The sequence below is a fragment of the Paenibacillus sp. J31R30 genome, assembly GCF_059692115.1.
This window is the reverse complement of sequence record NZ_JCAUAV010000001.1, coordinates 461372-922744: the sequence shown is the minus strand read 5'-3', so window position 1 is coordinate 922744 and position 461373 is coordinate 461372. Positions and strand designations below refer to the sequence as shown.

347 protein-coding genes, 1 pseudogene and 1 other annotated feature (2 of these 349 only partly in view) are annotated in these 461373 nt (G+C 46.1%); of the genes and pseudogenes, 84 read left to right on the top strand and 264 right to left on the bottom strand.

What is annotated here, in order from left to right:
* From AC58QO_RS03245 to gpr, 12 genes are all read right to left on the bottom strand, one after another.
* Positions 1-247, bottom strand: the 5' end (the start) of a protein-coding gene (locus tag AC58QO_RS03245; RefSeq protein ID WP_497263863.1) for an alkaline phosphatase. It extends 1472 nt beyond the left edge of the window; 247 of the gene's 1719 nt are visible here — the first part of the coding sequence; it begins with the start codon at positions 245-247; the stop codon falls past the left edge of the window.
* Between the two features lie 388 nt (positions 248-635).
* Entirely contained in the window at positions 636-1769 is a 1134-nt protein-coding gene (dnaJ, locus tag AC58QO_RS03240) for a molecular chaperone DnaJ (RefSeq protein ID WP_497263862.1), read from the bottom strand.
* A gap of 125 nt (positions 1770-1894) precedes the next feature.
* Positions 1895-3733, bottom strand: a complete 1839-nt coding sequence (dnaK, locus tag AC58QO_RS03235; RefSeq protein ID WP_497263861.1) for a molecular chaperone DnaK — start codon at positions 3731-3733, stop codon at positions 1895-1897.
* 70 nt (positions 3734-3803) lie between these two features.
* Positions 3804-4379, bottom strand: a complete 576-nt coding sequence (grpE, locus tag AC58QO_RS03230; RefSeq protein ID WP_497263860.1) for a nucleotide exchange factor GrpE — start codon at positions 4377-4379, stop codon at positions 3804-3806.
* A gap of 57 nt (positions 4380-4436) precedes the next feature.
* Positions 4437-5978: a TCP-1/cpn60 chaperonin family protein gene (locus AC58QO_RS03225; RefSeq protein WP_497264378.1), complete on the bottom strand. Its 1542-nt coding sequence runs from the start codon at positions 5976-5978 to the stop codon at positions 4437-4439.
* A complete protein-coding gene (gene hrcA, locus AC58QO_RS03220) occupies positions 5975-7003 on the bottom strand; it encodes a heat-inducible transcriptional repressor HrcA (protein WP_497263859.1) in 1029 nt (342 codons plus the stop codon). Before hrcA ends, AC58QO_RS03225 begins: the two co-directional genes overlap by 4 nt.
* Positions 7004-7112: 109 nt before the next feature.
* Positions 7113-7586: an N-acetyltransferase gene (locus AC58QO_RS03215; RefSeq protein WP_497263858.1), complete on the bottom strand. Its 474-nt coding sequence runs from the start codon at positions 7584-7586 to the stop codon at positions 7113-7115.
* Positions 7587-7730: 144 nt separating this feature from the next.
* Positions 7731-8882, bottom strand: coding sequence for a radical SAM family heme chaperone HemW (gene hemW, locus AC58QO_RS03210; protein WP_497263857.1), 1152 nt, complete (start codon positions 8880-8882; stop codon positions 7731-7733).
* 82 nt (positions 8883-8964) lie between these two features.
* A complete protein-coding gene (gene lepA, locus AC58QO_RS03205; protein WP_497263856.1) occupies positions 8965-10779 on the bottom strand; it encodes a translation elongation factor 4 in 1815 nt (604 codons plus the stop codon).
* Between the two features lie 73 nt (positions 10780-10852).
* Positions 10853-11260, bottom strand: a complete 408-nt coding sequence (locus AC58QO_RS03200) for a DUF3679 domain-containing protein (protein WP_497263855.1) — start codon at positions 11258-11260, stop codon at positions 10853-10855.
* A gap of 29 nt (positions 11261-11289) precedes the next feature.
* On the bottom strand, positions 11290-12519 hold the full coding sequence (gene spoIIP, locus AC58QO_RS03195; RefSeq protein WP_497263854.1) for a stage II sporulation protein P: 1230 nt from the start codon (positions 12517-12519) through the stop codon (positions 11290-11292).
* A 226-nt stretch (positions 12520-12745) separates the two neighbouring features.
* Positions 12746-13744 carry a GPR endopeptidase gene (gpr, locus tag AC58QO_RS03190; protein WP_497263853.1) on the bottom strand — a complete coding sequence of 333 codons (999 nt, stop codon included), beginning with the start codon at positions 13742-13744 and terminating at the stop codon, positions 12746-12748.
* A gap of 195 nt (positions 13745-13939) precedes the next feature.
* Between gpr and rpsT the strand changes: the two genes are divergently transcribed.
* Positions 13940-14191 (top strand): 30S ribosomal protein S20, encoded by a 252-nt coding sequence (gene rpsT, locus AC58QO_RS03185; protein WP_497263852.1) that lies wholly within the window; start codon positions 13940-13942, stop codon positions 14189-14191.
* 63 nt (positions 14192-14254) lie between these two features.
* Here the strand turns inward: rpsT and holA are convergent, their stop codons facing one another.
* From holA to AC58QO_RS03150, 7 genes are all read right to left on the bottom strand, one after another.
* On the bottom strand, positions 14255-15274 hold the full coding sequence (gene holA, locus AC58QO_RS03180; RefSeq protein WP_497263851.1) for a DNA polymerase III subunit delta: 1020 nt from the start codon (positions 15272-15274) through the stop codon (positions 14255-14257).
* A gap of 208 nt (positions 15275-15482) precedes the next feature.
* Positions 15483-16703, bottom strand: coding sequence for an anti-sigma factor family protein (locus tag AC58QO_RS03175; protein ID WP_497263850.1), 1221 nt, complete (start codon positions 16701-16703; stop codon positions 15483-15485).
* Positions 16700-17248, bottom strand: coding sequence for an RNA polymerase sigma factor (locus AC58QO_RS03170; RefSeq protein WP_497254948.1), 549 nt, complete (start codon positions 17246-17248; stop codon positions 16700-16702). Before AC58QO_RS03170 ends, AC58QO_RS03175 begins: the two co-directional genes overlap by 4 nt.
* A gap of 345 nt (positions 17249-17593) precedes the next feature.
* A complete protein-coding gene (locus tag AC58QO_RS03165) occupies positions 17594-19582 on the bottom strand; it encodes a methyl-accepting chemotaxis protein (RefSeq protein WP_497263849.1) in 1989 nt (662 codons plus the stop codon).
* Between the two features lie 181 nt (positions 19583-19763).
* Positions 19764-22418 (bottom strand): DNA internalization-related competence protein ComEC/Rec2, encoded by a 2655-nt coding sequence (locus AC58QO_RS03160; RefSeq protein ID WP_497263848.1) that lies wholly within the window; start codon positions 22416-22418, stop codon positions 19764-19766.
* Positions 22419-22533: 115 nt separating this feature from the next.
* On the bottom strand, positions 22534-23046 hold the full coding sequence (locus AC58QO_RS03155; RefSeq protein ID WP_497263847.1) for a deoxycytidylate deaminase: 513 nt from the start codon (positions 23044-23046) through the stop codon (positions 22534-22536).
* Positions 23047-23161: 115 nt separating this feature from the next.
* A complete protein-coding gene (locus AC58QO_RS03150; RefSeq protein WP_497263846.1) occupies positions 23162-23731 on the bottom strand; it encodes a ComEA family DNA-binding protein in 570 nt (189 codons plus the stop codon).
* 178 nt (positions 23732-23909) lie between these two features.
* Between AC58QO_RS03150 and comER the strand changes: the two genes are divergently transcribed.
* Complete coding sequence (comER, locus tag AC58QO_RS03145) at positions 23910-24743, top strand: late competence protein ComER (protein WP_497263845.1); 834 nt, start codon at positions 23910-23912, stop codon at positions 24741-24743.
* A gap of 26 nt (positions 24744-24769) precedes the next feature.
* Here comER and leuS read toward each other — a convergent pair whose 3' ends face one another.
* From leuS to AC58QO_RS03055, 18 genes are all read right to left on the bottom strand, one after another.
* Positions 24770-27229, bottom strand: a complete 2460-nt coding sequence (gene leuS, locus AC58QO_RS03140) for a leucine--tRNA ligase (protein ID WP_497263844.1) — start codon at positions 27227-27229, stop codon at positions 24770-24772.
* A gap of 82 nt (positions 27230-27311) precedes the next feature.
* Positions 27312-27555: a binding site (T-box leader), on the bottom strand.
* A 71-nt stretch (positions 27556-27626) separates the two neighbouring features.
* Positions 27627-28388, bottom strand: coding sequence for a class I SAM-dependent DNA methyltransferase (locus AC58QO_RS03135; RefSeq protein ID WP_497263843.1), 762 nt, complete (start codon positions 28386-28388; stop codon positions 27627-27629).
* Position 28389: 1 nt separating this feature from the next.
* Complete coding sequence (locus AC58QO_RS03130; RefSeq protein WP_497263842.1) at positions 28390-29286, bottom strand: CvfB family protein; 897 nt, start codon at positions 29284-29286, stop codon at positions 28390-28392.
* Positions 29283-29630: a ribosome silencing factor gene (gene rsfS / locus AC58QO_RS03125; protein ID WP_497263841.1), complete on the bottom strand. Its 348-nt coding sequence runs from the start codon at positions 29628-29630 to the stop codon at positions 29283-29285. The genes AC58QO_RS03130 and rsfS overlap by 4 nt, the downstream gene beginning before the upstream one ends.
* A 19-nt stretch (positions 29631-29649) precedes the next feature.
* Positions 29650-30222, bottom strand: a complete 573-nt coding sequence (gene yqeK / locus AC58QO_RS03120) for a bis(5'-nucleosyl)-tetraphosphatase (symmetrical) YqeK (RefSeq protein ID WP_497263840.1) — start codon at positions 30220-30222, stop codon at positions 29650-29652.
* Entirely contained in the window at positions 30212-30799 is a 588-nt protein-coding gene (nadD, locus tag AC58QO_RS03115; protein WP_497263839.1) for a nicotinate-nucleotide adenylyltransferase, read from the bottom strand. Before nadD ends, yqeK begins: the two co-directional genes overlap by 11 nt.
* 12 nt (positions 30800-30811) lie before the next feature.
* Positions 30812-31105 carry a ribosome assembly RNA-binding protein YhbY gene (yhbY, locus tag AC58QO_RS03110; RefSeq protein ID WP_497263838.1) on the bottom strand — a complete coding sequence of 98 codons (294 nt, stop codon included), beginning with the start codon at positions 31103-31105 and terminating at the stop codon, positions 30812-30814.
* Positions 31106-31125: 20 nt separating this feature from the next.
* On the bottom strand, positions 31126-31986 hold the full coding sequence (locus tag AC58QO_RS03105; protein WP_497263837.1) for a shikimate dehydrogenase: 861 nt from the start codon (positions 31984-31986) through the stop codon (positions 31126-31128).
* 108 nt (positions 31987-32094) lie between these two features.
* Positions 32095-33210, bottom strand: a complete 1116-nt coding sequence (gene yqeH, locus AC58QO_RS03100; protein WP_497263836.1) for a ribosome biogenesis GTPase YqeH — start codon at positions 33208-33210, stop codon at positions 32095-32097.
* Between the two features lie 8 nt (positions 33211-33218).
* On the bottom strand, positions 33219-33713 hold the full coding sequence (locus AC58QO_RS03095) for a YqeG family HAD IIIA-type phosphatase (RefSeq protein WP_497263835.1): 495 nt from the start codon (positions 33711-33713) through the stop codon (positions 33219-33221).
* A gap of 91 nt (positions 33714-33804) precedes the next feature.
* On the bottom strand, positions 33805-34581 hold the full coding sequence (locus AC58QO_RS03090; RefSeq protein WP_497263834.1) for an alpha/beta hydrolase: 777 nt from the start codon (positions 34579-34581) through the stop codon (positions 33805-33807).
* 62 nt (positions 34582-34643) lie between these two features.
* Positions 34644-36875 carry a transglutaminase TgpA family protein gene (locus AC58QO_RS03085; RefSeq protein WP_497263833.1) on the bottom strand — a complete coding sequence of 744 codons (2232 nt, stop codon included), beginning with the start codon at positions 36873-36875 and terminating at the stop codon, positions 34644-34646.
* Entirely contained in the window at positions 36868-38154 is a 1287-nt protein-coding gene (locus AC58QO_RS03080) for a DUF58 domain-containing protein (RefSeq protein WP_497263832.1), read from the bottom strand. The genes AC58QO_RS03085 and AC58QO_RS03080 overlap by 8 nt, the downstream gene beginning before the upstream one ends.
* 4 nt (positions 38155-38158) lie before the next feature.
* Positions 38159-39118 carry an AAA family ATPase gene (locus AC58QO_RS03075; RefSeq protein WP_497263831.1) on the bottom strand — a complete coding sequence of 320 codons (960 nt, stop codon included), beginning with the start codon at positions 39116-39118 and terminating at the stop codon, positions 38159-38161.
* Positions 39119-39500: 382 nt separating this feature from the next.
* A complete protein-coding gene (gene spoVAE / locus AC58QO_RS03070) occupies positions 39501-39851 on the bottom strand; it encodes a stage V sporulation protein AE (RefSeq protein WP_497263830.1) in 351 nt (116 codons plus the stop codon).
* The gene (gene spoVAD, locus AC58QO_RS03065; RefSeq protein ID WP_497263829.1) at positions 39848-40867 is read right to left on the bottom strand and encodes a stage V sporulation protein AD; all 1020 of its coding nucleotides are present in this window, start codon (positions 40865-40867) and stop codon (positions 39848-39850) included. The genes spoVAE and spoVAD overlap by 4 nt, the downstream gene beginning before the upstream one ends.
* Positions 40868-40871: 4 nt before the next feature.
* Positions 40872-41342, bottom strand: coding sequence for a stage V sporulation protein AC (gene spoVAC / locus AC58QO_RS03060; RefSeq protein WP_497263828.1), 471 nt, complete (start codon positions 41340-41342; stop codon positions 40872-40874).
* A gap of 24 nt (positions 41343-41366) precedes the next feature.
* Complete coding sequence (locus AC58QO_RS03055; protein WP_497263827.1) at positions 41367-42227, bottom strand: DUF421 domain-containing protein; 861 nt, start codon at positions 42225-42227, stop codon at positions 41367-41369.
* Between the two features lie 195 nt (positions 42228-42422).
* Between AC58QO_RS03055 and AC58QO_RS03050 the strand changes: the two genes are divergently transcribed.
* Positions 42423-42629, top strand: a complete 207-nt coding sequence (locus tag AC58QO_RS03050; protein ID WP_310226800.1) for a DUF1657 domain-containing protein — start codon at positions 42423-42425, stop codon at positions 42627-42629.
* Positions 42630-42808: 179 nt separating this feature from the next.
* Here AC58QO_RS03050 and AC58QO_RS03045 read toward each other — a convergent pair whose 3' ends face one another.
* From AC58QO_RS03045 to AC58QO_RS02995, 11 genes are all read right to left on the bottom strand, one after another.
* Positions 42809-42949 (bottom strand): N-acetylmuramoyl-L-alanine amidase, encoded by a 141-nt coding sequence (locus AC58QO_RS03045; RefSeq protein WP_497263826.1) that lies wholly within the window; start codon positions 42947-42949, stop codon positions 42809-42811.
* Positions 42950-42977: 28 nt separating this feature from the next.
* The gene (locus AC58QO_RS03040) at positions 42978-43736 is read right to left on the bottom strand and encodes a C1 family peptidase (RefSeq protein ID WP_497263825.1); all 759 of its coding nucleotides are present in this window, start codon (positions 43734-43736) and stop codon (positions 42978-42980) included.
* A 119-nt stretch (positions 43737-43855) separates the two neighbouring features.
* Complete coding sequence (locus AC58QO_RS03035; protein WP_497263824.1) at positions 43856-44584, bottom strand: DUF6081 family protein; 729 nt, start codon at positions 44582-44584, stop codon at positions 43856-43858.
* Positions 44585-44612: 28 nt separating this feature from the next.
* Positions 44613-45542, bottom strand: coding sequence for a prenyltransferase (locus AC58QO_RS03030; RefSeq protein WP_497263823.1), 930 nt, complete (start codon positions 45540-45542; stop codon positions 44613-44615).
* Positions 45543-45712: 170 nt separating this feature from the next.
* Entirely contained in the window at positions 45713-46039 is a 327-nt protein-coding gene (locus tag AC58QO_RS03025; protein ID WP_497263822.1) for an L-rhamnose mutarotase, read from the bottom strand.
* Between the two features lie 75 nt (positions 46040-46114).
* Entirely contained in the window at positions 46115-46762 is a 648-nt protein-coding gene (locus AC58QO_RS03020) for a ThuA domain-containing protein (RefSeq protein ID WP_497263821.1), read from the bottom strand.
* A 26-nt stretch (positions 46763-46788) separates the two neighbouring features.
* Positions 46789-47532 carry an SDR family NAD(P)-dependent oxidoreductase gene (locus tag AC58QO_RS03015; protein ID WP_497263820.1) on the bottom strand — a complete coding sequence of 248 codons (744 nt, stop codon included), beginning with the start codon at positions 47530-47532 and terminating at the stop codon, positions 46789-46791.
* Positions 47533-47661: 129 nt separating this feature from the next.
* The gene (locus tag AC58QO_RS03010) at positions 47662-47979 is read right to left on the bottom strand and encodes a cupin domain-containing protein (protein ID WP_056609861.1); all 318 of its coding nucleotides are present in this window, start codon (positions 47977-47979) and stop codon (positions 47662-47664) included.
* Positions 47980-48108: 129 nt separating this feature from the next.
* The gene (locus tag AC58QO_RS03005; RefSeq protein WP_497263819.1) at positions 48109-49614 is read right to left on the bottom strand and encodes an alpha-glucosidase/alpha-galactosidase; all 1506 of its coding nucleotides are present in this window, start codon (positions 49612-49614) and stop codon (positions 48109-48111) included.
* Positions 49615-49721: 107 nt separating this feature from the next.
* A complete protein-coding gene (locus AC58QO_RS03000; protein WP_497263818.1) occupies positions 49722-50633 on the bottom strand; it encodes an AraC family transcriptional regulator in 912 nt (303 codons plus the stop codon).
* Positions 50634-50762: 129 nt separating this feature from the next.
* Complete coding sequence (locus tag AC58QO_RS02995) at positions 50763-50924, bottom strand: hypothetical protein (protein WP_497263817.1); 162 nt, start codon at positions 50922-50924, stop codon at positions 50763-50765.
* Between the two features lie 207 nt (positions 50925-51131).
* Here AC58QO_RS02995 and kduI point away from each other — a divergent pair, with 207 nt between their 5' ends.
* The 4 genes from kduI to AC58QO_RS02975 are packed head-to-tail and all read left to right on the top strand — an operon-like array spanning position 51132 to position 54395.
* The gene (gene kduI, locus AC58QO_RS02990; protein WP_497249956.1) at positions 51132-51965 is read left to right on the top strand and encodes a 5-dehydro-4-deoxy-D-glucuronate isomerase; all 834 of its coding nucleotides are present in this window, start codon (positions 51132-51134) and stop codon (positions 51963-51965) included.
* Between the two features lie 34 nt (positions 51966-51999).
* Positions 52000-52755, top strand: a complete 756-nt coding sequence (locus tag AC58QO_RS02985) for a DeoR/GlpR family DNA-binding transcription regulator (RefSeq protein WP_497263816.1) — start codon at positions 52000-52002, stop codon at positions 52753-52755.
* A gap of 53 nt (positions 52756-52808) precedes the next feature.
* Positions 52809-53561, top strand: coding sequence for a 2-dehydro-3-deoxy-D-gluconate 5-dehydrogenase KduD (gene kduD / locus AC58QO_RS02980; RefSeq protein WP_497263815.1), 753 nt, complete (start codon positions 52809-52811; stop codon positions 53559-53561).
* Complete coding sequence (locus AC58QO_RS02975; protein WP_497263814.1) at positions 53562-54395, top strand: sugar phosphate isomerase/epimerase family protein; 834 nt, start codon at positions 53562-53564, stop codon at positions 54393-54395.
* 161 nt (positions 54396-54556) lie between these two features.
* On the opposite strand, the gene AC58QO_RS02970 is transcribed toward AC58QO_RS02975, so the two are convergent.
* The 3 genes from AC58QO_RS02970 to AC58QO_RS02960 all read right to left on the bottom strand — a co-directional run bounded on the left by AC58QO_RS02970 (position 54557) and on the right by AC58QO_RS02960 (position 56654).
* Entirely contained in the window at positions 54557-55030 is a 474-nt protein-coding gene (locus AC58QO_RS02970; RefSeq protein ID WP_497263813.1) for a GlcG/HbpS family heme-binding protein, read from the bottom strand.
* 191 nt (positions 55031-55221) lie between these two features.
* Positions 55222-55437 carry a hypothetical protein gene (locus tag AC58QO_RS02965; RefSeq protein ID WP_497263812.1) on the bottom strand — a complete coding sequence of 72 codons (216 nt, stop codon included), beginning with the start codon at positions 55435-55437 and terminating at the stop codon, positions 55222-55224.
* Between the two features lie 215 nt (positions 55438-55652).
* Positions 55653-56654 carry an LLM class flavin-dependent oxidoreductase gene (locus AC58QO_RS02960; RefSeq protein ID WP_497263811.1) on the bottom strand — a complete coding sequence of 334 codons (1002 nt, stop codon included), beginning with the start codon at positions 56652-56654 and terminating at the stop codon, positions 55653-55655.
* A gap of 212 nt (positions 56655-56866) precedes the next feature.
* On the opposite strand from AC58QO_RS02960, the gene AC58QO_RS02955 reads away from it, so the two are divergent.
* Entirely contained in the window at positions 56867-57061 is a 195-nt protein-coding gene (locus AC58QO_RS02955) for a hypothetical protein (RefSeq protein WP_497263810.1), read from the top strand.
* Positions 57062-57324: 263 nt separating this feature from the next.
* Here AC58QO_RS02955 and AC58QO_RS02950 read toward each other — a convergent pair whose 3' ends face one another.
* Positions 57325-58827, bottom strand: a complete 1503-nt coding sequence (locus tag AC58QO_RS02950) for an L-fucose/L-arabinose isomerase family protein (RefSeq protein WP_497263809.1) — start codon at positions 58825-58827, stop codon at positions 57325-57327.
* A gap of 131 nt (positions 58828-58958) precedes the next feature.
* On the opposite strand from AC58QO_RS02950, the gene AC58QO_RS02945 reads away from it, so the two are divergent.
* Entirely contained in the window at positions 58959-59825 is an 867-nt protein-coding gene (locus AC58QO_RS02945) for a helix-turn-helix domain-containing protein (protein ID WP_497263808.1), read from the top strand.
* A 79-nt stretch (positions 59826-59904) separates the two neighbouring features.
* Here AC58QO_RS02945 and AC58QO_RS02940 read toward each other — a convergent pair whose 3' ends face one another.
* The 5 genes from AC58QO_RS02940 to AC58QO_RS02920 form a co-directional block, all read right to left on the bottom strand.
* Positions 59905-61677, bottom strand: coding sequence for a cache domain-containing sensor histidine kinase (locus tag AC58QO_RS02940; RefSeq protein ID WP_497263807.1), 1773 nt, complete (start codon positions 61675-61677; stop codon positions 59905-59907).
* Positions 61678-61832: 155 nt separating this feature from the next.
* Positions 61833-62714, bottom strand: coding sequence for a carbohydrate ABC transporter permease (locus AC58QO_RS02935; RefSeq protein ID WP_497263806.1), 882 nt, complete (start codon positions 62712-62714; stop codon positions 61833-61835).
* Positions 62711-63622 (bottom strand): carbohydrate ABC transporter permease, encoded by a 912-nt coding sequence (locus AC58QO_RS02930; RefSeq protein WP_497263805.1) that lies wholly within the window; start codon positions 63620-63622, stop codon positions 62711-62713. Before AC58QO_RS02930 ends, AC58QO_RS02935 begins: the two co-directional genes overlap by 4 nt.
* A gap of 68 nt (positions 63623-63690) precedes the next feature.
* A complete protein-coding gene (locus AC58QO_RS02925; protein ID WP_497263804.1) occupies positions 63691-65118 on the bottom strand; it encodes an ABC transporter substrate-binding protein in 1428 nt (475 codons plus the stop codon).
* A 108-nt stretch (positions 65119-65226) separates the two neighbouring features.
* The gene (locus AC58QO_RS02920) at positions 65227-66549 is read right to left on the bottom strand and encodes a response regulator (RefSeq protein ID WP_497263803.1); all 1323 of its coding nucleotides are present in this window, start codon (positions 66547-66549) and stop codon (positions 65227-65229) included.
* Between the two features lie 98 nt (positions 66550-66647).
* Here AC58QO_RS02920 and AC58QO_RS02915 point away from each other — a divergent pair, with 98 nt between their 5' ends.
* Positions 66648-66923 (top strand): hypothetical protein, encoded by a 276-nt coding sequence (locus AC58QO_RS02915; RefSeq protein ID WP_497263802.1) that lies wholly within the window; start codon positions 66648-66650, stop codon positions 66921-66923.
* Between the two features lie 327 nt (positions 66924-67250).
* Here the strand turns inward: AC58QO_RS02915 and AC58QO_RS02910 are convergent, their stop codons facing one another.
* Positions 67251-67919, bottom strand: a complete 669-nt coding sequence (locus AC58QO_RS02910) for a hypothetical protein (RefSeq protein WP_497263801.1) — start codon at positions 67917-67919, stop codon at positions 67251-67253.
* A 137-nt stretch (positions 67920-68056) separates the two neighbouring features.
* Complete coding sequence (locus tag AC58QO_RS02905; RefSeq protein WP_497264377.1) at positions 68057-68509, bottom strand: cupin domain-containing protein; 453 nt, start codon at positions 68507-68509, stop codon at positions 68057-68059.
* Between the two features lie 157 nt (positions 68510-68666).
* Here AC58QO_RS02905 and AC58QO_RS02900 point away from each other — a divergent pair, with 157 nt between their 5' ends.
* Positions 68667-69617 (top strand): hypothetical protein, encoded by a 951-nt coding sequence (locus tag AC58QO_RS02900; protein WP_497263800.1) that lies wholly within the window; start codon positions 68667-68669, stop codon positions 69615-69617.
* Positions 69618-69688: 71 nt separating this feature from the next.
* Here AC58QO_RS02900 and AC58QO_RS02895 read toward each other — a convergent pair whose 3' ends face one another.
* The 4 genes from AC58QO_RS02895 to fucU all read right to left on the bottom strand — a co-directional run bounded on the left by AC58QO_RS02895 (position 69689) and on the right by fucU (position 74176).
* Positions 69689-70348 (bottom strand): class II aldolase/adducin family protein, encoded by a 660-nt coding sequence (locus tag AC58QO_RS02895; RefSeq protein WP_497263799.1) that lies wholly within the window; start codon positions 70346-70348, stop codon positions 69689-69691.
* Between the two features lie 19 nt (positions 70349-70367).
* Positions 70368-71855, bottom strand: coding sequence for a rhamnulokinase (locus AC58QO_RS02890; RefSeq protein ID WP_497263798.1), 1488 nt, complete (start codon positions 71853-71855; stop codon positions 70368-70370).
* A 22-nt stretch (positions 71856-71877) separates the two neighbouring features.
* Positions 71878-73668: an L-fucose isomerase gene (locus tag AC58QO_RS02885; protein ID WP_497263797.1), complete on the bottom strand. Its 1791-nt coding sequence runs from the start codon at positions 73666-73668 to the stop codon at positions 71878-71880.
* Positions 73669-73750: 82 nt separating this feature from the next.
* Positions 73751-74176 (bottom strand): L-fucose mutarotase, encoded by a 426-nt coding sequence (gene fucU, locus AC58QO_RS02880; protein WP_497263796.1) that lies wholly within the window; start codon positions 74174-74176, stop codon positions 73751-73753.
* Positions 74177-74300: 124 nt separating this feature from the next.
* Here fucU and AC58QO_RS02875 point away from each other — a divergent pair, with 124 nt between their 5' ends.
* On the top strand, positions 74301-75320 hold the full coding sequence (locus AC58QO_RS02875) for a LacI family DNA-binding transcriptional regulator (protein WP_497263795.1): 1020 nt from the start codon (positions 74301-74303) through the stop codon (positions 75318-75320).
* 10 nt (positions 75321-75330) lie between these two features.
* On the opposite strand, the gene AC58QO_RS02870 is transcribed toward AC58QO_RS02875, so the two are convergent.
* Positions 75331-75918 carry a hypothetical protein gene (locus AC58QO_RS02870; RefSeq protein WP_497263794.1) on the bottom strand — a complete coding sequence of 196 codons (588 nt, stop codon included), beginning with the start codon at positions 75916-75918 and terminating at the stop codon, positions 75331-75333.
* A 200-nt stretch (positions 75919-76118) separates the two neighbouring features.
* Between AC58QO_RS02870 and AC58QO_RS02865 the strand changes: the two genes are divergently transcribed.
* Both AC58QO_RS02865 and AC58QO_RS02860 read left to right on the top strand, forming a co-directional pair.
* Positions 76119-77285 carry an FAD-dependent monooxygenase gene (locus AC58QO_RS02865; RefSeq protein WP_497263793.1) on the top strand — a complete coding sequence of 389 codons (1167 nt, stop codon included), beginning with the start codon at positions 76119-76121 and terminating at the stop codon, positions 77283-77285.
* Between the two features lie 132 nt (positions 77286-77417).
* Positions 77418-78488, top strand: coding sequence for a bifunctional 3-deoxy-7-phosphoheptulonate synthase/chorismate mutase (locus AC58QO_RS02860; protein ID WP_497263792.1), 1071 nt, complete (start codon positions 77418-77420; stop codon positions 78486-78488).
* Between the two features lie 522 nt (positions 78489-79010).
* Here AC58QO_RS02860 and AC58QO_RS02855 read toward each other — a convergent pair.
* The 6 genes from AC58QO_RS02855 to AC58QO_RS02830 form a co-directional block, all read right to left on the bottom strand.
* Positions 79011-79520 carry a hypothetical protein gene (locus tag AC58QO_RS02855; RefSeq protein ID WP_497263791.1) on the bottom strand — a complete coding sequence of 170 codons (510 nt, stop codon included), beginning with the start codon at positions 79518-79520 and terminating at the stop codon, positions 79011-79013.
* 124 nt (positions 79521-79644) lie between these two features.
* Entirely contained in the window at positions 79645-81444 is a 1800-nt protein-coding gene (locus AC58QO_RS02850) for a CBM96 family carbohydrate-binding protein (protein WP_497263790.1), read from the bottom strand.
* Positions 81445-81556: 112 nt separating this feature from the next.
* Positions 81557-82402, bottom strand: a complete 846-nt coding sequence (locus tag AC58QO_RS02845) for a helix-turn-helix domain-containing protein (protein WP_497263789.1) — start codon at positions 82400-82402, stop codon at positions 81557-81559.
* Between the two features lie 198 nt (positions 82403-82600).
* Positions 82601-82813, bottom strand: a complete 213-nt coding sequence (tatA, locus tag AC58QO_RS02840) for a twin-arginine translocase TatA/TatE family subunit (RefSeq protein WP_497263788.1) — start codon at positions 82811-82813, stop codon at positions 82601-82603.
* Between the two features lie 20 nt (positions 82814-82833).
* Positions 82834-83397, bottom strand: a complete 564-nt coding sequence (locus AC58QO_RS02835) for a RidA family protein (protein ID WP_497263787.1) — start codon at positions 83395-83397, stop codon at positions 82834-82836.
* 17 nt (positions 83398-83414) lie between these two features.
* Positions 83415-85022: a flavin monoamine oxidase family protein gene (locus AC58QO_RS02830; RefSeq protein ID WP_497263786.1), complete on the bottom strand. Its 1608-nt coding sequence runs from the start codon at positions 85020-85022 to the stop codon at positions 83415-83417.
* Between the two features lie 220 nt (positions 85023-85242).
* Here AC58QO_RS02830 and AC58QO_RS02825 point away from each other — a divergent pair, with 220 nt between their 5' ends.
* The 3 genes from AC58QO_RS02825 to AC58QO_RS02815 all read left to right on the top strand — a co-directional run bounded on the left by AC58QO_RS02825 (position 85243) and on the right by AC58QO_RS02815 (position 87231).
* Positions 85243-85473 (top strand): MerR family transcriptional regulator, encoded by a 231-nt coding sequence (locus AC58QO_RS02825; RefSeq protein WP_497263785.1) that lies wholly within the window; start codon positions 85243-85245, stop codon positions 85471-85473.
* Between the two features lie 31 nt (positions 85474-85504).
* Positions 85505-86263: a twin-arginine translocase subunit TatC gene (gene tatC / locus AC58QO_RS02820; protein ID WP_497263784.1), complete on the top strand. Its 759-nt coding sequence runs from the start codon at positions 85505-85507 to the stop codon at positions 86261-86263.
* Positions 86264-86343: 80 nt separating this feature from the next.
* On the top strand, positions 86344-87231 hold the full coding sequence (locus tag AC58QO_RS02815) for a LysR family transcriptional regulator (RefSeq protein ID WP_497263783.1): 888 nt from the start codon (positions 86344-86346) through the stop codon (positions 87229-87231).
* On the opposite strand, the gene AC58QO_RS02810 is transcribed toward AC58QO_RS02815, so the two are convergent.
* Positions 87215-88576: an APC family permease gene (locus tag AC58QO_RS02810; protein WP_497263782.1), complete on the bottom strand. Its 1362-nt coding sequence runs from the start codon at positions 88574-88576 to the stop codon at positions 87215-87217. The genes AC58QO_RS02815 and AC58QO_RS02810 overlap by 17 nt on opposite strands.
* Before the next feature lie 350 nt (positions 88577-88926).
* Here AC58QO_RS02810 and AC58QO_RS02805 point away from each other — a divergent pair, with 350 nt between their 5' ends.
* Positions 88927-89412, top strand: a complete 486-nt coding sequence (locus AC58QO_RS02805) for a phage lytic cycle repressor MrpR family protein (RefSeq protein WP_497264376.1) — start codon at positions 88927-88929, stop codon at positions 89410-89412.
* Positions 89413-89481: 69 nt separating this feature from the next.
* Here AC58QO_RS02805 and AC58QO_RS02800 read toward each other — a convergent pair whose 3' ends face one another.
* The 5 genes from AC58QO_RS02800 to AC58QO_RS02780 all read right to left on the bottom strand — a co-directional run bounded on the left by AC58QO_RS02800 (position 89482) and on the right by AC58QO_RS02780 (position 100388).
* A complete protein-coding gene (locus AC58QO_RS02800; protein WP_497263781.1) occupies positions 89482-90945 on the bottom strand; it encodes an RICIN domain-containing protein in 1464 nt (487 codons plus the stop codon).
* A gap of 335 nt (positions 90946-91280) precedes the next feature.
* Positions 91281-92201 carry an EamA family transporter gene (locus AC58QO_RS02795; protein ID WP_497263780.1) on the bottom strand — a complete coding sequence of 307 codons (921 nt, stop codon included), beginning with the start codon at positions 92199-92201 and terminating at the stop codon, positions 91281-91283.
* Positions 92198-93367: an iron-containing alcohol dehydrogenase gene (locus tag AC58QO_RS02790; RefSeq protein ID WP_497263779.1), complete on the bottom strand. Its 1170-nt coding sequence runs from the start codon at positions 93365-93367 to the stop codon at positions 92198-92200. Before AC58QO_RS02790 ends, AC58QO_RS02795 begins: the two co-directional genes overlap by 4 nt.
* A gap of 147 nt (positions 93368-93514) precedes the next feature.
* Positions 93515-98704, bottom strand: a complete 5190-nt coding sequence (locus tag AC58QO_RS02785) for an AAA family ATPase (protein WP_497263778.1) — start codon at positions 98702-98704, stop codon at positions 93515-93517.
* Between the two features lie 37 nt (positions 98705-98741).
* Positions 98742-100388: a hydroxysqualene dehydroxylase gene (locus tag AC58QO_RS02780; RefSeq protein ID WP_497263777.1), complete on the bottom strand. Its 1647-nt coding sequence runs from the start codon at positions 100386-100388 to the stop codon at positions 98742-98744.
* A 569-nt stretch (positions 100389-100957) separates the two neighbouring features.
* On the opposite strand from AC58QO_RS02780, the gene AC58QO_RS02775 reads away from it, so the two are divergent.
* Positions 100958-102172: a PASTA domain-containing protein gene (locus AC58QO_RS02775; protein WP_497263776.1), complete on the top strand. Its 1215-nt coding sequence runs from the start codon at positions 100958-100960 to the stop codon at positions 102170-102172.
* Between the two features lie 57 nt (positions 102173-102229).
* On the opposite strand, the gene cysI is transcribed toward AC58QO_RS02775, so the two are convergent.
* From cysI to AC58QO_RS02720, 11 genes are all read right to left on the bottom strand, one after another.
* The gene (gene cysI, locus AC58QO_RS02770; RefSeq protein ID WP_497263775.1) at positions 102230-103951 is read right to left on the bottom strand and encodes an assimilatory sulfite reductase (NADPH) hemoprotein subunit; all 1722 of its coding nucleotides are present in this window, start codon (positions 103949-103951) and stop codon (positions 102230-102232) included.
* Between the two features lie 38 nt (positions 103952-103989).
* Positions 103990-105816, bottom strand: coding sequence for an assimilatory sulfite reductase (NADPH) flavoprotein subunit (locus AC58QO_RS02765; RefSeq protein ID WP_497263774.1), 1827 nt, complete (start codon positions 105814-105816; stop codon positions 103990-103992).
* Between the two features lie 209 nt (positions 105817-106025).
* Complete coding sequence (locus tag AC58QO_RS02760; RefSeq protein ID WP_497263773.1) at positions 106026-106868, bottom strand: carbohydrate ABC transporter permease; 843 nt, start codon at positions 106866-106868, stop codon at positions 106026-106028.
* A gap of 15 nt (positions 106869-106883) precedes the next feature.
* Complete coding sequence (locus tag AC58QO_RS02755; RefSeq protein ID WP_497263772.1) at positions 106884-107762, bottom strand: carbohydrate ABC transporter permease; 879 nt, start codon at positions 107760-107762, stop codon at positions 106884-106886.
* Positions 107763-107844: 82 nt separating this feature from the next.
* On the bottom strand, positions 107845-109182 hold the full coding sequence (locus AC58QO_RS02750; protein ID WP_497263771.1) for an ABC transporter substrate-binding protein: 1338 nt from the start codon (positions 109180-109182) through the stop codon (positions 107845-107847).
* A 126-nt stretch (positions 109183-109308) separates the two neighbouring features.
* The gene (locus AC58QO_RS02745) at positions 109309-110898 is read right to left on the bottom strand and encodes a response regulator (protein WP_497263770.1); all 1590 of its coding nucleotides are present in this window, start codon (positions 110896-110898) and stop codon (positions 109309-109311) included.
* Between the two features lie 3 nt (positions 110899-110901).
* Positions 110902-112701 (bottom strand): sensor histidine kinase, encoded by a 1800-nt coding sequence (locus AC58QO_RS02740; protein ID WP_497263769.1) that lies wholly within the window; start codon positions 112699-112701, stop codon positions 110902-110904.
* A gap of 118 nt (positions 112702-112819) precedes the next feature.
* Positions 112820-112990, bottom strand: a complete 171-nt coding sequence (gene sda, locus AC58QO_RS02735; protein ID WP_497263768.1) for a sporulation histidine kinase inhibitor Sda — start codon at positions 112988-112990, stop codon at positions 112820-112822.
* The gene (locus tag AC58QO_RS02730; protein WP_497263767.1) at positions 112983-113150 is read right to left on the bottom strand and encodes a hypothetical protein; all 168 of its coding nucleotides are present in this window, start codon (positions 113148-113150) and stop codon (positions 112983-112985) included. The genes sda and AC58QO_RS02730 overlap by 8 nt, the downstream gene beginning before the upstream one ends.
* Before the next feature lie 197 nt (positions 113151-113347).
* Positions 113348-113617 (bottom strand): late competence development ComFB family protein, encoded by a 270-nt coding sequence (locus tag AC58QO_RS02725; RefSeq protein ID WP_497263766.1) that lies wholly within the window; start codon positions 113615-113617, stop codon positions 113348-113350.
* Between the two features lie 55 nt (positions 113618-113672).
* Positions 113673-116375 (bottom strand): family 78 glycoside hydrolase catalytic domain, encoded by a 2703-nt coding sequence (locus AC58QO_RS02720; RefSeq protein ID WP_497263765.1) that lies wholly within the window; start codon positions 116373-116375, stop codon positions 113673-113675.
* Positions 116376-116603: 228 nt separating this feature from the next.
* Here AC58QO_RS02720 and AC58QO_RS02715 point away from each other — a divergent pair, with 228 nt between their 5' ends.
* Positions 116604-117113: a metal-dependent hydrolase gene (locus AC58QO_RS02715; protein WP_497263764.1), complete on the top strand. Its 510-nt coding sequence runs from the start codon at positions 116604-116606 to the stop codon at positions 117111-117113.
* A gap of 49 nt (positions 117114-117162) precedes the next feature.
* Here the strand turns inward: AC58QO_RS02715 and AC58QO_RS02710 are convergent, their stop codons facing one another.
* Positions 117163-118914 carry a sensor histidine kinase gene (locus AC58QO_RS02710; protein WP_497263763.1) on the bottom strand — a complete coding sequence of 584 codons (1752 nt, stop codon included), beginning with the start codon at positions 118912-118914 and terminating at the stop codon, positions 117163-117165.
* Positions 118915-119258: 344 nt separating this feature from the next.
* Between AC58QO_RS02710 and greA the strand changes: the two genes are divergently transcribed.
* Positions 119259-119729: a transcription elongation factor GreA gene (gene greA, locus AC58QO_RS02705; RefSeq protein WP_497263762.1), complete on the top strand. Its 471-nt coding sequence runs from the start codon at positions 119259-119261 to the stop codon at positions 119727-119729.
* A gap of 82 nt (positions 119730-119811) precedes the next feature.
* On the opposite strand, the gene murI is transcribed toward greA, so the two are convergent.
* The 3 genes from murI to AC58QO_RS02690 all read right to left on the bottom strand — a co-directional run bounded on the left by murI (position 119812) and on the right by AC58QO_RS02690 (position 122137).
* A complete protein-coding gene (gene murI / locus AC58QO_RS02700) occupies positions 119812-120585 on the bottom strand; it encodes a glutamate racemase (protein ID WP_497263761.1) in 774 nt (257 codons plus the stop codon).
* A 30-nt stretch (positions 120586-120615) separates the two neighbouring features.
* Positions 120616-121386 carry a Cof-type HAD-IIB family hydrolase gene (locus tag AC58QO_RS02695; protein WP_497263760.1) on the bottom strand — a complete coding sequence of 257 codons (771 nt, stop codon included), beginning with the start codon at positions 121384-121386 and terminating at the stop codon, positions 120616-120618.
* 220 nt (positions 121387-121606) lie between these two features.
* Positions 121607-122137, bottom strand: a complete 531-nt coding sequence (locus tag AC58QO_RS02690; protein WP_497263759.1) for an ATP-dependent Clp protease proteolytic subunit — start codon at positions 122135-122137, stop codon at positions 121607-121609.
* Between the two features lie 176 nt (positions 122138-122313).
* Here AC58QO_RS02690 and AC58QO_RS02685 point away from each other — a divergent pair, with 176 nt between their 5' ends.
* Entirely contained in the window at positions 122314-123402 is a 1089-nt protein-coding gene (locus AC58QO_RS02685) for a lactonase family protein (RefSeq protein WP_497263758.1), read from the top strand.
* The gene (locus tag AC58QO_RS02680; protein WP_497263757.1) at positions 123399-123704 is read left to right on the top strand and encodes an MGMT family protein; all 306 of its coding nucleotides are present in this window, start codon (positions 123399-123401) and stop codon (positions 123702-123704) included. Before AC58QO_RS02685 ends, AC58QO_RS02680 begins: the two co-directional genes overlap by 4 nt.
* A 319-nt stretch (positions 123705-124023) precedes the next feature.
* Here AC58QO_RS02680 and AC58QO_RS02675 read toward each other — a convergent pair whose 3' ends face one another.
* From AC58QO_RS02675 to AC58QO_RS02665, 3 genes are all read right to left on the bottom strand, one after another.
* Complete coding sequence (locus AC58QO_RS02675; RefSeq protein ID WP_497263756.1) at positions 124024-124704, bottom strand: class I SAM-dependent methyltransferase; 681 nt, start codon at positions 124702-124704, stop codon at positions 124024-124026.
* Positions 124705-125028: 324 nt separating this feature from the next.
* On the bottom strand, positions 125029-126600 hold the full coding sequence (gene pruA / locus AC58QO_RS02670; RefSeq protein ID WP_497263755.1) for an L-glutamate gamma-semialdehyde dehydrogenase: 1572 nt from the start codon (positions 126598-126600) through the stop codon (positions 125029-125031).
* Positions 126601-126661: 61 nt separating this feature from the next.
* Complete coding sequence (locus AC58QO_RS02665) at positions 126662-127576, bottom strand: proline dehydrogenase family protein (protein ID WP_497263754.1); 915 nt, start codon at positions 127574-127576, stop codon at positions 126662-126664.
* Positions 127577-127805: 229 nt separating this feature from the next.
* Here AC58QO_RS02665 and AC58QO_RS02660 point away from each other — a divergent pair, with 229 nt between their 5' ends.
* Together AC58QO_RS02660 and AC58QO_RS02655 are read left to right on the top strand one after the other, a co-directional pair.
* Entirely contained in the window at positions 127806-129527 is a 1722-nt protein-coding gene (locus AC58QO_RS02660; protein WP_497263753.1) for a sigma-54 interaction domain-containing protein, read from the top strand.
* Between the two features lie 144 nt (positions 129528-129671).
* Positions 129672-130403 (top strand): sugar phosphate nucleotidyltransferase, encoded by a 732-nt coding sequence (locus AC58QO_RS02655; protein ID WP_497263752.1) that lies wholly within the window; start codon positions 129672-129674, stop codon positions 130401-130403.
* 117 nt (positions 130404-130520) lie between these two features.
* Here the strand turns inward: AC58QO_RS02655 and AC58QO_RS02650 are convergent, their stop codons facing one another.
* The 3 genes from AC58QO_RS02650 to AC58QO_RS02640 form a co-directional block, all read right to left on the bottom strand.
* Entirely contained in the window at positions 130521-132077 is a 1557-nt protein-coding gene (locus tag AC58QO_RS02650; protein WP_497263751.1) for an exosporium glycoprotein BclB-related protein, read from the bottom strand.
* 486 nt (positions 132078-132563) lie between these two features.
* Entirely contained in the window at positions 132564-134198 is a 1635-nt protein-coding gene (locus AC58QO_RS02645) for an exosporium glycoprotein BclB-related protein (RefSeq protein WP_497264375.1), read from the bottom strand.
* Between the two features lie 549 nt (positions 134199-134747).
* Positions 134748-135449, bottom strand: a complete 702-nt coding sequence (locus AC58QO_RS02640) for a class I SAM-dependent methyltransferase (protein WP_497263750.1) — start codon at positions 135447-135449, stop codon at positions 134748-134750.
* 141 nt (positions 135450-135590) lie between these two features.
* On the opposite strand from AC58QO_RS02640, the gene AC58QO_RS02635 reads away from it, so the two are divergent.
* Entirely contained in the window at positions 135591-136691 is a 1101-nt protein-coding gene (locus AC58QO_RS02635; RefSeq protein ID WP_497263749.1) for a glycosyltransferase, read from the top strand.
* Positions 136692-136743: 52 nt separating this feature from the next.
* Here AC58QO_RS02635 and AC58QO_RS02630 read toward each other — a convergent pair whose 3' ends face one another.
* From AC58QO_RS02630 to AC58QO_RS02620, 3 genes are all read right to left on the bottom strand, one after another.
* Positions 136744-137703 carry a glycosyltransferase family 4 protein gene (locus AC58QO_RS02630; protein WP_497263748.1) on the bottom strand — a complete coding sequence of 320 codons (960 nt, stop codon included), beginning with the start codon at positions 137701-137703 and terminating at the stop codon, positions 136744-136746.
* A 34-nt stretch (positions 137704-137737) separates the two neighbouring features.
* Positions 137738-138577 (bottom strand): glycosyltransferase family 2 protein, encoded by an 840-nt coding sequence (locus AC58QO_RS02625; RefSeq protein ID WP_497263747.1) that lies wholly within the window; start codon positions 138575-138577, stop codon positions 137738-137740.
* Positions 138578-138727: 150 nt separating this feature from the next.
* Positions 138728-139567, bottom strand: a complete 840-nt coding sequence (locus AC58QO_RS02620) for a phytanoyl-CoA dioxygenase family protein (RefSeq protein WP_497263746.1) — start codon at positions 139565-139567, stop codon at positions 138728-138730.
* 130 nt (positions 139568-139697) lie between these two features.
* Here AC58QO_RS02620 and AC58QO_RS02615 point away from each other — a divergent pair, with 130 nt between their 5' ends.
* From AC58QO_RS02615 to AC58QO_RS02605, 3 genes are all read left to right on the top strand, one after another.
* Positions 139698-140492 carry an AraC family transcriptional regulator gene (locus AC58QO_RS02615; protein ID WP_497263745.1) on the top strand — a complete coding sequence of 265 codons (795 nt, stop codon included), beginning with the start codon at positions 139698-139700 and terminating at the stop codon, positions 140490-140492.
* Between the two features lie 88 nt (positions 140493-140580).
* Positions 140581-141732, top strand: a complete 1152-nt coding sequence (locus tag AC58QO_RS02610) for an MFS transporter (RefSeq protein WP_497263744.1) — start codon at positions 140581-140583, stop codon at positions 141730-141732.
* Between the two features lie 50 nt (positions 141733-141782).
* Positions 141783-142574, top strand: a complete 792-nt coding sequence (locus AC58QO_RS02605; RefSeq protein WP_497263743.1) for a 3'-5' exonuclease — start codon at positions 141783-141785, stop codon at positions 142572-142574.
* A gap of 97 nt (positions 142575-142671) precedes the next feature.
* Here the strand turns inward: AC58QO_RS02605 and AC58QO_RS02600 are convergent, their stop codons facing one another.
* Positions 142672-143046, bottom strand: coding sequence for an IDEAL domain-containing protein (locus AC58QO_RS02600; RefSeq protein ID WP_497263742.1), 375 nt, complete (start codon positions 143044-143046; stop codon positions 142672-142674).
* A 221-nt stretch (positions 143047-143267) separates the two neighbouring features.
* Between AC58QO_RS02600 and AC58QO_RS02595 the strand changes: the two genes are divergently transcribed.
* From AC58QO_RS02595 to AC58QO_RS02585, 3 genes are all read left to right on the top strand, one after another.
* Positions 143268-144824 carry a hypothetical protein gene (locus tag AC58QO_RS02595; protein WP_497263741.1) on the top strand — a complete coding sequence of 519 codons (1557 nt, stop codon included), beginning with the start codon at positions 143268-143270 and terminating at the stop codon, positions 144822-144824.
* Complete coding sequence (locus AC58QO_RS02590; RefSeq protein WP_497263740.1) at positions 144821-147787, top strand: DEAD/DEAH box helicase; 2967 nt, start codon at positions 144821-144823, stop codon at positions 147785-147787. Before AC58QO_RS02595 ends, AC58QO_RS02590 begins: the two co-directional genes overlap by 4 nt.
* A gap of 327 nt (positions 147788-148114) precedes the next feature.
* Positions 148115-149575 (top strand): stalk domain-containing protein, encoded by a 1461-nt coding sequence (locus AC58QO_RS02585; RefSeq protein ID WP_497263739.1) that lies wholly within the window; start codon positions 148115-148117, stop codon positions 149573-149575.
* Positions 149576-149978: 403 nt separating this feature from the next.
* Here AC58QO_RS02585 and AC58QO_RS02580 read toward each other — a convergent pair whose 3' ends face one another.
* The 4 genes from AC58QO_RS02580 to AC58QO_RS02565 form a co-directional block, all read right to left on the bottom strand.
* Positions 149979-150872: a glycosyltransferase family 2 protein gene (locus tag AC58QO_RS02580; RefSeq protein ID WP_497263738.1), complete on the bottom strand. Its 894-nt coding sequence runs from the start codon at positions 150870-150872 to the stop codon at positions 149979-149981.
* A gap of 12 nt (positions 150873-150884) precedes the next feature.
* Positions 150885-151481: a hypothetical protein gene (locus AC58QO_RS02575; RefSeq protein ID WP_497263737.1), complete on the bottom strand. Its 597-nt coding sequence runs from the start codon at positions 151479-151481 to the stop codon at positions 150885-150887.
* 1108 nt (positions 151482-152589) lie between these two features.
* Positions 152590-152712 carry a group II intron maturase-specific domain-containing protein gene (locus tag AC58QO_RS02570; protein WP_497264374.1) on the bottom strand — a complete coding sequence of 41 codons (123 nt, stop codon included), beginning with the start codon at positions 152710-152712 and terminating at the stop codon, positions 152590-152592.
* 43 nt (positions 152713-152755) lie between these two features.
* Complete coding sequence (locus tag AC58QO_RS02565) at positions 152756-152947, bottom strand: hypothetical protein (RefSeq protein ID WP_497264373.1); 192 nt, start codon at positions 152945-152947, stop codon at positions 152756-152758.
* A 138-nt stretch (positions 152948-153085) separates the two neighbouring features.
* Between AC58QO_RS02565 and AC58QO_RS02560 the strand changes: the two genes are divergently transcribed.
* Together AC58QO_RS02560 and AC58QO_RS02555 are read left to right on the top strand one after the other, a co-directional pair.
* Positions 153086-153790, top strand: coding sequence for a glycosyltransferase family protein (locus AC58QO_RS02560; RefSeq protein ID WP_497264372.1), 705 nt, complete (start codon positions 153086-153088; stop codon positions 153788-153790).
* Between the two features lie 453 nt (positions 153791-154243).
* A complete protein-coding gene (locus tag AC58QO_RS02555; protein WP_497263736.1) occupies positions 154244-154411 on the top strand; it encodes a hypothetical protein in 168 nt (55 codons plus the stop codon).
* Between the two features lie 203 nt (positions 154412-154614).
* On the opposite strand, the gene AC58QO_RS02550 is transcribed toward AC58QO_RS02555, so the two are convergent.
* Both AC58QO_RS02550 and AC58QO_RS02545 read right to left on the bottom strand, forming a co-directional pair.
* Positions 154615-154737, bottom strand: a complete 123-nt coding sequence (locus AC58QO_RS02550; protein WP_497264403.1) for a hypothetical protein — start codon at positions 154735-154737, stop codon at positions 154615-154617.
* A 161-nt stretch (positions 154738-154898) separates the two neighbouring features.
* Positions 154899-156398 (bottom strand): DHA2 family efflux MFS transporter permease subunit, encoded by a 1500-nt coding sequence (locus AC58QO_RS02545; protein ID WP_497263735.1) that lies wholly within the window; start codon positions 156396-156398, stop codon positions 154899-154901.
* A gap of 144 nt (positions 156399-156542) precedes the next feature.
* Here AC58QO_RS02545 and AC58QO_RS02540 point away from each other — a divergent pair, with 144 nt between their 5' ends.
* The 3 genes from AC58QO_RS02540 (at position 156543) to AC58QO_RS02530 (ending at position 162134) form a co-directional block, all read left to right on the top strand.
* Positions 156543-157196, top strand: a complete 654-nt coding sequence (locus AC58QO_RS02540; RefSeq protein ID WP_497263734.1) for a TetR/AcrR family transcriptional regulator — start codon at positions 156543-156545, stop codon at positions 157194-157196.
* Between the two features lie 4 nt (positions 157197-157200).
* On the top strand, positions 157201-158040 hold the full coding sequence (locus tag AC58QO_RS02535; RefSeq protein ID WP_497263733.1) for a helix-turn-helix domain-containing protein: 840 nt from the start codon (positions 157201-157203) through the stop codon (positions 158038-158040).
* 425 nt (positions 158041-158465) lie between these two features.
* Positions 158466-162134, top strand: coding sequence for a hypothetical protein (locus AC58QO_RS02530; protein WP_497263732.1), 3669 nt, complete (start codon positions 158466-158468; stop codon positions 162132-162134).
* A 129-nt stretch (positions 162135-162263) separates the two neighbouring features.
* Here AC58QO_RS02530 and AC58QO_RS02525 read toward each other — a convergent pair whose 3' ends face one another.
* The 4 genes from AC58QO_RS02525 to AC58QO_RS02510 form a co-directional block, all read right to left on the bottom strand.
* On the bottom strand, positions 162264-163694 hold the full coding sequence (locus tag AC58QO_RS02525; protein ID WP_497263731.1) for a HEAT repeat domain-containing protein: 1431 nt from the start codon (positions 163692-163694) through the stop codon (positions 162264-162266).
* 340 nt (positions 163695-164034) lie between these two features.
* Positions 164035-164679 carry a PAQR family membrane homeostasis protein TrhA gene (trhA, locus tag AC58QO_RS02520; RefSeq protein WP_497263730.1) on the bottom strand — a complete coding sequence of 215 codons (645 nt, stop codon included), beginning with the start codon at positions 164677-164679 and terminating at the stop codon, positions 164035-164037.
* A 397-nt stretch (positions 164680-165076) separates the two neighbouring features.
* On the bottom strand, positions 165077-165709 hold the full coding sequence (locus AC58QO_RS02515; protein WP_497263729.1) for a glycerol-3-phosphate acyltransferase: 633 nt from the start codon (positions 165707-165709) through the stop codon (positions 165077-165079).
* Positions 165706-166722 (bottom strand): glycosyltransferase, encoded by a 1017-nt coding sequence (locus AC58QO_RS02510; protein ID WP_497263728.1) that lies wholly within the window; start codon positions 166720-166722, stop codon positions 165706-165708. Before AC58QO_RS02510 ends, AC58QO_RS02515 begins: the two co-directional genes overlap by 4 nt.
* A gap of 250 nt (positions 166723-166972) precedes the next feature.
* Here AC58QO_RS02510 and AC58QO_RS02505 point away from each other — a divergent pair, with 250 nt between their 5' ends.
* From AC58QO_RS02505 to AC58QO_RS02495, 3 genes are all read left to right on the top strand, one after another.
* Positions 166973-167215, top strand: coding sequence for a hypothetical protein (locus tag AC58QO_RS02505; protein ID WP_497263727.1), 243 nt, complete (start codon positions 166973-166975; stop codon positions 167213-167215).
* A gap of 53 nt (positions 167216-167268) precedes the next feature.
* The gene (locus AC58QO_RS02500; protein ID WP_497263726.1) at positions 167269-168021 is read left to right on the top strand and encodes a hypothetical protein; all 753 of its coding nucleotides are present in this window, start codon (positions 167269-167271) and stop codon (positions 168019-168021) included.
* A gap of 253 nt (positions 168022-168274) precedes the next feature.
* Positions 168275-169129 carry a helix-turn-helix transcriptional regulator gene (locus tag AC58QO_RS02495; protein ID WP_497263725.1) on the top strand — a complete coding sequence of 285 codons (855 nt, stop codon included), beginning with the start codon at positions 168275-168277 and terminating at the stop codon, positions 169127-169129.
* Between the two features lie 3 nt (positions 169130-169132).
* Here the strand turns inward: AC58QO_RS02495 and AC58QO_RS02490 are convergent, their stop codons facing one another.
* The 13 genes from AC58QO_RS02490 to AC58QO_RS02430 all read right to left on the bottom strand — a co-directional run bounded on the left by AC58QO_RS02490 (position 169133) and on the right by AC58QO_RS02430 (position 189242).
* A complete protein-coding gene (locus AC58QO_RS02490; protein WP_497263724.1) occupies positions 169133-170041 on the bottom strand; it encodes a phytanoyl-CoA dioxygenase family protein in 909 nt (302 codons plus the stop codon).
* Between the two features lie 62 nt (positions 170042-170103).
* Entirely contained in the window at positions 170104-170895 is a 792-nt protein-coding gene (locus AC58QO_RS02485; RefSeq protein ID WP_497264371.1) for a response regulator transcription factor, read from the bottom strand.
* A gap of 7 nt (positions 170896-170902) precedes the next feature.
* A complete protein-coding gene (locus tag AC58QO_RS02480; RefSeq protein WP_497263723.1) occupies positions 170903-172684 on the bottom strand; it encodes a sensor histidine kinase in 1782 nt (593 codons plus the stop codon).
* A gap of 132 nt (positions 172685-172816) precedes the next feature.
* Complete coding sequence (locus AC58QO_RS02475) at positions 172817-173644, bottom strand: carbohydrate ABC transporter permease (protein ID WP_497263722.1); 828 nt, start codon at positions 173642-173644, stop codon at positions 172817-172819.
* A 3-nt stretch (positions 173645-173647) separates the two neighbouring features.
* Positions 173648-174517: a carbohydrate ABC transporter permease gene (locus tag AC58QO_RS02470; RefSeq protein WP_497263721.1), complete on the bottom strand. Its 870-nt coding sequence runs from the start codon at positions 174515-174517 to the stop codon at positions 173648-173650.
* 81 nt (positions 174518-174598) lie between these two features.
* The gene (locus AC58QO_RS02465) at positions 174599-175924 is read right to left on the bottom strand and encodes an ABC transporter substrate-binding protein (protein WP_497249850.1); all 1326 of its coding nucleotides are present in this window, start codon (positions 175922-175924) and stop codon (positions 174599-174601) included.
* Positions 175925-176083: 159 nt separating this feature from the next.
* Entirely contained in the window at positions 176084-182041 is a 5958-nt protein-coding gene (locus AC58QO_RS02460) for an S-layer homology domain-containing protein (RefSeq protein ID WP_497263720.1), read from the bottom strand.
* A 120-nt stretch (positions 182042-182161) separates the two neighbouring features.
* Positions 182162-183673, bottom strand: a complete 1512-nt coding sequence (locus AC58QO_RS02455) for a response regulator transcription factor (RefSeq protein ID WP_497263719.1) — start codon at positions 183671-183673, stop codon at positions 182162-182164.
* 128 nt (positions 183674-183801) lie between these two features.
* Positions 183802-186591: a carbohydrate binding domain-containing protein gene (locus AC58QO_RS02450; RefSeq protein WP_497263718.1), complete on the bottom strand. Its 2790-nt coding sequence runs from the start codon at positions 186589-186591 to the stop codon at positions 183802-183804.
* A gap of 220 nt (positions 186592-186811) precedes the next feature.
* Positions 186812-186982 (bottom strand): hypothetical protein, encoded by a 171-nt coding sequence (locus AC58QO_RS02445; protein ID WP_497263717.1) that lies wholly within the window; start codon positions 186980-186982, stop codon positions 186812-186814.
* A 70-nt stretch (positions 186983-187052) separates the two neighbouring features.
* Positions 187053-187886: an AraC family transcriptional regulator gene (locus AC58QO_RS02440; RefSeq protein WP_497263716.1), complete on the bottom strand. Its 834-nt coding sequence runs from the start codon at positions 187884-187886 to the stop codon at positions 187053-187055.
* Between the two features lie 66 nt (positions 187887-187952).
* Positions 187953-188687, bottom strand: a complete 735-nt coding sequence (locus tag AC58QO_RS02435; RefSeq protein ID WP_497263715.1) for a phytanoyl-CoA dioxygenase family protein — start codon at positions 188685-188687, stop codon at positions 187953-187955.
* 108 nt (positions 188688-188795) lie between these two features.
* Complete coding sequence (locus AC58QO_RS02430) at positions 188796-189242, bottom strand: DUF1761 domain-containing protein (protein ID WP_497263714.1); 447 nt, start codon at positions 189240-189242, stop codon at positions 188796-188798.
* Positions 189243-189582: 340 nt separating this feature from the next.
* Here AC58QO_RS02430 and AC58QO_RS02425 point away from each other — a divergent pair, with 340 nt between their 5' ends.
* Together AC58QO_RS02425 and AC58QO_RS02420 are read left to right on the top strand one after the other, a co-directional pair.
* Positions 189583-191601, top strand: coding sequence for a CotS family spore coat protein (locus tag AC58QO_RS02425; protein ID WP_497263713.1), 2019 nt, complete (start codon positions 189583-189585; stop codon positions 191599-191601).
* A gap of 19 nt (positions 191602-191620) precedes the next feature.
* On the top strand, positions 191621-192763 hold the full coding sequence (locus AC58QO_RS02420) for a glycosyltransferase family 4 protein (protein ID WP_497263712.1): 1143 nt from the start codon (positions 191621-191623) through the stop codon (positions 192761-192763).
* A gap of 278 nt (positions 192764-193041) precedes the next feature.
* On the opposite strand, the gene AC58QO_RS02415 is transcribed toward AC58QO_RS02420, so the two are convergent.
* Positions 193042-193608 carry a hypothetical protein gene (locus AC58QO_RS02415; protein WP_497263711.1) on the bottom strand — a complete coding sequence of 189 codons (567 nt, stop codon included), beginning with the start codon at positions 193606-193608 and terminating at the stop codon, positions 193042-193044.
* 231 nt (positions 193609-193839) lie between these two features.
* On the opposite strand from AC58QO_RS02415, the gene AC58QO_RS02410 reads away from it, so the two are divergent.
* The 4 genes from AC58QO_RS02410 to AC58QO_RS02395 all read left to right on the top strand — a co-directional run bounded on the left by AC58QO_RS02410 (position 193840) and on the right by AC58QO_RS02395 (position 198015).
* On the top strand, positions 193840-194823 hold the full coding sequence (locus AC58QO_RS02410) for a sugar phosphate nucleotidyltransferase (protein ID WP_497263710.1): 984 nt from the start codon (positions 193840-193842) through the stop codon (positions 194821-194823).
* Positions 194820-196112, top strand: a complete 1293-nt coding sequence (locus tag AC58QO_RS02405) for a UDP-glucose dehydrogenase family protein (RefSeq protein ID WP_497263709.1) — start codon at positions 194820-194822, stop codon at positions 196110-196112. The genes AC58QO_RS02410 and AC58QO_RS02405 overlap by 4 nt, the downstream gene beginning before the upstream one ends.
* 28 nt (positions 196113-196140) lie before the next feature.
* A complete protein-coding gene (locus AC58QO_RS02400) occupies positions 196141-197094 on the top strand; it encodes an NAD-dependent epimerase/dehydratase family protein (protein ID WP_497263708.1) in 954 nt (317 codons plus the stop codon).
* A 378-nt stretch (positions 197095-197472) separates the two neighbouring features.
* Positions 197473-198015, top strand: a complete 543-nt coding sequence (locus AC58QO_RS02395) for a hypothetical protein (protein WP_497263707.1) — start codon at positions 197473-197475, stop codon at positions 198013-198015.
* A 253-nt stretch (positions 198016-198268) separates the two neighbouring features.
* Here the strand turns inward: AC58QO_RS02395 and AC58QO_RS02390 are convergent, their stop codons facing one another.
* From AC58QO_RS02390 to AC58QO_RS02380, 3 genes are all read right to left on the bottom strand, one after another.
* Positions 198269-200143, bottom strand: a complete 1875-nt coding sequence (locus tag AC58QO_RS02390) for an LTA synthase family protein (protein WP_497263706.1) — start codon at positions 200141-200143, stop codon at positions 198269-198271.
* 194 nt (positions 200144-200337) lie between these two features.
* Entirely contained in the window at positions 200338-201378 is a 1041-nt protein-coding gene (locus tag AC58QO_RS02385) for an S-layer homology domain-containing protein (protein WP_497263705.1), read from the bottom strand.
* Between the two features lie 137 nt (positions 201379-201515).
* Positions 201516-204833 carry a pectate lyase-like domain-containing protein gene (locus AC58QO_RS02380; protein WP_497263704.1) on the bottom strand — a complete coding sequence of 1106 codons (3318 nt, stop codon included), beginning with the start codon at positions 204831-204833 and terminating at the stop codon, positions 201516-201518.
* 371 nt (positions 204834-205204) lie between these two features.
* Here AC58QO_RS02380 and AC58QO_RS02375 point away from each other — a divergent pair, with 371 nt between their 5' ends.
* The 6 genes from AC58QO_RS02375 (at position 205205) to AC58QO_RS02350 (ending at position 214287) form a co-directional block, all read left to right on the top strand.
* On the top strand, positions 205205-206524 hold the full coding sequence (locus AC58QO_RS02375) for an extracellular solute-binding protein (protein ID WP_497263703.1): 1320 nt from the start codon (positions 205205-205207) through the stop codon (positions 206522-206524).
* Positions 206525-206598: 74 nt separating this feature from the next.
* The gene (locus AC58QO_RS02370; protein WP_497263702.1) at positions 206599-207474 is read left to right on the top strand and encodes a carbohydrate ABC transporter permease; all 876 of its coding nucleotides are present in this window, start codon (positions 206599-206601) and stop codon (positions 207472-207474) included.
* A gap of 19 nt (positions 207475-207493) precedes the next feature.
* The gene (locus tag AC58QO_RS02365) at positions 207494-208369 is read left to right on the top strand and encodes a carbohydrate ABC transporter permease (protein ID WP_497263701.1); all 876 of its coding nucleotides are present in this window, start codon (positions 207494-207496) and stop codon (positions 208367-208369) included.
* A 40-nt stretch (positions 208370-208409) separates the two neighbouring features.
* Positions 208410-210182, top strand: a complete 1773-nt coding sequence (locus AC58QO_RS02360; protein WP_497263700.1) for a cache domain-containing sensor histidine kinase — start codon at positions 208410-208412, stop codon at positions 210180-210182.
* Complete coding sequence (locus AC58QO_RS02355; RefSeq protein ID WP_497263699.1) at positions 210163-211746, top strand: response regulator; 1584 nt, start codon at positions 210163-210165, stop codon at positions 211744-211746. The genes AC58QO_RS02360 and AC58QO_RS02355 overlap by 20 nt, the downstream gene beginning before the upstream one ends.
* Positions 211747-211776: 30 nt before the next feature.
* Positions 211777-214287: a beta-mannosidase gene (locus AC58QO_RS02350; protein WP_497263698.1), complete on the top strand. Its 2511-nt coding sequence runs from the start codon at positions 211777-211779 to the stop codon at positions 214285-214287.
* Positions 214288-214584: 297 nt separating this feature from the next.
* Here the strand turns inward: AC58QO_RS02350 and AC58QO_RS02345 are convergent, their stop codons facing one another.
* From AC58QO_RS02345 to AC58QO_RS02335, 3 genes are all read right to left on the bottom strand, one after another.
* Positions 214585-216240, bottom strand: a complete 1656-nt coding sequence (locus tag AC58QO_RS02345; protein WP_497263697.1) for an FAD-binding dehydrogenase — start codon at positions 216238-216240, stop codon at positions 214585-214587.
* A gap of 125 nt (positions 216241-216365) precedes the next feature.
* Entirely contained in the window at positions 216366-218099 is a 1734-nt protein-coding gene (locus AC58QO_RS02340) for an AAA family ATPase (protein ID WP_497263696.1), read from the bottom strand.
* An 89-nt stretch (positions 218100-218188) separates the two neighbouring features.
* Positions 218189-218479, bottom strand: a complete 291-nt coding sequence (locus AC58QO_RS02335; protein ID WP_497263695.1) for a hypothetical protein — start codon at positions 218477-218479, stop codon at positions 218189-218191.
* Positions 218480-218936: 457 nt separating this feature from the next.
* Here AC58QO_RS02335 and AC58QO_RS02330 point away from each other — a divergent pair, with 457 nt between their 5' ends.
* The gene (locus AC58QO_RS02330; protein ID WP_497263694.1) at positions 218937-221108 is read left to right on the top strand and encodes an S-layer homology domain-containing protein; all 2172 of its coding nucleotides are present in this window, start codon (positions 218937-218939) and stop codon (positions 221106-221108) included.
* A gap of 397 nt (positions 221109-221505) precedes the next feature.
* Here the strand turns inward: AC58QO_RS02330 and AC58QO_RS02325 are convergent, their stop codons facing one another.
* The 4 genes from AC58QO_RS02325 to AC58QO_RS02310 all read right to left on the bottom strand — a co-directional run bounded on the left by AC58QO_RS02325 (position 221506) and on the right by AC58QO_RS02310 (position 228959).
* Positions 221506-222612 (bottom strand): rhamnogalacturonan acetylesterase, encoded by a 1107-nt coding sequence (locus tag AC58QO_RS02325; protein ID WP_497263693.1) that lies wholly within the window; start codon positions 222610-222612, stop codon positions 221506-221508.
* Between the two features lie 18 nt (positions 222613-222630).
* Entirely contained in the window at positions 222631-223827 is a 1197-nt protein-coding gene (locus AC58QO_RS02320; protein WP_497264370.1) for an FG-GAP-like repeat-containing protein, read from the bottom strand.
* Between the two features lie 97 nt (positions 223828-223924).
* Positions 223925-226492 (bottom strand): exo-rhamnogalacturonan lyase family protein, encoded by a 2568-nt coding sequence (locus AC58QO_RS02315; RefSeq protein WP_497263692.1) that lies wholly within the window; start codon positions 226490-226492, stop codon positions 223925-223927.
* A 124-nt stretch (positions 226493-226616) separates the two neighbouring features.
* A complete protein-coding gene (locus AC58QO_RS02310) occupies positions 226617-228959 on the bottom strand; it encodes a helix-turn-helix domain-containing protein (protein ID WP_497263690.1) in 2343 nt (780 codons plus the stop codon).
* A gap of 305 nt (positions 228960-229264) precedes the next feature.
* On the opposite strand from AC58QO_RS02310, the gene AC58QO_RS02305 reads away from it, so the two are divergent.
* Positions 229265-229351, top strand: coding sequence for a putative holin-like toxin (locus AC58QO_RS02305; protein WP_379304201.1), 87 nt, complete (start codon positions 229265-229267; stop codon positions 229349-229351).
* 144 nt (positions 229352-229495) lie between these two features.
* On the opposite strand, the gene AC58QO_RS02300 is transcribed toward AC58QO_RS02305, so the two are convergent.
* Genes AC58QO_RS02300 through AC58QO_RS02290 form a run of 3 tightly spaced genes read right to left on the bottom strand, consistent with a single transcriptional unit; the run spans position 229496 to position 232975 of the window.
* On the bottom strand, positions 229496-231082 hold the full coding sequence (locus tag AC58QO_RS02300) for an extracellular solute-binding protein (protein ID WP_497263688.1): 1587 nt from the start codon (positions 231080-231082) through the stop codon (positions 229496-229498).
* A 46-nt stretch (positions 231083-231128) separates the two neighbouring features.
* Positions 231129-232013 carry a carbohydrate ABC transporter permease gene (locus AC58QO_RS02295; RefSeq protein ID WP_497263686.1) on the bottom strand — a complete coding sequence of 295 codons (885 nt, stop codon included), beginning with the start codon at positions 232011-232013 and terminating at the stop codon, positions 231129-231131.
* 32 nt (positions 232014-232045) lie between these two features.
* The gene (locus AC58QO_RS02290; RefSeq protein WP_497264369.1) at positions 232046-232975 is read right to left on the bottom strand and encodes an ABC transporter permease; all 930 of its coding nucleotides are present in this window, start codon (positions 232973-232975) and stop codon (positions 232046-232048) included.
* Positions 232976-233269: 294 nt separating this feature from the next.
* On the opposite strand from AC58QO_RS02290, the gene AC58QO_RS02285 reads away from it, so the two are divergent.
* Together AC58QO_RS02285 and AC58QO_RS02280 are read left to right on the top strand one after the other, a co-directional pair.
* Positions 233270-235258, top strand: a complete 1989-nt coding sequence (locus tag AC58QO_RS02285; protein ID WP_497263684.1) for a beta-galactosidase — start codon at positions 233270-233272, stop codon at positions 235256-235258.
* Positions 235259-235337: 79 nt separating this feature from the next.
* Positions 235338-236096 carry a YheC/YheD family protein gene (locus tag AC58QO_RS02280; protein WP_497263682.1) on the top strand — a complete coding sequence of 253 codons (759 nt, stop codon included), beginning with the start codon at positions 235338-235340 and terminating at the stop codon, positions 236094-236096.
* 199 nt (positions 236097-236295) lie between these two features.
* Here AC58QO_RS02280 and AC58QO_RS02275 read toward each other — a convergent pair whose 3' ends face one another.
* The 7 genes from AC58QO_RS02275 to AC58QO_RS02245 all read right to left on the bottom strand — a co-directional run bounded on the left by AC58QO_RS02275 (position 236296) and on the right by AC58QO_RS02245 (position 244926).
* Positions 236296-237339, bottom strand: a complete 1044-nt coding sequence (locus AC58QO_RS02275) for a glycoside hydrolase family 88/105 protein (RefSeq protein WP_497263680.1) — start codon at positions 237337-237339, stop codon at positions 236296-236298.
* Positions 237340-237363: 24 nt separating this feature from the next.
* Positions 237364-238143 (bottom strand): carbohydrate ABC transporter permease, encoded by a 780-nt coding sequence (locus AC58QO_RS02270; protein WP_497264368.1) that lies wholly within the window; start codon positions 238141-238143, stop codon positions 237364-237366.
* Positions 238144-238216: 73 nt separating this feature from the next.
* The gene (locus AC58QO_RS02265) at positions 238217-239119 is read right to left on the bottom strand and encodes a carbohydrate ABC transporter permease (protein ID WP_497263679.1); all 903 of its coding nucleotides are present in this window, start codon (positions 239117-239119) and stop codon (positions 238217-238219) included.
* 219 nt (positions 239120-239338) lie between these two features.
* Positions 239339-240631 carry an ABC transporter substrate-binding protein gene (locus AC58QO_RS02260; protein ID WP_497263677.1) on the bottom strand — a complete coding sequence of 431 codons (1293 nt, stop codon included), beginning with the start codon at positions 240629-240631 and terminating at the stop codon, positions 239339-239341.
* A gap of 34 nt (positions 240632-240665) precedes the next feature.
* A complete protein-coding gene (locus AC58QO_RS02255) occupies positions 240666-242225 on the bottom strand; it encodes a response regulator transcription factor (protein WP_497263675.1) in 1560 nt (519 codons plus the stop codon).
* 3 nt (positions 242226-242228) lie between these two features.
* Positions 242229-243977, bottom strand: coding sequence for a sensor histidine kinase (locus AC58QO_RS02250; protein WP_497263673.1), 1749 nt, complete (start codon positions 243975-243977; stop codon positions 242229-242231).
* A gap of 106 nt (positions 243978-244083) precedes the next feature.
* Positions 244084-244926 (bottom strand): AraC family transcriptional regulator, encoded by an 843-nt coding sequence (locus AC58QO_RS02245; protein WP_497263671.1) that lies wholly within the window; start codon positions 244924-244926, stop codon positions 244084-244086.
* 152 nt (positions 244927-245078) lie between these two features.
* Between AC58QO_RS02245 and AC58QO_RS02240 the strand changes: the two genes are divergently transcribed.
* Positions 245079-246590, top strand: coding sequence for a sulfatase family protein (locus AC58QO_RS02240; RefSeq protein ID WP_497263669.1), 1512 nt, complete (start codon positions 245079-245081; stop codon positions 246588-246590).
* Positions 246591-246676: 86 nt separating this feature from the next.
* Here AC58QO_RS02240 and AC58QO_RS02235 read toward each other — a convergent pair whose 3' ends face one another.
* The 3 genes from AC58QO_RS02235 to AC58QO_RS02225 form a co-directional block, all read right to left on the bottom strand.
* Positions 246677-247027, bottom strand: coding sequence for a hypothetical protein (locus AC58QO_RS02235; RefSeq protein WP_497263667.1), 351 nt, complete (start codon positions 247025-247027; stop codon positions 246677-246679).
* A gap of 328 nt (positions 247028-247355) precedes the next feature.
* On the bottom strand, positions 247356-248189 hold the full coding sequence (locus AC58QO_RS02230; RefSeq protein WP_497263665.1) for a hypothetical protein: 834 nt from the start codon (positions 248187-248189) through the stop codon (positions 247356-247358).
* Complete coding sequence (locus AC58QO_RS02225) at positions 248155-248883, bottom strand: hypothetical protein (RefSeq protein WP_497263663.1); 729 nt, start codon at positions 248881-248883, stop codon at positions 248155-248157. The genes AC58QO_RS02230 and AC58QO_RS02225 overlap by 35 nt, the downstream gene beginning before the upstream one ends.
* Positions 248884-249109: 226 nt before the next feature.
* Here AC58QO_RS02225 and AC58QO_RS02220 point away from each other — a divergent pair, with 226 nt between their 5' ends.
* Positions 249110-249376 (top strand): hypothetical protein, encoded by a 267-nt coding sequence (locus AC58QO_RS02220; RefSeq protein WP_497263661.1) that lies wholly within the window; start codon positions 249110-249112, stop codon positions 249374-249376.
* Between the two features lie 161 nt (positions 249377-249537).
* Here the strand turns inward: AC58QO_RS02220 and AC58QO_RS02215 are convergent, their stop codons facing one another.
* Positions 249538-250308: a phytanoyl-CoA dioxygenase family protein gene (locus tag AC58QO_RS02215; RefSeq protein WP_497263659.1), complete on the bottom strand. Its 771-nt coding sequence runs from the start codon at positions 250306-250308 to the stop codon at positions 249538-249540.
* Positions 250309-250441: 133 nt separating this feature from the next.
* On the opposite strand from AC58QO_RS02215, the gene AC58QO_RS02210 reads away from it, so the two are divergent.
* Entirely contained in the window at positions 250442-251242 is an 801-nt protein-coding gene (locus AC58QO_RS02210) for a helix-turn-helix domain-containing protein (RefSeq protein ID WP_497263657.1), read from the top strand.
* A 436-nt stretch (positions 251243-251678) separates the two neighbouring features.
* Here the strand turns inward: AC58QO_RS02210 and AC58QO_RS02205 are convergent, their stop codons facing one another.
* From AC58QO_RS02205 to AC58QO_RS02175, 7 genes are all read right to left on the bottom strand, one after another.
* The gene (locus tag AC58QO_RS02205) at positions 251679-253328 is read right to left on the bottom strand and encodes an exo-alpha-sialidase (protein WP_497263655.1); all 1650 of its coding nucleotides are present in this window, start codon (positions 253326-253328) and stop codon (positions 251679-251681) included.
* A gap of 297 nt (positions 253329-253625) precedes the next feature.
* Complete coding sequence (locus AC58QO_RS02200; RefSeq protein ID WP_497263653.1) at positions 253626-254582, bottom strand: ROK family protein; 957 nt, start codon at positions 254580-254582, stop codon at positions 253626-253628.
* A gap of 11 nt (positions 254583-254593) precedes the next feature.
* Complete coding sequence (locus tag AC58QO_RS02195) at positions 254594-255277, bottom strand: N-acetylmannosamine-6-phosphate 2-epimerase (RefSeq protein WP_497263651.1); 684 nt, start codon at positions 255275-255277, stop codon at positions 254594-254596.
* Positions 255278-255294: 17 nt separating this feature from the next.
* On the bottom strand, positions 255295-256212 hold the full coding sequence (locus tag AC58QO_RS02190) for a dihydrodipicolinate synthase family protein (RefSeq protein ID WP_497263649.1): 918 nt from the start codon (positions 256210-256212) through the stop codon (positions 255295-255297).
* A 59-nt stretch (positions 256213-256271) separates the two neighbouring features.
* On the bottom strand, positions 256272-257102 hold the full coding sequence (locus tag AC58QO_RS02185; protein WP_497263647.1) for a carbohydrate ABC transporter permease: 831 nt from the start codon (positions 257100-257102) through the stop codon (positions 256272-256274).
* An 11-nt stretch (positions 257103-257113) separates the two neighbouring features.
* Positions 257114-258010 carry a carbohydrate ABC transporter permease gene (locus tag AC58QO_RS02180; RefSeq protein ID WP_497263645.1) on the bottom strand — a complete coding sequence of 299 codons (897 nt, stop codon included), beginning with the start codon at positions 258008-258010 and terminating at the stop codon, positions 257114-257116.
* A gap of 79 nt (positions 258011-258089) precedes the next feature.
* Complete coding sequence (locus AC58QO_RS02175) at positions 258090-259490, bottom strand: ABC transporter substrate-binding protein (protein WP_497263643.1); 1401 nt, start codon at positions 259488-259490, stop codon at positions 258090-258092.
* Between the two features lie 533 nt (positions 259491-260023).
* Here AC58QO_RS02175 and AC58QO_RS02170 point away from each other — a divergent pair.
* The 5 genes from AC58QO_RS02170 to AC58QO_RS02150 are packed head-to-tail and all read left to right on the top strand — an operon-like array spanning position 260024 to position 265873.
* On the top strand, positions 260024-261631 hold the full coding sequence (locus AC58QO_RS02170; RefSeq protein ID WP_497263641.1) for a response regulator: 1608 nt from the start codon (positions 260024-260026) through the stop codon (positions 261629-261631).
* 4 nt (positions 261632-261635) lie between these two features.
* On the top strand, positions 261636-263444 hold the full coding sequence (locus tag AC58QO_RS02165; RefSeq protein ID WP_497263640.1) for a cache domain-containing sensor histidine kinase: 1809 nt from the start codon (positions 261636-261638) through the stop codon (positions 263442-263444).
* A 24-nt stretch (positions 263445-263468) separates the two neighbouring features.
* Positions 263469-263891 carry a CidA/LrgA family protein gene (locus AC58QO_RS02160; RefSeq protein ID WP_497263638.1) on the top strand — a complete coding sequence of 141 codons (423 nt, stop codon included), beginning with the start codon at positions 263469-263471 and terminating at the stop codon, positions 263889-263891.
* The gene (locus AC58QO_RS02155; protein ID WP_497263636.1) at positions 263888-264580 is read left to right on the top strand and encodes an LrgB family protein; all 693 of its coding nucleotides are present in this window, start codon (positions 263888-263890) and stop codon (positions 264578-264580) included. Before AC58QO_RS02160 ends, AC58QO_RS02155 begins: the two co-directional genes overlap by 4 nt.
* Positions 264581-264640: 60 nt before the next feature.
* Positions 264641-265873 carry a helix-turn-helix domain-containing protein gene (locus tag AC58QO_RS02150; protein ID WP_497263634.1) on the top strand — a complete coding sequence of 411 codons (1233 nt, stop codon included), beginning with the start codon at positions 264641-264643 and terminating at the stop codon, positions 265871-265873.
* 66 nt (positions 265874-265939) lie between these two features.
* Here AC58QO_RS02150 and AC58QO_RS02145 read toward each other — a convergent pair whose 3' ends face one another.
* The 4 genes from AC58QO_RS02145 to AC58QO_RS02130 form a co-directional block, all read right to left on the bottom strand.
* On the bottom strand, positions 265940-271315 hold the full coding sequence (locus tag AC58QO_RS02145; protein ID WP_497263632.1) for a S8 family serine peptidase: 5376 nt from the start codon (positions 271313-271315) through the stop codon (positions 265940-265942).
* A 764-nt stretch (positions 271316-272079) separates the two neighbouring features.
* Positions 272080-272790, bottom strand: a complete 711-nt coding sequence (locus AC58QO_RS02140; RefSeq protein ID WP_497263630.1) for a YebC/PmpR family DNA-binding transcriptional regulator — start codon at positions 272788-272790, stop codon at positions 272080-272082.
* 196 nt (positions 272791-272986) lie between these two features.
* Positions 272987-274936: a hypothetical protein gene (locus AC58QO_RS02135; protein ID WP_497263628.1), complete on the bottom strand. Its 1950-nt coding sequence runs from the start codon at positions 274934-274936 to the stop codon at positions 272987-272989.
* Between the two features lie 115 nt (positions 274937-275051).
* Positions 275052-275906 carry an AraC family transcriptional regulator gene (locus AC58QO_RS02130; protein ID WP_497263626.1) on the bottom strand — a complete coding sequence of 285 codons (855 nt, stop codon included), beginning with the start codon at positions 275904-275906 and terminating at the stop codon, positions 275052-275054.
* Positions 275907-276047: 141 nt separating this feature from the next.
* On the opposite strand from AC58QO_RS02130, the gene AC58QO_RS02125 reads away from it, so the two are divergent.
* Positions 276048-276914: a phytanoyl-CoA dioxygenase family protein gene (locus AC58QO_RS02125; protein WP_497263624.1), complete on the top strand. Its 867-nt coding sequence runs from the start codon at positions 276048-276050 to the stop codon at positions 276912-276914.
* An 89-nt stretch (positions 276915-277003) separates the two neighbouring features.
* Here the strand turns inward: AC58QO_RS02125 and AC58QO_RS02120 are convergent, their stop codons facing one another.
* On the bottom strand, positions 277004-278989 hold the full coding sequence (locus AC58QO_RS02120; RefSeq protein ID WP_497263622.1) for a glycoside hydrolase family 127 protein: 1986 nt from the start codon (positions 278987-278989) through the stop codon (positions 277004-277006).
* A 145-nt stretch (positions 278990-279134) separates the two neighbouring features.
* Here AC58QO_RS02120 and AC58QO_RS02115 point away from each other — a divergent pair, with 145 nt between their 5' ends.
* Entirely contained in the window at positions 279135-280001 is an 867-nt protein-coding gene (locus AC58QO_RS02115) for an AraC family transcriptional regulator (protein WP_497263620.1), read from the top strand.
* A 79-nt stretch (positions 280002-280080) separates the two neighbouring features.
* Here the strand turns inward: AC58QO_RS02115 and AC58QO_RS02110 are convergent, their stop codons facing one another.
* Both AC58QO_RS02110 and AC58QO_RS02105 read right to left on the bottom strand, forming a co-directional pair.
* Complete coding sequence (locus AC58QO_RS02110) at positions 280081-282609, bottom strand: carbohydrate-binding protein (RefSeq protein WP_497263618.1); 2529 nt, start codon at positions 282607-282609, stop codon at positions 280081-280083.
* A 133-nt stretch (positions 282610-282742) separates the two neighbouring features.
* Positions 282743-288445: a pectate lyase-like domain-containing protein gene (locus AC58QO_RS02105; protein ID WP_497263616.1), complete on the bottom strand. Its 5703-nt coding sequence runs from the start codon at positions 288443-288445 to the stop codon at positions 282743-282745.
* Positions 288446-288839: 394 nt separating this feature from the next.
* On the opposite strand from AC58QO_RS02105, the gene AC58QO_RS02100 reads away from it, so the two are divergent.
* Entirely contained in the window at positions 288840-289925 is a 1086-nt protein-coding gene (locus tag AC58QO_RS02100; RefSeq protein ID WP_497263614.1) for a YncE family protein, read from the top strand.
* A gap of 63 nt (positions 289926-289988) precedes the next feature.
* A complete protein-coding gene (locus AC58QO_RS02095) occupies positions 289989-290465 on the top strand; it encodes a CBO0543 family protein (protein ID WP_497263612.1) in 477 nt (158 codons plus the stop codon).
* A gap of 89 nt (positions 290466-290554) precedes the next feature.
* On the opposite strand, the gene AC58QO_RS02090 is transcribed toward AC58QO_RS02095, so the two are convergent.
* The 3 genes from AC58QO_RS02090 to tdh form a co-directional block, all read right to left on the bottom strand.
* Complete coding sequence (locus AC58QO_RS02090) at positions 290555-291760, bottom strand: chromate transporter (RefSeq protein WP_497263610.1); 1206 nt, start codon at positions 291758-291760, stop codon at positions 290555-290557.
* Positions 291761-291843: 83 nt separating this feature from the next.
* Complete coding sequence (locus AC58QO_RS02085) at positions 291844-293028, bottom strand: glycine C-acetyltransferase (protein WP_497263608.1); 1185 nt, start codon at positions 293026-293028, stop codon at positions 291844-291846.
* Positions 293021-294109 carry an L-threonine 3-dehydrogenase gene (gene tdh, locus AC58QO_RS02080; protein WP_497263606.1) on the bottom strand — a complete coding sequence of 363 codons (1089 nt, stop codon included), beginning with the start codon at positions 294107-294109 and terminating at the stop codon, positions 293021-293023. Before tdh ends, AC58QO_RS02085 begins: the two co-directional genes overlap by 8 nt.
* A 180-nt stretch (positions 294110-294289) precedes the next feature.
* Between tdh and AC58QO_RS02075 the strand changes: the two genes are divergently transcribed.
* Together AC58QO_RS02075 and AC58QO_RS02070 are read left to right on the top strand one after the other, a co-directional pair.
* Positions 294290-294850 carry a helix-turn-helix domain-containing protein gene (locus tag AC58QO_RS02075; RefSeq protein WP_497263604.1) on the top strand — a complete coding sequence of 187 codons (561 nt, stop codon included), beginning with the start codon at positions 294290-294292 and terminating at the stop codon, positions 294848-294850.
* Positions 294851-295001: 151 nt separating this feature from the next.
* Complete coding sequence (locus AC58QO_RS02070) at positions 295002-295331, top strand: hypothetical protein (RefSeq protein ID WP_497263602.1); 330 nt, start codon at positions 295002-295004, stop codon at positions 295329-295331.
* Positions 295332-295683: 352 nt separating this feature from the next.
* Here the strand turns inward: AC58QO_RS02070 and AC58QO_RS02065 are convergent, their stop codons facing one another.
* From AC58QO_RS02065 to AC58QO_RS02035, 7 genes are all read right to left on the bottom strand, one after another.
* Entirely contained in the window at positions 295684-297933 is a 2250-nt protein-coding gene (locus AC58QO_RS02065; protein WP_497263601.1) for a glycosyl hydrolase family 95 catalytic domain-containing protein, read from the bottom strand.
* Between the two features lie 14 nt (positions 297934-297947).
* Positions 297948-298850: a carbohydrate ABC transporter permease gene (locus AC58QO_RS02060; protein WP_497263599.1), complete on the bottom strand. Its 903-nt coding sequence runs from the start codon at positions 298848-298850 to the stop codon at positions 297948-297950.
* Positions 298851-298868: 18 nt separating this feature from the next.
* A complete protein-coding gene (locus tag AC58QO_RS02055) occupies positions 298869-299837 on the bottom strand; it encodes an ABC transporter permease (RefSeq protein ID WP_497263597.1) in 969 nt (322 codons plus the stop codon).
* Between the two features lie 76 nt (positions 299838-299913).
* Positions 299914-301533 (bottom strand): type 2 periplasmic-binding domain-containing protein, encoded by a 1620-nt coding sequence (locus AC58QO_RS02050; RefSeq protein ID WP_497263595.1) that lies wholly within the window; start codon positions 301531-301533, stop codon positions 299914-299916.
* Between the two features lie 219 nt (positions 301534-301752).
* Positions 301753-304056 carry a helix-turn-helix domain-containing protein gene (locus tag AC58QO_RS02045; protein WP_497264367.1) on the bottom strand — a complete coding sequence of 768 codons (2304 nt, stop codon included), beginning with the start codon at positions 304054-304056 and terminating at the stop codon, positions 301753-301755.
* Between the two features lie 126 nt (positions 304057-304182).
* Entirely contained in the window at positions 304183-305337 is a 1155-nt protein-coding gene (locus AC58QO_RS02040) for a glycoside hydrolase family 88 protein (RefSeq protein WP_497263593.1), read from the bottom strand.
* A 22-nt stretch (positions 305338-305359) separates the two neighbouring features.
* Entirely contained in the window at positions 305360-307873 is a 2514-nt protein-coding gene (locus tag AC58QO_RS02035) for a glycoside hydrolase family 2 TIM barrel-domain containing protein (protein ID WP_497263591.1), read from the bottom strand.
* 117 nt (positions 307874-307990) lie between these two features.
* Between AC58QO_RS02035 and AC58QO_RS02030 the strand changes: the two genes are divergently transcribed.
* A complete protein-coding gene (locus tag AC58QO_RS02030) occupies positions 307991-308893 on the top strand; it encodes a helix-turn-helix domain-containing protein (protein WP_497263589.1) in 903 nt (300 codons plus the stop codon).
* 109 nt (positions 308894-309002) lie between these two features.
* On the top strand, positions 309003-309989 hold the full coding sequence (locus AC58QO_RS02025) for a GNAT family N-acetyltransferase (RefSeq protein WP_497263587.1): 987 nt from the start codon (positions 309003-309005) through the stop codon (positions 309987-309989).
* Between the two features lie 305 nt (positions 309990-310294).
* Here the strand turns inward: AC58QO_RS02025 and AC58QO_RS02020 are convergent, their stop codons facing one another.
* Genes AC58QO_RS02020 through AC58QO_RS02005 form a run of 4 tightly spaced genes read right to left on the bottom strand, consistent with a single transcriptional unit; the run spans position 310295 to position 315120 of the window.
* Positions 310295-312046 (bottom strand): exo-alpha-sialidase, encoded by a 1752-nt coding sequence (locus tag AC58QO_RS02020; RefSeq protein ID WP_497263585.1) that lies wholly within the window; start codon positions 312044-312046, stop codon positions 310295-310297.
* A gap of 16 nt (positions 312047-312062) precedes the next feature.
* A complete protein-coding gene (locus AC58QO_RS02015) occupies positions 312063-313214 on the bottom strand; it encodes a mandelate racemase/muconate lactonizing enzyme family protein (RefSeq protein ID WP_497263583.1) in 1152 nt (383 codons plus the stop codon).
* 6 nt (positions 313215-313220) lie between these two features.
* A complete protein-coding gene (locus tag AC58QO_RS02010; protein ID WP_497263581.1) occupies positions 313221-314129 on the bottom strand; it encodes a dihydrodipicolinate synthase family protein in 909 nt (302 codons plus the stop codon).
* A gap of 1 nt (position 314130) precedes the next feature.
* On the bottom strand, positions 314131-315120 hold the full coding sequence (locus tag AC58QO_RS02005; RefSeq protein ID WP_497263579.1) for a 2-hydroxyacid dehydrogenase: 990 nt from the start codon (positions 315118-315120) through the stop codon (positions 314131-314133).
* A 135-nt stretch (positions 315121-315255) separates the two neighbouring features.
* Between AC58QO_RS02005 and AC58QO_RS02000 the strand changes: the two genes are divergently transcribed.
* Positions 315256-315825, top strand: coding sequence for a Uma2 family endonuclease (locus AC58QO_RS02000; protein WP_497264366.1), 570 nt, complete (start codon positions 315256-315258; stop codon positions 315823-315825).
* A gap of 647 nt (positions 315826-316472) precedes the next feature.
* Here the strand turns inward: AC58QO_RS02000 and AC58QO_RS01995 are convergent.
* A complete protein-coding gene (locus tag AC58QO_RS01995; protein ID WP_497263577.1) occupies positions 316473-317222 on the bottom strand; it encodes a phytanoyl-CoA dioxygenase family protein in 750 nt (249 codons plus the stop codon).
* A gap of 177 nt (positions 317223-317399) precedes the next feature.
* On the opposite strand from AC58QO_RS01995, the gene AC58QO_RS01990 reads away from it, so the two are divergent.
* The gene (locus tag AC58QO_RS01990) at positions 317400-318290 is read left to right on the top strand and encodes an AraC family transcriptional regulator (protein ID WP_497263575.1); all 891 of its coding nucleotides are present in this window, start codon (positions 317400-317402) and stop codon (positions 318288-318290) included.
* A gap of 18 nt (positions 318291-318308) precedes the next feature.
* Here the strand turns inward: AC58QO_RS01990 and AC58QO_RS01985 are convergent, their stop codons facing one another.
* The 4 genes from AC58QO_RS01985 to AC58QO_RS01970 all read right to left on the bottom strand — a co-directional run bounded on the left by AC58QO_RS01985 (position 318309) and on the right by AC58QO_RS01970 (position 324621).
* Positions 318309-321263, bottom strand: a complete 2955-nt coding sequence (locus tag AC58QO_RS01985; protein WP_497263573.1) for a hypothetical protein — start codon at positions 321261-321263, stop codon at positions 318309-318311.
* Positions 321264-321311: 48 nt separating this feature from the next.
* The gene (locus AC58QO_RS01980; protein WP_497263572.1) at positions 321312-322694 is read right to left on the bottom strand and encodes an extracellular solute-binding protein; all 1383 of its coding nucleotides are present in this window, start codon (positions 322692-322694) and stop codon (positions 321312-321314) included.
* Between the two features lie 112 nt (positions 322695-322806).
* Entirely contained in the window at positions 322807-323715 is a 909-nt protein-coding gene (locus AC58QO_RS01975; protein ID WP_497263570.1) for a carbohydrate ABC transporter permease, read from the bottom strand.
* Between the two features lie 18 nt (positions 323716-323733).
* Complete coding sequence (locus AC58QO_RS01970) at positions 323734-324621, bottom strand: carbohydrate ABC transporter permease (RefSeq protein ID WP_497263568.1); 888 nt, start codon at positions 324619-324621, stop codon at positions 323734-323736.
* Positions 324622-324861: 240 nt separating this feature from the next.
* Here AC58QO_RS01970 and AC58QO_RS01965 point away from each other — a divergent pair, with 240 nt between their 5' ends.
* Positions 324862-325518, top strand: coding sequence for a DNA-binding response regulator (locus tag AC58QO_RS01965; RefSeq protein WP_497263566.1), 657 nt, complete (start codon positions 324862-324864; stop codon positions 325516-325518).
* A gap of 315 nt (positions 325519-325833) precedes the next feature.
* On the opposite strand, the gene AC58QO_RS01960 is transcribed toward AC58QO_RS01965, so the two are convergent.
* The 4 genes from AC58QO_RS01960 to AC58QO_RS01945 all read right to left on the bottom strand — a co-directional run bounded on the left by AC58QO_RS01960 (position 325834) and on the right by AC58QO_RS01945 (position 331697).
* Complete coding sequence (locus AC58QO_RS01960; RefSeq protein WP_497263564.1) at positions 325834-327450, bottom strand: response regulator; 1617 nt, start codon at positions 327448-327450, stop codon at positions 325834-325836.
* Positions 327451-327514: 64 nt separating this feature from the next.
* Complete coding sequence (locus AC58QO_RS01955) at positions 327515-329278, bottom strand: cache domain-containing sensor histidine kinase (RefSeq protein WP_497263562.1); 1764 nt, start codon at positions 329276-329278, stop codon at positions 327515-327517.
* A 97-nt stretch (positions 329279-329375) separates the two neighbouring features.
* Positions 329376-331211 carry an LTA synthase family protein gene (locus AC58QO_RS01950; RefSeq protein ID WP_497263560.1) on the bottom strand — a complete coding sequence of 612 codons (1836 nt, stop codon included), beginning with the start codon at positions 331209-331211 and terminating at the stop codon, positions 329376-329378.
* 30 nt (positions 331212-331241) lie between these two features.
* Positions 331242-331697, bottom strand: a complete 456-nt coding sequence (locus AC58QO_RS01945; RefSeq protein WP_497263558.1) for a CBS domain-containing protein — start codon at positions 331695-331697, stop codon at positions 331242-331244.
* 197 nt (positions 331698-331894) lie between these two features.
* On the opposite strand from AC58QO_RS01945, the gene AC58QO_RS01940 reads away from it, so the two are divergent.
* On the top strand, positions 331895-332320 hold the full coding sequence (locus tag AC58QO_RS01940) for a MarR family winged helix-turn-helix transcriptional regulator (protein WP_497263556.1): 426 nt from the start codon (positions 331895-331897) through the stop codon (positions 332318-332320).
* A gap of 182 nt (positions 332321-332502) precedes the next feature.
* On the opposite strand, the gene AC58QO_RS01935 is transcribed toward AC58QO_RS01940, so the two are convergent.
* From AC58QO_RS01935 to AC58QO_RS01910, 6 genes and pseudogenes are all read right to left on the bottom strand, one after another.
* Positions 332503-333273, bottom strand: coding sequence for a DeoR/GlpR family DNA-binding transcription regulator (locus AC58QO_RS01935; RefSeq protein WP_497263554.1), 771 nt, complete (start codon positions 333271-333273; stop codon positions 332503-332505).
* 100 nt (positions 333274-333373) lie between these two features.
* Positions 333374-333930, bottom strand: a pseudogene (locus tag AC58QO_RS01930) (D-lyxose/D-mannose family sugar isomerase).
* A 184-nt stretch (positions 333931-334114) separates the two neighbouring features.
* On the bottom strand, positions 334115-335578 hold the full coding sequence (locus AC58QO_RS01925) for an RICIN domain-containing protein (RefSeq protein WP_497263552.1): 1464 nt from the start codon (positions 335576-335578) through the stop codon (positions 334115-334117).
* Between the two features lie 292 nt (positions 335579-335870).
* Complete coding sequence (locus tag AC58QO_RS01920; RefSeq protein WP_497263550.1) at positions 335871-337115, bottom strand: MFS transporter; 1245 nt, start codon at positions 337113-337115, stop codon at positions 335871-335873.
* Between the two features lie 17 nt (positions 337116-337132).
* Positions 337133-337558 carry a MerR family transcriptional regulator gene (locus tag AC58QO_RS01915; protein WP_497263548.1) on the bottom strand — a complete coding sequence of 142 codons (426 nt, stop codon included), beginning with the start codon at positions 337556-337558 and terminating at the stop codon, positions 337133-337135.
* Between the two features lie 142 nt (positions 337559-337700).
* Positions 337701-338588, bottom strand: coding sequence for a LysR family transcriptional regulator (locus tag AC58QO_RS01910; protein WP_497263546.1), 888 nt, complete (start codon positions 338586-338588; stop codon positions 337701-337703).
* A 126-nt stretch (positions 338589-338714) separates the two neighbouring features.
* On the opposite strand from AC58QO_RS01910, the gene AC58QO_RS01905 reads away from it, so the two are divergent.
* Together AC58QO_RS01905 and AC58QO_RS01900 are read left to right on the top strand one after the other, a co-directional pair.
* Positions 338715-339758, top strand: coding sequence for a zinc-dependent alcohol dehydrogenase family protein (locus AC58QO_RS01905; protein ID WP_497263544.1), 1044 nt, complete (start codon positions 338715-338717; stop codon positions 339756-339758).
* A gap of 21 nt (positions 339759-339779) precedes the next feature.
* Positions 339780-341234, top strand: coding sequence for an aldehyde dehydrogenase family protein (locus AC58QO_RS01900; RefSeq protein ID WP_497264365.1), 1455 nt, complete (start codon positions 339780-339782; stop codon positions 341232-341234).
* A gap of 82 nt (positions 341235-341316) precedes the next feature.
* On the opposite strand, the gene AC58QO_RS01895 is transcribed toward AC58QO_RS01900, so the two are convergent.
* From AC58QO_RS01895 to AC58QO_RS01845, 11 genes are all read right to left on the bottom strand, one after another.
* Positions 341317-341457, bottom strand: a complete 141-nt coding sequence (locus AC58QO_RS01895) for a hypothetical protein (protein ID WP_497263542.1) — start codon at positions 341455-341457, stop codon at positions 341317-341319.
* A gap of 15 nt (positions 341458-341472) precedes the next feature.
* A complete protein-coding gene (locus AC58QO_RS01890; RefSeq protein ID WP_497263540.1) occupies positions 341473-342465 on the bottom strand; it encodes an HD-GYP domain-containing protein in 993 nt (330 codons plus the stop codon).
* A 203-nt stretch (positions 342466-342668) separates the two neighbouring features.
* Positions 342669-344834: a hypothetical protein gene (locus AC58QO_RS01885; protein WP_497263538.1), complete on the bottom strand. Its 2166-nt coding sequence runs from the start codon at positions 344832-344834 to the stop codon at positions 342669-342671.
* Between the two features lie 380 nt (positions 344835-345214).
* Positions 345215-346279: an alpha/beta hydrolase family protein gene (locus tag AC58QO_RS01880; RefSeq protein WP_497263536.1), complete on the bottom strand. Its 1065-nt coding sequence runs from the start codon at positions 346277-346279 to the stop codon at positions 345215-345217.
* A gap of 15 nt (positions 346280-346294) precedes the next feature.
* Positions 346295-346660, bottom strand: a complete 366-nt coding sequence (locus AC58QO_RS01875; RefSeq protein ID WP_497263534.1) for a Rieske (2Fe-2S) protein — start codon at positions 346658-346660, stop codon at positions 346295-346297.
* A 2-nt stretch (positions 346661-346662) separates the two neighbouring features.
* Complete coding sequence (locus AC58QO_RS01870) at positions 346663-347751, bottom strand: amidohydrolase family protein (protein ID WP_497263532.1); 1089 nt, start codon at positions 347749-347751, stop codon at positions 346663-346665.
* Between the two features lie 118 nt (positions 347752-347869).
* Positions 347870-348697 carry a helix-turn-helix domain-containing protein gene (locus tag AC58QO_RS01865; RefSeq protein WP_497263530.1) on the bottom strand — a complete coding sequence of 276 codons (828 nt, stop codon included), beginning with the start codon at positions 348695-348697 and terminating at the stop codon, positions 347870-347872.
* Positions 348698-348876: 179 nt separating this feature from the next.
* Complete coding sequence (locus AC58QO_RS01860; protein ID WP_497263528.1) at positions 348877-349200, bottom strand: L-rhamnose mutarotase; 324 nt, start codon at positions 349198-349200, stop codon at positions 348877-348879.
* A 59-nt stretch (positions 349201-349259) separates the two neighbouring features.
* Positions 349260-351650: an ATP-binding protein gene (locus tag AC58QO_RS01855; protein WP_497263526.1), complete on the bottom strand. Its 2391-nt coding sequence runs from the start codon at positions 351648-351650 to the stop codon at positions 349260-349262.
* A complete protein-coding gene (locus tag AC58QO_RS01850; RefSeq protein ID WP_497263524.1) occupies positions 351643-352008 on the bottom strand; it encodes a response regulator transcription factor in 366 nt (121 codons plus the stop codon). Before AC58QO_RS01850 ends, AC58QO_RS01855 begins: the two co-directional genes overlap by 8 nt.
* A 109-nt stretch (positions 352009-352117) precedes the next feature.
* The gene (locus tag AC58QO_RS01845) at positions 352118-352975 is read right to left on the bottom strand and encodes an AraC family transcriptional regulator (RefSeq protein ID WP_497263522.1); all 858 of its coding nucleotides are present in this window, start codon (positions 352973-352975) and stop codon (positions 352118-352120) included.
* A 142-nt stretch (positions 352976-353117) separates the two neighbouring features.
* Here AC58QO_RS01845 and AC58QO_RS01840 point away from each other — a divergent pair, with 142 nt between their 5' ends.
* Positions 353118-355505, top strand: a complete 2388-nt coding sequence (locus AC58QO_RS01840; protein ID WP_497263520.1) for a glycoside hydrolase family 2 TIM barrel-domain containing protein — start codon at positions 353118-353120, stop codon at positions 355503-355505.
* A gap of 577 nt (positions 355506-356082) precedes the next feature.
* Here the strand turns inward: AC58QO_RS01840 and AC58QO_RS01835 are convergent.
* The 17 genes from AC58QO_RS01835 to AC58QO_RS01755 form a co-directional block, all read right to left on the bottom strand.
* Positions 356083-358236, bottom strand: coding sequence for an MMPL family transporter (locus AC58QO_RS01835; protein WP_497263518.1), 2154 nt, complete (start codon positions 358234-358236; stop codon positions 356083-356085).
* Positions 358237-358252: 16 nt separating this feature from the next.
* A complete protein-coding gene (locus AC58QO_RS01830; protein ID WP_497263517.1) occupies positions 358253-359407 on the bottom strand; it encodes an NAD(P)/FAD-dependent oxidoreductase in 1155 nt (384 codons plus the stop codon).
* Positions 359404-360120, bottom strand: coding sequence for a methyltransferase domain-containing protein (locus AC58QO_RS01825; RefSeq protein ID WP_497264364.1), 717 nt, complete (start codon positions 360118-360120; stop codon positions 359404-359406). Before AC58QO_RS01825 ends, AC58QO_RS01830 begins: the two co-directional genes overlap by 4 nt.
* On the bottom strand, positions 360113-361261 hold the full coding sequence (locus AC58QO_RS01820) for a type III polyketide synthase (RefSeq protein ID WP_497263515.1): 1149 nt from the start codon (positions 361259-361261) through the stop codon (positions 360113-360115). The genes AC58QO_RS01825 and AC58QO_RS01820 overlap by 8 nt, the downstream gene beginning before the upstream one ends.
* 169 nt (positions 361262-361430) lie before the next feature.
* Complete coding sequence (locus AC58QO_RS01815; protein WP_497263513.1) at positions 361431-362561, bottom strand: glycoside hydrolase family 88 protein; 1131 nt, start codon at positions 362559-362561, stop codon at positions 361431-361433.
* A gap of 28 nt (positions 362562-362589) precedes the next feature.
* Positions 362590-364188 (bottom strand): response regulator transcription factor, encoded by a 1599-nt coding sequence (locus AC58QO_RS01810; protein WP_497263511.1) that lies wholly within the window; start codon positions 364186-364188, stop codon positions 362590-362592.
* A 17-nt stretch (positions 364189-364205) separates the two neighbouring features.
* Positions 364206-365951, bottom strand: a complete 1746-nt coding sequence (locus AC58QO_RS01805; protein WP_497263509.1) for a cache domain-containing sensor histidine kinase — start codon at positions 365949-365951, stop codon at positions 364206-364208.
* Between the two features lie 124 nt (positions 365952-366075).
* A complete protein-coding gene (locus tag AC58QO_RS01800) occupies positions 366076-367416 on the bottom strand; it encodes an extracellular solute-binding protein (RefSeq protein ID WP_497263507.1) in 1341 nt (446 codons plus the stop codon).
* 116 nt (positions 367417-367532) lie between these two features.
* Positions 367533-368360: a carbohydrate ABC transporter permease gene (locus AC58QO_RS01795; protein WP_497263505.1), complete on the bottom strand. Its 828-nt coding sequence runs from the start codon at positions 368358-368360 to the stop codon at positions 367533-367535.
* Between the two features lie 20 nt (positions 368361-368380).
* The gene (locus AC58QO_RS01790; protein ID WP_497263503.1) at positions 368381-369286 is read right to left on the bottom strand and encodes a carbohydrate ABC transporter permease; all 906 of its coding nucleotides are present in this window, start codon (positions 369284-369286) and stop codon (positions 368381-368383) included.
* Between the two features lie 470 nt (positions 369287-369756).
* Positions 369757-376179, bottom strand: a complete 6423-nt coding sequence (locus AC58QO_RS01785) for a discoidin domain-containing protein (RefSeq protein WP_497263501.1) — start codon at positions 376177-376179, stop codon at positions 369757-369759.
* A gap of 140 nt (positions 376180-376319) precedes the next feature.
* Positions 376320-377465 (bottom strand): glycoside hydrolase family 88 protein, encoded by a 1146-nt coding sequence (locus AC58QO_RS01780; protein ID WP_497264363.1) that lies wholly within the window; start codon positions 377463-377465, stop codon positions 376320-376322.
* A 2-nt stretch (positions 377466-377467) separates the two neighbouring features.
* On the bottom strand, positions 377468-378598 hold the full coding sequence (locus AC58QO_RS01775) for a glycoside hydrolase family 88 protein (protein WP_497263499.1): 1131 nt from the start codon (positions 378596-378598) through the stop codon (positions 377468-377470).
* Between the two features lie 30 nt (positions 378599-378628).
* Positions 378629-380404, bottom strand: coding sequence for a hypothetical protein (locus AC58QO_RS01770; RefSeq protein WP_497263497.1), 1776 nt, complete (start codon positions 380402-380404; stop codon positions 378629-378631).
* Between the two features lie 24 nt (positions 380405-380428).
* Complete coding sequence (locus AC58QO_RS01765) at positions 380429-381949, bottom strand: type 2 periplasmic-binding domain-containing protein (RefSeq protein WP_497263495.1); 1521 nt, start codon at positions 381947-381949, stop codon at positions 380429-380431.
* A 41-nt stretch (positions 381950-381990) separates the two neighbouring features.
* A complete protein-coding gene (locus tag AC58QO_RS01760; protein ID WP_497263493.1) occupies positions 381991-382869 on the bottom strand; it encodes a carbohydrate ABC transporter permease in 879 nt (292 codons plus the stop codon).
* Positions 382870-382898: 29 nt separating this feature from the next.
* The gene (locus tag AC58QO_RS01755) at positions 382899-383843 is read right to left on the bottom strand and encodes an ABC transporter permease (protein WP_497264362.1); all 945 of its coding nucleotides are present in this window, start codon (positions 383841-383843) and stop codon (positions 382899-382901) included.
* A gap of 292 nt (positions 383844-384135) precedes the next feature.
* Between AC58QO_RS01755 and AC58QO_RS01750 the strand changes: the two genes are divergently transcribed.
* The gene (locus tag AC58QO_RS01750; RefSeq protein ID WP_497263491.1) at positions 384136-386481 is read left to right on the top strand and encodes an AraC family transcriptional regulator; all 2346 of its coding nucleotides are present in this window, start codon (positions 384136-384138) and stop codon (positions 386479-386481) included.
* A gap of 71 nt (positions 386482-386552) precedes the next feature.
* Here the strand turns inward: AC58QO_RS01750 and AC58QO_RS01745 are convergent, their stop codons facing one another.
* The 21 genes from AC58QO_RS01745 to AC58QO_RS01645 form a co-directional block, all read right to left on the bottom strand.
* Entirely contained in the window at positions 386553-388721 is a 2169-nt protein-coding gene (locus AC58QO_RS01745; RefSeq protein WP_497263489.1) for a CBM96 family carbohydrate-binding protein, read from the bottom strand.
* Positions 388722-388959: 238 nt separating this feature from the next.
* Positions 388960-389139, bottom strand: a complete 180-nt coding sequence (locus AC58QO_RS01740; RefSeq protein WP_497263487.1) for a hypothetical protein — start codon at positions 389137-389139, stop codon at positions 388960-388962.
* Positions 389140-389399: 260 nt separating this feature from the next.
* Positions 389400-390218 (bottom strand): ChbG/HpnK family deacetylase, encoded by an 819-nt coding sequence (locus tag AC58QO_RS01735; RefSeq protein ID WP_497263485.1) that lies wholly within the window; start codon positions 390216-390218, stop codon positions 389400-389402.
* Entirely contained in the window at positions 390175-392571 is a 2397-nt protein-coding gene (locus AC58QO_RS01730; protein WP_497263483.1) for an alpha-L-rhamnosidase-related protein, read from the bottom strand. Before AC58QO_RS01730 ends, AC58QO_RS01735 begins: the two co-directional genes overlap by 44 nt.
* 20 nt (positions 392572-392591) lie before the next feature.
* On the bottom strand, positions 392592-393821 hold the full coding sequence (locus tag AC58QO_RS01725) for an MFS transporter (RefSeq protein WP_497263481.1): 1230 nt from the start codon (positions 393819-393821) through the stop codon (positions 392592-392594).
* The gene (locus tag AC58QO_RS01720; protein WP_497263479.1) at positions 393821-394921 is read right to left on the bottom strand and encodes a Gfo/Idh/MocA family protein; all 1101 of its coding nucleotides are present in this window, start codon (positions 394919-394921) and stop codon (positions 393821-393823) included. Before AC58QO_RS01720 ends, AC58QO_RS01725 begins: the two co-directional genes overlap by 1 nt.
* A gap of 25 nt (positions 394922-394946) precedes the next feature.
* A complete protein-coding gene (locus tag AC58QO_RS01715; protein ID WP_497263477.1) occupies positions 394947-395711 on the bottom strand; it encodes a sugar phosphate isomerase/epimerase family protein in 765 nt (254 codons plus the stop codon).
* Between the two features lie 37 nt (positions 395712-395748).
* On the bottom strand, positions 395749-396633 hold the full coding sequence (locus AC58QO_RS01710) for a carbohydrate ABC transporter permease (RefSeq protein WP_497263475.1): 885 nt from the start codon (positions 396631-396633) through the stop codon (positions 395749-395751).
* A 15-nt stretch (positions 396634-396648) separates the two neighbouring features.
* The gene (locus tag AC58QO_RS01705; RefSeq protein WP_497263473.1) at positions 396649-397545 is read right to left on the bottom strand and encodes an ABC transporter permease; all 897 of its coding nucleotides are present in this window, start codon (positions 397543-397545) and stop codon (positions 396649-396651) included.
* 84 nt (positions 397546-397629) lie between these two features.
* Positions 397630-399288, bottom strand: coding sequence for an extracellular solute-binding protein (locus tag AC58QO_RS01700; RefSeq protein WP_497263471.1), 1659 nt, complete (start codon positions 399286-399288; stop codon positions 397630-397632).
* A gap of 141 nt (positions 399289-399429) precedes the next feature.
* A complete protein-coding gene (locus AC58QO_RS01695) occupies positions 399430-401088 on the bottom strand; it encodes a response regulator (protein WP_497263469.1) in 1659 nt (552 codons plus the stop codon).
* 3 nt (positions 401089-401091) lie between these two features.
* Entirely contained in the window at positions 401092-402840 is a 1749-nt protein-coding gene (locus tag AC58QO_RS01690; RefSeq protein ID WP_497263467.1) for a sensor histidine kinase, read from the bottom strand.
* A gap of 21 nt (positions 402841-402861) precedes the next feature.
* On the bottom strand, positions 402862-404280 hold the full coding sequence (locus tag AC58QO_RS01685; RefSeq protein WP_497263465.1) for a sulfatase family protein: 1419 nt from the start codon (positions 404278-404280) through the stop codon (positions 402862-402864).
* 109 nt (positions 404281-404389) lie between these two features.
* Positions 404390-406573 carry a hypothetical protein gene (locus tag AC58QO_RS01680; RefSeq protein WP_497264361.1) on the bottom strand — a complete coding sequence of 728 codons (2184 nt, stop codon included), beginning with the start codon at positions 406571-406573 and terminating at the stop codon, positions 404390-404392.
* A gap of 41 nt (positions 406574-406614) precedes the next feature.
* Positions 406615-408003 (bottom strand): ADP-ribosylglycohydrolase family protein, encoded by a 1389-nt coding sequence (locus AC58QO_RS01675; protein WP_497264360.1) that lies wholly within the window; start codon positions 408001-408003, stop codon positions 406615-406617.
* Positions 408004-408037: 34 nt separating this feature from the next.
* Complete coding sequence (locus tag AC58QO_RS01670) at positions 408038-409654, bottom strand: extracellular solute-binding protein (RefSeq protein WP_497263463.1); 1617 nt, start codon at positions 409652-409654, stop codon at positions 408038-408040.
* A gap of 101 nt (positions 409655-409755) precedes the next feature.
* Complete coding sequence (locus tag AC58QO_RS01665; protein WP_497263461.1) at positions 409756-410625, bottom strand: carbohydrate ABC transporter permease; 870 nt, start codon at positions 410623-410625, stop codon at positions 409756-409758.
* A 9-nt stretch (positions 410626-410634) separates the two neighbouring features.
* Positions 410635-411576, bottom strand: a complete 942-nt coding sequence (locus AC58QO_RS01660) for an ABC transporter permease (RefSeq protein WP_497263459.1) — start codon at positions 411574-411576, stop codon at positions 410635-410637.
* Between the two features lie 159 nt (positions 411577-411735).
* Positions 411736-414006, bottom strand: coding sequence for a helix-turn-helix domain-containing protein (locus tag AC58QO_RS01655; RefSeq protein ID WP_497263457.1), 2271 nt, complete (start codon positions 414004-414006; stop codon positions 411736-411738).
* A gap of 184 nt (positions 414007-414190) precedes the next feature.
* Positions 414191-414805, bottom strand: coding sequence for a PH domain-containing protein (locus AC58QO_RS01650; protein WP_497263455.1), 615 nt, complete (start codon positions 414803-414805; stop codon positions 414191-414193).
* Between the two features lie 90 nt (positions 414806-414895).
* Entirely contained in the window at positions 414896-415759 is an 864-nt protein-coding gene (locus tag AC58QO_RS01645; RefSeq protein ID WP_497263453.1) for a helix-turn-helix domain-containing protein, read from the bottom strand.
* Positions 415760-415896: 137 nt separating this feature from the next.
* Between AC58QO_RS01645 and AC58QO_RS01640 the strand changes: the two genes are divergently transcribed.
* The gene (locus AC58QO_RS01640) at positions 415897-416679 is read left to right on the top strand and encodes a phytanoyl-CoA dioxygenase family protein (RefSeq protein ID WP_497263451.1); all 783 of its coding nucleotides are present in this window, start codon (positions 415897-415899) and stop codon (positions 416677-416679) included.
* Between the two features lie 138 nt (positions 416680-416817).
* Here the strand turns inward: AC58QO_RS01640 and AC58QO_RS01635 are convergent, their stop codons facing one another.
* From AC58QO_RS01635 to AC58QO_RS01605, 7 genes are all read right to left on the bottom strand, one after another.
* On the bottom strand, positions 416818-418245 hold the full coding sequence (locus AC58QO_RS01635) for a glycoside hydrolase family protein (RefSeq protein WP_497263449.1): 1428 nt from the start codon (positions 418243-418245) through the stop codon (positions 416818-416820).
* A gap of 22 nt (positions 418246-418267) precedes the next feature.
* Positions 418268-421006: an alpha-mannosidase gene (locus AC58QO_RS01630; protein ID WP_497263447.1), complete on the bottom strand. Its 2739-nt coding sequence runs from the start codon at positions 421004-421006 to the stop codon at positions 418268-418270.
* A gap of 90 nt (positions 421007-421096) precedes the next feature.
* Positions 421097-422647, bottom strand: a complete 1551-nt coding sequence (locus AC58QO_RS01625; protein ID WP_497263445.1) for an ABC transporter substrate-binding protein — start codon at positions 422645-422647, stop codon at positions 421097-421099.
* A gap of 117 nt (positions 422648-422764) precedes the next feature.
* Positions 422765-423649: a carbohydrate ABC transporter permease gene (locus AC58QO_RS01620; protein ID WP_497263443.1), complete on the bottom strand. Its 885-nt coding sequence runs from the start codon at positions 423647-423649 to the stop codon at positions 422765-422767.
* A gap of 20 nt (positions 423650-423669) precedes the next feature.
* Entirely contained in the window at positions 423670-424533 is an 864-nt protein-coding gene (locus AC58QO_RS01615; protein ID WP_497263441.1) for an ABC transporter permease, read from the bottom strand.
* A 297-nt stretch (positions 424534-424830) separates the two neighbouring features.
* Positions 424831-427035, bottom strand: coding sequence for a helix-turn-helix domain-containing protein (locus AC58QO_RS01610; protein ID WP_497263439.1), 2205 nt, complete (start codon positions 427033-427035; stop codon positions 424831-424833).
* 444 nt (positions 427036-427479) lie between these two features.
* Positions 427480-429507, bottom strand: coding sequence for a beta-galactosidase (locus AC58QO_RS01605; protein WP_497263437.1), 2028 nt, complete (start codon positions 429505-429507; stop codon positions 427480-427482).
* Between the two features lie 121 nt (positions 429508-429628).
* Between AC58QO_RS01605 and AC58QO_RS01600 the strand changes: the two genes are divergently transcribed.
* Positions 429629-430450: a helix-turn-helix domain-containing protein gene (locus AC58QO_RS01600; RefSeq protein WP_497263435.1), complete on the top strand. Its 822-nt coding sequence runs from the start codon at positions 429629-429631 to the stop codon at positions 430448-430450.
* A 103-nt stretch (positions 430451-430553) separates the two neighbouring features.
* Here AC58QO_RS01600 and AC58QO_RS01595 read toward each other — a convergent pair whose 3' ends face one another.
* The 9 genes from AC58QO_RS01595 to AC58QO_RS01555 all read right to left on the bottom strand — a co-directional run bounded on the left by AC58QO_RS01595 (position 430554) and on the right by AC58QO_RS01555 (position 451658).
* Positions 430554-433607 (bottom strand): glycosyl hydrolase, encoded by a 3054-nt coding sequence (locus AC58QO_RS01595; RefSeq protein WP_497263433.1) that lies wholly within the window; start codon positions 433605-433607, stop codon positions 430554-430556.
* A 121-nt stretch (positions 433608-433728) separates the two neighbouring features.
* Complete coding sequence (locus tag AC58QO_RS01590; protein WP_497263431.1) at positions 433729-435942, bottom strand: helix-turn-helix domain-containing protein; 2214 nt, start codon at positions 435940-435942, stop codon at positions 433729-433731.
* A gap of 493 nt (positions 435943-436435) precedes the next feature.
* Entirely contained in the window at positions 436436-438853 is a 2418-nt protein-coding gene (locus tag AC58QO_RS01585; RefSeq protein WP_497263429.1) for an alpha-L-rhamnosidase-related protein, read from the bottom strand.
* A 16-nt stretch (positions 438854-438869) separates the two neighbouring features.
* Entirely contained in the window at positions 438870-440363 is a 1494-nt protein-coding gene (locus AC58QO_RS01580; RefSeq protein ID WP_497263427.1) for a glycoside hydrolase family 28 protein, read from the bottom strand.
* A gap of 141 nt (positions 440364-440504) precedes the next feature.
* The gene (locus tag AC58QO_RS01575; protein ID WP_497263425.1) at positions 440505-444074 is read right to left on the bottom strand and encodes a polysaccharide lyase 8 family protein; all 3570 of its coding nucleotides are present in this window, start codon (positions 444072-444074) and stop codon (positions 440505-440507) included.
* A 191-nt stretch (positions 444075-444265) separates the two neighbouring features.
* Complete coding sequence (locus AC58QO_RS01570; protein WP_497263423.1) at positions 444266-447826, bottom strand: polysaccharide lyase family 8 super-sandwich domain-containing protein; 3561 nt, start codon at positions 447824-447826, stop codon at positions 444266-444268.
* Positions 447827-447955: 129 nt separating this feature from the next.
* Positions 447956-449629 carry an extracellular solute-binding protein gene (locus AC58QO_RS01565; RefSeq protein WP_497263421.1) on the bottom strand — a complete coding sequence of 558 codons (1674 nt, stop codon included), beginning with the start codon at positions 449627-449629 and terminating at the stop codon, positions 447956-447958.
* A gap of 124 nt (positions 449630-449753) precedes the next feature.
* The gene (locus AC58QO_RS01560) at positions 449754-450629 is read right to left on the bottom strand and encodes a carbohydrate ABC transporter permease (protein ID WP_497263419.1); all 876 of its coding nucleotides are present in this window, start codon (positions 450627-450629) and stop codon (positions 449754-449756) included.
* Between the two features lie 42 nt (positions 450630-450671).
* Positions 450672-451658, bottom strand: a complete 987-nt coding sequence (locus AC58QO_RS01555) for an ABC transporter permease (RefSeq protein WP_497263417.1) — start codon at positions 451656-451658, stop codon at positions 450672-450674.
* A 220-nt stretch (positions 451659-451878) separates the two neighbouring features.
* Here AC58QO_RS01555 and AC58QO_RS01550 point away from each other — a divergent pair, with 220 nt between their 5' ends.
* Entirely contained in the window at positions 451879-452046 is a 168-nt protein-coding gene (locus tag AC58QO_RS01550; protein ID WP_497263415.1) for a hypothetical protein, read from the top strand.
* Positions 452047-452086: 40 nt separating this feature from the next.
* Here AC58QO_RS01550 and AC58QO_RS01545 read toward each other — a convergent pair whose 3' ends face one another.
* The 3 genes from AC58QO_RS01545 to AC58QO_RS01535 form a co-directional block, all read right to left on the bottom strand.
* Complete coding sequence (locus tag AC58QO_RS01545) at positions 452087-453631, bottom strand: alpha-L-rhamnosidase-related protein (RefSeq protein WP_497263413.1); 1545 nt, start codon at positions 453629-453631, stop codon at positions 452087-452089.
* A gap of 14 nt (positions 453632-453645) precedes the next feature.
* The gene (locus AC58QO_RS01540) at positions 453646-454752 is read right to left on the bottom strand and encodes a glycoside hydrolase family 88 protein (RefSeq protein ID WP_497263411.1); all 1107 of its coding nucleotides are present in this window, start codon (positions 454750-454752) and stop codon (positions 453646-453648) included.
* Between the two features lie 214 nt (positions 454753-454966).
* Positions 454967-455551 (bottom strand): TetR/AcrR family transcriptional regulator, encoded by a 585-nt coding sequence (locus AC58QO_RS01535; protein WP_497263409.1) that lies wholly within the window; start codon positions 455549-455551, stop codon positions 454967-454969.
* A 316-nt stretch (positions 455552-455867) separates the two neighbouring features.
* On the opposite strand from AC58QO_RS01535, the gene gdhA reads away from it, so the two are divergent.
* A complete protein-coding gene (gene gdhA / locus AC58QO_RS01530; RefSeq protein WP_497263407.1) occupies positions 455868-457238 on the top strand; it encodes an NADP-specific glutamate dehydrogenase in 1371 nt (456 codons plus the stop codon).
* A 305-nt stretch (positions 457239-457543) separates the two neighbouring features.
* Here the strand turns inward: gdhA and AC58QO_RS01525 are convergent, their stop codons facing one another.
* The 4 genes in view from AC58QO_RS01525 to AC58QO_RS01510 are tightly spaced (at most 49 nt apart) and all read right to left on the bottom strand, a layout consistent with a single transcriptional unit that may run on beyond the window.
* Positions 457544-458434, bottom strand: a complete 891-nt coding sequence (locus AC58QO_RS01525) for a glycoside hydrolase family 43 protein (RefSeq protein WP_497264359.1) — start codon at positions 458432-458434, stop codon at positions 457544-457546.
* 24 nt (positions 458435-458458) lie between these two features.
* Entirely contained in the window at positions 458459-460114 is a 1656-nt protein-coding gene (locus AC58QO_RS01520) for an MGH1-like glycoside hydrolase domain-containing protein (protein ID WP_497263405.1), read from the bottom strand.
* Positions 460115-460163: 49 nt separating this feature from the next.
* Positions 460164-461042, bottom strand: a complete 879-nt coding sequence (locus tag AC58QO_RS01515; protein WP_497263403.1) for a carbohydrate ABC transporter permease — start codon at positions 461040-461042, stop codon at positions 460164-460166.
* 17 nt (positions 461043-461059) lie between these two features.
* Positions 461060-461373 carry the final stretch of an ABC transporter permease gene (locus tag AC58QO_RS01510; protein ID WP_497263401.1) on the bottom strand. Its footprint extends 580 nt past the window's final position, so only the last 314 of its 894 coding nucleotides appear in the window; its start codon lies beyond the right edge, outside the window; its stop codon occupies positions 461060-461062.

Sequence of the window (461373 nt, the reverse complement as noted above, 5' to 3'; positions counted from 1 at the left end):
TTGCTTTACCTACGTAGTAGCCGCCATCTAGCTCCAAACGATCTTTATTCAGAAATTTCTTAGCGTAATAACGAGCAGCCGTCACTTCAGCTGGCCCCATGCCATCGCCGATAAGAACAATCAAGTTTTTGGAAGGTGGAGCAGCTGGTGTTGGTGAATCTGCAGCGGATACTGTACCTGCTAGACTAAGTGCTACTAAGGAGACTGCCATACCTGAACCCATGATTTGTTTTAACCGTTTTTTCAAATGTTTTCCCTCCAAAAATAGTATTTCACCTTACTAGCATAAGGTTCATAGATTTGGAGAACATCAGTGTCATATAAATGTCTTGTAAATATGGTAGGTTTTGTTAAGGGATGATTAATGGGGACTGACCTATTGCCACTATCCCCTTCGCTCAGGACAGCATGCATCCATTCCTATTCTGAGCTAATGGGATACCGTCTACAATCATGGGCGTTAAAGTCCTCACTTCGCCAGCGAGCCTCATTTTATGGCATCCTTGGGCTTTAGAGTGTATCAAACCAGGTTTTAACAAATAACGTCTTCTATGTCCGTTCAAAACAAAAACACCTCAAACGCGTGAATGCACAGATCAGATCTGTCCTTCACACACTCGAGGTGCCATTGATATCTAGTCGCCTAAGAAGGCTCTTTTCATACGTTCAAAAATAGACTGGCTCTGCTCATGCGTATGCTCGCCGCTTTGCTTGCCGAACTGGCGCAGCAAATCCTTCTGGTCTTCCGACAAGTTGGTCGGTGTCATTACGATGACCTTCACGTGCTGATCGCCTTGGCCGAAGCCCCGAAGATGCGGAACGCCTTTGCCTTTTAGACGGAAATACGTGTCGGTTTGTGTTCCTGCTGGAATCTTCAATTTCACTTTCTCGGTAAGTGTCGGGATTTCAATCTCATCACCTAGCGCTGCTTGCATGAAAGTCAAAGGAACTTCACAGTACACATCGTTGCCTTCACGTTGAAAGAACTCGTGATTTTTCACACGAATAACAACGTATAGGTCGCCAGATGGGCCTCCGCGTGTTCCGCCTTCACCTTCACCTGAAACGCGAAGCTGAGCTCCATCATCTACACCTGCTGGAATCTTAATGTGAATCGTGCGCGTTTTCTTCACTTTACCGGCGCCATGACAGGTTCCGCATTTTTCTTTGATGATTTTACCGGAACCGTTACATGATGTACATACGCGGCGGTTCACAATACGGCCAAACGCTGTATTCTGAACCACTTCCTGTTGTCCGCTGCCGTGACAGCCGCCACATGTCTCAGGCTTCGTTCCTGCCTTAGCACCTGAACCATGACACGTATCACAATTTTCGGTACGCGGAATATTGATATCCGTTTCTTTACCGAAAATAGCTTCTTTGAATTCCACTTGCATCGTGTATTGCAAATCGTTACCGCGTTGCGGAGCATTCGGATTACGACGATTACCACCGCCGCCGCCACCGAAGAACATATCAAAGATATCCCCGAAGCCGCCACCAAAGTCTTGACCGCCGCCAAATCCTTGATTCGGATCTACGTGTCCGAACTGATCGTATTGTGCTTTCTTCTGATCATCGCTAAGAACATCATACGCATCTTTAGCTTCTTTAAACTTATCTTCTGCGTCTGCCGCTTTATTCACGTCAGGGTGATATTGACGTGCCATTTTACGGTAAGCTTTCTTGATCTCATCCTGTGAAGCATCCTTGCCGAGACCTAACACCTCGTAATAATCACGTTTACTCACTTGTTCCACTCCCATGTTCAAGACTACAAACGGAAAGTCAAAGCCACGGAGAAACCTCCCCTTGGCTTTGACTCTTACGTTAATTAATAACAAACAGTGTTTAAAAGAATTCTTTAAACTTCTATTTAGTTAGAATATGATTATTTTTTAGGTTCGTCAACCACTTCGTAGTCAGCGTCAACAACATTTTCTCTGCCTTTTGGAGCTTCGCCAGCGCCAGCATCAGGGCCTTGGCCTTGATCCGCAGAAGCTTGCTCATATAATTTAACAGAAAGTTGTTGAATCACTTCAGTCAATTCTTCTGTTGCTTTTTTGATCGTTTCAAGATCGTTACCCGCTAGAGCAGCTGTAACTTTCTCTTTCGCTGCGTTCGCTTTGTCGATCTCACCTTGGTCAACTTTGTCGCCAAGATCTTTGATCGTTTTGTCAACGGAGTATACCAATTGATCAGCTTCGTTACGAGCTTCTACAAGCTCTTTACGTGCGCGATCTTCTTCAGCATGAGCTTCCGCATCCTTCACCATTTGTTCAACTTCCGCGTCACTCAAGCCGCTGGAGGAAGTGATGGTGATTTTTTGGCTTTTGCCTGTACCTTTATCCAAAGCAGATACGTTAACGATACCGTTCGCATCGATATCGAAGCTAACTTCGATTTGCGGTACGCCGCGTGGAGCTGGAGGAATGTCACCTAGCATGAAACGGCCAAGTGTTTTGTTGCCGCTAGCCATGGAGCGCTCACCTTGAAGCACGTGAATCTCAACGCTAGTTTGGTTATCTGCATAAGTGGAGTACACTTGTGATTTTGTAGTTGGAATTGTTGTGTTGCGGTCGATCATTTTTGTGAATACGCCGCCTGCTGTTTCGATACCCAAGGAAAGTGGTGTTACGTCAAGAAGAACAACGTCTTTCACTTCACCAGTCAAAACACCAGCTTGAACAGCTGCACCAAGTGCAACAACTTCATCCGGGTTAACACCTTTGTGAGGCTCTTTACCGATCAATTTTTTGATCGCTTCTACAACCGCTGGAATACGTGTGGATCCACCAACAAGAACAACTTTGTCGATTTGGCTTGTGGACAAACCGGAATCTTGAAGCGCTTGACGAGTTGGTCCTAGTGTTCTTTCAACAAGTCCAGAAGTAAGCTCATCGAACTTCGCACGTGATATGTTCAACTCCAAATGCTGAGGCACGCCGTCTGCTACCGTGATGAACGGAAGGGAAACTGTCGTTGTCAAAACACCGGAAAGTTCTTTTTTCGCTTTTTCAGCAGCATCTTTCAAACGTTGAACTGCCGCTTTATCTTTGGAAAGATCAATGCCTTGCTCTTTTTTGAACTCAGCAACGAGGTAATCCATCACAACTTGGTCAAAGTCATCTCCGCCCAATTTGTTGTCGCCGCTTGTTGCTTTAACTTCGAAGAAACCATCGCCTAGCTCAAGGATGGATACGTCAAATGTACCGCCACCAAGGTCATAAACGAGAATCGTTTGATCTTCTGTTTTTTCCAAACCGTAAGCAAGTGCTGCTGCAGTTGGCTCATTGACGATACGAAGAACTTCAAGACCAGCAATTTTACCAGCATCTTTCGTAGCTTGACGTTGGCTATCGTTGAAGTAAGCAGGAACCGTGATTACCGCTTGTGTAACCGTTTGGCCAAGGTAAGCTTCTGCGTCCGCTTTTAGCTTTTGCAGGATGATTGCAGAGATCTCTTGTGGCGTGTAGTCTTTGCCATCAATGTTCTCTTTGTGGTTCGTACCAATGTGACGTTTGATGGAGCTGATTGTTTTATCTGGGTTTGTGATTGCTTGACGTTTCGCTGTTTCACCAACAACACGCTCGCCATCTTTTTTGAAACCTACAACGGATGGCGTTGTGCGGTTACCTTCTGGATTTGGAATTACAACGGCTTCTCCGCCTTCCATAACGGCAACGCAAGAATTTGTAGTACCTAAGTCAATACCAATTACTTTACTCATTGTAAAAATGCCTCCTTATGTCCCATAGGAACGTGATTAGATTTATTTAATGTTAAAAAAGATAAGATCACTATACGCTAACTTTCACCATCGCAGGTCGGATGACCTTATCTTTGAGGATGTAACCTTTTTGCAATTCTTCTACAACAATACCTTCTTCATGCTCCTCAGATTCCACTTGCATCACGGCTTGATGGAATTCAGGGTTGAACGGTTGACCAACCGCTTCGATAGGCTTAAGCCCTTCAGCTGTTAAAAGTTGATCGATACCGCGGTATGTCATATCCAAGCCTTTTGCCAATGCGTCGAAATCCTTCGTCTCTTTGCTTGAAGACAGCGCGCGATCAAAGTTATCCACAATCGGTAAAAGCTGCTCAATCAATTTTAGCGAAGCGTATTTCGCGAAATCTTCCTTCTCCGCTCTTGCACGGCGACGGAAGTTGTCGAAGTCCGCTTGAACGCGTAATAAACGCTGATAGTTTTCTTCGGCTTGCACACGCGCCTGTTCCAATTCGCTATTTACTGTAGCTTCCTCGGAAACTTCTACGTTGTCAACAACCTCAGCTTCTACAGTCGTTGCTTCGTTGTCGGCTGCGTATGTAGTGTCAATATCTTGTTCGACTGTTTTGTTATCTCCAGTACTCAATTGTCCTTCACCTCCTAAACATAATACACGACTTATTTGGGTTTAGTTTGCCCATCTTTAGTTCTCTTCAAAAGGCTGCTTCATCTTAATCACTGTATGGATACGCAGTACCGCGGCAGCTACTTCACCAGCCGCTTGCAGCGCGTGAATTTTCACATCTGTCGGATCCATGATCCCCGCCTCCAGGAAATCCGTGATCAGCCCCGTATCACAATCGATTCCTAGGCTGTCCGTATCCTGTGCAAGCTGGGCTGCTTTCAGCTCCTCAACCTTCTCGAGCGGATTGTAGCCTGCGTTCACGACGATTTGTGACAATGGCTTGCGCAGTGCTCCCGCGACAGCGGTCACACCAAAGCCCTCCATGCCCTTCATCGTCTCGCGCACACGCTCCAGATCGTACGCGACGGCCATCTCCGCTGCGCCGCCGCCGGGCAAGTACCCGCCGCGCACGGCGGCTTGAACGGCTGACGCAGCATCCTTCGCGATGCGCGAGCGCTCATGCGCCGCTTCGCGCGTCGCGGCGCCAACAATCACGGTCACGTGCTGCTCACCGTGACCCTGCGCTACGCGCACGCGCTCTAGCCGCTCGTCATACGCGGCATAGCCTGCGTGGCCGAGCGCAGCGCTCAGCTCCGGCGCGCTCTTGCGCAGCGCCGTGCGCCGCACCGGCCTAGCGCCGGTGTGCTCACTCAGCAGCTGCAGGTCCCTGCGGGACAGCCGCTGCAGCACGAGGATGCCATGGTCGGAGCAGAATTGCTCCGCCTCAGGGTCCACCCCGCGGTCTGATGCAATCAGACCGACGCCAAGTTCCAGCAGCGAGCCTAGGCTGCTGCGGAAGTGCTCCCGGAGCTGCATGTAGCGCTGGAAGCCTGCCTCGGTGACCAGCGATTCCTCGCTGACTGCCTCAGGCTCTAGGGCATCATGCAGCACGAGGATACGAGCATCACGGCGTTCATGCCCCGGATGCAGGTTCATCGGCTTCTGATTCAGCAGAATGCCGGTCCAGACCTCGCTGCTCGCTTCTTCATGCGCGAGCACGCTGTCTGCGAAGCGATAGCCTTCTTCGCGCAGCTTCTCTTCGCCAACGGCTTCAGCCGCTTTGATGATAAGCTTAGCAATGTCGGTCTGTTCTCTTCCAGCCGTATAGGCTATCCGATGCAGTGCTCGATCCGCTAGACTCACAATCGCACGACTGCGGCTCTGTAAGCTCGCTACAGCTAATTCAATACCTTGCAGCATACCTGTAACAACCTTCGCAACAGGAACGCCTCGCGTGACCTGTGCGACGCCTTCCTGCACCATTGCACCGGCAAGAACAGTCGCCGTCGTTGTCCCATCGCCAATCTGGCGTTGTTGACTGCGTGCGACTTGAATCATCAGCCTGGCAGCAGGATGGGTAACATCCATCTTTTCCAATATGGTAACACCATCATTAGTAATAATGACATCGCCTTGGCCGCCGACCAGCATCGTATCTAGACCTTTAGGACCTAGTGTTCCTTCGACGGCTGAACAGATCGCTCTCACAGCCGCCGCATTATTTACTAATGTAGAATAGCGTTCTTCACCTTCACCGTGCATAGGTTTGACTCCTGTCATTTGCCATACCAACGTCCTAGGACCAATTCCATATGCTTCGATAGATGCTCCATCAAACCGATAACTCTACCGTATTCCATTCGGGTAGGTCCCAAAATACCTATTGTACCAAGCGGCGTACCGCCAATGGAATAGGAGGCTGTAATTAAACTGCAGTTCGATATCGCTTCAATACTATTTTCAGCACCGATTTTAATCTCAATGCCCTCATTGGAAGGTGTAAATAACTTGATTAGGGTTGGCGCTTCTTCCAGCAGATCAAAAATGCTCTTCACTTTCTCCACATCCTTGAACTCAGGCTGTGTGAGCATATTGGTCATCCCGCTAAGGAAAACACGGTCTTTCTCATCACTTTGAAGTACACTTTCCACCATACCAAGAAGCTCTTGATACCCATTTACATATCGGCTTAATTCATTCGAAATTTCATTATAAAGCTTCGATTTAAACTGAACCAATGGCACATTCTTAAGCCTTGTATTTAGAATATTGACGACCTTCTCGATTTCCGACATCGGAATCCCTTCAGGTATCGTCACTGTTTTATTTTCAACATGGCCCGTATTCATGACAAGGATCGCAACAGCAGTTGTATCCGAGATCGGGATGATTTGAATATGCTTCAAAGTCGTACTAAAAACCTCAGGACCGAGCACAATAGACGTGTAATTCGTAAGACTGGACAGCATGCCCGCCACGTGCTGAATGACACCTTCCATCTCTTGAATGCGTTCTGCGAAAGCCCCCTTCATGGAGTCCAAATCATGACTGTGCAAGGAGCCGTGCTTCAACAAATGATCGACATAATAGCGATAACCTTTGTGTGAAGGAATACGACCTGCGGACGTATGAGGTTGCTCAAGATAGCCCATTTCTTCGAGATCAGACATTTCATTACGTATCGTTGCTGGACTAAACCCAACATTCCCACGCTTCGAAATACTTCGCGAACCAATTGGCTCCGCTGAACGAACGTAATCATCAATGATTGCACTTAAAATCATGCGTTGGCGCTCTGTCAACATGAGTACCCCTCCTCCTCACTTCTCACTATTTGCCACTTCGTTAGCACTCGTATTTAGTGAGTGCTAAATCCTAATACAAAAATAACAGACCCTAAGGTCTGTTGTCAAGTCAATCCAAACGTTTAAGTACGGCGATTTCGTCGCAGCAATACTGTTTTTTGCAATGCATGCAGTCTCTCCAAACCTTCTCCGGAAAAATCTCCTTCGGAACGAGTGTAAAGCCGTTTTTTTGGAAGAATGCAACCTCATAAGTAAGTGCCATAACTTTAATAATGCCTTGGGTTCTTGCCTCTTCCACTAAGAAATTTACAAGCTTGCCGCCGATTCCTTGACCCTTAAAGCCTGGCGTCATCCCCAGTGAGCGAATCTCAACAAGATCTGGACCCAACCTCGTCAATGAACCGCAGCCTATCAATAAGCCGTCAAATTCAGCGACAACAAAGGTATCAATTTGTTCAACTAGCATTTCCCTGCTCCGCGGCAGCATAATGCCTTGCTTAGCATACCCCTGTATAATTTCATAAAGCTTCTCGATATCATCCACCGAAGCTTTTCTTACGGACACCGTAGTTGATGTATTCACGCTTATCCCACCCACCAATCGCAAAAAATGCATAAAAGCCACGCTAGCGCCCTGCGACTTTCCGCTGTTTCGCTTGTGGATTCATGTATAAATATACAACAATACGTATAAATGCACAAGCGTTTTTTGCTCAAAGGTTCCGTCTTATGTCAGGAAAGAAGCGAACACTTCATTACCGAGCAGAATGCCATGTTTGGACAAACGATAGCCTTCATTTGTTTGTTCTAGCAATCCTTTTGTCAACCATCCTTGAAGTGTAGAACCGAATTGGGATTCAATCGTGATTCCAAATTGATCCGCGAAATCTTTGTTGCGCACACCCTCCAGCAGCCGTAACCCAACCATCATGAAATCTTCCATCGCTTCTTGCGGCGTCACTTCGAATTGCTCCATGATCGGTAATCCAAGCTTCGTGGCGTCAATGTAAGGTTGGATCCCCTTCACATTCACATGGCGCTGTCCATTCATATAACCGTGTGCCCCAGCACCTAGTCCATAGTAGGAGCGATTGCGCCAATACATCGTGTTGTGTCGGCTCTCTCGGCCCGGCTTGGCAAAGTTACTAATTTCATATTGCTTATAACCTGCTCCCTCCAGCCTTCGCATGATGAGCTCATACATATCGACTTCCTCATCTTCACTCGGGAGCGGCAATTGATTCTTATTAAATAAGGTATGGAATAACGTGTTTTCTTCCACTTTCAAGCTATAAATCGAGTAATGCTGTAAATCAAGGGAGAGCGCTTCATCTAAGGTAGCCTGCATAATGTCCACCGTTTGCTTCGGAAGTCCGAACATCAGGTCGATTGATAAATTATCGAAGCCCAGCTTCTTCGCGTTGGCGATGCTTCTGTGTACATCATCTGTATTGTGAATACGGCCGATCGTCGCAAGGATGTCATTGTTAAAAGATTGCACACCAAAGCTGATGCGATTCACGCCGCCGGCTTTCATCACAGCAAGCTTATCTTCGTCCGTTGTTCCCGGATTCGCTTCCATCGAAAACTCGACTTCCGCGCTGTCAGCTGGGAAATAAGTCCGCACAATGCGCAGGAAACGTTCCATTTGATCAGGAAGCAGCACAGTTGGCGTACCCCCGCCGACGAAAATCGTCTCCACCTTCTGAGGTGGATGGGTACGTACTGTGAGCTCCATTTCGCGCTCAAGCGCATCTAGATATTCCATGACAGGCTGGCCTTTGAGAACGTACGAATTGAAATCGCAATAATGGCATTTATTCGTGCAAAAAGGGATATGAATGTACACCGCTGTAGGCGTTGTATGGGTTACTAACATAAGGGTATTCCTTTCTAGCTTGCTTATTGAGAAAAAGCCAAGGGACAGCGTACGCTGCCACCCCAGCTTTTCGTTCTAACATCTATTCGTCGATTTTCAGAACAGCCATGAACGCTTCTTGCGGTACTTCTACGCTGCCGACCTGCTTCATGCGTTTCTTACCTTCTTTTTGCTTGTCTAACAATTTACGCTTACGCGAAATGTCACCGCCGTAACACTTGGCAAGTACGTTTTTACGCATTGCTTTAACTGTCTCACGCGCCACAATTTTCTGTCCGATTGCCGCTTGAATTGGCACTTCAAACATTTGCCGCGGGATGAGTTCTTTCAGCTTATCACAAATAATTTTACCACGGTGATAGGCTGTATCTCTGTGAACGATGAAGGAAAGTGCATCCACTTGCTCTGAATTCAGCAAGATATCCATCTTCACGAGATTGGATTTCTTGTAGCCGCTAACTTCATAGTCAAAGGAAGCATAGCCCTTCGTCCGTGATTTCAACATATCGAAGAAATCGTAGACGATCTCTGATAACGGAATTTCATACGTCAATGTTACGCGATTCGTATCCAAGTATTCCATGTTCAAGTATTCTCCGCGCTTGCCTTGGCAAAGCTCCATAATCGTGCCCACATAATCGTTCGGTACGATAACAGATGCTTTCACATATGGTTCTTCAACGAAGTCGATACGCTGCGGATCTGGATAATTGGATGGATTATCAATCTCCATCACATCGCCATTCGTTAATGTAATGCGATAAATAACGCTTGGCGCCGTCGTAATCAACGGAATGTTGAACTCACGCTCGATACGCTCTTGAATGATTTCCATGTGCAGAAGTCCTAAGAATCCGCAACGGAAGCCGAAGCCCAGTGCTGTCGAAGTTTCAGGCTCGAAACGCAAGGAAGCATCGTTCAGTTCAAGCTTTTGCAATGCTTCACGAAGATCGTTGTAATCGGTTGTTTCAATTGGATACAATCCGCAGAATACCATTGGATTGATACGACGGTAACCTGGCAGCGCTTCTGGTGAAGGACGATCTGCTTCCGTTACTGTGTCACCGACACGGGTGTCTCCGACATTTTTGATACCGGCAACGATAAAACCAACATCTCCGACCTCAAGGGAAGGAACCGATGACATTCTTGGTTTGAATGCACCTACTTCAATGACTTCAAACACTTTGCCTGTCGCCATCATTTTAATCTTGGAGCCTGCTTTAATCGCGCCATCTACAACACGCACATACACGATTACGCCTTTGTAGCTGTCGTAATGGGAGTCGAAAATCAAGGCTTTGAGCGGTGCGTCAGGATTACCTTGAGGAGCCGGTACCTTCAAGCAAATTTGTTCAATGATCTCTTTAATACCGATTCCCGCTTTGGCTGATGCATGTACAGCATCACTTGCGTCAAGTCCGATCACGTCTTCGATCTCTTGCTTTACCTTATCCGGGTCCGCGCTTGGTAAATCGATTTTATTAATGACAGGTAATATTTCTAAATTATTTTCGAGTGCCAGATATACGTTTGCTAGTGTTTGAGCCTCAATCCCCTGAGCCGCATCGACAACCAACAGTGCACCTTCACAAGCTGCAAGGCTTCGCGATACCTCATAGGTAAAGTCTACGTGTCCTGGTGTATCAATCAAGTTAAGGATGTAATCTACACCATTGTCAGCGCGGTAAGCCAATCTCACCGCTTGAAGCTTGATGGTAATCCCGCGTTCGCGCTCCAGATCCATCTGGTCGAGAACTTGCTCTTGCATTTCACGTGAAGACAATGCACCTGTATATTCCAGAATGCGATCAGCTAGTGTTGATTTACCGTGATCGATATGAGCGATAATTGAAAAGTTGCGAATTCTTTGTTGTCTTTCTCGAATGTCCGTCATGCTAAAGACTAACCCCCACTACATGCAAATAATTTTCATTATAGCAGTTGTGGGAAGTCGGAGCAATGCACACCTAGCCTTTGCCTAAAACAACATCAAACAAGGAAACAAACAATTTTATGCCATGGTGCGCAGTTATCTGTAAAAGTTCACCCAATTTATTCCCTACTCGATTTAACGAATCATCCTGAATTGCTACTGGATCAGCTTTCTGCTCAGCAGGTTGATTGGCTTTAACGGTCGTATCTTTTGTAGCCTTGTCTTTCACGGCTGGCGTTGGCGTAGGTGTAGCGTTGGCCACCGTTGCAGTTCCTTTACCAGGTGCTTTCGTTGGTACTGATTGCAGGGCAGCTTTGGAGGAAGGCTGAGGACCTTCTATTCGATCCATGCCGCTTGATGCCAGACTGACGCCGAACAAAATACAGAACAGCAACAGTAAACCAAACAAGCCAACTTTGATATAAAAGTGTCTCAGCCTCATCTTCCGTGCCTCCTTAGCTTTATTCGATACTATGATTTCTTAGGTGTTACTGGTGCATCTACTTTTTTCGCGTTCAAAATAACTTCCGAAATCGCTTCGGCCAACCAATCTGTCGTCCGGTAGCATTCCTCTAAGGTATTGTAAGGACCGCCAACCTCTATCAAAATGCTGTTTGGCGAAATGTTTTGATTGTACAAGCCATTGCCCTCGCTTGCTTCTTTCGCATGAATCCCCTTCGATACGCCAGGGTGCTTCTCTTCCAGCACTTGATGAATTTTGCTAGCAAATTCCTCGTTCTTTTTCCAGTTTGGGTTTTTTCCACCAATAATAAAATAGACCTGAGCAACATCCTTGCCATCAATAGTTGCCGTAGTTTTATTCCGCGCTGCAGAGTCCCGATGAATATCGAAAAAGTATTGCAAATCTTTATGTGAAGCGACCGCTTCCTGCAACGTTTTGGCGGAATACTTGTACGAATACGGATATTCAAAACCTTTGACTGTGCTAGGATAAACCGTAGAGGAATGCACAGCGCCTATGCCGTCTCTTTCGAGGTTTTGAGCCAACCGTTGACCAACCGAGATGATATTCACCTTATCACTGTAAGCCTTATCTGGGTCTGTCACACCTTTAAGCTCTGGTAGAAATGACTCATTACTATGTGTTTGATAAATAAAAGCAATATTATCGCCTGCTGTTTTTGGTGGCTGACCAACTGCTGCACTCGGAGTAGGGGCTACGCTGCTAATGGGTGTTGGCTCTACAGATGGAGATGGAAGCGGAGATTTAGCTTCTGCCTCCAAATTACTCGACCCTGGATTCAAATCATAAGGCGCACTCGGATTCGTTTCGCTCCCTCTCACCAAAACCGTTGATTTATTCAAATCCATGCCAGGCACTTCACTTGCGACTAAGCTTTTGGGATCACTCGGATTAATATCCGTCATCATTTGAAAAGCGAAGTGAAACACATTGTGCTGGGAGAAAGTGAACTTTTTCTGATCCTTATTTAAATGAGGGACTTCCATACCCAACATATCGATGAAAAACTGATTCGTGACAGATGCGGCAAGACCTTTCATGGATGAAACCGGCGACGTAGATATTAATCTACTTTGTAGGACGCCACCCAGACCAATAAGTACGAAAAGAGCTAAGGTCGAGGTGCTGAGAACAATAAACGTTTTCCCGACGGAACTGGCGCTCTGAAAGGTTTTGCGAACTTGGCTGAAATTCCATGTGGCTGATGTCCATTTCATAGTTTCCATGCCTCCTAAACTATCTTAATTCAATCTATGAAACGAGCCCGAACGATAGAACTAGTTTCGCTAGCTTTTTTTGACCACAAAAGAATTTACAAGTTTCCGAGATTCGATAGAGGTTTATCATAGAGAAGAAATTAGGAGGATCTTTTAATCTCGGCAGGATGCTGAAACGCAAAAAAAGAACTGCCCCACACCAGTGGGCTCAGTTCTTTCCATGTATTTAATGCGTATAGGCAGCTACGTTATCGACATCTACCGCGTCATGCAGAGCCGCATTCAAGCCGCTGGCAATGATATTCGCGATATCCTCAATAAATTGGTCAATCTCTTTCGGTGTGACGAGCAGATCGTGTCCTACGGGGTTTAACACCTCTTTGACTAGCTGCAACCGCTCATCTTCGTTAATGTTGTCCAGAAGCCCGAAAATTTGACCCGTATTATTCGTTTGACCGCTGAAATGCTTCTGCATCATATCAAAAGCATTATTCACAATTGTAGAAGCATAGACGACTGTCGGAACACCGATAGCAATAACAGGAATACCTAGCTGTTCCTTCGTCAAGCCTTTGCGCTTATTGCCGATGCCTGATCCTGGGTGGATACCCGTATCCGCAATCTGAATAGTTGTATTGACACGATCCAAGGATCTAGAGGCGAGCGCATCGATGGCAATGATGAAATCAGGTTTGGATTTATCTACAATCCCTTGCACAATGTCGCTGCTTTCAATCCCCGTTGTCCCAAGAACACCCGGCGCCACGGCACTAACGGCTCGGTAGCCGGGGCTTACATCTTCAGGCACTAGCTCAAAATAATGTCGTGTCACCATAATATTTTCGACGACAAGAGGACCCAAGGCATCGGGGGTTACATTGCCATTGCCCAGCCCAATAATAAGGGCTTTAGCATTTTTCGGAATACCAACCTGCTTCAGAAACTGCTCAAACTCTTGAGCTAGCTTTGTCGCAACGCGATCTTGAAGCTGGCTGTCTTTCTCCCGCAATGCAGGTACTTCAATGGTTATATAATGTCCAAGCATCTTGCCTAGCGCCTTAGACCCTTCTTCGTTTAGGACGTTAATTTTGGTAACGCGTATGCCGTTCTCCCGTGTAAACTCTTGTTCAATCCCCGGAATCGGCTGTCCCTGATTGGCTGCGTGGACCATATCCCTTGCATCGAGTGCAAGATCCGTTTGTGTGTTAAATGAGCCTAAGTCCATTGGAGCTCCCCTTTCTCACTTGCGCTGTATTGTTTATTGTGTGACAGATTCTGTCCCCTTATGCAAAGAGGAAGACCACTGAAAACCTATTGACAGCTCTTGCATTTTGAAATATTGCGTGGTAGAATACTTAAAGTTGTCAGCAAACATACAAATGTAACGTTGAACGTGTTTTGTAAGTAGGAGGTGAATTTCATGCCAAACATTAAATCCGCTATTAAACGAGTAAAAGTTAGCGAAAAACGCCGTCTTCGTAATGCTTCCCAAAAGTCCGCTCTGCGTACTGCTGTAAAAGCTTTCGAAACAGCTGTAAGCCCAGAAGCTCTAATTAACGCTTCCAAGAAATTAGATAAAGCAGCTTCTAAAGGTTTAATCCATAAAAATGCCGCTAACCGCAAGAAGTCCCGTCTAGCTAAAAAGCTAAACGCTCTTTCGGCTCAAGCGTAATACACGGACATAAAGCAAAAGACTAATCCTCCTTGGAGAATTAGTCTTTTTTCATTTCACTTCCTAGGCAGCCAGCCTAAGAAGGAACAATTCCAATCCTAATACCTTATCGATTTTCCCTGTCTTCATTTGCAAATCGAGATCAGCCAGCTCGCCCATAATCCGGCTCAGCTTCTCCCCATCGTATTTCCGCGCTTGCCCTTCCGCCACTTTGACCGCAAAAGGATGCAAACCGATCTGTGAAGCCATCTGCTGCTGCGAGTAGCCTTGTTTCCCAAGCTCTTTGACCTGCAGCATGATTCGGAACTGTCTGGCTATGAGCGAAGCAATTTTGATCGGCTCCTCACGCTGCTTCAAGAGCTCCTCTAAAATCACGAATGCCCGCTCTAATCGCACATTCACGATATCTTCAATAAGGATGAATACGTTTTGTTCTGTGCTCCGTGCGACCAATTGATCAATAATGTCTGGCGTCGCTTCACCAGCGGCTCCAACATACAATGAAATCTTCTCTAATTCAGCTGATAATGATTGCAAGTTTCCGCTGGTGTACAGAATCAATTGATCTGCTGCGCCGCCAGAGAACGTAAAACCTAGCGTACTCGCTTGTTTGGCTACCCATTGGGTCAATTCCTCAGGGCTCAAGGAAAGGAACGGCACAGCGGCTTCCATGTCTTTCAACGCTTTGACTATCTTCTTACGCTCGTCCAATTTATCCGCATCCACTGTGAAAACAACAACGGTATGCTCCGCGGGTGACTTTAAATAGGCAGTCAAGCGATCCAAATTGTGCTCCAGCTTCGTATTTTCCTTTGCCCCTGTGAAAAACAAAGCATTTTTGGCAATGACTAGCTTCTTTGGCACCATGAAAGGCAAGGTCTCCGCATCGTCTAGCGCAGATGAAAGCGGCATTTCACTCAAGTCGAATTTGCTCACAGCAAACTCCCGGTCTTCAGGACCCATTAATGAATCTGTTAAAATTTGAATAAATTCGCGCATTTTATATTTCTCAGGGCCGTAACACAAATACACGGGTGCTTGGCGGCCTGCTTGTATATCTTTTAATGCTCGTTTCGCATCCATCGCTGGCATTCACCCCTCACGTACATTTTACCAACAACAAAGGGATTACGTCAAAGTCCGAAGACCTTGAAGCAATCCCTTTGCCAGTCTATTTAAACACCGATTTAAGGCTCTAGAAACCTTAGCTCGTGTGGATGAATGAACTGTTCCTTGTTCCATAAGTTAGTTTACGCATTCACAGCTCTATTGGTGCATACAAATCTTACTTTTATTTATTGGCTTCTGTTTTCTCATTCACATCGATAAGAATAGTCTGTAACGTTCCCTTACTAATGACCTCATAAAACAGCTTGTCATCCTTCGACCATTCCAGCAGCCTTATTTGATCATCTGTCTGCCAAAATTGCTTGGAAGCAAATACAATCTCATGTGTAAGGCTATTCCGAATCACAACATGAGACTCTTCAACCGTAGCCTCATATTTACCTGTTGTAGACTTCAGCATTGCGTCAACATGCGGCGTGGAAGAAGAGAAAATACCTTGTGTACCACTTATACGTTCTGTACTTGAAGGATCTACAGAAGCAGCAGGAGTGGTTTTCTTCGTTGGTGACTCCGTCGTCTTCGGTTCTAAAGATGATTGGGGTACGGATAAGCCTGCCGCAGGGGTAAATGCACCCGCATTCGGATCATCTTTATCCGATTTCGAAGGGGAAGTACCTCCATCATCCAGCTTTGCAGGAGCCGTAGTTGATGGAGAAGCTTGCCTATCCAACGAATCGCTTCCGCCTGCTGGTGAACTGTATGCACCTGGGCTCTCAAGCATCGCATCGGTGGTAGCTCTCGGCATGATTCCACTGCCTACTGATGTATCAGCAGGGTTAGGAGTACCTTTGGCAAATAAGTCTGTTGTTGGCGCAATAGGAGCACCTTCGTTATTCGTTGCGTTTACCTGATTTTTAGTTATCTCTTTGTTTCCTTGGTTCAACTCTGAAGCTGCAGTCGCTTGCTTCTCGGACGCGCTTTTCGAGTCAGAGCTTGTATGTGACAACAATCCATCTGCATTATCGAGAACGTTATTTTGCATATTAAAAGCAAAGAATCCTATAATCAATCCCGCGGCCACGACGCCGCTTGCGAATTTCCAAGAGAACTGTTCTCTCAATCGGTTCTTCCGTGAGAACTTAGGCTCTTCTGCTGAATCCGTTCTAGCAGCAATTGGAGAGAAGGCAACGATATTGTCCATCTTTGGCATCTCTGATTGTTTATCCAATTCAAGCAATTGCGGCATTATGGCATCAACCAAACTGAAAGGCGGTTTAACCTTAGGAAGCTGGGACAATTCGTTCGACAGTGCTTGCAGACGTTCAAACATCTGGGCGCAGTCCAAACAATGCACTAGGTGAGCATGCAGCTCATCTTCCTCATTTGGAGCTAAATCTCCATCTAGCTGTCTTTGCATGTACATCATCACCTCTTGACATTTCATCCCCGAACACCTCCTTTCTGATAATCTTGGAGTAGCGACTGTAAGGTGTGTCTAGCTCGGAATAAGTAAGACTTCACCGTATTGAGTGGTAAATTGAGCGATTCTGCAATTTCATGATACGAAAAGTCCTGCAAATAACGAAGGACAACCACAGTGCGATGGTGTTCGGGAAGCTTATCGATTGCTTCTCTAATATCCTGAGCTAGGTAGCCCGTCAATATTTCTTGTTCAACATTATTATCAGCTGTAAATGTCATCTCATGCTCATCCATTGAAACCGTTGGCTTTGCTCTGCGAAATTTATCGATGCAGATGTTCGTAACAATCCGCTGCACCCACGTTTTGAACAAGGCTTTTTCTTCGTAGGAATTAATTTTGGTATAAATCCGAAGAAGTGCTTCTTGCGAAGCATCAAGCGCATCCTGTTCATTATTCAAAATATAAAAAGCCGTCCGATAAACGTGAGACTCAATCTCTCGCAATAGGGTAATGAGCGCATCACGGTCACCGGCTTGTGCTGATTTTACCAGTTCGGGTGCTATCACTGGGATCCCTCCCCCTTGCAATCTTACTGACGCACTTGCATCTCATAAGGTTGCAATCTTTTTAGAATAAATATAATGGTAGCTTGCATCTATCAGAATAACAAATAATGAGCGATATAACACCTTTTAGACGTGAAAAATATAAATTTGTTTCAAAATAGTTGAAAATTTACAAAGAAAAGCCTTAGAAGAACACACCCATTAGGGAATGCTGCCACTAAGACCAATTTCTAGCAACTTTTAAACTTTAAATTTAGATAAGGAATTTTGAAGTGCATGCGAAAGCTGCTCTAGTTTTGAGGACAATCCTACTAATCCATCACTAATACGCAATTGCTCCGAGCTTTAGGCTGCTACTTGTTCGGAAGTTGCCAACGATTGCTGGGAAACGGCACTTACGTTCATCATGGCATCACTAAGCACGATCTGTGATTCTTCGAGCTTTAACACCGTTTGACTAACAGCTCCTAGTTGTGAAATAAAGCTCCCCATGCGCTCTTGCACCTGTTTGAACAGTAAATCTGCCTCTTTGACGGAATGAATTTGCTCTTGGAAAATCGGATACGCTTCCGATAATACCCACACGGTGTCCTCAATTTCTTTCTGAATCGTTTCCGTAATTTGTCCGACATAATCAATCGATTGCTTCGACTGATCCGCTAACTTGCGAATTTCGTCTGCCACGACCATAAACCCTTTGCCTGCGCTGCCTGCCCTCGCTGCTTCAATTGTTGCGTTGAGTGAGAGAATATTCGTCTGTTTCGTCATTCCGCTTAAAATATCAAGCACTTTGCGAATCGATTGCGTGCTGTCTTTCAGCTTATCAACCTTATTCACCATCGTATGGGTCATCTCTTCAGTTACATTCGTTTTGGCGATAAGCTCTTCCATATATCGAATACCAGAGAGGCTTGAATGCTGTACTTCCTCAGCTGATGCGCCCATTTCCTGATTAGCTTGCACAACACTCGCAATTTGCCCGCCAATATGAATCGTTAATTCATTCCCCCGCTCTGCTTGCATAACTAACCCCGCCGCACCGCCAGAAATTTCGGTCGTTGCGACAGCGATTTCTTTGGCTGCAGCTGCCGTATGCTGCGAAGAACTGGAGATTGCTCCTGCCGTCTGCAGTACTTCCTCTGAGGAGAGATTCGTTTGTTTGAAAAGCTCTGTGATTTGCTGCATCATTGTATCAAAGCTATTGCCTAATTGACCTATCTCATCTCTGGATGTAGTCAGAACACGAATGCGCAGGTCACCGCCAGCTCCACCCTCCATTAAATTGCGAATATGCCCCAGCGGCTTACCGATCATTCTCGCAACGAAATAGCCAATACCCGCGGCAATGACGAAAGCACAGAGAGCAACAATGATCGTCAAATTATAGATGGAACTCATATCTTTCGTAAGGTCCTTCATAGGTATGGTACCTATCGTGAACCAATCTGTGATCGTCGACTTGGAGAAAACAATTTGCTTCGTGCCATCCTCCGACAAAATAAAATCAGTTGGTTTTGAATTGTTATCTACTTTATAGGTTGATTTAGTTCCCATCTCGGCCGCATCCTGACTGTATATGACCACACCAGAACCATCGATCACTTGAATAGAGCCTGTATCCCCCATTTTAATATGCTCAAGCTGTTTCTTAACAACATCCAGGTTAATGTCAAAAAGCGCAATGAAAACCTCATCCGATTTGGCCTGATGAATGACACTGCCAACAGAAATGACTGGGTTTAGGAGACGGTTTTCCTTTAATTTGGTTGAAAACCAAACGGGTTCACCATCTTTTTCAATGATACTCTTAAACCAGTCTTGATCCGCGTAATTTTTATCCGACATCGAACTCGTTTTCGTTTGGATGATATCTCCAGATTTCGTAAATATCTCAATCGACTGGATATTGTCATTGGCATGAAAATAGTTAGATATCGTCGTATCCAGTAAAGAGAGGTTCGCCAGATTAGCCGTAGAGTCCTTCGTTAGCTTAGTTGCATTGGAGACCTGCCCTTGTAGCAAGTCATCCATAACTAGCTGAAGTGTAAATTTTTCAAATATGTCATATATAAAATCGAGTTTCTGTCCTGCCTGCTCAATCGTTTGTAACGAAGCATCGCCGACCTTTTTTTGCATCACGTTTTTGGAGATTTGATACGAGGCAATCCCCATAAAGAGGACCAGGAACAAACTACTGACAATAATGGTGACGCTTAACTTCACGCCAACTGATCGAAACCCCGTCTTGGAATCCTGCCTTTGGGGGACATCATGGCTCGGTTTAGCTTGTTGGGAAGACGTCATTTGGAGCAAATTCGAGGGGTTTTTCTTCATATTTTCTCCACCGCCATGTCGTTTTATGTATTTTTTCAATCATATCTTTTTACAATTTCGACATATATGTTCAAAACCATTTCAATAAATGATTATTTCAATCAAAATTTTGCGAAAAATATTCCCAATGACCTATATTTATAAGTCTCTAGCCTCTATCTACGAAAAATACCCCAGCTTACTAGTTCATTAGCTTCATTCTCGTAAAAATCCCTTCCTTCCGCACCTCCATTTGCACTTCACCCATCCGATCTGTGCGTAGAATCCCCACTTTCGCATTGGCTAAATGATCCATAACTTCTGGCGAAGGATGGCCGTATGTATTCATCGCACCCACCGAAATAACGGCCACAGCTGGATTCCAATAGGCCAACCACTCTGGTGTCGTAGAGGTTTTGCTGCCATGGTGAGCAACTTTAAGAACATCGATTTTGTGCTCCGTGGTGGTGGAGGTGTGTGTTTTGGTGACGGGGGAAGACGTAGAGGATGAAGATGATGATGAAGCAACTGAAGAAGAAAAAGAAGAAGATGTATTCAAAAACTTGTTATCACTTGCTATTAATTCGGGATGATCACGTAAATAATCAAGCACAACAGCTTCGGATGCTTTCTCCATATCCCCCGTAAACAGCCAACGGGTCCCTTGCATCTCGAGCAAGAATACGACCGATCTCGCATTCTGCTCTTTGACAATTTCAATCGCGGACTCATTCGTTTCCAGCGGATACAGAACCTGTAATCTCGTAAGTGGATCAATGTCGATCCAATCTCCTACTTCTGCTGGTAATAAGGGAACTCGCTTTTGCAAAAGTGTGTGAAACATCGTCGTCATGCTGCTGTTTTCCTTGAATGTCCCGTTAAAAAGGAATTGCTTCACAGGAATTTGTTCCAGAACTGCCTGTAACCCGCCACTGTGGTCGGCATCCTCATGAGTAAGTACAACAAGATCCAAGTGATGTATCCCCCGTTTTTTCAGGAGAGGAACAAGCAGCTTTTGCCCCACCTCATAAGGATCCTTGCGGATTTTCCATTCATCACCCGGTTTACGAAACGTGAGTGTCCCTCCTCCATCTACTAAAATGTGACGACCATAGGGGGTACGGATCAGAATGGCGTCACCTTGCCCAACATCAATAAACTGGACTAAACCTGTCCGTTGAAAGCGGTTAGGCGAATAACCGATCCATAAGAGCAAAAGAAAACTGCCAATTACAAGTAATAAACCAAACTTTACACTTATTTTCTTTGTGCTTTTCCTGCTGTTCGAGTCTAACATAATGGGAAGCTCATCCGAAGAGCTTTGGTGACTGCGATGCCAGCGTATATAAATGAGAACAAGGAAAGCGTAATAGAAATAGATCCACGGTATGCTTGGGGATGGCCAAATCATTTTGAGATGAGGAATCTGCTGAAGTTGATCCGTTATCCAAAATATAGCTTGATTCAACCAAGCGATCAGCGTGCCTAATCTTTGACCTAAGGGGATGAAGAGCAAACCAAATACTAGCGCAACCAAACCTGCAGGAAAAACGATCATGCTGATAACGGGAACTAGCACGGCATTGGCTAACCAAGACAACAACGAAAATTGATTAAAATAATAAATCGAGACTGGGAAGGAGACGGCTTGCGAGACTAGCGTGATGGCGAAGGTGTTTCGGAGGGTCGGCGATATCAGGTAAGGGGAAAGCAATTCACTTACTCTTTGTACACCAAGGATGAGTCCCAGTGTGACTAAGAATGATAGTTGGAAGCTTACATCAAGTAAAAAATAAGGATCCCAAAGCAGCATCGCCCATGCTGCGGCAGCAAGTATGTGAAGGACCTCTTTCATTCCTCCACGCCGAGCTGCGTACAGAGCAATCATCGACATGAGGCCGGCTCTCACAATAGACGGGGAAGCGCCCGTGACTAGCACGTAGAATGGAAGCAGACACATGCAGATGAGCAGATAGGTTTCTTTGGCCATTTTGAAGCGGCGCATAATCCAAATGCACACACCTAGAAACACAGCAATATTTAACCCTGAGATGGCTAAAATATGAGTCAGCCCCAGCTCCGAAAATTGCTGGAAGCGTTCCGGATCCAGATCGTCTGTCAAGCCGATCAACATGCTCTTCATGAATCCCGCTTGCGATGCGGGAAAGATCACGTCCATCCGCCTGCTGAGCGCTGCGCGCAGCTCGTCGTTCCAGCGCAGCAGCTGGACGACGCTAAGGCGCGCAGCCGCAGGCTGCACCTGCGCCTGATCCACCCCTTTGGCTGAGAGCAGCCAATGGGTGTGGTGAAGGCGCAAGTATCGGCGGTAGTCGAAGCCGCCGAAGTTGCGGGCCAGGGACGGGCTGCGCAGCGTCCCCGTTATCGTCAGGGCGTCGCCTCGGCGCCAGCCCGACGCGATCGTCTGCTGCGCCTGCTCCATCAGGCGCAGCGAGACCTGCACGCTTTCCCCGCCCAGCGGGAAAGCGGTGTTGTCTTGGAAGCGGACGGACTCCGCTTCCATGGTGAAGCTAGCCCTGTCACCGTCAATGGTGACAGGGCTAGCCAAATGGCCGAGCAGCGTAGCCTCGCTGCCGTCAGGGCTTACCTGCTGCTGCTGCGCCAGCGGCAGGGCAGTGATGTTGCGCTGGTCGGTCCCTTGATAATAGCCGTAGGCTATTACGACCAGCAACAGTGCGCCCAGCGGCTGCCGGCCAGGCAGGCGCAGCGCGTAGAGGATGACGAGCGCGGCTAGCAGCAGCGCGCTCGTCATCCAGGACAGCCAAGGGAGCTCCGTGTAAATCGCGAGCACATAACCACTTATCCACAGACAGCATCCTTGAACAACTGGTCTTTTCATGGTAGGGGATCTCTCCTTTTTTATATGTGAATGTTGTCATAATACAAAGAACCTCCCCCTATCGCACCCCAAAGGCTGCTTCTAGAGAGAGGTTCTTCCTCTCAAAAACTGCTATTTAGTTAACAACCTCAGAAACTGTGCCTGATGGTGGTTCATATCCGCTCATTTGACGGAACGAAATTCCTCTAGTTCCCATCAACTGGCTAACCTTCTCATGATCCTTCGGATACCCACGATGAAACACAATTTCAGTCACTCCGCTATTCGCTAACATGTTCGCACAAGTCCAGCAAGGTTGATCAGTCACATAAACTGTGGAACCCTCGCGATCCTCGCGGTCGGTAAACAGCAGCAGGTTCTGCTCAGCATGAATCGTACGTATACACCGATGCTTACGTACGACTTCCTCTACATCGTCAACGACTTTCAGCTCAATTTCTTCCACGAGCATGCAGCCGGCTTCCGTGCAATCCGGCACGCCCATCGGAGCCCCGTTATATGCGGTACCGAGCAGCTTTTTCCCTTGTACAAGCACGGCTCCAACATGTCTGCGATTACAACGCGAGCGTGTGGAGGCCATATAAGCGATATCTAGAAAATACGTATCCCAATCTTTCCGTATGCTCATGATGATTGACTCCCTCCTGATGACTCGGTTTTTCATTACCTATTTTCAAGACCAAAACTATTTCTAGTATTTTCTCATATTTCGATAGAAATGAAAAGATATGTTAGGTCATAGGCTAGGACGGAGCTACAAACAAGTGTCCCTTCAGCTTCTCTAACATTTTCTCACCAATCCCCTTTACATCCATGAGTTCTTCAATTCGCTTGAAGCGCCCCTTCTTCGTACGGTACTCAAGAATGGCTTTTGCCTTACTTTCACCAATCCCTGGCAGCTTATCTAACTGTTCGAATGTAGCGGTGTTCAAATCGATAAGTCCATTAACCTTTTCAAGCAATGGGGGTGCAGCTTTGGGAGTGGGTTCAGGGCTAGTGTTGTTTGTTCCTGTAGTGCTAGACAGCGTGGATAGAGTCTCTGAAGAGGAGGTTGCTTCTTCTGAATTTGTCGCCTTCGTTGGAGACGACTTTGACGTTGTCGCAGTCGAACTAGCCTTTGGCGTTACGGACGCTTTTACTGTAGGAACTGACTCAGTCTTGCTACTTCCCTCTTTTTTCTCATTGGCCTCTTGCGTGAGTAACTCTTCCATCTGTGTATTGATCGGCATGAAGGCCGTTTGAATGGTCGATTGTCCCCCGCGGAGAAAGGGCCACACCACCCAAACAAAAAGAGAGACAACTCCAAGGATCAACAAAATTCTCTTGATTCTATTTCCAAATAAATCCACAGACTACCTTCTTTCTTTGCATATTTGCAAATGAGCGACCATATACATGAAAAAGCGTCCCAATGACTACTCGACTAGTGTGCGACCGCGTTTATAGGTTGGTTTTCGTATAAAGACTGATTTTTTCGGGAGGGATCACTTGATGAAAGCTGGATTCATCGGTACTGGGAGTATGGGAAGTATTCTGATTGAAGCATTCATTCATTCCGGGGCATTCAATCCCGAGCAAATTATCGCTAGCAATCGAACCTTGCGTAAAGTAGAACTACTTGCGGAGAACTATCCTGGCTTGCAGGTGGCAGAAACGAATCGTGAAGTCGTGCGTGGAAGTGATTTAATTTTCCTATGTGTGAAACCATCTGAATTCAAAAAGGTTATTGATGAAATCAAAGAGGACGTGCTTCCCTCTCAATTTATAATATCCATAACGAGCCCTATTCTCATTAAACATCTGGAAGGTCTTTTACCTGCTAAAATAAGTAAAATTATCCCAAGTATTACGAACTATGTGTTAAGCGGTGCGACGTTATGTATTCATGGGAATCGTATGCAGCCTGAAGATAAAGAATGGCTTGAAAATATTTTCACTCACATTTCTACTCCAATTCGTGTGTCGGAGAATTACACAAGGATTTCATCTGATTTATCGAGCTGTGGTCCTGCTTTTCTCGCAAGCTTCATTCAAGCATTTATTGATGCGGCTGTGGAAGAAACGGGTATTTCTGCTGAGGAGGCCACACTTCTGGCCAGTGAAATGACGTTAGGTACTGGAAAGCTGCTTACAACGGGCGGCTTCAACCCCATTAGCTTGCAAAAGCGAGTATCTGTTCCTGGTGGTATTACGGCGGAAGGCTTGCGGATTTTGGAAAAGGAGCTATGCGGAGTTTTCTCTCAGGTTATTCGTGCCACTCATGCCAAATATGAAGAAGACATTGAGAAGGCTGAGCTGCTCTTTCCTTTGAAACAACAGCAATAGCCTTCTCAACGCATAATTCTTTGAACTTATCCTACAACGATATTGACTAATTTACCCTTCACAACAATCAATTTGCGAACGGCCTTTCCGGCGGTCGCTTCTTTGACTTTGTCGAGTTCGAAAGCCATTTTCTCCATGGCAGCTTCATCTGTATCCTTGGAAATCATGACGCGGTCAACGATCTTACCATTGATCTGGACGACGATTTCAACTTCATTATCTACAGTCCAAGCTTCATCATAAGTTGGCCATACTTCGTATGTGATGGATTCCACGCCGCCTAGCTTCTCCCAAAGCTCTTCCGCTAAGTGAGGCGCGATTGGGGATAGCATTTGTACGAAGTTTTTCATCGCTTCCAAAGGTAGACGCTCTGTTTTGTAAGCCTCGTTGACGAAAATCATCATTTGGCTAATCGCTGTGTTGAAACGAAGCGCATCGAAATCTTCGGTGATTTTTTTGATCGAGCGGTGCCACGTACGTTTGAATGAATCGCTCCCTAGCGTTTCATCCGCACTGATTTTGGAGTGAACTTGACCGTTGTCATCAACGAACAGTCTCCATACGCGATTCAAGAAACGATAGATCCCGTCTACGCCCGTTGTATTCCACGGTTTGGTCGCTTCCAACGGCCCCATGAACATTTCATAAATGCGCAGTGTATCCGCGCCTTGATCGCTCACGATGTCATCTGGATTTACTACATTGCCGCGTGATTTACTCATTTTCTCCATGTTCTCGCCAAGAATCATCCCTTGGTTAACAAGCTTATGGAACGGCTCTTTCGTATGAACAAAGCCTAGATCGTAAAGCACTTTATGCCAGAAACGCGCATATAGCAAGTGAAGAACCGCGTGCTCCGCTCCGCCAATGTAAAGATCTACTGGCAGCCATTGCTTTTGCAGCTCATCCGAGCAGAAAGCTTGATCATTCTTCGGATCGATGAAGCGCAGATAATACCAGCAGCTTCCCGCCCATTGTGGCATTGTGTTCGTTTCACGACGAGCTTTCATACCTGTTTCCGGATCAATTGTATTTACCCACTCGGATACGTTAGCAAGCGGTGACTCGCCTGTACCTGATGGTTTAATTTCATCTACTTGTGGAAGCAATAGTGGCAATTGATCCACAGGAACTGGCTTCATCGTGCCATCTTCAAGGTGAAGAATTGGAATCGGCTCACCCCAGTAACGTTGACGGCTGAACAGCCAATCTCTCAAACGATACGTTACTTTGCCGCGGCCTTTGCCATTTTGCTCCAACCAAGTGATCATATGGCTGATGCCTTGCTCAATGTTCAATCCATCGATTGGACCGGAATTCAAATGCTTGCCATCGCCAGCGTAAGCTTCCTTCTCCACATCTCCGCCTTGAACAACTTCAATAATCGGCAAGTCAAATTGCTTCGCAAATTCCCAGTCACGTTGATCGTGCCCTGGAACCGCCATGATTGCCCCTGTACCATAACCGCCAAGGACATAATCAGCGATCCAAATCGGCACTTTCGTGTCATTGACCGGATTAATTGCATAAGCCCCTGTGAACACGCCGGATTTGTCTTTCGCCAAATCTGTACGCTCCAAGTCACTTTTGCGTGAAGCTTTCTCTTGGTATTCTTTGATCGCAGCTGATTGCGCTTCTGTTGTAATCTGCGCTACAAGTTCATGCTCAGGCGCCAATACGCAATAAGTTGCTCCGAACAATGTGTCTGGACGCGTTGTGAAAACTGTTAGGCTCTTCTCAGCATGGCCTTCGATCGCGAACTGAACCTCAGCTCCTGTTGATTTTCCAATCCAGTTACGCTGCATATCCTTAATGCTTTCGGACCAATCCAATTCCTCAAGATCTTCAAGTAAACGCTCCGCATACTCCGTAATTTTCAAAATCCACTGACGCATCGGCTTCCGAATAACCGGGTGGTTACCACGTTCGCTCAATCCATCGATGACTTCTTCATTAGCCAAAACCGTACCTAGCGCAGGACACCAGTTAACTGGCACTTCATCTACGTAGGCAAGCCCTTTATTGTAGAGCTGGATGAAAATCCACTGTGTCCATTTGTAGTACTCTGGATCCGTTGTACTGATCTCCCGATCCCAGTCGTAAGAGAAACCAAGTGATTTGATTTGACGGCGGAACGTATCAATATTTTTCTTCGTAAATTCACGCGGGTCATTTCCTGTATCTAGTGCATATTGCTCAGCAGGAAGACCGAACGCGTCCCAACCCATCGGGTGAAGGACATTAAAGCCTCTCATCCGTTTGAAACGGGAAACGATATCGGTTGCTGTGTAGCCTTCAGGATGCCCTACGTGCAACCCTGCGCCTGATGGGTATGGAAACATATCCAACGCATAAAATTTCGGTTTATCCGAATTTTCTAGTACTTTAAATGTTTTCTTAGCATCCCAATACGCCTGCCACTTAGGTTCAATAGCTTGCGGATTATAGCCTTGTTGTTCTTTCGTTTCTTTCAATTCCTGTGTCATGACCTTCCATGCCTCCTTAAGTTGCTCTTTCGCTCATGTATGCAAATACGCACAAAAAAACCTCACATCGCTAGCGGATATCGCTAGGGACGAGAGGTATAATTCCCGTGGTACCACCCTAGTTAACACAAGGCGTTCTTCACCTGTGTTCACTCTGCCCCTTAACGCGGGTGAGACGATCCAGCTAGCGCTTCTGATCCGAGATCAGGCGGTTCACCTTCTAGCTCCGAGGCGAGTTCTCAAGACTAACATCTGCCGGCTCACACCCTAGCTCCGACTCTCTGAAAGATGCTGTACAAGGTACTATTCCTCATCTAAGCTTTCCATACAACTGATTAGCTTTGATTATATGTAAAATAATGCCGAACTGTCAAGCCGAGGGCGAATCCCGTCAGTATTATTTTTTCGCAATAAAGAAAGCTCGCTCTGTCTGATCCGTAGGCTTCTCCCATGTAAAATCAGCCGCTTGTTGAATTTCGCTAAAACCAGCTTCTTTCAGCATTTGTGCAAGCCAAGGCAACGGATACGCCCGTTGTTCATGGGTTTCGTCGATACGTCTGAAAGTTTCGCTAGACCCGCTATTTTTGACAAAGATCGTTAAGTCATGCTCAATCTGCACACGTTCTTCATCCAATTCGCTGGTCCAAATGTAAGCCACATCGTCTTCATTCAAAAAGAACGGCTGTGACTCTGCATAAGCGAACAATTGCTGCGGGGTGTGAACATCAAACAGGAATAACCCACCAGGCTTGAGTCCCGCATAGGTTTGACGGAACGCATCCACGATGTCTTCTTCCTCCAGCAAGTAATTCAGGCTATCGCAAAAAGAAATCGCGACATCGACTTCCTCCCCAAGCTCCCATTCACGTAAATCCTGTTGAATCCAACGCACGGCTCCACCGCGGAGCTGACTTAACTGCTCACTTTGCTTCTGCTCAGCCACAGCCAGCATATCCTCCGAAAGATCGAGTCCCGTCACTTGGAAGCCTTCAGCCGCTAATGGAATGGACAAGTTGCCTGTTCCACAGCCTAAATCAACAAGCGTCGTTGGCTTGATTTGATAACGTTCGAAGCACTCCTTCACAAACCGCAGCCACGCTTCATAAGGCATACTTTTCATCAAGCGATCGTACGTATAGGCAAATTGTTCGTAACTCATCTCAGCCTTGCGTCTCCTCTTGTTTCAGATACGTCCAATCTGCTTCCTGATAGACGAGTCCATCCTTCATAAGCTTCCCTAATGCACGTTTGAAGGCTGCTTTACTAAGGCCGAACTTATCCTTAATCACATCCGCTTGCGTTTTATCTGAAAATGGCATCGCATTTCCAGGACGTCCGCGAAGTACTTCCAAGATGCTCTCTGCATCTTCATCGCGCCCTTTTTCCTTCGGCAGCCTCATGGATAAGTTAACTCGTCCATCCTCTTCACGCACGAATGCGATCCTAACATCGACTAGCTCACCCACACGAAGCAAGCGTGTCCGCTCTTGCGGGATGATCAGCCCGATGATGCCAAAACCAAGCACACCCGCTTCACAAATCACGAAAGTACCCATCTGAAGGGGACGATACACACGTGCTTTGACCCATTGGTTTGTCCAACTTGATGGCGCACGAACACATAGCGGAGCCAGGTCTTCTTCAAGCGCCAGCTTCGCAATTAATCGGCCTTGACGATCGTGTGCAAGCGTTGCAAACACTTTGTCCCCAACTTGAGGGCGAAGGTCCTCGAATTCAGGCACATTCCGATATGGTAAAAGCAGATGACGACCTAGCCCCATTTCTAGGAAATACCCAAATCGCGGATGAATATCAACAACCTCTAGAAGCCCCACGTGACCCATGGTCAGCAGAGGTTTCTTCATGGTCGCCATGATCCGATCCTGCGTATCGTGGAATAAGAATACTTCCACTTGGTCTCCCGGACTAATCCGGTTCCCTACAATTTCCGCATAAGGAAGCAAAAAATCCTGATATCCATCGCTCAGGAAAAAGCCGTTAGGTGGAACTTCCCTTGCTACCTCTAAGGTAACAAGGGATCCTGCTTCATTTCTCATACCCGCTCCACAACTTTGGCGTCAGACCAAAGTCTTTCGATATTATAGTATTCGCGGTCATCGCGGTGGAAAACGTGAAGAACAACGTCTCCTAAATCAAGCAGAACCCATCTAGCTGTATCAATACCTTCATAGCCTCTGATATGAACACCATGTTCGTGCGCTTTTTTACGAGCCTCGCCCGCAATCGCTTGAACTTGTGTTTCCGAATTCCCGTGACAAATAACGAAATAATCGGCGATTAAGGAAACGCCTTTCAAATTCAGGCTAACGATATCTGCCGCTTTTTTGTCTTCCGCTGCCTCAACAACGAATGCTAATACTTCTTCTGGGTTTTTACTCATGCAATCATCCTCCATGTCATTAGGTGTGTATTTGGATTTGTTCCAATAAATCGTTCCGTGTCAAAATTGTAAGTGGATAAATGCGCTTTCCCTTGGATAACAAGAAATGGATCGTAGAGTCAAAGCCGGCGATCAACGCGCGCTCTAGACTCGTCTTAGCGAGTTCACGAATAACCTCGACACCTGGGAAATCACGGCCTGGTTCCATATAATCCGCCAAACAAACGATTTTGTCGAGCAGCGTCATCTGTTCGCGTCCGGATGTATGGTAGCGGATCGCATCCAATATTTCCTCATCATCGATACCAAATTGCGTCTTCGCGATAAAAGCACCTGCATGTGAATGCCACAGCTCCTTATCGAAAGCCAGCAAGTCTTGCGGTAAATCGTTCTCACGAATAATCTTAGCTTGCTCCTGAATTGGCCAATACTTGCAATAGTCGTGCATAATCGCTGCGACATCCGCTTTGACCGCATCTCCGCCAAATCGTTCAGCCAGCATCACGCTCGTTTCCATCACACCAAGCGTGTGCTGCCAGCGCCGTTCAGGCATTTGCTCCTTCACCGCCGCCATAAGGTCTTCACGTTTCATATAAGCGATTCACCTCCATGAACTGCCCTACCTTATCTGGCACAAGATACCTAACGGGATCCTTAAGCTGTCTCATCGCCCGAATAGCTGTCGATGAAATCTCAACGAGCGGCATCGGTACTAGCTTCACGCGATTACGAATACGCTCGGGAAGCTGCGTCAGGTCCAGCTTATAGCCAGGTCTGGCTAATCCAATAAAATGAATATGCCGCACGATGTCATCGATGCGATGCCACTGCGGCAAATACTGGACCATATCGGCACCAATAATATAAGTGAACGCGATGTCCGGATATTGCGATTTCAACAGTTCGATCGTATCGATACTATAGGATACGCCGCCTTTGTTAATTTCGATATCGACAGGACGAAAAAAAGGATTGCCTTCCGCAGCAAGGCAAACCATCTCCCAACGCTGCTGGCTTGTTCCTTTTGGGGCATTAGGCTTATGCGGCGGGACGTTAGCAGGCATCAGCCATACTTCGTCCAAGCCCCCTTCTACCCTCGCACGTTCAGCTGCGATTAAATGACCGGTATGAATGGGATCGAATGTGCCTCCCATAATTCCGACAAGCATACATCCACCTCATTAGCGCGGCAGTTCAATCTTCTTATTGTCACGCGATTCTTTGTATAGCACGACGATCTTCCCGATAACCTGAACAAGCTCTGCGCCAGATTTCTCGGATAATTCAGCTCCAACCTCTTGGCGATCTTCACCACTGTTGTTGAGTACCGTGATTTTGATCAATTCACGAACTTCAATCGCTTCTTGGATGTGACGAATCAAATGCTCATTCACGCCACCTTTACCTACTTGAAAAATTGGATCTACATGGTGCGCCAATGAGCGCAAATATCTTTTCTGTTTGCCTGATAACATAGATGTCCCTCTATTCATTCTTATTCAGTTAACGACTGTTCTACCACCTGTCTCATCGCCTCAACCGGCGCAGTGGTACCCGTCCAATACTCGAAGGCATATGCGCCTTGATAAATAAACATGCCGAGCCCGCCATGAATGCGAGCTCCTATAGCTTCCGCTTCACGAAGAAATCTCGTGATGCGTGGATTGTAAATAAGATCACTTACTAGGTGGTGTGGTCGAAGCAAATGGAGCGGCAAAGGAAGCTCCTCCACATTCGGATGCATGCCAGCCGATGTGGTGTTGAGCACAAACTCAACATGATCTACCACGTTGTCAAGCTCATCCATCCCTAAACCAACAGTTTCGGTGAATGCGCCAATTGTAGCAGCTAGTTCCACGGCACGCGCCTTGGTACGATTCGCTATATAAATACAGCTCACGCCTTCTTTGGCTAAGGCATAGGCCACACCTCGTGCCGCGCCGCCAGCGCCGAGAAGAAGAACGCGTTTCCCTTTGAGCTCAATGCCTGTCTCTTCCTTCAAGGAACGCACATAACCAATCCCATCGGTGTTGAAGCCTTTGAGCTTGCCCTGTTCATTCACGATGGTATTGACTGCTCCAACGATCATAGCCCCTTCATCGATCTCATCGAGGTAGTTCATCACATCTACTTTATGTGGAATGGTCACATTCACTCCGCGGTATCCAAGAGCCCGAATTCCCCGAACAGCCTCTCCAAGCTCCTCAGGCTTCACATGAAAAGCAGCATAAACACCATTTATTCCCGCTTCCTGAAAAGCGCGATTCAGCATAATCGGAGAACGGGAATGCCGAATGGGATCCCCGAATACCCCATATAGTACCGTATGACTGTCGATTGTCCGAAGTTTCTCCATGATCTCCCCATGTCTCCCCGAAATAATCGGCTACGAAGTCTGTAAAGGACGACGCGTTTATCAGAAATATAGCCGATTAATAATGTGAAACTTATACTTTCTACTATTTTAAATTAATGACTCCCGCGTTATCACTTTAATCCCCTTTGGAGCATGAACAGCTAACTGTGCACCAGCTAGACTATTCACTTTAATCCAGCCTAAACCAGAGATCAGCACATCCATCTGTTTCCCCTTCGGAATGTGCAGCGGATGCTTAACCAGCTTCGGAAGCTCTTCAAGATCAGCTTGCGCCGGCGGCGTTAGTATGACACCTTTGTGTTCTTCATATAAGCTATCTGCTCGCTCCAGCTTCGTGCGATGAATTTGAATCGCATTCGATGTATAGCAAGTAAAGGATTGATGCTCACCTTGGATAAAGTCAAACCGAACGAGCGCGCCAAAGAATAATGTCTGTGCCTCATTAAGTTGAAATACCATCGGTTTGAGCGGTTTATCCGGCATTAGCGGTGTTAAATCACGCTTTTTCACGACTTCAGTCAGACGATGCTTGTACACAATCCCAGGCGTATCGATAATGAACTTGCCGTCATCGAGCGGGATTTTGACGAGATCGAGCGTAGTTCCCGGATACTGCGATGTCGTTAGTTCCGCTTCCAAATCACTGTAATCACTAATCAGGCGATTTATTAACGTCGATTTCCCCACGTTTGTTGCCCCAACTACATATACGTCCATGTTGCCGCGGTATTCCTGAACAGCCGTAATCACCCGATCAAACCCCATGTTCTTCTTCGCGCTGCACAGCACGATATCAACAACTTTGAGGTTTTCTTCCTTGACTCTGCGCTGTACCCAGTTGATGATCTTGTTCGCATTCGTCACTTTTGGCAGTAAGTCGATCTTGTTAACCACGAGCAGAACGGGATTATTGCCAATAAATCGGGCAAGCGAGCTAATCATACTGCCTTCAAAATCAAAAATATCCACGATTTTCACGACTAACGCCTTCGTTTGACCAACATGTCCTAATAATTTCAGGAAGTCGTCCTGTTGAAGGGTAATGCTCGAAGACTCATTATAATGCTTAATTCGATAACAGCGTTGGCAAATCAAAGGTTCCTTTTGCAAGGCAGCCTCTGGAATAAAGCCAAGCTTACTTTTGTCTTCATTTTGCAGCTGAATGCCGCAACCCGCACAATGTTGTATTGTTTCTGTACTCATGAAACCTCCTATTTCTTCATCCTTGCTACTGCCCATCTCTCAATAAGACGATTCACTCTTGTGAATAGGCCTTCATCTTTTCTGGAGATTGGTTGAACTAGGATCGTGTATAGCCCCATTCGATTGCCGCCAAGTACATCGGTCAGCATTTGATCCCCGATGACAGTCGTCTGTCGCGCATTCGTTCCAAGCAGCTTCATCGCTTTATGAAAGGAAGCATTCGTCGGTTTTTTGGCACGGTGAATAAACGGAATGCCCAGCGGCTTCGCAAATGTCGACACCCGGTTATGATGGTTATTCGACACAATGACAACTTTGAAGCCGATCTGCTGCAGATGATTCAGCCATTCTATTAGCTCAGGCGTCGCATGTGGATCACGTGCACCGACAAGTGTATTATCAAGATCCGTTATAATTCCGCGAATACCGAATCCCCACAGGTGATTGGCATCAATATCATAAATTGTATGAACAGACTGTCTGGGTACAAGCTTTTTCAGCAAACAAATTCCCTCCAACTGCTTCCTTGACATATACGTGAAACTATACCATAGTGCCTCGTTTGTTGCAAAAAGAAAAGAACATATTTTCCCACTAGCCTCTTGATGGCAATGGCAACCAGTCTAAAACGCTTTGAATTTTACGATCCCAGTAGCCCCAATCATGTGTGGCAGACTCTTCTTCATAGGTAATTTGCAACCCTTGTTTTCGACAATAATCACGGAACCGAATGTTATCTTCGTACAGGAAGTCTTCCGTGCCACAGCATTGATAGAGCTGCGGTCTTTCTTGTTTAGTAGCTGTAAGCTGGTCTGCGAGATAAAACAAATCATTCGGGCTGCCTTTTATCGTAGATACATCACCAAAAATCAATTGAAAGTCAGCTGGAAACGCAGTAGCTCTCTCAACGATATCAACAGCTCCTGACAAGCTTGCACCGGCTGCATATCGATCAGGTTGCGAGAGTGCTAGCTTCATCGCACCATATCCCCCCATTGAAAGACCGGCAACATAATTCAACTCTCGTTCATCCGATAACGGAAAGAAAGATCTCGCTAGCGCAGGCAATTCTTCACTAATAAACTCCCAATACTTTGGACCTGAGGCCATATCCGCATAAAAGCTGCGGTTCACCGCTGGCATAACAACGGCTATACCAAGCCCAGAAGCGTAACGCTCAATAGAGGTTCGACGCATCCAAATCGTATGGTCATCGGACAAGCCGTGTAATAAAAATAAGGTTGGGTGCTTTCCTCCATAAGCATGGGAAGCTAGTCCAATTTGGCTCTTGGCAACTTGAGGTAATATCACATGCATGGAAGCTGCAACACCAAGGGATTCGGAGTGAAAATGACAATCGATAAATGCCATAAAAAAAGATCTCCTCTCGTAGGAAGCCACCCTCCTTAGTTGGAGAGTGGCTTCGTTTTCTTTTATTTCATTTGTTCTTTGACACGAAGAATTAATTGGTTCGCTTGTTGGTATTCGACTTCAGACACGGCTAATTGACTGTATTTCGCACGTTCAAACAGTTCAATTAAAGAGTCCAACTCTTTCTTCAACCACTTACTCTGTGTTGACCATCTTGTTGTTGCTTCACGCACCGTTTCATATTCGTGTCTCGTGTATCCTTTTCGACGGCAGGCACGGAGCATTCTTTCAAATTCAACGATAATTTTTTGATTGAAATTCACGACTTGGAGCTGTTTCCTCCGAGCTCGCCAGTTCCGCCATGCTTCACTTCTCATAAGGAAGAATACAGCGACTGCAAGAAGAGCTGCGGCTGCTACACTGCTCAGTGTTAGCCAGAGCCATGTGAAGCTCGCCGCTTCTGTCGTTTCTTCTGGTAATGTGCTCGTATCGGTATCCGTTGATAAGTCTTCAACGACTGGTGCTGCTTCTGGGAAAACATTTGGCAGCGTAAAGCCCGAAGTTGGTTCAAAGGATATCCAGCCAAAGCCATCAAAGTATACTTCTACCCAAGAGTGAGCATCTGAGTTACGAACGGTATAGGCACCAGCACCATCCAAATCAATGCTGGCCCCTAACGCACCTAGGATCCCCTGCTCCCGAATCTCATCGGTGATCGATGAGGCTCCCGAGGAATACCCTTTTACCCAGCGCGTTGGCAATCCAATGGACCGTGTGAGCACAGCCATTGCTGTCGAATAGTAATCGCAATACCCTTGCTTCACTTCGAATAGGAAACGATCTACAAAGTCTTTGCTTTTCCCTTTCGTTTCGTCAGGCGTGTTCGTATAAGGAAAATTCTGGGACAAATACTTCTCGATCAGCTTCGCTTTATCGTAAGGATTCGTCGCTGTTTTGGTAATATCAAGAGCAAGCTGCTTTACTCGCTCAGGCAAATCAGCAGGTACTTGTAAGTACTCCGCCCATTCAGGCTTGCTTGAATAGTCCTGCTCGGTTTTCCGCAGTAAATCTTCCTCAAGAATCGGTTCTTGGACAACAACCGAGTAATCTTTGGGATAATTGCTTCGTCCTGTGAAGCGAAGTTCCGATTGTCGCGGAGACCAAATGATCCGTTGGAACGGGTTCTCACCCTTATTAATTTCTACAATTTTCTGAATGGCGTATCCACCGAATAATACCGGGAACACCTCTTCACGATCCATCACAACACTTTGGGTGACTTCCTGCGTTTTCAATAGCGATACGTTAAATCGTGGATCCAGCGGCAACGGATTCAAATTCACCCGATATACAGGCAGCCTCTTCTCCGTTGGCCCAAGCTCCCAACCTTTCCCGTTATACATGGATCTAGTTTCACCACGGAAATAAGTCCGTTTACTCGATTCAACCGTCATCACCGGTGTGTAATCGAACCGAAAGCCACCGCCCAGTCGGGTATCATCACGGCTATAGCCCGATGAAGCATCAGCCGTCGAAGTCGCAATACTAACCCCTTTGCCCAGTAACGGCACCGATTCTCCACGACTCACTTTCCAAGCTGTGTAAGGATCAGTCAGAATCGGATTTACCGTTGGGGCGAATATACCAGCCAAGGCAATCACGCCAACCAAAATGAGGATAGGAACGGTAAAAGAAGACGGATAATCGGAAATTGTCTCCCACACATCTGGCGCTTTTTTCTTCAGTTGTGAAAAATGTTTCACAATGAGCAGGAGAAATCCGCAAAGCAGGATCATCGCCACTTGAGGCCAAAGAAAAATCATACTGAATGAATCGCGTACGGCAAAGAATAAGATGCTGACAAAAATAAGCACGACTATCCGAAATTTGGATTGCACGGACCACATCGCGAACAAATAAATAATCCACGTGCCTAAACTAAACCAAATGTACGGCTCTAGCTGCCCCGCATTGAGGCCAATCCAGCGCAGCGCCTCTTTCCAGGTTGTAATATGAACAGGCTTGAATTCATACCCCATTCCCAAGCCATGAAACCAGATCATGAGTACGAACTGGAGAAACCCGCGCCAGCCTGTTGTAATTCTCGGAATACAATAAGTCGCCGCAATGAGGACTAGCGTCCATGTCACGAAGGAAACTGTCTCAGCAAGCCACAGGCCATCTTCCTTCATAATCCAAATTACAAACTGATAGAGGAAAATACCTATGAGAATCGCTGACACACGCAGCGCCCAATCCTTAAGAAGAAGTCTGCTCCACCATGTGTTAGGCATACCGTTTCGCCCCTCCCAGAAGGTTAGGCAAGTCTGTTAATTGACTTACCTCATACCCCATATAGCCTTGTGAGCGAATCGCTTTAATGTAATCCTCAGGCTTGGACATCGGTTCCACTCCCTGAGACCCAAATACTTGATCTGCCTGTGCATGAATCCAAATATGGCAGGGCTTCATTTGGAGAAGCGCCATTTGCTGAAACATTTGCAGCATGCTGCTTCCCTTTTGCGGAGATATGAGCACAATTAAGCTGCCTGCGGGCCAATCCTGCGAGCGTTCCTTCAAGATTTGGCTCAGAGATTGAAAACCATCCGCATCTACGCCAACAAGATGTTTAACAATTTCCTTATAATGATGCTGTGTGTGCTTCGGTTCAAAATAAGTGAACTCTTTGCCGATCGACAGCAAGCCCAGCGACATTTCACGTCCTGTTCCATAACGGAACAAGGATGCCGCAACTGACACGGCAAGTTCAAATTCAGCCTCATCTCGGTACGCACGTGCAGTTCGATCTAGTAAAACAATGGTTTTCGGCAAGGATTCACGTTCGAACTCCTTCGACTTCCACGTTCCTGTCTTCGCCGTAGCATTCCAGTGAATGCGAGAAAGACGATCACCATAAATGTACTCACGAACACCATTAATTTGCGTTGTTTCCCGATGTGCGCTAGTCGTCGTAGAGTTGTGCTGCATCCCTTTGAGCATTTGATGAAATTGCGCCCATTCACGGATTGTGACCGTTTGGGGATACACGGTAATTGGCTGTTGCAGATCCAAACGACTCTTATGTTGAAAGAAGCCGAAAATATCCTCCGTCAAGCACTCCGTCTCCCCGAAGCGGTAATAGCCTCTTCGAAGCGGCGGTGTGCTATAGGTGAAATCACCTCGACGCTTCCAATCTGGCACGATAGACCCTTCGAATACAGATTCATCACCATTTTGACGTATGAGCTGATCTTTGATCATCACGTATGGAACCGGCCAAAACCCTGGTATTTGCACACCGATCTGAATTTGCAGAGATTGACCTGCCTCGAGTTTAGCCTCTGAGCCTGTATTCGTAAGCTTGCGCGTCGCCTGCGCGCGTTTGATCCCGCTCCAATTCCCAGAAAGCAAATACACAGTTAGAAACGTCATCATAATAAACAACATGGAGGCCAGCTTTCCACCTTGAAAAAGCATGAAGAACAAGCTAGCCGCCAAACAAGTTAAAAGTAGCCATAATGCTGCCGGGAACCGGGGACGCTCCCCGAATCGTTTAAATACCGGTCGTTTCATAGGCTCACTTCTCCAATCTGACCGGAACCCGTACTTGCTCAAAAATCGTAGCTAGCACAGAAGCAATACTAATGCCATCCATACGAGCTTCCATTTGAAGGATCATACGGTGACCCAATACAAAAGGAGCTAAATATTTTATATCATCCGGGATGACATAATCACGACCATGTAAGAAGGCATACGCTTTGGAGGCTAATACTAGCGAGAGTGTAGCCCTCGGACTCGCTCCTAGGAAAACAGCGTGATGTTCTCTCGTCTTTCTCGAAATCGTTACTAAGTAATCTGCAACGGCCTCATCCATATGTACATGACGAACCTGCTCTTGGATCTCAAGCACTTGCTTGGTATCGATAATGGCATGCAAGGCTTCCATCGGATGAGCTTTACTTTGGGAGGCAATCATCATTTTCTCAGCAGCTTCACTTGGATAGCCTAAGCTCAGCTTGATCATAAAGCGATCTAGTTGGGCCTCTGGCAATGTATATGTCCCTTCAAAATCGATGGGATTCTGGGTCGCCAGCATCAGGAACGGAGCTGGAAGCTCATGTAAATCACCATCAACCGTAATATGCTGTTCTTCCATCGCTTCAAGTAGAGCAGATTGTGTTTTGGTCGTGGCCCGATTGATTTCATCCACAAGCAAAATATTCGTCATAATCGGCCCCGAACGGAATAGAAACTTCTCTTCTTTGGGGTGATATATAGATACGCCAGTGATATCCGTTGGCAACAAGTCCGGGTTACATTGAATACGGCGGAATTGCCCGTTTATAGATTTTGCTAGTGCTTTAATAAGCACCGTTTTGCCTGTTCCTGGAACATCCTCTAGTAGAACATGACCACCGGCCAACATTGCAGTAAGCAACAATTCAATTTCAGCGCTTTTGCCAAGAATACATGATTCTAAATTTGCTTTCAGCCTAGCTAGTACTTCTACATGATGCTGAGTGGCAGTTTCCATGTGTTGATCCTCCTTAGAGTTTTCGAAGAAAAGTTTCTTCGTAAGCGTGTATTAAGTATTGCAAGTATTCACGAAAAAACATGTATGCGTAACCATTGCCAATTTGGGATTAAATGCTTCATCTTCCGTTTGGCTCAGAAAATGAGAAAATTGTACTAAATCTAGTTTACAGGAAAGTATTTCGCCCGTATACTTGTAAATCCTCTAAAGTTATTTGTTAAAATTACCCACGCAAACGCTTGTACGATGGAATTCAACGGGTGGGTATGACAAATATGGTTTTACTGGTACAAATGCGTAGGGAAATTCCAGCTCAGGACATAGAAAAAAGACGCCAAGCGGCGTCTTTTTTTACACTTATGCTAACCTTCTCAAATCAACTTCACCCTTTGGGTTTCACAAGCAAAGCAGCCAGAAACGAGAATATAATCGCAGCCGACACACCCGCGCTGGTCACTTTAAAAATACCTGTAATGATGCCTATGTAGCCTTCCTTATGGAGCTCCTCCAATGCCCCGTGAACTAGGGCATTTCCGAAGCTCGTAATGGGCACAGTTGCACCTGCGCCTGCAAAGGCGATCAGCGGTTCATACAAATTGCAGCCATCGGCTATGGCACCAAGTACAACTAGCGTGCTCATCGTATGAGCTGGCGTTAATTTGCCAACGTCCATCATGAGCTGCCCAAGGACACAGATCGCCCCTCCAACAACAAAAGCCCAAAAAAAGCTCATACGTACAAACCTCCAGACTCTATGGAAACAGCATGTGCGATACAAGGAATACTCTCGCCTTGTTGGAATGTAAGAGGTGAAAGTAAAGCTCCAGTTGCGACAACGAGAATTCGCTTCAATTCCCCCTTGGCCATGCGCTTCAGCAAGTGCCCATAGGTAACCGTAGCTGAGCAGCCGCAGCCGCTGCCTCCCGCTTGTACCGTTTGCGTTTCACGATCAAAGATGATTAATCCGCAATCGTCATAAGTTGTCTGCTCGATCGGGAACTGGTGCTTGTGAAAGAGCTCACGAGCGATGCTTATCCCTACCGCGGCAAGGTCCCCTGTGACGATAAGATCGTAATAGGATGGATCGCGATTCAATTCGCGACAATGCGTTTGGATCGTATCCACAGCGGCCGGCGCCATAGCCGCACCCATATTAAACGGATCCGTGATTCCCATATCCACGATCCGACCGATTGTGGCTGCGGTGACGACAGGGCCGTCACCGGTTTTGCCGAGCACGGCGACCCCAGCGCCGGTGACTGTGTACTGCGCCGTCGGCGGCTTCTGAGAGCCATATTCCGTTGGATAACGGAACTGCTTCTCCGCCGTACAATTATGACTGCAGGTGCCGGCCATAACATAGTTGGCCGCGCCGGAATCAACCAGTTGAGCGGCTAGCGCGAGTCCCTCCATGGAGGTAGAACAAGCTCCAAATATACCAAGGTAAGGGATATTGAGCGTGCGGGCAGCGAAAGTGTTGGAGATGATCTGATTCATCAGATCACCTCCAACATAGAACTGGATCTGGTCGTCGGTTAGACCGGCTTTCGCCATCGCGTGATGCGCTGCCTCCTCCAGCAGCGCCTTTTCGGCTTTTTCCCACGTTTTTTGACCAAGTGTCAAATCACCATGAACGATATCAAAATCTTCACTAATAGGCCCCTTCCCTTCATCAGGACCTACAACCGTACCCGTTGAAAGAATCACGGGCCGATTTTCAAAAAGCCAGCTTTGGTGTCCCTTCAGCATATCGTCAGCCTCCCATGAAGATAAGATGTGCAATCCCAACAAAGAAGGCCGCAACTGTTCCGAAAACGATAACTGAACCTGCTAATTTAAACATATTACCGCCGACACCTAACACAAGACCTTCCGCCCGGTGCTCAATCGCCGCCGAACAAAGTGAATTCGCAAAGCCAGTAACGGGGACGGAGCTGCCTCCTCCTGCAAATTGTGCGATTTTGTCATAAATACCGAAGCTCGTTAAGATCACCGAGATAATAATCATCACGGCAACAGTTGGATTGCCCGCTGTCTTCTCCGTAAATCCAAAATAATTAATGAACATGTGCATGAAGCATTCACCGATCAAACAGATTGTCCCACCCACCAGAAAGGCTCTGCTGCAATTTTTGAGAACAGGTCTCTTGGGCTCTTGCTGCTTGGCTAATTTTTGGTACTCCTGCTGCGTCATCGTTAAGTTTTTCTTCTTGTTGTTAGGCATGACTTACTCCTATTCCCTCAAAACCTAAGCTCTGAGAATCGTATGTAGCTGCTGAATAATTTGGGTTAATTGAATGGAACATGCTTCATACATTTGTTTGGCTTCTATATTTTGTGTCGTGAGCGAGTATAACTCCATATCTGCTTCACATTTCTTTAAGTTCGCAAGCAGCGCAGGACGTTCGGATGGTGCAGGCACTTGAATTTTGTCATCAAAGAGGTCAACCATTAATTCTCCATGCGTGTCTACTTGACCGAGAAACACATTTTCTTTGGCAACACCCATCTTCTCAAGCTCCGTTTGCAGCCATCCTCTACTCTTACCAGCAGCAGCCAATGGCTCATTCTGAATCACACCATCCATCATGACAGCTTGCGTCGGCTTCTCTACAGGCAGCTTCATCCCGATATGTTTAGGTGTTAATGGTTGGTTCTCACTCTTCAGCAGAATGCTCAAGTCACCGCTTGATTCCAACATCGCGAATTCCACATCAGCCACCCGAAATACACCTTTGGTACGCAACTGTTCCAGCAATTCATCGCCTGTATAGCGTTCTTTTCTCAAATTCCCCTCAAGGATCTTTCCGTCCTGAATGAGCACCCTGCCATTACCTTCAAACCAGCCGCGAAGTGTCTTGCTCTTCAACGTCAGAATTTCCAACACTAACGGCACTAGAACCCACACTAAAATCGCAATAACCCCGTGAACGTAATTCGCTTCAACATCCGTCGATATATTCCCAGCGAGATCCCCAAGCGTAATTCCGATCACATATTCAAAAAAAGTGAGCTGAGATATTTGTTTTTTGCCTAGAATCCGCGTTAAAACAAAGAGAAACATTAAGGTACCTAATGCTCTAATAGCAATAAGTATCCAGTCTGGCACATCATTCCCCTCCTTCTCCAGCTTTCCATATCTTCATTATGTGCCGTTTGGGGACTAACTATTATTGCTCTAAATTGGACATATTTGGTAACATGAGCCGCACGCATTGCGGGCATATTAACAACCGCAAACAGGAGAGTGCATATGGATCACCTTTGTTCTCATCCATTATCACATTTGAGGAGTGTTTACAAAATGACAGTAGCAGCACAAGTTAAAACAACCTTAGCGTCCTTAAAAAGTGCTCAGGCCAGTCTCGAAACTTTTGCCCTTAGCACACAGAACCAAGAGGCTAAGCAATTATACGAGACAGCAGCCCAATCTACGCAGCAGATCGTTGATCAAGTCTCCTCACGCGTGCAGCAATTAGAAAATGAAGAACCGCAATACAAAGGGTTCTAAATAACAAACAGCCGCTGCGAGTGTTCGCAACGGCTGTTTTTCACTTTTTTATAAAAACAAACTAAGAAACAAGATTAGCAAAACATAAAGGATGAGAATAAGTAATTTAAGCTTTTCCTTTGGCATGAGAGCCGCCCCTCGTTTCGTTGAATTTCCTATGGAGGTTATTGTTCATATCATCATTCTAATGGCTGTCCAGACGCCTTCCTTATCTCATTCGCTAAACGATTAAATTCCTTCCTCGCTTCAGCATCTGAGGTTGCGAAATAGGCGGCGGATAAAAAAGCAATGATCTTGTTCGCGTCTTCTACACTTAACACCGCTGTATACCTCCTTCAAATATTCGATTTATTTGCCCGTCCAGTAATCAAAGGTCAGTGATCTATTTCTGAATAAGGAATAGGGAATATAGCAATAGCCTGCGTCACCCCACGCAGTTCCCCAAGAATTACGGGCGATGATGACACCCTTCCCCTTTACTTTACTATCCTTGTACCCAACCGCAAGTAAGGCATGACCGCCGAGCAGCTTCTCCTTTTTCCGATTCGGATAAGGAATATTCCCTGTTTTCGAAGCCGTCTTACTCTCAAAGGAGTCATAGATCCAAATGCCAAATACAACAGGTGATCCATCGGCTAGTGCCGCCTTAATGCCCGCTAGATCATGAATCCGATGATACCCATCAATCCGATAATATCTAGCAAGTGCCTCGGCTTCATGATTTGGCGTATTGCGAAAATTCGCAATCTCGTAAGGCCATACTTCCTCTGGACATACGCCCGTTTTCTGCAGTACTTTCAGCCCATCACGAATCGTAGCCCCTGCATCACGATTAACCGTATTCTCTAGATCCCGTTCATGCCAATAGTGAAAAAGGCGTGATAATCGCATTGGGTTCTCTTCTTCGGCTCGCAGCCAAAACTCACGAAGTCCGCTTACAATCGCATTCGAGGTGCACGAACCTAGTGACCCTTGGTTCACAACGGGAGAGAGCTTGCTGCGCAAATCGGTTTGGCCCGGCAATTGGGCTTCCCGAATATAATTGACACTCCTGTATGAGAAATCACGGAAATCGCGCGGGTCTTGTTTGACTGTATATTTCCGCATATCTGTACCTCCTAAGAAGCCTAATCGCTGAGTACTCCAGTGTATTCACCCATAGGCAGGAGCGTGCAAAAAAGAGCCCGACATCCATAAGGAAGTCCAAGCTCTTTCGTGTGTACGTTTTATTCGGTTACCGTAACGGTTACAGGCGACCATTCGCCAATAATCGTTTGACCATGCAAGGAGACACTACCTTGTGGCGTCAAATCTTTCTCCGTCATCATGCCTAGTGCAACTGTGAAGCGATTGAATTTGATCGGCACATTTTTTTCAACACGTACTTCTTCACCGTTCACATAGAAAATGACTTCATCATTCCCGCGGTGGTACGTAATTTTGTACGTGTTAAATTCGCGCGGCAGGAAATTCGTTTCCTCTTTGAAAATACAGAAGAAACGCGTCTTATCTGTCTCAGGCACTTGTACCCCCGGGAACGGAAGTACTGCGTAAACACTCGCATATTTATCATTGCCAGCAAAGAAATCCAGCGCTGCGCCAGTCGTAAAATCCAGCAAATTCAACGAAACGAATCCATCATATAAATCATTAGGGGCGGTGTTTTGTGTGCGTGCTCGGATTTGCAGCTCGAACGAAATTTCGCCTTCTTCAGGTACTTCAACATCCTTAGCCGAATAATACATATGCTTTGCGTTATCAAGGAATTGTACATAATCATTTTTGCGGCTTAGCGGCGCACGTGCATATAGAATCCCGTTTCGAACAATAATCGTCGCGTTCGGCTCTCTAAATTCCCAGAAAGAGCCGTCTGGCATCGGGAAGCCACCTATTTTCCAAACTTCACCTTCGGACAGAATCGTGTGAAAATCACCAATTGTAAATTGCTTGCTCATCTATATGACCTCGCTTCGTCTGTGAATTTTAAGATTGAATGATAGCTTGTACGACTAAGGCTAGCATCATAATCAAGCCGCCTCTTATTGTTGCTTTGAGGGAAGCCCCCATTAATGGCAGATAGGCCGGAGAAGGATTCTCTGACTTCAAATTACGATAGACTCGATAAAATGGAACGGCTGTTAGTAATGCAAGCAGGGCATAATAAGGGAACACGCCAATAAGTACACAAGCAATCAATGCTGCGTAAGACAGTACGAATAGGAATTTGGAGAAAACCAGTGCTCGCTTCTCGCCCCAAACCACAACTAACGTTCGCTTACCCGCGCTTTGATCAGCTTGCCAATGAAGGAAATGATGATTAAAGAGAATCAATGTCGTCAATAAACCAATGGGCAAAGATAGCAATATTGGGCGATAATCCACCTGCATGGTCTGCACATAATAACTGCCTAACGTAGGTAAAACACCGAAGGACAGCAGTATAGCAATCTCACTATAGCCTTTCCCACGGTAACCAAATTTAATAGGCGGCGCTACATAGAAATACGCGATTAAGGCGCCCAAGCCTCCAAACAAGAGTACGAGCCAACCACTACTAATACTTAGTATAAGTCCACAAATAAGAGCAACTGCAAACAGTGACCACGTTAAAAAACTAAACGTTCGCTCTGCTATAATTCCATTTGCTAGAAAACCTGAATTTGTTGAAATCGTAGAGGCCGTTTCCTTAGCTGCCGTATCGATGCCATTTCGAAAATCCCATAAGTCATTAATCATATTGGAGAATAAATGCGCTGCAATCGATCCTATGAAGGTCAGCACAAATAGCATTGGATGAAATGTATCGTTCCACACAATGGCTCCCAATCCACCTAATAGGACGGGAATGATCATGACTGGAATAACCCGAAATCGTGATGCTTTCATTAATAGCGTTAGGTTGAGGTTATTCATCTCTCACGTTCCTTTCAAAAATACTCTGCAACTCATACTATCCCAATCTTACTAGTACTTCAAGTGAGTTTCTATTCCCTCGGAACCACGGTCTACCAGCTCTGGTAAATTGTCGGAGAAATAAAAAAAAGGATACTAGAATGAACTCTAGTGATCCTTCATCTCTATTTCTATTTGAGATAAAATACTTCGCGCATCGGAGTAATCGGCACTGCTTCGCGGAAATCGAATGAACCTACGACCATTTTGGACGTAATGGCATTCCACCGATTACAAGCGTCGCTCTCAGCCAGATAAGCGAAAGCAGCATCTAAATCATCACACAAGAATACATAGAAGAATTGCGCACCATTTTGAAAAATGGAGTAATCCCGGATACCAGCTTTACTATGTTCTTCCATAATTTCAGGCCATGGAGCCAAATGCATCTCAACATACTCTTCTAGAACTTCCTCACGAATCGTCCATGTCCAAGCAAATTTCCCGCTATTTTGCATCAGGTTCTACCCTTCCTTTTTCCAAATGTTAGATTCCTAACTTCACTTTACTTTGTCACCAAATGGCCGTCAATGCTAATCTTCACACGTTAAACTCGTCAGCCAGCGCACACTATTCAAGACAAGTCTTCGATAAGCCTCAGATTGAAAAGACGGCGCATGATGTCCAGGCTGCAGATAAACAACCCTTCCAAGTCCATACCGATGTTCCCATGCTGCTGGGTACTGTATCCCTTCGTATTCGAACGCTAGAAACACATTTCTTGGTGTAATTGGATCAAAATCAAACATATAAGGCTCCTCATCCAGCTGAAAGTTGTCAACGCCTTCCAGAAGTGGATGCTCCTCTACCGTCCGAACATAGTGAAGTGATTGATACGGTGGATGACTTGTAAACTTAGCACCCATCATCTGTCTAAGCTCATAGCTGCGTTGAATGGAAATCCCATTGTGGATGACCAACAGACTTCCGCCGCCTGAAACGAACCTTAACAAACCTGCTGATTGCGCCGCCGTTAGATCTCGGTTCCAGCAGTCCGTGTAGGACAAGCAAAGTGAGAATTGGTCCTGTTCCAACGTTGCAAATGCTTGATAATCCTCAGTTGCTTCAAGTTGAAACTCCGCATGGAGAAAGGACTCCAGCTCCTGTCTCGCAGGCTCTAAGGGATGCCATGGCGCATCCGTCATATCCCCAATCAATCGAATCTTCGTTTTCTCACTCATCTGATCCCGTGCCTCCTCGCCACTTTTTACCAAGGTATTCGTTTACCGGTGTCTGCCTCCAAATAAATAGGCAACTCTTCGAGTTCATCCTTGTACTTGTCAATCTTATTCAGGATATGAGCTGCCGATTCCTCCGCTGTATAGGTGCCGGCATCGTTCCATGTACCGCTCATGTACGTTTTAACCCATCCCGGGTGAATGAGGAGAACTCGCCCGCCTTTGGCACGAATTTTGTTATGAATGATGGTAGAACCCATGTTCAGTGCGGCTTTGGCCATACAATAACCGAACCATGCTTCGCGGTGGCTATTCGCAATGCTTCCAGCCTCTGATGTGATCATGACAATCAGTTTTCCGCCTTGCATAATGGGTTCGATAAGCTTATTCGACATCCGAATGGCGCCAAGTGCAGATACATTATAAACACGCTGAATCTCGTCAAAATCAAGCTCATCTTCAACTGTTTTCATGGTGTCGCCAAGGATTGCCGCGTTGTTGATTAACAGATCCAGCTTATCTGTCTTGCTTCGGATGAACGCAGCACCTTCCTGCACACTTTCGTCCGAGCCGACGTCCAAGTGGAAAGCATGCATTTGACCAGGATACGACTCACTAAGCCGAGTCAGATCAACATTAGTCGTCTGAATGCCTCCTGCAAAAACAGTGAACCCCTCCCGCAATAAGAATTGCGTTAGCGCAAGTCCAATTCCCCGATCCGTCCCTGTAACACAAGCGGTTTTGCGGGGCTGATTGGATGCCATTTGTGTCATTTCGCTCACCCTTCCAAATTAACAATTCCGCGTCTAACAGACTGCTTAGTTTATAAATTAGATCTCGTGTAATCCCTATGTAATCGCAATCATTTCGGGTAAAGGAAAACCAGTTGCATGAGCAACTGGTTATCTTTTCACCAAATCTTCACGAATCGGTGTAAATACATCTAAAAGTGCAGAGTCTTCTAATGCTGTTACGCCATGCTTAGCTCCACTAGGTATGTAAACCGTTTGGCCTTGTTCGATTACAGTAACGACGCCATCGATTGTGAATTCGATTTTACCCTTCAAGCAATACGACATTTGCTCATGAACATGGCTGTGCTGATAACCAATGGCCCCAGGTTCAAAGTGAACCTCCATCATCATCAAACCTACCTCAGCTTTCAAAATACAGCGTGTTACTCCTGGTTCTGCTGCTTCCCATACGCCAATATTAGACATCTGACTTTCCCCTTTCGTCATTCAAACGCTTCCTGATAATGAAAAAGAAGGACCGCAAGCGGCCCTTCACTTACCCACTAATTATACTCGAATAGCACCCAAATGAACATACTTGAAAATAAATGAACCCTATGCGGATGTTGCTGCTCGGTCCTTCCCTTTATCAGCTTCCCCTGCGTTCTTGTTGGCCGCTTCGCGATCCTGCTGCATATCAGCGACCGTTTTCACTTTCACACGAGCAGCCCCTTCATAGTCACGCGTCGGAATGAGGTTCCCCGCTGCAAGACGCTTTTTAGCCTCAGCAATCGCCGCACCATATTGCGGCAGCCAAGCCTCTTGGGCGACCAACATTTCATCAACCATTTGCCAAATTTCCTTCGGATTGCAGACAGCTCCAACGAGAGGATCCATCATAAAGGCTTGCCGAAGCAGCTTATCATCCCCATGAACAGCCGCTTCTACCGCTAAGCGTTGAACGGAGATACTGACATTGCACACTGCCGCTGGCCCTAGAGGCAGATCACCAACATGCGGCATCGAGATGCCGTTGCGATCGACATAGCCTGGCGCTTCGATAATGGCATCCGCTGGCAGATTCGAGATCACACTTTGATTAACCAAGTTGAAATGCCCACGGTAGACGCGCCCTGTTTCCAGACCTTCAATGATATAAGAACCATGCTCTTCACTGCGCTTCTCACTCGCATAGACGAATGCCGGATCCTTCATCCAGTTTGGGAAATCCGTTTCAAACCATCGACGACCTTCCGTACAGACACGTAAGTATCCACCCGTTTCACCATTAATCCAAGATCCCATATCAATCCAATCCTGAATTTCACTAGCCCGTTTTCGATACCAAGGTACATATTCACTCAAATGTCCATTCGACTCCGTGCTATAGTAGCCAAAGCGGCGCAGCATATCAACGCGTACCTTCTCTGTTCGTGCATACTCGGCATGATTCTCAAATGCTTCTAACAGCCCTTCGGTCAAATCTTTCCCCTTATGAGAAGCTTGGATATACCATGTTTGATGATTAATTCCTGCACAAATAATGTCCACGTCTTTCTTATCCAACCCGTACACATTCGCAATTTGATGATGGCCATGCTGAACACCGTGACAGAGGCCTATCGTACGCACGCCGCCATACTTGTTGCAAGCCCATGTCAACATAGCCATGGGGTTCGCGTAATTTAACAGCGTGACATCCGGTGCTGCAACCTCGCGAATATCTTGACAAATGCGCAGCATTTCGGAGATGCCACGCTGTCCGTACATGATGCCGCCTGCACACAAGGTATCGCCAACGCATTGATCCACACCATATTTCAAAGGAATGTCGACATCCGTTGCGAAAGCTTCTAGCCCTCCAACACGAATGGTACACAAGACATATTTCGCACCTTCTAACGCTTCCCTGCGATCCGTCGTCGCTTGAATCTGAATCGCTAAGCCATTCTCATGAATATCTCGTTGGCATAGTTCCGTCACCATTTCTAAATTGTGTGGATTAATGTCTGTAAAAGCCACTTGAATGTTATGGAATTCTGGAACAGCTAGTAAATCTCGTAGAAGTCCACGTGTGAATCCGATACTTCCTGCGCCAATGAATGCTACCTTAAATGTCATAGATATCGCCCTCTCTATCACTTCGTCTATGTTTCACATTGTACCAAGCAAAAGAGAGAAAACGTTATCAAATTTCTAACTAGATCACCAGCCGTTTGTCAAAAATCCTAACTTCCTTCTGGATACATATACTTGCTCTTGTTCATCGATTTCCGATAATCCGTAGGCGTTAGTTGCGTATGCGCTTTGAACAACATGTGAAAATACTGCCTGCTGCCAACCCCGATATAATCCGAAATATCTGCAATCGCAATGTCTGTTTCGAGCAGCAGCATTTGTGCTTTTTCCATCCTGATTTCGGTTAAATACGCCATTAGGGTTTGCCCAGTCACCGTTTTGAAAATCCGCTGTAAATAGCCTGGATGTAAATTCACAGCCCCAGCAATATCCTTCACTTGGATCTCGCGATCGTAATTTTGATGCATGTAATCCATGCTTTGTTTCACATACCATTCACTCTGGACCAAACTGCTGCTCACGGTTTCACGGCGTAACCGAGCAATTCGGATCAACAGCTGGGCAATTAACAATTGAATCATCGTCTCACTTTTGTCTGCCGGCTTATCTAATTCTAGCACTAAGCTTTTCATCACATGATAGACTTCATCAGGATCGCGCAGCACTAAGTAGGACGTCTGAACCTCCAATAAAGAGGATAATTGCTTCTCATCCGCAGCTAGTTGTTGAATCGAGGGCATCACACCCTTATGCGCAGTAAAGCGGAACTCCACATTGAGCATGCGACAGGGTTCATCGTCTTCCACAAGCAGTCGATGGGCGATATTCGCATTCAACAGGATGAACTCTCCTTTTTTCAATCGCACCCTTTCGGTTCGTGTGCGAGACAGCTGGATCTCAACCTCACAATAACCTTGTATCGTATACATGATCTCTGCAGCATCATGGCGGTGAAAGGGCATATGAAAGCCTTGCCATTGTTTAAAATAATAAGCAACCACCTGCGGATAGCAGGGTGGATCCGTCCATAAAGTTGGAAACAGACTAGTCGTTTGAGGCATTGGGAGCTCCTTCCCATCCATTCTATGGTCATTGTACTCCGCTGCTGTTAAAAAGAAAATCCCTTCCTATGGAAGGGATTCGGCTGCTTCTAATTGTTGGTCTTTCTATAACTGTGAATCAACATTTTATTAGCGATCCGTGTGATCATTTTTCGATAATGGATGACTTATATTATCCATAATCTCCTCAACAGCCTCACTTAACATATCCGTTGGAGTTGTATCTTCTTCTTCCGGCAGGGTTGGAATGGTATCGTTGCATACACGATCAAAATAGTGACTTTTGTCCATTGGAATGCGCCTCCTATTACTTGCTTTCATATTAAACTTCACTCGTTTGTTTGTTTTGTACATATTCCGCTGACTTTATTCACAACTTCCCAAATTCCCGAAAAAAGCATACAAGATCTCCTTGCCTAAATCCTCAATATGAAGTAAATTAAACCTATATGAACGTATATCAACACAAATAAACCAACTCTAAGGAGAGATTACACGATGGAAATCCGTTATGCCTCACACCCGAACGAAGTTAAACAATTTGACACTGAACGCTTGCAAGCTGAGTTTCAAGTACAGTCCTTATTCTCTGAAAATCAAGTGACATTAGTTTACTCACACGTTGACCGCTTCATTATCGGTGGCGTACTGCCAACGACAGAAACGCTTCAATTAGAAGCTGATCGCAAAGAAATGGCAGCAGACTACTTCCTAGAGCGTCGTGAAATCGGCATCATCAACGTAGGCGCAAGAGGGACAATCACAGTTGATGGTACAGCCTACACAATGGATTCCAAAGATTGTATCTACATCGGTTTAGGTTCCAAAGAAATCACTTTCGCAAGTGATGATGCAGCTAACCCAGCTAAATTCTATTTCAACTCCACACCAGCTCACAAAACGTATCCAACCGTTAAAGTTGCGATTAGCGAAGCGACGCCTGCACACCTAGGCAGCATCAACACGTCCAATGAGCGTACGATCTATAAATACATCCACTTGGATGGTGTTCAAAGCTGTCAACTCGTTATGGGGATGACACTATTGAAGCCAGGCAACATGTGGAACACAATGCCAACTCATACGCACAACCGTCGTGCTGAAGTTTATTTCTATTTTGACATGCCAGAAGATGCAGTTGTCTTCCATATGATGGGTGAGCCGCAACAAACGCGTCACATTGTTATGCGCAATGAGCAAGCGGTCATTTCACCAAGCTGGTCCATTCATAGCGGTGTTGGCACGAACAACTATACATTCATTTGGGGTATGGCTGGCGAAAACCAAATGTTCAACGATATGGATGCTGTAGCCATGCAAGATCTCAAATAATCGGTAATCCCCTATATAGAACGGATGAAACCCGATGAATCCTTTACGTAGATATGAAACGATTATGGAAGTTCTTCTTGCTCAGAAAGAAGTAACCGTTAATGAGCTGAGCGAACGACTGGAAGTAACAGGAAAAACCATTCGCGAGGATTTAGCCAAGCTGGAGGAAAAGGGGCTGCTCATCCGCATTCATGGCGGTGCCATGCTAGCTCAAAGTGATCAGCTCGGCATCCTTTCCGCGAAGGAACCGAATATCAAGCATACTGACAAAAAATCGGAGATTGCGTCCCTCGCACTCCGATACATCCAGCCTCGCGATATCATCGCACTGGATGGCGGCTCTACAACGCTTGAAATCGCTAGGCGGCTGGACAATCAGCCGCTTACAGTTGTAACTAATGATCTCTACATCATTTCCGAGCTTGTCCATAAGGATGAAATTCGGCTTGTCGTGCCTGGCGGCTATCGATTGCGCAACATGCTTGCTGGCCCAGAAGCCGTCAACTATGTTCGAGATCTTAACATTCAGAAATCGTTTATTTCTGCCACCGGCGTGCATTTGCAGCATGGCTTTACGATTTATACGAATGATCTTGTTGAATATAAGCGTGCGTTGATAGGCTCTAGCGCAACCGTGTATGGGGTTATCGATCATTTCAAATTCGGGCAATGTGCGTTGCGAACCTTCGCATCCCTTTCCGAAGTGGCTATGATTTTAACCGATAGCGGGTTATCAGAAGAAACAGCTCGACAGTTCCGCGAAACAGGTATTCAAATTGAAACACTTTAAGTAAAAGCTGCACCACTGAAACCTATAATCTCTTTTTTGAAAAGGAGTACGTCATGACACTTTTTAATCTCTCAGGAAATACAGCATTCGTTACAGGTGCTTCAGGCGGCCTAGGTCAAGCCATGGCAATCGGACTTGCAGAAGCAGGTGCGAATGTGATTGCAGTATCCTCCTCTGAAAGTGTACAAACCGTTGAAGCAATCCGCGCTTTAGGTGGCAAAGCTGAGCTTATCGCAGCAGATCTTAGCAACGAAGACATCCTTGAAGATGTGGTTGCTAGAGCGATTGGTATTTATGGCAGCATCGATATTCTGGTTAACAACGCGGGAATTATCCGCCGCACACCAGCAGTAGATCACGCACGTCAAGATTGGCACGATGTGATCGACCTGAACTTGAACTCCGCTTTCTTCCTTTGCCAGCTGATTGGTCGTCATATGATCGAACGCGGCAGCGGTAAAATCGTGAATATTGCTTCCATGTTGACGTACCAAGGCGGAATTAACGTACCTGGTTACACAGCTAGTAAGCATGCCATTGCAGGTGTGACGAAAGCATTAGCGAACGAGTGGGCTGGAAAAGGCATCCAAATTAATGCCATTGCCCCAGGCTATATGACGACAAATAACACAGCGCCTATTCTCAAAGATGAGAAACGTACGGCTTCAATCACGGAGCGTATTCCAGCAGGTCGCTGGGGTTCACCAGAGGATTTGAAAGGTCCAGTTGTCTTCTTGTCTTCGAGCGCTTCCGATTATATGAACGGACACGTGCTCTGCGTGGACGGCGGATGGATGGCCAGGTAGATGGGAATCGGGACACTCGCTCATACCGTCGGTCATCTGCCATTGAAGGAACTGACTGCGAAGCTAAGCGGTCGCAACATCGACTTCGTTCAGTTAGCGCTCAGTAAAGCGATTAGCGATTATGATTTAAGTCTTGGGAAACTAAGTCCGGCTCTTGCTAATCATATTGGCGAGCAATTTCATCGCGCAGGCGTTCGGATTGGCGTACTCGGTTGCTACATCAACCCAATTCATCCTGATCCGCAGCAGCGTCGCTATGAAATCGATAGGTTCAAAGAGCATTTGCGGTATGCTAGAGACTTCGGTACGTCCATCGTAGCGACTGAAACGGGTGATCTGACAACGTATCTCTCACAAGATGCTGAAGGCTACGAGGCTGTTGGCTGGAACATCCTAAGGGAAACGGTTGAGGAATTAGCCGAAGAAGCCGAGCGTTGGGGCGTTCACATCGGATTAGAGCCTGTATTCACACATACACTATCAAGTACAGAGAAAATGGCTCGCATCTTGGCAGAAGTGCCTTCCAGCACGCTGGGTGTCGTTTTTGATCCGATTAATCTTCTTCCTCCAACTGTGGTTGAACCGCAAGATCAAGAAGCTTTCTTGGATCATGCCTTCGCAACTTTTGGCAATCGAATCGTGCTGACTCATTTGAAGGATTATGTCGTGACAAATGGTCAAAAGAATGAAATTGAGTCTGGTAAAGGCATATTCGAGACAGCTTCCTTCCTAGCAAAGCTTCACTCGCATAAGCCTGGTGTCGACATTTCGTTAGAAAAGCTACAAGATCACACAATCGAAGAAGCGTTCTCGTACGTTAGAAGCTTGTTATGAAAAAGAACCCCGATTTCTCTCTGTGGAGAGATGTCGGGGTTTTCTCACCACATAAGAATTGATCAGTTTCCGGTACTCGGAAGAACAAATTCTTATTGGCGATAAAAACCACCTTAAAAACGCGGTCGCTCATCCTCGAAGAACCTCGATAAAAGTTTTTCTCATTTCTTAATATCCGCATCGGTAAGCACCTCGAATTCGTCACCAAGGTGCTGCTGAAGCGCCTTCAATGTCGCCACACCAACAGCAATATCCTCGTCGCCAGCTCCTCCGCTGACACCTACTCCGCCAATGACTTGACCGTTCACCACGATAGGAAATCCGCCAACAAAAATCGCAAACTTCCCCGGCATCATCGCATGAATCCCGAAGGCCTCTCCATGAATTGTCGCGGGACCGCCAGGCTGATTGAACAGATGTGTCGACCGTCTATGCCCGCTTGCTGTGAAAGCCTTCGCCATCGCTAACTCTGGACTCGTATTGCGCGCGCCATTCATCCGCTCTAACGCTAGTAAATATCCGCCTTCATCAACAATACAGATCGTTTCTGCTGCCTTTGCTTCCTGGGCAGCTTGAATACCGGCAGCAATCATCACCTTCGCTTCCTCAATTTCTAGCTTCAACACGGATCTCATGAAGAGTGACCCCCTTTGTCGAATCTGCCTATCCACGGCACATTTTCCATTTATATGGGGCACCAAGCGAAAAAAGTCCGAAGATTATGCCCCCATAGCGTCTTTCGTGTCTGTTAGCGGTCAATTCACGTTCCAAAAATAAAAAGCCTACTTGTTTCCCATTAAGGAGACTTGTTAGGCTTTACGGATATCTACTTATTAGGCTGCTGTTGTCTAGCTGGTCGAGTTGGTCGTTCTACCCAGTTCTCACGGCTCATGCGCTTCACCTGATTAATCGGATTAGAAAGATCAACGACTTCAGCTTTGAATGGCTGCTCTGCTGCTAGCTTCTCTTTGTACCCCGTGCCAGGTGCTGGCCCACCTCCACCATTCCGTTTACCCTTGTTCCATACGCGATTCTTGCTCATGCCACCACTCCACCGTTTTTTGTTTAAGTGTAATGGCAGACACCAAAAAACGCAAATGCAGGTTTCACAATGCAGATTGACGGATGGGCCGGCGAAGTTTGGCATATGGTGAACTCGGCTAGTTTTACCGCAATAAAATGGCTTCAACTATTCACTCGCCCTAACCCGGAACAAGTTAGGATATGCAGCGATCCACACCACTCCCATATATCTCCTTACAACTCGAACGCCTTCGCTAGCAAACGATACGAGTGCAATCGCGCCTCGATGTTATGGATCGGCGAAACAACCATGATTTCATCGGCTTGATATGCCTCATTCAGCTTCAGGATCTCTTCTTTCACTTGCTTCGGCGTGCCGACGATGCGCTTGTGGCGACCGCTCCGAATCGTCGCATAGTCATTTTCCGTGTACGGATAATTCTGAGCGGTACGCACCGATGGGAATGATGGCAGCAGCATCCCCCGACCTAATGACAAGAAAAATAAGTCCGTGCTCAATGCCAGTTGATTCGCCTCTTCCTCCGTGTCCGCGCAGATGACCAACACCGCTGCAAGCGAGTGAGGTTTCTCATTCAAGATGGAGGGTGTGAAATGCTCGCGATAAATTCGGAGCGCCTGCTCACAGTCCGCGTTTCCAAAAAACTGCGCAAAACCAAAAGCAGCCCCTTGATCCGCAGCAATTCTTGCGCTGTCATAGGAAGAACCGAGCAGCCAAATCTCCGGCGCAGTCGGTATAATCGGCGATGCATGCAGCGCGGCGAACCGATGGTTAGCCGGCAATGAATCATATAAATACCCCGTCAAATCAGCAATTTGCTGCGGGTAGGAGTCAACGCTTGAATATTTCCCCTCTTGCAGCGCTCGCGTGGATATGGGCATTCCGCCAGGCGCACGCCCTAAGCCTACGTCAATACGACCTGGATGCAGCGCCTCCAGCAAGCGGAAGTTTTCTGCAACTTTATATGCGCTATAGTGAGGCATCATGATGCCACCAGAGCCTAGTCGGATGCGCTCTGTTTTAGCTGCCAGATGTGCGATCAGCACCTCGGGACTCGAATGCGCCAGTGCTTGCGAGGCATGATGCTCTGACACCCAAAAGCGGCTATAACCAATGCGATCAGCTTCTTGGGCAAGTTCTGTCGTCTCAGCTAACGTTTGCGCTGCATTTCGACCTTCTCCAATTTGTGATTGATCCAAAATACTTAATTTTATCACAAGTAATCACCTCCTTTTAACTGTAACATATTAAAGCACAGAATAGCAAAAAACAGATAAAACCCTCCTCCTATCGTCTCCATTCCACGTGAATTAATGATAAAATCACTTCAAAATTCATAATCTGACAGAATCTCTTATTTTACACCTCTACCAAAGTTATCCATTAGATGCTATTTTAATATATACATCCAAGCGAGGGAGAGATTGCCATGAGAACTATTTACGAGAATTATAGAGGTTTCAAAATTAACAAAGATGACAGCACCTATAACGCTATTCATGCGGATCGTATTATTTTTGCTCAATCGCCGCTTAGTCAGGTTCTAGATTCGATCGATCATTACATCGATGTAACGGAAGGCTCCGATTCATCCGAAGAGACGTCGCCCTACCCGCAAAATTAGCAAACTACGCATTTCCGTGAATGTGGATATACGAATGCAAAAAACGCAACTGTCCTTTTGGGACGGTTGTGTTTTTTCTTCTGTACTCTGCCTGAGTGCGAGTTAGTCGGTCGATTTTATTCGATTTCATCGACTAATTCGTGTAGGGTTACTCCCTCAGCACCCGTTAGTCCGAATTTATCGAACTAATTTCTCTGTCCGCTTCATTAATTCCTCATTGTCCTAAATACCCCAATATATCGGACTAACGCAGCTTATGCCTGCTACAGAATCACATGCTTCAGCTTCATCAGCTCTGCGACCTTCTGGAATTGCGAAGCATTGTGCCCGATCGACATCGCACAGTGATGCGTCGGCGCTTCCGCGAACCAGTGCGACATGTACGCATCAGGATGCTCGCGGAATTTCACCGGCGTCTGCGTGTTGCCGATTTTCATAATCGGCCCGTTCGTGGACTCGCCTTCGCTGGAGATCAGCTTCAGCTTGCCATCACCGGTCTGTGTCACGTTCAGGGTCGTGATTGCTCCTGTCTTCACCTTCGCTTCGACGGACACGCCCGTGCCCTGCTTGCCGTGATACAGCCCCATGCCGCGCAGAATCGGCTTTCCTTCGGAAATCGCGATGTGGAACGGTCCGTCATGGCCCAGCAAGATCGTCTCGTCGATGTAATCCACGACGACGATTTCCGAGAAGGAGCCGCCAACGCCGAGAATATCGCTGATTTTCATCGCGACAGCCGTCTTCAGGTCTCCTTCGCCAGAGCAAGGGATCCCTCGCGCCGTTAGCAGCGAGTGACCGACAATGAAGCCGCCTTGCAGCTTCTCGTACTCACCACCCGGCGCTCCGTGGTAATAGTACGATAAGGCGTCTAAATCATAAGCGCGCACAAGCTTTTCCTGCGCTGCAGCTACCCGACAGGACCACTCCAGCTGCTCTTCGGTTGGCTTTTTGGCAATCGGATCCGAAGGGGAATCACCGCTGATCTGAAACATGTCATGCAGCTCATCCAGCTTCCGTTTCACATCTTGAGGAGTTACTTCACGCAGCATACGGTCCAAATCACACATTTCAAGCACTTCGACATGCAAGCCTGTCTGCGCTGAAATCATCGTAAAATCACTATACATATCAAGCATCCCGCTATACGTATTGCCTAAAAAGCCGAAACGGCTATGCTGCAGCGTTCTAGGCACACCTGCTGCACGTACCCACTCTTCGATCTCCTTCCACGCGCGAAGCGCTTCACGACGTTCATGTGTCACTTCATTCGTTAACGAGATAGCTGGTGTATAATCCAGCCCCAGCATGCCATTCACTACTCGGAAGGGAATACCCGCTCGATTGAACACATTGGCAAACTCCGGCACGGGACAAGCACCGCAATGTGCTAACCATTCCCCTGTCGTTGATTGCTCATAGTTAAGTCTAGCCGTTGGCTGCAAATTGAGAAACACAACGGGCGCTTTGCAAATCTGATGAACCGGCAGCACGGTCGAGCTCGTTGAGTAAGTGGCTGCATGGCAAAATACGAGGTCAACATTGCGTTCGCTCAACCATTCCCCTGCCTTCCGGCCCTCCCCTTCCGTATCGACAAGTCCATAGTAAAACACGTCTGCCCAGGCGGACATGCGTTGCTCAATAAAACGACCGTACTCTTCCAATCGCTCTTTCAGCCCGGGGAACTGCTCCCAATAAGCTCGAAGTCCTACGGAGTACAATCCGATCCGCGGCTTGAGGCTTGCTTTAATAGCTGGATATATGGACATAGCTACATCTCCCATTCCTCTATAAATAATAACTTTATAAACCTATTGTAATGGCTTACAATTGAGATATCATCCAAGGATCTTGGTTTAAAATAATAGAATCTTGCGATTCAAAAGGAGGCACTCCTTGTATGAAAGAAAATTTCACCACCGCATGGTCGGAAGACTCCATTCGATTCATCTCTACTCCCTCTACGTTCGCCAAAGTGAACCTGTATTACGTGCAAGAAATCGGTCATTTCCATACGCTGCCTGGCTATTTCACAGAACGGGAAGGACTTGATTCCTATTTGATCGTCTACACGCTTAAAGGCAGTGGAGTACTGACTTTTCACAATAAAAGCTATTCATTAAGTGCGCATCAGGTATTTTTCATCCATTGTGATCACTATCACCATTACGCAACCCATCCTCAAGAGCCGCTAGAGCTTCTGTGGGTTCATTTACATGGTAGTGCTACATCAGCGTACTACGAGCATTTTGCAGCGTCACACGAGCCAGTTCTACAGCTGTCGAATGACTCTTCCGTTTCTGGATTACTACGTCAAACACTGCAAATCCAACAACAAAGAAGCGCAGCCACCGAGCTCATCACATCCAAGCTGTTGGTTGAGCTGTTAACGGAGATCGCCCTATCTGCGCAAGAAAAAGGCTCGTCCGAGTCGGATAAGCCTGGATACATTGATGATATTTGCCAAACGCTGGAGTCGAGATTCACGGAATCTATTTCATTAGACGAGCTTGCACACGAACACGCTGTCAGCAAGTATCATATGGCCAAACGCTTTAAGCAATATACAGGCTTCTCACCGCACGAATACTTGATTGGCATCCGAATGACCCATGCGAAGGAACGCTTGAAGTACTCCGATATGCCCGTATCCGAGATTGCAGCCGCAATTGGTATTGACAACGTCAGCCATTTTATCAATCTGTTCAAAGACCGCACAGGTGATACGCCGCTTGTCTATCGAAAAAAATGGCAGCGCCCCCGTTAGGGGGCAAGGTTTTGGGGGCAGGGGAAATGGGTCTTAACCCCCACTCATTGGCCATTCGTCTTTTTTCCACCCCGTCCCCCTACTTCCAATCCGACTCATCCAGCACCGCAGGAATCTCAATCCAAGCCCGGACACCCTGATCCTCCCTGAGCGCGTACTGCAAGCCATACCCCTCACCGAAATGCAGCTGAATCCGCTTCTGCACATTAATAACTCCAAACCCTCTATTGCTCTCTTTCCCCTGCAAAATTGCATTCAACATCGCGATGTCTGCTGGTCGATAGCCGTTATCCTCCACGCTGATGATAATTTTTCCATCGTTGTACTTCACCTTAATCCATAATTCACCGTCTTGGCTCATATTCTTGATGCCATGTAGAATGGCATTTTCGATGATCGGCTGCAAGACCACTTTCGGCATGAGGAAGCGTTTGGCTTCTTCTTCGATTTCCCAGTGCGCCTTAAACGCATACTCATAGCGGAACAATTGGAGCCGCACATACGCTTCAGCATGATTGATTTCTTCCATAACGGGAATGAGCAGTTTGCCTTTACTAAGCCCAATTCGCATAATGAGTGACAAATCCTTTATCATTTCGGCTGATTCCGCCGCCCCCTCCATTAAGGTATGCCAGTAGACGGACTCCAACGTGTTATAGAGGAGATGTGGGTTAATTTGTGTATGCAATATCGACAATTCAACTTCCTTGTGCTTTAGCTCTAGCTCAAATTGATCATAAATCGTCTGATTCAATCGATTCGTCATGCGGATGAAATGATTGCTCAGCAGCACGATCTCATTTTTACTTTCTGCATGCATGGTAATGGCTAAAGGTTTGCCCGGGTGATAGGAATTCGTGATACGAGCCAGCCTGGAGATCGGCTTCAAAATCGATTGAATAAAGTACATACTCGCCAAAATCAAAATCAGGAAATAAATCAACATAATCCAATCCACAAGGCGCTGAACCGAGATATGATCACTAATAATCGATTGAACCGGAACACGCATTAGCAGCTTGGTCGCCGTCATCTCACTCGTGTGAATAACCGACATGATCTCTTCATCGTTCTCGATTTGCTTATAAACCCCTTCTTCCTTACCCTCAGGAACACCAATCTTTGAGCCGATACCGAAGGCTTCCGTATTCGTGGCCAATACCGTATTATCGGGATCGAGCAGCAGGATTTGCGCATCTTTGTACTTATCAAAAGGGACGAAATCCATCTGCAACGGGGTCTCAATGCCCGACACAACTAAGTAGCCGATGACCGTTTCTCCGTTATAAATGCTGTTTAATTGCCTCAAATAAGCCACAGTTTGTGTGTTATTCGGGTTATAGCCGAATTTATCAATGACGCGAATAATGCCCTTCCCTTTCGCATTACTAACCGCTTTATACCACGAAAGATCAGTCATATCCGTCGAATAAAATACCCCGTTATTCAATAAGTCTGAATTGGGAACGAAGGAATACAATTTGTCTTTATCCGAGAAAAATAAGGAATACCTGACCGCATTAGTTGAATAATTGTTCAAATATTTATCTAACGTTTTGAAAATCTCAAAGCGCTCATATTCCGAGGATGAGGGAACACTTACCAATTGTTGGATTTCCTGTGAAATCATAATTTTTTCTGTTTTTTCCTCAAAATCGCTGCTTTCCCGATCTAGTGTCAAATGACTTCCGCGAACTAATTGGAGCAGCGCCGTCCCTACTTGTTCCTCTGTAATGGATTCCAGCTTCTTGGCAACGACCAAATCTAAGACAAGCGTTGGAATGACAACGAAGACAATAAGAAGTAGGATCAGCTTTTTCATCAACTTCATATTTTGCAGCATTTTGCGCATACCTACCTATCATCCTTTCAAAAGCTTTCCGCCTAAGCCGCTATGAACAGCACCTCTGCACAATAGCTACCAGTAGGTTCGCTATGACCGGAGGAATCTCCTTTAAAACAACAAGAAAACGCCTCCAGAATTCGCATTCTGATGGGCGTTTCCACCTAACCTTTCACGCTGGACACCGATAATCCACGAACCATAAACTTTTGGAAAATCAGGAAGAAGAGCACCGGCGGCAGCATGGCCATTGTCAACACAGCGAAGCGTACACTCCATGGAATGACAGAGTTCGAGTACACAACATAGCGATAAATACCTGTGGCGAGTGGGTACATGCTTTTATCCGTCATCACGATATTCGGCCAGTAGAAATCATTCCACGTTGTCGAGAAAGACAGCATGAGCAGCGTGCCAATGATCGGCGTCGAAAGCGGAACGGCAATCCGCAGAAAGGACTTGAATTCACTCGCACCATCGATACGTGCAGCTTCAAGGACTTCCTTGTGAATGCCATCGAAGAAATTTTTGAGCAGCAGCATGAAGTACGCATTCGCCGCCGCGGGCAGCCAGAACGCCCAATAAGTATTGATCATCCCTAAACTTTTCAAATTCAGAAAGTTAGGTACGATGTACGTTGCCGGTGGAATCAAAAGCGTCGAGAAAAAGAAAAGTGTCAACCAACGCTTGAATGGGACTTTCAAATGGGATAATGCATAGGCGGCAAGCCCGATAAATAAGAGGGAACACACCACATTACCTACATAAATGAAGATCGTATTTTTCAAAAACGTCAAAAGTGGAAGATCGAAGCTGTTGAAGGCGTCGTCGTAATTTTTCCAAATCCAGTGCTTCGGGAAAAAGGTTGGAGGAAAGGTGAAAAACTCTTCACGTGTTTTCAGTGAGCCAAAAAAGGTATTCAGAAACGGATAGATGGTCGTAACCGCAATCGCCAGAACGAGCAGCACCATGAGGGTGTAACCGAATTTAACGGAACCTTTTTTAAAATCATGCTGGGAAATTAACCCGCGTTCGCCTTGCTTCATTCTTTCTCACTCCTACGCTGCACGACATTGTAAAGGATGGTCATTCCGATGAGAACGAAGAACATCAAGCTGCCCATGGCGCTTGCTTTGCCGAATTCCAGATCACGGAACGCCGTATGGTTGAGCCATAGTAAGTAGGTCAGCGTTGCATTATTAGGACCGCCGTCCGTCATCGATAATTGCGCTTGGAAGCCCTGTGAAGTCGTGATCAGCTGGAGTACGAGCAGAAGTCCCATTAACGTTCGGATACTAGGCAAAATAATATAACGAACACGCTGCCACACACTGGCACCATCGATTTCAGCCGCTTCGTATAAATCCTTCGGAATCCCCACGATCGCCGCTATATAGATCAAGGTTGCTGCCCCAAAGCTTTGCCACGTCTCTAGCACAACAATCGAAGCCATCGCTAATTTTGTACTAAAGAAGGAAACCTGCTCCATGCCTAGCTTCTGCAGGAAACTGTTAATTGGCCCTACCGCATCAAAGAACCACATCCACATCCCATACAAAACGATAGCTGGTACCGCGCTAGGCAAATAGCTGATAATGCGGGCTGCACCTTGAAACCGCCGAAGCTCAGACACGGCTATTGCCACCAATGGCGGGATCCAGAAGCCAAGAATAATACCTAACGCCATATAGATCAATGTATTCTTGATTGAAATCCATAGCAGATCATCCTTCAGAATACTCACATAATTTGCTAACCCAGTGAACTGATTGCCATCTACAAAATCAATGTTGTAGAAGCTATAGAAAATCCCTTTGAAAATAGGCACCCAAAGAAAGATAATGAATAACACAACTTCCGGTAAAATAAACAGAGTACCCCATAAATACCAGTTCATTCTCTTCTTCGAAACCTTACTTCCGACGACAGGTTGTGCGCTCAGCTCTGCATCCATCCTAAACACTCCTTATGAGAAAATCGGATCTAAACCATGAACGGTTTAGATCCGGGGATTAGGCTTGCCTATTCGACCTTCACTTTGTCAAACGTTTCCGTTTGCACTTTGGTCGCGGCTTCAGACAGCGCTTTTTTCAAATCCACATCTTTCGTCGTAAACACTTTTTGAATGACATTGGCCATTTCCGTATAATATTTTTGAGCTTCGTATTGCGCTTCTGGCTTACCATCCCAGAGAGCAAGCAATTGTGGATCATATTTGAACACGTTATCATACTTCGTTAATAGATCCGTATACTTTTTACCGAAATCAGAGGAATCTTTCCAGTAGTTGATTGGTTGTGGAATGTACACACGGTTTTTACCTTTACGGTCTTCAATTTCTTTCTTCGTGGAATTTAAGAAGTCGTCTGTGAAATACTCATCTGTAATCCATTTGAACGCCATTTCTTGTTGATCTTTATCGCTCTTCGGATTAATTACGCGATAGTTACCGCCAAGTACGCCTGTATGCTTGCCACCTTTAGTAAAGGAAGGCATTGGATATACAACGAGATCATCCTTGCTAATGCCGCCTTCGTTGATCGCTGTATCAGCAGCGTTACCGCTACCACACATCACCATCGCGCCACGGCCTTGCGCAAATGCATTCAACGCATCGCCATAACCGAGTGCCCAGTTTTGCGGAATCAAGTTTTCATCCTTCAGCTTTTTGTAGAATTCAAGCGCTTGCAAGCCAGCCTCTGAATTGAATACGCCTACCACTTTTCCATTCTCCAGCTTCTGAACATCGCCGCCCGCAGCATATAGGAAATTCGTCCAGTTCCAGCCTGCTTCAGGTCCTTTCCCCATTGGAATAAAACCTGCGATCCCTTTGGCTGGATCATTAATTTTTCTTGCTGCGACTAGCAGATCTTCCCATGTCCAATCCATTGGTGGAAGCTCTACACCTTTATCTTTGAACAACTTTTTATTCAACGTAATGGTCATAACGTAACCATCGATTGGCACCCCGTAGGTTTTGCCGTTCACAACAAATGGTTTGGAAAGCAGATCGTTCATATCCTTCGCATGCGCCCAAGAACTCATGGAATCCGTAATATCAGCTACCCACTTCTTATCAACAAGTACCTTACCTTCAGTCGCATACGTTGTATACTCAGTTGGTGCACTGTTCGATGCCATTTTGATCCCGATCTCAAGCGGATTGTACTGCCAGTCGTCCTTTTTGAAATCGACATTAGGAAATTTCGTTTTAAAACGCGTAATCCGTTGATCCAGTTGATCATTTTTTTCTTTTTGATCGGATTTAAAGCTCTGTGCCGTAATCGTAACTTTCTTCGCAGCAGGCGCTGGCGTTGCAGCAGCTGGTGTGGATTCCTTCGCTGTTGGGGCTGTACTCGCCGTGCTCGTTGTTCCGTTACTTGAACTACATCCCGCTAGCAGTACTGTCAGTGCAATCGCACTCATTGTAGACGCTTTCTTTGCTTTCATGTTTGGTTCCCCTTTCGAATCGCTTTCACTTGTGGTTGCTACAGTTTTGATTATAAAGGGAGAGCCATCCATGAGCGATGTGTCGTATTACGCTAAGTATGTCGTATGTTACGTACCTGCTTGCTTCACTTCGGAGATATTGATCCCGAAATGCTTTTTGAATATTTTGCTAAAATGCTCTGGAGATTCATAACCGATTTCTTCGGAAATCTCATAGCGCCGTTTATCTGTCGTCAGAATAAGACGCTTCCCCTCTTCCATCCGCAACTTCGTGACGTAGTCCCAGATGTTCGTTCCCATCACCTTTTTAAACAAAAAGCTTAAATAATTAGGACTTAAATGCACCGCATCTGCAATATCCTGCAGCTTCAGCCCTTTATTGCAAAAATGTCCCTCAATGTATACTTTCGTATCGTAAACAATCCGGTGATTCGCCTCATCCACACCTGCGACTGTTAAGTTGGGGTTTTGTGTGAGGCTATCCTTATCTTCGATATAGAACATATAGTGACCCTTATTCGTTTCACAGCAGGTTAAGCTCTCGAGCGCTTCTTTATACATCACTGGCCACTGCGTAATGCCTTCACGGATGCGACTGATGCCGATCTGACTCTTCACATTCAAATATTTCAGCAGATTCGTATGAATCATTTGCGCCACCATCAACAGTTGATTCACCCGCATAGAGCCTCTGCTCTCCTCTTCCGTTATTTGCAACAGCAAGGTGAACGTGGAATTGTGATTATTAAAAACAAGATGATTCCACTGACTCGCGGTTTCTTCCATAATGTTCAAAGCCGCGTATTTCAACAAACTGCGATCCTTCAACGTGGAGATTTCCTGATCATGAATCCCGCCACGCTCGAGTGATAATTTGATTGTCAGCATGCTAAAATACGTACCATTCATTCTTTGATCCAGCGTCTCAAGAATAGTAGGCACCTCGGACTCATGGATCGTCCCTGTCACCAATTCATTCAAAAAGTAATTCGTTTCATGCGACATATGCCCTGGCAACGTGCGAGATCCTTCCCAGTTCGCGAAACGTTGACCCTTCTCTTCCTTTTCCTTCAACAGCTTGGTCACAACCGAGATGAGATGCGGCGGTGTTATCGGCTTAACCAGATACTCCTTCGCTCCAAAACGGATGGCTTTCTGAGCATACTCAAACTCACCATGCGCCGACAAAATGACGATTGGAATCGATGGATCCTCTAAGAAAATGTTCTCGATCAATTCGATCCCATTCATTTTCTCCATCTGAATATCCGTAAATACCAGATCTATTTTCTCCAAATGTATAAAATCAAGCGCCTCAAACCCGTTGTACGCAATGAAGACTTCATTAATGTCCAACTTGGACTGCTTCAAAATCGTCGCAACACCCTTACAAATCATCGGCTCGTCATCGACAACTAAAATATTAACCATACTGCCACCTCATTCGTTTACTTGCCACAATTCCATTTTATTGTACAACAATCGGTGTGAATATGTGTTTTATTACGTTTATTGTGTGGGATGTGTGGATGAGGCGGGCTCGTGTAACTCGATTTTTTTCGAGTTACGGAGCTATTGCGGCGGCCGGCGGGACGCGTAACTCGATTTTTTCGAGTTACGGAGCTTCTGCGACGGCCGGCGGGACGCGTAACTCGATTTTTTCGAGTTACGGAGCTACGGGGGCGGCCGGCGGGACGCGTAACTCGATTTTTTCGAGTTACGGAGCTTCTGCGACGACGCGCGGGACGCGTAACTCGATTTTTTCGAGTTACGGAGCTCGTAGGGCGGCAGGTCGGGACGCGTAACTCGATTTTTTCGAGTTACGGAGCTACGGCGGCGACGCGCGGGACGCGTAACTCGATTTTTTCGAGTTACGGAGCTTCTGCGACGACGCGTGGGACGCGTAACTCGATTTTTTCGAGTTACGGACCTATTGCGGCGGCCGGCGAGACGCGTAACTCGATTTTTTCGAGTTACGGAGCTTCTGCGGCGACGCGCGGGACGCGTAACTCGATTTTTTCGAGTTACGGAGCTTCTGCGGCGGCCGGCGAGGCGCGTAAATCGATTTTTTCGAGTTACGGAGATTCTGGAGCCACGCGTGGGAGCCGTAACTCGTTTTTTTTCGAGTTAGCCTACCTGTTACGATGCAAAAGATTCACGGCTTTTTCAGTAATCATGAATTTATGACTCCTAGTCGTTCCTCTACCAATTGGACAAAGCAAGCCTTTTGCCTCTAAATCTCTTAACACTTTTCTGCAAGTTTCACTTTTAAGCTGAAGCCACATGCATACGTCCGTCAATCGAAAAGGTTGACTAACTAGCAACGCGAATCTCAAAACTTCCCGCTCGTACACTGGCAACTGGAGTAATCCGCTGCCCTCTACGTTCCCGACTCGACCAATTAATTCATACAAATTTCTTTGGCAGAAACTTGGCTTTTTCTCCAACTCATCTCGGCTATACGGAAAATAAGTGTAACCTAGTATCGCAACTGAACGTGCACGCGCTCTCTCGAAGGAGAAACGATCCCTGGTGATTTTCTCCGCATGAGTGACAAAGCTGTCCTCCTCAAACACAATCCGTAACTTGGGGTGAAATACGTCACCGTATATCTTCATACCCGATAAGCTCATCATTTCATACTCAAGCACCAAACCCTCTAAAGTCCCCAAAACAGGCAGTAGCACTCCTTCCAAAAGTTTCTTCGTTCCTGTCAGGTCCCTTTGCAGCATCTCCAGCCTCTGACCGCTTGCACTCCTAATTTGTTCTTTCAAAAATATATCAAACTCCTTTTGGAACATTGCGATTACCTCCTTAAAAAATAAAAACGCCGCCAGCTCCAAAAGGAGCTAACGGCGTGTGCTTCACGCGTAAAATCATGCTTATCTTTACGATATCAAAACATTTTAGACTTAGCAAAGTAATTCTGATCACAATCTTATCTTTTAATTAATTTGAAATCATCATAATGGAAGCCTGGTGCAACTACACAGGAAACCAGAACGGGTTCATCACCTAAAGGACGCGCCATTTGCCAAACATGAGCTGGAACAAGAGCCTGCGGATGCTGCCCTTTTAGCACATCAGGCCCAAGAATAATATCCTGTGTCGCTTTTGGCTGCTCACTCGTTCCTCCTAATGTAAGCAATATAGGGCTGCCAGAATGCCACAACCATAATTCATCCGACAATACGGTGTGCCATTCCGAAAATTCATCCGGATGAAGCAAAAAATAAATGGAGGTTGCTGCGTATCGCGAACCGGAGTACGCTTCATGTAGGACTTCTTTCGGGATTTCGAATGAAGCTTTCCAGAGCTCCTTGTACCATCCGCCCTCAGGGTGAGGCTTTAAATCCAAGGTTTGAACAAGTGGTGATAGTGTTTTCGTAATCATATGATTTCTCCTATTTCTCTCTAGACTAACAAAGTAAGCATTATACCATAGGGAGGTCACATTTTGTTCTGGAAAAACTTACGAAACCTCCACCCAAAAATTTCGTATTGAAAAAGTATTCATTCTAACAAATACTGGGAAATGAGGGATTTCGATGACAGATAACTTAAACCTTCAGTTGAGAGAAGCAAAAGAGCGGATGTTTCAGCTCCACAAATCAGAACGCAAAAGAAAAGATCTACAGGACAGAGTATTCGAGCAGGAACGTCTTATTCATAAGCTCGAATTACAACTTGAATCCGAGCAGGCAGATGTCGAGCGATTAACTCGATTGTCTCTTACGAATCTATTTCATACGGTTCTACGCAGTAAGTCCGAGCAACTGGAGTTGGAGCGCCAACAAGCCCTAACGGCTGCGCTGCAGTTAGAAGCTGCTAAGCAGGAGCTGCAGGACACGAAACAGGCTTTGATCAAAATAGGTGATGACCTTGCCATCTTTCAACGTGCAGAAGACGATTATAAGAGGCTCATGGCAGCCAAGAAATCCGCACTTTTAAACACCCCTTCACTTTCAATAGAGTTAGAAAGGATGGACGATGAAATCGATGATCAGAAGCTGCTCGTCAAGGAGCTTCAAGAAGCATTGAACGCCGGCAAGCGTGTACTAGCCTCCTTAACAGATGCCTCCAATAGCTTGGAGAAAGCAGAAAATTGGGGAAAATGGGACTTATGGGGCGGCGGCGGCATGATCAGCACGCATGCAAAGCATAGTCATGTTGACGATGCCAAGCAGTTCATTCATCAGGCGAATCACCAGATTTTGAATTTTCGCGACGAACTAAAGGACTTGAATCGGAGTTTTCACATTGAGATCGATATCGGTGACACCTTGAAAATGGCCGACTATTGGTTTGATGGACTCATTGCCGACTGGATTGTACAAGGTCGTATCGAGAACTCTCAAAGTCAAACGCTTTCCGCGTTGAACAAAATTCGTACTGTCGTTGCACAGCTGCAGAAAGAATATACGGCAGCAGATGCGACGTTAACTGGACTAGTAACGAAACGGATCAATTGGATCGAGGAGTCAAACTTTGACAGTTAATTTTGTTCAAAACAAAAAACACCCATTCTCAAGTAAATACTTGAGAATGGGTGCTCCATATGATACAGCTTCTACTTCATCTGCTGCAACAAATTCACGCGATACGCTTCGCTTTCCAAGCCTTGAATTTCTTTGTACTCTTCCTCGGTCAATCTGCGTGGCGTGCCGACCGCTTTCGCGATCAAATAAATTTTCGCGCTCTCTTCCATGACTTCCGTGCGGTAGTAGGCTTCGCGCAAGTTTTTGCCCGTGGTGACAAGCCCGTGATTGTTGAGCAGAATCGAGCTGTAGCGATCCGCTTTCTCGGCTACGAGATTGGCCAGTTTATCCGTTGTCGGCACGACATACGGAATGAAAGCTACGTCGCCAACCAATGCGGCTTGGTCTGGAAACAACATCGGCAGCTCGTTGTCGACGAGCGTCAATGCGATACAATACGCAGGATGTGTATGCACAATAGCTTTCATGACGGGGTTCACACGGTAGCAGAACAAGTGCATCAGTACCTCGGAGGATGGGCGATATGTTTTATCCAAAATATTCCCCGAAGGAATATCTACAGGCACCCATTGCTCAGGCTCGATGTCTTCCAAAGCGAAACCGCTCGGAGACAGATACATTGTATCTTCAAATCTTGCACTTATATTTCCTCCAGGTCCTACAACGAGGCCTTTGGCTACACTTTTGCGTGCATATTTCGTTAATTCTTCTCTGGTTAGCTGTTCGGACATGATGTCGTCAACTCCTTCCTCACTTCTTCTCAATGACCTTCATATAGGCACGATAAGCTTCTGCCCACTGCTCGGCGGCAACTGGTTCATAGCGCTCCGGCGGGAAGCTGTTCATCACGGCTTGTCGAATCTCTCCGAGCGACCCCACCTCGCCATGCGCCTTCGCCTGCATCATGATGTTCCCGATCGCCGTTGCTTCGATCGGACCTGCGATGACAGATCTGCCTGTCGCATTGGCGGTCAACTGGCATAGCAATCGATTCTGTATGCCGCCGCCAACCATATGAACCGTTGATAGCTTACGCCCAGTCAGCCCCTCGATTTCATCCAGCGTTTGCTTGAACTTCATAGCTAAGCTATCCACAACGCAGCGAATCAACTCCGCCTTCGTTTGCGGCACCGCTTGCCCGGTCTGCACGCAATACTGCCGGATCCGCTCCGGCATATTCCCAGGTGCGAGAAAAACAGGATCCTGCGAATCAATATAGCTTCCCAGACCCGGCTCTTGTCGAGCCATTTCTTGCATTTTAGCGAAGCCGAGCGACTCTCCCTCAAGCTCCCATTGACGCTTGCAGGCTTGCAGGAGCCAAAGCCCCATAATATTTTTGAGCATACGAATCTTCTGCTCGGCACCGCCTTCATTCGTAAAACCATAGCGTAAGCTGTCCGCATTCATGATCGGTTGATCGAGCTCAACCCCCATGAGGGACCACGTTCCGCAGGAAATGAACGCATAATCCCCTGCTAAGGACGGGATTGACACCACGGCAGAAGCAGTATCGTGTGACGCTGTCGCGACGATCGGGAAAGCTTCAATCTGAAGCTCTTCCGCGATTTCCTTGCGCAGCAATCCGCCGATAGTTCCCGGCATTACGATGTCTGTGAACAGCGATGAAGGTATACCCAACTTTTCAAACAAAAAAGTATCCCATGATCGTGTCGTAGGGTTCAGCAGCCCCGTCGTACTTGCAATCGTATACTCCGTGGAACGAATACCAGATAAATAGTAGCGAAATAAGTCCGGCATCAGCAGTAAACGCACGTCTTCAGGCACCTGCAAGCCCTCTTCCAAGCTTTCGGCATACAGTTGAAAAATCGTATTAAAAGATAGGGGCTGAATACCAGAATGCGCATACAATTCATGCTCGGGCATAGTCCGAAGTAACGCCGTCATAGCCCGCTCATTTCGCGCTTCCCGGTAATGGTAGGGATTCCCCAGCAGCTTGCCTTTTCCCGTTACAAGGCCATAATCCACTCCCCATGTATCCACAGCAAGGGATGCTGGCGCACCTGCTGCATGCTGCTTGTAAACAAGCACACCTTCCTTCAGCTCATGAAAAAGCCGGAGAAAGTCCCAATATAAGCTGCCATTCAGCTCGACGGGATCATTTGAAAAGCGATGAATTTCTTGCGTCGACAACGTGGAACCGTTCCATCGCCCAAGTATCGTTCTTCCACTACTTGCACCGAAATCGACGGCCAGCATATTTAATTGGTTGTCACCCACGCGGGTTCACCTCCGCAACTGCTTACTTATATAGCGGACCGAAGTTGCTGCACGCTCTGAAGTCTGCACCCTCAGGATCGGATGTACCGAAATTGCTCCAAACACGCGGACGGAAAACGTCCTCTTTTGCCACGTTATGCATGGAAACTGGAATACGCAGAATCGCCGCAAGTGTAATCAAATCTGCCCCAATATGCCCGTAGGAGATGGAGCCGTGGTTGGATCCCCAGTTATCCATAACGGAGTACACATCTGTAAATGATCCTTCTCCAGTCAAAATAGGAGCAAACCAAGTTGTCGGCCATGTTGAATCCGTACGATCGTCTAAGGTCTGGTGCACATTTTCAGGCAGGTCGACGGAGTAGCCTTCTGCGATTTGCAAGACAGGTCCTAAGCCTTTGACCAAATTAATCCGTGACATCGTCACCGGCATACCGCCTTTAGTCAGGAAGTCTGTGGAATAGCCGCCTCCGCGGAAATATTCAACAGATGCTGGACGCCATGAGGTCGCTGCTAAGCAATCTGTCACTTCTTGATCTGTGATTTCCCAGAAAGGTTTCATCACCGGTTTACCGTCACGTGACTGCTGACCTGTTCCATCCAATGCAGCGGGCCCTGAGTTAATCAAATGGAGGATACCGTCTTTTGCTGCACCTGTCAGGGTGTGTCCTGTTACGCGCTTCACCGAGTCTGGGCTCCAGTACGTTCTAACATCAGCGAAAATTTGAGCTGTATTCGTGAGCAAGTTCCCGAACAACATAACTACGCCATTCAAGCTATCGTTCTCAGTAGCTACAAGATAAGGAGCACGCTTACCATTCCAGTCAAAAGAAGTATTCAGAATAGCTTCCATGAAGTCGCCATTTGGGAAATGATCCGTCCAATGACGTTGGCCTTGGAAACCAGATAGGATTGCATTGTGGCCTAACGCCTCTTCGCCAAACTCAATATCAGCTAATCGCGGATTGCCGACCATCAGATCACGAACGATCATTGTCATTTTGACAACGGTTTCCCAATCCTGATCTTTCTTCTCACGACTCGTTTGAATCGCAGCTGGATTCTTATCGGGACCTTCTGTGCAGTTCTCTTTTACCCAGTTCAACGCCAACTGATATTCTTCTGGATCAAAAATTTCTTCATTAATCCGACGCACTAATTCGGACATATCTACATACTCATTGCGCATGCCCAAGTAGTTTTGGAATAGCTCCTCGTTCACAATGGAACCCGCAATCCCCATCGAAACGGAACCGATAGAGAGGTAAGATTTCCCTTTCATATACGCCGCTGCAAGTCCTGCCTTAGCAAAACGAATCAACTTCTCATGAACATCCTGTGGAATCGTTGTCGTTCCCGAATCTTGCACGTCTTTGCCGTAAATACCGAAGGCTGGGATGCCTTTTTGTGCATGACCGGATAAAACAGCAGCCAAATACACAGCGCCTGGACGCTCCGTTCCGTTGAAGCCCCAGACGGCTTTCGGTGTTGAAGGATCCATATCCATCGTTTCCGTGCCATAACACCAACAAGGTGTTACTGTGATGGAGACGCCAACGCCTGACTTCGTGAATTTATCTGCACAAGCAGCAGCTTCTGCTACGCCACCGATACATGTGTCCGCGATAACGCATTCAACTGGCTGTCCATTCGGGTATTTCAACGTTTCGCTCAGCAAAGCAGCAACGCCCTTCGCCATGTTCATCGTTTGCTCTTCAAGTGATTCACGAATCCCTTTTCTTCTACCATCAATCGTTGGGCGGATACCAATTTTCGGGAACTCTTGCTTCCATCTGTAATCGCTGTTTGTCATCTACATTCATCCTCCTCGTTATGTAAAAAGCTCATCTATCCTCTTGCTTGTACGCTTAAAATAGAGTTATCGGTAATTCATTTCACTCGACAACTACACCTTTTCTTAAAATAATGTTGGCATAAAGCGCCTTTTCACTCGTCGCCACGATGGCATAAGCTTTCTTCGCCCGCTCATAAAAAGCGAACCGTTCCACGTACTCAATAGCTGGTGTAGCATGCTCACTGATGATCCCCTCATACTCGCCCCAGATCGGGGTAGCAACCGTATCACCAGGAACGACAGCCATGAGGGCAACAGGCTGATCGCTGTAAGTGTCCAGTGGATACAGTGATAATACCGCTTTCAACAATTCCGATACGCCATGACCATCACAACGTAATAGTCGGTTTGCATGACTTGCTGCAGGAAAATTCCCATCCGCCAAGATGATTTCGTCCCCATGCCCCATCTCCATCAGAACTTTGAGAAGCTCTGGCGAGAGGATTGAAGGTATCCCTTTTAACATCATCAACATCTCCTACTTTAGTTTGTGTTACCGATAACTCAAAATTAACAATTTAATCTCTTGCTGTCAATGATTTATTTCTATACAATATGTAAATAAACCGCCTAATAAAGGAGATTAACACGTGATAACAATCTATGACATCGCCGAAAAGGCCGGCGTTTCCGCTATGACGGTTTCCCGCGTGATCAATAACACGGGCCGCATCAGCGAAGAGACACGCAAGCGTGTACGGAAAGTCATGGAAGAACTCCACTACATTCCGAATGCACTTGCACGCAGCTTAGTCTCCCAGAAGACAAATCTTATTTCCTTGCTCATTACGGATATTATGAATCCGTTCTATACAACATTAGCCCGAGGCGCTGAGGATGCAGCGAAAAAGGCGGGCTATCGCCTGCTTTTTGCCAATAGTGATGAGGATTATGCGAAAGAAAAGGACTACGTCGATATGATTCTCTCCACGCGCGTGGATGGCGTATTATTCGCACCAGCCGGGGATCATTCCCTCGAAAATTTGCAGCAGCTGCAGAAGCATCAGATCCCTTTCGTTGTCTTGGACCGTGAAATTCCGGGGATTGATGCGGATGTCGTTCTTGGCGATAGTAAGGAAGGTGCCCGCAATCTAGTTGAGCATTTAATCGCGCTTGGGCATCACCGCATCGCGTTGGTGAATGGTTTACAGGATGTATCCACGGCTCGCCTGCGATACACAGGGTATAATGAGGCGCATCGTCTTAATGGCCTTGCCCTCGACGACTCACTGGTTGTTCATCTTGGGTATCGCGATTTCCATGATGATTCCGCCCTTGATGGACTGCTCCAGCTTGATGAGCCGCCTACTGCTATTTTTGCCGCCAATAACATGTTGGCTGTCGGCGTGATCCAATCGCTGCGCCAGCGTGGCCTGCAGGTACCTGGCGACATCTCCGTCGTCTGTTTCGACGACTTCGGACCCGCAGGTGCAATCAATCCGTTCCTCACTGTTGCCTCACAGCCAGCCTATCAATTCGGCCAGCTTGGGATGCAACTCTTGATTGAACGCATAGAAGGTGAATCTAGCGACGAATCTCGCAGAATTATGCTGCCTTCCGAGCTTATCGTTCGAGCGTCGACACAGCCCCACACGCAGCCCAGCTCGTAGAGATAGATGGCTATTGTTCTTCCCATTTATGAACAATAGCCGCAATGATCTCCTCCTTCGTCTCCTCGGTCAATCCATTCCGAAGTTCAGTTATAAATTCTATAAACAGCAGGGATAAGAGCTCATTCATCTCCATATTGAGTGGATGATGATGCTTCCAATTCATATCATCGAAAAAGACTCGCATCCGATTAACCTCAACGGGGTGTAATCTAACATTGAGGGTTAAAAATGCAGCCCTTTCCGCATGACCTTCCTGGAAGGAAAGTCCCCATTGAAAACCGGGAACACTACCAGGGCTCGGCCGTTCATTCGTGTTTGCACTTGCAACAATGCCGCCAAATTTGCTCCTGAGCTGTAAAATGTATGTATATAGATCCTTGCCTTTGCGCACATGATCCATAAAATTATCAAATAAAAGTTTGACTAAGAATGTTTTGTTGACCCCGCTTAGCTCCTCTTGTGATGTATAGACAATATCCTCCAAGAAAGCATCTGCTCGGTTAAAATAGTCACGAGGCGCTCTCACTTTGACCGTGTGGTAAATATCCGTTGCTCCCCGTTGAAATAAGCCCGTCCATGATTTTAATGTGAGCATAGCATACTCCCCCCCTTCTTCTCCCTCTTAAACTACTATTCCGAATCTAGCAGAAAAATGACTACAACTTTAAGTATTCTCTGAGGGCGACCCCTGTTTGCATTGGGTTATGTTCCTAATCGGAGTGGTCATCGGCCCCCACTTTGTTTATGATGAACTAAGTAGTATAGCGCGATCTAACGAAGCTGGAGGACACACATATGGGTACAGTAACGACAAGGAAGGCGATCGTAATTGGGGCGGGAATCGGTGGATTATGTACGGCATTGTCGCTTCAGCAGCAGGGATGGCGAGTATCGGTGTACGACAAAGCAGCATCATTAAAGGAAGCCGGCGCTGGAATCGTGCTCGCTGCCAACGCGATGAAAGCACTCGATCTGCTTGGCCTTGGCGGAACAGTCAGGAACGTGGGGGCACCTGTCGTTCACGCTGATATTCGAAACTGGGATGGCAAAATCATTACGAGCCTTCCAGCTGCCAAACAAGCGGTACGCTATGGAACGCAAAGCTATGTCATTCATAGAGCTGACTTGCAATCGATTCTTGTGCAAGCAGTAACGGCAACAACACCTATACAGACGAATAAACAATGGATCGAAGGCATGCAGAGTGATCAAGGAGTAACTGCTATTTTCAAAGACGGTACGCAAGAGGTTGCTGATGTCATTATCGGTGCGGATGGGATTCACTCTGCTGTTCGAGAACGACTTTTCGGGAAAAACCCTGTCCGTTACTCGGGGTATATCGCTTTACGAGGTGTATGTTCACATGATGAGGCTCACCATGCAAATAATGGCGGGGGCTTCGAGGCGCTGGGACCGGGGAAACGTTTCGGACTCTCGAGCCTCGGCAACGGCCGTGCATTCTGGTTTGCCGCAATTAATACGCCTTTAGGGAATATACCACCAGTAGAGGAGAGAAAATCGGAACTGCTGCGTCTATTTCACGGTTGGTACAGCCCGGTTGTGGCTGCAATCGAAGCAACGGAGGCATCGACCATTCTGGCCCATAACATCGTAGACCGCCGCCCAATACAAAAGTGGAGTTCTGGCAGAATGACACTCCTCGGCGATGCCGCACATCCAATGCTGCCCAATTTGGGGCAGGGTGGTGCGCAGGCGATTGAAGATGCCATCGTACTGGCAAGGTGCCTGCGAAATCCTGATATTTCGGCTGCACTTTTAGCCTATGAAAAAGAGCGAATGACTCGGACAAACCGAATCGTGCGGATGTCTCGGTCGATGGGACGAATGATACAACTTGAGAACCCATTATTGATCTACGGCCGCAATAAACTGCTGGCTTCCTTGTCTGATGCTCGTTATATAAGCCGCTTCGATCCTATCATTGGTTATGAGGTAAGGTAATTATTTTCAGCAAAGTATAAAAATAAATGGATTCTCACAAGCGAATACTCAGCTTACAACATAAATTGGTTTTAACGCATATACGTCAGAGCCATAAAACCGATATGTTTTTAAGCTAAAGGGTGAGCATACATGGAGAACACGAAGATAGATGACTTAAGAGATCGAATTGATGAAATTAACGAGAGTCTGCGAATGCTGCTCTCCGAAAGAGCACGCATTACCCAAGAGATCGGGATAGAGAAAGAAAAGCAAGGCGTGCCTAAATTCGACCCGCTTCGCGAGAAAAAAATGCTAGACGCCTTGGTTGCACGGAATACAGGCCCTTTCGATGACGATACGATACGTCACCTTTTTAAACAAATCTTCCAAGCCTCGTTAACCTTGCAACAAACGGAACACAAGAAACAGCTGCTTGTTAGTCGTAAGCGGCAGCAAGCAGACACCATCATCCAGCTTGGTCCTGCCGCCATCGGCGGTAGTAAACCAATCATGATTGCGGGTCCCTGCTCCGTGGAAAGTATTGAGCAAGTACGCACAGTTGCCGCTGCTTTGAAAAAAGCTGGCGTTACCGTGCTCCGCGGAGGCGCCTTCAAGCCTCGCACATCACCATATGATTTTCAAGGGTTAGGCTTAGAAGGCTTACAAATCCTCAAAGAAGTCGCCGATGAGTTCGGACTCCAAACGATCAGCGAAATCGTTGATCCCGCACATATCGATATCGCGGGTCAATACATCGACGTGATCCAAATTGGAGCGAGAAACATGCATAATTTCGAACTATTGAAAGCCGCTGGCGAGGTTCGTATTCCCATTCTTTTGAAGCGCGGCTTGTCCGCTACGATCGATGAATTCCTGCATGCTGCAGAATACATCCTATCCCGCGGTAACACGCAGGTGATGTTGATCGAACGCGGCATCCGAACCTATGAGCGGGCAACGCGAAATACACTCGACATCTCCGCTGTGCCGATTCTGAAACAAGAAAGTCATTTGCCGGTGCTGGTCGATGTTACCCATTCCACGGGACGCAAAGATATTTTCGCGCCTTGTGCCAAAGCTGCCTTAGCCGCCGGAGCGGATGGGATTATGGTCGAAGTCCACCCCAATCCAGCCACTGCTCTTTCCGATGCGCAGCAGCAGCTGACAATTGAGGAGTTCAATCAATTTTACGCGGCGATTCAAAGCTCAGGATTGTTTTAACATCGGGGTAACTGGTTCGCTGGAGTACCTCGATGTTTTCGACTTAAACTAATCCTTTTGCCATGGTCGTCACACGTAACTCGATTTTTTCGACTTGCGCTGCTCCTTTTGCCATACTCGCCGCACGTAACTCGATTTTTTCGACTTACACTGCTCCTTTTGCCATGGTCGCCACACGTAACTCGATTTTTTCGACTTGCGCTGCTCCTTTTGCCATTCTCGCCGAACGTAACTCGATTTTTTCGACTTGCGCTGCTCCTTTTGCCATTCTCGCCGCACGTAACTCGATTTTTTCGACTTACACTGCTCCTTTTGCCATTCTAGCCGCACGTAACTCGATTTTATCAACTTGCGCTGCTCCTTTTGCCATTCTCGCCGCACGTAACTCGATTTTTTCGACTTACGCTATGAGTAACTCCACTCCGTTTCCATCGGCCGAGCACGAGTTACTCAAATTTTTCGAGTAACACTACCAAAAAAAGCCCCCAACCCCACAATAAGTGGGAATTGGAGGCTTTCTATCTATACCGTCTTATCTACAAAGGAAATGCGATTGTTCTCAGCAAATTTCTTCAGCTTGCTCGCCATAGCTTCGATATCAAAACGGTTCAATGTTTTGTTATATACCCAACGAGGAGACTTGCCTGTAAGCTCGATGATAATTTGACCTGGCGCGTGTACAATCTCTTTGATATTTTCCGCACCCAGAATTAATTCTCGGGCTAGACCTCTCTTCGAGAGATTCGTTTTGGTCACTCGCAAGTACGGTCTCCGCACAAAATAAATGAGTACGCCAACTACCAAATAGCTAAGCGTTGTATACCAATACATTTTGTCCCCTCCGGTTTTCGTCAACGTAAACAACAAGAAGATTGAAACCACGATGAAAAACGCGGCCAACAGAATGCTTCTTCCCTTAAATACGACCGGACGATCCGGATCCGTTGAAATAGGCGCCTTTCCTTGCTTGGTACGGGTCAGGTTTGCCTTTTTCGTATTTTTACTTACCATTCTTTCCCACTTGCGTGACATGCCTTTCACTCCCTGCATAATAGTTACCATACTTCTCTTCTCATAATCCCATACTTGCGGCAGAATGTCGATATTTAGCTTGGACACACAGGCAAAAGGAGCCCTCTCAGGCTCCTCCACATCACTATTCGTTCACATTCGAATTATACAGATTTCCTCCGCCTGTACGTACATCATTCACCGCTGTAGTTCCTGTTGCCGCACTTGTTGCATAGACGACGTAACCGGTCGAATTATCCAAATTCACGGTATTATTGTTAAAAGAATTATTCACGCCTGTCGCATACTCCGAACCATGCGTACGAACTTGGAAAGCATCTACAACGTTGGAGTTACCATTCCGATACCCTTGATTATAGCGGACAATCGTATTCACACCCTTTACATCAATGAAGCTGTCTGCGCTATTCGCTCCACTAATCCCCGTACCGTTAAACGTGCAGTACTCGATAATCGTTCCGCTCGCGCCTTCCTTCACATCGATATGCTCTGCCGTAATGCCGCCATCGAAATTCGTATGACTAATCACATTCCCTGTTACAACATGCTCATAAGGTGAGCTGGAGTCGGAACCAACATACGCGCCTTCACCATACCCAGCCTGGTATAATCCTGTATCGTAAATAAGCGAGTACGTCAATGTATTGTAGGAGCTGCCATCCCGGAAATGGACACCTTCATCGCCAACATAATGAACTTCTACGTTGTTCAGCAGATTGTTATTACCGTTGTCGATGATAATCCCTTTTTGCGCATTTGTGATTTCGACATCGCGGATCTGCCAATAGTTGCCCGTTAAGTGAATGCCGTAGGAGCCATCGTTCACATTCACACCCTTGAGCACGGCTGGATTAGCTGCATCACAGCTCTTCAGAACGATCGGATTGGAAGCTGTTCCACTTTGATCCGAATAGAACAATCCTTGCCCGCCTGGATCGCCGCTCGTCACACGATCACCAACATAATTGCCAGGGGCAAGCAGAATGACTGATCCTGCCACTGCATTTTTCATCGCATTTTGAATAGCAGCCGTTGTGTTTAATGCATTCGTACAGCCTGTAGGCGGCGTTCCACCAGAGGTAGTTACATTGATCGTGCTGCTTTGACTCGAAGCATTGCCTGCCGCGTCTTTTGCTTTGACATAGTAGCTATACGAGGTAGACGCCGTTAATCCAGTATCACTCGTGGAAGTACCTGTTACGGTCTTGAGAAATGAGCCATTCCGATATACATCATAACCCGTTACGCCTACATTATCTGTCGATGCACTCCAACTTAGATTGATTTGACTGCTGGAAGCTGCAGTGCCGCCCAATCCACTAGGAGCTGTCGGCGCTTGGGTATCCCCTCCCGTCCCACCGCCGCTGACGACAACAAGCTGTGGCTTATTCGAGGCATTCTCATTACTATTCAATGTGGTGTATTTCCCCACACTTTCTTGCAGTGCAAAGGAAACAACGCCATCTCCTGCTGCTTGAGCCGTCACATAAGCTGTAACATCAATCTCGTTGTACGTCGCTGTCGTATTGATGGCAACACTACCTGCTGCGCTGCCGACCGTTGGTTTCGTGCTCCAGGTAATGGCGGATTGCGTCCAGCTGTCTGTCGTTTGATAAGCGGATAATACCGTTGACGCGGATGCGCTGCCATAAATCCGGAGCTTGGCACTCGTTACACCCGAAAGGCCAGAGAGACTGTATTTGAGATACGTGTACCGAGATGCACCTGGGTCATTTTTTACAAACAACGAAGTGGCTGTTCCAAAATTGCTTGTGGGATTACCTTCATGCACATAAGAATCATCCGAAGGACTTAGTGTGGATGTCGCCGCACCTGCCGTTACTGGAATTGCAAGCAGCATAACCGCCGAGAATAGCGTTACCCAACCAGTCTTACCTTTAATTTTTTTAAAAATCGTACTCATTATTATTCCTCCTCTGACTCCATTAGATAGCGCTTACAAATAGAATTATAAGAGATCGTCAGAACCGAATGTTTCCTGCTATTGTTCAGATCTTGCACTGTGTTGCTGTTTTTTATACCTGCATGCGATACGACTTCGGTGTCGTTCCAAGAACGGTCTTGAACACACGTGAAAAGTAAGAACCATTCTGAAAGCCCACCTCTTGCGCGATAAAGCTAGCAGACTTCGACGTGGTTTCTAGCAAGAGACATGCTTCCTTTAATCTGCGGGAAATAATAAATTCCGTTATGGTGCGCCCCGTTGACTGTCGGAAAATATGTGATAAGTAAAAGGTAGAGAGATGCAAATCCTCCGACATCCGCTGCAGGTCAAATTTGTCCTTGTAATGCCGTTCGATCCATTCCGTGATCTGCCCAGCCGTATGATTGCTGCTCAACTTCAACTTCTCTTTCTGAGCCTGGCAAATTTCATTTTCATAAGGTTCAAGCTGCTGAAGCATAGATAATAAGCATAAGACAAATTCTTCTTGCTGTTTATGTGTCGAGACACGACTTAGTTTGCTATGTAAATGCTCATAAAATTTGGCTAGATGTTGTTGCTGAGGAATCACGTGACTGGTTAACGATTGCTTCCAAAGTGTGTTAAACCATGTCCGAATCCCGCTAAATGCACGCAGCGCAGTATCTAATCTGTAAGGATCAAACATAAGGATTGAACGTACAAAGGGACCTTGGATTTGAATGCGGTGCAATTGAAACGGCTGGAAAATCAAAAGGCAGCCTGGCTCAATGTTGTACCAGCGTTTGTTCACTTCCACACGGCCTACTCCTTCATACACATAGAGGAATTCCATACAAGAATGAGCATGAAAGACCTCCCAATTCTGCTTTCGGCTTGATTTCTCATGGTTCAGATGAAAGGGTTCTTTGGTGACATCCACACTTGTGCTAAGTTTCAACAGCTATCCCTCCTGAATTTGGAAATAGTTGGACGCTTTGAGCGAGCGTGAGCACACTCTATCACATTCTTGCACAAAACAATTGTACAAATTATAGGGATTCCAGTGTTTTGTTTAGGTGCGATTCACGACAAAAAAAACAGATCTTGCCATTTTCCCTCTCGAGAAAATAAACAAGATCTGTTTATCATAGCTTGGTTACGCGTTGACCTTTTCTGCACGTTTTTCTGGCGCTTCCAGATGCTCCGGTGCTTCTTTCCCTTCACCGACGAGCTCTCTAGCTGAATTTTTAAATTCATGCAGTGTACGTCCTACAGCACGACCGAGTTCCGGCAGCTTAGACGGTCCAAACAAGACTAACACAACCAATAAAATTAACACGAGTCCAGGTAATCCAATATTTTGCAACATACCACATCATCTCCGTTTCATTAGTCTTGGTTATGGTGCTTTGGATACACAGCTACAGCTTCAATCTCAATCAGCCAATCGGTGCTAACGAGGCTTGCAATACCAACAGTCGAACGTGCTGGCTTCACAGGATTCGCCTCTGTACCAAAAAATTGCGCATAAGCGTCAAACCAGCCTTGATAATCAAATTTGCCTTCCTTCGCTGCATCCGGTGTCACATAGACACGAAGATAAGCAACATCTTTAAGCGTGAGGCCTTTATCTTTTAATTGCGTTTCAATGGCCTTTAGAATTCCAATCCCCTGAGTTTTCGTATCTCCATAGCGCTCGTATACCGTCTTGCCTTCTTTGTTGATAACCGGTGGAACTGTTCCGCTTGTGAATAAATAGGAGGCTCCCGCAGGGACCGACACACCCGCAGCAATGGAAGAAGCAGGATTCCCATAAAATTCGACTTCATTAATTGGCTCTGCATTGTATTTACTTGATTTCTCTGTCCCAGCCGCATAAGCACTTACACAAATCAGACATGAACCAACGGTAGCTGCTACGATCGTCTTCCACTTTTTCGTTATAATCATCATGATTCACTCCTTCTCCTCTACTCTTTCATTACACGCTCATGAATTTCGGTAACAACTTTCCGCGCAGACTCAATAGCTCCGGCTTGCCAAGCAGTGATATAACTGATGTGCTCCCCTGCCAAATAAATGCGTCCATCAGGTTTGCATAGAGTTGGATAGTAGTTCTTACGATCGTCAGCTGTGTATGAAGCCCAACCGCCTTGATTATATTTAATCTTCTTCCAATCCACGGAGAAAGAGGTTTCGAACTCCTTGTGGTATTGCGGGTGAATCTTCGCGCCTTGGCTTAAGGCATAATCTTCTCGGGCAGCAAGTGACATATTACCAAGTTTATCTGCATTTCCTCCGAATGAATAATAACCTAATAGAATTCCTTTTTTGGAAAAATAGTCATTCGGCGGGTAATAGATATTGGCAATATCCATATTCGTCAATGAGCTTCCGCCATAAATCATCTCATCTTCTTCCCAGAAGCGACGCTTGAATTGAAGCCCGATTTTGCCTGCAGCCGCATAGCTAATCTTCGCGATTGCCGTGGACATTTCTGGAGAGAAGTCCGCTTTAATGTTCTTGAGGACAGGGAGCGGGATGGTACAGATACAGAAGTCTCCATCAATCTCTTTATTTGCTCCACTAAGCAAGTCCTTATACAAAATCTTAACACCATCGGAAGACTGTTTGATCTCGTGAACTTCCGAATTGAATTGAATTTTGTCGCCTACGCGTTTCTCGAACGCCTTAGCAATCATATCCATCCCGCCTACGGGGTGGAACATCATCATTTGCTGATCATAGCCGTACTCACTGCTGAGAAATTGACCAAAACCAGAATTGATAATCGCTTTTAAGCTAAATGGATCCTTGCGAACACCTGCGTCAAATTTACCGCCCGGCTCTTCCACATATCCAGCTCTGCTTGAACCTTTATAGAACAGATCCGCATTCAAATCTCCTTCGCTTTTCAAATATGCAACAAGTTTCGTTTTTTCTTCTGTCGTCAAAGGTAGATCTAACGCTTTCTGATTAACAGCTTTAGCTAGCATTTCGGCAACATATCCACGTACATCGGCTTTTGCCTGCCGCTTAGGAATTTTCACTCCTGACAATTCGCCTACATTTTCATTATAGTAATACCCGCTCTCGTTCACATTGTTAAAGGGTTCAATGGCAACCCCAAATTTGCGGGCATAGTCCAGCGTCACATGAAATTGAGGAATGCGCATTGGCCCTGCATTGAAATACATGCCATTATCGAAGCGAGCCACCTGCTTCACGCCGCCAATCTCCGTTACCGTCGTCCCTCTACGCACTGTCCATGCTCGTCCTCCTGAACGCGCCCTCGCTTCTAGGATGGTGCACTGATAGCCTGCATTTCCAAGCTCATAGGCTGCTGTCATCCCGGCAATCCCACCGCCTAAGATGATAACTTTCTTGCCATTGCGATTCGTAGATGTAAGATCCCTTCCCGATGGCGGTGTGTAATCTGCGGCTTTCATCGTTTCCGGGGAGAGCAGTCCTAAAGTACCCATCACACTAAATATTGCGGCTGACCCTCCTAATTTGCCGACTGTTGTCAAAAATTGTCTACGTGTAATTTGATCTTCTTGGATCGGTGTCTTCTCCATGCTTCCATCTCCTCGTGTTTAAGTTTGGCTATCCGCTACTTAAACTTAACAGCGAGGCATGGAATAGTCATTATATTATGTAAGGTAACATGACATAAATTTTAGTTATACTAAGATAACCAACGTTTATTTGATCGAATTTCCATTAAATGATAGAGTTTCATTAATTAGTGTCACATTAAAGTTAGTTTACCTTACATAAAGTTGGAGGGATAGGCTTATGATGACAAAGAAGAAGGTAATTCAAATTGGTGTAGTCAGTGAATTGACGGGGTTAACAGAGAGGCAAATTCGATACTATGAGGACCGCAAGCTTATTTTTCCAGACAGAAGTAAGGGAGGCGTTCGCAAATATTCGTTCGAGGATATTCAAACCATTATGGATATTCACTCCAAGCTAACTGACGGCTTTCATACGGTAGAATTACGACGAATACTTACCGGCTCCTAACACCAAGGACCAAATAGACGGGAGGGCTACTATGCAGATCAAAGAAATGATGTCACTTGTCGAACATCTAACCGAATTACGCATGCGAATTATTCGTGTTCTCATTGCCGTAATACTTACCTTAATCATTGGATTCATTTTTGCACAGCAGATATTACTTTATCTTAAGCATAGCTCAACGGCATCCGGCATCACCTGGCATGTATTTTCACCAATGGATGGTATTCGCATTTATATGCTCATCGCATTCGCCGTTTCACTCACACTCACATTGCCATTTATCCTTTATCAGATATGGGCTTTCGTCAAAAAAGGACTTACCAAAGAAGAGCAAACCGCCACACTACGGTACATCCCCTATACGTTCTTATGCTTTTTGATTGGTTTAGCTTTTGGTTACTTCGTTGTATTCCCGATGTGCATGAAGTTTACAGTGGGAGTAACCGAAAATCTAGGCTTAACACAAACCTATGGCGTGGCTCAATACTTTAGTTTTATGCTCAATATTATCATTCCGTTGTCTCTAGCCTTCGAACTCCCGATTGTCGTCATGTTTCTAACAAAGCTGAAGCTGCTGAATCCTAAATTACTTAACAAAGTTCGCAGATACGCCTATCTGATTCTGATTATCACAGCCAGCTTGATCTCTCCGCCTGATTTAATCTCGCATCTGATGGTAGCCATCCCATTATTCGCTCTATATGAAATCAGTATTCTGTTATCTCGCTTCGTATATAACGAACAATTGCGGGAAGACAGTCTCAGACAAGTCGAATACGGCGTCTCCTAAAATAGTGCTTCTCACATATTGTCCAGCTTCCTCAATTCGGATATAGTTACTTCATAACTGACACTCAGAAAAGGTGAACTATGCGAATTGAACAACTCATCTATATCATTGAAATTAATCAAACAGGTTCCATTTCTTTAGCAGCTGAAAAGCTTCACGTTTCCCAGCCAAACATCTCTCAAGCGATCGTAAGCTTAGAGGAAGAGCTTGGCGTGAAGCTTTTCAAGCGTTCACGGACTGGAGCCGTACCTACCGAAGACGGCAAATTAATTATTAGCAAAGCCATTGAGATTATGAATAAAGTTGAAGAGCTTCGCGAGACAGCTGGCTTTCAATTCAACCAGCTGTCAGGCTCTCTCTCTATCGCCTCTGTACCAAGTCTCTGTTTAAGCGTACTCCCTCCAACGCTGGCTATTTTCAAAAATAAGCACACTGATGTGGAGCTTGTCATGATGGAGTTGAATTATCCACAGATTATCCAAGAAGTTCTTAATGGACAAGTGGATTTGGGACTCATTGCTGTCTCAACAAATTATCACAGCCCCCATCCCCAGCTTATCACGGAACATCTGATGGACTGCCGAATTATGGCCTATGTGGGTAAAACATCCCCTTTATCGCACCGAACTAGCATCTCCATCGATGAACTCCTACAAGAACCTCTTCTAATTTCCTCTGATTTCCTGCTCAACATATTCAAACAGCATGGAGAGCCTAACCTCTTATTTAAGCTGGGGAATTCAGAAGCAGCCAAACGGATTATTGCTGAAGGAATCGCGATTGGCTTCTATACGGAAACGGGTATGCGATATGATCCTTATTTAGAAACGGGGAGTATTGTTGCACTAGAAGTCACAGGTGTGGATTTAGGTGTTTCCTTCCGCTCCATTCGCCTGAAAGGCCGGCATCTTTCCTTGCCATCCAAAGAATTCACCAAGGAGCTCAAAACAATCATTGCGGCAATGTGAGGTCAGTGCCCTCATTTGCATGTGAAGTTTTGCTCCGGGTAAGCGCTGGTTCCTTCCCTTTGATCATGGCATAACCCGCAGAAAGACTAATAATCACTACATTGCCAAGCAATAAGGGGATGGATAATCGACTTAATAAGAGATATCCTTGGAACACTAACAATCCGACAGCAATAACTACAATGGTGTAGAGAAGGATTGGCTTCATCGTGAAAGGCGCGCTTTGATATAATTCTGGGTATTTACGCGGAAGTTTAGCTGCGGATAAGACGGGGAAAATGCTGGCAATGAGTAAGATGCCTACACCTAGCTGAGAAATGGTTGCAAGCGATACACCCGTCACGATCGGAATGATTCCAAGGATATAGTAAAAAGTCAACAGCCAATGCGGCGTTCCATATCTTCGATTTACTTTACCTAACGAAGCAGGAAGCCAGCCGTCACGACACGCAACCAGCATACCCCTCGTCACCCATGAGAAGGTAACATTCAGTGTTGATGCCAAAGCGAACATAGCGCCGCCAATAACAAAAAATAAAAACAGTGGTTTCGGCAGTATAGATGTAGCCACATCAATCAGCGACTCCCCTGCAACCTCTGAGACAGGTAATACGCCAGTTGCAACGATACCCATTCCGATGTAAAGCAGCCCCACAATGCCAGAACTGATTAGAATCGCTAGTGGAATGTCCCGCTTCGGCCGTTTCATTTCGCCGCCGAGTTCGACAACCGCATAGGCGCCACCCGAAGCAAAGGACGTCATCCCAACCGCCATTAGAAAACCACTGAGGCCATGCGGAAAATAAGAAGTTGGCTTAAATACGGAATAGTCCACCTCCGACAATCCCCATCCGACGAATATAAACAACGAAAGTAATTTTATGAGGATGAGTACTTTCCCCAACGTAGACATGAATTTAATTCCGAATAGATTGATGAGATAGAAAAACGTCAAAACGATAAAAGCTACCGGCATGATGGGAACACTCTTCACGATTCCTTGCAAATACTGAGCGAACGATATCGCATACACGGCTATTGTCAGATGTCCAAAAGTGAATAAGCTCAAGTACACAAAGCCGGCTTTCGGCGAGAGCAATCGACTGGTATAGGTGTACATACCTCCCGTTGTCGGAAGCACTGATCCGAGTACCGCAAGCGGAATCGTAATGATCAGCATAAATACCGAAGAAAGCAGGAAAGCAAGAGGAACGCCAGTTCCCGTCAAAGCTATCGCTACACCTGTAATGGAAAGGATGCCAGCCCCGACCATTTGCCCTATTGCAATACCAATTGCATCTCGCAGCCCTAATATTTTTTTTAGTTTCTCCATTTCATTCCCCATGATCACCCAACCTCCCTAACCTTGATTACTTTCATTTCTGCATAAAACCAGGGATTCCCTTTTTCATCCACAAAAAAAGGACTATCTTACCAGTCAAATCTAGCGGTTATTCCTCACATCGAGACAAAATGTATCAAACATTACGTCGAAATTGTCGAAATTAGACTAACATTATTTAGGGCTTTTCCCTCATTGTTTCCTCCTAGTACTTTCAGCTATAGTTACCTCATATCAAATTTCTAGGCATATTCACCCCACCCATCTCATATCATGTATAGTTGCTTATTTCTGAAAACCAAATGTAATTTTACAGAAAACTAAGTTCAAACTTGAAGGGATGCTGATTTCGTATTCTTACTCTAGAGAAAATTCAATTTATCGAGACACAATGTATCAATCCACAAGATGCCATCATTATTCGTCTGCTTATTGAAGGTGTCGCTCCTCATGAAATTGTTTATTTAAAAAGTAATTCCTTAGATGAAATAAAACAAATACTTACCGTGACTGATGCCATGGGGGGCAAAAGGCACATCCAAGTCTCCAAAATCTGCGTTGAACGGTTTCAAGCCGCGTTGAAGCAGACCAAATATCTGACGATTACGGGCGACCCGCTTCAGCTAAAGAAATATTCCGATTTAAGAAAAAGTCCTTTTCTGATCAAAATGAGCATGTCCGATTACATCGCTAATCGAGCGATGATTACAGAATTGGATTCTGTCATTCTGCGCACCATTTATATGCGACTTCGCCGATTAGCCGAATACTACGCTCTTCCGGAGCTTACTCATTTAACAACCGTGAAGCTAGAGTTGAAACAACTCGCGATTGTATAGCAGTTATCGTTATGGCAGAAAAAAGCTACCCCGACATTGGTTCCCATGTTCGGGGTAGCTTTCATTGTGCTATTGAATCTTCAATAATCGCCAGTGTTGATTTTTGCCGCCATTGTCCGTCCATTGGATGGCCGCTCCTCCATTCGCTTTGGAAGCGCCGGAAATATCGATAAGCTTGCCTGTAGCGCGATTTTTCAATTTGAAATTACCCGCTCCGTTATCGATAATTTGCCAATGTTGACTCGTCCAGCCCCCATCGGACCACTGCTCAATGATCGCGCCATCTGCTGTGCCTCCACTTTCTACACCTATAATCTTACCGCTTGCCTTGTTCTGAATTTTATAATAACCACTGCCAGCACTCACAAACTTCCATTGTTGGCTGTCCCAACCGCTATCGATGTATTGCTCTAAATTATCACCATTCGCAATCCCTTGACCTACCACATTCAAGTCTTTCCCGCCATTTCGATTCTCGAGTAAATAATAAGCATTCGTATCGATGGCCGGTGAAGAAGCAGACAAGCTGCCCGTGCTCGTATCGATCGTTACATTACTGCCCCAGCTCATGGAAAGTGATGTATTCGACGGGAATGTCAGTGGAAGCCACACATAGCGCGATTCCATCACTTTGCCGCTCCAAGCACCTGCCCAGCGATCCCCCATATACAGGTAGCTCGTTGAACTTGACCCCTCAACAGGGAGCACATAAGCGCTTTGCGAGTCGAATGTGGTTCCATCTCCGAAGTTGCTTAGACCGCTCCACGTGTTCGTAATACTTGTTGCCGTTGCATATTTACCTTGGTTAGGATCCCAGCCTGTTGCACCCGAGGTAACAAGGAAGTACACGCCATTCCGCTTGAACATGGCAGGCGCTTCGCGATATTGTCCCACCCACAAGGTTGCCACTAGGGAATCAACACTTCGGAAGTCCGTTGAAAGCTTATAAATATTCAAATCAGCATTCACACGTGTTGCACTAATCAAATAAGCCGTGCCGTTATCATTGTAAACGGTCATATCTCTAGAGTCGTAGCCTAACGGGCGGAAGCTTCCTTGATACGTGTAGCTGCCATCCACGGTGCTGGAATAGGCTACAGCTGTACGAGCTTGCCCGTAATCAACGCCATTTTCCCAATGCATCCATAGAACGAATTGACCTGTTGAGCTGTTATAAATGACTTTGGGTCTTTCAATATTGGACACATTCAGCTCTGCAGCAGAATTTAGAGTTAACACATCGTTACGGAATTCCCATGTTTTCAAGTCAGAGGACCGATAACAGGATACCGCTTTAAACGTGCCATCCGCATTGCGATTTTCTCCAAACCAATAATAGTAGCTTCCTACTTTTATAACCCCTCCGCCATGCGCATGAATCACATTACCGCTAGTATCTTTGAATTGAACTCCATTTTGAATCGTGACTGCAGCCGCTTGCGCGACATCTCCAAATAAGCTTCCGCTTAATACACCCAGCCCACAAACAGCGACGAGCAAGAAACTTAACAACCTCGCTATTGATTTTCTCATTACATGCATCCTTCCTCTCCTAAATTTTGTTTTGGCCCCAATACTTCCCCGCGCAATGCGTAATACGAAATATGAAACGCTTACATAAATGAATAACACTCATCACCTCCTTTTCGTTAACATACTCGCTGACAGTGCCTCTTTACTACTGAATATTCCAGAACAACTATGAACTTTTGCAACTTCCCCCTAAAATTTCTTCTCTTCATACGGCAAAAAAACGTAAAAATGCTTGAGCTGGTTTACAATTAAAAGATGAAGAGATATGGAGGCGCGTAAAAAAAATAAAAAAAAAAGGCAGCCCCCTACTCTCTAGGGAACCACCTTACTCCTCTTCATTCAGTTTGAAGCCGTTGAACGCGTTGTCTTCGTTTCAATAACTCTGGCAACGCAATGCCTAACATCGTAATCAACACGCCTAACCACTGCAGCCCACTCACGGACTCATGCAGGACGATAAAGGACATAATAACAGCCGTTGGCAGCTCCGCCGCACTCATGATCGTAGCCATGCCGCCGCCAATACGCGGCACACCAATCGCGAAAAATAACGGAGGGATCACGACACCGAACAGGGCTAGCAGTAAGGCCCAAGGCAATAATGATTCATGCAGAGATCCGTTCCATAGGAAGTGAGGCGGGAAAATCAGCATGACAATGATGAACGAACCTGTTTGCATGACAGCGCCGCGTGTGATAGGCGCAATTTGCTTGGCCACCTTTCCACTCATGGCAATAAACAACGCGTACGTCAATGCTGAAAGCAATCCTAAGCTCACGCCAAGCCACGATGGTGCCTCTACCATGCCTTTTAGATAACCACTTGCCATAATAATTCCGATAAATAAGAAAATAAGTGCGATGAGCTTATCCTTGCTGGGACGTTTCCGATCTATGATAGCTTCCAGTACAATACCGATCCACGTAAATTGAAACAATAAGAGAATAGCAAATGATGCTGAAACATATTGCAAAGCTGCATAATAAAATATCCCCGTTAAGCCTGAACTTGTTCCAACTAACATGAGAAGAAGCGCTTGACGTGGCGACACTCGAAACGTTTTGGCCTCAGCGGAACCTTGCTTTGCTGATTTGGCAGTGACAAACGCCATAATCCACATCATGATTAAACCAAAGAAAATTTGACTGCCAACCACTTCACCCACGTGAAAACCTGACTCATAAGCCTTCTTCACGAAAGTCGACAATAATCCGAAGCTGCAGGCGCCAGCTAGTACGTAAACATAATATTTCATGCTAACGACCTCATCAGAATATCTCTGACGGTGTCCCTTGTCATCACTTTGTATTGCCCAATGCTAGGCTTCATGAATGATTTGTGCACCAATTCCTCAATTCGCTGATCATCAATGCCGTAGTATCCTAGTCGATTGGGTGCGCCTAGCGAATCCCAGAATTGACGTAAAGCATGAATGCCTTCCAAGGCAACCTCGTGATCGGTTTTACCTGAATCATTGATTCCGAAAATGGCCATGGCCAGCTTCTTCATGCGCGATGGATCATCTTCTGCACAATGTGTCATCCAGTTAGGAAATACGATGGCAAGTCCACCCCCGTGAGGGATGTCGTAAACGGCGGATAAGCCGTGCTCAATTTGATGAGATGCCCAATCCCCACCGTCTGTCCCACTCGACAATAAGCCATTAAAAGCGGTAGTTCCAGCGTACATTATCGTAGCACGATGATGTACATCCTGCAGATTTGATAATAGCTTAGGAGCAGCTTCCATAACTGTCAGCAGAACAGCCTCCATGAAGCGATCGATCATAGGGGTATGCTCAGTACGATGGAAGTATTGCTCCAGCACATGTGACATCATATCCACAATCCCATATATGGTCTGATCTAAGGGCACCGATGTTGTATAGGCGGGGTCCAAAATACTAAAAAGCGGATAAGCTAATGGACTGCTCCAACCGCGCTTCTCATTGCTATCCCAATTCGTAATCACTGAGATGTTATTCATCTCCGAGCCTGTCGCGGCGAGTGTCAATACCGTCCCCAACGGCAGCGCCTTCTGTGGCTCAGCTTTCCTCGTGATGATATTCCACACATCACCTTCATAATAGACGCCAACGGAGATGGCTTTGGCACAATCGATGACGCTCCCCCCGCCAACAGCGAGGATGAGATCAATTTGCTCCTTACGGCATAGCTCGATGCCCCTCTTCACTGTTGTCAGCCTTGGGTTAGGCTCTACCCCTGACATCTCAACAACGATAGCTTGCATATCTAGAAGCTGCTTCATGACAGCATCGTATACACCATTTTTCTTGATGCTTCCTCCACCGTAAACGAGCAGCACGCGTTTCCCGGTCTCTCCTAGCTCCTGCTGCAATTGCTTGATCTGACCTTCGCCAAACCATAACTTAGTTGGATTATACTGAATAAATGATTGCATATGTGTGTAAACTCCTTCGATGACTAATATCTACAGAAGTATATCACAAGTCTAATTCAATAGCATTGGTAAGAGCTTAGGTATAGACACGTCCTTTCTACGGAAAAAACCGTACATCTCCTTAGTAAGATGTACGGTTTAGTGCACTTATATGCGGTGCAAAGGCAGCGAGAATGAAATGCTACAGCCATGTCCCAGGCGGCTTTCCGCCCAAATTTGCCCACCATGGTACTGCACAATTTCTTTCGCAATCGCAAGTCCTAAGCCGCTTCCGCCAGAGTTGCTGCGCGATTTGGACACCTTATAGAAACGTTCGAAAATATGGGGAAGATCCTCTTCACTAATCCCTACCCCCGTATCAGACACCTGAATAACGAGTTCGTAGGGTTCTTCTCTGATTTCGATCCGAACATCAATGGAGCAGCCGCGCGTCGAGAACTTTATGGCGTTATAGATAAGATTGGCATATACCTGTTCAATCCGATCCGTATCAACGGTTAGCATGAGTCCATCCATCTGCTCCATGTAGAGCGTATAGGCAATACCTGCATTTAACGCATCCAATTCATACTTAGCAAAAAGCTGACGAACCATGGTCACACACGATGTTGGTGCAAGCTGGAAATGGAATTGCTTCGTTTCAAGTCGGCTTAGTTGATACAAGTCCATGATCAAACGTTGAATCCCGACAATACGCATATGCACGACGGACAAATATTTCTTCTGCTCTTCTGGCTCCTGAATCACACCATCCAGAATGGCTTCTACATAGCCTTGTATCGATGTAAGCGGAGTCCCCAGATCATGGGAAATATTCGATAGGAGATCTCGCCGCGAAGTCTCCATTAATATCAACTCATTCGTTCGTTCTTTCACCTTGGATTCTAGATCATTGTATAGTCTAGCATTTTCAATAGAAATCGCGGCTTGCGCCGATAAAAGCTTGATCACATCTAAGCGATCTGACGTAAATGCGTTGCGAGTCAAGTTATTTTCCAAATAAAAGACTCCGACTAAATTACCTTGATGCAGAATCGGTTCGCAAAAGATGGATTTACTCTCGGCTAGACGAATGTAGGGATCGTTAATGAAAAAACCAGTTTTCTCAGCGTCATCCAACACGATGCCTTCCTTCATCCGCGCAACATACTGGATGACGGACTGCGGGAGATTCTCGCGCGATTCCAGTAAGACAGAGTTCACTGTACACGAATCCTTCCCTGCACTTGCAAGCATCTCGGCTTCAACGTACAATCTTTCCTTATCCTTCAGAACGAGAATACTCCTCTCCGCACCTGAAGAATAGGTAACAATTTCCATCAACCGTTTAATCAGTTGTTCCAAATTAACTTCACTTGATAATGAACGGGACGTGTTCATAATGGTTTTGAAATCAATAGCTTGTAAGGAGTAGTCACTGATTTTGGTTGTGGCCCAGTCTAAGGACTCATGCAGGCTGGTTAAATAACCCGGATACCGCAAGATGAGGTCATCCGCTTTCGCTTTAGCGCCCCAGCTTACATAACCGAAATAGGCATCCATGAAATAAGTCTTTGCAATTTTATCGCGTCCAGCTTGCTTATAGTATTTACCAGCCAATTCTGTTGCGATAGCTTCGTGATGGATAAATCCCTGCTCCCGCGCTTGCCGAATCGCATTCTCATACCCTTGCTCTGCCTTCTGCATATGCCCTGTCACACGATCCCACTCGGCCTGCATGAGCAGTTTCAGATGCAAGAAATTTTCCGGGCAATTCGCTGCCCATTTTGCCATTTTCTTCAACATCTTCTTCACTTGCTTCGTATACCATCTCTGCTCACAGCTCGATGCAGCATGGAAATGAGCTGTGATGGACAAGACAAAGTAGAAATAATTCTCCGGCATATGAAACAACCCAAAGGAGGCAGATTGGCGCGGCTCTGCCGCCTTCCCAAACTTCACAGCCTCCTCATAGTGACCAAATAAAAAATGCAGCATCATTTTCTTCACGGTATATACGTGAATAATCACTTGATTCGGGTGGGTCTCCAGTTTACGAACAAATTCTTCCTCGTCAGCCTCATGTTCACCGATCAGCACTGGATTCTGTGTCTTTCCTTCAACGTTCATGATCACTTTGCGAAGCATTTCCATCATCAGAAGCGTATCATGATGATTGGTCTGCTCCAGAATCCGATAGTTCGTAGCTAAATCATCATACACCTCAGCAAGCGCAATACCTTGAAAATCCTTCACTAGCACCTGATACGTGAGCGCATACCCCGCAAATACCAAGTCACCATCTTCGATGCCACTTCGGAACGATTCCTTAATAAGCTCAAGGCTGTTCGTGAGCGGCTTCACCCAAGGTGTGACAAACACACCGAACGAAAAATAGCTTTTGCTGCGAAATTGATGGGATTGAAATCGTTCATTCATCCGATTGCTTAGTTGACCATATCGGTAGCCGCTTTGATAGTCCCCGAATCCAGAGCCTAGGATCAGTCCATACGAACCATACACATAAGCCATTGCTGGCGAATTCCCATATTTCAATGCAAGCTTCGTCATGTTTAGCATAAACAACACATATAAGTTGGTGTTCACGAAATAAGCCGATATCGCAACGCTCATCATAAGGTTTATTAATTTGGAGCGATAGGCATCATCCATGATCGGCAAATCGTAGAGCTCGAGCGTATTCTTACTGCCAATTCTCCGCTTCACATCTAAATAGGCCAGTAATATGTTCACGCTTGTCGGCTCTCCCGACAGACGAATCCCATGCTCTGCCAAAGCTTTCAGCCCTAGCTTAACGCTCTGATGCTGCTTCCCTACATTGGTGTAAAGGACAACCTGTAAGTTATAGAGCTCCAACCTTTGTTCGGCTGATTTCGCCTCTTGATGAAGCTGCTCGTAAGACGTCTCGGCTTCTTCTGCCTGGCCGTTCAAATACAGCGTCTCGGCCGTCTCCAACCGAATGGTGTAAGCTAACTCCTCTAATTCCATGCCCTTGATTAGTTTTAGTAGCACTAAACCTTTATTGTAGTATTGGAGTGCCGATCGATAAGCATTGGAAGACTTCGCTTTGCGCGCTGCACTCATATTCAACTCAAGAAGCTGGATTCGCACTGAATGGTCTGTGAGCAATTCGGAACCAATATTCATGTGGATGACAATTTCAAATAGTCGACGTTCAATCTCCGCTTCAGATAAAGCGGCCAGTAACAATTGAGCAATGTTGGCGTGCATCTCTGTGCGCCTAACCTCTTCGACAGACCCATAAATCGCTTCTTGAATCGAATCATGAACAAACATAAATCGGATTTCACGCGCTGCAGACTCGCCTTGCAAATCCGTATAAAACTTGTAGTCCATCCCTACTGGGATAATCAAACCGCTTTGTATCGAGACTTCTAGCTCCTGCAGTACATCAGCGTAAGAGGTATTCATAATAATACCTAGTGCCTCTAAGTCAAAAGAAGCTCCAAGACATGCAGCCATTCGCATAATATGCTGTGATCTGGAGGGCATACGCTCCAGCTTCTCTGCTAGGAGGAACATTAAGTTATCCGTTATTCGCAGCTTTTGAATCTTGTTCATATCCCAGAACCAACGATTGACATCATAATTGAACATTAGCAGCTCTTGTTCATGCAGGGCCGTTAAGAATTGCTTGACGAAGAAAGGATTGCCTCCTGTTTTTTGAACAACAAGTTCTGCAAGTTCTTCTACTTCACTCTGCTCGGATTTCAATGACTCGGCGATTAACTGCTTGACATCACGAATTTCAAGCGCCTTCAGTGTAATGCGTTCTGCAACAAGTCTTGGAGGCAGCTTATCCAAAAACTGAATATGCATGGCAGACAACCGATTACTCTCATATTCACTGCGATAAGAACCAATAAACAAGAAATATTTCAATTGTGAGTCATTTAAAAGCAGGTCCAACATCTGTAAGGACGCCGCATCCGCCCATTGCAAATCATCCAGAAACATGACGATCGGCCGATTCTTGGCGCAAAATAGTAATAAAAATTGCTGTAGTAAAAAGTGGAGACGATTTTGCGTTTCATGTGGGGGAAGCTGCTTCACCATCGGCTGTTCGCCAATTAATAATTTCAGTTCAGGGATGAGATCAGTTAATACTTGTCCGTTTGATCCCAGCATCCTAAGCAACCGCGTACGATATTCTTCCAATTGCTGATCTTTCTCGGTCAAAAGCTGTCGCACTAGCTCTCGCAATGCCTTTGCGATCGCATGATAGGAAATATGCTGTTTATTAGGCTCGAAACGTCCGGATAGAAACCATCCGCTTTCCTTCATGATTGTTTTCATCGTTTCTGCAATTAAGAAAGACTTCCCAAACCCAGACTCCCCTGTGACCCATACCGCTTCCAATGAGCCATGCACAGCATAGTTATACACGTGCAGAAGTCGATTAATCTCCTTAGAGCGTCCGTATAAGCCCTGAGGGATCTGGAACATATCGGTCATGTCGTAGCTGCCTACAATGAAATCCTGCAACTCTTCACCAGAATTGAGTAACAGCATGACTTGCTCCAAGTCTTGAATGATCCCATAAGCACTTTGATAACGGTCCTCAGCATCCTTGGAAAGCAGTTTCATAATAATGCTGGATAGCGACTGCGGAATACCCTTTCGCAAGCTATGCGGCGATTTCGGCGTTACAGCAAAATGACAATGCAGCAGCTCCACAGGATCTTCCGTTTGAAAAGGCAGCTGCCCCGTAATCATTTCGTAGAACGTGACCCCTAATGAGTAATAATCAGTGCGATAATCGATGATCCGGTTCATACGCCCCGTCTGTTCAGGAGACATATAGCTGAGCGTCCCTTCTAATAAGGAAGGATCCAGCATCTCTTGACGCTCTCGTGTAAACGACGAGATACTGAAATCGCCCAACTTCATAATCTGCTTGTGACGATTCATAATAATATTGCTAGGTTTGATATCCTTATGTATAACGTAACGTTGATGAACTTCGCCTACAATTCTAGCTAATTGTATAGCTGCTTGTAAGAACGCTTGAAGCGATTGGCGAAACAACGGAAAATAGGTGGAAAGTGTTTCCCCATCAAAGTCCTCCATCACCATGGCAACGCTGTTTTGATATTTGGGCAATGAAAGCGGCTTAACGATTCCAGGAATATCCAGTATTTTACCAATTTCATATTCACGCTTTAATCTAGCAATATCCGCGGCAATCGGGAAGTCAGAGCGCAGTGTCTTTATGATCACCTTCTCGCCAGATTGCTTATCAATGGCACGATACAATACCGTTCGTTCACCTTGATAGATTTGTCTGATCATTTCATAGTCTGGCAAAATTAACATGTTATCCTCCTAGTAATTCTCGCTGCTAGACAGGGAACTAAAGCAGCTTACCATCCCATGGTAACCCTCTCTCATACCGTCTCTTATCGTGAATATGATATATTTTCAATACATCGATATGGCCCAATTCAAAGGTGTACATCTCCCAAATCTTACAAGGCTCTTCCTCTGATCCATCACGTTCCAGAATGGCATTCACAGCCCGACGCGCCGCCTCATTGGCACCTTCCATCGTGGCTAGGTTCGTGTTGGTACGCACATAATCGGAGGCCAGAAATAAATTCGGGATAGCAGTAAATGCTTCTGGACGGTCATCCCAGGTCCCCACACGGTTAATGAGCAACGGCTCCATATTCGTGCAAGCATGCTCCGGATTTACGAATTGAATATCCGTATCCAAGAACCAAGAATGCAAAACATCATCTTCCAGAATTACCGCTCCATCCACATTAAGGCTCAGCTTCATTTGCGCCCAAACCTCGGCTTTAATTTCTTCAGCCGTACAGTGTGTTGCCGTTTTGCCAAATAAGATGCCAGGTGAATCCCAGTCCGAGATATCAACGGATAGAATGCCTTTCACTTTGCCATCGCCATATTCACTCAAATTCACGTCCGGCCAGAATTGCTTCTGTGAAACTGAAGTAAGCGACCACGGGGCATCCAAATAAATCACATGGCCATGTGTAATCGGCACATCTTGCTTCAGGTAGTACTGAATACCGTTCATCCAAGCAACAGAATCCACGAGCTTCTGAACGCCATGAAGCGACGGGTCTGCTTCCAGCATGGGTTCCGAGATCATTTGCCCCATAACCTCGACTGGGAAAGCCGCAATATAGTAATCTGCTTCGATATCAAACGTTTCACCATTTTTTGTAATGGTTGCACTGCTAATTTGACCATCCACACATTGAATTCTCTCAACTTTCGCATCCAAATGATAGTCAACACCTTGATCCTGAAGAAATGTCAACCAAGGGTAGATCCATTTGTCATTCGTGGGACCATTCAAAAGCCTTACAAAACTCGTGCCAGGCGTTGTAATATCCAGTGTCATCTGAACAGCGACGGGCCCTACCGTTTGTGTATTTGCAATCTTAGACTGACAGGCAACGAGCGTTTTCGTAAATCCAGCAAAAATTTTCTGAAAAGCAGGTGATTGCTGATCCGCCTCGATGAATTCCCACCAATCGATCAAATTGTATTCTTCACGAATACGTTCCTCGCAGCTTGTCATCACCTGCCATAGTTTCCGGCCATACTGCTCCATATCATCTAGGGTAAGTCCTAATCCATTATCAAAGAGATCCTTAATAAGCACTAACAAATTGTCTAAGCTGAACTCGATTTTGGCTAATAAAGGTAATAACGGCGCGGTATATGTCGCGATATCTAGTCGTGTGACTTCCGTTAAATTATCGTACACTGTGCCATTCTCGTATGGAATCCGTTTCAAAGTATCAATCACATGGCGATAGAATCGTGGAAATAATCGAAAGCCGTGCTCCCCAGGTAAATCCCTTCGACCACCAGTTCCGCTGCCAACAAAGGGCATACTTCTGGCCTTCCCCCCAGGGATATGCTTAAACTCGTAAACGGACACCTCATAGCCTCTTACGATAAGTTCATGAGCAGCACTTAAGCCAGCGACTCCTCCACCTAATATTGCGACCTTCTTCAACACGAATCCCCCTCATTTTGGCGTTTTTTGTAAAATTATCTGGTCTTTCTATCATATCATTTAGGCCATTTGAATCATAGAAAAATCCTTGCTGTGTTCTCATAGAGTGCTAGAAATACTAGTTGCGAAAGACCCTTCTAAAGCTGATTTATTCAGCATAAAAAGGTTAATCAGATATTTTCTCAAGATGATTCCAAAATGCAGGAAAAAGATGTACAGTAAGGCTAGGCCCTTGTTCAACGACATGCATAAGATCAATATTATTTTGAACCATTTACGAATGCTTAGCAGGAGCTTAGGCGCCGTCTGTTGAAGGTAAGTTTATCCGAATTGTTCCAAGCTAATATGGCGTTCACAACTCCTGATTCCATTCAAATGGGCAATTCGAACTTTTTTGATAAAATTCCGCAAATTCTGCGCGTGTCTATGTTATTTTTTTCTAACGACTACTCCTAAATTCCTAATCGCTTTCGAATCCTTTATGAGAAAACCTTTATCGAGGCCATTCAAAGATGAGCGACCGCGTTTAGAGGTGTAAAGCACTCCTACATACCAGAGAGGATGGTTATTCCATGCCCGATCGAATAGGTACACGATACGTGCCAAGTACACAAATCGTCTCTTTCCCTCATGGAACTCTCCATTATGGTGATGATGTATTCCTAACTCGCAAAGTACTGCTTTATCGCAAAACGCTTCGTCACAATCAACAGGGTGTCGATTACATAAGCTCACTTCAGGATAAGGCAGCCTTCATTCACGACGGCTTTCATCACATGCTGGATACATCTATCGCCGAGGATGCTGTCACCATCATTTTGCAAGCGAAGCCAGGCTCGCTATTCATCAATCACATCAAAAAGCGCCAATGGACATTCCAGACGGTCGTGTCGATGATGAGCGACTTAGGTGTTTCCCTGCTTGATGCCATGGAGGAAAAGATTACAGGCTTCTCTGTACGTCCTGATAATTTATGGTTAACCGATCAGAACAAGCTCTCCGTTATCAACTACTGGGAGGAAGATGAATCCGAGGAGCAAGGGGCTGTTGGTCTTTGCCGCTTAATGATTCAGCTGCTTACGGGAAGCGAAACGATTACAGATACGTTCGAGGTTATGCACACAAGTCTGGAGCGAGCTTCAATCCCTAGCGCTACCACCGAGCAAAAATTAGCTTTAATTCGTCTTATCAAATTTATTTGCCATGGGCAATCCTCACTCTCCTCGCTCGTATTCGGGTTGCGCAGCTTACCACCTTCCGTCCCTACTAATAAAAGCGTGAAGATTGCTGCGCCAATTGTAGAGGACGAAATTGAACCTGCCAGTGAAGCCCAACCTGAACCGTTTCGTTCCCGTTCGGCAAGTGAGAACCTCACCCGTTCGACACGTTCAGCTAAGCTGATCGCGCTTGGCGCCGTCTCGGCACTAGTTATTGGCATCGTCGGCGTCTGGTCGTATTGGCCCGAGCCCAAGATCGTAGAAACCTTCGTCATCATCTCGCCTACGCCAACGAGTACGCCTATCACGACCGTTAGTCCTACCGCTACAGCCAATACCAAGCTAACGAGCACGAAGGAAGTCTCAGAGACGACTGTCGTACCTAATTTGGTCGGCCAAACGCAAGCGGCTGCAGAACAGATGGCCCTTGAAGCCGGACTGCACTATAACTTCCTGATCGAAACCAGCACGCAAGCGAAAGGCATCGTCACGAAACAAGATCCTAAAGCCGGAACGAACGGCATGCAGGGTGATAATGTGACATTCTGGGTGAGTAAGGGGGCGCAGTAGTCGAGATATGAAAAAAAGCAGCTAAAGTAGACATCTACTTTAGCTGCTTTTTGTTTATTACGCGTGGAAGTCTTGACCCGAACGAACTTCTTTCACATAGCCAGCGCGGATAACGAAGTCACCGAAGTGCTCTTCACCTTGACGCTCTTTCGCATAGTGAGGAATGATCGTTTGCAGGGAATCCAAGATTTCGGATTCACCAATGTTTTCCTTGTACAATTTATTCAAGCGGTTTCCTGCGAATCCGCCTCCCAGGTACATGTTGTACTTGCCAGCTGCTTTACCAATGAAGGCAAGCTCAGCCAGCATAGGTCGTGCGCAACCATTCGGGCAACCCGTCATCCGGATTGTGATTTCTTGCTCACGAAGGCCTACACCTTCAAGAATAGCCTCGACTTTCGTAATCAAAGAAGGCAGGTAACGTTCGGATTCCGCCATTGCGAGTCCACAAGTCGGGAACGCTACGCAAGCCATCGAGTTTCTGCGCAATGCGGAGTAATGAAGACCATCCGTAATGCCGTGCTCTTTGATTAACTCTTCGATTTTCTTCTTTTTCTGAGCGCTTACGTTGCCAATGATCAAGTTCTGATTCGACGTGAGTCGGAAATCACCACTGTGTGTCTTCGCGATTTCACGAAGACCCGTCATCAAACGGTAGTCCCCATCATCCATGACACGGCCGTTCTGAATGAACATCGTGAAGTGCCACTTGCCGTTGCTTCCCTTCACCCAACCATAACGATCTCCATTGGATTCAAAGTGGAAAGAACGTGCTGGCTCAAGGTTCCAACCAAGACGCGTTTGCAGCTCATTCACGAACCACTCAATCCCGCGATCATCGATGGTGTATTTGAAACGAGCATGCTTACGAACAGAGCGATCTCCGTAATCCCGTTGGATCATAACTGTTTTCTCAGCGAGATCAACAGCTTGTTCTGGCTTAATGAAGCCGATCACTTGACCAACCTGCGGATACGTTTTGACATCGCCGTGGGACATCCCCATACCGCCGCCGACGGATACGTTAAAGCCTACCAAGCGGCCTTGTTCAATGATCGCGATGTAGCCAAGATCCTGCGAATAGACGTCTACATCGTTGGATGGCGGAACCGCGATACCGATTTTGAACTTCCGCGGCAAATACACAGGTCCGTAAATCGGCTCTTGCTCTTCTGCGTCACGACTATCCACGATTTTCTCACCGTCAAGCCAAATCTCGTGATAAGCTCTCGTACGCGGATCCAAGTGATTCGAGATGCGGTTCGCCCATTCATAGACTTCACCATGAACTTCGGATTGGTATGGATTTGGGTTGCACATCACGTTACGATTCACGTCACCACAAGCAGCAAGCGTGCTAAGCATGGATGCGTTCACTTCTTGGATCGTTTTCTTCATATTCCATTTGATAACACCATGCAATTGAAAGGATTGACGCGTCGTAAGACGAATCGTGCCGTTCGCATACTTCTGTGCAACGCGATCCATCATCAACCATTGGTCAGATGTGACAATCCCGCCTGCAGCACGAACGCGCAGCATGAACTGATACGCAGGTTCAAGCTTTTGCTTCGCGCGCTCATTGCGCAAGTCACGGTCGTCCTGCATGTAGCTGCCATGGAATTTCATCAATCGGTTATCATCCTCGGGGATGGAACCTGTGATGCGATTTTCAAGCGTCTCTTCTAAGCTGCCGCGCAGATAATTACTGCGGATCTTAATTTGTTCAACATCACTATGTGGTGCACTATTCTTCGATAGTAAGTTATTTTCTGACATCTTGAGCTTTCTCCTCTCGTGATCGCGGGGATCCCGGTTTAATAAACATCCCGTTGATAACGTTTTTGCTGTTGCATGTTAGCCAAATATTGCACGGCTTCTTCGTTGCTTAATCCGCCCTCTTGCTCAAGAATCGTGAGCAGCGCAGCATTCACATCGTGAGCCATTTTCTTCTCGTCACCGCAAATATACACAACAGCGCCTTCTTGCAGCCATTGATAAACCTCGCGGCTCTTCTCTAGCATGCGGTTCTGCACGTATACTTTTTGATCCGTATCACGGGAGAAGGCTACGTCTAATTTCGTAAGTACGCCATCTTTCAACCAACGCTGCCACTCAACTTGATACAAGAAGTCTGTAGCGAAGTGTTGATCCCCATAGAATAACCACGTTTTTCCATCTGCACCCGTCTCTTCTCTCTCTGCAAGGAAAGAACGGAATGGCGCAACGCCAGTACCAGGTCCGATCATGATAATTGGCGTTTCTGGGTTCTCAGGCAGCTTGAAGTTCGGGTTGCTTTGAATGTACACCGGCAGCGCTGCACCCGATTGTGCCCGCTCTGCAAGGTGAACGGAGCAAACACCATAACGATTGCGTCCATTGGCTTCATAGCGCACGGCACGAACCGTGATGTGCACCTCATCCGGTGAGGCTTTGGACGAGCTAGCAATCGAGTACAAACGTGCAGGCAATTTACGAAGTATGGCTACGAATTGACTAGCAGACACACCTTGCAGCGAGAAGTCTTGCACTAAATCAAGCAAATCGCGACCCGCAATGTATGATTTCAACTCGGATTCATTACCTGCAGCAAGCAAAGCATGTAAATTATCATTTGAAGTCAGCTTTGCCACTTGCTCCAGCAAAGGTTTCGTCAGTACTGTGATTTCATAGTAACGAAGAAGCGCTTCTTGCAAAGGACGCTCTTCGCCATTCTTGTTAACTGCAACTGGCGTGCTAGCATTCCAATCCATCGCCTGAATCAATTCATTAACAAGACGCGGATGATTTTCTGGGAAGACACCAAGGCTATCGCCTGGCTCATATTGCAGATTAGAGCCCTCTAGAGAGATCTCCACATGGCGGGTTTCACGATCGGAGCCACGGCCATTCAAGTTCAAGTTCTCGAGTACTTCCGCTTGAAACGGATTCGTTCTGGAGTATTCTGACTCGGCGGAAGCCGCAATACTTACCGCAGTCGCAGAACCACCAACAGCACCGCTAGCCGATGAAGCGTTCAGAGCACCCAGCACACTAGACACCCAAGCCGCAGCAGGCTCATCAAAATCAACATCGCAATCCACACGTTCAGTAATTGACTTCGCGCCTAACTCTTGCAAACGCTTATCAAAATCCTTACCCGTTTGACAGAAGAATTCATAAGATGTATCGCCCAAGGAAAGAACTGCGTAACGAAGCTCTTCTAATTGAGGCGCTCTTTTGCTATGAAGGAATTCGTAGAATGAGATCGCGTTATCTGGCGGATCACCTTCACCATGTGTACTTACAATCATGAGTAGGTTCTGAACCTTTTTCAGATTATTCGGTTTAAAGTCACTCATGGAAGAGAGCGTAACTTGGAACGACTGCTCTTCTAGTTTTTTAGCAAGCTTTTTCCCCAATCCGTGGGAATTACCCGTTTGTGATCCGAAAAGCACGGTAACTTCTTTAGAAATAGCCGGTTGACTAGCCACTGCCGTTGGTACGGAAGCAACAGGAGCTGATGCAGAAGTTGTCGAGCCTTGTTGCGCTGTTAGATAGCCACTCAGCCAAATACGTTGAGTATCCGTTAATGTTGGCAGGACACGATTGAGCAATTCAACTTGCTCTTGGTTAAAAGGACTGTTTAAGACTTGTAGTTCCAACAAAATCCACCTCGTCAGCATGTATTGATAAACTTTGCTATTATTCGCACTATTTTTACTCTCCATTGAAACCTATCATACGTGCGCACCATAGGTCAATTAGAATCATCTTATGAGACTTATAAGGGGAATTGATATATGGTTAATTGCGCACTTTTCATGCAAAAAATGACCCCATTTCGGGGTCATTCCATCGATTTCTGACATATTTAACCTTTCACAGATGACCCTACGGTCATCGCCTTCTCAACTTGCTCACTAAAGAGGATATATACAAGCACCGTTGGCAAGCTGGCAATTGTCATCGCTGCCCCCATCGCCCCCCAGTTTGTCGTAAACTGACCTTGGAAGAAGAGTAATCCAAGCGGTAAAGTTTTCAGCGATTCTTTGGTAATTAAAATGAGTGCCATCGTGAATTCATTCCAAGAGGATAAGAAAACGAAAATGACCATCGTCGCCATTGCCGGTTTAATAATTGGTAAAATAATGGTATAAAACGTTCGGTAAATGCTAGCTCCATCCATACACGCAGATTCTTCTAGCTCAACAGGAATGGAACGGAAGAAGCCATAGAACACCATACTTGAGAAAGAAATATTAAATGCAATATAAGGAACAATGAGCGCGCCGTACGTGTTAGCTAAGTGGAAATCTCGAACTAGAATCGCCAGTGGTATCATGATCACTTGGACTGGAATGAACATCCCGATGACCACATAGATGCGAGCGACTTCCTTGAAGCGCCATTGCATCCGGGCAACGGCATAGGAAAACGTCACGGAAAGTACGATCGTCCCTACGACGGTGCAGGCTGCCACGAGCAAGCTGTTGCTAAAGTACTGCGGTACATTGAATTTAGACCAAGCATCCACATAATTTTCGAAGCGAAAATGCGTTGGAATCCCGAAAGGATTCGTAACGAAAATTTCATTGTTATTTTTCAGTGAATAGAAAATCATCCACAATAACGGATACACCGACAACCCCGCATACACCCACAAAAGGATGCCAAGGAGCGGATTTTTTTTGCCTAATTTGAGTAAGCCGTTCATCTTTAACATCCTCCTTTAAAAGGTAATACGTTCGCGTGCAATAAGTTTATTAATCGCTAATGTTACGATCAAACATTCAATCACAAGGAATGCTGCCGCCGCACTGCCGTAACCGAATTCACCAACACGGAAAGCGGAACGGTACATCAGGTACGTCAACGTGTAGGTCGAGTTACCTGGCCCGCCGCCCGTCATGATAAACATATTGGCAAAAGCGTTCAGACCACCTGTGATCGCGAGGACTAGGCAAAATTTGTACGTCTCAGCCAGCATCGGAATCGTAATCTTCATATGTGCTTTGAATTTGGAAGCGCCGTCGATACGGGCAGCCTCTAAGTACTGTTCCGGTACAGACTTCACCGCTGCTAGAAGCAGAGCGAACTGGTAACCCATGTACTGCCAAGCATTCACGAACGCAATCGCAAAAATAGCTGTTTTGCTATTCGTCAGCCAATCCTGGCGATACGAAATGCCAAGAGCTTCGAATACTTTGTTGATTAACCCATATTCACTGTTATACATCGCCAACCAGAGTTGACAGACAACGGTAATGGAAAGCACGACTGGAATGAAATAAGAGATACGTAGAATCTTACTCCCTTTGAAGCCCTCAGCGACCGCGATAGCGAGCACAGACCCGATTCCAATTTGCACAATGGCTAGGATGCCTGCAAACACGAGTCCGTTATAGAGGGACGTATAGAAAATACTGTCTTGAAACAATCGCGTGTAGTTATCTAGAAAAATAAACGTGCCCTCGCTCAAGCCATCCCATTCGAAGGTACTGCGATAGAAGGTTTGTAGAATCGGATAAAACACGATCACTGTATACAAAAGGAGTGCCGGCAGCGTGAACAGCATAATCGCCACTTTATTTCCCATGAATTTGCGCATGTCATCACTTCCTTTGTAGAGTAGAAGACTCACCATAGGACGAGACGTTCCACAGTGAGTCTTCCATGTCATAGAATCAAATTTATTTCGCTGGCACCGCTGCTTTATTCAAATCTTTCACGAATTGATCGGACGTATAGTTACCTGTCATTAGGTTTTGTGTAGCATCTTCAAGTGCTGCTTTGAACTTCGGATTGGACAAGCCCCATGAGAAAGCAGTTGTGCTTGTGATTTTCGGAATATCCTTGGAAAGCTGATCCATCATAGGAGGGAATTGCTTCACAATCGGTTTGTCTACCTTTGTAGCTACAATCGGGTTACTGCGGTTTGTAAATTTGTACTCGGCATATTTCAAGGAGATGAAAGAAGCAACTTTCGCCGCTAGCTCTTTATCCTTCGTGTTCGCGGATACAGCATATCCACCAGGACCACCGCTGCCGCTGAACGCTGTTTTACCTTTTTCGTAAGCTGCTGCATCAGCTGCTGGCAAGTACATGTAGCCAGCTTTGTCGCCAAGCGCTTTCGTTGCTGCTTCAATTTCCCATTGTCCATTGATGAACATCGCTGCTTTACCTTCATGGTAAAGTGCTGCCGCTTGGTCATAGTTCAAGTTCGTTGCGCCTTTTGGCAGCATGCCTGCTTTCACTAGCTCGATGATTTTGTCAGCAGCTGTTTTGTAAGCCGCGTCTTCAGCTTTCGCCGTTCCTTTATCCAGCTTGTTGATACCGCCTGGATCTGCACGTGTTACGAACATGTCATACAGCGCTACACAAGGCCATTTCTCTTTGGCGAAAATGGAAAGCGGTGTAATACCTTTTGCGTTGAACGTTTTAACAGCTGTCATCATTTCATCATACGTTGTTGGTACTTTCACGCCATTTTGTTGGAACAAATCCTTGTTGTAGTAGAGGAGCGCTACTTCGTTCCCTGCGTACGGGAACGCATACGTGTGGCCATCATCCGTCACCAGTGTGTTCATCGCGCTTGGCTGCATTTTGTCCTTAAAGCCAAACTTCGTTACATACTCATCTAACATCAGGATGTTATTGGATTTTTTAAACGTGTCAATAATGTCTAGTCCTGCTTGGAAAATATCTGGAAGGTTACCTGTTGCCGCATAGGTCTTTAATTTCTGACCGTCATCTTGGGCTTGAATATCCAGCTCAAGCTCTACGTTTGGCATTTCCTTTTTCAATTCAGCCACGGCATAGTCATAAGGTGTTTTCGTATCTTCATCTGCATACTGAGCATAAATTCTTAGTTTTACCGGTTTAGCATCCGCCTTAGCTGGTGCTGTCGTTGCTGCAGCCGTTGCTGCTGGTGCTGCGCTGGTTGTTTCTTTCGGTGTGTCTGTGGATCCGCAAGCTGCAAGGCTAGTCGCCGCGAGTAAGCTTACGAGAGTAACTGCCATCTTTTTCATTAGTAGACCTCCCAGAAATTCTTGTGCGTTTCTCCTCTTTACATCCTCAGTATAAAAGGAAAAAACCCCAGTGATAATGGAATAACTGAGGGCTTCTTGTAAAATCCGCACATTCGTGTGCTGCCGTTATAAGCGATTATTCTCATATTCACTAGGCGAATAGCCGAAGAATTTCTTGAAGCTTTTGCTAAAATAACTAGGGTCGTTGACGCCAATCTGCTCCGCAATATCCGCCAAACGAATGTTGCCTATACCTAGTAGTTCCTTCGCTTTGTGCATGCGCACATGCGTCACATAATCCGTTACGGTCATCCCAATTTCCTTCTTAAATATCGCCCGCAAATAGCTTGGGTTAATGAACACCTGTTGGGCAATCTGATCCAATTGGAGCTCAGAATCCATATATTGCCCCTCAATGTATTCTTTGGCCGATTGGGCGATCTTCGAGGATCTTGTCTTCTTGTGCTTGTTCGTATACTGAATCGCCTTGGCGAAAAGTTCCTTGATCCATGCTGATGTGCTCTCTATGGAACCCAGCCGTTTGATTTCACTATAAGGGTAAAAGTTTTCGCCAAAGCAATCTTCAATGGGATGCCCCATCTCCGTGACATAGGACAGACATACGGAAATCAGCCCCATGGAAATAACATAGGTATACTCCAAAGACAGCCTCTGCTCCCGCACCGATTGGAAAACTTCTTCCAGCTTATCCTCCACCTTGTCCGCATGATGCATGCGTAAGAGCACGAGCAGCTCCTCGTTGACTTCTGTCGGGTAGAGCGCCTGCTTGCCGGAATCAAGCACACTGGAACCGTACGCGATCACCCGGTCGTTCCCTAAGACGAACTTGTTCTGCAGTGCCTCCAGCGCCTCCATATAAGAGGTTCGAATGCCAACATAACCAGACTGACTACGTCCGACACCAATGGTTATCGTAAATTTCAAATATTTTTTGATCAGAAAAATAAGTTTCTCATACCCGTCTAAGGCCGGAACTTCAAGGTCTTTACCCCCTTGGTGTTCGACCAGACATATAATCCGCCCCTCTGGCCCATTGAAAATAAGGTGATGCCCCGTCTCCTCCAGCGCTTCATTCAAAATATTCGTAACGGCATATTTCCACAGTAACCGTTCGCTCACCTGATTCCATTTGACATCCATATGGTCAATCTCAATACAAGCCACAACAAACAACGAAGAGGCAAACGACTCCCCTAATTGCTGCAATTTCAGGGTCGTTTCCTCTGGGGAATGATGATATTCGCTGCTCAGCAAATAGTTCAAGTAACTTTCCTTCATCAATTGCTGATTTTCCTTCAGCGTGGACCTTTCTTCACGCGCTTTCTCGTGTTCCTTCTGAAGCTTAAGCAGTGTTAGTACGAGCTCATCCTTCGAGAAGGGCTTCAGTATATAATCTTCTACGCCAAGCTTAAGCGCCTTTCGCGCATAATCGAACTCGTTATGACCTGTGATAAGTACAACACTTGTAGCGGGGTAACGTCCCTTCAACTGCTCAGTTAGCGTTAATCCGTCCATAAAAGGCATCGTAATATCAACCAGCGCGATATCAGGACGATGTACGTCAACCAGCTCTAGGGCTTCGAGCCCATTTTTCGCTTCAGCACACAACTCAAATCCATAGGCCTCCCAATCTAATGCCGTACGCAAATATTCCCGAAAAATCGATTCGTCATCTACGATGAGAATTTTCTGCATGTGTTACTCCTCCTCCCGTCCAAAAGGCAGCCAAAGCGTTACTTCTGTGCCTTTTCCTTGCTCACTGGTGATATGTAAACCATACTCCTCGCCATAGTACAGCTGGATGCGGTCATTGACATTCTTGAAGCCGTATCCTACAGCGTCCTGAGGAGATTCTGCCTTTTTCACAATAGCCTCGAGCCGCGCTGGTTCTATCCCCACACCGTCGTCTGCGACAACGACTTTGATTTTGGAATCGACAATTTCGCCTGTTACCTTCAGAAGTCCAAGACTTCCTTTCGTTTTGAGCCCGTGATAGATGGCGTTTTCGATAAGCGGTTGTATGGTCAATTTTGGAATTTGACCGCTAAGCACCTCGTTCTGAATATCAAACTCATACGTGAATACATCGGAATATCGAATACGCTGAATAGATAGATAGTCTTTCACATTGCGAATTTCCTCTTCAATCGTGATGGTTTCACGACCTTTACTTAGCGCTGCACGATAGAAATCGGCCAATGCTTTCGTTGTCCGCTGGACATCGCGAGTTCGTCCCATTTCCGACAGTGTATAAATAACATCCAACGTATTATAGAGAAAATGGGGCTTTATCTGCGCTTGAATCAGCGCCAGCTCGTATTCCCGCTTCTTCTTTTGCTCCCAATTAATGTTGGTCAATAGCTCTTGAATTCGCCGAATCATGGCATTAAAGCCAGAGGACAGCATCCCGATCTCATCTTCCGAGTTCACTTGAAATTCGATGTCTAAGCTGCCTTCCTTGACCTTTTTCATATATTTCGTCAGCCCCATAATGGGTTTGGCAATCAATTGGGAGAGCATACCCGCTCCGAGCAAAGCAAAAAACAAACAGACAATACCCAGCATCACGATGAGTAACGTAATTTTGCGTGTATCCGCCGTTAACGAGGCTAGAGGTGCCATCGAGATTAATTTCCAACCAAAGCTAGGCACTTCAGAGCTCACGACGAGCGTTTTCTCATATTCGAAGGAAGTCGGTTCGGACGAATGTTTACTGGAGGTAATCCAACGCTTCATTTCGGGAATCGCCACTTCTTGGAGCACGTCCTCTGGATGCTGGGAAGAGATGACGACGCCTTCATCATCCACAATGAAGTAGCTGCCATCCTGAATCGAACCGATTTTCTGATAAATCGCCGACAAGGAACTTTCTTTAATATTGAGAACCAGCAAGCCCAGCTTCTGCCCTGTGTAAATATTCACAACCCGCTTGCCCAACGTCATCACCGTCTCTTGTGAGCCATTGGTTAAATAATCCCTGCGCTGCATCGGGAACCAAATATTATTCCCGCTCGATGTATCAATTTGCTTCAACATGGCGCTGCTCATAATCCATTCACGATTCCGCTCCATAAGCAGATTCGAACCATAAATTCGATTATTCGTATCGATGAATGCCGCTGACTGCACATCCGGAAAAACGAGCAAAGCAAAACTGAGCTGGTTCGTGATCTGCGTGTACATCTGCAAACTGGTCTCAGGTGCGCTAAGTGACAGCGGATCCTCGACAATGACCTTATTGAGATTGATCGTCAACATATTCGCACAGCTCTCTACATTCGTTAACATGCCCGTGATCCGGGTTATAATTAAGGAGGAGTTGTCCGAAACGTTTTTGATCGTTTTTTTGACGATAGCGTTCGTGTACACTTGGTTCGAAACGAAGCCCAATACAAACAAAGGCACGAAGATGAGTGGAAAATAAATGAGAATAATCTTATATCGAATACGTTGGTTTCGAAACCAATGCGTAGGTATAATCCTCTGAAGTATAGACATCATGGCCTCCTTTTGCCGAAAACAAAAAATCCCCTACCGTGCAACGTCAGGAGCTCCCTGTCCGTTACATTGTAAAGGATTCATACCTTTTTTTAAACTCACTGCTCGTGATGAGCATTTAACTTGTACTTTCTAAACTGTTGTCACGGAATAAGCTAATCTGTCTAGCTTGAATTTCTAAAAGTAAAAACATGAGAAATTCCTTGCTTAGCTTCATTCGGCTTGCATTTATATACGCATCAACAAGTGTGTCATTGGAGATAGCTTTCAAATTATCACGATCATTCATTGTGCATCAACCATTTCGGGTTTTCTTCAAGCATCGACATCATTTTTTTCATCGATTGTTGGATTTGTTCATCGGAGGGCAAGCATATATTGCCATAAGATTGCTGTACAACATCTGTTAACACTGAATCGAAAATGCCATTAAACTGCTCTGAATTCACTGGAACCCCTCCTGTTTTTCATTTATTTGGAAATTCTTCTTCTATCTTATCCTGAAGCACGCAAGAAAACAGCGCATTTTTTTTTGCATCTCTTACCTGTTTTTTTTCTATATTATGTAATTTTATTTGCATTCAAGGAAAAAAGGATATGAAAAAAACCAGCAGCTTCACAAGAAGCTGCTGGTTTTACTAATCAATTATTCACGATGATGCTTGTGACACTCCACAAAGCTAGATGCTTCCATCAGTTCACGCATCACGTCAGAACGCAACTGTTGATTCGTAAATTCACCTTTTACAAATAGGTGCCCCTTCTCACTGGAGGTATACCGTGGCGGAACTCGGTTCAGCACTAATGCCAAAATATCTTCTTGGCACGTTGTACAATTACATTTCAGTTCATAGTTTTTCCGAAACTCTTCAAACAAGTGAGTAACCACGGTTTCCATTGCGTTGATGACAGCCATCTTGAAACTCTCCCTCTAGGAACTTTCATTATTAGGTCTATTATACTCGATAAACCTAGAATGACAAAGAGTAGGAGGTAGAAGCATGAACTCGCATTTGATAGATGCCTGAGCCAAGTTCGATAGATACTAGACCTTCTGTCTCGCTAGCAGCTGCAATACCCGTTACCTTTTCTAGCAATTGACCATTGCAGGTCACTGTCGATAAGGCCGTCCCGCTTAAGAACACTTCGCCGCACGTATTCGGCGGCAACTCGAACGTATAACTGACGACGCCATCCGCTTCGATTGTCCATTCACTGCGAACCATGCCATAGTTCGTGATGAGCGATGCTTTGGCATAGGTGAGTCCCGAATCTGGGCGGGGCCGGAAGATCACGCGTTTGTACCCAGGCTCCCGATCATCCGAGTCCAATCCTGCTACTTTGCGATATAGCCAATCACCAATGGAACCGTAGGCATAATGATTGTATGAATTCATATTATCACTCCAGAACGTGCCATCCGGTTTGATGCCATCCCAATGCTCCCATATTGTCGTAGCCCCTTGATGAATCGGGTACAGCCAAGAAGGATAGTCTTCTTGCTGAACAAGCTTTACTGCCACGTCATGATAGCCATTTTCCGTTAGGACATGACACAGATATGGCGTGCCGACAAACCCTGTGGTTAGATGGTACTTTTGCTCCTTCACATACTCAGCGAGTGTCGCAGCTACGCGTTCACGCGTGCGCCCTGTTACAAGTCCGAACATCAGCGGAAGTACCAGAGAAGTCTGTGTGTGTCCAGCTAACCTGCCGCTTGGCGTCACAAACTCAGCTGTAAAAGCTTCCACAATGCGCTCATAGAGCGCAGAGAACTCAACGACATCTGCTTCGCGTCCTAGTACTTCAGCTGTTTTGACAAACAATGACGTCGAATACGCATAGAAGCACGTTGCAATCAAATCTTTTGGCGTAGCCCCGACATAGCTCCCCTCTTTGGCATCCAGACCTAGCCAATCGCCAAAATGGAAGCCCGTTTGCCACAAGAATTCGTTCTCTCCTTGCTTACGTATGTAGGTCACCCACCCCTTCATACTGTCATACTGCTCTTCTAGCACGCGTTTATCCCCGTATACCTGATAGAGTGTCCACGGGCAAATAACCGCCGCATCTCCCCACGCTGCAGAGGAATGATCTTTCTCATACAGGACGTGCGGGATAACGAAGGGAACACCTCCATCTTCGCGTTGGTCCGCTTTCAGATCTCGCAACCATTTGCTGAAAAATAGCGCCACATCGTAATTAAAAGCCGCAGTACGTATAAACACCTGCGCATCCCCGGTCCAACCCAGCCTCTCGTCACGCTGCGGGCAGTCCGTCGGTACATCAAGGAAGTTCCCTCGCTGTCCCCACACGATATTTCTTTGCAGCTGATTCAGCAGTGGATGAGAACATTCGAACTCCCCTTTGGCCACCATATCCGTATGAATAACATGCCCTGTGAAGCACCCAGCGTCGAAAGCTACTTCCTGAGGCCAGCCCACAACTTTGACATAGCGAAAACCTTGGAAAGTGAAATGCGGCGCATAGGACTCCCCTTCTTCCCCTTTACAGACATAGGTAACGGTTTGTTTCGCTTTACGCAAGTTCCCAATATAGAAATTCCCTTGCGCGTCAAGCACTTCAGCATGCAGTAAATCAATGCGAGTACCCATTGGCAGACTTACTTGTATCTGAACTTTCCCTACCATATTTTGACCAAAATCAAGCACAGTTTCGCCTAACGGTGTTTCAATGACAGCAATAGCCTTCAGCTGCTCGATCACACGAGAAGGCTCATTCTCCTGCATAACGAGCTGATCTTTTCCATTATTCAGTTCAACGACAGGAACCCACGCCTGATCCTCATAATTCGGATGGCTCCAGCCAGCATTCTCTAATCCAGCATCGTAGATTTCACCATGATACAGCTCTGACATTCGGACAGGTCCGAAAGAAGCTCGCCAAGAGGTATCACTCATCACGACCTCTTCAGATCCGTCCTCGTAGACGATATGCATTTGAATGAGAAGTGCTCTTACGCTTCCGAAAACATTCCACTGATTTTCCCATGCAAGGTTCCCTTTATACCAGCCATTCGCAAGCACAGCACCTATGGTCTGAATCCCTGGCGCCAGCATATCTGTAACATCGTAAGACTGAACCTGCAAGCGATGCGAATAGCTAGTCCAGCCAGGTGTTAACTCCCAATCGCCCACTCGAACACCGTTAAGCTCAAGCTCATATACACCGTGACTTGTGGCAAATATCGTCGCCTTGTGGATCGGCTTGCTCACATGGAAGTCTTTCCGAAGATAGTAGGCTTCTTCCGCATCTGGATTTAGGCTCGCAGGATCAGGTGTGATCCACTGCGCTTGCCAATCCGCAGCTTGCAGCAGTCCCATTTCCCAGTAAGCGATTTCACTCCATGGCGATTCAAGGCCTGACTGACTCCAAACTTTAACACGATAGTAATAACGGGTTCGCGGCAGCAGTTCAGGACCTTCGTAGGAAATGAGTACGGATTGATTCGAAGCGATTCGAGCCGTATCCCAAACCAAGTTCCCTTGCTCGAAGTCATTTGAATGCGTGCTCACCTGAATTTGATACGCAGCTTGCAGAACAGCGTTAGAATCCGCTTCTAGCTGCCATGTAAAGCGTGGCTTGAGGGTGTCCAAGCCTACTGGATTGATTCGATATTCACAATACACCGCTGAAATATGAATGGAACTCATGGGTTTATCCTCCTAGATACACAGACCGTAGTGTGTTGTACGTACAGCTTTTTTGACACCTATATGCTCTATTGTAAAGGATCTCACCGCTTCATTTTAAGGTGTATCCTGACATTTTCAGAGGGCAAACACGACATTTATGAATTTGTTTTGCAATACCCTTAATTTCCAAGATCAAATCGAATAGTATAAAGTTATATCGAACTCATAGATAGGAAGGCGTTAATAATGCTGCAAAAAACACACAGTGTTGCTGGAATGATTGCTGCCGAGCTCGTACTCATTCATGGCGATATCAGCTTTTTCACTTGGGATGCCGCTGGCTCTCTTTTACTCGGATGCTTGGCAGGCACATTAGCTGATGTCGATAAGCCTGGTTCAACCATGGCGAAAGTTCTTTTCCCTTTATCTGCACTCCTTCATGTTTTGAAAATTAAACATCGGACATTGACCCACTCTCTGATATTTATCGGGTTGCTTGCAATGATCAGCTTACATCTAAGTCCTCTGTATTTCTGGGTATTCATCCTAGCTTATGCCTCACACACGCTGATCGATCTGTTAAATGATCGCGGTGTACAGCTCTTCTGGCCAATCCCGCTCAAAATACGACTACTTCCCAAATGGATGGCCATCGACACTGGCTCTGCGAGTGAAACTGTATTTCGTTGGTTTTTATTAGTCGCCTGTCTTGCTCTCCCCTTCTGGAACTACGTATTGCCGTATTTGCCCTACTAAAAAAACAAAAAAAACGCTGATTGGGCTGCCCAATCAGCGTTTTTTCTTATTATTGCATAGGTATCGTCAGCAGGAAGCAGATGAATCCATCCTCCACCTTAACCTCAATCGTTCCCCGATAATACTCAACGCGTTCCTTGACCACAGGAAGACCAAGCCCTTGGTGTTCGCCATCGCCCTTGGTGCTATACCCTATGCTGAACAATGTCGTATCATCCACAAGTTTAAACCCAGGAATGACCCGATTTTTCACTGAAATCTTTACATCGTTCGATTCCTTCCACCCACGGACGGAAACTTCTCGCTCTTCAATTGGAAATTGGTTAGCCTCATCAAAAGCATTATCAAGCAGATTCCCAATAATTTTCACTAAATCTACTGATTTCACCCCTAGCGATAACCCATCAAGGCCCGTGAATTCATAGGTAAAAGCAATTTTGGTTCGCATGGCGAGCGTAATTTTCGATTGAATCAATGCCGCGATAGCGGGCTGCCCAATCCGAATAATATCATTGACTTCATTAATTTCCTCAATCAATTCTTCCATGTAACGCATTTGATCTTCTTTATTACCTTTGGACAAAAGCGCGTACATCGTTTGCACATGATTTAGGAAATCATGCCGTTGGCTTCGAATTGTAGCAAACATAAGGTCAACATTCTGAATGTACATCTCTTGCGTGGACTGTACTGCCGACTCCCGTGATTTCGTAATGAACCCGAATACCAAAAAGACAAGTATACAACTGAACACAGTAAAGAGAATGATAATAATTAGGACCCGAATAAGTTGACCATTTAACGTTTTTTGAATCGCGTGATAGTCTGTCACAATTGAAATCACATAGGGAATTTCTCGTTGAACTTCGGTCAATTTTTCTTGAACCGGAACGAATACAAATGTCTTTAGAATCGGTTGTCCATTATAGCTTTCAACTACACTTACTGGTGTATTCGCCGCAATTGCCTGTTTATAATAGGTTATATCGTTCTCGTTTATGATGCTGTAGCTGCCAAATAGCAGCGGACGATCATACAAGGAGATAAAGGTTTCACCAGTTGAACTCTTATATTCCTTTGGCTTTGTGCCAAAAGTGACGCCATTAAGCCCTGAAATTTCCATAATATCGGGATTGGCTGCGACAATTTTTTTCACAATCGTATCCGGACCAACAATATCCTTAAATTTCTGGATCTTATCGGCATTTACAAACACGCAGATCAAATAGTTGGTAGTTCCATCGTAATAATAACCAAATTTACTAACATCGCTGGTACCTGACGCAGGAACTTCATAAATACCTGTCCAGAAATTCGGAAGTTTTTGACCCTCAGGGATGGAGACTTTGTGGTATTTCAGCAATTGATCAAACGCTGTAAACCAATAACCAAATGAGATCGTGCTTGTTAATGTAAGCTCTTTGGGCTCCGATGACTTGCCGACCATGATATCATCGCCGACTCCACTTCGTTTCATCAGCGATATCCCGTCAAGACCCGCTAGTTCGGCAATGGATACGAGTTGTTCATTCGTTACCTTATCAATATCTGGGTTCAGAGCACTTTTGGCAATGATAGCGGCAGAACGCAATTGCTCTCCAATCATATCCTCCACGAAGTAGGAACCCATTTCCGACTGCTCAATGGACGTTCGAATTTGGTTCGCCGTTGACGTCATTCGGTCTGACAGTGCCTGCGTTAGCAGCGTTTTCGTAAACCAATAATAAGACGTATTGTTCGTCACTAATAACAAGATAACAATCGTAAAAGTGATATAAATGACCCTAGTGTTAATTCTCATGAAGTTTTCACACTTTCTGTATTTTGTAAGATGGAAATTACAAGTGAAAATAAAATTTTTTTAATTCCTGTTTCACCTATATCGCAGAAATTGCTCCCACGTTATGTTAGTATAGTAGTTGAAATAAGTGTTGTCCATCAATTATTATGCATACTTTCTTATATTTGGTAATATTGGGTAATGATTCATAGATAGAGAGATTACCGGAATTATAATCATAAATCCATACCGTGTAAAACGCCATATAATAGGTCCTCACAATTAATTCCTTATGCCAATTGCTTTACTTGTCTCAAGGACTTTAGTAGTATAGCTAATATCGAATGAAACGAGGTGCTTTTCTTTTGTCCAATGATGAAATCATTTTGACCCCTGAGGGTTTGCGCAGTTTAGAGCTGGAACTTGAAGATTTGAAAACAGTGAAACGTAAGGAATTAGCAGAACGTATCAAATTGGCCATCTCCTACGGCGATCTAAAAGAGAACAGCGAATATCATTCTGCGAAGAATGACCAATCTTTTATGGAAACACGTATTCTTACGATCGAACGGATGCTCAAAAAGGCAAAAGTCGTGAAGAATAGCGGCACATCCAAAGTACAAGTCGGCTCCACTGTTGTATTGAATGATGTGGAATTCGCCGAGAAAATCGAGTACAAAATTGTTGGTTCACAAGAAGCAAACGTTAACGAAAATAAAATTTCGTATGAAAGCCCGCTTGGGATCTCCCTTATGAACAAGTCGGTTGGCGATGTGATCAGTGTGAACGCACCAATGGGCGTTATTAGCTACGAGCTGCTCGAAATTCGGTTGTAATCAGCGATAAAAATTAGCAGTAACGCAGCAAAATAAAAAGCAGTCCGTAACTAGAAGAGCTTCTAGTTACGGACTGCTTTTTTTACTTTGCGGCTTGGAGGAACGCTAACGCCTTCTCCATCTTCTGTATGTACGCAGGATCCGAGCTGGAGCACATCCATTTCACGTGCGCATTCCCCATTTCGAGCGGCCGGTCGGCATCCTCAAGCACCTTCATTAAGCGATTTACGGTACCTTTACTTCCATCTACGATTTGAATGTGGCTAGGCAGTATTTCGCTTAAAATCCCACTATAAAATGGGTAATGTGTGCAGCCAAGCACAACGGTTCCATAATTGCTTAGATCAAATGGAGCCAATTTGGACTTGAAATAGTCGATCACCTGCGGGCCATCTAGCATGAGATTTTCACAAAATTCCACTAATTCTGGTAGAGGCACCGAATCTACCATGCCCATATCATCGATCCGGGAAACTAGCTCTCTGTATTTCGCTTGTTGTAGCGTGAGCTGCGTAGCGAATACTAGCACTCTTTTGCCTGATGACCGATTCATCTCTAGAGCTGGCTTCACTGCAGGCTCCATCCCAATGATGGGGATCTGATAGGTTGTCCGCAGCTCTGCAATCGCGATACTCGTAGCTGTATTACAGGCGATCACAAGCGCCTTAATTTCATCTTGAATAATGGCATCCACCGATTGCTTGACGAAGGTGAGAACCTCATCTTTTGATTTCATACCATAAGGTACATGCGCTGTATCTGCAAAATAAATATAATCCTCATGAGGCATTCTCTTCATGGCTTCATTCAGAACTGTGATTCCGCCTAGACCTGAATCAAAAAATGCAATTTTCATCCTATTCACCCTGTTTAGTATCGTTCTGTCTTAAAGAAGTCCTGCCGTGATAAGTCCGTTGCGTACGCCTTCTTCATCCACATGTGTTGTCACATGATCAGCGTAAGGCAAGAGATCTTTGTGCGAATTACCCATCGCGATGCCGAAGCCGACATAGGATAGCATCTCCATATCATTCAAACCGTCCCCGAAAGCTACCGCATCTTCTGGCTTCAAGCCTACCAACTCCAGCATCGCGGCGATGCCTTGTGCCTTGGACCCGCCAGCAGGCAGCACATCCATCGCATGTTCATGCCAACGAATGAGTTTGAAATCCGAAAGCAGCCCCTCATACAAATGTTCATCCTTCGCTTCACAGTGGAGGAAAATCTGATAAATATCGTTTGATTTCCAGAAATGCGGATCATAGCTTGGCAAATCAACCTTCAACGAGGATACGGAGCTATTCACAAAAGGATGATCTTCTGCATCTGTCGCAAACGCGTGCTCGCCTTCAAATACGAGAGAATGCTGGTGCGTAGCTGCCAGCTCAACTAGCGCTTCAATCGCGCTTTTGGCGATTACGCGGTGGTAAAGGGGCTCGCCTTTGTAGACCGCATATCCGCCATTTAAACAGACATAGGAATCAATTCCCAGCAGTTCAGCTAGCGGCTTAATGAAATATGGAGCTCGTCCCGTTGCTATAACGGGCTCGATCCCGCTCTTTTTCAATTGGTGAATGGCCTTAACCGTGCTCGCTGGCACCTGCTTGTCCTCATTGATTAACGTGCCATCAATATCAAAAAATACAATTTTGTACACAGTAGGGTTCTCCTTTTCATTCGGGGCAGCCTGCTGCTACACCATGTCTCTTTCTCTCAATTAAACACCAAATGCCGAGAAAAAACAAACACAATAAACGGCTACTCCGTCCATGTAGGACGGGAGCGTTTATCTAGAAATATAGCCGATTTGCTCTGTGAAACATACAAAATACTAGATTTGAAAAAAGAGAATCCCTACGGCTTCTCTCCTACCTTGCCTATACGATGCTGTCGATGATGCCATAGGCCAACGCCTCTTCCGGACTCATATACCAGTTCCGTTGATGCTCTTTCACACGAGCCAGCTCTTCGGCTTGCAGATTCGTTTTGGACAAAATACATTCATCATAGATGTTTTGCAAACGCTGCGTTTCATCCACTCGATTCTTCAAATGCTCCAAATGACCATCAATGTGCGTGGAAACGGAATGATACATAAAGGTGCTCAATCTACCAGCGTGCCGTTTGTGGCCGCTAACAGCGATCAATAAGCTCATACTTGCTGCAAGTCCGTACACATACGTGTGAACGGGCGTTTTACTGTTCTCAATGACATTAATAAGACCAAAGCCATCGTATACGCTGCCTCCGTTACTATTAATGATGAGGTCGATGGGCAGACGTTTAAAATCCTTTTCCTTCTTATCTTTGTCATCATCATATTGATTAATTTTCATAATTTGCTCGACAATCAATTTCACAGAGGTCTTATTGATGCCATCGAATAGATAAAGGGTTCTGTCATTCATAACATGCCTCCTGTCCGTATGGCCTTGTATTACAGTAGTCTATTCTCAGCTTTTAGACTTTGTAACTCTTTGAGCGCTGTTTTCAAATTTTTGGGCGAAAATAGGGGGAAAGTTGCCCATATGATTCGGATTTGAGATAATGCTTCTAGTGAAATTGAAGAATGGAGTGACTTTCCTTGGACAAGCAACAACAAACAAAACAAACATTAGCATTTATTGGGTCCTATGCGGATGCCAAGAATCCAGGCGTGTATACGGCGCAATTTGATGCAGAAACGGGCAGCTTAGAAATTACTCACACCATAAGTGGTTTACAAAACCCAACCTTTCTAGCTATTGATGCTGCGAATTGTCGTTTATACGCTTTAGGTGAAGGTGTTGGAGCCGAAGGACAGAAATGTGGTGCAGCCAGCGCTTACAATATCCATCCTAAAACTGGCGAACTTTCATTGCTTAATCAGGAAAATACCCTGCCGGCAACGACTTGCCACATCCAATTAGACAATTCCAATCAAGTCATTATGGTTACTAGCTATCATGGTGGTATGGTAGGTTTATCCCCTATTTTAGCCGATGGTCAGATAGGGAATTCCGCTGATATTCAACAGCATCATGGAGCCAGCCTTCTTCCTGTTCAGGATCGGCCGCGCGCGCATTCCGTTTTCGTAGATCGAGCCAACCAATACATAGGTGCATGTGATTTAGGTCTTGATAAAATTATTATTTATAAACTCGATCTCGCTGCTAAGCAACTTCTCCCTCATGGTGAAGTATCTACTGCGCCTGGTTCAGGGCCGCGGCATTTTGCTTTCCACCCATCCTACAAATACGGCTATGTGATTAATGAGCTAGGATCCACAGTTACATCTTTCAATTATGACGAGAAGCAAGGTCATTTGACCGAAATTCAGACAATTTCAACGTTACCAGCCACTTTCGATGGCGACAACGCATGCGCTGACATCCATGTTTCACCCGACGGTCGTTACCTATATGGCTCAAACCGTGGACATGACAGCATTGTTGTATACGCGATCGATGAGAAGACTGGACAACTAGCACTGGTAGAACACGCACCTACCTTAGGCAAACATCCACGAAACTTTGGTTTATCGCCTGATGGACGCTTTGCCCTTGTCGCTAATAAAGACTCCGATAATATCGTTAGTTTTGCACGTGATGAAGCAACAGGAAAGCTAGTTCCGACAGGTAGTGTTCTTGAGATGTCCCAGCCGGTATGCATTAAGTTCCTTCAGGTACAATGACACATTTTACTGAGAGAATTATTCAAGTCATTCGCGCCATTCCTGAAGGAAAAGTGATGACATATGGTCAGATTGCGCGGCAAGCTGGGAGTCCTAGAGCTGCACGGCAAGTTGTACGTATTCTCCATACAATGAGCAAAAAACATCATCTTCCCTGGCACCGAGTCCTCAACGTGCGTGGAGAAATCGCGATTCAGGATGATGAAGGTGCACAGTTACAACGGTTTTTGTTAGAAGCTGAAGGCGTTCGCGTTTCGGACAATGGGTTAGTGTTGTTAGCGGATTACCAGCTTATTACGTAAGCGGGACGGAGCGCATTGCAGACTTTCAAGAGAGCGGACTCGCAATAAAAGCTTGGAGCGAGAAAACAGGTCATTCTGCCGACCGATTGAGCTACTGGGAGTACATACTCCAATCCATAATTACAGAAACTTGGTTGCCTATCTCGGTCACGGGGGAGACTCCAGTTACAACATAAAACAGCCCTCAACTTGGTGACAAGGTGGGGGCTGTTTATGCTTACCTAACAAATTTTGGTCTTGCTAGAAGGTGGATCGGAACTGCTTTATGAGTTTCAGTATACATTGAAGGACATCGGTGAAACGAAAATATACTAAAATATTATTCTGTATGTTTGTTCAGATAATATTGAATAATGATATCCTTATGTTCCAAAATAAATTGGAAATTGTCCGGTACACCCTTTGGAAACAGTATTCCTAAGCCGTTACTATGAGTAAACTCAAAATGTGGGAGTTCACTGAGTTCCTCCCACAGATGATATACCCCGAAGTCACCATTACGCACAGCGGTATCATGAAATAGCACAATAGAATTCTCCCTAAGTTTTGGGTACCAGCTGGTGTAATCATGGCGCGCTGCTTCGTACGTATGATATCCATCAATGTGCAGAAGATCAATTGAACCATCTTCAAACATGGGTATAGCGTGATCGAAATTCACACGAAGAAGTCTTCCTATATCGGGAAATTCTCGGTTATTAACGGTTTTTACCGCTTGGTATACATGGTCGCCATAGTAACCTGTATGAGGGTCTCCCTGCCAAGTATCGATGGCATAACAACAAGTAGGTATTTGGGCATCACTGACTGCCTGACAAAAACTAAAAAAAGACGTTCCGTGATGTGTTCCTAGTTCCACAATAGTACTCGGTTTAACAAAGCGCACAAGATCATAACCGAAACGCCGGTGGCCGGACCACGGACCATTTTTCATGAAATAATGAGGCAATTCCGATGCTGAATCCATGACAAATGTTATATCGTGAAAATTCCATGACAAATTAACCATCCCCTAGTATATTTTACACTTTTGTGTGGTTTGATATTTTATGTTAATTTGCTAAATTTGGAACATGGGGAATAGCACAATCTAAAACAAAACAATCCCATGGTTGCAAATTTACTTTTGGGGATGAGTAGGTTTCAATGTCCTTAAGCTGATAATATTGCTAGACGAATTTTGTCGGAGAGTAAATCATAATTCATCATTCGATCCCATTTCGATCCCGCAATAAGTGTATTTTTAATTGATAAATAGGGGGAAATTACACCTAAAAACCCCACTTCATCCGAAGTGGGGCAGCCTTGCGCGTGACTCCTGTATTTACACCTTACGCGAAGTCAACTTCGCTTGCGTCAACAGCATCAAGTAGTCGTAACCGCCAGCCTTGGAGTCAGTACCCGACATGTTGAAGCCGCCGAACGGATGCACGCCGACTAGCGCTCCTGTACATTTGCGGTTGATGTACAAGTTGCCGCAATGAACGGTTTCCAACGCTTCTGCGATGCGATCTTCGTCGGTGGAGAAATAAGACCCCGTCAACCCGAACTCGGTATCGTTGTACATCGCAATCGCCTCTTGCCAGTCCTTCGCTTTCGCAAGCGCAAGCACAGGTCCAAAGATCTCCTCCTGCATCAAGCGTGCTTTGCCGCTAACATCACCAAACACGGTTGGCTGAATGTAGAAGCCATTCCCTTCCGCTTTACCGCCACCAGCAAGCAGCGTGCCTTCACCTTTACCAATTTCGATATATTCCAAAATTTTGTTATAAGAAGCTTGATCAATCACTGGACCTGCCGCGAAGTTCAACTCCGGCAAGCCGCTTTGTAGTTTGTTCGTGTAAGCAACGACCTTCTCCACCACTTCGTCGTAGACGGATTCTACGATAATCGCGCGGGAGCCCGCGGAGCATTTTTGCCCTTGGAAGCCGAAAGCAGAAGCTACAATTGCAGCTGCAGCCGCATCCAGATCCGCCGTTTCGTCTACGACGATCCCGTCTTTCCCACCCATTTCAGCAATAACACGCTTGATCCAAATCTGTCCTGGCGCCACATCAGCAGCAAGTCTGTTGATACGTAAGCCGATCTCTTTGGAGCCAGTGAAGGAGATAAAACGAGTCTTCGGATGCGTCGTTAAGTAGTCGCCAACCTCAGCACCGCTGCCTGGGATGAAGTTAATAACACCAGCAGGCAGACCAACTTCCTCCATCAAAGCAACAAATTTGTGCGCGATCACAGGCGTTGTGGAAGCAGGCTTCAGTAATACAGTATTCCCAGAAACAACGGCGGAAACCGTCATACCCACACAAATCGCAAGCGGAAAATTCCATGGCGGAATCACAACGCCAACGCCAAGCGGAATATAGGAAATTTGGTTATTCTCACCAGGAATTCTCACCAGTGGCTGTGTCTCATTGATTTGACTTAAACGAATCATTTCACGTGCATAGAACTCGATGAAATCAATCGCTTCAGCTGTATCTACATCAGCTTCTACATAGTTTTTGCCGGACTCAAGGATCATCAATGCCGAGAATTCGTGCTTCCTAGCACGCATAAGTGCAGCCGCTTTGAACAAGTATTCCGCGCGCTCTATTGCGGGAACCTTTTTCCAGGACTCGAATGTTTCGAGTGCTACGTTCATCGCTTTTTCAGCCAAAGCCTGATCCGCTTTACTCACGTACCCGATCACTTCATCCACATTTCCTGGGTTGATCGATGTAATCTTCGCTTCTGTCATAACTTTCTCAGTACCAATATACAACGGGTACTCACGTCCGAGCTCGGCCTTCACCTTCGCGATCGCCGCTTGCATCGCCTTTACATTATCCTCTAGTGCAAAATTCGTAAACGGTTCATTCGCGTATGGGATTACCTTTGTTGTTTGTGTAGTCATGTATAATGGCTCCTCTCGAATAGAAAGCTTTTTATTTGATTGATCAGTGTTTATTTGAACATTATTTGAACATATTTTTAAGAACAAACCAGACATTCGCTGGACGCTCTGCTAATCTTCTCATGAAATAACCGAACCAATCCACGCCATACGGCACATAAATGCGAACGCGGTAGCCCTCTTTCACTAGCTGCTTTTGCAAGTCCTCACAGATGCCATAAAGCATTTGGAACTCGAATTGATCTTTCCCGATGTTGTTCGCACTTACGAATTGCTTTGTAAAATTAATAATGGCCTCATCATGGCTCGCAACCGCGGTATAATGCCCGTTCATCAAATGCTTTTGAATGATCACTTTGTAATTCTCATCGACTGCACTTTTCTCTGGAAAAGCAACCTCTGGAGACTCCTTATAAGCGCCCTTCACCAACCGCAAATTCGCGCCTAGCTCATGTAGATCATCCATATCCTGCAAAGTACGGAACAGATAAGCCTGAATTACAATCCCAACATTGTCGTATTCTTGGCGCAGCTCACGGTAAATATCAAGCGAAACCTGACAATGCGCATAATCTTCCATATCGATACGGACAAAATTCCCATGCAGACGAGCACGATCCAGAATCCGTTTCATGCTGCTCACGCAAAGCTCTCTGCTAATATCAAGCCCAAGCGAAGTCATCTTCAAGGAAAGATTGGACTTTACACCCGATTCCGCGATCGCATCAAGGGTCTGGATGCACATCGCAGCCGATTCCAACGCTTCCTCTACGCTGAAAACAAACTCGCCAAGATGATCCAACGTAGCAACGCGGCCATCCTGATTCAAACCACGCACTGCTTCAATCGATTGAGCAATCGTTTCTCCAGCCACAAAACGAGCAGCACCAAAACGTAGTCCATATTTTTTCGCTAAGCGATTGGCTGCGCGACTTTTACCTAGGGATTGAAACATATTTCGCATCATGAGTTCCATCTGTGGTTGCCTCCAAGAAGAAATTGTACACTTTTGTTTAATTTATAATTGGATTATACACTTTATTTTTGTTTTTGAACACTATTTGTTCATAATAAATTTTGGGTTTGTACAAATATCTTGAATTCTCCATATTTGTACGATATTCAGTTCGTAGACAACATGTGTTGAATCGCCTACCTTTTCATGGTAAATTAAAACCAAATAAGGCTGATAAATGAGGTTAAACATGTTCATTCCTGAACACTTTCCATTGAACACACGCATTCAATCACTTCCTATAGAGACAACACTTACGGAGCTCACTTCTTGGATTCAAAAAGGAACAGCCGCCATCGTCCAGCAGGAGCGTGCCATAGCGCTATTTACGCCAGAAGATGTAGCGTTGTTGAAAGCTTTTGAAGCAACGACAGTGCTGACTCAGCTTCTGAGCAACGACTATTTTCATACACCGATTTGTTCAATCGACGATCTTAACGATCAAGACCACATCCAAGAGCTTATTCGCGGAAGAAGTCGCCCCGTTCTCTGCAAAAACGATCAAGGCGCTATATTAGGCTATGTCACCCTATCTGCTTATGCCGCGTATGCGATGAAAGAGGGACAAAAGTGGTACGCATACTTTGCGGCCCTGGCTGATACTGTGACAGACGCTGTAACGGTTGTTGACCGGGAAGGTGCTGTTATCTGCTGGAACCCTGTTGCGGAAGAGCTCTATGGACTGCCGCGGGCAGACATTGTTGGCAAGCGCATTGGTGAACATTTTGATGTGGAAACCTTGATGGTTTTGAAAATGTTAGATGAAGGCCGTCTCATCCGTAATACGTATCATCGCCCACGGCCCGACACGCATGTTCTCATTAATGCTTCACCAATTAAGGATGCCACGGGCACAATCATTGGCGGTATCGCGACTGAACAAGATATTACCCAATTGGTGCGATTGAACGAACAATTGACAACCGTCGAGTCTGTCGGACTTCCTAATGAAGCTTCGCAAGAGGACCCTTTTGCCCTGATCAAAGGTAAAGGGCCAGCCATCGGCAAGGTCATTCAATGGGCCAAAAAAGTCGCCAGAACAGATACCCCCGTGATGCTCATCGGAGAATCTGGCGTTGGGAAGGAACAACTCGCACAAATTATTCATCAATCGAGCTCACGCTCGGCGCAGCCTTTTTTAACTGTGCATTGCGGCATTGTACCTACAGGCATTTTGGAGACGGAATTGTTCGGCTATCAAGGCGGGGCATTTAGTGGAAGTGAAAGTGGGCAACCCGGTAAATTAGAACAAGCCAAAGAGGGTACACTATTTATTAACGATATTGAGAAAATGTCTCTGGAGCTTCAAGCCAAGCTCTATCGATACATCACTCAGCAGACGCTTGTCCGCTCCGGCGGAAACCAACCGATCAATGTAAGAACGCGTATTATTATTGCGACGACACAAGATTTGGCTAGTAAGCTTGCTTCTAATGAATTCCGAGCGGATCTTTACTATGCACTGAATGTCGTGTCCATCCGAATCCCGCCTCTGCGCGAGCGCGTTGAGGATATTCCAGCAATGGTTCATATGTATCTGAAGCAGTTTTCTATGCACTATCAAAAACCAGCTCCTGTTCTGTCACCAGAGGTCATTTTGGCGCTGACTCAATACAATTGGCCTGGCAACATTCAGGAATTGAAAAATGTCATCGAGCGATGCGTTATTTTAAATGAAGATGACATGATCACGCTAGAACATTTGCCGCCTGCCCTGCAAGAGCAACAACCGAGTTTGATTCATGATCTTGAGGCATCCAGCATAAGAGAAAAAGTCACTGAAGCGGATGAAATCACGTTAATTGAAGAAGCATTAGCCAAAACAGCGGGCAACAAAAGCGCAGCGGCCAAGCTTCTAGGGATTTCTCGCGGAACGCTTTACAACAAGATGAAGGAATTTGAGTTGGAGTAAATTTATTGAATAACATCCCTTAAAACCCTTTGACCATTTCAAGGGTTTATTTTTTTGTTCAATTGCTTCCTAAATATTCGTCACTCTAGCATAGTGGAAGGAATAAATTGAAAAGAAATAACGTTTGCTGGAATGGAGGCTATCATGAAAGGGATCATTCTCGCCGGCGGTACCGGCTCGCGTCTGTTTCCACTAACCAAAGTGACCAATAAACATTTGCTTCCGGTTGGAAAATACCCAATGATTTTTTATGCCATTCATAAACTCAAAGAATCAGAGATAACCGATATTTTAATCGTCACAGGTAAAGAGCATATGGGTGATGTGATTAACTTACTTGGAAGCGGGAAAGAGTTAGGAGTAATGTTCACTTATAAAGTTCAGGATGAAGCTGGTGGGATTGCGCAGGCTTTGGGTCTTGCAGAAAAGTTTGTCGGTAATGACCGGATGGTCGTCTTACTTGGTGATAACGTGTTTACTGACAGTATTCAAGCTTCTGTGGAAGATTTCAAAAGTCAATCTCTCGGAGCAAAAATTTTCATACACGAAGTTCACGACCCTCATCGGTACGGGGTACCTGAGTTGCAGGGGGACTTGATTTCACATATTGAAGAAAAGCCGAAATACCCAAAAAGCAGCTACGCCGTCACAGGTATTTATATGTATGATAATCGCGTTTTCGATCTCATACAATCGTTGAAGCCCTCTGAGCGTGGTGAGTTGGAAATTACTGATATCAACAACGCCTATATTGAACGAGGTGAGCTTTCATATGGCGTATTACATGGATGGTGGACAGACGCAGGTACACACGAATCGTTGCTGCGGGCAAATGAATTAGCAAAAGGCATTCAATTAGGCGAGGCTTTTGGGTAAGAGAATGAAAGAAAACAAGAAAAAGCTCAAGTCACTACCTTTCATTCCTAGTAGTAGCCGTAGGTAATGAGTAGTAGCAACATCGAGCTATTTTCTTCTAATCTATTTGTTGTTCAATTAGTTAATCATAATACCAGCACTAGCAAAACCTATAACTGCTTCAGCAATGTCGAGAAGGCCAGTATCTAGTGAGAATACCATTAAGAGGCGCTCTCCTGCAAAGACTGGTAAGTTAAACGGTAGAACAGCATTTCTAGTATTACCTACGTTGATAATACCAGTAAGCGCTGGAGCCAATGGTACTACGACAGCTGTCGGGAAGAAGTTATTGCTGCCAGCAGCTGCTCTATACAAGGTTGCACGAACAGTGACTGGGCTAACCAACGTAACGCCAACTGTGACGCTGAAGAATGCGGCAACGGATGTGACCGCTCCATCTCGAGGAACCGAGAATGCGAAGTCGAGAAGGCCGCCGCTAGCTGAAAGATTAATAGATGCTCCGCCTACAACGATGTTATCAATGGAACTTCCGAAGCCGATAAGTCCGCCTGTGCTTACCAAACCGCCTAAAGCCGAAACTAATGCAACTGGAATACCTGATGCAAACGGAATAATTGCTCCCGTTCCAGGTGTTCCTGTAGCTCCTGTGGCTCCTGCTATTCCCGCTGCTCCTGCTGCACCAGTTGCACCGGTTGCTCCTGTGGCTCCTGCTGCTCCTGCTGCTCCTGCTGCTCCTGCTGCTCCTGCTGCACCAGTTGCACCGGTTGCTCCTGTGGCTCCTGCAGCTCCTGCTGCTCCTGTGGCACCAGTTGCACCAGTTGCACCTGTGGCTCCTGCAACTCCTGCTGCTCCAGTGGCTCCCGTAGCTCCAGTTTCACCTGCTGTCCCAGTTGCTCCAGTCGCTCCTGTTTCTCCTACCCCTGGACCTGCTGGTCCCATCGGGCCCATTGCTCCCGTTGCTCCCGTTGCTCCGGTTGCTCCTGCACCAGTTGGTCCCATTGCTCCCGTTAATCCTGCTGTTCCCGTAGGCCCCATCGGCCCCATTGGACCCATCGGACCCATCGGACCCATCGGACCCATCGGACCCATTGATCCTGCTGATCCTGCTGCACCGCTTGGCCCCATCGGACCCATCGGACCCATTGGACCCATTGACCCTGCTGATCCTGCTGCACCGCTTGGACCCATTGGACCTATTGGACCCATTGGACCCATTGGACCCATTGGACCATGATCCCCTTTATCACCTTTGTGACCTCTCTCACCTGTCGTGCCTGTCGGACCAGTTGGTCCTGTATGGCCTCTTTTGCCTCTATCGCCGTCGTCGCCTTTTTTACCTTTTGGCCCTGTCGCGCCAGTTGCTCCAGCAACACCGGTTGCCCCGATCGCGCCAGTTGCTCCATTTAACCCTGCTGCACCGGTTGCACCGGCAGCTCCTGCTGCTCCAGTAAAGCCTCTAAAACCACGTGGTCCGCGGTCTCCTTTTGGACCTTTTTTACAACATTTCCGCTTGATTTTCACGATAACAATCTTGCGGCAGTGTTTTCTCACTTTTTTCTTACGTTTGTGACAGCCGCATCCACTTACTTTATGGAGCTTCGCTCCACTTTTTTTAATAATCGTACGTTTTTTCACTGTCATGGTACTTTTCTTTTTGCCAACTAAGAGACTCAATTACAACACCTCCTGTGATTCTTCATCATACGGACTATCCCAGAGGTTTGTCTGTACTTTTTGGCAATAGATGGTTGTCCATTCCAAAATATGCATATGACTATATGTAATGAAAATGAGTTTCTTCAATAATGTCATCTCTAATCGGAATGGGATCTCATTTCAAAAAATATATATGTATAAGAATTGTTCGATGGATGAATAGCATGATTTTGTTGACATAGTAACTATCTAAGTCTCCTTTTTCTTCCATGTTGAAGCTCTTTTTGCATACTTTATAAGTAAAATTAGTTATTAGATACTGTATGAAAAAGAGCTAACCTTATCAGGTTAGCCCCAGTTTCATGCTGGCTTAGTAATACGGGTTTGCTACGGACCAGTTAATGGTCTGCCTGCTAGATTCAATTCCTAACACTGATAGTCAATTGGGATCTAGTTTGGTAGAGTCAAATTTTTATTCCTATTTTTTTATTATCTATTTATTAATTAATTTATAGCTACTCCTGTACTAGCATATCCTGTAACAATATTAGCAAGGCTTATACCATTTGCAGTTGCAGTATACACCATCATTAAACGAGTTTGTGCAGAAATTGGTATTGCTAATGGTGTAGAAATACCGCTCGTAATTTGACCTAGTGTAAGCGGTCCTGCTAGAGCTGGTAATATGACGCTTGCACCTGCAACTGGAGTAAAGTTATTGCTATTTACTGGTGCACTATATAATTGTGCAGTGACCACAATATTTGTTCCTAAAAGTGCCAAAGCTACTACGTTACTATAAGATGCTGAAATAGACGTAATTGTACCAGCTCTAGGCATTGAGAATGCAAAATCAAGAACTTCAGTTGGAAATCCAGTTCCAGTTAAATTAATCGCTGGTCCTGGTAGTAATGCAACATTCGGAATTGAACTTCCAAATCCTACAAGACCAGCTGTTACTGCTAATCCTGCAACTGTAGACATCACAACTGGTGCACCTGAAGCAAAAGGAATGATTGCACCCGTTCCTGGTATACCTGTTGTTCCTTGTGCTCCTGTTACCCCTGTTGCTCCTGTTGCTCCTGTTTCACCCGTTGCTCCCGTGGCACCTGTTGCTCCTGTTGCTCCTGTTTCACCTGTTACTCCTGTTGCACCTGTTACTCCTGTGGCACCTGTGGCACCTGTTGCTCCCGTTGCTCCCGTTGCTCCTGTTGCTCCTGTTGCTCCAGTATCTCCTGTTGCTCCTGTTGCTCCGGTTGCTCCGGTTGCTCCTGTTGCTCCAGTTTCACCGGTTGCTCCTGTCGCTCCTGTGTCTCCTCCAGGTGGACCTTGTTCACCTACTGGCCCTGTTGCTCCTGTTGCTCCCGTTGCTCCTGTTGCACCCGTTGCTCCTGTTGCTCCTGTTTCACCCGTTGCTCCCGTTGCCCCCGTTTCTCCGGTTGCACCCGTTGCTCCTGTTACCCCTGTTGCTCCTGTTGCTCCTGTTGCACCGGTTGCTCCCGTTGCTCCTATTGCACCGGTTGCCCCAGTTGCTCCTGTTTCACCGGTTGCTCCCGTTGCTCCTGTCGTTCCGGGTGCTCCTGTCGCTCCTGTTGCTCCCGTTGCTCCTGTTGCTCCTGTTGCTCCTGTTTCACCGGTTGCTCCCGTTGCTCCTGTTGGACCGGTTACTCCCCCTGCTGGCCCCATTGGCCCAGTTACTCCGGTTGCTCCTGTAGCCCCTGTCGCTCCTGTTGCTCCTGTAGCTCCTGTAACTCCTGTAGCTCCTGTTGCTCCTGCTGCTCCTGCCGCCCCCGTTGCTCCTGTCGCTCCCGTTGCACCTGTAGCACCTGTAGTTCCCGTCACACCTGTAGCTCCTGCTGCACCTGCTGCTCCGGTTGCTCCTGTTGCTCCTGTTGCTCCTGTAACTCCAGTAGCTCCTGTTGCTCCTGCTGCTCCTGTCGCTCCTGTTGCTCCTGTTGCTCCTACTGCTCCTGTTGCTCCTGTAACTCCAGTAGCTCCTGCTGCTCCTGTTGCTCCTGTTGCTCCTGCTGCTCCTGTTGCTCCTGTTGCTCCTGCAGCCCCCGTAGCTCCTGTTGCGCCCGTTGGGCCAATTGGAAATACAAAAGGAAATTCAAGCTTTATTTCTCCACCATTATACATTTCGATTTCAATTTCCTCGACCCAGAACCATTCTATGTCATCTAAAAAATCCTCAAGTTCGGACATTCTTTGAATGGGGCCGTCACCTTTATTGAATTTTATTTTGAATTCACACTCATTAAAATACTCGATTTCAATTTTTTTGATATTCATAATTCCTACCAATGTAATGAGTTCCATTAATTGAGCAAGTTTACTCAAAGCCTTACACCTCCTTATTATTTTGAATACTATTTATGACAGACAACCGAGATAGATTTACTTAATATAGCCCCAACCTCCCTTACTTAAAATGAAACTACTCTAGTTCCTCGTATATTATATGTGTACAAACTTTCAGTGCATGGACGAATGAGAGAGGACATATGCTGGAAAAAACATTTTTTGTAAATTATTGATTGAATTAGGTGTTAAACCTCGGGATTGGAGCCTTCCATCGTGATTCTAAGCACATTATGGATTATGGAATAGTTGAGAGATTTTAAGTCGTATGTACGCAAAAAAGCAATGGCTGCACGCCCAATTTCCTATTGGGGAGCAGCCGCTGCTTTATAAACCTGAGGTATCAATAATATACGAAATGACCGTATCTATCTGTTTGTCGCTAGGAACGAGAATTCCTAATCCATTATTCGTGCTGCAGCGGTGAAAGCTAAGCGTAAAAGCCGTAACTTTTAGGAAATCTTCAATGGCCGTTAATACGCCATTTTCTTCCCCATATTCACTCATCGCATTGTACTGATTTTCATTAATGCCCCCTGTTTCTACAAGCTCGCTGGAGCCAGCTAACATCCCTTTTTGCGCATTTGGTTTAAGGTATTGAATTGGAATGTTTTCTGGAAAGTAATAAGAATCACGTCTTCCATATGGCCACTCCGTATCATGAAGAATAACAATTGGAAATTTTCCCGTTTTAGTAGCTATTTGCTCAATTGCCATTAATTCATGATACACGGTGTACCAATTATGATCTCCATCGATGAGTACCAAATCCGCAGTTTCGATCTCCGACAATACCTCTAGACTGTGCTTTTTATGAATAACGAACTCCTCTGAAAAAACAGCCTCATAAGCATACGTATTAAATCCCGGTGCAGGATCAATGACTGTTAGCTTACCGTTCATCATTTTACAGAACTCAAGCAATTTTATAGTGGTACGACCACCTAGGAAAACGCCAATTTCTACAATGTGTGCAGCCTCGTATTTGATTAGAATGGGTTTAATTATTTTTTCAAAAAAACGATTCATACCGCACCTCCTCTTTGATCACCATATTCCGTCAAAGGAATTTTGGTTCGATATAACATGCCGTGCCCTCTTATAAAAACTATGAATAGTTTAGAAAGACCACGTTGGATTTTATCCTTATAAAGAAAGCGAGTGAACACTTTGATCACGATAAGTCTTTGCATGATCGTTAAAAATGAGGAGAAAACACTTCGACCTTGTTTATCTTCCGTTGCCAGAGCGGTTGACGAGATCATCATTGTTGATACCGGTTCAACCGACCAAACAAAATCGATCGCAAGTTCCTTTACAGATCGCATCTACGATTTCAAATGGATAGATGACTTCTCAGCTGCGCGTAACTTTGCTTTCAGTCAAGCTACAAAGGAATACATTTTATGGTTAGATGCGGATGATATTTTGAAGGAAGAGGATTGTAACAAACTCTTAGCGATAAAAGCAGATCTAGAGCCTTCCGTCGATTCGGTAACGATGTTTTATAATTATGCGTTTGATGAATTTGGCAACCCGATTTCCAGGTTTAAGCGCAATCGGTTGGTGAAACGGGAGAATCAGTTCAAATGGATTGGAGCGATCCATGAATATTTGGAGGTCAGTGGGAATATTTTGGACTCTGACATTACCGTTACGCATTGCAGAATCCATACGAAGAGCGACAGGAATCTGAAAATATTTCAGAATAGACTGATGCGAGGAGAGCTGTTCACGCCCAGGGATCTCTATTATTACGCGAATGAATTAAAAGATCATAGTAAGTTTAGCAAAGCAATCATTTATTACAATAAATTCCTCACAACTAGAAAAGGTTGGATAGAAGATGAAATCTCCTCCTGCAGCAGGCTAGCCGATTGTTACCATGAACTAGGCAACAGTGAAATGGAACTCCAATCCGTATTCCGATCCTTACAGTATGATAGTCCACGTGCCGAGTTCTGCTGTCGTCTAGGGTATTATTTTCTAACTCGTAAGCAATTCGCACCAGCCGTGTTTTGGTATAACTTAGCTACAGAATTAAACGTACCTACACACAATTGGGGATTCTCTAATCCCAAATTTTCTACTTGGCTGCCACATCTACAACTCTGTGTTTGTTATGACAATCTAGGACAATACGCTAATGCTTATAAGCACAATGAAATTGCCCGCAGCTACAGACCCAAAGACCAGAGTATACTGCATAATAAAAAGTACCTTGAGTCCGTTCTGAACATATCGGAAAGCTCCGAAACCACAGAAATATAAAACAGCGGCTGCGCCTTATGTTACGAGGCGCAGCCACTGCTTTTCGTTAGTATCAACTTTCTTCCTCAATGATGTTACGGTAGATTTCGAGATATTTGTCTGTCATCGTGCTTGTCGTAAAATGCTCCAGCACATATTCGCGGAGCTCGAGGGGATCAGGTAATGTCACATGCATCAATTTATCCGCCATCTCTTGAACTGAACGGCATATCAATTGGGGAAAACCGCTCATAACCTCAGGTACAGATCCATTGGGTAAGGCCAACACAGGTGTACCACATGCCATAGCTTCAGTCATGACGAGCCCAAAGGGTTCCTCAACCAATGTCGGAAATAACATGCATCTGGCATGCTTCAATAAATCTTGACGAGCTTGCCCTCCGACTTCACCGACATATTGAATAGATGGATTCGACATGGTTTTGGAGAGAATCTCCTTATGGAAATATTCATGATCATAGACGGGGCCAGCAATGATTAACTTTTGGCCCGCTCGCTCTGCCGCTTCAATCGCATGATGAACGCCTTTGTAAGGAATGATGGCTCCAATGAAAAGAAGATAGTCAGCCTTTTGATCAGAGAATTGAAATTCATCTGGGTTTAGCCCGTTATAAACTACGTGATCTTGAGGGCTGCCGAACAAGTCCCTGTGTCTTTTACTCAAATATACGGCATGCTTAACCGGATTGGTTAATGGATTATGGATCGTACAGACGGTTGGTACCGCGAGTTTCTTCTGGCCGACAACAGAAAGCTGTGTATGGTCATGAATGATATCGACCCCTTGAGGCAATGTTAACTTAACAAAGCTAGGAATTTGCCACATGTCATGCCCCTCGTGTAAATAAGGGATCAGCTTCCCGCGGATCTGACTTCCAAACGGAGCATATAGAAAGACTTCATGACCGCGATCTACAAGTTCCTCTGCCAACGTAAAAACAACTCGTTCTATGCCGCCGTATTTTACGGGTGGAACGGGAAGATAATCGGGACTTATCAGCACAATCCTCATTCCTTTTCCCTCCTACATAATTTCCAATGAAATGTTACTTCTTACTAATTGGTATATAGTGTCGTTTTATTCGGAAAGGCTTTTCACGTTCCACAAGCTCTGAAGGATTGTATCCAAATTGATCCAGCTCTAAACCGGTCATACCCAACGACCATTTTCTGGCGAAACGTTCTGCATTCATGTAGGCGCTAGCTGAATAATTGGTTTTGTTCGATTGGAACGTGCTTCCGCCATAATGATGAACATAAACGTCATTCGCTACCCACAGTATTTGACCGCTGATACGGGCTCGTAAACAGAAATCATCATCTTCATAATTCCCTGGGAAAAACCTTTCGTCCAACCCACCTATTTTGGTTATAAGATCTTTATGAAATAGCATGCAATGCCCGATTAGTTTATGAGGGAAGAAGCCCTGATCTTTATGCTGAAGTGACCAATGGAAGGCGAATACGTCCATTTCCGCAGAGGACTTATAGGGAACATTATAGACGAGCTGCGCCCATGCAACATTGTTGGAACGCGGCCCTACGATAGCGATGTTTGGGTCCTTCTGAAGGCATCCCAGTAAACGTGTCAACCAACCTTCGGTAACAACCGTATCGTTGTTAAGCAAGCAAATATATTCACCGTCCGCTTCTGCGATCCCTTGGTTGTTTCCAGCCGCAAACCCCTTATTTTCTTGATTGCATATGAGTTTAGAGGAAGGGATTGTTTGTAAATACGCTAGGGTTCCATCCGACGAGCCATTGTCTACAAACACAAACTGAATCCTTATATTGTCGTCGGCATGACGCAAAATACTCTCTACGCACTCTTTCGTAAATTTCAATCCGTTCCATGTAAGCATGACTATTGAAATAAGCGAAGACATCAAGGTTCCCCCTTTCGACTCAACAAAAGATCCTATTATTCATATTCATTCGATAGTCGTATGGTGTAGGCTCCATTGGACTTCTTCTTCCAGATATATGGATATGAAAAAAGTCCCCTTTCCATTATCGGAAAGAGGACCCCTTAACAACTAACATTCTGCTCCACTCATTTCGTTTGTAAAAAAGCGCTTATACTCTTTCGGTGTTAGTTTGACAGCAGATTCACCTACATAATGAAACTGTAAGGCACGACGTTTCTTGGTTGATAGATTATAAGGTGTTCCATGCTTGAGTAAACCGTGGAACATAAGTATACCTCCAGGCAATAAAGGTACAGCAACATCTTTCTCTACTTGTACATGAGAATCACACAGCTGCCAGTCACGTATCGCGTAATGAGGCGTTGCCCCATCAGCATGAGAGCCAGGGATGACATGCATACAACCATTATCCAGTGCAGCTTCATCTAAGGCGATCCAAACCCCAACAACGGCTTTCTCATATGCCAAGTTGCCGTATGCCATATCTTGATGCCATGGCTTCTCCCCTCCACCATGAGGAGGTTTTAGTAAAGCCATATTCTGTACTAGCCGCGGTGTTTCACCTAGAATATCTCGCACCATGGCTAGAATGGCAGGATGCTCCGCAATCATACGCAAGCGTTCTTCGACTTGAACGAAATCGTTGAGCTTTCGTATCGCGTTCTCAAGCTCTTCCTCCGTTTTCAATTCACTCCTCGGTTTCGTGAACTGAATCTGCGCACCCTTATCATCTTTGAAAATCAGATCAAACAGCGCCTCTTTCGAGCGTTCAATTTCTTCTTCATTTAATACATGCTCAACCGCCATGAAACCATCTCTTCGATAACTGTCAAGATGCTCCTCATTCCAATTGGCAACACCGTCAATTTTATCTGCGATTCGCTCGTAACGATAAAGCTTTACTGAAATTTCTTCTGGCGATAGGGAATCTGCTTCTATTTTTGCCATTTCGGACAACCCCTTCGTTTAAATTATTCGACTATTTATATCTTTATTATAGAAACAGGAGATGGTACTATAAATGCATTAAACCACATTAGTATTTGCACTATTTTACATATATGGAGTTGATATATTCATGTTTGCTTTTTCAACACAGGAGCTTATGCTAACCCCTTACTTCGGTAAAGTCCATTGTGAAGTGAACTGGAAATGGAGCCGCGAAAACGAGCCCTTCAAAGACTTCGACATCTGGTATGTATGGGATGGTGAAGGTGAGGTCACCTTAAATAGCAAACGTTACCACGTTAGATCTGGAGACTGTTTCCTATTTAAACCCGGAGATCTAACCAGTGCTAAACATAATCCAGAACACCCGCTTACAGTAACGTTCATTCACTTCACTGCGGAAGGGGATCATACACGCCCGCTATCGTTGCCATCCTTTGTTCATTTCGATCCCGCAGAGTTCCATGAGTCCTATCTAGACCGTTTTGTTCTAATGCGTCTGACGGAGGCTTATGGACACGAGGAAGAAGCGCAGGCGCTGCTTAGGCTGATTCTTTTGCTATTTGAACGTCAAGCGCCTGCACATCAACCTTTAAATGATCCTGCAAGACGCTCGCTGAACCGCGTGATGATGGATATCGCGGCGAACATTAGGCAAGATCCAAAGCGACAGTATCGTATTCAAGATCTGGCCAAAGAAGCGCATCTTTCTCCGCGTTATTTCTCGCTAAAGTTCAAAGAAATTATGGGCCAAACGATTGAATCGTATCTCATTCAGAAGAGAATTGAACGCGCCACCTATTTGCTGAAGCTCGGTATGAATGTGAGTGAAGTCGCGGAAGCTCTAGGCTACCGCAGCATTTATTTCTTTAGCCGACAGTTCAAAAAAGTGACAGGTACGAACCCTTCAGAGATCCGATCGTGAACATTTATTTTTGCATCTTTCACACATCGTGGTAAAATGTACATTTACGACAGCTTCAGGCTAGTTCATCATGGAAGGTTAGGTCAGCATGAATTCATCCAATTTATTACGATCATTTAACTTTATGTATTTTGCTTTACTCGCACTTTTCGTTTCATTTCTGCCGGTTTATCTAGATGCACAGGGACTTTCCACATCACGGATTGGTCTTATCATCGGTACCGGAGGTTTTATCGCGATCTTTTCGCAGCCATTATGGGGCATGATTAGCGATCGGACGAAAACTATCAAAAAAGTCATGCTAGTCCTTCTATTCTGTTCGACAATCATAGGATTTCTGCTGTATGACTCCAAAAGCTTTATCGTCCTTCTCCTATTCACCATGCTGCTTTACTTTTTCTTAATGCCGCTCGATCCATTAACCGAGAGCTTAAATTTCCAGACAGCGGAAGCGGTGGGTACCAGCTATGGTTCAATCCGTACCTTCGGTGCGGTCGGGTATGCCGTAATGTCCTTGATTGTTGGCTATTCAGCGCAATACTTCGGTATTCATAGTTTAGCGTACCTTTTCGGGGGCTTCGGCATTATCAGTTTGATTATTTGTCTCGCCTTACCTGACGCGCCAGTGACTGGGAAGCCGATCTCGCTACGAAGTCTACGAAATTTCTTAGGTAATAGAGAGACGATTTGGTTCATGGTGCTGATCTTTATTTGCGCAGTTCCGCAACGGATCAACGACACATTCCTTGGTGTTTATATCCGTGAATTGGGCGGCAGCAATCATCTGGTTGGAATCGCCTGGTTTTTGGCTGCGGGGAGTGAAATTCTGGTCTTTGCACTTAGCTTCTGGTGGCTTCGCAAAGGCAAAGAATTAGCGCTTATTTCGATTGCTGCCCTGTGTTATTTCTTGCGCTTCTTTATCAGCGCTTGGGTGACGGATCCGCATGTACTCGTCGCGATCCAACTCCTTCAAACCTTTACATTCCCTATCTTCTACTCTGCGGCGATTCAGTATTTATATCAAATCGTCCCGGAAGAATGGCGTGCAACTGGACAAACGGTTCTAGCCATTATCTTCTTCGGAATCTCAGGAATTGTCGCTTCTTATCTGGGAGGATGGTTCTATCAAGCATTTGGCGGACAGCAGCTATATATGTGGGTATCGGTAATGTCGTTCTCTGGATTTATATTTAGCTTAGTGCTGCGTGCCGGTTATCGGAAACAGAAGCTGGCAACCTAAGCATTTTCTGCTAAAATGATAGGATAGAGATGAAACGGGGGCCCCACAACATGGATTACATTATATTAGACATCGAATTTAACGGCCGGAAGTTTGCCAGTGATTTACCGATGGAGGTTATTGAGATTGGCGCTGTTCGATTAGACGCATCTCTAAGACAAATAGATGAATTTTCAGCTTTGATTAAGCCGGTCTATTTCTCTAAACTGAACGCTTTTATTAAGAAGAAAACAGGGATTCCCCAAGAAGATATCGATGAAGCCGCGGGCTTCCGCAAGGTAATTACTGATTTTTTGACCTGGCTAAGTGCAAGCGAGGAACTCCTGCTAGTCACATGGGGCGGCGAAGATTTGAAACGGATCGTGTTTGATACGCGCATGCATAAGCTTGATGATGCTTATTGGATGGCCGCCAACTACTTCGATTTACTGAAGGGGTTTACTCGCTTTAAAAAGGTAACCAATGACGTCAGCGTTGAAGCCGCACTTGTAGATCTTAATATCGTGGCTGAGGGCTCTGCACACAGAGCTTTGGACGATGCTCGAATGACCGCAGAAGTATTCCGCGCGATCTTCAACGATTTGGATTTTGATCGCAAACAGCAATACGTGGATATGTACACGAATGCCAAAGAGCGCAGATTGATCAAAACCGCCGTAAAAACTATTACGACACAAAAAGTTGTTCCCACCTGGGAGCTGTTTGTCGAGAAGTATTTCGCTGATAAAATTGAGGCGGCTGACGCGAAAAAGATCGCCGAAATGCAGACGCTTTTCGCCGCGGAAGTGGCAAAGGGTGTGCCTGCAGCAAAACCCAAAGGAAATACTGCTGCTTCGCAATAGGTTTTAAGTTCCAAGCTATTAAACACAAAAAAGCCAATCTACCGTCTACACTTGCTGAGCAAGGAAACGTGTATATTGGCTTTTTTTATTTCAACCATTACAATTGATCCACGCCTAGACGGTTTGGGTAAGAACCCATGATCACTTTGTCTTTGGTAGTCTTGGATTCGTTAGACTGCAGAGATAGCAGCGTCGTCGAAAGCTCTAAGAACCACTGTTCATCTCTGACCGATAAGGCAAGATCGATCAAGCTGCGCACGCCAGCTTCTGTATCCAACCCACTGATTGGTAATGGCTTCACCGTGGAGAGTTTCACTTCGATCTGATGTCCAATGATTTCATCTTGATCAGAAGCAATGACATGTACGAAGGCGATACCATGCTGCCAAGCGATCGCTTCCACATACCCATGAACCAACTCATCTTCACTTGTTGTTGCGACAATCCAATCACTAATTGCAACGTTCAACATACGCCTCGCCACCTTCACTAGAAATGTTCATCTTACTGTAATTATAATTATTACAGTATCCATTGTCAAGTGTCATTCACTTAGCACTCCAAGTTCATAGTGAGCTGTACGGCAATTTGATCAGCAACATATGAATTGTCCTTATAAAATTTACAAGTTGATCTCAACATTTTATAATAGAGACATATGTTCTTATCGTAAGTATCCAAAGGAGTCTACTCATGTCTTCCACACCCGTTCTGAATGATGACCAATGGTCGAAATTACTCGAATATGTGGCTGAAACGTATAACGAAGTTACGCTAAGTCGAGGCTTTCATTTCTATAAACAACAGATGGTAACGTCTCTAATTATTTCTTCTGAGATTAAGAAGGTTAACGCCGTTGTGGAAGAGTTTGGCGAGAAGTGTATGGTTGGGATTGACCTCAATCAGTTAAAAGCGAGCTCCTGCACCTGCCCTGTAAAAATGGCCTGCAAACATGTGGCCGCAGCCTTGATGGAGCTAGCAGATCGACAAGGTTATCCGGCATCCCAAATCATGAATGCCAAAATGGCGTTGAAACGAGTCGCTGCGCAAGCCTCCAACGTGTCAACACTTACGCAACTGCCTGGATTGACCGTAGATGGCTGGCACAAATTTATGGAGCATTACACCTATCACCTCAAACCTTCTTTCGATCAATGGAATTATGTAGAGTTGCTGCGAGGGCAATTCGCCAATCTCAAGCGAACAGCAATTCCGTTGTCCGAAACAGATCAGTTTTATTTCGATTTTCATCAGCGGCTGTTCATCCTCCGCAAAATTATCGAGCAGAACGCACAAGCAGGCGTCACGTTCTATACAGCTGCAACCGTTTATCATTTGAGTGATGAGCTGGATGATTGGCTGAAGGAAACAGTACGAGCATTGGATGGCGGGCGGAATGGTGAAAGATTAACACAGACTTTCGCTTATCTTCGAGAACAAATGGCCATCGAGTCGCCGAAGAAACTGCACCACTTTCGGGTATTTTCGACGTTCTGGGCTTTCGGGGTGGCGAGCGAAGCAAGCCTGACGGCTTCAGAATTAGCTGCTTTCGAAGCGATGGACGCCGCGGAGCTCTCTCTTTCACTGTGCGCAGGACGAGCCTTCCTATATCTTCACCAATCGAAGTCAGATGAAGCTTGGCGTGCGATTACGTCACATGCTTCCTTCAAGGATGCTCCATCGCTTCTGCTCATCCCCTTCCTTGCCTATCTGGAATATGTTCAGAACTGGTATGAGATTGTACATTGGCTGGGAAGATTAAGTTCGTTCTATAGCGGCAAAAGACATCACGACATCGAATCCTACGCCGCATATTGGAAAATCGCGATTGCTCACGTGCCAGATGCAGATGACCAGATGTGGGCGTCCTTTATGGAACTACTACCCGCCACCTATCGCATCATCGAGACGTTCTATTATGAGCAACGCAAATGGAAGCCATGGATCGAGATGCAAATCGCGCAGGGTTACGATCCTTTCACGCACCGAGTGAATGTGCTTCAACCGATTGAGAAGGAGTCACCTGAGCTACTACTCCCTTACTATCATCAAGCTGTGGAACACTATATTCGGCTTAAAAACCGTCATGATTACAAATCCGCAGTGCGTCTGCTGAAACGTCTAGAAAAAGTATATAAAAAAATGAAGCAACCCGAACGCTGGGAAGCATTCTTCACCCGATTCGTCAGTCGGTTTAGCAGGCTGCGCGCCTTGCAGGAAGAATTGAAGAAAGGGAAGCTGCTGGAATGACCACCAAATTGCATGAAATGTCGTTATGTATGTCGCTAACGGATAGCGGAGATGCCTTGTTATGGGGGTTCAAGGATGGCAGAGAAGTCTCTGGCGACCACTTCCGTAAGCTATTATTCACCTGGCATGCCCCCTCCCTCTACGGTACATTGTTGGAGACACAACAAGCTGGTGATCTAGCAGTAACCATTCTCCCTGTAGAACAGGTACTCCCTTTCTTTGCAGATCCGAACTTCATGGACATTGTGAGCTGGGAGATGGGCACGGAATCCGCGCAACAAATGCTGCGTGCAGCCCCTCTTCTCTATGAAGCCGCTCAGAAAGGACAGTATGTTCCGAGCTATGAGGATTTCCGCAATGGTCAGTTAATTTGGACGTGGGATCGCAGCTCAGAAGAACTTGCTGAAGTCGATTGGTCCATGTTAGAGAGTAAGGATGACCTAGGTGACGGCTTAAAGGGATTACGTGCGGCGTTCTCCGCGACAGTCGTAGAAGCTCATTATGCGGATGATGCCGCTATGGCGGACTTGCGCCGAGATTATCCGGCCTTATTTTCGGTTAATCGCAAGTCAAACACAGCTGAGGATTCTCCCGCGGCTTTTACGGAAAATGAATGGCTATCCGCCATGGGATGGCGTCCAGACCTAGCACCTTTCCGCCCAGCGCTGCAGTTGCTTGAGCCTGATGAATTCGAAGATGAGTGGCGGCTGCGACTCGTCCTGCAGGATAAACAAGACAGCACCCTGCTCACCCCGATTCGCTTGCATGTGGATGGAACAGCTTCAGGCGCTTGGGCATCTGAGTGGACGCCATTTGTCGTAGAGCGTGCCCCCGGTTGGGTAACGCGCTTACTAGAAGCCCTACCTCGCATGGCGGATGACGGTGAACTGCTCGCTCATCCAATGAGCGATGACTCGGCTTGGACGTTCCTGACCAAGGATAGCCGCATTTTGCTGGAGGATGGTTGGAACGTCATGCTGCCAGCTTGGTGGGAAGCAGCTGCCAAACGAAAGCCTCGTCTGAGCGCTAAAGTCGCTGCAGAAGCTGGCGGAGGCGCTGGTGGCGGCGGTAAGAGCGAGTCCTTGTTTGGTATGAATTCTCTCGTCAACTTCGATTGGCGGATTGCTATCGGTGATTCCGAATTAAGCGAAGCGGAGTTCAACAGTCTGCTTAGCCGTAATGAACGACTTATTCGTTTCCGTGGGCAATGGATCTATTTGGACCCTGCCTTCTTAGATCAAATTCGCAAATTGATGGATAGCATCGATCCGGCTGAGGGCTTGTCTCTGCAAGATATTTTCCAGCTGCATTTATTGAGTGAGTTAGAAAAAGATAAGGTAAAGTCATCATGGGATGGTGAAACTCCCGAGGAGTTGGACTATGAAGAAGAAGCTCGCTTGCAGCTAGAGGTTGAGCTGAATGAGCATCTGATGGGTATGATTCGGAAGCTGGGACAGCCATCCGATCTTGAACTCATCCCCGTGCCGCAAGGGTTGCGCGCTGAGCTTCGCGGTTATCAGCATCAAGGGTTTACTTGGCTGAGCTACCTGCGTAAGTTCGGGCTTGGCGCATGCTTAGCCGATGATATGGGACTTGGCAAAACCGTCCAATTCATTACCTATTTACTGCATCACAAACCGGTTTCTGAGCAGCCTTCTCTACTGATTTGTCCTACTTCCGTGCTTGGCAACTGGCAGAAGGAGCTTGCACGCTTCGCTCCCCAGCTTAACGTCATGCTGCACTACGGGAAGGGTCGATTGAGCGGAGGTGCGTTGGATGATGCTTTGCAGGGCGTAGATATTGTCCTCACTTCCTACACGACAGCACTCATGGATCAAGAAACACTTCAGCCTTACACATGGAGCTCTCTCTGTTTGGACGAGGCCCAGAATATCAAAAACGCTCAAAACAAACAATCCGCCGCAATTCGCTCGCTGAACGCCGTTCATCGCATAGCCCTTACGGGTACGCCAATTGAGAATCGATTATCAGAGCTGTGGTCGATCTATGATTTCCTGAATCCGGGTTACCTTGGGAACCAGCGCGGCTTCCAAATTCGCTTCGCGAATCCCATTGAGAAGCATCAGGATGCGGAACGTACCTCGCAGCTTCAACAGTTGGTTAAACCATTCATGCTGCGCCGCAAAAAGAAAGATCCCGCCATCCAGCTCGATTTGCCAGACAAGCTGGAAATGAAGGTCTACATCAACTTGACGGCAGAGCAAGGCGCGATGTATGAGCAGACCGTCAAGGATCTGATGCAGCGGATGCAAAAGCTAGAGGGCATGGAGCGCAAAGGCGCGATCCTTGGCGCTTTGACACAGCTGAAGCAGCTGTGTGATCATCCGATGCTGCTCACGAAGGAAGCGGAGCTGGCTGAGGAAATGATGCAAAGCGAGGATGGGCGCGAAGCGCTTGTGCAGCGCTCCGCGAAGCTGGAGCGGCTTGTTGCGATGGTCGATGAGCTCCGCGACGAGGGCGATTCGTGTTTGATCTTCACGCAGTATGTGGGCATGGGCCGCATGCTGGCGGATGTGCTCTCGAAGCAGCGCGGAGAGCCGGTGTTCTACCTCAACGGGAGCACGCCGAAGCAAGAGCGCGACCGCATGATTGAACGGTTCCAAGCCGCCGATGGCGAGGGACCGAATATTTTTGTGCTGTCGCTGAAAGCCGGCGGCGTCGGGTTGAACTTGACCGCGGCGAACCACGTGTTCCACTTCGACCGTTGGTGGAATCCCGCGGTCGAGAACCAGGCGACCGACCGCGCCTACCGGATGGGCCAAACGAGGAACGTGCAGGTCCATAAGTTCATCTCGCTCGGCACATTGGAAGAGCGGATCGACGAGATGCTCGAGAGCAAAATGAGCCTCAGCGACAACGTCATCTCCTCCTCCGAAGGCTGGATTACGGAGCTTTCGAATGATGAACTGCAGGATTTGTTTACGCTGCGGAAGTCTTGGTAGCAGTTAAAAAGAAGGGCAGTCGCAATGTAGTTGTTCTACATGGGCTGCCCTTTGTTGTGTTGACTCTATTGCCACGATCCCCCTCGCTCAGGCCAGCCTGAGTCGATGCATATCCTGAGCCAATGGGATAGTGCCCACAAACAAAGGCATTAAGGTCCTCCCCCGCGCCAGCGTGCCTCAGGGCAAATTATTGCACTGTAAGCAATCTCCAAGCCACATATCCCCAAAGACATGCGTCTTAAACACCACCCGTCGTCCGAATGTTATAATAAACTGTATATATTTCATCATTTTTCGACACTCAACTTACCGAAGGAGACCCTACTTATGTTTCATAGGAAATTATTAATTCCAGCTACTTCTCTTCTGCTTAGCGCAGCTATTTTCGCAGGGAGTGCACCAGCACCCGCATCTGCCGCATACTCCCCATCCGTGAACGCGTCTACTAAACTCGTTTACGCTTCAGGTAAAAACTTCACCGTAAACGTTGTTACGGTAGATCTCACCGATCCAACGCTGGAGCTCGTTCCTGCGTTAGCAGATGGCGGAATCGGACATGACGATGCGATGCAAGCGATCATTGAGCGAGAGAACGGTGTTGCTGCAATTAACGGAACCTTTTTCAACGCGTACGAGTCGGATCCTTATATTCGCTATCCTAACGGGACACTGCTGAAGTCTGGCGAGCCCATGCATTCTGGTGAGAATCAGACGCTATTCCTGAACAAAGATAAAGTGCCAGATATTCAGTTCGTCAATCTCGACATTGCCATTCGCACCAGCGAAGGCGGCGGCACTTATACCATCAATCCTTGGGGGATTAACAAATATTACGGAGACACAAGCACTGACCAAATTGTCTGGTATACGCCGGATTTTGGCCGCTGGATCGGCTTTCCTAATGGCACCAAAGTAGTAATTAACGATGGACTTGTCACACGCATTACACAAGATTCCGTATTAGTCCCGGAAGGCGGTTATGTGCTCTTCGTCGGCAATAGTGCCAACAACAAGACGAATGTGTTAACCAACTTGGATGTAGGTGACAGAATTACGAAGGATATTATTGCGAAGGGTGAAGGCGGAAGCAATCTGGATGCCAAAACCTGGCTGTCCGCCATCGGCGTAGGTCCGAAGCTGGTAACGAACGGCTCCTCGGATATCAATGTGAAACGAGATGGCTTCACCGACCCTAAAGTTACCCAATCTTCCGCTGCTAGAAGCTTCGTTGGAATCGATGGCTCTAACCGACTCGTGATGGGCACCGTACCAAGTGCAACGTTGTCAGAGCTTGCAGCGATTTCGATCGCGCTTGGGTTGAAAGAAGCGATGAATATGGATGGCGGCTCTAGCTCAGGCCTTTATGCGAATGGCACGATGATGACATACCCAGGTCGGAAGCTCAGCAATGCGCTAGTTGTACGCAAGTTGGACAAACCTAAAGTTCAAATTGATATTAATGGACAATACATTTCTGATTTTACCGGCTTCATAGATAAAGAAACGACTGTCGTCCCGATTCGTCCTTTTATAACGGCGATGAACGCCAATTTTGCTTGGGATGCTGCAACTAGAACTGCTACTATAACAAATGCTGGCGTTACCTTGAAGCTCAAGGATGGAAGTTCAGTCGCTACAGTGAACGGAAAGTCTGTTTCTGTCCCTGTCCCGTTGCAAATCATGAGCGACAGCCGGATGTATGTCCCGCTGCGCCTTGTCGCTGAGTCACTCAAAAGTACCGTTACATGGAACAGCAAGCTGTACCGTGCATCGGTGCGTTTGCCTTAATTGCTTTTGATGATGTAACAAAAATAGCTGGTAGTTCAAACATGAGAAAATGTTCGAACTACCAGCTTATTATATTGAAAACTACATGGCCCCACGCATGTTTTAATGATCAATTCGATTTCCTTCTATAGGTGACATGATCTGGTTCTTCGAGACTAGTATTTCTAGCGAAATCTATTAACTCTTCATCCGATATATTCATTTTATTAACAACAAAATGATACATAATTTGATCTACAACATTGGACTCTTTATTTCTCAGTTTTCTTTTTTCAATATCTGAGAGGTTTAAGTATTCCGGGAAGTAAAAGAATTCCATTCTCACACAGCGAAAGTCCATATGAAGCTGCTTACTAATTGGATACTCATGTTGTACACTTCCTTAATTGGCATTAGAGCTTGCTCACAGCTTGGAAATGATGTCTCCGATCTTAATACTCTGTTCAATGATTTTCGGAAAATATTCCGAAAAAGAAGGTGATGATGTCAGTTCAGCTAGCCTCTCCACTTGTAATGTAAGCGCAGCTTTGTACATGCCCGAGTCCTGTAAAAAGCCTGCCACTCTTGCATTTAGCGTCAATTCGCTCCAATCTGCAAATGTAGATATACCGAAAGAGTTTTGAAGTTGGCCGAAATGTATACGGAAATAACTAAGGGGCTCAGGTAAATAAACGGCATTACCCCGAGCAAGAAGTGAGAGCCATGCCGCCACATCATTGATGGCCGTAAACTGTCTGCCGCCAAGAATGCCGAATGGTTCTTTTAAATCCTTTTTCCGAAAAAGTACGGTAGTCGGTTCTCCGATCACATTATATCCGTGACACAATATGTCATTGCCAAAATCAATTCCGTTCAATACTTTCGTTTCATTGAACAATCTTCGTGTTGCATATACAGCAGGTCTTACGTTACCGGATCCGTCGATCACTTGGCGGTAAGAAGTAACTAACGTGACATCCGGCATCTCAAGGAAGCAATCCATCATTCGTTCAATTTTCTCAGGGTGAAACAAATCATCATCCATTAAATAGTTCACATATTCGCCTGAGGATAATTCAAAACACTTATTATAATTTTTCACAAATAACACGGTGTCGTTTTTGAAATATTTGATATTCGGGTATCGTTCCAGATAGGGCTGCATCATAATCCAAACGCCCATGTCCGTGCTATCATCACAAATGATGATTTCAATATTCGGATAGGTTTGCTTAATGGCACTTTCTAGAGCTAATCTCAAATAATGAGGCCTGTTATACGCAGGAATCAGAATACTGACAAGCGGCTTACTTTCCATGTCATTCCTCCATCACTGATTTGATTTATTTTTATGATCCATTTGTTTCGAAAACATGCTCATAAATGTAAACGTTTCACCTTTAACCGGATGAATCCAATAATAATGAGGATCTATTTTTGCCGCCTTCATTTCATCGAAAGAAATAGGTTTTACAGTACGCACATATTGCAGGCTTTTATCATAATCCCAAGGATACTCCCGGCACTTTCCTCCATATTTCATAGCGAGTGTTGCATAGAGCATTTCTTCCATAGCAAAGGTATCCGTTGCGGCTAACAATTGCTCGAGCAGATTAATATCGGTTTCATCCAGTATTTTCCTAACTATGGAACGGCGATAAACTTGTGCGGGATTAAAATAGCGGACAATGTAGTTTGTCTGGAAGAACGGTTGCCAGCGATGCCATTCGTTCCACAGTGTAACCCCCGGATAAAATTGCGGATTATCATGTACTGAATGTTGTATTTGCATATGAGCTCCCATGCAGTCATAGCCTTCCATTACCTCTTCGATGAACGACTCAAAACCGTGCTTGATAAAAAGCACGTCAGAGTCCAAGTTAACGAGGTAATCGTATTCAATGTTCGTTTCTTCCAGCCAATTCATAACATCATATAGAAATCTGCCTAATTTTCCGTATTGTAATGGCCTGCTGTACGGACATATGGGAATGCCTTGGCAACTGCCGAAGTCCTTATTTGTCCCTCCGTTGTACAAGACAATCTTGGCATTAGGAATGTAATGTCGAATGTTTTTTATTTGCGCAGTTAGAATGCTTTCGTCCTCATGAGCCAATATCGTAAAACAAAGCATATAGGATCACATCTTTCAAGATAGATTGAACCGGCTTGAGTAATCGTTCGAAACCCGTTTGTCGCTACCAGTTGATTCAGTAAAATTGCGATGAATGTAACTACCATGTTTCTCATTGTAGACGGCGCGCTTTGAAGTCCTCTGTACGCATCAGATAGCATTGATCCGAAAATCCATTCCCCACATAAAAGCGATCATTCTCCTCTATCGATATTCCTGCTTCGCATATTCGTAGCTAAAGTTCCAGATCGGATTTGCAACCTTGATCCTGGGGTCATCTTCCATATTCTCAAGCGAATGCTCCACCCATTCGAGTGTCCCCTCCAGGATCGAGTCACTGGAGAAATGAAGCAAATAATCCGTTGTACACAAGTAAATAGCGACGAGCTCGGACTTGAAGGCATAAAAGCTAACCTATTCCGGATCGTTCACGTTATTGATGTATAAAACTGCTTCCTTGAAATGAGACCGATTATAGCGAAGATTTGCTTCCAGTCTCGGTGTTTGAAGAAGGTAACGCCAATCCTTTTCAAAGCACTTCGTCTCGAAGGTCACATTCCAACAGGTTCATATAACGCCTCCTTTCTTAGACAACCTTTCTTTTTGAAGGACTTCACTTTCTCGGCGCCCGAATCGAAAACAAAAAACCTTGCTCATAAGATATGCCCCTGTAGGTCCGCCTGCAACGGCTGGAACCTTATTTCATCTAATAATTCCCAAGAAAGGGCTTGCCTGTAATTACCGCCAATCAACGAACTTTTAGTTACCAGTTCTTTTGAAATCGAGTAGGCCCATGCGCAATTGCATGAGCCTCTTACAGATCCGGACATGTGGGTCATCGCATCCGACTCCTCCAGTTTTTATAACCTTTGGAGATGAAGTTCTTTGAAATAGCAAGCAACTAAGTCCCGAAATATCTGCCCCACCCCCGCAAATACGGGTTAAGCTCCTTCTTGACCAACCTTTGTACATCTACCGTTTGGTTTCTTCTCGTGATCTCCTTCACCCATTCTTTAAATTTCATCATTGCACTGGTTGAGGTCGTCATCTTCTTTCCCGGCTTAAATTCATGCCAAGGAATACAAATGATTCCCTTTGCTGTTTACAATTTTCGTTTTATCGGGGTGAACTATCAGTCCCATTTCCCTCTCAAGTAATCCGAAGACGGACTTCAATACACTCTCCGCACCTTTCTGTGTTTTGCAACAGAGCACAAAGTCATCTGTATATCTTGTTAGACGATGTCCTCGCTGTGTCATTACTTGATCTAAAGGAAGAATTAATTCGGATCCAACATAGATCTGCAATCCTTCGATCGTTCAATGCTACGCAAAAAAACTTGCGAATCAATGCGCCTTTTCAATGACAGCACATAAAATAGATAACAATCGTTTTGAATCCTAAAGCCAAAGGAGAAGATTACTCTGAATCCGAATAAAGTTTGCTTTATTACCTGCGTGAACAACATGCCGGAATACGAGCGTTCCCGGAATCATTTCCAATCGATTATGAAATTACCCGAAGGCTTTGAGGCGGAATTCGTGCCCATTATGGACGCAACGAGCATGACCAACGGCTACAACAGAGCAATGAGGGGCACGGATGCCAAGTACAAAGTGTATCTTCATCAGGATTTATACATTTTCCGCCCGACGTTCATCTCCGACCTGGTACGACTATTCCAGAACAATCCGCGGCTTGGTATGCTGGGCGTAGTTGGCGCGGCTAAACTGCCGGTAAGCGGAATCTGGTGGGAATCTCCTGCGAGATACGGGCAAATAATTGATAGCCATTCTGGCAAACTTAAGTTGTTGCCGCTAGGCGAGATCGCGGAAGAGTACCAGCAAGTCATGAGCCTCGACGGGTGCATCCTCATGACGCAATACGATCTTCCATGGCGAGAGGATCTGTTCACGAGCTGGCACTTCTACGATCAATCGCAGTGTATTGAGTTTATACGCGCGGGCTACCAAATTGGCATTCCTAAACAGACGTCCCCTTGGGTCGTCCATGATTGCGGAATCGTCGTCATGAGCAACTACGAAGAGTTCCGACAAGTATTCCTACGCGAATACGGTCCCGATATTCGAGCCGCTGAATAGGACAACGCTCTCTCGAATGTTCGTCATTACGATTCCGGATTCATACCTCTCAGGCGTGAATCTCGTACTCTTTCTTCGGGTTCACCTTTCAATGCACAAGGTTCCCGATTTCGGCTGCGCGGAAGGCAACCAGGGGCGCGCCATTATAGAAACACACCGCAGTCACGTCTACGGCCTTGAAGACTATCCTCCTGCCACACGGGAAGCTGAAAAGAAGTTCGATCGTGTATCTGCAGGGATATCGAAAAAGAACTGCCTCTAGAACCTGCTTCTCTTGCTTGCGTTATCTTCGGTGACGTACTGGAGCATCTCCGCGATCCCTGGAAAACACTTACGAAAGTCAAGCCCTTATTGAAGTCTATCGACGTTGTCTTGGCTTGCATACCTACCGTCGGGCATATCTCGATTCAGATCAACCTTTTGAATCAGGATTGGACCTATGAGGACCGAGGATTGATGGACAAAATGCATTTGTGCTTCTTCACGCTTCCGACCGTTACCCGCATGTTCGAAGACGTCGGGTATCCGGTCCGCCATACAGAAGTGATTTCGGTAACGAATGAACACTACGAAACCTACATTGCTTCGCTTGAAGAAGCGCAGACGGTTTTCCATGGGTGATTCTGACTTCACGAATACGGCCAGGGCATACCAGAATGTCATCGAGGCGGAGGTTGCCGGTTCTTAGAAATCGATCGTGATACAATCTCAGATGCAAAGAAGAGCCTGTCTCAAAAGTAACTACTAATTGTGATCGGGACAGATTCCATAGTGAGAAAAGGTTAATAATTAAATGACAAAGGAGCTAAGCGGCTTGTGTGCGCTTAGCTCCTTTGTTCTTTGCATCCACGGCGAGCGTCCACAATACGAACGAGGTGATTTTGAGGAATATCTTCTTCCAGATCCATTGGCAGTGTAAGTTGAACCATTGTACTTTGAATGTACAAAGAAACCGTCTCCTTTTTTAATGGTGGGTCGCACTTCCATTTTACCAAGGAACGGTTTCTTTTGGTTTTACAAAATTACTAAAAGAGGATGTCCCGCCAAATTCATCACTTTTGGGACACCCTCTTCTTTAAAATATATATGCCTATCGAATCAATCTAGCTTAGTGCAAACCTTCCAACGCCACATCGGTACGCGCTTCTTGATGCGCAGGGGACTTGCCGCGGCGCAAGAAAAGTCCAAGAACAATACCGCACATAGCAATAATCATCATGCAGGTGAAGGTATATCCAAAGGCATCAGGTGCTACGGATAGCATGGATTTTTGCATATCTGCCGGGGTACCCATTGGCAGCTTCTGTTCGGTAATCATCGTCGTCACGCGTGACGTTAGAATCGTTACTACGATGGCAACACCGAATGAGCTGATGACTTGCTGCATCGCACTTGTCAGAGAAGTAACCCGACTGACAAGGTCCTGCGGTGCTTTTTGAATCAAATGGGAGTTAATTGGCATCATCATGAGTCCCATACCTGCACCAGCCATCGCAAGTGGTAGAATGAGATCCGTTCTTTGCGTAGTCAAATCCATATGGGAATATTGGAATATCGCACCAGATACAAGTGAAAGTCCAATAACAACTAACCAACGCACGCCGATTTTATCAAATAAATAGCCGCCAATCGGCATCATCAGTCCGGAGGCGATTGCCTGAGGGAACAGGGTCAAGCCTGTATCAAATGCGCCGTAACCACGGGCTTGCTGTAGGAATTGCGGAAGCAGGAAGATCGCGCCAAACATACAGAATTGGATCACCCATTGAATGAATATACTAAAAGAAAAATCGAATGACTTAAATACGCGCAGTTCCAGCAAAGGAATTTTCGCTTTCAATTCGACGATGATAAATGCGATGAGTGCAACAGCACCAATAATGATGCCACCTAGCGCTTTATCTGATGTCCATCCCGATGCCCCCTGCGAAATCCCGTAGGAGAGCGACGCGAAAGCAATTGGACCCAGAATCATCCCTGGCAGGTCAAAGCCTGCCACTTTTTTACGAGCTACAACAGGTAACTTCCAAAAGCCAAAAATTAAGCTAAAAATACCAACAGGCAGATTAATTAGGAAAATCCAATGCCAAGAATGGTATTCAACTAACCAACCTGAAAGGATCGGACCAATGGCTGGCGCTAACAAAATAGGTACGCCTAGCATACCCATGACTTGCCCGATTTTGCTAGGTGGACTAAGTCTATATACATAAGCCATCGCGACCGGCATTACAAAGCCCCCGCCTAATCCTTGCAGGACGCGGAAAACGATCAGCATTTCTGCACTGTTCGGTGTCGCGCATAAGAGGGATGCAATCGTAAACAAGAATACGGATGTTAAGAAGACATTCTTCGCTCCAAATCGGTCAGATAACCATCCCGCTAACGGAATTACCGCAGCAGATGCCAGCATATAGCCTGTTACCGCCCATTGAATTGTAGGTAAATCTGTTTTGAAGTCAACCACCAATTTGGACAACGCAACATTCATTGCTGTCGTGTCGAGGATAACCATGAAAATGCCTGAAATAATGGCGATTAACGGCACCAGAATGCTCGTAATCTTAAATTCCGGCTCCGCTCCACCGGATACAGCTGTTTGACTCATTCCAAACTCCTCCTTAGACAATCTCTCTCTCATCATGTTACAATGTATACGGGACAATTGTCCGCTACTTCATGTTACGGACAATTGTCCGCAAAGTCAAATGATTTTTTCATGGACGATCTCTCTACCAGGAGGAACGAATATATGAACCACCCAGATGATCATAACCACATATTTTGTGATCCCGATAAAGAAACTATTCCTCAAAGTAGTCGACGCGGAGAACGTGATACGGAATATCGCCGTCGCATCCTTGCTGCTGCTCGCACACTGCTGGAAACGAATGATATAGAATCCGTCACCATGCATCAAATTGCGAAGGAATCCGGTGTTGGCCAAGGAACCTTATATCGCCGCTATACGCATATCGGAGATGTGTGCAGCGATTTGATCAAGTCCACGACCACTCGCTTTATTGAGACGCTGGAGGATAAATACGCGACAGCTAATCCGGTCGAATCTGGGCTGCAGCAACTTTCAGCCTGTATTCATGATATTATCGATTTCGTTGATGAGAATGTCGCGCTCTTGTCCGTTATATCATCCATGCATGCGGACAAACGGAGCTTTAGCATTCACAAAAAGCCATTCTTTATCAGACTTCACAATATTCTAGCTCCGCTGATTCAAAAGTCCGTCCAGCACGGCGAGATCAAAGAAATTGATATCACCTTAACGGTCAATACAATTCTCATCTCCCTTTTTCCAGAGCCGTATCTGTACCATAAAGAAGTGCTTGGCTACACGAAGCAGCAATTTACAGAAGGCATTTGTCGACTATTTGTAAAGGGAATATAACACTATGAAAACAGATATGAATGCGAGCCAGCGTACCTTTTGGAAGAAATATATGGCTAGAGCGAGAATTGAAGTCGATTATGCGGCATACACGAAGGTACCGAGAACTTGGAATGATGAAATTCCCGCATGTCCTGTAAATCGGCTGTATTTTATCATAGAAGGTGAAGGTTTTCTAAAAATAGGCGATCAAACCTATTATCCAAAGCCTGGCGAGCTATACCTGCTTCCTGCTGGCAGCGACCAAGCCTATGGGACGATCAGTGACCACACCTTCGGTAAGTATTGGTCCCATTTCACAGCGAAAATCGGGGATTTGGACCTCTTTCAGATTTTGCACACCAACCCATCGATTGTCGTCAAGGATCCAGCCGCGCTCCAACAAACGTTTGAAAAGTTGATTGCTTATCGCAGAAGTGATGCTTTATCAGCTGAATTCCGAGTCACTGGCATCCTCCATGAGCTTATCGCGGAATTTATTGATGGCAACGCATCCGTGAAGCTGAATCTAGCAACGACGCCGACCCACGAGAAAATGAATAGTGTTCTGCGTTACATGGAGCAGCATATGGCAGATCATGTTTCTATCGAAACGTTGGCCCAGCTCGCTCATTATCATCCGAACTATTTCATCAACGCGTTCAAACAGTTTACGGGGTACTCCCCGATTCAATATATGAACCATCTACGCTCGGAAAAAGCCAAAGATCTGCTCCTAACCACGGAGCTGAATGTCTCCCAAATTGCCGATTCGTTCGGCATGGAATTGTCCTACTTCTCCCGTATGTTCAAGGAACAGACGGGGTTTAAGCCAACAGCGTTCCGCGATTTACGACCGCGGTAAGTTGACCCTCTGGCCTTCCCTATTGGGAAGGCTGGGGGGCTTTTTTTACGTGAGGAGCATGCTCAGACAAAAAATGGATGCACCAATACAATTACAATAAAACAAAAGATCACAAGCTAGTGAAAGCTTGCGTATTTGTTAACTTCTGTCCATACCGATATAAGACAACCCACATAGTATAAAACAATACTAAGAAAAATGTGGAGGTGCCTATATTGAGCTGCTCAAATTGTAGGCCAAATAACAAATGCAAAAAATGCAAAAGAAAAAGATTGGTCGTTTGCCCTCCCATTAAAAGAAAGAAATGCTCTGATAAAGTAGTCGTTAAAAAGAAAATCGTTCACGTACAGTGCCCTCCCCCTGAAATTATTGTTAATGTACCCAAGGGTGAGACGGGGGCTACGGGAGCTAAAGGAGCTACTGGCGTGACGGGCGCAGCAGGTGCTACTGGTGCTACTGGTGCCACGGGCGCAGCAGGTGCTAAGGGCGACACGGGAGCCACGGGTATCACTGGTGATACTGGCGGCACAGGGGCTACTGGCGCGACCGGTGCGACGGGGGCATCTGGTGCTATTGGGAACACAGGGGCAACTGGTGCTACGGGCGCAGCAGGTGCTACTGGTGCTACAGGCGCTACGGGAGCAGCAGGGGCTACTGGTGCCACGGGCACTACGGGAGCAACGGGCGACAAGGGTGCTACTGGTGCTATTGGTGACATGGGTGCTACTGGCGCTACTGGCGCTACTGGCGCAGCAGGTGCTACGGGCACCACTGGTGGTACGGGCGCAACGGGTGCTACTGGTGCAGGGGCTACGGGCGACACAGGCGCTACTGGTGCCACTGGTGCTACGGGAGCGACGGGCGCTACTGGCACAACTGGTTCTACTGGTGCTACTGGTGCTACTGGCGACACGGGTGCTACGGGCGCGAGTGGCGCAACAGGCGCAACTGGTGACATGGGAGCTACTGGTGCTACTGGTGCTACGGGCGCTACAGGCGACACGGGTGCTACTGGTGCCACGGGCTCCACGGGTGCTACGGGCGCGAGTGGCGCAACAGGCGCAACTGGTGACATGGGAGCTACTGGTGCTACTGGTGTTACGGGCGCTACAGGCGACACGGGTGCTACTGGTGCCACGGGCTCCACGGGTGCTACGGGCGCCACGGGAGCTACGGGCGACACGGGCGCTACTGGCGACATTGGCGCTACTGGTGCTACTGGCGCCACGGGCGCTACTGGCGACACTGGCGACACTGGCGCGACGGGCGACACGGGTGCCACGGGTGCCACTGGTGCCACGGGTGCCACGGGTGCTACTGGTGCCATGGGCGAGACTGGCGACACGGGTGCTACTGGTGCTACTGGTGCTACTGGCGACACGGGTGCTACTGGCGCTACTGGTGACACTGGCGCTACGGGCGCTACGGGCGACACAGGAGCCACGGGTGCCACGGGTGCTACTGGTGCGACGGGCGACACTGGTGCTACTGGCGTCACAGGCGCTACTGGCGTCACGGGAGCTACTGGCGTTACGGGTGCTACTGGTGCTACGGGTGCTACAGGCGACACGGGTGCCACGGGTGCCACTGGTGCCACTGGTGCCACTGGTGCTACGGGCGACACAGGTGCTACTGGTGCTACGGGCGCTACTGGTGACACCGGGGCCACTGGTGCGACGGGAGCCACTGGTGCTACTGGTGACACGGGCGCCACGGGTGCTACTGGCGACACGGGCGCTACTGGCGCTACTGGCGCTACGGGTGCTACTGGTTCTACTGGTGCCACGGGAGCCACGGGAGCCACGGGCGCCACGGGTGCTACTGGCGACACGGGCGCTACTGGCGCTACTGGCGCTACGGGTGCAACTGGTGCTACTGGTGCTACTGGTGCTACTGGTGCTACTGGTGCTACTGGCGCGACTGGTGCTACTGGCGCGACTGGTGCTACTGGCGCTACGGGCGCTACGGGAGCCACGGGCGCTACTGGCGACACAGGAGCCACGGGAGCCACGGGCGCCACTGGTTCTACTGGCGACACAGGTGCTACTGGCGCTACTGGCGCGACGGGCGACACTGGTGTTACTGGTGCTACGGGCGCTACGGGCGCTACGGGTGACACCGGGGCCACTGGTGCGACGGGAGCCACTGGAGCTACGGGTGACACCGGGGCCACTGGTGCGACGGGAGCCACAGGAGCCACGGGAGCCACAGGCGCTACTGGCGCCACTGGTGCTACTGGTGCTACTGGTGCTACTGGTGCTACGGGAGCCACGGGCGCTACTGGCGACACGGGAGCCACGGGTGCTACTGGCGACACGGGAGCCACGGGAGCAACGGGAGCAACGGGCGCTACTGGCGACACAGGAGCCACGGGAGCCACGGGAGCCACTGGTGCTACTGGCGCTACGGGCGACACGGGAGCCACGGGTGCCACGGGTGCCACGGGAGCCACGGGTGCTACTGGCGACACGGGAGCTACGGGAGCTACGGGAGCTACGGGAGCTACGGGAGCCACGGGCGCGACGGGCGCGACGGGCGACACGGGAGCCACGGGTGCCACGGGTGCCACGGGAGCCACGGGCGCCACGGGTGCTACTGGCGACACAGGAGCCACGGGTGCCACGGGTGCCACGGGTGCCACGGGTGCTACTGGCGACACAGGTGCTACTGGCGCTACTGGCGCTACTGGCGCTACGGGCGACACGGGAGCCACGGGTGCCACGGGAGCTACGGGAGCCACGGGCGCGACGGGCGACACAGGAGCCACGGGAGCCACGGGTGCCACGGGTGCCACGGGCGCCACGGGTGCCACGGGTGCCACGGGTGCTACTGGCGACACAGGTGCTACTGGCGACACAGGTGCTACTGGCGCTACTGGCGCAACGGGCGACACGGGCGCTACGGGTGCCACGGGTGCTACTGGCGACACAGGTGCTACTGGCGCTACTGGCGCTACGGGCGCTACGGGCGACACGGGAGCCACGGGTGCCACGGGAGCCACGGGTGCCACGGGCGCTACTGGCGCTACTGGCGCTACTGGCGACACGGGAGCCACGGGTGCCACGGGTGCTACTGGCGACACAGGTGCTACTGGCGCTACTGGTGCTACTGGCGCGACTGGTGCTACTGGTGCTACTGGCGCCACGGGTGCTACTGGCGCCACGGGTGCTACTGGCGCCACGGGTGCTACTGGCGACACGGGTGCTACTGGCGCCACTGGTGCTACTGGTGCGACGGGAGCCACGGGCGCTACTGGCGACACAGGAGCCACGGGAGCCACGGGCGCCACGGGCGCCACGGGCGCTACTGGCGCTACTGGCGACACGGGAGCCACGGGTGCCACGGGCGCCACTGGCGCTACTGGCGCTACGGGCGACACGGGAGCCACGGGTGCCACGGGTGCCACGGGCGCTACTGGCGCTATTGGCGACACGGGAGCCACGGGTGCCACGGGCGCCACGGGTGCCACGGGTGCCACGGGCGCTACTGGCGACACGGGAGCCACGGGTGCCACGGGTGCTACTGGCGCCACGGGTGCTACTGGCGCCACTGGTGCAACTGGTGACACTGGTGCCACGGGCGCTACGGGCGCTACTGGCGACACGGGAGCCACGGGTGCTACTGGCGCTACTGGCGCCACGGGTGCTACTGGTGCTACTGGTGCCACTGGACCTGCAGCGATATCCGAGTTCGGGTACATTTACAACTTAGGTGCTCAAGTGGTAGCACTAGAGGCTGCTGTAAGTTTCGATACAAATGGTATTATTTCATCAGGTATTACACATCTTGCTGGAACAGCTCAGATCACTATTACCAATCCCATTCCGGGTAACTATGAGGTTTCCTATTCCATCTCCGGTGTAGAACCCAACCAATTCGCACTATTTTTAAATAACTCCGTGGTTTTGGGATCCATTTATGGTTCCGGTGCTGGCACTCAGCAAAACAATGGGCAGGTAATCGTCGCATTAGCAGCTAGCGATACTCTAACTCTGCGAAATCATAGTTCAGCTGCTGCGGTCACCCTTCAGACATTAGCCGGTGGCACACAAACAAATGCAAACGCTTCGGTTCTTATCAAAAGATTAGGTTAGTATCTATTAAATCTGTGAGAAGTTTGCGGGCCTAGCCTGCCATTTCTGTAGGCTCACAAACATCAAAAAACGACCAATCCCCATTTATCAAAGGGATTGATCGTTTTCTCATTCGTACTTACCGTACACTTAAGGATAAAACGCATTTTTCGCTGTTGTCGTCGGACACCAACGTGAGTTAAGCAGGAACTTGATGAGCGTATCCTTCGCACGTTCAGTTCCGATGTAATGCAGAGATTCCGCTGCATGCGCGCGAACGTAGCGGTTCTCATCATCCAAGGCGCTTTCCAGTTGGGGAATTGCAGCCTCGGCGCTTGCCCCTAATCGGGACAGGGATAGGCTTGACATAAACCGAACTTGTGCACTCTCATCCTGCAGCGCCCCAGCTAAGCAGGCGACCACTTGATCGTACCCGGATTCCATAAGACCAAGTGCATCAACTACAGCGCAGCGAATCGTCTCCGATGGATGCTTTATCAAACGTACAAGTGCAGGTATTGCCTCGCTTGCAAGCCCTCTTAGCTCACCGAGTGCGAACACTGCGTGTGCAATAACTTCCTCAGAATTCCCTTCCGCTCCATCAGCCGTACCGGCTAACGCTGCAACCAAGCCCTCAACTGCATCACTTCCCGCTACAGATAAGCCATAAGCAGCATTCCGGGATACATTTTTATCATCAGAGTGAAGCGCTTGAAGCAATGCATCTACACCACCCTGCCCACTTGCGGCAAGCTCATATGCCGCATTAATTGCAATCGGCTCAAAGCTGCTCAAACCTGCTGCCAATTCCTTGATTCGATCTGGATCGGAAGCAACCGTATTGGCAATGCTGCCGACTTGTCCAGACAGCCAATTCCACGTCTCTTCCCACATCAAATCATGCTCGGCGATTGGTAACCTCAATCCTTCCGGTTTCCGCCAGACACTCTCCACATTGTTCCAGCTTGGCGATTGCGGCAGCTCGGTGCGCATGAATTCGAACTTCAACATATAACGAGGTTGTCCCAGTACATTCGGAGTGGAACGGTGCCAAATATCATAATGAATCAGCGCAAAAGTACCCGCTTCCCCACTCGCCAATACCTCGCCCTCTTGTTCATTTCCTTCAAAAGTGCGAGATTCATAGTTTTGCGTTCCTGGCAGAACGCCGGTTGGTCCTAATTCCACAGGCGTATCCTGCGGGAAATACATGATCATGGCCCATTGCGGGTGATGGTTCCGCATTCTTTTATAACCCCAATAGCTATCTTTATGCCATCCACCGGCAACGCTTGAGGCATTGAAATGCCCATGACGATGCGCATGCATCATATAGTTAGGTCCCAGCACACTAGTTAACGCACCTGTCACAACAGGATGGTCGAACACTTTGCGCAGCTCGCGAACGCGAGGCAATAGATTGTTGCCTGGGTTACCCTCTTCGTTATACACCGTGTTCAACTGTTCAACTAAACTTTCGTGGAAATCACGCGGAAAATCTGTTTTGAGAATCAGGCAGCCATTCGTAATAAACGTTCTCATTTGTTCATCGTTCAATAATAAAGGTGAGTTGCTTGGCATTGTCTCTGCCTCCTTGGTATCTTAGGAATGAGTGAACCATGCTTTTATTATATGAATGATGCTTTCGACATTAAATAAACAATCTTAATCCGTACTAGCACAAAATTAAGGTATTATTATCCATCTAGATTCAAGTTGCTAGATGAGAGGCGACCCGATGACCTACCCGCAGGATTTAAAAGAACGAACGCCATTATGGGACAGCAACTACCCCATACGTTATTATAGAAACCGTCCCTCTCCTAGCGCGAAGGATGTTACGATTCTCAATCGACAGTTGAATTTGAACAGGCAAAAAGTGCCTATGAGCTTGTTATCAAGCACAAGTTACATGTAGTGCTCATAGAAGCGCGGGCATCACGTAGCTATACACAGCGATAAAATGGCAGGCACTCCCAGCCAGAACAAACAGATGCCAGATGGTATGATGGTAGCGTAATTTTCGCCAGAGGAAAAAAGGGACACCCATGAGATAGCTCACTAACCCGAGCCCGAGCCAAGCAAACGCCATGTGGGGAAGTGCCACATATAAGGGAACGATGAAGAGCGTCATGAAAGCGCCCATACCCAAATAAAACAGTAGCCCCCAGGGCATAAATCGCTGAATGATGAGATGCACATATCGTACACCGCCGAAGGCTAGCGCCCAGATCACGATGAGAACCTCAATCGATAATCGGCTTTGAATGGTTATGAGCAGGAACGGCGTGTATGAACCTGCCATCGCGATGAATATCGCTGCATGATCCAAGCGTTCGAATCGTCTCCCCCACTTGGGTGAGCGTACGCCATGCAGGAGTGTCGAGGACACATACACTAAGCAAAGCGAAGCGCCGAAAACAACATTACTAGCCGTGTATAACCAATCTTCAAAAAGCGCAGATCGCTGCAACAGCAAAATGAGCCCATAGACGCTTAAACACACGCCAATCCCATGGCTGACTGTGTTTAGGCGTTCTTCTTTGCGTGTAAGATGATCCTCCATGAGCCTAGGCACTCCTTTCGCGTATATGCCCTAGTTTTTCCCAAGGAGGTGGCGCGTATGTATGCGTAGATTGCCTCTGGCGAGATCGAGATAGTCGGTTTCACCGACTTACTCCTCTCCTATTGCCATTCTCGCCTCGCGTAAATCGATTTTTTCGACTTATACTACTCCTTTTGTCATGGTCGCCACGTGTAAACCGCCAAAAAAAGTAAAAACGCCGCCAGCTCCAACAAAAAGGAGCTAGTGGCGTGTGCTTCGCGCTTAAAATCATGTACCATGATCCTTGGCAAAACAAACTTCCTTCTCCATCTTTCAAATAAAGATGGGTTTGACATCCGCCATACGGCGCGGTAACACAACACACCACGAGGATCCGCGCGCGTTGGGAGTCACTGCATCATAATTGCTGGGATTCTTCTTTTTGTGTGTTCTTTCTATGCAGGAAGGAAGACAACTCTTTGCGATGCTTCAGCATGATCAGGAGCGTGTTCCCCAACCACACCCAGAGCAGCACAGCGGCGGCATCCCTCACATAGAGATAAACGCCCAAAAGCAGCATGCCGATCACGACCTGCTGACCATCTGCCTCCGACGAAATCGGCTTCCATTTGTTTATAACCTTCATTAAGCCAAGCATAATGGCCAAAATGACAGCTAACGCAAGTGACACCTCAAACTGTGTCAACCCGCTCCAGACGCCGAAAGTGACGGCGATGGCTTTGCCCCCTTTTCCACGTAAAAATGGGGTGAACGCGTGTCCTAAGATCGGTGCCAATGCAATAGGAATCAACGCATAGCCTGACATCCCGCCTGCTTCCACAGCCAATCGAATGATGAGATACCCTTTGATAAAATCGAGCAACACCCCGACAATCCCGAGCCGATAACCCGCTGCTTTCCATAAATTGAGGGCACCTGGATTGCCGTCTCCCACTGTCTTCAGGTTTTTCCGAGCCAACCGACCTAGCCAATAGCTAAACATGAGCGCACCCGATACAAAAGCACAAATCGTCCATCCGATGATGATCATTGCTCTCGCCTGCTTCCTACTTTAACTTGCCGCCCTTTCCAGGCTACATGCCCTAGAAATACGACCTGATACATCGAGTACAGCATGACCAGGATGAAAAATAACGTTGACACCATGTGCAAAACAGGCGTGACAATGCCAAAAATACCAACGTATTTTACAAAATAAAAGAGCTGTGCCATGTAAATGAGGTAGCCGATAAGTAGCGGAACGCCCCAAGAAGTATCTAGGAAAAATGGGAAAGCTGCTGAGAGGACCAGCCCAATGGCCCAAATAGCAGTAAGCGTAAGAGTACCTGCTTTGAGCTTAGACGTGCCTAGGACTGCGCCTTTGCCGAAGCCTTGGATCTGGCTTTTTAGCCCCTGAGGATACATCCGAAAAGAGACCAGTCCATACCCGATAAAATTGTTCACTGGGATGCCTGCCCTCGCATAAGTAGCACCGAGATTCAGATCGTCCAGCATTTCCGATTTGATGCTTTCGTGGCCTTTGATCGATTCGTAATCTGCTCTAGTCGTTAAAATACAGGACCCATACAGGCCCTTCTGTGTATTATTTTTTTCAAAAGGAGAAGTAAACGCAAATACGCCGAGAACGTTGAAGATAAGCGCCAATCTCTCTCTCAAATTCTCCGTGTAATGGTAGGGTACAATGGATAGCACCCCTCCTAATTTATTCCGCACCTTCACTAAACATTCTAAAGCCCGCGGAGCAAATCGAATATCTGCATCCAAGAAAGCAATGAGATCCCCAGTCGCATGGGAATAGCCGTTCCATACCGCCCAGTTTTTGCCCGTCCACCCGTCAGGCAGCTTAGGATTGGAGATCACTTTAACCCCGAAGCTTTCGGCGATTTCCCTCGTATGGTCATCCGAAAAATCATCGACGACTATAATCTCATAAGGCTCTAAGGTTTGAATTTTAAGCGAATGCAGCAGGATGGGGAGATTGTCCGCTTCATTCCTAGCCGGAATAATAATAGACAGCTTAACATCATTCAGAGCTTGATCCATGCTGTGTGGTATTCCATGTCTCCTAAAAATCATGAAACCAGACAGACACCCGAGTACACATATGACTAGCAACGCCATCCCTAGAACTCCTCCTTCACTTCCTACTGTGGGCGGATCCTGAACGAGCCTTTTTTCGATCCGGTAATACAGGCTATATAGATGTATATGAAAGTTCAATCGCTCTTCATGCGAACATTTCGCTCGGTATGGTATAATATTGCTTATCACCTTAATGGAGGCATCTTTAACTATGAAAATTTATGTCATCCTCTCTTTTGATGGGGAAACACTCGAGAATGTTTATGTCGGTCCCGACGAGGAAAAAGCGCTAGCGTTTAAGCCGGCTGATTTTGAAAATTGTGATGCACTTTTCGTGGAAATTTGGGAAGACGGGGAAAAAACCGACGATTTCCGCTTAGAGGAAGAAGAAGATTTGGAAGATGAAGAAGATCTCGATGTAGAGCTTGATGAGGATGAAAATAAAGATAACTGAGGAAGAAGAGAAGTAGAACTTCCCACTACATAGAATAGAAAGGTTGATTACATATGGACTACGCGTTCGCCATTCAACCAGCTGCGTTTACTCGTTTTGATGAAGAGTCTGAGCTGATCGAGCAATGTAAAGAATGGGGTTTAGTATCTGAAAAAGCAGTAAAAGCGAAGGCCTTTTTCTATAAAGGTAATAGTCTTAATGTGGCTTGCAATATTGTTGGCCTAGTGGATCCCATGACGGCTGTGATTGAATTGGATACGAAGCAGCTGCACTGCATTCATCCGTCCTATTTGAAGGAAATGCAAGCGGCGAACTATAGCCCGCGTGGAGCTGTGTTAGCGGAAGATGCTGCATTAGCGGACGAGTTTGAGACTGCCGAGCCGGAAGAGAAGCCAGCTAAACCAGCGAAAGCCGCTAAGGTTAATGCTGTAGCTGAAGATGGACAGGCTGCTCCTGCTGAGAAAGCGCCTGCTAAGGAAAAAACAAAAAAAGAAAAAGCCACTAAATTGGAGCTTCCTGAAGAGAAAGTGAAAATGAAGGCGACGGTTACTGAGTTTACGACCGTGCCGAATAACTTCTCGGACACCGATGATGAAGTCATCATCTATGAAGCTGTTTCGATTCTGGAGCCAGCTATCGAAGTCGGCACCGCGTGGTCGAGCCACAGCGCAACGCTCAAGAAGCTTGATCTCGCGATTGGCGACACCGTCACGTTCGAGTGCAAAATCGTAGCCAAGAAGCTGAGCAAGCATCCGGTGCCTTATAAGATTAACAATCCAGGCAAGATGCAGAAGGTAACGGAATAAGGATTTAAGGAGCTTCAGCCCTGATGGGGCTGAAGTTTTTTGTTGCGATGGCCTTTAGCGCCATAGCTTATGAGCATTATCCCATTGACTCAGAATATGGATCAACTCTTGCTGACCTGAGCGAAGGGGATAGTGGCGATAGGTACCTTTTACCTTTATGAAACCGTCGACACCCCTCCCTAGTTGCCAAAGGCACTCTACAAACTTCACACCTTCATGCTACAATGGAGCATATAGAAAGGTGCTGATCATTATGGCTTCCAACCTCAGTACGCTGCAGCCTGTAGAAACGATTGGAATGCTTCAGGACTACCATTTCCCTCCCTATATCACGTTGGCACATATGTTCCACGCCCCGCAGGGCTGGGCAATCCGCAATCGAGAAATGACACAGTTCATCCTGCAATATGTGGTGGATGGCTTCGCTCACTACCCGGTTGGTGATCAACCGTACGAGACGCACCGCGGCGATCTCTTGTTTCATCGTCCCAACGAGCGTCACTCCATCATTAAGGCGGACCACAGTCCTTATGTGTGTATTTCATTGGTCTTCCATTTTGGCACTTCCGCGTTTCCCTATGAGGAGCTTTTCAAGCATAAGCATCTCCTCGGCAATTTCGCGGATCACCCGGTTGAGACGATGCTGTCGCAGCTTGTTTCGCATTACCGCCAGCCCGGTCTTGTGCATCAGATGCATTGCCAGAGCTTGCTTATGCGCATTCTGGCTGAAGCCGCACAAGCCATCGAATCTGGCGCAACCCGCACCAAAACAGACGCGCTTACCATGCCGAAGCTCGTCCTCATTAAAAACTATCTCACCGAGCACTACAATCGGGAGATTCAAATCAAAGAGCTGGAGGACGTATCCGGCCTCAGCAAGAACTATATACTTACCTTATTCCGCCAGCATGTCGGGATGTCGCCTATGCAGTATTTGACTTGGATCCGCATCAACAAAGCGAAGGAGCTGGCCATTCACAGCAGCCTCTCTTTCAGTGAAATTGCGGATCGCGTCGGCTACTCCGATGTCCATACATTCGGACGTATGTTCAAGAAAAAAACTGGGCAAAGCTTAACCCAGTTTTGTGCGAATTTGATCTATTCCTGACCGCTAACCCCGCCAATAATCATCATGCGCATACCGATACGTCTTCGGCGCCATCTTCGCGCCTAACGCGAAAGCCCCATTCGGCTGATACGCATATGGCGTTTCACCCGACGTATAAGCAGCTTCCCCGCGCTTTTCAATGCAATCCACAAGCATATGCTGCTTCAAGGCTAGATACTCCAGCGTATGCGGGCCAAATTCCGCTTCGATCTCACCTGGACGGAATTCGTAATACACGGTTCGGCGAAGCGCATTGCCATCCCCCTCAGGAGAGCCGTGCAGCAGCTGAATGTTGTGAAAAATCACATCGCCAGGATTCATCGGCACAGGGACCGCATCCCTGAAATCAAAGCCTGGTCGCGCACAGCGCTCCTCTGCATCCTCAGCAGCCCAATGGTTGCTTCCAGGAATCACCCACAAGCATGACTTCAGATCTGCCTCATCCAAATAGAAATCAACGTTGAAGATCGGCCGCGGATCTGTACAGCCCTCAGGCATCAAAGCATCGCGATGCCAAGGCACGCTGGCCGCTTGATTAGGGATTTTTACAACTAAGGAATCCCAGGTTGGAATGAAGTTAACCCCTTGAATCTTCGCGACAGATCGCAAGATGAACGGATGCGCAAGCAGGGCTTTATTCGCCTCTTGCTTATCGATAATATACTCCGTCCGCCAATACTTGCGTTCGCCGTTCTTCCTCACGCGATACTTATAATCGTCATCATCGCTTCCAGCCATTCCGATTTCTACGTCCTTCATCGTTTGCTCCTGCAAGAGCCGAAGCTCCTCTCCAACCACAACATTCCGAATGACGAGAAAGCCATTGTCCAAGAAAAATTGCGCTTGCTCATCTGTAATCACATCTTGCAGCAAAGCATTAGCTTCAGGTATTTGAATCTCTTGTTGGCTCATACGAACAACCCCCTCAGATACGTTTCATACCTTTACTTTACTGCAACATGCTGAAGAAATCTTTAGTCTAAACAGGCATTATGGTTGCCAAAAGCACACTGACCAGCCTGATATTCCTTCGGCGTCTTGCCGACTGACTTTTTGAATAGCTTGGTAAAATAAACGGGATCCGAATAGCCAACTAATGAGCCCACCTCATACATTTTCACATCGGGATGATCTTCCAAAATATGCTTCGCTTTCTCAATCCGCAAATCCGTTACATAGTCCGTGATGGTCTTGTTCGTTTCCTTTTTAAACAATTTACATAAATAACTTGGATTCAAGCCTGCTTTCGTTGACAGCTCATTCAAATCGAAGGCCTGATTAAGATCCGCTTCCAGTATGCGAATGACGTCGGCAATGATCTGTCTCTTATGCTCCTTAGGCTCGATAGGCAAGGGATCACCAGCATCCTTCTCAGAGGAATCGGACAGCGGTAAACTCTCCGCCACTCGCTTCAATACTTGAAACAGCTCCTTCTTGTTCACTGGCTTCGACAAATACTCTTCTACCCCAAACCGAATCGCTTGACGCGCATACTCGAATTCATTAAATCCGCTTAGTAGAATAATATGAGCATCCGGATAATCCGCTCTTGTTCGTTCTATAAGCTTCATGCCGTCCATCATTGGCATTTTGATATCGGTTAGAAGCACCTTGCAATCGTCCGCTTCCCATCCGCTCATTTTATCCATCGCTTGAATGCCGTTCGCACACAAGCCTATAATCTCAATCGGCAAATCCATCCCTTCAACCATAGCCTGAAGACCAAGCCGAATGCGCTGTTCATCATCGACGATTAACATTTTCATTTGCAACTTAGGCACTCTCCTTCCAAGCTTCCAGAACAGGTAGTACAATCGTAACGGTTGTGCCGACCTCGACTTCACTGCTGACTTGCAAGCCAAACGGGGCACCATATTGCAAAATAATTCGCTCATTCACATTGGCAATGCCGATGTTGGATCGATTCTCTTGCTGTACGCCTAGCAATGCATTTCGAATAATTTTCAGCTGCGCCTCATCCATTCCGCACCCATTATCCTGAACCGTAAAGTAGATCGCCTGCTTTTCTTCATAAGAAGTGATGGTGATGAGGCAATTCTCTTCTCTCATTTCAAAACCATGCAGTATCGCATTTTCCACAATCGGTTGAAATAATAGTTTAATAACGGGGTAGGTCAGATGCGCCTCATTGATGTTCAATACTAGCTGAATGTCTTTGGAGAATCGAAAGTTTTGCAGCGCCACATATTTCTCCAAATGATCGAATTCTTTATGAATCGTAACTTGATCCGTCCCCCGCAAAATGCCGTACCTCAGCAACTCACCCAAATTATAGGTCATTTCCGAAATCTCATAATCGCGCTTGACCTCCGCCGTCATACGAATCACTTCCAGCGTGTTATAGATAAAATGGGGGTTAATTTGATGCTGCAGCGACCTGAGTTCAGCCTCTCGTTTGCGATTTTGCGTCTGATAGACTTCTTCCACCAGCTCGTTAATTCTTCTAATCATATTATTAAAATGCTTCGCCAATATGCCAAACTCGTCCGAGTATTTCACCGGTATTTGGACGTTCAAATTCTCCTTATTGACCTGCTTCATCGTCCTCATTAGAGTCCTTAACGGCCTTGTCAAAGCAATCGCAATAATGGCAGATGTAACTAAAGCTGCTGTTATCGATAATAAAACGAGAATCATCGTGAAATCCCGTGTCACTCTCGTTTCCTCTGTTAAATGATCCACCGGGATGAGAACGATTTGCTTCCAGCCCGTCACTTCTGAGGTCGTATAGGAGGTTAAATACGATTTGCCTTCCAGCGTCACCTTAAAACTGCCTTGCGCGCCAACCGCTTTCTGAACGAGCTCATTATTCGCAACATTCGTCGAAATCCATCTCTGCTCGCTATCATAAATGACTGTATTCTGATCGTCGATCACCATCGTTCGGCCTTTGGTTACCTCATCAAGCTCGCGCACCGCGTCAGCGATAACCTGAATGCGAGAATCGAATATGATCATCCCGATGCCTTCCAGCGAATTCGTGTTTTTCAGCTCACGGGCAATGGAAAAGTAATATTTGTCCGTTTGACCTACCCTTATTTTCTGCGTGGAGATCACAATAGAGGAACCTTGCGCATTGCGCACTTGTTCGCGTAAATCCACGGCCTGCTGCCGGATATTCTCCCGAATCGTATCATTTTTCGTACTGTCGTACATATTGCCATAATTATCGAAAATGTACACAGACTCCGTATCATTCTTCAGACTGTTCAAGCCTTTAACAAAGTTCTGGAGACGATTATTTTCTTCCACCGTTTTCGCCTGATTAGCTAAGGACTCCTGAATATCCTGCATGTAAATTTGACTGCCCGTAACTCGCTTAATATCCGATACGTACTGGTCTACCCGCTCCAAAATTTTCTGCGAAATCTGATTCACATAGAGAGCCGTGTTCTTTTCAATTGACTTGGAATAACTCGAATAGGAAATCATTGAAATCGTTACAATCGGCACCGTGATTAAAATAACAAAAACTGTTATCAGCTTTTTAGTTAGTGACAACCTCACAATCCAATGCCATATATCGCTTAGCACAAGAAGTTCCCCCCAGCTCTTTCACAGGAATGTAAGCCCTTTCTTTTTAAAAAAGCCAAGAAAACCCATGGCTCCTAACAAGGGCCGTGGGTTACTATTTCGACTCTAGCCTAGAGGTGTCCTGCTAGCATGTTATTTCACCGAACCATTCGTAATTCCGGAGAAAATATACCGTTGCAGGAACAAGTACAGCACGACGGTTGGCAGTAAAATGATAAGAATGGCTGCACAGATCAACTGCCATTCGGCACTATTCGTGCCTGTGAATTTCATTAATGTGGTCGAGACTACACCGAGCTTCTGCGAGGGCATATACAAATATGGCGTATACATATCGTTATAAATCGAAATTGTTTTAAGAATAATCACCGTTGAGATGGCTGGTGTAAGCAATGGTATAATGATGCGATAGAAAATGCCATACAAGGATAACCCCTCAATCATCGCATTTTCATCAAGCTCATAAGGGATGTTCCGAATAAACTGAAGAAGAATGTAAATTTGGACCACATCAGCACCAATGTACAAGAGCACTGGGGCGAAATGGGTATTGAATAATCCCAACCATTTGATAATTGAGAAAATCGCCACCTGCGTCGTAATCACTGGAATAATTGCTGCACCCGTGTATAGACCGAGAATGAGGAAGCGACCTGGGAATTTAAACCGCCCGAGTACATAGGCCACCATAGTCCCCATAACGATGTTCCCCAGCAAGGATAAACCAATCACGATTGTTGTGTTGAGAAAAGCCTGCCCCAGATTCCCACGCTCAAATACAAGCTGGAAGTTATCAAAATTAAGAAAGGAGTTCGGCAGTGAAAACGCGCTGGACGTGCCGTATTCCTTACTTCCCTTAAATGCATTTACACATAAAATGTACAAGGGAAAGAAGATGATCAAGCTGGCTAACGACAAAAGCGTGTATTTCACTGTCGATGTGATCGGTCTTGGTTTCATGGGTTACTCCTCCTTTCCTCCAACAATTCTACGTTGTGCGGATACTACGGCAATAACAACGATCATAAGCAGAACGCTCATCGCTGATGCGAGTCCGAAATTATTATATTGAAACGCGGTCTCCACTGTTTGCTGAACATACGTTTTACTTGCCGCCAAAGGGCCGCCTTTGGTCAGAACGAAGGGGAGATCAAATACCTCCAAAGCCCCAATTACAGTCAGAAACAGATTAAGCTCGATAATTTTCCTCATACCAGGTAATGTAATGTAGCGAAGCACTTGTAATCTACGTGCGCCGTCGATTTTAGCTGCTTCATAGAGATCTTCCGGCAGTGACTGCAGCGCCCCTAAGTAGACGACCATGTTAAAACCCATAAACTTCCATGCGCTGATTGAAGCTAATGAGACGTTGACGAGACCAGGCTTACCTAACCAGGAAATTGGCTCTACACCTAATAGACTTAAGAAATAATTCAATGAACCCATATTCGTATCAAAAACATAACCAAACATGAACGCTACAGCGACCCCATTCATAATGTAAGGCAAGAATAGCACCGTTCGAAACACGTTGCGCCCCTTGAGCTTACTGTTTAACAGGACAGCAAAGAAAAAGGCAACCACATTTTGCAAAATGCCGCCTACGAAGTAGGCAACGTTATGAAGGAAGATATAAAATACTTCTAGATTTCCCATGATTTCTCGGTAATTATGAAACCCAACCCATGTTTTAACCGGTGTTAGTCCATCCCATGACGTGAAGCTTAAATAAATAAGCCTCATAGCCGGATAGTAGGTGAACGTCAGCAGCAGCACAAGGGGGACGATTAGGAAGGATACGATCAAAGTGATTTTTTGTTGTTGGTAGCTCATCTCCATACCTCATTGCTCTTTAATTTGAAAAGAGAGGCTGAATGCTCTCAAGGTCTCATTCAGCCCTCTTACGGTACGTTATTATTTCCCGAGCGCTTTTTTCGCTTCTACCCATTTCTTGTTATATTTATCGAATACTTTGGCAACGTCGGTCACTGCAACTTCTTGAGCGATATCGTTCAAATCGATTTGCGCTTTGTTTTGAATCGCCATTGCGTCGCTGTTATCAGCTGCGATTTCAACGAAGTTCAGGTCTTTCGTAGCTAGGAAATCAGACAATTGTGTAACGGAGGACTTCTTATCCTTCAAGGATGGAATGAAGCCAGCGAAATCATCATACCCGGAATCCTCAATGAGCCATTTGACAAAAGCTTTGGCTGTTTTGAGGTTTTTGCTGTTCTTGCTTACCGCATAGAAATAGTCAGGTGTCATTAGCGTAGTCAACTTCCCTGAGTTATCGAAAGGCATTGGGAAGAAGCCAACGTTTGCGCTTACTGTACCATTTTCAATAACTTGTGGAATCACCCAGTTCGGCAATAAGTACATCGCCATTTTCCCAGACGCTACATCTTTCTTCGATTGCTCCCAGTTCGTGGAATTGATATCTTTCTCCGCATAGCCTTTGCTGATCATCGTTTTGAGGATACCTAGGGATTTCGCGAACGCACCATTCGGGTCAAAAGCATTCTCTTGCTTGATACGATCATTCCAGAAGTTCGGATTGCCGGACATCGCTACAGCTACGTGCTGCCATGTGTAGAGCGGCCATTTGTCCTTATAGTTGGTTGCAAGTGGCACAATTCCCTTTGCTTTCAGCTTCTCGGATGCTGCGTAGAATTCATCCAACGTTTTCGGAAGCGCTGTGATGCCTGCATCTGCAAACGCCTTCTTGTTATACACAATACCAGTTGTGGAACCGCCTGTTACGAGACCATACGTGCCGCCATTCGCTGTTTTGTAGTCTTTAAAGCGGATTTTATCGTTCAGACCGAGATCATCCAACGGAGCAAAATAATCAGGAAGCTGTGTATTTGGAATGTTCGGAATCAAAACAACGTCCGGCACTTCTGCCGTGGCCAAGCGTAATTTGATAGCGGCTTCATAATCCTTCAGCGCTTCAAATTCCACGTCGGCGTTCGGGTATTTTTTCTTGAACGCTTCTTTATATTCTTTCAACTTCGTATCAATCAAGTCCGTACGATTCGTTGCGAACACGATTTTGCCTTTAATATCATCGTTCGGATTCGCTGCTTTTGGAGCTTCCGTCGCTGCCGCAGCAGTTGCTGCTGCTGTTGCCTTCGCTTCTGGTGATGGGCTAGCTGTTGTTTTTGTTGATTCCGATCCGCACGCTGCAAGTAACGTTGCTAACAAGCAAATCGACGTTGTGGCTACTAATGTCTTCTTCATCCTATTTCCCCCAATGAACTAGTTTGTGTAGCGCTTACATTTTTATTATAAATCGCCCATGCCCCGAGTAAAATGGCACGCATTTGTTTTTCCTTGTACTGTATTTCCACTTTTCGGTGGAAATATAGACATATATTGGGGGCCGAAGCCCCCAATTACTTACTTCACATTGCCCAGCTTATGCAGCATGTTATAAAAGACAACGGCAGCTTCAGCACGTGTTGCCTGAGCTTGCGGGCGATACGATCCGTCGGGATTGCCGCTTAACAAGCCTGCGGCTGTCGCTAGACGGATCGATGCCTCTGCCCAAGACGAGACGCGAGCAGCGTCTGTGAAGGTGAGTGCAGCAGCTGGCTTCACCGTTTGCGACAGCTTCGTTAAAGCCAATGCTCGGCCGAGCATCACCGCCATTTGCTCCCGCGTAATGGTCGCATTCGGCTGGAAGCTGTGGTCCTCAAAGCCGTCTACCAAGCCCAGCTCATGCGCAGCATGAATGGCAGATGCATACCAATCTTGCGAGCCTACATCAGCGAAGATCGCTTGCGAGCTTTTTGACGGAACGATCCCCAGCGCTTTGACCAGCATCGTGATGAATTCTGCTCGTGTAACCGCGCGATCCGGTGCGAACGTCGTGTCCGTCATGCCATTCAGCAGCAGCTTGGAAGCTAATACTTCAATGGAAGATGCAGCCCAATGTGTCAGCGGAACATCATCAAATTTGGCTTGATGGGAGACAATTGCATAGACGCTGTTTCCGTTTCTGCTGATAACAGCTTCCAGCTTATTGTCATGCTGCTGGAAGGTCGCAGGGACGAACGTGATTGCGCCAGTTTCTCCGTCGATAACGACAACCGTGGCTGTGGATAGGTCGGCGGGGCCGTTCATGATGATACTTCGCGTGATGAACTGAGCGCCAAAATTATCAATCTCCGTTCGTTGACCACCGCTTGTCACAAGCAGACCGAAGGATACAGGTTTACTGATCAGTGTAACCCCTTGCTTTTCTGCAGCTTTGCGGATCTGCTCAGCTTGCTCTGTTGGTACAGGCGAAATGGCAATATGCAGAGCTGCGTCCTCACTGAATGTACCAATCGCTTTCAGCAGCGTAGGATTGGTAAGAATGCTAAGCGGAAGCGAGTAGGAACCTGCATCGCTGTTCAGTGTGATGACTGTGCTAGCGAATTGAGCAGGGTTCGACTGCAGAGCAGTCAATAGAATACTACTTGGAATGACGATTTCATCAACTTCAGATGACTCGTAGCTCAAAACGATCGGCGTTCCTTGCTCTTTCTTCACCAGAAGGTCCAACGCCTTCTTCAGTTCGTCAGCTTGGATGATGGCTTGATGCACAGCTTTCCCATCGCCATCCGTGATGATTTGTAGTTTGAACGCCTCGTCTGTGAGCTCAATTTGTTTGTCTTTTTCAACTACGGTTGGTGCTGGAGTCACAGCACCTGGAGATGATTGTTCAGAACCAGTTACAGGATCCACTGGATTTGTCGGATTTGGATCAACAGGATCTGTTGGGTCAGTTGGGTCCGTTGGATCTGTCGGATCTGTCGGATCTGTTGGATCTGTCGGATCTGTTGGATCTGTTGGATCTGTTGGATCTGTCGGATCTGTTGGATCTGTTGGATCTACTGGATCGATTGGCTCCTCCCCAGCTTTATAAACCTTAATCGTATCAAAATACAGCGTTCCTTGGCCGAGCGTACCATTTGCGCCTTGATTCACATAAATCGAGAACTCTTTGATGGCATCCAAATCGATGATACGATCACCGGCTGAACTCCACGGTGCCTTCGTAAACCCAGTGAATGGCAGCTTGATGACACCTGATTTATTACCATTTAACTCAATATAGGTTTCCCATGCGGAACCATCCGACTCTAAGAACTGAATCGTCAACTTGCGATTCGATGCATCCTTTTTCAACCAGAAGCGAATGCCTTCATAGTCACTCCAGTCCAACTCATCTAGCTTTTTATTAACACCAGCAAAATTTTTAGACGCTGTCGGCAGCTCATAAACATACTTGCCTCCGAACGGTCCCGCTTCTTTCTGATCCCCCACAGGTGTTAATGTCACCGAGCCACCGTCTTTATTCGTTGAATACGCGCCGCCAGCTACAAGTTCGCCACCGCCATAATAGTCAAAATTATCAATGATCGGCACTTGATCAATGGCAATAGAATCCAAATAAATGGTATTCGACCCCGCCTGCCCATTCCCTTTGTTTACGAAAATCGCATAGGAGGCTATTTCAGCTCGATTCAGCTTGCCATCACCTTTCGACCAAGTTTGGTTGCGTGCGAATCCACCGAAAGGAATCTGAATAACTTCAGCCTCTGTTGAAGTCATCGTTGTCTGCGCTTCCCAAATATCGCCGTCACTTTCTGTCAATTGGAATGTAAGTCCGTGTCCGACGCTATTCGACTTGAGCCAGAAGGAAATAGCATTGCCGCCTTTGGCGATATTCAGCTTGCCAAATGTCCGTTTGACGCCGGCATAGCCCTTCGCTGCGGTCAAGGTATAGCTCAGTTTAAGCGCATGATTCCCCGCCTGCTTGATGCTATTTTCCATAAAAGCGGTTATCTCATCGCCGTCAGCTGCTTTCACATAATCGGCTCGCACTCTGGCATCATTTGAATAGAAGTCGAAATTGTCGATTTCACGAAGCGCTGCCGCTTGAATATCATCGACATACAGCGTGCCCGCACCATTTCCAATAGACCCTCTATTCACATAGATCGAAAACTCTGAAATGGACGTCAGATCAAGTTTCCCATCAACAGTCACCGATTGCCATCCCGCCAAATGGAAAGCACCAAAAGGGATGTTCATAAGGGTTCCATCCGTATGATTGATAAACACATCGGTTTCCCAATACTCGCCTGTTGCGTCCTTTATTTGAATCGTAACACCGCGTCCTGCTTGCCCTGACTTCATCCATAGCTGGATTCCATTGTTGGCTGACCAATCCGCACCACCGATGGATTTGGTTATACCCGCATATCCTTTGGCTGCAGTCATTTCAAAGTCAAGCTTAGCACCATATGCACCCGATTGTTTATTCTCGGCATCCAATGTCACTGTCATCGGGTCGCCATCACTGTTGCGCTTATACTGGACTCTCAGCTTCGTATTATCCGAACCATAGCCTTCGTAATTATCTACAACAGGTGATTTGTACAATCGAAAATCATCCAGGTAAATAGAACGAGTTACATTGGCTGCTCCATCAATATTGATGCTAAATGTCGTAATGGACGAAAGATCAACCACATTGTTGCCCACGCCTTGATGTGAGTTTTTCCACCAATCAGGCACATAGAACTGGTTAAAAGGCAACTGTATCAACTGAGGTTCACTGCCAGATACCCGGATATCCTTTTTCCAAACCTCACCTTTCGTTGCACTTCCTTCATTGAATTGAATCGAAATACCTGTGTACGCTTCGGCAGGCTGTACCCAGAAGGAAATACCGCTGCTGCCAGACCAATCCGTATTCGTAATCTGCTTTTCCATCCCGCCCCAGCCTGCACTCAGCGAGGAGGTTAATTTCAGGCTATAATTCCCTTCGGATTTATGAACATTATCCAAATTCAAGCCAAGCAGTGATCCCCCCGGATTAACGGTATAAGCACTTTTCAACATATTATCTGAGCCCGTATAGCCCTCGAAGTTTTCAATGATTTCACTTTTTACGTTGATAGGCGGCGGTTCTAGCTTTTCTGAGCCTACGCCAATTTGAATGCGCCCTACTTGCGGACTCCAATATTCAGAAGCGAAATTCGCCGGTATAACCGGGAAAACAATTTTTAAATATTTTGTCCCAGCGGGTAAGGTGTAAGCTGTGTAAACCATCCGGCTCCACCACCCCTCGCCAGGCACCTCACTGATCTCACTATTACTAACATTCGTATAATGTTCGCCATCGGGTGATGTTAAAAAAGTGAAGTTCGGCAACCGGTACTTACTAGGTTCTTGCCTTGCAAAGCTCGTCATGATGAAATAATTCATATCCCCTGCTGTGTGGTATACAAACGATTCCGCGTTGTTTGCCGTTCTGACTAACCGTTTCAAATCGCCACCAAAATAGGTTCCGCCGGATTCAAATCCCAGATTAGGCGTGTGGTCTGCCATTTTCAACATATTATTCATTTCATCTGTTAGCACACCATTGGTGATCGCAACGCTTGAAATAGCTTCCTTATAGATCAGCTCTTCTCCGCTTGTATGATTGTATTCGATCTCAATATCGCCTAATTGCGCATCGCCATCCCCTTCAGGGAAGGTTACTTTAAAGTACTTCGCATCCATAGGCAATGTACTCGTATGGTACACAACTTTACGCCACTCACCGCCGCCCGAAGACGTTTTATCCACTTGAAGCTCCGTGTAATTGGTCCCATCCGCAGAACTCCAGAACTTAAACTCATTTGCCGGTTGAGCCGTGTTGCGGAATGCTGACACCTGTAAGGACAAGGCTCGCAGTGCAGTCGAATTTGTCGGCGTCGAAGGCAGCGCATACGCTACGAATTGATTGGCTGCATTCGGCTGCAATTTAAGTCGATAATGATCTCCGCCAAACAAAGCAGGATCCAAGTCATCTGTCGTGAATTTCAAATCTGTTGAGAATTGATACATTTTGCTGTAATCAATAAGCTCATCCTGAATGGCATGCTTCGCGATGACAGGACCTAGCACAGGAGAATAGGTCGATTCGCCGACCGTATTTTTCGCCTTCGTTCGATAGAAATACGTTGCCCCCGTAACCGAGGTCATATCGTCGAATAAATCTGTTTTGTACGCGTCATAGACTTGAGCGCCGACCGTATTCCAAGGACCGTTCGCATACACGGAACGTTCGACTGTATAGGACGTTGCACCTGTTGAACCCAGCCAGCCAATGCGTGAAACGGTGTTAATCGGCAGCATAACAGGCGCTTCAGGCACATGTAACGGCGGCTTTGAGATGCCGCGAATGACGTATGCTTTATCCCGAAGTAGATTGAGCACCGTTGATTCCTGGAAGCCTTGTTCACCGGCTGGGAAGCCTGGCCATTTGTAAGCTTCGTAGAAGGTGCCACCGTACGTGCCTTCCGTATGTCGGAAAAAGCCGCCGTCCTCACTGTGATACCGCAGGCTCCAGATCAAAGCACCGCTGGTACCGTTTTCAACAACATTGTTTAAAAAAGGTGTTAATTCCGTCATTGGAATAAAGCCAAACTCCCCAACGTAGAAAGGCTTCTTCCCTCTTGCTGTATTTTTATCGATATTCACTTGCGAAGCAAAGCTAGCATAATGATTAGGATAATAATGATTGCTTACGATATCAATCGGTGAACTTGCCTCCAACGAGCTGGCATCGATACCGTATTTGCCATCAATAAGCAGATGTTTAGCATCAATGCTTTTGATATAAGTACCCATTTCTGTTGTCCATGCGGAGGTTGGAGGTGTTAATTCATTCCCTGTTTCCCAAGCGAGAATGGCAGGATCGTCCTTGTATTTCACATTTGTGATGGTGTTGGTGCGATTCAATACATAGTTAATCGTTGCTTTGAAGTCATTCTTGATTTCCGTGTCTGTCCAGAAAGCATCTTTGCTCTTTCCACGGAACTTAGCATACTCGCCAATGCCGCCCCACCATTCATATTGATCCACGAAGGGGATAATGAGACGAATTCCGTACTCATTCGCAAGGGCCAGCGCACGGTCCAGCGCAACAAACGCTTGCTCATTGAACTGATTAGGCCCCATGACATGACGAATCATGCCAGGGTAGTCGGTATCCTTTTTAACCGAAAGGACATAAGTTCTCGTTGCCGTAGCTCCCATTTGCTGTAAAGCTTTAAATGCATCTCGCTGTTCCCACTCTGTTGGAACCTGCCAATAGCCATCCTCGACCATGGTTAGCGTAGGCACATTCGCCCCAATAAATCGAAATTCGTTTGAGCCATCCATCAATTTATCACCAGATCGGGTAATAAATTGGGTCAGCACGGAATTTGTTTCCGCTTTCATTATTGGTGTGCCTACAAACCCGCTTAAGAGCATAGACACCACTAGCATGGCTACTACAAGCTTTGCACACATGCTTTTCAAACGCATACGTTCGCCCCCTCGTAATCTACAATTTGTATCATTGTTAATTATAGGAGGGATGATCGGTGGATGAAATGTACTGGCTTGGCATTTTATTGGGCTACATTGTCCTTCTAAACAATCAGGTTAGTTTGGTAATTGAGCTATTTGCGTTTGTTCCCTGTACATGCGAGGCGTAGTACCGACAACCTTTTTAAATAGGCGATTGAAGTAAGCAGCGTCGGGATAGCCTACGGCTTGCCCAACCTCATAGGTTTTCAATTCCAACTGGTTAAGGAGCAGCTCCTTAGCTTTCGAGACGCGAAGGTCGATAATGTATTCCGTAATGGTCATCCCCGTTTCTTTGCGGAATAAAAAGCTAACATAATTGGCTGTCAAATACACTTGATTCGCCAGCTCTGACAATTCAATCTCACGATTGTAGGCTTGATCGATGATCTTTTTGACCGTACCTACTACCTTCCGTTCGTAAGCGCCGGGCTCCATCTCCAAGTCAGCTAACATGCTGTCCATCCTGTCAAAAATATCATCTAAAACGTCTTGCAAGGCAGCATGCTCGCATAGTTGTAGTTCAAAATCATTCGAATCCGTATGTGAAACAAACGTCCGATTGGTCGCATCGGAAATACGCATGCGCAGTTGATATAATAAATAACCAAGTATTCGACACAAATCTGCCCAGTGAATTTGGATTCGTTTCGCACGCCGATATAAATGCCCTTTTAATTTCGTTAGCTCACTCCGGTCCATCCACTTGGAGGAACTCTGTAACAGGGAATCGATCAGAGCGACCATGACCGTGATTTCTGAACGAGGGTAACTGGGCTCCGCATAAGTGATCAAGCCAATCTTGCTTTCGCGGTGCCAATTCATGCAAATCGCAGATATCGCTTCAGCGTAGCCCCTCGGCCAATCCTCGATTCGAGAAACTGCAGATGAAATACCTCGTATATTTGCTTCGCCTAACCCCAATACTTGCTCAATTTCCTCCACATCGCTAACGCCAAATATAATCATCAGCTCGAGACTAGGTGTAAGCTTGCATGCCATGCTATCTGGAAATGAAGTGCCATTGGACAGTCTGTGGCTGCTTGTTGAGGCTGCGATATGCCTTGCTTTGCTCACCATAAATACACAGGGGGTAGCACGCCCTCTATACGTGGAGAAGGATTCCCAAAGTAATTCTAGCTGATCTATCTTCATCTCGCCTGACAAGTAGCTTTTCAACAAAAGATCTGTCGTTTGCTCTCTCCGCAGTCTCTCTTGCAGCGTGTGATCCATAAGTTTCTTGATTACTTGATGAAGCTCTTTCTTATTTACCGGCTTGACTAAATAATCACTAACACCAGACCGCAATGCATTACGTACGTAATCAAATTGATTGTATCCGCTCAGAATAACGATATTGGTTTCTGGATAATGCAGACGGACATGCTCCGTGAGCTCGAATCCATCCATTTTCGGCATGGAAATATCCGTAATGATGACATCTACAGCTTGTTTGGTCAGAAACTGCACCGCCTCCAATCCATTTCCGAACGAACCTAGTATGCTGACATTAAGTTCCATACTTTCTATCATGCTTACCATACCCATTCGAATGGCCTTCTCATCTTCAACAACAATGATGCGGATCATGCTCATCCCACCCTTGAGGGCATTCCAGAATTTAACTCTGGTCCCATTCATTCTAACATATAGGCAAAAGCCATCATACGGATTTTCCGCATGACGGCTTCAGTTGTGATCACAAACACTGATGACGCTTAATAAGCCTGGATATCATCGACGTAGATCGTGCTGCTGCCTGTTCCGCCGGAGCCTTGATTCACGTAAAGGTTAAATTCGGAGATTGAACCCAGATCCTTCGCGCCATTGCCTCCTGAATACCAAGGCGGATGTTGGAAGGCCGTAAACGGCAATTGAATCGTTCCGCTTGTTGTACTAGAAAGCGTATAGGTGGTTTCCCATGGCTCTCCGTTCGGCTCTTTGAACTGTATTGTTAACGTACGGTTCGAGCCATCTGGCTTGAGCCACAATTGGATGCCGCTTTTACCTGACCAATTCTGGCTGATCGCATGCACGACCCCTGCAAAGTTAGGCGTTCCCATGGTGTAAGCTAGCTTCAAGCCATAGGAGCCTTGCGATTTATTCGTCCCGTCTAAGGTTGGCGTAATTGCATTGCCGTCCGTGTTGCGTACATAAGCTGCAAGCACGCTCGGATTGGAGCCGCCGTAACCTTCATAATTATCGATGACGACTGTCGTCGGCGGTGGAGGTGTACTGCCATTGCCTAGACTGATGGAATCCACGTAGATCGTGCTGCTGCCATCTGCGCCTGAACCTTTGTTAATATACAAATTGCTTTCTGCAATGGAGCCCAAATCAATGACACCGTTCCCTCCACTATACCAACCTGGGTGTTGGAAGCTTGTGAACGGAATGGACAGCGTCGTAGCTGTCGTACCAGCTAGTGTATAGTACGTTTCCCATAGCTCGCCATTGGTTTCCTTGAACTGGATCGTTAACGTACGATTCGAACCGTCTGGCTTTACCCAGAGATTGAAACTCGTATTCCCCGTCCAATTCGCATTGCCAAGCGTGTGTACGGCTCCTGCATAACTGGTCGTTGCGTTGACGGTATAGACGATTTTGGCACCATATGCGCCAGCATCCTTCGTCATAGCCTCTCGGGTCATAGTAAATGTATTTCCGCTAGCATTTTTCACATACGCGGCTTGCAACGCTGCATCTGACGCATAGCTATCGAAATTATCAACGGTCGAGGTTGGTGCTGGGAGTGCTGCAGTAGTAAATGAGATTCCAGCATTGGAGGCATTCGTCGAACCCGTACTGTTAACGGCTGTTACCTTCCAATAGTATGTTTTGTTGTTCGTTAATACATTCGATGGCGTGTAGCTAGTGCTCGTAAGCCCGCTCACATTGATGACAGGATTCGAATACGACGCATTATCTGCGACGACGATCGTGTAAGTGGCTGCGTTGGTGGCGGTGCCCCAAGTAAACGACGGCGTGACATTCACGCTAGTGGCTCCGCTTGCTGGAGCCGATTGCGTAAAGCTTCCTGGCACTTGCAGCTGTGTACCGGAAATCGCATACACCGTTGAATAAGCACCTGCTATGCCGGACAAATTATGACCTTTGACTCTGTACCAGGTTGCTGCACCTGCCGTTGAGCCTGAATCGGTCCAAGGTGTTTGATTATCTGTGACGCATTGATTACATGCGACAGTCCAAGGTCCACTGCTGCCTGCTGTGGAGCGTTCGACGGTGTATTTATCCGAAGGGACGGAACCGCGCCAGCTCAGCACATATTTGCCACCTGAAGTTGTGTTGCCGGTAATGAATGGCGCACCAGGAATGCCATGCGCTGGCGCTGTTGTGATGCCTCTCATTTTGTAGGCATGATTCCTCATTTGCTGCGCTTGGGTCCGCATAAATGTCGTGTCACCTGGATAGTGGACTGTGTAGCCATCCGGATGCTGAACATAGCCATAATTATCGTTATGGCCGAATAACGCCCAGTACATGTCACCTGCGATGACACTATCATTCTCAATAGCTGTATGGAAGGCAGCCAGTGTGCCGAACTGCTCGCTCTTCCAGTCATACTCGCCGACGAACATGACTTTACCAGCGTTTCTTACTTTATTAGCTTGTGTTTGAAGGATCGGGACGGATAAGCCTTTATCCCCCCACGTATAGAAATGGTCAGAATACATATCGATGCTCGAAATGGTCAGATGGGCATCTGCAATGCCGTAGTTCCCATCGGCTACTAAGTGATGTGTATCCTGCTGTTTCAAGTAATCCGCAATCTGCTGTGTCCAGTTTTTTAATTGCGTCGGATTGTCATACCAGCCCAGCTCATTCCCAGTTTCCCATGCGAGAATCGTCGGATCGTTTTTGTAAGCCACTCCCGTGTACGTGTTCACCCGATTTAACATGACACTCAAATGCTGCTTAAACGCCGTAATAATATTCGCATCACTAAAAAACTCATACCCTGTATAAATGATGCCATCATCCGGGTACCCATACCATTTGGTCCATGTTTTCTTGCCGCCATGGTAATAATTATACATATCAATAACCGGTAGAATGAGTCGAATCCCTTGATCTCCTGCGGCTTTAATGGCATAATCCACCTTCTGCCAGGCTGCTTCATTGTAATTCCCTAGTGTCGGCATAATACATTTCGCGCAGCCAAAAGAGTTCACCAAATGGGACCGAACAACAGTAGCCCCCATTTCTTTGGCTGTGGCGAGCGCATCATCCACTCGGAAGTTCGTTGGGAAATCAATCGTTCCATTCGTCGGCACATTCTCATCCAAGCCTAGCCAATAAATATTGGCCGAACTGAAACGAAATGGCTGACCGTCAAGCTGCAGCTGATTTCCTGATCGCGTCACATAGCCTGTCACAGCAGCTTCTGCCGCAGGCGGCGTATAGATCATTCCCCACAGCAACAAGAGCGGTAAAACCCAAGCCAATATGATCGACCTACTCTTGAAGCTTACTAAACCTGTGTACATCACTATCACCCCAGTCATCTTATTTTGGAAGCACTGTAAGCGCCTACAAAATAAGTATACGCTCTTCAATCTGAGATTGAATTGGACTGAGCATCAAAAACTTGACCTTAAACAGGAATCTAAGTGAATGCCGCGTCATAAACACAAAAACACCCGAACAAGTCGGGTGTCTCAAAACTGGCAAACCAGTCTAGTATTTGCGATTTTCGCTAATATCCGTCTAGTGCTTCAATCTTCTTCTCGCTTCGAGCTCCTGCTTCAGCGCTTGTTCCACTAACTCGGCCATCATATCGAATTTCTCTGCAACCGTGTAGGTTAACATGGCCCCGCAGTGCGTACAGCGCTGCATCTGGAGCTCTGTTGGTTTGGAACAAGATTTGCAAGTAATCATGAGAAGTCGTCCCCTTTTTGTAGATCAGATAACTCTATTATACACAATTGAGGAGTAACCCACACCTCCGCTAGGAACGGAATGTTCGCGGAGAGCTTCCAAATTTCTGTTTGAACGCTCGTTCGAAGTGCGTTAATGTATTGAAGCCAGATGCGAAACAGATTTCGGTAATCGGAATATCCGAGGCTTGCAGTAGTGATTTAGCAAAATGGAGACGTAATCCTTGCAAATAGATTTGGAACGAAATACCCGTCATTTTATGAAAAACAAGACTAAAATAATTAGGTGCCAACCCAGCTTGCTTGGCTGCGTCATCCAAACGAAGCGGTTCACGAAAGTGATGGTGAATATACACGAGCGCTCGCTGAAGTGATGGAGGATGTGACGTCGTTTCGCGCGAGTCAGCGTGAAGCTGATCTTCATTATAGGTACGATTTAAGTACAATAGAATTCTTTCGAAAGCACCTTTGATCAGAATGTGATGTCCTGGTCTCTTCGTTTGAACCTCGTCACGAATCAAGCGGAACTCGGACTCTATGACCTCATGATGAGCCTCGTTCAGATCAACCATATATTCAGCAACTTGTCCAAACATGAACTCTCGTATCTCCTGATCAAGCAGTTCCTCATCAAAAACGAGATTATACAATTCCATCTGATCATCTGGATAGGAATAGATTTCATGAAAATCTGCAGGCGTCAACAGAAACAAGCTTCCCTTGTTTAGCTCATGCTCAGTTCCATTTACAATATTCATACCCCTGCCTCGAATCACAAAGCAAAGCTCGTAGAATTCGTGCCAATGCAGCGCATGATGCTCATTGACATGTTGAAAATAAATTTGAAAGGAGGAGGCAGGATGAATAAATTGTTCATTCGTAAGTCTCACCGGTTGTTTCTTCATCCGCTACCTCCCTTCACGACTACTTCGTATATCCTAAGCTTTCAATGCATGAAGCCATAATTCCTGCTATTCAACGTTCGCATATTTATTTCCTGCTAGATCTTTGCCGCGAGCCAACCATACTTTGAAATTCGGATTTTTCTCCTCAAAGATCTTCGTATCTGTAGAAAAATAACGCATGGTATAGCCGCAGCGACGGAACTCACTCTTATTCGGATCAGCACCATGAATGATACGTGAATCATGCAGCGAGCATTGACCTCTCTGCAACTCAAAATGAACGGCTGTGGATGTGTCCATATTTTTGATTTGCGTACTGAAGAGATTCTTCGCACCGTCTACACTTTCGTATTCAGAAAATCCGTTGTTGTGCGTGCCTGGAATGACTTGCATACAGCCATTTTCCTTCGTGCTATTATCGATAGCCAACCAAACGGTTATGATCTTATCGAAGTTGCTGACGCGGCCTTTCCAATAAGCAGAATCCTCATGCCATGGCGTCGCTCGACCCACAAACGGATCCTTACAAATAAAATGAGAGGACCACAGACCAATATTAGGCCCGATAATTGGCTCAACAAGGTCCAATACTTCATCCGATAATAAAAAATTTAGAAGGCGATCCTCACGGAAATGCGGCGTGTCTAGTTCGTCAGAAAGCTTGCTGCCTTTTTGTCTCAATTGATCTTCAAATAGTTCCGTTAACTCGGCTAATTTATCAGCAGAGAATAACTGCTTATCATATAGTAAATACCCATTCTTCTTATAAAATGCGACTTCTTCTTGCGTTAATTTGCTCATCTTGACCCCTCCTGAAAGTAAGTTCTTAGCTACATCCTTACTATACCTCGGAGTCGAACATGAAGGCTTATCATAAGCTTAGAAGAAGTTAGCGTATCTTCAGATAATCTACTTCCAGAACCAGAAAACAAGTAACAGCATCGTGAACCGAACGATCTCATAGGAGGTGTCGACAGCCACGACAAGCCAGCTTTTGAATTGCCATACCTTTTTGCCAATCGTGAATGGAAGCGTGTAGCCTGCTGTTAGCAGCATAGTAAACCAGAAGGCATTGAGCAATCGGTCGCCATCATATGCAAATGCTTGTCCGCCAGCTTTCCATAGCTGTAAACATACTGCGAATGCAATAGAGGTTACGAAAGATACAAGAATATAAATCACGAATGATTGGGTTTTATCTGCTTTACTTACAGTAAGATTGACTTGGTCTCCTTTGCCGTACATGTGCTTCTGATAAGGCTTAGCCCATATCACTGCCATCCACAAAAACCCTAAAACTAACGATAAAATCCCCGTAACAAACACAGCCCAATAATTAATTTCTTGAAATAACATATCGAATCTCCTCATCTCTCCTATGTAATTTTATGAAACCTTTTGGTTTCGTTTTTCATTATATACAACCATTTGGTTTCATGTCAATTCCTATTTTATGTAAAAAAGTATGCGAAAGTCTAACCGTTTTTCGTGAAGTTCCACTCTTGTACATATCAACCATTCACCTAATGACATATGCATAGAATTAGATAAACCTAATCTGGTTTATGTGAGGTGAACTTTCGTATTTACAGCAGTACCAAGTTGTTCAGTAATTAATCTTGATAGCAATTTCGCAGCATCTGTAAGGGCATTAGTACGTACAATTCACTTTAAAATACGTAATGGAGTGATGGTGGTGGAAAATTATCAAGTCGTTCCCTGGATAAATGATGTTTTGGATCCGGGAATCGTTGCTAACATGTATGTTCCTCCTGGTTTGGAAATGCTGGCACGAGAGGTCTTGGGACATTATGACTTGCAGGTCAATGATATGCTCTTGATTACCTCCAAGCCAGATAAAGGCGGCGCAATTTGGAAAATTGGCACAAGCAAAGGCAATCTCAGTATTAAATGTTTACACAGACGTCCTCGAAGAAGTCTATTCAGTGTCGGCGCGCAATCCTACATGTCCGGTCTAGGTCACCGGGTTCCGTCTTTCATCCCAACGAAGGACGGCAATGTCTATGTTGAAGCTGGCGGTAAGCTCTGGATCGTTACAGACTGGATCGAACCCCTGGTGCCCGTATCCAAAGTCGACTTAGAAGGCGCTTCCCAACTGTGCTATGGCCTAGGTGAGTTTCACAAAAACTCCAAAGGCTACGTTCCTCCTAGCGGTTCTGAGAAATCCTCGCGCATCTACGGCTGGGGCAAATATTACGAAAAAATAATTGCCAAAATTGGATGGTTTCAGGATATTGCTCTCGCCTACTCTGAAACTGCTGCAAGCTCAAATTTACTTGCCGTCATCGAGGAATTCAAGCGGCAGGCTAATGACATGTATCTTCGTTTTCAAAACTCCCCTTACAACGCAATGTTAGCTAAAGGTGAACCCCACTGGGGACTTGCCCATCAAGACTTCGGATGGTCGAACGGCCAAATGGGGCCAGGCGGCATCTGGGTAATCGACTTAGACGGCGTTTCCTACGATTTGCCCATACGTGATTTACGCAAATTGATCACAAGCACCATGGATGATATGGGTGTGTGGGACTTGACTTGGATTCGCGGCATGATTGACGCTTACCATCGTGCTAATCCCCTTGATCAAGAAACATTCGAAATCTTGTGGATTGATATGGCTTTTCCAAATGAATTTTATAAACATGTCAAAGAAATCGTGTTTAATCCGCAAGTATTTCTCGAAACTGAGCTGGCCATGGTCCTTCAAAGAGTTATGACAACAGAAGCGAGTAAGTGGCAGGCATTAACGGAGCTTGAAAAAGATAAAGCCAACTATCCTCGTGGAGACTACTCAGCAGATTATGTCAAACCGACCATCCAACTTCCTGCCGTTGTCCTTCCTGGAGATTTGTTGACACCAGTTTATTCCGATATGCCAGTTACGCCAGTCGTACCAGTTACACCTGTAACACCTGTAACACCTGTTACGCCAGTCGTACCTGTAACACCTGTTACACCATTCGTACCTATAATACCTGTTACACCGGTTATGCCTGTTGTTGAAGAGATCATGCCAATTCCACTTGAGCCAGAACCGGTTTATGCTGAGTTACCTGAAGTAGCAGAACCAGTTTATGCTGAGTTACCTGAAGTAGCAGAACCAGTTTATGACAAGAAACCAGTCGAAAAGGAAGTCATCCCTGTACCTTATATACCAGAGCCTGTTACAGTCACCATTCCTTCTATGCGTAAACCAAAACGTGACTACGCCAAATCACCAGTTATATCAGAGCCTGTTTCGCTTCCAGTTACACCAGAAACTGTATCTGCAGGAGATCCTGCTGCTGCTGTTCCTTCAATCCCAATTCCTGTTCCAGCCCTCATTCAATTCCCTGCTCGCGGACGGAAGCGATTTAAACTCCGTGTTCCAAGAAAGCGGCGCGCATTGAGAAAAACTAGAATCATCAAGAAAACGCGATATCTAAGACGCAGAAAACTAAAGAGACTCACCAAATGGAAGCGCGTCTCAGGTATTAGGATTATCTGGGGTTACAAGAAATGGCGGGCTAAGAAAAAAGTAAAATCAATACGACGCCCTATTAAGAAACAAATGAAACGTAAACTGGGACTTAAGAAGCCAGTTAAACGTGCAGTGAAGCCAATGATGAAAAAAATACAACAACCCCAATCGAATAAGAATGTACCGCCACCGTGGAAAAAAAGGCAGATTCCACCTAGAAAAAGGACTGCCTGAGAAAGGAAGCTGTTAACTAGTGAACATTCTGATGATTTGTACAGAAAAGCTGCCTGTCCCCAACATTCGAGGGGGAGCTATCCAAACCTATATTGACGGTGTGGCCACGCTACTAAGTAAACATCACAGAATTACCATTTTAGGAAGAACTGACCCTGAATTGCCGAACGATGAAGTTGTCAATGGCATCCGCTATGTGCGTGTTGATTCACATGGTTTACTAGAAGCATACGCTGACGGAGTTATCCAATTCCTACAAAATACGTCCGAACATTATAATATTATTCAAATATTCAATCGTCCCTTACTGGTTCTTCCAGTCCGGAAGGTAGCCCCTTCATCACGGATTATTCTAAGTATGCATAACGATATGTTCAATCCCTTTAAGATTGATCTTAGTGTGGGAAATGCCGTTATCGAACAAACAGAACGTATTATTACCATAAGTAATTATATTGGAACTTCCATTTGCGATTACTATCCTCAAGCAGCTGATAAAATTAAATCCATTTACTCCGGTGTCGATTTAAATCGCTTTGCTCCTTGGATGGAATCAGGAAGTGCACGAAGTGCGCGGGAGAGCCTTAGGGCAGAACACAACCTCTCAAATAAGAAAGTCATTTTGTTTGTGGGGAGGCTAACTCGCAATAAAGGCCCTCATGTGTTGGTGCGTGCAATGTCTCAAATCAAACATCCTGATGCAGTACTCGTCGTTGTCGGTGGCGCCTGGTTCAGCGATAACTCTGTAAGCGACTATATCGCTTACGTCAGAGCGCTTGCCGTACGCTCACCTCTTCCTGTCATTACGACTGGCTATGTTCCAGCGCAGGATGTTCACCGTTGGTTCTGTGCAGGAGATGTCTTTGTCTGCACGTCAATTTGGCAGGAACCATTGGCACGTGTACACTATGAAGCAATGGCTGCTGGATTGCCATTCCTTACAACAGCTAGAGGGGGTAACCCTGAGATTATCAAAAATAATAACGGCATTCTCATAAATAACCCTGAAGACCCGAGTGAATATGCACAGAAGCTAAATACGATGCTATCTGACCTGAATCATGCCCGACATATGGGACTAAATGGACGTAGATTGGCTGAACAGAATTATTCTTGGGAACGAGTTGCGCAAGAAATACTTGCCGTCTGGGAACAAAGATAAGTATTCACATGGAGATTTCTAGTTAACTTAACTGGCTGTCCCAAAAGTAGATACGTCTACTTAGGGGCAGCCTATTTTATTTACCATGAGACTTTGAACAAACTTGATAAACGTCTGACTCCTGTTTGCAGGAAAAACCCCTTCTGCGAGTATGGATCCTCTGCGAAACTAGCAGAAGCCATAACAAGAGTAAGAGGTTCCCATGAAAAATACAAGCAAATAACAAGTCGACTAGTTACTTGACCAAATCTAGTGGATGTAGCTATAATTTCTTCTACTTATGCTTCTTCTTCATCGTCGTCTTCATCGTCGTTATCATCGTCATCGTCATCGTCATCGTCATCGTCATCGTCATCGTCATCGTCATCTTCGTCATCTTCTTCTGATTCTTCTTCACCAACTGTTGCAGCTACTGTCGCCTCTTCTGCATTATCGTCTTCTTCATCTTCATCTTCATCGTCGTCATCATCATCATCGTCATCGTCGTCTTCATCTTCTTCATCTGATTCTTCTTCGCTTACAGCTGACACCGTTACTTCTTCATCATCTTCATCTTCATCATCTTCGTCTTCTTCATCTTCGTCATCATCATCGTCTTCGTCTGATTCTTCATCCTCTTCGTCATCTTCGTCATCAGCTGCACCAAAAGCTAACTTCGTACCGTCAGCTAATTCAATTTCAGCTTCATCGACTTCTGACCAGTTAATACCAGTTCTTAAATCACTGATTTCAGACAACTCAACCTTGTCTTTGTCACCGTTCTCATACTCCAATGAGAGCACTGTCACTTCAGGATGCGCTTTTAAATAACTTAGTAATTGTTCTAGACTTTCCAAAAAAATCATTCCTCTCGCCCTAAATTAGAAACTTTGATTGTCTCCATGTATACTATGATTTTTCCTACTTCATGCTTAGGCTCTTGATAGAGTAGATTGGCGGATTATAATTGTCCTGCTAGAAGCTTTTCCATAAAACATATACATATCAGCTTATTTTCCCTGTGAATAGCCCTTACATTTCATAATTCTTCATCATAAATTAATAATGTCTTCATATAGACAAGGAGGTAAAAGATTATGAAAGGATTAATTCTCTGTGCAGGCAAAGGTACTAGACTCCAACCTTTTACCAATATAAAACCTAAAGGTCTGCTTCCAGTGGCGAATAAACCCTTAATTCATTATGGTATCGAAAAGCTAGTGGAATTAGGCATCGACGAGATCGGAATTGTAATTCGGCCCAACCTCTATACCATGTTTATGGAAGATGTAGGTGCTGGTGAAAGGTGGAATGTAAACATCACATATATTTTTCAAATTAATCCTTTGGGTATCTCCGACGCTGTGAAACAATCCGAGTCTTTCATGGATAACGAGCCTTTCGTGCTTCTTCTTGGGGATAATTTGATCACCCAAGATCTTCATGGCTTATGTCACGCAATTACACACGGGAATCATGATGCAGCCATTCTTCTAAGAAAAGTGACGAATCCAAAGCAATTTGGAATTGCCGAAATTGATAAAGATCGCATTATTGGTCTGGAAGAAAAGCCTTCAGAGCCCAAGTCAGATCTTGCGGTTCTGGGGAGTTATGCGTTTACACCCAGTATATTTAAAGCTGTGCATGCGATCCGTCCCTCTGCCCGAGGCGAATATGAAATTACAGATGCCATTCAATGGCTGATTCAACAACAATATTCGGTGGCCTATCAAATGACAGATAAGAATTTCTCCGATGTTGGAACTATGGAAGGCTGGCTGGACGCGAATCGGTGGATGCTGAAGCTGATGGAGGAAGAAGGTTTGCTTTCGGCTCCTGCCAATTACCCTGGAACCATCTTAATCCCACCTGTATGCATTGACCCTAGTGCTGAATTAATTAATTGTGTGATCGGACCTTACGTGACGATCGGACCCAATGTCAGACTCGAAAGTTGTATCTTAGAGAACAGCATTTTGCTGGAGTACGCCATTCTTAATCCTAACCACTATCCAATGTCGAACTCGATAATCAGTCCACAGTCGGTGTTTGTGCAAGAAGACGGAGGGTCAGGAAAATGAACATTTTAATCATGGGTATGGGATATGTCGGTGTTACGACTGGATTAGTATTTGCAGAACTCGGATGGCAGGTTACGGGGTTAGATACGGATACATTAAAAATTCAGGCATTATCAGAGGGGAAATTATCCTTTTATGAACCAGGACTGGACCAATTATTAAAGAAACATATTGCTTCTGGCAAAATCGGCTTTATTTCTTCACCTGAGAAGGGGATTCGTGACAATGAGATCATTTTCATTTGTGTTGGCACCCCCTCCGATAAAGATGGAAGCGCTGATCTTCAGGCAGTTCGAGGAACCGCTCAAAGCATCGGAGCATTCATGAATGACTATAAAATTATTACTGTGAAAAGCACAGTTCCTATAGATACAAACCGTAAATTAGTGGAGTGGGTCAGAGAATCACAAATCCATCCCTACCCCTTCGATGTTGTGTCTAACCCAGAGTTCCTTCGGGAAGGCAGCGCCTTGTTTGATTCACTGAATCCGGATCGCATTATTATCGGAAGCGATAATGAGCAAGCAGCAAATGTCATTCAATCCTTGTATGGCAGCATAAAAGCACCCATTTTTGTAACCAAACCTCGGACAGCTGAATTGATCAAATATGCATCGAATGCCTTCTTAGCAACTAAAATTTCCTATGTGAATGAATTAGCAAGACTCTGCGAATCGTTAGAGGTCAATGTCACCGATGTCACCAAAGGAATGGGCATGGACCAGCGGATTGGACCCCATTTTCTAAAAGCCGGGATCGGTTATGGCGGGTCCTGTTTCCCGAAAGACAGCATGGCTCTCTTATATACAGCGAAAGAGCATCAAGTTGAAATGAGCATTCTAGAACGAGTCGTTGCCGTCAACAACTCACAGTCTTCACACTTTTTGAACATGTGGGAGCAGGAGCTAGGTGGATTCAGTGGTAAAACCATTGCGATCCTCGGCATTTCCTTCAAACCGAATACCGACGATTTAAGAGAAGCCCCCGCACTTTCCATCATTCAACAATTGCATCATAAACAAGCGAACCTCAGAGTGCACGATCCCATTGCCAAGCTGCCTGAAGCTCTTCGCTCCGATACGGTTCAACAATTCGAGTCACTTGAGATCACCTTGCAGCAGTGCGATGCAGTCATTCTATGCTCGGAATGGAAAGATTATATTCGTGCAGATTGGGCGCAGTTACGAACGTATTTGAAGGATTATTACATTTTTGACGGACGAAATATGCTGAGTCGCAAAGAAATGATCAAGCTAGGCTATGCTTACTATGGCATTGGAAATAGATAATCTGCTTAAGATGGGAGGCTACTTAGAAATGAAAATACTCGTCACAGGAGCAGCAGGGTTTATCGGATCTCATCTTTGTGAAAAGCTTCTTCAAGATCCACGCAACGAAGTCATTGGATTGGATGCCTATGTTCAGAAATCACCAACCCCTATACCCGTTAGGGAATATAACCTTCGTTACTTACTTCCTCATGCTCGATTCACCTTCATTAATCAGGATCTACTGCATGTTCCTTGGGAAGAAATTCTTCCTGGTGTAGATATTGTCTACCACTTGGCTGGAATGCCTGGTGTGCGTTCTAGCTGGGGAGAGGATTTCAAAACCTACGTGACTAATAACATCGAAGCCACCCAACGGTTGCTAGAAGGCTGTCGTACGTATCCCGTCAGTAAAATCGTATATGCATCGACATCCTCCGTATACGGCGAAAAAACGAATCAAGTGAATGAGACAGCTACGACAGTGCCGCTCTCGCCTTACGGGATCACTAAACTGACTGGAGAGCAGCTCTGTAAGGTTTATGCTACGAAAGATGAGCTACCTATCGTTGTTTTACGATTCTTCACTGTGTACGGTCCTAGACAGCGTCCTGACATGGCGTTTCATCGGTTTATCCAGCATATTCGGCAAAACAAACCAATTCCTATCCACGGGGATGGCCTTCAAACTCGCGACTTTACTTTTGTTGGCGATTGTGTGGAAGCCATTGCAGCTACGGCCTATGCAGCGAACGTGATAGGTGAAACCATCAATATCGGAGGCAAAGAACGTGCCTCTGTCCTTGATTGCATCGCTATTCTTGAGGAGCTTTTTGAGCGAAAAATAGACAGGCAATTTCTTGGCAAGGCCTCCGGCGAGCCTCGACATACCTGGGCAGATATTAGCAAGGCACAGGCGCTGCTTGGCTACCAACCACAAACCGATTTACGCACTGGCTTACAAGCTGAAATCATGGATTTATCCCAAACTCCTTATTTATAAGGAGTTTTTCTATTTGGAAGAACACCCATTCTACGTATACCGTAAATAAATTCGTAATTTGGACAAAAAATTGACCTATTTAACGCCGCGAAATCCATTTATTTGTAAATAAAGGATAAAAAAGATCATTTCAGATGCATCAAATCCAGTTTTTTGAAAATATCAAGTCTGATTCCCCCGCAAATCGTCACAATTACAAGCGTTTCCATCACTTTTAATTTAGAAAATCACCCTACTCCTGCATAATGGCGCTCTCTAACGTTTGCAATTCCTACTCTTATCGTTTATATTTTTATCTTGCTGGCTATCCTATTAACATAGAATTCGGATTATTTAACAATATAAGCCAGGATATAAATTATGATGAGGTGTACCCAAATGACATTGAAAAAAACAGCTGCAGGGCTTCTTATACTTACGATGGCAGTAACAGGCGCGGCATGTTCTACCAAGGATTCGACAACATCACCAACCCCTGCAACTACAGCATCAGCAGCTCCACAAGCGACCGCTGCTGTATCCCAAGATGAAACAAACATGAAAGGCTATATTGCAGCTCGAATTGCACGCGAGAAAGTAGATTACTTGTTCGCTGAAGCGAAAGCAGCAGACGGCGCATTCATCGTTAACCCGATTGCTGCAAAAGATAAAGAAGCAGCTAAGAAGTTTCTATCCAGCTACATCGACCCTTCGTTGGTAGATACGTTAACGACTCATTACGTAACGGATAAAAAAGCAGGCGAGGCTTTCCTTACGAACACGAAATCGTATTTCACTTCCAACATTTTGGCGACAAAAAAAGAAGAAATCACATTTGATAAAGCGAACACGCCTGAGCTCGTGAAATTCACGACGAAAGACGGAGCTACGTATACGACGAAAAAAGTCAATGATAAATTCCTTCTTTCAGAAGTGAAATAAGGACTGGCTGGAATAAAAAGAGGCTGCACACAAGTGGTTGAGTTCCTTGTGTGCAGCCTTTTTGCGTTTTCCACTGGCGGGGGATTGAAGCGGAACGTGCGTCAAATAGGGGGATTCGAATTCCCTTTCGCCGTGGACAGCGGGAAAAGCTGGCGAGTTAGTCGATGAAATCGACTAACTAATTCATACGAAGCAGCCGCATCGGCTGAAGCTAAAAAGAGCTAAGCATCCGCTTAGCTCTTCTCATCTTCTACTATTCTGCAAAATAGTTGCTCTCATGCAGCCAATCAGCGATTTGGAACGAACGCAGGATATGATCTTTCTCCGCATCCCGCGGCTCGCCAACCAGTGTGCCATTGTTGAGAATCGTGAAATTTTTATTCGTATTCACAAGGATTTTGCCCATCGCCGTTGACTCGTATTTCGCCTTATCTACACCCATCAGATAAGCAAGCGTAGGCAATGTGTCGATTTGTCCCCCGATTGTAGGAATCTGCTCGCCCTGCATCCCTTTGCTGTAAATGATGAACGGGAGTTGCAGCGAGTGCGTTCGCCAAGCTTCATTTTCTAGGGATGGTATCGCGTCGACTTGGTCCTGATAATACTTATGCACGCCTGTGTGGTCACCATAAATCGCAACAACCGACTGATCCAACAGACCTGATTGATCCAACTTATCTAAGAATGCGCCAATCTGCTTGTCGGTGTAGTTGATCGCTTGGAAATAGGCGCCCATGATCGTCTTATCCAAGCTCGGATCTAAGCGAAGCTCCCTCGTTTTCTCCGGTAAATCAAAAGGCCCATGGCTGGATAAAGTAATGACATGAAGCATGAATGGGGATTGTACGGTTGTCATTTTATCCCCAAGCTGTCTGAGATAAGACTCGTCTGACAATCCAAGTCCTACGATGTCATCTACCTTATACTTCCCAAGATCCCAGCTCGTTTGGTAACCGATATTATGATGAGCCTCGACCCAGTTCCAGCTCCCCGCGGGTTCTGAATGTGTGGAAATTGTTTGATATCCTATGCCCTCCATTAGCTTTGGCAGCGAATTATAGGAGTTTGTTGGATATCGGAAGAAATTAGCGCCTGAGCGAACTGGAAATACGGATGTCGTCGTCAGCAAATCGCTGTCTGAACTCGTCCCATTGTTGACTTGCTCATAGAAATTCGGGAAATATAAACTATTTCCTAGCAAGCGGTTGATGTTCGGCGTAATTTCTTGCCCGTTAACCTGCTGTCCAATCACGAAATTTTCTAATGATTCCACCTGGATGACGATGAGATTCTTTCCTTGAAACATCCCTTTGTAGCTATTATCTGGGAGCCCTTCGGCATTCCTCAATAGCCAATCCTGTACTTCTGCACGCGTCTGATCGGCAAGCTCAATCCCTTTCGCGTCTCCAAAAAGACGCAATCCATCATAAAGATGATAACCAATTGGTGACATATCTGACATAGATTGAAAAGGAGCCCAACTAAGATTGAAGAACAACATCTCACCATTGGTCGTATCCTTTACATCGATGCGATAATGATCGTAGTATACAATACCCGATGCCACTAACATCAACGCGATAGCCAGTACGGGCTGTCTTTTATAATCGCGTCTACGTGACAGAATCGATCTGTTATTCATACGGAAAAGCGCAACCGCAGCTATGACCACGAGATCAATAATAAGCCACAAATCAAACGGACGGATAAATGTCCACAAGTTATAGTTGAGCGGATTAAATCCATTCGGATGTACAATAAAACGAAGTGATGGAAACGCCGCATACGCCCTGTAATAAACCAAATCGCATACCAATAGGAGGCTAAACAGTACCTGGATACTTATCAAATAGTTGCGGCGTCCTCTCTTTTTGAAGAAGAGTCCAATCACGATGACAAACACAATGAACATCAAATGCGAGAAGACTGGCGGAACAGTGAAATACATTTTGCCAATATTAATTCCTGTATTACCAGGTGCATGCAAGGCAGCCAACAAGAGCTGCGACTTCAAGAGTATTGCAAAGAACGTATACAACGACAGCTTCTCGCTGCTTACAACCAAACGAATGACATTTTGAATGGTGGAACGGAAGGTTTTTCTTTTATACGATGATAATTGCAGCAAAAAACGATTCACCTCATACCTGTTGATTTCAAGCCGATTTTCCCATTTTAACACAAGTCGCAAGCGCATGTTGCTTACAAATATTGCAATATAGCGACAAGCAGTGCGTTTCGGACTGATCAGCCATGTGAAAAAAGACCTGAGATAGGTGCCCCAAGGTCTTTCATACAGGTATATACCTAGCCTACTTGTTATCACTCTATATACGTCACAAGATTATAAATGAGGACAGCCGCTTGCGCGCGATTCGTCGTTTCTTTCGGATAAATGCCATTCGAATAGCCATGTACAAGTCCGATTTTAACAAGCGTAGAGACACTATCTAAGGCATAATCCGAGATCGATGAAATGTCATTGAAAACAGTCAGATCAGATGGATCACCCTTTACAGTGAGATGATTCGATACGCGCAATGCCCGCTCTGTGAGCACCATCATATCTTCTCGCGTAATCGAAGCTTTCGGATGGAACTGGTTCGCTTCGTCTCCTTGCACAATGCCTAATGCCCTTGCCATTGCGACGGGCTGCGCATAATAAACGCCATCCTCTATATCGTCGAATGGTTCGCCAACAGTGCCTTTCAGCGCTAGCGCTCGCATCAAAAGCACAAGATAATCCGCTCGTGTCACAGCTGCACTAGGACTAAATTGTCGATCCCCCGTGCCATTCACGATGCCTTTGGCAGCCAAAGCTTCAATAGCCTCCACGGCCCAGTCGAATGAATCCAAATCATCGAAGGCATAGGGATTATGTATGGTCAGGGATGCATTCGTATTCGTTGGCTTCGTCGTACTCACGAGCTTGGTATCCACAATCTTCACACTGCGAAGCGAGAGTTCATTCTTCCCATTCTGAATTGCTTGGAAATGCAATGTGAATAATTGTTTCTCTCCCTCTAATCCTTTCCCTTTTCCTACCTGTGTATGCGCAAGCTGAATATGTGTGTCCTTCACAATCGGAGGAACTGAGAACCCAGGCGCATCGGACTTGGCATCTATGAATGTTAATCTTGTAGGATCATACTCCATATTGATTTCAAAAGCGTATACATCGATCAATTGATGTCCAGCAATGACAACTTCAATCGTGTCGCCATGATTAGGCATTGTTGAAGACACTTTCATCGTAAATGTGCCTGACTGATCGGCCTCAGAGGCCCAAATTGATGTAGGAAGAATTTGACTAGTTACGAATACGATCATGAAGCAGTAGGTCATCCATTTCCGCAAAGCCATGTTCGATTTCCTCCTTCAGCGTTCAGAACGAATCCATTCGGGGTAAAAGGCAGCATCGCCCGCCACAAAACTATACAAAATGTATCATGGTGGGCATGCCTATGCCATCTTACCTTACGTTATGCCTTTTGCAAGTATTAATGTTGAAGAATACGTTGTGCAATGGCTGCCAAATCAACCAGATCCACTTTGCCATCTTTGTTGAAATCAGCTTTCTTATACTGAGCCCAATCTGCATCTGCGGAGGTTTTGCCGTATGCCGCTGCCACATTGGCCAAATCAACGACGGAGAAGATACCATCATTATTCAGATCACCTTCAGAACCATTGTATTTCAAGTCTGCGAAGGCTTCCAGAGCATCGTCTAAATTCGCAATGGCCTGTGTCACTTGCTGTCTCGTCACATCAGGATTTGCAGCAACACTTCTTGCTGCATCAATAGCCGTGAGCAGCGCTGCTTTCGCACCTGGGGCATATTGACCACTATTGTAACCTTCTGAAGCCGCATCATAAATGGATTGAGCTGTTGCGATCTTACCGTTCAAGATCGTTAGATCGATGATCGCTTTGACTAGTATCACATGTGAATCTGATCCCAGATTCGTCTCTGTTAGCAAATCGGCTAAAGCCAAGCTATTAAGCGAAATGGATGTAGTCGCATTGTCTGCTGGCGCTTTCGCTGTCCAATGCAAAGTCATCAGCGGTCCGTTAACATCACCGGCAACTAACTTCGCTGTCAGGATGCGTATATGTCCAGCATCATCGGAATGGTCAATAATCGTGATCGCAGGATTCAAGGCTTCCACTGAATCAAATTCAAGTAAGCCTGCATCATAGGTGAATTGAATATCTTGTGCATACACGCTGGAAACGACATCTGACAAGCTAACTACGGTTGTAAACGATTGGCCGCTTGTAACCGCAGCGGGTCCTGCGAGGCTCGCCGATGGCGGGATGGCTCCATACACTCTCACCTCATGAACAGACCACCAACTCGAGTTCGTTCCCGTTTGGACAACTTTAAAATAACGTACTACCTGTGGAGCAAAATCTACCGTGATAAGCCTATTCGTACCCACGCCTGTTACGATTGGGCTGCCCCAAGTAACGCCATCATTAGATACGTATATCGCATATCCTCTTGCGTAGTCATTATTGCTGCCCGTGGAATCCATCTCAATGCTATTGATACTCGTTGGAACCTTCATATCAATCGTGAACGACTGCTCAGGAGTTGGCGCCATCGGTTTGCCTGCGCTCCAACGTGTTCCCATATCGCCATCAATAAGACGGGCTGCCGGATCTGCTGATGTAGAAGTCACTGTCCAAGCTGAGCGATCCAATGCTCTCTTAGGCGTTGTTACACTTAATGCCGCACTTAACGCCGAATAGTTATTGCCGCCATCTTTGGCCTTCACAGTGTAGCTATAGGTCGTCAGAGGTTTGACCGTCGTATCGAGGTATTCTGCTATTGTTGTATGACCTATGAGTGTACCATCACGATAAACGTCATAGCTGGCCACATTGAGGTTATCTGTCGATGCTGTCCACCCTATTTTGACACGATCATGTGCAGCTGTTTCCTTGAGGGCTACATTCGTTGGCGCACTCGGCGCTTCCGTATCACCGGCATCCGTTCCATAGAAATTGATCGTCTGTCTCTGGGCACTGCCTGAAGTTCCATAGACGCGACCGCCGACACCATTAATAATGTGCGTGATTTCACTGCCTGCCGTACCATTTAACCAAATGGTCGTTGCGTGATGAATTTTGACACCTGCAGCATTCGGCACTTCAATCGCATTGTCCAGCTTCACAGCCGCATCTCTGAAGTAAGAGTAGACGCCTAGTCCCCATGCTTCATGCGTGGTCACGGAATCAGCTACTTTATAAGAAGCATAACCTTTTTTCGTTCCGTCCATCCAAGCCGCTTGATTCGGTACGTCATACGGAATCTCAGACTGATAGAAGTAAACCCGACCGCCGTTCCCATTCCAAAGCGTTTGATATTCATTGTGATGCTCATTGAAAAGTCCATAGAGCGTTACATCGTCCCCATTTACGACAAGCCCATTGGTCGAAACGTTCTCCGTCCAACCTGCACCTGCTCCATGGTCAGCACGCCACATCCAGAAATGATCGCCGATAGTATCATCACTGTTAATCGTCATTTGAGCTTTATTCTCACCAACGACGGCTCCGCCTGTACGGAAAAATAAATCATGCAACGAAGTTGGATTGGCTGAATGATCAGCTGAACTGCCCATTGGTCCGACTTCTAATAACGAAGATGTTGCATTGGGTCCTGCTTCATAAAGCAGACCTGCCAACTTCACACCATCCACATCAGCGATCGTCATCGCCGGTTTATCTGACGTTGGAATGAGTGTCGGCATCCCGATACCAAGCACAACCGTATTTGCATTATTGATACGAATTGTATCGTTGATGTGATAGATTCCCGGCGTAAACAGCAAGTTCTTGCCATTCGCCAGCGCAGCATTGATATTCGTGGCACTTGTTGTTGCAGGTACATCTGCTCGTACAATATAGAACTGATCGATCCCTATGGAGTCACCCGGTGTTGAGCCATTCGCCCAGCTTGCACCTTGGGTATTCTGTGAGAGCGAAGGAACAAACACTTGATATTCATTGGCATTGTTGATATACAGATAAGGCTTCTCCCGTATGATTGGTGTATTCGGAACAACGGTATACGGCGGGTCTGGGAAGTTCCCCGTTGGTGTATTCTTGTCTCCTACGAACACCATGTTCCAAACCCCATTCGACCAACTCGACCATTGACTGTTTCTCGAGAACCATTGCTGCTGTGAAGCCGGTGTTACTTGACCATCCACGATGGAATCTGCTAAGAAGCCTCCACTTGCCCATCCAGCGCCCCAACCAGCATCAAAATCGAACAAATTCAACTTCCCTTTGATGTGTAAACGCCTTAGTGGTGCTGCCTGTGAAACGGCGATTTGCGTTGTGCCTGCTGAGAAATGAGCGGGTGCCGGGGGTGTATAATTGAACGTTGGATTAATGCTCAGATTCTCAATGCCTCGCCAAAAGTTACGTGTCGCATTTCCATTATCCCAATCTGCATTCACATTCAGTCCGCCGTTGATCAATACATCATCCGGGTTAAGCCCCAGCCCCGAAGCCTGCGTATTAAAGCCAATGAAATAATTGCCATTATACGTTCCTGGTTTAAACAAGAAGGCATCGCGTTCCGTACCAAACTCGTTGGACTCCTGCCGTGTAAATACAGCATTTACGGCACTTTGAATGTCTGCAGCTGGCATATCCGGATCAAATACATACACATTGGGACCAAATATCGATGAATTGGCGTCACTGATCGGTGTTGCTGCCTTCGAAACGCCAGGACTCCACAAACTAAGAACAATCGCCATCATGGATACCGATGAAACTATTTTATTAAAGCTGCGCATTGTATACCTCCCTTAGATTGAAAACGATCCGTCGTGCTTCATTCCCCAATAGGTAAGCGATTACATTATTGCTCCGATCACCCTCTCGTCTTGCAAAGTAGGATGCTGTCTCGTAGTTGATATGCTAATCATAGAAAAATACCGCTTTCAATGAAAGCGGTAAACTTAAGAAGAATAGGAGACTAACTTAAGGTTTTGGGATATTTTAACTAAGAACGACCACCTTGCCTTATTCTACCTTACTTATGGATATGCTTATGGATATGAGCTCGCATCCGATCATTTTCTACCCTGGTCCTTATCCTGTTCACCTTACGAAACAAAAGAAAATCTTTAAAATGAGGTAGAGTCAATCAATCAGGAGGTCGAACATGAAAAAACTAACTCTAATCTCTACAGCTTTACTCGCAACAACAGTGCTTGTATCCGCATGCGGAAACGGAGAAGAAGCTGCTACTGCAGATAAAGGTACTTCCGGTGGGAAAGTAAAGCTTACCCTATGGCATAACTGGTCCGGTCAAGATGCGAAAGCCGTTGCTATGCGTAAAATTCTTGATGATTTCCAAGCTCAGAATAAAGATATCGAATTGGAAATTGAAGGTCTGCCAACAGACGGTCTGAAAACTCGCCTGAAGACAGTTGCAGCAGCGAATGAGATGCCTGACCTATTCGTTATGTGGCCAGATGCGATGACGAAGGAATTCGTTAGCGGTAACTTGCTTCAACCGATCAACGAGTTCTTGGATAGCAAACCAGAATGGAAAAACAATTTCATTCCAGGCGCTTTAGATGGATATACGGTAGATAACAAAATCTATTCCGTACCGATGAATCTATCTCCAACTTCCTTTATTTATTACAATAAAGCGCTTCTTGATCAATATAAAGTCGCTGTTCCTAAGACATGGGATGAGCTAATGGCTGCGGTCAAAACGTTCAATGATAACAAAATCATTCCAATCGCACTTGGCAACAAGGCAAACTGGGCTGTGCAATCCACCATTTTCAGCGGACTTGCTGACCGTATGACCGGTTCCGATTGGTTCCTCAAAGCTGCTAAGCAAGAAGGCGTGAAGTTTACAGATCCAGAATTTATTCAATCGTTGAAAAAGCTGCAAGAGCTAAGCAACGCGAAAGCTTTCCAAGACGGCTTCAACAGTATTGATCAAAACCAAATGAGACAGCTGTACTATCAAGGCAAAGCAGCTATGTTCATCGATGGCGGCTGGGCAATGGCTGACGTCGTTCAGAATGCACCTAAAGATTTGCTTGCAAATACGCATATTGCTTTAATGCCATCCATTGCAGGTGGAAAAGGAGATCCTCAATCCACTTCTGGTGTTGTAGGAACTGGTCTTGGCGTAAGCAAGAAAATTACTGGCGCGAAAAAAGAAGCTGCTCAGAAATTATTCTACGCACTCGCTGGCCCAGATGGACAGCAAGCAACTTTGAACAGCTCCACGTTAGTTAGTTACAAAATTGAGCTTGATCCTTCCAAAGCAAATCCTCTATTCGTAGAACTTAACGATTTGATGAAAAAGACGAAAATCACTCCGGTCTACGATGCTAAATTAAGCTCTGCTGCCGTTGAGGTCATCAATAACGGTCTACAAGAGCTGCTTATGGGTGGAAACGCCGAAGCGATTGCTAAGAAAATTCAAGATTCCCAAGCTGCATCACTAGGTAAATAATACGTTATCGTATATCCAGCCCTCCACGTCTGTGGCAGGGCTGGCTAATTTCATACATGAAGGAAGTGAGATTGATGAATGCAGCGTACGTCCGCAGGTTTGTGATTATGAGCCTTGCCCCTGCGATTTTAGTTTATGCCTTATTTGTGTTTGTTCCCGTCCTCTGGTCAGGTTACTATAGCTTTTTTGACTGGAAAGGTATTGGTACGGCCAAGTTTATCGGTTTGAAAAACTATGTAGAAATTATTCATGATCCTATTTTTTGGACATCCTTAAAGAACAACCTTATTTTTCTAGTTGTTGCTGTCTTCGGTCAGCTTCCTGTAGCACTTATCCTTGCAATTCTGCTTCACAAAAGCAACGCGCTGCAACGCTTCATTCGTTCTGCCGTCTTCGTTCCGATGGTTATGTCATCGGTCGTCATCGGAATGATTTGGCAATATATTTACCATCCGCAAATCGGTATCCTGAACCTGCTGCTCGATAAGCTAGGCTTAGAATCCTGGAAGTTACAATGGCTATCTGATCCGAAGATTGCGATTTTCTCACTAGCTCCTCCTCTCATTTGGAGTTTTGTCGGTCTCTATCTCATTATTTTCATCTCCGCGTTTCAGAATATTCCTGGTGAAATCCATGATGCTACGCAGATCGATGGCGCAGAAGGCGCACGCAAATTATTTTCGGTTACCCTGCCTATGATGTGGAGTACCGTACAAATTGCCATTATCTTATGTATCTCTGGCAGCTTGAAATCCTTTGATCTCGTGTATGTGATGACCAAGGGCGGTCCTGCTCATGCGACTGAGCTGCTCGCTACGTATATGTATAATTCGACCTTTTCCTCGTACCGCTACGGATTTGGTAGTGCCATTTCGACAACAATCGTCTTAATCAGCCTTATTTTCATTGGCATTAGCCAATGGGCAACAAGTCGTAAATCCAAAGTATAGTGAAAGGAGGAAGCTGACAATGTCTTCTATTCCAATTCAAGTAAAATCAACTGCGACAACTGCTAAGTTTTCGTTTCGTTTATGGAAACAAGGTGCACTCTGGACGTTCCTGACCCTTTATGCTGTCCTCACGTTATATCCCTTGTTTTGGCTCGTTATCTCCTCATTTAAAACGAATAGCGAATTCTTTAACCATCCGTTTGGCTTGCCCCAAGCATGGAAGTTTTCTAACTATGTAACTGCATGGCAAGCGTCCAAAATGAGTACCGCTTTTCTCAATTCCGTCATAGTATCGCTTGTATCACTAGCACTCACTCTATTTTTAAGTTCCCTAGCCGCATATGTGCTTGCACGAATCAAGTTTCGTTTCAAAGGCATTATCCTTGCGTTTTTCGTTATTGGGATGCTGATTCCCATTCATAGTACGCTGGTTCCTTTGTTTATTCTCATGAAGCAAATCGGACTTCTGAACACGTATTGGGCACTCATACTGCCTTACACTGCTTTCGCATTACCGACAGCTATCTTCGTTCTTACGGCTTATTTGGCTTCAGTACCCAAAGAAATCGAAGAAGCAGCCTATATTGATGGCACGAAACTGTGGGGAGTATTTTGGCGCATTATGCTGCCCATCTCATTACCAGCACTATCGACGGTCATCATTTTAAGCTTCTTGCATTTCTGGAATGACTTTTCATTCGCACTTGTCTTTATTAGCAAAAGCAGTTTAAAAACATTACCATTAAGTATCGCTAACTTCGCGGATGGTTACCAAACCGATTACGGCTTAACACTCGCCGCTATGACGATCGCTGTTGTTCCTACAATCGCTGTGTACTTAGCCTTCCAAGAACAGGTTATGAAAGGTATGACCGCGGGAGCTGTAAAAGGCTAATTGACTTTAACTATCCAGACAACGAGTTAGGAGATGACACGTGTTGCGCGAGTGGTTCGGCTATTCTTTACAGCGTAAGCTATCCTTCATTATGCTTGTCACAACATTAATCCCCCTCTTGTTTCTGGGTACCTTCGCTTTTACAACATCGTCGGATATCACAAAAGATAAGGCACAGCAAGCTGGCTTGAATTCACTCGCTCAAATGGATGCCAAATTTCAGTTCATCCTGAAAGATGTTGAGAATATATCCATTTTCCTCATCGGGCAACGGGACATTCAATGGTATTTGAAGAGAACCGATGAGAACTTGGATGCACAAGCACAAATCCTTGGGTTAATGACGAATTTGGTGTACACCAAGGATTATATTTCAAATATCACTATTTATCCCAGCAATAACACGACACCTCTATCTACATCAACGATCTACAAATCAAGTTTAGATCAAGAGATCACCATTAATCAGATTACAGACAAGCTGTGGACTGGCTTATATCACATTGAGAATTATTTAGGTAAACGACAAGTATTTTCCTTCATTCGTCCTTTACGTGGTTTGAATACCTTTCAAACGCTTGGCTGGCTATCCATTACCGTGGATGAGCAAGTATTGTCCCGTATTTGGTCCATTCCACAGCTTGCTGATGGCTATGGACAAGTCGCTTTGCTGAATGATCGAAATGAAATCATGTCTTCCACCTCCAAAGAATGGCTTTCACAAAAAGCGGATAGTTTATTTCCTGGATTAAATGAACGCGTTCACGGTCATACTTCCGGCGTATGGACTTCAGGGATCGGAAAATCACAACAGAGCATCTTATTTTATCGAGAGCCCATGATCAATTGGACGATCGTAGGCATTATTCCGACGAAGCTATATAGCGCTCAGAATCGGTATATTTTGCAATTAACAGCCGTTGCTGTTGCGCTTTCCGTCATTACCAATGTATTTCTCACGATATTCGTTATTCGCAAGGTTACGACACCTCTCGGCTCTTTAACTCGCTTGCTTTCAAAGATCAATCCCGATGAACCATTGCCTTATTATCCGGTGTACACATCAGATGAAATTGGACGGCTTGCTGGCAGCTACAATTTGTTAAGCACCCATATCGAGGTCTTAAAAAAGAAGCTCATTCACAATGAAACGCGTAAAAAAGAAGCCGATATGCGTGCACTACAGGCACAAATCAATCCGCATTTTCTGTATAATACGTTGTCTTCGATTCATTGGATCGCTTTGCTTAAAGAAGAAAATCGCATTGCTGAGATGGTCGGCGCGTTAAGTGACTTCTTACGCTTCAGCTTGAATAAGGGCAAAGAATATTGCAAGGTTTCGCAGGAGCTCGCCCATATTCGCAATTATGTTCAAGTGCAATCGATCCGTTTTCCAGATGAGTTTAAGGTTGATTATGTGATTGATACCCGTTTAAGTGATACGTTCATGCTGAAATTGTTGCTTCAACCTTTGGTTGAAAATGCGATGATTCATGGCATTCAAATGAAAGAGGAACCTGGTGTCATTTCCATTTATGTCGAGCTAAAGGGAAATTCGATGCATGTAAAAGTGATGGATGATGGCATTGGGATGACCGAGGAACGGTTGCTTGAGGTCACTGAAAGTTTATACCCTACTGAGGGCGCGATAGGAAGCGATGCCAGCTACGGGTTGCGTAATGTGCATGAGCGCTTGCAGCTGCATTACGGGCTTGATTCGGGTATCAAGATAGAGAGCCGATTGAATGAAGGAACCTGTGTGTCATTTTCGATCCCAGTTTTGGAGGATAACCATGAAAATCTTGATCGTTGATGATGAAGTCATCATCCGAACGGGCTTGGCTAAAGTCATTAATTGGAAAGAAATCGGACTCGAATTGCTGAAGCCAGCTGTTTCGGGTGAAGAGGCGCTTCGCCGCATGCCTGAGGAACGTCCGCATATTTTGTTGACAGATATCCGAATGAAACACATGAATGGCTTAGAATTAGCTCAGAAGGCGAAAGAAATCATTCCAGATATAGAGACGATCATCTTATCTGGGTACGATGATTTCATGTATACCCAACAAGCTATTCGACAAGGTGTCAGCGACTATCTCTTGAAATCCAGTCGGCCTGAAGAGATTATGAAAACCGTCCTCCAAGTGAAACAACGCATTGAAGATAAATGGAAGCATCTCAACCAGGATCTCTTTAAGAACAAAGAATTTCGCAATCGATTGTTTGAACGCTGGATCATTGAGGGGGAATCCGCGGCTGTCGATGAAGGCATGCTGCCCGAATATCTCCCCCTTTTATTTATCACGCATGACCATGTTCAACCTAAATTTCAAACCTACGTTGTTACCGCTGAAGGCTGGGGAGAAACATCCTCCGAGAACTCCCTACTGTTGTTCGCTGTAGACAACATGCTGCATGAGATGTTGCAATGTGAAACCTTGATTTACAGGAAGCGAATTGTCGTGGCGCTTCCGAAAACAAGTGCATCCGATTTCTTCGATCATCCCGATTCTGCGAAGCAAAAGATCGAGCGTTTACTCAAGTGTAAGGTCAGCATATCTGTCGGCGAGGTCGTTCATCAGCAGTCTGATTTATATAAATCCTATGTCACTGCAGATTATGCCTTCAGCTATAAGCATCATCTCGATGAATCTATCCTGATTTATTCAGACATTGTTGGGCGGAAAGGCGGTAAAACCGTCTGTACCCATGAAGAGGAGCTGGAGCTCTCTTCGATCTTGTTGGATGATGACTCCGTCGCATTGAAGAACTGGGTTCAGCGCTATTTGCAGTCGGAACTGAACGACCCCCATATGACAATCGAATCACTTGAATCTCTGGTTCGGTCTGCTGCCCTGTCCGCACATCGTTGGCTAGAACGTGTGTTGACTGCAACAGGTCGTCATAGAGCTCTCGATAATTTAAATATCGCTTTCGTGGTCAAACGGGATATCGTGCTGAAAGACGCGTTATTTCAATACCTGCTGACCATTATGGAGCTGTATCATCATCGGTTAGGCGAGGGACAAGCAACACATACACAGAAAGCAATGGCCTACATCCATGAGAATTTGGGGAAGGATGTTGGCTTGCAGCAGGTTGCTAAATATGTGCATCTGCATCCGAATCATTTGAGCGAAGTATTTAAAAAGGAAGCCGGCCTTACGTTTGGTGACTATGTGACACGACAAAAGATTAATCGTGCCATGGAAATTCTAACCGTCTCCCCTGCCAAAATTGCCGATGTCGCAACTTCAGTCGGATTTGAAGATATCAAATATTTCAGTCAAGTATTCAAGAAATTCACTGGCAAAACACCGAGTGAGTTCCGGGAGGAAGCTGTCCTTCATCCCACTGAACCACCTCCAAAATTTTAAACTATCATGGTGTAAGAGGAGAAATCACAAATGGAATTATCAGGATTATGGCGATTACAGCAGTTCGAAGTCGGTCAAGCTAGACCGCTTGATGTCGCGGCAGCATGGTTGGACGATCGTTTCTGGATTACAGCTAAAGTGCCCGGGGATGTCCATTCCACACTTATTGAGCGAGAATTAATTGAGAATCCGTATTTCGGTCATAATGACGCAAAAAGCAGATGGATTGAACAAAAAGAATGGTGGTACCGTCACTCCTTCAATTATTCGTTAGGGCATGGAAATGATGAGAAAGAGAAGCATGAACTAACCTTCGAAGGTCTTGACACTTTTGCTACGATCTATGTGAATGGCAAGGAAATCGGAACAACGAGCAACATGCTGATGGCTCATACCTTCGATGTCACACGCGTTATTCAGGACGGTAAAAATTCAATCGCTGTTAAATTTGATCCTTTGCATTTACATAATAAGGATAAAGAATTATTCCAATGGTCCTCTTATACCAAAGAGCGCCCTTGGTTGCGCAAAGCAGCGATGAACTTTGGATGGGACTGGGGTCCTCGTATGGTCACGGTCGGTATCTGGGGCAAAGTATTTATTGAGCGTTACCGCCGCGCGAAGCTGGACAGCGTTTTTGCTAGGACACGCACGATCAGCGATTCACAAGCAGAAATCCAAGTTGATGTCGACGTAACAACACTTCGTAAAGGTGTACAAAAATCGTGTGATATTCGTTTATTGGATGCGGCTGGTCAAGTTGTTGCTGCTGCGCAAGGAAATGTGCACACATCCGAATCCTTTACCTTAAACGTAGCGGATCCACAACTTTGGTGGACTCACGACTTAGGTAATCCTTACTTGTACGAGCTTGAAGTAGTCCTTCACGCGGATGGCGAGCAAGTGGATTCGTATCGTAAACCGTTTGGTATCCGAACGATTGAACTGCAAGTAAAGGATTCTGAAGGTCAGAATGCCTTTGCATTTGTGCTAAATGGTGTCAAACTATTCGCCAAAGGCACGAACTGGATTCCCGCGGATCACTTCATTGGAAGCATTCCTGATCAACGCTACAGGGATCTAATCGATCTATCTGTTACTTCCAATCAGAACATGCTGCGCGTGTGGGCAGGCGGCATCTATGAGAAGGATGTCTTCTACGAGGAATGCGACAAACGCGGTGTTCTGGTTTGGCAGGATTTTGCCTTCGCTAACGCGTTATTCCCTGATTTTAATCGTGATTTCATGGAGAATGTCCGTAACGAAGTTATTTATAACATCAAACGCTTGCGCAATTATACCTCCCTGGCCCTCTGGTGCGGGAATAATGAAATTGACTGGCTGTACGATATGAAATCCGCTGGCGGCGACATCAACTGTCCTTTCTATGGGGAAATCATTTATCACGAGCTGATTCCTAACGCACTTGAACTGCTCGATGACAGCCGTGCATACTGGCCGTCTTCCCCATTTGGCGGCAATGATGCCAACGATCCCGATGTTGGCGACCGCCATAACTGGCAGGTGTGGCATGGTTCCGTGTATCCGCGTCAATTTGGCGATGTGCCACTACTCGATTACAGTATTCAAGGTGTCACATTCAAAAATTACAAAAAAGACTTCACCCTTTTCAGCAGTGAATTCGGCATGCATGCCTCTGCTAATCGCTACACGTTAGAGAAAAACATTCCGAATGGCCAATTCTACTGGAACAGTGTTGAAATGGCTTATCGCAACAAAGATACGAATCATCAGAAGGGTATTCTGCTCATGGAAGGATATACCGGTATTCCGACCAACATTGAGGAATATATGAACTTCTCCATGCTGACACAAGCCGAAGGCCTGAAGTATGGCATTGAGCATTATCGACGGAACAAGCACCGCACGAGTGGATCCCTCATCTGGCAATTGAACGATAGCTGGCCAGGTACAAGCTGGTCGCTAATTGATTATGAATTGTTACCGAAGGCTTCCTTCTATTATGCGAAAAAGTTCTATCACCCGCTTCTGCTCTCGATTGATCATGAGGCTGGGCAGGACTTGGCAGTTTGGGCCGTTAATGATACGTTATCTGAATTAAAAGGCCAGGTTCATTTATCCGTCTATAACTTCTCTGGTGAGCAATTGTTCACGCATGCGTTCGAAGCAGCTGTGCCGGCGAACACGGCTATCCAGTTAGGAAGTTTGCCTGAAGCTTCCGTATTGAATGGGGCATCGGCGGAGCAGGTCGTTGTCCGTGTACACACTTCAGACTGGGCTGCGCCGGATAATCTTCATTATCTGCGCGATCAGAAGGATCTTCAATTCCCTGCTACTTCGCTTAGCGTGAATGTCGATGCAGATACGCAAGCTGTGCATATTAAGGCCAATGGTGCACATGCGCGGATGGTGAAACTGGATCTCCCTCAGGGCAATATTCGCTTCAGCGACAACTTCTTCGATCTGCGCGCTGGCGAGCAAGTGACTGTGCACATTACAGATCCGGCTGGCGGCAAGGTGGATTTGACGGATTTGAAGGTAAGAGCGATTAATTTGTAAGTTAAAAAACGGATGAAAAGTGCAATTGTGCAACAATTACACTGGTTGAACCTTAATAAGTGGGAAATTGATGCGAAAAGGCATCAATTTCCCACTATTTTTCGATTTACAACTCGGATTCCGAAAAAAACTGCAGATTTGCACTTTTCATCTTACTCTACGTTCATAGTTTCAGAAAAGTTGTATTTTCGCAGTTTTGGCGAGTTCAATTCGTTTCTTGACCGCCTCCTCCCCCTGCTGTAACAGAAAGAAACCTTCACCATCCACTCTCGTGGTAGTGAAGGTTTTTTCACACTACTAACTCAACGCCTTCGCTACCGCCCGTCCCGCTACACGCCCAGTAAATAAGCAGCCACCGAGAAACGTACCCTCCAGCGCACGATACCCGTGAAGACCGCCGCCGCCGAAGCCGCTTGCCTCCCCAGCAGCATAGAGTCCAGGAATTGCCTCTCCCGCCTGATTCAGTACACGACCGGATAAGTCCGTTTGTAATCCGCCCAAGGTTTTGCGACTTACGATATTCAAGCGCACCGCGATGAGCGGCCCATTAGCAGGGTCTAGAAAGCGATGCGGCTTCGCAACCCGAATTAATTTATCCCCAATATAGTTACGAGCGCCTCGAATGGCTGTGATTTGCAGATCTTTGGTAAATTTGTGTGCAATTTCACGATCTCTAGCCTTAATTTGCCGCTCAATATGGTCAAAATCAAGCAACTTCTCCTCCGTCAACGTATTCATGCCAGCGACAAGCTCAGCCAATGTCGGAGCAACGACGAAATCTTCTCCCTTGTCCATAAAAGCTTGAACAGGTGCCATCGCTCCTGGCAGCGCTCTAGACAACACTTTACGTATACTTTTCCCCGTCAAATCGGGATTCTGTTCAGAGCCTGACAGTGCGAATTCTTTTTCAATTACTTTCTGGGTCAAAATAAACCATGAATAGTCGTAGCCAGACTTCTGGATCGTCTCTAACGTGCCTAAGGTATCAAAGCCTGGGAAGTTTGGCGCTGGAAAACGCTGCCCTCGCGCATCCAGCCAAAGTGAGGATGGCCCAGGAAGAATACGAATGCCATGATTGTGCCACACGGGATTCCAATTCTTGATCCCTTCCGTGTAGTGCCACATCCGGTCGCGGTTCACAATCCGGCCTCCGGATTGCTCGGTAATCGCGAGCATGCGGCCATCGACATGTGCCGGCACGCCGGAAAGCATGCGCTTGGGCGCTTCGCCGAGTCGGCTCGGCCAGTATTGGCGAACTAAGTCGTGATTAGCGCCAATACCGCCACTGCTTACAATGACCGCTTGCGCACGGTATTCGAATTCGCCGATCGCCTCGCGTGAGCTCGCTTCCCCGCGTGCCGCCGTACTAGCCACAAGCACCGAACCGCGAACACCGGTGATGGCACCGCCGTTTTGAATCAGCTCGTTCACACGATGACGAGGTTGATAAACGACACGTCCGTCCTTCATATACGAGCGAATGCGTTGTTCAAAAGGGGCAACAATGCCCGGCCCTGTTCCCCACACAATGTGGAAACGAGGAACCGAATTGCCATGCCCTTCTGCCAGATAACCGCCGCGTTCTGCCCAGCCGACAACTGGGAAAAAGCGTACCCCCATCGCATGCAGCCACTCGCGCTTTTCACCAGAGGCGAACTCGACATAGGCCTCCGCCCACTTGCGGCCCCAGTAGTCCTCATCGTCTTCACGATCAAAGCCTGCAGACCCCTGCCAATCCTGCCAAGCTAGCTCTTGCGAATCCTTAATGCCTAGACGGCGCTGCTCTGGCGAGTTAACCAGAAACAATCCGCCGAATGACCACCAAGCTTGTCCACCGAAAGAAGCTTCTGGTTCTTGATCCAGGAGCAATACGCTTTTGCCTGCATCTGCGATTTCAACTGTTGCCACTAAACCTGCGAGTCCCGCTCCGACTACAATAGCATCATATTCCATGTTCGAATTCTCCTTTAATTCTTGTCTCTAGCTAACCTTTTTCCGATCTTTTGCATAAAAATTGCCCCCTTCTGACCACTATAGCCAAAAAGGAGGCAATTCATAGGAAAGTGATTTTCCATGCCTTACGAATCCTTAAGATCTTCTTCCGTATCATCAATGACAGCTAATGGTTTTTCAAGTGAAAGCTTTTTGGGAGGTAAAGGTTTTACCTCAATCGCCCTAGGACGCGAATCCCCATACAGCTCCGTAAAAATCTCTTCAATTTCATCACCTGTCAAATCTTCGCGTTTCAGCAGCTCTTCCGCAATTTTGTGCACGAAATCTGTATAATCCAGCACAAGCTTCTTTACTTCGATCATTTGCTCTTTAAGAAGCTCATTGATTTGTGGTCGAAGCGCTTTGAGACCATCCGTGCGAGAACCAACCGCTAGGAAGCTGAACAATTCGTCGCCCATGCCGAGCATGCCGAGATAGGCACCAGCAATTTGGGTCGCATGCTGTAAGTCAGAGGTAACTCCATTTAATTTCTTATGGAGGAATTCATCCTCTACGGCTCGGGCAGCCAGACACACCTGGATCTCTGCTAACATCTCCGAATCGCTTCGATTATATCGCTCATGCGTCTCTTTGGTTGCCGAAAGCCCTAGCGCGCCACCGCGCCTAACGATCGTGACTTTCCAAACTCGTTCATGAGGCTTAAGCAGGAACTGCGCCACCGCATGACCCGCTTCGTGATAAGCGACATTTCGCTTCTCATCATCGCGCATGGAGCGAAGCGGCTGTTTGAGACCCCACTCATAGGTCTCCATTGCAGCACGGAAATCCTCATAACTGGCAGCCTGTGCACCGCGTTGGTGTGCAATTACGACAGCCTCATTCACAATATGTTTAATTTGCGCAGGGCTATATCCAATGGAGTCGAGACCCGCTTTCTCCGCGGTTAACGTTTCGTCCAGCTTTACCTTCTTCAGATAATATTGGAAAATATCCACCCGACCGTCATAGTCAGGGACATCCACCCAGAGCTGCCGATCGAAACGGCCTGGACGAAGCAAGGCAGAATCGAGAACATCCGGCAAGTTGGTCGCTGCTACCGTTAACACGGGCGGTCGTTCTGCTTTTTTACGGCGTAGACCGAGCGAGCGCAGCATCTTCACAATTTTTGATGTATCGATATTGGGGGGATCCATTTGCAGAAGCAGTTCATTCAGTAAGCCTGAACCGCCGCCCATCCCCATCATGCCCATCATTCCGCCGCCAGCGCCGCCTTGTCTGCTCATCCCGATGGCATCAATCTCGTCAATAAAGATGATACAAGCGCCATAGACGCGCGCCAGCTTGCGAGCTTTCTTATAAATCCCCATGACCTTCAAGTTACCAACACCGAAGAACATATTCTGAAAGCTCGGTGCCGATGCGTAGGCAAAAGGCACTTGTGCTTCATTGGCGATAACCTGAGCTAAGTAGGACTTCCCGGTACCTGGCGGTCCACAGAGCAGCAATCCGCGAATCGCTTCGCCGCCCATCTCTTTGAACTCCTTGACACCCTTAAGCAGGGTAACAATACGCTTCGCGTTCTCTACAATCTCAGGATTTCCACGGTAATCATCCCATGTAGAGCCCGTCTCTCCCGGTAGAATCCAGTACGTTCGTCCTCTCGCTAAGAACCAGAAAAGCGCAACGAACTGAATAATCATAAAGGCCATAGCCATAACCAGGTTCAACAGTAAGCCGATGATACTAAACGCGACACTCCAATAGGTTGGCCCGCCTACCCATAACACCCCGAAAATCAAGGCAATGGCTGTCAGCCAGAGGATCAACTTTCGCCATCTAATCCATTGATATCTCCTCATGGCTACACTTCCTTCATATGATTAAGTTTGAATATCCCTATGAAAAAAACTTATTTCTAGACCCTGCGTGAAGCAGGGCCTTAGTAAGATTATTGGAATCTTTTAACGATATCCAACACATACTTGATCATCACAGCGAGACCGCAAATGAAGTAAAAAATCACCACAATCCATCCTGTTGGATCAAAAGAAATCATAGATAATAGAACAGTCAGTGGCAGCACATAGTATAGGACATCTTTCAAATAACCTAGCACGACTGTGGGACCAAACGAGCCTTCCCAGAAGGATTTAAAGAACGCGATAAGAAAATCGATCAACATGAAGCCAAAAACGCCCCAAATCGTGTAAATTATCCAGCCCTCAATTGTATTTGTCACTTTTCATCACCACCTTCCTACATACTATGCTAGGAATTGGGACGGGTGAATGACCAGTAGGCGAGGACGAATGGGGTCGAAATATTTCACTTCTATTACTTACTTCATTCAGGTTTATTTTCCTTCTCATTCATGATTGTTTTAAGAAAAATATATTACTTTTTTTTGAAAATAAGACCGAAGTTCAAGCCGGAATCTTTGAAAATCCACGAATAAATAGCCGCTAGATCGTGCAAGCGCAACCAAGTTCATCGTAATCAGGAATAGAAAGGGTCAAGCGGCATACCTGCGCACTCTTCAGGCAACAAAAGAGTAGTCGTTTCCTTTTTTTAACAATCAACACCCAGAAAAACCCATCTAATTCCGAATACTGTACTAAGCTTAAACAACAACTCAAGCACGCACCGCATACTCGTAATTTTCTACTCATTTATTTTATTAAGGAGAGAAGAAAAAGATGAAGCATTCGCGTATGAAAAAACTGCTAGTCCCCACACTCGCCCTCACACTTGTGATGGCAACAGGTACAACGGCCTTCGCTCAGAACGGTCGCGACCACAAGGAAGACGATCGCAACAACAGTTCCCGTTGGACCACCGACAACAAACGCCCGCAAACAGCCATTAAATTTGACTTCAAAGATATAAAGGGCAAAGAATTCGAATGGGCTTTAAGCTACATCATGAGTCTAGTCTCTAGACGCATTTTCGATGGGTATCCCGATGGTACCTTTAAACCGCAAGAGACTGTCACTCGCATCGAAGCCATCACGGCAGCCGTAAGATTAATGGGACTACGTGATCAAGCGGAATCCGATGCAGAGAAGTCAACCAAGCTGAATTTCCATGACGCAGCGAGTGTCCCATCATGGGCCGTCGGCTATGTAGCGGTCGCGCTTGAGAACGATCTTTTCGCCGAATCCGAAACGAACGTTAATCCGAATCAACCGGCAGATCGGCTGTGGGCCACCACGCTCCTCGTCAAAGCTTTGAAGCTCCAAGACGAAGCTGAAGCCAATATGAATGCAAGACTCCCTTTCTCCGACGCATCCAGCGTACCAGCCGGATCGGTGGGATATGTCAAGGTAGCCGTTGACAAAGGACTTGTGAATGGATTCGAGGACAATACCTTCCGTCCCAAACAGCTCGTAACTCGCGCGCAAATTGCCGCCTTGCTAGACCGCGCAGGCAACCAATTGCCGAACAGTATTGATGGACTGGTGACCGGGACTGTATTAGCACCAGTAAGTGGCAATGTACTTACCGTCCGAACTAACGGCCAAAATGTCAATCTGACATTGGATAACGATGTCTTTATTTATCGAAATGGCGCTAAAGTCACCCCATCTGCTCTGCAAACCGGGGACGTTCTGAAGATACGTTCTTACGATAATAATAACGTCATTTACATCGAAGTTACTCAGCCAAGCGGCAGCAACCCGACGAATCCAACACAGGCTGTTGGTGTGAAGACCGGCATGGTAGCTTCAGCGATTACAGGGAATACACTCACCCTCTTAAGCAATGGGCAACCCATCTCACTCCCGATCAATAGCAATGTACTCTACTTCCGAAACGGCTCGCCGACGACAGCCTCAGGCATACAAATTGGAGATATTGTCACCACTCGCTCCTACAACTACGGCGTGAGTTACGTTGAGGTGACACAATCGGTTGGTCAAAGTGGAACACCAACGAATTTTGCTTCGGTTGTGACAGGTACCATGGCTTACCCGATTAGCGATAATGTTCTGGCATTAACTACCAGTACGCAGCTCCAAGGACTTGCAGTGAACAGTAATACAATCGTGTACAAGAACGGTTCATTTACGAATCTATCCGCGCTGCAAGTGGGTGATGTCCTGACAACCTACGCTTACAATAATTCTGTCGCTATCATTGAAGTCACCAAGAGTGTGACACAAGTAACGTCAACTGGTGAGATGACTGGAACCATTGCAGGCCCGATCAGTAATAATCTTCTCACGCTTACGAGTGGCGGCCAATCTTACAGCCTGCAGCTTCACGCAAACACATCCATCTACATGGATGGCACTCAAACGACGAGTGGCGTATTGCTGCCAGGTCAAGTCATTAAAGTTCATTACTATAACGGCGTTGTGCTGCATGCCGAAGTCATCCAACGTGCAGATGGCACATCCGTTACACAGCCTACAATTACACAGCAGACTGGCACAATCATTTCGGCTGCGAACAATCTTCTCGTTATCGTGAACGGCAACCAAGCGCAAGCGATTAACTTGAATGACAAGGCATTCGTCTACCGCAGCGGCGTTCAAGTCAGCGGAGCAGCACTGCAGCCAGGTGACGTTGTGAAAATCAGATCTTACAATAATTCCGCCATCTATGCAGAGGTTACCCAGCTCACGAATGGCAACAATCAGAACTTCAGTGTTTCCGGCACATTTAACAGCGTGACCTTTACGAATCAAGGCAAAATTGCCACCATCACGATCAATCAAACAGGAACGAATGGCAGCAACGTCACCACAACTTACAACGTGTCCTCATCCGTAACAATTACAGGCACCATCACGAATTTGGTGCCAAATCGTGCAATAACCCTGCAAGGCACTGGCGCCTTGATTACGAAGATCAACATTCAGTAGACTCGTTTCATGAAAAAGAGGGTCCCAAAGCCATTTATGTGGCGGGGGACCCTCTTGTTATTCCTCCAAATCACCTTATTCGTGATGTGAATGTAGCTGTGGAAAATGCAAAAGTGCATCCTTGTGTATCGAATAAACCTCTCGATTTGAAATGCTTGCGAAAGTGCAACTATTTCTGCCGGTGATCCTTATTTTGGGATTTTTTGATCCTAAAAGATGCTCTTTCGCACTAATTTAACTATATTTAGCCGTTTTCCTCAAAAATTAGTGTACTTTAGCATCTTTGACCATTTTTTCCCATGCCCCTCCGCTGAAGCGCAAATAAACAAAGGAGCTAAGCACAAACACGCTTAGCTCCTTTTCCATATTTTTGGGGCAACAGTGTGACCCCAACAAATCAACGCAAATACAAGCTTAGCGGCTGCAGCTTCAATTCCTTCAAGCCGGTATGCACCAGCTTCGCAACTTCAATTCCGCCTTGTTGCTGGAAATGCGTATTGTCTTCGACACCATCCGGGAAATTCATGAATTCACCTGGCGCCAGCCACATGAATAACCGCTTGGTTCCCTCTGGCCCTAACGCCTCAAACAATGCCTTGCTGCTTGCAGCTAGATCGATCAATGGCACCTCTTCAGCCACAGCCAGCTCACGCATCGCCATCAAATAATCGCCGTGCGTATCACGCAGTGTACCATCTTCTTCGAAAAAACGCCGCTGCACGGACGTGACTAGAATCGGGTAAGCGCCCCGCTCCCGAGCGCCGTCGAGATAGATCTTAAGCGTTTCCTTGTAGGTGGAAAATGGCTCTGTAAATCGCGCTTCATCTGGCTTCTGGTCGTTATGACCGAATTGGATTAGCAAGTAGTCGTGAGGTTTGATTTTGCTCCAAATAGTATCTAACACGCCTTCGCTAATAAAGCTCAGGGAACTGCGGCCCGACAACGCATAATTAGCAACCGCAGCATCTGCTTTGACAAACAGAGGGAGCATTTGTCCCCAGCCCGCATACGGATATCCATCTGTCGGTTGGTCCGTAACGGTTGAATCGCCAGCAAGAAACAGCGTACAAGCACCAGGTACAGGCTCGATTTCCAAAGCATTAATGCGTGGCGCCCTACCCGTGAACGTGAGCTTAAGCTGTGCATCTACGACCCAAACCGAGAAGCTCGTACGAACAAAATGCCCGGCAGAAGTACGCTGCTTATGTAGCACAAGCCTGCCTTCACCCGTGGTAATCGTTGTTTCTGTTTCCGCGATTTCATCGCCTAAGAGGATCGAAACGCGATATGTCCCATCCGGAACATCCACCAGAAACGAGGTATCCAGCGGAATACAAAAATCTCTGCGCAACGCACCGGGCTCGTCCCGATCCTTGGCATGAACATTCTTCACGTTGCTAAAGCCATATCCAACCGAATTCTCATACTGAGAAAGAGGGGTGATCTTTGTGTATCCTATGTCTGCACTACCCACTCCGAAATCGAACTTACATGCGTGTGTCATCGTAGATTTCCTTTCTATTTACAACGGAATCTCTCCACCAGGATATAAGGTTGAGCTGGATAAGCGTTTGGGCTGCGGCAGTTGTGTGCCGGACAAACCTTCTCGCAACGCAACCGGCCAACTAGCATAAATGGCGGCTGTATCATCATTGAATATAATCACTTGCTCTGTCCCGCTACCACATACATCGGCATGTACAGCATATCCGTTTAGCGGAAATTCAACAACAACGTTCATTTCCCCATCATATAAAGATGGCCATACGCCACCACCTCTGCGGTAGGCAAGGATCAGATCCGCTGAATCTGCTTCCCAGCCACGAAGAGGCTCGATAATTGTCAACCAACCGTCCGTTTGACGGTCTTCCTTCCAGATTTCTTGACCCTCACTATCTAAGAGGAACAAGGCATCCTTCCCTTTCAGTCCCTTACCGTCATCTTCACGAACGAGACGATCCAATCCTGCTATTTGTAACCCTGGCTTATCGCTTCGGAACCTGCCCAAAGCAATATGCTGCGATTCAATCGAACCTTCATAGCGCCACAGCTCCTTGCCGAACCGGTCATACATTACCGTAACACTGCCGCCGATCACTAGCTCTGGCTGTCCATCGCCATTCACATCGCCAACCCAGATACAGTCAGCATGATCCTCGAGATCCTGACAGCTCCATAGCTTCTGACCATCATGATCTAATAGATCATAACCAGCCATGACCTCGTCTTTCCCATCTCCATCCAAATCATACACCCATGGGAAATGTCCAGGATTGCCTTCATGCGTCCATAATAGATTGAAATGTCGATCAAATGCCCACATGGTGTGGTAGCGATCTTTCAGGATAATGTCACTGGCGTAATCTCCACCAGTCAAATTCGCCACGATGATGCAATCATGGGCATGCTCGTGCGGCAAATCATGTGCCGCCTTCACTTCGCCATTTTGCCCGTTTAGGATGAGAAATCGTCCATCCATCACGCATAACACCTCTAACTGACCATCGCCATCGATGTCAGCGATCTGTGCTGGGTAGTCTGACCCTGCACTTCCTGCTCCCGAATCTGGCTTGCCAGTCTGCCATAGCAGATTGCCCTCAAGATCAAATGCCGTCAGGCACTGCACCTGATGGGGAATATATCGAACATCCTGTCGATTGTCAGGATGCACCAGCAGCATCTCCATGCGACCGTCTCCGTTCAGGTCGCCAAGGAGCATTTTGCAGCGCGGACCAGCCGCACAAATATCTATTTTGCCAATCAAATAAGGCTCCTTACTCGTCTGTCCCACAGCTAATACCTCCTAAATAATCCGTCTATTGGGGAAGCCAATCCGAAATAAGCTCAAGTGCGATAATCGTATTCAATGACCACTGGGCGGCCTCATTCGTGTTCATCCAGTCGATCTCGTGCAAGGTATCCACATGCGTAACCATAGAAGCCTCTTGCTGAAGATCAACTTTAGCAAACTCGCTTCCCAACAAAATGGACCAACACTTCTCCGCAGTCTCCGTATCCCTTTTATAAAATGCACCATAAGCCGTAATTGCTGCACTTAGCACAGGATGCTCAAAATTCTTCGTTGAGATCTGACCATGTGTCAACTTATCTTTCTGTTCCTGTGTTTGGTTATAATACACGCCGAGCTCCGCCATCATGTCTTCCCACTCCGGGTCCTTCAACATGCCGGCAAGCTCGAACCAAACTTGAGGTCCACCCATACAAATGGCCAAATGCCTGCCCCAGTTATCGTCACCGAGCGGCGACAGCACGCCTGTTTTAGGATCATACCCATAGGTTGGTCCTGAGATCAGTCCGTAGTTGGCGTCCTTAATACAGTTGATGCCAACTAGGATTTTGTCCCGATACGCTGTATCCTCATAGCGCTCCCATCGGGTCATCCAGTTCGAGCTGAAAGCCGCCCAATCCGGTCCTACTCGGATATGCGTCGGATGTTCATCCTTCGGAAAATAAGCACGCATCGGATCTAAGTTCACTGTCGTGAAATCGGAATCCCGGACTTCATCCATGATATCCCCGATCCGCTCATCGGCAGTCAAATAATAGAAGTAGCGATGCAGGCCTGCCATCCCGATGCGAGCTTCCTTGCAGCCGCAGCCCCAATGAACGACATTGTGCCTCGAACCAAGTCCCGCATATTCGCCAAAATGGTACAGATCCACTTCACTTGTATGCCGAGTCATCGCTTCTGCCATCCGGAAAATATCCGCTCGACCCGTGCGGAGGAACATGACCCAAAGCCACATGTTTGGCGCTAGCTCCGTATTTTGCCAAGCACAGCCACCTAAATCATAATTCCATACATGCCTTACAGGGTCATAGCTATGCATGAAATCGCCATAATCCCAGAAGCCGTACCACTTTCGCTGCTCAACTTCATCTTGATAGAAAGAAATGATACCATCCAGCCGATTTTCCAGCTGCTCTTTCACCGGATTGCTGCGATCTGGCAAGCTCCAATAGCCGAAAGCACCCGACTCGTGATAGTAAGCTGGCTCGCAAATCAGAAGCGATGGATTCTGCGTCTCCTCCTGCATGTGCTGTAGAAGCTCCGGTCTAGGCGTTTCCTCCATGCACCAGAGCATCAATTCACTCGTATTCGCAATGCCGTAAGGCGTCGCTCGAAGCTCATCCGCCCCTTCATACGAGGATTCCACATGTGTTTCTGTATCATAATGGCGAAGGTCCATCGGCGTCCCGTCAGGGGACCAGAACCAGATCGTTAACGCTGCCTCTGACCCTGCTGTCCCGTGCACCTCAAAGCTGGATGGATGCTTCTCCCAGAAGTGACGCAAACCCACTGCCAAGCCGCCGCCTTCACCACCTACATAGCCTAGGCCGCCAGCGCGTGCTCCATCTGTCACTTTCACCCAGCTGCAACCGGCTTTCGTCCGCTTCCAAATCCGATAATGGTCAGACGAATCCTGAACGAGCTTAAAGCCATCCCACGTCGCTGAATCATCCAGCAGCCCTAGGAAATACGCATCCTCAGCGGGGTCAAAAGTGGTCAACTCACCTGCCGTTTGACGCTCGAAGAGCTCTCTGTACTTGCCTTTTGTTCGACGGGTATGTAACGTTTTTGGCGATTCGCTGAAATAACCGCGATCCCCTGCAAATCGAATATGCCGATTGTACTGGGCCCCTCTCATGGGCACAGCGAAGCGGATGCCTAAGCCTTTGATGAAATCCTCATGTGGATTGCCATCATAGTGAAACGTATGCACAAGTTTAATCGTTTCCTGCCCTGCGTACATATACATACGCAGTGTAAAAGGCAGCCACGCTCTGTTTCCTGTCGTGGAGCGAAGCCTGCCGTCCAGTTTAACGACAGCCCTGATCGGGCCGTTCTGTTCAACAATAGCCCGCAGCACTCGACTTTCGAAAGTCTCTTCACGGCTTACTCGTACTCCAGACGCCTCGCTTTGCCCTTCCTTCAGGCAGATCAACTGGCCGCCGCGGCATATCTCACTGCCATCTCGAACAATACTGCGAAGCCAATGTTTCCCCTTTTTGCCTAGTGTGCAAATCATAATGCCTGTATCTAGTGTAATGGTGTCATCCGTTTCCGTTACAAGCATACGGTAGTCGGAATCGGGCCCCCTGCCTTTTCGAATGGCCAACCCTTCTGTTGCTCCAGGTTGAATTGCCGCCGCATGAGCGGACCATTTCACGCTGCCATCTGGCCAGAAAGCAGTCGGCCAGCTTTGCACCGGCACAGCACTTTGGCCGTCATCTGATTCTAGTCGCAAAGACTCTTCGCGCCTAAGCACGCCCTCGCGCCAAGGTATTCCCCAAGTTATCCCTACAGGCTTAGAAGCCTCTTTTTTTAACCAACGCAGCTTAATTGCCAGATCCAAAGCCAAGCGATCATCTCCTTTTCACATGTAGCCCCATTGTAGAAAGAGGAGCTCTTGCGAACAAGCGGACATTATTGCAAGGCGATGATCAGCCCGTTTGCACTTTTTTGGCGGCATTATACATTGTTGATTAGGAAGTCCGACTGAGCTCTCGATAGCGCGTTGGCGTCATGCCTTCCAGCTTTTTGAATATCCGATTGAAATACGTATGCTGATATCCCACCTGATCGGCAACATCGTTAATTCGCATTTCCGATTCCCTCAGCAGTTCTTTGGCTTTGTCCATGCGCAGCTCTGTTAAATAGTCAATGAAGTTTTTGCCGGTTACTTGCTTAAAGGATCTGCTTAAGAAAAACGGGTTCGTTCCCGTATGCTCCGCACAATTATCAAGCGAAATATCCTGTCTATAATTGTTTTGCAAATAAATCATGGCTTGCTCGATGATGCGTTTCACTTGTGCGTCAGAACGTCCTGACATCTCTTTCATGAAAGGCCGCAGCACTTTTTCCTGAAACCACGCAAGAATTCGCGTAGATTCCCTGATCTGAGACAGCTGTTCATACAGATTCGCGCCTTTGAAGAGGCGATTAGGGTTAATTCCGGACACCATGATCGCATGCTGGACATTCCCAAGCAGATGCAGCATCCCTTGCTGAACCTCAATTTCTTTGGCTCCTTTGCAGGATAAGACCTCGAGGAAGGACACAAGCATTTCGCTCGCTTCCCCTTCTTTTCCAGTCCGTAAAGCTTGAATGAGCTCCCGCTCCTGTGTGAAAGGATATTGCAACTCCATGTCTTCATCTCCTGCAAAATTGTCATGCTCCATATCGATAATCTGGTTCACATTCTCAAAATAGCGATAGCTTACCGCTTGCTTTGCTCGTTCAAATGCCATCGGTATATCGGAAATCAGCGGTACTGGACGGCTAATCGCCATGGTCATGCGCATTTTCAAAATGCGATTAATCGACTGCTTCAATTCGTCACTAAAAACTTGGCAAGCATCCGTATACGATTCATCCTCAGGCAGAATAAGAAGAATCCCCGCTGTTAGATCGTGAAAGTTAAGTGTGTGACTTTGCTCAAAATATTGAGAAGCCAGCTCCTCGATCATATTCACCGCCGCAAAGGTGACAAGACCCTCTTCCCCTAGTCGGAAGTTCCCCTCCAAGCTTGTCATCCCGATTAACTGGACGTAGAGGACAACGAATTGCTTATTCTTCACATCCCACTTAAAACGCTCCATCCGGTGGTGCAAATCATTCTCTGAATACGCATTCAAATATCCCTGGAGCAGTTGATGCAGAAAGCTGTCCTTAAGATGGGGCAGCTGTTCCGTCAGCTTCGTGTTCAGCGCCAAGCTCTCATTATGCAATTGCATCCATTGCGATTCCAGCAAAGTAAACTCGCATTGAGGAGGGTTAGATGAGCTTCCCCCCAGCATAGATACCAGCCTTTTGACTGGCAGGTAAATGCGCCGTGAAGCCAGCCAAGCTAGTATCGCCGCAAGCAGCAATACTGCGAGACTGATGGTAATAATCAGTTTGGAAATAAAAACCACAGGCGACGTGATGCTCGAAATCGGTGATGCGGATACGAATGTCCAATCCTCCGCGATTCTGGCTAAGCTTCCGTACGAAACCGTATAGGTTGAGCCTTTCCAATCCATAAAGAAGGAGCCTTTTTTGCCGTCTAATGATGCAATCTTGTCACGCAAAGCGCTTACAAAAGGAGAGGAAGAGGTGTTCCCGTTCGCTGAGACGAAGAGTTCGCCAGCATTCTGGATCAGGAACGTCTCACCGCCATCGTAAGGCGTGAGCGTATTCAGCATATTTGCCACCTTTTGACTATCAAACCGAAAAACTAACACACCAAACGGTTGCAAGCTTCCACCGGGAATTTGATGGACGAGCGTAAGATCCTTGTTCTCAGGTCGATTCGCATCAAAAGACCACTGCGTCCAATAGGTCGTATGTTGACCGTGGATGAGGGGATCATATCTAGTCGCTGTGGCTGCTGTACGATCATCGAGCTTCATATATTCAGGATTGAACAGAACAGAGCTTGTTCCACCCACGTAGAGCTCAGCATGCTTCACCATGGCATTCGAGCCCTGCATGGCGATCAACGTCCTCGTGATATCCTGCGTGCGTTCGAAATTACGGACAAAATCATAACCATTCAAACTATAGTCAAATTTATTATCAAATGCCCAATGGGATAGCAGCAGCTCCAGATTGCCTAATTGATCATCGATATTTTGCGAGCGTTGTTCAATTTGCCGATAATGCAGTTGAAGCAGCTCACTTTCCACGCGCCCGCCTGCCATCCAATACACGAGTCCCCCCATTACGAGTCCAGGAATACCAGAAACGATAAATATCGTAATTAAACTCTTTTTGTAAAAGCGTCCTTGACCACCAAGGGTCTTTTTTAATCCTTTTGCTAGTCCTTCTCTGATAGCTCGTAACATGCTCTCACCAACCGTTCGAAAGTTTAGTTTGGAGCGAAGTATTTACCTTCGAGCGTATACCAATGCGGATGGAGAAGGAAGTTAATTTCCAGTGGATTTACACCACTTTTCCGACTTTTTGGCAGCGGTCAAGTGTTTGGAAATTAAATGCATAATGAGTGTCGCAGTGAAACAAAAATAATCGAATTATGTAGAAACAAAAATAGTTCCACCGACACTACCACAATTATCCATTTTATTTTAAACTTTACAATAAGACGACTTGTACAAGGCGGACACCTTACTAGAAAGGTGGAGCTGTGAACATGGATATATTTCAATCTCTTTCAATCATGTTTGCTTTTGGGTTATTTATACTCACATTGTTAACTTACATTGATAAGAGGAAATGATCTGAATTGGCACTAGTTTTGGTTTGAACCCATACTAAAGAATCCGCCAATTACAAGCCGCCGTCCGAGTCGGATCATATCAATTGATCTGACTTTTTCTTTTTATATGAAAAAAGCCGTGTCCACTGGACACGGCTTTCCACCTTATTTCTTCGTTGCAGCGTACAAATCGTTCATTTCCTTCACGAGATCATCCCCGCCTGATTTCTTCCAAGTTTCGAATGCTGCTTTCAGAGCCGCTTCGTCACTTTGACCGACGATGAATTTAATACGCGCATCGTTGATGATGTTATCAAGTTGTTGACCTTTTTGCGAGTAAACAGAGGAGATGAATGGCTCAACTGGGTTAGCCACGATGTTTGCTTCTGCTTCTTTTTGAATCTTCGTTGTTTGCAAACGAAGCGGTGTTTGCTTCACTTTCAAACCGCGATCTTCTGGGATAAATGGAAGAATTTGGTTCAAACCTTCTACTTCTGATTCGAGAAGAGCTGTATCCTTACTTACTACTAGTGCGTCGCCATCCTTCGTATAATGCTTGCCATCGATACCGTAACCAGCCAACGTTTGAAGTTCCGGCTCATTCATTTGATCCAAGAATTTCAGTACGCGTTTGAGCTCATCCTCTGTTTTCACGGTGGATTTCGAAACGGCCAGGATCCCTGCAAATCCGGAAGTAGGCAGTGCTTTCAAGCCATTTTTGCCAGTCACGCCAATCATATTATCTACATAGTGAATGTTAGGATTATCTTTACCATCCTTGGCAAGCGCTGCATGAATTTTATCATCCATACGTGCGGCATTGTCTGTTACGTCTACAACGACCCCTGCTTGATTGTTGGCAATTGGATCGTTCCACTTCGCTGAATCGAATACAGCGAAATCTTGATTGATTAACTTCTCATCATATAGTTTCTTCATAAACTTAAGCGCTTCAAGATATTCGGCGGTTTGATGCTCAGGTACGAGCTTACCGTCTACAACACCCCATTTGTTCGGCGCACCAAACCAAAGCTTCATAATATCAAAGCTGCTTGCCCATTGCCCTGTCCATTTGACCAATACCATGCCGTATGTGTCATCTTTGCCGTTTTTGTCAGGATCTTTTTCTTTAAACGCTTTGAGCATGTTGTAGAAATCATCAATCGTTTTCGGAGGTTGCATCCCCACAGCTTCTAACCAATCCTTGCGATAGTTGATACCATTGCGCCCCAAAGCACGACCACGATAAATACCGTAATTTTTCCCATCAACTGACGAGTTGTTCATAATAACTTGATTTGCTTTGCTGAGATTCGGATAATCCTTCAAATATTTTCCAATTTCCCAGAACGCACCCGATTTTGCTGCATTAACGAAGCTTGGGTTCTTCACATCACCAACGTAGATGATATGCGGCAGCTTCCCTGAAGCCAATGTGATATTAAACTTATCCGTATAGGATGCGTTCGGTACCCACTCCAAGTGAATATTCGTATTGGTTTTCTTCTCAATTTCAGTTGTAACAGGACCATCGTCCTTCGGGAAATTCGTTTTGAAGATAGGAAGCATGATGCTCAAATCAAGCGGAGCTAAGTTCTCAGGAGCCTTCGTCTGAGCAGCCGCTGTTGTTGCAGCAGCGGACGCTGCTGGTGACGCTGTTCCCCCTTTGTCACTACTACAGCCAGCAATTGTCGTCATAACAGCTGTGCCAACGGTTGCTACGGTAACCCATTTTTTCGCGTTCTTTTTCATCTAACATGCCTCCTCTAAGTTATGGACTTGCTTCTATCTGAATCCGTTACCCCTTGACCGAACCAATCAAGACCCCTTTAGCAAAATGCTTCTGCAGGAACGGATAGACAAACAAAATAGGTATAGTGCCCACGACGATAACAGCCATCTTGATGGATTGCTCGGGCGGTTTCACGAAATTCGGATCCATGGAATTGAGATCTCCAGCAGCAGCCTGTGACAGCAATACAATCTGTCTAAGCATTACTTGCAGCGGCCATTTGGCCGGATCGTTGATGTACAGCAAGGCTGAGAAGAAGTTGTTCCAATGGCCGACGGCATAAAATAACGTGAAGGTTGCCAGTACAGGCATGGATAACGGCAATACGATTCGCCAGAGAAGACCGAGCTCCGTACAGCCATCGATTTTCGCTGCTTCCTCAAGCTCCGGAGGGAGCTCTTGGAAAAAGTTTTTGACAATAATCAAGTTAAAAGCGCTAATCGCGCCAGGAATCATCAACGCCCAGAACGTATCCAGCATATGAAGCTCACGGATCACGAGATAGGTAGGAATTAAGCCTCCGCCAAAAAGCATGGAGAAAATAATCAGATTTAACACGGTGTTTCGCCCCATCAAGCTCCGCTTGGATAAGGCATAGGCCATCGTCACTGTGAAAAATAAGTTCACGAAGGTACCAACAACCATGACATACAGGGAAACCCCAATACTTTTCACAATCGTATCCGTCGAAAAAATAAACTTATAGGCTGTTAAGGTAAATGTCTCTGGTATCAGAAAGACCGCGCGTTTCGTCAGCTCCGCATCCGATGCGAACGACCCTGCAATAACGTAGAGAAATGGCAGAATGGCCACAATTCCAATAACACCCAGCACGATATAGTTGCTTACATCGAAGATGGTTCCGGAAACGCTCTTATATTGCTTTGCCAAAACCTCTCTCCTCCTTTACTCATTTATTCGTATTAGTAAATGCCAGATTGTCCGAACCTCTTAGCTGTCCAGTTCGCACCAAGTACCAAGATGACGCCAATGACTGCTTTAAACAGTCCGACAGCCGTACTATAACTGAACGCACCTTGCGTGATCCCCATCATATATACATAGGTATCAAATACTTCTGCAACGTCCCTGTTCAAAGGATTCAACATGAGAAAAATTTGCTCGAAGCCATTATCCAGAATATCTCCCATCCGTAGGATGAGCAGGATAACGATAGTGCTGCGAATCGATGGCAGCGTAATGTGCCACAGCTGTCTCCAGCGATTGGCCCCATCCACAATGGCTGCTTCGTATTGTTCTACATCCACACCAGCCAGTGCTGCCAAGAAGATAATCGTGCCGAAGCCGCATTCCTTCCACATCGTTTGCATGATGATCATCGGCCGGAACCATTCTGGCGTCGCCAAGAAGTTGATTTTATAACCGAAGTACTTCTGCAAAAGCTCGTTTACGAGTCCGCCTTCCGTAGTTAGGAAAACATAGGTCAAGCTTGCCACGATTACTAAAGATATGAAGTGCGGCACATAGATCAAGGTCTGAATGGTTCTTTTATACAAATTTACCTTGATCTCATTCAGTAAGAGTGCAAGTACAATCGGTGCCGGAAAGTAAAACACCAGATTATATAACGAAAGCAGCAACGTATTGCGGAGGAGCATGAAAAATTCGGGATTTTGAAAAAATACACGAAAATGCTCTAGGCCGACCCATTCACTTTTCCAAAAACCTAGAAAGGGTTGATAATTCTTAAAGGCAAGCAGCACGCCCCACATGGGGACATATTTGAAAATAATGAAATACAATAAGCCTGGTGCCAGAAGTAGATAAATCCATTTATCCTTACGCAACCTTCCCCACACCTGCGACCTGCGTAGCGCCTTCGCCTGGGACATCTGAACAATCTCTCTGCTGTTAGGAGCAGCAGCCTGCTTCATCCTCTTCACCTCCACGATGATCGCCTTGTGAGCGTTTGTAGCCTTATTATGCATCGCTTGGCATTTTCCGCCTATCAGACATTCTTGTAAGCCCTTCCAATCGCTTATATTGGACCAGCATCAAGAAAGTGCAAACCCGTCAAAACAGTTGAAACACCCTAATTTTTCCAGCAAGAATGTGTTATTGCCCCTGAGGCATGGTAGCACTTATAGTAGTAACTAACTTTTAGATGTAGAGGATGGTTGATGGAAATGGGAAACAAGTTATATCACGGTGCGGCCTGGTATCCGGAGCTTTGGGATCATTCGGTTATTGAGCAAGATATTGCGTTGATGAAACAAGCAGGAATGAATGTCATGCGAATTGGTGAATTCGCTTGGTCCAATATGGAGCCTACCGAGGGTAAGATTGACCTTAGTTTCTTTGTGAAAATGGTGCAATTGCTCCATGAAAATGGGATTGACACGGTGATGTGCACACCGACACCTACGCCTCCGATTTGGTTCACGCACGGACATCCTGAGCGGATGTATGTGAATGAACAGCTGCAAGTCATGGGTCATGGGTCACGTCAGCATGCCTGTACGAATCATCCTTATTTCCGCGAGAAGGCGACCATCATCACCGAACACATCGCGAAGGCGATTGGTCGCTTGCCAGGCTTGATCGGTTGGCAGATCGACAATGAATTCAAAGCGCATGTGTCCGAATGCATGTGTGGCACATGCCTCACACAGTGGCATTCTTGGTTAGAAGAACGATACGGGACGATTGAGAAGCTGAATGAAGCATGGGGCACGCAAATTTGGAGCGAATATTACCACAGCTTCGAGCAAGTACCGCAGCCTGGTCCAGCGCCGTTCTTACATAATTCCTCTCTCAGCACGATGTACCAACTGTTCTCGATGGAGAAAATTGCCCAGTTCTCCGATGAGCAAGCGGCCATTATCCGTCAATTCTCTGACGCGCCGATCACGCACAATAGCAGTGTTGCTTTCAGCGTTGACAATGAGCGGTTGTTTAGAGAGCTGGATTTTGCCTCCTTCGATACGTATGCGACCTATGATCACCCAGCTAACTATTTGTTAAATAACGACCTGTGGCGGAACTTTAAGCGCGGACGGGACTATTGGATCATGGAGACAAGCCCCTCACATGCAGCTTCACTCGCGAGCTATGCGAAGCCGCATCCGAATGGCTATCTCAAAGCCGAAGCGGTTGCCGCTTATGCGCTAGGCGCAGAAGCCTTCTGCTATTGGCTGTGGAGACAGCAGCGCGCAGGCTGCGAACAACCGCACGGTTCGGTCATCAGCACTTGGGGCAAGCCTACGATTGGTTTTCCTAATGTGCTAGAAGTCGAGCAGGCTAGACAAGAGATTGAAGCCACGATCCTAGCAACACGGCCGGCGCAAGCTGAAGTTGCCATGACGTATTCGGATCGCTCTAAAGCGTTCCTGAAAACCGAACCGCATCAAAAACTGAATCATCGCGGTTTGGTTACTGGGTTCTATGAGCGGATACTCCATCTAGGGATACACCGAGATCTCGTGCCGGAAGGCGCAGAACTCGCTGGTTACAAGCTGTTATTTACACCATTCCTCCCTTATATCTCCGCTGATTTCATGAAGCGCGCGGAAGCGTTCGTAGCCGAAGGCGGTGTGTGGGTGGTTGGTCCTCTCTCAGGTGGACGCACCGAAGAACACACCATGCATACGAATGCTGCGCTCGGAGAATTGGAGCAGCTCGCTGGCGTGGAAACGGTCTACACGTTTCCGATGGACGGCAGCAGCACAATTGGCAGTGCCTTTGGCATCGCTGCACCTCTTTCACTGTGGAGCTCCGTCTTCGAGATGAAGGAAGCGATGGCTGTTGGCACCATTGAAACAGGCCTGGCGGTGGGACATGCTTTCATTACGGAACGAACGTATGGCAAAGGCAAGATCGTGATGCTCGGCTCCATGCCGACGGGCGAAGAAGGCGAACAGTTGTTGAACAACCTCATCACGCGATATGCGGATGATGCTGGTGTTACCCTGCGCACGGATGTGACCGCAGGTACGATAGTCGCACCGAGACGAGGCGATGGTTACGAGGTGTGGGTCGTAGTTAACATGGACGGAGCGGGCGGCAGCGTGACGCTTCCAAGGGACGGCGTGGATCCAATCTCAGGTACACGATATCATGAGGGTCAACTGACGTTAGGCCGATACGAGCATAAAGTGATTCAGTTTATTGACTAGAATAGATGTGGTTGCTAGGTAAACGCACTGACAAGCAGGACACACCTCACATACGCTGTCTAAAAGAGGTGTACTCCCTATGCCCAGGTATAAAAGCAGTTCAATTAAAAGCAAATGGCGTAAAACAAAATGGCTGCTTCAGCAGCCTGAATTACGCCAGTATGTGCCTCGAACCGTGCTTTTTACGAAAAAAAGTTTAAATGACATGTTAGATGATTATAAAACGGTCTTTTTTAAGCCTACAGATGGTTCAGGCGGATTCAATATTATTCGGATTAAACGGAAGACCCAGGGCTACCTAACCCAATTGAATCGTAAAAAGGATTTCTGTTCAACGAGGAATAGGCTGCACACCAAACTGTCCAAACATGCCGGGAAACGTTCCTATTTGCTGCAAAAAGGGATCCAACTTGCCAAAACGAAAGGAAGACCTTTCGATATTCGCGTCATGGTGCAGAAGACCAATCAAGGTGAATGGATCAGTACTGGCATCTTCACCAAAATCGGAAAGCCGGGTAAGGTAGCTACCAATTATAATCAAGGCGGGACCGTTGGGTACTTCCTACCGACGATGCTAGGCGCTGGCTATTCCAAGCCGACAATCCAAGAAAGAGAAGCGGAGTTGAAACAGCTAGGCATCTCCGTTGGACACAACTTTGATCGTCATCAGAAAGGTTTCAGAGAACTGGGACTCGATGTTGCACTTGATTCAAAGGGCAAGCCGTGGATTCTGGAAGTGAACACACGGCCCCAGTTCTACCCCTTGAAGAATATGCCTAATCGCAAATTGTATCGAAAAATCGTGAACATAGGTAAGCAATATGGGCGAACGAAATAGGGAATAACAGGAAAACCTCCAGCTTTTATAAACATTCGCTGCGATTACAGCAGGAATGTGAATATTAGCTGGAGGTTTTCCAATTTAATCTTATTTTTCAATATTCTCGCGTGAAATTAACTGTAGATTTTCCATCTAACCACTGCCGGAAGATGGATCAATCGAGCTAGGCGAGCTGAACTGACGGGCTGGGTAGTGCCTAGCACCCGTTCCCGAAGCTATTTTTCTTCGAATTCAATACCTCGGCTAGGAACGTCAAGGTTAACCCTTGTCCCCATCCTTGAATGCGTTTGTCAGGCACGCCTTTGTACCCTTCGGCGTTTTCCATAACTGCTGTTCCTGCGGAGACACCTGTTACGGTGCCATCGTCGGTGATGCGAGCCAAGATACCATCGATCGACTTCTGTGTATACTTGTTATACAGTCGTCCTCTCGTAAGCAAAGCCGTAGCAATACCAGCAGAGCCGGAGGTCTCTAGCGGCGCCGCCCCATCATCCAAAATGGTGTGCCACAAGCCTGATTCATTCTGTAATCGAACAAGAGAGCTCAGTTGATCACGAAGTGAACCATCTATGATCATGAACGAAGGATGCGTTACCGATACGAGATGGAGCGCACGCGCCATCGTTAGTGAGGCCCAAGAATTCCCTCGCGCCCAGAAAATAGCGGACATATTGTTCTGAGCATTGTTATCCCAACCGTGATAATATAGATTGGTTTTCGCATTCTGCAGGACATTTTCGTGCCCATGATACTGCTTTAGGCCAAGCTCGAAGTACTCATCGTTATTAAGCAATTTACCGACACGCAGTAGGAAATAACCCGCCATAAACATTGTGTCAACCCAGGCTTGTTCTGGGAAATTATACGTTTCGGAATTCACGGTATGCTGGAGAATATCGTCCCCAAATCGCTCCGCTTGTGTTGTCAGGAATTTAGCCATTTCCTTGACCGTGTCTAGATATTTCTCGTCTTTCGTTACTTCATACAAGGTAAGAAGGGAATGTCCGATGGACACCGCATTGACCGAGAGCTTCGGTAAGCCATCCTCCATATTTTCATCCACCCAAGCCTTCAGCCTAGTTAGATAGGATTCATTTCCAGTCGCTGCATAGGCTTCACAAACCCCATAAAATGCGACTCCGCCTGGCCAATCCCAACCGAAGTCCATGCGAAACGTGCGGTCTACCACACGATCGATGGCTGATCTGATCTCATTTTCGTCAAAAACTAATTTCGGCATGTCCAATAGGTCCCCTCTCATTTCTTATCCTTTCAAACCGCTTGTAGAAATTCCTTCCACAATGTAACGCTGAAAAATAAAGAACACGATGATGATTGGAATCAGTGACAGCGATGCCATTGCGAACATCCCGCCCCAGTTGTTAATTGAATCGCCGTCCAGGAATAGCTTGAGGGCCAATGACACTGGATAAAGCGATGGTTTATTCAAATAGAGCAGCGGATTGATGAAATCCTCCCAGCGCCAGTAGAAAGAGAAAATGGTCGCTGTAATTAGTGAAGGTACGATGAGTGGCACTAAAATTCGGAAGAAAATACTGTATTTGCTGCAACCGTCCATTTTCGCCGCCTCATCCAGCTCGATCGGAATCGTGCGGATAAACTGCATAATGAGGAAGATGAAGAATGGGATTGCGAAAAACTGTGGCAAGATGATTGGTTTAAATGAAGATAACCAGCCCAGCTTCGAAAACATAACATACTGTGGAATGATGGTAACATCATGCGGAAGCATCATCGTAATCATCATGCAGGTGAACCAGATGTTTTTGCCTGCAAACGGAATGCGCGCGAATGCATACGCAACTAGTGCCGAGCTCATGACCGCTCCGATCGTCGACAAAATAACGATGTAGAACGAGTTCAGATAGAAAGTAGCGAACGTGTTTCCAGCAAAGCCCTTCCAACCCGACACATAATTCTCCCAGGCGATTTTACTTGGTATTAAGCTATAGGTGGTTGTAAAAATCTCATCATTCGGTTTAAGTGAACTCGCAATAAGCCAAAGAATCGGATAAATCATCATTAAGGCAATGGCGCCAACAATAATGTGATACGCATAGGGCTTCAAGGTTTTTCTCATGGTGACGTTGGTCATTTTACCGCTCTCCCTTCGATTCGTAATACACCCAGTACTTGGAGGTTTGGAATAGAACCAGCGCGATAAGTCCGATTAACAAGAGCATGACCCAAGCCATTGCCGATGCGTAGCCCATCTCGTAAAACTGGAACGCTCTGCGATACAAGTAAAGCGAGTATAGTAATGTATTATCAAGGGGTCCACCTTCACCACGTGAAATGATGTAAGCTGGCGTAAACGTCATGAAAGCAGATATCGTCTGCATGATGAGGTTAAATAAAATAATCGGGCTAAGGAGCGGCAACGTAATATTGAAAAATTGTCTAACCTTGCTCGCACCATCCACACTCGCTGCTTCATAGTAGGAATACGGGATGTTCTTGAGACCTGCAAGGAAGATTAACATGGACGATCCGAACTGCCAGACAGACAAGGCAATCAATGTCCAAATCGCTGTTGCTGGATTTCCGATCCAAGATATGTCGGTATGAATGCCAATGACAGCTAAGAAGGAATTCAGCAATCCTTTGTCACCAAACAACTGCGTCCACATGATGGAAACGGCGACACTGCCGCCAATCAACGATGGAAGATAAAAGGATGAGCGGTACACACCAATCCCCCGAGCTGCTTTATTCAACAGCATTGCAACCGCTAAAGCGAAAATAAGCCGTAAAGGAACGCTGGCACACACATACGTGAAAGTAACACTTAATGATTTCCAATATTTATCATCGTCAGTAAACATCTTCTGATAATTGTCGAACCCAATGACACTCGGTGTCTCAAATAAATTGTAGTCCGTAAACGAATAATAAAGCGACGAAATAATTGGATACAACGTGAAAATGAGAAAGCCTAGTATAAATGGAGAAGCAAACACATACCCGACTAGGTTATCGTTATCCCGCAGCTTGTTCATTGTTAATCAACCCCTATATGTTTGATCTTTGGAATGAAGGGCTTTGTGCCTCATCTCTTCTCTATTTGTATTATAAAGAGGATTGGGTACACAAAGAAGGCAAAAAACAGTTCATTTTGTTTAATTAGCCGAGGTCAGTGTAAACTATGTAAGCGGTTTATTCATGTCTTCCATGTCAAAAAAAGACTCCGCAGTGAATTCTGCGGAGCCTGTCACATATTACTTCTTATTCTTTGCTAGAATTGCCGTCGCATTCTGGCGGAATTTTGCTGCGCCTTGTTCCACCGTCAGCTTTTTATATAGAATTTGCTCAACAGTATCCTTGAGCAATGTATCCACCTCTACCGCGCCTACCGGGTTCGGAGGGTCCATCGGGGAGCTGTTTTTCTCAGCCCAAGCGACATATTCAAATACTTTCTTTTGCTCCGGTGTGAGATCCGGCAGCAGTGCATCCTTCACCTTGGAGGAAACGGGTACGCCACGCTCCCCTTTAATGATCCTGTTCGCATCGATGTCATTGATCAAGAAGTCAACGAATTTGACTGCTTCCTCTTTGACTTTAGAGGACTTCGCAACCGTCCAATACATGCTTGGCTTCAAGTACAGTGCTTTGTTCTGATTCCACCCAGGAATCGGAAGAATATCAAGTGAACGCTTCGCAGCTGTGTTGACAAGCATAAATTGATTGGACCAACCATTCAACGAAACTGCATTTCCTAGTACCACTTCATCGTCTTCTGGTATTCCTTTCTTCTGAGCTAGCTTATCTAGCGGAAGCAGGTAGCCAGAATCGTACCATTTTTTGTACATGGTATAGAAATCAATGAATGGTTTGTCATCAGTATAACCGAGTGAAGCGCCATCAGCTCCGTACATTTTCAAACCTAGTCCTCTTAAGAAGAACGGAAAGATGACATCATGGCGAAGATCAGCCGCTAGCAGCTTCCCTCTGGCATTCAATTGAGCGCCAATCGCATCCCAATCAGCAAACGTCCAATCTTGCTTCGGCGTAATCCCCGCATCCTTCAGCATTTGCGGATCAACCGTAACCTGAAGGGCATTGGAACCAGCACTCATCGCGACTAGCTTGTCATTCACTTTCCCACTAGAAAGGCTGGTCATGCTAATATCTTTTACATTTAGAACGCCACTCTGTATATAGGGCTCGATATCTTCCAATTGGTCTTTGCTTCCATATTGCGTAAGGTAGGAGATGTCCATTTGAAATACATCGGGTAATTCCTTAGCAGCAGCCTGTGGCGCAAGCTTTTTCCAATAATCGTCGAAAGCAGCATACTCGGATTCAATTGTCACATTCGGATGCTTCTTCTGATACAATTCAACCACTTTTAACGTATAATCGTGGCGCGCTTGCCCACCCCACCAGGCAACATGCAGGGTAACTGGATCTGCTTTGCCGCTCGTCTTCAGTGTTGATCCGTTAAAACCGCTAGTACCGCAACCTGCAAATATTACGGCGGCCGAGATTACAGTGAACATGATTTTTTTCATCTGTATTCATCCCCAAAGTTGAGATTGGTCATTACTACTCGAATTTGTCTGTCGATTTCATGTATTCAGAAGGTGTTGAACCCCGATATTTCTTAAACACTTGACTAAAATATTGTGGATTGTCACCAAAGCCTAATCGCTCCGCGAGCTCAAATATTTTGATATCAGCATCATCAGCAATCATTTCTGTGGCACGTGAGATTCTAGCTTTCATCACATAATTGGAAAATTTCTCTCCTGTTTCCTTCTTGAATAATTTCCCGAGATAGTCGGCGTTCATATACAGCATATCATGCGCCACCCAATTCAAGCTGAGATCCGAATTCCCGAGCTGGGCGTCAATCACATCAATCACCTTTTGAACAATTGCGCTATGCTTCACTTTATTAAGCCCATAGAATCGTTCGGTCATCGTAATAACAACATTTTCCATAAACATCTGGATCGTTTGAAGTGTATTCATTTCCACAATCAATGGGATTTGCGTGAAATACTCATTCATTTCTTCTGGTGCACACTGCCGAACAAGCGAAACGAATTGCTGAATAACATACGATTTTGTCACATCAATGTCTAGCTGCGCTTCCTTCAATCCCCCGATAAAAGCATGCAAAGCTGCCTCCGCTTCCTCGCGATGTCCGGATCTCACCGACATATTCAAACGCTCTTCGTCCCACCCCAGCTCCTTCGGCGCAACCTCTTGGGAAACCTCCGTGTCCTTACGCGTAATGAGGCTGCCTTCTCCCAGATAAAAGCGGTAATTCAAGAGATGCAGGCATTGCTTATACAAATGTCTAGCCTTCGTAATATGGCTTGGCTCACTGAGCGCGATCGTCGCATCCATTTTGTAGTACATTTGAAACGTGTCCCGTATATGATAGATCCGCTCATGGAGTTGATCAATGTGATCTGATTCCTCAATAAGAATTAAGACATGATTCCCAATCGTTGTACTCAAGAGAGGACTATGCAAGATTTCCTGGGCAATATTCTTAATGGCGAACAGATGCTCGAACTCGAACCCTTCTTCCAATTGGAACAGCAGCAGTCGAATTTGATAATCAAAATCAAGTCTAAATAAGCTGCGGAAATAATCCCAATCCCAATTGCCGTACGTTTTATTCGTAACGAACTCCTTCAGGAATTGCTCTTTCACATGCGGCATCACTTTCTCAAGCTCTGCCTTCATGTTCCGAACGAACGACTCCTTGCTCGTTTCCTGCTCCAGCTCTGCTACAATCTCCTTCAGCGCTTCACCGATTTTAACTTCGTTTGTTGGCTTGAGTAAATAATGTTTAACGCCGTATTGCATCGCTCTGCTCGCGTAGTCAAACTCTCCGAAACCTGATAACAGCACGAATCGGATATGAGGATAAGCCTCATGAACACGCGCAACGAGCTCTAGTCCATCCATCCCTGGCATGCGAATATCACTAATAATCATGTCAGGAGCCTGTCTCTGTATAAATTCAAAGGCCTCGACGCCATTACGCGCAGTCCCAATAAGCTCGGTTTGTAAGGATGGCCAATCCACCATGCGAGAAATACCATCCAGAATGATTCGTTCGTCATCGACTAACAATACTTTGTACATCCCTTAATCCTCCGTTCTTATCGGTAAACTTAAAATGATAGAAGCGCCATGCTCGGCTGACTCATCCACCCGAATCCCATAAGCTTCACCGAAGGCTAGTTTAATGCGATCATCGATATTCAGGAGACCGATGCCTTTGCCTTTCGTTGTCACTTCACCACTTCGCAGTCTTTCAATCATGCCTCTCGGCATCCCTGGGCCCGTATCCTCAACGGCGAGGTAGATCCCCTCTTCGTTACTCCATCCTCGGATTGAAATTTCACAAGGCTCAATCGTTGACTCCAACGCGTAGTGAATGGCATTCTCCATCAAAGGCTGGAGCGTCAACTTCGGAATGGCCCGATCCATTAATTCTTCAGGTACATCCAGCTTGAACACCAACCGCTCTTCGAAACGTATTTTCTGAATTGTCACATAGCTTCGGACGATATCAATTTCCTCACCTAGCGTAATAATCGGTTCCTTCAGATCTACAGAGTGCCGAAGCAAATAGGCAAGTGCTTCCACCATCTCGGAAATTTTGGATTGCCGATTGACCTTCGCCATCCAATTAATCGATTCCAATGTGTTGTACAGAAAATGCGGATTTATTTGCGACTGCAGCGCTTTAAATTCCGTTTCCTTAATGAGCAGTCGATTGGCATAATTCTCTTGAATTAATGTATTGATGCGTTCAATCATGAACCGGAAGCTCCGCTGTAAGAGCCCGATCTCATTCATTGCGACCTGGCCGCCTGGCGGAAATAAATTCGCTTCTTCGAAATTCCCTTTCTCTGCCAGCTTCATCCGCACCATCAACTCGTCTATCGGCCGGGTTAAGCTATACGAGAATCGTATACCTAACAAAATGACGACCACGAAGATGGCTATGAAGACGAATACGACCATCTCTTTAATGAATACAATTCGATCAAAAATCTGATTAAAGGGCGTTATATTCAAATACGTCCAACCTGTGTTCAGCGATTGTATTTGTGCAATGAAATATTCTTCACCGTCAATCTTCTGAATTTCATACCCTTTAACCGCTTTCATCGGCTTAGCGATTCGACTCGAATCCAAGGAAGGATCACTCGGAAATATCACATGTTCATCGGAAACGATCATGACATCGCCCTCTTCCGGTGCAATATCGCGAACGATTTTCTCAATATTGATACGAATGACAAGCGTCCCTAAATAGTCCAAGTCAAAGTTCGTTTTATGAAATGAGCGAATTTCCCGCGTCGCAATCAAGGCCGAATCATTGCTGTCCGGGTAAAGCCATCGATTTTCCCCATTGCCCTGTGCAGCGACACTCAGGATATGATTTTTCCTATCCTCGTCCATCCTTAGTATGTTGCCGCCTTCGTGCTCGTTCCCTTTGGCATCCATAATTTGAATGGAATATAAATAAGGCTCCTCACCTGAATAGCTGATCAATCGATCGATCAAATAATGACTAATAATGAGGCGGTCATAATCAGATGGATTTTTTTTGAGCAAAGTCAACCATTCCTGAACCTGCTCTTCCGCCAAAATCCGGTAAGAAAGCTGCTGCAATCGCTTAAGCTCTGTTTCGATCGCCGTTGACGACAAATTAAGTACGCGCGAGGATTTCTCATAAATTTGTCCATCATAGATCGAGAACACATACTGCTGAATCAAGATCGTAAATGTTAACGAAACCGCGATAATCATCGTTATCAGAATCGACAGCTTGTTTTTAATCTTCATATGCCGATAAGCGTCTATGACTGAACGTAAACTCATGCTTGGCTGACTCCCTATGTCGTTTTGTATTCGATTATGGCACCCGGAAGGATAATGGTCAACGGTCAAAAGAAAATCCCACATGGGTCATCTACCCTGTAGGATATTAGCTCCTGTATCTACGCGGTGAGACTCCCATATAGGTCGTGAAAGCACGCGTAAACGCATAAAGCTCGGAGTAACCTAATGAATAGGCGATTTCCGTCACGGATAACGACGTTGTTTTGAGGAGCTCTGCCCCCTTCTCTATGCGCTTACTAGCTAAGTAGCGTTGCGGAGAAACGCCGTATTTTTTTAGAAATGCCGCATATAGATGCGACCGATGGTAGCCAAAATGCTCTGCTGCATCCTCCACGCGAATGTGCTCGGTATAATGCAGATCGAAGAAATCCTTCACTTGCACCAGCCAATTCTCTTTCTCCTTCGAGGAAGAACGGTTCACTTGCAGATTCATTTTATAAAATAGGTCACTAAGCGCCCGCTGTTCAAGAAACATGTTTTTCTTCGACCCCGAAATTACACCAATCACACTTCGCAGTGCCTCACCAACTTCGTGACTCATGATTCCGCTTAGCCAATACTTATCCGGTGTAAGACCAAACTCTGCTGTTACTAGCGGTAATTGATTCCCTTCCATAGCAAGCCAAATCATTTTCAATGGAGGCATGCTGTCTTCCGTTTGCATCGTTTCATAGACATAAGGACGTCCGGGAAATAGGCAAAATAGATCTCCCTCGCTTAATTCGACGGTATGATCAAGTGAAGTCACCTTTACCTTGCCTTGCACAACCCAATGAAAGCTAGTCTGTTCAATCACTTTGGGACCAATGTGATAAATAGGCTTAGCCATGTTCTGACCCGCGCGTACAATCCAACAGCCGCTTGCAACTTGAAACGGATGGGGAATCGCAAACCACACATCCGCAAATTCCATCTCGAATTCTTGCATCTGGGACCTCCTTTACTACTTTTTCTCTTCTACTTAGCTTAATTAAAAGTCGACAAAATGACAACTTCTAACATCCTATCATGTTGTTGTCTTCCTCCTGTTTTTATACTAATGATAGTGAGTAATATGTTAATGAAAGGTGGAGATGACCCATGAAGAAACCGAATATTCTTCTCATCACAAGTGATCAACAGCATTGGAATACGATTGGCGCTTTTAATCCAGAACTATCTACACCCAATTTGGACCGGCTTGTCCAAAAGGGAACGACCTTTACCCGGGCTTATTGTCCTAATCCTACCTGTACACCGACAAGAGCCTCCATTATTACAGGCCAATATCCAAGCCAACATGGCGCATGGACGCTCGGTACGAAGCTTTTGGAAGATCGACATACCGTTGGTGAGGATTTTAAAAAAGCGAATTATCGCACAGCGCTGATTGGTAAAGCACATTTCCAACCACTCAAAGGCACAGCGGAATATCCCTCATTAGAAGCTTATCCGCTCCTGCAAGACCTTGATTACTGGAAAACATTTGATCAACCCTTCTATGGCTTTGACCATGTTGAATTAGCGCGCAACCATACGAATGAAGCACATGTGGGACAACATTATGCACTATGGATGGAAGAGAAAGGGCTCACGAACTGGCGCGATTATTTCTTAGCTCCGACAGGAACGATGGACCCTAAGCAACTGCATCATTGGGCAATTCCCGAAGAGTTTCACTATAATACCTGGATTGCTGAAAGAACGAATGCCCTTCTGGAGCAGTACCAGCAGTCAGAGGAAAGCTTCTTCCTGTGGTCGAGCTTTTTCGATCCGCATCCGGACTATTTAGTTCCATCTCCATGGGACACGATGTATGATCCGGACAAGTTAACCATCCCAAATGTAACGCCTGGCGAGCATGAGAAGAATCCTCCGCACTTCGGCTTAACGCAGGAAGAGAATCCCGACTTTTCCTATTTAAAAGAAAGCGGCTATGGCATTCATGGCTATCACTCGCATTCCCAACTGTCAGAAACTGAGCGCAAGCAAATCGTGGCGACCTATTACGGCATGATCAGCTGCATGGACGCATACATTGGGCGTATTTTGGATCGGCTTGAGGCGCTCGGACTTGCCGAGAATACGATCGTTGTTTTCACAACGGATCATGGTCATTTCTTCGGTCAACATGGCCTTCAATATAAAGGCGGCTTCCATTATGAGGATTTAATTAAGCTGCCTTTTATCGTTCGTTACCCAGATCATGTTCCAGCTGGCAAAACCTCAAATGCCATCCAGTCCCTCGTCGATCTCGCGCCTACCTTCCTCTCCATGGCTGGCTTGCCGATCCCTAGCTTCATGACGGGCGTTGATCAAAGTGCCGTATGGACAGGTCATACTGAACGAGTACGTGAGCATGCGATCTGTGAATTCCGTCACGAAAAGACGACCATTCATCAGAAGACGTATGTGGATGATCGATATAAATTGACCGTCTATTATAATCAAACGCATGGCGAACTCTTTGACCTCCAAGAGGATCCAGGTGAGATTCGAAATCTATGGGATGATCCTGACTTTAAAGAATTGAAAGCCACTCTGCTGCTGTCTTATATTTGGGCTGAGCTTGGGAAAGAACCGTTGGCGATGCCGCGGATTTGGCATGCTTAGAGCTGAACGAATTCTATTGCACAAAACTTGTGCGCTAGCATTCTGCCTAAGCCTGTGATGCCGCTCTTGCGCACAAGTTTTGTGCGCTAGCACGCTGCCGCCGCCGGGGATGCTGCTCTTGCGCACAAGTTTTGTGCGCTAGCATGCTGCGCCTCCGGGGATGCTGCTCTTGCGCACAAGTTTTGTGCTCTAGCATGCTGCCGCTGCCGGCGATGCCGCTCTTGCGCACAAGTTTTGTGCGCTTGCATGCTGCCGCCGCCGGCGATGCCGCTCTTGCGCACAAGTTTTGTGCGCTTGCATGCTGCCGCCGCCGGCGATGCCGCTCTTGCGCACAAGGTTTGTGCGCTGGCACGCTGCCGCTGCCGGGGATGCTGCTCTTGCGCACAATTTTTGTGCTCTAGCATGCTGCCGCTGCCGGCGATGCCGCTCTTGCGCACAAGTTTTGTGCGCTAGCATGCTGCCGCTGCCGGCGATGCCGCTCTTGCGCACAAGTTTTGTGCGCTAGCACGCTGCCCCTGCCGGCGATGCCGCTCTTGCGCACAAGTTTTGTGCGCTAGCACGCTGCCCCTGCCGGCGATGCCGCTCTTGCGCACAAGTTTTGTGCGCTAGCACGCTGCCCCTGCCGGGGATGCCGCTCCTGCGCACAAGTTTTGTGCGCTAGCATGCTACCGCCTCCGGGGATGCTGCTCTTGCGCACAAGTTTTGTGCGCAAGGAAAACAGTAAAAAAAGCTCCCCACGCATGGCAAGCTGGGAGCTTCTTAATCCTATAAAACCGTTTGAAAACCTGTCTTATCGGCATGCTTATATTTAACCCCTGAATCACGCGTCGATATGACCATCATATCTCGCCAAATCAGCAGATCAGTCACCTCGGCTTGCGCATTCAAGGCATGCAGCATAATGTTGCCTTTGATTTCGATCAGCCTATACAGCCCTGTATTCGCACAGACATAAACCGCTCCGCGATGAGCGACCAACCGATTCAAAAACATGCCCTCAAACCGATGCTGAGTCAATCCGCCTTTCTTATTGCCAACGACTAAACCTCCACGCTCCGTTGTGCCAACTAGCAAGGTGTTGAATACAGCTAAGCTGGTCACAGCCTGTGTGAGCGGAATGTTACACCAATCCCCTGTAAATAAATCGTAGAAGGCGACGCCATCCTCAAACCCTAAGAAGATAAAATGAGGCGTAACTAGCAAATCGTAGGTTTTCTTTCCCCGATAGGCAAGTGGCAGCCATTCCTCTTCATTCCCACAGAGCAAGCCATTCTCCGTTAACACGAATCGATCTCCCCAGCCAATTGCCCGATAACAGGGATCCGTGACACTTGTTTGCTGCCACACCTCTTCCTCTAAGCGATACAATCCGTGGCTCGTGGAAGCGAATAATTGCGTTTCAACCCAATCTAATCGGAATACATGAACATGTGCAGGCAATCCCTCTGACGCGCTTTCCCAAGAGCGTAATGGCGAGAACTGGACCACACCATACCCTTCAGTCCCTGCATACAACACCCCATCTGGGGAAGCCATCAAGGTAGTAAACCGTAGAGACAACAACTCATTGGTGGATGGCCATGTCGAATTTTTTTCCATGAAGACCCTCTTCTCTGCAGCAAGTACATCCGCGACTTTCCAAATATATACCTTTCACAAGTCTGAGATAATCCAGAGATTGATCCATTGTGAAATCGTTCGTTTCTATACAATGCTGCTTACCGCTCATCAGATTCACGACTTGCAGCTGAACTGGTACCGTACCGAATGCTTTATTACAAAATACAACGGACATATGTGTAAACAGTTCTAGGGATGCAACGCTGTCTTCCATGACAAATTTGTAGATCACAACAGATTGTTGCGATGCCTCCATCGCTTGAATGATCATGGATAATCCCATATCCAGTTCCTCGACCCACACATGCATGCTTTCAAATAAAAGAAGCGGCCATTCGCTTCGACTATCGTTCGTCAGAATGTGAAACAACTGATCAACGACTATTTGCTTAACCTCGGTATAAAATGAGTTCGTCCCAAATTTTTGAACTTTATTCGTCCATTTCTTTTCGAACTCTTTCTTTAAAACACTATGCGTCCGAGCAAGCACAGGTAACGTATACCATGCGTTGATCGCATGATAGGCTGCGAATTGGGTAAGCTGCTGCCAATTCAGCTCCTCGGAGGTTGATCTATTATCTTCATGAGAAAGGGTGTACAGCCATCGCTCTAACTGATAATCTGCAATGATCTCCAAGCTCCCGACGCCAATACCGCTTTCGCTATTATTCATCTCGCTCGCCCCCTCATGCTGCTGTTCACATTCGTCATCTATTGATAATCATTTTCATTTAGTTTCACTACAACGAATGATAATGGTTCTCACTAATATTGTCAAGATGAACGAACAACATTTGGAGCTGTTTGACAAAATGTCAGAAAACGACACCGATTTTCGAGCGACATCGCATCCGAAATACGTTAATCTATGAAAAATGATTCATAGGAGGCGTACTAGGATGCAAAACTTACAAATCTGTGGATTGGGTTTTATCGTGCTATGTATCATGTACTATCTCGTTATCGATGTTTTCGAGAAGAGCAAACGCCTCAGACAGACTGCATTAATCCTGGAGGAACCCATCACTGAAGCGGTTACCATCGTTGCCAGTATGGTTCCCCCTCCTACTCAGGAAGGTGTATATCCCATGTATATCGACTGCAGTCGAAATGAACAATTTATCCCGCCACACTCGAATAACGCCTTAACCCCTGTGACCATATAAAGGTAGCGCTCCTCAAGTCAATGAGTGTTACGGCTGGAACACCCCAAATGGCCCTGCCGTACTCCTCTGGACACAATAACACCAAGGTTTTCCATGCAGATGTTACTAGTTTTTTAAAAAAGCTGGCCACTCATCCGTCGGATGAATGGCCAGCTTTTTGCTTAATATAGCGGATATTTCACACGCAAATCTTCACGGTGTAAGACGCTGGAATCGTTGCGGATATAGTGGCACACATAGGAGCGGCGCCAGCGGTCCTTGCTGCGATTTTTGTAGGAAGAGTGAATGAGCAGCTCATGAAAAAATAAAATGTCCCCTTTTTCCATAATGACTGGAATCTCATGTGCTAGATCGACACCCTCGGTTTCATCGGTCCAGCTCTCATGTTCCTCGAGATTCGTCACTTTCCCATGTGGCAGCAAGCCTAACTTGTGTGTGCCAGGAATTACCCATAAACAACCGTTCTCTTCGTCTACCAGTTCCTCCAAAGCAATCCACGCTGCAATCATCGATTTCGGATCATCCTTGATGTAGTAATAATCCTGATGCGGCGCTTGTCCTGGTGAACCTGGCTCCTTGTAGAAATACATACTTTGCACGCATACTGCTTCATCGCCCATCATTTGCGCAAGAGCGCCCCGCACAAGTGGGAGCTTCATCATCTGTTGTGCAAAACCGTCATGCTTATGCGGATTGAAAAGTCTGACGGAAAAGCGATCTTTATCATTTATTTGTGAGCCAGCCTTTTTGGGGAGAGCCCACTCTGGCATCTCATTCGAAGCTCGGATACTGTGAATATGTCCATTAAAGGCATCAATGAGATCCGCGCTGCATCCCTTTTTTAACAAATAGTACCCATGCTCATGGAAAAACGCCAATTCTTCTTCGCCTATTGGTGTTAGTCGGTCCTTGATTTGACTCTTCATAGCCATTTCCCCTTTCAAAATGTAAGCTCTAGCTCTATACTTAGCATACAGTCGTGCTCCCATTTCGAACATGGCTGTGATTGACAATAATATATCTGTAATTGATATTCATCGAAATGTACATGAGGAGAGTTTACCCATGCATACGTCCCCCTTATTTCATTTACCTCGGATTCATTCTGCTGTTGGGGGAACGGTCTTGTATCCACCAGGGAGTCGATTCGGCCCACGGATTCAGCCTGATCTTCAACTTGTTTTGCTGCATACGGGTTCCATGACTGTAAACATTAATGATGTTCCAAACCTGGTTCAGCCTGGGCAGGTGATTCTTCTGAAGCCAGGGCATCAAGAACATTTCGAGTTCGCGAAAGAAGTGGAGACATGGCATCGGTGGATCGCTGTTCATGTTGACCAACTTTCAAAGGAAGAAATGGCCCTTTTGGAGCAGCTGCCGCCTATACAAGCGATATCTGAAGAAATGAATCGGTTAACTGACATCCTACTCTCTTTACGATTGCGTTACGAGAGTACCTCCGCAACACTTTGCAGTTTGGGACTAGCTGCCATTCAACTATTTATTGCAGAGTCGACAAGCAGTCATTTGCAGCATACGCATCCTTCGGTACTACACGCAAAGAAATACATAGAACAGCAATTCCATGACCATCTTTCGTTGGAGGGTATTGCCGATGAAGTAGGTTTGTCGCCTGAGCATCTGGTTCGTTTATTCCGTAAGCACGAAGGTATAACGCCGATCAAATTCGTGTGGAATTATCGCATCCTTCGGGCTAACGAATTACTAGCGCAGACTGGCTTATCCATTGGCGAAATCGCTATGCGCTGCGGCTTCAAGAACTCGTTTCATTTTGCGCGTGTGTTCAAAAGCACAACAGGAACCACGCCGTCCGATTACCGGCACGGCAACTGGCGAGGGAAATGATACCTCCGTTTCCCGCAAAAAAAAGAGGGTGTCCCAAAAGCCATGAAAATGGCGAGGGGCATCCTCTTTTTCAATTTCGTAAAATAAAAAGAAACCGTTCTTTACATTGTACTCTCCGTTCCTAGGTTGCAATCTAGCATGAGGCTGTCCCCCAGGGCAAAGATGCGAAAGAGCATCCTGTTTCAGCGAAAACGGCTGAACATAGCTAAATTAGTGCAGAAGAGCATCCTTTTGGGCCGAAAAGGTACCCACATGCGGAATACAGGCTGAAATTGTTGCACTTTCGCACGCATTTCAAAACGCGAACTCATCTCGATAACAAAGGTTGCACTTTTGCACTTTTGCACTTTTGCTTTGCATCACAGCTGCCCTTCACATTACAAGAGTATCCCCTGCCATATAGATGGCTTTTGGGACACCCCCTCCCTCTTACTACTTAAGGCGTTTCAATCCACGCCTTACTCATGCGCGCTAATGCGACTTTGCTGCCCGCAGGCTTCTCGTACAGGACGAAAATGGTTTTATCCGGCGCAACACCAATATCCGAGTAGCCATTCGTTCCTGCATAGATTTCTTTGGACTTATACCAAGTTGCTGCATCATCATTGCTCATCCGAATCGTCATATTTGTGCGTGTACTCGTGTTCGCAGGGTTTGTAAACAGAATCGTAGAAGCATCATACCGCTGAATACTTCCTGCTACGATAGGGTCGATCAAAGCGGTATCCGATACCGGTGAGCTCCAAGCTCCATTAACCCCCGTGGATGTTGATACTGCGCGATAATCACTGCCCGGATTGCGCATATTCGTCATCAGCTTGCCATTAGATAGTTGAACCATCATATTCTCGTGGATGAGCGAAAATCCTGATGGATTCGGTACTTTCGAACCTGCATTCCACGTCACACCGTTATCCGTGCTATATATCGAGGCTACGGTTGAATTCGTCCAATTGGACGTCGTGATATAAATCGGAACGAGCAGCACGCCATTACTCATTTGAATCCCATGTCCCGGCCCCATGCCAGCGCCTGATAAGTTAGCAAAATAATTCGCGTTGCCTACAGTTTTGTAAGGTGTCAGAACGGATGTTATATCTTGCGCCGCCCCCCATGTTACACCGTCGTCGGTACTCGTACGGATGAAGTACTGGCAGTTCCCCCAAATCCATCTGCTCCACAGCAGGTGCACTCGCGTGCCTGTATTCTCGGCGATGAGCATTGGGTTCATCTCGGCGTAGCCTTGCGATTTACCAGGCGCCAAAATGACTTGACTTGAGAACGTCGTTCCACCGTCCGTGCTGCGTTTAAACACGATATCGGTTGGCGTCTGATCGCCGCCAGTTCGCGCTTCTGCTGCCACGAGCACCGTGCCGCTTGCACTTACGACAATGCTAGGAATGCGATACTGGCCATAGCCTAAGCCATCGGAAGTCGTAAACAGCGTTTGTTCCGTAAGAAACGCCAACTCCTTTACCTGAGCCGCTGTCAATGCCACATTGTAAACGTTCACATAATCAAGAGTGCCCGAAAAGTACCACTGACCACCACCACTATCTACATTTCGCCCCACCCACATGCCATTGATATTCGTCACATTGGAAAAGAAGCTGGTTGATGCCGAACTCGCTTTTTGATACCCATCCACATAGATTTTCGTTCCTGAAGCTCCTACCGTAAGCACCGCCGTATGCCAATTCCCATCGTTGTAGGTCCCAGAAGCGCTGAGTTGTGTGGCATAGCTGCCATTTTCTCGATTTTCGAAATAAACCGTCCCATTATTCATAGTGAAAGATAAATTACTTGAAGGATCATTCGTATCCGACACGCTGAGGAACGTCTTGGCAACCGCTGTGCTCGTCGATTTAAATTTTACCGAGATGGAGCCCTGCGTCAGGGATGAAACCACGGTACGATCTGCCGTTTTGTCCACGAAGTCAGACGTACCATTGAATGTGCTGTTGATCGCATAGTTCAGCACAGCTGCTGGAACGGATGCCTCTGCGGAGTTACTTTGAAAGGTGAGAGCCGTTATAAGTACGGTCACACAGAGCAGCAGTCGAACAACCTTCGTTAATATAGTCATAAATAATTACCTTCCTCTCACTCGTCTATTGGCGTTTCTTTTCCTTGCCCTCTTCCCAAGCTCAGCTTGCTAGCTACCTCCCCTCCCACTATTCGTGAACAGGCATCCACCTGCCCGACTAGCTCTATCATAGAGCCACTTTTCGTCCTTGATAATCCCTTGAACTTGACTTTCAGGGGCTCTTTTTTGACCATTCCTCACGATATTTGCCCTAAAATTACAGAAAACCTCCGCTCTATCGCGTTATACGATAAAACAGAGGCTGCCTTCTCAACTATGCTCGTTCTTTCATGACTTTCATTCCCACAATTGCAGTGCTGCACCAATCATGCCGCTCCAATTACCCCGGTAGGCCGGTTCAATTCGAACACCATCCCCCATAGATGGCATCACTCTTCGGGCTACTTCTTCCCTCAATGCCGCAAACAAGCGATCTCCAGCCTCTGATACGCCACCGCCAATCACGATCAATGCCGGATTAAACGTGTGAATCAAGGAAGCGATGGCTGAGCTTAACGCCGCCAAGGTTTCTTGCATCAGCTCGTTCGCCAGTGGGTCCCCAGCCTGCCAACGAGCAAAAACCTCGCGCGTATCCACTGTCTCACCCGCTTCACCCATGCGGGCAAGCTTATCGTGCATACGCTTTGCAATATTTGTCCCTGACGCATATTGCTCCAAGCATCCGATCCCGCCGCATACGCACGGAATCCCGTTGAAATCAACCGATAGGTGGCCAAGTTCGCCGCCACCTCCCCATATGCCGTGGACGAGACGGCCATCGACGATAAGCGCGCCCCCAACCCCCGTCCCAAGTGCAAGGCATAAGAAATGTGCCACACCTCGTCCAGCTCCCAAATGTTTCTCCGTCAAAGCGAGCACATTCACATCGTTATCGATGATGACAGGCAGCTGAAAGTGCTCCTGCAGAATGTCCTTCAGCGCCGTTCCCGCATAACCGGGAATCAGCTCAGACGCTGAGCGAATCGCGCCCTTCTCCCAATCGATTTGCCCTGCACTTCCGACGCCAATGCCTTTCAAACGCAAGCCCGGCATTGATCTTTCGCCTTCCGCGATCACCTCACGAATTGCTTTCTCAATACGATCCACCGTGCTCACTTCGCCCGCCAATGTCGCCAAGCTAACCATTCCCAACACATCACCTTGTGCATTTACGACGCCAGCATTGATCTTGGTACCTCCAACATCAACGCCAATTACGTATTCTGCTAGGGGGTCATACGTATACGCTCCCACCAGACTTCCCCCTATGCACGCTGATTTAATAATGCCTTCACATATCGCTCTGTAATGAGCTGAGGCCTTGTAATGGCACTGCCCACGACCACATAAGAGGCACCACAGGCCATCGCTTTTACGGCTTCCTCTGGCGTCCAGATCCGACCTTCTGCAACAACGGGCACGCTAACTCTAGCACAAAGCTGTTCAAGCAATTCGAAGTCAGGCCCTTCCTGCTGCGTACTGTACGGTGTGTAACCGGCGAGGGTCGTCCCGATGAAATCGACACCAAGCGCTTCTGCTGCTATTCCCTCTTCCAACGTGGATATATCCGCCATCACCGCTGCACCCATCGTATGAGCCCAATCGATCAGCGGCTTCACCGCTTCCAATCGCCCTTCACGATTCGTGACATCAAGCGCAACCATATCTGCGCCAGCCATCACGATGGCTTTCACTTCGTCCAAAGTCGGTGTAATAAACACACTGGAGCTAGGAATGTTTCTTTTAATAAGCCCAATCACAGGCACGTCTACTTCTTTTTTTATCATCAAAATATCCAAAATCCCGTTCGTCCGTATGCCAATTGCACCCGACTGGACAGCGGCTCTCGCCATTTTCGCCATCGTATCGCCGCCATGAAGAGGTTCGTCCTCCAGAGCCTGACAGGAAACGATCAAGCCGCTCATTGGAAATAACTCTCTACGTTCCATCCGAATCTCCCCCACTCTTATGCCTTTGCCAGCTCAGTCAGCGTCACGATCCGCGCATTAAGCTGCTCAATTCGTCCTTGATCCTCTGAAGTGCAAGGCAATAACGGCATTCTCGGCTCCCCAATATCGAAGCCACGCAGCTTTAGAATCGCTTTGCAAGCGCCATAGAGGGATGGGAATGAAAGCAATTCAGCGATAAGCTCATTTACTTTGAACTGCCATTCCTGTGCTTGACGCATATCTCCAGCCACATAACATTGTTCAATTTTGAGGAAAAGCTCTGGCATGACGCCATAGGTACCACCGATACCACCGTCTGCTCCAATGCTTCGTCCCGCTAAATATTGCTCATCCGGCCCGTTGAATACCAGAAAATCACGGCCTCCTGCCGCCTTGAATTGCTGCAGTTCAAAGGTGCTTTCGGCGGAGATTTTTACACCGATGACTTTGTCTTGTACGGCCATTTTCGTTAACAGACTCTTCGATAAATGAAAACCTGTCGTCTGCGGGATATGATAAATGATGAAAGGGAGCGATGTAGCCTCGATAATCGCCTGCCAATGGCTCTCCACACTATCCGGTGACAACCGATAATATATCGCAGGAACCGCTGATACAGCGTGAGCCCCCACTTTTGCTGCATGCTTGGCAAGCTCCACACTATCTCGCGTAGCAGCTGCCCCTACATGGGCAATGATCGTTAGTTCATCGCCAACTTCCTCCATGACGGCCGAAAGGATCAGCTTGCGTTCTTCAACGGTTTGCAGCATGCCCTCTCCTGAGCTGCCGCCAACATAAAGTCCTTTCACACCAGTGGAAGCGTAATAACGAGCCAAACGTCGCACAGCTTCTGTATTCATTTCGCCTTGCTCATCATAGCTAGCATATAAAGCGATAATAATACCGCGAAATTGTTCTAAATTATAAGGATTCATATGTGATTTCCTCCGAGTTATGAAATAATAATTTGTTCGTTTTTCATGCAATCTCAACCTTATCCCTTCACAGCACCCATGGTAATCCCTTGTGTAAAGGCTTTTTGGAACACCAGAAAGATCGTAATCATCGGAACAGACGCGAGTGCCGCTCCTGCCATCATGATTCCGTAGTTGGTCGTAAATTCACCTTGCATGGTTGCTACACCTAGCGGCAGTGTCATCATGGAAGTAGACCTCGTCATAATGAGCTGGCTGAAATAATCGTTCCAGGATGCAATGAAAGTAAAGATCGCTAGCGCTCCTAGCGCTGGTTTAAGCAATGGCAAGATAATCGTAGAGAATAGTCGGATTTCGGAGCAGCCATCAATCTTAGCCGCTTCAATTAGCTCCCCAGGTACCGTCTGTGCGAATTGTTTCATCAGGAAGACCCCGAATGGCCATCCAATCGCCGGTAAAATAAGTCCATGATACGTATTGACCCACCCGAAGTCAGCTAACATGGTAAAAAGCGGAACTAATATCACTTGTTTAGGCAGCGCCATCGCAGCGATGAACATCGTAAAGATGATTTTACGCCCTGGGAAGAGCTTCTTCGCCAGAACATAGCCCGCAGAAGCAGAGACGAGACAGACAGCGAACATTTCAACCAAAGCGATGACGAAGCTGTTTAACGTCCAACGCCATACCGGATTTTTAAACAAATCCACCCAGTTCTGTAAAGTTGGTTTGAGTGGAAACCATTCCGGCGGAATTTGTGTCGCCACAGTTTGAAATTTAAAGGCCCCCGTCACAATCCAATAAAACGGAAATATAAAAAACAACGTAGAAAGGATCAACAATAGTGTGGAAAATCCGTTAAATACCCTTTGCCCAGCGTTTACTTTCATGATGTCCCCTCCTAGTACTCAACATCGCTGCCAAAGAATTTAAATTGAATTAATGAGATGATCCCGATGATAATCGCCAGGAATACCCCCATAGCCGAAGCACTGCCGAAATGACCAAGCACGAAGGCTTGCTCGTAAACGCCATACATCACCGTAGATGTGCTATAGACAGGACCACCCGAAGTCAGCAATTGAATCAACGCAAAACACTGAAACGTATTAATCGTCGTGATCACGATAATATAGAGATTGGTCGGCATGAGCATGGGCCAAATGATTTTAAGAAAGATTTGCCATGGTGTCGCTCGGTCGATTTCAGCTGCTTCGATATAGGAAGTTGGGATATTGCCTAGAGATGCCACATAAAGAATAATCGGCTGACCTACAGATGTTGTGATCAAAACGGCGATAATCGCTAGCAGAGCAGTACGCTGGTCACCTAGCCACGATATCGGCTCTAGACCAATTAATCCTCCTAAATAGTTGAGAATGCCGTAATTCGGATGGTAGATCCATCCCCATACAACCGTAATACTCACGACAGAAGACACGGCTGGCAGATAGAAGACACCTCGGAAGAATGACCGGGCAAATTCCTTTTTCTTATAGATAGAAACCGCCACGAATAAGGAAAAAATAATAACAATAGGAACCGTTATAACGACTAGCAGCAGTGTATTTCGCATCGATTTCAGAAACGTTTCATTGTGAATCAAATCCACATAATTATCGAATCCAATAAAATCAAACGTTCGCAAGGAGTAGTCGAAAAAGCTGATATAAATCCCTTTCACCATGGGATAGGCAACAAATAGCAGAAAGAATCCAAGTGCAGGCAGTAAAAAGACATAGCTCATAAGCCAATCTCGACGTATGTAACCCTTAGTTTTACGAACCGTTACCTCCATTTTCTTCCCTCCTTTTCTTTTTTGAGTTAAAAAGAGTAGAGCACTCACGCACTCTACTCCCAGAGGACATTCCTCTTGCCTATTTGGAAGCTGCTTGATCTTTCTTGGCTTTCGCAATGGCCTCGTTCGCTTTAGTCGCGAAGCTGTCCAACGCTTCTTTACCTGTTGCTGCCCCCGTTAATACACGTTGTAATTCAGGGAACCAGAATGTACGGATTTCCGCATAACCATCAGCAATTGTAGGGGCATCTGTAATAAATTGACGAGCCGTTTCGGCGTATTTGTATTCGGGATCACTATAAAGACCTGTAATGGACGTACGCGCAGATAATCCGCCTGTTTGGATCAAGTTTTTCTTCCCGTATTCGGGATCATTTGCAATGAAATCCACGAGTTTTTTGGCAGCGGTAATCTTGTCCGCATTGCCATTGTTAAATACGGCCATACCGCCCAAATAAGGCTCAAGCTTAGGCTTAGATCCATCTAAGGTTGGGAATGGCAGAAGAATATCTTCGAATTGCACCTTTTTGAGCGGAACGTTCTGAGCTTTAAGTACGGCTGAGTAATTCAATGTAAAGGCTAATTTGCCTTGCAGGAACAAATCGTTAACATCGGCAGCTGCTAGGGAAGCAGAGCCAGATACACTGATCTTATCCTTCGTCGCCTTAGCTACCCAATCCAATGCTTTGGCAGCGTTGTCCGTATTAATCGCCACTTTGGAATTATCCTCACTCAAGAACCTCGACACACCTAAGTTTGCAATATAAGCACGTGTGCCTTGGTCTCCTGCTGTACTTTTCGCGAAGAAACCGGTTGGAATAATGTCAGGCGCTTTCTCTTTCACCGCTTGCAAGGCTTTCTCGTACTCAGCCACTGTCCAAGTCCGGTCAGGTCGGCTCAGCGGCAGCAAATCGAGGGCACCGATTTTCTCAAAAACGGTCTTATTGACGGCCATCATAAATGGCGCCGTATTAATCGGGTACATGTAAATCTGATCGCCGACCATGGATTGCTTCCACAGGGCTGGCGTAATATCTTTCTTCACTTCTTCGGTGACGATGTCATTCAGCGGAGCGAGGAGCTTCTTCTTTCCCCAATCGATAATACGCCCTGGCGCATCGTAGATCACATCTGGCGCCGAGTTCGAGGCGATGGCGACGTTCAACTTTTGCGGCCCGCCCTCAAAAGTAATCATTTCTAGGTTGACTTTAATCTCTGGATGCTTCTTGTTAAAAGCTGCGATAATCTGCTTCTCGTATTTCCCAACTTCCCCATCAAGCGGTTGAAAGTTCGGGAAGTTCCACCACGTAATCTCGACTGGCTTCGCAGCCAGAGGACTTGGTGATGCCGCTTTGTTTGCAGCAGTACTCGTGGCTGTGTTCGCTGGTGTATTCGTAGATGAATTCGTACAAGCAACTAACTGCGACCCGACAAGAGCAACGCCTATCAGTGTCATAAGTCCTTTTTTCATAGCCCTCATGTGAGCACCCCCGTTATTTTTCGTGGAATAAAAGGCTTCGTTTCATTCCGTGCCCTTAGCATACGTGATATTGAAATCGAGGAGAATCCCCGTATCTTTACATTCATAGTCGTATTCTGACTTGTTCGTTTTCTAGCAACAGACAGCCTCTTTTCCGATAATTTTAGTGGTATACTTAATAAAATATCGCTTATATGACATGAAGATGAGGCTCGATCGCAAAAATAACGTTATGAAAACATCTTATTTGCTCGTCAGGTAGAGAATTCTGAAGAATAGCGTTATATCATAGCGTTATTTCGACCTAAAAGACCGGATTTCACTCATTTTGATCGAAATAGCGTTATTTCGTAACGCTATTTTTTCGTAGAACATGCATGTGAAGCAAATAGCGTTATGGCAGACCCTCATTTGGAATCGTATGTGACCGCACCTTTATAAGGGGAGACAACTGCCTATGTAATCGAACGTTTCATAAAAATTCACTGTCTCAAGAGATTCATTTTCAAGTCCTAACAATATGGGGGAACTGCATGTACAAACTACTCGTTGTCGAGGATGAACCTCTGATCAGAGCTGGCTTACAGCACTATTTTAACTGGTCAGAGCTTGGTGTCACTACGATCGTTGAAGCAGCAAATGGGAACGAAGGCTGGCTCACCGCACTGCATGAGCAACCTGATCTGATCATCACCGATATTCGCATGCCTGAGATGGACGGACTTCAGATGATTGAACACATTCGAGCGACACTCCCGGATACCCTCTTTATTATATTGACTGGTTTTAATGACTTTGAATACGCCCAGAGAGCCATTCGTCTCGGCGGTGTGCACGCCTTTCTACTGAAGCCATTGGAATATGAAGAAAGCCTTTCGACGATTCAAAGCTGCATGACAACGCTTAAGCAACGGCGAAATGACCTGATCCTACGCAACGCATTGGAACAACAAGCTCATGAAAACCAAAGCTTCAGAAGCAACCAGTTGGTCAAATTACTACTGGAAGATGAGCATGCAGCTTGGGAGGATGGCATTGTACCTCATCTCAGCGACTTCGGAACCATGAGGATCATGTATCAACCTTTTGTTGTCACCTGTTTGCCTCCGACTTATGAACACAAAGCATTCAAACAGCAAGCCGAAAGCATCATTCAGATGGTTTTAGAGGCGATGTATGACGCCAGTATTCCCCATCAACTTTTCTTATATATGGATAGGGTCAAATGTTATGCTGTGGCTGTGTTTGCTGATCAAAAAGAACCCTTTGAGGCAGACAGCTTCTCACTGCCAATCTACGACTCCCGTTTATTTATAGCCATAGGAAAGCCAACAACGGATAGCTCCCAATTATCTCAACTTCTCCGTCAAGCGGATCAGGCCCTATATCAACGCTACTATCGAGCTCATCAACAGGTTTTCGTTCCAATTGAAACAGGCGAGGTACCTGCACGTGCCAAGGATTCTCGCTTGCTTCTGGAGGAGGCTGATAAAAATCGGTTAATTTCTGGTCTTGAAGGCGGGGATCAAGCTGACATTGAGCAGCTGATGAACCGCCTCGCTCAGGACTTGATCCACCATTTGCCCCATACTTCCATGGATCGCGGATTCGCCTTCATCCAAGAAATCATATCGATTACGATTCGCTTCGCCCATCGGAATGGCATTCCTGTGGAAGGCGTCTATAGTGAAAAACTGCTAAAGCTAACGTGTGTCGATGATTTCCCAACGCTAGACGCGCTCTTCAGCTGGCTGGCGGCCTGGATGGTGCAAGTCAGCGGAGTCTATCGGGATGAGTTCGCTTCAACGAATCACCAGGATGTGCTTATTTTTGAGCATATTGAAGCCTTTATCAAAGAGCATATCGACCAGGATATTACGCTGCAAATGGTGGCGGATCGCTTCTTCTATAACCCATCGTATTTAAGCCGTATTTTCAAAAGAAAGCTAGATAAGAACTACATGCGGTTTGTGACTGAAATTCGCATCCATTATGCGCAAGAATGCTTGAAGAAGCCCGAGTACTTGGTAACAGATGTATGCACGATGTGCGGGTATAAAAGCTACAAGCATTTCGTCAAAACCTTCCGAAGCATTACCAATATGACGCCAACCGACTATCGGAAAAAATGGGGGTGGTAAGCCTGTGAACGCATGGCGGCGGCTCTCGCAGCAGTATCGGATGAAGCATGTCAATCATCAAATCTTCGTGCTCATGATCCTGATTATCACGGTCCCCTTATTGATCATCTCGGTCATTATTTATTTCTTTTCCATCCAAGCCGTCAAAAATGAATACCAGAGCTCCTCGAACTTAATTCTTACGAATCTGTCCTTCAATATTGACCAGTATTTGCAGAGTATTGAGAAAGGCACGCTCAACGCGCAAATGGATGGGCAGCTGCAGAACGCGTTGGAGCATTGGATCGCTGACGGAGACGAGAACAGCAATGATCAACGGATTCAATACGGGAACACCATTGAACACTTTGTCAGCTCCATCGAAATGACGATAAAAAATGTGGACAGTGTCCAGATTTACGCAGGTTCTCGTGTCTTCTACTCGGCTAATTTCAATCGCTCGGATTACGATGTAAAGGACTTCACGAAGGAAGACTGGTACTTACAGACGCAGCAAAGCAAAGGCGGTATCGTGCTGTTCGGTACCCACCTTCCCTTCCATCGCGTGAATGCCAAGGCTCCCGTCATTTCCATCGCGAGGGTCATTAACAAGGTCGGAAGCAAGCAGCCGCTAGGGGTTATGCTCATTGATATCCGGTTGGATTCGTTACGCGAAATATTGAAATTGTCTGAGACGAGTAAGCGCAATTTTACGATTATTGATAGTCATGGTACAAGTATTTACAATTCGGAAAGTACGCCAGCAAACTCAAATGTACCTATTACACTAGAGAATCAGAAGCTTCAGAAGGTTTTGATTACTGAAAATGGGAGCTTTTATGCTTATTTTGCCGGGGCTAATTCGTTCATTAACTTCGTGACCTCGCCCTATTCGGGCTGGAAGGTTATTCAATCCATCGATGAGAAAGAAATGACGAAGCAAGCCGAGATTTTGATCAAAATAATTCTGGCGTTAGCCTGCTTATCCCTAGGAACTGCGGTATTATTCATGTACATGCTATCCGCGCGCGTAACGAAGCCTATCATTCTATTAAGTCGCAAGGTAAAAATGGTTGGCTTAGGCAATTTCGATGTTGATATTAGCTCTGATCGGCAGGATGAGTTCGGCGTGCTGTACCAAGGTATCCGCAAAATGTTAGAAGACCTGCAAAACTACATCGAGCGTTCTTCTATGGCGAAAGCCCAGCAAAAGGTCGCGCAGTATGGCGCTTTGAAAAGCCAGATTAACCCTCACTTTCTCGCCAATGTGTTGGAGACGATTCAAATGAAGGCGATCATTGGCGGGCAACGGGATGTTGCAGAAATGGTCGGCATCCTCGGCAGACTCTTCCGTATCCATATCCAAACGGGTAAGGAAACGGTTACCCTGCAGGAAGAACTGATCCACATTCGACTGTATGTGAAAATCCAACAACTGCGTTTTGGTGATAAAATTCAGTACCGTGAAGAGCTCTCGTTGAATAGCGAGGCGTTGCAGGTTCTTCATTTTTCGTTGCAGCCGTTGATTGAGAATGCCTTTGTACATGGATTAGAACGGAGTAGTCGTTCTGGGTTGCTGGAAGTATCTTCCGAGATATCGGGGGATGACTTACTGATCCAGATCAAGGATAATGGAGTTGGCATAGATGAAATGAGGCTTCAACAGCTGCGAAACCGTCTCGCCCAACCTTCAGACACACTAGATGAAACACATATTGGTATCAAAAATGTGCATGATCGCATCGTTTTCTATTTCGGTGACCCCTATGGGATCGAGATCGATAGTCAACTTGGCGAAGGTACGACTGTAAGGATTCGGATTCCTGCTCGGTAGTAGGAAATAGAGATGAGGGGCCATGTGCGCCCCTATGAAGGAGACAACATGTTAGGACTTGCGATTTTACTTGCTTTTAATGGGATCGGCATCTGGCTCCAGACGAGCTTTCACATCCCGCTCCCAGGTAATGTGATTGGGTTAATTCTATTTACCATTGCCCTGTTTGCCAAGCTTATTAAGCTGGAATGGGTCGAAACGACGGCCAATTGGTTCACGGGCCATATGATGTTATTTTTTCTGCCTTTTGTCGTTGGGACCATGGCTTTCTTCCCGCTCATCGGGGCGAATTGGCTCTCTATCGGGGTTGGCGTCATGGGAAGTTCTGTGGCCGTCCTCATTGTAACTGGATTTATCACCTCCAAAATGCAGCGTCATGAGGAGAAGGGGCATCGGATTCATGCGGGTACACATGGGCAAAAGTCTGCAGAAGGCGGGATGAAATGAACACCTCCGATTGGTTAATGAATCCGATGTTTGGCATCGCGCTTAGCGTCGTAGCCTACACGGCTGCGCAGCATATTCACAAGCGTTGGCGGTGGCTGCATCCGCTTTTTGTATGTTCAGGCTTGATCATCTGCATCCTGCTCAGCTTTCATATCCCCTACTCCGCCTATAAAGTGGGCGCAGATATGATTACCGTGCTGCTTGGGCCAGCAACGGTGGCTCTCGGTGTGCCGCTATACAAGCATGCCGGCTTAATTAAAAAGCATCTCACCGGCATCTTGATCGCCGTGACGATTGGATCGCTGACCGGCATCGTCAGCGCCGCTGCTCTTGTCGGCTTCCTCGGCGGGAGCCGCGAGATTCTGCTCAGCATGCTGCCGAAATCCGTTAGCTCGCCGATCGCCTTAGAGATCTCACGCCATCTTGGCGGCTTGCCGGAACTGACAGCCGTCCTGACGGTGCTGACAGGATTGTTTGGCAGCATGGTCGGCAGAAAGCTGCTGACGTGGCTCGGAATGCGGGACGCTCTATCGATCGGCATCGCTGTTGGGACTGCTGCGCACGGGATTGGCACGGCACGACTCATCAAAGATTCTGAGGAAGAAGGCAGCATGAGCGGCTTCGCCATGGGGGCTGCGGGGATTATTACGTCGATTTTGTTTATTCCAGTGTATTGGTGGTTTATGTAGCGGAACGATTAGAAATTGACAGACATATTTACATTCAGCGAAATTTGGGAGGAATTTAGTATGTATGAAGGAAAAATTATTAAATTCTATCGAGAAAAATCCCAATTAACACAAGAGCAGCTTGGGCGAGGTATTTGCTCCGACACTCATATTAGTAAAATTGAACGAGGATCCACGGAGTATTCTCCTGAAATTATTATGTTTCTTTCCAAACGTCTTCAAATCGATATTATCGCAGAGGCCATTCGCCTTAAAAATATAAGAGCACGTCTCCACCATTGGCACGATGTTATTATTGAGCAGTTGTTCGAGGAAATGGATACCCTTCATGAAGAGCTTGAGAAGGAACCGCTCATACAGATCTCTGACTATCACCCCCTTTACAATTTACTAAAGGCTCGATACTATCTGATGCATAACCAACCTGATAAAGCTTATAAAATTATTAAACATTTTCAAAAAGAGTTTCACCAATTACCTCCTTATGAAACCAATTTATTCATGCATGTACTAGGTATGTATTATATGGCTAAACAGGAATATTTAAAGGGGATTGATACATTAACAGCCATAGTACATGAGGATTATAATAATCCTGAGTATTATTACCATTTAGCTTCGGCCTACCATGCTATACAGTCCCCCGTAATGGCTTACTTTTACGCAGAGAAATCTCTTCATTTTTTCAAAGGAATCAATAGTTTCTTGAGAATCATTGACGCCGAAATGCTGATGCTGATTCAAGTCAAAGATGAAAAAAGCCGCGACTTTAAAGAAACGATTCGACGGTTTGAGAAACTGCTTCTAAGCTGTGACATTTGCAATGCGCCGATTCGAAAAGCAAGAGTTCTACATAATTTGGCTTATGAGTACATGCGAAGAGAAAACTACGAGCTTGCGAGTAAGTACTATAAGCAGTCTATGCAGTTAAAAGAAAAGAAAACAGGCGCTTACCTGCTTTCTTTGGAGGGATATATTCGAAGTTGCTTACATGGAGATCTACTCCCCAGCGTTGAATTACTCAAAATCACGCAGGATGGACTAACCCTTGCCAAGAAGTTGAAGGAAAACTTTTACGTACTTCTACTTCATCTCCTTACCTTATCCATCCAGAAAAAGGAATCCGATTACTATCAGTATCTTATTGATATCGCTTTACCTAAGTTTAGAGAGTCGGGAAATACCTATCTAATCCAAAGTTCAGAGAAAGAATTGTTCGACCATTACTTAAAGACAAATCAACTGGATAAAGCAATGGAGATTGCTAAGGTCATGATTAGTAAAGACTATTAATTTGCAAAAAGACACCCGTTTGGGTGTCTTTTTTGTGGTATAAGGAGCATGTAATACCAGGCAAGATTACTTTTTCAACAAGTTGTAAATAACTTGCGCAGCTTCGGCGCGCGTTGACATTCCTTTAGGAGCGAATTTACCTTCTGCGCGGCCTTGGATTAATTGAAGCTTGGCAGCTGCTTGGACATACTCTATAGCCCAATTGGAAACTTCACTTGCATCCGTGAATGGGGCAGCTGAATTGCCTGTTTGTGGCGCGCTGTTCAAGATCGCATAAGCACGCATCATCATGGTAACCATTTCTTCACGCGTAATTTGTGCATTCGGCGCAAAAATGGTCTCGCTCTTTCCACTTACAATACCTGCTTTTACTGCGATAGCAACGTAATTAGCATACCAATCCTTTGAATCTACATCTGTGAAAGAAATTTCACCGGTTGCTGTTAACTTCAGCGCTTGTACAAGAAGTTTAGTAAACTCAGCGCGAGTTACATTGCCTTCTGGATTAAACGTCGTATCGCTTGCACCGTTGATAATTTGTTTCGCAACTAGATCCTTGATTACCGCGGATGCCCAATGTGTACTTGGCACATCATTGAATGTTTTGGAAACCTCCAGAACTGCATACTTACTGAAATGGCTGATTTGAGCAACAATTTCACCATTATTGTATTCTCCACCGATGTACTCAAGCGTACCATCTTCCGCGATGTAGTATACAGCAACATTTTTTATTTCTGCCGAAGCATCTACTTTAAATGTAATCGTAATTGGCTCATCGAATTTCGACAGTGTCGTAATCGTTTTACCATCTTTACTCGTAACCGATAATGTGAAATCGTAAACTTGACCAGCAAGTTTCACATCCGCATTTTGCCCAACGAATTGTTTCGCTTTCTCATCGGTTAGGGTATCAAATTTCAAGAAAATGGCGCTGTCCTTCAGTTCAGAAGCAGTCAGTGAAGCAGTAAGCTGCTTTAACAATTCGGACGGAATTTGGAACATAATGTTGTCTGACTTCACTTCAAGTTTATTCTGAGCCAATAATTCCACCGTGTTGGAAGGTAATTTAACTTCTTTCGTGTCAGCAGGTACTGTAACCGTAGCTTTGCCATTCGTACCAACAAGGTCCTTAGGGTCTACTATTTTAGTAGCCGGATTTGTTGCTGGTGGGATTGGCCCTCCAAAACCTGATCCAGAGTTACCTGGTTGAGTTGCAACGCCATAATCAAAACTAAATTTCCCTTGATTACGCACAACGAAATCCATATCTTTCATATCTACCGTGCCATCTTGATTTAGATCTTCAATTAGGAACGTTGTCTCTGTTCCACTCTGACCGTAATGTTCAGTCACTTGACTAATATCTAATTTGTTAATGATACCGTCGCCATTCACATCTCCGGCAAAGTTGCGTGGTTGTATTTCATTAAGTCTTGCATTGATCCCCATCAACTCGCCACTGTCCATTTTACTCAGGTGTACAGACAATTTACTTTTTAGATGCCCAGCAATTTCTACAATAATATCATAAGCCTGTTCGCTGAATGGGACATCAAAAAAGAAGATAGAGCCATTAGGTTCGATGGAACCCTCAAAGATTTTTCCATTTGCATTCTTAGCGTATACTTTAGATACCATATTCGAATAATCCTTGGTCCAATCTAAGCCGCCAAATTCGTCCAAAAATGCCTCAGCCTTTAACATGGTCTCAATATTCGAATGCTTCGGAATAATATCGAAACCATTGATTTGATTAAATACCGGAATGACAGTTTCCTCAGAATCTCCATCTTTTAAATAGGAAAACTCTTCGATGTTTTGTTCAATATTCATTGTGTCTCTAATGACTCCAAACCACTTATCGTCCACTAATTTAAAAGTGACATCTAGAAAGGCACTGTCACCATCAATTCCGTGGAAATCATCTCCTGTAATTGTTGCTCCTACTTGTACCTTCTTTTTAGTGTCGTACACATCGTGTTCCGTCACTACCGCTTCATCTACTGTTACTGTAAGTGCTTTTTGATCCGCCATTGCTTTAAAAGCAGGATTTACCTTCACGTTCACAAATTCAAAATGCTTGTAATAATCAATACCATAATTGCCTGAGATCAGCTTTTCAACATTGTTTAAGTTTAAGGTCATCGTAATCTCGTCACCCAGATAAACTTTTTCCTTGTTATACTGCGGTACGACATAAGCTGAGCCTGCTTTAATAAACCCATAATGGTGGAAATCTCTAATCAGACGACCGTTGGTAGCTTTATCAACCGGGAATAAATTCATCGTTAACGGATGATCTTTTATATCCTCAGGGGTTACACCAAATTTCACATTCCCGTTAGCTTGAATTGGAAATTCTCCATCTGGTAAAACATTTTGATTTTCATAATAGTACAAGCGATTAGCAGATTGTGTGACGTTTGACGACTTTAGCAGATCAAGTGCCGCGTCATGTACGTTGGCATGCACCCAGAGAGCGCGATGATTTTTACCGTTTATTTCTTCAAGCGTATACATATCGTCACTTATTTCGTAAACTCCTGGCGCATAGTCTAAGAACTGGAGCTCAGGTAATGTATTGTCCACAACAAAATCTTGTTCTTTGGTAAAGGTGTGACCATTCGCTTCTGTTGCGATCATCCTGATTTTGTATGCGCCTTCTGGTAAGATGCTTGCTTCAGGACTAATCTTTAGGTTCGAAGGATCTCCAATAAAAGGATACACCCATCCACCAACGGGATAGATATATATTTCTTGGTCTAACGGAGCATCTGTCGCGTTAACCGTGCGACCATTAGCACTTCCCATTACTTGTCCAGCTTTATCCGTAATCTGCAAATCGATGGTCTGAATAGCACTATTTAATTTAAAAAATAATAATTTTAGCGGCTCTTCTAGAAAAGGATGCATAATTTCAGGAATATCCGTCATCATGGCCTGATTACTTAATTCCATATACTCTATGCCCGGCTCAACCACGCGAACTGCGAAAGGAATGCGATATTTCTCATCCGATTGTGTCGGGTCCGCATTAACAATGTTAATATAACCTTCGTATCTGCCTAATGCCGCATTAGTTGGCACATGAATGCTCACTGTCAAATCGACGAGCTGATTGGCTACCACACTCATAGTGTTTGGAACCGTTACTGTAACACCATTTGCTGCTGCATTCGGCACACCAGGTTTAGCTGGGAGATATTCTACTGAGAAGGTATATTGTTTATCTTCATCGCCTCTGTTTTGGATAACCAGTTGACGACTATCTACGACGTCTTCATTTGCTATTTTTGCATGATTCCCAAAAAATATGGAGCCGGTTGGATCTTCGATCTCAACTAATTCGCCTTCATTGTTTACGTTTAAGGTCTTATCGATTACTTTAATTGATGTAGTTGCATAAACGGCGTCTACAACATCAACTAATCCCGCTCCAACTTCATACACCGAATAGTTACCATTCAAGGCATCCGCGGTATTCATTAGTGCAGCCTTCACATCAAATGGTGTATAACTAGGGTTTTGTTGCAAAATCAGTGCGGCAATACCTGCCATATGCGGAGTTGCCATCGATGTTCCAGAAATACGAGCATAAGCTGACGAATAATCGATCCCATCTTCTGGACTATTAATGTACTCTGGGTAGCTGGAGTATACAGCTACACCTGGTCCTACTACGTCCGGTTTAATGTCGTAATTCGTATTGACCGGTCCTCTTCCACTGAAGTCAGCTAATTTATTTCCTTCGGAAGCAACACTGCTAACAGCTCCAAACGTAATTGTTGGTTGACTGTTCACCGCTAGTAGGTACTCACCCTCCGCTTTCGTTAAACGGAATGCCGGGATGAATTTAGGACCTTGTCCTGTATAATGCGGAATTTCTCCATCAACATTGTTGAACAGTAGAACCGCTTTTGCTCCAGCTGCTCTAGCATTCACGACTTTCTCGTCCAAGCCATTTTCGCCTCGTTGAATGAGAGCAACCTTCCCCGTGAAGTCCTTACCAGCAAAATCACTACTCATACCCAATCCCACGAATTCAATCGGGAATGTCAGTCCAGTTAAATCTTCCAGATTATCTGTCATATTTTTGGCTAAGAGTTTCATTTCTGGCAGCTGTGTATAAACAGTCGTATAAACGCTCGCAGTTACCGTTGGAATCGTCATGGAGAAATTGCTTGCTCCTACCGTAATCCCAAGCGCAGCCACTCCTGGTACCGTTACCGTTCTCTCATTTGGACCTGAGTTCCCAGCAGCTACCAAACAAACTACCCCAGAGAGCGTTGCGTTGTTAATAGCAGTTGATTCAGGTGCTAACGGATCATTGTACGTAGCTCCCAAGGATAAATTAATGACTTGCATCCCGTCAGCAATCGATTTATCAATGGCTGCAATGATACCACTCTCAGCTCCGCTGCCATAAGGGCCAAGTACACGATAAACATAGAGATCAACTTCAGGCGCCACGCCTAACGCGGGGGAGGCAACGTTATTCGCACCTTGGCCTGCGATGGTTCCTGATACGTGGGTCCCATGTGAAGTGAAATAGGTGGCTCCATCAGGCTTACCTTGATCTTCCCAATCCTTGTATGTCGTTTCCATAGGATCAGCATCATTATCTATAAAGTCCCAGCCTTTAACTGATTCGATATCGATCGATTTCGGATCCACATTGGGTTGAGCCTTATACCCTTTATACACATCCTTTAAGTCAGGATGATTATAGTCGATCCCTGTGTCAAGAACGCCAACTTTGATACCTGTCCCTTTAATTCCTTTGCTGTGAAGCTCCTCAATACCATCTAAAGGAATACGATTCTCATCAGTTTGTTGCTGGATTTGCTCATTAATTTGCGCAGACGTCAAAGGCATTTCTTTAGGATCCAGCTTAACAACATTGTCTTTCCAAATTCGATTCACAACGCCAGATTGTAATAATTTCTCAACATCTGTCCCCGGCAGGGTCATTGCAACACCATTCAATGCTGCGTGATATTCCCTAGTAATTTGTACGTTGCTTTCACTAATCACTAGCGTATTAATTCCAAGAGTAGAGGACGATTTACGTTGCATGTTTTGTACAAACTTTTTAAAAGCAACATGATCATCTTCCGCATTCTCCTGTGCCGCTGCAGTTGAAATATGTATCCCCTCTGCCGCTTGCTTAATCACTTCTACCTTAGCGGGAGCCTGCTTGAATTCAATAATGACATTCGTCATGGCAGCGCTCTTCAGATTTATTTCTGGCGAAATGACAGGACGACCTACCTGTATGTCAGTTAGCGCTTTCCTTTGTTCAGCTGATAGATTTTTTAACAATCGTTCTGTTTGCTGAGAAGGACCATCAGCGAATGCCTGGTAGGGAAGAAATGAAGATACAACTAATAAACCAGCTAAAGCCTTCACTGCCATTTGGTTGAATTTACCTATGCGCATAATTTCTCTCCTCACACTTTTATACTCTATTATTAAAAGTTATTACTCTGATAGAGTTAGTCTACATGCACATCAAAAAGACGTAAATGGGGGGAATTTGGGCTGTTTTTCCGCGTTTTTGGATTAAAAAAGTGACGTGCTTTTGGGGCTATTACCATAAAATGCAAAAAAATGCACCTCTAAATGCTAGAGGCGCATGCGTTTGATTCACTTTAGGATGGTTCATTTTTCCTATATCAATAATTCACAAAACTTTTGGATTTTCCCACAATTATAAGGTTTGAAGCTTAGAACTGCACACCAAACCAAAACTTACCATAGTCAACTTCTACTCTCGAGGGTAAAAAACGGTGCGAGAGATCTCGCACTATCGAGTTTACATAGTGCTTGGGAGATATGATCCACCCCATTGAAATCTCGTGTAAATAGCGCTATGCCATAACGTTATTCGGGTCACTAGCGTACTTTCAAGGAAAATAGAATGATGGCATAACGCTATTTCTACTTTTTTATTTGAAAAGGAGCCCGTAGAGGGACAATAGCGTTATGCCATAACGTTATTCGGATATATTCCGAATTGTTCCATGGTATAAGATGATAGTATAACGCTATCTATATGAAAACGATATACTTTGGTTCCAGCCAACTTTCGTTATGCGATTCATCAAAACATATAACATAAAAAACTCACTTTTTGTATGATGTAATTCCATACAAAAAGTGAGTTCATCCTATACTTGCCAAGTCGTTCACACCTAAACTGCCTATTCCACGTTATGATACACTTGCTGTACATCCTCTAAATCTTCCAAAGCATCAATCATTTTATCGAATTGGACTTGTGCATCCTCCGATAAAGAGATGTTGTTCTGAGCAATCATCGTCAGTTCCGCAACGGTAAACTCTGTAATGCCAGCTGCTTTCAAACATTCTTGAACGGCATGGAACTGTTCTGGCTCCGCATAAACCATGACCATCTCATCTTCTTCAAGAAGGTCACGAACGTCTACATCCGCTTCCATTAGAATTTCCATGATTTCATCGATGCTCTTATTTTCAATACCGATAGCCGCTGTTGCATCGAACATGTAAGCAACGGAACCCGTTACACCCATGTTACCGCCATTTTTACTAAATGCGGCACGCACGCTTGACGCGGTACGGTTTACGTTATTCGTTAGCGTGTCCACAATGACCATGGAACCATTCGGTCCAAAGCCTTCATAACGAAGCTCTTCATAAATTTCATCTGAGCTGCCCTTGGCTTTATTGATGGCACGATCAATGATCGCTTTCGGTACATTATACGTTTTGGCCCGTTCAAGAACGACCTTCAACGCACGATTCGATTCTGGATCCGGTTCACCTTTCCGTGCAGCTACATAAATTTCAAGGCCGAACTTCGCGTACACGCGACTCGTACTTGCATCATTAGAAGCTTTCTTCTCTTTTATGTTATTCCACTTACGTCCCACTATGGATCCCACTTTCTATTATGATTTCATTACCTATCATAACCTATTTTCACGTTAAATTAAAATGTTTCCATAGGCCCTGATGATCTTGTCATAATTGATAATAACAAACTTTGAGCGGTGTTGGGAATATTCAATAAGACAAATACCCTAACCTAGACAAAACGTACTTGTCTGATTAGGGCATCCCTGCCACTCACCTTAGTTTGATCGTAATCGGATATTCCTGATTCCACGCATAGATTTCTGTCTTCTCCGGAGTTATACATGCGATCATTACCCCATCGCCACATCGTGAAACGACGACATCGAAGCAAGAATCGAAAGCTCGGATGGATCGAAGCGCCATCGTCTCCCAACCCTTTGGTAACCGCGGACAACATGTAAAAGAGTCAAGACCCGTGGGGACGATGCCAAATAATCCCTCCACAATGACTCGGGCGTATAGCGCACTCTCTGCAGAAAGATGTCGCCCCTTGCCTTCGGGAAAAGCTTCAACCGCGTAAGGCACATGATCGCCAAGCAATCGGTTACGAGAATATTCGAGAAGTCGCGAAATGCCCTGCTCGGTTTCACCTGAATAGAGAATACCACGCAGTGCATACAAGGTTGATCGATCCCAGTACGTGGTTTCTCCCGCCTGCGTGACAAGTCCGCCGTTCACCCATAATCGGGAAGATAACAAGGCTGCGATGGTCTGTTCCTTACGATCCCAGATATTCATCGTCAGCGGCACGCAGATCCACGAACGCAGAATGTCGTTCCCTTCGTAATAGCGATAAGTCTCATACCCCTCAATCGTTGCGCCAAAATGGGATTCAATCGCGTGCCGAAGGGTATCGGCTTCTTCCTCTAATTGTGAAGCGGTATCCGGCTTCGCTAATTCTCGAGCAAGGTGTGCAGCGGATAGCAGAGCACCATACGCAAGAGATGAAGTAAATAGATTAGCATCACCGCTGGGAAAGCGATTCTCCAGTTCATCTGAGTCCGATGCGATAACGCCATCTTTGGTACGTTTCCGCCTGCAAAATGCCAAACACCATTCGATAGCTGGCCACAACTCCTCCGCTATTCTGTGGCTGCCGCTTGCCAGTGCGAACCTCGCAGCACCATAAGCATACATCGCCGCATCGCCACGATCACCGGCCCCTTCCCAGATATCCAGCCCTTCTGCAATGATGGAGGAGGGCATGGAATGGAAGTCAGGTCCCATGAACGGCATGTAAAGGCGATAGGCATTCATGGAAGCCTCCATCGCATCTTGCTCTCCTAGAAAAGGAAAAAATGGCCCCGCATATTCCGCTTGATCGTTGGTCCAGACTGCTGCGTAATAGGATCCGCCTCCGGGGCAATGCATGAGACCGCCCATGGTGCGAAAAATACTCTCCGCCGCGCGGATTTTGGCCAGATCAAACATCCGGTTCAAATGAGGCTCTGGCGTTTCAAGCTGCAAGGACGAGCTCAGATCCTTCAAGAATTGGCGCCGCTTCATTTCCTCCAATACGACATCCAACCTCGCTTTCGGAGCCTGCAATGTCGCAGCTCGAATCCATCCCATGAATTCCAGCGTCTCACCTGGTTGCAATACAATGGATGCTGGCGCATCATGTCCCGCTTCCACCGCATAAATCCCCTTAGTACCTCTGCGATAATATGATCTTGCTATTCGCTCTATCTCAAGCTGCACGGCGTCCTCTGTCATGTTCTGAAGTTGTACGCGTTCTAGCGCATAAGGATGATCTCTAGCTGGAAATACAGTTCTACGTATCAGAACCCCTTGATCGGAAACAGACGCCAATTGCAGCAACCCGTCGAACGTAATTCTGAACATTTTTTCTTGGACAGGTTGACCCCCAACCCGCATACTCGGCATAAGCTCCTGCCCAAATTCCTCCATTAAACTAGCATGCGTATCATTCGGAATCGTACGCAGACCAGGCCACACGACTTTGCGTTTTAAAATAACACCGCCCTCCGCGTCTATACCGTAAGTCACGATGAGGGAAACCTCTTTCCCGCTCATTTCTACATGATCCTGATGAGCAAGGTCTCCGAGTCGAATGTCCCAGACGATTCCAGCTTCTTCGCTAATACGCCAGCGCATTTTTCCCTCAACGCTGGACTCTTTTGAATCGGAAGTAGCCATGTGATAATCCTCCTTCCTGTTCTATTTAACCTTACTTCGATAGGAATGATTCTATGACAATTTGAGTGGCTATCTGCACTGACAGCTGGAGTAGATCTTCCGATTGATTCGTCAACTAACCCTTCCTCCGCCTGAACTCCGTTGGCGAAACACCATGGAATTGTGTGAATTGTTTGGTAAAATGGTGAACCGACGAATACCCATAATCCTCCGCAATGGCCGTAATGGAACGGTTGCTTTCCCACAAGGCAGCTTCCACTTGCCTCATTATGGCTTTGGTCCAATATGCTTTGGGTGAGATACCTGTCGCTTGCTTGAATAGCTCATGAAATTGGGTTTTGCGAAGCCCGCACTGGCTCATCCATTCGTCATAACCTCGACTTGCGTTCGCTTCCCTGTCCATTAGCTCGATGATCGGGATGATTCGGTAATCGATGAAATGTGGCTTGGATGCGATTTGTACAAGCGCAAGAAGGAATGCTCTGAGGAGATTACTTACAATTAATTCAGAGTACTGGTCACTCTTCCTCGACTGAGTCACGGCATGTATGAATAGTTGACCAAGTGAAGCATCATGCTGGATAGGCGTCACGGCGGGAAGCATGGTGAGCTCTTGACACGGGACAATATGCGTCAGCAAGTCACGATTAAAGTCAGACTCGTCCCAAACGAGATGTTGACCACTTCTCAATTTCGTATCCCAGAGATCACAATATAGATTGTAAGTGGCTAACGGATGATCGGGATGTGCGTAAAAGGAGTGACCCACCTCAGGTGGAAAATAGATCAGATCACCTTTCTTCACAGGATGCGTTTTCCCCTGGGTGGAAACCGTTCCTTTGCCACTGGCAACGAAATGAAAGGCATAGCAGTACCCGATCCTGCCGACCGCCGATTGATTTCGTTTAACTGGAAATTGATAATAATGGCCCACTCTAACATAGGGATTAACGGAAGATAAGGAAGTCATTGTAACCCTCGCAATCGGTAGTAAATTAATAAAAAGAATAATCGGAAGAATTGATCAATTGACGAACACACAAGCAAATACAACTACCACATGAAATGTTATTATTTTCTATATTACAACACATGTTGGAGGATGAGTAGGATGATCAAGCAAAATGGAAGCGGAAGTTTAACTACCGAGCAATCGCAGTTTTACGAGGATCAAGGCTATCTCATCATCCCTCATTTATTGTCGGAGGAAGACTTAGCCTCTGCCCGCGAAGCAATGACCGAGAAGGTTTCAATGATTGCAGATGAACTGTTCGCAGATGGACTTATCGCGGATAAGCTTGAGGATCGGCCATTTCCCAATCGCTTAGCTGAGCTATTTCAGGATTTGTCCGCTGCAAACTTCCTGAAATACGGCCGAAGCTGGCGTGATCGCATCCCCGGTTATTTCACGCTAATGAGCAATCCAAAAATTTTGAACGCGGTAGAATCGTTAATTGGCGGAGAGCTATTCGCGAATCCGGTGTACAACGTGCGCCCGAAGGTCCCGAAAGTAGCTGCTGGCGCAGTTCCCTGGCATCAAGATAAATCGTATTGGCCGGATGCGAATGCGAATCCCGTTATTACCGTATGGATCCCGCTTGTCGATGCGAATGAAGTGAATGGGTGCCTCCATATCAAGCCCCAGACACATCGCAAACGTGTGCTCAAGTGGCATCGTGAAACTTACACAGGAACAGGATATACAGCACTCAAAGACAGCCAGCTTGGCAAAACGGAAACCGTTGCCCTGCCTGTACCCGCAGGAAGCGCGATACTGTTCAATGATCGCTGCCTCCATATGTCTACCCCGAACATGTCCAATGAGGTTCGCTGGAGTGTGGACCTGCGTTATCAGCCTACAGATCAAGATCCCATGCTGAAGCATGGGATAGGCTTTCTAGCCAAAAGCTACAAATATCCATCACGAGTAGCTACGCTTGAGGATTGGCTGGCCGGTAGGCCGGAGCACCAGGATTAGTTAGAAGACAAGAAACAAGCTGAAGCGCGGCGCTTCAGCTTGTTTCTTGCTATGGATGAACAGGGTAATCTGGCGTTACCTCTGTGGGCTTACTGTAATCCGCCTTTGCGTATCCAAACCGTCATCTCGCCTTCACCGCGGTTGCCCCATAGATAATACGGCACTGCTTTGAGCTTCACGCGCTCGACAGCTTTCTGCTGGGAAAGCCGTCGGTACGGCGTATCTTCCGACCATGACGCCGACTCGTCGGCCAGCCCATCCGCCTCCACAACGACGGCTCCACCTAACAGATCTGCCTCATATTTAGCTTCCAGCTTATTTGCGGTTGCAAGGGATACGGTCGCCAGAAGTGCGCCATTGTCTACCTCTTCCAGACAATACACGAGAGGCCCGCGTTCAATGGCAACTTTGCCTGCGTTAGCCCGAATCTCAGGATGCGCGGAGGTCAGTTGAGCTTCCAATGCAAGCTCCCACTCCACGATGTCTCCCTGCGCCCATTGCCTCTCTACCGTTGCATAACCATTCGCAGACGCAAATTTAGTTTGCACGCCATTGATTTTCATGACAGCTCCACCATAGCACCAAGATGGGATGCGAAGCGCAAGTGTAAACTTGTCCTTCGGAGCCATCGTTATCTCTAAACGAACATAACCCTCCCACGGAAGTTTCGATTGTTGGGTAAAAGCGACTTCGCCCACAGCAAGCTCGAACCGCGCCTCACTGCCAATGAATAGATGTGTATAGACCGTATCTTCATCTGGTGAAACGGTATAAATGTAGCTATTCAACGAACTAAGCAAACGCGCCACATTCGGTGGGCAGCAGGAGCAGCCAAACCATTTTTGCCGCACTGCCTTGACATGATGGCGACCTGGATTCCTCTCAGATGCCCTCGGCCACACCTCCAGCGGATTTACGTAAAAGTAATGCTTGCCATCCTTTGACATACTGCCGAGTACGTTGTTGTACAGCGCCCGCTCCATGACATCCGCATAATCGCTCTTCGCTTCCAGCTGCAGCATGCGCTTCGCAAAGAAGATGAGGCCAATTGACGCACACGTCTCCGCGTACACGGTATCGTTTGGCATATCATAATCGAACGTGAATGCTTCCCCATGATGTGTTGAACCAATCCCGCCGGTAATGTACATTTGTTTCCTGGTCAAGTTATCCCATAGACGGCGGCAAGCTGCAAGCAACGCCTGATCTCCTGTCAATCCGGCCAGATCAGCCATCGCTGTATACATGTATACGGCACGCACGGAGTGACCGATAGCAACATCCTGCTCGCGAACTGGCTTATGCGCCTGATTGTAGGCCATATGTGCAACAGTTGGAATGGGCTGTTTCTCTTTCGTCCAATAACCATAGCCGTCTCTTTGTTTACATTCTTCAATCAGAAAGTTCGGCTCAGCTCCACGCTCATCAATGAAGAATTGTGCCAGCTTCAAATAGCGTTCTTCCCCTGTTGCTTGAGAAAGCTTGACGAGGGCAAGCTCGATTTCTTGATGACCGTCATATCCCCGCAATTGACCGGGCTCGCGACCGAAAATGGTTTCGATATAGTCAGCAAATTTGCACATGACATCGAGCAATTTTCTTTTCCCCGTCGCTTCATAATAAGCAACTGCAGCCTCCATCATATGTCCCGCACAGTACAATTCATGCGCTTCATGCAAATTCGTCCATGCTTGACCTGGCTCTTTAATTGTAAAATACGTATTCAAGTAACCGTTCTCATGCTGCGCCATGGCAATCAAGTCAATGAATTCATCCGCCGTTTGTTCCAAAATAGGATCAGGCGTATTCGCAAGCGAATAGCCAACTGCTTCGAGCCACTTGGCTGCGTCGCTATCCTGAAACACCAACCCGCCAAATTCACCCTCTTCGAGCCCTGCCGCAATACGGAAATTACGAATGGCAAAGCTGGGTTCCGCATCTGGTATAGCATCATTTAGCGCATCCCATTGATAAGGAATAACCGTCCCTCGAACGAGCTCTGTAAAAGGATCCCAAAACTGATCTTGAATACGCACCCTGTTCATTGAAGTCTGCGCTCTTGTCGAATTCACCATAGGTAGCTCCTCCTTTATTACCATCGTTTTATATAATATTTGATTATCGCCTATACACAGTTTATTCTTATAAATAAAGAGAAAATAGATATAAACCAAACTTATTTTTTATAAAATTTAACACTACTTGAAAGGAGTTTTGAAAATGAGTGAACGCGGCCATATTGGAATGGAGCTTCCGCCACTGCCTTTTTTCATCATGATCGGCTTCTCCACCTACAGTCCAGGCGAAATGCATCCAAGTCGCCGAAGTCTCGGCATCTTCGACCTTCTCTGGGTTGTCAAAGGAACGTTATATATCGGGGAAGACGATAAGGAGTGGGAGATTTCAGAAGGACAAACCCTTTTGCTGTTGCCAGACCGCTATCATTATCCAGTCAAACCCTGTGACACAGAAACCGTTTTCTATTGGATACACTTTGACTTTCAAGGTGTATGGCGACTTACGTCTGATCATGAAGAAAGCACGATGTATCCTCAGGTCCGACAGGCCTGGGCGAACCCCTATCGAATCCGCATCCCGCAATATAGCTCACCTCCGGAGTTCGCACTAGCGGAACGACATCTCCGCAAGCTGTTAGCCGATTCGGCTCATCATCGTTCAGAGACGTATTGGAGTGAGCAGCAGCTCTTCATGGAGCTGCTCCGATTGCTCGATACTGGACAGACTCGCTGCGATGCATCCCCTGCCTTGAAGCTGGCCGACAAGATTGAAGCCTATTTGCGCCAGCATTATCAATCCGATGTCACGAATAGTACACTCGCAGAGGAGTTTCATTTTCACCCTACTTATATCGTCAGGTGTATGAAAGAGATCTATGATTGCACGCCAATGGCCTATTTGCATGAGTACCGAATCGAGCAAGCGAAGCTGCTGCTGATCAAAACCGAGTGGTCCATCGCGCGTATTGCCGAGCATATTGGTTTTCTTAACGCGCCTTACTTCTCGAATTGCTTCAAGGCCGCTATTGGCATGTCACCACTTCGGTTTCGCAAGCAATATTCGGCATAAAAAAAGACTGACCCGTTAGTAGAATCCTCTACTACACAGATCAGCCTTTTAGTTACTCTATTTCAGGACTGCAGCCCATTTACTGCTCTAAGAATTGAATCCAGTTGATGTTATAATGATTGCCGCCAGAATAAATTCGGAAGGTATGTGTTCCTGCTGAAAGAGACAGATTGCCGGACGATTGCGTGATCCATTTCTGCGGACCCCCTGTATTCGGAACAGCTTGCGAATCTAACACTGTCGTCCCTTCCATCGTTTGGAAAGATCCTGTTGTATAGCCGCTCGCGACACGGTACTCGATTTTGTAAATAGCCGCTCTTGGAAGCGTCACCGTATAATCCAACCAGTCTCCTGCATCGATATAAGCGACATTTAAACCCGCACCCGTATCAGTCGTCGCTTGTGTTTGAACACCGTTCATCGCAGTGTAATCTTCCGCTTCGATTTTGATTGGGTCCACTTTGGTAAACCGCATCCAATTGATATTAAAAGAACTTCCCACCGCGTGCAGACGAATAACCTGTGAACCCGCATTTAGCGAGACATAGTCGGTCATGGTTTGCCAAGTTTGGCTTCCTCCTGTGTTAGCCACACCATGTGAATCAAGAACCGTACTGCCGCTTCGCAGTTCAAAACCAGCGCTGCCAGCAGCTGAGGCTACCCGATATTCCACCATATAGGCTCCCGATTGCGCCACGTTGACGTTATAATCTAACCAATCTCCGGTGTTAATGTAGCCGATATTTTGACCTCCGCCGGTGTCCTGCGTCACTTCCTTCTTCACACCGCTCATAGCTCCATAGCTTTCGGCTTCTACTACACCTGGTATAGCGCTCGTAATGACTGGAGGCACCGCTTTCGGCTCAGGTGTAGACGTAGGAGAACCGTTATATACAATGAGATTATCAAAATAAAGAACACCTGTGCCTGCTGTCAAAACTTGGACATGAACAGCATTCAAATCTTTACGATCCAGTCCATCATTCGGTGCACCGGTTGGCTGTGTGGCGGCACGAACGAAATTAGCGAATGGCATGGTAACGGTATTCCAGCCAGTGAAATTATCCGTAAAGTCATAATCATAACGTTCGCCTTCCGCATCTTCAAGCTCCACACGCACAGTTCGGCCGCTATTCTGACCAAGGACATCAAGCTTCATCCCCGTATGATAGGACCAGTTCTGATTAAACTTACTATACCACTCCAACATCCCACCAGATGCTTCCGTATAGTTCATTTTCAGTGCATAATTCCCTTGCGTCTTGCTTGCTGTATCTTTGGATAGTGTAATCGTTGATCCACCGCTAGTCGCAGTACCGAAATAGACATTATTATCCCAATTTTCGAAATCCTCAGCAATGATTGTATTCACTTTCACAGCTTGAAGCCAGTTCAGTCTGAAATCTCCTGAAGTTCCTACAACTTGAAGCGTATGGTTGCCCGCATTCATTGTTACCGCTTGGGTCAAGGTCGTCCATTGTTGATCTCCCCCCGTTGGCGGCACGGTTACAGTCGTTCCTTGTTGAACGCCGTCTACAAGCAGTTTAAAGCCTGCATTCGAAGCTCCACCGTTAGCAACACGGTATTCCATGATATAGCTGCCCGTAGTTTTAACCGCAACGTTGTAAGTCAGATTATCATTCGTCTGGATACTGGCCACATTTTTACCATTCCCCGTATCCGTTGTAGCTTCTACACTGATGCCACTCATACTGGCGTAGCTTTCAGATTCGATTTTACCAGGCAGAGGCTTCGTCCATGTACCAGGTCTCTCATACACATGCACATAGTCGACTTCCATCTGTTGCGGAAATACGGTGGAGGCATCCGGTGTACCCGGCCAATCGCCGCCAACTGCCAAATTCAAGAGCAAATGAAAACGTTGATCAAATGGAGCTGGCTTCGCGCTATTCGAACTGTACCAATCTTCGACTTTCTTCGTTGAGAATAAGTTATCATCCACATACCAACGAATTTCTTCTTCGTCCCATTCTACTGCATACTCATGGAAACCATTGTCAGGTAAGTTATATTCCTCACCCAGATGCAGCCACGGATTGCCGAAATGAATCGTGCCATACACTTTGAGCGGTTCAGCCCCAACCATTTCCATGATGTCAATCTCGCCGCTTCTCGGCCAACCGCCATACACCTTGTCTGTTGGCAGCATCCAGATGGCTGGCCAAATGCCTTTTCCACCAGCCGGAAGCTTCGCTCTAACCTCTACTCGGCCGTATTTCCAATCCCCTTTGTACTTTGTAATCATTCGACAGGACGTATAACTGCGTTGCGTTGAACCCGAGCCATACGTTTCTTTAAGCGCTTTCAAAATAAACTTGCCGTTACCATCTAAGTAGCAATTCGCTGTCCGATCCGTGTAATACTCCTTCTCATTATTGCCCCAACCATCATTATTGGCCCCCGTTCCAATATCGTAGCTCCATTTGGCTGCATCAGGTGCCGTACCGCTTGAGCCATCGAACTCATCATTCCATACAGGCACCCAAGTGTCCGTAGGAGCTGCATTGGCTTGTAGGCTCGTTGTAACACTGTTAACCCCTAACAGTGAAGCTGAAAGCAACAAACATAAACCGAGTTTTTTTAACATTCATCTCTTCCCTTCTCTTATTAAAATAAAATGGGGCAATTCAATCAGCACTTGTCGTTACTAAATGAATTGCCCCATGTAAACCCGATTACTACAGATTCAACTGTGTTGCGATATGAGAGCTAGAGGCCTCTTAAAGCGCCTTCGTAGCTGCTAATAGATTGAAAAGAACTTGTGCGGCTTCGGCACGCGTTGAAATGCCTTTCGGGTCGAATTGGTTTGCACCGCGACCTTGAATCAAATGCAGCGCTGCTGCCGATCTCACAAATCCTGCCGCCCATGAAGAGACTTGATCTTCATCTGCGAATGTTGGAGTAGTTGAGCTAGCGACTTTCCCATTCTTGAACTCGTACGCTCGAAGAAGTAAAGTAACCATCTCCTCACGGCTAATTTGCGCGTTCGCATCAAACATAGTTGTACTTCTACCTTGTACAATTCCTGCCTTCACTGCGATAGAAACGCTATCTGCGAACCAGTCGCTTACTTTCACATCAGCAAATGCCATTTCGCCTTTTTCCGTAAGCTTCAAAGCTCTCACTAGAAGCGTCGTGAACTCGGCACGTGTGACGCTGCGTCCAGGTTCAAAGGTTGTCGCACTTGTACCCTCAACGATCTGCTTCGCAGCAAGCTCCTTGATCACATTGGAAGCCCAATGGCTGGAAGGCACATCGGAGTAGGACTTGGATACTTCAAGCACAGCATATTTACTAAAGTGATTAATCTCCGCTGTGATGACATCTTTATCTAATTTGCCACCCACGTACGTCAGTGTTCCATCATTAGCAATATAATAAATTCCTGCTAATGCCGGATTCACGCTTGCTGGAACCTTCAACTCAATTGTAATCGGCTGACTGAACTTCGAAAGCTCAACTGTTTTACCGTCCGCTGTCTGAATGAACAAATGGAACTCGTAAACATCGCCAACTAATTTATTCTCTGTATTTGCACTATTGCTATTAATGAGGTTTTTCGCTTCCCCTTGCGTGACGATGTCAAGCTTCAGAGATATTGTACTGCCCTTTACTTGATCCGTAGTGAGCTTATCTGTTAATTGGTTAAGCACTTCGGACGGGAACGAAAGGGTTAATGCGTCTGACTTGATCTCCAGATTGTTCTGAGAAATTAACTCGGTAATATTCCCAGGAAGTCTGATCTCTGATTTGTCAGTTGGGATCGCAACAGTGGTTGTGCCATTTCCGCTGTTTGTTAGTTGATCTTGTTGGATGGTGATGACATGATCCGTTGATGACGGAGCGAGAGGAACAGGAACAGGTACAGGTACAGGTACAGGATCTGGATCTGGAGATACAGGAGCAGTAACAGTAACTGAAGCTGTCGCTGTGAAGCTGCCGTCTTCAGTCGTTACCATAATCTCCGCTGTACCAGCTGAGATCGCCGTAACTTTCCCATTTGTATCAACGCTTGCAACATTTGTATTGCTCGAGCTCCAAATTACGTTTTTATTCGTCGCATTTGCTGGAAGAACAGATGCTGTCAACGTATCCCAAGCACCTTGTGCCAAGCTAAGGCTTGATTGATTTAGGAGGATACCCGTTACGTCAACAACTGAAGCTTGTGGCATAGCGCTAACTTCATTAGAAGAATCGCTGGTTCCGCCTGGATTGACAGCTTTAACAACAAAATAATAGGTCGTGCCATTTGTTAGTCCAATAGCATCATAACTGTATACAGAACTGTTGACAGTTACAGGAGATAAACTATACGTTCCTGATATTGTACCGATGAATACTTGATATTCCGATGAGCCGTCAACCGGATCCCACGTCAGATTCACATGACTATCACCTGCTGCAACAGCCTGTAACACAGGAACTCCAGGAGCTGGCACTTGCGGTGTGGCACTTACCTCATTGGAAGCATCGCTGGTTCCGCCCGGATAAGTCGCTTTCACAACAAAATAATAAGTCGTTCCGTTCACCAAGCTTGTCGCGTCAAAGTTGTATACATCTCCGCTAACAGTTGCCACTGCAGTTCCGTAAGATGCGCCCGCTGTTCGTTGGTAAACTGAGTATGTGATCGATTCGTTCATTTGACTCCAACCAAGAGACACATGTCCATCTCTTGCAGACACAAGATTAATCGTCGGTGGTGTAAGTACTTGACCGGAAATGTTAATGACCCTGGACCCAATTGCACCGTACAAGTCATTGGCTGTCGCCACAACTTTTACTTGGCCGTTATTTACAGAAGTTAACAATCCACTTGCGCTGATTGTCGCTTTGTCGGTAGGTGTATCATCCATGTTCACTACGGACCACGTTACCGTTTGATTATCCGCATCCGCAGGTAACACCGCTGCTGACATTTGAAGAGTGCCGCTTTTCAAAGTGATCGCTGATGCTCCACTTGCAGCCGTTACACCAACTGATGCAACTTCGATAATTTGGCCAGTTATGTTGATCGTCGCGCTTCCGGTTACGCCGGAGCCATCATTGGCTGACGCCACGACTTTTACCTGGCCATTTTTCACGGCAGTTAACATTCCGCTCGTGTTAATTGTTGCCTTATCCGTTGGTGAATTGTCTGTGTTATAGACTGACCACGTGACTGTTTGGTTGTTCGTATTTGCTGGGGATACAGCTGCTGACATTTGTAGTAAGCCATCGTTCGCCGTAATCGCTGTTCCTCCGTTAGCTCCTGTTACATTTATGTTAGTCAAAGGATTCGAGAAAGGTACAATATTGCCATTTACTTTGAAGTTTGAAAACACAGCCGTTCTGGCAGCAATTCCTGTATTCAGTTTCCTTACAAAAATACCAACTTTGGGGTTTGTTAAAGTAGCAGTGTAGCTACTAACATTTTTTTGGAAAATAGTCCAATTAACTCCGTCTCCACTATATTCCCCTATATACGTATTGCCCGTTTTTGTAATTTTCAAGAATACATCACCAGATGCGAACGGATCTATGTCATTATTATCTGTTTGTCTAACTGCCGACCCGTTGGGTAGACCTTGCGAAAACCTAATCTGATTATAGCTATTAAGGGCAGGAGTTGTAGCACCCGTATTATACTGACGACCCAAAGAAATGAAATTGAGATCATCTTGATACACAACTAGACCTGCCCATTCATAGTTATTTGATGGAGCAAAATTTAACTTCGTTGAGATCGTAAAATCACTTGAACCAGGAACTCTGTAGAGAATCGGGATTGGTTTAGTTGAAAGAGCAGACCATTGCCCCTCTTTTGTCGTTAATCTCATTTCATTCACATTATTGGAGTTGGGCTCCCAGAGATTAATATCTTCTCTCACCCATGCCCACCCATTATTTAAAAAAGCTTTCGATTGACCGCTGATCACTACATTCATTTCTTGCTTAACACCGGTACCGTCATTCGCTGTTGCGATGATCTTAACCGTTCCATTCCTAAACGCTTCTAACAGACCACCTGCGCTAATTTTCGCAAGATCCGTTGTTGTTCCATTTGTATTCATCACGGACCAAGTAACAGTGGTATTATCTGCATTTGAAGGCGTCACTGCAGCTGACATTTGCAATGTACCGCTTTGAGCAGTTATCGTAGTAGCACCACTAGCTCCTGTAATACTAATCCCCGTTACAGGTACAGTTGGCGCAGCAGTTACAGTAATATGAGCTATCGCACGGATTGCACTACCGCTAACTGTTCCATTCACTGTAAAGCTTCCAGCCGATGCATATTTCGATGAATCTATGCTATCCCAAGTTACAGCTACCTGTTTTGTTGTAGAATCAGTAAAAACTTGTTTAACAACTGCAGGTAATACAGGAGCTTTCCCTGTTATTGTCGCCGCACTAACATCTGTAATACTAACAACAGTTCTAGGCTCGTAATCTCCAAGCGTTGCTCGCATCGTTGCAGGATTCACTGGAGATCCCATCGCATTAACGATGTGAGTAATCTCACCTCTTTTATTTAAGGAAACCGTGGTTGCATGATGTATTTTCACGCCCGGCTTATCTGGAACCTCAATACCGCTCTCCATAGACACGATTCCGCCGGTGAAATTGGAGTATATTCCCAAGCCATAGGCTTCATGTGAATTTACTGAATCGGCAACCTTATAAGAAGCGAAACCATTCACGGTGCCGTTGTTGCTCATCCACCTTTCTTGATTCGGAACATCATAGGGAATTTCGGTTTGATAAAAGTAAGTTCTTCCCCGTTCTCCATTCCATACCGTCTGGTACTCATGAAAATGTTCCACAAAAAGCCCGTACATGGTCACGTCATTCCCATTAACAATCATTCCGTTGATCGTCGTATTGGAATCCCATCCAGCGCCTGTACCATGATCGGCACGCCATACCCAGAAATGGTCTCCAATGACATTATTGCTGTTGATTTCGATACTGACATCAGCTTTGGCAAGCGCATCGCCGCCGACTCTGAAATAAAGATCGTGCAAGGAAGTCGGATTCGCTGAGTGATCGTTTGAACTACCTTTTGGACCAACCTCCATAAGGACAGGTGAATTCACGCTTCCTGCTTCAAATAGGAGACCGGCAATTTTCACACCGTCTACATCTGCAACAGAGAGGGCTACAATACCATTGTCTGAATGCAAGGTTGCAAGTCCAAGACCCAGCACAACCGTATTAGGTTTCGTAATTTTAACCGTATCTGTGAAATGGTACACGCCTGGCGTAAACAAAAGGTGCTTACCTTGATCAAGCGCAGCATTGATGGTAGCAACGGATGTTGAGGTGTCTGCGATCAAGAAATCTTCAATCGCAATAGAAGTACCCGCCGTTGTACCTGTTGACCAACTCGTTCCACTTTTATTAGTGACCGCATCTGGCACAAACACTTTATACTTTTTAGTCACGGAATCGAAGGTCAGAAATGGCTTTTCACGAATAACCGGTACTTTATCTACGACTGTGAAAGCTTTTGTAGGCCAATCTTCTGCAGGTGCATTCTCGGAACCAACAATGGTTGTATTCCATAATGATCCATTCCATGTGCCCCATTTACTGTTTCTCGTAAACCATTGCTGCTGAGATCCAGAATTCACAGTTCCATCAACTAACGAGTCTGCCAAAAATCCGCCGCTTGCCCATCCGCCTTGGTCGTGCAGTGACAAATTGCCTTTTACATGCAACCGTCGTATAGGCGCTGCTTGCGAAACTGCAAATTTCATATCTCCATTAGTAGGTGCTACAGCCAAGTTTTCGACGGAGCGCCAAAAGTTTTGAGTAGCATTATGATTCGTCATCCAATTGGCATCAACCGTTACGCCGCCATTTATGGTGACATCGTCGGGAACTTGCCCTAAACCGGAAACTTGTGTGTAGAAACCTACTTTAATACTAGCTTTGTAGGCGCCTGGCTTGAAAAGCATGGCATATCTTTGCGTACCGAATTGATTGGTTTCTTGCTGTGCGAATAATTCAGCACTTTTCGTTTCAACGTCGACAGCTGTTTGTGTCGGATCTGCGAGTGGATCAAATACAAACACATTTGGTCCGAAATCCGGCTCTGTCAGAGCTGATGTTTCCACAGAAAGAGCGGATTCTACGCCAGTGCTTACAGATGAGATCTTGTAGTAATATCTCGTGTTCGCCGTCAAGCCCGCGTCCGTATAGCTCGTTGCAACAATGTCCAAGGTATTCATCTTGACGAATGTACCATTGCTGCTTGGCGAACGGTACACATTATAGCTATTAGCACCCTGAACAGTTGTCCACGTTAAACTAACTGAATTAGTTGTTGTCGTAACCACGGGTTGATCCGGTCCAGCCGCAAGAGTTACGCCAGAACCAAAAGTAAATAAACTAAATAAAATCGTAATTGCTAACATTACTGATATATTTCTTTTTAACATGTCCCCACCTCCATAAAATCTAAGTTGTCGCCTGTCTCTGATGGCACATTATTAAGCGCTTTCATGAAACTGACTAGCCCCCTTTCTTTTAACCTTGTCTAACGGCAGCTTGTCCGTTTGGTGATTCTTCTCTCATTTTAACTACTAAAAGAAAGCGGGATAAGAAAACAAATTGACCAATATGAATAATTTTTTAACCTTATATTAAATATTCAGTTAATTAACATATGTATAATTAAAAAAGAGCCCCACGACGAATCGCTAGGCTCTTCAACACTACTTATTTCGAACAAGCTCCCAATGCTTCTCTTGGCCTTCGTGCCTAAATTGTTCCCTACCGGCATGAACATGAATATGATTTAAGAACCACATGTCTATGGGAAGGGGATCCCTCATGCTTATCCGTAAATCAGTCCGTGTTTCGAAGCTTCGCATCAAACCAACCTTACCTCGCTTGATTACATCAATTCCCGTGAGCAATCCGGCTTTATATTTTGCCATTAACCCCATTACGAACAGGGTCTACTTTATTCAAGGTGACGATGCTATAGGTGTTCTGGACACAAAAACAAACAAAGTCTTAACCACAATTAAAATAGGCAAAATGCCTTACTACATGGCCGTCAACACGCGGACGAATCGCATCTATGCAGCCAACTTCTTTGATGGAACCGTTTCCGTCATAAACGGCCTCACGAATCGAGTCATCTCCACGATCAAAGTAGGTGAACGCGTCGATCATATCGCAGTCAATTCGCGTACAAATCTTATTTATGTGACAACGATCTCATTAGATTCAAAAAACGCTGATCTCGTAGTTTTGAACGGAACTACCAATAAAGTACAAAGCAGAATTCCTTTCACCGGACGTCCTTCTCAAATTGTAATCAATGAATGGACGAATCGCATCTACGTAACGAATACGACCACTGATACGTTATCTATTATTAAAGGGGATACGCATGGAATTTTTAAAACCGTAAAGGTCGGAAAAAACCCCGTCATCACTCCAGTCCTAGATAGGCATACAAATCGACTATATGTTGCGAATAATCTAAGTCGTTATTGCTCGGTTGTTGACCTGCGAACGACGAAGGTTCGCAAAATTCAACTCGGCAGACGGCAAAGGGACATCACAATTAACCCGTCCACCAATCGAGTTTATGTCTCAAGTGCACAAATTTCCGTCAAAGGCCGACTTTTTGTCATCAATAGCAGCACGAACAAAGTCGGTGGCACTTTAACCGTACCTGCCTTTACGAATGTGCTTGTGAATCCGAATACGAACCACTTGTTCATCTCCGAATCGCCAGAGACCGGAACAGCACCGCTAATCGTTTACGATGGCAGCAGCCTAAAGCCACTGACTAAGCTGAAAGTTGGCAAAGGATCTGGTGCTATGCTGCTAAACCCGCGCACGAATCGCATTTATGTAGGCGGCGACAATACGATTACCGTTATTCAGGACACATCTCGATAAGTGCAGTGGGTATATATGCCAAGAGGTACGGGTCATACTTGATAGTAACTACGATCAAGAGGAGTGGGACGTATCCTTATTAATATCATTGTAGGCTTTATTATTCCGTGGATATTTGGGATTGCTTGGTTTAAGAAGGCGCCAACCATTGCCATACTTATTTTCCCGGTTTCTGCCATCATCTCTTCCCTAATTAACGCCATTGGCTATCATGTGGATTTCTGGGATTTCACACCGTTAATTGAAGATGATGAAACGATCTCTGCGCTCCCATTTGACATTGGACTCTATCCGTTGGCAGCCTGCTTAGAGATCTATTGGATTGATTTTAAGAAAAAGAAACCCTTGATCGTTTTACTTTTGGTATGTATCGTATTAACTTCTTTAGAGTATATTGCCTACTTGGTCGGAAAAGTTGAATACGGTCACGGTTGGAATCTTGGCTGGACCTTCGTCTCATATTTCATCGCTGTCTCTGCGGTGTATGGATTCTATGTACTCGCGAGAAAACATGGGGTTAACTTTACTAGCACCAAGTAAGATTGGCGTCTCGCACAGTTCATTCACAGAAAAACAAAGATCCACCCCTGCGTTACACGCCAAGGTGGATCTTTGTGATTCATACAAACTTAAACGTACCCCGTTACCATGCCTCCGACTATGCCAGCAAGAACAACGATCCATGGTGGTAATTTCCAAACGTGCAGCATCGTAAATAAAATGGAAACCAGGACAAAATCAGTTGGCCCCATAATCGCGGTTGTCCATAAAGGATTGTATAGCGCCGCCAAAAGCAACCCAACTACTGCTGCATTAATGCCGACTAAAGCACTTTGTAAACGAGCATTATTGCGAAGGATCGACCAGAATGGCAGCGCACCTACAATAAGGAAGAAAGCTGGTAAAAAAATCGCAATTGTCGCAATGATGGCGCCGCCAATTCCATGAATCATTGCACCTAGGTAGGAAGCAAAAGTGAACAGTGGGCCAGGAACTGCCTGCGTAGCGCCATACCCCGCGAGGAAATTTTCCTTACTGATCATCCCCGTGGGCACAACAGCTTGTTCTAATAGCGGTAACACGACATGTCCGCCGCCAAATACGAGGGCACCCGATCGATAAAAGCTATCGAAAAGCGCTAAGCCAGTTGTTCCCACTGCTGCGCTAATGAGCGGCAATGCGATTAATAAGACAATAAATAGGGAGAGGCAGCTAACAGCCACTTTTCGGCTGATCGGAATGGAAACATGAGCAACTTCCGAGACTTTCGTTTGCTTGTACATCCACATGCCGATAAGGGCTGACGCCAGTATTAATAATACTTGGCTGAACGCGGTCTGCCATACGAGTGTAACGGATGCGACGAGAACTGCTAATGTCGCACGTTTTTTGTCTGGCGTAAGCTTCTGCCCCATGCCTAAAATGGCTTGCGCCACGATAGCAACGGCAACGATTTTCAACCCATGAATCCAACCTGCATGGCTTAGGTCCAATCCTTTTAGGAGAAAGGCGAACATAACTAGCGCTATTACGGATGGCAGTGTAAAGCCTAGCCAAGCGACTAGGCCTCCAAGCATGCCAGCGCGAATTACACCTATACCAATCCCAACTTGACTGCTGGCTGGGCCGGGTAGAAACTGACAAAGGGCAACTAACTCCGAGTAGCTTTTCTCGTCAATCCACTGACGTTTTCGTACATATTCATTATAAAAATACCCTAAATGTGCGATCGGTCCGCCAAAAGAAGTCAGCCCTAGTTTGGACGACACGAGCAGCACTTCGGTAAGTGCACGAAGCTTGCTAATAGGTGGTGAATCAGATTGTCGTGTATCCATAAGTAGCCTCAATTCAAATAGGATCATTGTAGCTTAGGATTTCGACAATATGATATCACTAACGTAGGTATATTTATAGTTAATTATTGATGAATGGATAGATTGAGCTGTTTCCCTGCCTTTTGCAGCGCATTTAGCGCGAAATCCAGATCTTCCCGTGTATGCTGAGCTGTCACAATAAATCGCACGCGACCTTTGTCCATAGCCACCGTCGGATAGACGATCCCTTGCGCGTAGACACCTTCCTGCAGAAGCAAGTCAGAGAACTGCATTGTCTTTGCTGGATTCCCCACGATAACAGGAATGATTGGTGTCTCGCTGGCGCCTGTGTCGAAGCCAAGTGCTTGCACCTTTGAACGGAAATAAGCCGCGTTCTCCCAAAGCTTTGCGATGAGGTCGCCGCTTTGCTGAAGCACCTGAATGGCCGAGAGACAAGTAGCCGCTACCGCTGGTGTTTGAGAGGTACTGAACAAGAAAGGACGCGCTTTGTGAATTAAGTAATCTTTGACAACTTGCTCACAAGCCACGTATCCCCCAACAGCCCCTACTGCCTTCGACAGGGTACCGATCTGGATGTGTACACGTCCGTGCAGACCAAAATGATCCGTCGAACCCTTCCCGTTCTTACCTAGTACCCCGCTCGCATGGGCATCGTCTACATAGACAAAGGCATCATACTTCTCACACAGCTCCACAATGGTCGGCAGCGGTGCGATGTCGCCATCCATGCTAAACACGCCGTCCGTCACAACGATACGTTTCTGAAATCCAGCACTCTCTTTTAATGCTGCTTCCAATTGATCCATATCTTTGTGGGCAAATACTTTCCGCTGCGCTTTCGTTAACCGAATACCGTCAATAATACTGGCGTGATTCAACTCGTCACTGATAACGACATCTTCAGGTCCAAGCAGCGAGGCTAGAACGCCTTGATTCGCTGTAAAGCCGGATTGAAACACGAGTGCCGCTTCCGTTCCCTTGAATTTGGCAAGCTCTTGTTCCAGTTGATCATGGATATCAAGCGTTCCCGTGATCGTACGCACAGATCCGCTGCCAACACCATATTTTTCAACCGCACGTATAGCCGCTTCCTTCATGTCAGGATGATCGGTAAGTCCTAAATAATTGTTAGAAGACATTTGCAGCACCGAGCGCCCTTTCAACGTCATCCATGCACCAGAGCCGCTTTCCCATACCGTAAGCGGACGGTAGCGCCCCTCCTTTTGCAATTGCTCCAGTTCGTTCTGCAAGGTGTTCCAACTAGCCATGAATCGCACACTCCTTAATTGAAGGTAATTTAACTTCCGTATCATGTAAAAACACGATTTTGCCGCATTGCCCCGATATCATCAGTTCAAAAGCTTTCTCATAGTCATTCAATGAAAACGTGTGTGTGATCAGCGGTCTCAAATCAATTCGATTCTGATCTAGTAAACCTTTTAACTGATACCAAGTCTGGTACATACGCCGACCGGTAATACCTTCAATGCGTAAGCCTTTGAAAATAATATGGCGCGATAAATCAAGGGGCACTTCTTGCGTAGGAATGCCGAGTAAGGATACTCTTGCTGCAGAAGCTGCAGCCTCAAAGCCTCCACGAATCGCATCCGGGAATCCTGACATTTCTAAGACGACTTCAGCACCTTCTCCTCCGGTATAAGCGCGAATCGCATCTACCATGGATTCCACTCGGCTATTGATGATATAGTCTGCGCCCATTTGCTTCGCAAGTGATAGGCGATACGGATTGATGTCAACAGCTATCACGACGCCAGCGCCGCTCGCTTTGGCAACAGCAACCGCCATCAACCCAATAGGCCCAGTACCGATGACGACGACCGACTTCCCAACGATTTCTCCCGATAATACGGTCTGTACTGCATTCCCCAGCGGATCTTGCAAACAAGCGAGCTCAAATGGCATATCCGGTCTATTGTGAATGACATTCGATGCCTTAACCACCGCATATTCCGTAAAACAGCCTGGCGCTGTAATCCCGAAGCTAACCGTATTCGGGCAGACGTGAGCGTTGCCGGTTCGGCATGCCTTACATACACCGCATACGATGTGGCCTTCTGCTGACACATGATCTCCGACTTTCACATTGGTCACTTGGCTGCCAATCTCTTCAACCACGCCAGCGAATTCATGACCGAATACATTCGGTGTTACGACTGCGCTTTCCGCCCAATCATCCCATTTATAGATGTGGACATCCGTCCCGCATATCGAGGTTGCTTTTATCTTAACCAACACCTCGTCAGGTCCACAGTGTGGAATAGGTACTTCCCGTAAAACCGCACCAGGTCCACGTACCTCTTTAACAAGTCCGATCATCGTCTCTCTCATGTTGAATACCCCCTTTTAATAAAAGAAGAAAGTTTACTATATTAACTTTTTGTGCGTTATCTTGTATATACAATATATTATACATACGGACAGGATATTGTACATATGTGTTTGAAAATATTTCGCAGCTATGCTAAATTTGGTTTATACTTGAGGTACTTGTAGGAAGAGGAGAAATCAATGGATCAGGAGCAAATTCATAAAAAGATCGGGAAAAACCTTCAAAATATACGCAAAGCAAGGTCGCTCAGTCTGGATCAGGTTGCAGATTTAACAGGTGTCAGCAAGGCGATGCTTGGTCAGATCGAGCGTGGGGATTCCAATCCAACCATTTCTATTTTATGGAAAATCGTAAATGGACTTCACATCTCGTTTACTTCGCTCATCGAGGATAATGTCCCGAAGGTGACTCACATCCATCTAGATGAGATTGAACCGTTTTTAGAGGAGGATGGCCAATATCGGGCATTCCCCATCGTACCTTTTGAGCAGAAAAAGCAATTTGAGATCTATACGGTTGAAATTGAAGTCGGCTGCACCCATGCCTCGGAAGCCCATTACGAAGGCGTCGAAGAATATATTTTGATGATCAGCGGTGCGCTTCGACTTCGTATTCAGGATGAAACCTATGAGTTAAAGGCCGGGGATGCCATTCACTTTTCCGCCGATCAGCCCCATGTTTATGAGAACATCGCAGATGAGAAAACGATGTATAACACCATCATTTGTTATCCGTTATAAAGGCAGGTGCAAAAGAAAGAGCTTCTACAAGCAGATTATTCTGCATGGTAGAAGTTCTTTGACGTATGTAAAAAAATGGAGATATGAAAACAGTTCTGCTATACTTATTTTCACAAGTGAAATCAATTCGATATGTAAAAGGTGGTTTATGATGTCTCATTCTAGTATGTTCACCATGGCGATGTATCGCCCTCATCCTGGTAAAGAAAGTGAGCTAGCCGAAATTATCAAGGGTCACGTCCCGATTCTTCGAGAAGAAGGACTCATTTCGGAGTTCCCAGCTGTAACATTGATTTCTGTAGATGGTACACTAATCGAAATATTCGAGTGGTTGTCCGTAGAAGCCAAAGACAAGGCACATACATCACCAAAGGTTTGGCCGATCTGGGAAGAAATAATGAAAGTTGCCGAGTTAGTAAGTCTCTCATCGCTGCCTGAGGCGGAACATCCCTTTCCAAATTTCAAAAGGGTCGAGCTATAACGTTAATAAGCCCACTGTAAGAGGGCGAAAGTGGTCAAAGATGCAAATGTACACTCGTTTTCGGGGAAAACGGCTACGCATAGACGAATTAGTGCAAAAGTGCAACCTTTTGGACCTATTAGGTACCAAAAGGTTGAGTGCCGGCTGAAATAGTTGCGCTTTCGCACGCATTTCAAAAAGAGAGATTTATTCGATCGAAAAGGTTGCACTTTCGCACGTTTCACCGCTGTGACTTGGAGGAATGCCTTCCTCCAAGTCCATTAGCAGCTATGTTCGCCAAAAGAGGGTGTCTCAAAGCCACATGGCTTTGAGACACCCTCTTTTGTTATTGTTGCAATATCTTGCCCCTTATTCAGGTGCTAGCGGAATCACGCTGTACAGGAAAACCATACAACCGCCAAGGCTTGAGACCACCGAACGGGCGAATAGGTCTATCTGGCGTGTGCACCGCATGGATACGAAAGTCTGGCATTTCATCACTTTGGTAAAGGATGGCTTCTTCACCCTTAGCCAAATCGATGTGAAGAATTCCCTCGTTTTCATCAAGAACATTACTGTTTGTGACTTCATTTCCTGTGGTACTCCATCTCACAACGCCTCTCCAGCCTGGCTTGATCCGACATGGCTCCCCTTCTAGACTCTTCACCCGAATCCAGGAGGTTCGGCCTTCCCGCCTTACTGCGCTGACCAAAAACGCGCCCTCTGCCCGCAAGTCATGAAAAGCGGCTTCTCGCCATTCCTCTGGGACCGCAGGGAATACCCGCAGCGTCCCTCCCCAGCTTTGGAGCAGCATATCGTGAATGGCTTCCGCACCTGCGAGCGGCGTCTCGATGACGGGACCTGCCTCTTTATACATCGTGTTCGGCTTCAAAATGTGCATCAACGCTTTCAAATAACGAAGCGCTTCACTTCCCCTGCCCAATGTGGCGGCAATAGAGGCTGCACCCGTCAGGCTGAAGCCACGTAGATCGCCTTCCTTTTGAATCCAATGCAGCAGCGACTTCTCGATAAGCTCGCGATCCTCTTGGCGATCACAGCCAATCAGATGCAGCGGGAATATCGCAAGCAAATGGCTGAAATGCCGATGCCCGTATGCCAGCGGCGTATCCTTCCCGACCATGAAGCCAGTTTCGTCGACAGGCAGCGGCGTTAATCTATCCAGGATATGCAGCCAGCTTTCTCGGAGAGGATCCGCATACTGTAAACGATCACAAATATGCAGCAGCGTTTCACAGCCCCAACGCAGAAGTGCCAAATCGTAATGGCAATCCCACACCTTTGTTTTCATAAATGAACCATACTCCGGAGAGATCGTAGGCGGCAGATGAAGATAGCCATCCTCGCCCTCTTCTAGAAGATGAATATAGTAATTAATACTTCTACGCAAAACCGGATACAGCGTATCCTTCAACAATCGTTCATCCATGCTATAGCGGTAATGCCGCCATAAACTATGACAGATCCACGTCAAATTCCCGACTTCATCGTCCACTTGGCTATCGAGATCGAAGCTGCAGCTACGTCCAAGTCCAGCGGAATCATGCTGGTATGGCGCAGGCACATTACGAATTAATTGCTCTTGATTGCCTGCAATCGCGCGTACAAGCGACTCGCCAACAGGTAGTCTTCCAGACGTATATACCGGCGAATAGCTCATCTGCACATTCATATTAAACCAAACGCCCGCCCAAGGTGTCGGCGCAAGCCATGGCCCTTGATTATCGATTAACGGCTTATCTGCCCTTGTTGCCGATGCCAGTTTGTACATTTGAATCCAGTAGAAGCTCTCCAATTGTCCATCCGGGATGGAGATGAAGCTTAGCTGATAGTAGCGATGCCACCATGCACGATGAGCCGCAACCCATTCCTCATAAGGTGTAGAGTAAGCCTTTACAACCGCGTTAACAGCCTCATCCTGTGCCTGCTCGTCACAGCCCTTGGCCACAGACAAGTAGCAAACTCTCTGCGTTTCAGAAAACCGCACTTCTTTGAAAGCAGTCACACAGCCTTCTTGCGTCGAATAGCTTTGAACCGAGATAGTAACCCCATTCCGGATCATCTTCTTCAACTGTACGTCAGGAATAAACTGATTCAAGTTGATGCCATCCGCATTCACCAATACGGGATCGACTTCCGCATGCGGATACCACCGTAATCCTGCCCCTGTCTCCCCTTTGGAAGCTTCAATCTCCACACACATAACGGGTTCTTCGCTATGAACCAAAGCACGAAGCTTGACTTCACCTTTGGTAGTTGTCAGCATCCCGCTAACTTCCGCGTTCCATAAATCCAAACGCAGCTGGGTCGGATGATAAATCATCCCCTCCAGCTCCAAGTCCAGTTCACCGATCGGTACACGTGGCGGGAAGCCTGGTCGATCCGTCCGAGTTGCTGTAACGTCAGTTCGTCCCGTCACTAATCGCAGTACATGCCGTTTCTTCGCATGCTCTTCGCCGTATATCATCGCACCGATGAGCCCATTTCCGATGAACGCACCTTCATCCCAGCTAACTGGCTTCACAACCCATTCCATATCGTTCGGTGCCAGAAACTTTTGCCAATCCACGTCCAAACAGATTTCGCCCATCTTGCTGTCTTTCATACCTGCGTCTCCTCCTATCCCTTAATAGCTCCGATCAGCGCGCCTTTGACGAAATACTTCTGCAGGAACGGATACACGAGAAGAATCGGTACGGTAGCTACAATGATTGTCGCATATTTCAAAGTCGCAGACAGCATGGCTACATCGCCAGCTGAAGCTCCTCCCGTCATCGAGCTAGCTTCTCCTTGCAGCAAAATTTCTCGTAAAATCAGCTGAAGCGGGTACAAGGTACGGTCCTGTAGGAAGATCATCGCATGGAACCATGAGTTCCAATGGCTTACGCCGTAATACAGCAGCATAACAGCAATGACTGGCATGGATAACGGTAAAATAATACGAAACAGAATGACAAAATCGTTCGCTCCGTCAATCTTTGCCGATTCTTCCAAGGCATCGGGGATGGCTTCAAAGGCCGTTTTCATCAGGATTAAATTGAACGTATTAATCGCATGCGGAATAATAATCGCCCATAGCGAATTATTCAGCCCGACTCCTTTTACCGTCAAATAAAATGGAATTAAGCCCCCGCTGAAAAACATCGTGAACACGATGAACAGCATGATTTGCTTGCGATACTGCAAGCTTTTGCGAGAAAGGGCATAGGCACCTAGAGCTGTTAATAGAATGTTGAACACAAGTCCTACGATGACTACAAAAAAAGTATTTCCATAGCCTTTAATAATCATTGGATTTGCAAATACGCTCTTATACGCTTCCAGCGAGAAGCCCAGTGGTTTCCAAAGAACTCCACTATACGCCATGAGTTGACTGGCATCACTGATCGAAGCTAGAGCTACATATATAATTGGATATATGGTCACGATCATAAGTACGGTCAAAAACAGCGCATTACTCCAATCAAAACTTCTTTCACCTAATGAAGGCCTGTTCATTTTCGCTTTCATTTTGATCTCCATGTCCATCCTCCTCCCTGCCTACCACAGACTCGTATTGTTTAATTTCCGACTAATCCAATTGGAACAAACAAGCAGTGTGAAATTGATCGCAGAATTGAATAAACCAACTGCTGAGCTGAAGCTGTAATTAAACTCTTGTAACCCTACCCTGTATACATAAGAGGATATGACATCCGCTGTTTCATACGTGCCTGGATTGTACAGTAGAATAATCTTTTCAAAGCCTACATTCATCATTTTCCCCATTTCAAGGATGAGCAAGATGATAATGGTCGGCATAATCCCTGGAATCGTCACATGAATGGCCTGCTTCCATCGTCCTGCGCCATCAATGCGTGCCGCTTCATACTGCTCTTGATCAATGCCCGTTAAGGCTGCCAAGTAAATAATTGTGCCCCAACCGATATGCTGCCAGACGCCGGAAGATACATAGATCGGACGAAACATGTCCGCTTCAAGCAAAAACGTCGTACGTTCTCCCCCCATCCACGCGATCAAATCATTGATGACACCTTCGCTGGACGTAAAATCTTTCAGAATCCCACAAATGACAACGAGTGAAATAAAGTGAGGCATATAGGTCAGTGTTTGAACGCTGCGTTTAAACAAAGCATTCTTCACTTCATTGAGCAGTAACGCTAAAATGATCGGAGCCGGGAATCCAAAAATAAGCTCATTTAAGCTGATTAGCAGCGTGTTTTTTATTGTCCGCCAAAAATAAGGACCGGAAAAAAACATTTGAAAATTGTCAAAGCCTACCCAATCGCTCCCCAAAATACCAAGCCTTGGCGAGAAGTCTTTAAATGCGATAATAGCCCCGTACATCGGTGCATAATGAAACACGACATAATACAGCAATACAGGCAGCAGCATCACATACAAGTATTTATTCTTACGTATATCAAGGATCAGACCGAGCTTGGTGCCCGCTTTCTTCCGCTTGTTGGCTAAGAAAACAGGTGTCGAGTCATGTTTGATAGCTTCCATTTCATAGTCCACCCTTCAACAGTCTTCTTAAAGATGAACGTGCCAGCGGGTGGCCGACACGTTCTCTGTCAAATGCTTAGCGCTTATTGTAACGATCGAAAGCATCCTGATAAATTTTGAGCACTTTGTCGCTTCCCATATCTTGAATGCGCTTCACATACTCGTCGAATTTATCAATCGGCTCCTTGCCCATGACAAACTTAATGAACATTTCTTCTTTATAGGAGCTAATCGCGGTGTTGAGTTTAGCTATTTCCTTGCTTTCCTCTACGGTTGGCGTAATGAAAGTCGGCATAACGTGCTTCACCGCATCGGTTTCTGCCCAAATTTGCATCGCATCGTTTTGCTCTTTATAGGTGTTGAAGTTCTTTCTTGAATCCCCTAAGAACGGCCCGTTCGGCTTCGTATATTGCGAGACCATTTGTTGCAAATTCAGCTTTGGATCTTTCGTTATTTTGTCGGACCAAGTTGGCACACCACTCACGAGGTTGAAGCTTTCGCCTTCAATCCCGAAGTTAAACAACGTAGCCCCCTTCTCACCGTAGGCATAATCCAGCCACTTCACTGCAAGTTCCGGATCCTTAGCAGCCGTCGTTACGGCTTTACTTGCTAACGGATTATATTTGAAATCACGCTGACCAATGAAGGCACGCTCGCCTTTCTTCAAGGTTGGATAAGGTGCTGCGATGAGATGGTAGTTCGGCTCTTTCTTCTTCGCCGTATCCATCCAGCGGCCGATGACGCTAAGCAGTCCGACAGTTGAACCGGATGCATTGCTAAGCATCTTGTTATCGAGCGATTTCGAGTCCGTATTCAGGGCAAAATCTTTATCAATCAGACCTTCTGCATACCATTTGCGGAAAAGGGTCAATACTTCTTTGAACTGCGGGTCAATCGGACCGTATTTCACTTTCCCTTGATCATCAACGTAATAGCGATTCGCTGTTTTGTAAGCACCAATGAAGGCATCCTGGATATTGAGCTCGCTGCCTGTACTGTATTGCGCAGTGAACGGAGCCGTAGCACCTTTCTTTTCCTTAAACGCTTTCAACACGGTATACCATTCATCAATGGTTGTTGGCACAGGTAAACTCAGTTCATCCAACCAGTCTTTCCGAAGAATAGGACCACGGAATACGAGCCCGTTATCTGGACGAATCATCGGGAATACGTAATATTTGCCGCTATCGGTCTTCAGCATTTTATCCAACTCTTTATCCTGCTGTAAAAGTTTCTTCAAATTCGGTGCGAACTTATCGATTAGATCGTTCAAAGGAATGATCATCTTATCCGCGATCGCCTTCTCAGGTCCGCCTGGATATTCTTTGTTCCAATCATATTCGATCACATCTGTTAAATTGTTGGAGGCGATCAAGAGATTGAATTGCTCCTTCTTCTGACCATCTGCAGGATGCGTATATTTAACCTTTACACCTGTTTCCTTCTCTAGCTGTTTACCAAAAGCTGAATCACCTAAGTTAGGAACAATGGATGTGATATTGGGATTAATTTCTTCCCACGAAGTAATCGTGCCTGTCGTAGCAATTGGATACTTCGCTGCCGCAGTCACTGGAACTGTTGACGATGTTGCTTTAGGCGTACTGCTTGCTTCCTCTTTCGAACATGCGGTTAGTAAACTTGTTGTTGCCAAAATAATGGAGAGTGCCGTGCCGATTGTCTTCATCTGCTTCTTCATAGATATCCCCCTCGTGAATGCATATTCCTGCTTGCTCATGCATCTCGCACTGTCTTGTGCGGTGCACCGATAACGTTATTATGCGAAGTAAAGCGCTGTTTGGGTATCATCAAAAACAGAAAACCATCTTCAAAATCTGTATTTTCACATCATTAAAATTGAAACTAACGTGCAAAAAGAGAAAAAGCCACCCATAAGGTGGCATCTTCCCCCGCTAGGCTACACAAAGTCTTTGTATTTCCCCGGTGTAATTCCTTCATATTTCTTGAAAATACGATTGAACGTATTGATATCCTCGTACCCCACACGTCTTGCAATGTCCACGATCGAGGAAGATTCTACCGCTAGAAGCCTTTTCGCCTCGTCGATCCGCGTTCTGTTGATGTGTTCAAGCAGCGCTTCGCCTGTCTGAGCTTTAAATTGCTTGGATAAGTACGAAGGGGTTAAATCGAAAACATCCCCGATCATCGTAATATTTAAATCAGCGGAACTGAAATTCTCTTTCACATAGGCAATGATCTGTTGACTGAGCTGGTTATGATCCTGCTTGCGATCCTGCTGAATGGATTGGCATACTTGCTTCAGCACATCGCCGATTTGCACTCTCATATCTTTAATCGTTGTACACGCTGTTAATCGGTCAATCGGGTTGACCTGATTCATGAATTCCCGCTTGTTGCTTGCACCGATTTCATCGATGGTTTTGAGCATGGTGGAAATAAGATCGAACATCAAACACTTCGCTAGAGGAACAGAAAGGGAGGCACCCGATACATTGATTTCAATGATCTCATCAATCATCGCTTTGGACTGATCATAATCACCTGTTTTCACAAAATTGATCAGCTGCTGTTCCACATGCAAGGGATAATAGTAGCTCGATTCACGTTCCGATTCAGCATCAGGCAAGTCAATATATCGAATAATCTCGCCGCTTCCCATCACCATACGGTACTCAAGGGCGGAAAGCGCTTCCTGATAAGCCACTGGGATACCTGCCAACTCTTGATGAACGCGGCTAATCGCGATAGTCAAATGCACATGGAAATGATCCAACATGAAGGCTTTCACCTGTTCCGCGATCACTTCTAACTCATCAGGGTCAGGGTTCATTTTAAAATTGATAATACACGCTTGTAAATTGTCCAATTCCGTTGAGAATGCTTGGTGTTTAATACCAACAACTTCCTCCGCGACATTCATAATAATAAACTGCATATGCTTGATCTTCTCGGCGTAAGCAAACTCTGAAGACTCCAATTTGCCATAATGATCAACATGGAACAGCAAAACAGCAAAATGAGAAGTCGCCAGATCCATATTATGAACGGCCAGAGATTCATGAACAGGCACATTCCGCTCAAGCGAGCCTTTTAATAAGCCTTGAAGGAAATGGGAACGAATCGTGTCGCGATGCTGCTCCAGACGTTGACCGATCTTCTCTTTCTCCGTAAAAGTGTCATTCAGCGCAGCTTGCAGATAGCCATACTCGTTCGAGCCTTCCTTGAAGGAGATGCTGGATCGCGTGGATAAACTTCGAATCAGCTTGCTGATTGGATCGTAATTTCGTTTGAGCATCAGGAACGTTACAATCCCTCCAATAAGGAGACTGAGCGCGATACTGATCGAGATCAAGTTCTTTACGTACTTCATTTTTTCATCAAAAAGCTCCGCAGGCATCATCGAAATATATTTCCAGCCGGCTCTATTCGAGGTTGTATAAGACACCGCATACTGCTTGTCTATCATGTGATCATAAAAGAAGCCATTCTCGCTTGTTAGTTTGTCGACAGACAGGAAATCAGGATTTTTTTCTAATCCCGTTGAAGCAATCAAACGGTTCTGCCGATCGAGTACAGCGATAGAAGAATGATTAGGTGACATGATATTCTCAAGCAGCTTCGTATCTTTAATTGTAAATAGAATAATTGCACCTGGCTGCTCTGGGGTGTCGAGAATGATCGATTTGGCATACATCACGGCTTTAACCGCTTTTCCATCCTCGCGAATCGTTACTGGCGCGTACTCTTGTATGTATCTTTTATCAAAAATAGCCTGCCATTCCTCGTAGCTCATGTTTTCGCGCGTCCGAACTCTCTCATATAATTGACGGCTGTTGATATGATCGCGGGTTGAGACCACGGTATCACTATTTTTGTAATATACGTAAATTTGGTCGATATAATCGTTGGCTACTTTATATTTGCGCAGATCATCGACGATTTCAACGACGTCATAATACTGCTCATCCTTCAATGGTTTCGATACGGAAATGAAGCCGGCAAGACGTTTGCTGAGCGCCATCTCGACACTTAAGCGTTCGATACCAGCCAAGTTGCTGTCGATCGCTTGCTCAATCTGTTTGAGCAGCGATTCGTTGGCTCGATTGACTTCCGATTCAATGACATGCCAAGTTGCGGTATAAATAATGCCGCTGATCAATATAGGAACGAGCAGTACAGAAATGTAGGAAATGAGCCAATTCACCATGACACTCCGTGTACTAAATCGTAATGTTTTCATTGTCACAGCTAGTCCCCCGTGTTCGAATTGAATAGATTTCAATTAATTATACACGAAAAGCAAAAAGAAACACCGCTTTCCCTTATTGAAAGAAAAGTGGTGTCGCTTCGTTAAACGATCAATTGCTTAGAATATCCGCTGCTTCCAGCCTAGCAGCTTAGCAAGTGCTTCAACATAATAGTAATCGCCATAAATGAGCGATACGTTCACATTCTGGCCAGCCGGTTTATTGCCAGTACCCTCTAGAAGAATGGCTTGGTGCTCTGGTTTATCCCATGTGGCATACTTCTGCGTGAGCGATAATAGCATACGCTCTGCCGCATTGAGGTACATCGTGCCTTCTGTAGGAGGCAGGAATTCCGCGAGCTCAATTAACCCTGAAGCTGCGCATGAGGCAGCGGAAGTGTCCCTTGGCTCATTCTCCAGCGACGCGTCTGCACGGAAATCCCAGTGTGCCACATCATCCTCTGGCAAACAGGCGAGGAAGTAATTCGCCACGCGCTGAGCTGCTTTCAAGTACTGTGTGTCTCCCGTGAATCGGTAGACATTCGCCAAACCATGCAGTGCCCATGCTGCGCCTCGGCTCCAAGCCGATTGCGGGCCTGCGCCTTGACCGCCTAGCGATTCAATAAGCTCGCCTGTCTTCGGATCGAAGCTCAAGATATGGTTCACGGAGCCGTCTTCCCGGATGAACTTCTGAACAACGGTATCTGCTTGTGCTCTTCCGATATGATCAAATCGCGGATCGCCAGTCATCTCCGCTGCCCAGAATAAAATGGACAGATTCATCGTCGAATCAACGATTGACCACCCTAGCTTATCTTGGTTCCACGCGCGAAGGAAGTTACCTGCGATATTGAATCGACCTGCCAGGAAATTCGCCGCTTGAAGGCCGCGACGCAATCCATCCTTATCCCCTGTCAGCTTATGTTTAATTACCGCAGTTGGTAAATATTGGAACCCGACGTCATGATGGAAATTATTATCCCGGATGCTGGCCTGTTCAAACTTGCCGTCCCACTCCCAAGCTGCTTCCTTGTAGTGCTCTTTGCCTGTCATCTCATGCATGATCCATAGAATTCCTGGCCAGAAGCCTGACGTCCACCAGTCGATCCGCATATCATCATAGATGCCGTCTTCCTTGGCAACATGGGGGGATTTCTCGCCGATTTGCTCGATCATTCGATCTACCTTCACTTGCAGCTCTTTCCACACGTCAGGCAAAATGTCCCCGAGCTTCTGTGCGTTTTGCCATTTTGCTGCTTCCAAAAGTTCACTCATCTTGTAAGCCTCCCAATAAGATTTATTTGGTTACTTCTAGAATTGCTGTTACTGTTGACATACCTTCGCAGGCAGCGCTAACGACCGAAGTGTACTTCCGCTCAGCTGTGCGAGCACCGTTGGTTACGGAAGCCAAGGAGGAAGCTGGTCCGCCTGCACTCACGAAATCAGTTACTGTTATGCCAGCAGGCAGCCCACCGAACGGATCTACGAAAATTCCAGCGCGCCCACCCGCCAGTTGAACTTGCCGCGAGCCGCGAATCGTTCCTAGATTCTCGATCAGCTTCCCATCACCGGCTAATCCAAAGCGAACAAAATGAGCTGCATCTGGGCAGAATACACCTTTCGCATCATAAGCAAGAACTTCGACGTAAACTCGTCCATCCTCTAAAGATTCCGTTGTTAATTGGATCTCTGTCGGCTCGCCCCACACGTCCGATTGATACGTGAATTGCAGCTCGTCGCTCACAATCTGGCCGTCGCAGATGGTTTCTGCACGAAGATGATACTCCCCCGCGTTAAGTTCCGTTTCCCAACGCAGACCGGCGCAAGGGAAATCCTGTGAATCGCGCTGCTTTACGCCCAAGCTCTCTCCATTTAGGAACAGCTCAACCTGTGCAGCGTTCGAGTACACTTTAATCAGCTTACGTTCACCCTCAGCGCCCCAGCGAATCGGCATCGTATGCCCATAGATGCGGACCATCGGCTTGTCAGACCAGTACGATTGGAACACATAGAAGGCTTCTTTCGGCGTGAGATCACGTTCGACGATTCCCTTCATATTCAAATACGGAATCGGTGAATCCGGTCGAACCGGCGTTGCAAAATCCTTGAAAGACCATTGCGCTGCCCCCGTTAGCCAATCCATCTTCTCCTGCGATTTCAAGTACCAATCGATCATTTCACAGAAGTACGTTTCAGACCAATCGCCATCACGCGATACACGCGGCTCGCCGCCTGTTAATAAATAATCCCCGTCACGTTCGTCCGTGACACCATCGGCATTTTTCATAAAGGCAAAGCCCGTGTACGGCTTCTCTACATGCCGAGTTGGCAAATTATCCGCGCCCCACTCCATATGGAAGAATGAGTCCACATTTTCAAAAGCTGTCTGACAGCTTGACACATAATCGGTATAGACACCCCGGTACCAGCCTGCCCAAATCGAAGGCGAATACACATCAATAATGTCCTTGCAAAATTCACATCGGCGAATCGCTGTTAATCGACTTGGATCCAGCTCATGCGATAGCTCATGCAATTTCTTCATGAAGGTGCGAATTTCCTGCTGATCGAAATGATCAAAATCGCACTCCCAATCGTTCTCGTTGCCTAGTCCCCATAAAATGACGGAAGGATGATTATAATGCTGATTGATCATCGCCGTAAGCATATCGATGCATTGCTCGCGGTATGCCGGACCGCCGAGTCCACCGCGGCACCAAGGGATTTCCTCCCAGACGAGAATGCCCAGCTCATCGCAGAGATCCAACACAATTCGAGACTGCTGATAATGGCCGAGGCGGATAAAATTAGCCCCCATCGCCTTGATGAGCTGCATCTCTTCTCGAAGCATGTCCTCGGTCATCGCTGCCCCGACTGCCGCATGATCCTCATGGCGATGCGTGCCGCGGAGCAAAAGGCGCTCGCCGTTCAGCTTGAACGGGCCTTGTTTCACAAATTCAAACGTTCGAAAGCCGAACCGTTCTTGGCTTGTCGTTTCACCGTCAGCACAGACGAGTGAAACGGAGCAGTTGAATAAATAAGGGTCAGAAACCGACCATAAATGTGGATTCTGCACCTCAAAGGCAGCAATCTCCTGCTCGTCCTGCCATGCTGGCAGTGAAATCTCCTTTTGCCCGACAATCGTTCCATCTTGCTGCTGTAGTACAACCGTGAGTTTGATATTCTCTGCAAGCTGATCAGGATTGTACAACTTCGCACACACTTTTACTTTCCCGCTTCTAGCTGTTTGCGCAGAAACTTCTTCCACTTGTGTTTCCACATGCACCTGCGCCAAGGAAATCTGCGGCACATAGACGAGATTTAAATAGCGATACACACCGCCATACAAATTGAAATCACTCGCATCGGAAGGAATAGTCTCTAGCTCTCGACTGTTATCGCACCCAATCGCGATGGGCACACGCCCCGCATACCGCTCGATCTCTTTTGCCCGCTCAATCGATTCCGTGATGTCTACCGTAAACTCATCATACCCACCTAGATGGGAATCCACTTTCTCTGTATACACATACACGTCCGTACGCTGTCCCGCGCCTTCAAAATGCAGCAGCGTTCTGCCCTTCGGATAAGGGTTATTAATTTCCAGCTTGTTTCGATACCAGCCTTGTCCTTGATAATATTTGTTATCAGGATCCATCACATCATACCCATTGTACGTGTGTGGAAGCGTAACCAATTGCCAAGGCACATTGTAATGATTTTGAAGCTTATCGGAACGCCATACCTCCCATACACCGCCTAAGGATCCGCGATAGTGCTCCCATTGCTCATTTAAACGTTCTTTCAACATGTAACGTGTCTCCTCCTAGTTGCGCTTTCACTTGTCTCCATCGTATCAAAAAAAAGCATGAAAAAGTTTAGCCCTCTTATGATAAAATGTTGTTAGATTACGATGAGGAGATCTCCCATGAAGCTGATGAATTACTTGAACTTAAACGTGCACCCCGTGCAATTATCGTTTTTTAAAGATAGAACACACTCATTCGAAGAAGTGTTTCATGCTCATCAGGGCATGGAACTGCTAGTAGTCCATGAAGGCACAGGGTTTGTCGTAATAGAACAACAAATTGTCGAGCTAATACCTGGCACGATTTTCTGCTTCAGGCCTTTTCAGCTGCATCGCATTCGGATTCACAATCTGCCTCAGGACCGCTATGTCCGCTCGCTATTCGTGTTGGAGCCAGCCCTGCTAGAATCCGCCTTTGCCATATTCCCAGCACTCCGCGAGTTCCTAAGGAAGCTATGGAAGGACCCGTTCATGCCGCAGGCATTTCGAAGCGAAAACCTAGCGGAGCTTGAAGGTTTACTTCGGAGCTATACGACTAGGCTTGATGCCGCCAAGGATCGCGGCCCTGAACGTCTGTTAGAGGAGCAGGTGCTATTCCTCACCGCTTTCTTGCACCAGCTCCGCACGGATTCGGAGAAGGCTGCGTTATCACAATCGGATTCCGTGCCAATGCTAGCACCCAAGAGCTCATCCACAGCCGAGCGAATGCTTGCTTGGATCGAGGCGCATTACATGGAGCCATTCAAGCTGGACGAGCTTGCTTCGGCGGTTCATCTGTCGCCAAACCATGTCTCTGCCACTTTTCATCAATCCGTTGGCAGTACCATTACAGAGTATTTAACCGCACGCCGGATCCGGCAAGCCTGCTGGCTTCTGCGCACGACCGATATGTCCGTTCAAGATATCGGTGAAGCGGTCGGTTTAGGTAATTTCTCGTACTTCTGTCAACTGTTTAAGAAGCATGTGGGGTTCACACCTTATAAATTCAAAGGAATGAGTGCTTACACCATTTTCATAGAATGATTTGAGATCAGGCTCAGAATCTTTAATTATATCCAGACTTTACCAAGAAGTACGACGCCAGGCATGTAATAATGACAACATAGATTCTATTCTAGTTGGAGGTCATAACGTGCCAAATTGGTTCATTCGTAAATTGCAGCAACCCGACGATTTCAAAGCAGTAGCTCCTCTCCTCAATCTGATCTGGTCGGAACCAACAACAGCTGAACAGCTCAATGAAGATGAGGATAAAATTCCTCCTGGCAAGCTGCATTATAATGAAGAAGGGAAATTAATGGGATGGGATCGTCCCAAATGGGTCGCAGAAGACGAGCACGGACATGTCGTCGCTTATGCAATCGCATGGCGAGCTCCATGGACGGAGCCTGGCGCACTGATCTATAACTTGGTTGTTGACCCGACAATTCGAGGTAACGGTGTAGGGAATGCCTTATATGATGAGCTTCATCGTTGGGCTGTCGAAGTCAAAGCCTCGCGACTCATCGGCCATATGAAGGAGACCGACGAGCGGTCATTAGCTTTCGCAGAACGTCGCAACCACGTAAAAGATCGCCACTTGTTCGAATCTGTTCTGGACTTGGCCTCATTTAATGGCGGCACACTTGTTGATGCTATTCGGGAGGCAGAGCGCGATGGCATTCAGTTCATCACACTCGCAGATGAGCCAGGAGAAGCAAGTGAGCGAAAGTTACACGAGCTGTATAAGATCACGCATCCGGATATTCCGGGTTACTCCGGTGACTTTCCATGGTTCGAGGAATGGAAAAAGTGGACCATCGCGCAAAACGGGGTACACCCCGAATGGATCCACATCGCCAAAGATGGCGACCGCTACATCGGCGTAGTCACCTTGCAGCAAAATGAGCAGACGAAGGCGATGTATCATGAGTATACCGGCGTACTACCGGAGTATCGCGGTCGCCGGATAGCACTTGCTTTAAAGATGCTCGGCATACAAACTGCCAGTGCCTGTGGTGTGCCTTATTTGAAAACACACAATGATTCCATGAATGGCCCTATGCTGCGCATTAACCGCGATTTGATCGGCTTCCGCGCGGAGCCTGGCAGTTATAAAATGGTGTGTGAGCTTCGCTGAGCAAAAAAATGGAAAAGGAGCTAAGTGACGCTTAGCTCCTTTTTTTGTTGCATCATTGTTATTGGGTCAAAGATGCTAAAGTACACTTATTTTAGGGGGAAAATAGCTAAACTTGATAAATTAGTGCGAAAGTGCAACCTTTAGGACCTAAAGGCGCCAAAATGATGAATGCTGGCAGAAATAATTGCTTATTTGCACGCATTTCAAATTGATAGGTTAATTCCATAAAAAAGGATGCACTTCTGCACTTTTGCTTGCTTCGCGGTTATTTTCACAATAAAACTAGGTAATTATGAGAAATGTCTTCACATCCCAGCACTGAAATTACTCACAGCTTCCGAGGTAAGCAAATATCGATCATAAAGACGTAATGATTGAATTTGACCCTTCAAATTCGGAGCCATGAGTAAGTGTGAAGCTCCACCCACATTCCCCAGATCCTTGTTAAAGCGTCCCCAGCCGAAAGGTCGCGACAGGCCACCGTCACATAGGATTCCATCCACTACGAAAGTGATGATTTTCGGTCCTCCATCCACGATGATGGCCAGATGGTGCCACGTATCCTTTTTCAACAGATCCGTATCGCATTCCCAGGAAGATTCCGACTTCCCGTCATTTAAAGTCAATTTAACGGTCGCTCGATCCGTCATCGACACATGCATGCCGATTCCTTTCAAATCTCGGGTATCTAGAAATATTTGACCAACGGACAGCTCTGATAATCGGAACCAGAAGTCCATCGCGAACCCGCCACCATCTGCAAGCAATGGCAACTGTGGTATTTTAACCTTGGTACCCGAACGACATTCCGAATCCTGTAAAACCAAAACCAATCCACTCGTGACCAATTGATGGTTATGCTCCTGATTCCACATCGCTTCTAATAGAGAAATATCGATGGTATGGACACGGGCAACCGTTTTTTGCGTTTCTGTCAAGTAGAAGCTACCCTCTTCTTCAATTAAATCAGGGTAACTGACCCGAACGCTCGTATCTTCATCGTATAGGACAATTTCAGGCTGTGACCAATAGAGATGACCCTCTTTTTCCACGCCACCGCTCAGCCATACTGGATTTCGATTCGTATAAGGAAGCCATTGGTTACTAGCGCCATACCCTTTTTCAACCCAATTCTCTCCATGATTATGGAACCATAACAGGTACTTGCCATTGCTCGTTTTCCATACAAAGTTGGCCGCACGCGGGTGCTTGATCTTTCTTCCCCCCGGCGTGTATGTCGCAAATTCCGGTTCCGTCCACGTATGTCCGCCATCCCGGCTATAAGCGTGAGCGTTGTGTCCTTCAATCGTTCGATACGTACAATATAAGCTGCCGTCGTTTAATCCCACCACATAGTGCTCTTCAGCAATAGGTCCACCTCCAGGAGAACGGAGACCGATATCCCCATCCGGAAGTGTCTGCCAACGAATTAGGTCTGGATTTTGTTCCTCTAACACATTATCGCTTTTGACAAAATAACCCTCAGAATTCTCCATGAATCCGAGTCCGAATTTGCCAATCTTGGCCAGGCCGATATAGACGCATCCTTCGTGAACGATTGGTTTACTGACACTCCAAAAATATTGAAAACGGCCTTGATCCGCATTGTTACGGTCAATATCCGTCATCCGCAGCGGAATGTTGAATCGTTTGTCCGACCAAGAATGGCCATGATCATCCGAGTATTTATATGCAAAATCCCCCATCGTGTCCACTCTGCCACGAATTTCCCCTTCGACGCCAGTCAACTCTCTCATTCCCGTGCCATTGTATGTGTAGAAAGCATAAACGCGCCCACTCGGTACGATTAAAGGGGTGACCCATGACGCCTCAGGCGGTCCTGCTGGCTCAATATCGATCAGCGGAGACCATGTTTCTCCCTTATCTTTACTCACGGTTGCGACGACATGCTGACCGTGTTCCCCTTCTTCTCCATGACCTGTTGTCATGAGACAGAGCCATCCGCCATCCTGGGTCTGTACAACATACGGCTGATCACAATAGGATTCATTCGGAATTTGATGACCGTACTTCAGATTGCGCCAATCGGCATGCATGCAAGTACCTCCTCATTTAATCAACAACTGGCTTACGTTTCTCCCAGCCTTCACGGAAAAGCGGTAAATAATTGTTCGGATTATACGGGTGTTGCGCGATCACATCCATATTTAACTCCGTCCCCCAGCCAGGGCGATCTTCCAGCGTAATATAGCCGTCTTTCACTTCAATGGTATTAGTCAAAATTTGACGCGTCCAATCATCGTTAAAATCTTCAAAGATTTCGTGAATAAAGAAATTCGGTGTCGCGGTATTCAGATGCGCGCAGGCGATCGAACACAGCGGACCTTGCGCACTGTGCGGCGCGGTTACGCCGTAATGCGCATGCGTCATCGCACAAACCTGCTTGGCTTGCGTGAATCCCAAATATTGCGGCTCCAGCTGGATGATGTGTACGGCCTCGTGTTTCAATAGCTCGGCGAATTGCTCTCGGCAGTAATAATCCTCGCCGCAGGCGATCGGCACTGGACTGCGATGCGCCACTTCCACCATCGCTGAAATATTTTGCGGAGGTACTGGCGCTTCAAACCAGGTCGGCTTGTACGGTGCCATAGCATCCGCCAGCTGCAAAGCTGTATGCACGCTGAATCGGTTATGGCCTTCAATCAGAATGTCGACACTCGGTCCGACAGCCTCCCGTACCGCTTTGATACAGGCGATGGATAACTCGAATTCGTCTCGGTCCATAGCTCGCCATGCCGCACCGAATGGATCAAATTTAAGCGCCGTATAACCTTTATCGACGACCGCTTTCGCTTTTTCATAGAAATTGTCAGGCGTCCGTTCACCCCGATACCAACCGTTCGCATACGCGCGGAGCCGGTCATGGCATTTGCCCCCGATCAGCTTATATACCGGCTGCCCCAGTGCTTTCCCCATGATGTCCCAGCATGCATACTCCAAACCCGACAAAGCTGCGCCTTGAATTTGTCCGCCGTCCGAGTACACTTCTCGAAACAAGCGCAGGGTGTGATTTTCAACGTCAAATGGATCCTTGCCAATAACAAATCGCTTTAATTCATGGATCGCTGCTTCCACCGTTTTCGCAAAGCCGTTTAACGTCGCTTCTCCAATACCCGAGATACCTGCGTCCGTCTCAACCTGCGTAAACACCCAATTTTTCCACTGATTGCCGACAATGTACGTTTTGACATCCGTAATTTTCATGCCGATCTACCCCTTCAAGTAAAATTGAAATTCATCCAGGAATTGGTCGATCCTATTCGTTTCAACCACGTCCAACTGATAATCAGGTTGTCGGCAATAGCTGCTGGGAATAATTCCACGCTTCTGCAAAATCACTTTCTCCGCCTTAATAATCAGCTCTACCCCTTGCATCCAGTAAGAGATGTATGGGAGCAGTCGCTCAAATAATGCGTTTAATTCATCCAATTTGCCTTGTTGGAACATGGCATACATGGCGACATAAATTTCGGTAAATGAACATCCCGGTTGAATGCCTACTGAACCCCGTTGCAGCACGTCGATCATTTGAACGCCTGCGTAGCCGATCAGTGTGTCAATCTTGCCTGCTGATTGTTCATGCAATTGGCTCGCATATCGGCCAGGCGGCTGGGTCTCTACCTTGACGAAACGCGCGTTCTCGCATTCTTCTTGTAAGCGAATGAAAACATCCGATGTAATTCTGACACCTGTTTGGTTAGGTGCATATTGAACAATGACGGGGATAGAAACCGCATTCGAAACCTTTTTCATATGTTTCAGTATCGCTTCTGAGGAGGGGGATAGGAAAAATGGCGGCAGCAGCATAAGCGCGTCCGCTCCCTCGGCTTCCGCCTGCTGTGCTTGAAGTACAGCCACCTCCCAGCTGTGATGGGTGATTGAAATCACACCTGCGACAGTAGTTGAGCGACTCGTTTCGTCGAGCAAAATGCGCATCATCCGATCTCTTTCCTCATCCGTTAGCTTGTAAAATTCTGTCGCAAGACCGAAAAGCGTCAACGCATTAGCTCCAGTGTTCATAAGGTGCTTCACCAGATTTTGAAAACCCTCTACATCCACTCTGCCTTGCTCATTAAAAACTGCAGCAACAATTGGTATGATGCCGGATAACTGCTTCATCCTACAGTGTCCTTTCTCGATCAGCAGCCTGCGGGTTCACGCAGTACTTAAGCGGCTTACCAGCCAGTCCGAGCTGCAGATTCTCCAGAGCTGTAAGCGCCATATTGTTGCGAGTTTCCCAGGTAGAGCTTCCTGCATGAGGCGTTACGATCACATTCGGCATACGGAGCAGCGGATGATCGGCTGGAAGGGGCTCAGGATCCGTAACATCCAACGCCGCTCCGGCAATAACTTGATGAAGAAGCGCATCATAGAGCGCAGCCGTATCAACGAGCGGCCCTCTGGCCATATTGAGCAGCACCGCACTTTTCTTCATCATATGCAAACGATCCGAATTAATAAGATATCTGGTTTCATCCGTAAGCGGCGCGTGAATACTGACGTAATCCGATGCTGAGAGCAAGTCGTTCAGCTTGACATACTCTGCAAGATCAGGCGAAACCCCTTCTTTTGGACGCCGATTAAAGTAAATGACTTTCATGCCGAAAGCGACTGCCCTACGTGCTACCGCTTCACCAATTGCACCCATTCCGATGATGCCAAGCGTTTTGCCTTTGATGTCATTCCCCAGCAGCAGAGTGGGGAAATTCATTTTCCATTGCCCGGATCGTACATATTCTACTTGTTCAACCATCCTGCGGGTGTAAGTTAGCAGCAAGGCCATCGTCATATCCGCCGTAGAATCCGTTAGGACGCCAGGTGTATTTCCTATGGTTATCCCTCTTGCTGTGCAAGCCGGAATATCGATATTATCCGTGCCAACTGCAACATGGCTGATTATGCGAAGCTGCTTGGCCGCGTCCAGTACTTCTCCTCGCAATGGGTCGCCTACGCCAAAGTATCCATCACAGTCCGCAATCCATTCCTTCAGCAATGTGAGCGGCATAGGCCCCTCTTCCATCCATTCTCTAACCTCGTATTGTTCTTTGATCCGCTGTATCGCATCTCCAACAAATTGACGAGAGATTAATACTTTAGGTCTACGGCCCATTTTCTACCTCCTAGACAAGTGAATGGATATGGTCTTTGTATGCCGAAACTCTAGCTCGGTACGTCGCTCCTGAGCGTTTTAGTATGTTATACTGGGTACAAGTATTAGAAGATGGAGGTGATGTCCGTGACAGATATGAACCACTCCAAACGATCCAATTTGATAAAAGAACGCCAAGACGTATACGATTATAACAACCGTTATGAAATCATTGACGGGGTTCGTTACGAATGTAAACCTTCTCCTGCAGTTGATCACCAAGTATTGGTAACTGAACTTATTTATGCAATACGGACAACATGCAACCAAAACGGCACCATTATCGTGGCACCGATGGACGTTCATCTGAGTGAACAAAACACTGTTCAACCCGATCTCATCTTTATCTCAAATGAAAACGCACATATCATCATCAATCGCAAAATTGTAGGCGCACCCGATCTTTTGGTGGAAATTCTCTCCCCGAGTACGGGCAGCCATGATAAAATTCGTAAAAAATCGTTGTACGAACGCTTCGGTGTTAAGGAATATTGGATTGTTGATCCAGTGCTGCACACCATCGATCAATTTATTCTTGAAGGACAGAAGCTGCAGCTACATGCTACTTACGGAACAGGGGATAAGCTATCTTCAGACATCATATCTTGCCTTGATATTGATCTTAGTTCGTTGTTTGCCGCTATTGTCAGGTTCCAAGAAAACTAGCAACTCATTGAAAGAAGAGAGCGCCTTGAAACAATGCGCTCTCTTCTTTGTTGACTGCATCGATCCCCCTTCCCTTTACGCTGTTCTATTCCTTCCTTGCATCTACTTTACAATGTAGTCTGCGATCTCGAAACCTCAGTACATTACTGTTTTTTATATTTTTTATTGGACATTTTGGGTCAGTCTTACACAGTAAGAGTGCAGCTGGTACAGAATTCTTATGAGTTAATCGATTTTTTCGATTTACACTACTCCTATTGCCATTTTCATCACTCGTAAGTCGATTTTTTCGACTTACACTACTCCTATTGCCATTCTTGTCACACGTTAATCGATTTTTTCGACTTACACTACTCCTATTGCCATTCTCGTCACACGTAACTCGATTTTTTCGACTTACACTACTCCTATTGCCATTCCCGTCACACGTAAGTCGATTTTTTCGACTTACACTACTCCTATTGCCTTTCCCGTCACTCGTAAGTCGATTTTTTCGACTTACACTTCTCCTATTGCCATTCCCGTCACACGTAACTCGATTTTTTCGATTTACACTACTCCTATTGCCATTTTCATCACTCGTAAGTCGATTTTTTCGACTTACACTACTCCTATTGCCATTCTCGAAACACGTAAGTCGATTTTCGCTACCAGCTTACTCCCTCGCCCCGGACAATCGGCATATTCTCACTCGGCTCATGCTGTCGGCCATCTCCTAACGGTTTCGCGGTTGCATCCATAAAATGAATAGCCAAAGCGCGTCGATGCGTATCCGACGTATTCGCCAGCGTCCGGTGCGGCGCCAATCCATGATGAAACATGCATTGGCCAGCTTTTAACAGAACAGGAACTGTCTCAGCCTCATCGATGGTTACAATTTCAAATCCGTTGCCGCCGGATAAAGGGACATGATCTATGATTCCGTGATGTCTGTTTGGGGCTACCCACATACAGCCATTCTCAGCTGTCGCGTCATCGAGTGCTAACCAGCAGCTGACGACGGCGTCTTTTTTATCAACCCTAAAATAGTAATCATCCTGATGCCAATTAACAACGCCGCCAACATGAGGGGGTTTGTATAGCCCCTGATGGAGAACTACTCGAATATTGGGTCCAATCAGTTCTTCTACAACATCAAGCAACCGAGAATCCCTCATCACCCGATCGAATAAAACATGCTTCAGGTGAGCGGCTCTGATCTGATACACTTGTGTTTCTTTGCCGCTTGCGGTCTGTCCGCCTCTGATGCTAGCCAATGCTTGTGCCTTACGCATATCGTCCAGTGTTGCCATGTAAGCTTCTTGGAGCTCACTCACCTCTTGTGGTGTAATTAACGCGCCATATTTCAAATACCCGTCTTCCTGAAATTGCTGCTTTTGTGCTGCCGTTAATGTCATATGCGTTCATCCTCCTAAAATAGGTTTCTCGATCATTAACCACTTCCACTTTCAGTGTACCAATAGTTGATCTGCAGGGTTGGTGATGGATTTCGTTGTTTTTATGAGAATATTTTGATTTCTATTTTGATTTCTGAGATATAATGGAAGAAAATGAACAGCAATTGGAGGGCAGCCATGCGCCTGTTATTTCATTCAGCTGACGAAATGAAGCTTGAAGTAGATGCTCATCTCAAAGACTTCCCTGCCTTTGTGTACTATAAGCTTGACTCTGTCGCCCCCTTCTACGATGTTCAAAGTCATGACGGTGTTGAAGTGTATTACATTTGGGAAGGAACGGGAAATTATCTCGTTGGAAATGAGGTATACCCTCTTCGACCTGGTTCGATTATTCTCATTCATCCTTTTACCTTGCATAAGGTGCTGCTATCCGATTCCCACAACAACTTGGGCAGACACGTTCTCCTTTGCAAAGCAGATTTCGCGCAGCTTCCCTGGATAGATGAAGCAGGCTTTATCCTCGACCTCGTCACTGAAAATGGCCTTCATGTCCAAGCGGATGAACAGAGTCAAAAGCAATTCGAAGCGATGTTCGCTCGACTTAACGAAGAATTGCACAACAAACCTACCGGATATTCTTCCATGGCGCGCGTCCTGATTCTTGAACTCCTACTCACTATTCAAAGGCTGCATCAATCTGCAGAAAGTCCACCTTCTCCCTTGCAAAAGCATGATGGCTTACCGCCAGATATCACCCATGTACTTCAATATATCGGATCGATCTTCTTGGAACCCGTTTCGTTGGAGGACATTGCCAAGTACTGCCATATGAATAAGGCCTATTTGACAACATTATTCAAAAAGCACACCGGCTTTACCGTCGGAGAATATATCACGTTAAAACGAATTCATCATGCCAAAAAGCTGCTAAGAGAATCGACGCTGAGTGTAACGGAGATTTGTTATCAGTCCGGTTACAACGATCCCTCCCATTTTGGCCGCACCTTCAAAAATCTCGAGAAGAAAACACCGTTCGCCTATCGGCGGCATATGCGCCGTTCCAGGTGAACGGTGTTCGTAACTTCTTTAATTCACCATAACATTATCAAACGTCATTTTAATGTAATAGGCTTGCAAAGCAGCTTTCCCGGAGGTGAAGGAAGAATCCGCAGCTTCGCACAGCAAGACGCCATCTACATAAGCTCTAATCGTACGTCCAATTAGCTCGAGCTTAACCGTATATTCTGTACCTGTATTAACGGTAAACGCGCCGCTTGCATCAAGATCCGTCCACGTTCCATTCACTGTCTTGCCTAATTTCCAGACGCCAGCAGAGCCGCTATAGAAGAACCTGTAATTGTTATTTGCATCCGTATACCTTGCGGCCAAACCAAAAGCTTTGTTCGCTGCGTAGAAGGTAGTCGGCTTGATGACCGCCTGCACTGTCGTGTCGGTCCATGCATTTGCTAAGGTCGCATATTTATTCGTTGCACTATTAATATCACTTTGATACCTGTAGCTGCCGTCTGTCACCACACTCCAAGCTGCATCTGCCGCCCAGCCGTTGGCATTGCCATCATTGAAGTCATCGCTGAATTGCGATGGTAACGAGTGTACTTCAATTTGATCAAATGTTGTTTGTAGATAAAAGCTTTGCAGGGCTGCTTTTCCCGAGGTCAGAGAAGTATCTGTCGTTTGCGCTTGCAGCACGCCATTGACATAACCCTTGATCGAAGAACCGTCTACAACCATTTTAACGGCATACTCCGTCCCCGTAGCCACCGTATACGCTCCACCTGTCGCGAGCTCCGTCGACGTACCGCTCACCGTCTTATTTATCTTCCATACGCCTGAAGCACCGCTATAGAAGAATCTGTAATTGTTGTTCGCATCCGTATACCTCGCCGCTAAACCAAACGCTTTGTTGACCGCATAGAAAGTTGTCGGCTTAATTACAGCCTCCACGGAATAATCGCTGGAGACACTTCCGACCGATGCATATTTGTTCGTAGCACTGTTGATATCATTCTGGTACCTGTAGCTGCCGTCCGTGACAACACTCCAAGTCCCATCTGCTGTCCAATCGTTGGCAACACCGTCTTCGAAATCATCCTGCATGACTCTATATTCGATAGGGAAATCCTTTTTAAGACCAATCGCACCATATTGCATTTGAGCTGAGTTAAATCCAGCCTGCCAGCTTACATTCGATAGTACAGGACTGTTCACACTCGGATTATCATTGGATCGATAGGCTACGCCTTGCGTATTCGTGACTTGAATGTTCGTAAAATGTTGTCCCCATGTATGTCCGCCCCAGTCCAAGAAAACGCCGCCAGGAGCATAGTCATGCATGCTCGGGACTGCACGCACATTATCGATGGTAATTTGACTCCAGTCGTTGATATAACTGCCGCTTGTTGCGTTGACTACAGCAGAATGAATCGCTCCAGTATCTCCACTGTCTTGGTTCATATTATAGACTTTCAAATATTGAATGACATTGCCCTGCGATGGCTGAGCGTACGTATAATAATTGGCCGTATAATCATATCTAGCGTGCCCCCTAAGCGAAACTGCATATCTTGCGGAATTAAATATTTCTGAGTAGGACACCTCATTGTAGCTTGTGTTCTGTAAATGCACACCTTCCGCGTATAGATTCAATTCACCGATGTTATGAATGCGATTATTCGATAGCAAATGATGTTCGCTAATATCGGTATTCGCCGTCGTCGATCCGTCTCTAACTCCCTTTCCGTTCGAAATAATAATGCCGCTCACACCCATATGTTCAATCCAGTTGCCATAAACCGTATTGTAGTTATTTTGACCGACCATCAGAACACCGTGCCGACCTGCATTTTTGATATGGGAATTCCGTATTTCGATATGATCCGTATTTCTTAAGAAAATAACAGCATGATCGTTATACCCCCAATCTGAGGTCTCCACGCTGCCTCCATCGGTATTCCACCACATCGTAATCGGCGAAGTTGAGTCGGTTTCTCCCAGCATTAAGCCATCAAATCGAATATCATGCACCGTGTTACTGGCATTTGTTCCATAAAGCTTGATGACGTCTTTAACCTTTGGCATGATCACATTTTTGCTGCTTGGGTCTCCTCCTGTATACGATTTGTAGTAGAGATACCCTGTGCTTTGATTGAAGAAAAATTCTCCGGGAGCATTCAGAAAATTGTAGGAATCTTCGAGCCAGTATCTAGCACTCGCGCCCATCTCCGTAAAATCACCCATGTTATTGAAAAATATTTTCTTATTTACCGTATCGATGGATGAGACGGAGACCGTCCACCGGTGCCAATCCGAATTGCCCCACGGGAAAATACTGATCTTGAGTTGGCTGATATCCCAACCAGTAGGATTGAAATCAGCTGGATTATACGTAATCCAAGTCGTGTTGGAGGTGGCTGTTCCGTTACCTGTTACTGACCGGAAATACCCTTCTCTTGCCGTTTCGAAGCTGGGATTATACGTATAATCCGCAATTCTTGCTTTGATAGCTCTGCTTCCATTCTCATAAAGCGTATCCATGACATAGCTGGTGCCTACATTTTTACGCCAAATATCATTGCCCGCATCATAAACGGACCACCCCGAATCCAGTTTGGTTCCCCCATGTATTTTAGCGCTTCCGACAGCATCTTGATTCTTGTAAATCACCTTGTATCCATTAGAACCCGAGTCCTGTTCGTTAAATGAAATCGTTGATGTCACGTAATAATCCCCTGCAGCTACGTTAACTACAATATCGCCTGTCATATTATCATTGATATTGTTTGTTCGAATATAGTCTCTCGCCTTATCGATTGTCGCCCACGGGTTGCCTGATGAACCGTTCCCGGTTGTATCGGTCCCATTCGCAGCCACAAAGTACTCATTTTGTATCGCAGCCAGAACAGTGCCATTGCTCGGAATGATCGTAACAAATGCGACAATGAGACATCCAAACATATAAAGCAGCCACTTTTTATACATGATGAACTCCGTCCCTTCATTTATCATTTCTAGACCTTGCACATAAAAGAGCTCCTCTAGGCAAGGAGCTGCTTTGATGATTCCGCTATATTACTTCTGCTGCTTTTTCCATTCTTCGAACTTGGTTTGAATTTCGTCCAGCTTCTGCTGAATTTTTACATCATCTTTCCCTTGGACCGCTAATGTAATGATATCGTTAATGCCAGGACGGTAGCCGGTTCCCATAAATGGCGTAGGGTCATGATTGACTGCACCTTTCGACACGACCTCCATAAATTTAGCTGCATAGGGGTTATCATTCATGAAATTCACAGTTTTCAAAGAAGGAATATTGCTGAAATTCTTATAGCTGAACTCTTGCCCTGCTGGACCCGCTAGAAACTTAGCCAACTCCCAGGATGCATCGAAATTCTCAGTATTCTTAGCAATTGCCCAACCGAGGTTGCTGCCAAAATAAGCTCTGTCATTGTCATAACGTACGCCTCTTGTAAGAACGAAACGGTCTGTTAGCTTATTCGAAACGGCAGGATTCATTACAACCGGTTGCGCATACAGATAGATGGCTGCATTGTTCTTCTCAGTTCCCCAGTTTTCTTTGCCGTTACCAGTTATGAATCCCGGGTGTGCCGCCGATTTAATTAGATCAATTTCTTTGTCTAGTGCTGATTTAATAGCTGGAGAGTTAAAGGAAACCTTGGATTCCTTATATGATGCTGGGTATTGAACAGCCGGCGTCGGGAAATCTTTCTCAGCAAGGAAATAATTCGTCAGCAGATACAGCTGCCAGCTGCCATCGACGTAGATGCCATAGGTTTGTTCGCCCGTTTTTGGATTTTTGCCAGTCAGCTTCTTGGCTTTCTCCACAATTTCAGCCATCGTCGGATTCTCTGATAATGGCGCTACGCCGAAGTCTTCGAACAACTTCTTATCATAGGCAACGGTGGCCGAGTCCAACTGGCCTGGCAAGGCGATAATTTCATTGTCCGCAGGATCCCAAGTTCTCGTCGGTGATTTGAAAGCGCTGTCAACGTAAAGATCTGTCAGCTTTTCCTGTTCCACGTACTTACGAAGCGGCATGAGCAAGCCCTGTCTGTAGAAATCGATCGGCGGATTTGCTTGCATCACATCTACGCCTTTGGATATCAACAGTGTCTGCTGCTTGGCAATCCGACCGTCGAACGGAATCTCAATAATTTCTACCTTCACCTTCGGGAATTTCTCACTGAATTGCGCGACGAGCTTCTCTGCGCCTTCACGTTTGACGCCTTGCGGAGTAACATTGTCCTTCGCCGTCCAATCCGGTCCGATAATGCCAAGCTTGACGGTTCCGGTGATCTCTTTCTTCGCCTCCACCTTCGGCGTGTCCGCCGGTTTGTCTACCGGCTTCGTCGCCTCTGGTTCCCCTGAACAGCCGGATAACATCACTGATGCTGCAATAAATACGCTGAATCCACCGAGCGCCCATTTCTTCATCTTTGTCCCATCTCCCTTTTAAAGTTCGTTCCAAGGCCAATATAGGATCGGAATACTTTCCTTCCGCTGATCCTCAAGTAAGTGGGTAACTCGTTACGCGAGGCGTGAAGACTTAGCCTTTTACACCTGCAGAGGCGACACTTTGGATAATATACTTCTGGAAAAGCAAGTAGATCATCAGTACGGGAGCAATCATGTATACAGAGGCTGTCATTGTTAATCCAGGTGAGGTGCTCATCGATTTTTGCGCGGACAAAAAAATGCTCATTCCGATCTGCAGCGTATATTTATCAGGGCTGTTCAATAACAGAAGCGGCCAGAGCAGATCGTTCCATGAATTCAGAAACTGTAGAATCACGAGCGTGGAAACAACCGGCATACAAAGCGGCACATAAATTCTCGAGAAAATGTAAAATTCGCCGGCCCCATCCACCTTCGCCGCTTCGCGGAATGCAGAAGGCACCGTATCGAAATACTGCTTCGCCAAGAAGGTCCCGAACGAGTAACAAATCGAATATAAATACAAGCTCCAATAGGAGTTGAGTAAGCCCAACTTGTTGAACATGACGAATACCGGCACAATCGCTGCCTCCCCAGGTATCATAAGCGTTGCCAAGGCGAGGAAAAATACGATTTTCGCACCTTTAAAAGGAATTTTCGATATCGCATAGCCCGATGCTACCGCTGAACTGACGCTGAATAGGATCGTTCCTGCGGTTACCATAATCGAGTTGCTGTAAAGATTAATAATATCGAGACTCTTCCAAGCGCTTACATAGTTATTAAATCCAAAATGCTCCGGAATAAATGTAAACGGGGTTGGCACACTGTTATAGGCATCTAGATTGAAACTGATCGAAGACATCCATAATAGCGGAAACAATAACACGAGTGCTGCCACAGACAAAAGCAAGTGAAACACGGCTTTTTCCCCATTTAACCTTTTTTTATAGCTTGTTAATTTCTGATCCTTCACCGTGACCCTGCTATCCGCATTAGAAATTGTTTTCGTCGTCTTCAACGTGTTCACTTCCTCTATCTAGGAACTCTTGCCGACTAACTTAAGATTAATTAAGGTGACGATCATAATCATGATGAAAACGACAATGGATACTGCGGCAGCCGTTCCGAACTGAAACGATTCGAAGCCGAATCTGTATAAATACAACAGCAGCGTGCTTAACGATCCGCCTGGTGTACCATCGACACCGCCAATGACGAAGACATCGGCGAATCTTTTCAAGCCCCAAATGCAGGACATAATAAACAAAAATACGATAATAGGTCGCAGAGATGGAATCACGATATACATCCATTCTTGAAATCTGTTCGTTCCATCCACCTTGCCTGCTTCGATCATCTCTTGCGAAATCGTCTGAAGTCCCGTGAGGAAAATCAGCATCACAAATCCAGTTCCATGCCATAGACCTAGTAATACTAGCGACAGCCGAGAGGTATCCGTATGTGAAAACCATTTTAGCGGCTCAATACCTACTATACCTAGCACTTGATTAACAGGACCGATTTCCGTTGGATACATAATAACCGTGAATATCATGCCTGTGGCAACAATCGAGACAATATAGGGTACGAAGAATAATGATTTATATATGTTTTTCCCCTTACCTATGGAATGAATAAGAATTGAAATGATGAACCCGACCGGAATCCACACCATGCCGATGACAAGAAACCAGATCGTATTGCGAAAAGCTTTCCAAAACAAGGAATCATGAAAAATATACGTATAATTGGCTAAACCGACCCAGTGACCGCTGACTCCATTATGGTTTTGAAAGCTCATGAGAAATACCTGGACCAAAGGGTAAAAAACGAAAACAGCCATGCCGGCCAGCATCGGTAACACAAACAGATAACCAGCCAAATCTTCTTTGGTCAACCAACTTGTCTTGCGCGCCCGTCTCACCTCGTATACTCTCCTCCAATCCTTCTGTTGGTCTCTATTTAAGTATCTTTATCTTACCGCACGGCATTTTGGGCAGAAACCTCAATACTTTACTGTTTTTTATACTTTTTATCTCTCGTGACAAAATGATTTCTTTCGGCTATAGTAGGCAGTACATATCGTTGCGCGTGAAGCACACCGCTCCTTCCCTAGTCTGGGATGGTGCGGTGTTTTTTGTCTCAACGGAGGAGGAGAATGTACATGGAACTTTATGAGCTTTGGTTGGCAAAACAGAGGATGAATCGTAACGGTGAGGTTCTCCGTCGATTAAACGAAGGACATGCCCACAATGAGAAGCTGTTTGCACAAGACATCTGGCTGCCTGCTGTCGGCAGCTTAGACTTTCTGCATGCGGAGTACGAAGTCACGAATTATCGGGACGGTGTCTTCTATTTGGATTCCGCCTACATCAGGCCTCCCTATCTGATCAATTGGGAAGTCGATGATTTCAGCTCGCATGCCAAAAATGTGACCCGGCGCAGCTTTGACTATGAGCGCGAACGACAAAACCAATTGATGCTGGACGGCTGGCACATTTACCGCTTCCCGCTGGATGCCATCAAAGAGAAGCCCAGGCGCTGTCAGCAGCTCATCCAGCAAGTGTTAGGCAAACTGTACGGTGGCGGCGTAAACGTGGCTATGAATCTTCCATTAAAGCAGCGGGAAATTATCCGGTTCGCCACTCAAGTTCAGAGACCGTTCGCGCCGCACGAGGTATGTGAGCTGCTTGCCATTAAGGGGCAGCATGCGCGGAAATTGCTGCATGAATTGGTCCAAGCCGAGCTGCTGCTTGCTGCATCGGGCTCGGATCGTATTCGTTCCTACAGACTTGGCCCCAAGGCTGTGCAGCGGGCTTGAATAGCGTTATCCCATAACGCTATTCAGCTCCAATAGACTCTCTGCTGCACAATAACGTTACGCGGTAACGCTAATCGCTCCAAAAGTTGCTGTTTCCTCCGGGTTTCAACACTTTAGCGTTACACTATTACTCTATTTTCAGTGAATATGAGAAAAAGCCCGAGATAAGATGATGCCATCACCTTATCTCGAGCCCTCTAGCTCTCGAGCTCTCTTGCTCTCTTGCTCTCTAGCTCTCGAGCCGCCATACGTCGTGCGTCCGCGCCAATCCAGTCTATCACTTGTCGTGTTGTAGCTATCCGCGCCCTGCCAAACTCATTTGCCTCTATACTCTGTAGGCGTCAGCCCTACCATGCTCTTAAATATTTTACTGAAGTAATAAATATTCTTATAACCTACCTTATCGGCGACTTCGTACACTTTCAAGTCGGATTCCTTGATCAGCAGCTTCGCCTGCTCCATTCTGACATGCGTCACATACTCAGAAAACCCCTGATTCATGACGCTTTTAAAGACGAGGCTGCAATAGTTAGGGGACAGATTCACCTTCAAGGCCAAATCGTCTAACGTGATGTCTTGGTTGTAATGCTCCTTAATATAGTCAACCATTCTCTCCACGAAATGCTTGTGTTTGGAACGGTTCCGGTACGTTAACGAATCCAACAGCTGCGCATACAGCTCCGAAAACCATAGCTTGACTTGCAACATATGCTCAAACTGACGCAATTGGAGGCTTATTTCTTCTTTTTGATAAAACACATCTTCAATCCGCTCACCCATCTCGATCAGGGTAATGTTGGTCAGCATCAAGCACTTTTCTAAGATGCCATACACCTCATCTGGATCATATCGGCGGTTATCCAGCAAGGCAAACAAATCATTCACGGCCACATTGACTTGTGGGTAGCTTTGCAGGCGGATGCCTTCTATTAGCTGCTTCTGCATGTCCAGCCAAGCAACGGGCACTTGTTCAGGTTTATGTAGATCTCTATAGAACAGAATGCCTGGTGCTTCTTGAAATAGCGCATATTTCGCGACTGTGCGTACATTCCGGTAAGAGCCAGGGACCTCATGCAAGTTGTCACAAGCGTCTCCCACACTAATGTGAAGATTCAGTTTCAGATATTGATTAACTTTATGATGAATATCCTCCAATACATAAGTAAGTTGATCAGGTCTGCCGTGTTCTTCGTCATATTGCATAATGACCGGCCAGCTATCCTTGACATACTCCGGATATATGCTGCGAATTCCCGCTGCTTCCAAACATTCCGTCACAATGTTGGCGACTGCAAATTTGGCAAGCTGCAGATTCTCTTCAAAGTGAAACCAACGTGGCGGCACTTCGCGGTTCAGTTTGTTCACTAATGAGAACAACACGACTTGGTACTTAGCCGCCGGCCAATCTATTCCGACAAAGGATAACTTACTGATCAGCTCGTCCAAAGCGCCATATCTGCCCCGCAGCCAGTCCTCGATCACGCTGATCTTCAGCACGGGCATGCTCTGATTTAACTTCTGAATTAACCGCTGCTCATACGTCTTGCGTTCCAGTTCCTGGTCCAGCTTTTCTTTTACTTTGCCGAGTGATTTCGTCAACGCTTCGATTTCAATCGGCTTCAGCAAATACTCGAGCACATCTTGAGATACAGCTTTCCGGGCATATTCGAACTCATCATAACCCGTCGTAATGATGATTGTGATATCCCTGTGAGTTTCCCTCAGATGCTCAATCATCGTTAACCCGTCCATCACCGGCATCCGAATATCCGTGATGATCACATCAATGAAGCCTGTTCCAAGCTTCCTTAAGGCTTCCTCACCATTCTTGGCCGTGGCCGCAATTTGGAAACCCATTTCATGCCAATCCACACAATTTTCCATAATACGCAGCACCAATTCTTCGTCGTCCACCAACAAGACCGAATACATATACTCCCCACCTTCCTTACGCATTTCGTTAGCAACGTTCTGCACAGCAAAGCAGCATAAACCTCTATTGAGGCAAATGTTTCATTCGGACGGTAACAACCGTTCCTCCTTCAGGTCGGTTCTGGTAGGATAGCCCGCAGTCCTTGCCGTAGTAAAGGCGAATACGCTGTTGGATATTGGAAACACCATATCCCTTGGAGGGCACTTCACCATTCAGTCTCCGGTTCATCGTTTCCACATCCACACCTGTTCCGTCGTCACGGATACGGAACAAGAGATATTCACCCTCCAAGATGGCTTCAATCCAAAGGGTTCCCCTGCCTTCACGAAGATTAAAGCCGTGTTCAATGCTGTTTTCCACCAATGGCTGCAGGATTAGCTTCAAGCAGGTCATCGCGTACAGCTGCTCGTCTACTTTCTCATGTATACTCAGCTTATTCCCGTGTCTGATTTGTTGGATCTCGAGATAGCAGTAAAGATGCTCCAGCTCCTTACCTATCTCAATAAATTCTTTGCCTTGGTTCAAGCTTAGGCGGAACAGTTTGGATAAGGCAACGACCATTTTACTGATCGGTTGAGCCTTATATTCAACTGCCATCCAGTTAATCGCATTCAGCGTATTGTAAAGAAAATGCGGGTTGATCTGAGCCTGCAGCGCTTTCAACTCCGATTCATGCAGTCGCTTCTGCTCCTTCTCCAACATATCCATCATATTTTGGAGGTTACCCACCATTTTATTATACTGCCGCTCCAGCAAACCGAATTCACCATAGGAGTCAGCAGACACCTGCACCTGCAAATCCCCTCTTTCTACCAACCTCATGGAGCGGATCAGCCTTTTGATCGGGGAAGATAAGGTACGAGAGAACACAAGCGCCGTCAATAAGGCCAAGAGGAACGTACAGATGGAAACAATCACAACAATATGTTTAACCGAATCCAGCTTGCTGCTGACCTCACTCCAAGGAACAAGCTGCACAATATACCATTTCTGATGATAGAGCTGAGTCTTATTGAACAAATAGTGCACACCGTTATATTGGATCTCCTTCGTTTCGCTGCCTGCTTCCTCTTCACTGGCTTGAAGCAACAGCTGGAGCGATGTGCCGATCCTTGGGGTATCTATATGAGACAAAACTGTCCCTGTATGCGTGACGACATAAATATCATTGCCTTCCAGAATCGATTGATAAGAATTGGCCAAAAAACTAGGCTTCAGCTTTATCACAACCGTACCCAAATGTTGAAAATCCGAAGAAAAGATATTTTGAACATAGCAGATGAATGTGTCCTGCAGCAGCCAAATCGGTTCGCCAATCGCATAACTGCGGCTGTTCAACAACTCTTCTGGTATCGCAATCGATTGCTGCAAGCTTACATTCATATCTTGGAGATTAGATAGAGGGTAGACTAAGGTTGTACCCAACCTGCCAAAAACCTGAATCGATTGGATAACATCCACTTTACTCCCGAATACAACAGGAAAAATATCAGTTATAAATTTACGCTCATAAATATATTTCGTATATTCATTATTCAAAGATGACGTATCTTGAAGTATGCCTATCAAATCTTTATTGGTCACGATGCCATAATTCAGATTGATCATTTCACCCATTTGATAATCCAAATTCCGAGCTGTCTGTGAAAGCGATTTCATTGAAAACTTGCCAACATCCTCAATGATCGTTTTTTTCATATAAATGAAGCTCAACCCGCTGATAATCAGTACCGGAATCGTAAACAGCAGCAGATAGCTGATGAACAACTGATAGCTGAACGGCATTTTGGACAATTTCGAGCGGAGCGTTTTCATGGCTAGGGGCATGGGCAGTCTCCTTTGAAAAGGATCAATTACCTATTTCTTCTATCATAGCATGAAAAAAAAGCCTTGCGACATGATCGCAAGACTTTACTCACATCTTTTATTCGGGCTCCACGCGATCTGGCAGTTGGGAAACATAACTATCCGATAACTGAAGCAGCTTCAAGGCATGATTAAACTCATCTTCGGTTGCCGATTGATGTTCATTGGCATTGCCGGCAAGCGTGAAATAGTTGCCATCCTCAAACCCTTTTCCAGACATGAAGAGCTCTTCGCTATTTACAAATGAGCCCGTAGGCAAGTAGTACCGTTGTGGCAACAGGTTGTAGGACGTTTGGTTAAGCAAATCTTGACCAAAATGAATGTAGTCTGTCAGCGGCACACCTAATAGGTTGGCAACCGTTGGCAATATATCGACTTGACCGCCGAGCTGCATTTGAACTTGAGAGGTGGTCACCCCTTCGGCAGCGATAATAAGAGGAATGTTAATGAGTTCTTTTTCGCCGTATTCATGACCTAATATCTCGTTCATTAATGCTTTGTCGTCAGCTTTCAGTGAAAATAAGGGAAGGCCGCGGTGATCTCCATAGAGAACAACGACGCTATTCTCCCATATTCCCCTTCTCTTCAAATCATTGATAAATAAGCCAAGTGCATAGTCCGCATAGTTTTCTGCGCGAATGTAGTCGCCTACGAAGGTACCTTCATACCGCTCAGGCAGGGTCATCTTATATTTTTCTTCCGGAATCGTAAAAGGGTTATGAGAGCTCATGGAGATCACGTGCGTGTAAAAAGGTGTTCCTTGCCTCTGATACGTCGCTAATTCTTCCGCTGTCTTTCTGTACAGTACTTCATCCGATGAGCCATAGAAGAAGGCATCCTCGTCTTTGAAATATTGTTTATCATAATACCGATCATAACCAATGGCCTGATATAAATCATCCCGATTCCAGAATCCAACTTCATTCGTGTGGAAATTCATCGTCGTGTATCCTTGCTTCTGAAGGAGCTTTGGAAGGCTTGGTAAGTCCTTCTTCCCATAGACTTGCGTAGCAGCGCCATCTGGCGGTACATAATAGGACGTATTCACGATAAATTCAGCGTCCGACGTATTCCCTTGACCAATTTGCTGATAAAATTTCGGGAAATAATAGCTCGATTTGACCAATTGATTCAAATTTGGCGTGACTTCAGTTCCGTCTATGTGCAAGTTGATTAGAAAATTTTGAAAGGATTCCATTTGAATAATAATCAAATTTTTACCCTTGGCTGCCCCAAATTGAACGGGTGCTACGACCGCCGTTTTATTCTTCAAAGCATCGATGGTTGGCTGCGTGATTTGATCGGAGCTGATGATCTCTTCTTTTTTTTGAGAAAGCAGGTTATACATCTCATAATTTAATATGCCCATCTTACTTGCTTTTACATTTTCATTAAAAGAACTGCGATTAGGAATGACACTAAGTGCGCAAAGTAATAAGGAGAAGCATGCGACACTAGCAACTATTTTCATACTAAGCGGCTTCCATTCTCTCGACTTCGGCTTGAAGAACGCAAAGAAGCTCACCACCACGATGTCCAGGAAGAAAAGCAAATATTGAGGCTCAATCACAGAGAAAATGCTCTTCTTGACTGCACCGACCTGCTTAGCTTGCGTTAAAACATGATACGTAGCGATAACACCAAAATGCTTATAATAAATAACAAGTGCAAAAAACAAAATCGTAATAATCAAGTCAATAGCTAGATACCATGCGAGCTTATGCTTTTTAACAACATACTCAACGACGCAATAAGTGATCAAAACCGCTGGGATTTCAGTCAGGAGTATTCTTGCGGATGGGCCTGTTTCAAATAAAATCATCCATGCCACATAAATTTTAATTACGATAAATAATGGAAATAAAAATAATCTATGTCTGAGCCGTTCCAACATACAGAGAGCTCCTTTCGTTAAGCACATTTTTCACAAAATAGACTGAAAAGCATGCCGGATCACATCGCCCCTGCTTATGATGCCGACAAGCACGCCTCTTTTGAGAACTGGCAGTTTTTTAATTCGTTTTTTTCCCAAGATCGCCGCGATTTGCTCAATATCCTCTTCAGCGTCTACAGCAATTACTTTCTTTTGAGCTATTTTCATTACATTTAAAGGAAGCAAATTGCGCACTCTATCTTGAAACTCCTCATTATCTCCCTTAATGACAGCCGTATAGAGATACGAACCAAATATATGATCATCATGCTTGCCAATATAACGCATAATATCTCCGTCACTGATGTAAGCAACGACTTCATTGCGATCATTAACAACGGGAAGCCCGCTGATGCGATGCAAAATAAACTTCTCAATGACAGCGCGGACACTATCCTCTTCTTTTACTTTATAAACTTGACGAACCATAATTTCCATTGCCTTCATGATGTTTTCTCTCCCGTCTACTCTCGCTTCTCTCAAACAAGAAGTATGATGACATCATATACTTGCATTATACAACTATGTGAGGTGAAGTCAATCATAAGCTCTTGTTATTTGCGCTATGTTCGATGATATTCAAATCATTCTGTGTATGTTACGATAACGTAGGAATAAAATGAAATCGCCTATAGATGAGGTACATGATGACAAAAAATCCTGTTGAAACCATTGAGATCGAATTAACCATATTTATTCGCCGATTTATCGCGGCAACCACCAATAAGAAAGTCGGCAATTTGGATCGCGCTGCTTATCTGTTGCTTTACCAAATCTCTTCTCACGGTTCCGCTGGCGTGAAAGCTTTGGCTGAAGAATTCCAACTGGATATGTCAACAATCAGCCGACAGACTGCCGCATTGGAACAAAAAGGCTACGTGTACCGGATTCCCGATCCCCAAGATGGCCGCGCCTACTCGCTTCAGATTACAGAGTCCGGATTGGCGGAATTAGCTTTGAATAAGCAAGCCCGTTTGGCGTATCTTGCTAAGCATCTCCAAGATTGGACTTCCGAAGATCAACAAAGGTTCGGTGAACTTCTGAATAAGTTCAACTCCACGTTCCTATAGAATGACGCTGAACAATGTACTATCCTCTTACGTGAAACAATTACATTGGTTTCCACAATTTTCAAATTAGATTTATCTCTGTGCAGCTTGATCACTCCAGCTACGCAAAAAGGGCTGCCTTAAGTAGAAACATCTACTTTAAGGCAGCCCTTCTCTTTTCTGTTTTGCTTTTGAGCCAATCTTTATCCCGCAACTTCTATCTGTACACTCGCTTCATCGCAGGCTCGAATCAATTCGTCTTCGGGCAGGAGATCCGTCAGAATCCGAGATACATCAGGCAGCGGTGCAAACGAGAATAGCACTTTCGCACCGAATTTCGAATGATCGAGCACGACATTCGTTTCTTCCGACTGACGGATGGCAATTCGTTTAATTTCCGCTTCGTAAATGTTCGAATTGCTGAATCCGTGTTCAACGTTAACGCCAGTCGCACCCAGAAAAATACGATTGAATGCCATCCCCGTCAGTGTTTGGACTGCAACAGGTCCAACTAAGGAAGAGGTTGCCTCAAGCAGCATCCCGCCAGTCATCAGTGTGGGGATCTGTTTACCCGAGAGCTCGGCTGCTACATTCATCGCATTCGTCACGACGGTAATGTTCATCCCCGACGGCAAATACCGTGCAATCTGCAGCGTCGTCGTACCACCGTCGATAAAGATGGATTCCCCAGGACGGACCAGCGCAGCAGCTGCTCGGCCAATCCTCATCTTCTCCTCTGTCAATACGCCTGAGCGTTCTTGCAGGGCAACATCTTTCCCAACGAAAATAGCGCCGCCAAACGTTCTCTTGATAGAACCTGCTTCCTCCAGCTTCTCAAGATCACGTCTGATCGTCATTTCCGTGACCTGAAATGCTTCTTTCAAGTCGGTGATTTTGATTTCCCCTTCTAGGGTAATCCGCTCCAAAATTTGTTGTTGCCTCACATTGAATCCATAATTCATTCCAATCTGCATAACGAACGGCCTCCCGCCGGATTTTCCACTTCATACACTAATCTTATTTAGCTATTATTATCGCTTGCAGTCAAGCCAAGATCAACTCCAGCTGCATGCTCTATGACTCATCCTCCAGAATGACAGGCATTCTAACAATGTTCGGATCTGTGAAAATATCATGCTCATCACGGCTCGTACTCGAGAACTCGGATACGATTGCGCCTTCCAATCCGCCTTGAAACCAATGCTTGGTTCTGGGAGGAATCGTGTATTGCTCCCCAGGATTTAATTCGATCTCATGGAAAACAGTGTAATAACGTTCACTTCCTGCCGGCACCACGGCCTGTATGCTTGTTGTGGATTCGCCTTCAACATAGAGAAATACTTTCCCCCAGCGGCAGCGGAACGTTTCCATTTTGCCGGATCACCGTTGACAGGCGGATGCACATGCTCGGGACAGGTTTGCCTTGGTAATAGGACAAGCTCCTTAGCACAGTACCGGTCCGTGTTCACGTACGTAATAAGCTCCAGCCCTTGGTTCGCCAAGTCGCCTAAGCCGAATCCAGCGATCTCGATCCCCTCCCGTTCAGCTGGTGTCAGAACGATGCCAACCTGACTGAACAACGCTGCTGTCTGCGCCTGAGCCTGTTTCACTTCACTCCGTCTAAGTGACATTGGTCGATCCCCTCTCCCTATTTTCTTCATGCTCCCAGATACCGTACAGTTCATTCCAGTTCCATCCCGCTTTGTTTGAAATGAACAAAATCTTTTCCTATTGTAAAGGATAAAGCAAAAGAAGCCGCCATATGAAGGCAGCTTCTTCCTACTTCTTACAAGATATAAACTAGCGCGTTCCGATTTAGTTAATCGTCCACTGCTGATTATTGCCGCCATTCCACGTATATTGAATGTTCTGTCCGCCATCCGCTGTAGAGCTTCCACTGATGTCCATAAACTTACGACTATTGCGATTCTCAATGCCATAATAGCCATTTCCGAGATCAACCAGCAGCCATTCTTGATTTTTACCGCCATTACTTGCATATTGAATGTTCGTGGCTCCATCTGCCGTGGATTGACCGTTAATATCCATATATTTGCCGCTTTGTTTGTTTATGATGCTGTAGTAGCCGTTGGCTTTCTTCACGAGTTGCCATCTTTGGTAAAGCGCCGTCGTATCCGTAAATTGCTGGATTGGCGCTGCACTGAGATTTTTATCCGTTCCACTGACAGCCAGTGACTTGTTGCTATTTCGGTTGAGAATTTTATAATTCGTCGTGGTGTTGAAACTGTAATTCGATCCAGAAACAGTGCCAGTCGCTGTATCGATCGTTATTTTATCATAATACGTTAGACTCATGGATGTATTCGAAGGGAACGATATCGGTAGGAAAACGTATCTCGAGTCATTCACGATGCCTCCCCATGCGCCCGCCCATCTATCTCCAATATAAAGATACGAGGTTGTAGAGGTGCCTTGAACAGGGAGAATATAGGCTGGCTGTGAATCAAACGAAGTGCCGTCTCCGACATTACTAAGCGCACTCCATGTACCTGCGATGCTCGATGCTGTCCCATATTTCATTTGATTCGGCGCCCAGCCGGTTGCTCCGGAAGTCACGAGGAAGTAGACGCCATTCCTTTTAAACATCGCCGCCGCTTCACGTTGAGCACCAACCCAAACCTTCTGAACTAAGGAGGCAATGGATCGATAATCGGCAGAAAGCTTGTAAATATGCGTATCTAAGTTCTCTCTGGCTGAAGAAATGAAATACGCGGAACCATCGTCATCCACAAACAAGGTGTCATCACGAGACATGTACTGACCTTGAGGTTGGAAGCTGCCCTGCCATGTGTAGTTGCCATCAACAGTGGAGGAGTAGGCAACTGCTGCTCTTGCTTCGCTGTAATCTACGCCATTTTCTTTATGCATCCACATGACGAATTGCCCAGTAGAGGCATTGTAAATGACTTTTGGCCGCTCAATATTCGCAGTCGCGAGTTCTGGAGCTGAAGAATGCTTGAGTACATTGTTGCGGAATTCCCATGTTTTGAGATCCGTCGAGCGGTAACATGCGACTAAGTTATCACCGCTTCTGTTCTCACCGAACCAGTAGTAATACGATCCTACTTTAATGATCCCCCCGCCATGCGCTTGCAAAAGATTGCCTGCACTATCCTTTATTTGAACGCCATTACTTGGAATGGTAACGCTTGCAGCTTCAGCCTTTTGTGTGGTTAAAAACAATGACATGAATAAAGCAATTATTAATCCGATAACCAGTAACTTCCCTGCGAATTTTTCATTTGAATGTACGTACACGGCTCTCATCCTTTCGTCCTAATCTGGGACAAGCGGTGATGCAATCTTACGTGGCCATCTACTTGATTCATGACTTCCTTAAGTTCACCTCCTCTTGGTCTAACTGAGACTAATGCTATAGGGTTTATGGGCTGTTTCATAGTGAATAATTACAAGTTCTATGAACTAATTGGACTTTTAGATTCCCCACTTTTATCACATTCCTGAACAATTTGCTTGTCCGCTTCGAAAAATGTATCAAGCTCAAAACAAAAGGAGCCACGCTAGGGTTAGCGGGCTCCGAATTATTACTTTAATGCGCACTTTCAACTTCGTCCACGTGCTTCAAATGGTTACGGTTCATCCACAAATAGACGACAGCGACGACGACACATGCACCACCAACGATAAACGGCATATGCGGATTAAACCACTCTGCCAACTTTCCTGCTAGGTAAGGAGCAATCGCCCCACCGATAAAACGCAAGAAGCTGTAAGCCGCCGAAGCAGTTGGTCTTTCAACAGGCGCCGCGTTCATGACGGCCGTTGTGATCAAGGTATTGTTATTGCCAAGAAAAGCACCTGCAATGATGACGGCAGTGATAATAACGGTTTTATCTGTTGTCCAAATGGACATGACAAACAAAGTAGCAGCAAACAAAAGCAATTGAACACACATGGAAGGCACTGTTCCAAAGCGTTTCTGCAGCTTCGGTGCCGTGAAGACAGATGTAAAGGCAAGCATAAGTCCCCAGCCCAAGAATACGTAGCCGAGCTGATGCTCATCCAATCCTAACTTGCCTAGGACTAACGCTGCATATACGAGTAAGGTGAAAAAGCCAAAGTTATAAAGGAAAGCTGCGATTCCGAATGTACGTAGTGCTTTGAATTTCAAAGCGCGGAACGGATCCGCGAGCGATGCCTTCTTTTTGCGAATGACGGTTTGTTGTTTAGGCATAATAAATAGAATCATAAAGAAGGCAATCACCATGAGACCGGCTACGCCGAAAAATGGACCTCTCCAAGAGACAGCACCTAGCTCTCCCCCTAGCAGCGGGCCTACCGAGATCCCCAGACCAACGGCTACTTCGAACAAAATAATAGAACGTGCGACGCCTGTTTTGGACAAAGATACGATTGCTGACAAGGCTGTAGCGACGAATAGCGCGTTTCCAAGTCCCCAGCCCCCACGCAGCCAAACAAGACTCCAAATACTATTGGACATACCACCTAATGCGGAGAAGAGGGCAATGATGATGATACCTGCGAGCAGTGTTTTTTTGATGCCCAGACGGGACGAGACGACGCCAGTGATCAGCATCGCTACAGCCATGACGGCATTATAACTGGTGAATAGCAAGGTGACATCACTATGAGAAGCATGAAGCTTCTTAGCAATAGCGGGCAAGATCGGATCGACGAGACCGAGACCCATGAAAGCAATAATGCTGGCGAAGACGACGGCCCATACCGCTTTCGGTTGACTAAACATACTAACTTTCTGTGCATTCTGATGCTGTGCGGCCGTATTGGCCTTACTCGTAGCTGTTGGTTGCATTTCTAAAATGACTCCTTTTATGTTGACATTTTGGTAATACCATCATTGATGCGTTTCTGCATATATTCGATTTCCTTGCGGAATTCCGCCATTTTGCTAAGTTTTTGATCGACCATCGCCATCTGTTGGTCGACCATAACCTTCATTTCTCGCAGCTGCGAAAGCTTCTCTTCTGTTGACTCTGTTTTCCAATAGACTTGCTTTTGTTCGTCCATCTTTTCGCGAATGGCCACGAAATCTTGGATTTCCATAAGTGAAAAGCCTAGAACATCACGGGCATTTACGATTTGACTTAATCTTTCGATATGTTTGCGGGTGTATATGCGCATGCCACCTTCACTACGCTCTGGAGGAAACAATACCCCGATTTCCTCGTAGTAACGAATCGTTCGCTTGGTCAATCCACTCTCTTTGGCCACGTCATCTATTTTGAATTTATCCATCTAGACTCTCCCTTCCAAATAGTTTTCTTCTCGATGTGATTATCATAATCCGAATAAACGTTAACGTCAACGTTAACTTTTAACCGACCGCGCATGTCCATATTTTCCAGACTTATTATGCGCAGCTGCTCGGTTTCTATGCCTATTGGGTCTCCATATTCCTGAAATACGCGATAACGAATTGACGGAACCTCTCTGCCGCGAGGGATAAATAATGCTTTTTAGACCACGCAATTCCGGTCGTTACTGTACATCCCGGGTCGGCAATCCGCAATCGATGGGGCAATATATGTGCCCTCTTTTGCCATGCCAGCTCAGGTGCGAACATAATGCCAAGTCCTTTTCTCAATAACAAAACGGATGCGTCCGACTCATCCACCTCAAGCATCGTATTCGGTGTAAATCCAGCTTGCTTACACAAGTTGTCCGTCAAGCTGCGAAACCAATATCCCGTACGCAATCCGATGAACGTTTCGTCCTTCAGCTCGATAAGTGATACACTTTCTCTGTTTGCCAGCGGATGGTTCTCAGGTACAACAACATAGAACGCTTCGGTGCGAAGGGGAGTCCACGCCATATCTACTCCCTCAACCGGTGTGGTTGTGATGCATAGATCGATCTCCCCGTCTTCTAACATGCGCTTGATGACTGCGGTTGGTTCCAGCAATTGACGGATATGCACATTCGGATGCAGCTGCAGAAAGTCCCCGATCATTTCGGGCAGGATGCTCGTCAGCGAAGCAGCCAGCGTGATGCTCCCTCGCTCCAAGCCTGCCATATCTCGAATTTCTCTCTTCCCTTCTTCTAATTCTCGGAAAATTCTTTCCACCCGAGTAAGAAACACTTTGCCAAATTGATTTAACCGGATATTACGTCCTTGCCGATTAAACAGCGGCGCGCCGAGATCCTCTTCCAATCTGGAAATCGTCTTACTGAGCGAGGGCTGTGCGATTTTGAGCTCCTCGGAAGCCTTGGTCATATGTTCTAATCTTGCAACCGTCTGAAAATATCGCAGTTGAAGCAGCTCCATGTCATTCCCCCCTTATTCATATACTAAAAGCTATGAACACATAGTTTATTATGTATTATACATTATCAATTTGTATTTCTATAATGAGGACGAAGTCCAAACAACACCTACTGGGAGATGATCCTTATGAAAGCAGCAGTACTTGAAGCATTTAATGAACCTTTGATTGTCAAACAAGTTGCAGATCCCACGCTTGCACCTGACGGCGTCATACTGAAATTGGAGGCGACGGGCATTTGTCGCAGCGATCTACACGGATGGCACGGAGGACTTGGCGCTATTAAATCATTCCCACATATACTTGGTCACGAAATGAGCGGCATTGTGCAAGAAGTAGGTAAACATATTCGCAATTTCAAAAAAGGCGACCGCGTCATCGTGCCTTTCAATCAAGGCGATGGCGTATGCCCGCATTGCCAGTCGGGGCACCACAACCTGTGTGACAATTTGAAAATGGTCGGCTTTCATTTTGACGGCGGATTCGCCGAATACATCCACATTCCGAATGCGGATTTGAACTTGCTTCACCTGCCAGAGGGCGTCGATTTCCTTACCGCAAGCGCAATGGGCTGCCGGTTCATGACCGCTTTCCACGGCGTTGTTGCGCGAGGCAAGGTCCGTCCAGGCGAATGGGTGGCCGTCTTTGGCTCCGGCGGTGTCGGCTTGTCCGCCATCCAGATTGCTACCGCGGCAGGCGCTAACGTTATTGCCGTAGATATCGCCGATGACAAACTCGACTTCGCCAAACAAATGGGAGCCGTCGCGACGGTGAACAGCAAAGAAGTGAACGCACCGCAAGCGATCATGGAAATCACCAAAGGCGGAGCCAACCTATCGATCGAAGCCCTTGGCATTCAAGACACGTTCGTTAACTCGATCATGAGCTTAGGTAAACGCGGCCGTCACCTTCAGCTTGGCGTAAGCAACAACCCGCAAGGCGGAATGACACCTGTTCCCGTAAATTTAATGCTACTAAAAGAGCTCACACTAATCGGTTCAGCAGGCATGCCGGTTCCTGAATACCGTGAAATGCTCCAAATGGTGGAGAGCGGCAAATTGGCACCAGGGAAACTGGTCACGAAGCAAATCGCGTTGGACGATATTAACGCAGCGTTCCAGGAAATGAACAACTATGCGGGTGTTGGCGTAACGGTTATCACCAAATACTAACAAGGGGGTTCTCCCGTGATTATGTCTGACAATTATAACAAGCAATATATCAATGGCGTTTGGCGCGACGGATCCAGCGAATTCATCTATGACAGCGTGAATCCATATAATAACGAAGTCATTGCACGCATCAAACTTGCCAATCGTGACGACATCGATGAAGCCTACTCGGCTGCCAAGCAAGCACAGAAATTGTGGGCGAAATCCACTGCAGAAGAACGTAAGAATGTACTTAGACGCGCCGCGCAACTGCTGCAAGAAAGAAAAGATGAGATTGTCAGCTTGATGGTGAAGGAATCAGGAAGCTCCGTTACCAAATCAGTAGCCGAATTCATGGCTTCTGTCGGCTCAGTAATGGCTGCCATCAACTACGTGGACGCGATGTATGTCCCTCATGTGTTTCCATCCCCCCTGCCTGGGAAGGAAAATCATGTTTATCGTTTCCCAGTTGGTGTCATCGGAACCATCAATGCATTTAACTTTCCTTTGTATATGGCCATGCGAGTTGTCGCACCTGCCATTGCCGCAGGTGATGCTGTCGTCTTGAAACCGGACTCACAAACTTATATCACAGGTGGTCCTATTGTGGCCGATATTTTCGAGCAAGCGGGACTTCCGAAAGGTGTTCTCAATATTGTCAGCTACGATATCGCAGAAGTTGGCGATTACATGATCGAACACCCTGTGCCGCGCATCATCTCGTTTACAGGCTCCACTGGCGTCGGTCGCCATATCGGCGAGCTTTGCGGGAAACATCTGAAGCGAGCCTCTCTTGAGCTCGGCGGCAATAATCCGTTCGTTGTGCTTGAGGATGCTGATTTGGATCAAGCCGTTAACGCTGCCGTATTCAGCAAACTGTTGAACTCCGGACAAGTATGCGTATGTACGAATCGTTTCCTTGTACATCGCAAGCATTACGATGGGTTTGTCACTCGTTTGGCAGAGAGATTGCAACAAGTGCCTTATGGTGATCCGACCGATCCCAAGGTCATCGTAGGACCGCTAATTAACGAGAGACAAATCGAGAAAGTACTTGGACTAGTGGAACTCGCCAAACAAGAAGGCGCTCGTCTCGTTTTGGAAGGACAGCGTATCGGCAACATTGTAACGCCATTCGTATTCGCCGACGTTAAGCCGGATTCTAAGCTAGCGCAAACCGAGATTTTCGGCCCAATCGCTTCGATTATTCCGTTCGACTCGGAGGAAGAGGCACTCACCTGGGCAAACGATACCGAATACGGTTTATCTAGCGCGGTGTTCACGACTAACCTGGACAAAGGCATGTCCTTTGCTCGCGCAATCGAAAGCGGCATGACGCACGTGAATGATACCACCATCAATATGGACATGAACGCACCATTCGGCGGAGAAAAATCCTCAGGCATTGGGCATTACGGCGGTGAGCTTGGTTTCGAAGAATTTACTACTAGTAAGTGGATTTCCGTGCAAAAGGAGCCTCGCATTTTTCCATTTTAAAAATTCAAAAAAAAGCATGCTGCATCAATGCTACGTTCATTGATGCAGCATGCTTCTTTCTATGATACTTTAAAGCCTCTAACTAAGCTGTATAGGGTATCCTTATTAATGCCAAATTCTCGGCTGTTGAAGCATTTTCCTCAGCGCCTGCTGAAGTTTGCTCCGTAATTGCTGCCATGCTCTGTATCGTTGCAACCGCTCTAATCAAGGTTGAAACTTTCATAATTACCTCCTATTGTTAGATTTGATTGGTGGTTTCTATAACGCTTTCAATTAATACCGAGTGGTGTTCAGCTAAATTAAGCAACACTTGCGTAGCTTCATATCGAATGATTGGCCGCTGCATATGTGTGGTAATCGCCATGACGATGGCTGATTGGCCGTCCTTCATCCTGACACGGACACCTGGCATATACGCGGGTACTGAGAGAACAAAGGCTTGAATAACACTATGTGAATAGGATTTATCCGATAGCGACATGAACATTTCCATTAATTCGTGAGGTGCCATGGTCATTTCATTCAGCTTATTCTCGTACTGATTAGCAATGCCGCAGATTTGTGCCATCTCCAGAAATGCTTCGCCTTGAATGCCTCTAGGAAAGCCAGATCCATCGCGTAACTCATGATGCTGGAAGGCGATATGTGCCGACATCAGGTTGATCTCACGATGTTTCTTAATTAATTGAAAGCCAGCTTCTGGATGCTGGGTATAATTAGCTTGAACGGCTTTCCCAAAATCATGAAGCAGGCACCCTACCGCTAGATCCCGAAGCTGCAATGCGGTATATCCCATCACACGGCCGATCAGAAGCGACCAAATCGTAACATTGACTGCATGGGCAAAAGGTAAAAGCTCCTCTGCCACAGTTGCCGCAGGGATAGGAAGTATAATTGGGCTTTTCATTAGCTCGTCCAACAGCTTTCCAGCCATGGAAAATAATTGCCTAGGCTCTATTTCTTTCTTCAGTTGAGCATGCTTGAAACAGTTCTGCACACCCTGCACCAAATCCATCCAGGTAGGCATGTCCATTAAATCTTCAAGCGAAATGCCAGCCGATAATTCATCCTCAATAACTAGAATGCGAATCCCCATTGACTTAAGTCTTTTGATAATCGTCGGATGAATAGTCCTTCCCTCTGCCAGCAATACCCTGCCAAAGTTATCGTAAACAGGCTCTGCGAGAGTCATTTTCTGTTCGTCATATTCGTTAATATGTATGATCCTCATCAATAATCACACTGCTTTCTTCTGCTTGATAATCTATGAAATTAATTTCATTTTATTATGTAATTGTTAGATTTTTTCTTCAAAGCATATGAGTTTTACTGCACATAGCCTTAATACATTGCTAATATTTCTCTAGAAATCTTATTGTAAAAAAATGAAGCCTTAAACCACTTAATCACAGTGATTTAAGGCTTCATTTTCAATTAATTCGCAGTTTGGGCTAGGATGAGAACCATCGATGCTTCGACTCCAATGTCCACTGTAAAATGCAGGTTTCCTGCGACCTCAGCATAGGGCCATACGATGCCACTATCATCTATATTCATTAAATAATACTGGCCATCCAGTAATCCAAAATGTGCTCTATTCACACGCAGATCGGCGGTTCTTGACGTTCGGGAATCCCCGATAATTCCCGTTTCCAAGTTCCCAAGCAGGATATGGACGACGCCATCACTTTTCCAAAAATGAACGGTGCACGGCTGTGTAAATGGCGGTGGCCCGACATGCGATAATTGCTGTTCAGCTGACGCTTCGATCAGAAGTCGGCTAACTACGGCATAAGGAGAGAGATCTCCCAGCTGATGCTGCGATAAATGCGTGCGATCCGGCTCTCGCAAATCTTGCGGTTGCCAATAAATAGCATGATTTTCTTTACTTTTCACCACAATTGGCGTGCGATCTGTCTCATATATGACTACACCATCTGTCACTTGGACCGGCTGTGCTACTGGCAGATGGATAGTGGCGACTGGAGCCAAATCCTCATGTCCCTGGCGATTGTAACCCCTGAAAAAGCCCTGTTTCACTAGGTTATCCTTCAATGCCACACCAGCCAAATCAAGGATAGTCTGATCGATCTGATCCGCTCTGCCAATCATAAGAAGGGGAATACCTTCATCTTTCATTTGGCACAGGAGCTCCTTCTCCTCTCGCGACAATTGCCCTGGTACCTGCAGCAAGCACGCTTCTGGTTCCGTGATTTTCCCCAACCATTCCATTCGTGAAGCGCTGAGGCAGGGTACTCCCCATTTCATCAACATGGCTGTCTGATCATCAATCCACTCACTGCAATTACTATCCGGTTGAGTAACAGACAGCCAAGTCATCATGTTCCGATTATAGAGGAGGGTCGGACCATACACATGCTCTAAATGTGAAGCACTTCGCTGCGCAGCATTCAACTGTGTAACCAAAAATGCGATGTCCCGCTCACTCAAAAGCTCCGCTTCCCGATTATTAGCCCATGAGATATAGGAGCCATCAGGTACCCGAATGCCCTCAGGCGTTTGGATAGCCGCATGTGAAAATGCCCAAATCGCCCAGCGCAGCTTCTCTGGCACTTGGTGCAGCGTATCCCATGGTTCCCAAGCATCCCACGTTTCAATCAAATGATAGTGCTTGCATGGTGTTGCCCGATGTTGATTCCCGCCTTCGATCACCGCGCGATGTGTGAGTAAGTTAGCAAGCTGGAACGTCCAGCCTAGCCATTCAAGCCCCCACCAGTCCTGCCAGGCACCGCCCCAGGTTTGATCAATCCAGATATCGATCGCGCCATCCGCCACTAACGATTCCAAATCCACGCACCCAACTCGCCACTCAGCTATTGCGCTGATCGCGGATGAATATCCCATCAGAATTGCTTTCGGATTCCCACGCTTCACTTCCCTGAAAATCTGAATGAAGTCCTGCGAATATTGCAGCACCTTTTGCGGATCACTTGGCCCCGTTACCCCATATGGTCCTTTACGGTTATAAACCATAGCCCCCAGAAATTGATCGCGCAGGTGAATCGCCGTAAGTCCGAGATACTGGGATAAGCTCCCCCACTGATCGCCGAAAAATGAGGCAAATGACTCCCCTTCGACCAAGCCGTCTTGGCGCGTTGCATAAGGATAACTATCTCCTCTTAGCGGGATTCCTGGCAAGAGATTGGGCTGCGGTGATCCATGATCGGCATATATTTCACCATGTCGTTCAAACCAGCTGCTTTCAATATCGTACAGATCCCCATGAATAACGAACTGTCCCCATGCAACGAAAAGGACCCCGATATGAAAATCCTCTAGTCCTCGATCTTCTGCAGATTGGCGAAGGGCTGCAATCAACGTTTGCAAGTTCAGGTAGCTTCTGCCTGACCACGCCTTCATCAATTGGCTGCGGAAAGGAAGCGGCTGATCCGGATGACCCGTCCACTCCGTAACCAGATCGATCACCCAGCCGCAATTCAAAATAACCCCTTTTTCACCGCTGATGCCGTGATACAGTGGATTTACTCGATCCATAAATGCAGCAGCTTGATCCTCTATTGAACTAGGATTAAACCAACTTAAATCTACTTCAATCCATCGATCGGTCGTTATCGACATTACATATCCCTACCCTTTCAAGTCCAATCTAGCAAGTGGTTTAAATCAATCCTACCAACCTTACTAGGGGAATTGAATGGTATAAAATTGGAGAAATCTGTAGTTTTCTTTTCTATTCGTTAACAAGTATCGATTCTCACGAGTTAGTCGATTTTTCGATCGCTGTCCAGATCTGTGCCTCCAAGCCTATTCCCATTTGGGAAAGAACGCGATACCCTCCACTTTGCAAGCTTTCGCCTCCCTTATTGCCTTGAGAAGCACCGCAAAGAATACCATCCTGTGTCAGATATGGTTTACTTAGCTCCGATAACTACAGCAGCTGCAATACCCGCTGAACCTGACGTTTCGGGTCACCTCAAAAAGAAAAAAGCCAGTAGCATCTACTGACTTTCTGATCTAACATTACATTTACCATTGATGATACTTCCATCATTGATTCTCAGTGTATAGGAGTAAGGATGCTTCGCGCTTAACTGATATGTACCCTCATCTAGTGAGTATTCAACTTGCGCGACATGGTCAATGGAATCCAGCTCAATTTGAAATGGCTTCGTATACAGATAACCGCCAATGCGCAGCGTACCTTGCTGGGGAATGGTCACTGGCGATACATGATCCCTGCGATTCGCATCGGATGTTTCCTGCATGCTAGCCAACTGTTCAGCAGTAATCCCATCTTGGTGGCCTCTACCGCCCACGCCTTGCAGCTCCTCATATTGAATGAGCTGTGATTTCCCAAGTGCTTGCGCTTGTTTTACATAGGCTCTTGCATGGTCCACTGGGACGCGAATATCCCCATCACCATGTGCCATATAAAGCGGGGTATGCAAGTTAGATAGGAGGTGAATCCCGCTTCTAGCCTCATATCTCTCCGTGTCCACCTTTGGTGGACAGCCGATCCAAACATCCATTTCGTCTCGAAACTCTCCAACTTCATCCTGAACATACCACTTCGCATAATCAGACATTGGGTAAAAGGAGGAAGCAGCAGCAAACGTATCCGGGAACTTGCCTAACATCGCCAGCACATTGCCGCCTCCGCCGCTTCCTCCTTCTAGATAGATGAGCTCTGGATCAGACAGATAAGGAGCATATTCGCTTCGCACGAACTGTACAGCATCATAGATGTCCATGAGCTCGTAGCCATTGCAATCAGCCTCCCCTTCCGAGAAAGCTCTTCCTCGCATATCAACCTGTACTAGCAAATAATCCCCCCTATTCTCGGGTGGAATATCCTGCATTTGAGGCTCAGGCATGCTCATATGCCAACCATGAAGTTTGACCAGCATTGGAGATGGCTTGACTGGTTTAATCACGTTAATGGCAAGCTTGATGTCAGGCGTGACAGAGGAAGTATGATACCGAAAGTCCTGATAGGCACTCTTAAATTCAGGTAACGTTGCTGTTTTCTTCAGCCTTACGTTATCTTCGTACATGTCCAACATCCTCTTAACCTCCCGTTATAAAAGCAGATAAATCTGTTCGCCATCCACTTCTAATTCATAGCCCCGCAGCTTGACATTCGCATCAGCCAGATGGATGCCCGTCCTTAAATCAAATTCCCACCCATGCCATGGACAACGTAAAATCTCCTGGTCCCTGCCATATTTATATTCGTAAACCATGGAGGGAAGCCGTGTGCCACAAACCGTTCCTTCACAAACGGGCGCAGCCGCATGCGGGCAAACATTCCGCCAAGCATAGAAGTGTCCATCAACGTTGAAAACCCCTATCTCCATCCCCTTCACTTCCACAATCTTGCGGCCTAGCTGTACAATTTCAGCAACAGTTGCAACGACATGCCTCGATTTAGATGTTATCGTCATGACTACACCTCCGCTGCTGTAATCGGGGCCGTTGTGAGATTGTAAAGTGCCATGGCGTTATCTACTAAAATTTTTTGTCTTAATTCTTTTCTTATTGGCTGCAGCGCCATTTTCGGATTGTCAAAATCCCAATGCGGATAATCGGAGGAAAACATCACCATATGATCTCCGCCGAGCATATCCAAAATTTGATTGATATGATCGGGATGACTAGGCTCTTCAATCGGCTGTGTCGTTAAGCGGATATGCTCCCGAATGTATTCAGAAGGAAGTCGGGTCAGCCATGGTACCTGATCGCGAAGCCCTTTATAGTTTTTGTCCATACGCCACATGAGATGCGGCAACCATGCGAGCCCGCCTTCGATAGCTACAAATTTGAGCTTAGGAAATTTAACGAACACCCCTTCACAGACTAAGCTGTTGATGTGGGCCATGTAATTCGTAGGCAAAATATTATGCCATTCGAAATATTTCGTCGGGTAGCCGGACGGTGTAGGCGCTCCTGCGATGCCCCGACCTTCTGTTCCCGGATGGATCGCAACGGGCAGGCCGTTACGTTCTGCTGCTTCATATATCGGATGGTAAAAGCGTTGTCCGAATAGCATCGGTGAACCTGAAGCCATGATGACTTGGACCATATCGGGGTGCCCCCCCATTCGGTCAATTTCTTTGGCCGCAGCTTGCGGATCCGAATGATTGATCAAAATGGAGCCTTTATACTGCGGGCTTACTTTCAACCAAGTTTCCACTAACCAATCATTATAAGCACTGCAAACCGCATTCCCGTAATCAGGATCTGGATTTAAAGATACTCCCAAGATACCCGAACCTGTCAGAATGGCATAGTCAATGCCATATTTATCTAAGTGGTGCTTTTTCAAAAAATGCGGGTCACTGCCAGGAATCCCACCATTGTCAGGTGTAGCATCTTTACGCATTACGCCAAGCGGAGACCAATAAACACCAGGCGCGCCTGGCCCAGCCGACAGCAGTTGTTCGTGCCAACCTCTTGCAAGATAAGGAAGTAAATCCCTGTTGTTAGCTACTGCATTATGAACATCCGTATCAATAATTCGTGGGGCATTGCTCATCCTTTTCGCCTCCATGTGGGGAACTTTAGTTTTATAGCTCTAACTATAAAACGTTTCCAATTTCCCGTACATGAAGAAATTTTATCAAAAATCTGGATTATTGTTATATCTTTTGAAATTAGGATTTGCGATAATCGCTTGGCGCCATTCCTGTTTCTTTCACAAACATTCTGGAGAAGTAAAAAGAATCTTGAAATCCGACTTCCTCCGCGACATGCTTGATGGGATACTTCGTATTTTTCAATAGGTGCTTGGCATGATCCATCCGAATTTTATTTAAATAGTGAATGGGGCTTAAGCCTGTATGCTTTTTGAAGAGGATGGAAAAGTAGCCGGGTGACAGCGATAAACGCTCAGCCATTCGTTCACGCGTCAACTCCTCCTTATAAGAAGCTTTCATGAAATCTATCGCCACTTGTACGGCTCCTGCAGAACTTGTCTCTCCTGAGGCGGTGTTCCCATGCAGAAAGCTTTGCAGCAGGTCAATTAGCAGGTGTCTAACCTGCCACTCATACCCGCTATTTTTGGTTTGCCATAGCATGAAAGCCTGCTGGAATTTATCCGCTAGCTCATTACTTTCAGGCCAAAATTGAGTCTCTGGTAAGGGCAAATAACCTTCGCTAGGTGCCACTCGCAGATCCATTCCTTCCCATTGGGCCATCCCATAACGGAAATGAATTGAATAAAAACTCAACGTGTGTTCAGGCGTTGTCGTGATCCGCATCGATTGACCTGGCGGAATCTGAAACGTACAGCCAGGAGCCAGCGGTGTCCGCTTCCCGCCAACCTCCAGGATCCCCTGCCCGGAGGAAACATACGCCATGACATGCAAAAGTGTACGGTCACGCTGCAGCACATAACGGAACGTTTCCCAGAAAGCCTGATCCCGCTCCACGACATCGATAATTTTGGGTGTAAAAGCGATTAGAAATTCATAATCCATCATCTTTGCCTGCTTTCATTCTGAGATACGCAATAACGGTTTATTGTCAGATACCTATGATTCTATCATTTCATACTCACAAAAATCTCACAAAAATAGAAAACGAGCATCTCCCCGCTGAGGGAAACGCTCGCTCTGTTAATCTGTGCGTCCGGACGAAGCGTCCTGACCACTTTATCCTGTTAGTCCATATGGAAAAACTCTTCCATCTCCGCCCACCATTCGCCTGGCTTCCGTGTTTCCAGCGGTTGCTGACAAGGCATACACAGCTCCCACCATTGTTGGGTGATAGGATCAGCTGCTATCTTTGCCATATCTTCTTCATAATTCGTACCAACGTACTCCAAGTAACTGAATAAAAACCCGTCTTTATAAAAAATCGAATAATTCCGAATACCGCATTCCTTCAGCATATGGAGGACATTTGGCCACACGTCCTTGTGCAGCCGCTTATACTCCTCAAGCTTCTCCTCTTTCAATTGAATAACACTGCCATATCGAGTCATCCCGCAGATCACTTCTTTCTACGAATAGGAATATTTTGTTCTCCTATATAGTTATTCGCTTATGCCCGCTTCAAACCGAGAATCTCGAGCAATATACCCGATAATTGACTGGGAGGATAGGGCTTTACAAAATACATGTTAGCCCCGATTTCTTTCCCCTTCTCAATTTCATCCAGCGCGGAAGAAATGAAGATAGGCAAATCATGTAAGTTCGGATCTAGTTTGATTTGATTGATGATTTCCCAGCCATCAATACTGTTGTTCAGCATGATGTCGACGATAACCGCATCGGGTTTCTTGTATGACATATCACTTAGCGCTTGTTCACCTGTCGTGTAATTGATGACGCGAAAGCCTTTCTCCGTAAGCTCTTCGGTTAGCAGCTCCGTCAAGCTGATATCATCTTCGATGAGCACGACAGTTTTGCCAGTGAATTCATCTGCGGCGGCTGATAGCTGCTCGGCTTCGATCATAATGTCAGGCCTCGCGACCAGCGGGAAGCATACGCGGAACGTGCTTCCTTCGCCAAGCTTAGAGGTAACGGAAATTTCGCCGCCATGTGCTTCGACAATTCCCTTTACAATGGCAAGGCCCAACCCCGTTCCGCCGATGGTTCTCCGATCCGAATTATCAATGCGATAAAACTTCGTAAACAGCTTCGGTATCGCTTCTTCTGGAATGCCTAAACCGTCATCCGTAATATCAACAACCGCTTGCGAACCAATGTGGTACAGCTTCGCCGTGATGCGTCCGCCATCTGGCGAATATTTCACTGCATTGCTGACGAGGTTCATAAACAGCTGGGTTAGGTTGTCTCTATCACCGGAGATGATATACGGTTCATTTGGCTTTTGGACACCGAAGAAATGCTTGGTCGAGCTTCCCTGTTGCAATCTGAATACGTCTCTCAGCACCTCGAAAAGGTCAACGGGATTTTTCTGATGCGTCGATTTGCCTGATTCCATCCTTTGTACATCCAGAAAGTCATTAATCAAAGCCGTCAGCCGAACCGTCTCTTGATGAATGGTTTTCAAATACTTCTGCTGCTTCTCTGGACTCGTCTCTTTGGTTAGAAGCCGCTCAGCAAAACCAAGCACACTGGAAAGCGGTGTACGCAGTTCATGACTAACGGTGCTTACGAATTCAGACTTCATTTGATCCACTTCGGCCTGTTTGGTAATATCTCGGTGAACAAAAACAGTGCCAATTCTACCCGTTTCCCTAAACAATGGCTCCGCGTAGGCCTGAATAACCCGCCGTGTCGGAGAGGTAATCTCATACATGTAAGACTTTTGTTCCACCGCTTCTTCGCTCACCTGTTTGATCATAAATGACTTTAAGTCTGTACTATCCTCAATAGCATGCGATGTGGAAGCGATAAACTGGGCTAACTGGATATCTGACATGGGCTGCTGCTCAGGAATACCAAATAATTCATGCATCGTAGAGTTTGCCTTCACGATGACACCCTCAACATTGACAAACTGAACGCCTTCTTGGATCGTATCCATGATCTCTCTGGTCAGAGCCCTCTCACTCATCAGCAGCTCTTCGTTTTCTTCCATCCTACGCAGCATTTCCTGAAGCTCTTCCTGCTGCATCTGAAGCTCTTCTTGCTGTGCAAGCAACTCTTCATTCTGTGATAGGAGTTCTTCTTCCTTCGATTGTATCTTCTGGAGCATGGTATGAAAGGATCGATTGAGAAGACCAATTTCATCATTCCGCTTGAACATCTCCAGCTCAACCGACTGCCCTAATGACACTTTTTCTGCATTATCTGCCAGCTTGCGCAGCGGCCTGCCAATGTTCTTGGCTGTGAGTGAAGTCATGAACGTAATGAAAACCAAGATTCCAAACACATACGCAAAGAATAAATAATTGAGATTGGATAAGGTCTTAAACAAATTCCGGGCTTCCGTTTCCGATTGGGCCGAGGTAAGCAGGGAAATGTCATTTATTTTGCCTAACAAATCATAGATGCTTGTCCCTACACTGCCAGTTGGTGTCGTCGCTCCAGCTTTCACTAAAGCCATAGGATCCTCGTTATGCGCGAGCTTAACGTATTTCGGAAATACATTTTCAAAATAGTTCTTCTCAAATGACTTTAACGTTGTAAGCAGTTCTTGCTCCTGCCCCGTTAATGGAAGCTGCATAAATACCTCTAACCCTTGCTCCAGCTCTGGCTTTTCCTTCATAACGGCTTCGTATTCGAACTCTTGACGGAAAGCGTAGAAGGCTCTAGCATGTAAAAAAATTTGATTGTAATGAATATAAATCGCGGCAGTCGCCTTTTCTTTCTCTTTTAACAGCGTGATGCGCTCTTGATAGTCCTGCTGGACATTATGACCGATAAATGCAACGGCCGTAGCCCCTACCATGACGAGTAAGGCGAAAAACAAAATCATCCGAACAAACCGGCGAGAAAGGCTCGTTTTCACAAGATTAGGCATAGCAGATCTCCTTTACACGAGAGGCTAATTGCATTGGGCTAAAAGGTTTTGACATAAAATAATTAGCGCCTGCCTCCAAAATGAGCTCCTGATCTGCATGTTGACTTTTGGCGGATAAGACCAAAATCAATGTGTTCTCTTTACCCGCAAGCATTCTAACCTGAGAAGCGACCTCAAGCCCTGTCATGCGCGGCATCATATAATCTAAAATAATCAAATCATAGGTATGGCTTCGAATGAGTTCGAGCGCCTCTTCTCCATCGGAAGCCTCATCTATGTCATGTCCGTCATCTTCCAACGTATCGTGAATAAGCATCCGCAACACATCTTCATCCTCGACTATTAATATCTTCGCCATTCTATATCCCCTTCTATCTCAAATAACCAGTTCGCCAAAATTCGACAATATCTTATTGTCAATTCGATAACTAGCCTGAAATTCCTCTATTTCAGGCTCTTGATGCGAGCTAATTCTCGATAAATTGCTCTTTATATCGACTCGGCGGAATTCCTACTGCTTGGCAGAACACTCTGCTGAAGTATAAGGGATTCTCATAGCCAACAATGGAGGCAACTTCTTTGACATTCAAAGAAGTTTCGGAAAGCATTTTTTTCGCTTCATTTACTCTAATATTCGTTACATATTTGCCTGGGGTCGTACCTGTTACCGCTTTGAACTTATGAATAAATCGAAATAGACTCAAGTTGCACGTTTTGGCAAGGTCCGAAACAACCAGATTCTGACTGTAGCTTGCATGCATGATTTCTATGATTTTATTAATGTCGGCATGGTTGTCATCTTTGCGGTGATTGCCCGTTGTTTGCAGCCTTCGGCCTAGTAAAGCGAGCAGATTGAGCAGATAGGCTGATGTCAAATGGTCACTCAAAGGCTGATTCATATTCAGCTCATGGATGATTTTTTTGAACAACGTGCATACCTCATCTACCATGCCTACGGAATGGATCGATGCGCCCAGAAGCCCGCATTGCTGCAAATAATCATTGGCCCCATGCCCCGTAAAATGAATCCAGTACGCTTCCGTACCGTCCTTGGCATAATACGTGTAATTCTGAGGCTCATTTGGCGAATACAACACGATCTGTCCTTCATGCACCAAGGTTGTCTTGTTATCTAGGAGAAACGTCCCTTGACCGCCCACAAGATAGATCAACTGATAGTCTTCCCTGCCTTGGTCCCGCTTCCGAGTCAAGTCAATGGTCATCAGCTTCTGATATCCGCAACAATTGACAGCCAGATGACAGTCTCTTCTCTCAAGCCCTTGTTCAAACCAGTCGTCCAGCGCATTGCCAGATATATTAATCACGCTACTCACTCCAATAGCAATTTTGTGCATGTATCTAGCAATTTGATTTATTCACTATCTTCCATACTAATCTTATAATGAAAGCGCAGCAACAAATAAAAGTGCAATTTTGTGGATGCTCAGATGAGAAGGGAGAAAGAAGATGAACAAGAGCAGAATCATTCAACCTATCAATTTGAATTGGAAATTTCTCAGGGGTGATGAGCCCAAAGCTTGGTATAGAGGTTTTGAAGATGCGAGCTGGCGGGAAGTAACCCTTCCGCATGACTGGTCTGTTGAAGAACCTTTTTCACAAGAGCATTCCAGTGGCACTGGTTACTTGCCCGGCGGCATAGGATGGTATCGCAAAAGCCTGGCACTGACTCAGGAATTCGAAGGCAGACGCGTCTGTATCACCTTCGAGGGCATCTATAACAACTCCCAAGTTTGGTGCAACAGCTATTATCTGGGGAAGCGACCATACGGCTATAGCAGCTTTACCTATGACATCACGGATTTCATCTCCTTCGGGAAGCAGGACAATGTGATCTCCGTCAAGGTCGACCATAAGGATATTGCCGACTCGCGATGGTTTACCGGTTCAGGTATTTACAGGGATGTCTATATAACAATCACAGATTCCATACATATCGATCAATACGGTGTTTTCGTTACAACACCGGATGTCTCCGAAGATCAGGCAACCGTAGCCGTTAACGTGCAATTATGCAATGAGTCACAGGCAGATGAGACTATTCAGCTTACAAACACCCTGTGGGATGCCAACGGGAAACAGATTCGTTCTGTAAGTGATGCTAGCGTCATTCCGACTGGCTCCAAGACGGCGTTGACTCAAATGATCACGGTAAATAACCCCAGCCTATGGTCCCCGAGCTCGCCTGAATTGTACGTATTGTGTACAGAAATTAGAAAAGACGGCGAACTCATTGATCATGTCAACACACCCGTAGGCATTCGTTGGTTCGAATTTGATGCAGATAAGGGATTCTTCTTAAATGGCGTGAATATGAAAATAAAAGGCGTTTGCGTCCATCACGATGCAGGAGCACTTGGTGCCGCAGTTCCCGAAAAGGTATGGGTACGCAGACTCCAGGCGCTGCAGGAAATGGGCTGCAACGCCATCCGAATGAGCCATAACCCGCCTGCTCCGACTTTGCTCGATTTATGCGACCGAATGGGCTTTCTCGTCATTGATGAAGCCTTTGATGAATGGGAAGGCGTGAAGCATAAATGGTCCACTGGACACAATGTTTACCCGCCGAAGCATTTTGGCTACTATGAAGATTTCCCGCAGTGGGGCGAAGTGGACATTAAAGAGATGGTGTTGCGGGATCGCAACCATCCGTCCATCATTCTCTGGAGTATCGGAAACGAGGTTGATTATCCGAACGATCCTTACTGCCATCCCTATTTCCAATCGATGACTGGTAATAATGATGCCAATAAACCTTCAGCTGAACGCGAATATGATCCGAATAAACCGCAAAGCGATAGGCTGACAACGATTGCCAAACGGCTTGTGCGCTATGTGAAGGAATGCGATACAACTAGACCCGTCACGGCAGCATTGGCTTTTCCGGAATTGGCGAATTTGATTGGCTATGCCGATACGCTCGATGTAGTGGGCTACAATTATAAGGAGCATCTCTATGAGGAAGCGCGGCAGCAATATCCGAATCGGGTTACCTTGGGCAGTGAAAATAGTGCTAGCCTAGAGGCATGGCTTGCCGTCAAGGACAACGATGCGATCTGTGCGCAATTTATTTGGACCGGAATCGATTATATGGGCGAGGCCAAAGGTTGGCCGGTGCGGGCTTCGCAAGCCGGATTCATGGATCTTGCCGGCTTCAAGAAAGCCAGCTACTATTTCCGTCAGAGCCTCTGGTGTCAGGAACCGATGGCGTTCCTTGCTGCCGTGCGTAAAGATGATCCCGCGTATGCAGGCAACAAAAGATGGCACGGTGGTGCTCCCCACTGGAACTGGCAAACAAACGACCAGCTGGACGTCATCTGTTATACCAACTGTGAAGAAGCGGAGCTCTTCCTCAATGAGCGGTCACTCGGACGCAAGCAGCTCAAGGATTCGCCGCAAGGCTACCTGTGTTGGGAAGTGGGCTTTGAAGAAGGCATGGTGCAAGTTGTATGCCAAAGCCATGACGGCACCCAAACCTCTTACGCATTGCAAACGGTCTCCAAACCAGAACAGCTGGTCATGCGCGTAGATGCTGCTGAATTGAACGCTGATGGACAGGATATTGCCCATGTGGAGATCGAGATCACCGACAGCCATGGAAAGCCCGTTTACCTGGCTGATGATCTCATCAAGCTATCCATGGAGGGTCCTGGTGAGCTCATTGGTTTGGAAAATGGCGATGCGCAGGATCTGGAGCCGTATAGCTCTGCATTTCGAAAAGCCTACCATGGCAGGCTGCTCGCCTACGTTAGAGCTGGCATCACGCCTGGCCAGATCATCGTGAGCGCAGATGCGCAGGGCTTGGCATCCGCCCGGGCCGTCATTAATGTGAAATAGTCCTTGATTGCGAAGGGGCCCCATGCCATGTATGTGGCTTCTGTAAGCGTGTTTTTCAACGTTACAGCGTGGAGGGCATTCGGATTCGGCCCGTTTCGCTTCTGTAAGCGTGTTTTTCAACGTTACAGCGTGGAGGGCATTCGGATTCGGCCCGTTTCGCTTCTGTAAGCTGTTTTTCAACGTTACAGCGTGGGGGGCACTCGAATTCGGCCCGTTTCGCCTCTGTAAGCGTGTTTTTCAACGTTACAGCGTGGAGGGCATTCGGATTCGGCCCGTTTCGCTTCTGTAAGCGTGTTTTTCAACGTTACAGCGTTAGGGTACTCGGATTCGGGCCCGTTTCGCTTCTGTAAGCGTGTTTTTCAACGTTACAGCGTGAAGGGCATTCGGATCCGGGCCCGTTTCGCTTCTGTAAGCGTGTTTTTCAACGTTACAGCGTGAGGGCACTTGATTCTGGTCTATTCTGCCTCTGTAGCATGTGTATTCTTCAAGTATTCGGACAAACAGAGGAGCTAAGCGCAAACACGCTCAGCTCCTTTTCCATTCCAATATTGGCTTTGGAACAACCTTTTCTATTACCTTATGTACGCGTTTTATTCACACGCGGCCCCCACCAGTTCCATTTGCCGAGGATGACCATTAATGCGGGTACAAGCACCAGCCTGATCACCGTGGCATCGATGAAAATCGCCGCCGCAATGCCAATCCCCAGCTGTTTCACACCTACTACATCTCCGAATGCAAATGGCAAGGTGACCGCAATCATGATAGCCGCAGCCGAGTTGATGATTTTACTGATTGAGCCCAAGCCAACAAGCACAGCGCGCTGATTATCTTGTGTTCGTTGGTACTCCTCGTAGATCCGCGAGACTAAGAATACACCGTAATCCATCGAGATCCCGAAGGCCAGCCCAAAGATGAACACAGGAATCATAATGGCAATCCGACTCGGTTCCAATCCGAAATGCCCCTCCTCGAATAACCACGCTAGAATCCCGAATGATGCCCCTAAGCTCAATAGGTTCATGAGAATTGTTTTGAGGGGGATGAGAATGGAACGGAAGGCGATGAATAACACCACATAATTCGAAACAAGGATGAACAGGAGTACATATTTTAAATTGTCAAAAATATCGTCGTTAATCTCCTGCTGATACTTCGCTTCACCGCCAAGCAGGAATGGAAGTGCGGCAGATGTGGCCCCTGCTTTTTCCCAACGTCTAAGCCAATCCATCACTTGCTGTGAGGAAGGCTCACCCTTCAATCGAATGTGAACGAGCATTTCATTCCCTTGAACGAAAGCTTGAAAAATTCGCTCATATTTCACTCGAACAGCTGGATTGTTGAATACGGCATACAGTTGATCATACGGCATTCGCATGTTCGAAAAAACCGAGTTCACCCCTTCAACGAGCGACTCTCTCTCTAATTTTTGAATTAGCGAAGCTGCGTTCTTCCAATCATTGAGGGTCAATGAGGAGGTTGTCCCTCTCGCAATGAGATAGACATCTGATCGTGTACGCGAACCGAAGTGAGTTTGATAGGTCTCGAAAGCTGCCCGGGACGCGTAGCCCTCAGGTAAGGAGGTCGCGTTGGGAATCGCCACTTGCATCTTCGTCAGCGGCAAGAAGCAAGCAATGAGGATACAGGCAGCGAGCATACTCATCTGGACTGGTTTTCTCATCACGAAGCGTGCCATGGCAAACCAGAGATTGCTTTTACCCTTCTGGGGATAAAGCGGTTTACGTTCGGCTCGAATGGCCGGCCACCACAGGGTTAGAAGCGCCGGAACTAGCGTCAATGAGAGCAGGACCGAAACGGTTAATACGGTCATTGCACCAATAGCAATCGTCGAAAATATGGGAAGTGGTATGAACAAGATGCCCATAAGGCCAAGGAAAACACTCAGCGCAGAGAATAACACGGCTCTTCCAGCTGTTGTCATCGTCGTCATGACGGCTTGTCCAATAGAATTCACATGGATTTCCTCGCGGAAACGACTAACCATCATCAAGGCAAAATCAATGCTAAGCGCCAAACCCACCATTGGAATGACATTCAGCACAAAGTTAGACAAGTCGATCCGTGTCCCCATCCACACCATCATACCCATCGTGCCGGAGACTGCGATTACGCCAATAATAATGGGAATCAAGGCCGAGGTCATTCCGCCAAAAGCCAACCAAAGAATTAGAAAAGCTACCGGAAGACCAATGCTTTCCGCTTTTCGCAAATCATGCTCACTCGCTCGATTCACGTCTTCCTGAACGGCCGACTTCCCCGTCAGTTGCACGGTCATATCGCGATGCTTCGGCAGACGTGTTTGGAGCTCATGCAGAACAGGCTTCATTTCGTGCGGACTTTGCTGAAAGCCCAGCAGTGCATAGGCGTGGTCCCCTTGTATCATCCCCTCCCGTTCGAGTGGAGATACGATTTCGATTAACCCTTCCATGCCACGTAAGGATAATAGATCTTGTTGAATGAACCGCTCAAATTGCGGGGAGGACATAGATGTTTTTTTCTCAAACACAAGAATGACGGGGTTCGCTGGGATGTGAAAATCAGAGGCAAGCGTTCGTTCGACTTGTGCGTAAGCGCCATCCGAGATCAAACCATGATCCTTCAGCACGTCAGGCAGTTTAGGGGCGTAGAAACCAAAATAAAAGAAGAATAGGACCCAGAATAGGAGGATCGTTTTGGGATAACGAAGAGATATCACGGCAAGTTTCTGCAAGGTCCTCCCCCTCTCCTTACAACTCGGTTTCCTTTAGTCTAGTCGCTTGAACCAAACGATTGGCTAATCCAGGTGTATACTTAGCAGCAGCAAGCATAATATGCGGCAGATACGGCACAGCCAGCATCCCCTGCAACAAATGTCCCCACCTCAAGGGTCCCTTGAACTCCCGGTGAATAGCCTGCGTATAGTCCCGCTCCCACCCCGCCAAGGTGATCTCCCCCTTTAAATACCGGGATGCGAGCGGTGCGCATATCCCCGCCGAACGTAGCGCCATTGACATCCCGTCACCGCAGAGCGGCGGCAGCATCATAGCGGCGTCTCCCAATCGTGGATACTTATCCCAAGCAAGTGGGCTGCGGTTTAGCTTCACAGGCGCAACTGCTGCCTGCGTGCCTTGAACAGACTGGGCAGAAGCTAGCCGCTGGGACAGCTTACCATGCCTGAGAGAAGCGGCTTCAATTAACCCTAAGATCGATTTCTCTGAATGTTGAAAAGCCTCACGTTCCAGTAAGGCTGCTACGTTGACTCGTCCATCTTCAATAGGTGAAATTCCCAAGTAACCTCCCTCAAAAAAATAAAGCTCCACAACACCGTTCATTTCGATCCCTGTAAAATGAGATTTCACACCAAGATGCGTACCCTTGATGGAGGCCGCATTTGACGGACGTTGACCATGTTGACTGGGAAGACCAACTACGCCAGTTGCTGCAATGACCGCTCTCACATGGTATCCGTGAACATGCCCATGCTGTTTCGCCTCAATGAAATATCCTTGATCACTCGGTTTCACAGCAGTCACCGTTGTTTCTGTCTCCACCTGTACACCTGAGCGCAATGCAGCATGATGCAGAGCCGAGTCAAGCTGGTAGCGGCTAACTCCCCAAGCCGTTCCTGGGAGAGTAATCTGTAAAGGTTGTCCCCGACCAAGGATCAAGCTTGCCCGACGAATCGCACTTGGTTTCAGGGCTGCGACGGCTTTCCGCAATCCAAGCTTTTTGAGCATGGATAGGGATTCTGGGGACAGAAATTCCCCGCAAACCTTATGTCGCGGGAATGCCTTACGATCGAACAATACCGTATCCCAGCCTTGATCGGCTAAGGCCTTAGCCATCACACTACCCGCGATACCTGCCCCGATAACGGCTACATCATAGCTGTGTGTCATCATGCCCGCTCCCTTTTCACAATCACGACAGCATACCTGAACAAGGGTCTCCAGGAAACCAACATATCTGATAGGCCCAACGATTTACGGAGATTTGTCCAATCTCTAGCTCGAAAGCCTTTGGCTACAGACAAGGGGCCGTCATTCAAAATGTAGCGGTTCTTAGAGATGATCCGAGCCGTGACCCACACAGCAGCCCAAGCGATCCAATGCCGATGAATATCATTGATAACGACACCTAATCGGGAGGCCTTCAGCATGCAGCCCACAACTTGAGGGAGCTCCGTGTTGGTAAAATGGTGCACAAACTGTGTGCCCGTCGTGATATCCACCCCATTTTCCGGAAGCTGAAATAGACTGCTCCGCATCACATGAACGCGTGGCTCCGCCCGGAAAAGCTCCCTTGCCTCAGCGCAAGCTTCCTCGGTAATGTCAACGAGCGTAATCGTAAGCTCTACCCCATGCTCGTCCGCCCATCGCAATAGGTGCCGATTGACGTCTCCCGAACCAGATCCAACATCGAGAATCGTTAAGGACTTTGGCTTGCCCGCTTGCAGCCATAAGCGCTTAAAGCCAAATAAAGTTGGCCCCGCAGCACCAAATATGCGATTAAGCAGGCGCAAATGCTGCAGGGCTTGTCGAAGCTCAGGGCCACCTGACGAGAAGTCATCCATTAATTCATGCTGCACAGCCCGTTGTTTGAGCCCATTAAACATAGGTTTCATCTAACTTCTTTTCATGATGGGCAGGCATACCCAGATATGTAATTTGAATCATCTCGCATGTAAGTCCGGGTCCAAATGCGAGGGAAATCCCACTTGTTGGTCCTGCTCCGCGATTCGCGAGCTCCTGCCTGGTTTGATCTAATACAAAAAGAATCGTCGCAGAGGACATATTGCCATAATTGCGCAATACCGTTCGGCTCGGACGCGTTTCATCCGCTGATAATCCGTAAACCTCCTCCAGCGTATCGATAATCCCTTTCCCGCCAGGATGAATCGCCCATATCTCCGGTTTAGGACCTCCAGCAAGCAGATGCTCTATTTGTTCTGGGATCCATGTCCCAATTAATTTAGGAATATTCGGCGACAGATACAGGTCAAAGCCATGATTCCCTACATCCCATTTCATTTCATCCGCACAATCTTGTAGCAGTATAGAATGATCGTTCCCTAATTGAAAAATGGAAGATTGCTTCTCACTGCTGACACCAACCACACAAGCAGAAGCACCATCTCCGAAAAAGGATGCACCGAATAGCGCTTCGCGATCACTAGAAGGCTGAATGTGAAGTGTACACAGCTCCACACAGACGACTAGTATTTTTGCTGTCGGATTGCTGGAGGCGATTTGGCGGGATAAACAAACAGCCTTCAATCCAGCCGCACATCCGAGGAAATTGAAAGGAATACGATTGACATTGGCGGCTAGTCCCAATTGATGCGTTAATGCTGCATCTAGTCCTGGAAGGAACTGTCCTGTACAGCTTACGGTAATCAGATGCGTAATGTCAGACACGTCCACTTTGGCATCGTTCAAAGCTGTATTGGCCGCCTGCAAGGCTAATGGCACAGACTCTCGCTTATAGGTAGCCATTCGGTCAGAAGTCGATGGCGCTTGATAATTGGTTTGAGAAAAATACCGACAGTTTTCAGCTGTTTCCAGCAGGTTAGGCTCACAGGTGTATCTGGTTTCTACGCCGCATTGCTTGAAAATTTTCTTCGCCCAACGCGCGGAGTTAGGGTTGTCACGTAAGGCTTCCGTTAATCGGTGTGAAGTATCTGCTTGATCTAGACGGAATTCAGGCACAGCGGTGCCAATCCCAAGAATCGCGATAACCTGGTCTTCTTGTTTCATGATATATTCTCATCCCCTTCGCTCATTCAATTCTTGGCTGGACATGCAGGTCACTTTACACATATCTATTCAAGAAACGCAGGGGATATGAGAGAAATTTCCATCAAAGGGTTATTGAAATCAAAAAGAACCCTGCCATCTTTCACAGGGTTCTCAGCTATTGCAGTGATTACCAGAGCACTTCCTTCTGGCCCTTCAGCTTCGTCAATGCTTCCACGAAGAAGAAGTCGCCATAAATAATCGGAATATGATTCGGATAACGTTCAGACTTGTAAAAGATGGTGCCCTTCATGACGAGACCCTCTTCATTTTCGTTATCCCATGCCCCGTAATTTTCGTACAGTGATCTTACGATTCGCTCGCCTGCTTCTCGATAAAGTGAAGCCTCCCATTCAGGCACCTCGTTCGCAATCTCAAGTAGACCACTTGCTGCGCATGCTGCAGCTGACGTATCTACGCAATCTTGTTCCTCCTTCGGAGCACGAAAATCCCAGTATGGCACACTGTCCTCTCGTAATCCCGAAATGAAGAAATGGGCAATACGCTTCGCAGCATCCAGGTACCGTTGCTCTCTTGTATAACGATACGATAGCGCAAGACCATGAAGTGCCCATGCATTTCCTCTGGACCATGCGGAATCCGGCGAATAGCCTTGTCCCGCCCGAACCTCCACGCGTTCTCCGGTATGCGGGTCAAAGCACACGATATGACGCACAGATCCATCTTCGCGAACAAATTCGCGCAGCACTGTGTCTGCATGTGCCATGGCGATGAACTTAAATCTCGGATCATCCAAGGTCTCAGATGCCCAGTACAGAAGCGGCAAATTCATGGTACAGTCAATGATTGCCCAACCCGTACGTCGATCTGTCGTATTGTCCGGCCAAGCGCGAATGAAATTGCCCTTCAAGTTGAATCGTCCTGCCAGATGGCTTGCCGCAATCAACCCTCTTCGTTTCGATTGCTCATTCCCTGTAAGTTTATATTGTGCTACGGCAGACAGGCTCCAGATAAACCCCATATCATGATCCAACTGGTAAAAGTTTTCCAGAACCACATCCAATTGCGCTTCACATGAAGCCGCATATTCGGCTAATTTTTCGTCCCCGGTTTCCCGGTACATTAACCATAATAAGCCTGGCCAAAAACCGCTTGTCCACCACTCGGGCTTCGTGCTGTCATACTTCCCGTTCACGGTAATATGGGGAAAGGCTGCTTCGATGCGTCTACTTGTTTTCCTAACCTTCGCTACCGTACTGTCCCATGCCTCATCCAACCAAGATTTACTAACATGTGTCATCGCTTCTCGCTCCTCAGTCATAGTCTATTCATTTCCTTGCATACTCCGCAGGCGTGACGCCGATCTGATTTTTAAACGTTCTGACGAAATAGCTTTTACTCTCGTAGCCGAGTAATTCTGACAGTTCATCAATCGTTTTATTCGATGAAATCAACCACTCCTTGGCTTTATCCATCTTCATTCGGGTGACAAATTCAATAAACCCTTCACCCGTTTCTTTCTTAAATAATCGGCTGAAATAGCTTGGATTGAGCTCTAATCTTTCAGCTATTTCTTCCAAGGTTATTTTCTTATTCAGATTCATTTCCGCATAGCGCTGTGCTTCAGCAATTTCCACGCGAAGCGATTGGTTCGATATTTGTTTCATCACATGAACACAATCATGCAAATAATCAGACATCCAATGCTTAAGCTCGTCCAAAGTCTCTATGACATTCATCTTTTTGTGTGAGATCTCCATGGCATAATACGATTGAAACCGTTGAATTGACCTCAATCTTACCTGCAAATCCATCATAATTTTCAGAAAAAAGCTTTTCACAACATCAGGTTGATAGCGCTCTTGGTTGATCAACTCAAACCATTGTTCTAAACTAGGACCGATTTGTGATTCGGCTTGTTCCAAAATAAGACGTTTACAAGCTTCAGAAATTTCCGCATAACGAGCGAACATATCTTCTTGTGAAAAAGAAGTAGGCAATTGCTTCAATTTGAGAATATCCAAATTCCGCAAATAAAATCGTTGATCTGACGATTGCGTCAGCAGCTTTAATTGCTTTTTCAATTCGCCTGGTGCAGCGATAACATCTCCGATAATAAATGAGGTATCCACTTTGACATACTTGGACAATACTCTTTGGATGAGCGCTAAGGTATCTCTAATCGTCTGATACACATTGACCACTAAGGAATTATGAGAAGGAAACAGCAGGATCGTTTCATTGGCTTGATACGGGAATACGATGGCCGCGCTCGCGTCCACGACTTCATTCAAAATATTTTCAATGGCAAATTTCAATGTATCTTCCGATTGGAAACGCGCTAAGGTTCGCTGATACTGATTAACAAAGCAAGTCACAGGTACGACATGTGTTGAACTTAATCCACAAGCTTGTATCGCTTTGGCCCACTCTTCATCACTAAGGATAGGTTGCTGCAGGATGGAACGAATGAACTTTTCCTTGAACATAAACTGCTGCTGCTCGGCGATTTGCTTGAAGCGCTCTGTATGCTCTCTTGCATGTCTCGCTTGATCCAAATTTTCGATCAATTTGCTTAGGATGGGTAAAATGGTTTGCGCATTTAAAGTTTCTTTCAATACATATTCATGCACATTTAATTTAACTGCCGTTTGGGCATATTGAAAATCATTATGGCAGGAAAGAATGACGGCATGCAGATCCTTATGCTCTTCCTGTAACAGCTTTATTAACGCTAAGCCGTCCATTTCAGGCATACCGATGTCCGTTATTAGAATATCTGGATAATTAACTTTAGCTGCGTTGTAAGCTTCCAGACCATCTTCATACATGCCCACGAGCTGCAAGCCGAGTCCTTCCCACGGAACAATTTCTTGTAAATAGGAAAGAACCAAGTAATCATCGTCAACAAGCATCACCTTATACATGTGTCCTCGCCCCCTTGCTATGCATTCGGAATAAATAACGTAATGGTGGTCCCTTTTCCTAGCTCTGAATGAACTGACATCTCGAACTCCTGCCCGCACATGATTTTTAATCGTTCATAAACATTTTTTATACCAATTCCTGATACTTTGGAGTGGTGTTTAGGAGCTTCACTCTGATTAAGCTCCGAACGTTCGTATAAACCATCGGTAATGGCTGTCAATTGCTCCGCTGTCATCCCCGTACCATCATCTTCAATCGAAATGACATAGCCCGCTTCTGATTTTCTGGCGTCAATCATGATCAACCCGCGCTTTTGTTTTAAACCATGTATGTACGCATTCTCAATAATCGGCTGTAACGTAAATCTTGGTAACTGCTCCAGAAGTGTCTCTGTCTCTAAATTCACAATCAAGTCAATTCCCTCTTTGTGCCTGAAATTCATGAGCTTGATATAATGCTGAACCGTCTGTACTTCTTCGTGCAGCGAGACAAATTCATTATTCCGATTGATCGTCATCCGCAATAAATTTGATAATGAGCTGATTAATTCTGCGCCTTCTTGATCACCTCGCATTTCAATACGAATTCGCATTGAGTTCAAAATATTAAACAAAAAGTGAGGATTGATCTGCGCTTGCAGCAAATCAATTTCCGCCTTGTGCTTCAGCTGTTGTTCCATGGTAATTTGCTGGATCATGCGTTGAATATGATCTAACATATTATCGAAGGATTGACCCAACCTACCAATTTCATCGTCTCCACGGATATGCGATCTGACAAACAAGTTACCAGAATCTACATTAGCAGCAACGCGATCTAATTTGATAATCGGCCGTGTAAACCTTCTGATAATATAAAATAAAAACACAGAAAACATAATCATAAAGGCGCATTGTACAAAGAAATTAATCCGATATAGATAACTAAATTTGGCAGCCGCTTGCTTGAACGGTGTAAGGCTAACGATTTTCCAATCTGCGAAGCGAAGATCATGTTTGTTAGCTAAATACTTTACATCATTGATTGTGATGATATCTGCAGCTTTCCCCTCTGAAAGAAGATCCAGATACGGAAAGGTTTTGCCAATTTGACTTTCATCCCGATGTGAAACTAATACGCCATTCGCATCCATCAAAAAGATGTCACGACTTAGATCATATTTCTCAAGGATGGGGCTAATCTGCTTAACCGATCTGCTGACTAGCACTTGACCGGGCGGCAATTTACTACTCACCTTGAAATTTCTAACCACAGTTAAGAGGCTTGGTGTATTCCCTGTTTCGGGTTTCACATAATTAGGTTGAATGCCTGCCCAATAGGTTTGATTTACTGGTTTATCTCTGATCTCAGTTAGCCAATCTAATTGAAGCAAAGAAGTCGCATTGCTATCATTCGCTGGATAATTGGTAAATGAAAAGCCATCTGGCATCATGATCGTAATGTAGGTATTCTCACCGGAGACAGACATATTTTGCAGCCGATTAATAATCTGGCGATATTTCAGTACATCGATGACCCCGGTATCATTCAATCCATACCAGACTTCCTTTAACTGCGATTCCATTTCCGTATCCGAGAAGATGGAATTCAGAAAGTACATCATATTGCTGCTCATGTTTGAAATAAACAAATCGATGACATTCAGACTTTCATTCGCTTTTTCTTCCGCCTGATTCTTAATAATATCTTGCGTTATGTAGTTCGTAACACCCAATGTAATGAAGGCTGGTAGGATTAGACATAGTAATGAAGAGAGAATCAACTTCTTTCTCCATGAAATTTTGTAAGTTCGAATGATCTTCCCCTCCTTCCTTCATTATATAGGGTAAAAGGAGAATGCCAATTGGCATCCTCCTAGCATTTATTTCCAATTTCATTGGAATCCTTTACTTTTTATTCGCGTCTACGATTTTCTGCAAGGAAGTTTTGAGCGCCGTCATCGTCGTATTAATGTCAGTTTTACCTAGCAAGTATTTCTCTGCTTCAGCGACATAAGCCTTTTCCAATTCAGCTAGATAATCCGGAACAACAGCCGCTTTACCAAATTTAGAGACAGACAATGTGTACACAAGTGACTCTTTATCAATAAGCTCTGGTTTCAAGGATTGCTTAATAATAACATCCAATTCTTTGTTAAGGTCGCTCTTCTTCCAGGAGGACAGTCCACCTGTCAGTTTCAGAGGAATGCCTTCGGTTGTAAGGAATCTCAAGAATTTATAAGCTTCCGCTTTATGCTTGGAAGTAGCTGAGATCACCAGTGGATTCGAGGCTCCATTGGAATAAAACTCGTCCGTTTTGGCATTTTTCGGGATTGGCGCGAACACCGATTTGAATGTTACTGGAAGTTTATCCGTACCACCAGCTTCGGAGGCAAGGAATGAACCAATAGGAATCATAGCCGCTTTTCCACCAAAATATTGATTACGATATGGAATTTTCTGCGAAATAACATCTGAGTAGGAGGCAGCCGTTTTATCTACATTTTGCGACTGATTCATCAGCTCTAGGGATTTCTTGAAATTAGGATTGTCCAAATTCAATGCGGAAGCATCGTCTTTCATCAGACCTTGATCCGCTGGCAAGCTAAGTGTGGTCAACCGGAAAAATTCTTTAAACGTATGGAAATGCGTACCATATCGTTTTGTTGCGCCTTCACCCTTCGTCAGTTTCTTCGCATAGTCTGCAAAATCATCCCATGTCCAATCTTTCGGAACAGGCAGCTTAGCTTCGTCCAAGAAATCTTTGTTCAGCATCACTAGCTGCTGTTGGAAAATACCTGGAAGTGCATAAATCTTGCCATTTAACGCCATGTCACTTTTGTATTCATCGGCAAACTTAATGCCTTCTTTCGCGATGTAACTATCGAGTGGTTCGTAATTCGTTTGAGCACGCTTCGCATAGTTCGCCATGCTGTTAATTTCAATAACGTCCATGTCCTCGCCGGAAGCACTCAGAATGTCCAACTTCTTCATCGTTTCCGTCGCATCATTCTCCACAACGGTGTTCACTTCTACTTTGATGCCTGGATTTTTGGCTTCGAAAGCTTTAATCACATTCTCATAATCCTTAGCTGGCGTCCAAGTATGATATTTAATCGTAACTTGCTGTGCCGGCTTCGTTGCAGATGCTGATTCCTGCGTTTGTTTCGTTTCTGTGTTTCCGCAACCTGCGGCCATTCCTGCGACGAGAAGCATTGACATTCCTGCAGCGATCTTCTTCGTATTCATAAAAACCTAGCCCCCTTATAGTATGTTGCACACGCTTTCACAACCCTAATTTATCACAGTCAATAATTTCTAAAAATGAACTATTTATACATTTTTGATAATTTCTTTACACTTATCTACCCCTTAACGCCACCTGTTGAAATCCCCTCAATCACTTGCTTCTGAGCAAGAATAAAAATGATCACCAAAGGGATAATGGCCGAAACGGCACCAGCCATCATTAAGGAATAATAAGCTCCGCTTGCACTTGCAAACTTTTTCATTGCTAACTGCAATGTCGCCATATTATCCGTTTTCAAGAAAATAAGCGGGTTCGTATAATCATTCCACGTCCATATAAATCTTAATATAGCGTATGTTGCCAGTGATGGTCGAACAAGCGGCATGGCAATATGTGTAAACACTTTCAAATGGTTGGCGCCGTCTATTTTCGCTGATTCAATAAAATCTTGATGGATGCTTAAGAAAAACTGTCGTAACATAAATGTGCCCAAGGCGCTGAAAGAACCTAGTAAGACCAATCCGAGATGTGTATTAAATAACCCCAGATGCTTAAAGACGATAAATTGCGGCACGATGATTGAGAAATGCGGAATCATATAGGACGAAAGAACAATCAGGAAGATGAAGTCTCTGCCTTTGAAGTGAATTTTCGAAAAGCCATACGCTGCTAGGCTTGAAACGAGAACCGAAGTGATCGTTGTGAGCACGCTAACTTTAATCGTATTCCAGTAGTATAACGAGAATGGATACTTTCCGCCCCATATTTCCTTATAATTAGCTACGATGCTCCACTTCTGAGGAATCCATTCGATCGGGAAGTTAAATACATCAATTTCCGGTTTAAAGGATGTGGAAAGCATCCAAATAAAAGGGAGCAAAAATAGGATGCCTATTAGAAACATGACCGCAGTCAACATGATTTTCATAACATTTATTTTCATGGCTACACCTTTCTGACGAATTAATAGTTAACCCATTTCTTTTGTCCATACCATTGAATCGTTGTAATGACCATGACACAAGCGAATAAGAACCATGCCATTGCTGATGCGTATCCTGTCTTCAAATCCTCGAAAGCGGATTTATATAAGTAATATACAATGACCGAAGTGGAGAAGGAAGGACCACCCTGAGTCAGTACGGCAATGATGTCGAATACTTTGAAGCTGGCGATAACTCCTGTGATTAAAAGGAAAAAGGTGGTAGAGGAAACCATCGGAAGTGTTATATGTTTAAACTTACCGAAGTTACCCGCTCCGTCAATTTCAGCTGCTTCGTAAAGATCCTTGGGGATTGCTTGTAAGGCTGCCAAATACACAATAAGTGCAAATCCAATATGTACCCAAATCATAATGATCATAACGGATGGAAGCGCAAAAGTTAAATCTGCTAACCACTTCGGTGGATCTGTGATGCCAAGCGCAATCAATGTTTGGTTAACAGGTCCAAGCGATGGATGGAACAACACCTGAAATACGACCGCAACCGCAACGATACTTGAGATATAGGGCATAAAGAACACCACTTTGAAGAAGCTTTTGAAGTACACATGCTTATTCACGGTGACCGCCAACAGTAAGGAAACGATAAGTTCGATTGGTACCACTAGGATCAAAATCAAGTTATTCCGTACCGACTTCATAAAATATTCGTCTTGGAACAAATGACTATAATTCTTTAGGCCGGCGAACTTCATATGATCTATAGTTGTAACAAAATTCCAATCCGTAAAACTGATAATAAATGAAGCCAACGTAGGAATCACCGTTAGGATCAATAATCCGATCAGCATTGGAGATATGAACATGATCCCCGCGTAGGTTTCTTTCAATTGAAGTTTATTTCTTCGCTTTATGACTTGACTCATCTGCCCCATCCCTTTCTTTTTTTATCATTATATAAAGAATGGGGAGGCACTCGTAAGTTACAATCATGTCATTTTTGATAATAAATTTACATTTGGCGTGCATGAGACATCCTTAAGTTGCAAACTGCAACCAGCCTACTCTCCATCTACTGAGAAATGCCAAAGTGCAACTTTTCTCTATCAAATACACGATTTCATCTAAAATTGATGCAAAAAGGCATCAATTTCTGTAAGTTCAGCTCTGTTTAGACCTTTTCGCCCCCAAAAGATGCCTTTTTGCATGTATTTAATAAGTTGAAGTGATTACCCATGAAAAGGATGCTCTTTTGCATTTTTGCCATCTGTGAACCGAACCTAAATAAGGGGTAAGCTTCGCTTACCCCTTAAACATATCAATTTTTCTGATATTTGAACAAAAAGATCACACAGGCGCGATCGATCCTCCCTGTGTGATCCTATTCGATTACAAATTAGTTGCTGTATTTGTTATATAGGCGATAGATCAGTACAGCCGCTTCCGCTCTGGATAGCAGTCCCGTCGGATTCAGCCCTTTGGCATCACCTTGAATCAACTCTTCCTTCACCATCATGGCCACACTGCTTGCTGCATAGGAAGCTATATCCTTATGATCTGCAAAGCGCTTCAGATCTTGAAATTCGCTGCCATTCAGCTGTGTCGATACGGCTCGTAAAGCACGGGCTGTAAGTACCATCATATCCTGACGAGAGATGGGTGCATGAGGTACGAAGCGATTGCCTACGTCTCCCTCTGCAATACCAAGCTTCACTGCAGCAGCAACAGCATCGTAATAGTAATCCGATACTGAAACATCTGTGAAGCCATGCCCAGTCATTCCTTTAGCATCGGTTAGACCTAAAGTTTGAATGAGCATCAGCAAGAAATCCGCTCTTGAAATATCCGCCAATGGATGAAACGTCGTTTCCGAAGTTCCCGATATTATCCCTTTGGCAGCGAGGACTTCGATCTCATGTTGTGCCCAATTCACTTGTTGGAGATCATCAAACGATTTCTTCGTATAACTAACTGCGTATTGGCTGAAATGCGTCGTCGTAAATGTAACTGTGCCGGTTGCCAGATAATATTTGCCATTCGCTACCGCTTGAATATGGCCTTGACCATCTACATACCAGACAACAATATGCTCTGGATTCGCTAATTCTTCCGGTGTAGGCTTGTAAGGAATGACGATTGTTACTGGTGCATTCGGGTTATCCCATGCGATCGTCTTGTCATTCACCTTCACGTTCAAATCAAGGAATGGGCGGTCGCCTATGGACGACCTGACTTTCTCCTCAAGCTTCGACTTGTCCGCTTTCGCAATCGAAATCGATACGTAAGGTGAATTCCCCACTTCATCAGCACGCAACAGATTAGAAGGGACTGTCATGTTGCCGAATTCAGTCCGAATTTCCCATTTCTGCTTAACATCACCTGAATCCAGCGTGCTCGCCGCAAAACTTAGCTCATAGGCCTTCGCTCCATCCACCTTGGCGAGATCGATCGAAACGTTCCTATCGCCACGTTCGTTTGCCATCACTTTACCGGCTGCTTGTTGAAGTAAATCCTCGGTTAAAGCTGCCTTCGCTATCCCTGTAGAAGCGGTAAGCGTAGGTTTGGCTTCCACACTGACTTCGCCAGATGAATGAAGCTTGATTTGCGGTTCATTCCCACCAGGTGGCTGGACGGCAGTTGGGCTTTCAGGATCAGAATGATCAGAACCTGCAGGATCAGAGCTCCACAATTCCAATACGGGCTGCTCAGCAGGATCACCCTCACGAGAGCTCAACACAACGATATCATTGTCGTTGACTTCCGTATAATTTCTTTTCTCTTTGATGAGTACAAAGGATAGCGGAGAATCCGCATGACGTTTCACAAACTCCGTTACATCCACAGAACTGTATCCACCCGTTTTGGTGAAGGTCATCATACCTAAAGGTTCGGCAGTAGCTCCGAGATCGGTTAAATAAGCAGCTTTAGCATTTAAATTAGGCGCATTACTTCCGGTTATCGTTTCTTCTTTCCATTCCGAATCTGAAATTCCATAGACATTGACGTCGAAATGATCTAACTTTGATGTCTCGTTCAATGTACCGAAAACATTCAGGTTCGCGACTCTAGCTCCCTTAGAGGCTGGGAATTTCAAGTACGCTGCAGCATTATGATCAAGTGTACTCGTACTCTGACGAACGGTCATGCTAGGATTATTCCCAAAGTTTGTAGAAAGCGAAGCCCCTAATGAGACTTGGGCATCTTCACTTGCCTTAACTGTAATCGGCTTGGTCATTGGTGCGCCTTTGGAAACGGTGACTAACCACACACTTTGTTTGGGCTGCATGAGCGTCAGTTTCTTATTCGCAGCTAATGGAGCTCTGTACACGACACCGCCAAAGCTCGATCCGCTAACCTCCCGAATGGATACTAAATTCCCTGGGTTTACATCTAAAGCTGACAAGTCAATGGTTGTTCGGTAATCAACTTGGTCACTGGTTTGCGGCATCCAGATGTAATAATTGGACGTTACAGGATCAAAAGCTGTCGAAGCCTCATAATTCGTATCATACTTCGCGACCGCGGTTGTGGCATATAAATCACGTTCATTCTTGAAGCCTTCTGCAAATAGACGCGTCACTTCGGCATTCTTCGTCGGTCCGCCGATATCATAGACGGGAATTTGATCAGAGGCATACACTTCCCTAATTTTGATAGGTCCACTTGCTGTTGAAGTAAATCGCAGCTTATTCGTGGTCACCGGGTTGATGACGTCACCTGCTGAGTTATTCGCATTCGTCGTAACATTAACAATGTCTTTCCAAGTCATCCCGTCTGCATCTAAATATTGAAGCTTAAAGTTCCCGAAGGTTCCTGTAAATTTATTTAGCGCAGGATCATACAAAGCGTCCCCTAAGTCAATTTTCACTTGTTTGATCGTTTTCGTTTCACCTAAATCAATGTCTAACGTGTGATTGGTACCTGCTCCACTTATCCAGGCAGATCCGTCGCTGGAATCGCCGTCAACAACTTTGCCTGCATTCGCTTGATTGGAGCTCGCCGTTACTGACTTGCCAAGCACAAGATTCTGAGCTGGATCCCTGGAACGGTCATACATAAACATAACGGCATTCCCATTAATGCCTGTGTATACATTGCTGGACTTGAACTGATACATGGCCTGTGCTTTTTTGTCCATTGCAGTCTGCCATGTCATGGCTTCTGTACGAAACACTTTCGGCGTATCCCCGGTTACGTTTAACGTTTTCCAGTTTGCACCAGCAGCATAGTTAAACTCGGTATACATGATCGGCAATGCTTGCTGATTCACAGACTGCGTCTGCATCATACCATGCATTTCATCGATTTCCCGACCATAGTCATCCGCTCCGCTTGAATACGTATGCTTCACAAAGACATCAATGAGATTAAAGTTAACGGCTTCGCCACGATAATTCGTACGGTTGCCATTCATCGTTTGCTTAGCAATATCACTTAAACCACTGGAAGCCAAGGTTGGTCCAGCGAATGTTGCTGTATACTGCGTTCCTTCCAAACGATTCACATCTTCTACGGCACTCTTGACCGCATCCGCAATGATTTTCAGAAAAAAGGTAACCTTGTTAACCTCCTGCGCGCGTTCTTCCGGTGAAGTACTTACCTTCATGAATACCTCTGGTTCATTCGGTCCTTCAAACTTCGTGATGCCATAGTTTTTGGCCAAATAGAAGGCTTCCGCGTAATACGCTTGCCATTTTTTCCACATGATTTGCCATTTCAGAGGGTCCGTATCATTCACATATCCCCCATATACACCATCATGCATCTCCACAATGACATCGAGCCCAAGTGATTTAAACGTCTGCATATTGTAATCGATATTGAATTCAGCCGTACCATCCCAGAGATGGTCAAAATTCGACTTGATAACTGGCCAATTCAGATACGTATTGTCCGTCATATTGCTATCCATTTTCGCCCGCAGGTCGTTCTTCATAGCGTCAAAAGCAGCAACACTATTCACATCCGTTGATCGATTCACATTGCCTTCCGTAATAAAGCGCGTTGGAGAAACCCAATAACGGACTGCATTCACATTCGCATATTTCAGCCAGGCAGGGATATTGTCATTCTTTAGAAAGAAGGAGCCGCTGAATCCTACATTCTTCATCGTTTGACCAACCACCTGATTGGTCACAATAACCGATGCTTCAGTCGGTTGCTTATAAGCGGTGACCTTATAGGTTTTGGTCGTACCATTCTGTGCTTTCACGGTATACAGAACGGGATTTGAGAAATCATTTGCCGTCACGCCGCTCGTTTGAACAGTTCCATTCACTTCGACCCCATCGCCAGAAGTCTCGAAAGTCGCCACGAGATGCGTGATATCAGCAGCTTCAGGAACAATTAACTCGATGCTGTTAGTGTAATTATCATTTATCGTATACATGCCACCAGCGACTTGTTCGATCGTGCGGCTGCTAATCCCAGAGAATATCGTGCCATTTACGCTTGTCGTCAAACCGTCTATACGGAACGACGTCAGTTCCTTGGTATCTCCTTTGAGATCAACTTGAACGGTATACACTCTATTCGTTCCATCAGCCGCCCAGACGGTATAGATAACAGGGGCTGTGAAGTTATTTACTGTAATATCACTCTTTTGCTCTGTTCCGTTCACGGTCACCCGGTTTCCTGTGCTCGTAAAGCTTGCGGCTAGGTGGGTTACATCCGTTCCTACTGGGGCTGTAATCGTAATGCTATTATCGACTATCGTACTGCTTACAGGGGTTACATTATTAAGAGTAAAAGCCGTTATTTCCTTCGCAGTACTGATCTGGGCTTGGACGGTCACCTGCGTGGAAGACTGAATCGCTGGATTCGAAATGCTTCTTGCATGGATAACTGCTGTACCTGCTGCTATCCCAGTTACCAGTCCTTGTTTATCCACTGTAGCCACAGTTGGATCCGATGAGCTCCACATAACACGTTGATCGGCTGCAGTCGGCAGAATGGCTGCCTGCATAGTTTTCAATTCGCCCGATAACAATTGCGTCGGGGAAGGGAGTATAAGCGAAGCAGCAGGCATCGTATTGTTATAGACTTCAATCTCTGCAATGAAAGGCTGATCGAACGTATCGTCCGCCGTCACAACCAATCGCACATATTTGGCTGCAATCGTACTAAAGCTAACTTCTAGCCTTTGCGTAATCGTGCCTCCATCATGCAGCTTGGTCCAATATTGCCCGTCTGTAGACGCATACAGTGAGAAACTCACGGTGCGATACGCGCCGTTGCGAAGCGCCTCTTTTAACACAACTTTATTAAAGAGCGATACTGCTGGCAACTCAATTGTTGCATAATTAGGTACGAAATCCGTACTCATTCTCCGCCAAAATGTATCTTCTTTCCCGTCAACGAGCGTTTCAGGCGGGTTCTTATAAAAGGCTGTACTCGTAGCTGTCGCTTTCGTTCCCAAAGCCATATTAACCGGATTGCCTGAGAGCTGTTTATACACATTGATGGTATAATTTCTGTAGGAGTTGTCATCCGCATAGACCGTATAGGTCACCGAATTCGAGAAATCCTGGCTTGTGATCCCGCTTATAGGTATGGTTCCATTCAACTCCATGCGCTTGCCTAAATAAGTAAAGCTCGGCACTAAGGCCGTCATGTTCGTATCACTAGGAACGACAACATTCACGTTCTCTCCATCGATGTAGGCATTTACTGCCGGGTTCAAGCCGCTGAAAGAAAACGAGGTTAGTTCCTTCTGTGACTCACCGCGACTCGTTACGGTTACGACATATTCCTTGAAAGTTTGATCTTCTGCAACGACTCGATACGTGATGGGTGTAGTGAAATCATTGACAGTTAGGCCGCTTACCTGAAGCGTATTGTTGACGTAAACCGCCTCACCAACCGTCTGAAAATGAGCGACTAATGAGTTAAATGGCACTCCCTCGGGTATCTGAACCGAAATGGTTCCATGACCCTTATCAATACTGCCATTCCATGTGGAGCTCGTGTTATGGAAGCTGAATGCTGTGATCTCTTTTTTATCCGAAACGATAACATTCACATCCGTCTCATAAAAGTAAGTCGCATCCGTGACACTTGTTGCTCTAATCATGGCGTGACCCATGCCAATTCCGGACACATCACCGCTGCTGCTTACTGTCGCTACGGTTGGATCACTAGTTGACCAGCTCACGCTCTGATCTGCTCCAGCAGGTAGGACAGTCGCCGTTAGTTTATGATTCCCGTTTCTGCCCAAGGTGATGGAAGGGTTGTCAATCACCACTCCGCTTACTGCTGGCGGTTTGAGATAAACTTCAAATTCGGAGATGCCTGCAAGGGTTGCACCAGAAGCTGGCATAGGCGCATTCGGTATCCAAAACCGCACGTATCTCCCTTGAACTGTAGTGAAATCAAAGGATCGTGAAGCCGAGCTTCCGATTGAATCCGTTACCCCTGCAGGAGTTTTGTAGACGGAGGTCCAACTGAGCAGATCATTGGAATATTGAAGTTCAAAGTTGACGGGCCTATTGGCGTAATCTGTTGAACTGATATTTGGTGTGCGCAGCTTGATTTGATTGATATACATTGAAGCTCCTAAATCCACTTGAAGCCAAGGTGAAGTATCCGTTGTTGTATGTCTCCAAGCAGTATTCGGGTCACCGTCGAACGCTTTCGTAGTCGACCAAGGACTTGTATTATATGAGGTGCTGGACGCGTACGATTTACCAGCAGCCAAATTGATTGACGCAGCTGCAGCTGTAGCTACAGGAGATATAACACCAGGTATCGTGACATTCACTAACATGGTTACTAAAACGATGAATTGCAAGGCTTTGATCAATCTAAAGCGAAAATTCATTCCTTATTTCCTCCTATCATTCTTGTCAATCGTGGATAGAGAGTGCTTCCATGCCTCCCAAAAAGCAACTCGCCAGAAGGTTATCTTCCGGCGAGTCTATGACCATCTAAGGTGTGCATTCGATTCATTGACCCTTTACGTTACCAAAAGATCTGCTCCTGCCCTCTCAGCTTGGCAAGTGCTTCAACAAAGAAATAATCGCCATAAATGAGCGGCAGGTTCACATACCTTCCCGAGTTGAAGTTAACGGTTCCCATTCGGATTAAGCCTTCTTCCTCGTCATCCTGCCATGTTCCATAATTCGCATAGAGTGATTTAACTATACGCGAAGCAGCATCCCTGAATAGCTGACTTTCAGAGGGATCAACCGCTTGGGCAATTTCCAGAAAACCGCTTGCAGCACAGGCTGCAGCTGAGGTATCCAAACCACGAGGGTTCGCTTCAGGCGCTCGGAAGTCCCAATGCGGCACATGATCTTCGGGCAGGTTAGCTATAAAGAAATGAGCAATGCGCTTCGCTGCCAGCAAGTATCGCTGCTCCTTCGTATACGTGTAGGTCAGAATCATGCCATGCAGCGCCCATGCTGCTCCACGAGACCAAGCGGAAGTTGGCGAGTAACCCTGCCCTCCTTTGACCTCAACCACGTTTCCCGTTTCCGGGTCAAATTGGACAATATGACGAACGGCGCCATCCGGATCAACGAAATGCTCCAGTACTGTATCCGCATGTGCCATCGCAATATGTGCGAATCTTGGATCATTCAACGTCTCCGATGCCCAGCATAGAAGCGGAAGATTCATCATCGTATCGATGATGGACCAGCCGGTCCGAATCGAGGTCGGTTTATCGTTCCAGGCACGGATGAATCTCCCACGGAGGTTGAACCTTCCTGCCAAATGGCTTGCAGCAACGAGCGCGCGCCGTTTGGATGGTTCGTTGCCCACGAGCTTATATTGGGCAACACTCGTCAAGCTCCAGAGAAATCCGGCGTCATGATCGAATTTATCAAATTCGCGCAGCGTTTCATCCATTAATTCTTCTGTATCTTCCGCAATCTTCCTTAGAGAGGCATCGCCGGTTTCTCTGTATAATAACCACAGAAGACCTGGCCAGAAGCCACCTGTCCACCAAGCAACAGGCATGGCATCATACGTACCTTCCTTGGAAGCATGAGGAAAGCTAACGCCAATCCGCTTACTTGTCTTGCCGATTTTATGAATAACCTGATCCCATGCATCATCCAACCAGTCACTTTGTTCCATCACAATTGGATCTTCCTGCATCATATCTACCACAGCACTTCCCTCTGGCCTTTCAGCTTGGTCAAAGCCTCCACAAAGAAGTAGTCGCCATAAATGATAGGAACATGATTCGGATACCGCTCCGATTTATAATAAATCGTTCCTTTGGTCACGAGCCCCTCTTCATCGCTGTCCCAAGCACCGTAATTTTCGTAAAGCGATTTTACGATACGTTCTCCCGCTTCTCTATAAAGGGAGGCCTCAAGCTCTGGAACCCAATTCGCAATTTCGAGAAGACCACTCGCTGCACAAGCTGCTGCGGATGTGTCCACACAGTCCTGTTCTTCCTTAGGAGCACGGAAATCCCAATAGGGTACATGATCTTCAGGCAATGCAGAAATGAAATAATGAGCAACCCGTTTCACAGCATCCAAATACCGCTGCTCTTTGGTATACCGATAGGAAAGAATAAGGCCATGAAGGGCCCAAGCATTACCTCTCGACCATGCAGAATCCTCCGAATAGCCTTGTCCCGCTCGAACGCTCACTCGTTCCCCTGTTTGGGGGTCAAAACAAACGATATGTCTCACCGAGCCATCCTCGCGAACAAATTCACGTACGACAGTGTCCGCATGTGCCATTGCGATGTAGGTAAATCTAGGATCATTGAGTGTCTCTGACGCCCAATAAAGGATTGGCAAATTCATGGTACAGTCAATGATTGCCCAGCCCGCGCGACTTTCCGTCGCACTGTCAGACCATGCACGTAGGAAGTTTCCTTTCAAGTTGAAGCGTCCAGCCAAATGGCTTGCTGCAATAAGACCGCGTCGTTTCGATTGCTCATTTCCCGTCAGTTTATGTTGGGCTACGGCTGATAAACTCCACATAAATCCAATATCATGACTTAACTGGTAAAAGTTTTCCAGGACACTATCCAGTTGATCTTCGCAGGAAGCGGCGTATGCCCTTAACTGTTCATCTCCCGTTTCTCTGTACATTAGCCATAACAATCCTGGCCAAAAGCCGCTAGTCCACCACTCTGCCTTCGCACTATCATACTTCCCGTTGACGGTAATATGAGGAAAGGTTGCACCGATCCTTCTACTTGTTTTACTTACTTTTTCAACCGTGCGCTCCCATGCCTCGTCAATCCAAGAATGTGTATGCTTAAGTGTCATTGTTATACTCTCCCTTTCCATGGATATCGACTACACTTTACTTAGCGTAACGCGGTATGAAGTCTTCTTTCCCTTAGTCGCATACATCAGTGAGCCGAGTTTGCCATTCCGAGACAATCCGGTTCGCTCCGTCCAAGCTAGTCCCTCGTCGGCAGCTTCAAGAATCGTCACCTGCTGCATTTCGTCACGAAGCTTCACTTGGGATTGACGATCTGAGACCTGAACCTCCGACTCATCCCGGCCGTCAAACAAAAGAATTGGAATTTCCTCATGGAAATTCATAGAGCCTTCATCTTCAACGGTTACACCGGTTTGATCCAAAGTAATCTTACGCTTCCAAATATTCACAGAGAGTCCGCCAATATACGTAAGCTGAGCTACAACCCGATCTGGATGCTCTTCTAGGATATCTACCATCACTTCATCCAGTTCGCCACGCGTCATATCGGCCGTACGCTGCCATTTCTCCCGGTAGAACGTGCTGATCGCATAAGAAATCGCACCATCCTCTGGATTCTTCTCGGTTGCAACCATATCCGCAGGGCCGATCGGCAGCGTCATTCCGCGCTTTTGAATACGAATGATCCCTGTAGGATTGTAGTTGCGTTCTCCCTTGGTTTGAATAACAGCGTAATAGCCGCCACCATTTAAAACGAGCTTTCGAAAATGGGGTTCAATCCATAGGGCATAACCGCCTGTTTCAGCAGGGCACGCTTTTTCAGGAATAGCCTCATCCGCTTGGGCATAGCACGAGGCTAGCATGAAGCCACATAGCAAGTTGTATTGGGAGTGGAAGGAGTAGCCTTCGTAACCGACACGCTCGCTTGGATCATACCAATTACGCACAATATTGAGCTCGCCTGTCGGTCTCACCCAGCGAGTAATGGAAGCAAGCGACAGCTTGGCTGCCCGTTTGAACGCACCTGCCATGGCTTGGTTCCCCAGCTTATGGTAGTGCTTCGCATACGCTTCAAACACATAGCACTGCTCGGCTTCGTTCCATTGATGCTGTGCACTGCGGCCACCGAGTAGAATTTCACCAGTCGGACTCTGCATGAACAAGGAAGTGATAGCCCCCTTAAGCGAAGCATCCTGAAGAAATGCCTTATGCCGTCCGTTATAACTATGATTCAGCATCATTTGAAAAAACAAACGAGAAAATAAATCGTATGACAAGGGGCCGTTCGGATCTACATACATGCCTAATTCGGTTACAAGCGGCACCTGAATATCGAGATTGGCATCAATCTCTTCCAGATTTCCGCCAAGTCCTTGCTCCAAGCGCATAACTTCTCCCGCATAAGCGACAACTGACCAGTTATGAAAAGCTTGACGATACGCCGTTTCCGACTTCACAAGGGCAAACATGTTCTTCCATTTTGCCGCCAAAGCTGGTTCAACGATCTCTTGCAGCCACGAAAAGGCATGAACAACCTGTGTTGTATAGAAATTCCCATGGTTATTGCAGGATGCGTTTCCTTGAATGAGACATTCCAGACTATACGTTAGGGCCCTGCAGGAGGGCTCTAGTAAGTCTGTTCTCCCCCGAAATTTCACCAACGCTGCAGTCGTCGCCGCAAAGCAAGGCGTGGAATACTGCCTTTCCCCGCCGATGACAGGATCTATGATCGCGCCTCTTTCATCCTGATGCGCTTTGAAGAATTCTACAATGCCTTGAACCAGATCCAAATACGTTTCACGATTTACGCTTATGTCGGAGCTCAGCTCCGTGGTTCCCTGCCGTGCTAGAAAATCAGTGAGCTTGGACTCAATATCCTCAAATGTAGTTACTTTAGAAGCCGCCACTTCCATCCACTCCTTCTCAAACGCTTACTTTTTACCCATTCTGACTTGGTAAGCTTCGTTAATCTCGGTCTCGATTTTCTTAAAGTTAGCATCGTTCTTCAGCTGATCGATATACGTGTCCCATGCCCCAATTTGTTCTTTACCCATAATGATTTTCACTTTCAGCGCAATCAGTTTTTTGGTATAGTCGGCTCCCAGTTTCTCATCCGTTACCGAGTACAACCCTTTACCGTAATCAGGGATACTTACTTTCGCGCGCTCATCAATAATTTTCTTGTTACGTTCAAAGGTTACCGCATCCATACCAACACGGTATGCACGGAAATATTTATCGTAGCTTTGATAAATTTGTCCAAAGGTTTGGGAAGATACCACATCTTTCGTTGCTTGCGGTGTCGCAATTTTAATGCCATTTTCATCTTTGTAATGGGTGTCCTTAATGCCATAGTTACCAAGTGTCGAACCTTCATCCGAAGCACCATAATCCATGAATTTCAAAATTTTCTTCAGCTTTGCTTCAGGCACCGTTTTGGGAATAGCGTACATTCCGAAGAATCCTGCATCTCTAAATGTCACTCCGTTAAGGGAGATCAACGGCAGCGTATCTGCTTCTTTGATGCCCAATTTTCTAAGGTCTTCTACATCCGGCCATGCCGCCTCAGGTGGACCATAGTACATGCCGCCTTTATTGGATTTCATCATAGAGGATGCCTGTGCCGATTTTAATACAGCGAAATCTTGCGGAATCAACTTCTCATTGTACGCTTTATTCAACCAGACAAGCGCCTCGCGGGTTCCAGGCAGAATGTTCTTATTGATCAGCTTTCCGTCTACCATGGCATACTCGCCGTTTGCTTTATTGAAAATGTTCTCCACCCATGCTAGTGTGTTCATGCTTGTTTCACTTGCAAGGCCGACCATTCCGACCGTATCTGCCTTACCATTGCCATCCGGATCCTTTTCCACAAATGCTTTAAGCACCGTATAAACCTCATCCATGTTGGTTGGTGCTTTCAAACCAAGCTTATCCAGCCAGTCTTTACGAACATAGGGGAAGCTGCCGCCTTCCGTAGGCCGTACACGTGGAATACCGAAATTTTTGCCATTAATTCGTGTGTAGATCCATGTATCTTCAGGGAATTTCATTAAATTCGGATAATCTTTCAAGAATGGTGTTACATCCCAAAAAGCACCTTGATTAACCATGGACGTAAACTGGGCTGAATTAATATTACTAATAAACATCAAGTCCGGAATGTCCCCAGATGCGAGCATCACGTTAGCCTTTTGCTCTGCTTCTGTGCTGATCCAAGAAATATTCAACTTCGTATTGCTGCGCTTCTCTATTTCTTTCTTAATGACATTGTCCTCGCCGGGAGGTTCAGAACCGAAGAACGTCGTGAAGATGCTAATATCTGTCGGCGTCAAATCTTCTGCTTTCGTAGTAGTTGAACCTTCTTTTGCTGAGTCCCCACATGCTGTAAGTATCGTCGATAAAACGAGAGTTGGAGCCAACATGGCTAGCATTGCTTTTTTCATTTTCATTTGATAACCGCCTCTTTATCTAATTTAGTTTACTTGCCACTTCATTCCTTGACTGAACCCACCATAGCCCCTTTGGCGAAATGCTTCTGCAAAAAAGGGTAAACGAGCATAATCGGCAATGTTGCAATAACGACGGCAGCCATCTTCAGTGTCTCAGCCGGAAGCCTAACTTCCTGCATCGCAGCTTGTCCCATCTCACCGCCACCAGCTGTTGAAGGATCCAGCAGCATGTTGCGTAAGAGGACTTGTAAGGGCAGCTTTTTAAAATCGTTGATATACATGACAGCATTGAAATACGTGTTCCAATAATGAACCGCATAGAACAAACCAAATGCAGCCAATGCGGGTAAAGAAAGTGGAAGTATGATACGCCACCAAACCCCGATGTCTGTACTTCCATCAATAATAGCAGCCTCTTCAAGCGAAACGGGAATGCTGTCAAAAAAGCCCTTCATCAAAAGCACATACCAGCCACTCGTCAAGCTTGGAATAATCAGAGACCAAATACTATTAATGAGTCCAAGCTCCCGAACTAATAAATATTGCGGAATTAATCCTGGGCTAAAAATCATCGTAATTAGAATCATCAGCATGATCCATCTGCGCCCCATTAACCTTTTTCGCGAAAGGCCGTAGGCCATGGCAGATGTGATAATGAGCGACATGATTGTACCCACAATGGCTAGAAAGCCACTGACACTCAGCGCTCGCGGAAACGCTTTCGTAGAAAGCAAGTATTGGTACGATTTAAAGCTCCACTCTGTTGGGAATAGAATGAGACCGCCTCTATAATATTCGGTTGGTTCTGTAAAAGAAAGAACGAATACGTAGTAGATGGGAAAGAGGCAAACGAGTCCAATAAGACCTAAGAAGATCATGTTTACGTTATCGAATATTTTATCTCCTAAACTGCGTTTCATACAGATAACCTCCTTTCTCGTAGATTCATTTAATAAACGCCTTCTTCGCCAGCTTTTTTAGCTATTTTATTAGCAAGAATAACAAGGATAAGCCCTACAATTGATTTAAAAAGTCCAATCGCTGTACTGTAGCTAAACTGTCCATGTTGGACACCCGCTCGATACACATACGTGTCAAATACATCCGCTACCGTGTTAACCGCTCCATTCATCATCAGGTAGATATGCTCGAAGCCGACATCCATAATATCACCTAATCGGATAATTAACAGGATCACAATCACATTTTTAATGGCTGGCAGGGTGACATGCCACATTTGACGCACCCGATTGGCTCCATCCATTTTGGCAGCCTCATATAATTGAGGATCTACCCCTGCAATCGCAGCAAGGAAGATAATTGTACCCCAGCCGCATTCCTTCCAAATGGTCTGACCCACAATTAATCCCCAGAAGATGTCTGGATTCGTAAGAAAGTCAAATTTGGCAAATCCAAAAGCATCCAACATCTTATTTACAATTCCTTCCGACTGGGAAAGCATAAGAAACGTTATGCCCGAAATAATAACCCAGGATAGGAAATGCGGCAAATAAACCACGGATTGTATGATCTTCTTGTAAGGCGCATGTCTTAGTTCATTTAATAAAAGGGAAAGCATAATGGGTAATGGGAAAAAGAAAAACAGCTTCAAAAACGAATTCGCCATGGTATTCCGAAATAATATCCAAAAATCAGCCGTCGAGAAGAAGCGCTCGAAATGTTCGAAGCCCACCCATTTACTTTTCAGTACACCCATGAATGGTGTGTAATCCTGAAAGGCAATGATGATGCCATACATTGGTACATATTTAAACACGATGAAATAAAGAAGACCAGGTAATACGAGTAGATACAAATATTTATCGCGTCGCAAATGCTGCCAGAACAATGACTTCTTCCTACGCTTGGGTTCCTGACGTGTGGCAGAAAACAAAGCAGAAAGCCTTTGATCAGTTGATTGACTCACTGTTGCTTGCCTCCTTTTCTATATTTTTTTCTTGCTGAACTCAGCGTACTCGCATACGAAATTTCCAACAACCCGACTTTTTTGCATGCATTTTATAGACCAAATCGATCAAACTGTCTGGTCAATAGTACTTTTTTGCATTAACACTTTTTTGCTGGGATCATTTAATTATTGACTCCCTCTTCCCTGTGCTAGATACTTAAACTATCCACGAAGTTAAGATTTTTTTGCACACTTATTTCCTAAATGAGGAGAACATATGCAAAACCACAGCACGAAAAAAAGTGTTCGATTTCACAGTTCTTTATATCGAAGAAGCTTGCTTCTTGTTCTGCTGATTACCTGTTTGCCCACGCTGCTCATCGGTATTGGCATTTATTATTTTGGGGTTTCTCGCATCGAGAAGGAAGTCAACCATACCAACCAAATACAGGTCACCCAAGCAACCAAAATATTAGACACTTATTTCGCACAAATGGAAACCCTTACAGTCAAATGGGCCTTCAATCCCGCCTTCGATGTGAATCTCAATCCGTCTAATATTAATCATGGATATGAAGACGTCTGGGAGCTATACAAGGCTCTTTCTACGATCAAAAGCTCTACCCCGATCATCGAGAAGGCTTTTCTCTATCTATCGGATAACAGCATGCTGATCTCCAGTGAAGATGGTATTACTTCAATGGAAGGCACACAGAACCAAACTGTATTTGCTTCTGTCATGAAGGCGGGACAAAGCTTGTTCTGGACGGATGAATTACCTCCACTCTCTGGACATGGTTTAGGTGTCGCTCTCATACAGAAGCTGCCACGCACCTCTGGGAAACCGGATGGTTCACTCATCATCTACTTAGACCAAAATAAGCTCGCCGAACTCATGAAGGGTGTCAGCAGTGAGAATCAAGTCAATTCCTTTCTGTATCATCAAGCAGGAGATTGGGTCTTATCCCTCAACAACGGTAAATGGGCTGACTCTAATCCCAAACAAAAGACCTTGTTGCTCAAAGCTCTAGAAGATCAAAAAAATATGGATGCTTTTACATTTCGTTCAAATGGAGAAAGCTATTCCTTATCCTATGAGAAGTTTAGCCGAACCAATTCACCATGGATCTACGTTACAGCGACATCACTAACTCAGTTAACGAAGCCAGCAACCTACCTATTCCGGCTAATTCTAGGCGTCAGTCTGATCGCTTTAACACTAGCGGCCATTCTATCCTTGCTTGCTTCTCGACAGCTATACGAACCCATCCAGAGGCTTGTAAGGGTGTTCGGAGGCGTTCTCGGTCCAACACCTGACCATCACGACGAAGTCGTTGTGATTGAGAACCGTTGGCGGCATTTGACAGCTGAATCACAATCCTTGAAGAAGCGCATTGACGAGCAGCTTCCCTATTTACGAGAAGGCTTTCTGCTCCAATTACTGCAGGGTCATTTACATGCGTTAACCGAGAAACAGCTTCAGGATCGCATGATTCGCTTAGGTTGGCATCCTGAAGACAAACGATACAACGTTCTGTTAGTACGCTTGCTAGGCTTGACCGAAAACAATCGCTTCCGAGAAGGGGATGAGCATCTTGTTTCGTTCTCCGCGTCCAACATTATCATCGAGCTGTTTGAACACAGAGCAGGTTTGGAAGGCTGTGTGATCAACTTTCAAAATATGACTGTCGGCCTGCTCGTGCTCGTCCCAGAGGAATGGGAGTCCGCACAGCTTCGTGGTGAACTCTATCGTTTAGCCGAAGAGATCCAAATAAAGATGACCCAATTACTGAAGTTAAATGTCACACAAGTGATTGGCAAATCGACGCTGTCCGTTCAGGAGGTCCCCGAAGCATTCGAAGAGGCTCAATATGCACTGGGGTACAGGGATCTGAACGATATGAATCAAATCATCGACATGGAAGATATTCTTCCTCCTACGAAACAAGGATTCTCTTACCCATTTGAGATCGAAAAAGAATTATTGCATGTCATTCGAATCGGTGATGAGATCGAAACAGATCGATTAATGACAAGCTTTGTTCAACATTTGGAGGATGAGGGTAAGGAAATCTATGTTCGTCAAGGTATGATGCAGCTTCTTGGCATTCTGCTTCATGCGCTTCTGAAGTGGGGGTATGGTTCCTATGAGATCAACGGGCTCTATGAACAATGGGCTCAGCTTCGAGAAACCAAAGTCATGCAGAAATGGATCGTCACCACCATCATTCGCCCCTACTGGGAAGAAGTCTCTGAGATTCGCAGCACCCAAGAGAAGAAAATCGAATTCTCCGTTGACCGCGTTTTGAACTTGCTTCAGGAACAATATGCCAATGACACGTTATCACTGGAATGGTGCTCTGATGCAATCGGCGTTAATCCTTACACGTTAAGCAAAGCATTTAAGCAACAGACTGGCGTTAATTTTATTGATTATTTAACAGATTTGCGTTTGGATAAATCTCGGCAGCTGTTAACAGATACCGATTTGAAAATAAATGATGTCGCTTGTCAGGTTGGCTATCAGCCTTCCTATTTCAATCGTATTTTCAAAAAGCGGGAAGGCATGACGCCGAGTCAGTATCGCAAGCGTCTAGAATCCAATGGATTATTGCATAGTTAATAAGCTCCTGCTAAGCAGATGATTTCTGCGTAGCAGGAGCTCTTTTTGTTCATCTTCGTCAGAAATTTTTACTAGTACCACAGCTCCAAATAAGGTCTGCCTGAGCTTGCTTCGCTTGTATTCAATAACGCGTGTCTGGCATCGTCTGCATCATCTCCGCTGAACCGACTCTCTCTAATCAGAGCGAAGCTTACAGCGCTGTCTGGATGCTTCTTGATGAATTCCGTGACATCCATGCGAGCAATTTGATCGATATTATCAACCGTTAGATGACCAACCGGAAATGCGCTCGAACCAACGCCCGTAATTTGAGATGAACCTGGATCTAAATTCGGTGCATTGTTCCATGTAATGGAGGATTCGCTCCAGCTGTCATTCGTTAATCCATATACGTGAAAACTTAGATCTGCGGAATCAATGGCATTTTTCCCAGATACCCTGAGAATCGCACGTTTAACGCCGGAAAGGTTAATCCCTGTTGTATTGAATTTGACATAACTAACGCGATTGTTCGTCGTTGCATTCGAATCTCTCTTGACTCGCATGACCATATCGCTGCCAAAATTGGTGTTAGCTGCCGTTCCTCCTTGCACCTGCGCATCTTCAAAAGCTGTCAGTTTATTCTCTGTCAACACGGGCCCTTTCGGAATCGTAATCAACCAAACACTCTGCTTCGGTTGCGTTAAAGTGAACGTTCTAGAAACTGGCATATTAACCAATTGGGTAACTTCGCCCGTGTGATTCTGACTTACCTCTTCAACAGACATGACCGTGTCTGTATAAATGCCCAAGCCATTCAAATTAAAAGTTACATCGTAATTATTCGTTGCATTTGGATTGATAGCTAGCATGTAATAGTTCCCTGAAATGGGATCATAGGACGTGTACGCCGCATAATCACTATAGGCGGAATTCGAAATCGTCTTATACCGGTCACGCGCATCTTTGAACCCTTTGGCTGCTAAGCGGACGACTTCTGCCGATTTCTTCACACCACCGATTTGATACGGAGCCGTATTGGAAACATAATTGAACCCTGTCCCCTGCCAACCATACGTATCCGAATACGTATTGCTAAATTTAAAGGCAAGTAACCCCTTGGCACCCGCTAAGATCGATTTGCCATAAATGAGTCCCAGATCGGCAGCTGTTTGCGCATTTTCCAAATTATAACTAGGATTCGCAGTGAACGTACTCGTATTGTAACGATTAAACTCGGTATAGTAGATCGGAAGCGCGATGCCTGTCGGCGAGAACTGCTGCATTCTCGTATTTATCATATTAATCTCATTGTAAAAATCATTGCCAACATTTCCGTACTTATGCGTCCCAAAGATATTGAAAATATCATAATTGACGGTGTTGCCTTTGTAATCTTTGCGGATATTCATCATCGCCTTCTGACCCCATCCATAGGTGTCATCACGTGTATCCGAGTCTGGGTCAGCTACCATATGATAGTCACCTGTTGAGCTTTGGGCGTGAGTAAGGACAGGAGCGCTGATCTGTGGCGTTAAGCTTTTACCATAGCTCGCATTCACGTCAGCCAAGGCAGAACGAATCGCATCCGATCCGAATTGGAGCATTGTAATATAGGTATCCTGACTAACGGTGATATTGTCACCATGATCGGGTTCGTTGAACATTTCGTACATTTGAACATCGTACGTTTTGGCCAGATAGTAGGCCATTGCATACTCGTATTGCCATAGCTCCCACCGATCCTGCCAATTGCCTGAACCAGTCCACAAATTCGGATGAAGCACAACCATCGTGGCAATATTGCGCTGTTTCAGTTCGCCAAGCGCATAATTTAAGTTCGTTTTATTCCGTCCTGCTTGGATATAGTTTGCGAAGCGATCGGTGAAATAGGTCCAATTTATGTAGGTTTCGCTCAATGGATTGGCCCGTAAAGCGGCTTTGCGAGACTCGAAAGAAGTGAGATCCGTTACGCCATCACCATAAGGAGCAATGTCATCAACTGGCTCATATTCATTCATCGGTGCCCAGACCCGGAAGGAATTCACACCCGAATAATCCACCCAAGCGGACGTATTACTTCCCGGGAAATAATGGCCTTGATTGTAGCCGATATGTAAGGGCGTTGTACCTGCAACTTCGTTGGAGACGGTCACTTCTGCACCTGCTGCGTGGACAGTTAATCCTCCCACTCCTACTGAGCCAGCAAGACCACCGACGAATACACAGACTGATAATAGTGCTTTCAATTTTCTCGACATGCCATTCCATCCTCCTCAAATTTGAAATCAAAGTAGATTGCCGCCAATCAGTTAGGTGATAGGATGACAACTGATACATCATTTGGCATAGGCCCATCAGGATGATTAGGCTCATTCCAGCAAGTAATATATTCCAGCTTGCTGTATTTGTTCTTCATATTTTTTATTCCTTGATAAAGGACATCCTCAAATTTGACTGCATCCCAATTCGCTCCAGACAAACTCGCAGGCGCAGACTTTATGGGCATAAGGATCGAATCCGCGTACAGCTCGCAAGGTTGTAATAGTTCGGCTTTACAACGGATATATCCACCCCGACATTTGCCACAGTAGCCGCACTTGCAGTGCCTACACTGCCAAAGAGCAAAGACAAGCCCAAAGAAATTCCTAAGATTTTTTGGTATACGCGATTTCTCATCAATTTAACTGCTCCTTTCAAATCTGAAATTAACCTCGTCATATTGCTCGAAATTCCTTCGCCCCTACCCTTCAAACGAGTCGCAAACCCTCCTCTTCATGTTAACGCTTTCATTTCCATTGTATAAATATTCGTGCGATTTCTGAAAGTAATAATCTTGTCTTTTCTGATAATAATTTTACATCTACCGAATCAGATTTATAGTGAAGAATACAAAACGCCTGATGACTTGTAGTCACCAGACGTTTACTAATCACGAGCTATTTCAACCAATCAGGTTGAATCTCGTCATATCGAATAGGCTGAATGCCATGCTCGGAGCAATATTGCATAAGGCGATTGCTCAGTAACAGCTCCCGATCCCAATTACGGTCAAAAGCCACCTTCTCCCAAGGAGAACGTTGATTGCCGAGCAGGCGCATATCTTCATAGTTGTAGGCAGGATGACTCACCCATGTGTAGCAACCGGATTCGACACACTCGAGAGACGCTATATGATTGTCTACTCTATCTGAACCTTCCCCGAACTTGGGTAAGCGACGGTCCATCCAGCGAAAATAAAATAACCCCTCTTGCCGGCACCAAGCCGCCAACGCCTCGGTAAAACCTTCAATGACAAGTCCGAATTGCATATGCTCATCTACATAGGAAATTCGAAAACCTAACTCTCGAAGTCGGTCATACTGTGACTGCACTTCCATCATGGCTTCCTCCAATTGTGGATGATTGGCTTGAAGCAATGCCGTTGTCGGGTAAAAGTAACCATCACCGTCAATCAGAGAGGCAACATGCTCTTTGGGCTGAATCGCTCCCCATTTCAACTGATCCCACTCGGAATTAAAGGTTAAATGAAGGCCAAAGCATATTTCGTCATGACCTGCGAACATCTTAGCAGCTTCCTCTATAGCGGGTCCATTCGCCATTAGTGAAACGTTTTTTAGAATCCCTCTGTGACAAGCCTCAAGGAGGGCTTCATTCGTAGATCGATTAAGTCCACAATCGTCCCCGCGTGTAATCAAATAAACCTGCTTCTGCTTATTCATCCATGCGGCACCATATTTCATAAGATTGACAATCATCTACCATGATTTCCGTCCCGTTTGGCAGTTGGAGCTGGATAGGTATTCCCGAAGGTGCTGACAGCTGTATTTTAAAATGGATATCCCTTTCAATGCTCCATTCCACTTTTACAGGCCCTTTTACCGTTGGCACTGTTCCTTTAGCCCATTGCAAGCCCTCGATTTGGGGTGCAATTCTGATTTTATTGAAGCCAGGCTCGAGGGGTTGCACACCAAGCACCATCATGGCATATTCAGATAGCGGCAACGCGCTCCAAGCATGGCAGTCGCTTCGCGGAGATTTATGATCAATCTCCGGAAGTGTCGTCAAATGCTGACCAAGGAATGTTCTCCAACGATCCCATTGCTGGTGGGTGTGTTGGTACAATCCGGTCATTTCCAAAGCTCGGAATAATTGAAATGACATAGGCGTGGATACCTTATCCAACGTTTTGTCGTCCAGCATGCGGAGCATCAGATCACGAGCTTCTCCGTCTTTAACCGCACCTGATAAGACCGCCCATACCTGCACATGCTGGCTGGTTTTCTCCGTGTGCGGTATATCGACAAAGATCTTACGCTCATGCGACCAGCAATTGTTGCGAACAGCCGCATTGACTCGCTCCTGCTTTTCGAGGCATTCCCTTGCCGCATCTCGCCAACCCGTCCATTCGTAAAGCTTTGCCGCTCTTTCAAGCGCTGCCGCGTACATGAGACTTAGGATCGTAAGCGGCGGATTTTCTCTACCTGCAGGGGAGCCGGAAGTCCAGTCCTTCACATTATCGATGTAGGCCCAGTACTTGTCTGGCGTTGGCCCTACATATCCTTCAGGCGTGAGCAGGTTATCAAACCATTGCAGCAGATCAGACATCGTCGCCCGATACGACTGAATTAGCTCTAGATCCCCGAAATACATATAATGCTCATACAGCATATGAATCCAATATAGCGAAAATGAAGGAATCACTCGCGGCTCCATGGACGGATACCGGCATTGCAGCATGCCTGACGGCAGTCTCGAGCTATGGAAATCGAACATCGCACGCCTAGGCAGACGATCATCTGTCGACAACTGATAGGTATACATCATTTGCAGCCTGGTATCCATGATATACTGCAGCTGCTCATAGTAAGGGCAATCCTCATAAGTCTCGTGCATACATCTTTGTAGCGTATTAAGACTTATTTCCCATATTTGATTCAGCTCTGGATCCGAACAGGCGAATGCCCCTTCTATTTCAAGAGGGTACCCCGTATCCCTGAACGTAAACCCAGTTAATTGAATTGGCGATTCTCCTGCATTCACTTCAAGCCGAACGAAACGTGCTGTGCGAAATGTAAACGGTTCATAAATCTCAGGACTCTGCTCCGTTCCAACTCCAGCCACCGTATACTGATCGTATTCGCCGAGCAGGCAGCCACCTTCGGCTTGATCGCGAATTGCTTTTTCCCTTTTGCCAGAAATCGACGGTATCGGTTCATAGCATTCTGCGCACAGGAGGCGGATTTGGCTTCCTGCGCCACCCGTCATCGAAAGCTGAATATAGCCGGTTGCTAGCATGCCAGCATCGACTTCCGCCCACACCTTACCTCCAGCCGGCACGGTTAAGACATCCAAGTCTTCAATCAGTCGTTGAACCTTGCCTGCTTCGATCCCTTCGACCCGTACAAGTTTTGCCCAGTCGGTTTCCGTCTCATAGAGTGGAGGAATTGGCCTTGATTTCAAATTCCAAGGCTGGAACAACCCCCAATTATCCCTCGTAGCCATAAAGGCTACAGCTGATTTCCAGTCACCGTCATCATAGTCAATCTGTTGCCAGCCGTGTGGTATGTACTGGCCTTCTACACGCTCCAGTCCTCCAAGCCACGAAGTTACCTTCGTAGCCTCTAGATGGAAGCCCTGATCCTCCATGCATTTCCATTGGTGGTCTGTATGCAGCGAAGTTACGAGGGATCCATCCCTCTTCACCAATGCCCCATCCAACCAGAAACCGCCTAACTCGGCACGGGTTACAGACATTGGACCCGCTTTGCCCTCGCCATGCCACGGGGAAGCGTAGTAATAATGCAGGACCTTTGCTGCCAGCACGTTTTTCCCTGGTTTAAGCTGATCGGTCAGATCAACCGTTTCATAATAATGATTCCAAATATCCCCTTTACAAGGACCGACTGACACCGACTCTCCATTCAAATAAAGACGGTATCGGCTATCCGCAGAGACATGTACGATGAGTCTCGCATCAGAAGCATCCTCAACGTCGAAATCGCGTCGGAAATAGACGAGTTCATGGTCTCTGATAGAGCTGCTTCGTTCCATTCCATCGGTCCAGATCCACTTGCCCTGCCAACGCTTGCTTTCTTCCATATAAGCCATGGTGTAATCTTACCTCCTCATTAGTGTGGATTCAGCAAATTGCGCTGCTCCCGTCGATGCATCACAGACATGTACCAGAACATTAGGGCCGCAACAAGGGCTAACAACGAACCAATCGAATACAGCGTATTGAAGCTAAAACGATCTATGATCCAGCCACCACCGTTGCTGGCTAGCAAACTCGACAAATTGAATGAGATTAAGGCAAGCATCGTCTGTCCCGTCGTTTTCAAACTATCTGGTGACATCTCATAAATAAAATTAATGCTGGCTGCCGTATACAGGCCGAATGTAATGCCGTGCAGCATTTGACTTGCTAAGAGCAAACTAAATGTCGGCTCCAATGAAATCACGAACCAGCGCAAGGATGCCGCGATGGCACATAACGCAAGGATATGAAAATAGCCAAATCGTTTCAGCAGGTAGCCAGATAAAATCATGAATGGCAGCTCACATATCGCCGATACGGTATTGAGCAAGCCAATATTTTGAGCAACTTCGCCGCCAAGCTTGCCTACCAGCATCGGGAAAAATACGGCGTAGAAGCTGCTCGCGATACCAAGCAGGAGCGAGCACAATAGAAATAGTAATATATAGCGATTTATGATCAACTCGCGAAATCCAGCAGCCATCGCTTTCGGCTTGGCCTGACCGGAATCTGCCGGTTTGACGAGCAGCAATGCGGCAAACGAGAGCGCCATCGTCATCATATGGATGACAAACATCGTATTCATGCCAAACTTGTTGTACATGATCCCAAGAGGCGTAACCGCGAGCGCGAAGCTGATCGAGCCCAGTACACGGATGTTGCCGTAGCTTTGACCGTTCGCTTTGGCGTGGCTTACTGTAAGCTGCTCCATATTCGGCCTCACGGCCGAGAACAAGAAGGTGTACAACGCGGACACAATGATATACATGTAAAAGTGATCCCCAGCCAGCAGGTAACCGAACGCGACTAGGGGAGTTAGCAAAAGACTCGACAAGAGAAGTCTCTTGCCGATGCCGAAGCGATCGCTTAGCAGTCCCCATACCGGCTGTGCCGCAAGTCCGATCAACGGACCAAGCGAATACAAGAAGCCGATCTGGCTATTGCTTAACCCCTGTTGGGAAAACCAATAGCTCAGAAAGGGCTGGTAGGAAGCAATCGCAATGTAGTACATCCAAATATATACGTGCATGGAATACTTCGTAAGGTTGGTGTTTATTGACGCTGGCGCTGCCATTCCTTGCTTTTCAAGTTTAGATTCCATTAGATATGGATCATCGTAGATTTGGATTCGGCGAGGATTTCGTCCGCTCCAACTTCTCGACCCAACCGATCGGACATATAAATCCCTTCACTGATCAGCATCGTCTGCAAAGCGAGCTGTGCCGTCGGAAGCAGCGGTACGCGACCCTGCAGCGCTGCGATCCAGTGATTCTGGGAGGAATCGTAAGCATCCTCATTCTCAAATAGCTTGTGACGGCGGAAATCCATCGCGTCCAGCTTCACGGTAGAATCGATCTCCAAATCGCTGAGCGTCGTATGATAGCTAAACGGCGACAGTCGAATTCCACCTTGTGAGCCTACGATGCTGCTGCCCTCGAATTCGTTCATATGAATCGCCCAAGCCTCGATAATATCGAGGGAGGCACCACCAGCGAACTTGACGAACCCAAGACCTAGCTCTTCCACATTGTAGCCGCTCTCCTCGCGACGTTTCGGATCCATGTCGGTTTCCTGATAAATTTTGCCGCTCACCCGCTCCACCTTAGGTTGGCCAAGCAGATAGAGCATTTGTGAAATATGGTAGATTCCCATATCGAACAACGCTCCGCCAGCGGATTCCTGTTTACGCACGAACGTCGGCGTACCGTAGCCGTCGACGTAAGGACGACCGCGACGCCGATATCCCGTCGATCGGGCATGATATAGCCGGCCCAGCTTGCCGTCTTCGATGAGCAGCTTGGCTGCCTTCGTTTCCTTCGTGTACAGCTGTCCGAGCTGCACGTGAAGCATGCGGTCCGTGTCGTTCGCAGCCTGAAGCATCTTGACGCCGTCCGTGTAGGAGCCAGCGATCGGCTTCTCACAGTAGACATGCTTGCCCGCTTCTAGTGCGGCTATGGTTACGGCTGCATGGTAGTTGTTATGCAGACATACGTCGACAGCATCAAGATCATCGCGCTCCAGCAATTTACGGAAATCGGTATATTGGTTCGGGATTTGGTTTGCCAAGCAAACGCGATCCAGTTCTGCCTCATTAATATCGCAGGCTGCGACGATTTCCGCATCCGCGATTTCTGCATATCTCTTCAGGTGACCTTTGGCGATTTGTCCAACGCCGATCATACCGATTCTCATTTTTCCCATGATGGTTAATCTCCTTTAGTTGTCATTATCTCGCTTTAAGAGCTCGCTTTACTGACGCAACCAGCCATTCCACTTCAGCATATTGATTCCCTGGGGCATTGTACTCTAAGCCTAAACAGCCTTTATATTCGGCATCGCGCAAAATAGAAAGACATTCCTCCAAGCGATTCACCGTATTAGTGGCATCTAGATGGGTATGCATAATGTACTTGGCAACTCTCCGGTCACCATTCTCAATATCACTGCGCCAGCGGTTAAAATGAAGCAAAATCCCGTATGCCGGGTGGTCAACCGCTTCAGAAACACGCATCATGACATCTGGATAAAGCTGGACACCGTAATGGTTTTCGGGTCCTACCTTGAAACCAGCGTTGTAAGCAAATTCGCTGTATTCCTTATAACCGGAAACAATGCAGTCGAACTGCTCCTCTGTTAGATCCGTCTGATCACGTACTCCGAAATCAATGCGCATGGTTCGAGCTCCTAGATACTCTGCTGCTCGCAGATGGGCAAACGCATTACGACGAAGCTCCTCCCGCTGTTCACGATCGTCGTGCCAAAGATCCGCCCAGTCGACGCACAAGTTAACGAGTTTAAGCTCTCTGTCGTCAAGCGCCTCCTTGACCTTGCGAAGATAATCCTCTTCCGTACTGAGGAGCATGCCGTTCCAAATATCGGCCGTTTCCAGGCCATAGCGGTACTTACACGACTCTAAGTACCCGAAAAGGTCGATCTTCCCTTCCTTCCGCAGTCCATTAAACGAATATGAAGCAATAGATATATTTGTCATCAAAATCAGCCTCCTATAGTCTCTGTTGTAGATTTTATTACCCTTTCACACTGCCCATTACAATGCCTTTGACAAAAAAACGTTGCAGAAACGGATACACCATAAGAATCGGCAGCACGCCTAAGAAAATTTGAGACGTTCTTACCGTACGTTCGGACAGCTCTTGCAGCAAGGTCAGATCTGTCGAAGTCATCATATTCAGATCATTGCTCACAATAATCGTACGCAAGTAACTCTGCAGCGGATAATTAGCAGGTGAATTCATCAGGATGAGTCCGTCAAACCAGCTGTTCCATTGGGCAACAATCGTGAACAAGAAAATCGTGGCAAGCGCCGGCATAGAGAGAGGTACATAAATGCGCCATAGGGTTATCCAGTGGCCAGCACCGTCCATGAAGGCGGATTCTTCCAGTTCCTTCGGCAAGCCTCGATAGAAATTCAATAAGAGAATGACATTGAACACAGGTACGGCTCCCGGCAGCACTAGTGCCCATATGGAGTCAATTAATCCAAGCGTTTTGATCGTCATATACCACGGAATCAAACCGCCATGAAATAACATCGTCAATACCATGACCCACGCATAGCCAGTTCTCCAGCTAAACTTGTGCTTTTCTTTGGATAACGGATAGGCGGTTAGCACAGTAAGAAGCATGCTGATGGAAGTACCCAGCAGCACACGCTTGAGCGAAACAGCGAGAGCGGCAAGAAATTCCGGTTTGTGCATGGCATATTTATAAGCGCTCGCCGTAAACTGCACAGGCCAGAGCTTGACCAAGCCCCCTGTGGCTGCGGCACTTGAGCTGAACGAAACAGCCAGTACATGGATTAGCGGCAAAATACACAGAATCGACAGCCCAATGAGAAATACATAGTTGAATGTAACGAACAGGATTCGGCCAGCTCCTGGATTTTGAACCATTGTCCCACTCCTCTTCTAGAAAATCCGGTAACCGGCGATCCGGTAAGCAAGTAAATAGGAAATGGAAATCAGCAACAGCGATACGACCGATTTGAATAAGCCAACTGCCGTAGCAACGCTATACTGCGCATCGATTAGACCGATTCGATAAACGAACGTGTCGATGATATCTCCACTCTCATATACTTGTGGACTATACAGATTAAATACTTGATCGAATCCGGCATTCAGCACATTCCCCAAGCTAAGGAGCGTCATCAGAACAACTACCGGCATCATGCTCGGCAATGTAATATGAAGTGTCTGCTTCCAGCGATTCGCTCCATCCATCACCGCTGCCTCATAGAGGGCTGGATTAATGCCCGTCAGTGCCGCCAAATACACGATCGTTCCAAAGCCGAAATCTTTCCACGTATCCGTTGTGACTAATACATAAGGGAACCAGCTGTTATTGCCTAGGAAGTAAATCGGTTCCAATCCGAACACGCCGCCGATTTGATTGACGATGCCTTTCAAGGAAAGCACATCGATCAGAACACCGCCTAGAATGACCCAAGATAAGAAGTGCGGCAAATAGATTAACGTTTGGACGCTGCGTTTGATTTTCTCGCCCACCATCTCATTTAGCAATAGCGCAACGGTAATCGGGGCGATAAGCCCTGCGATAATCTTCATGACAGCAATAAAGATGGTGTTGTATACGATACTTAACGTATCTGGCAAGTTGTAAACGTAGAGGAAATTTTTGAAGCCCACCCACTCTGAGCCAAACATGCCTTTCGCCGGCATGAATTGCTGGAAGGCAATAACAATGCCGAGCATCGGCCAATAACAAAAGACGATCAGGATGATTAATGCAGGGAGAAGCATCAGATGAAGAGGCAGCTCGCTCCGCCATTTTTTAAGAATCATGACATCACCTTCCTTTGGATTACAGAAAGAGCTGCGGGAAGGACATTCGCCTTTGGCCGCAGCTTTTCCTGTTGCCGTGCATGCTTATTTGGCACCTTTTGCCCAGTCATTGACTTCTTTCGTCATCTCTGCCCCGCCAAGCTTCTTCCAGTCGTCTACAAACTTATCGAAGGTTTCAATTGGATCACCCATAATAATCTTCGTGAACGTCTCGATCTCCATCTTGTCGAGCGTAGCTTTCTTCTCGCCCATCGTCTTAGTAGCTGCGCCGAAGAATTGATTCATATTCAACAAGTTTTGCTTCTGATATCCATTCAGAACCGAGAATGAACTGACCTCGCCAAAAACTCGTGCATGATTCCATTCTTTATTATCACCATTCTTAAATGCGTTGAGCTTGTCTAATCCTTGCTGTAGCTCCGGAGTTATCTTGGATTTATCTCCTGTCTTAATAATATTTGCGAGCGCAAGATGATAATCCATGTTTTTATTCGGATGCACGATTCGGAATGGAGCATATTTGAAAATTTCCATTCCTTCCTTGGTGGCAATGTATTTAAGCTGGTCTTGCTTCTCGCCCCAGCCCTTCTCCGCATACAGATTAATCATCTTCAAGAGAGCTTCCGGATTCTTCGCACCTTTTTTTACTACATAGTAGGAAGAGGTTGGATTCGATACGGATGGTTTAGCTGGCTTTGAATCTACGGAAACGAGCGGGTACGCTTGCCACTCCATTTTAGGATCGAGATCCTTTCCTTTCTGCAGCGGACTGATCGGATTCCACATCGATCCGAAGTACAATCCAATCTTGCCTGCTACTGCATCCTCGCCTGTTTTGTTGCCGTCTTTTACTCCGAATTCTTTATCAATCAAGCCTGATTTGTACATCTCCTGCAGCTTAAGCAAAGCCGGCTTCATCTCCGGTTGTACGGAACCGTAAGCTAGATTGCCGGATGGATCCTTCACCCATGATCCCATAAAAGCCTGGAAACCGCTGAAGTAACCGGACAATCCCATGATTCCACTAGCGCCAATTCCTTTATTGATGCCCAATCCGAACGTATCGTTCTTGCCGTTGCCATCCGGATCTTGCTTTGCAAACGCTTCCGATATTTTATATACGTCCTGCATCGTCTTCGGCTCCGGCAGATTCAACTTCTTCAGCCAATCTGTACGAACCCATAGAAGTGGTGCGCCGTCAATCATCGAGCCTCCACTCGGAACTGCCATCAGCTTCCCGTTGAATCTGGCGGAATTCAACTGCTCAGGTCCTTCGCCTTCCAGAAATTTCTTTGTCAAAGGCGTCGCATACTTCGCATAAAGAGTCGTTAAATTCTCCACCATGCCGGCGTCAACCAGCTGCTTTAACTGGATCGGCGTAACCCCGAAGAAATCCGGAAGATCGCCTGAAGCGATCATGACATTTAATTTCTGTGTAGCATCATCGTTCGTGGTGGCAATCCAGTTATATTTCACTTTGATTCCCAACTCGTCCAGGAATGTTTTGGACCACACGTTATTCTCGATCGTTTCGCCGTTCGCGAATTTGACAGTGGCATCTACGACTCTAACCGTTGATACTTCGATTGGTGTGGAGTACTTCTCCATAGGTCCAGAAGCCTGCGAAGGTGGGCTTGAGACAGGCACAGTGCTGGAAGACGGTGTAGATGATGAGCTGCAAGCCGACGTAGCAAGCATGGCACTTAAAGCAAGAAGAGAAATTGCAGATTTCTTAGCATTCATAGGGTAGCCTCCACTTTTTAATAAACAAATGATGTTTGTATCCCATCTGGGTTACAATTTTATTATAGGAAAGGCATTATTTACTTTATATACTAACAATTGCACATTGCTTGCACTATTTACACATGATCGCCTATTGCCTCAACTCTTGAGCATATCTCGATACTCCTGCGGAGTATGCCCCAACCTTTTCTTGAAAACGCGGGCAAAGTACGCTGGCGACTCAAATCCGACCTGCTTTGTAATCTCATGAATCTTCAGATTGGAATGAGCAATCAATTCCTTGGCTTTGCTCAGCCGGACGCCAATAATATAATCAGTCAAGCTGCAGCCGGCAATCTGTTTGTACAGACGGGATAAGTAATAAGGATTGAGATATACGACTTCCGACAGCGCCGTCAGAGATAAATCTTGATCCAGATGCTCCTCGATGTAACGGTTCAAATGCTCCACAACCTGATGTGACTGCACATCCTTCTCGCATTTTTGCACATCCAGCATTCTTAAGGCAGCCGTAACCAAATAGCGGAAAGCATCTTGGCGCCCCGGATGAAGCTCAAAGCTGGTCAGTTTGCTAAGCTCCAGCTCGGTTTGGCCTTCGCCTCCCCATTTATTCAGCTGCGATAAGAGCTGTGAAACGACAGCATAGTACACTTCCATGAAAAACTGCGTGTCCGCATAGAAAGGCCCGAACAAGTGCATCAGATCCTGCAACATCCGAACATACTCCCCGGGTTCTCCATGCTCGAATAGCAGCTCGCTTCCAGCCATGCGTTTAACCAGAATCCGAATCTCCTGCTTCTGCAGCTCGAACGAATCCGGCTTGCCAACAATCGAATTCGAATCGTCAATGATCAGCGTTTCCTCACCAAGACCTAGCCCACGGTTTAATCGCATCCACAGCCGTTCACAGCCGAGATGCAAGCTGCTCCAAGGCTCCGGGTTTAAAGAGGCAGCCAGCGAAATTGGTAATTGAAGCAGCTGCTTACAAGTCGATTGAATTAACTCCAATGTGCCGTGAACGAACCGAATAAATCGACTGTGCGCCTCTTCACCCGGGAATTCCCCCTCCTCTGCAGCCGATTTGGACTGGATCAGCCATACAAACCGGCTGCGGTCCAGCTCAACCGTATATAGGTTGCAGGAAGCGAGAAACTCTTCCGCCACATTATGAACCGCGTACATCAACAGTGCCTTATCGGATGGGAGCATATCTTCCTTCCAGCGATCAACTCTGCCGGTTACGAGCATGATAGGCTCACTTGCACGCAAGTCAATTACCAGCTCGTCTAAAGCATCCTGTCCTCTGTTAAAGGTTGAATAAGCACCCTCGCATAGCCCGAGCAAATATTCCCTTTGCAAGGCGGGGATTGCGCGCCGATACTGCTCTTGCGCTTTGATCACGAACTGCTGATTGGCACGGTATTCGGCCAAAGAGACGATCACACGATGAACGCATGCTCTAATTTCTTCAGGTGGCTCTGTCTTGAGCATATAATCGACGCTGCCATTTCGCAGAGCTGCCTGCGCATACTCGAAGTCGTTATAGCCGGTTAGAAAGATGACCCTGCAGTCCGGCCATCGCTCTATAATCCGCCGATGCAGCTCTAGTCCGTTGATACCCGGCATGCGAATATCAGTCATAACCACATCGATACGCATCCGGTTCAACCACTCCAGCGCCTCTGCGCCCGTATAAGCGCGAAGCAGCTCCAGCTCGAAATCTTCAATCTCGCTTAGCAGCCGATACATGCCGTCGACAAGAATCGGCTCGTCATCTACGATCATCACGCGATACATAGGTTATCGCCCCTCCATCGGAATTCGGATCTCCACGCGAAGTCCGCCCAGATCGCTCCGAGATAGCACTAGACCAGCCTGCTCTCCGAACTGAATGCGAATTCGTCGATGAACATTGACAAGTCCCGTTGTTTCAATCGATTCCGCTTCAACTTTCATTCGCCGCCTAAGCCCCGAAAGTATCTCATCGGATAGTTCATCTCCATTATCCTCAACACGGATGTATACATAGTCTTCGTGCTGGCCACACAAAATTCGGATGATGCCATCCTTCACTTTGTTATCCAAACCATGATTATAGGCATTCTCAATCAACGGTTGAATGATAAGTCTCGGCACGTGGATCAGCTCGAACCCCTCCGGGGTTGGATCGAAATCTACCTTAATGCGGCGGGAGAACCGGAATGCCTGAATATCCGTAAAGGCTCGTGCAAAACGCAGCTCGGCTTCCAGCGTTACATCCCTTGAACCATCGCGCGTAATAAACTTAAAATATTCGCCCAAATAGCGTGTAAATAGGGCCACGTTATCATACTCTTCATTCTGTGCCATATTAGAGAGCGTAAAGAAGCTGTTATATAAGAAATGCGGATTGATCTGCGCCTGAAGCTGCCTGAACTCGGCATGCTGTGCACGGTATTTCTGCTCATACACTTCATGGATGAGGATTCTCAAATGTTTGACCATGCCATTAAACTGGATAAATAAATAGGAGAATTCATCCTTGAACCGGTAATGGACCTCCTGATTGAGATTCCCCTGCTCTACCGTTCGGAACGCCTTCACCAGCGTCTTGAGCGGTCGATGGATCAGGCGGTAAATCATATAGGAGAAGAAAACAATCGAGACCAGTGAAACTGCGGACTGAACCCAAAACCATGTACGATACTTTTGCAGTGGTCCAAGCACGCTCGTTTCTGGTAAATACATCAACAGTGTAGATCCCAAGACCTTTGACTTCTCAAACGCTACGAAATAACGGACATCTCCAATTTGTAGTGACTCCGTATCGATTCCCACTGGTTTCTCAGCGAAACGTTTATTCGCAAACCAATGTTCCATCTGTTCATCCAACTCGACATCTTTACTACTCGACATACTCCATTTCCCATCATTATCCGCCAATATCGCGCCACCACCTGGCACATCCGTGAACTGTGAAAGTACACTCATCAGCTTCTTCTGGTTCAACTCGATGCTTAGCAGAAACGATGGCTGCTGCACGGGCAGCGCGTATTCCGGATAAGGAAAATTGATAAATAGTCGATCATTCCATAGCGTAAATGGCGATTGTCGCTTGGATGGCACCGACAGTGCCTGAAATTTATCTCTGTTAATCTGAATGACCGACTGGTCAGATGAAATCGCCCGATCCATGTCGGAGAAATAAATGCTCGCATCGCTGACATAGCTGCTTGATGCTTGTAACAGCATCATCTGCTTCTGCACCCTTAAGAGCGTCCGTGTCCGCTCGAAATCTTCCATCACCTGTGATGCGACGCTAAGCTTCAAAACATCTTCATCCTGCAAGTATTCCTTGCTGAAAGTCATCATTTTGCTGAATTCAAGCTCCAACAGCTCCAGATAAAAATGAACGCGATTCGACGTCGATTTGGCGATTTCCTCACGAACGGTATTCGATCCCGATTCATTCATTTTCAAATTGACCAGGTAGAGCGGCGCAACGATCAATATGATGGATAATACCAGCTTACTATATAGGGTTAAGTTGGGCTTCCGAACCTTCATCATGTCTTGAAGTCCCCCTGTAGTTTATTCTGAAATTCTTGGAAGTGGGAGCTTTCGACCTTTGATGAGCTGATTGTATACCCACATATTCTTTACTGTACGATCCTCATCCCTTAGCAGCAGCTCGTATAATCTCGCTCTAAATTCACTAACCAGCGTTGTTAAACTGGGATCCTCAATCACGTTACGAAGCTCATCCGGGTCACTTTGCAGATCATATAGCTCGTCGATATCAGTCGGATTCCAAATATATTTCCAATCTTTTGTCCTCAGCATGCGCTGAATATAGAGTCCAAACTGTTGACCGTTATATGTCGAGACAACCTGCTCCGGCCAATCTTCTGGCGTCATCCCCTGTAAAAGAGGAAGGAGTGAGCGACCGTGCAGCTTAACGTTCGGCAATGGCAAATTTGCTGCTTCAAGGAGCGTTGGTACAAGATCAAGTAAATTACAAACCATCGAATCACAGATGCTCCCTGCTTGCACAACACCTGGCCAACGCACAATCATCGGTACTCGGACAATATCGTCGTACATCACACAATGCTTGTCGAACATCCCATGACTACCGCACATATCGCCGTGATCCGTTGTATAGATAACAAGGGTATTGTCCGCTTCTCCGCTTTCCTCCAATGCTGCAAGGAGTTTACCAATAGCGTCATCTGTCTGGGTGATATGAGCGTAATAATGAGCCACAATGGGTGCCCAATCCTCCCATGTGTATTGCTCCAGCTCCCAGGTTACCAGCTGTTGCCTCTGAATATAGGGCTTCCCTTCAAAGGTATCATGGAAGCTGCGCCATTTAGGGATATCAGCAGGCACATACTGGTCTGCAAAAGCTCGGTTAGGTACATAGGGAGGATGAGGGTCTGTGAGATCAAAACGAATATGCCACGGCCCGGCCTGCTGCTGATAGTTCTTCATCACCTGGATGGCCTGCTCTGCAAGCCAATGTGTCCTCGCATCCTCAATTGGAACAGCATCGACGTAGCTTGGGAATGTATGCAGCAACGGCTGGTCCGGATACTTGGTTTTACGGAAATGGTTATACCTGTCTTCCCCAATATAGGTGTCATACCCAAATGCTCGCGGATCGTGATCATGACTCACATGCCATTTCCCAATATACCCGTTGCGATACCCATTCCTATGCAAATCACGTGGCCAGACGTAGCCGTCTGGGCTGAGATCCGGGATAGGCGGCCCTAAGTTGTAATTCCATAAGGTGCCAAGCGATTCTGCCCTTCTTCCTGCTAGAAAGGCTTGTCGAGCAGGACTGCATAAGGGAATTGGCGTGAATGCGTGAGTGAACCACATACCCTGTTCAGCCAACTTATCCAGATGAGGGGTGTGCACAGGGTAGTCATGACTGTATCCCAAGCAGTCATACCGTTGTTGGTCTACCATAATAAGAAGGATATTCGGCTGCTTGTCAGTCATTCTACATGTCACTCCTATTCACTCGATTGACGATAATTTCTACTATTCGAACAAAAGAACCGCATATAGAGCGGTCCTTTGTCTCGATACGCCAAGTAAAGAACTGTGCTTACTTCGTCACTTTAACAATGAAAACATCACTGGATGATGCGCCTGCATCATTAACAAGCTCTGCGCGATACGCATACGTACCAACGTTTCGATTCGATAATTGAACTACATCGGATTGGGCGGCTGGCGTTTGCTGTGTCAAAGTCTGTGTATGGATGAGCACGTCGTTCTCATACAGATTATAGGTCGAGCCGTTCGTTCCCCACCACATATTCATGTTAACCTTATAACTGCCATCCCCATCCCAATTGTCAGCGGATAGAACTGCTTTGCCTGGTGCAGCATTCGTTACTTTCACCTCGCGGACTTCGCTTCTTGTCGTACCAAATGCGTTGGTAAGCTCCGCGTAGTAACGATAAATGCCGTTCTTCTTACCGTATACGGACGTTGTGACGGATTGGGCGCTTGGTGATTCGTCCTTTAGAATGACGGTATCAATTAATACGTCATTCTCGTAAAGCTTATAAATTCGGCCATTATTTCCGTAATACAAATTCATCTTTACTTGATATTGACCATCTAGCAGCCCTGTATCGTGTCCATTATCATCACTTAGAACGGGCCTGCCAGGCTTGCCGCTACTCTTGGATGATATATTCGCAACAGTCGCAATCGCTGTACCACGATTTCCTGACGCATCCACAAATTCGAATGTGAAGCTGCCATTGTACAAAAACCTGTAGCTGCTTGAACCCTCATTATTCGTGATGGTCACAGTCTCGCTTGGTGTTATCGTAGCTGTTACTTCCTCCGCCGCAGGATCATCTGTGCTGTATGTCACTGTTGCCGTAGGCGCTTTCGTATCTTTAAAGCCATCGCGAATGTAAGCATTGACCTGATAGGCTGTGTATTCAAGCGGCCATTCTTTTAACCCGCGATTTCTAGCTTCTGATAAGAAGGCTTGCAAGGTTGCTGTTTTGCCTAATGTGCCATGGTAGGAATCAACAGATCGCGTCGGGTCGTCCCAAGTAGGATTGGACATATCCCCGATGCCACCGCCCCAGTTATACTGGATATTCCCCTCATACTTGATCCCAGCGTAATTCCTAATGCCCACGTAGGAGCCCAGCTCTTTACGATTAGCAACAATGTTGCCCTCTAGCGTGACTGTCCCGCTCCCCAGATCATCCAGCCAAAGTCCCCAAACGGCCGCTGTTCTTGGTGCGGTGCTATTGGTTGGATCCATTCTTTTTCCTGCCAAAATGACATTATTCTTGGCATGTGCAAACGTTCCGGCTGCCAATGGCGTACCACTATAACCCATCTGTAAACCGATGGAATTCTCGACAATCAGGTTATCCTCGTATAAGCCTCCTGGACGACCATGAATACCATGACTGGAAGCACGAGCAATCACATTTCCTCGCACAACCACATGGTTACCAACGTTGCTGGTCTGGATATACATATTGTGATTGTACTGATTGGCTCCCGCACCAGGGACCGTCTCATTCCAACCGTTGTGATCAAACAGATTCTCTTCGAGTAAAAGTCCATCAACACTTGTCGCATAGATGCCTGATGGTCTAAGCGCATTGCTGGTAGACGTATTCGGTGCCCAGACATCTGTCACGATCGATCTTCTTAGTTTAAAATTCTGATATTTAAAGGCTGCGAAGTTTTGGACAATAATATCTGTATACTCTAGCTTACAGTCTTCGACTAAGATATTGTCTCCGCCGCCAACGAAGCGCAAGCTCGCCATGGACGTCCCGTTGAACGCTGGATCTGCAGGATCCATTTTATAAGCCACAATGTGTAGACCTATGATAGACAAATGTGAGCGAGCCTGACCATTGTGGTCGATAAAGTTAGAGCCCACCTTCAATTTCGGCCTTTCGCCGGAGTCACCGTAATAGGAAAGTACGAGAGGCTCACTTGCACTTCTGCCCGATTTGAACCGGCCTAACGTTTCATCGGTCCACGTATCCCCTCTTTTTAGAAGCAAATGATCCGGAAACCCATCACGTACGATTGAGGCAGCTTTAGCGAGTGTTTTCACAGGAGAACTAGTTGAAAGTCCGTCATACGAGTCATCGCCTTCCGAGCTGCTTACATAGACGATCAAGCTGTCTACGCTCGCACTGATTTCCGTCCAACCGCTGTTAGATTGATTATCTTCCGCGAAGACGATGCTTGAGCATGCAAATATCGTTATCAATACAATTAGAGCTGATACCATTTTCTTCAAAGTTCGTTCCTCCTCCATATTGGAAAAGATACTTACTGCGCTAATCTAATTTTCTTAAACACGCGAAAGCTCCGCTCGGCACATTCCGATATCGCAATCGGATGGAAACCAGGAATATTCGAATACAGGGTATCATTCAACGGTAGTGTCCATTGAGAAGGGATGTTCTTCGCACCAAGGAAAGCGCCCATGATCGAACCGACGGTTGCCCCATTGCAATCGGTATCCCAGCCTCCCAGTACCGCTGTGGAGATCGCCTTGGTAAAATCACCTTCCCCGTGAATGAGTGCAGCGGTTACAAGTGCAGCATTATTGTTGGTGTGGACCTCATGATAATGGTTGAACGCAAGCCAAATTCGCTCAATCATCTTCAGTTGATCCGGTGTACTCTTAGCAATCTGAATAGCCTTGTGAATATCATGGGCGAGCCGGCACGTTTGCGGAATTTCACTCAAGCCGATCTCGACGACTCTTTCGATATCCGATTCAACAAATGCAGCTGCTATCATCGCAGCAACGAACATTTCACCGTAAATCCCGTTCTTCACGTGGGAGAATGACGCATCTCTCCAGGCCAACTCTGCGGCTAATTCCGGATTACCAGCAGCACCGTATGCCAGACCATCCGCACGAATCTGTGCTCCGATCCATTCGCGGTAGGGGTTCTGATGGTGCCTCACCCAATTCAGCTTATCCTGCCAATCCTCTGGCTGTGTAGCACCCAGGTGATGTGTCACCTGGGTGAAATTCAAATACGCTTGCGTTTCGGCAGTGCATACCGCTTGGTAAGGCAGCATTTGGTGCCAGAGCTTTCCAATATCCCATGTGTTAAAATTCAATCCATGTTGTTCCAACAGAACCAAGCCTAGGACGGTATAACGAATATCATCATCCGTGGACATGAACTGAATCTGCTCACGTGTCGCATGTAGATTAGACGGACGGAGCGTGATCTCCCAATTCTGTTCTACCTTCGAATGCATCGGCGCATAATTCCTAATGGGCCAAGCATCCGCTCCCTTAAACCACAGCTCGACGTATTTCCACCCTGGATGCCAAACATCCCCCTTCATGTACGGAGCAGTTTCGAAAGGCAGCCCCAGCGCACAGCCGGAACAACGACCGAGCCATGCGCCATGGAACTTATCCCTCCATTCTTCATCCGTAAAGGACGGATTACTTCTAAGGGGACTTTTCGATCTCAGCTGCCTGATTTCTTCTAAGGCATTCGGCTCGTTGAAAGGGAAATCCGATTGTGGGCTTAGATGAGCTAAGTCCTGGTAAAATTCCATTAACTCATCTTCCGTCCATTCCTTCGAAGCCTTCCATCGTGCTTCAAATTCCTTAACGTCGCAGCCCTCTTCTCGCTTCTGCCGAATCTCTTCTCTTGCCAGATCTCTCAACTGCATCCATCCAGCCAGTCTAATCACCTTCTTCGATCATTTCCTAAAATCCTTATTTCATATAGCGACTGTAAGCCGATTGCTGCACCTCAGTGAATTCATCTACTCCCATATCTTTCAGCTTCTTCATGAAGCCGTCATAGCTCTTCTCAACATCTTCCGCACCCATAATCCACTTCTGAACCATTTCTCTCACATAGGTGTTAATCGCCACGGACAACTGATCAAATTTCTTCTTTTCATCTGCCGTATAATTTAAGATTGGGAATGGTTTCTTCATATACTGGTTTTTGGAGTAGTCTTCAACAGCTGTGATGGAATCTGGTGTAGACACAAGTTTAGTGAACTCTAGCGATTGCACATAACCGAATTCATGCTGTGCACCGAACTTATACATATTTTCCAAAGGCGTACCTTTCATAATCTCAGGCATCATTTTAATTTGGCCGTTTTCCTTCGTGTACGTTTGTCCTTCAACCCCGAAATTAGCCAAGCGCGTGCCCTCTTCCGAGAACCAGAAGTCCAAATATTTAATCGATTCTACTGGGTATTTATTTTTCGCGCCAATGCCCATGCCATGATTACCGAATTTTTGCTGCCATGTTGCCTCGACATGCTTGCCATTTACGTTTTGAGGAGGTGCAATGACTGCTAATTCAAAGCCTGGAACTTGTGTAGCTAACGAACGATTGAAATTCAATGTACTAGGGAAGAAGTCATGCGTTGATCCGCCTTTGTTCTCTCCCAATAGGACATCTCTGGCTTTTGCCCCTCTAGTAAAGATTTCAATGTCAATAAGTCCTTCTTTATACCATTTGGCAATATTGACCATCGCGTTCTTAAATTGCGGCTGCGTTGGTCCATAAGTAAGCTTGCCTCCAGACTCAGCCCATTGCAGCGTTAGATCCCCACCGTAGGTAGCGTCAAAGAACACAAGCAGATCATAGATACCGCTCGTATCTCTGCTGAAGTACGGAACTTCATCTGCTTTTCCATTGCCGTTCGGATCCTTCTCTTTAAACGCTTTCAACACGTTGTAATAGTCCTGATACGTCTTAGGAACTTGAAGATTTAGCTTCGTCAGCCAATCCTTGCGGATGAGCCAGCCTTTGCTTACACCGCTTCCATCAAAGACGTACGGAATGAAATACATTTTACCGTCAGCAGCTTTCGCATATCTTGCGTAGTCAGGGTCTTTATCCATAAACTTCTTAAGGTTCGGAGCGTTTTTATTAATCAAATCGGTCAAGTCCATCAAGGCGCCTTGCGGGCCATAGGTTTTCATGGTCTCACGGAAGCCGTGAACGATATCAGGAACCTCATTGGATGCGATCATCAGGTTGAACATTTCGCCACTTTTGGAGCCGCTGCTTGGACCTGTGCCTTTCAAGTTCACATTCGTTAACTCAGCAGCCTTCTTGAACACTGCCCAGTTGTTGTCGAACGCGAAGCGATCGCCGTAATGCATATGTATGGTAAGATCGAGAGGTTTCTCACTCACTAGACTACCCGGTAATTTCTTAGGCTCTGGCGTTGCTGCAGGCGCCTTGCTAGCTGCAGGTGACTCACTGCTGTTGCTGCTCGTGCTGCACCCAACTAATCCTGCTGCAAGTCCCATAGTTAGTACCAACGAGATCCCTTTGTTCATGCGTGATTTCTTATTCTTCATTGATCTTAAACCTCCCATTATATGTTTATTATATATAAGAAAAACGTCGTGTGACGTAATTCCATAAGTTAACAATCCTGATCCTATGACCAAGAATTGAACTAACCCTTCAAAGAGCCAATCATGACACCTTTTACAAAAAACTTCTGAACGAATGGATAGACAATCAGGATCGGCAAAGTCGCCACAATAATCGTGGCATAGATGACCGTTTCTTGCGCCGTGACACTTAAATCGCTCAAATTCTTGATTTCGTCAGATACTTCCATTTGCACGACTAGCTTCTTCAGCAAAACCTGTAAAGGCATTTTCGATTCAGCCTTGAGCAGCACCATCGCCCAGAAATAGGAGTTCCAATGCCCAACTGCGTAGAACAGGCCAATTGTTGCCAACGCCGGCTTAGAGAGCGGGAGATAAATGCTCCAGAGAATTCGCCAGTCGCTCGCCCCGTCCACCTTCGCCGATTCTTCCATTTCCTCAGGTATGGCCTGCAAGAACGTTCTAAGAATGATGACATTCATCGTGGAAATCGCAAAAGCGAGCAAAAATCCTGTTCGGCTATTCAGCAGGCCCAGATCCTTGAGGTTCAAGTAGGTGGGAATCATCCCTGCGCTAAACATCATCGTAAAAGCAATGAAGAACCCAATGGCTGTTCTACCCATTAACCGTTTTTTGGACAGGGGATACGCCCCCATCGTAGTAAAGAGCAGATTAACCAACGTACCAACCACTGTATAGAAGATCGTGTTTGCATAAGCAATCCAGAGCCCCTTCTCTGCCAACACCGTCCTATAGGACTCCCAGGTAATCCCTTTAGGCAGTAAAATGACATCGCCTCTTAAGACATACTGCGCCTTGCTTATGGAGGCGGAGAATACATAAATGAAAGGATAGATCGCTGATAATGCCAGTAATGAAAGAAACAGATAGTTTATGACGGAGAAAATCTTTTCTCCTCTGGATAGTCTCATGTTGGTCACCTACCACAGTCCGTTGCCGGTTAATTTTTTACTAATTTTATTGCTTAGGAAAACCAGAACTAGACCTACTGTATTGTTAAAAAGCCCCACAGCGGTTGCTAAGTCATATTTCCCTTGGACTAGTCCCGAGCGATAGGTATATGTGCTTAGCACGTCTGCCGTTGCATAGGTAGAAGGCTGATATAACAAAATGATCGCCTCATGTCCCACTTCAAGAAAGTTACTAATTCGGAGCAGCAGCATAATGACAATCGTTGGCAAAATGCCAGGGATCGATATATGCCACATCCGCTTCAATTTGTTCGCCCCATCCATCGTTGCGGCTTCATATAGTTCCGGATTAACCCCGGATAAAGCGGCGATGTAGATGATGGCACCGAAGCCTACTTCTTTCCAGATACCCATCGAAATAAAGATCGTTCGGAAGTAATCCGGAATCGTTAGAAAGTAAATTTTGTCTCCACCAAGCTTATCAATCAGGATGTTGACGAAACCATTCGTTGGAGCCAAAAAGTTGGTCACGAGCCCTGCGACAATGACAATGGAGATGAAATGCGGCATGTACGTCATCGTCTGAATAATTTTGGTAAACCAGAGCTTCCTCACCTCATTAAGGAGAAGAGCTAATAGAATAGGAGCTGGAAATGCAAAGATCAGGCTATACAAACTAATCAAAGCTGTGTTCGAAATGTTTCTTAGAAAATAGGGACTTTTGAAAAAGACCTCAAAATTTGCAAAGCCTACGAATGCGCTCCCCTTAATTCCCTTAAATAAGTTGTACTCCTGGAAGGCCACAATCAACCCGTACATCGGCTTATATTGGAACAGGAAATACCACAGTACGAATGGTGCCAACAATAGATATAAGGCGTAATCCCTTCTTACTCTACTCGTGATACCGTTTACATTTCTGCCAATCAATTCATTCACTTCCTTCTGCATACTGGATATGTGCTCATCGTTTGGTTCTTAGCTCAGTTATAAAGGTTGAATGGGTTCACCGTAAATCATTAATATTTGTGATGATCACGATCTTGAAATATCGCTATAAATCAAGGTAAATGGCGTATATATCGAAAAAAAACGAGATACAAATGAGAGTTAGCTCTCGTTTGTATCTCGTTTTTTCATGTATTGTCCTGGCGAAACGCCTTCATATTTCTTGAAGATGCGGATAAACGTATTCGCGTTGTTACACCCGACGAGCAATGCCAAATCCTGAATCTTGACATCTTCTCGCTCAAGCAATTCTTTTGCCTTTTTCACACGATAAATATTTAGATAGTCTTTAAAATTTTCACCCGTATACTGTTTAAATATGACGCTGACGTAACTCGAGGAAAGCTGCAAATATTCACTGATATCCGTTAAGCCAATATCTTTGTCGTAATGATCACGAATATAGGCAACCATTTTATCCGTCAATACGTTATCCAACTCGGCATTTTTCACGTCTACTTTATTCAGGAGCAATCGAATCATGTCCATGATGGAATCACGATATCCCTCTAGGTGTTCCTGGTTTTGCAGGAAGCGAACTTGCCACTCCTGGCCAAAGATATCCGAAGACTGAATTTGCAGCTGCAAGCACATGCGGTTAATCGTTGTAATGAAAGCGAACGTTAAACTCTTGATATTCCCGCTTAGGACATCGTCAGAGTCACAATTTCTGGAGATTAGCTGATTGATCAAGCTTTCCGCTTCCTTCTCATCACCCGTCATAATTGTCTGAATGAGCTCACGTTCGGCTTCCAATGGGTAATACAGATGGTTGGCAAACAATGTCGAGCGATCTTCCTCAGAAATAACCGATTTTCGCGTAAATTCAAAGCCTAGCTCCAGTAAGTACAAGCAGTCTCTGTACGATCTTTCAATATCCGAATACGCTGTGACGGTTCTACCAACGACTGCTTTCCATTTTAATGGATAATTACGATCCATCTCTTGGATATATTGATTACAGAACTTGGTCATTTCATCAACCGATTTGCCACTCACTAAGATCGCCAGACGATGAAAATCCAAATCTACAACAAAGCCATTTCCACCATCTCGGAGGTCTTCCTCAGCCTTAGCAATAAATTGCGATTTCACCGACAGTACACTTTCTCTTTCCATTGTGTCCAAAGATTTAATATCTGTCATTTCAAATACAGCAACTGAACAAGGGAGTTCAATCACCTGAAGTTCTTGTTTGGAAAGCTCATCATCGATAGAGGCATAGGAAACCTTACCAATCAGCAAATCTCTTAAATATTTCGATTGTAAGGAGCCTTTTTGATTTCTAATAATCTCCGTAAGCTCTTTATTCGTACTTTGAAACGTATCTGTCACTGACCTTAGGAATGAGAACTCGTCTTCCTTCCCATTACCTTTCCTCCTATTGCCCGCTGCCTCATGATAATGCACCAAAGTCCGGACCGGCTTATAGGCGTTCCTCGCGAGCACGGCGGCTATGATGATTCCGGCTGTAAGACAGAGCGATCCTATAATGAGGGAATTACGAAGTACCCCATTGCTCACCTTAACCGCTGCTGATTCATTAATTATGTAGCTGTAATTCCAATCCTTTAAAACCTTGCTGGATACCAAATACATGGAATGATCCGCTGTGGCTTGCCGTTCCACCTGGGTAAAGTGTTTGCCTTCATTTAACGAGAGTAACAGCTTATGTAAGGGTACACCTTGATCACGTAGATCTTTGTCTCCGGTGTAGAAAAACATCATTTGATCCTTATATACAATGGAAATCGCTTCATTGGTCAGCTGACCTAACGCCGGGATGAACGCATCTGCTTTGAAGGTCACGAAAAAATAAACGTCCTCAGCGCTGGGTAACTTGGCCTTTACCGCTAGTTTCACAGATTGCGAAGATGAGCTTTCTAACTCATAGATGGAGGTAGGCCTGTTCTCGGATGCAGGGCCAAAAAGCTTCTGCATAACTTTCTCTTTATTCAAGCCTTGCTCTTGGAAATATCGATCGGTATCAATCGTATAATCCGGCGTAATAACAGTCCCTGAATTGTTCATCGTCATATCAATGCGGAAGCCAATATTGGCATACGCATCGTTATTCGTTCGCAATTCCGCAAGTGCTAATGTATTGAAGTAAGGATTGATGCCTCTTCCTCGGCTGTAATCCACAATCTTGTCGTTACTCTTTAATCGATTGATGCTGTTTAGGGAAGAAAGCAGCATACCGTCAATTTTGTCACGTACCTGCTCGATCAGAACGCGCTGCTGCGCATCAATTCGTTTATCAGCAAATTCGTTCTGGTTGTAGTAATATACCCCTGATGTCACAGAAGCATAGAGTAACGCAACAATAAAAATGACCAGAAGCAGCTTAAAGTAATATTTTCCTGCTTTCATGTCATGTCCCTCCAATAAAAATTCTTGAAAAACAGCCTACTCTTGGTAACGCTTACTTTAAGGATTTTATATGCATTTTTTTAGATTATCAAGTTAAAAAAATAACCATTTTTTTGACTCATCACGTTTTCATCTACTTTCAAACGAAAAAAGCCCTGCATCAGCAAGGCTTCCCCCATGTCTATTAATTGTTAATGTAACGTTCGAAGATGGAACCGAAATCCTTGACCTTTAGCTCCGTGTGTTTCCCCTTCAACCAATTGTAAGCTGATTCATTGATCGCATCGAATTGCGTAACAGGCGAAGTCGTCTGTGTCGAGATACGACCTGTTGCCTCCTTCGCAATAACGACACTTTGTTTGGCATAATCAAACAAGTCCTCATTATGCGCCACCGTCTCCGAAATCTTGATTAACGCTTTGTATAAGTCCTTGATCTGCTCGATTTGTTTCTTATCCACATCAATCGAGAAGTTCGTGTGCCCGATAATGAACTTAATCTCAACGTCAAGATCAATCGTTCCTGCCGTTTCCATATAGACCTCGGAAATCGCATGCTTGTGATAGCTGTACCGTTTCAGCACACGTTTGCTGCTAATCGCACTATCTCCGTCCAAATGAATGAGGGCAAGGTTGGTAAAGCAATATTCATCTTTCTTGGACTTGATGATGAAGAAAATTTTCTCGCCATCTTCGTGCATGACGTAATCATCGGAATCAACCTTGTCGAAATCAACCGGACTAATCACTTTACCAATATCGCTTAAGCCTAATGCATCTGCCGCAAACTTCTTGAACAATGGAATCATCCTCTCATATAGGAGCTTTTTCGTTCTAACCTATTATACAAGATTGGTAGAATTTACATAAGTAGTAGATTGTTCCCCATTCTACCGTTGCTCTTTCTGGCGAAATCGGCCAGGGGGCACTTTTTTCTCCAAAAGGAATGTGCGTGTAAAATAATGCACCGAAGAAAATCCAGTCATCTCGGCGATTTCTTTAATAGGCAAATCACTGCTCAGCAAGAGATGGGCAGCTTGTCGAATGCGTTCACTCCGAATGAAATTAGTAAAGCTCTCATGGATTCCTTCCGAGAATAGACGCGATAGATGACGCTCCGATACACTCAAATAGTTGGCCACATCCTTGAGTTGGAGTGCTTGGGAGAGATTATCACGAATATACAGCTTAGCTCGCCGCATTAAGACATGTGTACTCTTGTGATGAATGACTGGCGGCTTGGTTAGTGTTCCGAATATAGCTGGAAAAGAAACAAGCAAGGCGTAAGCCACGGACTGAACAGCTGCAAAGGGAAGATTTCCCTGCCCTTCTCGGATCAGAAGGGATCGCCATAATTGCGCCGTCGGTTGATCATCAGCATCATAGACAATGACATCACCATGGAGTGCTAGCTCATTGAAAGCTTCTTGCATCCGGTAATCACTTAAAGTCTCATCGAGTTCGAAAGCAATATATAAAATGTGTAAACCTTGTTCGGTACGAATTTGGTGAGTAATGCCAGGCTTTGAGCAAAAAAGAGTACCCGCACGAAGCCGATAGACCATGCCCGCTTCCGAGTATTCTCCTTCTCCACCTAATATGTAACAGATTTCGAAAAAAGAATGCTTATGCGGTTGATTCTCATACAAACAGGGACTCACACCCCAATAATGAACTTTAAAGCAGGCTTCTGATCCCTGGATCACGTTAACAGCTTCATTCAGCATGGAGAACGTTTCCTTGTGCAGATACATGGCATCACCTTTTCAGAAAAATGTCCTTATTGTGCAAAACGATGTCCTCTGTTGAAAAAGATTACTATGGCATAATCTTCTATAATTATAGATAGAAAGCGGCTTGGACAGCAACAACAAAATGGAGGCATGGAACAATGATACAATCTAAGGATGTCGATTTTTACAAAGAACATGGCTACTTGCTTGTAAAAGGAGTCTTCAATGAAGTGGAAGTTGCTGAGATGAGAGAAGCTGTGGAGAAAATTATTCAGCGTGCAGCTCTCGCGAAAGCAGATAGTAATGCAACCTGGCAAGGGGATTATTTGCCCGCTGAAGAGCTGAAGAAGCTTGTTCTAAAAGGCTTTCATGATGTCCATTACCACGATTCCGCGTTCATGAGAGCTGTCATTCACCCTAATATGGTCGCTGTTCTACGACAAATCATCGGACCTAACGTTCAGCTGCATCATTCGAAAATGTTAGTAAAACCGCCTGAGAACGGTGCCGCTTTCCCGATGCATCAGGATTATCCGTATTTCCCGCATGAGAAGCATACGATGCTCGCGGCAAGTGTCCATTTGGATCGCGCGGATGAAGAGAATGGCTGTCTGCGCGTCATTCCAGGTTCTCATAAAGCGGGAAGCTTACCGCACATCGGGACACATTACCTGAATCACAAAGAATATCCCATTCATATGGGCACCCCTTGTGAAGCCGAAGCAGGCGATGTCTTATTCTTTAATTATTTAACCATTCATGGATCTTCCTCTAATAAAAGCGCAAGAACGAGAAGAAATGTGTTGTTTCAATATCGGGAGGCAAGTGATTTCCCAACCAGTCAGGATCACTTTGATTGGGGCATGGGACTGATGGTCAGCGGAGAGAATCCCAATTTCACGAAAGTAAAGCCGAACTACCACATTATTAAAGAAGCTTAGTCCTTAGCGGAATTAACTTATAGAGGATGTCCCAGAGACATGAAAATGTCGAGGGGCATCCTCTTTTCTGCACCGATCAAATACAAAAAGACCGCTGCAATTGAACGCAGGCAACGGTCTCTTCCCGATCGACAAAGGTCAGTTGACTCCTACCTTATCTTCCCTTACATAAGATGTCTGGTACCATAATGTACGATATTCTAGTTGATGACCGGAACGCCAAGCATCCAGATAGAATGGTACTGTGAAAAATTCATAATGCCAGGTCGAACTAAACTGCTGCCTAGTTATCGTTCTGGAAGCTAGGACTGCCCCTCCGTCACTAGCATCGACGACTTCCAACGTGACAATGCCTAAATTATCCGCGTTGTTGTTGTCGACCATCAATTTCCAAACAGCTGTATTTTCTCCAACATTCGTAACTGTGGTATAGGGTCCGTATTGCATGTAGTTTGGCGAATCCAAGCCCGTGTCCGCCGACCAACCATCCGCATCCGCCCTGCCAATGACATGCCCCAGACTTTCCGCTTCCCAAGAATTCGTAATCCCGCCGTTTAACTCATTCGCGATGCGTGCACGTCTCGTATGATTGTCTGATGAGCCGCCGCCAGGTACGACGCCACGGTAATAAATATAAGGCACCCCGCTAACTGTGATAAAAGCTGGACCGTCATTGCCGTAATAATTTTGAGTTTGGGGCAAAATTGGGTTTTGCGAATATTTGCTCCAGCTGATCAAATTCGAGGAACGCGCTAAGCCGCTGGACCATTTGGCCGAGCCAAAAGGCGCATCTGTACTGCCTTCATATACCATATAGTAATATCCGTTCTCATAGATGATGTCTCGTTTACCAACAGTACCAGCATCCCAACCACTGCTGGAGGTGTCAATGATCGGATTAGCAGCGTTCCTGCTCAAGCTGGTTAATGAGGTTCCCGTCGCAACTCCGACACGGCAGTCCGTCCAGTCGTATCCGTGATAGAACAGATACCAAGTTGATCCTACCTTATACAGACTTGGCGTTCCGACATTCGCGGATTCCCAGCCAGAAGTGTTGTGCGTAAGAATACGTCCCTGCCGCGTAAAACTCGTTCCGTTCGTGGAAGTGGCGAGTCCTATATCGCCCGCTGATCCATTACCTGTTCCTTCATATACTAAATAGAAGGTTCCATTGTCATACCAGACACCTGGGAAGCTGGCCATGTTGTCATCCCATTGTCCGGAAGAGCCTACATCCAGCACAAGACCTTGGTCCGTCCAGCTCGTGCCATTCGTAGATTTGGCTAATCCGATTCCCATTTTGCCAGACCCATTGAGTTTAATGTAATAAGCCCAGATGGTTCCGCTGATCGTAACTGTAGATATATAATGCATATCAAAGCTAGCACCCATGTTGTTATTCGTTTTATCCAATTTCGCGAACGCCTCGTTCGCATTGAACATCGTACTGACGGAAGCTGTATAGCTGCTGTTTGTGGCGAAGGATGCGGAACTAACTCCGAATAATAGTGCGACGATGAGCAGCATGATCGTTACTAACCTTCCGAACCGAAACCGAACCTTCATAAAATCACTCTCCTATTCAATTTTAAAATGAAATCTGGATGCTGATAATTTGCTTCGCCTTCGCTGCAACGGATATGACATCCTCTGTGAAAGGCGCTTGACTTTGCAATTCTTCATCCAAATTAACGTAATGAGCGCTTACTACTTTACGATCAAAATGGATTGATCCCTCCACATATTCGTCCGAGATGTTGAAGAGACGGATCACGTAGCTATCGTTCCGATCCTCGGAGGCTTTGATGGCACTTACAATCAGCTCAGCTGATCTTACTTGAAGAAAGGAATGGCTAAGTGATAAATCAGCTTCCCGCCGCTGCAAGGATTCATAGACAACCTTCCCCAGTTTTCTGTCGACAGAACGAATTCCCGCCACGAATTGCTGATGTTCAAGCCAAATACGACTTGTATGTGATTCGCTTACGGTAAATGGACTGATCGCGTAATGAAATTCAAGCTCGGTGAGCAGCTGTCCGCCATCTCCGCCATCGGAGAGAACTTCTTTGCCCGTGCTGCGAAATAACGTCAGAGCTACCGTTCTCGATTCATCATTGCGTACAGCTGCTTCATATAACCCTTTGCTGTAGATCGCTAACCCACATTTGCCATCATTGATGGTAAGGATACCTTGATGTGGAACCACATCTCGCGCCTTCTCCATATAGCCTGAATAGTCCGGTGGTTGAATGTTTCTTTTCACATAGTCAAACGGCGTACTCGTGTGAAAATGATCGGTTTGCAGCCCCGAAGGAAACAACAGCCGCAGTCGGTGATCACGCGCACGATTGTTAACCACCGTTCGGCATCGTAGAATCGGATCATTCTTTCGTAATTCCAGAAAGGTCGTGACTTCAATTGCAACTACATCTTCACTTCTTCTCGTTTCCTGAGGATGAATGGCATGCGGAATGCTTATCGAATTTCGAATTCGAATACGTGTCTGCAGCGGTCCGTCATAGACAACCGATATCTGTGCGCTCGAACCGTAGGATGTAAATACTTCGTTCGTTACTGGGCTCACATGATTCCAGCCTTCACCGATATCGGCCTCATCCTCAAGGAGCAGCAGGCCAGAATAACACCGTCCCGTTTGAACATCCGTAACGTCAATGGTGCCGTTTGGACGAACCGCCACTCGCAATCGCCCATTGTCCCAGGTATTGGAAGTCACCCCCATGGATCCAAGTAAACGTACGGGTGCCGTTAAAGCAGGAGCATAGTAGTCACCAGGAGCAGGATTAGTTACCGGCGTCTTTTGTGTTACGTAGACCGCATATCCATAAGACGGAACATGGGCTTGGAAGGCTATACGGCACCGATCCACTTGCTCCGAATAAGGAATATCCCGATATGGCCTCCACATGCGCGTACTATTTTTACGCAGTTCCAGCAGCTGATAAGGAATCTCATTTCCTTCATGGTCATAAAGACGGAATGAAGTGCCTCCCAAGTGATACATCGTCGCGACTGCGTCTGACATGACAGGCATGGCGAACTCGACCTCAATGACGCCATCGATTGGGCTCTGAGAGGCGTTATATACCGTGATTATTTGATCTCCGTCAATATCAGATAACCCGTGATGATTGGATATAAAAAGCAGCTGTTCGCTAACCATGCCTTCGGCGATCAGTCTGCTCTGATCAAAGCGATACATCATATCACGATGCACTTGATCGATCGAACAACCGCATATAGAATCATGCGGATGATTCTGAATCAAGTACTCCCAAGCTTTCGCTAGAAAGCTTTTGGGATAAAGGCGCCCTTGCAGCGATGTGAATACGCCCCACGGTTCAGCCCATTTCTCAAGGAGAACTTCACAAGCTTGATTATTCATTTTCAAATGGATTCGAGACGAAAGCACATTAGCAAGCACCCAATTATTGACGCCGTTATACCCAGGTGATCTTTGCTCGCCTTGATAAACTCGGAGCTCACCAATTTCCTCGCGTAAAGCACTGACATATGCTTCTAACGAGCAATGTTCGAACTTGGCATCCAAGTCAGCCGCATTCAGTGTTTCCAGTATCCATGGAAGATGGGGTTCAATTTCGATATGATCAACCCCGTCAAACCCAGCAATGATCGAGGTTGTAGCACGTTTGGATTTGTAGTCCAGCATTCCCTTCGCCCGCGTGATCAGCTCTTCGCGATCATACTGAAAATCTCGATCCGCAAACGGCCACCGGATAAAAAAGTAAAAGTCCCCGTATGAGCGATCCTCATCAAGTTTAAGACCCAAGACTCGGCTGCCATCAGCACCTTCCCACCACATTTCCGACGCATCTGCATCCCCGTAAAATCCACGAAACAAGACGGCATTATCGATCCCAAAGCCTTGCATGATTTGCGGAAACTGGCTGTTGTGACCAAAAATATCTGTGATATACCCGGATTTCATCGGTCGGGCGCCGAAAGAGCGCGATCGGCGGTGTCCAATTTGCAGATTTCGTATCAAAGACTCCCCGCTGACTAGAAATTCATCTGGCATGACATACCAAGGACCAATACTAATTCGGCCATCCTGGATAAGCTTGAGAAGCCTCTCTCGATTCTCTGGTCTTATGTCCAAATAATCGTCCAAGACAATGGTCTGACCGTCCATCATAAAATGGCGATAAGCCGCGTCCTGCTCCATCTTATCCATGAGCTCGTCGAGCAAATAAACAAGCCTTGTGCGATAGCCTTGAAAATCCTGGTACCATTCGCGATCCCAATGGGTGTGAGAAATCACATAGACCTTTTCTATTTGTTGAGGCATATCGTCCGATCTCCTTTATACAAGATCAGACGGACAGTCCGGAGTCATTAGTATCTCAGATTGTCCGCCTGATTCTTTATCGTGCCATGCCTATTTTTTACTAGCCATAAATGCATCCAGCTGTTTCTGAACCTCAGCTATCGCTTTATCAATGCCGGCCTGTTTCATTTTTTCTTTGAATTGCGGCAACACTTTATCTACATCGGCAGTTCCGCTTTTTAAGACTGTTCCATATTCAGCATTAACGCTATCAAGGGAAGCTACCTCTGTTTTAATCGGACTCGTATCGAAGAGGAAGCCCATCGCCGGGAATCTCAATGTAACATCCTTATCATAGTCTTTATAGGCTTCAAAGAACCCTTTCACATCTGTGCCTTTGGACTTCATAAATTTTGGATTTTGCCAGATCCATTCAAAAGGTAAGTAAGGAGGTTTAGCAGGATCAACGCCAGCTGGGAAGTTCACTGCACCGTCTTTGATGACATAATGTTTGCCCTCAACCCCTAATGTTAAAAGGTCATAGTTTTGCTGATTCTTTTGGAACCAGTTAAGGAACGCCACCGCTCTCTCAATATTCTTGCTTCCTGCAGCAATACTTTGGTAGTTCCAGGTGGTCACCTCTTGGAAAACTTTAGGCGTGATCTGAATTCTGACGAATTCGACTTGAGCGCCTGGAATAGCGGATACAGTCCTTGCATTGATATTGTACTCCGGTAGATCTCCGATCACGGAAGCTGCTTTACCTGCGGCAAAAGCTGCACGGAAATCCTTAATGGATAGAACATCCTTCGAAATATACCCCTTGTTGAACAGTTCCCTGTGGAAATCCAGACCTTTTTTGTAAGCAGGCGTATCCAGCATATTCTCAGCCTTCATGGTGTTCATATCGATCCCAACACCGCTTGGCAATCCGCGAACAAATTCTTCTTTGAAGTTTAAATCAAAGGAGGTGTTGCCTTGACTCAGCGGTATAATTTCAGGATTGTTTTTCTTCACAGCTGCGTAGAAGGCTAACAAATCATCCAATGATTTGATTTCCGGCAGCGCGTATTTTTCTCTTAAATCTTTCCGAATCGTGAAAGTGGCATAGCCGGCAGCCGTACCGATCTGAGCGGCTGGGACCCCGTAGGTTTTCCCCTTCACTTGAACGACAGGCCAGTAGTAATCTGGAATATTCGCTTTTAGATCCTTACCTACCTTGGCGATAGCATCGTCAAGGGCTGCGACGGAGTTGGAGCTAATCAGTTGCGCGAGCAGCTCCGGATGTGTCCAAAGAATATCTACGTTTTCACCCGTCGAAGTCATCACTTTGACTTTCGTGGCATAATCGCCCCATGGCACGTACGTATAATTGAGTTTTACATTCAGCTCATCTTTGACTGCTTTCTCTATCGCTGCATTGACAGTCGCTTGATCAGGCTGCGGATCTCCTGGAAATACAATGTTTAAGGTAATGGGTTCAACTGGCTTTGCTGTTGCGACAGGCGCATCGGTCGCTTTCGCTGCCGTACTGGCGGCAGGTGTAGCTGGGGCAGGCGTGGATTCAGACGAATTGGAAGAACAGGCTGCAAGTGTTGCCATCGTCGTAATCATCATCGTGGAAACCAATATCTTGGAACCTTTCGTTTTTTGTCCTGACATGTTTTGAACCTCCCATTTATTATTGAATCGAGAAGACATAGGGATCTTTGATCGGAGATCAAAGTCTCACCATTATTTATATAAACGGTCATTAACCGCATATATCGCATCTCCGAACTAACCTTTTACGCCGCCAACCGTTAAGCCCTTAATAAAGTATTTTTGCACAAAGGGGTAAACAAAGATGATCGGCCCGATGGTCACAATCGTAATCGCCATTTTGATCGATTCTGCAGGTACTGCTGAAGCCGCATACGTACTGCCTACACCTCCAGATGAGATGTACTGCATACTGGATAAGACCATTCGCAGCAAGTACTGCACCGGATACAGCTTCTGATCATTAATTAACAGGAGAGGCAGCCACCAATCATTCCAATACTGCAGCGCATAGAACAGTCCGACCGTCATAACACCAGGCAGGGCCAGCGGAAATACGATTTTAAACAAAATGTTGACCTCATTAGCACCGTCTATTCTTGCTGATTCCAACATGGCATCGTCAATCGTCGAGAAAAAGTTCCTCAGCAGAAACATGTTCCACGCGTTCACTGTGTAGGGCAAAATGAGTCCCCAAATCGAATCGCCAAGATGCAAATATTTCGTCGTAACGATATACCATGGCACGAGCCCCCCGTTGAAAAGAATCGTAAAGAAGACAATGAACGATAGGCTGTTCCGAAACTTCAATTCTTTTCTGGACAGTGAATACGCAAGTAATCCCGTTATAATCATACTGAAAGCGGTACCAACTACGGTTACAAAAATAGTTACCCAATACGCCTTCCCGATCGATGAGTGTCCCGAGAAAATGTAAGCGTATGCCTTTAAGGAAAAGACATGAGGAAGAATGCTGTAACCATGCAGCTGCAAATATTTCTCATCCGTAATGGAGCCTGAGAACATGATGAAGAAAGGTATGACGCAGACCAAAGCCAGCAAGGTCAGAAATACATATGCTGCGTAGGTCACAATTTTATCCTGCACATAGATATTTTTCATGCACAATCTCCTAAACGTAGTTAGAATAATGAGCCTTCGCTTCTGTACTTTTTGACTAATGCATTGAATCCTAGAACCAGGATAAATCCTACCACGGACTGGTATAGTCCCGCCGCTGATGACATGCCTGCATCACCAATGGTACGTAACGATCGATAGACGAACGTATCAATGACATCCGTTGTTGCATACAGACTCGCATTATCACCAACAAGCGCATAAATCATCCCAAAATCTCCATAGAAGATCCTCCCGACTGATAACAGCACCATGATCGTGATGGTCGGTGAAATAACAGGCAGCGTAATATAGCGAATTTGTTGTAATTTCGTAGCGCCATCCAATGCTGCGGATTCAAAATACTCCGTATTCACACCCGTTATCGCGGCAATGTAGATCACAGTCAGAAATCCTGCATACTTCCAGATTGAAAATAACACGAGAATTCCCGGCCATAGATCCGCTCGTTGTCCCCAGGCAACCTCTGGGATATGAAGAAATGCAAGAATACTATTGAGCAAACCGCCTTCCGAAGCAAACAAGTTGTAGGCAAACACGCTGACGACGATCCATGAGATGAAATAGGGTAAAAAGATAAAGGATTGCGTCACCTTTTTGAACAACTTGGAACTGACTTCATTGAGAAACAGCGCTGTGACGATGGCGATTGCTTGTTGAAAAAAGATAAACATCGCGTTCAAAAATACCGTATTCCATGTAACTCGAAGCACTTTATCGCTGCTGAATAGGAATTTAAAATTATCAAACCCTACCCATTTGCTGCCCAAGATGCCCAAATTGACTTTGTAATCCTTAAATGCAACGATGATGCCGGCCATAGGTAGATAAGCAAACAAGATGAAGTACAACAACCCAGGCAACATAAACAGATATAACACTTTGTTTTTTGAAATATCGAGCAGAAATTCAATAGCGATGAATTTTCTTTTTCTGATTTAGCTCTCCACCTTTCTCTCTCTCCGGCCTCTTGCTGCTTGGCTGTTTACACCGTTAGTCTATAAGCATTTGAGCAAAAGTTGAAGTTAAAAGAATATACATGGTTTATATTTGCATACTTCTACGCCGATAAATTGCATACCAGGGTTGCAAAATCATACTTGTGTGAATGAAAAAACCACACCTTGATGGAAAAGGATGTGGTCTTGAACTCTACACTGCACCTAGCTTTCAGATTTTAGTTTATTTCGATATTCGCTCGGGGACATTCCGGTATGTTTTTTGAATAACGTGACGAAATAGGACGGGTTGTTAAAGCCCACTTTAATGCCCACTTCTTTGATGGCGATTTGATTTTGTTCCAAATAGGTCTTTGACTTATTTAATCTCATTTCCGTGATGTACTCGGAGAAGGATTGGTTAAATAACTCCTTGAAGAGCCTCCCAAAATACATCGGATTATAGTCAAATCGATTCGCAACCATCTCCACGGACAGCTCCGTATTGGCGTAGCAGCCTTCAACGAACCCACGGATTCGCTCTAGGAGATCCGAATTGAGGTGCTTTCTTTTCTCCTTAATTCGCTGCATGTCATGAAGAATATAGTGGGCAAACCAAAGCTTCATCTGCTCTAACGTCTCCAATTTCCTCAGTTTGCTAACTGCATTATTAAAGTTTGTTAGAAGGTCATCCTTAACATCATGGATCGAAAGCTCCGTCGTAATAAACACCGTAAGCAAGAGATGATTGACCGCTAGCTTAATCAATTCGAATTGGCATTCCTTCAAAGCATTAAAAATATCGTCCAATGCTCCCCCAATTAATTCCTCTTTGCCTAACTTAATGGCATCCAATAGCGTTTTTAAAGGCTGCTGTGGATACTCAAACTCATGCTTGAAATTGGCATAGACCGTTTCATACGTTAGCATACTGCCTAAGCCGTATACAATACGATAGTCTGCTGTATCTAATGCTGCTTGAAAGGAGGCATGATAATTCGCAGCATCCTTCACGAATGTCCCCCATGCGGCTGTGACAGAGGTGTCCATAGATTGTTTGAACTGTTCTTGCAGCCTCGATAATATTCCAGCTAGCAGCTGTTCATCGTTGAAAGCGTTGTCATTATTGATCAACAAAACAACATCTTTATTGATTTCAAGGAATTCATAGGCATAGTACGGGTGTAAATGCTTATATACCAAATTAAGTAAGCTTAGCCTCATTTGTTTGTGCATATCTTCCGTAAGCTCTTCAATTTCTAAAGTAGTTGTATCAAAAAGCTCATCAATTCGAAGGATCAGGATGCTCGTACCCTCATATAAATCAACACGCAATGAAAATTCGAGTTCGCTGGAAGGCTGCGGCTCTTTCACGCCGCCCAGGACCTCTTTTAAATAATCGACTTTCAGATTGTTCTTTGATTTCTCTTTCATTAGCTCCAAAGCTTCAACAAGTCCACGTAACGGCGATGAAAGCTTCCCGCTCACAATCAATGCAGCTATCCCGCTAAAAGCAAATAAGATCAAGCTTATCCAGATGACCGTGTTTCTAAGTTTGCTAATACTGATGACCGCTGCTTGATAAGGGACAATATGAAGAAAATGCCAGCCCAGTTTCTGAGAGAAACTATGTGTGACCAACACTTTCTCACCACTTGAGCTAGTGTCTACGAAACTGTTAGTTCCCGATTCGGTCAGCATCTTTTGGATGGAGCCAACTGTCGAGTAGTCCTTCAAAAATTCGCCGCCTGTCGGATCCGAAATCACCTTGCCATCTGAATCTACGATGAGAATGTTACCTTGATCTAATCTTTCATCCGGGTTAATCCCATTCCGAACCGCTTCTTCTTTCACATTAACGATTAGCGCATTGAGAATGGCATGGGTTGATTTATCTCGATTGTAATAAAAAATGGAATACACATTTTCTTCTTGATTCTTGCTAGAAATCAGCTTTAATTTCCGGGGTACAAGCCGGATTTTCGTTGTGGGGTCAGAATTATTCAACAACGCTATCGCTTCGTTATCGATATTCGGATAGTCACTTGTCAAGAATGAGGTATTATTCCCATTGTAGATACCGATCGAATAAATACTTTCATTGATGAAGATGATGTCGTTCAGCTTTTTCAAAGAGTTATTTTCTACAATCGGATCACTCACTGCCGTATTCATTTGTTGAATGATCGGATATTCGAAGGAGAGCTGTGCGGAAACTTGCATCGCCTGGTTCATCAGATACTCGGTAGAATTCTGGCCTTGCATCAGTGTCCGTTCGGAGAGCTCATTGATTTGGCGAATCGCACTGTTAGAAAAAATGTGAAACAACCAAATGGAAATACCTGCTATTGCAAGCGTTAACAAGAGAAGACACGCAAAGAAAAACTTGGCAAACATTGTTTTGACAGGAAACCTATTTTGAATGACCATGACACCCCGCCTTACATCCGAAAAATTTTCTATCTCTTCTTCATTTCTACCACATAAGAATTTATGAGTTTCCGGTACTCGGAAGAACAAATTCTTATTGGCGATAAAAACAACCGTTCACACAAAAATCGCTGTAAGAAATGAAAAAGCCATTAACTCTTGCTCCAGCAAAGTTGACGGCTTTTCTTAGATGATCCCATGATTTAGATGCTTGTCACAATGTGCACGACCTGCTCTTTATTTATTCGTCATCAAAGACGCCGAACCTCTCGTGTAACTCGTATTAGTGTTATTTTATGAAATAAATTGTTCGTTCACAACACACATTTTTTCTTTAGAACATTTCAATTATTACCCGGGTAATGAAGAAAAATAAAAATGACCTATAAGTAGGACACTTTGAAGTAAAGTGCCCCACTAATAAGTCATAATTGTTTGTTGTTGCTAAGTAGCAATAATAAGTACAGCTTTAGGCGCAAGATTAACTTCACGTTCCATAAACTTCCCGGAAATTAAATCCGTCCCCTTCACGTCTCCCAACGAAATAAGTGTATCTTGATCATTATGATTCAAAATAAACACGAATGCATCGTCATTGTGGGCCGTTCTTGTTGAAACCTCAACCCCGGACACAGGTGAAATTGGTGCCGTAATTCCTTTATCTCGGCACAAATTGCCAAGCAGACCTTGTAAGAAGGCTGGCTCTGGACTTGAGGCTACATACCAAGCTTGGCCAGCTCCGTATGTATTCACCGTAAGTGCAGGCATGCCTTGATAGAAATCCTTGCCATAGACGGCTTTCACTTCTGCGCCTTCAGCATGGATTAAATCGCATAGAATGCCGCATTGGTAGCTGCCGTCAAGCCCTCCCCATTGCTCATTCAGCTGGATTTGGTTGCTCTGTTCGGGGAACAATGCATCGATCTCCTCCGCCCAAATACCAAGAACCTTCCGCAGTTCGCCTGGATAACCGCCAAGCGTTACGCGATCATGCTCATTGACGATGCCGCTGAAGAAGGTAGTAAGAAAGGTTCCGCCGGCATGAACGAACTCTTCCACACGTTGGGCATATCCCGCTTTCACCATATAAAGAACAGGTGCAATGACGATATCATAGCCAGCAAGATCCGTCGTGGTGCCAATGAGATCAACTTGAATATTTTGCTGGAAAAGGGCGTCATAATATTTATGCACTTCATCGATATAATTCAGGGCGATTGTAGGACCGCTCGAGAGCCCGACAGCCCAGCGGTTTTCCCAATCGAACACAATGCCGACACGTGCTTTGACTCTTGCGTCCAGTACTTTATCTGATAGTCGCTCAAGCTCATGCCCTAGCTCCGCGCACTCTCGAAATACGCGTGTATGTTCATGTCCAACATGCTCAATGACTGCCCCATGGAACTTCTCACAAGCACCTGCGGAACGACGGAGTTGGAAAAATAAGACAGTATCCGCTCCGTGTGCAACCGCTTGATAGCTCCAAAGCTTCATGACGCCTGGACGCTTCAACGAGTTATACTTCTGCCAATTCTGTTGACTAGGTGTTTGTTCCATCAGCATGAACGGTTGACCGTCCTTCAGTCCACGCATGAGATCATGTGTCATGGATGTCAGACTGATCGGCGTATCCAAAGACGGATAGTTGTCCCATGAGATCACGTCTAAATACGGCGCCCATTTGAAATAATCCAATTCTTTGTAAAGACCCATTAAATTCGTGGTTATAGGTGCTTCTGGGCAATGACGTCTGATCGCGTTATACTCCAATTTATAGCAATCTAGCAAGCTATCGGACATAAATCTGCGATAATCTAATGAAATTGACTGAAAGAAGGAACGATCACCAGGCGTTTCCTCCGTAAGCGCATTAGGCGGCACAATTTCTTCCCAGTCGTAGAATGTGTGACCCCAGAATCCTGTATACCAAGCTTGATTTAATTGATCTAACGTCGTATATCGTTCTTGCAGCCAAGTGCGAAATGCGCCAGCGCAATTATCACAGTAGCAATATCCGCCATATTCATTGGATACGTGCCAAATCAGAATGGCTCCATGATTTTTGTAGCGTTCAGCTAACTTGTCAGCTATACGCTCCGAATACGTACGGAACGTGGGACTATTGGGACATGAATTATGCCTTTTGCCAAATTTACGTTGGCGTCCTTCAAAATCCACCCGACAAACATCCGGATATTTCCTTGCCATCCACGCCGGGTGAGCACCTGTACTTGTAGCTAAACAAATGTAGGTTCCATTGGCATGGAGACGCTCGATGATCTCATCCAGCCATGTAAAATCATACGTATCTTCATTCGGTTGTGATAGCGCCCACGAGAATACATTGATTGTCGCAACATCAATCCCCGCAAGTTTAAACATCCGCAAATCTTCATCCATGACCTCTTTATCCCATTGCTCCGGATTGTAATCCCCACCATACCAGATCTTAGGCAGCTTTGTATGTATCACGCTTCGCACCTCTTCATTTGAATTTCATATAAGAATAAATACATTATATTGGATTCATATTCATGTTAAAATATAATATATTTGCATCCCAATATAAGAAAATGGAACAGGATGAGTCGATATGCATACCCGATTTCTATTAACACCTAAATCAGCTCAACCTTACCCCTTATTTATCGATAGCATCGGTCATCATGAAGATCAAGAAACACGCATCAGAGATGAAGGCTTTCCTTATTATCATTGGTTGCAAACTTATGCGGGCGAAGGGGAGTTTGTGATGGACAACAGGAAGGTTCGTTTGCCGAAAGGAACAGGCGTGCTTTTGCTCCCAGGCGTACCGCATTCTTATTATGCCGTCACCGATACTTGGTGCACACAGTATGTCACGTTCGGAGGCAACTGTGTACACACGATCTTAAGCACATTAGAAATGTTGGAGTCCGCCCTTTTCCGTTGGGATGCCGAAGGTCCTTTACATTCAGCTCTCTCAGATATATTGACTAACTTGGCGTCCAAAGCCGATTACTCTGGCTACGATGCCTCCGCAGATTTGTATCATTTTTTGATTCAAATTAAAAAGCACGCCCAAATCAATAAGCGCACCTCGATTGGCAATCAGATGCTTCATTTGCAGCCCTTAACGGAATGGCTAGAAGCTCACTTCGCGAATCCAAATACCGGGATTGAACAAATGGCTGCTGTTCTTGGAGTCACACCGAGACATATGAATACGTTGTTTCAGCATGCTTTCGGCCTTTCACCTTACGCTTACCTCATTATGATGCGGCTTCGCAAATCCAAAGAGATGCTGCTTAGCGACCGACATCAAGCGATTAAAGATATTGCTGCTCACGTAGGTTTTCGTGATGTGAGTCACTTTATTGCCAGCTTCCGCAAGCAAGTCGGGTTTACACCGGAGCGATTTAGAGAGATGAATTGAGCAGTTATTACGTTCAGGTTACTCCTTAGAGTTAGCCTGCTTGAATCACGAAAAAAGGGGTGAGCTTCGCTCACCCCTTTTTCCTTTGTTCATCAACGCGACACTACTTCACCACAATACTTGGCGCCACGCGTAGCCCGAAACGAACAAACGTATAGCGGTCTACATACATCGAGACACCCTGAGGAATCCCTTTGTCCGTCCAGCCGGGTGTATTCGTGAAGCTAGATGGACCGACTTTATAAATCTCACCATGGATATGATGATGAGGTCCAAGAAGATTACGGCAGCTATTCGTAAGCTCGAGCTCGATACGATTCTCGCCTGTGACCAGCCACTCGCTAATATCGGCTTCATACGGTTCCCATAGGAATGTTCGAACTTCGTGACCATTGATCCACAGCTTACTGACGGCGGCATGGGGTGCTTCTCCAAACCTCCACGTTGCGCTTGCCCCTTCGTTCCAATCCAACACAACTTGCTGCTGTAAGCGAATCTTGCCTGCGAAGAAAGGAAACCCTTGCTGAGCCAAATCAGCTGTATCTACAACAGAAGGAAGCTCCGCGAGAACAAAAGGTCCCTCCGTTTGAACAGCATTTCGTTCACCAAATGCATAGCTGGAGGTAGACTCAACGCCAAACTCACCCAACAGGTAGATACTTTCAATCTCCATATCAAAAGTTAATTTATTGCCTTCTGATTCAAATTGCTTGGCATTTTCAATCGCTTGATAGATCTCAGGAGAATTAGCGAAATTGGTTCGCAATCGAATGTGGTTCTCCCCTTTATGAACCTTGCCGCTGATGTCGATTTTGTGGAAAGCCACATCTCTCCAAGTGCCGCAGCTTACAGAGGAGACAGCCATTCCGTTAACTTCAATTTCGAATAAATCAGGTCTTTCCATCACAACATGTAACGTACGGTCATACCCCGTTTCCCAGCCAACCTGGAATGGAAAGTCTAATTCAATCAGGACAGGTCGACCAAACGCCAATAATTGTTCTTGCAAAAGAATGACCGGCTGCGGTTGTGACCATTCGCCATCCTCCACACGTAAGCGACACGTGTCTAAAGTGAGGCTGTTTGGCGTGACGGAAACGACGTTCCAACTAGGATTTAGCATACATAGTGGTGAGAATGCGTTCTCCCCCGTGCCAGCGGCTTGCCCCATTCTCTCAGGTAGCTGTCCCATGTGAGGCTCTAGCCTAAGCATATAGGATTGTCCTGGATGAAGCGGAAGCTGAACCCGAATGCCATCGACTGTTTCTTCCTGTTCAAGGGCGCCTACCTCACCGCTCGCAAGGTCAATAACGCTCACTTTCCCTTTGTGAAGCAGCTCGATCTCAACCTGAGCATAGCGCTCTTGACCGGAGTTGACGACATAGTACAAGCGTGAACCCTGGAGCTCCAAGGTTTGCACGTTGACGGTATCCACAGCGATCGTAGCTCCGCTCTCGTCCGTCATCCGAATCGAAGGCGCACTCACCTTCGTTATCGCGCTGACGATGGCTTCCGCCGACCAGTCCGGCTTGTTCGCTTGCGCGAGCAGCTGCTCGAGTTCACGGTCTAGTTCACCCTCAACGAACTGAGGGTATGGTGCAGTAGCAATCAATTGCCCGCCTTGCAGAACGAATTGCTTCAACAGCTCTAGTGTCGTGCGGCTTATCGCAACACTTGGCGGCAGTACAATAACACGATAAGCCGCTTCCCCGATGACGAACTGACCATCCTTCACGAAGCCGTGCCCCTCGATGATACTTTCACTGCCGTAATCATGCTCGACAAAGGCTTGGCACATCCAGCGGGACAGCCCCGCGAAAGCCTCGTGATATGGCGGAATGTCAGAGCGATCTACTCCGCGCTGTAAGGTCCATGCACTGCGAATCGGATGCAAGAGCAGTACCTCGACTTGTCTGGTTCCCTCTGATAGCAGCATTGACAATCTAGCGAAATAATCATTAAAGCTCTTATAATCATCCCACCAAGGCTGCTGGACGAACAAGGAAGGCGGGTAATCCCGCTTCCGCAGGCCCTTCAAGCTATAGCTCTGCAGATGCTGGCAAATCATCGTAATGCCATGGACGAACTGCCATTCACCAATTCGCTTCAAATCCTCGAAGCTAATATCCCAACCTGAACAACCGAAGCTTTCGGTGATCGTATGCTTTTTCCCGAGCTGATGAGCCACCGATCCTACCTGCTTAGGAACAATCGGCTCTTCACTAATAAACCGACCAAGCCAATCACAGCCTGGCATGTGTAAATGTTCATAAAACGCCATGGGATCCCCAACAGAAGTTACCTGAATCATCAGCGCTTGCTCGTCTACCACATGTCCCGTGAATGACCAGCCCTTACTTTCACACCAATCGCCAATTTGCTTAGCATAAGCCTTCGTGAACATGGCGGTTACGCACGCCCAATAGTCATATCTGGCTTTCGCACAATCAGCTGTTTGGAGGAACAGAGCTGGCAAAATTTCTTTCAAATCATACCCATTCGCAGCGTGAAAAGCAGCCTCTATTTCAAATGACCATGGCAAGTGCCCACGCGCAAATTGGGGCTCATCCGTGAAAAAGCCTTTGATCACATCGCCGAACTCTTCCCCGAAGCGCTCCCAATAAATTTCATAGGTGGAGTCTATGAACGCTTGAACCGCCATCATACTTAGGGAATCTATATAAAATGGATTCACTTCATAATAGATTCGAAGCTGGGCCTTCCCCTCATCATCCTGCCCTAGCAACCGATATCCGTTCTCCGTCAGCTCATAGTAAGCAATCGTATAATCTACTGGGGTTTGGAATGGTGCGTGTTCATACACCAGCTTTTTCTGCTGATACGCGAGCCCTTTGCTAGGCACCTTGCCATCAGCGAATCCGCTCGGCCATCCATTTTCATCATACAGCCATGATGTCATGCCTAGTTCTTTACCTTTTACAATGCAGGCACGAATCGCTTCCATCCACTCCTCACCCATATAGGGGGTTTGCAGTCCACCTCTCGCATGCATGAAAAAGCCGCCGATCCCCGCTTTATGCATCTCTTCAATCTGTCGTACTAATTCAGCGGTCTCCAATTTATCATTCCATGACCAAAAAGGGATGGACCGATACTCATTGGGGGGATGAAGCAATTGTTCCCATATATTTGACATAAAAACCTCCGAAAGTAAGAGTAGGTGAAAGGCAACATCGCGTCACTTTTCACTCACTTTACCTACTTCGGAGGTTCTCTTCAATCTACAATTCTTTGTTCAGTTAACATGTATGTCGAACCTATTGATGAACTTTTCGATAATCGCCTGGCGTTGTGCCAATCATTTTCTTGAAAGCTCGAATAAAGGACATTTGATGCAAATAGCCAACTTTCTCCGAAATTTCTTGTATAGGCAGAGATGTCGTTCTTAGCAATTCCTTCGCATGCTCCATCCGTATTTGACACAGATAGACAACGAACTTCTCCCCAAAATCTTCTTTGAATAACGTACTTAAACTGGACGAGTTCATGTTAAATTGTTCGCTAAGGCTCGATAAAGAGAGGTCCGGATCGCTGAAATTAGTTTCAATGTAATTTCTGACCTTTTGCACCACACCGTGATTTCCCTTGCTCTCACGAATGGCTTCCATCTTTTTCGCACAAGAAGAAATCGTTGCTGAATAAAAGGATTCCAACTCATCCAGCGTTTCGAGCGTCTCCATATTTTCATCCCAAGGTGTCCGGAATTCCCGATTCCATAAGTCTTGGTATTCAGGAGGCAGCTCCATCATTTCCCGATAGAAATAATAGTTCATATAGCTGAGAATGCCGCTGATCTCTTCTTTGGGAAGCATCAATCTGCGCAATCCTTCAAAAAGCAGCTTCAACTGCTCCTGCCACCCATCGTTGGCAACGCGGAAGGCTTGAGCAATTGTCCGTACATACTGGAGGTACACGTAAAGATCATCATGTGACAACAGTTCAATTTCCCAGTGGCCGATGACCCGATTACTTCCAAGCGCAGACTTGTAATCCAGCGCCCTTGCCGCCAATTCATAAGATTGAGAGATCGACTGCACATCCGTTACGGTAGACCCCAAACCAAATGTCACGGTTAACTTCAAATTATCCTGCAACCATTGACGAACTTGATCCGTCAGCGTTAACAACAGTGACTCCATACGAGTCTCATGCTGTTCCTCCAGAACAATCATACATAACCGATGGTTGGTGACCCATTCCTGCCAAATGCGCAAACCGCGGGCTTCCGCCGTTTCTTCTACGACTTTTTTCAAAATATACTTAAATAGCCCCTGATCTTCACGTGAATGCCCACTAATAAACTCAATATATTTATCAATTTCGACAATACTAACTGCCGCACCGCCCAATTGCTTCATGCCGAGCTCCGCCATCTCATTGTTCCACTCGAACTGATCTATCGAACGGTTGCCATCCACGACTTCATGAAATAGCTGTACGCGACGATACTTCTGATTCACGAGACTCTGATTCTGATACTCCTCGCTGACCTCAATGATGCTGCTGAGCGTGTAATCAATATAACTAAGCTCATCCACCGTAGGTCCTTGAATCGGATGCTCTTTATGTACCTGATTGTACTTCTCAATTCGCGACATGATCGTTTCAATCGGCTTATAATTTTTACGGGTAATATACACAATCCAGCCTATCGCTAGCAGGAGTCCCAGGAAGCCAACAATAAACCAACCACTCTTCATATAGTTAAAAATATTGCCCAGCTCTTCCTTCTTCAGCGAGCTCGTATAGGTCCAACCTGTGTAGTTGGATATGATTGTGATATCATCAACCTTGGGATCCTTGCCTTTTTGTTCATATATCTTCTGTCCTTGACTATCTTTAAGAGCAATCTGATTCACTTCAGATATACCATACTTGCTTAGGAATTCTTGAATGGCGCCAACTTTCACATTAATAACAAACATAGCGATACCTTTACTTTGCAAAGGAATACCCCTGGCCATGGAAATGACTGATCCTTCCAGATTCCCATCTTTTAACATTCGATAGGGACGGGGCAGACTCCAGCTAGCTAGCTCAGGATGATCGATATGACTTTCAATGAATTGTTTGTCTCCAAAAAAATCGACATGCAGTTTTGTTTTATCACTTATTACCGTCCCATCACCTGCTCTATACAAATAGGCAGAATCAATCCATGGATTGGTAGCTGTTAAGCTCTGAAGCAACCGAGAAAGCTCAATAAAAAAGTTAGTATCACTTTGCATCCCAGCGAATGTCATCATGTTAACATTGCGAGTTATCGTTTCAAGCATCATCATTTCAATGGAGTTCAACGACATGTCGATGCTATTCTGTATATTTTGCACATAAACGCCACTGGATTTCAGCGCCTCTTTACGGGATAAATCGTTTAATTGAACAACTCCGATAAATACGAATAAACAGACGATTATAATAAGCACAGGAACGTAGGAAAGTAGCAAGCGATGGAACCAATTTCTTCTCAAGTTGGGCTCTCTCCTTCATCATATAAGGGTTTCTATTTTACTATTCTATCCTCGATGTGATGAAGGAGCAATATACAACCTTTCGCGGAGTTAACATTTGTGCTTACTAGACCGAGTTTATATAGTTGGGTGACACCTGAGACCACTTTTGACTCTCGTAATTCGATTTTTTCGACTTACGAGACTCCTTTAGCCACTCTCATCATGCGTAACTCGATTTTTTCGACTTACGAGACTCCTTTAGCCATTCTCATCATGCGTAACTCGATTTTTTCGACTTACGAGACTCCTTTAGCCACTCTCATCACGCGTAACTCGATTTTTTCGAGTTGCGAGACTCCTTTGGCCACGCTAATCACGCGTAACTCGATTTTTTCGAGTTACGAGACTCCTTTGGCCACGCTCATCACGCGTAACTCGATTTTTTCGAGTTAGGCGAAGCTAGGAGTGCCTCCACTTAGACTATCTCCTAGCAGCAAAACTTCATTTTCCTTCATAACAGAAACTTATACTCATTCCGCCCTTGATTCAATGCATAACTCGCATCGCCCCAAACCAACGCGCCGGGCAAATCTTGCGGTAATGTAACTTCAACGAGCCACTGGCTTTCCTGACGCTCCACTTTCACTTCAATAAACCCATTCTGGTGCGGCAGCTTGCCGTGCAGACTTGTTAATGATCCTAGCTGCGGACGAATAACGACCGATGTAAAACCCATCGATGCCGGGCGAATGCCTAGCAAGTTGGTGTACAGATGATAGATCGGGTGAGCGCCCCACGCATGACAGTCTGAACGCGTCGAGTCTAGAAAAATTTCCGGCGTCGTTTTAAGTCCATTCGCTTCCATGCCAAACCATGGCTCGAGTCGGACCAGCAGCTCATCCACGTGTCCAGCTGACGCTAACGCATCGAATGTATAATGATCGAAATAGACGCTCGTGCGCATCAAGTCGGTAGCTTTGAGCATTTCAGGTACGAGGCGACAGTTGCGTTCAAGTGAAATCGACTCGCACAACAAGGAAAGCACCTGAGGGTGCTCCGAGTAATACTGATGACCAGTATCGTCAGCAAACAGCCCTCGCTCCTCATTCCAAAACAGCTTCTCGACCACGCTGCTTAGTTCTTTCGCTTGCCGTAGTGCTCGAGATTCCAGCTCCGACTCGCCTAAATAAGCTTCAAGCTTGGCGACCAGCTCCAACGTATGAATCATCTGTAAATTGTAGGCCGCGTTCAAGCGATCCGCTCCATGCGGCGGTGTACCGGAGCTCCATGCCTCGGAAGGTGCGGTCTGCCAGTCCATGAAGTTCCACGAAATCGGCAACTTTACTGCCCCATTCGCTGAACGGTGGAGCAGTAACCGATCCAGTTCATCACGAACGCTACTCATCGTGAAACGAACCCATGCCGTGTCTCCTCTCCACAGGGCATAATCGTAGACCATCGCCACCCACCACAAGGAGAAGGAGGAAATATGCTTCCCACCTTGATCTGGGTAAGCGCAGTTCACAAGTCCGAGATGGTTGTTGCGCGAAGCTCGGAACATATCCAAAGCTTTTCGGGGTAATCGATCATCGAGCGTGCTCACAAAGGTAACCAGCGACTGAATGCGGGTGTCCCCCACATACATGAGCTGCTCCCAAAAAGGGCAATCCATATACGTTTCATGTGCACACATTTGCAGTGTCCTGAAAGACGGGGTAACGATTTGATTTAAGCGTTCGTCACTACACTGAATCGAGCCTTCCAATTCCAAGGGATATCGCGTTTCCAGCAGTTTAAATTCATTAAAGTAAAGCGCTTCGCTGTCCGTTTCCACGATTAGCTCGCCATAACGTCCCGCATGCCACCATAGTGTATCGAAGCTCCGGCTGGGTCCGCCATCCGGACGAAACGTTTCACCGATACCTTTAAACCATTTACCCTTAATCTCGTTCCGATTCGTCTTGCGTCCACCTTGCGCTTCATCGTACAAGGATTCCTCCCAATGAAGTCGAATGACGGAGCCTTTCCCTCCCGATACGATAAGCTCAGGATAGAAGCAATAGTAATTACCTAAATCGATAATGACGCGTCTTCGGGTATAAGCAGGAATGAACATCGGTTGTCCCGTAAGCAAATCATGCCAACTCTTGTGTTCATCTAGGACATCGCGACTTACGTCGATCGGTTGTCCCTCTGATTCTAGGATACCTGCTTGCTCCACAAAGCGAACAGCATTAGGCGTAAACCGAACCTCTTGCATCGCAGGCAAGGTAGATGGGTTCATAAGTCGCTGTACCGACGTAAAATGGTAATTATCTAACCTATGGTAAACTTTCTCACTCGGCTGTACCGGAAGCCAACCTTCGCCTCCTCCAGCCAAGGCATCCCAATTAAAAGCAAAACCATCAATAGCCAGCTTTGCGCCTGTACCGATGCCGGAGTGTGTAGGAATGAATCGATAGCCCGGCATTGGCTTCGCTTCCCACTGCGCAACGCCGGTACCCATTAAAGGCGCGAGTGCTTCATCATCCGGGCTAAGCAGAAATCCTGGCTGCACGCTGACCTGCGCCCACGGCTTATGCTTGCCAATCGTCCAGCAGCGGGCAATCCATTGATGTTCTCCAGCCGGAAGCTCCACCTCATACGTCTCATAAAACCAATTGGTGCGATCTCCACGCTCGCTGCCTCGGCCGATCCTTTTATGATTCAGATACAGCTCATATCTTTCGTCGCCAGATACGTGAACCCTAATTCGACGAGCCACACTTAGCGTAAATTTGCAACGGTACACGATGACATAGGGAGGTTTGTCAGCCTCTGCACATGTCACCCAACGGCATGGCCAACCCGAAGCCTGTTCCCACGGTTTTTGGGATTGATTTTGTGCGATTTGTCCGCTATAGGGTAAGTCAGAAAGCAGTATGCGCAATTAGAACACTTCCTTCTCATCGGATATCATTTAAAACGTATAGCTCGGCATTGCGGATATTCATTTCATCCAACGTAGCTGCCGGCCTCGTGCTGCCCATCATATAAATTTGATCAAAGGTAACATTTTCGATCAGAAAAGGATCTGTTCCACGCAGCATGGACGGGAGCCGTCCTTGATCACGCACCTTAATATGTTTCAAGATCACTTGGTTGACGGGACCAATCCCTCTTCCACTGTCTTCGATTTCCAAATGCAGCCAATACGGGCCGTTTCTTGTATGAATGACTTGCTCAATATCGATGTTCTCAAAGGTGATATGCTCCGCAGGAAACGTACCAAAGCGGTGGTGAATCGCTAACGCACGACTAGCTTGATAAACGTATCCATTTTTAAAAACGACATTCCTTTGCGCTTGCTCTACGCCCATCCCTACCTTAAATGCCGCGCAGCAGGTCCATGCTACACAATCATCAAACGTCACATGCTCAAGCACTTGAGGCGATCCCGGCCAATTTTTAGCTATATCCGTTGCTTCATTCCAGGTTTTCGTTGAAAACGGGTCATCCTCCGAAATCGCAATGGTATGTGTAACCAGCACGTGCTGTGACTCTACGATATCAATGGCGTCATCCTCATAATCGACCAGCGATTGAAAGCCCTTATAATTCGCAATCTTGACATGATTAGAGCGAGTGGGAATGAGCGCCCAGAGACCGGCATCTCGACCTATAATGCCATCGATCGTAAAGTTGGATGTAGCTATAGGCACAATTAAATTGCTAACAAAGTTTTGATTCGCTCTCAGCCAGGAACCGTTCCCATCAATCGTACCTCTCCCTGTGATCGCAATATTCGTGGAGTTGGCTTCTGTTTGGATGAGCCAAGTTCCGTCCAGGTTTAGACTATCTTTATGAAAATCAATCGTATACTCCTCTTTATGATCGGTCGCTCTAAGCACGGCTCCTCCTTGCAGATAGAGGGTAACATGGCTTTTTAGGATCAGATTGCCGATCAGGAATACGCCTTCGGGCACATACACTACGCCACCACCAGTTGAGCTTGCAACATTGATAGCATCTTGAATCGCTGTGGTCGCCATCGTTGTCCCCGTGTGGTCAGCACCATAATCGGTGACCACATGATAAATGCTGTCACCAGTTGAAGGTGGAGCGTTCACTTCTAAAGGATCTGCGACGAGGACGAGTTCCTTTAAATTGTTGATTTTCACAATGAGATAACGTGACTCATTCAGATCGAAGGTTAGCTCATTTCCAATTACATTCCCTTGAATCTCAAACGCTAACGGACTTATTGAATACGTATCGATCGGCTCGCACACCGTAATGGTAAGGGTCGCACTGCCAGAAAAGGAGAAATGAGCGTAATCATAATCACGATCCGTCAAAAATGAGATCACTGGTATGCCGATTTGATCAGCTTTTACCGAGTAATACGTTGATTCCGAGTAAATGGAAGGCACGGAATAGGTCTCAATCGTTGCAGGCATAACTAATCCTCCTATGCTTCTTAGCTAACAGGTTTAACATACCGAGTTTGATACGGCTCATCAATCTACATTTCTTTGCAGGGTTAACATGCATGAGAATACAAAGAAACCTGTGAGATCCTCAGGCTTCTTTGTTGAAAGTTATGGATTATAGCTCACTTTGACATCATCCACGCTCATAGTGCTCGCGTTGCCGCCGATCGACGAGCCCAACTTGTCGACCTTGGTCACCCCAGCGTAGCGATAACTCCATTGCGAACCACGCAACTCACCATTCACGTAGACATCGAACTTTTTCGTGGCTGTGTTAATAATTACTTTCAGATGATAAGGCTCACCGTTCGTGGTTGAGGTCTGAATGTTCGTTTGAGTCCCACCATTGTAGCCCCAAATTCTGCCGGCTTGCATAATGAGATGCGCAGCACTGTTGTTGGAAGTGAGGCTGCTGTCAGAGATGACTAACGCATTTTTCCAATTGTCATCATCGGCGATCACAGTCGCTTCTGCAATCACGGTGCTGTTTGCCGGCGCGGTAAACACCTGATACGCTTCGGCCTTGCCAGTAGTGGACGTTGTTGTCAATTTGACGGATTTGTTCGATCCGCTCACCGTTTGTACGACTCCCGTGTTCCCTGCGACGCCGCCGTTATCGAACACCCAACCGCCTTGCCCATTCAAATTGCCGATCGTCTTGCTGTTAAAGTTATCATTGATGAGGGTAGTTAACGTAAGCGGTGCATGCGATATTTTCACATCATCCACGCTCATTGAACTCGCGTTACCCGCGATGGAGGAAGAGAACTTGTCGAGCGTTGTCACGCCTGTGAAACGATAGTCCCAGCCCGACGCAAGCAGTGCATCGTTGACGTAGACGTCGTATTTTTTCGTTGACGCGTTGATTACGACCTTCAATCGGTACGGCTGACCATTCGTAATTCCCGTTAACACATCGGTTTTGGTGCTGCCGTTGTAACCCCAAATTTTGCCAGCTTGCATGACGAGCTGAGCGGCATTGTTATTAGACGCTATGCTGCTGTCCGAGACAATAAGCGCATTTTTCCAATTGGCATCATCGGCTGTGACAGTCGCTTCCGCTGTGATGTAGCCGTTTTGCGGGGCATTAAACAGACGATAAGCTTCGGCACTTCCGCTTGTTGAGCCTGTTGTTACTTTCAGCGATTTTTCCGTGTTATCTACGTTGGTCGGCTGTACAACAACAGTGTTCGCAGCAACGCCTGCATTATTCATAATCCATCCATGCTGCCCGGTCAACGTGCCAGGCAGCATGTCGTTGAAATCTTCATTCACTGTATAGCCAGTAATCGGAACTCCTGTCGGCGTTGCAAAAAACGCTTTGATGCTTTTGCCCCCAGCTCCGTTCACATTGACCGTGAGCGTCGTCGTACCACCGCTGGTGCTCGTCGTGATTCGTGAGTCCTTATAAGCAACCGGCCCCAGATTTTGCGCAATCGTCAATTGAATCGTGCCCGTATTGGAAAGCGTTGGATCCGATACGGAAACTTCAGTTCCGTTCTCGGTTGTGTGAACCATGACGGACGCCTTTTTGTTGCTGGTGACACCGCTCACTGTTTTAGAAGCATCATTCCAGAAGTTAATTCCGAGTATGCCCAAAGCATTTTCCTTCACAGCCTGCGCATCTGTCGAATTCTCAACTACCGTGATGTCTGGATTTGCGGCATAGGTGTCCAATTGACTGCTAGACTTGCCTGGCAGAAGCACATAGGCATACCCGCTATTCGTTGGATTCGTACCATGATCGAACCATAGATTCATGTAGTTGCGTGTAAAATTCGTCGTGTAATCGGTGCCAAGATTGTATTGATTGATACTCGACCATTGGTCTGTTCTCGCTTCACGCAATCCCTTGATTGTAGTTGTTGTAGGGAAGTAGTAACCGACATCCGAGCCAGCCACACTCCCGGTCAAGTGAATGCGATTTATGCCAGTCATCGTCTCGCTCCACCCGAGTGAAGTCGATTTAGCGGCACCGTTGACCGTGAGCGCATTATTTCCACTGCTGTTCAGCTTGCGGTTATCGACTATCGTTTCGACAACTTTATTGTCCGTAGACGTAATGCCGGAACCTAAATTCACGATTTCATCATCAAACATAAACCAGGATTTCTTCGCTGTGAGATTGTAGCCATTGGCCGTGTATTGCATGCCTGTTGCTCCGTACAAGCCTGCGACTTCTGTGCCTCCGACCCAACTATTCGGATTTTTGGCATTGGCAGTAGCCGTGGTATTCTGATTAACGGTCGTACCTGGCATGCGATAACTATTCACAGTAGGCCAGAAGGAATCTTTATATTGAGTCAAGTCCGAATTATATAGATAGGTCATCCCGTCACCGGTATGCCATCCCCTTAAATTAACTTCATTAACAAGTTCATAATTCCCGATTCGATTGGAAGACATGCTGATACCAAAGGCAAATCCCGGTCTATGGTGCACGGCTCTAGCCATATTCGGGTATTGTTTGTTCATGATCAGCGGTGCTCTTGGCGTAACAGAGGTATCCGCCTCGATAAGCTTCGCTTGGACGATATCACTCATCATGACCAAATCCGCATACTTCGTAGGCGAAGTGGCTTCCAGCAACCATTTTCTAATCATCGATTTGTAGGCAGCCCGATCGCTGGCATTTGGTGCGGACAGTGCCATCCGAACGACGGCAGGCCCAATCGCTTTTATCGAAGTTAATCCTTTATCATCGTCTCTGAAACCAGCAATACCTCTTCCTCTGACATTATCAAACATGGAGTTATTATAATAGAGCGGTTCAAAAGCCGTATAAATCCATTGATAAATGTTATTCACATCCGTATCTACGATATCCCAAGTAGACCCAGCTACGACATACATCAATTTTGTCAAATTATCGAGCAAAGCTGTACCATATCCCCCGTTGTAGGGAATGAGTGCGGTATGCTGAAGAAAGGAACCATCACTGTACACGCCTTCTCCGGAAGTCACATAATCAAATACCGAGCTAAGCTGGTCTCTGCCCTCAATAATTTTGGCGCTATTCTTGACGATAATGCCGCTTTGAATTTTAATGTAGCAAGCCCATACGCGATTGGCTCCAGTTAAGCCGGCACCCCAAACAAGCGCTTGATAATCGATAACGGCATGCCAATTGCTAATCTGGGTTGGGGTTAAACTGTCATATAACCAAGTCGTGATATTATTGATAACTAGCGGTGAAGTAACCTGCCAGTCAAACCAATTGTCGTACCCTCTTTTAGGAATACTGGTATTGTATCTGTTCGTATACATCCAATCCATGGCGCTGATAATATCAGCACGCAATGTTGCGTTGTTTTTCAGGGATGAACCTCTCGTTACATAAGCGAGCGTCATCGCCTCTAAACGTTGATAGCTTTGGGACACGTGCTCCGATTCCGTTGTCGTTGCCAAGTCGCTCCACAGGTACGTTCTTCCTGCACTCTTATTCATCGAATCCCAGTTCGTCTGAGCAAGCGTCGTAATATTCGTGACCTTGACGCTGATGTCCGGGTCACTCGTATCGTACGTCGATCCTCCTGTTGTAAAATCGTACATTTTCGCGCGCAAGGTGTCATACTCGTCTGCCGCATAGGCAGGTTGAACCGGTATTGCCACTACGTTGATTACCAGAGCTAGCACCAATACAAGCGCTTTCAAAAATAGTCCTTTAGCTTTTAACATAAGTAACTCCTCTCATAAATAAATTGTCTCTCCGCTCGGATTATACGTGGCTATTTAACGTTAAAACAATATACAAGAATCCTGTTAATTAAAAGAAAGCTCCTCTTGTACGAATGGATTATGACTAAACCAAACGAATAAAAGAGGAGCATCTGAGTGGACTAGATCTTAAGCTAATCTAACTGAAAGCCTTATGGAATATAGCTTACCTTGACATCATCAACGCTCATCGAGCTGGCGTTGCCGCCAATGGCTGAACCCAGCCTATCGACCTTGGTCAAGCTGGCATAGCGATAATTCCACTGTGAGCCTCGCAGCTCGCCATTCACATAGACATCGAACTTCTTCGTTGCTGTGTTGATGATGACTTTTAGACGGTAGGGTTCACCGTTCGTGGTCGAGGTCACAATGTTCGTTTGAGTGCCACCATTGTAGCCCCAAATTCTGCCGTTTTGCATAATGAGATGGGCGGCAATATTGCTCGAAGTGAGACTGCTGTCAGATACGACCAAGGCATTTTTCCAGTTGTTGTCATCGGCGATGATGGTCGCTTCTGCGATAACCGTACTGTTTGCTGGTGCGGTAAAGCCGTGATACGCTTCGGCTTTGCCGGAAGTGGAGGTTGTTGTTAATTTGACGGATTTATCCGATCCGCTCACCGTCTGCACCACACCTGTATTTCCAGTGATGCCTCCGTTATCGAACACCCAACCGCCTTGCCCATTCAAATTGCCGAGCGTCATGCCGTTAAAATTCTCGTTAATTAAGGAAGTTAACGTAAACGGTGCGTAGGATACTTTCACATCGTCCACGCTCATGGAGCTGGCGTTGCCGGCGATGGAGGTAGAAACCTTATCAAGTGCGGTTACACCCGAGAATCGATAGTTCCAGCCAGAAGCAAGCAGCGCATCGTTGACGAAGACGTCGTATTTTTTCGTAGACGTATTGATGACAACCTTCAAGCGATACGGCTGACCACTCGTAATCCCCGTTAACACATCGGTTTTGGTGCTGCCGTTGTAGCCCCAAATTTTGCCGGATTGCATAACCAATTGCGTGGCGACATTATTGGAAGTCAGGCTGTTGTCCGAGATGATAAGAGCATTCTTCCAATTCGTGTCATCAGCCGTTACCGTTGCTTCCGCTGTGATATAGCCGTCTTGAGGGGCATTAAACAGACGATAAGCTTCGGCACTTCCACTTGTAGAAGCTGTTGTTACTTTCAATGATTTGTCCGTGACAGAGCCATTGTCCTTCTGAACAACTACGGTATTCGTAGTCACACCAGCGTTATTGAAAATCCAACCGTTTTGACCTGTCAGATCACCAGGCAGCATGTCGTCAAAATCTTCATTCACCGTATAGCTGGCAATCGGAACGCCAGTTGGCGTAGCAAAGAATGCCTTGATGCTTTTGCCGCCTGCACCGTTCACATTAATCGTGAGGGTAGTCGTACCGCCACTCGAGCTCGTTGTGATTCTTGAATCCTTATACGCAACTGGTCCCAGATTTTGCGCAATCGTTAATTGAATAGTGCCCGTATTGGACAGTGTTGGATCAGAAACGGAAACCTCCGTTCCATTCTCGCCTGTGCGGACCATGACGGATGCCTTTTTGTTGCTGGTGACACCACTCACCGTTTTGGAAGCATCATTCCAGAAATTAATTCCGAGAATGCCTAGCGCATTTTCCTTCACAGCCTGTGCATCTACCGAGTTCTCAACGACTGTGATGTCCGGATTTGCGACATACGTATCCAACTCCCCGCTTGATTTGCCTGGCAGCGTCACATAGGCATAGGTGCCATTGGTCGGATTCGTGCCGTGATCGAACCAGAAATTCACGTAGTTGCGTGTATAGTTCGTCAAGTATGCTGGATCTGCAGAAAGGTTAATACTATACCAATTGTCTGTTCGCGCCTCGCGCACGCCCTTAATTGTCGCTGCTGTCGGGAAATAATATCCGACATCCGACCCTGCCACATTGCCGGCCAAGTGAATTTTGTTCACGCCAGTCATCGTCTCGCTCCAACCAAGCGTTGTTGATTTAGCAGTACCATTGACCGTAAGCGCATTGTTACCGCTGCTGTTCAACTTGCGATTTTCAACAATCGATTCCACAACCTTGTTGTCTGTGGACGTAATGCCTGCACCCAGGCTCACGATTTCATCATCAAACTGGAACCAAGATTTCTTCGCAGTGAGATTGTAACCATTGGCGGTGTACTGCATACCCGTAGCTCCGTACAAACCGGAGATTTCCGTGCCGCCAACCCAAGAATTCGGGTTTTTCGCATTAGCAGTTGCCGTTGTGTTCTGGTTAACGGTCGTACCAGTCAAGCGATAGCTGTTTACCGTAGGCCAGTAAGCATCCTTGTACTGGGTCAAATCGGAATCCATGAGATAAGTCATCCCGTCACCCGTATGCCAGCCTTTTAAATTCTCATTGTTAATGAGTTCATAATTCCCGATTTTATTCGAAGACATACTGATACCAAAAGCGAATCCTGGTCTAAGGTGAATCGCTCTAGCCATGTTCGGGTATTGTTTGTTCTTGACAAGCGCATCTCTCATCGTAACCGAAGGATCGCTCATGATTTGTTTCGCTTGCACGATGGAGCTAATCATCACCAAATCAGAATACTTGGTAGGTGACGTAGCCTCCGTCATCCACTTTTTAACCATGGATTTAAACACTGCGCGATCATCGGCGGAAGGGGCGGACAAAGCCATCCTAGCCACAGCAGCACCTAACGTCCCCATCGACGTTAATCCCAAATCATCGTTTCCTTTTCTTGAAATGTTTCGTCCTTTGACCATCTCAACCATGGATGTATTATAAAATAGCGGTTCAAAAGCATTGTAAATCCATTGATAAATGTTATCGACATCCGGGTCTGTAATATCCCATGTGGAACCTGCGATGATATACATCACCTTGGTCAAATTATCAATCAAGTTAATACCATAGCCACCGTTATAAGCAATGAGGGCCGTATGCTGAAGGAACGATCCGTCGCTATACATGCCTTCGCCAGAAGTCACATAATCGAATACCGAACTAAGCTGGTCTCGACCTTCAATGATCTTGGCACTGTTCTTCGTAATAATTCCGCTCATAATTTTAATGTTACAAGCCCATACACGATTTGCTCCAGTCAGACCTGCGCTCCATTGAAGCGCCTGATAATCGATTACCTCATGCCAATTGGCAATCTGAGTGGCAGTTAAACTGGAATAAATCCAAGTTGTAATGTTATTGATGCTCAGTGGTGAGGAGATTTGCCAGTCAAACCAATTGTCATAACCTCTTTTAGCCACACTCGTGTTATATCTGTTCGTGTACATCCAATCCATGCCGCTAATAATATCAGCTAACATGGCTGAGTTGCCTTGAAGGGAGGAACCTCTCGTTACATAAGCTAGCGCCATCGCCTCTAGACGTTGGTAGCTTCCGGAAACATGCTCCGATTCCGTTGTCGTGGCCAAATCACTCCACAAATAAGTTCTCCCTGTGCTTTTATTCAGCGTATCCCAGTTTGTTTGTGCAGCTGTCGTAATGTTGGTGATCTTGCCGCTGATGTCTGGATCCTCAGGATCGTAGCTCGGGCCTCCCATCGTAAAATCATAAAACTTCGCTCGCAACGTGTCATACTCATCTGCCGCATAAGCAGGGTTCATTGGCAGTGCATTCAGGGTAACCATCATAGCGAGAACCAATAAAAGCGCCTTCAATAAACGTAACTTAATCATTAATTATCCCCTTTCATATTAAAAATGCTTACTAAGGAAAAACGCTTCCTTCCCGAACAAATTTGCTGCAGGAAGGAAGCGCATGATGAACTACTGTGTTGAACTTCTTCGTTTCTTATTTCTTACTTCTTATTTCGTCAACAATTTATAGTAATCTTTTGTATAAATAACGTCTTTCTTGTTATCTGTGTAGGCTTTTGTTAAGAAGTCATCGACTTTCTTACCGCCGCCTTTATCCCAAGCATCTTGCGCATCTTTCATCGCTTGATCAACGGTGTAGCTTGCTCCACCAACAACTGCTTTTGTATAGATGTTGATTAGTGTATTCTTCAACGTGTTCTTAATTACTGTCAAATCATCTGGCAATGTAACTGGCAGTACGATCTCAGATGTTGTTGGACGATCTGGCGTGATATAAGCATCTCTACCTTGCTTGATCAAGTCGATATACGCTTTATCGTTAGGCTTCGAAGGATCCAATTGGTTTGTGTAATCCACACATTTGCCCATTGTACCTGTCTGAGACATCATTTGGAAATCGCCGTTCCAATTCAATTCTTTCTTGTTTTTCTCTGCATCAATCGGTTTCGGGCAACCATCTACCATTTTATGGTGAACGCCTTCCATACCGTACATCAATGTTTTTTGAACATCTGGGTTCATTAACCAATCCACATATTGAACAACAGCTTCTACGTTTTTCGCAGTTGCATTAATCGCAGATGTAAATTGCATAGGAACAGCACCTGCAGGTGAGAATTGACCGATTTCAGACTTAGGAAGCGGTAGAACAGTTACTTTCGCATCTGGGTTATTTTTCATCAGCGTATTGTAGACGTCGTAACCTTTAGCACCTTCCAACACATCTGAACCATAAATGCCAAGCTTGCCGTTTACCCAATCCTGCTGTGCTTTCGCCATATTTTTATCAGTGAACGTATCTTTATCTACAGTACCAGCGTCATATAGCGCTTTTCTAAATGCTAAATCTGCTTTTGGACGATCCCATGTCCGTACATACTGATCATTGATTAGGTGATAGGATGTGACCATCCCTAATGTCTCATCACTTGCTTGACCTAATTGATAGAAATAGTCTACGTCAAAGAATGTTGAACCGAGTGTATCCTTTTTGCCATTACCGTCTGGATCTTGCTCTGTGAACGCTTTCGCGACTTTCAGATATTCTTCTGTCGTTTTAGGCATTGGAAGCTTTAATTTATCTAACCAGTCTTGGCGAATCATAACATAGTGGTTAGCTGAGAATGGCAACGTGCGACCCATGAAAAACGTTTTTCCGTTATATCTTGTTAATTTTTGTAATGACTCATTGCCAGCGATCATCTTTTTGTAGTTTGTGGAATACTTCGAAATGGCATCATCGAGCGGAATAATTTGCCCTTTGGACGCCAAATCCTTCATATAAGGATTCGAGAATTCCATGATTAAGTCAGGTGCTTGCCCAGCAGCGAACAGAACGTTCCATTTCTCTGAAGAGTTCGTACGTGGAACAGGAATAAACTCAACTTGCACAGGCGCATTCTCATTAATCCACTTCGTCCAACGGTTATTTGTAATCGAACCTTCACCTTCAGGTACATTGTTACGATCATAAATGGAAACCGTAATTTTCGGCTTAGGTCCTGCTGGTTTCGCACTTGCCGCAGCTGTGGCAGCAGTGCCTGGCGTAGTTGTTGCACTATCAGTCTTTTTATCCGAAGCACAAGCGGTAAGTAGTGCTGTGCTTGATAGTACTAGAGCTAAGGAAACGGACGTTGCTTTCATTTTGCTGATCTTCTTCATATGAATAAGTCACCCCTCAGAATATGTACGTGCAATTTTTTAATAACCCCAATAATTTCATATCCTTATAAACCTTAGCCTACCATGTTTAGCGCTGCACATCACCCCTTTCAAATAATTCCCATTATCCTTTCACAGCGCCGATCATGACACCTTTTACGAAGAACCGTTGCAAGAATGGATAGATAATCAACATCGGTACAGTCATTACGATGACACCTGATGCTTTCACACCTTCCGGCGTAATCAATGCGGCCATTTCAGGCTGTGTATTCGTCAGCTCTTGCATCAAACTTTGATTCTGAATCATTTGTTGAACCAGTACAGCTAAATTCAATTTGCTGGAATCATTAATGAAAATCAGTACATTCATAAAGGCATTCCAGTGGGCAACTCCATAGAATAAAGTTAATGCAGCTAGGACTGGCAATGACAATGGCAATACGATCTGAATAATTAAGCGCCATTCGGAGCATCCATCAATACGCGAAGACTCCTCCAACTCTTCCGGCAATCCTTCGAAAAAGCTTTTCAAAACCAATAGATTGTATACGGTAATCAAGCCAGGCAGCCACAGGGCGCCGTAACTATTGATGAGGCCCAATTTTTGGATTAACAAGTAAGTAGGAATGAGACCCGCAGAGAACAGCATGGTGAAAATAATTGCGAAAGAATAGAACTTACGTCCGATAAAATAACGTTTCGACAACGGGTATGCAGCCAAGATCGTGAACACCATGTTCAGACATGTACCTACCACCGTAATAATCAGACTATTCTTAAAGTCCGTCATGATTGGGCTTTCCTTAAAAAGTGCTCTATAGCCATCTAAGCTAAAATTGACAGGCCAGAAGCTGACTAATCCCGACATTAACGCGTGTTTATCACTGAGAGACAGTGCAAATATATGCACAATCGGCAATAAGCAGCTGAGACCAATGATAGACAAGAGTATATAGTTGATGCCGAAAAATACTTTTTCTCCACGTGTATGATTCATAAGCTTCTCCTTCTTAACGTAGTCCGCGCATTGCGTATTCGCCTACCATAAACCTTGGCCAAAACGGCGTGCAATGCGATTAGCTGCAAGTACCAAGATGAGACCTACCAGGGATTCAAACAATCCCATCGCAGTTGCAAGACTGAAATTCGCTTGCTGAATACCAATTTTGTACATAAAGGTACTAATGACTTCGGATATTTCAAGAACGGCATTATTCTGAAGGACAAATACTTGGTCGAAACCTAACTCCATCAGATGTCCGATTTTCAAAATCAACATAATGATGATCGTTGGCATAATCGCCGGCAATGTGATCCGTATCGTTTGCTGCCATTTATTGGCGCCATCTATGCTTGATGCTTCATATAAACTTTGGTCAATGGATGTTAGTGCTGCGAGATAAATAATCGCGTTCCAACCCGCTTCCTTCCAAATGCCCGCTCCCAAATAAATGGAAATCCATGAAGCTTCTTTATATAAGAACGGATACGATTCGCCAAACATCTTTTCAATTACATGACTGAGTGTACCTGTACTTTGTGAAAAGACCGTCACGACGATGCCCCCAACAATGACCCAGTTGAGAAAATGCGGCAAATATACCAGCGTCTGTACCAGTCGCTTAAAGGCCATCTTCCTCACTTCATTAAGCAGCAGCGCTAAGATAATAGGAACCGGGAAGCCAAGTATGATGCTTAACCCACTCAGTTTAAGGGTGTTCCACACGATATTAAAAATTTGTTTTGTTTGAAAAATCATTTTAAAGTTATCAAATCCTGCCCAAGGGCTGCCCCAGATCCCTTTAATGAAGCTGTACTTCTTAAAGGCAATGACTAAGCCCGACATCGGGTAATATTTAAATATAAGGAAGAAAGCGATGACGGGTACAAACATGATGTACAAAGGAATATTTTGTTTAAGTACGCGTTTACCATACTTCCTAACCAACCAATTACTTTTGGCTTTTACTGGGCTCGCCTTCTGACTGACTATAGCGGATGTTGAAGGCGGGTTCGCTTGACTCATCGGTGTCACTTCCCTGCTCTGTAATTTGAACTCATCGTACCTGCTGATCTGCCACCTGTACAATATACATGATTTCGATCAGTTAACAGGCTGATATATCGCGGATTTTTGCTGTCCGATATACACTTTTTCTTGGGATATACATGCGTATTATGCTTGGTATATTAGGCTTTGGATGCTCCTATTTCCCAAAAAGAGGGATGACCTTGGAGTTTCGCCAATGCTTCCAAAAGTAATAGTCACCGTCAATCTGCGGCTTATTGATATTCTGATTCATCGGTACGTTGCCGGTCCCGGAGAGCAGGATTGCTTCCTCAGAATCATCTGCGGAATAACAGCAGCATGCTCCGCTGCTGCTAAGAGATCGGCATGGCCGGTATGGCGGTAGCTGAGCACCGAGCCATAGGATTCCTGGCTTTCATTCATCGTCAAACAAAATATTTTCTTACAAAATACGTGGATGTGCAGCTCCAAGCATGGCAATAACTATTGATCAAATTGCTTCCATAAGGAGAAAATGATTTATCCGAAGGATTATACAACTCCCAGAAGCAGTCCGCTCCATCCTCGATCATACCTCCCCAATAGTAATGCATTCGTTCTAATGCTCGTTCTCTATTGCCACTCGTGATCAACGCCTCAATGAGATGATGGTACATATAAGGTGTGTTAATCGGAATTGCGGTTGGCAACTTATACATGTTCTCCAGCAATGCCGCATTCTTCTCTTGGCTTTGCACCTCAGCAAGGACCATCCAGATCTGTGAAGCCCACGAGACTTGAGCGTCACTTCCACTAATAAAGACCATGTTCTCCGCATCCCATAAATACGTCAATGCAGCTGTGGTTGTAGCCTGGATGTAACTTTCCAATTGGTTACATTCATCAAACATCATCAGCTCATTAGCTAATGTTAAGCCTCGTTTCAAACAATAGATCAGCACCGCATGTGCGGGTGCCTGTTTGTTCAAATCTTGGTGCCAATCAATGAAGCACCACCCGGTTGCATCATCTTTTACCAAGTTATTTTGATCCAGTCGACGCAATCCGATTCGAAGCTGCTCCCACGCAATAGGCCACAGTTGTGAAAGTGTTTCCTTATCACCACTCGTGATATAATAATCATGGAGTGTCGCTACAAACAACAGCGAATAATCATACAGAAGTGTGTCATCCACATGCGGATGTGGCTTCTCGAACACACAGGCGCCAACCTCGCCTCCATCCAGTCTCATCCCAGCAAATAAATATAAGCAGCGTTTAACGAGATCGTTATTTCCAAAAGTCTCATAATTAGCTAACGCTTGCAGCCGCAAATCTCCTATCCAAAGTCTGCGATCACGCTTAGGACCATCTTCGAAGACAGTTTGCATGCAATCCGCAAGTGTCCGAATGCCAATATGATCCAATTTCTTCAATTTCAAACTCACGTGATCCGGCAAAGGCATTAGCCTAGTGACATCCGCAGAAGTTACAGTCGTACAACTAATCTCCGTAAATGCCACCTTATATTTCGGAGAAGTATCCAGCACGATCACCTTCATATAGCGGAAACAATATCGTCTAGGCAGTTTGATCACCGCTGGAAGTATATCTACATAGAAAGTTTCTTCCTGCAACCACGTGCGACTTAACCAACCTTGATAGTTCTCGAAAGGCTCTGCCACTTCACAAGGCATTTCGCCAAAGATGAGCTTCAATCCGAGCGGTGCATCTGGAGGGCTGCCAACAGCTGAAACTCCTAACGTAATATATCCCACACGATGATCGCCAAAGTCCAAGGTAAAGCTGTCATCTTTACCAAAAGTCATAGCCTTGATCTCTTCGAAGCTCTGTACATTCCGAACGCCCCACCCTTGAAAGGCATTGTCATCTGCGTAAACCTCAACAGACGCCTCCGGTATGACCTCAGCTTCATAAAGCTTCGGTTGTAATGCTTCTGCAACATCCACAAAATTCTGATTGATTTTCATTTCCAGTAGACTCCCTACTCCCAGAAAGAGGGATGTCCCTGCAGCTTCGCCAACGCTTCCATGTAATAGTAATCACCGTAGATGAGCGGCTTATTGATATTCTGATTCATCGGTACGTTGCCCGTCCCAGAGAGTAGAATAGCTTCTTCCGAATCATCTGCCTGATAGTTGTTCGCTAAGGACTGCAAGATCGCACACGCTTGTTCCTTATAAAACAGTGCCCGATCGCCTTCGCATACTTTGGCTAGATCAAGCAGTCCGCTTGCCGCAATTGCTGCGGCACTTGTATCGCGCGATGCCCCCTCGAAGGATGGCAAGCGGAAGTCCCAGTACGGCACCTTATCCTCAGGTAAGTGTGAGAGGAAGAATCCAGCAGCATGCTCCGCTGCTGCTAAGAGATCGGCACGGCCGGTATGGCGGTAGCTGAGCACCGAGCCATAGATCGACCATGCCGAACCCCGTGCCCATGCGGATTCTTCCGCATAGCCTTGGCCGCCGAGAGCACCGGTGCGCTCACCTGTCTCTGGATCGAAGCACACGATATGATACGCTGAGCCATCCTCGCGAATAAACTGTTTGGCGGCCATTCCGGCGTGCGCCTCTGCGATATGCTTAAAGCGGGGGTCGCCCGATTGTTGCGACGCCCAGTAGAGAAGCGGCAAATTCATCATGCAATCGATGATCGCCCATCCGACCCGCTCGGGGCTGTTCCACGCACGGATAAAATTCCCCTTAATATTGAAGCGCGCCGCCAAATGGCTGGCTATCTTCAAAGCTCTGCGTTTGGAAGGTTCGTTGCCTGTGAGTTGCCAGTTCGCGATCGAAGTTAGCGTCCACATGAAGCCCATATCATGATCTAGAGGCTCATAAGCCTCGATCACGGCATCCATCTTCGCCTCGCAGCTCTCGGCTAGTTGGCGTAATTGTTCATCTTGGCGATCTTGATAAATGAGCCATAAAAGTCCTGGCCAGAAGCCTGCTGTCCAGTAATGCGGCGAGGTTAATTGAAATTGACCCTCGTTCGAGCCGTGCGGGAAACTAGCTCCTACGCGAAGACTTGTGTTCTTCACCTTGCGGACACCTTGTTCCCAGGCGTTTCTTATCCACTGTTCTGTTGTCATCTCATATACACTCCCATCCGTTGAATGTTCCAAGCATACCCAGTTCGAACGGATGACTCAATATACATGTTTTCGTTGAGTTAACAAGTTGGATTTGAAGGGTTGCTGACACGAAAAAAGGCTGCCTACATGGGAGTTAACCCTGAGGAAGCCTTGTGATAGTGTGATTATTTAAATACCAAGAATGGTCGGAGTAACTGAGGAACTCCCATTTTTATGAAAGTGTTCGCATCAACATAAATTGTTTGGCTAGAAAAATCGGCGTATACGGCATATCCTTCCGGAGCCAAGCAACGATCGTGCCGATCAAGGCTGATGATCCGTACCAAATGGCAATGTCCTTTTGAATACCTGCTGAAGTAATGGTGGACTCGTTCCCCATTCTCTCAATTCTTAATGTAACCATTTCTGTCAACAGTTTTAACAAACGATCCGTAAAGATCGGAATACGCTGCGCCGCGAAAATGACTTTATAGAATGCAGCATTCTCAGCAATATGTTCGAGAAGACTCACAAGTACAGGCCAATCTTCCTCTTCTGCGGAAGTCTGCTTTCCCATCGCCTCGTTCAAAATAGTAGATATTTCCTCGATCATATCATCTGCCATTCGCTCCATCATATCAGGAATGTCCCGATAATGCAGATAAAAGGTAACACGATTGATCGTAGCGCGCTCTGCAATACGATTGACCGATATTTTATCGATATTCATTTCCTGAAGCAGTGCCACGAAGGCATCTTTGAGCAACTGACGTGTTCGGAGTATGCGTGGATCTGTACGGTTTGTTCGATTATCCATGTAGCGATTTCCTTTACTTTGAACAGTGTAGGCTTGAACCTTAAGGATCATTCCATTAAGAGTCTGTAAATTATACTACAAACTGTAAATTTAGTCCAAAATGGAGATGAACTATTTAACCATCATCTCACAATTAAAGGGGAATTCAGCATATCGTCCGATCCCCTCACACGCATCTATTCTTATGGGTACTTTGTTGACATAACTTAGTAAGCTTACATGACATGTAAATTTTGATTGCCCAATTGGCTGGAATAAGGTAAAACTATACTAATAAACTTTTTACTATATTTGATATGCGAAGGTGGATGACGTGGTGTTAGTTCAAGTGGACAATGATGTAGCTGCAAGAGAATATGTACATGGCATTTACGAAGCCGTAGTCAAACGCAATCCGAATGAGACTGAGTTCCATCAAGCTGTTAAAGAAATTATCGAGTCCTTGATTCCAGTTCTCTCTAAGCAGCCGAAGTACATGAAACACGGTATCCTTGAGCGGCTTGTAGAGCCGGAGCGATTAATCACTTTCCGAGTACCCTGGGTAGATGACCAAGGGAAAACACAAGTAAATCGTGGTTTCCGTGTGCAGTTTAACAGTGCAATTGGGCCATACAAGGGCGGTTTGCGTTTTCATCCTTCCGTTAATGCGAGTATTATTAAATTTCTTGGGTTTGAACAAACACTCAAAAACTCGCTCACAGGTCAGCCGATCGGCGGCGGTAAAGGCGGCTCTGATTTCGATCCCAAAGGAAAGTCTGATAACGAAATCATGCGTTTTACCCAAAGCTTCATGACAGAGCTTTATAAATATATTGGTCAAGACACGGACGTACCAGCTGGGGACATTGGCGTTGGCGCGCGCGAAATTGGTTATATGTTCGGTCAGTATAAGCGAATTCGCGGAGCTCATGAGGCTGGTGTATTGACTGGTAAAGGGATCATCTACGGCGGCAGCTTAGGACGTACCGAAGCGACTGGATATGGTTGTGTTTACTTTGTGAATGAAATGCTGCAATCCAAAGGTCTGAGCTTCGAGGGAAGCACCGTCGTCGTTTCTGGCTCTGGGAATGTGGCTACATATTCCATTGAAAAAGCAGTACAGTTAGGCGCTAAGGTCGTAGCTTGCAGCGACTCCAACGGCTACATTTATGATAAAAATGGAATTTGCCTAGAAACGCTTAGACGGTTGAAGGAAGTTGAAAGAACAAGAATCAGCGAATATGTAAAAGAGCATCCAACCGCAACCTATCATGAAGGTTGTCATGGCATTTGGACTATTCCATGTGATATCGCACTTCCTAGCGCAACACAGAACGAGATTAATGAGGCATCAGCGAAAATTCTTGTAAGCAACGGGGTAAAAGCAGTTGGGGAAGGCGCAAATATGCCATCTACCTTGGAAGCCATTGATGTATTCCTGCAAGCAGGTGTGTTGTTTGGACCAGCCAAGGCGGCTAATGCAGGCGGTGTTGCTGTATCCGCACTTGAAATGTCGCAAAACAGCATGAGATACTCCTGGCAGTTCCATGAGGTTGACGACAAGCTCCACGCAATTATGAAAAATATTTATAGAAGCGCTGTCCAAGCTGCAGAGGAATATGGCCATCCAGGCAATCTCGTAGTAGGCGCCAATATTGCAGGCTTTACTAAAGTAGCTGACGCTATGATTGCACAAGGTGTCGTTTAGGATACCAAAGGCTGCGTCTGGTGAGGGAAGTAGAGTGCGCTTTTTCGGCCAACAAGCAAAATAGACATCGAAGGTAAACTATAGTGCCATAAATTGATAGGCTGTCCTTAAGTAGCAGAATATACTTTGGGACAGCCTATTTATTTGTTGTGAGATACAAACCAAACGCCACTGTCGCACACGCGTTACTCGATTACTTCGACTAACTCGCAGACAATCACCTAAAGCTGTTTCTCCATCAAATTTCCACTTTACGCAAACAAAGAGCTACCTCACGGCAGCTCTTTCAATCTCAACCTATTTACCTACACCCCAAGCACCCTCAGCTTGCCATCCTTCTCTTCAATTTCAAAGAAATGAGGCCGCTCATTCGGCGTTTGATTCGGGGAATGGATCGCGAGCATCAAGCTTCCCTCGAAGGTATGGAAAAGCATCGCATGTCCGCCATCGCTCTGAAACAGTGCTTCTTCCTCCTGCACCCAAGGACCCAACACGTTCCCGGAGACAGACTTTGCTACTCCTAACGCATACGTGTTATGTATGAAGCTGGCCCATAGCATGAGCAAGTTCCCGTTCGCTGCACGATAAAAGGACGGACCATCTGTCACATAGTTATCCTGACCTGGGAAACGTGGATGCTGGAAGGATGTCGGCCACGAGGCTTGCGAAGCGGAAAAGAGGACGACAGGCTCACCGATGATATCCTTAAGATCCTTGGTCAAACGTACTGCACAAACCTGACCATCTCGTACCTGCTGCCATTCACGGCAAAATACGATCCAAGGCAGCCCCTCGTCATCAATGAACAACGTCCCGTCTAGAGAGCACCAGTCCTTCGGGGTTACGGGACCATCACTGTGCGGCGTGAAAGGCCCTAACAGACTGTCACTTGCCAGGACAGCTGTTCCCAGCAAGTTATTGTCCTTCCGGCGGAAGGTCGCGAACATAAAATAGCGGTCCTCGTACTTGTACACTTCCGGTGCCCAGAAATTATTCTCGGCATAGAAATCCTCCTCTGGCCGAAAGACCGTATAAGGGCCCTCCCACTCCTGCAAATCCTTGCCCACGTACACGTCAAATCCGGTCCCCTTGCCCCAAATATTCGCGTCGGTGCTGCCGAACAGATAGTACTGCCCTTCCTCTTTTACAGGAACAACAAAAGGATCTCTAATCTGTATATCACTATTTTTGATCATCGCCATCACTAGCTACCTCCTGAGTTACCGATACGTTGGATAAATAATTCCCAGATCGCGCACACTAACAAATCGCCCCTCTGAAAGCTCTACCTGCTCATTACCTTTCACAATCAACGGAATTTCCTGACCTTCATACGAAACGGTCTCCTCAATTGTACGAACGCTCATACCAATAATAGCTTTCAGTCGCCCGCTGCGGTCTGTCACGGCCCTAGTCCCGTACGGTATCGTCAAATAAGCCACGCCATTGCGATAAACTGTGCTGCCTTCTCTCGTCGTGACGAACTCAAACGTGACACCATCGACGATTCGACTATATCCAGTCTCCGCAGCCATAACCTCGCCGTGATCCTGCGGATACGGCACCAATGAAGTGAACCATAGCTCCCCATCCGGTCTAGGCAAAATGCCACAAAACCGTTCAACGAAGTCCAGCAGGCACAATATGGCTGGCGAGTAAGACTCCGTAAATCCTTCTTTCCCTGTCCACGGGCTTACCGTTTGGGCAAATCGAGTCATCTGTGCCAACGCAGTAATGATTGGGTTCAGCACCCAAGTCAGCTCCACATAGCGATGATGATGCTCGAAGGCATGGGGCGTCCGAATCAAGCTCAAGAAATTCGATGTGCCAGCCCACGTATTGTAGCTAGAAAATGGATCGAAGCGCGGATCGTCCATCGCAATGGATGTAAATGGATATTTGGCAAAAAACTTGCTCGTGTTGAGCAAATACTTCCGCAGCGAAGCTGCAAAGAACTCCCCATCGCCCACCTCACATGCAAGCACTCGTAATAAAACATCAGACTGAATCCGAACAAATTCGTCGTTACGATCCACATCATAGAAGAATGCATCCATTTCATCGAAGCAATTCACGAACAAGCTGTCCAAGGACTGTTCAGCTTTTACGTTCCACTCCGCTGCCGCCTTCTCGTCACCCAGCTCCTTCGCCATTCGCGATAAGTAAAGACGCTGACAATACACATTCGCTGTCAGATCCGGCGCTAAGAAAGGCAAGGTCGGTGAATCTGGGTTATACTGCCGTGCATCGTCCAGATGAGCGGAATCCGGCACATGCCAGAATCGCGGAGATAGATCATGCCCCGTATCGAACGTGCAAAAAGCCTCTACACAGCCGGTATTCCGAGTATTGCGATACGTTACAAGCCATTCATCATGGCGTACCATCGCCTCATACATTTTCCGCAAAAAATCTTGATTTCGCCCGTTCAACGTATAGTGATTCCACACGCTTCTAGCCAGCGGGGTAACCATTTGGATTTGCCGAAAAGCCGGACCGTTCTCCGTTACTTTATAGGGCAGCTGACCGTCTTCCTTCTGATAATCTGCGAACAGCTGAAACGTATCCTCCGATACCGTTGGCAGGAAACGCGACAGCAATTCATTGTTGATCGTCCCTGTGCTTTCCATCCAGCAGCCTAAATAAATACCACCCTCGTGAAGCACAGGCGCATCTCCCATCGTAGGTACGATGCAATCGAACAGCTTGCGCAGCGCTGAGTAATAGGTTTCCTCCAGTCGACCGCCAGTCGAAGTAAACTTAACGCCCGATTGCTGCCACTCTTTCAGCACATCACCATCTGTCGCTTTTTTCAGCTGACCTACTTGATCCTCCACGGACATCTCCCGAAGCCGTTCTATGATGTTCTCGCTCATTGTAAATGCCTCCCCAAAAGAAATGGACTGCCGAAGGCAGCCCCATGTGTTAACCTTTCACACTGCCCATGACTAGGCCCTTCATGAAATATTTTTGTAAGAATGGATAAAATACCAATATCGGCAATGCCGCAAGGAATACTTGCGCTGCCTTGAACGTACGGTCTGACACCTCTGACATGTACAGCTCAGTTGACGAAAGTGTACTGGAGTCAGGATTGACAATTATCGTTTGCAAATAGCTCTGCAGCGGATAATTCGAAGGCGAGTTCATGTAAATCAAGCCGTCAAACCACGAATTCCAGTGCATAACCACGGTAAATAAGGTGATTGTTGCCAACGCAGGCTTGGACAATGGAATATACATGCTCCATAGCACCTTCCAGTGACCCGCTCCATCAATGTACGCAGCCTCTTCAATTTCCTTGGGTAAATTGCGGAAAAAGTTCAGCAGCAAAATCATATTGAACACATGTACAGCTCCGGGAAGTACCAGCGCCCAAATCGTGTCCAGCAATCCGAGTGTTTTCATCGTCATATAGCTAGGAATAAGTCCGCCATGGAAAAGCATCGTGATGATAAAGAACCAAGCATACACATTCCTTGCACGGAGCACCGTCGTTTCTTTCGAAAGTGGATAAGCAATCAAGATGGTAACCACCATATTAATCGCATAACCAAGCGCTACTCTTTGTATCGAAACAAGCAAGCCCTCCATAAATTCCTTTTTCGTTAAAGCATGTTTATAGGACGCTATCGTGAAATCCACTGGCCAAAGCTTGACGAATCCCCCTGCTGCTGCACTGCTAGAACTGAAAGAGATGGCCAGCACGTTAATAAGCGGCAATAGACATAGGAAGGCGATCAAACCCAACAATAGATAGTTGATGATCAGAAATAATTTTCTGCTCGTTGAAACTTTCTGCACAGCCTTTCCCCCTTACTTTAAAATATCCGATAACCGGTATACCGATTGGCAAGCTTATTCGAAATCACAATTAAGATGAAAGCAATAACGGATTTAAACAATCCTACCGCCGTCGCTACGCCGTATTGCGCATCTACTAAGCCGATCCGGTAAACCATCGTATCAATAATATCTCCTGTGCTATAAACCATTGGACTGTACAGATTGAACACCTGATCGAACCCAGCGTTCAGTACATTTCCTAAGCTCAGAACAGTCATCAGTGTGACAATAGGCAGCATGCCGGGAATTGTAACGTGGAGTGTCTGCTTCCAGCGATTAGCTCCATCTA

What these genes read in the sequence shown, in the direction of transcription:
- dnaJ (WP_497263862.1), bottom strand. Translation starts at nt 1,769, where the DNA reads ATGGGAGTGGAACAAGTGAGTAAACGTGATTATTACGAGGTGTTAGGT.
- dnaK (WP_497263861.1), bottom strand. Translation starts at nt 3,733, where the DNA reads ATGAGTAAAGTAATTGGTATTGACTTAGGTACTACAAATTCTTGCGTT.
- AC58QO_RS03225 (WP_497264378.1), bottom strand. Translation starts at nt 5,978, where the DNA reads ATGACAGGAGTCAAACCTATGCACGGTGAAGGTGAAGAACGCTATTCT.
- hrcA (WP_497263859.1), bottom strand. Translation starts at nt 7,003, where the DNA reads ATGTTGACAGAGCGCCAACGCATGATTTTAAGTGCAATCATTGATGAT.
- hemW (WP_497263857.1), bottom strand. Translation starts at nt 8,882, where the DNA reads ATGTTAGTAACCCATACAACGCCTACAGCGGTGTACATTCATATCCCT.
- lepA (WP_497263856.1), bottom strand. Translation starts at nt 10,779, where the DNA reads ATGACGGACATTCGAGAAAGACAACAAAGAATTCGCAACTTTTCAATT.
- AC58QO_RS03200 (WP_497263855.1), bottom strand. Translation starts at nt 11,260, where the DNA reads ATGAGGCTGAGACACTTTTATATCAAAGTTGGCTTGTTTGGTTTACTG.
- spoIIP (WP_497263854.1), bottom strand. Translation starts at nt 12,519, where the DNA reads ATGAAATGGACATCAGCCACATGGAATTTCAGCCAAGTTCGCAAAACC.
- gpr (WP_497263853.1), bottom strand. Translation starts at nt 13,744, where the DNA reads ATGGACTTAGGCTCATTTAACACACAAACGGATCTTGCACTCGATGCA.
- rpsT (WP_497263852.1), top strand. Translation starts at nt 13,940, where the DNA reads ATGCCAAACATTAAATCCGCTATTAAACGAGTAAAAGTTAGCGAAAAA.
- holA (WP_497263851.1), bottom strand. Translation starts at nt 15,274, where the DNA reads ATGGATGCGAAACGAGCATTAAAAGATATACAAGCAGGCCGCCAAGCA.
- AC58QO_RS03175 (WP_497263850.1), bottom strand. Translation starts at nt 16,703, where the DNA reads ATGAAATGTCAAGAGGTGATGATGTACATGCAAAGACAGCTAGATGGA.
- AC58QO_RS03165 (WP_497263849.1), bottom strand. Translation starts at nt 19,582, where the DNA reads ATGAAGAAAAACCCCTCGAATTTGCTCCAAATGACGTCTTCCCAACAA.
- AC58QO_RS03160 (WP_497263848.1), bottom strand. Translation starts at nt 22,418, where the DNA reads ATGAAAAGACCAGTTGTTCAAGGATGCTGTCTGTGGATAAGTGGTTAT.
- AC58QO_RS03155 (WP_497263847.1), bottom strand. Translation starts at nt 23,046, where the DNA reads ATGAGCATACGGAAAGATTGGGATACGTATTTTCTAGATATCGCTTAT.
- comER (WP_497263845.1), top strand. Translation starts at nt 23,910, where the DNA reads ATGAAAGCTGGATTCATCGGTACTGGGAGTATGGGAAGTATTCTGATT.
- leuS (WP_497263844.1), bottom strand. Translation starts at nt 27,229, where the DNA reads ATGACACAGGAATTGAAAGAAACGAAAGAACAACAAGGCTATAATCCG.
- AC58QO_RS03135 (WP_497263843.1), bottom strand. Translation starts at nt 28,388, where the DNA reads ATGAGTTACGAACAATTTGCCTATACGTACGATCGCTTGATGAAAAGT.
- AC58QO_RS03130 (WP_497263842.1), bottom strand. Translation starts at nt 29,286, where the DNA reads ATGAGAAATGAAGCAGGATCCCTTGTTACCTTAGAGGTAGCAAGGGAA.
- rsfS (WP_497263841.1), bottom strand. Translation starts at nt 29,630, where the DNA reads ATGAGTAAAAACCCAGAAGAAGTATTAGCATTCGTTGTTGAGGCAGCG.
- yqeK (WP_497263840.1), bottom strand. Translation starts at nt 30,222, where the DNA reads ATGAAACGTGAAGACCTTATGGCGGCGGTGAAGGAGCAAATGCCTGAA.
- nadD (WP_497263839.1), bottom strand. Translation starts at nt 30,799, where the DNA reads ATGCTTGTCGGAATTATGGGAGGCACATTCGATCCCATTCATACCGGT.
- yhbY (WP_497263838.1), bottom strand. Translation starts at nt 31,105, where the DNA reads ATGTTATCAGGCAAACAGAAAAGATATTTGCGCTCATTGGCGCACCAT.
- AC58QO_RS03105 (WP_497263837.1), bottom strand. Translation starts at nt 31,986, where the DNA reads ATGGAGAAACTTCGGACAATCGACAGTCATACGGTACTATATGGGGTA.
- yqeH (WP_497263836.1), bottom strand. Translation starts at nt 33,210, where the DNA reads ATGAGTACAGAAACAATACAACATTGTGCGGGTTGCGGCATTCAGCTG.
- AC58QO_RS03090 (WP_497263834.1), bottom strand. Translation starts at nt 34,581, where the DNA reads ATGGCATTTATCGATTGTCATTTTCACTCCGAATCCCTTGGTGTTGCA.
- AC58QO_RS03085 (WP_497263833.1), bottom strand. Translation starts at nt 36,875, where the DNA reads ATGCCTAACACATGGTGGAGCAGACTTCTTCTTAAGGATTGGGCGCTG.
- AC58QO_RS03080 (WP_497263832.1), bottom strand. Translation starts at nt 38,154, where the DNA reads ATGAAACGACCGGTATTTAAACGATTCGGGGAGCGTCCCCGGTTCCCG.
- AC58QO_RS03075 (WP_497263831.1), bottom strand. Translation starts at nt 39,118, where the DNA reads ATGGAAACTGCCACTCAGCATCATGTAGAAGTACTAGCTAGGCTGAAA.
- spoVAE (WP_497263830.1), bottom strand. Translation starts at nt 39,851, where the DNA reads ATGAGCTTTTTTTGGGCTTTTGTTGTTGGAGGGGCGATCTGTGTCCTT.
- spoVAD (WP_497263829.1), bottom strand. Translation starts at nt 40,867, where the DNA reads ATGCTGAAGGGACACCAAAGCTGGCTTTTTGAAAATCGGCCCGTGATT.
- spoVAC (WP_497263828.1), bottom strand. Translation starts at nt 41,342, where the DNA reads ATGCCTAACAACAAGAAGAAAAACTTAACGATGACGCAGCAGGAGTAC.
- AC58QO_RS03050 (WP_310226800.1), top strand. Translation starts at nt 42,423, where the DNA reads ATGACAGTAGCAGCACAAGTTAAAACAACCTTAGCGTCCTTAAAAAGT.
- AC58QO_RS03040 (WP_497263825.1), bottom strand. Translation starts at nt 43,736, where the DNA reads ATGCGGAAATATACAGTCAAACAAGACCCGCGCGATTTCCGTGATTTC.
- AC58QO_RS03035 (WP_497263824.1), bottom strand. Translation starts at nt 44,584, where the DNA reads ATGAGCAAGCAATTTACAATTGGTGATTTTCACACGATTCTGTCCGAA.
- AC58QO_RS03030 (WP_497263823.1), bottom strand. Translation starts at nt 45,542, where the DNA reads ATGAATAACCTCAACCTAACGCTATTAATGAAAGCATCACGATTTCGG.
- AC58QO_RS03025 (WP_497263822.1), bottom strand. Translation starts at nt 46,039, where the DNA reads ATGCAAAATAGCGGGAAATTTGCTTGGACATGGACGATTCGTGAGGAA.
- AC58QO_RS03020 (WP_497263821.1), bottom strand. Translation starts at nt 46,762, where the DNA reads ATGAGTGAGAAAACGAAGATTCGATTGATTGGGGATATGACGGATGCG.
- AC58QO_RS03015 (WP_497263820.1), bottom strand. Translation starts at nt 47,532, where the DNA reads ATGACACAAATGGCATCCAATCAGCCCCGCAAAACCGCTTGTGTTACA.
- AC58QO_RS03010 (WP_056609861.1), bottom strand. Translation starts at nt 47,979, where the DNA reads ATGTCTAATATTGGCGTATGGGAAGCAGCAGAACCAGGAGTAACACGC.
- AC58QO_RS03005 (WP_497263819.1), bottom strand. Translation starts at nt 49,614, where the DNA reads ATGACATTTAAGGTAGCATTCATTGGCGCAGGAAGTATCGGATTCACA.
- AC58QO_RS03000 (WP_497263818.1), bottom strand. Translation starts at nt 50,633, where the DNA reads ATGCCTCAAACGACTAGTCTGTTTCCAACTTTATGGACGGATCCACCC.
- AC58QO_RS02995 (WP_497263817.1), bottom strand. Translation starts at nt 50,924, where the DNA reads ATGGACAAAAGTCACTATTTTGATCGTGTATGCAACGATACCATTCCA.
- kduI (WP_497249956.1), top strand. Translation starts at nt 51,132, where the DNA reads ATGGAAATCCGTTATGCCTCACACCCGAACGAAGTTAAACAATTTGAC.
- AC58QO_RS02985 (WP_497263816.1), top strand. Translation starts at nt 52,000, where the DNA reads ATGAATCCTTTACGTAGATATGAAACGATTATGGAAGTTCTTCTTGCT.
- kduD (WP_497263815.1), top strand. Translation starts at nt 52,809, where the DNA reads ATGACACTTTTTAATCTCTCAGGAAATACAGCATTCGTTACAGGTGCT.
- AC58QO_RS02975 (WP_497263814.1), top strand. Translation starts at nt 53,562, where the DNA reads ATGGGAATCGGGACACTCGCTCATACCGTCGGTCATCTGCCATTGAAG.
- AC58QO_RS02970 (WP_497263813.1), bottom strand. Translation starts at nt 55,030, where the DNA reads ATGAGATCCGTGTTGAAGCTAGAAATTGAGGAAGCGAAGGTGATGATT.
- AC58QO_RS02965 (WP_497263812.1), bottom strand. Translation starts at nt 55,437, where the DNA reads ATGAGCAAGAATCGCGTATGGAACAAGGGTAAACGGAATGGTGGAGGT.
- AC58QO_RS02955 (WP_497263810.1), top strand. Translation starts at nt 56,867, where the DNA reads ATGAGAACTATTTACGAGAATTATAGAGGTTTCAAAATTAACAAAGAT.
- AC58QO_RS02950 (WP_497263809.1), bottom strand. Translation starts at nt 58,827, where the DNA reads ATGTCCATATATCCAGCTATTAAAGCAAGCCTCAAGCCGCGGATCGGA.
- AC58QO_RS02945 (WP_497263808.1), top strand. Translation starts at nt 58,959, where the DNA reads ATGAAAGAAAATTTCACCACCGCATGGTCGGAAGACTCCATTCGATTC.
- AC58QO_RS02940 (WP_497263807.1), bottom strand. Translation starts at nt 61,677, where the DNA reads ATGCGCAAAATGCTGCAAAATATGAAGTTGATGAAAAAGCTGATCCTA.
- AC58QO_RS02935 (WP_497263806.1), bottom strand. Translation starts at nt 62,714, where the DNA reads ATGAAGCAAGGCGAACGCGGGTTAATTTCCCAGCATGATTTTAAAAAA.
- AC58QO_RS02930 (WP_497263805.1), bottom strand. Translation starts at nt 63,622, where the DNA reads ATGGATGCAGAGCTGAGCGCACAACCTGTCGTCGGAAGTAAGGTTTCG.
- AC58QO_RS02925 (WP_497263804.1), bottom strand. Translation starts at nt 65,118, where the DNA reads ATGAAAGCAAAGAAAGCGTCTACAATGAGTGCGATTGCACTGACAGTA.
- AC58QO_RS02920 (WP_497263803.1), bottom strand. Translation starts at nt 66,549, where the DNA reads ATGGTTAATATTTTAGTTGTCGATGACGAGCCGATGATTTGTAAGGGT.
- AC58QO_RS02915 (WP_497263802.1), top strand. Translation starts at nt 66,648, where the DNA reads ATGAGGCGGGCTCGTGTAACTCGATTTTTTTCGAGTTACGGAGCTATT.
- AC58QO_RS02910 (WP_497263801.1), bottom strand. Translation starts at nt 67,919, where the DNA reads ATGTTCCAAAAGGAGTTTGATATATTTTTGAAAGAACAAATTAGGAGT.
- AC58QO_RS02900 (WP_497263800.1), top strand. Translation starts at nt 68,667, where the DNA reads ATGACAGATAACTTAAACCTTCAGTTGAGAGAAGCAAAAGAGCGGATG.
- AC58QO_RS02895 (WP_497263799.1), bottom strand. Translation starts at nt 70,348, where the DNA reads ATGTCCGAACAGCTAACCAGAGAAGAATTAACGAAATATGCACGCAAA.
- AC58QO_RS02885 (WP_497263797.1), bottom strand. Translation starts at nt 73,668, where the DNA reads ATGACAAACAGCGATTACAGATGGAAGCAAGAGTTCCCGAAAATTGGT.
- fucU (WP_497263796.1), bottom strand. Translation starts at nt 74,176, where the DNA reads ATGTTAAAAGGGATACCTTCAATCCTCTCGCCAGAGCTTCTCAAAGTT.
- AC58QO_RS02870 (WP_497263794.1), bottom strand. Translation starts at nt 75,918, where the DNA reads ATGCTCACATTAAAATCATGGACGGGCTTATTTCAACGGGGAGCAACG.
- AC58QO_RS02865 (WP_497263793.1), top strand. Translation starts at nt 76,119, where the DNA reads ATGGGTACAGTAACGACAAGGAAGGCGATCGTAATTGGGGCGGGAATC.
- AC58QO_RS02860 (WP_497263792.1), top strand. Translation starts at nt 77,418, where the DNA reads ATGGAGAACACGAAGATAGATGACTTAAGAGATCGAATTGATGAAATT.
- AC58QO_RS02855 (WP_497263791.1), bottom strand. Translation starts at nt 79,520, where the DNA reads ATGTCACGCAAGTGGGAAAGAATGGTAAGTAAAAATACGAAAAAGGCA.
- AC58QO_RS02850 (WP_497263790.1), bottom strand. Translation starts at nt 81,444, where the DNA reads ATGAGTACGATTTTTAAAAAAATTAAAGGTAAGACTGGTTGGGTAACG.
- tatA (WP_497263788.1), bottom strand. Translation starts at nt 82,813, where the DNA reads ATGTTGCAAAATATTGGATTACCTGGACTCGTGTTAATTTTATTGGTT.
- AC58QO_RS02835 (WP_497263787.1), bottom strand. Translation starts at nt 83,397, where the DNA reads ATGATGATTATAACGAAAAAGTGGAAGACGATCGTAGCAGCTACCGTT.
- AC58QO_RS02830 (WP_497263786.1), bottom strand. Translation starts at nt 85,022, where the DNA reads ATGGAGAAGACACCGATCCAAGAAGATCAAATTACACGTAGACAATTT.
- AC58QO_RS02825 (WP_497263785.1), top strand. Translation starts at nt 85,243, where the DNA reads ATGATGACAAAGAAGAAGGTAATTCAAATTGGTGTAGTCAGTGAATTG.
- tatC (WP_497263784.1), top strand. Translation starts at nt 85,505, where the DNA reads ATGCAGATCAAAGAAATGATGTCACTTGTCGAACATCTAACCGAATTA.
- AC58QO_RS02815 (WP_497263783.1), top strand. Translation starts at nt 86,344, where the DNA reads ATGCGAATTGAACAACTCATCTATATCATTGAAATTAATCAAACAGGT.
- AC58QO_RS02810 (WP_497263782.1), bottom strand. Translation starts at nt 88,576, where the DNA reads ATGGGGAATGAAATGGAGAAACTAAAAAAAATATTAGGGCTGCGAGAT.
- AC58QO_RS02800 (WP_497263781.1), bottom strand. Translation starts at nt 90,945, where the DNA reads ATGAGAAAATCAATAGCGAGGTTGTTAAGTTTCTTGCTCGTCGCTGTT.
- AC58QO_RS02795 (WP_497263780.1), bottom strand. Translation starts at nt 92,201, where the DNA reads ATGAAATATTATGTTTACGTACTAGCTGGCGCCTGCAGCTTCGGATTA.
- AC58QO_RS02790 (WP_497263779.1), bottom strand. Translation starts at nt 93,367, where the DNA reads ATGCAATCATTTATTCAGTATAATCCAACTAAGTTATGGTTTGGCGAA.
- AC58QO_RS02785 (WP_497263778.1), bottom strand. Translation starts at nt 98,704, where the DNA reads ATGTTAATTTTGCCAGACTATGAAATGATCAGACAAATCTATCAAGGT.
- AC58QO_RS02775 (WP_497263776.1), top strand. Translation starts at nt 100,958, where the DNA reads ATGCCCGATCGAATAGGTACACGATACGTGCCAAGTACACAAATCGTC.
- cysI (WP_497263775.1), bottom strand. Translation starts at nt 103,951, where the DNA reads ATGTCAGAAAATAACTTACTATCGAAGAATAGTGCACCACATAGTGAT.
- AC58QO_RS02760 (WP_497263773.1), bottom strand. Translation starts at nt 106,868, where the DNA reads ATGAACGGCTTACTCAAATTAGGCAAAAAAAATCCGCTCCTTGGCATC.
- AC58QO_RS02755 (WP_497263772.1), bottom strand. Translation starts at nt 107,762, where the DNA reads ATGCGCAAATTCATGGGAAATAAAGTGGCGATTATGCTGTTCACGCTG.
- AC58QO_RS02750 (WP_497263771.1), bottom strand. Translation starts at nt 109,182, where the DNA reads ATGAAAAAGATGGCAGTTACTCTCGTAAGCTTACTCGCGGCGACTAGC.
- AC58QO_RS02745 (WP_497263770.1), bottom strand. Translation starts at nt 110,898, where the DNA reads ATGCAGAAAATTCTCATCGTAGATGACGAATCGATTTTTCGGGAATAT.
- AC58QO_RS02740 (WP_497263769.1), bottom strand. Translation starts at nt 112,701, where the DNA reads ATGTCTATACTTCAGAGGATTATACCTACGCATTGGTTTCGAAACCAA.
- sda (WP_497263768.1), bottom strand. Translation starts at nt 112,990, where the DNA reads ATGAATGATCGTGATAATTTGAAAGCTATCTCCAATGACACACTTGTT.
- AC58QO_RS02725 (WP_497263766.1), bottom strand. Translation starts at nt 113,617, where the DNA reads ATGGCTGTCATCAACGCAATGGAAACCGTGGTTACTCACTTGTTTGAA.
- AC58QO_RS02720 (WP_497263765.1), bottom strand. Translation starts at nt 116,375, where the DNA reads ATGAGTTCCATTCATATTTCAGCGGTGTATTGTGAATATCGAATCAAT.
- AC58QO_RS02715 (WP_497263764.1), top strand. Translation starts at nt 116,604, where the DNA reads ATGCTGCAAAAAACACACAGTGTTGCTGGAATGATTGCTGCCGAGCTC.
- AC58QO_RS02710 (WP_497263763.1), bottom strand. Translation starts at nt 118,914, where the DNA reads ATGAGAATTAACACTAGGGTCATTTATATCACTTTTACGATTGTTATC.
- murI (WP_497263761.1), bottom strand. Translation starts at nt 120,585, where the DNA reads ATGAAAATTGCATTTTTTGATTCAGGTCTAGGCGGAATCACAGTTCTG.
- AC58QO_RS02690 (WP_497263759.1), bottom strand. Translation starts at nt 122,137, where the DNA reads ATGAATGACAGAACCCTTTATCTATTCGATGGCATCAATAAGACCTCT.
- AC58QO_RS02680 (WP_497263757.1), top strand. Translation starts at nt 123,399, where the DNA reads ATGACACATTTTACTGAGAGAATTATTCAAGTCATTCGCGCCATTCCT.
- pruA (WP_497263755.1), bottom strand. Translation starts at nt 126,600, where the DNA reads ATGACTACACAAACAACAAAGGTAATCCCATACGCGAATGAACCGTTT.
- AC58QO_RS02665 (WP_497263754.1), bottom strand. Translation starts at nt 127,576, where the DNA reads ATGGAACTCATGATGCGAAATATGTTTCAATCCCTAGGTAAAAGTCGC.
- AC58QO_RS02660 (WP_497263753.1), top strand. Translation starts at nt 127,806, where the DNA reads ATGTTCATTCCTGAACACTTTCCATTGAACACACGCATTCAATCACTT.
- AC58QO_RS02655 (WP_497263752.1), top strand. Translation starts at nt 129,672, where the DNA reads ATGAAAGGGATCATTCTCGCCGGCGGTACCGGCTCGCGTCTGTTTCCA.
- AC58QO_RS02645 (WP_497264375.1), bottom strand. Translation starts at nt 134,198, where the DNA reads ATGTATAATGGTGGAGAAATAAAGCTTGAATTTCCTTTTGTATTTCCA.
- AC58QO_RS02640 (WP_497263750.1), bottom strand. Translation starts at nt 135,449, where the DNA reads ATGAATCGTTTTTTTGAAAAAATAATTAAACCCATTCTAATCAAATAC.
- AC58QO_RS02630 (WP_497263748.1), bottom strand. Translation starts at nt 137,703, where the DNA reads ATGAGGATTGTGCTGATAAGTCCCGATTATCTTCCCGTTCCACCCGTA.
- AC58QO_RS02625 (WP_497263747.1), bottom strand. Translation starts at nt 138,577, where the DNA reads ATGTCTTCGCTTATTTCAATAGTCATGCTTACATGGAACGGATTGAAA.
- AC58QO_RS02620 (WP_497263746.1), bottom strand. Translation starts at nt 139,567, where the DNA reads ATGGCAAAAATAGAAGCAGATTCCCTATCGCCAGAAGAAATTTCAGTA.
- AC58QO_RS02615 (WP_497263745.1), top strand. Translation starts at nt 139,698, where the DNA reads ATGTTTGCTTTTTCAACACAGGAGCTTATGCTAACCCCTTACTTCGGT.
- AC58QO_RS02610 (WP_497263744.1), top strand. Translation starts at nt 140,581, where the DNA reads ATGAATTCATCCAATTTATTACGATCATTTAACTTTATGTATTTTGCT.
- AC58QO_RS02605 (WP_497263743.1), top strand. Translation starts at nt 141,783, where the DNA reads ATGGATTACATTATATTAGACATCGAATTTAACGGCCGGAAGTTTGCC.
- AC58QO_RS02600 (WP_497263742.1), bottom strand. Translation starts at nt 143,046, where the DNA reads ATGTTGAACGTTGCAATTAGTGATTGGATTGTCGCAACAACAAGTGAA.
- AC58QO_RS02595 (WP_497263741.1), top strand. Translation starts at nt 143,268, where the DNA reads ATGTCTTCCACACCCGTTCTGAATGATGACCAATGGTCGAAATTACTC.
- AC58QO_RS02590 (WP_497263740.1), top strand. Translation starts at nt 144,821, where the DNA reads ATGACCACCAAATTGCATGAAATGTCGTTATGTATGTCGCTAACGGAT.
- AC58QO_RS02585 (WP_497263739.1), top strand. Translation starts at nt 148,115, where the DNA reads ATGTTTCATAGGAAATTATTAATTCCAGCTACTTCTCTTCTGCTTAGC.
- AC58QO_RS02580 (WP_497263738.1), bottom strand. Translation starts at nt 150,872, where the DNA reads ATGGAAAGTAAGCCGCTTGTCAGTATTCTGATTCCTGCGTATAACAGG.
- AC58QO_RS02575 (WP_497263737.1), bottom strand. Translation starts at nt 151,481, where the DNA reads ATGAATTGGCTGGAAGAAACGAACATTGAATACGATTACCTCGTTAAC.
- AC58QO_RS02570 (WP_497264374.1), bottom strand. Translation starts at nt 152,712, where the DNA reads ATGAAATTTAAAGAATGGGTGAAGGAGATCACGAGAAGAAACCAAACG.
- AC58QO_RS02565 (WP_497264373.1), bottom strand. Translation starts at nt 152,947, where the DNA reads ATGACACAGCGAGGACATCGTCTAACAAGATATACAGATGACTTTGTG.
- AC58QO_RS02545 (WP_497263735.1), bottom strand. Translation starts at nt 156,398, where the DNA reads ATGAGTCAAACAGCTGTATCCGGTGGAGCGGAGCCGGAATTTAAGATT.
- AC58QO_RS02540 (WP_497263734.1), top strand. Translation starts at nt 156,543, where the DNA reads ATGAACCACCCAGATGATCATAACCACATATTTTGTGATCCCGATAAA.
- AC58QO_RS02535 (WP_497263733.1), top strand. Translation starts at nt 157,201, where the DNA reads ATGAAAACAGATATGAATGCGAGCCAGCGTACCTTTTGGAAGAAATAT.
- AC58QO_RS02525 (WP_497263731.1), bottom strand. Translation starts at nt 163,694, where the DNA reads ATGCCAAGCAACTCACCTTTATTATTGAACGATGAACAAATGAGAACG.
- trhA (WP_497263730.1), bottom strand. Translation starts at nt 164,679, where the DNA reads ATGGAGGATCATCTTACACGCAAAGAAGAACGCCTAAACACAGTCAGC.
- AC58QO_RS02515 (WP_497263729.1), bottom strand. Translation starts at nt 165,709, where the DNA reads ATGATCATCATCGGATGGACGATTTGTGCTTTTGTATCGGGTGCGCTC.
- AC58QO_RS02510 (WP_497263728.1), bottom strand. Translation starts at nt 166,722, where the DNA reads ATGGATCAAGCTCTGAATGATGTTAAGCTGTCTATTATTATTCCGGCT.
- AC58QO_RS02505 (WP_497263727.1), top strand. Translation starts at nt 166,973, where the DNA reads ATGAAAATTTATGTCATCCTCTCTTTTGATGGGGAAACACTCGAGAAT.
- AC58QO_RS02500 (WP_497263726.1), top strand. Translation starts at nt 167,269, where the DNA reads ATGGACTACGCGTTCGCCATTCAACCAGCTGCGTTTACTCGTTTTGAT.
- AC58QO_RS02495 (WP_497263725.1), top strand. Translation starts at nt 168,275, where the DNA reads ATGGCTTCCAACCTCAGTACGCTGCAGCCTGTAGAAACGATTGGAATG.
- AC58QO_RS02490 (WP_497263724.1), bottom strand. Translation starts at nt 170,041, where the DNA reads ATGAGCCAACAAGAGATTCAAATACCTGAAGCTAATGCTTTGCTGCAA.
- AC58QO_RS02485 (WP_497264371.1), bottom strand. Translation starts at nt 170,895, where the DNA reads ATGAAAATGTTAATCGTCGATGATGAACAGCGCATTCGGCTTGGTCTT.
- AC58QO_RS02475 (WP_497263722.1), bottom strand. Translation starts at nt 173,644, where the DNA reads ATGAAACCAAGACCGATCACATCGACAGTGAAATACACGCTTTTGTCG.
- AC58QO_RS02470 (WP_497263721.1), bottom strand. Translation starts at nt 174,517, where the DNA reads ATGAGCTACCAACAACAAAAAATCACTTTGATCGTATCCTTCCTAATC.
- AC58QO_RS02465 (WP_497249850.1), bottom strand. Translation starts at nt 175,924, where the DNA reads ATGAAGAAGACATTAGTAGCCACAACGTCGATTTGCTTGTTAGCAACG.
- AC58QO_RS02460 (WP_497263720.1), bottom strand. Translation starts at nt 182,041, where the DNA reads ATGCGTTTGAAAAGCATGTGTGCAAAGCTTGTAGTAGCCATGCTAGTG.
- AC58QO_RS02455 (WP_497263719.1), bottom strand. Translation starts at nt 183,673, where the DNA reads ATGATCCGCATCATTGTTGTTGAAGATGAGAAGGCCATTCGAATGGGT.
- AC58QO_RS02450 (WP_497263718.1), bottom strand. Translation starts at nt 186,591, where the DNA reads ATGTACACAGGTTTAGTAAGCTTCAAGAGTAGGTCGATCATATTGGCT.
- AC58QO_RS02445 (WP_497263717.1), bottom strand. Translation starts at nt 186,982, where the DNA reads ATGATTACTTGCAAATCTTGTTCCAAACCAACAGAGCTCCAGATGCAG.
- AC58QO_RS02440 (WP_497263716.1), bottom strand. Translation starts at nt 187,886, where the DNA reads ATGAAGAAACAACCGGTGAGACTTACGAATGAACAATTTATTCATCCT.
- AC58QO_RS02435 (WP_497263715.1), bottom strand. Translation starts at nt 188,687, where the DNA reads ATGAGCAAATTAACGCAAGAAGAAGTCGCATTTTATAAGAAGAATGGG.
- AC58QO_RS02430 (WP_497263714.1), bottom strand. Translation starts at nt 189,242, where the DNA reads ATGTTATTTCAAGAAATTAATTATTGGGCTGTGTTTGTTACGGGGATT.
- AC58QO_RS02415 (WP_497263711.1), bottom strand. Translation starts at nt 193,608, where the DNA reads ATGATTTTTTTGGAAAGTCTAGAACAATTACTAAGTTATTTAAAAGCG.
- AC58QO_RS02410 (WP_497263710.1), top strand. Translation starts at nt 193,840, where the DNA reads ATGAAAGGATTAATTCTCTGTGCAGGCAAAGGTACTAGACTCCAACCT.
- AC58QO_RS02405 (WP_497263709.1), top strand. Translation starts at nt 194,820, where the DNA reads ATGAACATTTTAATCATGGGTATGGGATATGTCGGTGTTACGACTGGA.
- AC58QO_RS02400 (WP_497263708.1), top strand. Translation starts at nt 196,141, where the DNA reads ATGAAAATACTCGTCACAGGAGCAGCAGGGTTTATCGGATCTCATCTT.
- AC58QO_RS02395 (WP_497263707.1), top strand. Translation starts at nt 197,473, where the DNA reads ATGACATTGAAAAAAACAGCTGCAGGGCTTCTTATACTTACGATGGCA.
- AC58QO_RS02385 (WP_497263705.1), bottom strand. Translation starts at nt 201,378, where the DNA reads ATGGCTTTGCGGAAATGGATGACCTACTGCTTCATGATCGTATTCGTA.
- AC58QO_RS02380 (WP_497263704.1), bottom strand. Translation starts at nt 204,833, where the DNA reads ATGCGCAGCTTTAATAAAATAGTTTCATCGGTATCCATGATGGCGATT.
- AC58QO_RS02375 (WP_497263703.1), top strand. Translation starts at nt 205,205, where the DNA reads ATGAAAAAACTAACTCTAATCTCTACAGCTTTACTCGCAACAACAGTG.
- AC58QO_RS02370 (WP_497263702.1), top strand. Translation starts at nt 206,599, where the DNA reads ATGAATGCAGCGTACGTCCGCAGGTTTGTGATTATGAGCCTTGCCCCT.
- AC58QO_RS02365 (WP_497263701.1), top strand. Translation starts at nt 207,494, where the DNA reads ATGTCTTCTATTCCAATTCAAGTAAAATCAACTGCGACAACTGCTAAG.
- AC58QO_RS02355 (WP_497263699.1), top strand. Translation starts at nt 210,163, where the DNA reads ATGAAAATCTTGATCGTTGATGATGAAGTCATCATCCGAACGGGCTTG.
- AC58QO_RS02350 (WP_497263698.1), top strand. Translation starts at nt 211,777, where the DNA reads ATGGAATTATCAGGATTATGGCGATTACAGCAGTTCGAAGTCGGTCAA.
- AC58QO_RS02345 (WP_497263697.1), bottom strand. Translation starts at nt 216,240, where the DNA reads ATGGAATATGATGCTATTGTAGTCGGAGCGGGACTCGCAGGTTTAGTG.
- AC58QO_RS02340 (WP_497263696.1), bottom strand. Translation starts at nt 218,099, where the DNA reads ATGAGGAGATATCAATGGATTAGATGGCGAAAGTTGATCCTCTGGCTG.
- AC58QO_RS02330 (WP_497263694.1), top strand. Translation starts at nt 218,937, where the DNA reads ATGAAGCATTCGCGTATGAAAAAACTGCTAGTCCCCACACTCGCCCTC.
- AC58QO_RS02325 (WP_497263693.1), bottom strand. Translation starts at nt 222,612, where the DNA reads ATGACACACGCATGTAAGTTCGATTTCGGAGTGGGTAGTGCAGACATA.
- AC58QO_RS02320 (WP_497264370.1), bottom strand. Translation starts at nt 223,827, where the DNA reads ATGCTCCTTGGCGACCTGAACGGAGACGGTCGCATGGAGATGCTGCTG.
- AC58QO_RS02310 (WP_497263690.1), bottom strand. Translation starts at nt 228,959, where the DNA reads ATGTTACGAGCTATCAGAGAAGGACTAGCAAAAGGATTAAAAAAGACC.
- AC58QO_RS02305 (WP_379304201.1), top strand. Translation starts at nt 229,265, where the DNA reads ATGGATATATTTCAATCTCTTTCAATCATGTTTGCTTTTGGGTTATTT.
- AC58QO_RS02300 (WP_497263688.1), bottom strand. Translation starts at nt 231,082, where the DNA reads ATGAAAAAGAACGCGAAAAAATGGGTTACCGTAGCAACCGTTGGCACA.
- AC58QO_RS02290 (WP_497264369.1), bottom strand. Translation starts at nt 232,975, where the DNA reads ATGTCCCAGGCGAAGGCGCTACGCAGGTCGCAGGTGTGGGGAAGGTTG.
- AC58QO_RS02285 (WP_497263684.1), top strand. Translation starts at nt 233,270, where the DNA reads ATGGGAAACAAGTTATATCACGGTGCGGCCTGGTATCCGGAGCTTTGG.
- AC58QO_RS02280 (WP_497263682.1), top strand. Translation starts at nt 235,338, where the DNA reads ATGCCCAGGTATAAAAGCAGTTCAATTAAAAGCAAATGGCGTAAAACA.
- AC58QO_RS02275 (WP_497263680.1), bottom strand. Translation starts at nt 237,339, where the DNA reads ATGCCGAAATTAGTTTTTGACGAAAATGAGATCAGATCAGCCATCGAT.
- AC58QO_RS02270 (WP_497264368.1), bottom strand. Translation starts at nt 238,143, where the DNA reads ATGATGATTTATCCGATTCTTTGGCTTATTGCGAGTTCACTTAAACCG.
- AC58QO_RS02265 (WP_497263679.1), bottom strand. Translation starts at nt 239,119, where the DNA reads ATGAACAAGCTGCGGGATAACGATAACCTAGTCGGGTATGTGTTTGCT.
- AC58QO_RS02260 (WP_497263677.1), bottom strand. Translation starts at nt 240,631, where the DNA reads ATGAAAAAAATCATGTTCACTGTAATCTCGGCCGCCGTAATATTTGCA.
- AC58QO_RS02255 (WP_497263675.1), bottom strand. Translation starts at nt 242,225, where the DNA reads ATGTACAAAGTATTGTTAGTCGATGACGAACGAATCATTCTGGATGGT.
- AC58QO_RS02250 (WP_497263673.1), bottom strand. Translation starts at nt 243,977, where the DNA reads ATGAGTTTACGTTCAGTCATAGACGCTTATCGGCATATGAAGATTAAA.
- AC58QO_RS02245 (WP_497263671.1), bottom strand. Translation starts at nt 244,926, where the DNA reads ATGCAAGAATTCGAGATGGAATTTGCGGATGTGTGGTTTGCGATTCCC.
- AC58QO_RS02240 (WP_497263669.1), top strand. Translation starts at nt 245,079, where the DNA reads ATGAAGAAACCGAATATTCTTCTCATCACAAGTGATCAACAGCATTGG.
- AC58QO_RS02230 (WP_497263665.1), bottom strand. Translation starts at nt 248,189, where the DNA reads ATGGAAAAAAATTCGACATGGCCATCCACCAATGAGTTGTTGTCTCTA.
- AC58QO_RS02225 (WP_497263663.1), bottom strand. Translation starts at nt 248,883, where the DNA reads ATGAATAATAGCGAAAGCGGTATTGGCGTCGGGAGCTTGGAGATCATT.
- AC58QO_RS02220 (WP_497263661.1), top strand. Translation starts at nt 249,110, where the DNA reads ATGCAAAACTTACAAATCTGTGGATTGGGTTTTATCGTGCTATGTATC.
- AC58QO_RS02215 (WP_497263659.1), bottom strand. Translation starts at nt 250,308, where the DNA reads ATGGCTATGAAGAGTCAAATCAAGGACCGACTAACACCAATAGGCGAA.
- AC58QO_RS02210 (WP_497263657.1), top strand. Translation starts at nt 250,442, where the DNA reads ATGCATACGTCCCCCTTATTTCATTTACCTCGGATTCATTCTGCTGTT.
- AC58QO_RS02205 (WP_497263655.1), bottom strand. Translation starts at nt 253,328, where the DNA reads ATGACTATATTAACGAAGGTTGTTCGACTGCTGCTCTGTGTGACCGTA.
- AC58QO_RS02195 (WP_497263651.1), bottom strand. Translation starts at nt 255,277, where the DNA reads ATGGAACGTAGAGAGTTATTTCCAATGAGCGGCTTGATCGTTTCCTGT.
- AC58QO_RS02190 (WP_497263649.1), bottom strand. Translation starts at nt 256,212, where the DNA reads ATGAATCCTTATAATTTAGAACAATTTCGCGGTATTATTATCGCTTTA.
- AC58QO_RS02185 (WP_497263647.1), bottom strand. Translation starts at nt 257,102, where the DNA reads ATGAAAGTAAACGCTGGGCAAAGGGTATTTAACGGATTTTCCACACTA.
- AC58QO_RS02180 (WP_497263645.1), bottom strand. Translation starts at nt 258,010, where the DNA reads ATGGAGGTAACGGTTCGTAAAACTAAGGGTTACATACGTCGAGATTGG.
- AC58QO_RS02175 (WP_497263643.1), bottom strand. Translation starts at nt 259,490, where the DNA reads ATGAGGGCTATGAAAAAAGGACTTATGACACTGATAGGCGTTGCTCTT.
- AC58QO_RS02170 (WP_497263641.1), top strand. Translation starts at nt 260,024, where the DNA reads ATGTACAAACTACTCGTTGTCGAGGATGAACCTCTGATCAGAGCTGGC.
- AC58QO_RS02155 (WP_497263636.1), top strand. Translation starts at nt 263,888, where the DNA reads ATGAACACCTCCGATTGGTTAATGAATCCGATGTTTGGCATCGCGCTT.
- AC58QO_RS02150 (WP_497263634.1), top strand. Translation starts at nt 264,641, where the DNA reads ATGTATGAAGGAAAAATTATTAAATTCTATCGAGAAAAATCCCAATTA.
- AC58QO_RS02145 (WP_497263632.1), bottom strand. Translation starts at nt 271,315, where the DNA reads ATGCGCATAGGTAAATTCAACCAAATGGCAGTGAAGGCTTTAGCTGGT.
- AC58QO_RS02135 (WP_497263628.1), bottom strand. Translation starts at nt 274,936, where the DNA reads ATGGCTACTTCCGATTCAAAAGAGTCCAGCGTTGAGGGAAAAATGCGC.
- AC58QO_RS02130 (WP_497263626.1), bottom strand. Translation starts at nt 275,906, where the DNA reads ATGACTTCCTTATCTTCCGTTAATCCCTATGTTAGAGTGGGCCATTAT.
- AC58QO_RS02125 (WP_497263624.1), top strand. Translation starts at nt 276,048, where the DNA reads ATGATCAAGCAAAATGGAAGCGGAAGTTTAACTACCGAGCAATCGCAG.
- AC58QO_RS02120 (WP_497263622.1), bottom strand. Translation starts at nt 278,989, where the DNA reads ATGGTGAATTCGACAAGAGCGCAGACTTCAATGAACAGGGTGCGTATT.
- AC58QO_RS02115 (WP_497263620.1), top strand. Translation starts at nt 279,135, where the DNA reads ATGAGTGAACGCGGCCATATTGGAATGGAGCTTCCGCCACTGCCTTTT.
- AC58QO_RS02110 (WP_497263618.1), bottom strand. Translation starts at nt 282,609, where the DNA reads ATGTTAAAAAAACTCGGTTTATGTTTGTTGCTTTCAGCTTCACTGTTA.
- AC58QO_RS02105 (WP_497263616.1), bottom strand. Translation starts at nt 288,445, where the DNA reads ATGTTAAAAAGAAATATATCAGTAATGTTAGCAATTACGATTTTATTT.
- AC58QO_RS02100 (WP_497263614.1), top strand. Translation starts at nt 288,840, where the DNA reads ATGCTTATCCGTAAATCAGTCCGTGTTTCGAAGCTTCGCATCAAACCA.
- AC58QO_RS02090 (WP_497263610.1), bottom strand. Translation starts at nt 291,760, where the DNA reads ATGGATACACGACAATCTGATTCACCACCTATTAGCAAGCTTCGTGCA.
- AC58QO_RS02085 (WP_497263608.1), bottom strand. Translation starts at nt 293,028, where the DNA reads ATGGCTAGTTGGAACACCTTGCAGAACGAACTGGAGCAATTGCAAAAG.
- tdh (WP_497263606.1), bottom strand. Translation starts at nt 294,109, where the DNA reads ATGAGAGAGACGATGATCGGACTTGTTAAAGAGGTACGTGGACCTGGT.
- AC58QO_RS02075 (WP_497263604.1), top strand. Translation starts at nt 294,290, where the DNA reads ATGGATCAGGAGCAAATTCATAAAAAGATCGGGAAAAACCTTCAAAAT.
- AC58QO_RS02070 (WP_497263602.1), top strand. Translation starts at nt 295,002, where the DNA reads ATGTCTCATTCTAGTATGTTCACCATGGCGATGTATCGCCCTCATCCT.
- AC58QO_RS02065 (WP_497263601.1), bottom strand. Translation starts at nt 297,933, where the DNA reads ATGAAAGACAGCAAGATGGGCGAAATCTGTTTGGACGTGGATTGGCAA.
- AC58QO_RS02060 (WP_497263599.1), bottom strand. Translation starts at nt 298,850, where the DNA reads ATGGAGATCAAAATGAAAGCGAAAATGAACAGGCCTTCATTAGGTGAA.
- AC58QO_RS02055 (WP_497263597.1), bottom strand. Translation starts at nt 299,837, where the DNA reads ATGGAAGCTATCAAACATGACTCGACACCTGTTTTCTTAGCCAACAAG.
- AC58QO_RS02050 (WP_497263595.1), bottom strand. Translation starts at nt 301,533, where the DNA reads ATGAAGAAGCAGATGAAGACAATCGGCACGGCACTCTCCATTATTTTG.
- AC58QO_RS02045 (WP_497264367.1), bottom strand. Translation starts at nt 304,056, where the DNA reads ATGAAAACATTACGATTTAGTACACGGAGTGTCATGGTGAATTGGCTC.
- AC58QO_RS02040 (WP_497263593.1), bottom strand. Translation starts at nt 305,337, where the DNA reads ATGAGTGAACTTTTGGAAGCAGCAAAATGGCAAAACGCACAGAAGCTC.
- AC58QO_RS02035 (WP_497263591.1), bottom strand. Translation starts at nt 307,873, where the DNA reads ATGTTGAAAGAACGTTTAAATGAGCAATGGGAGCACTATCGCGGATCC.
- AC58QO_RS02030 (WP_497263589.1), top strand. Translation starts at nt 307,991, where the DNA reads ATGAAGCTGATGAATTACTTGAACTTAAACGTGCACCCCGTGCAATTA.
- AC58QO_RS02020 (WP_497263585.1), bottom strand. Translation starts at nt 312,046, where the DNA reads ATGCATGCCGATTGGCGCAATCTGAAGTACGGTCATCAAATTCCGAAT.
- AC58QO_RS02015 (WP_497263583.1), bottom strand. Translation starts at nt 313,214, where the DNA reads ATGAAAATTACGGATGTCAAAACGTACATTGTCGGCAATCAGTGGAAA.
- AC58QO_RS02010 (WP_497263581.1), bottom strand. Translation starts at nt 314,129, where the DNA reads ATGAAGCAGTTATCCGGCATCATACCAATTGTTGCTGCAGTTTTTAAT.
- AC58QO_RS02005 (WP_497263579.1), bottom strand. Translation starts at nt 315,120, where the DNA reads ATGGGCCGTAGACCTAAAGTATTAATCTCTCGTCAATTTGTTGGAGAT.
- AC58QO_RS02000 (WP_497264366.1), top strand. Translation starts at nt 315,256, where the DNA reads ATGAACCACTCCAAACGATCCAATTTGATAAAAGAACGCCAAGACGTA.
- AC58QO_RS01995 (WP_497263577.1), bottom strand. Translation starts at nt 317,222, where the DNA reads ATGACATTAACGGCAGCACAAAAGCAGCAATTTCAGGAAGACGGGTAT.
- AC58QO_RS01990 (WP_497263575.1), top strand. Translation starts at nt 317,400, where the DNA reads ATGCGCCTGTTATTTCATTCAGCTGACGAAATGAAGCTTGAAGTAGAT.
- AC58QO_RS01980 (WP_497263572.1), bottom strand. Translation starts at nt 322,694, where the DNA reads ATGAAGAAATGGGCGCTCGGTGGATTCAGCGTATTTATTGCAGCATCA.
- AC58QO_RS01965 (WP_497263566.1), top strand. Translation starts at nt 324,862, where the DNA reads ATGGAACTTTATGAGCTTTGGTTGGCAAAACAGAGGATGAATCGTAAC.
- AC58QO_RS01960 (WP_497263564.1), bottom strand. Translation starts at nt 327,450, where the DNA reads ATGTATTCGGTCTTGTTGGTGGACGACGAAGAATTGGTGCTGCGTATT.
- AC58QO_RS01955 (WP_497263562.1), bottom strand. Translation starts at nt 329,278, where the DNA reads ATGCCCCTAGCCATGAAAACGCTCCGCTCGAAATTGTCCAAAATGCCG.
- AC58QO_RS01950 (WP_497263560.1), bottom strand. Translation starts at nt 331,211, where the DNA reads ATGTTGGAACGGCTCAGACATAGATTATTTTTATTTCCATTATTTATC.
- AC58QO_RS01945 (WP_497263558.1), bottom strand. Translation starts at nt 331,697, where the DNA reads ATGAAGGCAATGGAAATTATGGTTCGTCAAGTTTATAAAGTAAAAGAA.
- AC58QO_RS01940 (WP_497263556.1), top strand. Translation starts at nt 331,895, where the DNA reads ATGATGACAAAAAATCCTGTTGAAACCATTGAGATCGAATTAACCATA.
- AC58QO_RS01935 (WP_497263554.1), bottom strand. Translation starts at nt 333,273, where the DNA reads ATGCAGATTGGAATGAATTATGGATTCAATGTGAGGCAACAACAAATT.
- AC58QO_RS01920 (WP_497263550.1), bottom strand. Translation starts at nt 337,115, where the DNA reads ATGCAACCAACAGCTACGAGTAAGGCCAATACGGCCGCACAGCATCAG.
- AC58QO_RS01915 (WP_497263548.1), bottom strand. Translation starts at nt 337,558, where the DNA reads ATGGATAAATTCAAAATAGATGACGTGGCCAAAGAGAGTGGATTGACC.
- AC58QO_RS01910 (WP_497263546.1), bottom strand. Translation starts at nt 338,588, where the DNA reads ATGGAGCTGCTTCAACTGCGATATTTTCAGACGGTTGCAAGATTAGAA.
- AC58QO_RS01905 (WP_497263544.1), top strand. Translation starts at nt 338,715, where the DNA reads ATGAAAGCAGCAGTACTTGAAGCATTTAATGAACCTTTGATTGTCAAA.
- AC58QO_RS01900 (WP_497264365.1), top strand. Translation starts at nt 339,780, where the DNA reads ATGTCTGACAATTATAACAAGCAATATATCAATGGCGTTTGGCGCGAC.
- AC58QO_RS01895 (WP_497263542.1), bottom strand. Translation starts at nt 341,457, where the DNA reads ATGAAAGTTTCAACCTTGATTAGAGCGGTTGCAACGATACAGAGCATG.
- AC58QO_RS01890 (WP_497263540.1), bottom strand. Translation starts at nt 342,465, where the DNA reads ATGAGGATCATACATATTAACGAATATGACGAACAGAAAATGACTCTC.
- AC58QO_RS01885 (WP_497263538.1), bottom strand. Translation starts at nt 344,834, where the DNA reads ATGTCGATAACGACCGATCGATGGATTGAAGTAGATTTAAGTTGGTTT.
- AC58QO_RS01880 (WP_497263536.1), bottom strand. Translation starts at nt 346,279, where the DNA reads ATGTTGGACATGTACGAAGATAACGTAAGGCTGAAGAAAACAGCAACG.
- AC58QO_RS01875 (WP_497263534.1), bottom strand. Translation starts at nt 346,660, where the DNA reads ATGACGATAACATCTAAATCGAGGCATGTCGTTGCAACTGTTGCTGAA.
- AC58QO_RS01870 (WP_497263532.1), bottom strand. Translation starts at nt 347,751, where the DNA reads ATGAGCAATGCCCCACGAATTATTGATACGGATGTTCATAATGCAGTA.
- AC58QO_RS01865 (WP_497263530.1), bottom strand. Translation starts at nt 348,697, where the DNA reads ATGATGGATTATGAATTTCTAATCGCTTTTACACCCAAAATTATCGAT.
- AC58QO_RS01860 (WP_497263528.1), bottom strand. Translation starts at nt 349,200, where the DNA reads ATGACTCGATATGGCAGTGTTATTCAATTGAAAGAGGAGAAGCTTGAG.
- AC58QO_RS01855 (WP_497263526.1), bottom strand. Translation starts at nt 351,650, where the DNA reads ATGCCTAATCTTGTGAAAACGAGCCTTTCTCGCCGGTTTGTTCGGATG.
- AC58QO_RS01850 (WP_497263524.1), bottom strand. Translation starts at nt 352,008, where the DNA reads ATGGCGAAGATATTAATAGTCGAGGATGAAGATGTGTTGCGGATGCTT.
- AC58QO_RS01840 (WP_497263520.1), top strand. Translation starts at nt 353,118, where the DNA reads ATGAACAAGAGCAGAATCATTCAACCTATCAATTTGAATTGGAAATTT.
- AC58QO_RS01830 (WP_497263517.1), bottom strand. Translation starts at nt 359,407, where the DNA reads ATGATGACACACAGCTATGATGTAGCCGTTATCGGGGCAGGTATCGCG.
- AC58QO_RS01825 (WP_497264364.1), bottom strand. Translation starts at nt 360,120, where the DNA reads ATGTTTAATGGGCTCAAACAACGGGCTGTGCAGCATGAATTAATGGAT.
- AC58QO_RS01820 (WP_497263515.1), bottom strand. Translation starts at nt 361,261, where the DNA reads ATGAAACAAGAAGACCAGGTTATCGCGATTCTTGGGATTGGCACCGCT.
- AC58QO_RS01815 (WP_497263513.1), bottom strand. Translation starts at nt 362,561, where the DNA reads ATGACACATGTTAGTAAATCTTGGTTGGATGAGGCATGGGACAGTACG.
- AC58QO_RS01810 (WP_497263511.1), bottom strand. Translation starts at nt 364,188, where the DNA reads ATGTATAAGGTGATGCTTGTTGACGATGATTACTTGGTTCTTTCCTAT.
- AC58QO_RS01800 (WP_497263507.1), bottom strand. Translation starts at nt 367,416, where the DNA reads ATGAATACGAAGAAGATCGCTGCAGGAATGTCAATGCTTCTCGTCGCA.
- AC58QO_RS01795 (WP_497263505.1), bottom strand. Translation starts at nt 368,360, where the DNA reads ATGAAAATAAATGTTATGAAAATCATGTTGACTGCGGTCATGTTTCTA.
- AC58QO_RS01790 (WP_497263503.1), bottom strand. Translation starts at nt 369,286, where the DNA reads ATGAGTCAAGTCATAAAGCGAAGAAATAAACTTCAATTGAAAGAAACC.
- AC58QO_RS01785 (WP_497263501.1), bottom strand. Translation starts at nt 376,179, where the DNA reads ATGAATTTTCGCTTTAGATTGATCAAAGCCTTGCAATTCATCGTTTTA.
- AC58QO_RS01780 (WP_497264363.1), bottom strand. Translation starts at nt 377,465, where the DNA reads ATGATGCAGGAAGATCCAATTGTGATGGAACAAAGTGACTGGTTGGAT.
- AC58QO_RS01775 (WP_497263499.1), bottom strand. Translation starts at nt 378,598, where the DNA reads ATGACACTTAAGCATACACATTCTTGGATTGACGAGGCATGGGAGCGC.
- AC58QO_RS01765 (WP_497263495.1), bottom strand. Translation starts at nt 381,949, where the DNA reads ATGAAAATGAAAAAAGCAATGCTAGCCATGTTGGCTCCAACTCTCGTT.
- AC58QO_RS01760 (WP_497263493.1), bottom strand. Translation starts at nt 382,869, where the DNA reads ATGAAACGCAGTTTAGGAGATAAAATATTCGATAACGTAAACATGATC.
- AC58QO_RS01750 (WP_497263491.1), top strand. Translation starts at nt 384,136, where the DNA reads ATGCAAAACCACAGCACGAAAAAAAGTGTTCGATTTCACAGTTCTTTA.
- AC58QO_RS01745 (WP_497263489.1), bottom strand. Translation starts at nt 388,721, where the DNA reads ATGTCGAGAAAATTGAAAGCACTATTATCAGTCTGTGTATTCGTCGGT.
- AC58QO_RS01740 (WP_497263487.1), bottom strand. Translation starts at nt 389,139, where the DNA reads ATGAGAAATCGCGTATACCAAAAAATCTTAGGAATTTCTTTGGGCTTG.
- AC58QO_RS01735 (WP_497263485.1), bottom strand. Translation starts at nt 390,218, where the DNA reads ATGATTGTCAATCTTATGAAATATGGTGCCGCATGGATGAATAAGCAG.
- AC58QO_RS01730 (WP_497263483.1), bottom strand. Translation starts at nt 392,571, where the DNA reads ATGGCTTATATGGAAGAAAGCAAGCGTTGGCAGGGCAAGTGGATCTGG.
- AC58QO_RS01725 (WP_497263481.1), bottom strand. Translation starts at nt 393,821, where the DNA reads ATGGAATCTAAACTTGAAAAGCAAGGAATGGCAGCGCCAGCGTCAATA.
- AC58QO_RS01720 (WP_497263479.1), bottom strand. Translation starts at nt 394,921, where the DNA reads ATGGGAAAAATGAGAATCGGTATGATCGGCGTTGGACAAATCGCCAAA.
- AC58QO_RS01715 (WP_497263477.1), bottom strand. Translation starts at nt 395,711, where the DNA reads ATGACAAATATATCTATTGCTTCATATTCGTTTAATGGACTGCGGAAG.
- AC58QO_RS01710 (WP_497263475.1), bottom strand. Translation starts at nt 396,633, where the DNA reads ATGGTTCAAAATCCAGGAGCTGGCCGAATCCTGTTCGTTACATTCAAC.
- AC58QO_RS01705 (WP_497263473.1), bottom strand. Translation starts at nt 397,545, where the DNA reads ATGATTCTTAAAAAATGGCGGAGCGAGCTGCCTCTTCATCTGATGCTT.
- AC58QO_RS01700 (WP_497263471.1), bottom strand. Translation starts at nt 399,288, where the DNA reads ATGAATGCTAAGAAATCTGCAATTTCTCTTCTTGCTTTAAGTGCCATG.
- AC58QO_RS01695 (WP_497263469.1), bottom strand. Translation starts at nt 401,088, where the DNA reads ATGTATCGCGTGATGATCGTAGATGACGAGCCGATTCTTGTCGACGGC.
- AC58QO_RS01690 (WP_497263467.1), bottom strand. Translation starts at nt 402,840, where the DNA reads ATGATGAAGGTTCGGAAGCCCAACTTAACCCTATATAGTAAGCTGGTA.
- AC58QO_RS01685 (WP_497263465.1), bottom strand. Translation starts at nt 404,280, where the DNA reads ATGACTGACAAGCAGCCGAATATCCTTCTTATTATGGTAGACCAACAA.
- AC58QO_RS01680 (WP_497264361.1), bottom strand. Translation starts at nt 406,573, where the DNA reads ATGGTATCAGCTCTAATTGTATTGATAACGATATTTGCATGCTCAAGC.
- AC58QO_RS01670 (WP_497263463.1), bottom strand. Translation starts at nt 409,654, where the DNA reads ATGAAGAATAAGAAATCACGCATGAACAAAGGGATCTCGTTGGTACTA.
- AC58QO_RS01665 (WP_497263461.1), bottom strand. Translation starts at nt 410,625, where the DNA reads ATGAGACTATCCAGAGGAGAAAAGATTTTCTCCGTCATAAACTATCTG.
- AC58QO_RS01660 (WP_497263459.1), bottom strand. Translation starts at nt 411,576, where the DNA reads ATGCAGAAGGAAGTGAATGAATTGATTGGCAGAAATGTAAACGGTATC.
- AC58QO_RS01655 (WP_497263457.1), bottom strand. Translation starts at nt 414,006, where the DNA reads ATGAAAGCAGGAAAATATTACTTTAAGCTGCTTCTGGTCATTTTTATT.
- AC58QO_RS01645 (WP_497263453.1), bottom strand. Translation starts at nt 415,759, where the DNA reads ATGTATCTGCACAAGGAAACGTTCTCCATGCTGAATGAAGCTGTTAAC.
- AC58QO_RS01640 (WP_497263451.1), top strand. Translation starts at nt 415,897, where the DNA reads ATGATACAATCTAAGGATGTCGATTTTTACAAAGAACATGGCTACTTG.
- AC58QO_RS01635 (WP_497263449.1), bottom strand. Translation starts at nt 418,245, where the DNA reads ATGAAGGTTCGGTTTCGGTTCGGAAGGTTAGTAACGATCATGCTGCTC.
- AC58QO_RS01630 (WP_497263447.1), bottom strand. Translation starts at nt 421,006, where the DNA reads ATGCCTCAACAAATAGAAAAGGTCTATGTGATTTCTCACACCCATTGG.
- AC58QO_RS01625 (WP_497263445.1), bottom strand. Translation starts at nt 422,647, where the DNA reads ATGTCAGGACAAAAAACGAAAGGTTCCAAGATATTGGTTTCCACGATG.
- AC58QO_RS01620 (WP_497263443.1), bottom strand. Translation starts at nt 423,649, where the DNA reads ATGAAAAATATCTATGTGCAGGATAAAATTGTGACCTACGCAGCATAT.
- AC58QO_RS01615 (WP_497263441.1), bottom strand. Translation starts at nt 424,533, where the DNA reads ATGTTGCCTGGGTTGTTGTACTTCATCTTGTTTGCTTATCTACCTATG.
- AC58QO_RS01610 (WP_497263439.1), bottom strand. Translation starts at nt 427,035, where the DNA reads ATGGTCATTCAAAATAGGTTTCCTGTCAAAACAATGTTTGCCAAGTTT.
- AC58QO_RS01600 (WP_497263435.1), top strand. Translation starts at nt 429,629, where the DNA reads ATGCATACCCGATTTCTATTAACACCTAAATCAGCTCAACCTTACCCC.
- AC58QO_RS01595 (WP_497263433.1), bottom strand. Translation starts at nt 433,607, where the DNA reads ATGTCAAATATATGGGAACAATTGCTTCATCCCCCCAATGAGTATCGG.
- AC58QO_RS01580 (WP_497263427.1), bottom strand. Translation starts at nt 440,363, where the DNA reads ATGCCTGCAACGATTGAGACCTATTCCGTGCCTTCCATTTACTCGGAA.
- AC58QO_RS01575 (WP_497263425.1), bottom strand. Translation starts at nt 444,074, where the DNA reads ATGTTAAAAGCTAAAGGACTATTTTTGAAAGCGCTTGTATTGGTGCTA.
- AC58QO_RS01570 (WP_497263423.1), bottom strand. Translation starts at nt 447,826, where the DNA reads ATGATTAAGTTACGTTTATTGAAGGCGCTTTTATTGGTTCTCGCTATG.
- AC58QO_RS01565 (WP_497263421.1), bottom strand. Translation starts at nt 449,629, where the DNA reads ATGAAGAAGATCAGCAAAATGAAAGCAACGTCCGTTTCCTTAGCTCTA.
- AC58QO_RS01560 (WP_497263419.1), bottom strand. Translation starts at nt 450,629, where the DNA reads ATGAATCATACACGTGGAGAAAAAGTATTTTTCGGCATCAACTATATA.
- AC58QO_RS01555 (WP_497263417.1), bottom strand. Translation starts at nt 451,658, where the DNA reads ATGAGTCAAGCGAACCCGCCTTCAACATCCGCTATAGTCAGTCAGAAG.
- AC58QO_RS01550 (WP_497263415.1), top strand. Translation starts at nt 451,879, where the DNA reads ATGCTTCCAAAAGTAATAGTCACCGTCAATCTGCGGCTTATTGATATT.
- AC58QO_RS01545 (WP_497263413.1), bottom strand. Translation starts at nt 453,631, where the DNA reads ATGAAAATCAATCAGAATTTTGTGGATGTTGCAGAAGCATTACAACCG.
- AC58QO_RS01540 (WP_497263411.1), bottom strand. Translation starts at nt 454,752, where the DNA reads ATGACAACAGAACAGTGGATAAGAAACGCCTGGGAACAAGGTGTCCGC.
- AC58QO_RS01535 (WP_497263409.1), bottom strand. Translation starts at nt 455,551, where the DNA reads ATGGATAATCGAACAAACCGTACAGATCCACGCATACTCCGAACACGT.
- AC58QO_RS01525 (WP_497264359.1), bottom strand. Translation starts at nt 458,434, where the DNA reads ATGATCAAAAATAGTGATATACAGATTAGAGATCCTTTTGTTGTTCCT.
- AC58QO_RS01520 (WP_497263405.1), bottom strand. Translation starts at nt 460,114, where the DNA reads ATGAGCGAGAACATCATAGAACGGCTTCGGGAGATGTCCGTGGAGGAT.